At 64.0% G+C, this 461373-nt stretch carries 421 protein-coding genes, 4 tRNA genes, 1 other RNA gene, 4 pseudogenes, 1 CRISPR repeat array and 2 riboswitches (2 of these 433 only partly in view); of the genes and pseudogenes, 222 read left to right on the top strand and 208 right to left on the bottom strand.

The features are described from left to right. From pcaF to OU419_RS05935, 6 genes and pseudogenes are all read left to right on the top strand, one after another. Window positions 1–1074, top strand: partial view of a 3-oxoadipyl-CoA thiolase gene (gene pcaF / locus OU419_RS05960; RefSeq protein WP_254470915.1) — the 3' portion only. Its footprint begins 129 nt before the window's first position; 1074 of the gene's 1203 nt are visible here — the last part of the coding sequence; the start codon falls outside the window, past its left edge; it ends in the stop codon at window positions 1072–1074. A gap of 9 nt (window positions 1075–1083) precedes the next feature. Continuing rightward, entirely contained in the window at window positions 1084–1758 is a 675-nt protein-coding gene (locus tag OU419_RS05955) for a 3-oxoacid CoA-transferase subunit A (protein WP_254470916.1), read from the top strand. Next, the gene (locus OU419_RS05950) at window positions 1755–2399 is read left to right on the top strand and encodes a 3-oxoacid CoA-transferase subunit B (protein WP_254470917.1); all 645 of its coding nucleotides are present in this window, start codon (window positions 1755–1757) and stop codon (window positions 2397–2399) included. Before OU419_RS05955 ends, OU419_RS05950 begins: the two co-directional genes overlap by 4 nt. A gap of 11 nt (window positions 2400–2410) precedes the next feature. Next, entirely contained in the window at window positions 2411–3751 is a 1341-nt protein-coding gene (locus OU419_RS05945; protein ID WP_254470919.1) for an aspartate aminotransferase family protein, read from the top strand. A 1-nt stretch (window position 3752) separates the two neighbouring features. Then, window positions 3753–4004: pseudogene (locus OU419_RS05940) on the top strand (electron transfer flavoprotein subunit beta/FixA family protein); the annotation flags it as partial. Continuing rightward, a pseudogene (locus OU419_RS05935) lies at window positions 3987–4141 on the top strand (electron transfer flavoprotein subunit alpha/FixB family protein); the annotation flags it as partial. The pseudogenes OU419_RS05940 and OU419_RS05935, both read left to right, overlap by 18 nt. Window positions 4142–5065: 924 nt before the next feature. Here OU419_RS05935 and OU419_RS28980 read toward each other — a convergent pair. From OU419_RS28980 to OU419_RS05905, 7 genes and pseudogenes are all read right to left on the bottom strand, one after another. Beyond that, window positions 5066–5188: a hypothetical protein gene (locus tag OU419_RS28980; RefSeq protein WP_408004924.1), complete on the bottom strand. Its 123-nt coding sequence runs from the start codon at window positions 5186–5188 to the stop codon at window positions 5066–5068. A 25-nt stretch (window positions 5189–5213) separates the two neighbouring features. Further along, window positions 5214–5624 (bottom strand): annotated as a pseudogene (locus OU419_RS05930) (nicotinate phosphoribosyltransferase); the annotation flags it as partial. A gap of 131 nt (window positions 5625–5755) precedes the next feature. Then, window positions 5756–5986 (bottom strand): hypothetical protein, encoded by a 231-nt coding sequence (locus OU419_RS05925; RefSeq protein ID WP_254470920.1) that lies wholly within the window; start codon window positions 5984–5986, stop codon window positions 5756–5758. Next, on the bottom strand, window positions 5983–6687 hold the full coding sequence (locus tag OU419_RS05920; protein ID WP_254470921.1) for a lipopolysaccharide kinase InaA family protein: 705 nt from the start codon (window positions 6685–6687) through the stop codon (window positions 5983–5985). The genes OU419_RS05925 and OU419_RS05920 overlap by 4 nt, the downstream gene beginning before the upstream one ends. Before the next feature lie 3 nt (window positions 6688–6690). Beyond that, window positions 6691–7362 carry a class I SAM-dependent methyltransferase gene (locus OU419_RS05915; protein WP_254470923.1) on the bottom strand — a complete coding sequence of 224 codons (672 nt, stop codon included), beginning with the start codon at window positions 7360–7362 and terminating at the stop codon, window positions 6691–6693. Between the two features lie 85 nt (window positions 7363–7447). Beyond that, a complete protein-coding gene (locus OU419_RS05910; RefSeq protein ID WP_254470924.1) occupies window positions 7448–8722 on the bottom strand; it encodes a sensor histidine kinase in 1275 nt (424 codons plus the stop codon). Further along, window positions 8712–9395: a response regulator transcription factor gene (locus tag OU419_RS05905; protein ID WP_254470926.1), complete on the bottom strand. Its 684-nt coding sequence runs from the start codon at window positions 9393–9395 to the stop codon at window positions 8712–8714. Before OU419_RS05905 ends, OU419_RS05910 begins: the two co-directional genes overlap by 11 nt. A 187-nt stretch (window positions 9396–9582) precedes the next feature. Between OU419_RS05905 and OU419_RS05900 the strand changes: the two genes are divergently transcribed. Then, window positions 9583–10332, top strand: coding sequence for a phosphatase PAP2 family protein (locus tag OU419_RS05900; protein ID WP_254470927.1), 750 nt, complete (start codon window positions 9583–9585; stop codon window positions 10330–10332). Window positions 10333–10339: 7 nt separating this feature from the next. Here OU419_RS05900 and OU419_RS05895 read toward each other — a convergent pair whose 3' ends face one another. The 6 genes from OU419_RS05895 to OU419_RS05870 all read right to left on the bottom strand — a co-directional run bounded on the left by OU419_RS05895 (window position 10340) and on the right by OU419_RS05870 (window position 14765). Then, the gene (locus OU419_RS05895) at window positions 10340–10660 is read right to left on the bottom strand and encodes a DUF190 domain-containing protein (RefSeq protein ID WP_254470928.1); all 321 of its coding nucleotides are present in this window, start codon (window positions 10658–10660) and stop codon (window positions 10340–10342) included. Between the two features lie 16 nt (window positions 10661–10676). Next, window positions 10677–11060, bottom strand: coding sequence for a fluoride efflux transporter CrcB (crcB, locus tag OU419_RS05890; protein ID WP_254470930.1), 384 nt, complete (start codon window positions 11058–11060; stop codon window positions 10677–10679). Between the two features lie 65 nt (window positions 11061–11125). Next, window positions 11126–11188: riboswitch (Fluoride riboswitch) on the bottom strand. A 75-nt stretch (window positions 11189–11263) separates the two neighbouring features. Further along, entirely contained in the window at window positions 11264–12904 is a 1641-nt protein-coding gene (gene groL, locus OU419_RS05885; protein ID WP_254470932.1) for a chaperonin GroEL, read from the bottom strand. Between the two features lie 48 nt (window positions 12905–12952). Continuing rightward, entirely contained in the window at window positions 12953–13246 is a 294-nt protein-coding gene (locus tag OU419_RS05880; protein ID WP_009617968.1) for a co-chaperone GroES, read from the bottom strand. 236 nt (window positions 13247–13482) lie between these two features. Next, a complete protein-coding gene (locus OU419_RS05875; RefSeq protein WP_254470934.1) occupies window positions 13483–13950 on the bottom strand; it encodes an FxsA family protein in 468 nt (155 codons plus the stop codon). 77 nt (window positions 13951–14027) lie between these two features. Further along, on the bottom strand, window positions 14028–14765 hold the full coding sequence (locus OU419_RS05870; protein ID WP_254470936.1) for a HugZ family pyridoxamine 5'-phosphate oxidase: 738 nt from the start codon (window positions 14763–14765) through the stop codon (window positions 14028–14030). Window positions 14766–14871: 106 nt separating this feature from the next. Between OU419_RS05870 and OU419_RS05865 the strand changes: the two genes are divergently transcribed. Continuing rightward, window positions 14872–15630 carry an SDR family oxidoreductase gene (locus tag OU419_RS05865; protein ID WP_254470937.1) on the top strand — a complete coding sequence of 253 codons (759 nt, stop codon included), beginning with the start codon at window positions 14872–14874 and terminating at the stop codon, window positions 15628–15630. Between the two features lie 62 nt (window positions 15631–15692). Here OU419_RS05865 and OU419_RS05860 read toward each other — a convergent pair whose 3' ends face one another. Continuing rightward, window positions 15693–16694 carry a DUF481 domain-containing protein gene (locus OU419_RS05860; RefSeq protein WP_254470939.1) on the bottom strand — a complete coding sequence of 334 codons (1002 nt, stop codon included), beginning with the start codon at window positions 16692–16694 and terminating at the stop codon, window positions 15693–15695. A 286-nt stretch (window positions 16695–16980) separates the two neighbouring features. Between OU419_RS05860 and OU419_RS05855 the strand changes: the two genes are divergently transcribed. Together OU419_RS05855 and OU419_RS05850 are read left to right on the top strand one after the other, a co-directional pair. Further along, window positions 16981–17355, top strand: a complete 375-nt coding sequence (locus tag OU419_RS05855; RefSeq protein ID WP_254470940.1) for an MGMT family protein — start codon at window positions 16981–16983, stop codon at window positions 17353–17355. 41 nt (window positions 17356–17396) lie between these two features. After that, window positions 17397–19202, top strand: a complete 1806-nt coding sequence (locus tag OU419_RS05850; RefSeq protein ID WP_254470941.1) for an AmpG family muropeptide MFS transporter — start codon at window positions 17397–17399, stop codon at window positions 19200–19202. 55 nt (window positions 19203–19257) lie between these two features. Here the strand turns inward: OU419_RS05850 and OU419_RS05845 are convergent, their stop codons facing one another. Next, window positions 19258–20100 carry a mechanosensitive ion channel family protein gene (locus OU419_RS05845; protein WP_254470943.1) on the bottom strand — a complete coding sequence of 281 codons (843 nt, stop codon included), beginning with the start codon at window positions 20098–20100 and terminating at the stop codon, window positions 19258–19260. A 151-nt stretch (window positions 20101–20251) separates the two neighbouring features. After that, a complete protein-coding gene (locus OU419_RS05840; protein WP_254470945.1) occupies window positions 20252–20731 on the bottom strand; it encodes a YajQ family cyclic di-GMP-binding protein in 480 nt (159 codons plus the stop codon). Between the two features lie 156 nt (window positions 20732–20887). On the opposite strand from OU419_RS05840, the gene OU419_RS05835 reads away from it, so the two are divergent. Genes OU419_RS05835 through OU419_RS05820 form a run of 4 tightly spaced genes read left to right on the top strand, consistent with a single transcriptional unit; the run spans window position 20888 to window position 25491 of the window. Further along, on the top strand, window positions 20888–21853 hold the full coding sequence (locus OU419_RS05835) for a response regulator (RefSeq protein ID WP_408004923.1): 966 nt from the start codon (window positions 20888–20890) through the stop codon (window positions 21851–21853). Between the two features lie 39 nt (window positions 21854–21892). Then, window positions 21893–22804: a putative 2-dehydropantoate 2-reductase gene (locus OU419_RS05830; protein ID WP_254470947.1), complete on the top strand. Its 912-nt coding sequence runs from the start codon at window positions 21893–21895 to the stop codon at window positions 22802–22804. 59 nt (window positions 22805–22863) lie between these two features. Further along, window positions 22864–24915, top strand: a complete 2052-nt coding sequence (locus OU419_RS05825) for a sensor histidine kinase (RefSeq protein ID WP_254471394.1) — start codon at window positions 22864–22866, stop codon at window positions 24913–24915. 3 nt (window positions 24916–24918) lie between these two features. Next, entirely contained in the window at window positions 24919–25491 is a 573-nt protein-coding gene (locus OU419_RS05820; protein WP_254470949.1) for a cob(I)yrinic acid a,c-diamide adenosyltransferase, read from the top strand. Between the two features lie 109 nt (window positions 25492–25600). On the opposite strand, the gene OU419_RS05815 is transcribed toward OU419_RS05820, so the two are convergent. The 4 genes from OU419_RS05815 to secA form a co-directional block, all read right to left on the bottom strand. Beyond that, the gene (locus OU419_RS05815) at window positions 25601–26551 is read right to left on the bottom strand and encodes a Nudix family hydrolase (RefSeq protein WP_254470950.1); all 951 of its coding nucleotides are present in this window, start codon (window positions 26549–26551) and stop codon (window positions 25601–25603) included. A 254-nt stretch (window positions 26552–26805) separates the two neighbouring features. Then, window positions 26806–27435, bottom strand: coding sequence for a glutathione S-transferase family protein (locus tag OU419_RS05810; RefSeq protein ID WP_254470951.1), 630 nt, complete (start codon window positions 27433–27435; stop codon window positions 26806–26808). A gap of 148 nt (window positions 27436–27583) precedes the next feature. Next, on the bottom strand, window positions 27584–28801 hold the full coding sequence (argJ, locus tag OU419_RS05805) for a bifunctional glutamate N-acetyltransferase/amino-acid acetyltransferase ArgJ (protein ID WP_254470952.1): 1218 nt from the start codon (window positions 28799–28801) through the stop codon (window positions 27584–27586). A 92-nt stretch (window positions 28802–28893) separates the two neighbouring features. Continuing rightward, on the bottom strand, window positions 28894–31650 hold the full coding sequence (secA, locus tag OU419_RS05800; RefSeq protein WP_254470953.1) for a preprotein translocase subunit SecA: 2757 nt from the start codon (window positions 31648–31650) through the stop codon (window positions 28894–28896). Window positions 31651–31937: 287 nt separating this feature from the next. On the opposite strand from secA, the gene OU419_RS05795 reads away from it, so the two are divergent. Continuing rightward, entirely contained in the window at window positions 31938–32405 is a 468-nt protein-coding gene (locus tag OU419_RS05795) for a DUF721 domain-containing protein (protein WP_254470954.1), read from the top strand. A 55-nt stretch (window positions 32406–32460) separates the two neighbouring features. Here the strand turns inward: OU419_RS05795 and lpxC are convergent, their stop codons facing one another. From lpxC to rsmI, 18 genes are all read right to left on the bottom strand, one after another. Then, a complete protein-coding gene (lpxC, locus tag OU419_RS05790) occupies window positions 32461–33372 on the bottom strand; it encodes a UDP-3-O-acyl-N-acetylglucosamine deacetylase (RefSeq protein ID WP_254470955.1) in 912 nt (303 codons plus the stop codon). 112 nt (window positions 33373–33484) lie between these two features. Next, complete coding sequence (ftsZ, locus tag OU419_RS05785) at window positions 33485–34669, bottom strand: cell division protein FtsZ (RefSeq protein WP_254470956.1); 1185 nt, start codon at window positions 34667–34669, stop codon at window positions 33485–33487. A 53-nt stretch (window positions 34670–34722) separates the two neighbouring features. Then, window positions 34723–35970, bottom strand: coding sequence for a cell division protein FtsA (gene ftsA, locus OU419_RS05780; protein WP_254470957.1), 1248 nt, complete (start codon window positions 35968–35970; stop codon window positions 34723–34725). A 21-nt stretch (window positions 35971–35991) separates the two neighbouring features. After that, on the bottom strand, window positions 35992–36855 hold the full coding sequence (locus OU419_RS05775; protein WP_254470958.1) for a cell division protein FtsQ/DivIB: 864 nt from the start codon (window positions 36853–36855) through the stop codon (window positions 35992–35994). A 3-nt stretch (window positions 36856–36858) separates the two neighbouring features. Beyond that, window positions 36859–37806 carry a D-alanine--D-alanine ligase gene (locus OU419_RS05770; protein WP_254470959.1) on the bottom strand — a complete coding sequence of 316 codons (948 nt, stop codon included), beginning with the start codon at window positions 37804–37806 and terminating at the stop codon, window positions 36859–36861. Beyond that, window positions 37803–39260 carry a UDP-N-acetylmuramate--L-alanine ligase gene (gene murC, locus OU419_RS05765; RefSeq protein ID WP_254470960.1) on the bottom strand — a complete coding sequence of 486 codons (1458 nt, stop codon included), beginning with the start codon at window positions 39258–39260 and terminating at the stop codon, window positions 37803–37805. The genes OU419_RS05770 and murC overlap by 4 nt, the downstream gene beginning before the upstream one ends. Continuing rightward, window positions 39253–40326: an undecaprenyldiphospho-muramoylpentapeptide beta-N-acetylglucosaminyltransferase gene (gene murG, locus OU419_RS05760; protein WP_254470961.1), complete on the bottom strand. Its 1074-nt coding sequence runs from the start codon at window positions 40324–40326 to the stop codon at window positions 39253–39255. The genes murC and murG overlap by 8 nt, the downstream gene beginning before the upstream one ends. Continuing rightward, window positions 40316–41515, bottom strand: a complete 1200-nt coding sequence (gene ftsW / locus OU419_RS05755) for a putative lipid II flippase FtsW (protein WP_254470962.1) — start codon at window positions 41513–41515, stop codon at window positions 40316–40318. Before ftsW ends, murG begins: the two co-directional genes overlap by 11 nt. Then, window positions 41515–42861 (bottom strand): UDP-N-acetylmuramoyl-L-alanine--D-glutamate ligase, encoded by a 1347-nt coding sequence (murD, locus tag OU419_RS05750; protein ID WP_254470963.1) that lies wholly within the window; start codon window positions 42859–42861, stop codon window positions 41515–41517. The genes ftsW and murD overlap by 1 nt, the downstream gene beginning before the upstream one ends. Window positions 42862–42874: 13 nt before the next feature. Beyond that, window positions 42875–43957 carry a phospho-N-acetylmuramoyl-pentapeptide-transferase gene (gene mraY, locus OU419_RS05745; RefSeq protein ID WP_254470964.1) on the bottom strand — a complete coding sequence of 361 codons (1083 nt, stop codon included), beginning with the start codon at window positions 43955–43957 and terminating at the stop codon, window positions 42875–42877. Next, the gene (locus OU419_RS05740) at window positions 43958–45322 is read right to left on the bottom strand and encodes a UDP-N-acetylmuramoyl-tripeptide--D-alanyl-D-alanine ligase (RefSeq protein WP_254470965.1); all 1365 of its coding nucleotides are present in this window, start codon (window positions 45320–45322) and stop codon (window positions 43958–43960) included. Further along, window positions 45315–46778 (bottom strand): UDP-N-acetylmuramoyl-L-alanyl-D-glutamate--2,6-diaminopimelate ligase, encoded by a 1464-nt coding sequence (locus OU419_RS05735; RefSeq protein WP_254470966.1) that lies wholly within the window; start codon window positions 46776–46778, stop codon window positions 45315–45317. Before OU419_RS05735 ends, OU419_RS05740 begins: the two co-directional genes overlap by 8 nt. Next, window positions 46778–48523 (bottom strand): peptidoglycan D,D-transpeptidase FtsI family protein, encoded by a 1746-nt coding sequence (locus tag OU419_RS05730; protein WP_254470967.1) that lies wholly within the window; start codon window positions 48521–48523, stop codon window positions 46778–46780. The genes OU419_RS05735 and OU419_RS05730 overlap by 1 nt, the downstream gene beginning before the upstream one ends. Next, a complete protein-coding gene (ftsL, locus tag OU419_RS05725) occupies window positions 48520–48813 on the bottom strand; it encodes a cell division protein FtsL (RefSeq protein ID WP_254470968.1) in 294 nt (97 codons plus the stop codon). The genes OU419_RS05730 and ftsL overlap by 4 nt, the downstream gene beginning before the upstream one ends. Then, complete coding sequence (rsmH, locus tag OU419_RS05720) at window positions 48810–49751, bottom strand: 16S rRNA (cytosine(1402)-N(4))-methyltransferase RsmH (RefSeq protein WP_254470969.1); 942 nt, start codon at window positions 49749–49751, stop codon at window positions 48810–48812. Before rsmH ends, ftsL begins: the two co-directional genes overlap by 4 nt. Before the next feature lie 8 nt (window positions 49752–49759). Beyond that, window positions 49760–50215 (bottom strand): division/cell wall cluster transcriptional repressor MraZ, encoded by a 456-nt coding sequence (gene mraZ / locus OU419_RS05715; RefSeq protein WP_236174435.1) that lies wholly within the window; start codon window positions 50213–50215, stop codon window positions 49760–49762. A 318-nt stretch (window positions 50216–50533) separates the two neighbouring features. Beyond that, an RNA gene (gene rnpB, locus OU419_RS05710) (RNase P RNA component class A) lies at window positions 50534–50890 on the bottom strand. A 40-nt stretch (window positions 50891–50930) separates the two neighbouring features. Further along, window positions 50931–51779 carry a 16S rRNA (cytidine(1402)-2'-O)-methyltransferase gene (rsmI, locus tag OU419_RS05705; RefSeq protein ID WP_254470970.1) on the bottom strand — a complete coding sequence of 283 codons (849 nt, stop codon included), beginning with the start codon at window positions 51777–51779 and terminating at the stop codon, window positions 50931–50933. Window positions 51780–51905: 126 nt separating this feature from the next. Between rsmI and OU419_RS05700 the strand changes: the two genes are divergently transcribed. From OU419_RS05700 to OU419_RS05685, 4 genes are read left to right on the top strand one after another with little or no spacing between them, the layout of a single operon-like run. Beyond that, on the top strand, window positions 51906–53720 hold the full coding sequence (locus OU419_RS05700) for a penicillin-binding protein activator (RefSeq protein ID WP_254470971.1): 1815 nt from the start codon (window positions 51906–51908) through the stop codon (window positions 53718–53720). After that, window positions 53717–54094, top strand: a complete 378-nt coding sequence (locus OU419_RS05695; RefSeq protein ID WP_254470972.1) for a YraN family protein — start codon at window positions 53717–53719, stop codon at window positions 54092–54094. The genes OU419_RS05700 and OU419_RS05695 overlap by 4 nt, the downstream gene beginning before the upstream one ends. 28 nt (window positions 54095–54122) lie before the next feature. After that, window positions 54123–54716: a phosphoheptose isomerase gene (locus OU419_RS05690; RefSeq protein WP_009617899.1), complete on the top strand. Its 594-nt coding sequence runs from the start codon at window positions 54123–54125 to the stop codon at window positions 54714–54716. Next, a complete protein-coding gene (locus OU419_RS05685; RefSeq protein ID WP_254470973.1) occupies window positions 54713–55291 on the top strand; it encodes a BON domain-containing protein in 579 nt (192 codons plus the stop codon). The genes OU419_RS05690 and OU419_RS05685 overlap by 4 nt, the downstream gene beginning before the upstream one ends. Before the next feature lie 49 nt (window positions 55292–55340). Here the strand turns inward: OU419_RS05685 and OU419_RS05680 are convergent, their stop codons facing one another. The 7 genes from OU419_RS05680 to rplM form a co-directional block, all read right to left on the bottom strand. Next, the gene (locus OU419_RS05680; protein WP_254470974.1) at window positions 55341–55745 is read right to left on the bottom strand and encodes a ClpXP protease specificity-enhancing factor; all 405 of its coding nucleotides are present in this window, start codon (window positions 55743–55745) and stop codon (window positions 55341–55343) included. 11 nt (window positions 55746–55756) lie between these two features. Next, a complete protein-coding gene (locus OU419_RS05675; protein ID WP_254470975.1) occupies window positions 55757–56374 on the bottom strand; it encodes a glutathione S-transferase N-terminal domain-containing protein in 618 nt (205 codons plus the stop codon). A gap of 87 nt (window positions 56375–56461) precedes the next feature. Then, window positions 56462–57244, bottom strand: a complete 783-nt coding sequence (locus OU419_RS05670; protein WP_254470976.1) for a cytochrome c1 — start codon at window positions 57242–57244, stop codon at window positions 56462–56464. After that, on the bottom strand, window positions 57244–58455 hold the full coding sequence (locus tag OU419_RS05665) for a cytochrome b (RefSeq protein ID WP_254470977.1): 1212 nt from the start codon (window positions 58453–58455) through the stop codon (window positions 57244–57246). The genes OU419_RS05670 and OU419_RS05665 overlap by 1 nt, the downstream gene beginning before the upstream one ends. Beyond that, on the bottom strand, window positions 58455–59045 hold the full coding sequence (gene petA, locus OU419_RS05660) for a ubiquinol-cytochrome c reductase iron-sulfur subunit (protein ID WP_254470978.1): 591 nt from the start codon (window positions 59043–59045) through the stop codon (window positions 58455–58457). The genes OU419_RS05665 and petA overlap by 1 nt, the downstream gene beginning before the upstream one ends. 247 nt (window positions 59046–59292) lie before the next feature. Continuing rightward, window positions 59293–59685, bottom strand: coding sequence for a 30S ribosomal protein S9 (gene rpsI / locus OU419_RS05655; protein WP_017518120.1), 393 nt, complete (start codon window positions 59683–59685; stop codon window positions 59293–59295). Between the two features lie 14 nt (window positions 59686–59699). Beyond that, window positions 59700–60128, bottom strand: coding sequence for a 50S ribosomal protein L13 (gene rplM, locus OU419_RS05650; RefSeq protein ID WP_015475857.1), 429 nt, complete (start codon window positions 60126–60128; stop codon window positions 59700–59702). 245 nt (window positions 60129–60373) lie between these two features. Here rplM and OU419_RS05645 point away from each other — a divergent pair, with 245 nt between their 5' ends. Continuing rightward, the gene (locus tag OU419_RS05645) at window positions 60374–61411 is read left to right on the top strand and encodes an NADP(H)-dependent aldo-keto reductase (protein WP_254470979.1); all 1038 of its coding nucleotides are present in this window, start codon (window positions 60374–60376) and stop codon (window positions 61409–61411) included. 54 nt (window positions 61412–61465) lie between these two features. On the opposite strand, the gene OU419_RS05640 is transcribed toward OU419_RS05645, so the two are convergent. Beyond that, window positions 61466–62611, bottom strand: a complete 1146-nt coding sequence (locus OU419_RS05640) for an acyl-CoA dehydrogenase family protein (RefSeq protein WP_254470980.1) — start codon at window positions 62609–62611, stop codon at window positions 61466–61468. A 253-nt stretch (window positions 62612–62864) separates the two neighbouring features. Here OU419_RS05640 and OU419_RS05635 point away from each other — a divergent pair, with 253 nt between their 5' ends. Then, window positions 62865–63764 carry a GlxA family transcriptional regulator gene (locus tag OU419_RS05635; protein WP_254471395.1) on the top strand — a complete coding sequence of 300 codons (900 nt, stop codon included), beginning with the start codon at window positions 62865–62867 and terminating at the stop codon, window positions 63762–63764. 88 nt (window positions 63765–63852) lie between these two features. Further along, a complete protein-coding gene (locus OU419_RS05630; RefSeq protein WP_254470981.1) occupies window positions 63853–64818 on the top strand; it encodes a hypothetical protein in 966 nt (321 codons plus the stop codon). An 84-nt stretch (window positions 64819–64902) separates the two neighbouring features. On the opposite strand, the gene zapE is transcribed toward OU419_RS05630, so the two are convergent. The 3 genes from zapE to OU419_RS05615 form a co-directional block, all read right to left on the bottom strand. After that, window positions 64903–65997: a cell division protein ZapE gene (zapE, locus tag OU419_RS05625; RefSeq protein WP_254470982.1), complete on the bottom strand. Its 1095-nt coding sequence runs from the start codon at window positions 65995–65997 to the stop codon at window positions 64903–64905. A gap of 95 nt (window positions 65998–66092) precedes the next feature. Then, window positions 66093–67436, bottom strand: a complete 1344-nt coding sequence (locus OU419_RS05620) for a tryptophan--tRNA ligase (protein ID WP_254470983.1) — start codon at window positions 67434–67436, stop codon at window positions 66093–66095. Window positions 67437–67496: 60 nt separating this feature from the next. Beyond that, window positions 67497–68123 carry an alpha/beta hydrolase gene (locus tag OU419_RS05615; protein ID WP_254470984.1) on the bottom strand — a complete coding sequence of 209 codons (627 nt, stop codon included), beginning with the start codon at window positions 68121–68123 and terminating at the stop codon, window positions 67497–67499. A gap of 139 nt (window positions 68124–68262) precedes the next feature. Between OU419_RS05615 and OU419_RS05610 the strand changes: the two genes are divergently transcribed. Continuing rightward, complete coding sequence (locus tag OU419_RS05610) at window positions 68263–68703, top strand: YhcB family protein (protein ID WP_254470985.1); 441 nt, start codon at window positions 68263–68265, stop codon at window positions 68701–68703. 175 nt (window positions 68704–68878) lie between these two features. On the opposite strand, the gene cysN is transcribed toward OU419_RS05610, so the two are convergent. Together cysN and cysD are read right to left on the bottom strand one after the other, a co-directional pair. Then, window positions 68879–70780 (bottom strand): sulfate adenylyltransferase subunit CysN, encoded by a 1902-nt coding sequence (cysN, locus tag OU419_RS05605; protein WP_254470986.1) that lies wholly within the window; start codon window positions 70778–70780, stop codon window positions 68879–68881. Between the two features lie 12 nt (window positions 70781–70792). Continuing rightward, window positions 70793–71710 carry a sulfate adenylyltransferase subunit CysD gene (cysD, locus tag OU419_RS05600; RefSeq protein WP_254470987.1) on the bottom strand — a complete coding sequence of 306 codons (918 nt, stop codon included), beginning with the start codon at window positions 71708–71710 and terminating at the stop codon, window positions 70793–70795. A gap of 381 nt (window positions 71711–72091) precedes the next feature. Here cysD and mltB (OU419_RS05595) point away from each other — a divergent pair, with 381 nt between their 5' ends. Then, entirely contained in the window at window positions 72092–73189 is a 1098-nt protein-coding gene (gene mltB / locus OU419_RS05595) for a lytic murein transglycosylase B (protein ID WP_254470988.1), read from the top strand. A gap of 55 nt (window positions 73190–73244) precedes the next feature. Here the strand turns inward: mltB (OU419_RS05595) and OU419_RS05590 are convergent, their stop codons facing one another. Then, window positions 73245–74003: a Nif3-like dinuclear metal center hexameric protein gene (locus OU419_RS05590; protein ID WP_254470989.1), complete on the bottom strand. Its 759-nt coding sequence runs from the start codon at window positions 74001–74003 to the stop codon at window positions 73245–73247. A gap of 113 nt (window positions 74004–74116) precedes the next feature. On the opposite strand from OU419_RS05590, the gene algW reads away from it, so the two are divergent. Next, window positions 74117–75265 carry a Do family serine endopeptidase AlgW gene (gene algW, locus OU419_RS05585; RefSeq protein WP_254470990.1) on the top strand — a complete coding sequence of 383 codons (1149 nt, stop codon included), beginning with the start codon at window positions 74117–74119 and terminating at the stop codon, window positions 75263–75265. 54 nt (window positions 75266–75319) lie between these two features. Here the strand turns inward: algW and hisC are convergent, their stop codons facing one another. The 10 genes from hisC to OU419_RS05535 all read right to left on the bottom strand — a co-directional run bounded on the left by hisC (window position 75320) and on the right by OU419_RS05535 (window position 83160). Then, window positions 75320–76375: a histidinol-phosphate transaminase gene (hisC, locus tag OU419_RS05580; RefSeq protein ID WP_254470991.1), complete on the bottom strand. Its 1056-nt coding sequence runs from the start codon at window positions 76373–76375 to the stop codon at window positions 75320–75322. 3 nt (window positions 76376–76378) lie between these two features. Then, window positions 76379–77701, bottom strand: a complete 1323-nt coding sequence (gene hisD / locus OU419_RS05575; protein WP_254470992.1) for a histidinol dehydrogenase — start codon at window positions 77699–77701, stop codon at window positions 76379–76381. A 124-nt stretch (window positions 77702–77825) separates the two neighbouring features. Beyond that, window positions 77826–78461, bottom strand: coding sequence for an ATP phosphoribosyltransferase (hisG, locus tag OU419_RS05570; protein WP_254470993.1), 636 nt, complete (start codon window positions 78459–78461; stop codon window positions 77826–77828). Window positions 78462–78475: 14 nt separating this feature from the next. After that, window positions 78476–79741, bottom strand: coding sequence for a UDP-N-acetylglucosamine 1-carboxyvinyltransferase (gene murA / locus OU419_RS05565; protein WP_254470994.1), 1266 nt, complete (start codon window positions 79739–79741; stop codon window positions 78476–78478). Between the two features lie 20 nt (window positions 79742–79761). Further along, window positions 79762–80001 (bottom strand): BolA family protein, encoded by a 240-nt coding sequence (locus OU419_RS05560; protein WP_254470995.1) that lies wholly within the window; start codon window positions 79999–80001, stop codon window positions 79762–79764. Window positions 80002–80110: 109 nt separating this feature from the next. Further along, the gene (locus tag OU419_RS05555; protein ID WP_254470996.1) at window positions 80111–80419 is read right to left on the bottom strand and encodes an STAS domain-containing protein; all 309 of its coding nucleotides are present in this window, start codon (window positions 80417–80419) and stop codon (window positions 80111–80113) included. Beyond that, entirely contained in the window at window positions 80416–81069 is a 654-nt protein-coding gene (locus tag OU419_RS05550) for an MlaC/ttg2D family ABC transporter substrate-binding protein (protein ID WP_254470997.1), read from the bottom strand. The genes OU419_RS05555 and OU419_RS05550 overlap by 4 nt, the downstream gene beginning before the upstream one ends. A gap of 11 nt (window positions 81070–81080) precedes the next feature. After that, window positions 81081–81554, bottom strand: a complete 474-nt coding sequence (gene mlaD / locus OU419_RS05545) for an outer membrane lipid asymmetry maintenance protein MlaD (RefSeq protein WP_254470998.1) — start codon at window positions 81552–81554, stop codon at window positions 81081–81083. After that, window positions 81554–82351: a lipid asymmetry maintenance ABC transporter permease subunit MlaE gene (mlaE, locus tag OU419_RS05540; protein ID WP_254470999.1), complete on the bottom strand. Its 798-nt coding sequence runs from the start codon at window positions 82349–82351 to the stop codon at window positions 81554–81556. The genes mlaD and mlaE overlap by 1 nt, the downstream gene beginning before the upstream one ends. Beyond that, window positions 82351–83160 (bottom strand): ATP-binding cassette domain-containing protein, encoded by an 810-nt coding sequence (locus OU419_RS05535; protein ID WP_254471000.1) that lies wholly within the window; start codon window positions 83158–83160, stop codon window positions 82351–82353. Before OU419_RS05535 ends, mlaE begins: the two co-directional genes overlap by 1 nt. A gap of 244 nt (window positions 83161–83404) precedes the next feature. Here OU419_RS05535 and OU419_RS05530 point away from each other — a divergent pair, with 244 nt between their 5' ends. The 10 genes from OU419_RS05530 (at window position 83405) to OU419_RS05485 (ending at window position 90504) form a co-directional block, all read left to right on the top strand. Next, entirely contained in the window at window positions 83405–84379 is a 975-nt protein-coding gene (locus OU419_RS05530; RefSeq protein WP_254471001.1) for a KpsF/GutQ family sugar-phosphate isomerase, read from the top strand. After that, window positions 84380–84904, top strand: coding sequence for a KdsC family phosphatase (locus tag OU419_RS05525; RefSeq protein WP_254471002.1), 525 nt, complete (start codon window positions 84380–84382; stop codon window positions 84902–84904). A gap of 8 nt (window positions 84905–84912) precedes the next feature. Beyond that, a complete protein-coding gene (lptC, locus tag OU419_RS05520) occupies window positions 84913–85485 on the top strand; it encodes an LPS export ABC transporter periplasmic protein LptC (RefSeq protein WP_254471003.1) in 573 nt (190 codons plus the stop codon). After that, on the top strand, window positions 85472–86008 hold the full coding sequence (gene lptA, locus OU419_RS05515; protein ID WP_254471004.1) for a lipopolysaccharide transport periplasmic protein LptA: 537 nt from the start codon (window positions 85472–85474) through the stop codon (window positions 86006–86008). The genes lptC and lptA overlap by 14 nt, the downstream gene beginning before the upstream one ends. Beyond that, entirely contained in the window at window positions 86008–86733 is a 726-nt protein-coding gene (lptB, locus tag OU419_RS05510) for an LPS export ABC transporter ATP-binding protein (protein WP_254471005.1), read from the top strand. The genes lptA and lptB overlap by 1 nt, the downstream gene beginning before the upstream one ends. Before the next feature lie 238 nt (window positions 86734–86971). Next, window positions 86972–88474 carry an RNA polymerase factor sigma-54 gene (locus tag OU419_RS05505; RefSeq protein WP_254471006.1) on the top strand — a complete coding sequence of 501 codons (1503 nt, stop codon included), beginning with the start codon at window positions 86972–86974 and terminating at the stop codon, window positions 88472–88474. A gap of 78 nt (window positions 88475–88552) precedes the next feature. Beyond that, entirely contained in the window at window positions 88553–88861 is a 309-nt protein-coding gene (gene hpf / locus OU419_RS05500) for a ribosome hibernation-promoting factor, HPF/YfiA family (RefSeq protein ID WP_015475827.1), read from the top strand. A 10-nt stretch (window positions 88862–88871) separates the two neighbouring features. Further along, window positions 88872–89339, top strand: a complete 468-nt coding sequence (gene ptsN / locus OU419_RS05495; protein ID WP_254471007.1) for a PTS IIA-like nitrogen regulatory protein PtsN — start codon at window positions 88872–88874, stop codon at window positions 89337–89339. 2 nt (window positions 89340–89341) lie between these two features. Continuing rightward, entirely contained in the window at window positions 89342–90199 is an 858-nt protein-coding gene (gene rapZ, locus OU419_RS05490; RefSeq protein WP_254471008.1) for an RNase adapter RapZ, read from the top strand. A gap of 32 nt (window positions 90200–90231) precedes the next feature. Beyond that, window positions 90232–90504, top strand: coding sequence for an HPr family phosphocarrier protein (locus OU419_RS05485; protein WP_254471009.1), 273 nt, complete (start codon window positions 90232–90234; stop codon window positions 90502–90504). Window positions 90505–90562: 58 nt separating this feature from the next. Here OU419_RS05485 and pmbA read toward each other — a convergent pair whose 3' ends face one another. Beyond that, entirely contained in the window at window positions 90563–91912 is a 1350-nt protein-coding gene (pmbA, locus tag OU419_RS05480; RefSeq protein ID WP_254471010.1) for a metalloprotease PmbA, read from the bottom strand. Window positions 91913–92028: 116 nt separating this feature from the next. Here pmbA and yjgA point away from each other — a divergent pair, with 116 nt between their 5' ends. Beyond that, window positions 92029–92553: a ribosome biogenesis factor YjgA gene (yjgA, locus tag OU419_RS05475; RefSeq protein WP_302328875.1), complete on the top strand. Its 525-nt coding sequence runs from the start codon at window positions 92029–92031 to the stop codon at window positions 92551–92553. Window positions 92554–92593: 40 nt separating this feature from the next. On the opposite strand, the gene tldD is transcribed toward yjgA, so the two are convergent. From tldD to mreB, 8 genes are all read right to left on the bottom strand, one after another. Beyond that, the gene (gene tldD, locus OU419_RS05470; protein ID WP_254471012.1) at window positions 92594–94036 is read right to left on the bottom strand and encodes a metalloprotease TldD; all 1443 of its coding nucleotides are present in this window, start codon (window positions 94034–94036) and stop codon (window positions 92594–92596) included. Between the two features lie 2 nt (window positions 94037–94038). After that, the gene (locus OU419_RS05465) at window positions 94039–94887 is read right to left on the bottom strand and encodes a carbon-nitrogen hydrolase family protein (protein WP_254471013.1); all 849 of its coding nucleotides are present in this window, start codon (window positions 94885–94887) and stop codon (window positions 94039–94041) included. A 60-nt stretch (window positions 94888–94947) separates the two neighbouring features. Continuing rightward, a complete protein-coding gene (locus OU419_RS05460; RefSeq protein WP_408004948.1) occupies window positions 94948–98766 on the bottom strand; it encodes a YhdP family protein in 3819 nt (1272 codons plus the stop codon). Window positions 98767–98916: 150 nt separating this feature from the next. Next, window positions 98917–100374, bottom strand: a complete 1458-nt coding sequence (rng, locus tag OU419_RS05455; RefSeq protein ID WP_254471015.1) for a ribonuclease G — start codon at window positions 100372–100374, stop codon at window positions 98917–98919. A gap of 46 nt (window positions 100375–100420) precedes the next feature. Further along, the gene (locus OU419_RS05450) at window positions 100421–101005 is read right to left on the bottom strand and encodes a Maf family protein (protein WP_254471016.1); all 585 of its coding nucleotides are present in this window, start codon (window positions 101003–101005) and stop codon (window positions 100421–100423) included. A 67-nt stretch (window positions 101006–101072) separates the two neighbouring features. Continuing rightward, a complete protein-coding gene (mreD, locus tag OU419_RS05445; RefSeq protein ID WP_254471017.1) occupies window positions 101073–101561 on the bottom strand; it encodes a rod shape-determining protein MreD in 489 nt (162 codons plus the stop codon). Then, window positions 101561–102547 (bottom strand): rod shape-determining protein MreC, encoded by a 987-nt coding sequence (mreC, locus tag OU419_RS05440; RefSeq protein WP_254471396.1) that lies wholly within the window; start codon window positions 102545–102547, stop codon window positions 101561–101563. The genes mreD and mreC overlap by 1 nt, the downstream gene beginning before the upstream one ends. A 131-nt stretch (window positions 102548–102678) precedes the next feature. Next, window positions 102679–103716: a rod shape-determining protein MreB gene (gene mreB / locus OU419_RS05435; protein ID WP_017518164.1), complete on the bottom strand. Its 1038-nt coding sequence runs from the start codon at window positions 103714–103716 to the stop codon at window positions 102679–102681. Window positions 103717–103956: 240 nt separating this feature from the next. Between mreB and gatC the strand changes: the two genes are divergently transcribed. Genes gatC through OU419_RS05410 form a run of 5 tightly spaced genes read left to right on the top strand, consistent with a single transcriptional unit; the run spans window position 103957 to window position 108022 of the window. Further along, complete coding sequence (gatC, locus tag OU419_RS05430; protein WP_254471018.1) at window positions 103957–104244, top strand: Asp-tRNA(Asn)/Glu-tRNA(Gln) amidotransferase subunit GatC; 288 nt, start codon at window positions 103957–103959, stop codon at window positions 104242–104244. 19 nt (window positions 104245–104263) lie between these two features. Continuing rightward, window positions 104264–105718, top strand: coding sequence for an Asp-tRNA(Asn)/Glu-tRNA(Gln) amidotransferase subunit GatA (gatA, locus tag OU419_RS05425; protein WP_254471019.1), 1455 nt, complete (start codon window positions 104264–104266; stop codon window positions 105716–105718). Between the two features lie 14 nt (window positions 105719–105732). After that, the gene (gatB, locus tag OU419_RS05420) at window positions 105733–107178 is read left to right on the top strand and encodes an Asp-tRNA(Asn)/Glu-tRNA(Gln) amidotransferase subunit GatB (RefSeq protein WP_254471020.1); all 1446 of its coding nucleotides are present in this window, start codon (window positions 105733–105735) and stop codon (window positions 107176–107178) included. Between the two features lie 54 nt (window positions 107179–107232). Next, the gene (locus OU419_RS05415) at window positions 107233–107622 is read left to right on the top strand and encodes a septal ring lytic transglycosylase RlpA family protein (RefSeq protein ID WP_254471021.1); all 390 of its coding nucleotides are present in this window, start codon (window positions 107233–107235) and stop codon (window positions 107620–107622) included. A 10-nt stretch (window positions 107623–107632) separates the two neighbouring features. Further along, window positions 107633–108022, top strand: coding sequence for a carboxymuconolactone decarboxylase family protein (locus OU419_RS05410; RefSeq protein ID WP_254471022.1), 390 nt, complete (start codon window positions 107633–107635; stop codon window positions 108020–108022). Window positions 108023–108272: 250 nt separating this feature from the next. Here OU419_RS05410 and OU419_RS05405 read toward each other — a convergent pair whose 3' ends face one another. The 13 genes from OU419_RS05405 to OU419_RS05345 form a co-directional block, all read right to left on the bottom strand. Next, entirely contained in the window at window positions 108273–109088 is an 816-nt protein-coding gene (locus OU419_RS05405; protein ID WP_254471023.1) for a YfaP family protein, read from the bottom strand. Continuing rightward, window positions 109085–110728 (bottom strand): DUF2300 domain-containing protein, encoded by a 1644-nt coding sequence (locus tag OU419_RS05400; protein WP_254471024.1) that lies wholly within the window; start codon window positions 110726–110728, stop codon window positions 109085–109087. The genes OU419_RS05405 and OU419_RS05400 overlap by 4 nt, the downstream gene beginning before the upstream one ends. Next, window positions 110729–115282, bottom strand: coding sequence for an alpha-2-macroglobulin family protein (locus OU419_RS05395; RefSeq protein WP_254471025.1), 4554 nt, complete (start codon window positions 115280–115282; stop codon window positions 110729–110731). Further along, window positions 115279–115923, bottom strand: coding sequence for a DUF1175 domain-containing protein (locus tag OU419_RS05390; protein ID WP_254471397.1), 645 nt, complete (start codon window positions 115921–115923; stop codon window positions 115279–115281). The genes OU419_RS05395 and OU419_RS05390 overlap by 4 nt, the downstream gene beginning before the upstream one ends. Further along, window positions 115908–117659 (bottom strand): DUF2138 domain-containing protein, encoded by a 1752-nt coding sequence (locus OU419_RS05385; protein ID WP_254471026.1) that lies wholly within the window; start codon window positions 117657–117659, stop codon window positions 115908–115910. The genes OU419_RS05390 and OU419_RS05385 overlap by 16 nt, the downstream gene beginning before the upstream one ends. Before the next feature lie 38 nt (window positions 117660–117697). Further along, window positions 117698–118504, bottom strand: a complete 807-nt coding sequence (locus OU419_RS05380) for a YfaP family protein (protein ID WP_254471027.1) — start codon at window positions 118502–118504, stop codon at window positions 117698–117700. A 167-nt stretch (window positions 118505–118671) separates the two neighbouring features. Beyond that, the gene (locus OU419_RS05375) at window positions 118672–119613 is read right to left on the bottom strand and encodes an AEC family transporter (protein WP_254471028.1); all 942 of its coding nucleotides are present in this window, start codon (window positions 119611–119613) and stop codon (window positions 118672–118674) included. Window positions 119614–119678: 65 nt separating this feature from the next. After that, a complete protein-coding gene (locus OU419_RS05370) occupies window positions 119679–120119 on the bottom strand; it encodes a bactofilin family protein (RefSeq protein ID WP_254471029.1) in 441 nt (146 codons plus the stop codon). 20 nt (window positions 120120–120139) lie between these two features. Beyond that, window positions 120140–120508, bottom strand: coding sequence for a hypothetical protein (locus tag OU419_RS05365; RefSeq protein ID WP_254471030.1), 369 nt, complete (start codon window positions 120506–120508; stop codon window positions 120140–120142). After that, the gene (locus OU419_RS05360) at window positions 120489–121448 is read right to left on the bottom strand and encodes a M23 family metallopeptidase (protein ID WP_254471031.1); all 960 of its coding nucleotides are present in this window, start codon (window positions 121446–121448) and stop codon (window positions 120489–120491) included. The genes OU419_RS05365 and OU419_RS05360 overlap by 20 nt, the downstream gene beginning before the upstream one ends. Window positions 121449–121639: 191 nt before the next feature. Further along, the gene (locus OU419_RS05355; RefSeq protein WP_254471032.1) at window positions 121640–123373 is read right to left on the bottom strand and encodes an ABC transporter ATP-binding protein/permease; all 1734 of its coding nucleotides are present in this window, start codon (window positions 123371–123373) and stop codon (window positions 121640–121642) included. Between the two features lie 68 nt (window positions 123374–123441). Then, window positions 123442–124002, bottom strand: a complete 561-nt coding sequence (locus OU419_RS05350; protein WP_254471033.1) for a response regulator transcription factor — start codon at window positions 124000–124002, stop codon at window positions 123442–123444. A 24-nt stretch (window positions 124003–124026) separates the two neighbouring features. Beyond that, window positions 124027–125283: an ATP-binding protein gene (locus tag OU419_RS05345; protein WP_254471034.1), complete on the bottom strand. Its 1257-nt coding sequence runs from the start codon at window positions 125281–125283 to the stop codon at window positions 124027–124029. Between the two features lie 221 nt (window positions 125284–125504). On the opposite strand from OU419_RS05345, the gene OU419_RS05340 reads away from it, so the two are divergent. From OU419_RS05340 to OU419_RS05305, 8 genes are all read left to right on the top strand, one after another. Beyond that, a complete protein-coding gene (locus tag OU419_RS05340; RefSeq protein WP_254471035.1) occupies window positions 125505–126221 on the top strand; it encodes an SIMPL domain-containing protein in 717 nt (238 codons plus the stop codon). Between the two features lie 284 nt (window positions 126222–126505). After that, entirely contained in the window at window positions 126506–128110 is a 1605-nt protein-coding gene (locus tag OU419_RS05335; protein WP_254471036.1) for an ABC transporter substrate-binding protein, read from the top strand. Between the two features lie 47 nt (window positions 128111–128157). Beyond that, window positions 128158–129789 carry an ABC transporter substrate-binding protein gene (locus OU419_RS05330; RefSeq protein ID WP_254471037.1) on the top strand — a complete coding sequence of 544 codons (1632 nt, stop codon included), beginning with the start codon at window positions 128158–128160 and terminating at the stop codon, window positions 129787–129789. Window positions 129790–129883: 94 nt separating this feature from the next. Next, complete coding sequence (locus OU419_RS05325) at window positions 129884–130894, top strand: ABC transporter permease subunit (protein WP_254471038.1); 1011 nt, start codon at window positions 129884–129886, stop codon at window positions 130892–130894. Window positions 130895–131047: 153 nt separating this feature from the next. After that, the gene (locus OU419_RS05320) at window positions 131048–131959 is read left to right on the top strand and encodes an ABC transporter permease subunit (protein WP_254471039.1); all 912 of its coding nucleotides are present in this window, start codon (window positions 131048–131050) and stop codon (window positions 131957–131959) included. Window positions 131960–132032: 73 nt separating this feature from the next. After that, the gene (locus tag OU419_RS05315) at window positions 132033–133010 is read left to right on the top strand and encodes an ABC transporter ATP-binding protein (RefSeq protein WP_254471040.1); all 978 of its coding nucleotides are present in this window, start codon (window positions 132033–132035) and stop codon (window positions 133008–133010) included. Further along, complete coding sequence (locus OU419_RS05310) at window positions 133007–133978, top strand: peptide ABC transporter ATP-binding protein (RefSeq protein ID WP_254471041.1); 972 nt, start codon at window positions 133007–133009, stop codon at window positions 133976–133978. Before OU419_RS05315 ends, OU419_RS05310 begins: the two co-directional genes overlap by 4 nt. A gap of 155 nt (window positions 133979–134133) precedes the next feature. After that, window positions 134134–134769, top strand: coding sequence for a hypothetical protein (locus OU419_RS05305; protein ID WP_254471042.1), 636 nt, complete (start codon window positions 134134–134136; stop codon window positions 134767–134769). 68 nt (window positions 134770–134837) lie between these two features. On the opposite strand, the gene OU419_RS05300 is transcribed toward OU419_RS05305, so the two are convergent. Continuing rightward, on the bottom strand, window positions 134838–135464 hold the full coding sequence (locus tag OU419_RS05300; RefSeq protein WP_254471043.1) for a LysE family translocator: 627 nt from the start codon (window positions 135462–135464) through the stop codon (window positions 134838–134840). 135 nt (window positions 135465–135599) lie between these two features. On the opposite strand from OU419_RS05300, the gene OU419_RS05295 reads away from it, so the two are divergent. The 3 genes and pseudogenes from OU419_RS05295 to prfH form a co-directional block, all read left to right on the top strand. Beyond that, complete coding sequence (locus OU419_RS05295) at window positions 135600–136082, top strand: Lrp/AsnC family transcriptional regulator (RefSeq protein ID WP_254471044.1); 483 nt, start codon at window positions 135600–135602, stop codon at window positions 136080–136082. Between the two features lie 207 nt (window positions 136083–136289). Continuing rightward, window positions 136290–137423: an RNA ligase RtcB family protein gene (locus tag OU419_RS05290; RefSeq protein WP_254471045.1), complete on the top strand. Its 1134-nt coding sequence runs from the start codon at window positions 136290–136292 to the stop codon at window positions 137421–137423. After that, window positions 137423–137881 (top strand): annotated as a pseudogene (gene prfH, locus OU419_RS05285) (peptide chain release factor H); the annotation flags it as partial. The gene OU419_RS05290 and the pseudogene prfH, both read left to right, overlap by 1 nt. Window positions 137882–138036: 155 nt before the next feature. Here the strand turns inward: prfH and OU419_RS05280 are convergent. From OU419_RS05280 to OU419_RS05270, 3 genes are read right to left on the bottom strand one after another with little or no spacing between them, the layout of a single operon-like run. Then, the gene (locus tag OU419_RS05280; RefSeq protein WP_254471046.1) at window positions 138037–138954 is read right to left on the bottom strand and encodes a 5-oxoprolinase subunit C family protein; all 918 of its coding nucleotides are present in this window, start codon (window positions 138952–138954) and stop codon (window positions 138037–138039) included. Then, window positions 138951–139628: a 5-oxoprolinase subunit PxpB gene (gene pxpB / locus OU419_RS05275; protein WP_254471047.1), complete on the bottom strand. Its 678-nt coding sequence runs from the start codon at window positions 139626–139628 to the stop codon at window positions 138951–138953. Before pxpB ends, OU419_RS05280 begins: the two co-directional genes overlap by 4 nt. Continuing rightward, window positions 139625–140380 carry a 5-oxoprolinase subunit PxpA gene (locus OU419_RS05270; protein WP_254471048.1) on the bottom strand — a complete coding sequence of 252 codons (756 nt, stop codon included), beginning with the start codon at window positions 140378–140380 and terminating at the stop codon, window positions 139625–139627. Before OU419_RS05270 ends, pxpB begins: the two co-directional genes overlap by 4 nt. Before the next feature lie 130 nt (window positions 140381–140510). On the opposite strand from OU419_RS05270, the gene lpxO reads away from it, so the two are divergent. After that, a complete protein-coding gene (lpxO, locus tag OU419_RS05265) occupies window positions 140511–141410 on the top strand; it encodes a lipid A hydroxylase LpxO (RefSeq protein WP_254471399.1) in 900 nt (299 codons plus the stop codon). A 102-nt stretch (window positions 141411–141512) separates the two neighbouring features. Here lpxO and OU419_RS05260 read toward each other — a convergent pair whose 3' ends face one another. Further along, window positions 141513–144056 (bottom strand): PepSY domain-containing protein, encoded by a 2544-nt coding sequence (locus tag OU419_RS05260; RefSeq protein WP_254471400.1) that lies wholly within the window; start codon window positions 144054–144056, stop codon window positions 141513–141515. Window positions 144057–144221: 165 nt separating this feature from the next. Then, window positions 144222–146507 carry a TonB-dependent receptor gene (locus OU419_RS05255; RefSeq protein WP_254471049.1) on the bottom strand — a complete coding sequence of 762 codons (2286 nt, stop codon included), beginning with the start codon at window positions 146505–146507 and terminating at the stop codon, window positions 144222–144224. A gap of 202 nt (window positions 146508–146709) precedes the next feature. Here OU419_RS05255 and OU419_RS05250 point away from each other — a divergent pair, with 202 nt between their 5' ends. The 3 genes from OU419_RS05250 (at window position 146710) to OU419_RS05240 (ending at window position 150078) form a co-directional block, all read left to right on the top strand. Then, window positions 146710–147390 (top strand): Fe2+-dependent dioxygenase, encoded by a 681-nt coding sequence (locus OU419_RS05250; RefSeq protein ID WP_254471050.1) that lies wholly within the window; start codon window positions 146710–146712, stop codon window positions 147388–147390. Window positions 147391–147394: 4 nt separating this feature from the next. After that, window positions 147395–148171: a tetratricopeptide repeat protein gene (locus tag OU419_RS05245; protein ID WP_254471051.1), complete on the top strand. Its 777-nt coding sequence runs from the start codon at window positions 147395–147397 to the stop codon at window positions 148169–148171. A 101-nt stretch (window positions 148172–148272) separates the two neighbouring features. After that, the gene (locus OU419_RS05240; protein ID WP_254471052.1) at window positions 148273–150078 is read left to right on the top strand and encodes a phosphoethanolamine transferase CptA; all 1806 of its coding nucleotides are present in this window, start codon (window positions 148273–148275) and stop codon (window positions 150076–150078) included. 185 nt (window positions 150079–150263) lie between these two features. Here OU419_RS05240 and OU419_RS05235 read toward each other — a convergent pair whose 3' ends face one another. Next, a complete protein-coding gene (locus OU419_RS05235) occupies window positions 150264–150506 on the bottom strand; it encodes a VOC family protein (RefSeq protein ID WP_254471053.1) in 243 nt (80 codons plus the stop codon). 43 nt (window positions 150507–150549) lie between these two features. Then, a complete protein-coding gene (locus OU419_RS05230; protein WP_254471054.1) occupies window positions 150550–151713 on the bottom strand; it encodes a type III PLP-dependent enzyme in 1164 nt (387 codons plus the stop codon). A gap of 611 nt (window positions 151714–152324) precedes the next feature. Here OU419_RS05230 and OU419_RS05225 point away from each other — a divergent pair. Then, on the top strand, window positions 152325–153908 hold the full coding sequence (locus OU419_RS05225) for a peptide chain release factor 3 (RefSeq protein ID WP_254471055.1): 1584 nt from the start codon (window positions 152325–152327) through the stop codon (window positions 153906–153908). A gap of 89 nt (window positions 153909–153997) precedes the next feature. Here OU419_RS05225 and OU419_RS05220 read toward each other — a convergent pair whose 3' ends face one another. Further along, complete coding sequence (locus OU419_RS05220) at window positions 153998–155011, bottom strand: M14 family metallopeptidase (RefSeq protein WP_254471056.1); 1014 nt, start codon at window positions 155009–155011, stop codon at window positions 153998–154000. A 102-nt stretch (window positions 155012–155113) separates the two neighbouring features. Here OU419_RS05220 and OU419_RS05215 point away from each other — a divergent pair, with 102 nt between their 5' ends. Next, entirely contained in the window at window positions 155114–155737 is a 624-nt protein-coding gene (locus OU419_RS05215) for a TetR/AcrR family transcriptional regulator (protein ID WP_254471057.1), read from the top strand. A gap of 47 nt (window positions 155738–155784) precedes the next feature. Here the strand turns inward: OU419_RS05215 and OU419_RS05210 are convergent, their stop codons facing one another. The 4 genes from OU419_RS05210 to OU419_RS28875 form a co-directional block, all read right to left on the bottom strand. Next, the gene (locus OU419_RS05210; protein ID WP_254471058.1) at window positions 155785–156534 is read right to left on the bottom strand and encodes an ABC transporter permease; all 750 of its coding nucleotides are present in this window, start codon (window positions 156532–156534) and stop codon (window positions 155785–155787) included. 13 nt (window positions 156535–156547) lie between these two features. Beyond that, window positions 156548–157258 carry an ABC transporter permease gene (locus OU419_RS05205; protein ID WP_254471059.1) on the bottom strand — a complete coding sequence of 237 codons (711 nt, stop codon included), beginning with the start codon at window positions 157256–157258 and terminating at the stop codon, window positions 156548–156550. A gap of 65 nt (window positions 157259–157323) precedes the next feature. Beyond that, window positions 157324–158109, bottom strand: coding sequence for a transporter substrate-binding domain-containing protein (locus OU419_RS05200; protein WP_254471060.1), 786 nt, complete (start codon window positions 158107–158109; stop codon window positions 157324–157326). 69 nt (window positions 158110–158178) lie between these two features. After that, complete coding sequence (locus OU419_RS28875) at window positions 158179–160197, bottom strand: aminotransferase class I/II-fold pyridoxal phosphate-dependent enzyme (RefSeq protein ID WP_302328877.1); 2019 nt, start codon at window positions 160195–160197, stop codon at window positions 158179–158181. A gap of 281 nt (window positions 160198–160478) precedes the next feature. On the opposite strand from OU419_RS28875, the gene arnB reads away from it, so the two are divergent. From arnB to OU419_RS05150, 8 genes are read left to right on the top strand one after another with little or no spacing between them, the layout of a single operon-like run. Further along, entirely contained in the window at window positions 160479–161618 is a 1140-nt protein-coding gene (gene arnB, locus OU419_RS05185) for a UDP-4-amino-4-deoxy-L-arabinose aminotransferase (protein ID WP_254471061.1), read from the top strand. 7 nt (window positions 161619–161625) lie between these two features. Beyond that, window positions 161626–162633, top strand: coding sequence for an undecaprenyl-phosphate 4-deoxy-4-formamido-L-arabinose transferase (arnC, locus tag OU419_RS05180; protein ID WP_254471062.1), 1008 nt, complete (start codon window positions 161626–161628; stop codon window positions 162631–162633). Further along, window positions 162630–164648 carry a bifunctional UDP-4-amino-4-deoxy-L-arabinose formyltransferase/UDP-glucuronic acid oxidase ArnA gene (gene arnA / locus OU419_RS05175; RefSeq protein WP_254471063.1) on the top strand — a complete coding sequence of 673 codons (2019 nt, stop codon included), beginning with the start codon at window positions 162630–162632 and terminating at the stop codon, window positions 164646–164648. The genes arnC and arnA overlap by 4 nt, the downstream gene beginning before the upstream one ends. Further along, window positions 164648–165532 carry a 4-deoxy-4-formamido-L-arabinose-phosphoundecaprenol deformylase gene (arnD, locus tag OU419_RS05170; RefSeq protein WP_254471064.1) on the top strand — a complete coding sequence of 295 codons (885 nt, stop codon included), beginning with the start codon at window positions 164648–164650 and terminating at the stop codon, window positions 165530–165532. The genes arnA and arnD overlap by 1 nt, the downstream gene beginning before the upstream one ends. Further along, complete coding sequence (gene arnT, locus OU419_RS05165) at window positions 165529–167175, top strand: lipid IV(A) 4-amino-4-deoxy-L-arabinosyltransferase (protein ID WP_254471065.1); 1647 nt, start codon at window positions 165529–165531, stop codon at window positions 167173–167175. Before arnD ends, arnT begins: the two co-directional genes overlap by 4 nt. Beyond that, a complete protein-coding gene (gene arnE / locus OU419_RS05160) occupies window positions 167172–167516 on the top strand; it encodes a 4-amino-4-deoxy-L-arabinose-phosphoundecaprenol flippase subunit ArnE (RefSeq protein WP_254471066.1) in 345 nt (114 codons plus the stop codon). The genes arnT and arnE overlap by 4 nt, the downstream gene beginning before the upstream one ends. Continuing rightward, window positions 167513–167944 carry a 4-amino-4-deoxy-L-arabinose-phosphoundecaprenol flippase subunit ArnF gene (gene arnF / locus OU419_RS05155; RefSeq protein ID WP_254471067.1) on the top strand — a complete coding sequence of 144 codons (432 nt, stop codon included), beginning with the start codon at window positions 167513–167515 and terminating at the stop codon, window positions 167942–167944. The genes arnE and arnF overlap by 4 nt, the downstream gene beginning before the upstream one ends. A gap of 21 nt (window positions 167945–167965) precedes the next feature. Next, the gene (locus OU419_RS05150; protein WP_254471068.1) at window positions 167966–169354 is read left to right on the top strand and encodes a UDP-glucose dehydrogenase family protein; all 1389 of its coding nucleotides are present in this window, start codon (window positions 167966–167968) and stop codon (window positions 169352–169354) included. Window positions 169355–169542: 188 nt separating this feature from the next. Here OU419_RS05150 and OU419_RS05145 read toward each other — a convergent pair whose 3' ends face one another. The 3 genes from OU419_RS05145 to ptsP are packed head-to-tail and all read right to left on the bottom strand — an operon-like array spanning window position 169543 to window position 175139. Continuing rightward, complete coding sequence (locus OU419_RS05145) at window positions 169543–171282, bottom strand: PTS fructose-like transporter subunit IIB (RefSeq protein ID WP_254471069.1); 1740 nt, start codon at window positions 171280–171282, stop codon at window positions 169543–169545. A 36-nt stretch (window positions 171283–171318) separates the two neighbouring features. Further along, a complete protein-coding gene (pfkB, locus tag OU419_RS05140) occupies window positions 171319–172254 on the bottom strand; it encodes a 1-phosphofructokinase (RefSeq protein ID WP_254471070.1) in 936 nt (311 codons plus the stop codon). Continuing rightward, on the bottom strand, window positions 172254–175139 hold the full coding sequence (gene ptsP, locus OU419_RS05135; RefSeq protein ID WP_254471071.1) for a phosphoenolpyruvate--protein phosphotransferase: 2886 nt from the start codon (window positions 175137–175139) through the stop codon (window positions 172254–172256). Before ptsP ends, pfkB begins: the two co-directional genes overlap by 1 nt. 205 nt (window positions 175140–175344) lie before the next feature. On the opposite strand from ptsP, the gene cra reads away from it, so the two are divergent. Both cra and OU419_RS05125 read left to right on the top strand, forming a co-directional pair. Continuing rightward, entirely contained in the window at window positions 175345–176337 is a 993-nt protein-coding gene (gene cra, locus OU419_RS05130; RefSeq protein WP_254471072.1) for a catabolite repressor/activator, read from the top strand. Between the two features lie 4 nt (window positions 176338–176341). Then, entirely contained in the window at window positions 176342–177121 is a 780-nt protein-coding gene (locus OU419_RS05125; RefSeq protein WP_254471073.1) for a TatD family hydrolase, read from the top strand. Window positions 177122–177245: 124 nt separating this feature from the next. Here OU419_RS05125 and OU419_RS28975 read toward each other — a convergent pair whose 3' ends face one another. From OU419_RS28975 to OU419_RS05105, 4 genes are all read right to left on the bottom strand, one after another. Next, a complete protein-coding gene (locus tag OU419_RS28975; RefSeq protein ID WP_408004947.1) occupies window positions 177246–177950 on the bottom strand; it encodes a methyl-accepting chemotaxis protein in 705 nt (234 codons plus the stop codon). Between the two features lie 1556 nt (window positions 177951–179506). Further along, window positions 179507–180343 (bottom strand): regulatory signaling modulator protein AmpE, encoded by an 837-nt coding sequence (gene ampE, locus OU419_RS05115; protein ID WP_254471075.1) that lies wholly within the window; start codon window positions 180341–180343, stop codon window positions 179507–179509. Then, complete coding sequence (gene ampD / locus OU419_RS05110; RefSeq protein WP_254471076.1) at window positions 180340–180903, bottom strand: 1,6-anhydro-N-acetylmuramyl-L-alanine amidase AmpD; 564 nt, start codon at window positions 180901–180903, stop codon at window positions 180340–180342. The genes ampE and ampD overlap by 4 nt, the downstream gene beginning before the upstream one ends. 87 nt (window positions 180904–180990) lie before the next feature. Next, a complete protein-coding gene (locus OU419_RS05105; RefSeq protein ID WP_254471077.1) occupies window positions 180991–183270 on the bottom strand; it encodes a DUF1631 domain-containing protein in 2280 nt (759 codons plus the stop codon). Window positions 183271–183557: 287 nt separating this feature from the next. On the opposite strand from OU419_RS05105, the gene nadC reads away from it, so the two are divergent. Both nadC and galE read left to right on the top strand, forming a co-directional pair. Next, window positions 183558–184406 carry a carboxylating nicotinate-nucleotide diphosphorylase gene (nadC, locus tag OU419_RS05100; protein ID WP_254471078.1) on the top strand — a complete coding sequence of 283 codons (849 nt, stop codon included), beginning with the start codon at window positions 183558–183560 and terminating at the stop codon, window positions 184404–184406. Between the two features lie 114 nt (window positions 184407–184520). Further along, window positions 184521–185543, top strand: a complete 1023-nt coding sequence (galE, locus tag OU419_RS05095) for a UDP-glucose 4-epimerase GalE (protein ID WP_254471079.1) — start codon at window positions 184521–184523, stop codon at window positions 185541–185543. A gap of 50 nt (window positions 185544–185593) precedes the next feature. On the opposite strand, the gene OU419_RS05090 is transcribed toward galE, so the two are convergent. The 5 genes from OU419_RS05090 to OU419_RS05070 all read right to left on the bottom strand — a co-directional run bounded on the left by OU419_RS05090 (window position 185594) and on the right by OU419_RS05070 (window position 190145). Then, window positions 185594–185669, bottom strand: a tRNA-Thr gene (locus OU419_RS05090). Between the two features lie 105 nt (window positions 185670–185774). Then, complete coding sequence (locus tag OU419_RS05085) at window positions 185775–187268, bottom strand: spermine/spermidine synthase domain-containing protein (protein ID WP_254471080.1); 1494 nt, start codon at window positions 187266–187268, stop codon at window positions 185775–185777. Window positions 187269–187282: 14 nt separating this feature from the next. Continuing rightward, window positions 187283–187894 carry a fused MFS/spermidine synthase gene (locus tag OU419_RS05080; protein ID WP_254471081.1) on the bottom strand — a complete coding sequence of 204 codons (612 nt, stop codon included), beginning with the start codon at window positions 187892–187894 and terminating at the stop codon, window positions 187283–187285. After that, complete coding sequence (locus tag OU419_RS05075; protein ID WP_254471082.1) at window positions 187864–189591, bottom strand: phosphoethanolamine transferase; 1728 nt, start codon at window positions 189589–189591, stop codon at window positions 187864–187866. The genes OU419_RS05080 and OU419_RS05075 overlap by 31 nt, the downstream gene beginning before the upstream one ends. 77 nt (window positions 189592–189668) lie before the next feature. Beyond that, entirely contained in the window at window positions 189669–190145 is a 477-nt protein-coding gene (locus OU419_RS05070) for a pilin (protein WP_254471083.1), read from the bottom strand. Between the two features lie 227 nt (window positions 190146–190372). Here OU419_RS05070 and pilB point away from each other — a divergent pair, with 227 nt between their 5' ends. The 5 genes from pilB to yacG all read left to right on the top strand — a co-directional run bounded on the left by pilB (window position 190373) and on the right by yacG (window position 195051). Beyond that, on the top strand, window positions 190373–192076 hold the full coding sequence (pilB, locus tag OU419_RS05065) for a type IV-A pilus assembly ATPase PilB (RefSeq protein WP_254471084.1): 1704 nt from the start codon (window positions 190373–190375) through the stop codon (window positions 192074–192076). Between the two features lie 3 nt (window positions 192077–192079). After that, window positions 192080–193297 carry a type II secretion system F family protein gene (locus OU419_RS05060; RefSeq protein ID WP_254471085.1) on the top strand — a complete coding sequence of 406 codons (1218 nt, stop codon included), beginning with the start codon at window positions 192080–192082 and terminating at the stop codon, window positions 193295–193297. Between the two features lie 3 nt (window positions 193298–193300). Continuing rightward, entirely contained in the window at window positions 193301–194173 is an 873-nt protein-coding gene (locus OU419_RS05055; protein ID WP_254471086.1) for a prepilin peptidase, read from the top strand. Between the two features lie 66 nt (window positions 194174–194239). After that, entirely contained in the window at window positions 194240–194848 is a 609-nt protein-coding gene (gene coaE, locus OU419_RS05050) for a dephospho-CoA kinase (protein WP_254471087.1), read from the top strand. Further along, window positions 194845–195051, top strand: coding sequence for a DNA gyrase inhibitor YacG (gene yacG, locus OU419_RS05045; RefSeq protein ID WP_254471088.1), 207 nt, complete (start codon window positions 194845–194847; stop codon window positions 195049–195051). The genes coaE and yacG overlap by 4 nt, the downstream gene beginning before the upstream one ends. 40 nt (window positions 195052–195091) lie before the next feature. Here the strand turns inward: yacG and OU419_RS05040 are convergent, their stop codons facing one another. The 3 genes from OU419_RS05040 to OU419_RS05030 all read right to left on the bottom strand — a co-directional run bounded on the left by OU419_RS05040 (window position 195092) and on the right by OU419_RS05030 (window position 196567). Then, complete coding sequence (locus tag OU419_RS05040; RefSeq protein WP_254471089.1) at window positions 195092–195307, bottom strand: hypothetical protein; 216 nt, start codon at window positions 195305–195307, stop codon at window positions 195092–195094. Window positions 195308–195413: 106 nt separating this feature from the next. Next, on the bottom strand, window positions 195414–196103 hold the full coding sequence (locus OU419_RS05035; protein WP_254471090.1) for an energy-coupling factor ABC transporter permease: 690 nt from the start codon (window positions 196101–196103) through the stop codon (window positions 195414–195416). Beyond that, window positions 196100–196567: an FAD/FMN-containing dehydrogenase gene (locus tag OU419_RS05030; RefSeq protein ID WP_408004922.1), complete on the bottom strand. Its 468-nt coding sequence runs from the start codon at window positions 196565–196567 to the stop codon at window positions 196100–196102. The genes OU419_RS05035 and OU419_RS05030 overlap by 4 nt, the downstream gene beginning before the upstream one ends. Before the next feature lie 175 nt (window positions 196568–196742). Between OU419_RS05030 and OU419_RS05025 the strand changes: the two genes are divergently transcribed. From OU419_RS05025 to OU419_RS05010, 4 genes are all read left to right on the top strand, one after another. Next, window positions 196743–197372 (top strand): DUF1780 domain-containing protein, encoded by a 630-nt coding sequence (locus tag OU419_RS05025; protein ID WP_254471091.1) that lies wholly within the window; start codon window positions 196743–196745, stop codon window positions 197370–197372. Between the two features lie 83 nt (window positions 197373–197455). After that, entirely contained in the window at window positions 197456–197626 is a 171-nt protein-coding gene (locus tag OU419_RS05020; protein ID WP_254471092.1) for a DUF3094 family protein, read from the top strand. Window positions 197627–197679: 53 nt separating this feature from the next. Continuing rightward, entirely contained in the window at window positions 197680–198978 is a 1299-nt protein-coding gene (locus OU419_RS05015; RefSeq protein WP_254471093.1) for an NAD(P)/FAD-dependent oxidoreductase, read from the top strand. A 704-nt stretch (window positions 198979–199682) separates the two neighbouring features. Beyond that, window positions 199683–200153 carry a BRO-N domain-containing protein gene (locus tag OU419_RS05010; protein WP_254471094.1) on the top strand — a complete coding sequence of 157 codons (471 nt, stop codon included), beginning with the start codon at window positions 199683–199685 and terminating at the stop codon, window positions 200151–200153. A 99-nt stretch (window positions 200154–200252) separates the two neighbouring features. Here the strand turns inward: OU419_RS05010 and cyoE are convergent, their stop codons facing one another. The 8 genes from cyoE to OU419_RS04970 all read right to left on the bottom strand — a co-directional run bounded on the left by cyoE (window position 200253) and on the right by OU419_RS04970 (window position 206285). Continuing rightward, complete coding sequence (gene cyoE, locus OU419_RS05005; protein WP_254471095.1) at window positions 200253–201140, bottom strand: heme o synthase; 888 nt, start codon at window positions 201138–201140, stop codon at window positions 200253–200255. 11 nt (window positions 201141–201151) lie between these two features. Continuing rightward, the gene (cyoD, locus tag OU419_RS05000) at window positions 201152–201514 is read right to left on the bottom strand and encodes a cytochrome o ubiquinol oxidase subunit IV (protein ID WP_254471096.1); all 363 of its coding nucleotides are present in this window, start codon (window positions 201512–201514) and stop codon (window positions 201152–201154) included. Then, complete coding sequence (gene cyoC, locus OU419_RS04995; protein ID WP_015475724.1) at window positions 201514–202143, bottom strand: cytochrome o ubiquinol oxidase subunit III; 630 nt, start codon at window positions 202141–202143, stop codon at window positions 201514–201516. The genes cyoD and cyoC overlap by 1 nt, the downstream gene beginning before the upstream one ends. Window positions 202144–202146: 3 nt before the next feature. Beyond that, the gene (cyoB, locus tag OU419_RS04990; RefSeq protein WP_254471097.1) at window positions 202147–204126 is read right to left on the bottom strand and encodes a cytochrome o ubiquinol oxidase subunit I; all 1980 of its coding nucleotides are present in this window, start codon (window positions 204124–204126) and stop codon (window positions 202147–202149) included. Window positions 204127–204132: 6 nt separating this feature from the next. Further along, a complete protein-coding gene (gene cyoA, locus OU419_RS04985) occupies window positions 204133–205098 on the bottom strand; it encodes a ubiquinol oxidase subunit II (RefSeq protein ID WP_254471098.1) in 966 nt (321 codons plus the stop codon). 943 nt (window positions 205099–206041) lie between these two features. Then, a tRNA-Lys gene (locus tag OU419_RS04980) sits at window positions 206042–206117 on the bottom strand. Between the two features lie 6 nt (window positions 206118–206123). Then, a tRNA-Pro gene (locus tag OU419_RS04975) sits at window positions 206124–206200 on the bottom strand. A 9-nt stretch (window positions 206201–206209) separates the two neighbouring features. Then, a tRNA-Asn gene (locus OU419_RS04970) sits at window positions 206210–206285 on the bottom strand. Window positions 206286–206498: 213 nt separating this feature from the next. Between OU419_RS04970 and OU419_RS04965 the strand changes: the two genes are divergently transcribed. Both OU419_RS04965 and OU419_RS04960 read left to right on the top strand, forming a co-directional pair. Next, window positions 206499–208811, top strand: coding sequence for a DUF1631 domain-containing protein (locus OU419_RS04965; protein ID WP_254471099.1), 2313 nt, complete (start codon window positions 206499–206501; stop codon window positions 208809–208811). A gap of 10 nt (window positions 208812–208821) precedes the next feature. After that, window positions 208822–209175 (top strand): PilZ domain-containing protein, encoded by a 354-nt coding sequence (locus OU419_RS04960; protein ID WP_254471100.1) that lies wholly within the window; start codon window positions 208822–208824, stop codon window positions 209173–209175. 51 nt (window positions 209176–209226) lie between these two features. Here the strand turns inward: OU419_RS04960 and clpB are convergent, their stop codons facing one another. The 3 genes from clpB to rluD all read right to left on the bottom strand — a co-directional run bounded on the left by clpB (window position 209227) and on the right by rluD (window position 213704). After that, window positions 209227–211791: an ATP-dependent chaperone ClpB gene (gene clpB / locus OU419_RS04955; RefSeq protein ID WP_254471101.1), complete on the bottom strand. Its 2565-nt coding sequence runs from the start codon at window positions 211789–211791 to the stop codon at window positions 209227–209229. A 231-nt stretch (window positions 211792–212022) separates the two neighbouring features. Next, window positions 212023–212748: a peptidoglycan editing factor PgeF gene (gene pgeF, locus OU419_RS04950; RefSeq protein WP_254471102.1), complete on the bottom strand. Its 726-nt coding sequence runs from the start codon at window positions 212746–212748 to the stop codon at window positions 212023–212025. Next, entirely contained in the window at window positions 212745–213704 is a 960-nt protein-coding gene (gene rluD, locus OU419_RS04945) for a 23S rRNA pseudouridine(1911/1915/1917) synthase RluD (protein ID WP_254471103.1), read from the bottom strand. Before rluD ends, pgeF begins: the two co-directional genes overlap by 4 nt. Before the next feature lie 149 nt (window positions 213705–213853). On the opposite strand from rluD, the gene OU419_RS04940 reads away from it, so the two are divergent. From OU419_RS04940 to OU419_RS04925, 4 genes are all read left to right on the top strand, one after another. Next, window positions 213854–214879 (top strand): outer membrane protein assembly factor BamD, encoded by a 1026-nt coding sequence (locus OU419_RS04940; protein ID WP_254471104.1) that lies wholly within the window; start codon window positions 213854–213856, stop codon window positions 214877–214879. Window positions 214880–215025: 146 nt separating this feature from the next. Next, entirely contained in the window at window positions 215026–215262 is a 237-nt protein-coding gene (locus OU419_RS04935; protein ID WP_254471105.1) for a PP0621 family protein, read from the top strand. Next, entirely contained in the window at window positions 215252–216841 is a 1590-nt protein-coding gene (locus tag OU419_RS04930) for a sensor histidine kinase (protein WP_254471106.1), read from the top strand. The genes OU419_RS04935 and OU419_RS04930 overlap by 11 nt, the downstream gene beginning before the upstream one ends. A gap of 15 nt (window positions 216842–216856) precedes the next feature. Continuing rightward, window positions 216857–218194 (top strand): sigma-54-dependent transcriptional regulator, encoded by a 1338-nt coding sequence (locus OU419_RS04925; RefSeq protein ID WP_254471107.1) that lies wholly within the window; start codon window positions 216857–216859, stop codon window positions 218192–218194. A gap of 30 nt (window positions 218195–218224) precedes the next feature. Here the strand turns inward: OU419_RS04925 and thiO are convergent, their stop codons facing one another. Beyond that, entirely contained in the window at window positions 218225–219334 is a 1110-nt protein-coding gene (gene thiO, locus OU419_RS04920; RefSeq protein ID WP_254471108.1) for a glycine oxidase ThiO, read from the bottom strand. 198 nt (window positions 219335–219532) lie between these two features. Between thiO and OU419_RS04915 the strand changes: the two genes are divergently transcribed. The 8 genes from OU419_RS04915 (at window position 219533) to OU419_RS04880 (ending at window position 226884) form a co-directional block, all read left to right on the top strand. After that, window positions 219533–220045 carry a GspH/FimT family pseudopilin gene (locus tag OU419_RS04915; RefSeq protein ID WP_254471109.1) on the top strand — a complete coding sequence of 171 codons (513 nt, stop codon included), beginning with the start codon at window positions 219533–219535 and terminating at the stop codon, window positions 220043–220045. A gap of 150 nt (window positions 220046–220195) precedes the next feature. Next, the gene (locus OU419_RS04910; RefSeq protein WP_254471110.1) at window positions 220196–220678 is read left to right on the top strand and encodes a GspH/FimT family pseudopilin; all 483 of its coding nucleotides are present in this window, start codon (window positions 220196–220198) and stop codon (window positions 220676–220678) included. An 11-nt stretch (window positions 220679–220689) separates the two neighbouring features. Beyond that, window positions 220690–221259, top strand: a complete 570-nt coding sequence (gene pilV, locus OU419_RS04905; protein ID WP_254471111.1) for a type IV pilus modification protein PilV — start codon at window positions 220690–220692, stop codon at window positions 221257–221259. Window positions 221260–221268: 9 nt separating this feature from the next. Next, window positions 221269–222018, top strand: a complete 750-nt coding sequence (locus OU419_RS04900) for a PilW family protein (RefSeq protein ID WP_254471112.1) — start codon at window positions 221269–221271, stop codon at window positions 222016–222018. After that, window positions 222015–222587, top strand: coding sequence for a pilus assembly PilX family protein (locus OU419_RS04895; protein WP_254471113.1), 573 nt, complete (start codon window positions 222015–222017; stop codon window positions 222585–222587). The genes OU419_RS04900 and OU419_RS04895 overlap by 4 nt, the downstream gene beginning before the upstream one ends. A gap of 16 nt (window positions 222588–222603) precedes the next feature. Next, window positions 222604–226161 carry a pilus assembly protein gene (locus OU419_RS04890; RefSeq protein WP_254471114.1) on the top strand — a complete coding sequence of 1186 codons (3558 nt, stop codon included), beginning with the start codon at window positions 222604–222606 and terminating at the stop codon, window positions 226159–226161. Beyond that, the gene (locus OU419_RS04885) at window positions 226158–226478 is read left to right on the top strand and encodes a PilY2 family type 4a fimbrial biogenesis protein (RefSeq protein ID WP_254471115.1); all 321 of its coding nucleotides are present in this window, start codon (window positions 226158–226160) and stop codon (window positions 226476–226478) included. Before OU419_RS04890 ends, OU419_RS04885 begins: the two co-directional genes overlap by 4 nt. Then, on the top strand, window positions 226471–226884 hold the full coding sequence (locus tag OU419_RS04880; protein WP_254471116.1) for a type IV pilin protein: 414 nt from the start codon (window positions 226471–226473) through the stop codon (window positions 226882–226884). The genes OU419_RS04885 and OU419_RS04880 overlap by 8 nt, the downstream gene beginning before the upstream one ends. Window positions 226885–226932: 48 nt before the next feature. Here the strand turns inward: OU419_RS04880 and ispH are convergent, their stop codons facing one another. The 6 genes from ispH to murJ all read right to left on the bottom strand — a co-directional run bounded on the left by ispH (window position 226933) and on the right by murJ (window position 234422). After that, a complete protein-coding gene (gene ispH, locus OU419_RS04875) occupies window positions 226933–227877 on the bottom strand; it encodes a 4-hydroxy-3-methylbut-2-enyl diphosphate reductase (RefSeq protein WP_254471117.1) in 945 nt (314 codons plus the stop codon). Window positions 227878–228035: 158 nt separating this feature from the next. Continuing rightward, window positions 228036–228488: an FKBP-type peptidyl-prolyl cis-trans isomerase gene (gene fkpB / locus OU419_RS04870; protein WP_254471118.1), complete on the bottom strand. Its 453-nt coding sequence runs from the start codon at window positions 228486–228488 to the stop codon at window positions 228036–228038. Then, window positions 228481–228990, bottom strand: coding sequence for a signal peptidase II (lspA, locus tag OU419_RS04865; protein ID WP_254471119.1), 510 nt, complete (start codon window positions 228988–228990; stop codon window positions 228481–228483). The genes fkpB and lspA overlap by 8 nt, the downstream gene beginning before the upstream one ends. Next, window positions 228983–231817: an isoleucine--tRNA ligase gene (gene ileS, locus OU419_RS04860; protein WP_254471120.1), complete on the bottom strand. Its 2835-nt coding sequence runs from the start codon at window positions 231815–231817 to the stop codon at window positions 228983–228985. The genes lspA and ileS overlap by 8 nt, the downstream gene beginning before the upstream one ends. Window positions 231818–231838: 21 nt before the next feature. Beyond that, complete coding sequence (gene ribF / locus OU419_RS04855) at window positions 231839–232777, bottom strand: bifunctional riboflavin kinase/FAD synthetase (protein WP_254471121.1); 939 nt, start codon at window positions 232775–232777, stop codon at window positions 231839–231841. A 106-nt stretch (window positions 232778–232883) separates the two neighbouring features. After that, window positions 232884–234422 (bottom strand): murein biosynthesis integral membrane protein MurJ, encoded by a 1539-nt coding sequence (gene murJ / locus OU419_RS04850; protein ID WP_254471122.1) that lies wholly within the window; start codon window positions 234420–234422, stop codon window positions 232884–232886. Window positions 234423–234686: 264 nt separating this feature from the next. Here murJ and rpsT point away from each other — a divergent pair, with 264 nt between their 5' ends. Then, complete coding sequence (rpsT, locus tag OU419_RS04845; protein ID WP_009617555.1) at window positions 234687–234956, top strand: 30S ribosomal protein S20; 270 nt, start codon at window positions 234687–234689, stop codon at window positions 234954–234956. 147 nt (window positions 234957–235103) lie between these two features. Here rpsT and OU419_RS04840 read toward each other — a convergent pair whose 3' ends face one another. The 5 genes from OU419_RS04840 to rplU all read right to left on the bottom strand — a co-directional run bounded on the left by OU419_RS04840 (window position 235104) and on the right by rplU (window position 238737). After that, window positions 235104–235559: a CreA family protein gene (locus OU419_RS04840; protein WP_254471123.1), complete on the bottom strand. Its 456-nt coding sequence runs from the start codon at window positions 235557–235559 to the stop codon at window positions 235104–235106. Window positions 235560–235570: 11 nt separating this feature from the next. After that, window positions 235571–236689 (bottom strand): glutamate 5-kinase, encoded by a 1119-nt coding sequence (gene proB / locus OU419_RS04835; RefSeq protein WP_254471124.1) that lies wholly within the window; start codon window positions 236687–236689, stop codon window positions 235571–235573. 61 nt (window positions 236690–236750) lie between these two features. Continuing rightward, entirely contained in the window at window positions 236751–237971 is a 1221-nt protein-coding gene (gene cgtA / locus OU419_RS04830; RefSeq protein ID WP_254471125.1) for an Obg family GTPase CgtA, read from the bottom strand. A 156-nt stretch (window positions 237972–238127) separates the two neighbouring features. Next, the gene (gene rpmA / locus OU419_RS04825) at window positions 238128–238385 is read right to left on the bottom strand and encodes a 50S ribosomal protein L27 (protein WP_009617551.1); all 258 of its coding nucleotides are present in this window, start codon (window positions 238383–238385) and stop codon (window positions 238128–238130) included. Window positions 238386–238425: 40 nt separating this feature from the next. Further along, the gene (gene rplU, locus OU419_RS04820; protein ID WP_254471126.1) at window positions 238426–238737 is read right to left on the bottom strand and encodes a 50S ribosomal protein L21; all 312 of its coding nucleotides are present in this window, start codon (window positions 238735–238737) and stop codon (window positions 238426–238428) included. Between the two features lie 241 nt (window positions 238738–238978). Between rplU and OU419_RS04815 the strand changes: the two genes are divergently transcribed. Both OU419_RS04815 and OU419_RS04810 read left to right on the top strand, forming a co-directional pair. Next, window positions 238979–239947 carry a polyprenyl synthetase family protein gene (locus tag OU419_RS04815; protein WP_254471127.1) on the top strand — a complete coding sequence of 323 codons (969 nt, stop codon included), beginning with the start codon at window positions 238979–238981 and terminating at the stop codon, window positions 239945–239947. A gap of 172 nt (window positions 239948–240119) precedes the next feature. After that, window positions 240120–240344, top strand: coding sequence for a PA4570 family protein (locus OU419_RS04810; RefSeq protein ID WP_254471128.1), 225 nt, complete (start codon window positions 240120–240122; stop codon window positions 240342–240344). Between the two features lie 131 nt (window positions 240345–240475). Here OU419_RS04810 and OU419_RS04805 read toward each other — a convergent pair whose 3' ends face one another. The 6 genes from OU419_RS04805 to OU419_RS04780 form a co-directional block, all read right to left on the bottom strand. Next, complete coding sequence (locus OU419_RS04805) at window positions 240476–241093, bottom strand: FKBP-type peptidyl-prolyl cis-trans isomerase (RefSeq protein ID WP_254471129.1); 618 nt, start codon at window positions 241091–241093, stop codon at window positions 240476–240478. A 71-nt stretch (window positions 241094–241164) separates the two neighbouring features. Continuing rightward, window positions 241165–241461: a DUF6482 family protein gene (locus tag OU419_RS04800; protein WP_254471130.1), complete on the bottom strand. Its 297-nt coding sequence runs from the start codon at window positions 241459–241461 to the stop codon at window positions 241165–241167. Window positions 241462–241587: 126 nt separating this feature from the next. After that, on the bottom strand, window positions 241588–242082 hold the full coding sequence (locus tag OU419_RS04795; protein ID WP_254471131.1) for a TIGR00645 family protein: 495 nt from the start codon (window positions 242080–242082) through the stop codon (window positions 241588–241590). 168 nt (window positions 242083–242250) lie between these two features. After that, window positions 242251–242592 (bottom strand): PA4575 family protein, encoded by a 342-nt coding sequence (locus tag OU419_RS04790; protein WP_254471132.1) that lies wholly within the window; start codon window positions 242590–242592, stop codon window positions 242251–242253. Between the two features lie 165 nt (window positions 242593–242757). Next, window positions 242758–245235: a Lon protease family protein gene (locus OU419_RS04785; protein ID WP_254471133.1), complete on the bottom strand. Its 2478-nt coding sequence runs from the start codon at window positions 245233–245235 to the stop codon at window positions 242758–242760. Between the two features lie 95 nt (window positions 245236–245330). Further along, window positions 245331–245654 carry a TraR/DksA family transcriptional regulator gene (locus OU419_RS04780; protein ID WP_254471134.1) on the bottom strand — a complete coding sequence of 108 codons (324 nt, stop codon included), beginning with the start codon at window positions 245652–245654 and terminating at the stop codon, window positions 245331–245333. A 210-nt stretch (window positions 245655–245864) separates the two neighbouring features. Here OU419_RS04780 and OU419_RS04775 point away from each other — a divergent pair, with 210 nt between their 5' ends. After that, window positions 245865–246353, top strand: a complete 489-nt coding sequence (locus OU419_RS04775; protein ID WP_254471135.1) for a DUF3015 domain-containing protein — start codon at window positions 245865–245867, stop codon at window positions 246351–246353. Window positions 246354–246415: 62 nt separating this feature from the next. Further along, window positions 246416–248281 carry an Lnb N-terminal periplasmic domain-containing protein gene (locus tag OU419_RS04770; protein ID WP_254471136.1) on the top strand — a complete coding sequence of 622 codons (1866 nt, stop codon included), beginning with the start codon at window positions 246416–246418 and terminating at the stop codon, window positions 248279–248281. A 13-nt stretch (window positions 248282–248294) separates the two neighbouring features. Here OU419_RS04770 and rtcR read toward each other — a convergent pair whose 3' ends face one another. Further along, window positions 248295–249899 carry an RNA repair transcriptional activator RtcR gene (gene rtcR, locus OU419_RS04765; protein ID WP_254471137.1) on the bottom strand — a complete coding sequence of 535 codons (1605 nt, stop codon included), beginning with the start codon at window positions 249897–249899 and terminating at the stop codon, window positions 248295–248297. A gap of 357 nt (window positions 249900–250256) precedes the next feature. Here rtcR and OU419_RS04760 point away from each other — a divergent pair, with 357 nt between their 5' ends. From OU419_RS04760 to OU419_RS04735, 6 genes are all read left to right on the top strand, one after another. Next, window positions 250257–251471 carry an RtcB family protein gene (locus OU419_RS04760; RefSeq protein WP_254471138.1) on the top strand — a complete coding sequence of 405 codons (1215 nt, stop codon included), beginning with the start codon at window positions 250257–250259 and terminating at the stop codon, window positions 251469–251471. Between the two features lie 9 nt (window positions 251472–251480). Then, complete coding sequence (locus tag OU419_RS04755; RefSeq protein WP_254471139.1) at window positions 251481–252059, top strand: hypothetical protein; 579 nt, start codon at window positions 251481–251483, stop codon at window positions 252057–252059. Between the two features lie 71 nt (window positions 252060–252130). Beyond that, window positions 252131–253513 (top strand): HEAT repeat domain-containing protein, encoded by a 1383-nt coding sequence (locus OU419_RS04750; RefSeq protein WP_254471140.1) that lies wholly within the window; start codon window positions 252131–252133, stop codon window positions 253511–253513. A gap of 47 nt (window positions 253514–253560) precedes the next feature. Then, entirely contained in the window at window positions 253561–254586 is a 1026-nt protein-coding gene (gene rtcA / locus OU419_RS04745; protein ID WP_254471141.1) for an RNA 3'-terminal phosphate cyclase, read from the top strand. A 105-nt stretch (window positions 254587–254691) separates the two neighbouring features. Then, a complete protein-coding gene (locus OU419_RS04740) occupies window positions 254692–255051 on the top strand; it encodes a hypothetical protein (protein WP_254471142.1) in 360 nt (119 codons plus the stop codon). A 125-nt stretch (window positions 255052–255176) separates the two neighbouring features. Beyond that, entirely contained in the window at window positions 255177–256208 is a 1032-nt protein-coding gene (locus OU419_RS04735) for a cytochrome-c peroxidase (protein ID WP_254471143.1), read from the top strand. Window positions 256209–256357: 149 nt separating this feature from the next. Here OU419_RS04735 and gdhA read toward each other — a convergent pair whose 3' ends face one another. Continuing rightward, window positions 256358–257692: an NADP-specific glutamate dehydrogenase gene (gene gdhA, locus OU419_RS04730; RefSeq protein WP_254471144.1), complete on the bottom strand. Its 1335-nt coding sequence runs from the start codon at window positions 257690–257692 to the stop codon at window positions 256358–256360. A 216-nt stretch (window positions 257693–257908) separates the two neighbouring features. Between gdhA and OU419_RS04725 the strand changes: the two genes are divergently transcribed. Beyond that, on the top strand, window positions 257909–258205 hold the full coding sequence (locus tag OU419_RS04725) for a hypothetical protein (protein ID WP_254471145.1): 297 nt from the start codon (window positions 257909–257911) through the stop codon (window positions 258203–258205). A gap of 65 nt (window positions 258206–258270) precedes the next feature. Here OU419_RS04725 and ettA read toward each other — a convergent pair whose 3' ends face one another. Then, on the bottom strand, window positions 258271–259935 hold the full coding sequence (gene ettA / locus OU419_RS04720; protein ID WP_254471146.1) for an energy-dependent translational throttle protein EttA: 1665 nt from the start codon (window positions 259933–259935) through the stop codon (window positions 258271–258273). A gap of 380 nt (window positions 259936–260315) precedes the next feature. Here ettA and OU419_RS04715 point away from each other — a divergent pair, with 380 nt between their 5' ends. Both OU419_RS04715 and glyA read left to right on the top strand, forming a co-directional pair. Next, on the top strand, window positions 260316–264482 hold the full coding sequence (locus OU419_RS04715; RefSeq protein WP_254471403.1) for an EAL domain-containing protein: 4167 nt from the start codon (window positions 260316–260318) through the stop codon (window positions 264480–264482). Window positions 264483–264782: 300 nt separating this feature from the next. Beyond that, window positions 264783–266036 carry a serine hydroxymethyltransferase gene (glyA, locus tag OU419_RS04710; protein ID WP_254471147.1) on the top strand — a complete coding sequence of 418 codons (1254 nt, stop codon included), beginning with the start codon at window positions 264783–264785 and terminating at the stop codon, window positions 266034–266036. A 51-nt stretch (window positions 266037–266087) separates the two neighbouring features. Here glyA and OU419_RS04705 read toward each other — a convergent pair whose 3' ends face one another. The 3 genes from OU419_RS04705 to OU419_RS04695 form a co-directional block, all read right to left on the bottom strand. Then, a complete protein-coding gene (locus OU419_RS04705; RefSeq protein ID WP_254471148.1) occupies window positions 266088–267767 on the bottom strand; it encodes a J domain-containing protein in 1680 nt (559 codons plus the stop codon). Between the two features lie 13 nt (window positions 267768–267780). After that, a complete protein-coding gene (locus OU419_RS04700; protein WP_254471404.1) occupies window positions 267781–269484 on the bottom strand; it encodes a molecular chaperone HscC in 1704 nt (567 codons plus the stop codon). A gap of 118 nt (window positions 269485–269602) precedes the next feature. After that, entirely contained in the window at window positions 269603–270094 is a 492-nt protein-coding gene (locus tag OU419_RS04695; RefSeq protein ID WP_254471149.1) for a SecDF P1 head subdomain-containing protein, read from the bottom strand. 278 nt (window positions 270095–270372) lie between these two features. Here OU419_RS04695 and OU419_RS04690 point away from each other — a divergent pair, with 278 nt between their 5' ends. The 3 genes from OU419_RS04690 to OU419_RS04680 all read left to right on the top strand — a co-directional run bounded on the left by OU419_RS04690 (window position 270373) and on the right by OU419_RS04680 (window position 273534). Next, on the top strand, window positions 270373–271668 hold the full coding sequence (locus OU419_RS04690; RefSeq protein ID WP_017521650.1) for an NCS2 family permease: 1296 nt from the start codon (window positions 270373–270375) through the stop codon (window positions 271666–271668). A 191-nt stretch (window positions 271669–271859) separates the two neighbouring features. Continuing rightward, window positions 271860–272945, top strand: coding sequence for a tRNA (uridine(54)-C5)-methyltransferase TrmA (gene trmA / locus OU419_RS04685; protein WP_254471150.1), 1086 nt, complete (start codon window positions 271860–271862; stop codon window positions 272943–272945). Window positions 272946–273027: 82 nt separating this feature from the next. Further along, window positions 273028–273534, top strand: a complete 507-nt coding sequence (locus OU419_RS04680; protein WP_254471151.1) for a DUF4136 domain-containing protein — start codon at window positions 273028–273030, stop codon at window positions 273532–273534. A 3-nt stretch (window positions 273535–273537) separates the two neighbouring features. On the opposite strand, the gene OU419_RS04675 is transcribed toward OU419_RS04680, so the two are convergent. Further along, window positions 273538–273840, bottom strand: a complete 303-nt coding sequence (locus OU419_RS04675; RefSeq protein ID WP_254471152.1) for a DUF1883 domain-containing protein — start codon at window positions 273838–273840, stop codon at window positions 273538–273540. Window positions 273841–274164: 324 nt separating this feature from the next. Continuing rightward, window positions 274165–274629, bottom strand: coding sequence for a DUF4345 family protein (locus OU419_RS04670; RefSeq protein WP_254471153.1), 465 nt, complete (start codon window positions 274627–274629; stop codon window positions 274165–274167). Between the two features lie 199 nt (window positions 274630–274828). Between OU419_RS04670 and OU419_RS04665 the strand changes: the two genes are divergently transcribed. After that, complete coding sequence (locus OU419_RS04665) at window positions 274829–275263, top strand: DUF411 domain-containing protein (RefSeq protein WP_254471154.1); 435 nt, start codon at window positions 274829–274831, stop codon at window positions 275261–275263. Between the two features lie 146 nt (window positions 275264–275409). On the opposite strand, the gene alaC is transcribed toward OU419_RS04665, so the two are convergent. Beyond that, window positions 275410–276630: an alanine transaminase gene (alaC, locus tag OU419_RS04660; RefSeq protein WP_254471155.1), complete on the bottom strand. Its 1221-nt coding sequence runs from the start codon at window positions 276628–276630 to the stop codon at window positions 275410–275412. Between the two features lie 180 nt (window positions 276631–276810). Here alaC and OU419_RS04655 point away from each other — a divergent pair, with 180 nt between their 5' ends. From OU419_RS04655 to OU419_RS04645, 3 genes are all read left to right on the top strand, one after another. Beyond that, the gene (locus OU419_RS04655) at window positions 276811–277671 is read left to right on the top strand and encodes a PhzF family phenazine biosynthesis protein (RefSeq protein ID WP_254471156.1); all 861 of its coding nucleotides are present in this window, start codon (window positions 276811–276813) and stop codon (window positions 277669–277671) included. 67 nt (window positions 277672–277738) lie between these two features. After that, window positions 277739–278635 (top strand): KPN_02809 family neutral zinc metallopeptidase, encoded by an 897-nt coding sequence (gene ypfJ / locus OU419_RS04650; protein ID WP_254471157.1) that lies wholly within the window; start codon window positions 277739–277741, stop codon window positions 278633–278635. A gap of 166 nt (window positions 278636–278801) precedes the next feature. Beyond that, window positions 278802–278876 carry a hypothetical protein gene (locus OU419_RS04645; RefSeq protein WP_254471406.1) on the top strand — a complete coding sequence of 25 codons (75 nt, stop codon included), beginning with the start codon at window positions 278802–278804 and terminating at the stop codon, window positions 278874–278876. Window positions 278877–278879: 3 nt separating this feature from the next. On the opposite strand, the gene OU419_RS04640 is transcribed toward OU419_RS04645, so the two are convergent. Both OU419_RS04640 and OU419_RS04635 read right to left on the bottom strand, forming a co-directional pair. Next, entirely contained in the window at window positions 278880–279317 is a 438-nt protein-coding gene (locus OU419_RS04640) for a response regulator (RefSeq protein ID WP_254471158.1), read from the bottom strand. A 139-nt stretch (window positions 279318–279456) separates the two neighbouring features. Continuing rightward, a complete protein-coding gene (locus tag OU419_RS04635; RefSeq protein WP_254471407.1) occupies window positions 279457–281352 on the bottom strand; it encodes a propionyl-CoA synthetase in 1896 nt (631 codons plus the stop codon). A gap of 233 nt (window positions 281353–281585) precedes the next feature. On the opposite strand from OU419_RS04635, the gene OU419_RS04630 reads away from it, so the two are divergent. Next, entirely contained in the window at window positions 281586–282467 is an 882-nt protein-coding gene (locus OU419_RS04630; RefSeq protein WP_254471159.1) for an AraC family transcriptional regulator, read from the top strand. A gap of 104 nt (window positions 282468–282571) precedes the next feature. Further along, window positions 282572–282751, top strand: coding sequence for a hypothetical protein (locus OU419_RS04625; RefSeq protein ID WP_254471160.1), 180 nt, complete (start codon window positions 282572–282574; stop codon window positions 282749–282751). A gap of 6 nt (window positions 282752–282757) precedes the next feature. On the opposite strand, the gene OU419_RS04620 is transcribed toward OU419_RS04625, so the two are convergent. Continuing rightward, complete coding sequence (locus OU419_RS04620; protein ID WP_254471161.1) at window positions 282758–283933, bottom strand: Bcr/CflA family multidrug efflux MFS transporter; 1176 nt, start codon at window positions 283931–283933, stop codon at window positions 282758–282760. Window positions 283934–284178: 245 nt separating this feature from the next. Between OU419_RS04620 and OU419_RS04615 the strand changes: the two genes are divergently transcribed. From OU419_RS04615 to OU419_RS04605, 3 genes are read left to right on the top strand one after another with little or no spacing between them, the layout of a single operon-like run. After that, window positions 284179–285651, top strand: coding sequence for a glucosyltransferase domain-containing protein (locus OU419_RS04615; protein WP_254471162.1), 1473 nt, complete (start codon window positions 284179–284181; stop codon window positions 285649–285651). Then, complete coding sequence (locus tag OU419_RS04610) at window positions 285629–286627, top strand: glycosyltransferase family 2 protein (protein ID WP_254471163.1); 999 nt, start codon at window positions 285629–285631, stop codon at window positions 286625–286627. Before OU419_RS04615 ends, OU419_RS04610 begins: the two co-directional genes overlap by 23 nt. Before the next feature lie 7 nt (window positions 286628–286634). Continuing rightward, complete coding sequence (locus tag OU419_RS04605) at window positions 286635–287030, top strand: GtrA family protein (RefSeq protein ID WP_254471164.1); 396 nt, start codon at window positions 286635–286637, stop codon at window positions 287028–287030. Window positions 287031–287080: 50 nt separating this feature from the next. Here the strand turns inward: OU419_RS04605 and OU419_RS04600 are convergent, their stop codons facing one another. Beyond that, window positions 287081–290230, bottom strand: a complete 3150-nt coding sequence (locus tag OU419_RS04600) for an efflux RND transporter permease subunit (protein WP_326494069.1) — start codon at window positions 290228–290230, stop codon at window positions 287081–287083. 12 nt (window positions 290231–290242) lie between these two features. After that, window positions 290243–291427 carry an efflux RND transporter periplasmic adaptor subunit gene (locus OU419_RS04595; protein ID WP_254471165.1) on the bottom strand — a complete coding sequence of 395 codons (1185 nt, stop codon included), beginning with the start codon at window positions 291425–291427 and terminating at the stop codon, window positions 290243–290245. A gap of 152 nt (window positions 291428–291579) precedes the next feature. Here OU419_RS04595 and OU419_RS04590 point away from each other — a divergent pair, with 152 nt between their 5' ends. Further along, window positions 291580–292209, top strand: coding sequence for a TetR family transcriptional regulator (locus OU419_RS04590; protein ID WP_254471166.1), 630 nt, complete (start codon window positions 291580–291582; stop codon window positions 292207–292209). A 34-nt stretch (window positions 292210–292243) separates the two neighbouring features. On the opposite strand, the gene OU419_RS04585 is transcribed toward OU419_RS04590, so the two are convergent. After that, window positions 292244–292441: a heavy-metal-associated domain-containing protein gene (locus tag OU419_RS04585; protein ID WP_254471167.1), complete on the bottom strand. Its 198-nt coding sequence runs from the start codon at window positions 292439–292441 to the stop codon at window positions 292244–292246. 156 nt (window positions 292442–292597) lie between these two features. Between OU419_RS04585 and OU419_RS04580 the strand changes: the two genes are divergently transcribed. From OU419_RS04580 to cueR, 3 genes are all read left to right on the top strand, one after another. Then, window positions 292598–293047 carry a hypothetical protein gene (locus OU419_RS04580; protein WP_254471168.1) on the top strand — a complete coding sequence of 150 codons (450 nt, stop codon included), beginning with the start codon at window positions 292598–292600 and terminating at the stop codon, window positions 293045–293047. A 98-nt stretch (window positions 293048–293145) separates the two neighbouring features. Beyond that, the gene (locus OU419_RS04575) at window positions 293146–295545 is read left to right on the top strand and encodes a heavy metal translocating P-type ATPase (protein ID WP_254471169.1); all 2400 of its coding nucleotides are present in this window, start codon (window positions 293146–293148) and stop codon (window positions 295543–295545) included. Window positions 295546–295595: 50 nt separating this feature from the next. Beyond that, the gene (gene cueR, locus OU419_RS04570) at window positions 295596–295997 is read left to right on the top strand and encodes a Cu(I)-responsive transcriptional regulator (RefSeq protein WP_254471170.1); all 402 of its coding nucleotides are present in this window, start codon (window positions 295596–295598) and stop codon (window positions 295995–295997) included. Window positions 295998–296009: 12 nt separating this feature from the next. Here the strand turns inward: cueR and OU419_RS04565 are convergent, their stop codons facing one another. The 7 genes from OU419_RS04565 to OU419_RS04535 all read right to left on the bottom strand — a co-directional run bounded on the left by OU419_RS04565 (window position 296010) and on the right by OU419_RS04535 (window position 303317). Further along, window positions 296010–296693, bottom strand: coding sequence for a hypothetical protein (locus tag OU419_RS04565; protein ID WP_254471171.1), 684 nt, complete (start codon window positions 296691–296693; stop codon window positions 296010–296012). Between the two features lie 96 nt (window positions 296694–296789). Beyond that, window positions 296790–297674 (bottom strand): EamA family transporter, encoded by an 885-nt coding sequence (locus OU419_RS04560; RefSeq protein WP_254471172.1) that lies wholly within the window; start codon window positions 297672–297674, stop codon window positions 296790–296792. Window positions 297675–297932: 258 nt separating this feature from the next. After that, entirely contained in the window at window positions 297933–298046 is a 114-nt protein-coding gene (locus OU419_RS04555) for a nucleotidyltransferase family protein (protein WP_254471173.1), read from the bottom strand. Window positions 298047–298185: 139 nt separating this feature from the next. After that, window positions 298186–298746: a nucleotidyltransferase family protein gene (locus tag OU419_RS04550; protein ID WP_408004921.1), complete on the bottom strand. Its 561-nt coding sequence runs from the start codon at window positions 298744–298746 to the stop codon at window positions 298186–298188. Further along, window positions 298743–299639: a PA4780 family RIO1-like protein kinase gene (locus OU419_RS04545; RefSeq protein ID WP_254471174.1), complete on the bottom strand. Its 897-nt coding sequence runs from the start codon at window positions 299637–299639 to the stop codon at window positions 298743–298745. Before OU419_RS04545 ends, OU419_RS04550 begins: the two co-directional genes overlap by 4 nt. A gap of 73 nt (window positions 299640–299712) precedes the next feature. Next, window positions 299713–300894, bottom strand: coding sequence for a response regulator (locus OU419_RS04540; protein ID WP_254471175.1), 1182 nt, complete (start codon window positions 300892–300894; stop codon window positions 299713–299715). Between the two features lie 65 nt (window positions 300895–300959). After that, window positions 300960–303317, bottom strand: a complete 2358-nt coding sequence (locus tag OU419_RS04535) for an ATP-binding protein (protein WP_268173082.1) — start codon at window positions 303315–303317, stop codon at window positions 300960–300962. Between the two features lie 115 nt (window positions 303318–303432). On the opposite strand from OU419_RS04535, the gene ada reads away from it, so the two are divergent. Next, entirely contained in the window at window positions 303433–304521 is a 1089-nt protein-coding gene (gene ada / locus OU419_RS04530; RefSeq protein WP_254471177.1) for a bifunctional DNA-binding transcriptional regulator/O6-methylguanine-DNA methyltransferase Ada, read from the top strand. Here the strand turns inward: ada and OU419_RS04525 are convergent. Beyond that, the gene (locus OU419_RS04525; protein WP_254471178.1) at window positions 304465–305055 is read right to left on the bottom strand and encodes a DUF4234 domain-containing protein; all 591 of its coding nucleotides are present in this window, start codon (window positions 305053–305055) and stop codon (window positions 304465–304467) included. The two genes, ada and OU419_RS04525, sit on opposite strands and share 57 nt — an antisense overlap. A 315-nt stretch (window positions 305056–305370) precedes the next feature. On the opposite strand from OU419_RS04525, the gene OU419_RS04520 reads away from it, so the two are divergent. From OU419_RS04520 to OU419_RS04485, 8 genes are all read left to right on the top strand, one after another. Next, the gene (locus tag OU419_RS04520) at window positions 305371–306279 is read left to right on the top strand and encodes a glutamate/aspartate ABC transporter substrate-binding protein (RefSeq protein WP_254471179.1); all 909 of its coding nucleotides are present in this window, start codon (window positions 305371–305373) and stop codon (window positions 306277–306279) included. A 370-nt stretch (window positions 306280–306649) separates the two neighbouring features. Continuing rightward, entirely contained in the window at window positions 306650–307396 is a 747-nt protein-coding gene (locus OU419_RS04515) for an amino acid ABC transporter permease (protein WP_254471180.1), read from the top strand. Further along, window positions 307393–308061 carry an amino acid ABC transporter permease gene (locus OU419_RS04510; RefSeq protein ID WP_254471181.1) on the top strand — a complete coding sequence of 223 codons (669 nt, stop codon included), beginning with the start codon at window positions 307393–307395 and terminating at the stop codon, window positions 308059–308061. The genes OU419_RS04515 and OU419_RS04510 overlap by 4 nt, the downstream gene beginning before the upstream one ends. Further along, entirely contained in the window at window positions 308058–308792 is a 735-nt protein-coding gene (locus OU419_RS04505; protein WP_254471182.1) for an amino acid ABC transporter ATP-binding protein, read from the top strand. The genes OU419_RS04510 and OU419_RS04505 overlap by 4 nt, the downstream gene beginning before the upstream one ends. Window positions 308793–308862: 70 nt before the next feature. Next, window positions 308863–310536, top strand: coding sequence for a gamma-glutamyltransferase (gene ggt, locus OU419_RS04500; RefSeq protein WP_254471183.1), 1674 nt, complete (start codon window positions 308863–308865; stop codon window positions 310534–310536). 80 nt (window positions 310537–310616) lie between these two features. After that, entirely contained in the window at window positions 310617–312512 is a 1896-nt protein-coding gene (locus OU419_RS04495; RefSeq protein ID WP_254471411.1) for a sensor histidine kinase, read from the top strand. A 47-nt stretch (window positions 312513–312559) separates the two neighbouring features. Continuing rightward, entirely contained in the window at window positions 312560–313843 is a 1284-nt protein-coding gene (aauR, locus tag OU419_RS04490) for a two-component response regulator AauR (RefSeq protein ID WP_254471412.1), read from the top strand. Between the two features lie 215 nt (window positions 313844–314058). Next, window positions 314059–314508 carry a hypothetical protein gene (locus OU419_RS04485; protein WP_254471184.1) on the top strand — a complete coding sequence of 150 codons (450 nt, stop codon included), beginning with the start codon at window positions 314059–314061 and terminating at the stop codon, window positions 314506–314508. Between the two features lie 263 nt (window positions 314509–314771). Here the strand turns inward: OU419_RS04485 and OU419_RS04480 are convergent, their stop codons facing one another. Then, window positions 314772–315383: a class I SAM-dependent methyltransferase gene (locus OU419_RS04480; protein ID WP_254471185.1), complete on the bottom strand. Its 612-nt coding sequence runs from the start codon at window positions 315381–315383 to the stop codon at window positions 314772–314774. A gap of 229 nt (window positions 315384–315612) precedes the next feature. Here OU419_RS04480 and OU419_RS04475 point away from each other — a divergent pair, with 229 nt between their 5' ends. The 5 genes from OU419_RS04475 (at window position 315613) to prpF (ending at window position 322537) form a co-directional block, all read left to right on the top strand. Then, on the top strand, window positions 315613–316335 hold the full coding sequence (locus OU419_RS04475; protein WP_254471186.1) for a GntR family transcriptional regulator: 723 nt from the start codon (window positions 315613–315615) through the stop codon (window positions 316333–316335). After that, a complete protein-coding gene (prpB, locus tag OU419_RS04470; protein WP_254471187.1) occupies window positions 316332–317219 on the top strand; it encodes a methylisocitrate lyase in 888 nt (295 codons plus the stop codon). The genes OU419_RS04475 and prpB overlap by 4 nt, the downstream gene beginning before the upstream one ends. A 222-nt stretch (window positions 317220–317441) precedes the next feature. After that, a complete protein-coding gene (gene prpC, locus OU419_RS04465; protein ID WP_254471188.1) occupies window positions 317442–318602 on the top strand; it encodes a bifunctional 2-methylcitrate synthase/citrate synthase in 1161 nt (386 codons plus the stop codon). 2 nt (window positions 318603–318604) lie between these two features. After that, complete coding sequence (gene acnD / locus OU419_RS04460; RefSeq protein WP_254471413.1) at window positions 318605–321214, top strand: Fe/S-dependent 2-methylisocitrate dehydratase AcnD; 2610 nt, start codon at window positions 318605–318607, stop codon at window positions 321212–321214. 135 nt (window positions 321215–321349) lie between these two features. After that, window positions 321350–322537 carry a 2-methylaconitate cis-trans isomerase PrpF gene (gene prpF, locus OU419_RS04455; protein ID WP_254471189.1) on the top strand — a complete coding sequence of 396 codons (1188 nt, stop codon included), beginning with the start codon at window positions 321350–321352 and terminating at the stop codon, window positions 322535–322537. A 376-nt stretch (window positions 322538–322913) separates the two neighbouring features. Here the strand turns inward: prpF and OU419_RS04450 are convergent, their stop codons facing one another. The 3 genes from OU419_RS04450 to OU419_RS04440 form a co-directional block, all read right to left on the bottom strand. Beyond that, window positions 322914–323504, bottom strand: a complete 591-nt coding sequence (locus OU419_RS04450; RefSeq protein WP_254471190.1) for an LON peptidase substrate-binding domain-containing protein — start codon at window positions 323502–323504, stop codon at window positions 322914–322916. A gap of 73 nt (window positions 323505–323577) precedes the next feature. Next, window positions 323578–324291, bottom strand: a complete 714-nt coding sequence (locus OU419_RS04445; RefSeq protein ID WP_254471191.1) for an LrgB family protein — start codon at window positions 324289–324291, stop codon at window positions 323578–323580. Continuing rightward, entirely contained in the window at window positions 324291–324653 is a 363-nt protein-coding gene (locus tag OU419_RS04440; RefSeq protein ID WP_254471192.1) for a CidA/LrgA family protein, read from the bottom strand. Before OU419_RS04440 ends, OU419_RS04445 begins: the two co-directional genes overlap by 1 nt. Before the next feature lie 181 nt (window positions 324654–324834). On the opposite strand from OU419_RS04440, the gene OU419_RS04435 reads away from it, so the two are divergent. From OU419_RS04435 to OU419_RS04425, 3 genes are all read left to right on the top strand, one after another. Then, complete coding sequence (locus OU419_RS04435) at window positions 324835–325290, top strand: MaoC family dehydratase (RefSeq protein WP_045217066.1); 456 nt, start codon at window positions 324835–324837, stop codon at window positions 325288–325290. Window positions 325291–325393: 103 nt separating this feature from the next. Continuing rightward, the gene (locus OU419_RS04430; RefSeq protein ID WP_254471193.1) at window positions 325394–327106 is read left to right on the top strand and encodes a C13 family peptidase; all 1713 of its coding nucleotides are present in this window, start codon (window positions 325394–325396) and stop codon (window positions 327104–327106) included. A gap of 41 nt (window positions 327107–327147) precedes the next feature. After that, entirely contained in the window at window positions 327148–327789 is a 642-nt protein-coding gene (locus tag OU419_RS04425; protein ID WP_254471194.1) for an oxidoreductase, read from the top strand. Window positions 327790–327864: 75 nt separating this feature from the next. Here OU419_RS04425 and OU419_RS04420 read toward each other — a convergent pair whose 3' ends face one another. The 4 genes from OU419_RS04420 to OU419_RS04405 all read right to left on the bottom strand — a co-directional run bounded on the left by OU419_RS04420 (window position 327865) and on the right by OU419_RS04405 (window position 332255). After that, window positions 327865–328152 carry a YceK/YidQ family lipoprotein gene (locus OU419_RS04420; RefSeq protein ID WP_254471195.1) on the bottom strand — a complete coding sequence of 96 codons (288 nt, stop codon included), beginning with the start codon at window positions 328150–328152 and terminating at the stop codon, window positions 327865–327867. Beyond that, window positions 328142–328771 carry a flavin prenyltransferase UbiX gene (gene ubiX, locus OU419_RS04415; protein ID WP_254471196.1) on the bottom strand — a complete coding sequence of 210 codons (630 nt, stop codon included), beginning with the start codon at window positions 328769–328771 and terminating at the stop codon, window positions 328142–328144. The genes OU419_RS04420 and ubiX overlap by 11 nt, the downstream gene beginning before the upstream one ends. Window positions 328772–328773: 2 nt before the next feature. Then, window positions 328774–330126, bottom strand: coding sequence for a UDP-N-acetylmuramate:L-alanyl-gamma-D-glutamyl-meso-diaminopimelate ligase (mpl, locus tag OU419_RS04410; RefSeq protein WP_254471197.1), 1353 nt, complete (start codon window positions 330124–330126; stop codon window positions 328774–328776). 212 nt (window positions 330127–330338) lie between these two features. Next, the gene (locus OU419_RS04405) at window positions 330339–332255 is read right to left on the bottom strand and encodes a sigma-54-dependent Fis family transcriptional regulator (protein WP_254471198.1); all 1917 of its coding nucleotides are present in this window, start codon (window positions 332253–332255) and stop codon (window positions 330339–330341) included. A gap of 318 nt (window positions 332256–332573) precedes the next feature. Here OU419_RS04405 and exaC point away from each other — a divergent pair, with 318 nt between their 5' ends. The 7 genes from exaC (at window position 332574) to OU419_RS04370 (ending at window position 339024) form a co-directional block, all read left to right on the top strand. After that, window positions 332574–334094 carry an acetaldehyde dehydrogenase ExaC gene (exaC, locus tag OU419_RS04400; RefSeq protein WP_254471199.1) on the top strand — a complete coding sequence of 507 codons (1521 nt, stop codon included), beginning with the start codon at window positions 332574–332576 and terminating at the stop codon, window positions 334092–334094. 280 nt (window positions 334095–334374) lie between these two features. Further along, complete coding sequence (locus OU419_RS04395) at window positions 334375–334839, top strand: GNAT family N-acetyltransferase (protein ID WP_254471200.1); 465 nt, start codon at window positions 334375–334377, stop codon at window positions 334837–334839. Between the two features lie 92 nt (window positions 334840–334931). Further along, on the top strand, window positions 334932–335810 hold the full coding sequence (locus tag OU419_RS04390) for a substrate-binding periplasmic protein (RefSeq protein ID WP_254471201.1): 879 nt from the start codon (window positions 334932–334934) through the stop codon (window positions 335808–335810). A 193-nt stretch (window positions 335811–336003) separates the two neighbouring features. Continuing rightward, window positions 336004–336666: a DedA family protein gene (locus OU419_RS04385; RefSeq protein ID WP_254471202.1), complete on the top strand. Its 663-nt coding sequence runs from the start codon at window positions 336004–336006 to the stop codon at window positions 336664–336666. A gap of 7 nt (window positions 336667–336673) precedes the next feature. After that, window positions 336674–337492, top strand: coding sequence for a M90 family metallopeptidase (locus tag OU419_RS04380; RefSeq protein WP_254471203.1), 819 nt, complete (start codon window positions 336674–336676; stop codon window positions 337490–337492). A gap of 80 nt (window positions 337493–337572) precedes the next feature. Beyond that, window positions 337573–338103: an inorganic diphosphatase gene (ppa, locus tag OU419_RS04375; RefSeq protein ID WP_254471204.1), complete on the top strand. Its 531-nt coding sequence runs from the start codon at window positions 337573–337575 to the stop codon at window positions 338101–338103. A gap of 294 nt (window positions 338104–338397) precedes the next feature. Then, the gene (locus OU419_RS04370; protein ID WP_254471205.1) at window positions 338398–339024 is read left to right on the top strand and encodes an START domain-containing protein; all 627 of its coding nucleotides are present in this window, start codon (window positions 338398–338400) and stop codon (window positions 339022–339024) included. A 75-nt stretch (window positions 339025–339099) separates the two neighbouring features. Here the strand turns inward: OU419_RS04370 and OU419_RS04365 are convergent, their stop codons facing one another. The 6 genes from OU419_RS04365 to OU419_RS04340 form a co-directional block, all read right to left on the bottom strand. Beyond that, window positions 339100–340152, bottom strand: a complete 1053-nt coding sequence (locus tag OU419_RS04365) for a hypothetical protein (RefSeq protein ID WP_254471206.1) — start codon at window positions 340150–340152, stop codon at window positions 339100–339102. Window positions 340153–340212: 60 nt separating this feature from the next. Beyond that, on the bottom strand, window positions 340213–341265 hold the full coding sequence (locus OU419_RS04360; protein ID WP_254471207.1) for a hypothetical protein: 1053 nt from the start codon (window positions 341263–341265) through the stop codon (window positions 340213–340215). Beyond that, window positions 341262–345086 (bottom strand): hypothetical protein, encoded by a 3825-nt coding sequence (locus OU419_RS04355; protein ID WP_254471208.1) that lies wholly within the window; start codon window positions 345084–345086, stop codon window positions 341262–341264. Before OU419_RS04355 ends, OU419_RS04360 begins: the two co-directional genes overlap by 4 nt. Then, window positions 345083–345868 (bottom strand): DUF4123 domain-containing protein, encoded by a 786-nt coding sequence (locus OU419_RS04350; RefSeq protein ID WP_254471209.1) that lies wholly within the window; start codon window positions 345866–345868, stop codon window positions 345083–345085. Before OU419_RS04350 ends, OU419_RS04355 begins: the two co-directional genes overlap by 4 nt. A gap of 2 nt (window positions 345869–345870) precedes the next feature. Beyond that, window positions 345871–347952 (bottom strand): type VI secretion system Vgr family protein, encoded by a 2082-nt coding sequence (gene tssI, locus OU419_RS04345; RefSeq protein WP_254471210.1) that lies wholly within the window; start codon window positions 347950–347952, stop codon window positions 345871–345873. Window positions 347953–348087: 135 nt separating this feature from the next. After that, window positions 348088–348606, bottom strand: coding sequence for an Hcp family type VI secretion system effector (locus OU419_RS04340; RefSeq protein ID WP_015475543.1), 519 nt, complete (start codon window positions 348604–348606; stop codon window positions 348088–348090). Window positions 348607–348656: 50 nt separating this feature from the next. On the opposite strand from OU419_RS04340, the gene OU419_RS04335 reads away from it, so the two are divergent. The 43 genes from OU419_RS04335 to OU419_RS04125 all read left to right on the top strand — a co-directional run bounded on the left by OU419_RS04335 (window position 348657) and on the right by OU419_RS04125 (window position 395850). Then, window positions 348657–349052 (top strand): hypothetical protein, encoded by a 396-nt coding sequence (locus OU419_RS04335; protein ID WP_254471211.1) that lies wholly within the window; start codon window positions 348657–348659, stop codon window positions 349050–349052. A 223-nt stretch (window positions 349053–349275) separates the two neighbouring features. Then, window positions 349276–350832, top strand: coding sequence for a type VI secretion system protein TssA (tssA, locus tag OU419_RS04330; protein ID WP_254471212.1), 1557 nt, complete (start codon window positions 349276–349278; stop codon window positions 350830–350832). A 33-nt stretch (window positions 350833–350865) separates the two neighbouring features. Then, a complete protein-coding gene (gene tssB / locus OU419_RS04325; RefSeq protein WP_254471213.1) occupies window positions 350866–351366 on the top strand; it encodes a type VI secretion system contractile sheath small subunit in 501 nt (166 codons plus the stop codon). A gap of 27 nt (window positions 351367–351393) precedes the next feature. Next, entirely contained in the window at window positions 351394–352869 is a 1476-nt protein-coding gene (gene tssC, locus OU419_RS04320) for a type VI secretion system contractile sheath large subunit (RefSeq protein ID WP_254471214.1), read from the top strand. A gap of 14 nt (window positions 352870–352883) precedes the next feature. Further along, a complete protein-coding gene (tssE, locus tag OU419_RS04315) occupies window positions 352884–353291 on the top strand; it encodes a type VI secretion system baseplate subunit TssE (protein ID WP_254471215.1) in 408 nt (135 codons plus the stop codon). 11 nt (window positions 353292–353302) lie between these two features. Next, complete coding sequence (locus OU419_RS04310; RefSeq protein ID WP_254471216.1) at window positions 353303–353824, top strand: PAAR domain-containing protein; 522 nt, start codon at window positions 353303–353305, stop codon at window positions 353822–353824. Beyond that, window positions 353821–354717, top strand: a complete 897-nt coding sequence (locus OU419_RS04305; protein WP_254471217.1) for a glycine zipper family protein — start codon at window positions 353821–353823, stop codon at window positions 354715–354717. The genes OU419_RS04310 and OU419_RS04305 overlap by 4 nt, the downstream gene beginning before the upstream one ends. Window positions 354718–354749: 32 nt before the next feature. Beyond that, window positions 354750–355304: a hypothetical protein gene (locus tag OU419_RS04300; protein ID WP_254500504.1), complete on the top strand. Its 555-nt coding sequence runs from the start codon at window positions 354750–354752 to the stop codon at window positions 355302–355304. A gap of 26 nt (window positions 355305–355330) precedes the next feature. Next, entirely contained in the window at window positions 355331–355537 is a 207-nt protein-coding gene (locus tag OU419_RS04295; RefSeq protein ID WP_254471219.1) for a hypothetical protein, read from the top strand. Then, window positions 355534–355896 carry a hypothetical protein gene (locus OU419_RS04290; RefSeq protein ID WP_254471220.1) on the top strand — a complete coding sequence of 121 codons (363 nt, stop codon included), beginning with the start codon at window positions 355534–355536 and terminating at the stop codon, window positions 355894–355896. Before OU419_RS04295 ends, OU419_RS04290 begins: the two co-directional genes overlap by 4 nt. 36 nt (window positions 355897–355932) lie before the next feature. Then, the gene (gene tssF, locus OU419_RS04285) at window positions 355933–357720 is read left to right on the top strand and encodes a type VI secretion system baseplate subunit TssF (RefSeq protein WP_254471221.1); all 1788 of its coding nucleotides are present in this window, start codon (window positions 355933–355935) and stop codon (window positions 357718–357720) included. After that, on the top strand, window positions 357684–358691 hold the full coding sequence (tssG, locus tag OU419_RS04280; RefSeq protein WP_254471222.1) for a type VI secretion system baseplate subunit TssG: 1008 nt from the start codon (window positions 357684–357686) through the stop codon (window positions 358689–358691). Before tssF ends, tssG begins: the two co-directional genes overlap by 37 nt. Before the next feature lie 14 nt (window positions 358692–358705). Further along, window positions 358706–361291, top strand: coding sequence for a type VI secretion system ATPase TssH (gene tssH, locus OU419_RS04275; protein ID WP_254471223.1), 2586 nt, complete (start codon window positions 358706–358708; stop codon window positions 361289–361291). 10 nt (window positions 361292–361301) lie between these two features. Next, window positions 361302–362810: a sigma-54 interaction domain-containing protein gene (locus OU419_RS04270; RefSeq protein WP_254471224.1), complete on the top strand. Its 1509-nt coding sequence runs from the start codon at window positions 361302–361304 to the stop codon at window positions 362808–362810. Window positions 362811–362881: 71 nt separating this feature from the next. Then, the gene (locus OU419_RS04265; RefSeq protein ID WP_254471225.1) at window positions 362882–363022 is read left to right on the top strand and encodes a type VI secretion protein; all 141 of its coding nucleotides are present in this window, start codon (window positions 362882–362884) and stop codon (window positions 363020–363022) included. Window positions 363023–363041: 19 nt separating this feature from the next. Further along, a complete protein-coding gene (gene tagH, locus OU419_RS04260) occupies window positions 363042–364235 on the top strand; it encodes a type VI secretion system-associated FHA domain protein TagH (protein ID WP_254471226.1) in 1194 nt (397 codons plus the stop codon). After that, window positions 364232–364720, top strand: coding sequence for a type VI secretion system lipoprotein TssJ (tssJ, locus tag OU419_RS04255; protein ID WP_254471227.1), 489 nt, complete (start codon window positions 364232–364234; stop codon window positions 364718–364720). Before tagH ends, tssJ begins: the two co-directional genes overlap by 4 nt. Window positions 364721–364722: 2 nt before the next feature. Further along, window positions 364723–366054 (top strand): type VI secretion system baseplate subunit TssK, encoded by a 1332-nt coding sequence (gene tssK / locus OU419_RS04250; RefSeq protein ID WP_254471228.1) that lies wholly within the window; start codon window positions 364723–364725, stop codon window positions 366052–366054. Between the two features lie 4 nt (window positions 366055–366058). After that, a complete protein-coding gene (gene icmH / locus OU419_RS04245; RefSeq protein WP_254471229.1) occupies window positions 366059–366928 on the top strand; it encodes a type IVB secretion system protein IcmH/DotU in 870 nt (289 codons plus the stop codon). Window positions 366929–366944: 16 nt separating this feature from the next. Continuing rightward, a complete protein-coding gene (tssM, locus tag OU419_RS04240; RefSeq protein WP_254471230.1) occupies window positions 366945–370481 on the top strand; it encodes a type VI secretion system membrane subunit TssM in 3537 nt (1178 codons plus the stop codon). Continuing rightward, window positions 370481–371209 (top strand): PP2C family protein-serine/threonine phosphatase, encoded by a 729-nt coding sequence (locus OU419_RS04235; RefSeq protein ID WP_254471231.1) that lies wholly within the window; start codon window positions 370481–370483, stop codon window positions 371207–371209. Before tssM ends, OU419_RS04235 begins: the two co-directional genes overlap by 1 nt. After that, window positions 371206–372222 carry a serine/threonine-protein kinase gene (locus OU419_RS04230; RefSeq protein ID WP_254471232.1) on the top strand — a complete coding sequence of 339 codons (1017 nt, stop codon included), beginning with the start codon at window positions 371206–371208 and terminating at the stop codon, window positions 372220–372222. The genes OU419_RS04235 and OU419_RS04230 overlap by 4 nt, the downstream gene beginning before the upstream one ends. A 20-nt stretch (window positions 372223–372242) precedes the next feature. Next, window positions 372243–374282 carry a type VI secretion system Vgr family protein gene (tssI, locus tag OU419_RS04225; protein WP_254471233.1) on the top strand — a complete coding sequence of 680 codons (2040 nt, stop codon included), beginning with the start codon at window positions 372243–372245 and terminating at the stop codon, window positions 374280–374282. Between the two features lie 60 nt (window positions 374283–374342). After that, complete coding sequence (locus OU419_RS04220; protein WP_254471234.1) at window positions 374343–377054, top strand: glycoside hydrolase family 19 protein; 2712 nt, start codon at window positions 374343–374345, stop codon at window positions 377052–377054. Then, entirely contained in the window at window positions 377054–377875 is an 822-nt protein-coding gene (locus tag OU419_RS04215; RefSeq protein ID WP_254471235.1) for a hypothetical protein, read from the top strand. Before OU419_RS04220 ends, OU419_RS04215 begins: the two co-directional genes overlap by 1 nt. Before the next feature lie 1048 nt (window positions 377876–378923). Then, a complete protein-coding gene (locus OU419_RS04210) occupies window positions 378924–379586 on the top strand; it encodes a hypothetical protein (RefSeq protein ID WP_254471236.1) in 663 nt (220 codons plus the stop codon). 574 nt (window positions 379587–380160) lie between these two features. Next, window positions 380161–380535, top strand: coding sequence for a lysozyme inhibitor LprI family protein (locus OU419_RS04205; RefSeq protein ID WP_254471237.1), 375 nt, complete (start codon window positions 380161–380163; stop codon window positions 380533–380535). 177 nt (window positions 380536–380712) lie between these two features. Next, a complete protein-coding gene (locus OU419_RS04200; protein WP_254471238.1) occupies window positions 380713–380958 on the top strand; it encodes an exodeoxyribonuclease VII small subunit in 246 nt (81 codons plus the stop codon). Next, entirely contained in the window at window positions 380955–381842 is an 888-nt protein-coding gene (gene ispA, locus OU419_RS04195) for a (2E,6E)-farnesyl diphosphate synthase (protein WP_254471239.1), read from the top strand. Before OU419_RS04200 ends, ispA begins: the two co-directional genes overlap by 4 nt. Before the next feature lie 121 nt (window positions 381843–381963). After that, window positions 381964–382638: a GntR family transcriptional regulator gene (locus tag OU419_RS04190; RefSeq protein ID WP_254471240.1), complete on the top strand. Its 675-nt coding sequence runs from the start codon at window positions 381964–381966 to the stop codon at window positions 382636–382638. Window positions 382639–382762: 124 nt separating this feature from the next. Further along, window positions 382763–383707, top strand: a complete 945-nt coding sequence (locus tag OU419_RS04185; RefSeq protein WP_254471241.1) for a 4-hydroxyproline epimerase — start codon at window positions 382763–382765, stop codon at window positions 383705–383707. Continuing rightward, window positions 383704–384816: an NAD(P)/FAD-dependent oxidoreductase gene (locus tag OU419_RS04180; protein ID WP_254471242.1), complete on the top strand. Its 1113-nt coding sequence runs from the start codon at window positions 383704–383706 to the stop codon at window positions 384814–384816. The genes OU419_RS04185 and OU419_RS04180 overlap by 4 nt, the downstream gene beginning before the upstream one ends. Then, a complete protein-coding gene (locus OU419_RS04175) occupies window positions 384809–385045 on the top strand; it encodes a (2Fe-2S)-binding protein (protein WP_254471243.1) in 237 nt (78 codons plus the stop codon). Before OU419_RS04180 ends, OU419_RS04175 begins: the two co-directional genes overlap by 8 nt. Then, window positions 385042–386289, top strand: a complete 1248-nt coding sequence (locus tag OU419_RS04170; protein WP_254471244.1) for an NAD(P)/FAD-dependent oxidoreductase — start codon at window positions 385042–385044, stop codon at window positions 386287–386289. Before OU419_RS04175 ends, OU419_RS04170 begins: the two co-directional genes overlap by 4 nt. Window positions 386290–386471: 182 nt before the next feature. Then, window positions 386472–387224 carry an AraC family transcriptional regulator gene (locus OU419_RS04165; RefSeq protein ID WP_254471414.1) on the top strand — a complete coding sequence of 251 codons (753 nt, stop codon included), beginning with the start codon at window positions 386472–386474 and terminating at the stop codon, window positions 387222–387224. A gap of 236 nt (window positions 387225–387460) precedes the next feature. Beyond that, complete coding sequence (locus OU419_RS04160; protein ID WP_254471245.1) at window positions 387461–388273, top strand: ABC transporter substrate-binding protein; 813 nt, start codon at window positions 387461–387463, stop codon at window positions 388271–388273. Window positions 388274–388295: 22 nt separating this feature from the next. Further along, window positions 388296–390062 (top strand): cis-3-hydroxy-L-proline dehydratase, encoded by a 1767-nt coding sequence (lhpI, locus tag OU419_RS04155; RefSeq protein WP_254471246.1) that lies wholly within the window; start codon window positions 388296–388298, stop codon window positions 390060–390062. Continuing rightward, complete coding sequence (locus OU419_RS04150; RefSeq protein ID WP_254471247.1) at window positions 390062–390727, top strand: amino acid ABC transporter permease; 666 nt, start codon at window positions 390062–390064, stop codon at window positions 390725–390727. Before lhpI ends, OU419_RS04150 begins: the two co-directional genes overlap by 1 nt. Before the next feature lie 13 nt (window positions 390728–390740). Continuing rightward, on the top strand, window positions 390741–391391 hold the full coding sequence (locus tag OU419_RS04145) for an amino acid ABC transporter permease (protein WP_254471248.1): 651 nt from the start codon (window positions 390741–390743) through the stop codon (window positions 391389–391391). Next, window positions 391384–392106 (top strand): amino acid ABC transporter ATP-binding protein, encoded by a 723-nt coding sequence (locus OU419_RS04140; protein ID WP_254471249.1) that lies wholly within the window; start codon window positions 391384–391386, stop codon window positions 392104–392106. The genes OU419_RS04145 and OU419_RS04140 overlap by 8 nt, the downstream gene beginning before the upstream one ends. Window positions 392107–392130: 24 nt before the next feature. Further along, entirely contained in the window at window positions 392131–393162 is a 1032-nt protein-coding gene (locus OU419_RS04135; RefSeq protein WP_254471250.1) for a trans-3-hydroxy-L-proline dehydratase, read from the top strand. 121 nt (window positions 393163–393283) lie between these two features. Continuing rightward, window positions 393284–394201 carry a dihydrodipicolinate synthase family protein gene (locus OU419_RS04130; RefSeq protein ID WP_254471251.1) on the top strand — a complete coding sequence of 306 codons (918 nt, stop codon included), beginning with the start codon at window positions 393284–393286 and terminating at the stop codon, window positions 394199–394201. Window positions 394202–394272: 71 nt separating this feature from the next. Beyond that, the gene (locus tag OU419_RS04125) at window positions 394273–395850 is read left to right on the top strand and encodes an aldehyde dehydrogenase (NADP(+)) (RefSeq protein WP_254471252.1); all 1578 of its coding nucleotides are present in this window, start codon (window positions 394273–394275) and stop codon (window positions 395848–395850) included. A gap of 484 nt (window positions 395851–396334) precedes the next feature. Here OU419_RS04125 and OU419_RS04120 read toward each other — a convergent pair whose 3' ends face one another. Beyond that, a complete protein-coding gene (locus OU419_RS04120; RefSeq protein WP_254471253.1) occupies window positions 396335–397339 on the bottom strand; it encodes an Ldh family oxidoreductase in 1005 nt (334 codons plus the stop codon). A 256-nt stretch (window positions 397340–397595) separates the two neighbouring features. Here OU419_RS04120 and dxs point away from each other — a divergent pair, with 256 nt between their 5' ends. Both dxs and OU419_RS04110 read left to right on the top strand, forming a co-directional pair. Further along, window positions 397596–399503, top strand: a complete 1908-nt coding sequence (dxs, locus tag OU419_RS04115; protein ID WP_254471254.1) for a 1-deoxy-D-xylulose-5-phosphate synthase — start codon at window positions 397596–397598, stop codon at window positions 399501–399503. Between the two features lie 41 nt (window positions 399504–399544). Further along, a riboswitch (cobalamin riboswitch) is annotated at window positions 399545–399723 on the top strand. 108 nt (window positions 399724–399831) lie between these two features. Next, window positions 399832–401703, top strand: coding sequence for a TonB-dependent receptor domain-containing protein (locus OU419_RS04110; protein WP_254471255.1), 1872 nt, complete (start codon window positions 399832–399834; stop codon window positions 401701–401703). A gap of 227 nt (window positions 401704–401930) precedes the next feature. Here the strand turns inward: OU419_RS04110 and OU419_RS04105 are convergent, their stop codons facing one another. Genes OU419_RS04105 through OU419_RS04090 form a run of 4 tightly spaced genes read right to left on the bottom strand, consistent with a single transcriptional unit; the run spans window position 401931 to window position 405581 of the window. After that, window positions 401931–402530, bottom strand: coding sequence for an HAD family hydrolase (locus OU419_RS04105; protein WP_254471256.1), 600 nt, complete (start codon window positions 402528–402530; stop codon window positions 401931–401933). Then, the gene (tesB, locus tag OU419_RS04100) at window positions 402527–403396 is read right to left on the bottom strand and encodes an acyl-CoA thioesterase II (RefSeq protein ID WP_254471257.1); all 870 of its coding nucleotides are present in this window, start codon (window positions 403394–403396) and stop codon (window positions 402527–402529) included. Before tesB ends, OU419_RS04105 begins: the two co-directional genes overlap by 4 nt. Before the next feature lie 20 nt (window positions 403397–403416). After that, window positions 403417–405033, bottom strand: coding sequence for a SagB/ThcOx family dehydrogenase (locus tag OU419_RS04095; protein WP_254471258.1), 1617 nt, complete (start codon window positions 405031–405033; stop codon window positions 403417–403419). Beyond that, on the bottom strand, window positions 405030–405581 hold the full coding sequence (locus tag OU419_RS04090) for a GNAT family N-acetyltransferase (protein ID WP_254471259.1): 552 nt from the start codon (window positions 405579–405581) through the stop codon (window positions 405030–405032). The genes OU419_RS04095 and OU419_RS04090 overlap by 4 nt, the downstream gene beginning before the upstream one ends. Window positions 405582–405788: 207 nt before the next feature. Between OU419_RS04090 and OU419_RS04085 the strand changes: the two genes are divergently transcribed. Together OU419_RS04085 and OU419_RS04080 are read left to right on the top strand one after the other, a co-directional pair. Then, window positions 405789–406997, top strand: coding sequence for an MFS transporter (locus OU419_RS04085; RefSeq protein WP_254471260.1), 1209 nt, complete (start codon window positions 405789–405791; stop codon window positions 406995–406997). Window positions 406998–407086: 89 nt separating this feature from the next. Then, a complete protein-coding gene (locus tag OU419_RS04080; RefSeq protein ID WP_254471415.1) occupies window positions 407087–408010 on the top strand; it encodes a histone deacetylase family protein in 924 nt (307 codons plus the stop codon). Here OU419_RS04080 and OU419_RS04075 read toward each other — a convergent pair. Beyond that, on the bottom strand, window positions 407995–408495 hold the full coding sequence (locus OU419_RS04075) for a hypothetical protein (protein WP_254471261.1): 501 nt from the start codon (window positions 408493–408495) through the stop codon (window positions 407995–407997). The two genes, OU419_RS04080 and OU419_RS04075, sit on opposite strands and share 16 nt — an antisense overlap. 202 nt (window positions 408496–408697) lie before the next feature. On the opposite strand from OU419_RS04075, the gene OU419_RS04070 reads away from it, so the two are divergent. Together OU419_RS04070 and OU419_RS04065 are read left to right on the top strand one after the other, a co-directional pair. Then, complete coding sequence (locus tag OU419_RS04070; RefSeq protein ID WP_254471262.1) at window positions 408698–409942, top strand: TIGR03862 family flavoprotein; 1245 nt, start codon at window positions 408698–408700, stop codon at window positions 409940–409942. 59 nt (window positions 409943–410001) lie between these two features. Beyond that, window positions 410002–410607 (top strand): GNAT family N-acetyltransferase, encoded by a 606-nt coding sequence (locus tag OU419_RS04065; RefSeq protein WP_254471263.1) that lies wholly within the window; start codon window positions 410002–410004, stop codon window positions 410605–410607. 101 nt (window positions 410608–410708) lie between these two features. Here OU419_RS04065 and OU419_RS04060 read toward each other — a convergent pair whose 3' ends face one another. The 3 genes from OU419_RS04060 to OU419_RS04050 form a co-directional block, all read right to left on the bottom strand. Continuing rightward, window positions 410709–412103: a DEAD/DEAH box helicase gene (locus tag OU419_RS04060; protein ID WP_254471264.1), complete on the bottom strand. Its 1395-nt coding sequence runs from the start codon at window positions 412101–412103 to the stop codon at window positions 410709–410711. A gap of 49 nt (window positions 412104–412152) precedes the next feature. Next, entirely contained in the window at window positions 412153–412629 is a 477-nt protein-coding gene (locus OU419_RS04055; protein WP_254471265.1) for a LabA-like NYN domain-containing protein, read from the bottom strand. Between the two features lie 72 nt (window positions 412630–412701). Continuing rightward, window positions 412702–413397, bottom strand: a complete 696-nt coding sequence (locus tag OU419_RS04050; protein WP_254471266.1) for a DUF2076 domain-containing protein — start codon at window positions 413395–413397, stop codon at window positions 412702–412704. Window positions 413398–413540: 143 nt separating this feature from the next. Between OU419_RS04050 and OU419_RS04045 the strand changes: the two genes are divergently transcribed. Both OU419_RS04045 and OU419_RS04040 read left to right on the top strand, forming a co-directional pair. Next, window positions 413541–414191 carry a YciC family protein gene (locus OU419_RS04045; protein ID WP_326494076.1) on the top strand — a complete coding sequence of 217 codons (651 nt, stop codon included), beginning with the start codon at window positions 413541–413543 and terminating at the stop codon, window positions 414189–414191. A gap of 88 nt (window positions 414192–414279) precedes the next feature. Beyond that, the gene (locus OU419_RS04040; protein ID WP_254471268.1) at window positions 414280–414720 is read left to right on the top strand and encodes a VOC family protein; all 441 of its coding nucleotides are present in this window, start codon (window positions 414280–414282) and stop codon (window positions 414718–414720) included. Window positions 414721–414804: 84 nt separating this feature from the next. Here the strand turns inward: OU419_RS04040 and OU419_RS04035 are convergent, their stop codons facing one another. Next, window positions 414805–415641 (bottom strand): SDR family oxidoreductase, encoded by an 837-nt coding sequence (locus tag OU419_RS04035; RefSeq protein ID WP_254471269.1) that lies wholly within the window; start codon window positions 415639–415641, stop codon window positions 414805–414807. 374 nt (window positions 415642–416015) lie between these two features. Here OU419_RS04035 and OU419_RS04025 point away from each other — a divergent pair, with 374 nt between their 5' ends. Next, window positions 416016–417098: an endonuclease/exonuclease/phosphatase family protein gene (locus OU419_RS04025; protein WP_254471271.1), complete on the top strand. Its 1083-nt coding sequence runs from the start codon at window positions 416016–416018 to the stop codon at window positions 417096–417098. Window positions 417099–417201: 103 nt separating this feature from the next. Next, window positions 417202–417966: a substrate-binding periplasmic protein gene (locus tag OU419_RS04020; protein ID WP_254471272.1), complete on the top strand. Its 765-nt coding sequence runs from the start codon at window positions 417202–417204 to the stop codon at window positions 417964–417966. Window positions 417967–418043: 77 nt separating this feature from the next. Here the strand turns inward: OU419_RS04020 and hrpB are convergent, their stop codons facing one another. Further along, on the bottom strand, window positions 418044–420575 hold the full coding sequence (hrpB, locus tag OU419_RS04015) for an ATP-dependent helicase HrpB (protein WP_254471273.1): 2532 nt from the start codon (window positions 420573–420575) through the stop codon (window positions 418044–418046). 192 nt (window positions 420576–420767) lie between these two features. Between hrpB and OU419_RS04010 the strand changes: the two genes are divergently transcribed. The 3 genes from OU419_RS04010 to OU419_RS04000 are packed head-to-tail and all read left to right on the top strand — an operon-like array spanning window position 420768 to window position 422591. Continuing rightward, window positions 420768–421184, top strand: coding sequence for a polyribonucleotide nucleotidyltransferase (locus tag OU419_RS04010; RefSeq protein ID WP_254471274.1), 417 nt, complete (start codon window positions 420768–420770; stop codon window positions 421182–421184). A 1-nt stretch (window position 421185) separates the two neighbouring features. Beyond that, window positions 421186–421698, top strand: coding sequence for a DinB family protein (locus OU419_RS04005; protein WP_254471275.1), 513 nt, complete (start codon window positions 421186–421188; stop codon window positions 421696–421698). Then, window positions 421695–422591, top strand: a complete 897-nt coding sequence (locus OU419_RS04000) for a cation diffusion facilitator family transporter (protein ID WP_254471276.1) — start codon at window positions 421695–421697, stop codon at window positions 422589–422591. Before OU419_RS04005 ends, OU419_RS04000 begins: the two co-directional genes overlap by 4 nt. Here OU419_RS04000 and OU419_RS03995 read toward each other — a convergent pair. Beyond that, complete coding sequence (locus tag OU419_RS03995; RefSeq protein ID WP_254471277.1) at window positions 422584–423618, bottom strand: DUF6515 family protein; 1035 nt, start codon at window positions 423616–423618, stop codon at window positions 422584–422586. The two genes, OU419_RS04000 and OU419_RS03995, sit on opposite strands and share 8 nt — an antisense overlap. A gap of 439 nt (window positions 423619–424057) precedes the next feature. On the opposite strand from OU419_RS03995, the gene OU419_RS03990 reads away from it, so the two are divergent. Next, window positions 424058–424537 carry an Lrp/AsnC family transcriptional regulator gene (locus tag OU419_RS03990; protein ID WP_254471278.1) on the top strand — a complete coding sequence of 160 codons (480 nt, stop codon included), beginning with the start codon at window positions 424058–424060 and terminating at the stop codon, window positions 424535–424537. Window positions 424538–424780: 243 nt separating this feature from the next. Further along, entirely contained in the window at window positions 424781–424984 is a 204-nt protein-coding gene (locus OU419_RS03985) for a DUF2788 domain-containing protein (protein WP_254471279.1), read from the top strand. A gap of 27 nt (window positions 424985–425011) precedes the next feature. Here the strand turns inward: OU419_RS03985 and OU419_RS03980 are convergent, their stop codons facing one another. Then, window positions 425012–425578, bottom strand: a complete 567-nt coding sequence (locus tag OU419_RS03980) for a pseudouridine synthase (protein ID WP_254471416.1) — start codon at window positions 425576–425578, stop codon at window positions 425012–425014. Between the two features lie 146 nt (window positions 425579–425724). Here OU419_RS03980 and OU419_RS03975 point away from each other — a divergent pair, with 146 nt between their 5' ends. Then, window positions 425725–426771, top strand: a complete 1047-nt coding sequence (locus tag OU419_RS03975; RefSeq protein ID WP_254471280.1) for an MBL fold metallo-hydrolase — start codon at window positions 425725–425727, stop codon at window positions 426769–426771. A gap of 240 nt (window positions 426772–427011) precedes the next feature. Beyond that, a CRISPR array of direct repeats spans window positions 427012–427467; the repeat unit is 29 nt; unit sequence CGGTTCATCCCCACACCCGTGGGGAACAC. A gap of 72 nt (window positions 427468–427539) precedes the next feature. Here OU419_RS03975 and OU419_RS03970 read toward each other — a convergent pair. The 5 genes from OU419_RS03970 to OU419_RS03950 all read right to left on the bottom strand — a co-directional run bounded on the left by OU419_RS03970 (window position 427540) and on the right by OU419_RS03950 (window position 433468). Next, a complete protein-coding gene (locus OU419_RS03970) occupies window positions 427540–428103 on the bottom strand; it encodes a hypothetical protein (RefSeq protein WP_254471281.1) in 564 nt (187 codons plus the stop codon). Window positions 428104–428208: 105 nt separating this feature from the next. Further along, a complete protein-coding gene (deoC, locus tag OU419_RS03965; protein ID WP_254471282.1) occupies window positions 428209–428985 on the bottom strand; it encodes a deoxyribose-phosphate aldolase in 777 nt (258 codons plus the stop codon). 81 nt (window positions 428986–429066) lie between these two features. Further along, complete coding sequence (gene amn / locus OU419_RS03960; RefSeq protein WP_254471283.1) at window positions 429067–430542, bottom strand: AMP nucleosidase; 1476 nt, start codon at window positions 430540–430542, stop codon at window positions 429067–429069. 626 nt (window positions 430543–431168) lie between these two features. Beyond that, on the bottom strand, window positions 431169–432818 hold the full coding sequence (locus OU419_RS03955; RefSeq protein WP_254471284.1) for an acyl-CoA dehydrogenase family protein: 1650 nt from the start codon (window positions 432816–432818) through the stop codon (window positions 431169–431171). After that, on the bottom strand, window positions 432815–433468 hold the full coding sequence (locus OU419_RS03950; protein WP_254471285.1) for a TetR/AcrR family transcriptional regulator: 654 nt from the start codon (window positions 433466–433468) through the stop codon (window positions 432815–432817). The genes OU419_RS03955 and OU419_RS03950 overlap by 4 nt, the downstream gene beginning before the upstream one ends. 394 nt (window positions 433469–433862) lie before the next feature. On the opposite strand from OU419_RS03950, the gene OU419_RS03945 reads away from it, so the two are divergent. Further along, complete coding sequence (locus tag OU419_RS03945; protein WP_254471286.1) at window positions 433863–434882, top strand: branched-chain amino acid aminotransferase; 1020 nt, start codon at window positions 433863–433865, stop codon at window positions 434880–434882. A 214-nt stretch (window positions 434883–435096) separates the two neighbouring features. On the opposite strand, the gene OU419_RS03940 is transcribed toward OU419_RS03945, so the two are convergent. Beyond that, window positions 435097–437487 carry a hybrid sensor histidine kinase/response regulator gene (locus tag OU419_RS03940; protein WP_254471287.1) on the bottom strand — a complete coding sequence of 797 codons (2391 nt, stop codon included), beginning with the start codon at window positions 437485–437487 and terminating at the stop codon, window positions 435097–435099. A 199-nt stretch (window positions 437488–437686) separates the two neighbouring features. On the opposite strand from OU419_RS03940, the gene OU419_RS03935 reads away from it, so the two are divergent. From OU419_RS03935 to OU419_RS03920, 4 genes are all read left to right on the top strand, one after another. Beyond that, on the top strand, window positions 437687–438484 hold the full coding sequence (locus tag OU419_RS03935) for a hydroxymethylpyrimidine/phosphomethylpyrimidine kinase (RefSeq protein WP_254471288.1): 798 nt from the start codon (window positions 437687–437689) through the stop codon (window positions 438482–438484). 28 nt (window positions 438485–438512) lie between these two features. Continuing rightward, window positions 438513–439145 carry a thiamine phosphate synthase gene (gene thiE, locus OU419_RS03930; protein ID WP_254471289.1) on the top strand — a complete coding sequence of 211 codons (633 nt, stop codon included), beginning with the start codon at window positions 438513–438515 and terminating at the stop codon, window positions 439143–439145. 43 nt (window positions 439146–439188) lie between these two features. Then, window positions 439189–440475 (top strand): glutamate-1-semialdehyde 2,1-aminomutase, encoded by a 1287-nt coding sequence (gene hemL, locus OU419_RS03925; RefSeq protein WP_254471290.1) that lies wholly within the window; start codon window positions 439189–439191, stop codon window positions 440473–440475. A gap of 215 nt (window positions 440476–440690) precedes the next feature. Then, window positions 440691–441236, top strand: a complete 546-nt coding sequence (locus OU419_RS03920) for a tetratricopeptide repeat protein (RefSeq protein ID WP_254471291.1) — start codon at window positions 440691–440693, stop codon at window positions 441234–441236. On the opposite strand, the gene OU419_RS03915 is transcribed toward OU419_RS03920, so the two are convergent. Beyond that, complete coding sequence (locus OU419_RS03915) at window positions 441233–441646, bottom strand: hypothetical protein (RefSeq protein WP_254471292.1); 414 nt, start codon at window positions 441644–441646, stop codon at window positions 441233–441235. The two genes, OU419_RS03920 and OU419_RS03915, sit on opposite strands and share 4 nt — an antisense overlap. Window positions 441647–441722: 76 nt before the next feature. Continuing rightward, the gene (locus OU419_RS03910) at window positions 441723–442055 is read right to left on the bottom strand and encodes a DUF1820 family protein (protein ID WP_138216935.1); all 333 of its coding nucleotides are present in this window, start codon (window positions 442053–442055) and stop codon (window positions 441723–441725) included. A gap of 136 nt (window positions 442056–442191) precedes the next feature. Between OU419_RS03910 and miaB the strand changes: the two genes are divergently transcribed. The 5 genes from miaB to lnt all read left to right on the top strand — a co-directional run bounded on the left by miaB (window position 442192) and on the right by lnt (window position 447672). After that, window positions 442192–443532: a tRNA (N6-isopentenyl adenosine(37)-C2)-methylthiotransferase MiaB gene (miaB, locus tag OU419_RS03905; RefSeq protein WP_254471293.1), complete on the top strand. Its 1341-nt coding sequence runs from the start codon at window positions 442192–442194 to the stop codon at window positions 443530–443532. 92 nt (window positions 443533–443624) lie between these two features. After that, window positions 443625–444620 carry a PhoH family protein gene (locus OU419_RS03900; RefSeq protein WP_254471294.1) on the top strand — a complete coding sequence of 332 codons (996 nt, stop codon included), beginning with the start codon at window positions 443625–443627 and terminating at the stop codon, window positions 444618–444620. Beyond that, window positions 444613–445074, top strand: coding sequence for an rRNA maturation RNase YbeY (gene ybeY, locus OU419_RS03895; RefSeq protein WP_254471295.1), 462 nt, complete (start codon window positions 444613–444615; stop codon window positions 445072–445074). Before OU419_RS03900 ends, ybeY begins: the two co-directional genes overlap by 8 nt. 20 nt (window positions 445075–445094) lie before the next feature. Beyond that, window positions 445095–445934 carry an HlyC/CorC family transporter gene (locus OU419_RS03890; protein ID WP_254471296.1) on the top strand — a complete coding sequence of 280 codons (840 nt, stop codon included), beginning with the start codon at window positions 445095–445097 and terminating at the stop codon, window positions 445932–445934. A 205-nt stretch (window positions 445935–446139) separates the two neighbouring features. After that, window positions 446140–447672 (top strand): apolipoprotein N-acyltransferase, encoded by a 1533-nt coding sequence (gene lnt, locus OU419_RS03885; protein ID WP_254471297.1) that lies wholly within the window; start codon window positions 446140–446142, stop codon window positions 447670–447672. Between the two features lie 85 nt (window positions 447673–447757). On the opposite strand, the gene OU419_RS03880 is transcribed toward lnt, so the two are convergent. Both OU419_RS03880 and OU419_RS03875 read right to left on the bottom strand, forming a co-directional pair. Further along, the gene (locus tag OU419_RS03880; RefSeq protein WP_254471298.1) at window positions 447758–448519 is read right to left on the bottom strand and encodes a YdcF family protein; all 762 of its coding nucleotides are present in this window, start codon (window positions 448517–448519) and stop codon (window positions 447758–447760) included. 46 nt (window positions 448520–448565) lie between these two features. Next, on the bottom strand, window positions 448566–448997 hold the full coding sequence (locus OU419_RS03875) for a hypothetical protein (protein WP_254471299.1): 432 nt from the start codon (window positions 448995–448997) through the stop codon (window positions 448566–448568). 236 nt (window positions 448998–449233) lie between these two features. Here OU419_RS03875 and leuS point away from each other — a divergent pair, with 236 nt between their 5' ends. The 3 genes from leuS to holA all read left to right on the top strand — a co-directional run bounded on the left by leuS (window position 449234) and on the right by holA (window position 453623). Beyond that, window positions 449234–451855 (top strand): leucine--tRNA ligase, encoded by a 2622-nt coding sequence (gene leuS, locus OU419_RS03870; RefSeq protein WP_254471300.1) that lies wholly within the window; start codon window positions 449234–449236, stop codon window positions 451853–451855. Window positions 451856–451934: 79 nt separating this feature from the next. Next, window positions 451935–452549: an LPS-assembly lipoprotein LptE gene (locus tag OU419_RS03865; RefSeq protein WP_254471301.1), complete on the top strand. Its 615-nt coding sequence runs from the start codon at window positions 451935–451937 to the stop codon at window positions 452547–452549. Window positions 452550–452585: 36 nt separating this feature from the next. Continuing rightward, window positions 452586–453623, top strand: a complete 1038-nt coding sequence (holA, locus tag OU419_RS03860; protein ID WP_254471302.1) for a DNA polymerase III subunit delta — start codon at window positions 452586–452588, stop codon at window positions 453621–453623. Here the strand turns inward: holA and OU419_RS03855 are convergent, their stop codons facing one another. Continuing rightward, a complete protein-coding gene (locus OU419_RS03855; RefSeq protein ID WP_254471303.1) occupies window positions 453624–453974 on the bottom strand; it encodes a YciI family protein in 351 nt (116 codons plus the stop codon). A 165-nt stretch (window positions 453975–454139) separates the two neighbouring features. Between OU419_RS03855 and arfA the strand changes: the two genes are divergently transcribed. From arfA to OU419_RS03840, 3 genes are all read left to right on the top strand, one after another. Beyond that, a complete protein-coding gene (gene arfA / locus OU419_RS03850; protein ID WP_254471304.1) occupies window positions 454140–454292 on the top strand; it encodes an alternative ribosome rescue factor ArfA in 153 nt (50 codons plus the stop codon). 71 nt (window positions 454293–454363) lie between these two features. Beyond that, window positions 454364–454663 (top strand): hypothetical protein, encoded by a 300-nt coding sequence (locus OU419_RS03845; RefSeq protein ID WP_254471305.1) that lies wholly within the window; start codon window positions 454364–454366, stop codon window positions 454661–454663. 153 nt (window positions 454664–454816) lie between these two features. Then, window positions 454817–456082, top strand: coding sequence for a lytic murein transglycosylase (locus tag OU419_RS03840; RefSeq protein WP_254471306.1), 1266 nt, complete (start codon window positions 454817–454819; stop codon window positions 456080–456082). A gap of 52 nt (window positions 456083–456134) precedes the next feature. Here the strand turns inward: OU419_RS03840 and lipA are convergent, their stop codons facing one another. The 6 genes from lipA to mltB (OU419_RS03810) all read right to left on the bottom strand — a co-directional run. After that, window positions 456135–457127, bottom strand: coding sequence for a lipoyl synthase (gene lipA / locus OU419_RS03835; RefSeq protein WP_254471307.1), 993 nt, complete (start codon window positions 457125–457127; stop codon window positions 456135–456137). After that, window positions 457124–457789 carry a lipoyl(octanoyl) transferase LipB gene (gene lipB, locus OU419_RS03830; protein WP_254471308.1) on the bottom strand — a complete coding sequence of 222 codons (666 nt, stop codon included), beginning with the start codon at window positions 457787–457789 and terminating at the stop codon, window positions 457124–457126. The genes lipA and lipB overlap by 4 nt, the downstream gene beginning before the upstream one ends. Further along, window positions 457789–458088, bottom strand: a complete 300-nt coding sequence (locus OU419_RS03825; protein ID WP_254471309.1) for a DUF493 domain-containing protein — start codon at window positions 458086–458088, stop codon at window positions 457789–457791. The genes lipB and OU419_RS03825 overlap by 1 nt, the downstream gene beginning before the upstream one ends. A gap of 191 nt (window positions 458089–458279) precedes the next feature. Beyond that, on the bottom strand, window positions 458280–459437 hold the full coding sequence (locus OU419_RS03820) for a D-alanyl-D-alanine carboxypeptidase family protein (protein ID WP_254471310.1): 1158 nt from the start codon (window positions 459435–459437) through the stop codon (window positions 458280–458282). 94 nt (window positions 459438–459531) lie between these two features. Then, window positions 459532–460557, bottom strand: coding sequence for a septal ring lytic transglycosylase RlpA family protein (locus tag OU419_RS03815; protein ID WP_254471311.1), 1026 nt, complete (start codon window positions 460555–460557; stop codon window positions 459532–459534). Continuing rightward, window positions 460554–461373, bottom strand: partial view of a lytic murein transglycosylase B gene (gene mltB / locus OU419_RS03810; RefSeq protein ID WP_254471312.1) — the 3' portion only. It continues 203 nt past the right edge of the window; only the last 820 of its 1023 coding nucleotides appear in the window; the start codon falls outside the window, past its right edge; its stop codon occupies window positions 460554–460556. The genes OU419_RS03815 and mltB (OU419_RS03810) overlap by 4 nt, the downstream gene beginning before the upstream one ends.

The following is a 461373-nucleotide window of genomic DNA, read 5'->3' as shown; positions in this document are numbered from 1 at the left end:
GTAGAACCAGGACTGGTTGATGAGGTCGTCCTGGGGTGTGCCAACCAGGTAGGAGAGGACAGTCGAAACGTTGCACGCATGGCTGCCTTGCTTTCAGGTTTGCCCCAAAGCGTTGCGGCTGTGACGCTCAATCGTCTGTGTGGCTCAGGGATGGATGCGGTTGGCTACACCGCACGCACCTTGCACGCCGGAGAAGCAAAGATCGTTATTGCCGGCGGAGTGGAGAGCATGAGCCGCGCTCCGTTCGTAATCCCCAAAGCGGATCAGGCGTTCAGCCGTAGCATGGAGATCTATGACACCACGATCGGTTGGCGTTTCATCAATCCGGAGCTCCGGCGTCGCTTCGGTGTGGACTCGATGCCTGAAACTGCGGAGAACGTTGCCAGGCACTACAAGATTTCACGTGAAGATCAGGATGCCTTTGCTTTAGCTAGCCAAAGCAAAGCTGCAGCCGCACAGCGCGATGGGGCGTTCGACGCAGAAATTGTTCCGGTTGAAATCGCGCAGCGGCGAGGCCCGAGCATCGTCATTGATAAGGACGAACACCCTCGTGCAACGACCTTGAGTCAGCTCAGTTCTCTTCCATCGATCGTGAGTTCGGATGGCAGCATCACCGCAGGCAACGCGTCAGGTGTCAATGACGGAGCAGCCAGTTTGCTACTCGCGTCTGAGGCAGGCCTCAGTGAGTTGGGCGTATCTCCTTTTGCTCGAATCCTGGGCATGGCAACTGCAGGTGTTGAGCCATCCGTGATGGGCATCGGCCCGATTCCTGCGACTCAAAAACTCCTGAAGCAGCTTCGTCTCACGATGGATGACTTCGACCTTATTGAGCTGAATGAGGCCTTTGCGGCTCAGGCTCTTGCAGTTCTGCGAGGCCTTTCGCTTTCGGACGATGATCGCCGTGTGAATCCGAACGGAGGGGCAATTGCCCTCGGCCACCCGTTAGGGATGAGCGGGGCGCGTCTCGTTGGCTCCGCTGCACACACCTTGAAGCGTACCGGAGGTCGTCTAGCCCTCTGCACGATGTGCGTGGGAGTGGGCCAGGGCATTGCTATTGCGATCGAACGGGTGTGAGAGGACATCATGATCAATAAATTCTGCTCAAGCGTCGAAGAAGCTATCGCCCAGATCACAGATGGCTCAAGGGTCATGATTGGTGGATTTGGCCCCTCAGGCCAGCCCACTGAGCTGATTGACGCCCTGATTGCACATGGCGCCAAAGACCTCACCATCATCAACAACAATGCTGGCAATGGCGACACCGGCCTCGCTGCGCTACTCAAGATGAAGCGCGTGCGCAAAATCATCTGCTCGTTTCCGCGCCAAGCGGATTCATATGTTTTCGATGACCTTTATAGAAAAGGTGAAATCGAACTTGAGCTAGTCCCCCAAGGCAACCTGGCGGAGCGAATCAGGGCTGCTGGCGCAGGCATCGGTGCTTTTTTCTCCCCAACTGGATATGGCTCTCCATTGGCAGAGGGAGTCGAATCTCGTGAGATCGATGGCCGCAACTACTTGATCCAGTATCCCATCAAGGCGGACTACGCACTGATCCGAGCGGATCGCGCAGACCGCTGGGGAAATCTGACGTATCGAAAGGCCGCCCGGAATTTCAATCCAATCATGGCAACCGCCGCTACAACAACCATCGTTCAGGTAAGAGAGCTGGTGCAGCTTGGCGAGCTTGATCCTGAGGCAATCGTGACGCCTGGAATTTTTGTTAAGCACGTCGTGTGTACCGGGGAGGACGTCAAATGAATAAGCTCAGTCGAGACCAGATTGCGGCTCGTGTTGCAGCGGATATTCCTGAAGGGGCTTACGTCAACTTGGGAATTGGCCTCCCCACCTTGGTCGCCAACCATCTGCCGGCTGATCGTGAAGTCATTCTGCACAGCGAGAATGGAATTCTCGGTATGGGTAAGGCTCCAGCCCCTGAGGAAGTTGACGGTGACCTGATTAACGCCGGCAAGCAGCCAGTCACTTTGCTTGAGGGTGGGTCATTCTTCCACCACGCAGACTCATTCGGAATGATGAGAGGTGGGCATCTAGACGTCTGTGTACTAGGAGCATTCCAGGTATCCACCCAAGGCGACTTGGCAAATTGGCATACCGGCGCTGCGGATGCGATTCCTGCTGTCGGTGGGGCGATGGACTTAGCTCTTGGCGCAAAGAATGTGTTCGTGATGATGGAGCTCCTCACAAAATCCGGGGAGAGCAAGCTGGTGCTGCAGTGCACTTACCCTCTCACCGCGATGAAGTGCGTGTCCAGGGTGTATACGGATGTGGCTACCTTTGAGCTTTCCGATGGGATGGTGTCAGCACGCGATCTGGTAGAGGGCGTTTCCGTAAAACAACTCGAAGAGCTCGTTGGCTTTCCTATCAATCTGCTGGGTCAATGAGGCTGCACCAGATGAGCTATCCCAACAGCGACTCCGCATCCGCCAAGCTCTATCAGCGCGCGCTCAATAGCCTTCCCGGGGGGAACACCCGAACTACGGTATTCATGAAGCCCTACCCCCTCTATGCGAGCAAGGGGGAAGGGTGCCACGTGTGGGATGTCGATGGTGATATTCGCATTGATTGCGTCAACAACTTCACGTCGAACATTCATGGGTACGCCAACCCCGAGATCAACCGGGTAGTTCAGGAACAGCTTGCCAGGGGAACCGCCTTTGGCATGCCGACCGTAGCAGAGATTGAACTGGCAGAGCTCATCTGCTCGCGGGTGTGCTCAATTGAGCGCGTTAGATTCACAAACTCTGGAACCGAGGCCGTGATGATGGCAATCAAAGCCGCACGCGCCTTCACGAAGCGCCCGAAGATCGCGAAGGTCGAAGGTTCCTACCACGGTTCGTACGATTACGCTGAGGTCAGCCTGGACTCTTCTCCCGGGAACTGGGGCGAGATGACGGCCCCCACGTCAGTCCCATATGCCGAGGGAACCCCAGAGGCGGTGTTGGCGGACGTCATTACTATTCCTTTTAATGACCCAGAGCGCTCGTTGCAGATCTTGAGTCAGCATGCGTCAGAGCTCGCTGGCATCTTGGTGGATCCTCTTCCTAACCGGGCAGGCCTGATTCCTGCGAGTCAGGCGTTCATCCAGGGGCTCGCGGATTTTTGTGAGAAGAACGGAAGCCTGTTGATCTTCGATGAGGTCATCAGCTTCCGCCTCGGCTACCACGGCGCCCAGGCAATCTGGAATGTGCAGCCTCACTTGACCGCCTTGGGAAAAATTATCGGCGGCGGCTTCCCAATAGGTGCTGTAGGCGGAAAGGAAGAGGTGATGGCTGTATTTGACCCTCGATGTGGAAAGCCCGCCCTCCCCCATGGCGGGACATTCTCTGCAAACCCCATATCAATGTGTGCTGGGATCGCTGCACTCAAGCAGCTTACTCCTGCTGTGTATGAACACCTTGCGGAAATGGGAGAGGCACTCCGCCTTGCCATCAACCACGCCTTCGCAGCACGTCATTTACCGGGGCGCGCAGTTGGCATGGGGTCGCTGATCAAGGTGCATTTCAGCGAAAGCGACGTCACCGACTACCGATCTGGTTATCAATCCCCAGAAGTTGCGAGACGCCTCAGCATTTTCGTGAAGGGGTTGCTGAACCGGGGAGTGGTAGCCGCTAGCTATGGACTACTGGTTCTCTCGACTCCAATGACGTTATCTGAAATTGATTCAATTGCCTCCGCAGTTGAAAGAGCATTGGACGATGTTGTCCTGAGCCTCAATAGCCAGTCAGGAACATGACATGAAAGCACTGGTGGCAATTAAACGCGTGCTAGATCCGAACATCAAAGCGAAGGTCAATATCGATTGCAGCGGCGTCGACCTGAGCAACGTCAAAATGGCTTTGAACCCCTTCTGCGAAATCGCCGTGGAAGAAGCCGTTCGCCTAAAAGAGAAGGGCGTTGCCACTGAGATCGTTGCAGTCTCCGTTGGCCCGAGCGCTGCCCAAGAGCAACTGCGTACCGCGCTCGCTCTGGGGGCCGATCGTGCCATCCAGCACCTGGCAGGCATGACTCCAAGGTCATCGTTGCAATCAACAAGGACGAAGAGGCGCCGATTTTCCAGGTCGCCGACTACGGCCTGGTCAGCGACCTATTTGAAGCGGTTCCTGCAATCGAGGGCGCTCTCTGAGGTAAACCAGTTTACGTAAGGGGCGATCGAAATCACCTTTCGAGCCTGTCGGCGCGTCCCCCTTACGTTTTTTAATCCGAACCAAGAGGCTGAGTATGAATAAAAATAAAAAGCTATCGGCATATCTAGATCTGTTCCCCTTCCTCCGTCAATTAGTTAAACACACGCAGCCTGCGTCCATTGAAAGACTCCAAAGCGTCATCCGACGGAGCTCCGATGCCCTCGATCTGGCATTCAGTATCAGGCTTGCAGAAGCCCCCTCCATGTGGCTGCTCATTCCGTCGGACGCTGACGATGACAGAGGAGTCAAGTGTCCGTCTTCGAAGGAAGCTTCGATTGAAGATCATGAGACAACCGCCCATTTAGATATGGCGTAGCCTTCCAGTTCGCTCATTGACATCCCGGCGTACACGCCATAAACGTTCACGAGCCCCTTCGGCATGACCGACTCGCCAGTTGCCACAACAGGCAAACTTGACGCACAGACGCCAAGGCTTGGAATATCCCTACGGTTTCTGACATGACTCCTCCTGAGCTCCCTCCAGGCAGGGCGGCTATGGAGAGGGGCCAGCATAGCAGGATCAAACGGTTATAGAGGCCATGTGCCATGCGAAGGTATGAGCGCAACCTCGTTTGGACTGCCTTTTATCAGAAGATGTAAGGAGCAATCGCTCTTACAAGGATGTGAAGAGTGTTTCCCAAGGAGCTGGGGTCTTTCCAATCCGAAGGTTTCCGAGCCGCGAAATAACTCGCGGCTGAGCAGCCTCATCACAGAGGGCCTCTCGCTCTAGGAGTCCTTGGCAGCCAACAGCCGATTGAGGCCATCGCAGTCGGTCATTACCAATAAGTGGCAGCTTCAAGCGAAGTTTTAGGACTTTCCGAAAAATCACGCCTAAAAAGAATCCAAAAAAAATTCGCTTAAATTCAAATTATTTGGCTATCCATGCACATTGATTGGACTCCACAAGGGTAACTATTGGCGAAGTACAGGTCGAAATCGGCGGGGACAGCATCCATTGTGATGCAGTCCGTCAGGGCAATCCCCAACTGGCCGCGATACTCACGCCCCCAGACGATTGCGCACCTCGCTGATGGTCGCCAGCAACGGCACCTCGAAGAGGATCACATGCAGCCAGGGACCCTTCAGGCGCAGGTAGAACTCGCCATTCTCGACGCCCATCTACACGTAGCAGGGGTTGAAGCGGAACAGGCCGAGGAAGCGGATGAAATCTGGCTTGAAAAACGGGATGCGCTCCAGGAAGGCCAGTTCCTGTGGTGCGAAGGAAAGCTCGGAAAGGTACTCGATCTGCTCGCGCACCGGGTCGAGATAGGCACGCAGGTCTTCATCGTTGCGGCAGCGGAATTCCCACTCCACCTCGGAGTTGGGATAGTTATGCAGCACCGCCTGCATCATGCTCAGCTTGTAGAAATCGGTGTCCAGCAGGTTCTGTACGATCCGCCGGGAAAATACGCTGTCGCTCATGCTCGTCTCGTTGCAGGTCATCGGGGCCAGCCATCCGTGCGCCTCGGCATGCGGACATGCGCCTGCCCGCAGTCTACCCCTTCGCCCACAAAAAACCCCGCCGGAGCGGGGTTCTCGTCAGATACGCGAAGTTAGCGCGATTGCGCTACGCCGCCCTGCGACAGACCGAACATGAACAGCAGCAGGTCCTGATCTGGGCGAACGACCTGCTTTTCACGCATGTTGGGCGGGATCGGACAGATATCCAGATCCGCCCGGCTCGAAATGACCGAGGGAGAAGGCTCATGCCAGGCTGCCGCAGCCAGGGTCGCCACCCCGAGTGCACCGAGCAGAAGCAAACTTCGCGTAACTTCTAATTTCATGTCTGCAACCCTTTGATGGCGCTGCCAAACGCCGCTTGGTAACCATAGACAAAAGCCTGCCATTGCGCCTCTGTCCACGACGAGCGGCGCTTCACCTGGCGAAGGTCGTGACGCGCAGCGCGCTTGGCGCTGAAGCGGCGGCGAGCCTTCTCCATATCGATCAGAGCCACGTCGATCTTGTCGCCGTCCACCCGCACGAAGACGTGCTTGAGATACAGGCAGCCATGCTGCCAATGGCCGGCGTTCAGCTTGGCAAGAGTAGTGCCGTATTGTTGCAGAATGCGCTGATGCAACTGCTCGCCCCAACGCTCGCGGTCGCCACGGGCGTAGCAGTCTTCGAGGCTGGAATATCCGTCGAGGGATTCGGTGACCAGCAGTGCCTGCCATTCACCCTCAACCTTGCGGCAGCCGGCATAAACCAGCGTCGGCACCTTCACACCCAGAGCTTCGGCGGCCTTCAGGGCATTGCGCTCGCGAATGGCTGTGGGATAACCGAAGGGGTGCAGCAGGTCGCGGTAGATGTGTCCCATCTGCTGCTTGCGGTAGAGCAGGCGTCCGTCAGAGGTCAGGACGCGCTGCACACCGCTTTCGCCGCCGCGCCGCCGATTGGGTTCCTCTACCCATTTGCCGGGAATCTGCAACCAGCGATCGATAGCGTTTTCACCGGAAATTTGCTGCAGAGATGCCAGATCAGCGGCCATTAATTATTCCTTACGCAGAATGTAGACCCGCCACATATGAACCAGCGGGACGAAATCGATGTGATCCTGAACCTTGAAACCCGCTTGGCGGAACTCCGCCTCGATAGTCTTGGACGGAATCACGAAACGGTTCTGGTAGGCGTGCTTCTTGCGAGTTGCTTCGGCGCGCTTGCGTTTCCAGGACTTGAAGTTGCCATCCACCCACATAGACAGGATTACACTGTCGCGGGTTACGCGGTGGAACTCGCGCAGCATGGTCAGTCGATCATCCGACTCGCCGATGTGGTGCATCAGGCGCATCGAGAAGATGCTGTCGACGGCGTTATCCGGCAGATCGATGGCAAACGCCGAAGTCTGCAAAGGTCGAACGCGTTTTACAACCTCTTCCGGCTGCCCGGCGCATGCGACCGCGATCATGTCCGGAGAATTGTCCGCACCGATGATCACTCGGTTTTCCTTTTCGGCCAGCATCGGCCAGAAGCGCCCGGCACCGCACGGCAGGTCGAGCACCAGATTGGGCTGACCAGCGAGCTTCAATGCCTGGCGGGCTATCTGGACATCGCGCCAGTGGGAAAGTTTCCGCGACAACCCGGCCTGGTGCTTACGCAGATAGCGCTCGGCATGCTTGCGGTCGTACTTGTTGGAAAACTCCAGGTCGACGGATTTTTCGCTCATCGGATGCTTACCTATTATCCTATTTTCAGGTCGAACGATATGAACCAGCCTGTCACAGCCGGGTCACGCACTTGTGAAGAATTCGTCAAACCACAGCTAGGCGAACTTCGAATCGACAGCCGTGTGGTTCAACCGGATGAAGGCTGACTTCCCAGCCCTCGGAGGCACAAATTCGCTTGACCAGCGACAGCCCGAGCCCAAGCCCCTCGCCACGCGGGTTCGCGCCGCGCACGAATGGTTGGAACATTCGTTCGCGCTGCTCTTCGGGGATTCCAGCTCCGGTATCCTCGACCCAGAATCCGGTCGGGGAAAGTTGTAAGTGGATGCTGCCGCTTTCGGTGTAGTGCATGGCATTGCGCAATAAATTGCTCATTACCGAGCGCAGGAATGGCGCATTGAATTGGCCGGGAGCGATGTTCTCGCCATCGAACTCCAGCCGCAGCCCCTTCGCCTCGATCGGCTCCCGCCACTGCGTCACCAGTTCGTCGGCTATCTGCCGCAGCCCCGCCTGCGGAACGATGCCCATGTCCTTGCGCTGCGCTCGCGCCAGCAACAGGAAGGTCTGCACCAGGTCACGCATCTCTTCACAAGCGCTGGCCATCCGCGCCAGTTGATTGCGCGCCCTTGGACTCAGGCCCGGTTCTTCGGCCAGCAGCTCGCAACTGGTAGCGATGATCATCAACGGCGTACGCAGCTCGTGGCTGACGTCACTGGTAAAGAGCTTTTCCCGGGTCAGCACGTCGTGCAGACGCCCCATCGCGTAGTCGAAGGCGGCAGCCAGTTCGCCGACTTCGTCGTTGGCGTAGTCCGGCGCCATCGGCGGCGCCAGCTCCAGCAACTGGTCACGGTGGCGCACTTGCCGGGCGAGACGGGCGACCGGTTCCATGACCTTGCGCGACAGCAGCCAACCAAGCAGCCCGGCCAGCGTCAGGCTGAGCACGTAGCCGGTGACCACCGCGGCGTAGAGAATCTGCTCGCGCGCCTCGAAGTCGCTCTGGTCCTGCAGCAGCACGAAGCGCCTGCCACCCTCGTCGCGTACCAGCGCATGGAAGGACAGTTCGCCGTCGAAAACTTCGTGGAAGCCATCGTCCAGCCGGCGCAACGCCGGCGGCATGGCGTACACACCGCTACCGTCGCTGATGAAGAAGCGCATGCCGGGATCCAGCTTCGGAAGCTGCCCCGTTCCCAGATCCTCCTTGAGGATTCGATCGAGTTCGCCGCCCAGGTCGCGGGAGATCAGCCGCTCCTCGACGACATGGACCACCCCGACGATCCCCACCGAAAATAGACCGCCGACCGCGGCGGTCATGAGTACGAAGGCAAAGACAATCCGTCGGGAAATGCTCTGCTTATACTCCATGCGTGTCCTCCGCCAGGCGGTAGCCGACGCCATGCACCGTGTGCAACAGGGCCACGGGGAACGGTTTGTCGATCACCTGGCGAAGCTGGTGAACGTGACTGCGCAGGCTGTCGCTGTCAGGGCAGTCGTCGCCCCATACGGCCTCTTCGAGCACGTCGCGGCGCACCACGTGCGGGCTCTTCTGCATCAGCACCGCCAGCAGCTTCAGTCCGATGGGGTTGAGCTTGAGCGGCTTGCCGCCGCGATTAACTTCAAGCGTATCGAGGTTGTAGCTCAGGTCGCCGACCTGCAGCTCCCGGCGGCCGCCACCCTGGCTGCGCCGCAGCACGGCCTCGATGCGCGCGGCCAGCTCGGACAGCGCGAAGGGCTTGAGCAGGTAGTCGTCCGCACCGGAGCGAAAACCCTGCAGGCGGTCGTCCAACTGGTCGCGGGCCGTGAGCATGATCACCGGAGTGTCCCGTCGGGCGTCCTCGCGCAGGCGGCGGCACAAGGTAAAGCCATCCAGACCAGGCAGCATGACGTCGAGCACGATCAGGTCATAGTGCGATGTGGCCGCCAGATGCAGCCCGGAAAGCCCGTCCTGCGCGCAATCCACCGTATACCCCTTGAGTCCGAGGTAGTCGGCCATATTCGCCAGAATGTCCCGATTATCTTCAACCAACAAAATGCGCATGTGCTCTCCTCCGAAGTGCACCCTAGCCTATATCCCTTAAATGGAACTTAAGCGGCTTTGACAAAAATTTCACACTCGATTGACAGTGCAGCGACATTGGCGAAGGGAGCATGTCGGTCGCCTCGCGCTCGCGAGACTTCATCCACCGGCTGGATGCCGTGGCCCGCAGTAGCTTCCTGGAGCCGTCATGGCCGCCCCGATCACCTTGCCCCGCTCTCGCCCACTGAATTTCTGGCTGGTACTGGCGCTACCACTGGCCGCCGCCGCCGCGCTGCTGATGTTCGAGCCGGTGACCCTCGATCTAACCCTCGCCCAGTGGATGTATCGTCCTGGGGAAGGATTCATCGGCCGCCACAGCTGGTTCCTTGAAGACATCCTGCATGACCGCGCCAAGCAGTTGGTCATCCTGCTCAGCGTGAGCGCGCTGGTGGCCTGGGTGATCGGCCTGTTCTACGCGCCGCTGCGGCCGTATTGCCGAACGCTGGGCTACGTGGTCCTGTCGATGGGGATCGCGGCGAGCATCGTCACCCCGCTGAAGGCGCTCACCGCCGTGCAATGCCCGTGGGACCTGGCGCAATTCGGCGGCAAGGAAGTCTACAGCTCGCTGCTGACCCCGCGCCCGCCGACCACGCACCCTGGCCGCTGCTGGCCGGGCGGACACGCATCCTCCGGCTTCGTGCTGTTCGCGCTGTACTTCGCACTGCGCGACCGCAAGCCGCGCCTGGCACGCTATGCGTTCTGGTTCGCCTTCGGCCTGGGCAGCCTGTTCTCTATCTCGCGCATGATGCAGGGCGCCCACTTCCTGTCGCACAACATCTGGACCGCACTGTTCGACTGGATGATCTGCCTGGGCTTCTATGCGCTGTTGCTGTATCGCCCGGCACCACGAACGGCCACGGAACAATCCGCCGAGCTGGACGCGGCGCAAAGCAGCTGACAGCCGATCACTCCTCTTCGCCGAAGACGCCGAACTCGATTGGCGTCTTCACGTAGAACAGTCTGACGCCAGCCTGGCGGATCGACTCGAAAATCCGTTCTGACTCCTCGGCACTGACCGCCATCGTGACCTCCTGCGGCTGGTCGGCCAGTTCGAAGAAATGCGCGTAGTGAATACGCCCGGCCTTTCCGAAACCTTCGCTGGCGGTCATCAGGGTGGCACCGCGTACGCCTTGCCGGCGCGCTTCCTCCAGCAGCCATTGGGCCAGTGGCAGCCCGGCGTACTTGCGATCCTGCTGGGTGAAGAACTTCAACTGGAAGCCATTCATCTCTACCTCCCCGCCTCTATCTGGCCATCAGCCAATGGACCGATAACAGACCCAGCATGGTCATCAGCAGCGACCCGAGCAGGTGCGTGGCGACGGTGCCCAGAGCCCATGCCACGCGGCCCTGCTGAAGCAGCACCACCACTTCGGCGGAAAAGGTCGAGAAGGTGGTAAGGCCGCCGCAGAAGCCGGTGATGATCAGTAACCGCCATTCTGGCGCGAGGCCGGGACTGTTGGCGAAGAAAGCGATGGCCGCACCGATGATGTATCCGCCCACCAGGTTGGCGACCAGGGTGCCCGGCGGCATCGACGGCAACAGGCTATTGAGCTTGAGTCCGAGCGCCCAGCGCAGCAGCGCGCCGAGGGCGGCGCCCACGGATACGGCAAGAATGGGTTTCCACATGATCCTGTCCTGAGGGATGGGTTACTGGACAGGCTGCAGACGAGCGCCTACGCGCCTTTCCAGGTCAATGCGTAGGCATCATCAGCCACGAGGGCGGTTGAAGGAGGAATGCCATCTCCTGCCGCGAATACTGGCACAACACTCGGACATGAAAAAGCCCCGCCTAGGCGGGGCTCTTCCTTACAGCAGGGGTGCCGGGTGGCTTACATCATGCCGCCCATGCCGCCCATGCCGCCCATGTCCGGCATGGCCGGAGCGGCTTTATCGTCGATCACTTCGGCAACCATCGCCTCGGTGGTGACCATCAGGCCGCCGATGGAAGCAGCAGCTTGCAGAGCCGAACGGGTGACTTTGGCCGGATCGAGGATACCCATCTCGATCATGTCGCCGTACACGCCGGTAGCAGCGTTGTAGCCGAAGTTGCCCGAACCTTGCTTGACCTTGTCGACCACTACGCTCGGCTCGTCGCCGGAGTTGGCAACGATCTGGCGCAGCGGAGCCTCGACAGCGCGACGCAGCAGGGCGATACCGACGTTCTGGTCTTCGTTGTCGCCTTTCAGACCTTCGATAGCCTGCAGGGCGCGAACCAGGGCGACGCCGCCGCCAGGAACCACGCCCTCTTCCACAGCAGCGCGGGTAGCGTGCAGGGCGTCTTCAACGCGGGCTTTCTTCTCTTTCATCTCGACTTCGGTGGCAGCGCCAACCTTGATCACGGCAACACCGCCAGCCAGCTTGGCCAGACGCTCTTGCAGCTTCTCACGGTCGTAGTCGGAGGAAGTCTCTTCGACCTGCTTGCGGATCTGCAGGACGCGAGCTTCGATGTCGGCTTGAGCGCCAGCACCGTCGATGATGGTGGTGTTTTCCTTGCTCAGGACTACGCGCTTGGCGTTACCCAGGTGCTCCAGGGTGGCGCCTTCCAGGCTCAGACCGACTTCTTCGGAGATGACGGTACCGCCGGTCAGGATGGCGATGTCCTGCAGCATGGCCTTGCGGCGATCACCGAAGCCCGGGGCCTTGACGGCAGCGACTTTCACGATGCCGCGCATGTTGTTGACGACCAGAGTAGCCAGGGCTTCGCCTTCGACGTCTTCAGCCACGATCAGCAGCGGGCGGCCGGCCTTGGCGACAGCTTCCAGCACCGGCAGCATTTCGCGGATGTTGGAGATCTTCTTGTCGACCAGCAGCAGCAGCGGGCTGTCGAGCTCGGCGACCATGGTGTCCGGCTTGTTGATGAAGTAGGGAGACAGATAGCCACGGTCGAACTGCATGCCTTCTACGACGGACAGTTCGTTTTCCAGGCCCGAGCCTTCTTCAACGGTGATCACGCCTTCCTTGCCGACTTTTTCCATCGCTTCGGCAATGATGTTGCCGATGGACTCATCGGAGTTGGCGGAGATGGTGCCAACCTGGGCGATGGCCTTGGTGTCGGCGCACGGCTTGGCCAGGTCCTTCAGTTGGGCAACGATGGCAACGGTGGCCTTGTCGATGCCGCGCTTGAGGTCCATCGGGTTCATGCCGGCAGCGACGGCCTTCAGGCCTTCGTTGACGATGGCCTGAGCCAGGACGGTAGCGGTGGTGGTGCCGTCACCGGCAGCGTCGTTGGCCTTGGAGGCAACGTCTTTCACCAGTTGGGCGCCCATGTTCTCGAACTTGTCTTTGAGTTCGATTTCCTTGGCGACGGAAACGCCGTCCTTGGTGATGGTCGGAGCACCGAAGCTCTTGTCCAGGATGACGTTACGGCCTTTCGGGCCCAGGGTCGCTTTGACCGCGTCGGCCAGGACGTTTACGCCGACCAGCATTTTCTTGCGAGCGGAATCGCCGAACTTAACTTCTTTAGCAGCCATGTTCTGTTTCCTCTAAATCGAATTCAGTGGGTTGGATAGGACGCGGAATCAGTCTTCCAGGACGGCGAGGATCTCGGACTCGCCCATCACCAGCAGCTCTTCACCGTCGACCTTGATGGCGTTGCTGCCCGAATACGGGCCGAAGACCACCTTGTCACCCACTTTCACTGCCAGAGCGCGAACTTCTCCGTTGTCGAGCACGCGACCAGCGCCGACGGCAACCACTTCACCGCGGTTCGGCTTCTCGGCGGCGGAACCCGGCAGCACGATGCCGCCTGCGGTCTTGGTCTCTTCCTCGCTGCGACGGATAACGACGCGATCATGCAGAGGACGAAGCTTCATAGTCGTAACTCTCCCAAACAGTGATTTCCAACGACCGGATCGATGTCCGGCAGGTTTTGTTAAATCCGGCGGTGCCGGTTTGCGACCCGACGGGCGAGTCGCGAAAAGAGCAGCCTGTCTGACCGACAGGGACCTTGCGGTGACCGGTACATAAGGTCACCAGAAGGCATTTCAAGTGTGTGAAGGAAAAATATTTCACCACGAAGGGAGCAGCGGGCAGGAAAACCCGCCCGTACTCAACGCAGACGGTCCTGGTTTTCCTCGCGACGCTGGTACTCGCCTTCAATCACATTGGGACCGCCGCGATGCTGGGCAGCCGGGTCGTCGGCGAAAGCACGGCGGCGCTCGGCCTGCTCCTGCATGCGCTGGCGCACACGACCGAGCATCAGCCGGCGAGTGAAGGGAATCAGGCAGAGAATGCCGAACACATCGCTAATGAAGCCCGGCAGCATCAGCAGGCCGCCACCGAGGGCTATGACCAGTCCTTCGAGCATTTCCTGCTCGGGAAGCTCGCCGCGGTTCAGGCGCTCGCGGGCACGAAGTGCAGTGGCTACGCCCGCCACACGCAGCACCGCCGCACCGATGAAGGCGCCGGCGATGATCAGCAGAAGGGTCCACCCCACACCGATCACGCTGCCGACCTTGATCATCACGGCCAGCTCGATCAGCGGGAACAGAAGAATCAGAAACAGGGGAACTCGCATCGATGAATCCTTGGCGGGGCGTTTGCCCGGGTAGCAAGTTAGGTGGCGACGCCCCGCCGTGTTTTCAAGTCCGACAATCAAGCCTGGATGACTTCGTTACCCGGCCAGACGTCGGCACGGGCGAGCTGCACCAGAGCCTGGCGAACCGCGCCAGGATTGCCGCACGGCGCTGGAAACGGCAGCCAGTGGAGGCTCTGGCCGATGCGCAGATGGAAACCTTCAGTATCAATTCCCGCCAGCTCCACAGCCACGCCAGTCGGCAGCCCGGCCAGCTCGACATAATGCGCCACCGCATCGGCATGATCGCTGTTCATGTGCTCCACCATGCTCTTCTCCGCCTCGCCGACAAATGGGTTTGCCAGCGGCACGCTGTCGGCACCCAGCCAGTGGATGTCGCCGAAGCCGCCGATAAAGCGCCACTGCACCGGCTGCAGCACCCAGAAGTCGAAGTCGTGGACGATGTGGTAGTCCTGAGAACCGGGAAAGTATCGGTAATACCGTTCGGCAGCGCCGGCGATGGCGTCGATGTCCTCGATCTGCCGCGCCTCTGCCAGTAACGTCAGCCGCCCCGCGGCCTGGATGTCATCGGCGCCGCGCTCGCCGATCAGCAGCGAGCACTTGGGGTCTTGCAGCAGGTTGTGGGTGTGCTGGGCAATCCGGCTGATCAGGACCAGCGGCCGGCCGGCCTCGTCCAGGCAGTAGGGCACTACCGAGCCGAAGGGGAATCCCGGCCACTTCTTCGAGTGGGTCGATAGGACACCGCGGTATTCCTTGAGCAGCAATTCTCGGGCATGCTTGGCAGCTTTCACGCTCAACTTATGACTCCTCGCAAAGAATCCGTCGTAAACGGACGGGCAGGATGACTCTGTTCACAGCTGCCGGCGGGGCCTTTCACCAGAAACTGTTCGTGGGGTTGTTCCGATGCAATTGAAAGACAAGGTCATCATCATCACCGGCGGCTGCCAGGGCCTGGGCCGTGCAATGGGCGAGTACCTCGCCGGCAAGGGCGCCCGCGTCGCGCTGGTTGACCTCAACGCCGAAAAACTGGACGAAGCCGTGGCCGCCTGCAAGGCCGCCGGCGGTGACGCCCGCGCCTATCTGTGCAACGTCGCCAATGAAGAACAGGTTACCCACATGGTGGCCCAGGTCGCCAGCGACTTCGGCGCTATCAACGGCCTGGTCAACAACGCCGGCATCCTGCGCGACGGTCTGACCATCAAGGTCAAGGACGGCGAAATGAGCAAGATGAGCCTGGCCCAGTGGCAGGCTGTCATCGACGTCAACCTGACCGGCGTGTTCCTCTGCACCCGCGAAGTGGCGGCGAAGATGATCGAGCTGAAGAACGAAGGCGCGATCATCAACATTTCCTCGATTTCCCGTGCCGGCAACATGGGCCAGGCCAACTATTCCGCGGCCAAGGCCGGCGTCGCCGCCGACACCGTGGTGTGGGCGAAGGAACTGGCGCGCTACGGCATCCGCGTGGCGGGCGTGGCTCCCGGCTTCATCGAGACCGACATGGTCGCCAGCATGAAGCCCGAGGCTCTGGAGAAGATGACCGCCGGCATTCCGCTCAAGCGCCTGGGCAAGCCCCTGGAAATCGCTCACTCGGTGGCCTACATCCTGGAAAACGACTACTACACCGGTCGTGTGCTGGAGCTCGACGGCGGCCTGCGTCTGTAAGCACCGCCCCTATGAAAAGCCCCGCGATCGCGGGGCTTTTTCGTTTTCACCGGAGTGCAAAGCTACCAGCCGACACCCAGGCCGAGCGTGTAGCGACGCTCGTTGACGTCGCCATCGTGGCCACTGAGCTTGTCCCATTCCGCCTTGAGGCTCAGGGAAGCCCAGGATGTCAGCTTGTAGCGCACGCCCGCCTCGCTCTCCAGCTCGTAATCGACATTGGATTCCAGCGGCTTGCTGATCTCCCCGTTGGTGAACAGTTCGAACTGCTTGGCCAGCAGATAGCGGTTGTAGTCCCACTTCACGCTGCTGGAATAGAAGTGATCCTTCTCGTCGTCGACGAACTCGTAGTCGTTGCGGTTGACCAGCGCAGCCAGGGAGAACGCGCCGAGTTCGTTGTCCCAGAACTGATAGCCCGGGCCGGTGCCGACGGTACGTTTCTTCGCCAGGTCCTCGATCCAGTCGCGCTTGTACTGCGCCTGCCCCTGCCAGAACCAGTGCTCGTCGAGGAATCGGTCCAGGGCGTACTGCGCCGAATAGTTGTTGGTGCTGACCTGGTCGTTCTTCTTCTCGCGGTTGTACTCACCCTGCAGGTTATGCCGCCAGCGGCCATGACGCGCATTGGTCTTGAAGTCGATGTCATAGTCCTCGACATCGTTCTCGGCCTGCTTGTGATCCAGCGAGAAGTCGACGTTGCCGGTCCATACCCAATCCTCGAGGACTGGCTTGGGCGGCATCATCTGTTCGATGCTGGCCATGTCCACCGTACGCGGGGATCCGTTGACCAGCGTGACCTTGCCCTGCTCCGCCGCCTTGATGCCCTTGGAGTGCTCGCCTTTCTCTTCGTCGTACTTCACCAGCAGATTCTGGTCGGTCTCGAGGGTAGCGATCTTGTCCCACTTGAGACTGATCTCTCCGCCATAGTCGGTGCTCAGCAGCAGCCTGCCACCGTCGTACAGCTTGATGGTGCCAGTAAGGCGGTCGCCATTCTTCAACCAGACGGTATCGGCGACGGCAGACAGAGAACAACTTGCAAGGACGGTACACAGCAGGGTTCTGGACAACATGAGTCTGGTTCAACTGGCTCAGTGGGCAAAAAAGCCGGGCATTATCCAGATACCCGACACTAGAGCAACGACTGACCGGCCCATCTGCAGGGAGTTCATGTTCCCTGACAAAAGGGACGCCGCCCAACTCGCGCAATGCTCCCCCGCCGCGGCGCGGAATGGAGCCTGCGCCAGGTGTTGAACGTCGCTCCGAAACACCAGTCACAGCACTTGCTGGGTCGGGCAACGGTTTGCCCGCCTCCGACATCCCGATATGCTGCTCGGTAAGCCGAAACCGTGATTTCCCATGCCCAAGCGCAAGCCTGCTTCCCCCGCTCCCGCCGCCGACCTCGGACTGGAAAGTCTGCAGGTGCGCCGCGAAGCGATTTTCCTGGTACTCGCCCAGGTACCCGAAGGGTTCGTCGTCAGCTACGGCCAACTGGCCCGCCTGGCCGGCCTGGGCCGCGCCGCTCGCCTGGTTGGACGTATTCTCGGACAATTGCCGGAAGATACCCGCCTGCCCTGGCACCGCGTCATCGCCGCCGGCGGGCGCATCAGCCTGCCGCTGGGCAGCCCCTCCGGGAACGAGCAGCGAGCACGTTTGCGCGCAGAAGGAGTCCGGATCCATAACGATCGGGTGGACATACATCGGCACGGCTGGCCTAGCGGCGAGCAGAGCTAGTAGAGTTCGCGTAATTTTCTACCTGCTGGAACACAACCCCCATGAAAGAGCATTCCTGGCGAGAGGCATGGATTGCCTACAAGTCTCCCGCCAGCCTCGCGCTTTTGCTGCTGGGATTCGCCGCCGGCCTGCCATACATGCTGGTGCTGTCCACCCTTTCGGTGTGGCTGCGGGAAGCGGGCGTGGCACGGGAAACCATCGGTTTCGCCAGTTGGATCGGGCTCGTCTACGCCTTCAAGTGGGTCTGGTCGCCCATGCTCGACCAATGGCGCCTGCCGATCATCGGCCGGCTCGGCCGACGCCGCTCCTGGCTGGTGTTTTCCCAGGGCCTGATCGCCCTCGGGCTGCTCGGCATGGCCCTGTGCAACCCGCAGGCGCACCTGAACTGGCTGATTGCCCTGGCGATGGTCGTGGCGTTCGCCTCCGCCACCCAGGACATCGCCATCGACGCGTACCGCCTGGAAATCGCCGAGAACACCCGCCAGGCCGCCCTCGCCGCCTGCTACATGACCGGCTATCGGGTCGCCGTGCTGATGGCCACCGCCGGCGCGCTGTTCCTCGCCGAATGGGGCGGCTCATCCGCCCTGAACTACAGCCAGGCAGCCTGGGGCATGACCTACGCGGTGTGCGCCCTGCTGATCCTGCCCGGCCTGATCACCACCCTGCTGATGCGCGAACCGCCAGTGAACGTGCAGCCGCAGGCCGGCAGCTCGGCATTCGCCTTCAACCACCAGTTGCTCTCGGTGCTGCAACTGCTGGTACTGCTGATCTCCGTTCCGGCGATGCTGACCGCCCTGACCAACCAGGCCTGGCCGCGCGCCGCGCTCTACGCCATCTTCATCGGCATCTGCATGACGCCTCATGGCCGCCGACAGATCCGGCCGGTGCGCGAGTTGCTGTCGAAGGTCCGTCGCCCGCTGCTGCTCGCCGTACACGGCAAAGGGCTGCCGCAGTTCGACTTCGTCCACCAGGCTGTGTCGGTGATGGTCCTGATCATCCTGCTGGTGACCGGGACTGCGTTCTTCAACATGGTCAGCGTCGGCAAGTGGTGGCTGGCCTCGCTGTACATGCTGATCGCCCTGAGCTGCATCTCGGCGCCGGGCCGCCTGCTGATGGCGCCGGTGCTCACGCCGATCACCGAGTTCGTCCGCCGCTACCGCTGGCAGGCGCTGCTGCTGCTCGGGCTGATATCCACCTATCGGATGTCGGACACCGTGATGGGCACGATGGCCAGCGTGTTCTACATCGACATGGGCTTTTCCAAGGACACCATCGCCACCGTCAGCAAGCTGTTCGGCGTGATCATGACACTCGTCGGCGCGGCTGCCGGCGGCGTGCTCATCGCTCGCTTCAGCATCCTGCCCATCCTCTTCATCGGCGGCGCAGCGTCGGCGGCAACCAACATTCTGTTCGCCATGCTGGCGCAGATGGGCGCTATCGAAGACCCGCACCTGATCAGCCAGAATGTGTTCGCCCTGCTCAGGATTCTCGAACCGCACGTCACCATGCTGGTGCTGACCATCATGCTCGACAACTTCAGCGGCGGCCTCGCCACCTCGGCGTTCGTCGCCTATCTGTCGAGCCTGACCAACCTGAAATTCTCCGCGACCCAGTACGCGATGCTCAGCTCCACCATGCTGCTGCTGCCGCGCTTCATCGGCGGCTACTCGGGGGCGATGGTCGAAGGCATGGGCTACGAGCGGTTCTTCTTCTTCACCGCCGTTCTGGGGCTGCCGACCCTGGTGCTGATCGGCTGGCTATGGTTGCGCAACCGCGGCGACATGACCAATGGAGCGCCCCAGGAACAACCCGACGCACAGGCCCACGCCAGCGCGGAGCGTCAATGACGCCCATGAAAAAGGCCGGCGATTGCCGGCCTTTTTCATGCTGCGACAAGCGACGTCAGCCGACGTCGACCATCTCGCCCTTCACGACCTTCACCACCCGCTGCGGGAACGGAATGCCGATACCGTGCTTGCCCAGCGCATCGCGGGCCGTCTCATTGAACAGGAACATCACGTCCCAGTAGTCGGCGTTCTTCACCCAGACACGCAGCGACAGAGTGATCGCACTCTCGCCAAGGTTGCTCACCACCGCGACCGGCGCCGGATCGCGCAGTACGCGCGGGTCCTTGGCCAGTTCCAGAAGAATCCCCTGAGCGTGCTTGAGGTCAGCCTCGTAGTCGACACCGACATCGAACACCACCTTGCGCTGCGGCTCGGCGGAATAGTTGGTGATGGTGCCATTGGACAGCGCACCGTTCGGCACGATCACCCGCTTGTTGTCGCCGGTGCGCAGGACGGTATGGAAGATCAGGATGCTATCCACCGTACCCGACACACCCTGCGCCTCGATCCAGTCGCCCACCTTGAACGGACGGAACAACAGGATCAGCACGCCACCGGCGAAATTCGACAGGCTGCCCTGAAGCGCCAGACCGATCGCCAGGCCGGCGGCACCGATGGCAGCGACGAAACTGGTGGTCTGGATGCCGATCATGGAGGCCACGCTGACCATCAGCAGGATCTTCAGGATGATGTTCACCAGGCTGCCGACGAATCCACGCAGCGTACGGTCGACATGGCGACTGGCGAGCAGGCCGCCGACACGCGAGGTGAGCGTATTGATCAGCCACCAGCCAACCAGCAACGTGATCAGCGCCAGCACGATCTGACCACTGTAGGCCAGCACCACCGGCAGCCAGGATTCGGCCGACTTCACCAGTCCGTCGTAATTGATATCCATGAATACATTCCCCTTTCTGGTCTGGCCGACATTGCGCCGACCGATTTCCGACTACCGGAAACGACACCGCCACGGCCTGGGCCGTGGCGGCTCGAATCGGCACTGCATCGCTAGATGAGACGGTGCGACGCGGTTCCGGGTTCCCTGCGCGTCAGTCGCGGAAATTGTTGAACTGCAGCGGCATGCCCAGCGACTCGCCACGCAGCAGCGCGATGGCTTCCTGCAGGTCGTCACGCTTCTTGCCGGTGACACGTACCTGCTCGCCCTGGATGGCAGCCTGGACTTTCAGCTTCTTGTCCTTGATCAGGCCGACGATCTTCTTCGCCAGATCCTTGTCGATGCCCTCGCGGAAGTTCACTTCCTGCTTGACCACCTTGCCGGAGGCAAAAGAATCCTTGATTTCCATGCACTGACTGTCGATCTTGCGCTTGATCAGGCTGGCACGAAGAATGTCGAGCATCTGCTCCAGCATGAAGTCCGCTTCGGCGGTCAGGGTGACAGACTTGTCCTTGGCTTCGAAGCTGCACTTGCCCTTCAGGTCGAAACGGCGGTCCAGTTCCTTGGCAGCATTGTCCAGGGCGTTGGTCAGTTCGTGTTTGTCCAGTTCGGACACCACGTCGAACGAAGGCATGACATCTCTCCAGATGGACGGCGCGACCCGGTTCACAGACGGGGCCGCGCCTGGCTTGACGATAAAAATGCGCGGTCATTATAACTGACCGACAAGACTGCGCCCGGCCCCGTACGATCAATAGCCGGCATTTCCCACCCGTTTACGAGCCTTTAAATGCCAACCAACCATCTCAGTATCCTGGTGGTCGACGATGCCAAGTTCTCCAGTGCCATGATCGGCCGCGCGCTGAGCCAGGCTGGCTATCAGAATGTCCGCTTCGCCAGCAGCGCCAGCGAAGCGCTCCAGCAGTTGGAGAAAGAACCCGTCAGCGTCCTCCTCGCCGACTGGCTGATGCCCGAAATGGACGGCCTGGAGCTGACCGCCCGCGTGCGCCAGCTAGATGAGAGCGGCGACCACTACACCTACATCATCCTGCTCACCGGCAAGGAAGGCGACAACGCCCTGGCCGAGGCCTTCGACCGGGGTGTCGACGACTTCGTCAGCAAGTCCGCCATGAACGAACAACTGGTGCCCCGCGTGCTGGCGGCGGACCGCCTGAGCAACACCCTGCTGCGCCTGTTGATGGAAAACCGCCTGCTCACCGAAAACATAACCAGCCTGGAGGAGCGCAATCTGGTGGACAGCGCCACCGGCCTGGGCAACCAGCGCTACCTGCGGCAGAAGCTGGCCGACAGCATCCGCCAGGTGGAGTCCCGCGGGGGGGCGGTGTGCTACATGCTGATCGGTATCCCCGAGCTGGCCACGCTGGGTCGCCAGCATGGCCCATCGTTCCAGGGCGAACTGCTGCACGGAGTCGCCCGGCGCCTGCAGCAACTGGTACGTCCACTCGACGTACTGACGCGCCTGGATGACGAGCATTTCGCCCTGATCACCCTGCTCGAAGACCTCCAGGAGTGCTCCCCCAGCAGCTTCCGCCGCCTGCACGACGGCCTCAACCTCAAGGCATTCAAGACCAGCGAAGGCTTTATCACCCTCAAGGCCGGCATCAGCCTGGTAGGCATGGACGCCAAGGCGTTGCCGCTGGAGGTCGAACAACTGATGCAGCAGGCCCGCGCCCTGTTGCCCGACGCCTATGCCAGCGGACGAATCAATGCCAGCCGCCTGACCGGTCTGCGCTAGACTTCGCGGTAAGCCCTCGACGTTCGCGAAGTTCCTCCCATGATCTGGTACATCCTCGGTGCCGGCAGCCTCGGATCCCTCTGGGCCGCCCGTCTTTCCCGCGCGGGCCTGCCAGTGCGCCTTCTGCTGCGTGATCGCCAGCGCCTCAACGCCTATCGCGCGCTCGGCGGCATCACGCTGGCTGAAGATGGCCGGGAAAGCCTCTACCCGATTCCGGCGGAAACCGCCGCCCAGGGCGCCCAGATTCACCGTCTCCTGCTTGCCTGCAAGGCCTACGATGCCGAAGCGGCAGCCGCCAGTGTTGCCGCGAGACTGGCTCCTGGCGCCGAACTGATCCTGCTGCAGAACGGTCTGGGTAGCCAGCAGGCGGTGGCCGCCCATCTGCCTCGCGCGCGCTGCCTGTATGCCTCCAGCACGGAAGGTGCATTCCGCGCGGCGGACTACCGCGTGGTGTTCGCCGGGCGCGGCGAAACCTGGCTCGGTGACGAACTGGGCGGGCCGGCGCCGGGCTGGCTTGCCGAACTGCAAGGCGCCGGGATCCCCCTGCAATGGAGCGGAAACATCCTCGAACGCCTCTGGCGCAAACTGGCGCTGAACTGCGCGATAAACCCGCTGACCGTTCTCCATCAGTGCCGTAATGGCGAACTGGCCGCGCACCCCGCCGAGGTTGCCGGATTGTGCGACGAACTCGGACAACTGCTGCACGCTTCCGGATTCGATAGCGCCGCCCGGGAGCTGCAGGACGATGTCGAACGGGTCATCGCCGCCACTGCGGCGAACTATTCCTCGATGTACCAGGACGTAGCCAACGGCAGGCGCAGCGAAATCGCCTACCTGCTCGGCCACGCCTGCCGCGAAGGCGACCGCCTGCGCCTTTCCCTGCCGTTGCTGCGCGCGCTTCACGAGCGCCTGCGCGCGTATCTGCAGGCACGCGGATTGCCCGACACCTGATCGCGGGCTACCCTGCCCGCCTCCCTGTTTTTACTGCGGTCACGCCCATGCCTTCCCCCTTGAACCTGCGCAAGCGCCTGGAAGACCTGCCCGTCGGCCAGAAAATCCTCGCCGCCCTGCTGGTTCTGCTGGCTACCGTCATGCTGGTAGCCAACCTCGCGTTCATCAGCGCCGCCTACTGGATTTCCCAGGACAGCGTCGCACCGCAGGCGTTGCAGACCATCGGCAGGCTGATCGCCAACCCGGCACTCAGCGAGCCGGCACTCTCCTCGCCCACCCAGGCCCAGGTGCTGCTGCGTCAGCTCGACGACTACCAGCCGTTGCGCGCCGCTGCGCTCTATGACAGCAACGGCGAACGTATCGCCCAGACGCCGGGCGACGGTCCGGTCGCCTTGCCGGAACGATTGGACCACCTGGAGCGCTGGCGCCAGCACGAATACCGCCTCAACGCCCTGTTCGAACTCCCCCAGCCCGGCCGCAACAGTGGCTATCTGCTGCTGGTAGCCAGCAGCGAACTGCCCGGCGCGTTCTACACCGGCACGCTGACCGCGAGCCTGGTGATCCTGGCGGTCAGCGTGCTGCTCTGGTTGCTGATCGCCCAGCAGATCCGCCGCCTTATCACCCGGCCCATCCGCAGCCTGGAAGAGCTGTCACGCCAGGTCACCCGCGAAGAGAATTACGCGCTGCGCGCCGAGCGCGGTAATGCCGACGAAATCGGCCGCCTCGCCGATGCCTTCAATACCATGCTGACTCGCATCGAGGCCCGCGAGCAGCAGCTCAAGCGCGCCCGCGACGACGCCCAGGAAGCGGTGGAGCAAGCCCAATCGCTGGCTGAGGAAACTCGCCGCTCCAACCGCAAGCTGGAGTTGGAAGTCCAGGTGCGCAGCAAGATCGAGAAGAAGCTCACCGGCTTCCAGCACTACCTCAACAGCATCATCGACTCCATGCCATCGGCGCTGATCGCGGTGGACGAGCAACTCTACGTCACCCAGTGGAACCAGGAAGCCAGCCAGCTCTCCGGCACCAGCCTGGACGACGCCGTGAACCAGCCGGTGTTCCTTGCCTTCCCATCGCTCAAGCCGTTCCTGCCGCAACTCACCCGCGCCGCCGAGCAGCACAAGGTAGAGCGCGTCGAGCGCGTGACCTGGGCGCTGACCGACGCGCCACGCCACTACGCCCTGACCTTCTACCCGCTGATGGGTGGCACCGGCCGCGGTGCGGTGATCCGTATCGACGACATCACCGAGCGCCTGGGCATGGAAGAGCTGATGGTGCAGTCGGAAAAGATGCTCTCCGTGGGCGGGCTCGCCGCCGGCATGGCGCACGAGATCAACAACCCGCTGGGGGCGATCCTGCACAACGTGCAGAACATCCGCCGCCGCCTGTCACCCGACCTGCCGAAGAACCTCGAGGTCGCCGGCGAAGTCGGGGTCCGCCTGGATGACCTGAATCACTACCTGGAAGCCCGGGAGATTCCCAAGCTGATGGAGGGTATTCAGTACGCCGGCTCGCGCGCGGCGAAGATCGTCAGCCACATGCTGTCCTTCAGCCGCCGCAGCCATCGCCAGATGACCGCCTGCGAGCTGCCGGCACTGCTGGAGCAAGCCGTGGAGATCGCCGGCAACGACTTCGACCTCACTGGCGGCTTCGACTTCAAGTCACTGCAGATCGTCCATGAGTTCGACGCGCGCCTGGGGCCGGTGCCGGTGATCGCCAACGAGGTGGAGCAGGTGCTGCTCAACCTGCTGAAGAACGCCGCCCAGGCCATTCACCTGCGCGACGACGAGGAGGAAGGCGAATTCGGCCGCATCATCCTGCGTACCCGCCTGAACCCGCCGTGGGCGGAGATCCAGGTGGAAGACAACGGCTGCGGCATGCCGGAGAAGGTGCGCAAGCGCATCTTCGAACCCTTCTTCACCACCAAGGAAGTCGGCCAGGGGACCGGGCTTGGCCTGTCGGTCTCGTATTTCATCATCACCAACAACCACAAGGGCCAGATGGAGGTGCAGTCCGAACTGGGCCAGGGCACCTGCTTCACCCTGCGGCTGCCGCTGGGCGCGGAATCCTCCTCGCCGCCGCCCCAGCAGGCAGACGACGACACGGAGCACTGAGACATGGGCAACAGGTTGTCGAAGATTTACACCCGTACCGGCGACACTGGCGAAACCGGCCTGGCCGATGGCCGCCGTGTGCCCAAGCACCACCCGCGAGTCGAAGCGATGGGTGCGGTGGACGAGTTGAACAGCCATCTCGGCTTGCTGCTGGCGGGTCTGCACGAAGCGCGCAGTAGTGCGCTGGAAGAAGTGATTTGCGTGCTGGCGCCGATCCAGCATCGCCTGTTCGACCTGGGTGGCGAGCTGGCCATGCCCGAGTACCGTGCGCTGAACGATGCCGAAGTCGAGCGCCTGGAGCAGGTTATCGACCGCTGGAACGAGGAGCTCGGCCCCCTGAAGAACTTCATCCTGCCCGGCGGCTCGCGCCTTGTTGCGCTGGCGCACCTGTGCCGCGCGCAGGCCCGCAATGCGGAGCGCCGCTGCCAGCAACTCAACGCCGAGGAGCAGCTGGAAGGTGCCGGGCTACGCTACCTGAACCGCTTGTCGGACCTGCTGTTCGTGGCGGCACGCTTTATCGCGCGGCGACAGGGTGTGGAAGAGATTCTCTGGCAGGCTGCGAAAAAGCCCGCCTGATCACCGGGTCGGCATGGGACATGCCCGCGTGCACATTCTCGCGGAATCCACGCTTGCAAGATGGCGTGGAACGGAGCGATGCCCATCGCCGCCCCACGCACGAGGTTGGTCAGCCCTCTGTCTTCGGCCAGAATGCACGAATCCCGGCCACACCCTGCGCACCGACGTTTCTGGCGCGCTCGACATCCCGGGGACCAACGCCGCCGAGCAGGAATACCGGCTGGTTGAAGCGCTCGATCAACTCCGCCGCGGCGTCCCAGCCCAGAGCAGGCTCGCCGGGGTGGCTCTCGGTCGGCTGTACCGGCGACAGGGTGACGAAATCCACCCCCATGCGGGCCGCCAGCTCCAGCTCTTCGGCGTTGTGGCAGGACGCCGCCAGCAGACGCTCGCGCGGGAATGGTCGGCCATTGGGCGCGTACTTGCGCAGTTGCTCGGAGGTCAGGTGCCAGCCAGCCGCCGGGAAATCACCCAGCCACTCCAGCGGGCCTTTCAGCATCAGTTGCGCCTTGCCGGCACAGAGGCCCTGCACATCCACCGCCAGGTCACGGTACTCGGGGCTGTACATGTTCGGCGCACGTAACTGGATCAGGCGGATACCGCTGGCGACGGCGGCGCGGACGCCCTGCACCAGTTGCGGAGTCTCAAGGCCGTCCGGGGTGATCAGGTAACGGTCGGGCAGGCGCGCAGCCTGCACAATGGGCTCGTTGGCAGCCGGGAACTCATAGTCCGCCAGGTCCCGCGGCGCGACCCAGGCCAGCGGCTGCCCCTCGGCGCCATGCGGCGCGCCGGAGAACGCACAGACCTCCCAGACATCCAGCAGCACAAGCTTGTCACTGTAGTCGTGCTGGACGCGGATAAGCGGACGCGCCTTCTCGACATCGATGCCCAACTCCTCCTTCAACTCCCGCGCCAGGGCAACCTGAACCGCTTCGCCCTCTTCAACCTTGCCACCGGGAAACTCCCAGAGGCCTCCCTGGTGCTTGTCGTCCGGACGGCGGGCGATCAACACCCGGCCATCGAGCCCGCGAATCACGGCGGCGGCGACATGTACTCGTTTCACAGTGCTACTCCTCAGTCCGATTCAGGCAGGGCCCGCGCAAAGGGCCTGTTCACGATCTCGCCAGCCAGGCCAGAGCCAGGCGCAACCACCGACGAAGCGACAGCCCCAGGCTGGTCCGAAGCAAAAGCGCAGCGAATCAATTGGTTGAGGGAGCGGAATTTACAGGTAGTAAATGAGCATCCCGATACCGATTTCGACGCGCAGCAGATCGTAAACTGGTTCTGCAGGCATTCTACCGTCATTGGACTGCAGCTTCAGGCGCGTTCGACCATCGCAGCGTCCAGCCAGGGGCGGAAAGCCGGCCAGGCATAGATCGTATCGACGTAGTTCTGCGCCTCGATCGGCAAGGTCACGCAGTAGCTGCGCAGGCGCGTGGCCACAGGGGCGTAGAAGGCATCGGCAATACTGGCGTGGCCGAACAGGAATGGGCCGTCCTGGCCGAACTGCTTGCGGCATAGCGCCCAGAGTTCAACGATGCGAGCGATATCAGCCTCGACAGCTTCCGGCACCTGTGCCAGGGGTTGGTTACGCTGGAGGTCCATCGGCATGTGCGAACGCAGCGCCATGAAACCGCTGTGCATTTCAGCACAAACCGAACGGGCCAGCGCGCGAGCGGCTTCGCCGCGGGGCCAGAGATGGGCTTCGGGGAAGCGTTCGGCGAGATATTCGGCAATCGCCAGGGAGTCCCAGATCACGCCGTCCTCGCACTTGAGCGCGGGGACCTTGCCGCTGGGAGAATGTTCACGAATGCGTCGCGCGGTGTCCTGCCCACCCAGGGGAATCAGGATTTCCTCGAAATCGATGCCCGTGAGTTGCATGGCCAGCCAGCCACGCAGGGACCAGGAGGAGTAGTTCTTGCTACCGATAACCAGGGAAAACGACATAGCAGCGATGCTCTTGAGGGTCAGTCAGGAGACCTTAGAGCGCGGGTGCCATGAAAACAAATTCCCGATTTTCATCCTTCGATGAAAATCGGGAATCCGAGTGAAGCAAGGTGCCGACACGGGTCGGCCCCAGGAGCTTGGCGAGCGATCAGGTACGGTATTCCGCGTTGATCTTCACGTACTCGTGGGACAGGTCCGTGGTCCAGATGGTCTCGCTGCAGGTGCCGCGGCCAAGATCGATACGAATGGTGATCTCTTCCTGGGCCATTACCTTAGCGCCCTGGTCCTCGGTGTAGCTGGCCGCGCGGCCGCCACGGCTGGCGATGCAGACGTCGTCCAGGTACACGTCGATCAGGCTGACATCCAGATCCGGCACGCCGGCACGGCCGACGGCGGCGAGGATACGGCCCCAGTTGGGGTCGGAGGCGAACAGCGCGGTCTTGATCAACGGCGAGTGGGACACGGCATAGCCGACATCCAGGCACTCCTGGTGAGTGGCGCCGCCGTTCACCTGTACGGTGACGAACTTGGTAGCGCCTTCGCCGTCACGAACGATGGCCTGCGCCAGCTCCATCGAGACTTCAAGCACGGCCTGCTTCAGTGCGGCAAACAGCGCACCGCTGGCAGCGGTGATTTCCGGCAGCGCGGCCTGGCCGGTGGCGACCAGCATGCAGCAGTCGTTGGTGGAGGTGTCGCCATCGATAGTGATGCGATTGAAGGACTTGTTCGCCGCGTCGCGCAGCAGGTCCTGCAGTACAGCCTGGGCGACCTTCGCGTCGGTAGCGATGTAGCCGAGCATGGTGGCCATGTTCGGCTTGATCATGCCGGCGCCTTTGCTGATGCCGGTGACGGTCACAGTCACGCCATCGTGCTGGAACTGGCGGCTGGCCCCCTTGGGCAGTGTGTCGGTGGTCATGATGCCAGCGGCGGCATCGGCCCAGTTGTCCACGGAGAGGTTGGCCAGTGCGGCGGGCAGCGCGGCTTCGATCTTCTCTACCGGCAGCGGCTCGCCGATCACGCCGGTGGAATACGGCAGCACTGCGTTCTCCGGCACGCCGGCCAGCTCGGCCAACCTGGCACAGACACGGGTGGCGGCGGCGAGCCCCGGCTCGCCAGTGCCGGCGTTGGCGTTACCGGTGTTGGTCAGCAGATAGCGCACGGGACCGAGGAAGCGTTTGCGCGCCAGGGTCACCGGGGCGGCACAGAAGGCGTTGGTGGTAAACACCCCCGCCACGCTGGAGCCTTCGGCGCAACGCATCACCACGATGTCCTTGCGACCGGGGCGCTTGATGCCGGCGGACGCAATGCCGAGTTCGAAACCGGGAACCGGGTGCAGGGTGGACATGGGGCCGAGACCAACAGCCATGTGACGCGCTCCTATCGAATCAGTGGATCGGATGAGAAAAACGCCGCGAAAGGCAGGACCAATCGCGGCGTCGGTATCAGGGTCGGGAGAGGCTATTCCACCTGACCGTGGCAATGCTTGTACTTTTTGCCCGAACCGCAGGGGCACGGCTCGTTGCGGCCAATCTTCGGCTCGTTGCGCACCGGCTCCATCGGCACCACATTGGCGGTGCTTTCCGGCAGTTCGCCCTCATCGTCCGGGTCACTGGCGGCCTGATCCATGGACGGCGCAGCGGCATGCTGGAACTGCATGCGTTTGGCCATTTCCTCGGCCTCGCGGCGCAGGCGGGCTTCTTCTTCGGCCGGGTCCTCGCGACGAACCTGCACGAAGGACAGCACGCGGATGGTGTCGCGCTTGATGGAGTTCAACAGTTCCTGGAACAGGTTGAACGACTCGCGCTTGTACTCCTGCTTCGGGTTCTTCTGCGCGTAGCCGCGCAGATGGATGCCGTGGCGCAGGTGGTCCATCGTCGAGAGATGGTCCTTCCACAGGTCGTCCAGGACACGCAGCAGCATCTGCTTCTCGAAGGTGCGCAGCGCTTCAGCGCCAGCGAGGTCTTCCTTCTCGTTGTAGGCGGCGACCAGTTCGGTGAGGATCTTCTCGCGAAGTGTTTCTTCGTAGAGCTTGTCGTCTTCGTCCAGCCACTGTTGAATCGGCAGCTTCAGAGCGAAATCGCTGTACAGCGAGGCTTCCAGTCCGGCGATGTCCCACTGCTCGGGCAGAGACTGCGGCGGAATGTGCTCGCTGATGGTGTTGTTCAGAGTTTCCTCGCGGAACTCAACGATGGTTTCGCCAATGTTGTCCGCCGCCAGCAGGGTATTGCGCATGTGATAGATCACTTTGCGCTGCTCGTTGGCGACGTCGTCGAACTCCAGCAGTTGCTTACGAATGTCGAAGTTGCGGCCCTCGACCTTGCGCTGCGCCTTCTCGATGGCGTTGGTCACCATGCGGTGCTCAATCGCCTCGCCCGGCTGCATGCCCAGGGCTTTCATGAAGTTCTTCACCCGGTCAGAGGCGAAGATACGCATCAGGTGGTCTTCCAGCGACAGGTAGAAGCGGCTGGAGCCCGGGTCACCCTGACGCCCGGCACGGCCGCGCAACTGGTTGTCGATTCGACGGGATTCGTGACGCTCCGAAGCGATCACATGCAGGCCGCCGGCCTCGATGACCTGCTGGTGACGCTTCTGCCAGTCGGCCTTGATCTGCGCAACCTGCTCGTCAGTCGGGTTTTCCAGTGCGGCGACTTCGACTTCCCAGTTGCCACCGAGCAGGATGTCGGTACCACGACCGGCCATGTTGGTGGCGATAGTCACCGAGCCAGGACGACCGGCCTGAGCGATGATCTCGGCTTCCTTCTCGTGGTACTTGGCGTTCAGGACCTTGTGCTCGATACCTGCTTTTTCAAGCAGTTGCGAGACGTACTCGGAGGTCTCGACCGACGCGGTACCCACCAGTACCGGGCGCCCCAGGGCCTGGCACTGCTGAACGTCGGTGATGATGGCTGCGTACTTCTCATCCTGGGTCAGGTAGACCAGGTCGTTGAAGTCCTTACGGGCAACCGGACGGTGAGTCGGTATCACCACCACATCCAGGCCGTAGGTCTGGCGGAACTCGAAGGCCTCGGTGTCAGCGGTACCGGTCATGCCGGCCAGCTTGGTGTAGAGGCGGAAGTAGTTCTGGAAGGTGGTTGAGGCCAGGGTCTGGCTCTCGGCCTGGATCGGCAGGTTTTCCTTGGCTTCGATGGCCTGGTGCAGGCCCTCGGAGAGGCGGCGACCCGGCATGGTACGGCCAGTGTGCTCGTCGATCAGCAGAACCTGGTCGCCCTGCACGATGTATTCGACGTTGCGATGGAACAGCGCATGGGCACGCAGCGCAGCGTAAACGTGGGTCAGCAGGCTGAGGTTGTGAGCCGAGTAAAGGCTCTCGCCTTCGCCCAGAAGTCCGTTCTGGGTCAGCAGTTCCTCGATGAACTGGTGGCCCTGCTCGTTGAGCTCTACCTGGCGGGTTTTCTCGTCGATGCTGAAATGACCCTGCTGGGTCACCTGGCCTTCGACTTCTTCGATGTGGCGCTTCAGGCGCGGGATCAGCTTGTTGATCTTGATGTACAGCTCGGAACTGTCTTCGGCCTGGCCGGAGATGATCAGCGGAGTCCGCGCCTCGTCGATGAGGATGGAGTCCACTTCGTCGACCACGGCGAAGTTCAGCTCACGCTGAAACTTGTCTTCCAGGCTGAATGCCATGTTGTCGCGCAGATAGTCGAAGCCGAATTCGTTGTTGGTGCCGTAGGTGATATCGGAAGCGTAAGCCGCACGCTTCTCCTCCGGTGGCTGGAAGGGGCTCACGATGCCGACGGTCAGGCCGAGGAATTCGTACAGCGGGCGCATCCAGTTGGCGTCGCGGCGAGCCAGGTAATCGTTCACGGTAACGACGTGAACGCCTTTGCCAGCCAGGGCGTTCAGGTACACCGCCAGGGTACCAACGAGGGTCTTGCCCTCACCGGTACGCATCTCGGCGATCTTGCCTTCGTGCAGTGTCATGCCGCCGATCAGCTGGACATCGAAGTGACGCATGCCCATCACGCGCTTGCCAGCCTCGCGGGCCACGGCAAAGGCTTCCGGGAGAATCTGGTCGAGGGTCTCGCCCTTGGCGACTCGCGCCTTGAACTCCTCGGTCTTGGCCTTCAGTTGCTCATCGGAAAGCGCCACCATCTGGGGCTCGAGCGCATTAATGGCCTGGACCTGCTTGACCATGCGCTTTACTTCGCGCTCGTTCTTGCTTCCAAAGAGTTTTTTCAACAAAGGCGCAAACATATCGACTGGGTCATCCGAACTGGGAAATTGGAGGGCTGCCCGACTGGCTGGCCGCGGCGCGGAACGGCAACGAAGCGGGCATTCTACCCGGAAACGTGAGCGAAAAAAGTGCCCAGGTCATCCTTGGAAGCTTCGCATTCCGCGACGTTCGAGGCAATGCGTAGGAAGACAACTTTTGATCCGTTTGCCAGATATGGTGACGCAGCCGAGGAACTTCAAGGTCAGCGAAGCGCACTCGGCCCCCCCCTTCTGCTAACATCGTCATTCATTCAGACCGGGGTTTCCTCATGGCCTTCCGCCCCTTGCCCGCCCAGGCAACGACCAAACTGCTGCGCGAAGCCAAGCCCCTTCAATCGCTTTTCGTCCAGGCCCAACGCCTGGATCGCCTTCAGCAACTGCTGGAGACTCAACTGCAGCCTGCAGCCCGTCCACACTGCCATGTCGCCTCCTGGCGCGAAGGCAGCCTGCTGCTGATCGTGACCGACGGCCACTGGGCCACGCGCCTGCGCTACCAGCAGAACCGCCTGCTGCGGCAGCTCGGCGCGCTCGATGAGTTCGCGGGTCTGGCGCGCATCCTGATCAAGGTCCAGCCACGCACGCAGGTGGTCACTCCCAAGCGAACCGTCGAGCTGACGGAATCCGCAGCCGAAACACTCCACGAAGCCGCCGAAGGCATCAGTAATCCGCAGCTGAAGGCCGCTCTCGAACGTCTAGCCAGCCGCAGCCGCAAGACAAGGCCAGACGACCAGGCATAAAAAAAGGCCACCCGAAGGTGGCCTTTGAAAGTCATTACAGAAGGAGGAGGTTCCTTTATACAGCCGCAGCGGGCCGCATGTAGGAGATCGGCGCGGTCTTGGCGTCCTCGAAGGTCACCACTTCCCAAGCGTCCTTGTCTGCGATGAGGGTCCGCAGCAGACGGTTGTTCAGGGCATGACCGGACTTGTAGCCGATGAACTCGCCGATGAGGCTGTTACCCAACAGGTACAGGTCACCGATGGCGTCCAGGATCTTGTGCTTGACGAACTCGTCCTCGTAACGAAGACCATCTTCGTTGAGCACTCGATACTCGTCGACCACGATGGCATTCTCCACGCTGCCACCGAGCGCCAGGTTCTGCGAACGCAGCATCTCGATGTCGCGCATGAACCCGAAGGTACGCGCGCGGCTGACTTCCTTGACGAAGGAGGTACTGGAGAAGTCCACAACGGCCTTCTGGGTACGGCCACGGAAAACCGGGTGATCGAAATCGATTTCGAAGCTCACCTTGAAGCCATCGAAGGGAACGAAAGTGGCGCGCTTGTCGCCCTCTTCCACGGTCACTTCGCGTTTGATGCGGATGAACTTCTTGGCCGCATCCTGCTCTTGCAGGCCGGCGGACTGAATCAGGAATACGAAGGGACCTGCGCTACCGTCCATGATCGGTACTTCCGATGCAGACAGCTCGACATAGGCGTTGTCGATACCCAGGCCAGCCATGGCCGAGAGCAGATGCTCCACGGTATCCACCTTGATGTCACCCTTGATCAGGGTGGTGGACATCGTGGTTTCGCCGACATTCGAGGCACGGGCGGGAATTTCCACCACGGGATCGAGGTCGGTGCGGCAGAACACGATACCGGTGTCGACTGGAGCCGGCTTCAGGGTGAGGTAGACCTTCTCCCCCGAGTGCAGGCCGACGCCGGTCGCCCGGATGATGTTCTTAAGGGTGCGTTGTCTGATCATGGCTTTGGCCGCTTTCGCGCAAGTTGCGAACTGTTGTCAACAATGGGCGGCGATGATAGCAGAACCGCCCTTTGCTGAACACCAATCACATTGATACTCCTGATAAATCGACTCAATCAGCCTGACGACGCAGGAAGGCCGGGATATCCAGGTAGTCCAGATCATCCTGCGGGTTCAGCTTGGCCGCGGTGGCAGCGCCGCCGTGGTTCTGATTGCGCATGACGGTCGGGCGATCCAGATCACGGTAATTTACCGATTGCTGCTCGCGCTGGGCCGGTGCCTGGTTGCTGACGGTCTGGGTCTGGACGGTGTTGTCGACCACTTTCACCGGCTTTTCCAGTCGCGCGCCCAGGCCGGTGGCCACCACGGTAACGTGCAGCTCGTCGCGCATATCCGGATCGATCACGGTGCCCACTTTCACGGTGGCGTGCTCGGAGGCGAACTGCTCGATGATGTTACCCACGTCGGAGTACTCGCCCAGGGAGAGATCCGGACCGGCGGTGATGTTCACCAGGATGCCGCGGGCGCCTTGCAGGTTGACGTCTTCGAGCAGCGGGTTGCGGATAGCGGCCTCGGTGGCCTCGCGAGCACGGTTCGGGCCACTGGCGCAGCCGGTACCCATCATGGCCATGCCCATTTCGCTCATGACGGTTTTCACGTCGGCGAAGTCGACGTTGATCATGCCCGGGCGCTTGATGATGTCGGAGATACCGCGAACGGCGCCGGCCAGCACATCGTCAGCCTTGGCGAAGGCAGCCAGCAGGCTCGCGTCCTTGCCCAGGATGGTCAACAGCTTTTCGTTCGGAATGGTGATCAGCGAGTCGACGCTTTCCGCCAGCGAGCGAATGCCCTCGTCGGCAATCTGCATGCGCTTGCGGCCTTCGAATGGGAACGGACGGGTCACCACCGCAACGGTGAGGATGCCCATTTCCTTGGCGACCTCGGCGATGATCGGAGCAGCGCCGGTACCGGTGCCGCCACCCATGCCGGTGGTGATGAAGACCATGTCGGCGCCTTCCAGCACTTCGGCGATGCGCTCGCGGTCTTCCAGGGCAGCCTGACGGCCGACCTCGGGGTTGGCGCCAGCGCCCAGGCCCTTGGTCACGCCCGGACCGAGCTGCAACACGGTGCGCGCAGCGATGTTCTTCAGCGCCTGAGCATCAGTGTTGGCACAGATGAATTCCACGCCATCAACGTTGTTCTTGGCCATGTGGTTCACGGCGTTGCCACCGCCGCCACCTACGCCGATAACCTTGATGACTGCTGTTTGCGGGACGTTATCTACCAGTTCAAACATTTCCCCTCTCCTTCCTTTCTAGTTGTGTCGCCTACGTTTACCGCGGTGGTAAATCAGAAATTGCCCTGAACCCAGCGTTTGAGCCGTTCCAGTACCGGTGCCTTGGGCTCGTCGCTGCTGAAGCTGCTGCCGGACATGGAGATACCGTCAGACTGCTTCTGCAGCCCATACATGAGCAGGCCCACGCCTGTGGAGTAGATTGGATTGCGCACGACGTCGGTCAGTCCCTTGACGCTGTGCGGCACGCCCAGGCGCACCGGCATGTGAAAGATCTCTTCGGCCAGCTCGACGGCGCCTTCCATCTTGGAGGTGCCTCCGGTCAGGACGATCCCGGCCGGGATCAGATCCTCGTAGCCACTGCGACGCAGTTCGGCCTGTACCAGGGTGAAGAGCTCGTCGTAACGCGGCTCGACCACTTCGGCAAGCGCCTGGCGCGACAGTTCCCGCGGTGGCCGGTCCCCAACGCTGGGCACCTTGATGGTTTCGCCCGCACCGGCCAGTTTGGCTAAGGCGCAAGCATATCGAATCTTGATCTCTTCGGCATATTGCGTCGGGGTGCGCAGGGCCATCGCGATATCGTTAGTGACCTGATCGCCAGCGATCGGGATTACCGCCGTGTGGCGAATGGCTCCCTCGGTGAAAATGGCGATATCGGTAGTACCGCCACCGATGTCCACCAGGCAAACGCCCAGTTCCTTTTCGTCCTCGGTAAGCACCGAATAGGCCGATGCCAGTTGCTCGAGGATGATGTCATCCACTTCCAGGCCGCAACGGCGCACGCATTTCTCGATGTTCTGCGCTGCGTTCACCGCGCAGGTCACGACGTGGACCTTGGCTTCCAGGCGCACGCCGGACATACCCAGCGGCTCGCGAACGCCCTCCTGGTTGTCGATCACGTAATCCTGCGCCAGGGTGTGCAGCACACGCTGGTCCGCCGGAATCGCGACCGCCTGGGCGGCATCCAGCACGCGTTCGATGTCGGCACCGCTCACTTCGCGGTCGCGGATCGCCACGATGCCGTGGGAATTCAGGCTGCGGATATGGTTGCCTGCGATACCGACGAAGGCCGAGTGAATACGGCAGCCAGCCATCTGCTGGGCTTCATCGATGGCGCGCTGGATCGATTGCACGGTGGACTCGATGTTCACCACCACGCCCTTCTTCAGGCCGCGCGAAGGGTGCGTCCCGATACCGACGATCTCCAGCCTGCCATCAGCCGCCACCTCGCCCACCAGCGCCACCACCTTGGAGGTGCCGATGTCCAGGCCGACGACCATTTTGCCGCTCTGCACGCTTGCCATGTTTATCGAAGTCTCCTCAACTCACTGCACGGCGGTGGTCTGCGCCACCGACGTTTCCGGCACCGGATCGCGCCACGCCACGGCCAGGCCGTTGGGGTAGCGCATGTCGATGCGCGCAATTTTCGAAATCTGATCTTTCAGTGCCTTGTCGTAGATGGTCACGAGTCGGCGAATCTGTTCCACTGCATGGTCGCGGCCCAGCATGATCTCCACTCCCTGCGCAGTGCCCAGCGTCCAGGCGCCGCGCGAGCTCATGTCCAGGCTGGAGATGGTGAAGCCCAGCGGACGGAGCATCTGGCTGAGGATCTGGTACTGCTGCATGACCTGCTGCTGAGCACGCTGCGGGCCGGACAGGCGCGGCAGATGCTCATAGTTGGCCACTTCGCGCGGGGCGAATGCCTGGCCCTGGTTGTTCAACAGCGCCTCGTTCCCCCAGCGCGCGATCGGCAGTTGTTCGTCCAGGCGGATCACCACCTGATCCGGCCATACACGGCGCACCTCGGCGTGGGCGATCCACGGCATCTGCTCCAGCTCCTGGCGCATACCGGCCAGGTCGATGGTGAAGAAGCTGGCCGACACGTAGGGACTGATCCGCTGCTGCACCGCAGCCTGGCTGATGTAGCTCAGATCACCTTCCACGCTGACCTTGGCGATCGGCCGATCCGCGTAGGGCAGCACATATTGCGCGCCGTAATAGGCACCGACACCGAGCACGCCCAGCACCAACGGCCACAGCAGCACCTTGAGGAAGCCGAAACTCGGCTTCGGCACCCGGGCACTCAGCGGTTCCTTGGCCACCAGGCGGCTGGCGCCGCGCGGCACCGGCTTGCGCGCAGGTGCGCGGCCGATTCCGGGTTGCTGGTGACGAAGCGACGCGCCGTTCATCTCTTACCCCCTTGCCTCGACGCTGTCGGCGAGGATGGCCAGCACCAGTTGCTGGAAATCCAGGCCGGCCGCGCGCGCGGCCATCGGTACCAGGCTGTGGTCGGTCATGCCCGGTGCGGTATTCACTTCAAGAAGCCAGAAGCGCCCTTCGGCGTCCTGCATCACGTCTGCCCGGCACCAGCCCTGGATGCCAAGGGCGTCGCAGGCACGAGCGGTCAGGTCCTTCAGTTCCTCTTCCTTGGCGGCATCGAGGCCGCACGGAATCTGGTACTGGGTATCGCTGGCCAGATACTTGGCGTCGTAGTCATAGAAGGTGTGCGGAGTGCCCAGGCGAATGGGTGGCAGCACCTGGCCACGCAGCACGGCAATGGTGAACTCCGGCCCGCTGATCCACTGCTCGACGAGCACTTGCGAGTCGTACCGGGCGGCGCTCTCCCAGGCGGTGATCAGCTCTTCCACGCTGTTCACCTTGGCCATGCCGATGCTGGAACCTTCATGGGCGGGTTTGACGATCAGCGGGAAGCCCAGTTCCGCAGCGGCGGCACGGCAATCGGCTTCGCTGCTCAGCACGGCGTAGTTCGGCGTCGGCAGGCCGAGGCTCAGCCACACGCGTTTGGTGCGCAGCTTGTCCATTGCCAGCGCAGACGCCAGCACGCCACTTCCGGTATACGGAATCCCGGCGACTTCGAGCAGACCCTGCATGCTGCCGTCTTCACCGCCACGACCGTGGAGGATGATGAAGGCACGGTCGATCTTCTCGCGGGTCAGCCGCTCAAGCAGGTCGTCGCCCACGTCGATGCCGAACGCATCCACTCCGGCGGCCTGCAGTGCCTGCAGGACCATCGCGCCGGACTTCAGGGACACCTCACGCTCGGCGCTCTTGCCGCCGAACAGCACAGCGACGCGCCCGAAGGCACGGGGGTCGAGCTGGGATTTGAGCACGTCACTCATTGCGGCTTCCTCTCGGCGCCTGCTTCAACGACAGCACCGAACATCGGGTTCTTGATCAATTGCGGAGCCAGCCCTCCGATATCGCCGGCTCCTTGGCAGAGCAGGATGTCGCCGGGACGCAGCAGCGGCTTGAGCAGCGAGGCGAGATCGCCGCCGCGCTCCAGGTAGATCGGGTCGAGTTGGCCGCGCTGACGGATGCTGTGGCACAGATGTCGACTGTCGGCACCTGGAATCGGCTCCTCGCCGGCCGGATAGACTTCCATCAGCATCAGTACGTTGGCTTCGCCCAGCACCTGCACGAAGTCGTCGTAGAGGTCGCGGGTACGAGTGAAGCGATGAGGCTGGTAGACCATCACCAGGCGACGCTCCGGCCAGCCACCACGCACAGCCTTGATCACCGCCGCGACTTCACGCGGGTGATGGCCATAGTCGTCGACCAGCATCACGCTGCCGCCTTCGACCTGCAGTTCACCGTAGACCTGGAACCGCCGGCCAACGCCCTGGAAGCCGGACAAGCCCTGGACGATGGCCTCGTCGGAAATACCCTCGTCGGTCGCGATCACGATGGTCGCCAGCGAGTTCAGCACGTTGTGCAGACCGGGCATATTCACCGAAACATCCAGCGGCTCGCGCTCCGGACGCAGCACGGTGAAGTAGGTGCGCATGCCTTCCTGGCGGATATTGATGGCGCGAACGTCAGCGTCCTCGCTCAGGCCATAGGTAACAGTCGGGCGCGCAACCTGCGGCAGGATCTCGCGTACCACCGGGTCATCGACGCAGAGCACGGCCAGGCCGTAGAACGGCAGGTTGTGCAGGAAGTCGACGAAAGTGCGCTTGAGCTTGTTGAAGTCGCCGCCATAGGTGCTCATGTGGTCGGCGTCGATATTGGTGACGACCGACACCATCGGCTGCAGATGCAGGAAGCTGGCGTCGCTTTCATCGGCCTCGGCCACCAGATAGCGGCTGGTGCCCAGTTGTGCATTGGTACCCGCGGCGTTCAGACGACCACCGATCACGAAGGTCGGATCCAGCCCGCCGGCAGCGAACACCGAGGCGATGAGGCTGGTAGTGGTGGTTTTGCCGTGGGTACCGGCAACCGCGATGCCGTGGCGATAACGCATCAGTTCAGCGAGCATCTCGGCACGCGGCACCACCGGGATACGGCGGTCGAGCGCAGCAGCCACTTCCGGGTTCGCCTTGTTCACCGCACTGGACACCACCAGCACGTCGGCGCCGTCGGAGTTCTCCGCGCGATGGCCGATGAAGATCTCGGCACCGAATTTTTCCAGACGCTCGGTCACGGCCGATGCCTTGAGGTCGGAACCGGAGACTTCATAACCGAGGTTCAGCAACACCTCGGCGATACCGCACATACCCGCGCCCCCGATACCGACAAAGTGGATGCGGCGGATGCGGCGCATGGTCCGGGTCACACCGCTGGGTTCTTTAACCACGGGCCACCTCCAGACAGGCATCGACCACCGTGCGGGTAGCGTCGGGTTTCGCCAGGCTGCGCGCGCGCGCGGCCATGCGGGTCAGGGTTTCGGGATGCATCAATACCTCGGACAACTGCGCGGCCAGATCGGCGGCGCCGGTAGATTTCTGCGGCAGCAGGTGGGCGGCGCCCTCCCGCACCAGGAATTCGGCATTTTTGGTCTGGTGATCGTCGATCGCATGGGGCAATGGCACCAGGAAAGACGGCAGACCAGCGGCGGTCAGCTCGCTGACAGTCAGCGCGCCGGCCCGGCAGATCACTAGATCGGCCCAGGTGTAGGCGGCAGCCATGTCGCTGATGAAGGGCGCAACCTCGGCTTCGACTCCTGCCTCGCGATAACGCTCCGCGGTGACCTGATCGTGCTGACGACCGGCCTGATGGCGAATCGCCGGGCGCACCTCCGCCGGCACTTGCGCCAGGGCTTCGGGCAGCAGCTTGTTCAACGGCTCGGCGCCCAGGCTGCCGCCCAGCACCAGCAGGTTGACGCGACGGCCAGCCAGCGGCGCGCGGGCGCTCTCTTCGACGAACAGCTCGGCGCGCACCGGATTGCCGGTGGTGAGGCGCTTGGCGCTGGCATCGAAGGTATCCGGGAACGCCTCGCAGATGCGCTTGGCCAGCGGCGCCAGGCTACGGTTGGCGGTGCCGGCGACGGCGTTCTGTTCGTGGATCACCAGCGGCACGCCGGACAGTTTCGCCGCCAGGCCGCCCGGCCCGGTGACGTATCCACCCAGGCCGAGCACGCACACGGGCTTGAGCCGGCGCACCACGCCGAATGCCTGGAACAGTGACTTGAGCAGGTCGAACGGGGCGCGCAGCAGCGACTTCACGCCCTTGCCGCGCAAGCCGCTGATATTGATCAGATGCAGCGGCAGGCCCGCCTTGGGCACCAGGTCGTTCTCGATGCCGCGCGGTGTGCCGAGCCAATGCACGCTGTAACCGCGCGCCTGGAACTCGCGGGCGCAAGCCAACGCCGGGAACACATGCCCGCCGGTGCCGCCTGCCATGATCAGGACATTACCTTTCATCGGCAAAGTCCTCTTCGGTGAACTCATACTCTTCGCTACCCATTACGGTGCGGCGCTCCCACTCGATGCGCAGCAGCATGCCGAGGCACGCACAGCAGATCACCAGCGACGAACCGCCGTAACTCAGGAACGGCAGGGTCAGGCCCTTGGTCGGCAACAGACCGACGTTCACGCCCACATTGATCAGGAACTGACCGATCCAGAGGAATGCCAGGCCATAGGCCACGTAGGCGGAGAAGTACTGCTTCGCCTGCTCCGCCCAGATACCGATGTACAGGGCGCGCAGACTGACGAAGACGAACAGCCCGACGGTCGCCATCGCGCCGACGATGCCCAGCTCTTCGGCCAGCACCGCGAACACGAAGTCGGTGTGCGCTTCGGGCAGGTAGAACTGCTTCTGGATGCTGTTGCCCAGCCCCATGCCGGTCCAGCCACCACGGCCGAACGCGATCAATGCCTGGCTGAGCTGGTAGCCCGCGCCGAACTGGTCGGCCCAGGGGTCGGTGAAGTTGGTCAGACGCGCCATCCGGTACGGCTGCGTCTGGATCAGCAGAACCACGGCGCCTACGGCCAGTGCGACCATCAGCCCGAAGCGGAACAGGCCTACGCCCCCCAGGAACAGCATCGCGGCGGCGGCGCCCATCATCACCACCGTGGCGCCGAAGTCGGGCTCGCGCAGCAGCAGGCCGGCCATCGGCAGGAGCACCACGAACGGCTTGAAGAAGCCGAGCCAGCTTTCACGCACCTCTTCCTGGCGACGCACCAGGTAGCCAGCCATGAAGATCACCACGAACACCTTGGCGATCTCGGACGGCTGGATGTTGAACAGGCCGAAACCGATCCAGCGCATGGAACCGTTCACCTCGCGGCCGATGCCGGGGGTGATCACCATCACCAGCAGCACGAAGGCGACCGCCAGCAGCTTCCAACCCAGCCGTTGCCAGGTTTCCATCGGCACCATCATGGTCAGGCCGCAGGCGACGAAGCCGATGGCCAGGTAGATCAGGTGGCGGACCGAGAAGTACAGCGGGTTGCCGGACTGCGCCGCCGCAACCTCGGAAGAGGCCGAGGTGACCATCACCAGACCGAGGCCGAGCAGCGCCAAGCAACCCGCCAGCAGCGGGAAGTCCAGGTCGATGCCGTGACGGCTGATCAGCGGGGACGGGTATGGGCGCAGGAAGGAGAACATCAGGTGAGCTCCTCCACGGTCTTGGCGAAGAGGCGGCCGCGCTCCTCGTAGTTCTTGAACATATCCAGGCTCGCACAGGCCGGCGACAGCAGCACGGCATCGCCCGGCAACGCCAGTTCGGCGGCGTGCTCTACGGCCTCGGCCAGAGTGCTCACGCGCACCTTCGGCACAGCGTTGCCGATGGCGGCGCCAACCAGTTCGGCATCGCGGCCCAGCAGCACCACGGCGCGACAATGCTGCGCCACCGGGCCACGCAGATCATGGAAATCGGCGCCCTTGCCGTCTCCACCGGCGATCAGCACCAGCTTGCCGTCGATATCGGCCCCCAGCCCCTCGATGGCGGCCAGCGCAGCACCGACATTGGTAGCCTTGGAGTCGTCATAGAAGTTCACGCCGTTGCGCTCGCGCACCCACTGGCAGCGGTGCGCCAGACCGGCGAACTCACGCAGGGTGTGCAGCATCGCGTCGAACGGCAGGCCAATGGCATGGCCGAGCGCCAGCGCCGCGAGGGCATTGGACTGGTTGTGCGCGCCGCGGATTTTCAGCTCACGAGCCGGCATCAGCTTGTCGAACTGGAATGCCAGCCACTTCTCACCGTCCTCTTCGATCAGGCCGAAGCCCTTGAAGTCCGGCTTGTTGGTACCAAAAGTCCAGCATGGCACGGTATCGGCGATCAATGGACGGCTCAATGCGTCGGCACGATTCACCACGACCTGGCGCGCGCCACGGAAGATGCGATGCTTGGCCAGGTGGTAGTCGGCCATGCCGTCGTAGCGATCCATGTGGTCTTCGCTGACATTCAGGCAGGTGGCGACTTCGGCGTTCAGACGCTCACAGGTTTCCAACTGGAAGCTGGAAAGCTCGACGACGTAGAGCTCGATATCATCGGCCAGCAGATCCAGCGCCGGCGTACCCAGGTTGCCGCCCACGGCAACGCGCTTGCCGGCCGCCCTGGCCATGTCGCCCACAAGGGTGGTGACGGTGCTCTTGGCATTGGAACCGGTGATCGCCACGATCGGGGCCCTGGCGTTGCGGGCGAACAGGTCAACGTCGCCGGACAGACGCACACCACGCGAAGCAGCCTCGGCCAATGCCGGAATGCGCAGCGACAGACCGGGGCTCACGTAGAGCTCCTGAGCGCGGCAGAGGAAATCGGCATCGAGTTCGCCACAGCGCACCTCGACCTGCGGATACTGCTCGCGCAGGGTCGCCAGCTCCGGCGGATTCGCGCGCGTATCGGCAACGGCAAATGGCACGCCCTGGCGCGCCAGATGGCGGACCAGGGACATGCCGCTCTTGCCGAGACCGACAACGATGCGGAATTGGTCGGAAGCGATCAGGCTCATGCTCGATCAGTCCTCAACGCAGTTTCAACGTAGCCAGGCCGATCAGCACGAGAATTACCGTGATGATCCAGAAGCGCACGATCACGCGCGGCTCCGGCCAGCCTTTGAGTTCGAAGTGGTGGTGAATCGGCGCCATGCGGAACACACGTTTGCCAGTCAACTTGAAGGAAGCGACCTGGATCACCACCGACAGGGTTTCCATCACGAACACGCCGCCCATGATGAACAGCACGATTTCCTGGCGGACGATCACTGCGATGGTGCCCAACGCGGCGCCCAGCGCCAGCGCGCCGACGTCACCCATGAAGACCTGCGCCGGATAGGTGTTGAACCAGAGGAACCCGAGCCCCGCGCCGACGATGGCGGCGCAGAAGATGATCAGCTCACCCGCGCCCGGAACGCTCGGGATCAGCAGGTATTCGGCGAATTTGATGTTGCCCGACAGGTAGCAGAAGATCCCCAGTGCACCGCCCACCATCACGGTCGGCATGATCGCCAGGCCGTCGAGTCCGTCGGTCAGGTTCACCGCGTTGCTCGAGCCGACGATGACGAAGTAGGTCAGCACGATGAAGAAGATACCCAGCGGGATCTCGATGTTCTTGAGCAGTGGCAGGATCAGTGTGGTTTCGATCGGCGTTTCGGCGGTCATATAAAGGAAGATCGCCGCGCCCAGGCCAAACACCGACTGCCAGAAATACTTCCAGCGGCTCGGCAGCCCGCGGGAGTTCTTCTCGATCACCTTGCGGTAGTCGTCCACCCAGCCGATGGCGCCGAACAGCAGCGTCACGGCCAGCACGACCCAGACGTAGCGGTTGGACCAGTCCGCCCACAACAGGGTACTGATGGCGATGGCAGTGAGAATCAGCGCACCACCCATCGTCGGGGTGCCTTTCTTCGACAGGTGCGATTGCGGACCATCATTGCGCACGGCCTGACCGATCTGGCGGATCTGCAAGGTGCGGATCATCCACGGGCCCAGCCACAACGACAGGACGAGCGCGGTGAGCACGCTGAGGATGCCGCGCAGGGTCAGGTACTGGAAGACGCCGAAGCCCTTGTAGAACTGTTGCAGGTACTCGGCGAGCAGCAGCAGCATTTAGTGACTCTCCTCGGAGGAACCGCACAGCGCCGCGACGACTTTATCCATCGCCGCGCTGCGGGAACCCTTGATCAGAATGGTTGTTGTCGACGGTTCGGCAGCCAGGGTATGGATCAGGCTCGCTTGATCGGCAAAGTGTCGGCCCTCGGAACCAAACGCCTGCACGGCATGGCTCATCAGCGGACCCACGGCATAGAGCGAGGCGACTTTGCCCACGGCGTAAGCTCCCACTTCACGGTGGGAAGACTCAGCCCAGGCACCCAGCTCGCCCATGTCCCCGAGGACCAGGACGGTCCGGCCGGAAAAGCCGGCGAGTATATCAATCGCCGCACAGATTGAGGCCGGGTTGGCGTTGTAGCTGTCATCGATCACGCGCATGCCGTTCGTCGCGAGCTGGGCTACCGCGCGCCCCTTGACCGGCTGCAAACCCTGCAGGCCATTGACGATCCCGACCAGCGGCACGCCCAGAGCATGTGCGGCGGCGGCGGCGGCCAGCGCGTTGGCGACGTTGTGTTCACCCAGCAGGTTCAGCTGGATGCGTGCTTCCCCGGCCGGCCCCTGCAAAGTGAACCCGGGGCACCCACGTGCATCGCGCTGGACATCGGTTGCGCGGAAGTCAGCACGCGCATCGTGCAGGCCGAAGCTGGAAACACGGCGACCGGCGGCGCGGGCCTGCCAGGTGTCAAACGCAGCATCGTCGCGGTTCAGTACCGCCACGCCATCCGCCGGCAGGCCTTCGAGAATCTCGCCCTTGGCCAGGACGATCTTGTCCTGGCCGCCGAACTCACCCACATGGGCGGTTCCGGCATTGGTGATGATGGCGACCTGGGGACGGGTCAGACCGACGGTGTATGCGATTTCACCAACGCGCGACGCACCCAGCTCGATGACCGCGCTCTGGTGCTCCGGCGCCAGTTGCAGCAGGGTCAGCGGCGCGCCGAGGTCATTGTTCAGGTTGCCGCGCGTTGCCAGTACCTCACCGCGCGTGCGCAGGATACTGGCGAGCATTTCCTTCACGGTGGTCTTGCCGCTGGAGCCGGTCACGGCGGCGACGGGACCGCCGAAAGAGTCCCGGTTCAAGGCGCCAAGCTGGCCCAACGCAACACGCGTGTCCTTCACTACCAATTGCGGCAGCGGTGCGCCGACAACCTCACGCTCGACCAGCGCGGCGACAGCGCCCTTGGCGGCAACCTCGGCGAGGTAGTCGTGGCCGTCGAAACGCGGGCCGGTCAGTGCAATGAACAGTTGTCCCGGCACAATGGCGCGGCTGTCGGTACTCACGGCATCGAACGTAGCATCGGCACCAGCCACGCGACCGTCGAGCGCCGCTGCGACCTGATTGATCGACAAGGGCTTAAGCACGTTTCACCTCCCAGGCGGCCAACGCCTCGGCGGCTTGATCAAGATCGGAGAACGGATGCCGAATGCCGTCGATCTCCTGGTAATCCTCATGTCCCTTGCCAGCCAGCAGCACGACATCGTCGGCCCCCGCTGCGGCGATCAGGCGCGCGATGGCCTCGCCCCGTGCACAGATGAACTCGACGGATTCGGGCCTGGCAAAACCGGCACGGATATCGGCGATGATCGCCTCGCTCTTCTCGGAGCGAGGATTATCGTCGGTGACCAGCACACGATCCGCATGCTGCTCCGCGATCTGCGCCATGATCGGCCGCTTGCCGCGATCACGGTCGCCGCCGCAACCGAACAGGCAGAGCAGTTGGCCACGCACATGCGGACGCAGCGCCAGCAGAACCTTTTCCAGAGCATCCGGAGTGTGGGCATAGTCCACGACCACCAGCGGCTTCTCGCCGCCACCCAGGCGCTGCATGCGACCTACCGGCCCCTCCAACTGCGGCAGTACGGAAAGTACATCGCCCAGCGGATAGTCCAGCCCCAGCAGCGCACCGACCACCGCAAGCAGGTTGCTCAAATTGAAACGCCCCAGCAGCGAACTGCGCAGCAGTCCCTCCCCCTGGGGAGTTACGATCTGTGCCTCGACGCCGTCATCGCCGAACCGTGCCTCGCGGCAATAGATATAGGCCGACGGGTCTTCCAGGCTGTAGCCCATCAGACGGGACTCGTGCTTCTCGCCAGCCAACTGGCGGCCGAAGTCATCATCCAGGTTGATTACCCGGCAGCGCAGCCCGGGCCATGCGAATAACTTGGCTTTCGCGGCGCCGTAGGCCTCCATTGAGCCGTGGTAGTCCAGGTGATCGCGCGACAGATTGGTGAACACCGCCACGTCAAAACCAAGCGCGGCCACCCGTCCCTGTTCCAGGCCGTGGGAGGACACCTCCATAGCGACAGCCTTGGCACCGCCCTGCTTGAGTCGCGCCAGCGTCGCCTGAACGGCGAGCGGGTCGGGCGTAGTATGGCGGCCGCTTTCCAGCGAGCCGTAGAAGCCCGTGCCAAGGGTGCCGACGATACCGCAACGCTCGCCCAGCAGGTCCAACGCCTGAGCCACAAGCTGGCTGACGCTGGTCTTGCCATTGGTGCCAGTCACGCCGACCAGATTCAGGCCACGGCTGGGCTCGCCGTAGAAGCGGCCAGCAATCGCCGACAACTGGGCAGCCAGCCCCTTGATCGCCAGCATGGGCACATCGCTGGGCGGCAGCTCGGTCACGCCGTCGGCTTCGTATGCCACGGCGGCAGCGCCCTGGCGCAACGCATCCGCAATATGCACGCGGCCATCCTGGCGCCCACCGGGAATAGCAAGGAACAGGTCACCCGGCTTGACGGTACGGCTATCCAGGGTCAGCTCGCGGATCAGCTCGCCGCTCTCGGCCTGGGGCAGCAGTTGGTTCAGGCTCATCGGCATCAGCCACGCCCTCCTTTTGCGGGCGCAGCATCGGCGGCTTGCTGCGGAGTAGTCGGCAGATTGTCTGGCGGCACATTCATCAGGCGCAGGGTGCCGGACATCACCTTGCTGAACACCGGCGCGGACACCAGGCCACCGAAGTAACCGGCCTTGCTGGGCTCATCAATGACGACGACGATGACGTAGCGCGGGTTGCTCATCGGCCCGAAGCCAGCGAACAGGGAGCGGTAGGAGTTTTCGGCATAGCCCTTGGTGCCGGTCGCGGTCTTGCGCGCAGTACCGGACTTGCCAGCCACGTGATAGCCCGGAACCTGGGCACGGAACACGCCATTCGGCGCTTCGACCACCTGCTGCAACATGCCCTGCATGGTCTTGGCCACCGGTTCGGAGATGACCTGGGTGGAATCCGGCTGGCGATCGGCGCGAACCATCGTCAAAGGTACGGTGCGGCCATTGTTGGCCAGTGCAGCGTAGGCATGCGCCATCTGTATCGCGGTCACGGACAGGCCGTAGCCATAGGACAACGTGGCGGTTTCCGCCTTGCGCCATTCCCGGTAGTTGGGCAGGTTGCCGACGCGCTCGCCCGGGAATCCAAGACCGGTGTCCTGCCCCAGGCCGACGCGCTGCATGATGCTATAGATGGCTTCGCCGCCGATATCGAAGGCTACCTTGCTCATGCCCACGTTACTGGAGCGGATGAGGATCCCGGTGAGGTCCAGCACCGGCCCCTCGGTGCGGGAAACGTCCCGAATGGTGTAGCGGCCGATCTGCAGCGTGCCGGGATATACCTCAACCTTGTCGGTAGGCTTCCAGCGGCCGGTTTCCAGCGCCGCGCTCATGGAGAACGGTTTCATGGTCGAACCGGGCTCGAACACGTCGATCATGGCGCGGTTGCGCATCATCGCCGGCTGCAGGTTACGGCGGTTGTTCGGGTTGTAGGTCGGCTGGTTGGACATGGCCAGTACTTCGCCAGTCTTCACATCCAGAATTACCAGGCTGCCGGCCTTGGCGCCGTTCTCTACCAGCGCGTTGCGCAGCTCGCGATTGGCCAGGTACTGCAGGCGCAGATCGATGGACAGAGCAAGAGTCTTGCCGGCCTTGGCGTTGCGAGTGACCTGCACGTCGCGGATCAGATGGCCGCGGCGGTCCTTGAGCACCTGACGCTTGCCCGGCACACCCGCCAGCCAACTGTCGAAGGCCAACTCCACGCCTTCGCGGCCACGATCGTCCACGTCGGTGAAGCCCACGACCTGGGCGGCCACTTCCCCCGCAGGATAGAAGCGGCGGAACTCCTCGACCGAGTACACGCCAGGAATACGGTGCGTCTTCACCTGCGCCATCACAGCCTCGCCCTGCTCGGGAGTCAGGCCCCGGACGAGATAGATGAATTCCTTGTCGGCATTCGCTTCCAGACGCTCGGCGAGGGAGGACTGCGGCTGTCCGAGAGCATCAGCCAGGAAGCCCCATTTTTCGCGTTCGAGCACCAGTTCCTTGGGGTTGGCCCACAGCGTGGCGACCGGCGTACTCACAGCCAGCGGCTCGCCATTGCGGTCGGTTATCAGGCCACGGTGTGCAGGGATGGAAATGTGCCGCACGCTACGCGCGTCGCCCTGCCCCTTGAGGAAGTCATGGTCGATCACGTGCAGGTCGACGATCCGCCAGGCGATCGCCGCCACCATCGCCAGCAACAGAGCGATGACCAGGCGGAAACGCCAGGGATAGCGGGCGCCGGCCAGATCCCTCATGGTGCCACCATGATGATTTCGGTCGGATCGGGAACGCGCATCTTCAACTGGTCGGTCGCCAGGGCTTCGATGCGGCTATGGGCGGTCCAGGTGCTCTGCTCCAGGATCAAACGGCCATACTCGGCCTGAGCCTTGTCGCGAATGCTCAATTCAGCATACAGGGAGTTGAGCAGCTGACGATTCCAATAGGCGCTATAGGACACGGAAATTGCCGACAGCAAGACGCCGATGAACAACAGCAGCATCAGAAAGCTGCCGGTCGGCAAACGCTTGGAGTAAAGGCGGCTCACCGCAGTTTCTCCGCGATGCGCATGACCGCGCTGCGCGAGCGCGGGTTGGCCTTGAGCTCGGCCTCGGAGGCGTAGACCGGCTTGCCGATCAGCCTCAGGCGCGGTTCGAATGGCTTGACCTGGATCGGCAGGTTACGCGGCAGGTTGTCCGCCTCGCCTTTCACCTGCTTGCGCATGAACTGCTTGACGATGCGGTCTTCCAGTGAGTGGAAGCTGATCACTACCAGACGACCGCCCACGGACAGGCCATCCAGGGCGGACTCGAGCCCGCGCTCCAGATCGCCCAATTCGTTGTTGATGAAGATCCGCAGCCCCTGAAAAGCACGGGTTGCCGGATTCTTGCCCTTTTCCCAGGCCGGGTTGGCCTCGGTGATCACGGCTGCGAGATCCGCAGTCCGCTCGAAAGGCCTTTCCGCACGACGCTGGACGATGGCGCGTGCCATACGCTTGGCGAAGCGCTCCTCGCCATAATCCTTGAACACGCGGGCGATCTCGTCTTCGGCCGCGGTTGCGATCCACTGCGCCGCGCTCACGCCCTGTGCGGGATTCATGCGCATATCCAGAGGACCGTCGTTGAGGAAACTGAAGCCGCGTTCCGGGTCGTCGAGCTGCGGCGACGATACGCCAAGGTCGAGCAGGACGCCGTCCACCTTGCCTTGCAGGCCACGCGCGGCGAACTCTTCCGCCATCTCGGCGAAGGACCTTTGCACAATGACGAAGCGGCCGTCTTCGGCCGCCAGTGCTTTTCCAGTCGTAATTGCCTGGGGATCCTTGTCGAACCCGAGCAACTGACCGCCCGGGCCGAGTTTCCCAAGCAAGGCGCGACTGTGCCCTCCCCTGCCGAAGGTACCGTCCACATAGCGCCCGTCGCCGCGCGGGGCCAGTGCTTCGACTGCCTCCTCGAGAAGAACGGTGATGTGTTGGTAGGTGCTATTCACTGGCAGGCTCACAGAATAAGGTCGCGCAATTCGTCCGGCAGGCCGCCGGGTTCTTTGATGGCTGCGAGATCGGCCTCGGCAACCGCATTCCACTTGTCTTCGTCCCACAACTGGAACTTGTTCAGTTGGCCCACCAGCATCGCCTTCTTGTCCAGGCCGGCGTACTCGCGCAGGCGCGGCGGAACGAGAAAGCGCCCGGCGCTATCCAGCTCCAGGTCTACGGCATTGCCAATCAGCAAACGCTGCAGGCGCCGCGTTTCTTCACGCAGCGACGGCAGCTCACGCAATTTGGCTTCGATGATTTCCCATTCAGGGAGGGGGTATACGGTCAGGCAGGTATCGACGGCATCGATGGTGACGATGAGCTGGCCATTGCAACGCGAAACGAGCTCGTCACGATACCGACTCGGCATCGCGAGGCGCCCCTTGGCGTCAAGACTGATGGCGTTAGCTCCGCGAAACACGTCAGCGCTTCCCCTGTGGTTGGCTATCCATGCCTGTTGATCCCACTTTTACCCACTTCATACCACTTCCGCACACTATAGAAATCCGCGCTCCCCACCGTCAAGGCGAGTCGGAGGCGAAAAATCCTTACAGGACCGAGATTTAGCGTGCTTTCAGGAGACTTCGGGAGGGTTTTTGACGCATGCAGAAAGAGAAAAGCCCAGTGTTTTCAAAACACTGGGCTTTCATACTTAAAGTGATTTCTTAAGTTTTTAACTTCTTCCGATCAGCGACAAATGGTCATGTGGGAAGAAGTGGAGAAAAAGTGGAGAAAAAGTGGAGAGAGTCGATCTATAAGCCGGGTTCTGTCGAGGACAGCCATTCCTCTGGGACATTCATCACTGAATGCCTCAAGCGACCTACCCGAATCCAACGCGGGCCGCGCCAATGGATTCCTATTTGGTCTTGCTCCGAGTGGGGTTTACCTAGCCACGAACTGTTGCCAGCCGTGCGGTGCGCTCTTACCGCACCTTTTCACCCTTACCGGCGCTGTTGCGCTTAGGCGGTTATTTTCTGTGGCACTTTCCGTAGGCTCACGCCTCCCAGGCGTTACCTGGCACTCTGCCCTATGGAGCCCGGACTTTCCTCCACCCCGTGATGGAACATCACGGAACAGCGACTGTCCAATCGACTCTCAGTCAACAAGGTTAGCGGCTCAGGGCGCTCAGGACAAGCTCAAGCCTTGCCCTGGCGCTCCAGCGCGAGCTGGTAAAGCTGATTCTTGCGCGCACCAGTGATCTCCGCCGCCAGCGCTGCCGCGCGTTTGACCGGCAGCTCCGCCAACAGCAGGTCCAGCACCCGCAAGGTCTGTGCATCCACGGCCTCATCACTTTCCGGCGCGGGCTTGCCCGCCACCAACAGAACGCACTCACCACGCTGCTGGTTGCCGTCGGCAGCAACGAACTCGCGCAACTCGCCCAGTGGTAACCCCTTCAGCGTCTCGAAAGTCTTGGTCAGCTCGCGGGCCAGCACTGCGGGACGCTCTTCACCGAAGATCGCCGCCATATCCTCGATGCACTCCAGAATACGGTGCGGTGCCTCATAGAAGATCAGCGTGCGCGGCTCATCCACCAGACCCTCCAGGCGACCGCGCCGACCGGCAACCTTGGCCGGCAGGAAGCCCTCGAAGACGAAGCGATCTGAGGGAAGCCCTGCCGCCGACAGCGCGGCGATCAGCGCACAGGCGCCCGGCACCGGCACCACCGGAACGCCTGCCGCACGCGCCTGGCGCACGAGGTGATAACCAGGATCGGATATCAGCGGCGTGCCAGCGTCGGAAATCAGCGCAACATCCTCGCCGGCCTGCAGCCTGACCAGAAAGCGCCCGCCCTGCTCCCGCTCATTGTGCTCATGGCAGGGCGCCAGGGGCGTCTCGATGCCGAAATGCTGCAGCAGACGGACGGAATGCCGGGTGTCCTCCGCCGCAATGAGCGACACGTCGCGCAATACCTTGAGCGCTCGGGCGCTGATGTCGTCCAGGTTGCCAATAGGTGTGGCAACCACATACAGAGTGCCGAAGGTCACGCGGAAGAACCTCGCCGGAAATATCCAAAAAACGCATTGTATCCCGTTTCAGGATGCCGCCATCGCGTCACCCTCGCCGCTTGGGTACAATCAGCGGCTCTTTGAATGCGTCACGAGAAGCCCGATATGATCGCTCGCCTGCGTCCGCTTTCCGCCTTGATCCTGGCCGGCATGCTCGCCGCCTGTGCGTCTTCCCCGTCGTCCAACCTCGGCGAACTGCCTCGCACTCCGAGCGCCAGCATCGAGCAACTGCTCCAGCAGGCATCCACCGCCAAGCCCGAAGATGCCGCAGTGCTGCGCCTGTCGGCCGCCGACCTTGCCTACAAGCAGAAGGATTTCGGCCGCTCCACGCAGATCCTCGAACAAACCCCGATGGATAGCCTGAAACCGGCCCAGCAGGTCTTCGCCAGCACGCTGCGCGCACAACTGGAAATGGCCCGCAACAAACCCAAGGCGGCCCTAAAGGCATTCGACAACCCGAGCTTCCAGCGCCTGGGCGAAATGCCGGTAGACCTGCAGGCTCGCGCCGGCATGGTCAAAGCCCTAGCCCTTGCTGCCGACGGACAGGCCATGAGCGCCGCACGCGAACGCGTATTCATCGATCCGCTGCTGAATGCCGAGGCTGCCAGGGCCAACCATGAGGAAATCTGGAAGCTCGTTTCCAGCCTGCCGGTCGAGCAGATGCAGGCCAGCAGCAACGAAGGCGATCTGAACGGGTGGCTCGCGCTGGCGCGCATCACCAAGACCTCGTCGACCCTCAAGGAACAGCAGTCCAACATCGACACCTGGGTCAGCCAGAACCCGGATCACCCAGCAGCCAAGCAGCTCCCCAGCGCTCTCGAGAAACTGAAATCCCTGGCAGCCCAGCCGCTGAACAAAATCGCCCTTCTGCTGCCGCAACAGGGACAGCTGGCCTCGGTCGCCCGCGCCCTGCAGGACGGTTTCCTCGCCGCCCACTACCAGGCCCAGCAAAGTGGTCAGCCGCAGCCGGCCATCAGCCTCTACGACAGCAGCCAGGTGCGCTCGCTGGACGACTTCTACCGTCAGGCCCAGGCCGACGGCGTACAACTGGTCGTCGGACCACTGGAGAAAAATCTGGTCAAGCAGCTGAGCAGCCAGCAGCAATTGCCGATCACTACCCTCGCGCTCAACTACAGCGATGGGGCCCAGGAGGGCCCGGCCCAGCTGTTCCAGTTCGGTCTCTCCGCCGAGGATGAAGCCCGCGAAGTAGCAAACCGCGCCTGGAACGACGGCATGCGTCGTGCCGTGGCGCTCGTGCCGCGCGGCGAATGGGGGGATCGCGTACTCGCATCGTTCAGCCGCAACTGGCAAGCCGCCGGCGGCACCCTCATCGCAGCCGAACATGTCGATCAACCCGTCGAACTGGCCCGCCAGATCGCAGACCTTCTGCAACTGCGCCAGAGCGAAGGCCGCGCCAAGCGCCTGCAAGGTGTGCTCGACAGCAGCGTCGACACCCAACCCTCGCGTCGTCAGGACATCGACTTCATCTTCCTTGCCGCTACCCCGCAGCAGGCCCGCCAGATCAAGCCGACCCTGGCCTTCCAGTACGCTGGCGATCTGCCGGTCTACGCGACCTCCAACCTGTACACTGGCGTAAACAACCCTGCGCAGGACCAGGATCTGAACGGAATTCGCTTCTGCGAGACACCCTGGCTGCTGGAGCCGAACAATCCGCTTCGCCAACAGGTAACCGCACAATGGCCTCAAGCTTCCGGCAGCCTCGGCCGCCTCTACGCGATGGGTGCCGACGCCTACCAGTTGGCCCCCCGGCTACCTGAACTCAAGGCGGTACCGAGCATGCAGGTCGACGGCCTGACCGGCACTCTTAGCGTCAACGCAAGCCAGCGGATCGAACGCCGCCTGCCCTGGGCCGAGTTCCGTAATGGCCAGGCCCAACCTCTGGAGAACAGTGGTATTTGATCGGCAACAGCCCCACTCAAAAGGCCGGGCGCGAGGCTGAATCAGAGGCTCGCGCCCACCTCGAACGGCACGGCCTGCGCCTCCTGGCGCAGAACTGGTCCTGCCGGCGAGGCGAGCTCGATCTGGTCATGCTGGACGGCGATACAGTAGTATTCGTCGAAGTTCGCTCCCGCCGGCATGACGCATGGGGAGGAGCGCTGGAAAGCGTAGACTCGCGCAAGCGTCAGCGCCTGACCGCCTCCGCCGAACACTTCCTGCAACAGAACGCCCGCTGGAGCAGACACCCCTGCCGGTTCGATATCGTCGCCATCGACCATCGCACCCCAGGCTCCGCAGGGCAATTGAACTGGATTCCCAACGCCTTTGACACTTGATCAGACGCCCGACGAAAGGTCATCCCTGATGGACATGCAATCCCGTATCCGCCAGCTCTTCCATGCCAGCATCGAGACCAAGCAACAGGCCACCGAAGTGCTCATCCCGCATATCGAGCAGGCGAGCATGGTCATGGTCAACGCGCTGCTGAACGAGGGAAAAATTCTCTCCTGCGGCAACGGCGGCTCCGCTGGCGATGCACAGCACTTCTCCTCCGAACTGCTCAACCGTTTTGAGCGCGAACGCCCGAGCCTGCCGGCCGTCGCTCTGACCACCGACAGCTCGACCATCACCTCGATCGCCAACGACTATAGCTACAACGAAGTCTTCTCAAAGCAGATTCGCGCACTGGGCCAACCCGGCGATGTTCTGCTGGCCATTTCCACCAGCGGCAACTCCGCCAACGTCATTCAGGCGATCCAGGCCGCACATGATCGAGAAATGGTTGTCGTAGCACTGACCGGCCGCGACGGTGGTGGCATGGCTTCGCTGCTGCTGCCCGAGGACGTGGAGATCCGCGTCCCGGCCAAGGTCACCGCACGCATCCAGGAGGTCCACCTGCTGGTCATCCACTGCCTGTGCGACCTCATCGACCGCCAACTTTTCGGGAGTGAAGAATGACCCGTACCGCTCTGATCGCGGCCGCCCTGACCGTGACCATGGCTCTCGGTGGCTGCAGTAGTTTCCTGAGCGCCACCCGCGACAAACCAATCGACGACGACAAGGGTACCCGCACCATCGGCAGCAAGATCGACGACTCCCTGATCGAAACCAAGGTAGCCGTGAACGTCGCCAAGGCAGATCCGGCGCTGGATCGCGACTCGCATATCGTCGTAATCAGCTACAACGGCGTAGTGCTGCTGGCGGGCCAAACCCCGCGCGGCGACTTGAAGAACAAAGCCGAACAGGCCGCCAAGGAAGTGCAGAAGGTCAAGACTGTGCACAACGAGCTGCAGATCCTGCAGCCATCCTCCCTGGCCGCTCGCAGCAACGACACCTGGCTGACCACCAAGATCAAGAGCCAGATGATTGCCGATGCCAATGTACCCTCCACCCGGATCAAGGTCCTGACCGAGAACGGTATCGTCTACATGCTCGGCTTGGTGACCCGTCACGAAGGCGACCTGGCAACCCAGGTAGTGCAAAGCGTGGACGGTGTACAGAAGATTGTCCGCCTGTTCGAGTACATAGACTGACCGGCGAAACAGAGGCATAGAAAAGGCGACCTCCGGGTCGCCTTTTTCATTACTTCACCACCTTCAGACTGGGGCGCCCGCTTGGACGCGGCGGCTCGTCGGAAGGACCATCATCCGGCAAATCCTCGTCATCGGTCGGCACTGGCGGTTCGAGATCGAAGACCATGCCCTGCCCATTCTCCCGAGCATAGATGGCCATGACCGCCTGAGACGGAATGTAGAGCCCCTGGGCAATACCACCGAAACGCCCTTCGAAACTGACCGCCTCGTTATCCATCTGCAGGTGGCGCACCGCCGTCGGCGAGACATTGAGCACAATCTGGCCATCGCTCGCATATCCCGGAGGCACGCGGACCCCAGGGTATTCGGAGTTCACCAGGATATGCGGGGTGCAGCCGTTATCGACGATCCACTCATAGAGAGCTCGCACGAGGTAGGGACGACTGGAATTCATCATCAGGCTCCTTAGCGCATATCACGTTCGATAGAGGACAGACTGGCCTGGAAAGTTTCCCGTGCAAACTGGCGTTCCATATAGTCCAACAGCGGCTTGGCCTGACGCGGCAGCTCGATACCCAGCAAGGGCAGCCGCCAGAGAATAGGCAACAGGCAGCAGTCCACCAAGCTCAATTCTTCACTGAGGAAGAAAGGCTTGTCGGCAAACAATGGCGAAACCCCTGTCAGGCTCTCACGCAATTCCTTTCTCGCCAAGGCTCGATCAGCATCCTTTTGGCGCTTGTCGAGAATGCGATCAACCAGCGCACACCAGTCGCGCTGGATGCGATGAATCAAAAGCCGACTATTGGCGCGCGCCACCGGATAGACCGGTAGCAACGGTGGGTGCGGGTAGCGTTCGTCCAGATATTCCATGACCACCGTGGACTCATAGAGCGCAAGGTCACGATCTACCAGAGTCGGCAAGCTGCCATAGGGGTTCACTTCGGCGAGCTTGGCGGGAATATTTCCGCTCTGCACTTCAATGATGTCGGCAACGACGCTCTTCTCGGCCAGCACCAGGCGCACGCGGTGGCTGTAATGATCAGAAGGGTCGGAGAAGCAGGTGAGCTTATTGATTGCGGCCATGCCGCTTGCCTCCTCGCAGGTTCACTTGTGGGAGGTAGAAAGACGCGCGCGCCCCGTAGGGCGCGCGCTTCACACAACTGGCAGTGCTTAGTGCACGTCCTTCCAGTATTCGCGCTTGAGCAGATAAGCGAACACGAAGAAGAAGACCAGGAACAGCAGGACGTAGGTACCGATGCGGTGGGATTCCAGCTTGTTCGGATCAGCCGAGTAAGCCAGGAAGGTCACCAGGTTCTTCACCTTTTCGTCGAACTGCGCTTCATTCAACTGACCGGACTTTGGAACGACGGTCAGTTGATCGCAGGCCTCGTGAGTCAGCGGAGTGCCGGTAAGAGGATCGTACTGCTTCTTGCCATTCTCGACGATCTGAACCTGCTTGCAGCCAACGACCTGGCGGCCCTGAAGGCTGGCCAGCACGTTCGGCATGCCGACGTTCGGGAAGACCGTATTGTTCACACCCCACGGACGCTTGGGATCTTCGTAGAACGAGCGCAGGTAGGTGTACAGCCAGTCAGTACCGCGCACACGAGCTACCAGAGTCAGGTCAGGCGGCGCAGCGCCGAACCAAACCTTGGCATCCGCCGGCTTCATGCCGATATCCATGTGGTCACCGATCTTGGCGCCAGTGAACACCAAGTGGCTCATCATGAGATCTTCCGGGATACCCAGATCACGCCCCACACGCTCATAGCGCTGGAACTTGGCGCTATGGCAGCCCATGCAGTAGTTGGCGAAGGTACGCGCACCATCCTGCATGGCCGCCTTGTCGGTCAGGTCGATATCGACATGATCCAGCGCCGGACCAGCTTCAGTGGCGGCGAATCCCAATACCGGCAGAAAAGCCAGAATCAATGCTGCGAATTGCTTTTTCATCAGCCAGTCACCCTTTCCGGAACCGGTTTGGTTTTCTCCATCCGGGTATAGAACGGCATCAGGATGAAGAAGGCGAAATACAGAATGGTGCACAGGCGCGACAACGTGGTGCCCAGCGGCGACGGAGCTTGGGAGCCGAAGTAGCCGAGAACCACGAAGGACACTGCGAAGATCACCAGCCAGATCTTGCTCAGCCAGCCCTTGTAGCGGATCGAGCGAACCGGACTACGGTCCAGCCACGGCAGCACGAACAGCACAGCGATGGAGGCACCCATTGCGACCACACCCATCAGCTTGTCCGGAACGGCGCGCAGGATGGCGTAGAACGGGGTGAAGTACCAAACCGGAGCAATGTGCGGCGGAGTCTTGAACTGGTTCGCCATCTCGAAGTTGGGCTTCTCGAGGAAGAAACCACCCATTTCCGGGAAGAAGAAGATCACGGTGCAGAATACGAACAGGAAGACCACGACACCGACGATATCCTTGACGGTGTAGTAAGGATGGAACGGGATGCCGTCCAGCGGAACGCCGTTCTCGTCTTTCTTCTTCTTGATATCTACGCCATCCGGGTTATTCGAACCGACTTCGTGCAGCGCCAGGATGTGCAGCACTACCAGGCCAAGCAGAACAATCGGCAGAGCGATCACGTGCAGAGCGAAGAAGCGGTTCAGGGTGATACCGGAGATCAGGAAGTCACCACGGATCCACTGAGCAAGGTCCTCACCCACGACCGGGATGGCCCCGAACAGCGAGATGATCACCTGGGCACCCCAGTAGGACATCTGCCCCCACGGCAGCAGATAACCCATGAAGGCCTCAGCCATCAGAGCGAGGTAGATCAGCATGCCGAAGATCCACACCAGTTCACGCGGCTTCTGGTACGAACCGTACAGAAGACCACGGAACATATGCAGATAGACCACCACAAAGAACGCCGACGCACCGGTGGAGTGCATGTAACGGATGATCCATCCGTAATCGACATCCCGCATGATGTACTCGACGGATGCGAACGCCTCCTCAGCCGACGGAGTGAAGCTCATGGTCAGCCAGATACCGGTAAGGATCTGGTTGACCAGGACCAACAGTGCCAGCGAACCGAAGAAGTACCAGAAGTTGAAGTTCTTCGGAGCGTAGTACTTGCTCAGATGGTCTTCCCACATCTTGGTCGCGGGGAAGCGGGCATCGACCCATGCCATGAACTTGTTCATCAGGCCTTCTCCTGGTCCACACCGATGGTCAACTCATCACCATCGAGCGTATAAGGCGGAATCGGCAGGTTCAGCGGAGCAGGTTGCCCCTTGTAAACGCGGCCGGCGAGGTCGTAGTGAGAGCCGTGGCAGGGGCAGAAGTAGCCACCCTTCCAGTCCGGACCGAGATCCGCGGGGGCGACTTCGGGGCGGAAGGTCGGCGAGCAACCCAGGTGGGTGCAGATACCAACGATCACTGCCAGCTCCGGCTTGATCGAGCGCAACTGAGGATCGACGTACGTCGGCTGCTCCGATGCCTTCGACTCAGGGTCAGCCAGTTGGCCGTTGAGGGTCGGCAGGGCGTCCAACATCTCCTTGGTGCGATGCACCAGGAACACCGGCTTGCCGCGCCACTCAGCAACGATCTGCTGACCCGGCTCGATCTTCCCTACGTTGACCTTCACCGGCGCGCCAGCAGCCTTCGCCTTGGCACTGGGGAACCATGACCCCACGAACGGGACCGCAGCTCCGACCGCTCCCGCCGCGCCAACCACCGAGGTGGCCGCGACAAGGAAGCGACGCCGGCCTGCATTCACGCCGTCATTACTCATTCAGTCGTCTCCCATCAGCTTCAAGCCTGTTCAGTTCAGGCTTTTAAGTAAAAATTCGAGCCGCGCAAAAAATTCGCCAAATGGTAAAGAAAAGCCCTTGTGCTGACAAGGTAATAGCCTGACACGAAGTTAGCGAAACCCTTGCAGGGCGTGGCCTACGCGGATGCGACACCTTGCCGCACGAACAAACTACCGGCAAAAAAAAACGCCCAGTCCAAAGGACCGGGCGCTTTTCCGAAGCGTCGTATTAACGCTTGGAGTACTGCGGACGCTTACGCGCCTTACGCAGACCGACTTTCTTACGTTCAACTTCGCGAGCGTCGCGAGTGACGTAGCCAGCCTTGCGCAGCGGGCTGCGCAGGGTCTCGTCGTATTCGATCAGAGCGCGGGTAATACCGTGACGGATCGCACCAGCCTGACCGCTTACACCACCGCCAACGACGGTAACGTAGATATCGAACTTCTCGGTGTTCTCGGTCAGCTCGAGCGGCTGACGAACGACCATGCGAGCGGTCTCACGACCGAAGAATTGCTCGATGCTGCGGTTGTTGATGGAGATCTTGCCAGTACCCGGACGCAGGAAGACGCGAGCGGTAGCGGTCTTACGACGGCCAGTGCCGTAATTTTGAGTCGCCGACATGATGAGCTATCCCGTTAAATCTTCAGTTCTTGAGGCTGCTGAGCGGTATGCGGGTGATTGGCACCCTTGTACACTTTCAGCTTGCGGTACATGTCGCGGCCCAGCGGATTCTTCGGCAGCATGCCTTTTACGGCAGTCTCGATGACACGCTCAGGGGCCTTGGCGATCAGCTTCTCGAAGTTGATCGACTTGATACCGCCCGGGAAGCCCGAGTGATGGTAGTACATCTTGTCGGTAGCTTTGGCGCCAGTGACACGAACCTGCTCAGCGTTGATGACGACGATGTAGTCGCCAGTGTCAACGTGCGGGGTGTATTCCGGCTTGTGCTTGCCGCGCAGGCGGGTAGCAATCTCGGTAGCCAGACGACCCAGGGTCAGGCCAGCAGCGTCGACGACGAACCAGTCGCGCTTAACAGTTTCTGGTTTCGCGGTATAAGTTTTCATTCGTTATAGCCTCAGGGGCCGCCTGAAAATAAGACGGCGAATCTTACTGGACAGTGGTTGCCTTGACAAGTCAAGGACAGCCGAAGACAGACACGAATTGGGGCTCGGGTCGGTGTGCGTCCGTAACGACTAGATGTATCGATCGGCAGGCTTGGCATCCCCCACCGATGAAAGGCTGCGGAATTATGCAGATTCCGGCAGAATTTTCAACCGTATGACGCACTTGTTTTCATGAGGAGACCCGCATGCAGTACCGCCCGCTCGGCCGCACCGAATTGAAAGTCAGCGCCCTCTGCCTGGGAACCATGACCTGGGGCGAGCAGAATACCCAGAGCGAAGCTTTCGCCCAGATCGAACGAGCCAAGGCCGCTGGCCTGAATTTCATCGATACCGCCGAGATGTACCCGGTGCCGCCGCGTGCGGAAACCTACACCCGTACCGAGCAGATCATCGGCAACTGGTTCGCCCAGCGCGGCGATCGTGCTGAGTGGGTGCTCGCCAGCAAGATCGCCGGCCCCGGTAACTCCATCAGCCACATTCGTGACGGCCAGCCCAGGCTGGACCGCAAGAACATCGTCGCGGCCCTGGACGCCAGCCTGGAGCGCCTGCAGACCGACTGGATCGACCTGTACCAACTCCACTGGCCAGAGCGCAGCACCAACTTCTTCGGCCAACTCGGCTACCAGCACAAGGAAGAATCGTTCACTCCGCTTGAAGATACGCTGGAAGCCCTCGACGAGCAGGTCCGCGCCGGGAAGATTCGTCACATCGGCCTTTCCAATGAAACCCCCTGGGGAACCATGCGCTTCCTGCAGATCGCAAAGGAGCGTGGCTGGCCGCGTGCGGTGTCGATCCAAAACCCTTACAACCTCCTCAACCGCAGCTTCGAGGTAGGTCTTGCGGAAATCACCATTCGCGAGCAGATTGGCCTGCTGGCGTATTCGCCGATGGCCTTCGGCATGCTCTCGGGCAAGTACTTCGGCGGCGCACGCCCAGCCAACGCGCGGATCAGCCTGTTCAGCCGCTTCACCCGCTACACCAACCCTCAGAGCGAGCGCGCCTGCGACCGTTACGTGACCCTGGCCCGCGAGCACGGCCTGGACCCAGCGCAGATGGCCCTAGCCTTCGTCACCAGCCGCCCGTTCGTGACCAGCAACATCATTGGCGCCACCAGCCTCGAACAGTTGGAAGCCAACCTCGCGAGCGTTGAGCTGGACCTCTCGGACGAAGTGCTGGCCAGTATCGAGGCGATCCACAAGGATCAACCCAACCCGGCGCCCTGACCCTCGGCGCAACGAAAAAGCCCGGCCAATGCCGGGCTTTTTCATCCATGCGAGTTACAACGAGCGGGCGATGATTTCCTTCATGATCTCGTTGGTACCGGCATAAATGCGCTGCACTCGCGCGTCAGCCCAGGCACGTGCCACCGGGTACTCCCACATGTAGCCGTAGCCGCCATGCAGTTGCACGCACTCGTCGAGCACCTTGCACTGCAGGTCGGTGGTCCAGTACTTGGCCATCGCCGCGGTGGGCACGTCGAGCTTGCCCTCCAGATGCTGCTCCAGGCAGCGATCGACGAAGACCCGGCCAACCTGGATTTCAGTCGCCATTTCCGCCAGTTTGAAGCGAGTGTTCTGGAAATCCGCCACGGACTTGCCAAACGCCTTGCGCTCACGGGTGTACTCCAGCGTCCACTTCAGGGCCGCCTCGGCGGATGCCAGCGCACCCAGCGCCACGGTGAGACGCTCCTGGGGCAGTTCCTGCATCAGGTAGATGAAGCCCTGTCCTTCCTTGCCCAGCAGGTTTTCCTTGGGGATACGCACGTCCTGGAAGAACAGCTCGGATGTGTCCTGAGCCTTCATACCGACCTTTTCCAGGCGCTTGCCTTTACTGAAGCCCGGCGTACCGGCTTCGACCAGGAACAGACTGGTGCCCTTGGCGCCGGCCTTCGGGTCGGTCTTGGCCACCACTACGACCAGGTCGGCCAGCCAGCCGTTGGTGATGAAGGTCTTCGAACCGTTGATCACATACTCGTCACCGTCCAGCACAGCGGTGGTCTTCACGCCCTGTAGATCGGAGCCGGCGCCCGGCTCGGTCATCGCGATGGCCGAAACCATTTCACCGGAAATCAGTTTCGGCAGGTAATGTTGCTTCTGCGCCTCACTGCCGTAATGAAGGATGTATGGCGCAACGATGTCCGAATGCAGCGAGAAGCCGATGCCAGTCAAGCCCAGACGACCGATTTCCTCGATCACCACCGCACTGTAGAGGAAATCCGCCGCCATGCCGCCGTAGGTTTCGGGCAAGTGCGAGCAGAGCATTCCCGCCTCGCCCGCCTTGTTCCACAGCTTGCGGTCGATATGGCCGTCCTTTTCCCACTGAGCATGGAATGGCACCGCCTCCTGTTCGAGGAACTTGCGGACGCTGTCACGGAACAACTCGTGGTCGGAGCTGAACAGGGTTCTTGGAATCATGAGCTGCACCTGCGGATCGGATTGTTGGTTTTATTGGAACGCCGACTGTAGGCCACACCGCCCAGCCCCGCACTAGACACTTTCGCCAAAAAATAAGACGATCCAGCCGCATCATGACCGCTTTAGCGTCATGCATAGACATCCATAAGAAGTACAAGAATCGATGCCCATCCCAGCCTCCAACGTGCTGCGCCGTGTCAGCATTCTCGCCACCCACGGTGTCTTCGGCTCCACGCTCATGCAGGCCAAGGACTTCTTCCACATGGCCAGCCTGCGGCATGGCCGTCAGCAGGGCCGCGGCCTGCAACCCAGCTTCGAGACCCGCATCATCAGCCCCGATGGCAAGCCGGTGCTCAGTTTCAGCGGCGACAGCCTGCCAGTACAAGGGTGCCTGGACGAGCCGGAACTGATAATCCTTCCGGCCTTCTGGGGCGATTTCGACGAGCTTCTGAGCCACTACCCGGAGGTTTTGCCCTGGCTGCGGGAGCGCCATGCTGCCGGCAGCGTACTCTGCGGGGAAGTATCCGGCGTATTCTGGCTGGCGGAGGCCGGCCTTCTCGATGGCAAGGAGGCGACGACCTACTGGCGCTTCTTCCGAGAGTTTGCCGAGCGCTACCCGCGCGTGCTGCTCAACCAGGAAAAACACATCGCCGACGCCGACAACATTTATACCGCCGGTGGCCTCACCTCGGCCTGCGATCTCTACATCTACCTCATCGAGCGTTTCTGCGGCGCAGCGGTGGCCCAGGGCGTCGCCCGCGACATCCTCTACGAAGTCCAGCGCAGCTACGTGCCCGGCCGCCTGGGCTTCGGTGGCCAGAAGCTGCATCACGATCCGGCGATCCTGCAGATCCAGCACTGGCTCGAAGAGCACTTCTCCGACAAATTCCGTTTCGAAGACGTGGCCCGCGAACACGGCATGAGCATCCGCAACTTCATGCGGCGCTTCCAGACCGCCACCGGCGACAAGCCCCTTCACTACCTGCAGCGCCTGCGTATCGAAACCGCCCGCAACATGCTGTCCACCACCCGCAAGAGCATCAAGACCATCAGCTACGAAGTCGGCTACGACGATGCCAGTTTCTTCGCCCGCCTGTTCCGCCAGCACACCGGGCTGTCGCCGAATCACTACCGACGCCAGTACGAACAGAAGGAAGGCTGAAACACGCCATTCCTAGGATGGGTTCTCGTACCCGGACCGGGCCCTATGATCGACGGCCCCAACAACAAGAACCTCTCGGGATATCGCCATGCGCCGCTTTCTGCTTGCCCTGCTGGCCGTCCTCAGCGTGAACGCTGTGGCGGACGATAACTGGAAACCCTTCCCCTACGACCAGAGCGCGTTCGACTACAGCGGCGACAAGCTTCGCCAGGCCTGGCCCAGACTTACCCGCGGCTTCGGCGCGAACTACCCGTTCCCGGATGCGGATTGGGTTGTGACGATGGCAACGAAACATCCACAAGCCCTGGAAAAGACCGTCGCCGCCGGCACCGGCTTCACCGGCAAGCCGGAAGAGGCACAGCTCTATGCCGAAAGGCTGCAGGACGTATGGCGCAAAGTGTTCCGCGGCGACTTCGCCCAGGCAAAGAAGGAAGGCCTTGCGCTTGGCGCCGGCGGCCAGGTTCCGGCGATGTTCGCCCAGGTGCTCTACGCACTGTTCCTGGCACCGACTCAGGATGAGAAACAACGCCTGCTGGAGGAAGTGATCAGCTACACCGACCAGGCTGGCCCACTGCTCAACGCCGACCCCATCGCCCAGTTCGGACGCGCCTACGCCAAGGCACGCCTGGCTGAGGACCTGCCAGTACCGGTGGTGCTCAAGCGCGGTTACACAGGAGACATCCCCAAGGAGCTGGACGCGCTATTGGCCAACCAACCCAATCAACCATTCGCCCTGGCGCTATACGGCGGCTACGAGGCCGGCGTGATCCGCAAGGTCGGAAAGCTGGTGGGCAAAATGACCTACGGCGTCAGCGCGGACAAGATGGAGCAGTACTTCGCCCGCTCCTTCCGCGCCAGTGATGACCTGCCCATCGGCCACTACGAATATGCCAATGCACTGGGCTATGTGTACGGCGAGGACGAAGAACAGAAGGCCCTCGAACAATTGAAGAAGGCAGTGGCGATCAAACCGATCAACGCGATGGAATCGCTGGAAGTGGCCCATGCCCAGCAATTGCTGAAAAAGGCCGAGCAAGAGATGGCTCAGCGCTGATAGCCCTCTCCCGCGCTCATCACAGGACACTGAAATGAAAAAGGCTGCCCTCGGGCAGCCTTTTTCGTTCGCCGTACCGCCCCGTCATGGGCGGTGCGGGCGGCTCAGATATTCGTGAGACTGCATCTCGAGCAGACGGCTCAGGGTGCGCTGGAATTCGAACTCGAGACGACCGCCGGCATACAGATCCTTCAGTTCCACTTCGGCGGACAGAATCAGCTTGACGTTACGGTCGTAGAACTCATCCACCAGGTTGATGAAGCGGCGGGCCATATCGTCCTTGCTCACATTCATCTGCTCGACGTTGGAGATCAGGATCGCGTGGAAGATCTTCGCCAGTTCGATGTAATCGTTCTGGCTGCGCGGGCCGTCGCACAGCTCACGGAATTCGAACCAGGCCACGTCGTCACAGGTAATGCGCGCGCGAATCTCGCGGTTCTCGATCATCAGCGCATCGTCGCGGGTTGCCGCGGCGCAATCCGGGGTCAACGCCTTGAAGTCACGCATCATGGCCTGCTCAGCCTGCTCAGAGAGCGGCCAATGGTACAACTCGGCCTGCTCCAGGGCACGCAGACGGTAATCCACACCGCTATCGACGTTGACCACCTCGGTGTACTGCTTGACCAGCGCGATAGCCGGCAGGAAGCGGGCGCGCTGCAGGCCATCCTTGTACAGGCCGTCGGGCACGATATTGGAAGTCGCCACCAGGCTCACGCCGTTCTTGAACAGTTCTTCCAGCAGGGTCGCGAGGATCATCGCGTCGGTGATATCGGAGACGAAGAACTCGTCGAAGCAGATCACCCGGGCTTCGTCGGCGAATCGCTTGCCGATGATGGTCAGCGGATTCTTCTCGCCCTTGAGGGTTTTCATTTCTTCGTGCACACGCTTCATGAAGCGGTGGAAGTGCGTACGCATCTTCTGCTTGAACGGCAGCGCTTCGAAGAAGGTGTCCACCAGGTAGGTCTTGCCACGACCGACACCACCCCAGAAATACAGACCCTTGACAGGCTCCTGGGACTTCCGGCCCAACAGTTTGCCGAACAGGCCGGACTTGCCTTTTTCGGCGGCGACAAGGTCATCGTAGAGGCGTTGCAGATGCTTCACGGCATTGGCTTGTGCAGCATCGTGGAAGAAATCGGGGCGTTTCAGGTCTTCCTGGTAGCGCTGAAGGGGCGTCATGATCGGTAGCAAGGCAACGAAAACGGGGGCGAACACTTTAGCGGCGCCCCCGTTGCTTGGCAATTGGCCGGTAGTCGGACCGGCCTGCCGCAGCCTCACTCCCGGGGAATGAGGGCCTCGCGCAGACGCTGCATGGCCGCGTCGCGCTCCGCGTCGGTAGAGAACTCAGGGCTATAGGCCACAGCCTCGCCATCCAACTGCACACTGAAGGTATTCAGCTCTGCGCGCAGGAACAGTTCCTCGGATTGCAGACGCTTACTGACGTGCCCCGCCGCCTTGCCGTCCGCGAAGGCGACGGACAGTAGCAACTGCTCGCCAGCGGCGTCCAGCAGACGGAAACGGAAGCTGCCATCAGCTTCACGGAAGCTGACGAAGCGCGCACTCTTGGCCGCCTTCTTCTTGCCTTCGGTGGCAACCTGCACCTGCTCGCGGAACGACCGCAGGCCAACGGCCTCGCGCAGCTCGCCGAGGAACGGAGTTGCGATGCGACGGGCCTTGGCGGCGCCAGCCAGGAGGATGTCTTCCAGGTCTGCCGGGCGAGTGATCAGCGCGTGGTAACGCTCACGAGCTTCTCCCAGCTCGCGGTCGAGCAGTTCGAAGAGACGCTGCTTGGCTTCGCCCCAGGCCAGGCCGCCGATCAGCTCGGCGCGGAATGCAGCCTGCTGCTCGGCCGTGGCAAATGCCTGGTACAAAGTGAAAAGGTGCGAGTTGTCCGGATCCTTCGGCTCGCCCGGCGCACGGGAGTCAGTCACGATACGCGCCACGGCGTCCTTGAGCTGCTTGGCGGTGCCGAACAGAGGAATGGTGTTGTCGTAGCTTTTGGACATCTTGCGACCATCCAGGCCCGGCAAGGTTGCCACGTCCTCTTCGATCACCACTTCCGGCAGGGTGAACAGCTCCTTGCCGTTGCCGAAGAGATGGTTGAAACGCTGGCCGATGTCGCGGGCCATCTCGACGTGCTGGATCTGGTCGCGGCCGACCGGAACCTTGTGCGCGTTGAACATCAGGATGTCCGCCGCCATCAGCACCGGATAACTGTACAGCCCCATCGTGACACCGGCATCCGGGTCTTCGCCAGCCTCGACGTTCTTGTCCACCGACGCCTTGTAGGCGTGGGCACGGTTCAGAAGCCCCTTGGCAGTGACGCAGGTGAGCAGCCAGGTCAGTTCGGGAATCTCGGGAATATCGGACTGGCGATAGAAGGTCGCCTTTTCAGCATCCAGGCCGCAGGCCAGCCAGGTTGCGGCGATCTCTAGGCGCGAACGCTGGATGCGCGCCGGATCATCGCACTTGATCAGTGCATGGTAATCGGCCAGGAAATAGAAGGAATCCGCCTGCGGATCGCGGCTGGCGACAATGGCCGGGCGAATAGCGCCGGCGTAGTTGCCCAGGTGCGGAGTACCGGTGGTGGTGATGCCGGTCAGGATACGGGTCGTCATGGGAATCCAGGAATCAACACAAATGAAATGGCGGGCCGGATGTTAACGCGGCGCGCCAACCTAGGCGAGCCGGGCCTGAATCAGGTCCTTGAGCTCGATCAGCTTGCCGTGGAAGAAATGGCTGCACTCGGGAACACGAATCAGCTCGTGGGGCTTGCTCAGCTCGGCGCTCCACGCATAAACGCGCTCAGGCGTTACGACTTCGTCGGCTTCCGGCTGGATCACCGTCAGCGGGCAACGCTCGGGCAGGTCGACATCGAAACGCTCCACAGGCGGCGCCAGCATGAACAGTTGCGCCAGTACTGCGCCCTGCGCCTCCAACCGCCCAGCGGCGTTGCCCGCCACGCAGGAGCCGAAGGAGAAGCCCATCAGCGTCAGCGGCAGTGCCGGATGCCGCTCCGCCATCCAATGCGCGGCGGCCAGCGCATCGTCGATCTCGCCGCGGCCCTCGGCATAACTGCCGGCGCTCTGGCCCACACCACGAAAGTTGAAACGCAGAGTGGCGTATCCTGCATCGCGTGCGGCACGCTGCAGGGTGGCGACCACCTTGTTCTGCATGGTGCCGGCGAACAGCGGATGCGGATGGCAGATCAGTGCGACGCCCTTGGCGCCTGGCGTATCGAGGTACAGGGCTTCCAACTGGCCGTCGGGGCCATCGAGGAACAGGGGAATTTCGCGGGCGGTCAAACAGCAACTCCGTGACCCCGTGGCGGGTCGTCTCGTCTAGCACAATACCTGCGCCGGCGGCGAAGCGTTCGCCACGGTATACAAGCACAGGTGCAAGCCGCTAACGTAAAGCAAAGCCGTCTATAGAGGAAGGATTCGCGTGGAACAGTCCCTCACCACCTGGTTGCTGCCGGTAATCGCCCTGATCGTCGGGGTTGGCATTGGTTTCCTGGTCGCCCGCCTGCTGCCCAACGCCGCGCCGAACAAGCTGCAGCGTCAAGTGGACGACATGCAGGATCGTTTCGATAGCTACCAGCGCGAAGTGGTGACCCACTTCAACACCTCCGCCAGCCTGATGAAAAAGCTCACCCAGAGCTACCAGGACGTTCAGGATCATCTGTCCGAAGGTGCCGAACGCCTGGCCCTGGACGAGCAGACCAAGCAGCGCCTGCTGGCCGCCCTGCACGCCGATGAATATCCGGAGCGCCGCGAGCGCCTGACGCCGCCAGCCAGCAACGAGGCCCCGAAGGACTACGCACCCAAGTCTGCCGAGGGCCCTGGCACCCTGGACGAGACGTACGGATTGAAAGGCAAGTACTGAATCGGAAAGCCCCGCCTCGGCGGGGCTTTTTCATGTGCGGGAAGGGACACCGCCATGAGCCCCCGCGTGCGAACGCACGCCCGAGTACTCCGCGGCTAACCAAACCAGCTCACCACCGCGAAACGCGAAAGAAAAGCCCCGCGCTGCGGGGCTTCTTCAGTTCATAGCATCGCGATCAGATCGCGCCACGCTGGCGAAGCAGATCGAGAACAGCCTTTACGCCGTCTTCCACCGACTGGGTCTGGGTATCGATCACCAGGTCGGCATCCAGCGGCACGTCGAACGGGAAGGATTCGCCCGGGATGTTGTCCTGGCCGGCAGCATACAGGCCCTGCGGGTCGCGCTCGCGGCAGACCTGCGGGGAAGCCTGGACGTAGACGGTCATCAGACGCTCTGCACCGATGATCGACTTCGCCTGCTCGCGACCTTCGGCGCTGGGCGCAACGAAGGCGCACAGGCTAATCAGGCCAGCTTCGTTGAACTGCTTGGCAACGTGGGCGGTGCGCAGCCAGTTTTCAGTGCGGCCGGCACGATCCTGCGGCAGCCCCTTGTTCAGGTCGTGGCGCAGGTTCTGGCCGTCCAGCACGTAGACAGCACGGCCCATGTCGAACAGCTTGCGCTCGACAGCGTACGCCAACGTGCTCTTGCCCGCTCCGGAGAGGCCGCTGAACAGCACGGTGGCAGGCTGCTGGCCGAAGCGCGCTGCGCGCTCCTCGCGAGCAACGTGCGCATTGGCGCCGTGGTGCGAGGAAGTACCCTGCCCGGCCTGCGGCACGGCGATGATCATGCCGGCACCGACGGTGCCGTTGGTCAGGCGGTCGATGACGATGAAGGCGCCGGTGGTGCGATTCTGGTCATAACCATCCAGCGCGATAGGCGCATCCAGGCTGACCTTCACACGGGCAATCTCGTTGAGCTTGAGTTCGCTGGCGGCGGTTTCTTCGAGCGTATTCACGTCCACCTTGTGAGTGATGCTCGGAATCGAGCCCGGCACATAGCTGGTGGCGCGCTTGATGTCGTACTTCTTGCCCGGCAGCATCGGCTCTTCGGCCATCCACACCAGCATGGCGTCGAAGCCGTCGGTCACCTGCGGGCGATTGTCGGCATGCACCAGCATGTCGCCGCGGGAAACGTCGATTTCGTCTTCCAGGGTCAGAGTAATGGCCTGGCCAGGGCCAGCCTGCTCCAGCTCACCCTCGAAAGTGACGATGGACTTCACCTTGCTGCCCTTGCCCGACGGCAGCGCGACGACATCGTCGCCCTTGCGCACGATGCCGCTGGCCAGAGTACCAGCGAAACCGCGGAAGTTCAGGTTGGGACGGTTGACGTACTGCACCGGGAAGCGCATGTCGTCGAGGTTGCGGTCACCGGAAATCTCGACCGACTCGAGAATTTCCATCAGCGACTGGCCGGTGTACCACGGCGAGCGCTCGGACTTGTTGACCACGTTGTCGCCCTTGAGCGCCGACATCGGCACGAAATGCAGCGAGCTGGTCTTGAGATTGATTTTCTCGGCGAAGGCCAGGTAGTCGGCCTTGATCTGCTCGAAGACACCCTCGTCGAAGTTCTTGAGGTCCATCTTGTTGATGGCCACGACGATGTGCTTGATGCCCAGCAGCGAGGCGATGAAACTGTGCCGGCGAGTCTGGGTCTGCACACCGTAGCGGGCATCGATCAGGATGATGGCCAGGTCGCAGGTGGAAGCGCCGGTAGCCATGTTACGGGTGTACTGCTCATGGCCGGGGGTGTCGGCGATGATGAACTTGCGCTTGGCGGTGCTGAAGTAGCGGTACGCCACATCGATTGTGATGCCCTGCTCGCGCTCGGCCTGCAGGCCGTCTACCAGCAGCGCCAGGTCGACGTCGTCGCCGGTGGTGCCGACTTTCTTCGAGTCACGGGTGATGGCCTCGAGGTGGTCCTCGTAGATCATCTTGGAGTCGTGCAGCAGGCGCCCGATCAGGGTGCTCTTGCCGTCGTCGACGTTGCCACAGGTGAGGAAACGCAGGAGTTCCTTGCGCTCGTGCTGGGCCAGGTAAGCGAGGATGTCCTCGCTGATCAGATCGGATTGATGCGACATGGTGCGAGAACCTTAGAAGTAGCCCTGACGTTTCTTTTCTTCCATCGAACCGGCCTGGTCATGGTCGATGACCCGGCCCTGGCGCTCGGAAGTGCGCGTCAGCAGCATTTCCTGGATGATTTCCGGCAGCGAAGTAGCGGTGGATTCCACCGCGCCGGTGAGCGGGTAGCAGCCCAGGGTGCGGAAGCGCACCATCTTCTTCTGGATGCTGGCCTTCTGCTCGGGCGTGAGGTGCTCGAGGATGCGCTCGTCGTCGATCATGATCAGCGCGCCGTTCATCTCGATGACCTCGCGCTCTGCGGCGAAGTACAACGGGACGATCGGGATCTGCTCCAGGTAGATGTATTGCCAGATGTCCAGCTCGGTCCAGTTGGACAGCGGGAAGACGCGGATCGACTCGCCCTTCTTCACCTTGCCGTTGTAGACGTTCCACAGCTCCGGGCGCTGGTTCTTAGGGTCCCAGCGGTGCTTGCTGTCGCGGAAGGAGTATACGCGTTCCTTGGCGCGGGACTTCTCCTCGTCGCGGCGGGCGCCACCGAAGGCGGCATCGAAGCCGTACTTGTCGAGGGCCTGCTTGAGGCCCTCGGTCTTCATGATGTCGGTATGCTTGGCGCTGCCGTGGGTGAACGGGTTGATATCCTGCGCCACGCCATCGGGGTTGATGTGGGTGATCAGGTCCAGGCCCATGTCGGCGACCATCTTGTCGCGGAAGCGGTACATCTCCTGGAACTTCCAGCGAGTATCGACGTGCATGACCGGGAACGGCAGCTTGCCGGGGAAGAACGCCTTGCGCGCCAGGTGCAGCATCACGGCGCTGTCCTTGCCGATCGAGTACAGCATCACCGGGTTATCGAACTCGGCGGCGACCTCACGGATGATGTGGATGCTTTCCGCTTCCAGCTGTTTCAGATGCGTCAGTTTGTCGACCATGGCTACTCACGGAATTGCTTATGGACGGCCTTCGGGCCGTAGACGAGGGCGCACTCTAACACAGCGCAAGACTCTAACCGGCCCGCCTTTTATACCGAAAAAATATACTCATATAGCCGTCCGCATTCACGGCTGCAGACGGCGTGATTACTGGTATTACCGCCTTTTTTGCACAGCACTCGGGCGCCATTCCGGAAACCGGCTTTCGACCCTCGAGGTTCCTTGCCAACTCTCCTCCGGCGGGCTCCATCGGCACCACCGCCGGCCATCTGAAAACCAGCCCAGGGCGCGTCCTGCAACAGACCGCAACGCACCGCCCGCTTGCCTGGGATACGCTCTGCGCTAGCATAGCCAGCACTTTCCTGCCCCAGAAGATTTCCCATGCGCCGCATCGCTCTCGCTCTGCCAATACTCGTCCTCATCTCGGCGTGCAGCAGCAAACCCACTCCCGCGCCCAAGCCTGCCGCCAAGCCGCAGCCGCCGACGCTCATCACTCCCAGCGCACACCCGGCCTTCGGCTCGGTGCAACCGATCACGCCGCTGCGTGGCGACTTCGCCGGCAATATCGAGGCGCAGCGATTCATCGACCGGATGGTTGCCCAGCACAACTTCAACCGGCAGGACCTGCAGGACCTGTTCTCCCAGACCCGTGAGCTGGACTGGGTAATTCGCCTGATGGACCGCCAGGCCCCGACCTACACGCCACCCTCCGGCCCCAACGGTGCCTGGCTGCGTTACCGGAAGAAGTTCATCACCCCGGACAACGTGCAGAACGGCGTGCTGTTCTGGAACCAGTACGAAGCCGACCTGCAACGCGCCTACCGGACCTACGGCGTACCGCCGGAAATCATCGTCGGCATCATTGGCGTGGAAACCCGATGGGGGCGAGTGATGGGCAAGACGCGGATCATCGACGCACTGGCCACGCTGTCATTCTCCTACCCGCGCCGCGCAGAGTTCTTCAGCGGCGAACTGGAGCAGTTCCTCCTGCAGGCACGCAAGGAGGGCGATGATCCGCTGGCGCTGCGCGGCTCATACGCCGGCGCTATGGGCTACGGGCAATTCATGCCGTCATCCTTCACCCAATACGCAGTGGACTTCGATGGCGACGGCCACATCGATCTGTGGAACCCTCGCGATGCAATCGGCAGTGTCGCCAACTACTTCAAGCAGCACGGCTGGATCACCAGCGACCTGGTTGCCATACCCGCGACCGGCCAGGCGCCATCACTGGAGGACGGCTTCAAGACCATGTACCCGGTCAATACCCTCTCCGCCGCCGGTCTGCGCCCCCAGGGCTCGCTCAACGGGCACCAGCAGGCGAGCCTGCTGCGCCTGGACATGGGGCGCAACTACCAGTACTGGTACGGCTTGCCGAACTTCTACGTAATCACCCGCTACAACCACAGCACACACTACGCGATGGCCGTTTGGGAACTGGGCAAGGCGGTTGACCGCCAACGCCACGGTTACCGCTGAGACAATGCCAAAGGGCCGGCTCGATGAGACGGCCTTTCTCGTTGGATGAGCCTCGTCAGGCTGGGTTCGGGCAATCGATGAACAAGTGCTCGATAGCGAAGCGCCTGGCCAGATAGTCACCCAGCGCCTGTACCCCGTAGCGTTCGGTAGCGTGATGGCCGGCGGCGATGAATGTGATGCCATTCTCCCGCGCGCTATGCACTGTCTGCTCGGAAACTTCGCCGGTCAGATAGGCATCCACTCCGGCGTCAATCGCCTGGTCGATGTAGCCCTGCGCACCGCCGGTGCACCAGGCGATGCGCCTGACAGGCTGCTCCCCTTCGACCAGCAGCGGCTCGCGTCCCAGCGAGTCGCGGACGTGGCGAGCCAGATCGCTCGGCAACATGGGCTCGGACAACGAGCCCAGCAGCACGATGGAGCGCGGGTTGCCCGGCTCCAGCGGCCCCTCCACCTCAAAACCAAGCTGGCGGGCCAACTGGATGTTGTTGCCCACTTCAGGATGCAGATCCAGCGGAAGGTGATAGGCCAGCAGGCTGATGTCATTGTTCAGCAGCGTCTTCAGACGGCGTTGCTTCATGCCGACCACGCAGGGATTCTCACCCTTCCAGAAATAGCCGTGGTGGACCAGCACCACATCGGCATCGGCTTCAACCGCCGCATCGAGCAGTGCCTGGCTTGCAGTGACGCCGCTGACGATACGGCGCACCTGCGGCCGTCCCTCGACTTGCAGGCCGTTGGGGCAGTAATCCTGGATCTTTGCAGCGTCCAGATAACGATCCGCTTCCTCGACCAGAGTACACAGTGCGATAGCCATCGAAATTCCTCCAACATCGGCGGCGGGCGTCTATTTTCTTAGCCCGCCGCCCGTATAATGGCCGCCACCCTATCGGCCATCTCCCGGCCAAGCAACCCCAAGGATTTTCTTCGATGCTGAAGGCCCTGCGTTTCCTCGGCTGGCCCGTGCTGGTTGGCGTCCTGCTGGCGCTTCTGATCATCCAGCACAACCCTCAGTGGGTCGGTCTTCCGCAACAGGAAGTGCACCTGCAGCAAGCCCCGCTTCTCAGCCGCATCCAGCAAGGCCCCGTCAGCTACGCCGATGCCGTGACCCGCGCCGCGCCGGCCGTAGCCAACCTGTACACCACCAAGATGGTCAGCAAGCCGAGCAACTCGATGCTCGACGACCCGCTGTTCCGCCGCTTCTTCGGCGATAACCTGCCGCAGCAGAAACGCATGGAGTCCAGCCTGGGCTCGGCGGTGATCATGAGCCCCGAAGGCTACCTGCTGACCAACAACCACGTGACCGCCGGCGCCGACCAGATCATCGTAGCCCTGCGCGACGGCCGCGAGACTATCGCCCGCCTGGTGGGCAGCGATCCCGAGACCGACCTTGCGGTCCTCAAGATCGACCTCAAGGACCTGCCTTCGATCCTGCTCGGCCGCTCCGACGGCATACGCACCGGCGACGTCTGTCTGGCCATCGGTAACCCCTTTGGCGTCGGCCAGACCGTCACGATGGGCATCATCAGCGCCACTGGGCGCAACCAGCTCGGCCTGAACACCTACGAAGACTTCATCCAGACAGACGCAGCGATCAACCCCGGCAACTCCGGCGGTGCACTGGTGGATGCCAACGGCAACCTGATCGGTATCAACACAGCAATCTTCTCCAAGTCCGGTGGCTCTCAGGGCATCGGCTTCGCCATTCCGACCAAGCTCGCCCTGGAAGTCATGCAGTCGATCATCGAGCACGGCCAGGTGATTCGCGGCTGGCTGGGCGTGGAAGTGCAGCCGCTGACTCCGGAACTGGCGGAATCCTTCGACCTCACGGACAAGGCAGGTATCGTCGTCGCCGGCGTCTACCGCGATGGCCCGGCTGCCCGGGCGGGCCTGCTGCCGGGCGACATCATCCTGAACATCGACGGAGAGGCCGCCAGCGATGGTCGCCGCTCGATGAACCAGGTGGCACGCACCAAGCCTGGCGAGAGGATCACCATCGAGGTACTGCGCAACGGCAAGCCAGTGACGCTCAACGCCGAAGTGGGCCTGCGCCCGCCACCAGTGCCCAGCGGTGGCTGAAGCCAGCACGAAAAACGGCGCCCTCGGGCGCCGTTTTCCTTTACCGCAGCCGCCTTACAGCTTCAGGCGCAGGGCGTCCAGCAGAGCCTGATTCTGCTCGTCGGTGCCGATGCTGATGCGCAGGAACTGGTTGATCCGCGCCTGCTTGAAGTGGCGCACGATCACGCCCTCCTCGCGCAGAGCGGCAGCCAGTTCGGCACCGTCACGCTGCGGGTGACGGGCAAAGATGAAATTGGCCGCAGAGGGCAGCACGTCGAAGCCCAGGGTCCTGAGCTCGGCAACCAGCTTCTCGCGACTGTGGATAACCGCGTTGCAGGTCTGCTCGAAGTAAGCCTGATCCTCGAAGGATGCTACGGCTCCGGCCAATGCAAGACGGTCCAGCGGGTAGGAGTTGAAGCTGTTCTTCACTCGCTCCAGCGCTTCGATCAGGTCCTCGTGGCCGACCGCGAAGCCGACCCGCAGGCCCGCCAGCGAGCGCGACTTGGACAAGGTCTGCGCCACCAGCAGGTTCGGATAGCGGTTCACCAGCGAAATCGCGGATTCACCACCGAAATCGACATACGCCTCGTCCACCAGCACCACGCTGTCCGGGCTGGCTTGCAACATCCGCTCGACGGCTTCCAGCGGCAGCAGGCAGCCGGTGGGAGCGTTGGGGTTGGGGAAGATAATGCCGCCGTTGGTGCGCGCGTAGTCCTCAATACGGATCTGGAACTGCCCATCCAGCGGCACGGCCTCGAAATCGATGCCATAGAGGCCACAATAGACCGGGTAGAAGCTATAGCTGATATCCGGGAACAACAGTGGCTTGCCGTGCTGGAACAACGCGTGGAAGGCGTGGGCCAGGACCTCATCCGAACCATTACCGACGAACACCTGGGAAGCCTTGACGCCGTGATACCCGGCGATGGCCTGCTTCAGGCGGTCGGCATTGGGGTCCGGGTACAGCCGCAGCGTGTCATTCAGCTCGGCCTGAATGGCAGCGATCACTTTCGGCGACGGGCCATAGGGGTTCTCGTTGGTGTTCAGCTTCACCAGCTTGGCAAGCTTCGGCTGCTCACCCGGGACGTAAGGCACCAGCTCCTTGACGAAGGGACTCCAGAATTTGCTCATATCTTATTCACTCTTCCCATCGAGAATACGGAATTCGGCGCTGCGCGCGTGTGCGGTCAGGGACTCGCCACGGGCCAGGATGGACGCGGTCTTGCCAAGTTCCGACGCCCCCGGCGCAGAGCAGAAAATGATCGAGGAGCGCTTCTGGAAATCGTACACACCCAGCGGCGAGGAGAAGCGCGCGGTGCCGGAGGTCGGCAGCACGTGGTTCGGGCCGGCGCAATAGTCGCCCAGAGCCTCGGCGGTGTAGCGGCCCATGAAGATGGCGCCAGCGTGGCGGATCTTCGGCAGCCAGCTTTCCGGGTCGGCGACCGATAGCTCCAGGTGCTCCGGCGCAATACGGTTGGCGACCTGGCAGGCCTGTTCCTGATCGGCGACCAGAATCAGCGCGCCACGGTTGCTCAGGGAGGTGCGGATGATCTCCGCGCGCTCCATTGTCGGCAGCAGTTTCTCGATGCTGGCCGCGACCTTGTCGAGAAACTCGGCGTCCGGGCTGACCAGAATCGACTGGGCGTCCTCGTCATGTTCGGCCTGGGAGAACAGGTCCATCGCGATCCAGTCCGGATCGGTGCCACCGTCGCAGACCACGAGGATCTCCGAGGGCCCGGCGATCATGTCGATACCCACCTGACCGAACACGTGGCGCTTGGCGGTGGCGACATAGATGTTGCCCGGACCGACGATCTTGTCCACCTGCGGCACGCTCTCGGTGCCATAGGCCAGCGCGGCCACGGCTTGCGCACCGCCGATGGTGAAGACACGGTCGACGCCGGCGATACAGGCGGCGGCCAGGACGATTTCATTGATCTCGCCGCGCGGGGTCGGCACCACCATAACCACTTCGGCGACACCGGCGACCTTGGCCGGAATGGCGTTCATCAGAACGGAAGACGGGTAGGACGCCTTGCCCCCCGGAACATACAGGCCAGCACGATCCAGCGGGGTGACCTGCTGGCCGAGCACGGTGCCATCGGCTTCGGTGTAGCGCCAGGAGTCCTGTTTCTGCTTCTCGTGGTAGCTGCGCACGCGCTCGGCGGCGGTTTCCAGAGCCTTGCGCTGGGCCGGGGTGATGCGGGTCAGGGCCAGTTCCAGGCGCTCGCGCGGCAGGATCAGGTCGGCCATCGCCTGAGCGTCGACACCGTCGAAACGCTGGGTGAACTCCACCACGGCGGCATCACCACGGCTGCGCACATCAGCGATGATGTCCAGCACGCGCTGGTTCACCGCGTCGTCGGATACGCTTTCCCAGGAGAGCAGATGGTCCAGATGACGCGCGAAGTCCGGATCGGCGGCGTTGAGTCGACGGATAACGAAGGGTGCGGTCATAGCTGGCCTCTTTAATTGGCGTGATCTCGGGCGCCGCAAGACTATCAAGCCTATCGTGCGGGCACCCGAGAAAATTTGGCTATGACACGGATAGGCGGGCGCGGCGGGAAGGCCGCGCTAGGAATTACGCCCGGTGTCGAGACTCCACCGCTTCGCGCAGGGTGTCGATCAGGGCCTGGATGCGAGCGTGCTGCATCTTCATCGAAGCCTTGTTCACCACCAGGCGCGAGCTGATGTGCGCGATCAGTTCCTGCGGCTCCAGGCCGTTCGCGCGCAGGGTGTTGCCGGTGTCGACCACGTCGATGATCTTGTCGGCGAGGCCGACCAGCGGAGCGAGCTCCATCGAGCCATACAGCTTGATCACATCCACCTGACGACCCTGTTCGGCATAGTAGCGCTTGGCGACGTTGACGAACTTGGTGGCCACGCGCAGGCGTCCCTTGGGCTCCGACGCACCGACCGCGCCAGCGGTCATCAGCTTGCAGTTGGCGATTTTCAGGTCCAGCGGCTCGTAGAGCCCCTGGCCACCGTACTCCATGAGTACGTCCTTGCCTGCCACGCCGAGGTCGGCAGCACCGTGCTCGACATAGGTGGGCACGTCCGTGGCGCGCACGATCAACAGGCGCACGTCATCGAGGGTGGTGGGAATGATCAGCTTACGGCTCTTGTCCGGATTCTCGGTCGGCACGATGCCTGCCGCTGCGAGCAGCGGCAGGGTGTCGTCGAGGATACGGCCCTTGGACAGGGCGATGGTCAGCATGGTCTGGTTCAGCCCTAGCCCGGTACGCGGCGGATCTTCGCGCCGAGGAGTTGCAGTTTCTCTTCGATGCACTCATAGCCACGGTCGATGTGGTAGATGCGGTCGATCAGGGTATCGCCCTCAGCCACCAGGCCGGCAATGACCAGGCTGGCGGAGGCACGCAGGTCGGTCGCCATGACCGGAGCGCCCTTGAGCTGCGGAACGCCGGTAACGATGGCGGTGTTGCCCTCGACCAGAATCTGCGCCCCCATGCGGTTCATCTCGTAGACGTGCATGAAGCGGTTCTCGAACACGGTCTCGATGACCGCGCCGGTACCTTCGGCCACGGCGTTCAAGGAGATGAACTGGGCCTGCATGTCGGTCGGGAAGGCCGGGTACGGCGCGGTACGGATATTCACCGCCTTCGGCCGATTGCCCTTCATGTCCAGCTCGATCCAGTTGCTGCCGGTGCCGATGTGGGCACCCGCCTCTTCCAGCTTGAGCAGAACGGCTTCAAGGATGGTCGGATCGGTGTCCTTGAGCTTGACGCGGCCACCGGTAGCAGCGGCGGCAACCAGGTAGGTGCCGGTCTCGATGCGGTCGGGCATGACGCTGTACTTGGCACCGCCCAGACGCTTGACGCCATCGATGATGATGGTGTCGGTACCGGCGCCCTGGATTTGCGCGCCCATCGCGATAAGACAGTTGGCCAGGTCGACCACTTCCGGCTCGCGAGCGGCGTTTTCCAGAACGGAACGACCATTGGCCAGCGCTGCGGCCATCATGATGTTCTCGGTACCGGTCACGCTGACGGTATCGAAGAAGAAGTGCGCGCCGCGCAGTCCGCCAGCCGGAGCCTTGGCCTTGATGTAGCCGCCTTCCACGGTGATTTCCGCCCCCATAGCCTCCAGGCCACGGATGTGCAGGTCGACCGGACGCGAACCGATGGCACAACCGCCTGGCAGCGCGACTTCGGCTTCACCGAAGCGGGCGACCATCGGGCCGAGCACCAGGATCGACGCACGCATGGTCTTCACCAGTTCGTAGGGCGCAACCAAGGTCTTGATGGTGCTGGCATCGACCTCGACGTTGAGCTTTTCGTCGATGATCGGCTGCACGCCCATGCGACCGAACAGCTCGATCATGGTGGTGATGTCGTGCAGGTGCGGCAGGTTACACACAGTGACAGGCGTGTCTGCCAGCAGAGTGGCGGCGAGGATCGGCAGCGCGGAGTTCTTGGCGCCGGAGATGCGGATTTCGCCGTCGAGACGAGTACCGCCAGTGATGATCAGTTTATCCATTGCGATGATTCCCCGTGGGCTCAGGAACGCTCGGCCCAGGCGGCGCGGCTGAAGAATTTCATGGTGACGGCATGGATGGCGCCGGAGGCGATCCACTCGTTCAGGTGGGCATAGATCTGCTGCTGACGCTTTACCGGGCTAAGACCGGCCAGTTCGTCATTGATCAGGTTCAACTGGAAGTTGCAGCCTTCACCTTCCACTTCAACCTGTGTACCTGGCAGTTTCGATTCCAGGAAGTTTTTGACTTCTACGGCCTGCATGCTCAACCTCGTTCGGCGCCCTACGCGCGCGGGTCGGCAATGATACAAAAAAGCCCCCCGCCTGCGAACCCCGGAGGGAAAGTCGCGGACGGAGGGCTTCCTGCGTGTTTCACTGCTGCAACGGCAGGATGTCCAGCAGGCCGCCTACCTTGGCGATTTCCTGCATCTCCTTCGGCATGCCGGAAATGACCAGACTCTTGCCCGCCTTGCGTGCATCACGGGTGAACGACAGCAGCAGCGACAATCCGACGCTGCTGGAGTGTTCGACCGCCGAGCAGTCCAGGCGCAGTGCGCCAGCCTTGCTCGCGGCGATCAGCAGCCCGCCCTGCTCGCGCAGGGCCGGACCAGTGCTGTAGTCCAGCACGCCGGCCAGCGACAGCTCGCCGTCGGCGCGCTCCGTGACGCTGCCCTGACTCATTGCTGGCCACCCTCCGGCTTCTGCCCCTTGGCAGCATCCTGGGCATTGGCGACGACCTGCCCCCAACCGGCGATGGTCTTTTCCAGGTCGTTGCGGTTCTTCTGCATCGCGTCCGCGAACTGGTCGCGGAACAGCTTGCCGATGTTGATGCCGTTGATGATCACGTTACGCAGGCGCCAGTTGCCGCCCTGATTGACCATTGTGTACTGCACAGGATAGACGGCGCCGTTGGAGCCCACGACTTCCATGTTGACCGAGGCACGCTCGGGATCCTGCTTGCCGGTGCTCGGCAGTACACGGATGGTCTGGTTGTCATACTCGAGCAGGGCGTTGCCGTAGAACTGGAACAGACTGCTCTTGAAGGTCTCCTCGAAGCGCTTGACCTGCTCCGGGCTAGCCTGGCGGGAATACTTGACGGTCATTACGCCCCTGGCGATGCCCTCGGAGTCCACAACCGGGCCGAGGATGCGGTTCAGGGTGTCGTAGAACGCCTGGGGATTGCTCTTGTAGGAAGCCTTGTTGGATTGCAGGTCGCTCAACAGACTGTCGACGGTCTGCTGTACAACCTGCTGGGCACTCTGCTCCGCCTGAGCGAACAGCGGCAGTACGGCAAGCACTACCAGAAGGCCACGACGCAAGGTTTTCAACATGGAATGAGTCCTCATTTTTTCGAGTCGTCTTTATTGACCGAGTTCAGCAGGAACTTGCCGATCAGGTCTTCGAGCACCAGGGCAGACTGAGTGTCCTTGATGGTATCGCCATCCTTGAGCAGTTCCTCGTCGCCACCAACGCTGATACCGATGTACTTCTCGCCCAGCAGGCCGGCGGTGAGGATCGATGCGGTGGAGTCGTCAGGCAGATTCTGGACCTTGCTGTTGATCTCCATCGTCACGCGGCCGCGGTAAGTATCGTGATCCAGGTCGATCGCGGTGACCTTGCCGATGGTGACACCAGCCATCGTCACCTTGCCACGGACGGTCACACCGGCAATGTTGTCGAAGTAGGCGTATAGCTTGTAAGTATCGCCTGTGTTGCCGATGGTCAGCCCGCTGACCCGCAGGGCCAGCAGCAGCAGGGCCAGCAGACCGGCCAGAATGAACAGGCCTACACCAATTTCCAGGGTGCGGGTTTGCATCAGAAGTCTCCAAACATCAAAGCGGTCAGGATGAAGTCCAACCCCAGCACAGCCAGGGAGGCATAGACTACGGTGCGCGTCGTTGCGCGACTGATACCTTCCGAGGTGGGCTCGCAGTCATAGCCCTGGAAGACGGCGATCCATGTCACCACGAAGGCGAACACCACGCTCTTGATCACGCCGTTGAGCACGTCCTTGGTGAACTGCACGCTGTTCTGCATGTTCGACCAGTATGAGCCGTCATAGACGCCCAGCCAGTCCACCGCAACCAGAGCGCCGCCCCAGATGCCCACGACACTAAAGATAGCGGCCAGCAGCGGCATGGAAATGAAACCTGCCCACAGACGCGGCGCAATGATGTACTTGAGCGGGTCGACGCCGATCATTTCCAGGCTCGACAGTTGTTCGGTGGACTTCATGTTGCCGATCTCGGCGGTCAGCGCGGAACCTGCACGTCCTGCGAACAACAGACCGGTCACCACCGGCCCCAGTTCACGCAGCAGCGTCAGCGCCACCATCTGGCCGACGGCCTGCTCGGAACCATAGCTCGCCAGGATGTTGTAGCCCTGCAGCGCCAGCACCATGCCGATGAACAGCCCGGAAACCACGATGATTGCCAGGGACAGCACACCTACGGAGTACAACTGCTTGATCAGCAACTGGAAAGCGCCGCTGTGCACGCCGCGTCCGAAGATCGCATGCACCAGGAACAGGGTGGAACGGCCGAGCGCCTCGAGAACATCGAGGCCCGCGCGCCCGAGCAGACGGACTCGCTCGAGCGGTGAAGTCTTGCGCATCAGCGTTCTCCCAGCAGATCGACGCGATAATCGCGGGCAGGATAATGGAACGGCACCGGGCCATCGGGGATGCCTTTCATGAACTGGCGCACCCGCGGATCGTCGAGCTGCTGCAGGTCCGCCGGAGTGCCGTGACCCAGCACACGACCATCGCCGACGATATAGATGTAGTCGGCGATGCTCGCGGTTTCCGCCAGGTCGTGCGACACCACGATACTGGTGATGCCCAGGGCATCGTTGAGCAGGCGGATCAGGCGCACCAGAACGCCCATCGCAATGGGGTCCTGCCCCACGAAGGGCTCGTCGTACATGAGGATCTGCGGGTCCAGCGCAATCGCACGCGCCAGTGCCACACGACGCTTCATGCCGCCGGAAAGTTCGTCCGGCATCAGGTCCACAGCCCCGCGCAGTCCAACGGCCTGCAACTTCATCAGGACGATGTCGCGAATCATCTCGTCCGGCAACTGCGTATGCACCCGCAGCGGGAAGGCAACGTTCTCGTAGACATCGAGGTCGGTGAACAGCGCGCCACTCTGGAACAGCACGCCGAACTGCTTGCGCATGTCGAACAGGTCGCCACGGCTGAGGGTGGGGAGATTCTGCCCGTTGACCCACACTTCGCCCTTGGCCGGGCGCAACTGGGCGGCGATCAGCCGCAGCAGGGTTGTCTTGCCGCACCCTGACGGCCCCATGATCCCGGTGACCTTGCCACGCGGAATGCGGATGTCCACGTTATTGAATATCGCACGCTGCCCGCGCTTGAAGGTCAGGCCCTTCAGCTCGACGGCGTATTGGTCGTTCGTGCTCATAGAACTCCTTGCATCACGGCGCTGTCCCTGTATGCCTGCCACCCCACGGCAAAAGTGTGACACGGCGCGACAGTCCGAACGGCCGCGAACTATAGCACTCCGGCAAGCGGCGCCCCAAGGGTCGGGGCACGCTTCGTTAAGGCAATGTTCAGCAAAATACGATCACATTGAGAATGTGTGTGATGAGCCTTTGGCGCTTTCCCGTTATAATCTCGCCCTTCATTTCGCCCCACGCCTTTCGAACATGAGCCAGAATCACGATTTCATCCACTCGGCGCAACGCACAATTCGTCTTGAGCGCGACGCCGTGGACTCACTGCTGGCGCGCATCGGCGCGAATTTCACCCACGCCTGCGAACTGCTGCTGGCCTGCAAGGGCCGCGTGGTCGTGGTCGGCATGGGCAAGTCCGGCCATGTCGGCAACAAGATAGCCGCCACCCTCGCCAGCACGGGCACGCCGTCGTTCTTCGTGCATCCCGCCGAGGCGAGTCACGGCGACATGGGCATGATCACCCGCGATGACGTAGTAATCGCCCTATCCAACTCCGGCTCGACCGCCGAAATCGTCACACTGCTGCCGCTGATCAAACGCCTGGGCATCACCCTTATCAGCATGACCGGCAACCCGGAATCGCCGCTGGCCAAAGCTGCGGTCGTCAACCTGGACGCCAGCGTCGAGCAGGAAGCCTGCCCGCTGAACCTCGCCCCCACATCCTCCACAACGGTTTCGCTGGTGCTCGGCGATGCGCTGGCAATCGCCCTGCTGGAAGCCCGCGGCTTCACCGCCGAGGATTTCGCCTTCTCGCACCCGGGCGGCGCTCTTGGCCGCCGGCTGCTGCTCAAGGTCGAGAATGTCATGCACGTCGGCGAAGAACTGCCACAGGTTCTGCTGGGCACCTCGCTCAGCGGCGCGCTGCTGGAAATGACCCGCAAGGGCCTGGGCATGACCATCGTGCTCGACGACAAGGGTAAACTGGCCGGCATCTTCACCGACGGCGACCTGCGCCGCACCCTGGACAAGGGTCTGGATGTCCGCCAGGTGAATATCGAGCAGGTCATGACCGTGCACGGAAAGACTGCACGTCCGGACATGCTGGCTGCCGAAGCCCTGAAGATCATGGATGACCACAAGATCAGCGTTCTCGTCGTGGTCGACGAGCAAGACAATCCGGTAGGTGTCCTGCATATCCACGATCTGACCCGCGCGGGAGTGATCTGAATGAGCGCCGACCTGCTGCAGCGCGCCAAGGCCGTCCGCCTGGCGGTGTTCGACGTCGATGGTGTTCTTACCGACGGCAAGCTCTACTTCCTGCCCGATGGCAGTGAATTCAAGACTTTCAATACCTTGGACGGCCACGGCATCAAGATGCTGATCGCCTCCGGCGTACGTACCGCGATCATCACCGGACGCAAGAGCCCAGTGGTCGAACTGCGGGCGCAGAACCTGGGAATCCATCACCTGTACCAGGGCCGCGAAGACAAGCTGGTCGCCCTCGACCATCTGCTGGCCGAACTCGGTCTAGGCTATGAAGAGGTCGCCTACCTGGGCGATGATCTGCCCGACCTGCCGGCGATTCGCCGCGCCGGGCTGGGCATGGCGGTGGCCAGCGCCGACCCGTTCGTCCGCCAGCACGCCGACGGCGTTACCCAGGCGCGCGGTGGCGAAGGTGCCGCACGTGAGTTCTGCGAGCTGATCCTGCGCGCCCAGGGCAATCTCGAAGCCGCGCAAAGCGCGTACCTCTAGAGCCGAACATGCCCAAGACACTCCGCCAGAAACTGCTGCTCGTCCTGATAGCCATCCTGCTGATCGCGCTTGGCTATTACTGGAACGTCCGCCTGGACTTCAACGAGCGCCAGATCAAGTCGCAGACCAGCGACGCAATCGATTTCTATGCGGTGAACGCGCACAGCGTTCAATACCGCGCCGACGGCAGTCTCGCCTACGAGATGACCGCGGAGAAGCTGGAACACCTGAAAGCAACCGATGTGACGATGGTGACCACCCCCGACCTGTTCTTCTATCGCGAACAGGAAGCGGAGCCGTGGCACGTACAGAGCGTCCGCGCCGAAGTAGGCCCAGAAGGCAAGCAGGTCGAATTGATCGACGACGTGCGAGTGGCCCGCACCGACGCGCAGAACCGCACGCTGCTGCTCAACACTACCCGCATGACGGTGTTCCCGGACAAGGACTATGCGCAGACTGACCAGCCGGTGAAAATCACCGAACCCAACGGTGTGACCACGGCGAATGGAATGAAAGCGTATCTGAAAGACAGCCGGATGATCCTGCTGTCCAACGTAAGAGGTCAGCATGAGGCTCGTTAACACCCTTCCCCTTCTCCTCAGCCTCGCCGCCGCCATCGGCAGTCCGGCCACCTGGGCACTGCCCACCGACCGCGAACAACCCATTCGCGTTCAGGCCGACAGCGCCGAGCTGGACGACAAGCAAGGTGTCGCCGTCTACCGCGGCGATGTGGTGGTGACCCAGGGCAGCATGAAGCTGACCGGCAATACCGTCACGCTCAAACAGAACAAGAATGGCGATATCGAGGTCGTCACCTCGGTGGGCAAACCCGCCTATTTCGAGCAGAAGCCCGCGCCGGAGAAAGAAATCACCAAGGCCTACGGCCTGACGATCCAGTACTTCGTCACCCAGAACCGCGTCGTGCTGATCGACCAGGCGAAGGTGATTCAGGAAGGCAATACCTTCGAAGGCGAGAAGATCGTCTATGACACCCAGCGCCAGATCGTCAACGCAGGCCGTGCCACGGGCACCCAGGTGACCACGCCGCGCCCGCGCATCGACATGGTCATCCAGCCCAAGAAAAAGCAGGATCAAGCGCAGTAATGGCCACGCTAACCGCCCAGCACCTCGCCAAGAGCTACAAGAGCCGGCAAGTCGTCCGCGATGTCAGCATGAGCATCGAAAGCGGACAGATCGTCGGCCTGCTCGGCCCCAACGGAGCGGGCAAGACCACCTGCTTCTACATGATCGTCGGCCTGGTCCGCGCCGACCAGGGCATAGTCCGCATCGACGACCAGGACGTCACCCACCTGCCCATGCACGGACGCGCGCGCGCCGGCATCGGCTACCTGCCCCAGGAAGCCTCGATCTTCCGCAAGCTGTCGGTGGCCGACAACATCAGCGCCATCCTCGAAACCCGCAGCGACCTCGATCGCGCCGGTCGCCAGGAAGCACTGGAAAGCCTGCTCGAGGAGTTCCACATCCACCACATCCGCGACAACCTCGGCATGAGCCTGTCCGGTGGCGAACGCCGTCGAGTGGAAATCGCCCGAGCCCTGGCCAGCTCGCCGAAGTTCATCCTGCTGGACGAACCCTTCGCTGGTGTCGACCCGATTTCCGTGGGCGATATCAAGCAGATCATCCATCACCTCAAGGCCAAGGGTATCGGTGTGCTGATCACCGACCACAACGTCCGTGAGACCCTGGACATCTGCGAAACGGCATACATCGTCAACGACGGTCAACTGATCGCCGAAGGCAGCGCCGAGAGCATCCTCGCCAACGACCTGGTGAAGGAAGTGTACCTGGGGCACGAGTTCCGCCTTTGACCCCAAGGCCGTCGCCAGGCGGCGTTCCCCGCTTTTCACACGACCCGGGACCTCACCCGGTGTCGCGCTTCGTGCCGCGCCCGGCCAGGCGGAATGCGGGGTTGTAACGAAAGGTCGACAGCCCCTAGGCAAAGCGCCCAAACTCAGGCATATAATTTGCTTCCTCGCGGCACCCCGGTGTCCGTAGTCGTGGATATGGCGCGCTTCGCGCCAGCGAACAAGGTGCCTAGTTCCAGCCATGAAACCATCGCTCGTCCTCAAGATGGGCCAGCAGCTGACGATGACTCCGCAGCTGCAACAGGCCATCCGACTGCTCCAGCTCTCGACACTGGACCTCCAACAGGAAATCCAGGAAGCCCTGGAGTCCAACCCGATGCTGGAGCGCCAGGAAGAAGGCGACGACTACGACAACAGTGATCCCCTGGCCGACGGTGACGACAGCCCCCCTTCCAGCGCCAGCGGCAATTCTCAGGACAGCTACCAGGAAAGCACCGCCCCCAACGCCGACAGCCTCGACGAGGACCAGTGGGCCGAACGCATTCCCAACGAACTGCCTGTCGACACTGCCTGGGAAGACATATATCAGACCAGTGCCAGCAGCCTGCCCAGCAACGATGATGACGAGTGGGATTTCACCTCCCGCACCTCCGCCGGCGAAAGCCTGCAAAGCCATCTGCTCTGGCAACTGAACCTGGCTCCGATGTCCGACACCGATCGCCTGATCGCCCTGAGCATCATCGACGGCATCAACGACGACGGCTATCTCGAAGAATCCCTCGACGACATCATCTCCTCCCTCGACCCGGAACTGGGCGTGGAGATGGACGAAGTGGAAGTCGTCCTGCGCCGCGTGCAGCAACTCGAACCCGCCGGCGTCGGCGCTCGCAACCTGCGCGAATGCCTGCTTCTGCAGCTTCGCCAGATGCCGGCCAATACCTACCTGCTGGCCGAAGCGCTGAAACTGGTCTCCGACCACCTCGACCTGCTGGGCAGCCGCGACTACAGCCAACTGATGCGCCGTATGAAGCTCAAGGAAGATGAGCTGCGCGAAACCATCGAACTGATCCAGTCGCTGCACCCGCGCCCCGGCTCGCAGATCGAGTCCGGCGAAGCCGAATACGTGGTGCCCGACGTCATCGTTCGCAAGCATAACGAACGCTGGCTGGTGGAACTGAACCAGGAAGCGGTGCCGCGCCTGCGGGTCAACTCGCAGTACGCCGGCCTGGTGCGCCGCGCCGACTCCAGCGCGGACAACACCTTCATGCGCAACCAGTTGCAGGAAGCGCGCTGGTTCATCAAGAGCCTGCAGAGCCGCAACGAAACGCTGATGAAGGTGGCAACTCAAATCGTCGAGCATCAGCGTGGCTTCCTCGAGTACGGAGAAGAGGCCATGAAGCCGCTGGTCCTGCACGATATCGCCGAAGCCGTGGGCATGCACGAGTCGACCATCTCGCGCGTCACTACGCAGAAATTCATGCACACGCCGCGTGGCATCTTCGAGCTGAAGTACTTCTTCTCCAGCCACGTCAGCACCTCCGAAGGTGGCGAGTGCTCCTCCACCGCGATCCGCGCGATCATCAAGAAACTGGTCGCGGCTGAAAGTCCGAAAAAGCCATTGAGTGACAGCAAGATCGCTGGTTTACTGGAGGCACAGGGCATTCAAGTGGCACGTCGCACCGTCGCCAAGTACCGGGAGTCCTTAGGGATTGCTCCCTCCAGCGAACGCAAGCGACTGGTATGACGTTGACCCACGCCAAGGTGTTCCGGCGGCAGGCCCCATAACCTGCCACTTACACACGGGCAATAAGGAGAAAGCGGTATGCAAGTCAACATCAGTGGACATCAACTGGATGTGACCGACGCCCTGCGCGACTACGTCGTCGAAAAACTCGGCAGACTGGAGCGCCACTTCGACAAGATAACCAATGTTCAGGTCATCATGGAGGTCGAGAAACTGAAGCAGAAAATCGAAGCCACCCTCCACATCGCCGGCGGCGAAGTGGTGGCCTGTGCTGAACATGAAGACATGTACGCGGCCATCGACCTGCTCACCGACAAGCTCGACCGCCAACTGATCAAGCACAAGGAAAAATACCTCGAGCGCCAACAGGGTGTTGGTGTTCGTTAACCCTCTCCCTATGATTCGACTCGAGCAAATCCTGACCCCCGGCCGTTCCCTGGTGAACGTGCCGGGCGGCAGCAAGAAACGCGTACTCGAACAAATCGCCAACCTGGTGGCTCGCGAGCTGCCAGGTTTCGATGCGCAAGACATCTTCGAAAACCTGGTGGCTCGGGAGCGCCTGGGCTCCACCGGTTTCGGCAATGGCATTGCCATTCCCCATTGCCGCCTCCCTGGCTGCCAATCGCCCATCAGTGCCATTCTCCACCTGGATTCCCCGGTCGACTTCGACGCTCTCGACGGCGCCCCGGTAGACCTGGTGTTCGTCCTGCTGGTACCTGAAGCCGCCACCGAGGAGCATCTGGAGCTGCTTCGGCAGATCGCCTCCATGCTCGACCGTTCCGACGTCCGTGACCGTCTGCGCCACGCCGCCAACGGCGAGGAACTGTACCGGATCGTCGTGGACTTCCAGAACAACGGGCACTGATCATGCGCCTGATCATCGTCAGTGGAAGATCCGGCTCGGGCAAGAGCACCGCGCTCAATGTGCTCGAAGACAGCGGCTTCTACTGCATCGATAACCTGCCGGCCAGCCTGCTTCCAGACCTGGCGCAACGTGCGCTGCTCCATACGGAACTGCTGCAGCCGCAGGTCGCCGTTTCCATCGATGCACGCAACCTGCCCAGCCAGCTGCAACGCTTCCCAGAGCTGCTGCAGGAAGCCCGCGACAAGCATATCCAGTGTGACGTTCTGTACCTCGATGCGGACGATGAAACCCTGCTCAAGCGTTTCTCAGAGACGCGCCGTCGCCACCCACTGACCACCGACACGCGCTCGCTGGCCGAGGCCATCGCCGACGAGAGCAACCTCCTGGCGCCAATCGCTGACCTCGCCGATCTCAAGCTCAACACTACGCACCTGAACCTCTATCAGTTGCGCGACGTGCTCAAGCTGCGCCTGCTGAACAAGCCCGAGCTGGGTACCGCATTCCTGGTCGAATCCTTCGGATTCAAGCGTGGCATGCCTGTGGATGCCGACCTGGTGTTCGATGTGCGCTGCCTGCCCAACCCCTACTGGAAGCCCGAACTGCGCGAGCACACGGGGCTCGACTCCGACGTGCAGGAGTACCTGGCCGCGCAGGCCGACGTCGAGGAGATGTACCAGGATATCCTCGGCTACCTGAACAAATGGTTGCCGCGCTTCGCCGCGAGCAACCGGGCCTACGTCACCATCGCCATCGGCTGTACCGGCGGCCAGCACCGCTCGACCTACCTGGCCGAGCGAATCGGCAAGGCCCTCAAGGAAACCCTCACCAACGTGCAGATTCGCCACCGCGACCTGAGCTAGTAGCAACACACAACAAAGGACAGCCCCTCGCGATGCCCGCCCTCGAAATCACCATCATCAACAAGCTTGGTCTGCACGCCCGTGCGGCAGCCAAATTCGTCGGCGTGGCGGGACGTTATCCCTGCCAGATTCGCGTTGGGCGCAATCCGGAAAGCACCGTCGACGGCAAGAGCATCATGGCAGTGATGATGCTCGCCGCCGGCAAGGGCACGAACCTGCACCTCGCGGCGGAGGGTGAGCAGGAGAACGAGGCGCTGGACGCGCTGGCCGAGTTGATCAACAACTACTTCGACGAAGGCGAATGATCAATACAACTTCCATGAAAAAGCCCGCCATCCGGCGGGCTTTTTCATGCTTGCGAAATCAGTTTCCGGCGACAGTCATGCGCTCCACCAGTACCGAACCGGTATGCAGATTGCCCCGGAACTCCACATCGTTGCCGATGGCCACGATGTTGCGGAACAGATCGCGCAGGTTCGCCGCAATGGTGACCTCCTGTACCGGGAACTGAATCTCACCGTTTTCCACCCAGTAACCACCAGCACCGCGGGAATAGTCGCCGGTCACGAGATTCACGCCTTGCCCCATCAACTCGGTGACCAGCAGCCCGCGCCCCATGCGACGCAGCAAGGCAGCCTGGTCTTCGTCACCGTGACTGACGAACAGGTTGTGCACGCCGCCGGCGTTCGCCGTGCTGGGCATGCCCAGCTTGCGGCCAGAGTATGTGCCCAGCACGTACGAGACCAGGTCACCCCCTTCCACGAACGGCTTCGCATAGGTAGCCAGGCCGTCGTTGTCGAACGAGGCGCTGCCCAGTGCACCCGCCAGCAGCGGACGCTCATCAAGAGTCAGCCACTCAGGGAACAGACGCTGGCCCAGCGTACCTTCGAGGAACGATGACTTGCGGTACAGGCTGCCGCCGGAAATCGCCGAAAGGAAGTGGCCGAACAACCCGACCGCCACCTCTGGCGCGAACAGCACCGGAACCTCGGCAGTATCTACCGGACGGGCGCCCAGGCGGCTGGCTGCTCGTTCCGCAGCACGCCGTCCAATCGACTCAGGACTGGCCAGCAGGTCGCCCCGACGGTTGACGTCATACCAGTAGTCGCGCTGCATCTGCCCCTGGCCTTCCGCGATCATCACGCAACTCAGGCTGTGGCGGGTGCTGGCGTAGCCGCCAACGAAACCGTGGCTGTTACCGTAGACGCGGCAACCCTGGTGGGTGTTCACCGTCGTCCCATCGGCTTTGGTCACCCGCGCGTCCGCGGCGAAAGCTGCCGCCTCGCAAGCCAGGGCTCGCTCGACTGCCTGCTCCGGCGTGATCGGCCAGGCGTGGTAGAGATCCAGGTCAGGCAGGTCGCGCGCCATCAGCGCAGGGTCGGCAAGCCCCGCGCAATCATCTTCAGAGGCGTGCTTGGCAATGGCCAACGCTGCCGCCACGGTTTCACGAACGGCATCGATGCCGGTAGCCGACGTGCTCGCCGAACCCTTGCGCTTACCGACATACAGCGTGATGCCGAAGCCCTGGTCGCGGTTGAACTCGACGGTTTCCACCTCACCCTGGCGCACTGACGTGGACAATCCCTGCTCCACCGAGACCGCCACCTCACAGGCGCTGGCGCCCTGACGCGAAGCCTCGGCAATGATCCGCTCGACCTGCTCGCGCAGCTCAGGCAGGACATCCGGGCCTACTGCCGGGTTGTGTTCGCTCATTACGTGCCTCTCCTGTTCATATGCTGGCCGCCCTCTCGGACGCTGGCGACCTGCGCGGGCCGGACAAGCGGCCCTCGACTCGTTATCATGGCGGCGTTATCAACGAGACCCCCGCCATGGCTGAAATTCATGATGACGACTCGTTCTTCGGCGAGAAGAGCAAGTCGCAAGTCAAACGCGAGCTGCACGCCCTGCAGGACCTCGGCGAGCGCCTGACGACGCTCAAGCCCGAGCTGCTGGACCGCATGCCGCTCACCGACCCGCTACGCCGCGCGCTGGCCGAAGCGCCCAAGCACAAGGCCAATGCCGCGCGCAAACGGCACATCCAGTACATCGGCAAGCTGATGCGCGACCAGGAGGTCGACGCCATCCTCGCCCTGCTGGAGCAACTGGACAGCTCCACCCGCCAGTACAACGAACGCTTCCACGCCCTTGAGCGCTGGCGCGACCGCCTCATCGACGGCGGCGACGATGCCCTGGCCGCGTTCTTCGGCGAATACCCGGACAGCGACCGGCAGCATCTGCTGCAACTGATCCGCCATGCTCAGCACGAGGCCGCTCACAACAAACCTCCAGCTGCAGCACGGAAAATCTTCAAATACATCCGCGAGCTGGACGAGCTCAAACGCGGCCTGCGCTGAGCGGCCGCGCCTTTCCCATCCAGCATTACCCGCAACAACCTCAGGCGCCCGTGCCGCCGACGGTGATCGCGTCGATCTTCAGGGTCGGCTGGCCGACACCGACCGGCACGGACTGGCCGTCCTTGCCGCACGTGCCGACACCGCTGTCCAGCGCCAGGTCGTTACCGACCATCGACACCCGGCTCATCACTTCCGGGCCGTTGCCGATCAGGGTCGCGCCCTTCACTGGACGAGTGATCTTGCCGTTCTCGATCAGATAGGCTTCGCTGGTGGCGAAAACGAACTTGCCACTGGTGATGTCCACCTGGCCGCCGCCGAGGTTGGCGCAGTAGATTCCACGCTCGACGCTGGCGATGATTTCTTCAGGATCGCTCTGCCCGGCCAACATGTAGGTGTTGGTCATACGCGGCATCGGCAGATGCGCATAGGACTCGCGACGCCCATTGCCGGTGCGCGCCACGCCCATCAGGCGGGCGTTCAGCTTGTCCTGCATGTAACCCTTGAGCACACCATTCTCGATCAGCACGTTGTAGTTGGTCGGCGTGCCCTCGTCGTCCACCGACAGCGACCCACGACGCCCCGGCAGAGTGCCATCGTCGACGATGGTGCAGAGGCTGGAAGCAACTTTCTCCCCCATGCGGCCGCTGTAGTTCGAGCTGCCCTTGCGATTGAAGTCGCCTTCCAGACCGTGCCCCACGGCCTCGTGCAGCAGCACACCGGACCAGCCGGCCCCCATCACCACCGGCAGGCTGCCGGCCGGGGCGGGGACCGCTTCCAGGTTCACCAGCGCCTGGCGCAGCGCTTCGCGGGCGTAGCTCATGGCACGGTCTTCCTGCAGGAAGTAGCGATAGTCCGTGCGACCGCCACCGCCGTGGCCGCCGCGCTCGCGGCGACCGTTCTGCTCGACGATGACACTGACGTTGAAGCGCACCAGCGGGCGGATGTCCGCTGCGAGCGAGCCATCCGCCGCTGCAATCAGCACCTGGTCCCAGACACCGGCAAGGCTAACGGTGACCTGCTGGATGCGCGGGTCGAGGGCACGCGTGGCGGCATCGATCTTCTGTAGCAGCTCCACCTTCTCGGCTCGGCTCATGACATCCAGCGGGTTCTCACCGGCATAGAGTCGCTGCGGCACCACCGCGTTGAACGCCTGCACGCGGCCATTCTGGCCGGCGCGGGAAATCGAGCGCGCGGCGCGGGCAGCCTGGATCAGCGCGTCATGGGTGATCGCGTTGCTATAGGCAAAGCCGGTCTTCTCACCGGATTGCGCACGCACGCCAACCCCCTGGTCCATATGAAAGCTGCCTTCCTTGACGATACCGTCCTCCAGCATCCAGGACTCGGAGACCTGGCTCTGGAAGTACAGGTCGGCGGCATCGATGCCCGGGCCGCTGAGCTCATGCAGCACCGGCGACAACTGGTCGATATCCAGGCCGCCGGGGGCCAGCAGGTGCTGGCTGACGGATGACAACAGTTCGCTCATATCTACTCCGTACGCGCCGGTCGCGGTTCGACCGGCGGGAAAAATCGTCTGTGCCGGGCAATCGGCATACGCTGCCGGACCGCCGCCTGCTCGTCGCCGTCACGCTCGGCCAGCAGAACGGCCTCACCCTTGGCCTGTTCGGCCAGGATACGCCCCCAGGGATCGATGATCGCCGATTGCCCCCAGGTCTCCCGACCGCGTGGATGACTGCCACCCTGACCTGCCGCCAGGAGATAGCACTGGGTTTCTATGGCACGGGCGCGAATCAGCACTTCCCAGTGCGCCGCGCCAGTCACCGCGGTAAAGGCCGAAGGGGCGCTGATCAGTTCGGCACCGGCTTCACGCAGTGCCGTATAGAGTTCGGGAAAGCGCAGGTCGTAGCAGACAGTCAGCCCCAGGCGCCCTACCGGCGTATCAGCCACCACCACCCGCTGGCCGAAGGCGTAATCGTCGGACTCACGGTAACGGCCACGAGCGTCAGCGACATCCACATCGAACAGGTGCAGCTTGTCATAACGGGCGGCTATCTCACCCTGATCGTCGATCAGCAGCGAACAGGCGTTGGCCTTGGCCTCCGGCAGACCGGCAGGCGGCAGCGGCAGAGTTCCACCGACTATCCACAACCTGAGGTCACGGGCGGTGCTTTTCAACCAGGGCAGGATCGGCCCCACGCCTTGCGCCTCGGCGCGGCCAAGGTCGGCAAGATCGCGGCGGCCCATCGCAGCGAAGTTTTCCGGCAGCACGGCCAACTGCGCGCCGTCACGGGCCGCTTGTTCGAGCAGGCGACGGGCGGCTGCGAGATTGGCCAGGACATCGTCCTGGCTGACCATCTGGATAACTGCGATAGACATGACTAAGGCCGGCTCCGGCTGGGTGCAAAGGTCATGCTAACCGATGCTCGCAGACTCTGCTCAATGGGGTTTTTCGAAGGGTTTCTCGAAGCTGATGGCCGGACTCTGCCAAGGCCCCTTCACGCTGTACTGCACGCTCGCGAAACGCGCCACCTTGTCGCCCAGCAGCTTGTCCACCACGAACAGAGCACCGCCCACCGCCGGCGCTCCGACGATCAGCGCCGCAAGCGGCAGATTGTTGGTGACCGGTAACGTGACCAGCAGCTTCGCATCGATCTGGTCATGGGCCATGTCGAGCTTGCCGTTGAGTTCGAGATTGCTCGACGGTCCATCCAGGCGTATTGGTTCGCGGGTGAAGTAGACGCCATCGGTAGCGGTCAGCACGCCCTTCACTCTGTCGTAACTGAGCCCCTTGCCCAGCAGGTCGGAAAAATCCAGGCGCAGCCGGCGGTTGATGGCGTTGAAGTTGAGCAGGCCGAAAACCCTGAGCGCATTGGCGCCGCCTTCGACTTCGACGAACTGTCCCTTGCGCAGGTTCGCGTCTATCGTGCCGCCAAACCGCCGCAGGTTCAGCGCCGCCGGCGACCCCGGCCAGTTGCCGTTGATATCGACGCGGAAGCGCTCGCTGGTAACGCTGGGAGCGAAATCCCAGGCGGTCAGCACGTCGGCCAGGTTCTTGCCTTCCAGGCGTCCGTCGAAGCTGCTGCGCGAGGAGCCGGCCAGGCCATCCCAGCGCAGAGTGCCCTTGACCGCAAGCCCACGCAGATCCAGCTCCACATCGTTGAAGCTGGTGCCGGTCGGCGTCGGCCGGACATTGAAGCTCCAGGCCCCCACCGGCTTGCCACCCTTGAGCACCTGACGAATCGACACATCCATCGCCGGCAGGGAGCGCGGGTCGATGTTGGCCATCGGATCGGGTGCATCGCCCGCCTCCGGCGCATCGATGGCTTCCCCCTTCGGCAGATCGATCCGGTCGAGCTGGATCTGGATCGGCCTGGCCTTGCCGTCAGGAACGGTGACCTTGCCTGAAGCCAGGGAGCTAACCAGCCCCAACTGCCAACTGCTATCGACCCGGGTGAGATCGACGCTGAGATTCTCCAGGCTCTGGCCGAAGCCCTTGAAGCGGCCGATCTGCAGATCGGCGCCACGCAGCAGCCCTGCGGCGCCTTCGACGCCGGCGTTGGCATACTTCTTCATTACGGCCTGCCAGGCGTCGGCGTCCACTTCATCAATGCGCCCCCGCACTTGCACGCCATTCCAGCTCGGCAGCACCGCCGGATCGCCACCCAGGCGCAACACGCCACGCCCGGTGAGCGGCTTGTCGGCAGGCGCGGCATAGGCCAGGCTCGCGCGATCGCCATAGGTCGCCCAGTAGCGGCGCTCGGTGCCATCGAGCGTCATGCGCCACTCCGCGGTGCGTGTCTCGGCGGCGGTCTTGCCGAACGGTGCCGGTAAGTCGATGGTTACGCCCTGAAGGTTGGAAGCGACCTGCAACTGGCTGTCCTTGCCGTCCAGCAGCAGGTTCAACTGGAACGGGATGCGACCATCCACCGGCAATTGCTTCTGGACCTTGCCCCAGTCCAACAGCGTTTTCATCGGCATCTGCCCGCCAACCAGCACGCGAGTGCGCGGATTGCCGTTACGCCCTTCAGCGCGAATGCTGCCGGTGACGCGGGTCCCCAGTGCCAGGGCCGAAACGCTCTGCGCACTCAGCCCACTGTCGGTGTCGTAGCGGAACTTGCCCTTGAGCTGCTCCAGGTTGAGCTCGGGGCTGGCGATCTTCAGACGCGCCGACTCTGTGGCGAAGTCGACGATCACCCGCGCCTGGCGGGCCTGGTCCTTGGCCAGCGGAATATCCAGTTTGAGATGTCCCTCCAGGTCACCCTCGCCCTGCCATCCCACGAAGGTATGTTGGGCTCCGATGGGGGACTCCTGGAGAATCTTCAGGCCGTCGCCAAGGCTGCTGTCGATGTCGCCGTCCACATGCAGGTGGGATACCTCGCCGCTCGGCACGTGGGGAATTTCCACCGAAACATCGCGCACCTGGCTCTTCAGAATCTGCCCGGAACTGGCATTGATGCTGACGCCACTGTCCTCGACCCGAACCTCGCCTTCGGCCTTGCTCAGTCCCGGCCAGCCCGGCTGGTAGTCAAGCACCCCGTCGTGCACCTTGAAGTACAGGCTCATGGCGTGTGCCTCGGGCGCGGAGCCCTTCTGCAACGAACCCTGCCAGAGGAAATAGCCCTGCTCGATACGCCCGCTCTTGATCGAGCCCTTGAGCCAGGCTGCGAGGTCCTTGCTCATCTGCGGAATGACGGTCGGCAGGTACTTGCCGGTGAAGCGCGCGTCACCGTTGCTCATGCCGACGCGCAGGTCCATGTAGTCCTCCTTCGCCGGATCGCGCATCAGACGGATCAACATATCGCCGGCGATGGAGCCCTCCTCGCCCTCGACCTTCATCAGGTGGCTGCCAAGCGTGAACGCCTCGTCGTTGAGCTGGAAGAACATCCGCGCATGGGCGGTACGGTAGCGCCAGGGCTCGGGAAACAGGGTCGCCAGGTGGAGCATGAAGTCCTTGGCGGACGCATCGAGCTGACCGCCGCCGAGGTTACCGGTGAACGTACCGTCGACGTTTTCTACCGCCGGCACGTCGTGGAAGGCGGCGACGCCGACCTTCTCCAGATTGGTGGCATAGGCGACACGCCCGGCGCCTTCGCGCTGCGGCCAGTAATCGAAATTCACGTTGTGCAGCACACCGTGCGGCTTAAGCCCCCGCAGCCAGGTGGAGGCGGCATCCGGCAGTGGTGCCAGGGAGGTGATCAGCGGCCCCAGCGGGGCCAGATCGAGGCGGTCGGCCTGCAGCCGCCAGTGATCTTCGTCCTTCATGCGACGCGAAAGGGACAGCTCTACCTCGCCCCAGCGCGTGTCTCCCAGGTTCGCCGCCAGGTCGGCGATGCGCAGATCGAAATCGTCACCGTTGCGCTTGTAGAAGAGGCTTACGCCCAGGTCGCTCAGGCTTACCGGCGGCTGGTCGCCCAGCGCCGCATCGATCGCGGGTGCGTTGAGGCGAGCCACCGCCGCGTCCGGGACTCCTTTGTCGAGGGTGATCCAGAACTCACCGCCGGCCTTGGCCTGGGAAAGCTTCCAGGCGCCAGTCAGGCGCGGGGGCAACCACTTCGACCAGTCCGTCTGCGGCAGGCTGAGGTAGGCCTGGGCCGAGCTTTGCCGCCAGTCGTCACGGTTCACACTGGTTTCCAGGCGCGCCGCGACCGGCTCGCCGCCCGGCAGGTTGAGGCGCGCCTCCAGGCGTTGACGGCTGCCACTGTGCAGGGTCATGCCCACATAGTTCAATGAGAGAGCCTGAGCACCGAACGGCAGGACGCTCAACTGGCTGTCCATCAGCGACAAACGACGCGGCGTCAGCAGCAGATCGATCAACTTGCGCGGATCGGTATCGCCCCCCGGGGCGGGCAGGCCGTCGGCTTGCCATTGGCCGTGCTCGTCCTCACGCAGTGTCAGGTGCAGCCCTTCCAACTCCAGACTGTCGATCCGAGGCTGGCGGGCCATCAGACTGCCGAGAATGTCCGGAGTCAGGCGCACTCGCTCCAGACGCAGCGCATCATTGCCATCGCCGAGCTGGATATCGCGCACCACGATGATTGGGCTGAAATCCTGCCAGTGGCCTTCCAGAGCGCCGATGGTCACCGGCAGGCCAAGCTGCGTACTGGCCTGCTGTGCCAGGTCATCGCGGTACTCGGCCACCAGCGGCACCAATTGCCGGCCGAGGCTGACGTAGAGCGCAAGCAGCACCAGCCCCAGAGCCAGCAGCGCCAGGACGACGCGCAACGACGCAGCGATCAGGCGCCCCATATCAGTCAGGAGACCAGGAAAGTAGGCATGTGGTCATCGAACTGGCTCCCTGGGCATGCAATGGCGAAGTGCGTCTGACAGTGTGCGTCCTCGAAAGCTCCGCAACCGCCTGTATCTCTGCGGTAATCGGCACGGAGCACATACAGTGGTACCTGCGTCTCACAGCAGGACAACGTCGTACTGCTCCTGGGAGTACATGGCCTCGACCTGGAACTTGATAGTCCGGCCGATGAACATTTCAAGGTCGGCGACGTTACCCGACTCCTCGTCGAGCAGGCGGTCGACCACTCTCTGGTTGGCCAGCACCAGATAGGAATCGGCCTGGTAGGCCCGCGCCTCTCTGAGGATCTCGCGGAATATCTCGTAGCAGATGGTTTCCGGGGTCTTCAGCATGCCGCGCCCCTGGCAGCTCGGGCAGGGCTCGCAGAGCACCTGCACCAGGCTTTCGCGGGTGCGTTTGCGGGTCATCTGCACGAGCCCCAACTCGGTGATACCGATGATATTGGTCTTCGCGTGATCGCGTTCGAGCTGCTTTTCCAGAGTCCGCAGGACCTGGCGACGATGCTCTTCATCTTCCATGTCGATGAAGTCGATGATGATGATCCCGCCCAGATTGCGCAGGCGCAGTTGCCGGGCGATGGCGGTGGCGGCTTCGAGGTTGGTCTTGAAGATGGTTTCCTCGAGGTTGCGATGGCCGACGAACGCCCCGGTATTGACGTCGATGGTAGTCATCGCCTCGGTCGGGTCGATGATCAGGTAACCGCCAGACTTGAGCAGGACCTTGCGCTCCAGCGCCTTCTGCACCTCGTCTTCGACGCCATAGAGATCGAAGATCGGCCGCTCGCCGGGATAGTGCTCCAGGCGATCGGCGATTTCCGGCATCAGTTCTTCGACGAACTGCGTGATTTTCTGGAAGTTCTCCCGCGAATCGACGCGGATCTTCTCGATTCGCGGATTGACCAGGTCACGCAGGGTGCGCAACGCCAGCGACAGATCCTCGTAGATCAGCGTTGGCGCGCCGACGGTCTGGATCTGCGCGGCGATCTGATCCCACAGGCGGCGCAGGTAGCGGATGTCGGCAAGAATCTCGTCCTCGCCGGCGCCTTCGGCGGCGGTCCGCAAGATGAAACCGCCCTGCTCGACGATGCCTTCGGTCTTCACGCAGTTGGCCACGACCTGCTTGAGACGCTCGCGCTCGACTTCGTCCTCGATCTTCAGGGAAATCCCGACATGGCTGGTGCGCGGCATGTACACCAGATAACGCGACGGGATCGACAGATGGGTCGTCAGGCGCGCGCCCTTGGTGCCGATCGGGTCCTTGGTGACTTGCACCACCAGGCTCTGCCCCTCGTGCACCAACGCGCTGATGCTCTCCACGGCGCTGCCTTCGCGGGTGGAAATCTCGGCGGCATGGATGAATGCCGCGCGCTCCAGGCCGATATCGACGAATGCCGCCTGCATGCCCGGCAGCACGCGCACGACCTTACCCTTGTAGATATTGCCGACGATCCCGCGGCGCAGCGTGCGCTCGACGTGGACCTCCTGCAGGACGCCGTTCTCCACCACCGCCACGCGCGATTCCATCGGCGTGATATTGATCAGGATCTCTTCGCTCATGCGCCCTTCCTTATCGCGCCCGGAGTTATGCAGCGCTACTTCGTGATCAAGACTGCCAGCACGGGATGGAGAAGTCAGCCAGCAGTGCCGCGGTTTCGCAAAGAGGCAAGCCGACCACCGCGCTATAGCTGCCCTCTACGCGGCTGACGAATACGGCAGCAAGACCCTGGATAGCATAGCCACCGGCTTTGTCATGCGGCTCGCCAGTCTCCCAATAGCGCTCGGCCTCTTCCATCGAAACCGTGCGGAACGTCACCCGGCTGCTGACGACACGCGCCTCGCAATGGTCCCGATTGGCCACCGCCACGGCGGTGAGGACCTCGTGCTCGCGGCCGGACAACGCCTGCAGCATCGCCAACGCTTCGGCCCGGTCGGCAGGCTTGCCGAGGATGCGCCCGTCGAGCACCACGGCGGTATCGGCGCCCAGCACGCAGACATCCGCGCGCTGCGCCAGGAAATGCAGGCCGGCAAGAGCCTTGCCCCGGGCCAGGCGCTCGACGTAGGCGACGGCTGACTCACCGGCCAGCGGTGTCTCGTCAATGGAAGCGGGAACGATGTGGAACGGCAGTCCAATCTGAGTCAACAGCTCGCGCCGACGCGGTGAGCTGGAAGCGAGGTACAACTGGGACATCAAAGACTCCCGACGCAGGGCCGGCACAATATGCACAGGCCCCGACGAAACGCCCCGGAGCGGGGCCTCAGTTGATGTTCAGGCGCAGACGCAGGGCCCGGAGCAGCGTGTAGACCCAAGGCCAGAGCAAGGCACTGACCAACGCCGGCAGCAGGAACACCAGGGTTGGCGGGCGATTGCCGGTCAACGCGCTGAGCCATAGCTGGACCAGTTGCGCGAGACCGAACACCACCAGCAACACCAGGCATTGCTGCCAGATAGGGAACATCCGCAGTCGCTGGTGCAGAGACAGCACCAGGAAAATGATCAGGCTGAGAATCAGGGCGTTCTGTCCCAGCAACGTGCCATACAGCACATCCTCGGCCAGACCGAATACCCAGGCGGAGAGCATCCCCACCTTGTGCGGCAGATAGAGCACCCAGTAGGTCAGGAACATCGCCAGCCACAGCGGGCGGCCGATTTCCATGAAACTGGGCATTGGCGCTACTGACAGCAGTAACCCCAGGAGCAGGCTGAGCCAGATCGCCCAGCCGTTTCGCGAGCCTTGTGCGACCATCAGTGGCGAGTCCTTGCATCAGGGTGCGCAGCAGGCGCGGGCGTGACGGGAGCAGCCGGGGCCGCGCCATTGCCGGCGGGTGTCTGGGCTGGCGGCGAGACCGCAGTTGCGCCTGGCGCAGCGGGCGCCTGGGCGGGAGCGGTTGCCTCGGCGGCCTTGCGGTCGGCTTCAACCTGCGCCTCGGCGGCGTCAGTGGCACGTTGCTCCGGAGTACGGCTATCGGTGAATACCAGCAGCACGTAGCGGCTGCGGTTCATCTTCGCGGTGGGCACCGCACGAATGGTAGCGAAGGGCCCACCTGTGTCATGCAGCACTTCCTTGACGGTAGCTACCGGGTAGCCCGCCGGGAAGCGCTGGCCAAGGCCGGAGCTCACCAGCAGATCGCCTTCCTTTATGTCGGCGGTATCGGCAACGTAGCGCAGTTCCAGGCGCTCCGGGTTGCCGGTGCCCACAGCGATGGCACGCAGGCCGTTGCGATTCACCTGCACGGGAATGCTGTGGGTAGTATCGGTCAGCAGCAGCACGCGGGCGGTGTACGGCATCACTTCGACCACCTGCCCCATAAGGCCGCTGGCGTCGAGCACAGGCTGCCCCTGGAATACGCCGTCCTTCTCGCCCTTGTCGATCAGGATGCGCTGGGTGAAGGGGTTCGGATCGACGCCGATCAGCTCGCCCACCAGCACCTTGTCGTCGACCAGGGCGGAGGAGTTGAGCAACTCGCGCAAGCGCACGTTCTGTTCGGTGAGGGTTGCCAACTTCTGCAGTCGGCGCTGCATCAGCAGTTGCTCGGCCTTCAGGCGCTCGTTCTCGGCCAGCAGCTCGCTGCGACTGGTGAACTGGTCGCGCACGCCTTCCCAGGCGCGAACCGGAAAATCGGCGATACCATAGAAAGGGCTCAGCACGAGGCCCATCTGGCTGCGTACCGGTTTCAGATAATCGAAGCGGGCATCGACCACCATCAAGGCGACCGACAGGACGGCGAGCACCAACAGGCGCGCGCCCAGCGAGGGCCCTTTGGAGAATATCGGTTTGATGACCGGCTCCTAGCTGTGCAAAGTCGGTTGAAGTTTCACCAGCATGGGCGAAACGTCAACCGACCTCTACAGGGCTCACCACCTCATTCGGTGGAAAGCAGGTCCATCGAATGACGGTCCATCATTTCCAGCGCCTTGCCGCCGCCACGAGCCACGCAGGTCAGCGGGTCTTCGGCGACGATCACCGGCAGGCCGGTTTCCTGGGCCAGCAGCTTATCCAGGTCACGCAGCAGCGCGCCGCCACCGGTCAGCACCAGGCCGCGCTCGGCGATATCCGAAGCCAGCTCAGGCGGGGACTGCTCCAGGGCGCTCTTGACCGCCTGGACGATGGTGGCCAGGGACTCCTGCAGCGCTTCGAGCACTTCGTTGGAGTTGAGGGTGAAGCTGCGCGGTACGCCTTCGGCCAGGTTGCGGCCGCGGACGTCGACTTCGCGGACCTCGCCACCCGGGAAGGCGGTGCCGATTTCCTGCTTGATGCGCTCGGCGGTGGATTCGCCGATCAGGCTGCCGTAGTTGCGGCGCACGTAGGTAACGATGGCTTCGTCGAAGCGGTCGCCGCCAACGCGGACGGACTCGGCATAGACCACGCCGTTGAGGGAGATCAGAGCGATCTCGGTGGTGCCGCCGCCGATATCGACGACCATCGAACCACGCGCCTCTTCCACCGGCAGGCCGGCGCCGATGGCGGCCGCCATCGGCTCTTCGATCAGATAGACCTCACGGGCGCCGGCGCCCAGGGCCGATTCACGGATCGCACGGCGCTCCACCTGGGTGGATTTGCACGGCACGCAGATCAGCACGCGCGGGCTGGGCTGCAGGAAGCTGTTCTCGTGAACCTTGTTGATGAAGTACTGCAGCATCTTTTCACAGACGCTGAAGTCGGCGATGACGCCGTCCTTCATCGGACGAATGGCGGCAATGTTGCCCGGGGTACGGCCCAGCATGCGCTTGGCTTCGGTGCCAACGGCGACCACGCTCTTCTGGCTGCCGTGGCTACGGATCGCGACCACGGACGGCTCGTTCAGGACGATACCGCGCTCGCGCACATAAATAAGGGTATTGGCAGTGCCCAGGTCGATCGACAGATCACTGGAAAACATGCCACGCAGTTTTTTGAACATTGGAAAGAAACCCATAGGTGGCGCGTGGGTGAAAAATGCGCGGGTAAAAAAGTGCGGCAAACTCTAACAATGACGGGGATTTTGGGCAAGGCGGCAATTTATGCTAGATTCCTGGCTTTTCCGGGCCCGCAAGGCCCGTCCCAGCGGCCTTTGACCGTCTGCCGCGGGTTCCGTTCCCCGCCCCAAAATTCCGTCCGGCCAGGTCCAGTTCGAGCCTGGCCGCTCTAGCTGGAGACTCCGATGGCGCTTGAACGCTCCGACGTGGAGAAGATCGCCCACCTCGCCCGCCTGGGCCTGGAGGAAGCTGACATTCCGCGCACCACCGATACCCTCAACAATATTCTCGGCCTGATCGACGCCATGCAGGCGGTCGACACCGACGGCATCGCGCCGCTGGCGCACCCGTTGGAAGCCACCCAGCGCCTGCGCGCCGACGAGGTCACCGAGGAAAACCACCGCGATGCCTACCAGGCCATCGCCCCAGCCGTGGAAGACGGGCTCTATCTCGTCCCGAAAGTCATCGAGTAAGCGCTAAGGACACGGACATATGCTGCATCAATTGACCCTCGCCGAAGTCGCCCGCGGACTCGCCGACAAGCAATTCTCCGCCCAGGAACTGGCCACTGCCCTGCTCGCGCGCATCCAGCAGCTCGACCCGCAGTTGAACAGTTTCATCAGCGTCACCGAAGAAGCGGCCCTGAACCAGGCTAAGGCTGCCGACGAACGGCGCGCCAAAGGTGAAGATGGCGCCCTGCTCGGCGCACCGATCGCCCACAAGGACCTGTTCTGCACCCAGGGCGTACGCACCAGCTGCGGCTCGAAGATTCTCGACACCTTCGTCTCGCCCTACGACGCCACCGTCGTCGAGCGCCTGACCAACGCCGGCGCCGTGAGCCTGGGCAAGCTGAACATGGACGAGTTCGCGATGGGCTCCTCCAACGAATCCAGCCACTACGGCGCGGTAAAGAACCCCTGGGACACCACCCGCGTACCGGGCGGCTCCTCCGGCGGCTCCGCCGCGGCCGTGGCCGCGCGCCTGATTCCTGCCGCCACCGGCACCGACACCGGCGGCTCGATCCGCCAGCCGGCGGCGCTGACCAACCTCACCGGCATCAAGCCGACCTACGGCCGCGTGTCGCGCTGGGGCATGATCGCCTACGCCTCCAGCCTCGATCAGGGCGGTCCGCTGGCCCGCACCGCCGAGGACTGCGCACTGATGCTCGGCGTCATGGCCGGATTCGACACGAAGGACTCCACCAGCGTCGACCAGCCGGTGGATGACTACCTCGCCGCTCTCGCCAAGCCGCTGGCCGGGCTGCGTATCGGCCTGCCGAAGGAGTACTTCGGCGCGGGTCTGGACAGTCGTATCGCCGACGCGGTGATGAAGGTGGTCGAGCAGCTCAAGCAACTGGGGGCGGTGGTCAAGGAAATCTCCCTGCCGAACATGCAGCATGCGATTCCGGCCTACTACGTGATCGCGCCCGCGGAAGCCAGTTCCAACCTGTCGCGTTTCGACGGCGTGCGCTACGGCTACCGCTGCGAAAACCCGAAGGACCTGCAGGACCTCTACAAGCGCTCCCGCGCCGAAGGCTTCGGTGCCGAAGTGAAGCGCCGCATCATGGTCGGCACTTACGCACTTTCCGCCGGCTACTACGACGCCTATTACCTGAAGGCCCAGAAGATTCGCCGCCTGATCAAGAACGACTTCGTCAATGCCTTTGCCGATGTCGACGTGATCCTCGGCCCGACCACGCCGAACCCGGCCTGGAAACTGGGTGAGAAGAACAACGATCCGGTCGCACAGTATCTGGAAGACATCTACACCATCACCGCCAACCTCGCCGGCATCCCTGGCCTGTCCATGCCTGCCGGCTTCGTCGACGGCCTGCCGGTGGGTGTCCAACTGCTCGCGCCGTACTTCCAGGAAGGCCGCCTGCTCAATGTCGCGCACCAGTACCAACTGGTTACCGACTGGCACAAACAGGCACCGGCTGGATTCTGAGGAAGGATTACGACATGCAATGGGAAACCGTGATCGGGCTGGAAATTCACGCACAGCTCTCCACCCAATCGAAGATCTTCTCCGGTAGCGCCACCACCTTCGGCGCCGAACCGAACACCCAGGCCAGCCTGATCGACCTGGCCATGCCCGGCACCCTGCCAGTGCTGAACCAGGAGGCCGTGCGCATGGCCTGCCAGTTCGGCCTGGCGATCAACGCCGAAATCGCCGAGCGCAACGTCTTCGCCCGGAAGAATTACTTCTACCCGGACCTGCCCAAGGGCTACCAGACCAGCCAGATGGACCACCCCATCGTTGGCAAGGGTCACCTGGACATCACCCTGGAAGACGGCACCGTCAAGCGCGTCGGCATCACCCGCGCGCACCTTGAAGAAGACGCCGGCAAGAGCCTGCACGAAGACTTCCACGGCATGAGCGGCATCGACCTGAACCGCGCCGGCACTCCGCTGCTGGAGATCGTCTCCGAGCCGGACATCCGCAGTGCCAAGGAGGCCGTCGCCTATGTGAAGGCCATTCACGCCCTGGTCCGCTACCTCGGCATCTGTGACGGCAACATGGCCGAAGGCTCGCTGCGCTGTGACTGCAACGTATCGGTGCGGCCCAAGGGCCAGGCCGAGTTCGGCACCCGCGCCGAGATCAAGAACGTGAACTCCTTCCGCTTCATCGAGAAGGCGATCAACCACGAAGTGCAACGCCAGATCGATCTGATCGAGGACGGCGGCAAGGTCGTGCAGGAAACCCGCCTGTACGATCCGAACAAGGACGAGACGCGCTCCATGCGCAGCAAGGAAGAAGCCAACGACTACCGTTACTTCCCCTGCCCGGACCTTCTGCCGGTAGTGATCGAGCGCAGCTTCCTCGATGACCTGCGAGCCAGCCTGCCGGAACTGCCGGACCAGAAGCGCGAGCGTTTCGAGAGCCAGTACGGCCTGTCCGCCTATGACGCCAGCGTGCTGTCCGCCAGCCGCGAAATGGCCGACTACTTCGAGCAGGTACAAGGCATCTGCGGCGACGCCAAGCTGGCCGCCAACTGGGTGATGGGCGAGCTGTCCAGCCTGCTCAACAAGGACGGCCTGGAGATCGAGCAATCGCCGGTTTCCGCCGAACACCTGGGCGGCATGATCCTGCGCATCAAGGACAACACCATCTCCGGCAAGATCGCCAAGATGGTCTTCGAAGCAATGGCCGCCGGCGAAGGATCGGCTGACCAGATCATCGAAGCCAAGGGCCTGAAGCAGGTCACCGATACCGGTGCCATCGACAAGATGCTGGACGAAGTGCTGGCAGCCAACGCCGAGCAGGTCGAACAGTACCGCGCCAGCGACGAAGCCAAACGCGGCAAGATGTTCGGCTTCTTCGTCGGGCAGGCGATGAAAGCATCGAAGGGCAAGGCCAACCCGGGCCAAGTGAACGAACTGCTGAAGAAAAAGCTCGAAGGTTGAGCCCACACTTCAATGACGCCGGGCTTGCCCGGCGTTTCTTCGTCCGGAGGTTCGATGCTGCGCCTGCGCCCCTTCGCCCTCGTTGGCTGCCTGGCCCTGCTGGCCGGCTGTAGCACCACGTCGTACGACAGCGATTCGGAAGTCTCGGGCCGCGGTTACCGTGCCGAAGGCACCGCGTCCTATTACGGCAGGGCGCACCACGGCAAGAGGACCGCCAGCGGCGAGCGCTTCGACCAGAATGCCCTGACCGCTGCGCATCGCACCCTCGCCTTCGGCACACGGGTGAAGGTGACCAACCTCGACAACGGCCGTAGCGTCGTGGTGCGCATCAACGATCGCGGACCATTCGGCCGCGGCAGGATCATCGACGTATCCAAGGCCGCTGCCGAACAACTCAACATGCTGCGCTCCGGCACCGCCCGCGTGCGCCTGGAAGGACTCTGAAGGAATCATCATGAGCAACGACAACCGCAAGGCTGGCGAACAGGTCCGCCGTGAAGTAATGGGCGACGCCTTCGTCGACCGGGCCCTGGGCAACGCTACCGACTTCACCCAGCCGCTGCAGGACTTCGTCAACGAGCACGCCTGGGGTGGCGTATGGACCCGCGAAGGCCTGCCGCGCAAGACCCGCAGCCTGATCACCCTCGCCGCACTGACCGCCCTGAAGTGCCCGCAGGAGCTGAAAGGCCACGTGCGCGGCGCACTGAACAATGGCTGCACAGTGGAAGAGATTCGCGAAGCGTTGCTGCATTGCGCGGTCTACGCGGGCGTCCCGGCGGCCATCGACGCGTTCCGCGCGGCGCAGGAAGTGATCGATGCCTGGCAGGCGGATCAGAAGGCCTGATCAGTACGTTGCACGAGAGCGCCAGGGCCGCTCATCGTGGGCATGGCCCGCGTCTATAGGCCCGATCCGGCGCGGCTTTTACAGGAGCGGAGGTTGTCCGCTCCTAAGCGCCCGCCTAACCCTCTCCCGCTAGCGGAAGAGGGGACCGTTCCGAGCGGGGAGCATACGGACGGTTCCCTCTCGCGGAGGGAGATCGCAAACACGCCCCCCGATAGAAGACAGTTGCTCCTACGAGAGCCTCTCTCGGACCTTACGGATAACTGAACCGCTTCACCAGCGTCAGCTCCCCCGGCTGACGCATCGGGATCAGGAAGGACTCCTGCTTCTCGTTCACCGTCCCCTCCTCCGTCACTATGGTCACCTGCGCCGTGGTCAGCGGCTTGGCCGCATTCACGTCGCCGGAGCTGTCATCCTGGCTCCAACCGCCGCCGTAGTAGTTCACATAGACCAGATACTGCCCCTTGAGCGGAGTCGGGCTGGCGATGATTTCCGGGCCATAGCCGGTAGTCACGTCGACATCCTGCGCCGCCCCGTTGGGCAGCGAGCGGTTGCCATACCAAACATGCCCGCCATCCGGCGTCACCAGGTGCAGGTCAAGGTCGGTGTTGTCCGAATCCCACGACAGCAGCACCCGCAACTTGGCCGGAACCTCCCCGCCACCGCCGCCGTGATAGAACTGCACGCGCTTGCGCTGCTGGCCATCCGGGGTAATGACCTCGACGCTGTTGGAGCCAGCCGGAAAGGCGAACGGACGGTCGAACCTGCCATCGCCATCGACCTTCATCGGCATGGCCACGCCATTCACCACCAGCCGGGCAGGTTCCTTGCCGTCTTTGGGCAAGCCACGGATCTCGCCACGGATGCGCGCCGCCTCGGACTGGTCCTGGCGTACGTTCACGGAGGACGCCGGATAGTTCACCGTCTGCCGGAAGTCAGCCTTGTCACCATCTCCGGCTCGCCAACCGCCCAGCGGCGCGTCGATATGGACTGGGGATTCGGCAGCCTGAGCCCCCAGCGGAATCAGGCTGGCGAACAGGGACAGGCGAAGGGCACGGGCGAGTTTCATGGCGATAATTCCAGTATCAGGCGACGGGCCAGGCTTTCCACATAGCCCTCGTCTTGTCCATTGGGGTGCGCCTGGAAGGCCAGGTGCAGGTATTCGTGGGTCAGGTCGAGCCGATCCTGCAACGAGTACAGGCCACGCACGTAGATGCGTTGGCGCTCGCGATCGACATAGGGCCGGCCGGAACCCAGCCGGCAGACCGCGAAGGAGCGCAACTCCTCGTAGCCAGGCTCACCGTCCAGCCTTGAGCGCCAGACGCTGCGCTGCTTCTGCAACCAGCGCTCGGCGTCCGGCAATGGCTGGCAGGCGGCGATGGGATTGCTCCAGCGGCTGAGGCTGGTGCGTGGAAAGGCGCGAGCGAGGATCGCGTCGTAGCGCAGCCCCTGGGCAGCCTGCGCCTGGGCATCGCGCCAGGACAACCGCGACGGCCCAGCTTCGTCGCTATGGTAGGTCACCGTACCGCCGGCCAGTACCAGATCGGCGGTCCAGGCTGCGATGCCGCGCGCGCCTTCGCTGGCCGGCCGCGGCGCCACGCGCTGGCGCTGGCTGCTGTCGTCGATGCTCAGGCAATCGCCATGCGGCGCGCCGTTCTGCAACAGATAGGTGCGGATGGTCACAGCCAACGCCTTGGCTGCCTCAGGTGGCGTAGCGGAAGCCTCGCGATCCAGTACCCGCGCCACGTACTCTTCACGGGACAAACGCGCGGTCAGGCGCGGGCCCTGGGCATTACGTTCGAGAAACAGGTCACCGCTGCTGTTAACGTCGAGCCGGACGCCATTGGTGAACAGCACATTCTGCCGCCCGCGTAGAACGCCGGCAGCAGCGGGTCGACCGTGCACGTCGTAAACCTCCTGCAGCGGATAGCGACTGAACAGACTGACCGCCACGCAGCGCCCCGGATCACTCGGCCACGGGGCCGGCAAGGCCGCGCCGATGGCCGCGCCGTAACGTGCCAGGACGGTCTTGCTGGTCCCAGGCCCTCCCAGCCACAACGGCGTGCCGTCCACCAGCCAGCCGGCGAAACCGCCTTCGCGCTTCCCTCCTTCGTCCCAGCTCCAGGTCTTCACCCGCAAGCGGCCGCCCAGCGCGGCGGGCGCGCGGCCGGCATCGGCGGCAAGGCTGACATCCAGCAGTACCTTGCGTGCCTGCTCCTGGGCCGGCAGGCGCTGCAATTGATCGAGCAATTCGGCAACCGGCACGTCGGTCTGTGGCGCCAACCGGTCCAGATGCGCGACCCAGGCCGGAGCCTGGCGCGCTTGCCAGTACTGCCGCCAGACATCGCCATCGATACCCAGGCGACCCGGCTGGAAATACAGGCCGCAGGACTTCACCAGCGCGGCATCGCGCTCGATGCTCTGTCCCGTATCGCAGCAATAGACCTCTTCCTTGTCATCGCCTCGACAGCGATAGGCCGGCTCCTGCTGCCCGGTATCGCTCAACCAGGCATACACGAACAGCTTCCAGAGACTGCCCAGCGGCGCCCGTAGATCGGCGGGCAAGGGCTGGCGGCCCATTACCTGCTGTGTGCCGATACGCAGCAGCTCATCACCCTGCGCGGTGCGCCAGGCCAACTGCGCCGGCTCCTGCGCCGCAAGGGCGCAGAACGGAAGCAGTGCAATCAGCCAGGCCAGGCGCGCGCGCATTCACTGGACCTTGATCTTCGCCAGCGCCGGCTGCTGCTCCAGCGCCTGTTCCTGCGGCGCATAGAGACGCTGATAGCGAGCCGGTGGCAGCACGAAGTTGCCCTTCTGCGAGAAGCGCACCAGATGACGCAGGCGCAGTTCGCCGCCCAGGGTATCCACCGGCACGCCGTAGTACAGGTCGCCCGGCTCGTTGCGTGCGCGTTCCAGGCTGGTCGCCTCCACACCGCCCAGGCCGCTGATCTGCAGGCCCCAGGTGGTGCGCTCGACGTCCGCGCCAGGCGGTAGCGGCACTTCCAGCATGCCATAGCGCAAGGCCTGGGCCTGTTCGGTGCTCAGGGTCACTTCGTCCAGGTACAGCTCGTCACTGGATAACGGCTTGTCACCCAGCTCCTCGGCGTTGAAGGCGAAGGCATCCTCGCCCGGCACCAGGCGCAGCAGGCGACGCTTGATGGCCACCGGAAGCTGGCTGGTTGGCGCTTCGGCACTGCGGAAAGTGATCGAAGCGTTGAGCGGGCGCGACGGTGCGGCGGAGAGGTCCAGCTGCGCCGGCACTGCCTTGCCCTGCCATTGCCAGAAGGCATCGCCTGTCGTGCTGTGTTTTTCCTTCCAGTCCGCCACCGGCTTGGGCAGCTCGGCGGCCGGAGCTTCGGCCACGGCGCGCTGCATCCAGGTCAGCGCCAGGGCGCGTTCGATGGTGGACTGCTGCGGTGCGAGACTCAGCAGCAGTACGCGGGCGCGGTTGGCGTCCACGGTGCCGCTGTAGAGCTGCACCGCGCGTGCGAAGGGCTGGTCGCTGGTATTCAGCTTCAGGCGCGCGGCATCCAGTTGCTTGGCGAAGTCTTGCGGCAGCGCGACCTTGTTCTGCTCGGCGAGGCTGGCCGTCAGCACACGGGCGACCGCCAGGCCCAGCTCGGAATCCGGACTACCCATGACCAGGCTGTCGTCGCTGTCGAAGTCGTTCACCGACTTCGCCGCCTCGCCGTTGCCAGCATTCTGCAGGTCGGTGAGCAGGCCGCTGACCAGGGTCTGTACCGGCAACTTCATGTCGCGGGCGAAGGCCAGGATCAGCGCGCGCTGCAGCAGCGGCGTGGCGCTGGCGCGTGCGGAATACAGTTCCAGCACACGCTGCCAGTGCTCCGGCGGCAGCTGGATTTCCAGCGCGCGGCTGGCGTACCAGTCGGCGTAGTAGGCGTAGGCGGTGAGGAAGGCGTCGTTGTCTTCGCCGCCCCACCAGGTGAAGTAGGCATCCGGGCCGGCCATCTGCACCAGGCGCAGGCGGCTGGTCTGCATGATCAGGCGCAGGCGGTCACGCACCCGCGGCTCGCCGCTGGCCAGCATCGGATAGGCGATGCTCAGCGGCAGCAACTGGCTGGCGGTCTGCTCGACGCCGCCCCAGGGGTAATTCAGCAGCGAGTCGAGATTGCCGCGCAGCAGCGCCTGGGCACTGTCGTCCAGGCGCAAGCGCACGTCTCGCGCATCCGCCGGCAGTTGCAGCGGCGTGTTCTGCCCGTTGACCTGCAGCGGCCTGGCTTGCAGCACCTGCCAACCGTCGGCCACGAGGCTGACGTGGACGCCGAGGCTGTCACGCACCTTGCCCTCCTGGCGCAGCTCGACACTCCAATCGCCATCGTTCAGCGGTTGTTGCGGCAGCGCGATGTAGTTGACGCCGCGCTTGAGTTCCAGCGCCTGGGTCTTTTCCACGCCGTTGGCGCGAACCTGCAGTTCGGCCTTGGTGTCCTGCTCGCCCTGGTTGAAGACGAACAGGCCGAGGTCCGGCTGATCGCCGCTGCGGAAGCGCTTCGGACCGCTCCACTTCAGGTACAGCGGCTTTTCCGAGCGGATGAACTGTTTCTTCTGGCCGACCTGGCCTTCGTCATCCATCGCTCGGGCGGTAATGCGCCAGCGGGTCAGGGAGTCAGGCATGCGGAAGGTGAAGCTGGCCTTGCCGTTGGCGTCGGTGAGCAGTTCCGGCTCCCAGGCGGCGGTATCGACTTCCTCGCGACGCGGTCGTTCCAGGACTTTCACGCCGCGCTCGCTGCGGTTGGCGCGGCCTGGTGCGCTGGGCGTGCCGGGCAGTGCGACGTCGTAGCTGATGAACGACAGGCTGGCGCTGGTACGCACGTTATTGCGGCGCGGGTGATAGAAGAACTGGTCGATGCCCGGAGCGATCTCCGGCTGCAGCGCGTAGATCATCTCGTCCACCACACTCACCGTCAGGCGGCTGGACACCGGCTTGCCGGCATAGGTGGTATCGAGGTTCACGGTGACCGTTTCGCCCGGCTCGTAGCGCTCCTTGTCGGTGCTTACGGCAATCTCCACCTGCGGCACGGCGACCTTGATCCCGGCGTTCTGGAAGCTGTAGTCGCCGCTGCGGGTGTAGAGCACTGAGAAGGTCAGGTTCGGCGAGAACTCGGCCTTCACCGGAATGCGGGCGCGGTATTGCGTGGGGTTGAGCTTCTCCAGCTTCAGCCAGTCGCCGCCCTTGGACAGCAACGCGGTAGCCTCGACCTTGTCGCGCTCCAGCGAAAGCAGCGCATCGTCCACCGGCTCGGGGAAGGTGATCAGTGCCAGGGCTTCCTCGCCGGCCTTGTACTCGGGCTTGTCGAGGACGATCTCCACGGTGCCAGGCACCGCTTTCACACCGTCGCCGCTCACCGAATGACCGGTGCCGCCCAGCAGTTGGCCGGCCTTGTCGCGCAGCTCGACGCTGTAGGTACCGGGTTTATCGAAGGCGATGGCGAACTTGCCGTCGGCCACCGCGCCGCTGCCGCTGCTGCGGTCTTCCAGGCGCAACCAGCGGTAGGTGGTCGGTTCGATCTGGCTCGCCTGCTCGGCGGCGTAGCTGAACTCCACCTTGTCGCCCGCGGCGCTGAAGCGTTGCGGAGCGCTTACGCGATAACGCGCGGCGCCACGCTCGATGAGGATTTCCTTGCTGGTCTTGACCCGGTATGCGGCACCATCGCTGGCGAACACCGTAAGCATGTAGCGGCTCGGCTTCTCAGCCGCTGGCAGGTCAAGCACGGCGCGACCCTGGGCGTCGGTGGTCAGCTGGGTGCTCGACAGTTCCACCGGGAACTGGCCGAGGTACTGCAACTCGTTGTCCACCATCGACAGTTGCTGGGCACGCAGGCTCAGCTCCAGCCGTGCGTTGGCCACCGGCTTGCCGTCCGGATAGAGGAGGATCAGGTTGCCCTTCACCGGCTCGCCGGTCTTGAAGTCCGGCTTGGCCAGGTCGAGGGAAATCTCGAAGTGCGGCTTGATGTACTCGGCAACGCGGAAGGCACTGCTGTAGGTCTGGTCGCGGTAGTCGAAGCGCAGTTCGTAACCGCCGGCGACGGCATTGGGTGGCAACTGGAAGCGGCCCTGAGTGCCGCTTCTGGCGTCGAACTTGAGGTCCAGCGTCTGCAGCGTAGTGCCGGCGGCGTCGATCACCGACAGGCGCAGCGGCGCGCTCTGCGGTGATTGCGACTCGCGGGCGTTCTTGAACTCGCGGCCAACGATCTTCAGCGACACCCAGTCGCCCGGGCGGTACAGCGGGCGGTCGGTGAAGGCGTAGAGCTTGGTGTCGTAGATTTCGCTGTCGTAGTAGAAGTTCTCGGAGACGAAGACACCGCCCTCCTCGTCCTCGCCGATCACGAAGGAACGCTCGGGGCTGACGTGTTGCAGGCGCAGCAGGCCGTCGGCGTCGCTGCTGCCGCTGCTCATCACGCCAAGCCCGTCGGTCCACAGCACCTTGGCGCCACCTACCGGCGTACCTTCGTGCTTACGCGCGGTCCAGACCAGCAGCTCGTTACCGGCGATCTTGCTCACCGCGACGCTGTTGGAGACGAACACCACGGTGGTGGCGCGGTACTTGCCGACCAGCGCTTCCACCAGGTACAGGCCCGGCTTGAGCTTGCCCAGCGGGATGTAGACGTTGCCCGGCGCGACGTTGATGAACTCGCTGGAGGAACCGGCGAGGCTGACTTCCTTCGGCGGCTGGATGGGCTTGGCGTCCCACAGCGGGTAGCGGAACTGGCTGACCATCGGCAGGCCGGGAATCGGCGCGTACTGTGGCTGCGCGTCGTAGGGCGTGGGCGCGGCGATGGCGTTGCCCATCTTCAGCTCGGGCACCACTTCGGTGACCTGCTGGCGCGACTCATAGGAGAAGGTCCGCTGCATCACCCGACGCGACTTGCGGTACCAGTTGTCCCACAGGTACGCGAGGGTGTTGGACAGGCCCTCCCCCTTGAACTGTCCCTCGGAAAGCACGCGGTGCAGGTTCTTCTGGCGCTTGAGGAAGTCCAGCGGCTTGTCGATGCGATAGACACGGATATCCGCGCCGCCGTAAGGCTCCATGCTGTAGCGGCGGTAATCCCGGCCCGGCGCTTCGAGACGTACCTTGGCTTCTTCGTCGGAGGCGAAGCTGCTGTCGGCCAGCAGAAAGAACGACTCGCCGGCCATCGGTGTGTAGTTGCTCGCCGGAACCTCGTCATCCGCCTGCACAAGTGCCGGCGCGACGGCAAACAGGCCAGCGCAGGCGAGAGCGGCGGCGATGCCGCGCAGCGCGTTCATCGAGTCAGGAAGGACAAGCGATAGACGCCGATAAAGTTGGGGTTGGATTCGTCGGGTATCCATCGGGTGTCCTTCCATGTCATGAGTTGTTGCAGGCTGACCGAACGCATGCCGTTGTCGGTCGCCGTACGAGTGCCGGTGTGGTAGGCGATGTCGCGGCCCATCCAGATCATCAGATGCTGGTCATCGCCCTGGTCGAAGAAGATCAGATCGCCCGGGCGCGCCTGGTTGAGGTCGCGGCCGACGAACTGGCTGTTGTACTGGATCAACTTGATCGCATTGACGTAGGGGCCGGTCTTGCCGCCCCCCTGCTGCCAGGTCTGTGCCAGGCGGCGCTGCTCGTCGCTGAGATCGAGCTCCGGTGGCAGGTAGCGGTTGGACATGCCATTGGCGCGCAGCCACTTGGCGTCATGCACTTTCAGCGCCTCGTTGGCGGCAAAGCGCACCAGGCCCGCGCAGTCCTGCTGGTACCAGCGCGGGTTCGGCCCGCGGCGCAACTGCTCCTCGGCGATGCGCACGAACCATGCACGGAACACCTGGGTCTGCTGCGAGTCCAGCGCGGGCTCGGCAGCCTGCAGCAAGGTGGCTGTCAGCAGGCCGGCGAGCAGGGTCAGAGGCTTTCGGATCACAGCGCCTTCCATTCCAACGGCAGCCACCGCCACTCACCGCTGGGCTCGCTGCCGGCTGGCAAGGTCAGGGCAAAGGAACCATTCGCCGCGAGGGTCTTCAGACGTGGCAGGAGCAGCGTATCGGCAGCATTGCGAAACACCGGCTCGATGTCCTGAGGCAGGCTGTCGAGGGTCTCGCGCTGGAGCAGATCGGAAAGGGTCTTGGGCGCGATGTAGGCCGGTACCAGCGCATCCTTGGGCAGCACATCGGACAACGGCGGGAAACGCTTGGCCAGGGTATTGCGCGCCTTCTCCAGCAGCTTGTCGTCGATGGAGAACAGCAGGGTGTTGCCGTCGCGCAGCAGGCTCACGCGGAAGAAGCCATTGCCGCTCACCTGATCGGGGTTCTCCGCCTCGCTCGCCGGATACTGGCCGAAGCGCGAGCTGACCTGGCGCTGCCACAGGCGGCCATCGCCCTCGGGACGGCTCTCCACCGGGAATGCACCTGCCTCCACCTGGGCCTCGTACGCACCGATCATGCTGCCGAACAGCTTGCCCAGTTCCTCGTCCAGCTCCGGGCTGGCCGGCGCATCGAGCTTCACCGCCAGCAGCGGCGAATGCAGGCGCGAGTCCGGGTACCAGCACAGGCCAGCAGCGCCGGAAAGATGCTCGGAGAATGCGGCGGCCATCTTCTGCTCGGCGCCCAGGCGTACCAGCATATTGTCATAGAGGCCGGGAGTGACCGGCAGCGCCACGCAGGCGCTGGCGCCCATCGGCATGGTCTGCCAGATCGGCGTGAAGTCCAGCTCTGGCTGGCGCGCGACCTCGTTGAGCGCCAGGAAGCTGTGCCAGCCGTCCTTGCCCTGTTCGAAGCGCACGCCGGCAAAGGTCGGGATGAAACGCTGGTAGCCCATAGCCAGGACGCTCGCGCCCAGGGTAATGCGCTGCTTGAGCTCACCGCGCGGCGCCAGGGCAAAGTCCTTGGCGAACAACTGTTCCCCATCCAGCAGGATACCCAGGTCCTTGGCGACAGCCGCATCGGGCTCGCCCAGGCTATCGGAACTTGCTGCGGCGAAGAGCATCTTCGGGTTCGACAGCACCAGCATCTGGTCGCCACGGGAAATGAACAGCAGCGTCTTCTCAGCACCATAGCGCAGGCTGTAGACCGGCGTTGCGCCACCCTTGGCCTGAATCTCGGCGACCTTCTTCAACTGGCTGTCGTCGGCGGCGACCTTGGCCAGCGGCTCCAGCACCTTGGCCAGGCCACCGCGGCGCAGCACCACCATGAAGTCACGCAGGCGACCGTCCGCACCGCGCCACAGCGCAACCTGTGCCGGCTGGTCGAGCAACTCTTCGATCACACTGTCCTTCAGGCTCAGGTCATGTTCGTAGACGATGCGCCGCAGCGTGCCGGCCAGCCCCAGACGATCTGCGTTGTTCTCGTAGTAGAAGACGAAGTCCTCGGTCAGCACGTCGCGCAGCAGCGGCACCTCCAGCACCGCCTTGGGCAACTGGCTGAGCGAGGCGCTCTCGATCAGGGCGTCGGGGCGTTTCAGGTCGCGCGACGCTTCCGGGCTCTCCGGTGCTTCCAGGGTGCCGACCGGCGCCGAGTGGAAGGCCGGAATCAGCCCGAATGCCAGGGCGAGGCCGCCGGCTACCAGCGCGGCGGCGACCACGCCAATGGCGATCAGCGGACCACGGCGCGGAGCCTGCCCGGCGGGCGGCGTGGGGGTGCTGTCTTGGCTGCTGGAGGGAGTGTTGTCGCTCATGGATCGCTTGTCCCGTGTCATCCCTGCGAGGGGCGAATTCAGTAGTTGAAGGTCTTCACCAGCACCAGATCACCGATGGTGCGCATCGGCACCACGAAAGTCTCGCGCTTCTCGTTGACGGTATTTTCGTTGAACACCAGGTTGATCTCGGCGGTGATCACATCCTGCTGGTTGCTGCCGTTCTGGAAGTTGTAACCCTGACTGTTCAGGTTGCCCCAGTAATTGACATAGACCAGATAAGTGCCATGCAGAGGCGCCGCCACGGTGAACATTTCCGGTCCCGGACCATCTACGCCGTCCGGGTCCAGGCCGCCACCGCCAGGCAAGCGCGGGTTGGCCCAGAAGGCGTGCTGGCCGTCGGGGGTGACGATGTGCAGGTCGAGCTCCGCCTTGGGGTCATTCCACCCCAGCGCCAGGCGGATACGCGGCGGCACGCGGCTGTTGTTGGCTTCATAGAACTGGATGCGCTTGAGCGACTTGCCCTCGGCGCTGGCCACCTCGACGCTGTTACTGCCGGCGCCGAAGTTGTAGGGACGGACGAAGCGGCCTTCGGCGTCGGTGTAGAGCGGTAGCGGGTTGCCGTTGACCACCAGGCGCTGGGCGCGGTCGACGCCGGCCACTTCGCGCAGGTGTCCTTCGATCAGGCTGCGGCCACGAACGCCGCCCCGGTCGATTGGCGGGGTGGGGTAGGCCACGCGGGGGGCATTCTGGTCATCGGTCAGGCCGGAGTAGCGCCAGCCGGCGCTCGGGCTGCTCATCCCGGCGCCCGGCTCCGCGGCAACCAGCGTCGCCAGCAACAAGGCCGGGAGGCAGGAAATGGCGCGAAGAATCCGGCGTGGGTGCATGAACAGTCCTTGGTCGTGCAGGCGGGTGCCAAATGTAACTGGTCTTGTACAGCGACGATATGAACTTCGCGACGTCTTGGAACGTAAAGGCGCCTTTCAGAAATATCTTACAAGTCAGTACATTTTTTTCGCACTTCAACGATCAGCAAATTCGAAGCGTCGAATCATCACATCCAGCCGCCCCACTGCAGCAGGAAGATGCCGATGTTGGTGGTCACCGCCGCCGCCAGCGTGGTGATCACGATGATCGAAGCGGCCAGTTCATGGTTGCCGCTGGCCGCGCGGGCCATCACGAAGCTGGCAGCCGCGGTGGGGCTGGCAAAGTAAAGGAAGAGCACGCCCAGTTCCGCCCCGCGAAAGCCATAGGACCAGGCACCGAAGGTGCACAGCAGCGGCAACCAGACCATCTTCATCAGGCTCGCGCTCAGGGCGACGCCGCCGCTTTCCCGCAGCGAGGCCAGAGAAAGAGTGCCACCGATGCAGATCAGTGCCAGCGGCAAGGTCATCTGGGCGAAATAGTCCGCCGACGTCAGAGCCCAGCCCGGCAAAGCAATCTGCAGCCAGGAGAACGGCAGTGCCGCCAGCACGCTGAGGATCAGCGGATTCTTCAGAACACTCTTGAAGATGCTCAAGGGGTCGGACTTCATGCTCGGGCTGTAGATCGCCAGCACCACAGACGAGAGCGTGTTGTAGCAGAGGATCACCAGGGCGGCGAGGACCGAGCCCAACGCCAGGCCGTGATCGCCGTATAGGCTGGTGGCCAGCGCCAGGCCGATGATGCCGTTGTTGCCGCGAAACGCGCCCTGGGTGTAGACGCCCCGGTCAGCGCGAGGTACCCGCCAGATCGACCAGCCCCAGGCCAGCAGGAAGCCCACCAGCGTCGCCAGGCAGAAATACAGCAGCACCGCCGGGCGCGCGGCGCTATGCAGATCGGAATGGTAAATGCCGAGGAACAGCATCGCCGGCATGGTGGCGTTGAACACCAGGGCGGAGGCCGTCTGGATGAACGGCGGGTCGATCCAGCCCACACGCCGCAGCAGTACGCCGAGGAACAGCATGGCGAAGACCGGCGCGGTGATTCCGAGAGTCTGGAGCAGGAGCGCAAGCATGAGACAGCATCTGGACGGCGGAGTGCGCGATCATAACAAGGCGCGCGCCGTCCGCGCTGTGGGAATCAGACCTCGGAAACCTCGGCGGTTGCCCGCGATGGAGCCGGGAGCTCCAGTGGCTTGCTGTCTTCCGTGTCGTTCAGGCAAGTGAGCTTTCCATCCACCGTGGCGCCATTCTCCATGCTCAGTTGGCGATAGCGGATATTGCCAACGATGCGGGCATTGGAATGCAGTTCCAGCAGGTGCTCGACGTAAAGGTCGCCGATGATGGTTCCGTCGATCAGCGCGTCATAGCTGCTGACGTTACCCTCGATGCGCCCTTCCGCACTCAGCGCCAGCAGGCTCGCTGCACCGGGCTTGTGGCTGACGTTGCCCTTCACCGTACCAAGGACCTTCAGGCCGTCCTGGAACTGCAGGTCCCCCACCAGCGATACGTTGCCCGACAGCAGGCTGGAGAACTTGTCCACCGACACCTGCGGCCCTTTCTTCTTGCTGTTGCTGAACATGCGCGTCCTCCTTCGACGGCTCACTTCCCGGATTTCTGCTGGCGAAAGAACGCCAGCTCGGTTTTCAGTTTCTTGATCTCGGCGGACATCACATCGATCCGCCGCATGAGCTGCTCGCTGTTCGCCCGATCCGCCTCGCCTTTCAGGCGCTTCTCCTCCAGGGCAGTCCCGAGCTTCTCGGTCAGTTCGGCATTGGACGCCTCCAGCACAGCGATTCGCGCGCGCATCTGCCCCTCATCCTGGGCGCGCAGCAGATAGGCGCCTGCCAGCAAGGCGATCACTGCCAGCGCCGCCCAGCCCAGCCGCGCGTAGCCGCGTGGCACGTGGGGGCGATGTTCGGCGCGCAGCAGGTGGCGGGTGGAGGGTTTCCTAGTCCGAGGCCAGGCCATCGCTGTCTATCTCCATACCGCCCAGGGAAAGGAAGTTCTGCGGATCGACGAAATCACCGCGGAACAGCACTTCGAAGTGCAGGTGTGGCCCGGTGGAGCGGCCAGTGGAGCCTACCTTGGCGATTTCCTGTCCTGGCAGCACCAGATCCCCCGCCTTCACCAGCAGGCGCGAAGCGTGGGCATAGCGCGTGACCAGGCCATTGCCGTGATCGATCTCGACGCGATTGCCATAGGATGGATGTCGTCCGGATACGATGACACGGCCGCCAGCGGCAGCATGGATCGGGCTGCCGACCGGGGCGGAGAAGTCCTGCCCGGAATGGAAGGCCAGACGGCGATTGAACGGGTCGACACGGTTGCCGAATGGCGAGCCGAGGCGTGCCTGCTCCAGCGGGCGGCGCGCGGGAATGGCCATGAAGTCGGCGTTACGGCGGGCGACCTGGTCCATCAGGTGATCAAAGACCTGGCGCAGGCACTTCGCCGAGCGCTCGCTTTGCAACAGGTCCGACGGTGACGCCGGCTCGGTTCCGGCACAGCGGCGCGGCGGCAGCAGGATGCCACCCTCGCCGTCGGCGGGAGCCGCGCTGCCCTGAGGCGCGAGGGCGGGATCGAGCTTCGACAGCTTGCGGGCGATTTCCTCGTGGCTGTCGACAGCCTTGAGCAGATAGGCGGCGTCTTTCTCCAGCACTTGCAGGCGGCCGGAAAGTTGGCCGAGGCGCTCTGCAGTGAAGCGCTCCCCAGACTCGTCATGGGCGGTCTCGGCTTCTGCCGGCGCGGGTGGCGCATCGGATTGCAGACGGCCGACCCATACTCCGCCGGCGAACGCCGCCACGGCCAGCACAAGCGCTACGCAGGCGCCGCCAACCAGCAGCCGCCGCGGGTCAACCAGCCGCAGCTCGGAGCGAGTCAGTGTCTGCCGTGAAGGGGAAAGGGACTTCATTGGGATACCCGTCTTGTCTCTCCAACCCGGCCAGATTTCGACCGGGCTGCACAGGGTACCGGTAATTCTCTGCTGCGCAGCACTTAAACACTAGAAAATGTAAAAAAATAAGAAGAATTCATTCTGCATGAGATGACTTTCAGACGTTTCTCACCAACCAGCTCACATTCTGACAGTGAATCAAACTGCCATCAGGCCGGCAGAACCGCTTCGGTTTCCCTTAGCCGCCGCTCCTCCAGGCGCAGTTGCCTCGGATGGAAACGCTTGAGGCTCGCACGGTGGCCAATACTCACCAGGGTGACGCCCGGCAGTTGCTCCAGCAGTACCTGATACAGCGCTGCCTCGTCGGCTTCGTCGAGGGCAGAGGTGGCTTCGTCGAGGAACAGCCAGCTCGGGGCGTAGAGCAGCGCGCGGGCGACGGCCAGGCGCTGCTGCTCGCCGGGGGAAAGCACGCGCTGCCAGTGATCAGCGTCGTCCAGGCGTGGAATCAGCGTCTCCAGCCGGCACAGGCGCAGGACTTCTGCCAGATGCTCGGCGCTGTACTGCCCGGCTTGCTCCGGGTAGCTCAGCGCCTGGGCCAGGGTGCCAATGGGGAGGTAAGGCTTCTGCGGCACGAACAGGCACCGCGCATCGGGCATCTGCACCACGCCACTGCCGAAGCGCCACAGGCCGCTCATCGCCCTCAGCAGGGTGCTCTTGCCTCCGCCGGAGGGGCCGCCGATCAGCAGGTGCTCGCCAGTCTTCACCGTCAGGCTGCTGGGCTCCAGCAACTCGCGGCCATCGCTGAGGCAAAGGCTGAGATGCTGAAGTTGCAGGTCGCCGCCGGTCTTGCGCACATCGATATTGGCGGACTCATGTGTGGTCTCGGCCATCGCCGAGCGGAAGCTCAGCAGACGATCGCAGGTGGCGCGCCAGTTGGCGAGGCTGGCGTAGGCATCGATGAACCAGCTCAGGCCGTCCTGCACGTTGCCGAAGGCGGAGTTGATCTGCATGAGCTCGCCAAGCTGGATCTGCCCGGAGAAGTAGCGCGGGGCAGCGACAATGAAGGGGAAGACAGTGGCGACCTGGGCATAGCCGGAACTGAAGAACGTCAGCCGCTTCTGCACCTTCATCAGTTCCCAGAAGTTGCCCCATACGTTGCGGAAGCGGGTCATCAGCCGCTCGTTCTCGTTGGCCTCGCCGTTATAGAGGGCAATGCTTTCGGCATTCTCGCGCACCCGCACGAGGCCGAAACGCAGGTCCGCCTCGTAACGCTGCTGGCGATTGTTCAACCCGATCAGACGGCGGGCGATCAGGTGCGTGAGCCAACTTCCGACCGCCGCATACAGCAGCGCAGCCCAGAACATGTAGCCCGCAATGGTGATGCCGAACAGTTCGATGCTGCCGGAAACGCCCCAGAGAATCACCGAGAAGGACACCAGGCTGACCAGGTTGCGGATCAGCCCCAGGCCGAGGGTGAGGGTGGTATCGGTAAAGCTGTTGAGGTCTTCGGAAAGGCGCTGGTCGGGGTTGTCGGTGTGCCCGCGCTGCTCCAGGCGGTAGTAGTTCTTGTCGCCCAGCCAGGCGGCGAAATGCCGCTCCGTCAGCCAGCGGCGCCAGCGGATGGTGAGCATCTGGGTTAGGTACAGGCGGTAGACGGCGGTCAGGATGAACACTGCCGCGATGCCGCAAAACATGAGCATCAGGTGGATGAAGCTCTTCAGGTCCTTGTTCTGCAGCGCGTTGTAGAAGTCGCGATACCAACTGTTCAGCCAGACATTCAGCCCGACGCCCACCAGCGATAGAACGATCACCACGATCAACAGCAGCCAGGCCATACCCTTTTCTTCGCTACGCCAGTAGGGCGTGGTGAGTTGCCAGACCCGTTTGAAGAAATGGCTGCGAACGGCATCGTTCGCAGCGCGGTATTCGGCGCTGTCGGTCATCGGGGGTCGCTCGCAAGGCTGGAAATAAAAAGGAGCGCTCAGTTGGCGCTCCTCGTATTATCGATTGCTTAACGCCTCACAGGGCGTTTCTGCAGCTTACGCTGCAAGGTTCGCCGGTGCATCCCCAGGGCGCGAGCGGTGGCGGAAATGTTGCCATCGTGCTCGGCGAGCACACGCTGGATATGCTCCCACTGCAGTCGGTCCACCGACATCGGGTTTTCCGGCACCAGCGATTCGAGGTCGGCATGCTGGGACAGCAGCGCAGTCAGCACGTCATCGGCGTCAGCCGGTTTGCACAGGTAGTTGGTGGCACCGCGTTTGATGGCCTCCACCGCGGTAGCGATGCTCGAATAACCGGTGAGAATCACCACGCGCATTTCGGCATCGAGCTCCAGCAGCTTGGGCAGCAGCACCAGGCCGGAGTCGCCATCCATCTTCAGGTCCAGCACCGCGTAGTCGGGCAGGTCTTCCTTGGCCATGGCCAGGCCTTCCTCGGCGGAGCCGGCAATCGACACCCGTAGCCCGCGGCGAGTCATGGCGCGGGCCATCACGCGGGTAAAGGTGGCGTCGTCGTCCACCAGTAGCAGGTGGGGCTGCTCTTCGCCTTCGAACAGGTTCTCTTCGCTCATGGGACTTCCTCGCGGACGCGGCCCTCAGGCCACGCCATAGCTTCTTGGCAGACGCAACTCTGTCAGAGTGCCGCCATCTTCATGGTTGTACAACTTCACCGTACCACCAGCGCGCGTCACACTGGCCTGACTAAGGAACAGGCCAAGACCGAAGCCCTTGCCCTTGGTGGTGAAGAAAGGCTTGCCGAGTTGTTCGGCAATGGCCAGCGGAACGCCCGGGCCACGGTCGCGGATGCTCAGGCAGATTTCTCCGGCATCCCAGTCCAGGCGAATATCCAGGTCATCCGGACAGGCATCGGTGGCGTTGTTCAGCAGGTTGAGCAACGCCTGGCTCAGGTCAGTGGGCGGAATCATCCGTGGCGCCTTGCCCTTGCCCAGAGTCTGGTAGCGATAGCTTGCCTCCGGGCGCATCAGGTGCCAACGCCGCAGAACGGACTCGACCCACTCGTTGGCGCCCTGCTCTACCACCGCCTGGCGGCGGTCGGCCTCGGCGGCGCGTACCAGATGCTGCAGGGTGTCCTTGCAGAGCTTCACCTGCTCCTGCAGCAGCGCCAGGTCCTCCTGCAGCATCGGCTGGTCGGCGTTGGTCTGGCGCAGCTCCTTGAGCAGCACACTCATGGTCGCCAGCGGAGTGCCGAGCTCATGGGCAGCGCCCGCGGCCTGGGTGGCCACGGCGAGAAGCTGCTGGTCGCGCATACCCTCCTCGCGGCGCTGGGCCTGCATCTGCTCCTGGCGGCGCAGGGCCTCGGACATGCGGGCAACGAAGAAGGTAATCAGCGCCGCCGCCAGGGCGAAGCTCAGCCACATGCCATAGATCAACAGGTTGTCACGCTGGCCAGCAGCCATTTCAAGGGGATGGAACCACACCAGCAGTACCGTGTAGCTGGCCAGCGCAAGGCCGGCGAGAGCGATGGTGTACAGCCACGGCAGGGTTGCCGCGGCAATGGTGAGCGGCACCAGGTAATAGGAAACGAAGGGATTGCTGGAGCCGCCGGAGAAATACAGCAGCACGCTGTGGATGACCAGGTCGCACGCCAGTTGGACGGCGTACTCCAACTCGGTCACCGGCCACGGGCCACGCAGGCGCAGGGCAGTGCCCAGGCAAAGCACCAGGGAAACCCCGAGGGTTACGCCGAGCGCCAGCCAGGGCAACTGGATGAGCTGGGCCTTGTAGGCGAGCCCGACCGAACCGGCCTGGGCGGCAAGCACGAGAATACGGATGAGCGTCAGATGCAGGAGGTTCTGACGACTGGCGGAAAGCTGGAAAACCGGTGTGCGCATGGTGAATTCCGGAATTTGCGCGAGTATAGCCAAGAGCCCCCTCCAACTTATGCGGCATAGCGCCACAGCATACTCCAGCGCGGCTCTCGGCGGTCGGAAACAATTGGTGACATCCGCCGTTAACCCGACCAGGAACAAATCCCCGTCCAAGAGTCTGACAGTCCTGGTCAGGGTATCGACTACCCTGTGGCCGGGACATTTTCTGGAGCAAGGAGTCATCCATGTCTGTACTGAAGAAACCCTTCACCGCCATCGCCGCCGCCATCGCCCTGTGTGCCACCAGCCTGGGTGCGCTGGCTGACGAACCTCGCTACAACCAGGTTTCTCTGCGCGCCGAGGTCAGCCAGGAAGTCGCCCACGATCTGATGCACGTAACGCTCTACAGCGAAGGCCAGGCCAGCGACCCGGCCAGGCTGGCCGCCGACACCACCAAGGCACTGAATGCCGCCGTGGAGCAGGCGCGCAAGGTCAAGGGGGTAACCGTCAGTCTGGGCAGCCGCAACAGCTACCCGGTGTACGACGACAAGGGCCAGAAGATCACCGCCTGGCGCGAACGAGCGGAAGTTCGCCTGGAAAGCGCCGACTTCGCCGCGCTTTCGCAGCTCACCGCCGACCTGCTGGGACAACTGAAGATGGGCAACATGAACTTCAGCATCGCCGACGCCACCCGCGCCAGGAACGAGGACGCGCTGATGAAGGGCGCAGTGGACGCCTTCAAAGCCCGCGCCCAGGTTCTCACCGATGCGCTGGGCGGCAAGGGCTACAAGCTGGTCAGCCTGAACCTGAACACCTCCGGCGCTCCCCAGCCGATGCCGGTGATGCGCATGGCGGCGATGAAAGCCGACGGCTATGCCGGCGCGCCGGCCCAGGAAATCGAAGCCGGCACCAGCCAGGTAGTAGTCAGCGCCGACGGCACGATCGAAGTACAGATGCCCTGAGCGACTGTTACCGCGGCGTCACACGGGTGGCGTCGCGGCTCGCCTCGAAACGCCCACAGCCTCCACCACGCACCATCCTCGCGCGGCGCTACCGGGAACCGGGGCGCCTGTGCCTGACCGCACGGTTCCCATTGTCGAAATTGCGACATTAGTTTGCGAAGTCGTTACAACTTCTACACTCATCCCCGTCAGTCGCTTGCACCCGGCATGTGCCATGCATAGTTTCACGCAACGCAGCTCACAAGGCTGTTCCTCGATGACAACCAGAATAACCAGAGGTCCGTATGCGTAAGAACGCCGTCATCCGCTCCATGATTGCCGCTGGGCTGATCGCCAGCGCACCGCTTTTCGCCCACGCAGCCAACAACCTTGTGTACTGCTCCGAGGGCAGCCCGGCGGGCTTCGATCCCGGCCAGTACACTACCGGCACCGACTTCGATGCGTCGGCGGAAACGGTTTTCAACCGGTTGACCCAGTTCGAACGTGGCGGTACCCAGGTCATCCCTGGCCTTGCGGAAAAGTGGGATGTGTCCGATGACGGCAAGACCTACACCTTCCACCTGCGCTCCGGCGTGAAGTTCCACACCACCGACTACTTCAAGCCGACCCGCGAATTCAACGCCGACGACGTGCTGTTCACCTTCAACCGCATGCTCGACAAGAACCATCCGTTCCGCAAGGCGTACCAGACCGAGTTCCCCTACTTCACCGACATGGGCATGGACGCGAACATCGCCAAGGTGGAGAAGGTCGACGACCACACCGTCAAGTTCACCCTCAACGAGGTCGACGCCGCGTTCATCCAGAACCTGGCCATGAGCTTCGCCTCGATCCAGTCCGCCGAGTACGCCGACCAGTTGCTCAAGCAGGGCAAGGCTGCCGACATCAACCAGAAGCCGATCGGTACCGGGCCGTTCGTCTTCAGTCGCTACCAGAAGGACGCGATGATCCGCTTCAAGGCCAACAAGGACTACTGGAACAAGGGCGAGGTAAAGATCGACAACCTGATCTTCGCCATCAACACCGATGCCTCGGTGCGCATGCAGAAGCTCAAGGCCAACGAGTGCCAGATCACCCTCTTCCCGCGCCCCGCCGACCTGGAGGCGCTGAAAAAGGACCCGAACCTGAACATGCCGTCGCAGCCGGGCTTCAACCTCGGGTACATCGCCTACAACGTCCAGCACAAGCCGTTCGACAAGCTCGAAGTCCGCCAGGCTCTGGACATGGCGGTGAACAAGAAGGCAATCATCGATGCCGTCTACCAGGGCGCCGGCCAGCTCGCCGTGAACGGCATGCCGCCGACCCAGTGGTCCTACGACGACACCATCAAGGATCCGGCCTTCGATCCTGAAAAGGCCAAGGAACTGCTGAAGAAGGCCGGCGTGCCCGAAGGCACCGAGATCACCCTGTGGGCCATGCCGGTACAGCGTCCGTACAACCCCAACGCCAAGCTGATGGCCGAGATGCTCCAGGCCGACTGGGCCAAGATCGGCATCAAGGCCAAGATCGTCACCTACGAGTGGGGCGAATACATCAAGCGCGGCAAGAACGGCGAGCACGACGCCATGCTGATCGGCTGGAGCGGTGACAACGGCGACCCCGACAACTGGCTGGGCACCCTCTACGGCTGCGATGCGGTGGACGGTAACAACTACTCCAAGTGGTGCGACAAGTCCTATGACAAGCTGATCAAGGACGCCAAGCGCACCCCGGACCAGGCCAAGCGCACCGAGCTGTACAAGCAGGCCCAGCACATCCTCAAGGAGCAGGTGCCGATCACCCCGATCGCCCACTCCACCGTGTACCAGCCGATGCGCAAGACCGTGCAGGACTTCAAGATCAGTCCGTTCGCGCTGAACTCCTTCTACGGCGTCAGCATCGGTCAGTAAGTCCACGGGCCGCCGGACGACCGGCGGCCCCGCCACGACAACCGCACATGTCCATCCCACTCCGCAAACTGCTTTCCGGCTTCGCGCTGGCGAGCCTGCTCGGCTGCGCGCAGGCTTTCGCCCAGTCCCTGGTGGTCTGCACCGAGGCCAGCCCGGAAGGTTTCGACATCACCCAGTACACCGCGGCCACCACTGCCGACGCATCGGCCGAAACGGTCTTCGAGCGCCTGGTGCAGTTCGCCCCCGGCAGCACCCGTGTCGTGCCCGCGCTGGCGGAGCGCTGGGAAATCAGCAACGACGGGCTGCAATACACCTTCACCCTGCGCCAGGGCGTGAAGTTCCACAGCACCGACTACTTCACGCCGACCCGCGACTTCAATGCCGACGACGTGCTTTGGAGCTTCCGGCGCCAGCTCGACCCACAGCACCCCTGGCACAAGCTCGCCCCGCGCGGCTTCCCCTACGCCGAGGCGATGGGTCTGCCCGGCCTGATAAGCGCAGTGGACAAGCTCGACGAGCACCGCGTGCGCTTCACTCTGAGCCATCCCGAGTCACCCTTCCTCGCCGACCTGGCGATGGGCTTCGCCTCCATCTTCTCCGCCGAGTACGGCGACCTGCTGCTCGCCGCCGACAAGGCCGAGCAGTTGAACAACCTGCCGATCGGCACCGGCCCCTTCGTCTTCCAACGCTACCAGAAGGACGCCCAGGTGCGTTTCAACGCCAACCCCGACTACTGGGGTGGCAAGCCGAAGATCGAGCACCTGCTGCTGGCGATCACCCCGGACCCGAACGTACGCATCCAGAGGGTAAAGGCCGGCGACTGCCAGATCGCGGTCTACCCCAAGCCCACCGACGTTCCCGCGCTGCGCCAGGACCCGGCACTCAAGGTCGATGAGCTGGACTCGCTGCTGGTCGCCTACGTCGGCATCAATACCCGGCACAAACCGCTGGACGATGTGCGAGTGCGCCAGGCGATCAACCTGGCTTTCGACCGGGAGGCATACCTGCGCGCGCAGTTCGGCGAAGGCGCCGCCTCCCCGGCTGTCGCCCCCTACCCGCCCACGCTGTGGGGTTCCGACCCGCAGCTCAAGGGCTGGCCGTATGACCCGGCGCGAGCCCGGCAACTGCTCGACGAAGCCGGCATCAAGCCGGGCCTGAAGCTGTCGATCTGGACCCGCCCGGGCGGCGGCCCCACCAATCCGAACCCCGGCATCGGCGCGCAGATGCTGCAGGATGATCTCGGAAAGATCGGTATCCACGCCGACATCCGCGTCTACGAATGGGGTGAGCTGATCAAACGTGCCAAGCAGGGCGAACACGACCTGATATTCATGGGCTGGGCAGGCGACAATGGCGACCCGGACAACTTCCTTACGCCGAACCTGTCCTGCGCCGCGGCGAAAAGCGGCGAGAACCAGGCAGGCTGGTGCAATCAACAGTTCGACGAGCTGCTGCGCCAGGCCCGCGCCAGTTCCGACCAGGACACCCGCGCCGGCCTGTACCGCCAGGCCCTGGCGATCTACCAGCGCGAAGCACCGTGGATCGCCCTGGCCTACCCGAAACAGTTCGCCGTACTGCGTCCCGGCGTAGAAGGCTTCGTACTCAGCCCGCTAGGCTCCAACAACTTTTCCCGAGTGGAACTGCAACCCGCGACGGCGAAACCTGCTTCCGGGCAATAACGACAGGGATCAGGCCCCACAAGGGCCGATGTCGACAAGAACAGGGCGCCCATGACGCGTCCTACCGTGAAAATAGATGTGGAGACCCCCCACAATGCTGTCCTTCATTGCCCGACGATTCGGGCTGCTGATACCGACCTTCTTCGGCGTCACGCTCCTTACTTTCGCGCTGATCCGACTGATCCCCGGCGACCCGGTGGAAGTGATGATGGGCGAACGTCGCGTCGACCCGCAGATGCACGCCGAGGCCATGCACCGGCTGGGTCTCGACAAGCCGCTCTACCAGCAATACCTCGACTACATCGGCAACCTCGCCAGGGGCGACCTGGGCGAGTCGCTGACCACTCGCGACAGCGTCTGGCACGAGTTCCTCACCCTGTTCCCGGCGACCCTGGAACTGTCCCTCGCGGCGATGCTCTTCGCCGGCACCCTGGGCCTGCTCGCCGGGGTGATCGCGGCGCTCAAGCGAGGCTCGCTGTTCGACCACGGGGTGATGACGATCTCCCTCGCCGGCTACTCGATGCCGATATTCTGGTGGGGCCTGATCCTCATCATGCTGTTCTCCGTCAGCCTGGGCTGGACGCCAGTATCCGGGCGTCTGGACCTGCTCTATGACATCGAGCCGAAGACCGGCTTCATGCTCATCGACACGCTGCTGTCCGATGAGCAGGGCGCGTTCGTGGACGCCATGCGCCACCTGATCCTGCCGGCAATCGTGCTGGGCACCATCCCGCTGGCTGTGATCGCCCGCATGACCCGCTCGGCGATGCTCGAAGTACTGCGCGAAGATTACGTGCGTACCGCTCGCGCCAAGGGTCTTTCGCCGGCCCGCGTGGTGTTCGTCCACGCCCTGCGCAACGCCATGATCCCGGTACTCACCGTGTTCGGCCTGCAGGTCGGCACGCTGCTCGCCGGCGCAGTACTGACCGAGACCATCTTCTCCTGGCCCGGCATCGGCAAATGGCTGATCGACGCCATCGGCCGCCGCGACTACCCCGTGGTACAGAACGGCATCCTGCTGGTCGCGACCCTGGTGATCCTGGTCAACTTCATCGTGGACATCCTCTACGGCCTGGCGAACCCACGCATCCGCCACCAACGCTGAGGAACCGCCCATGTCCTTCTACGTGTCGGCGATACAGCGTCGGACTCCACCGATAAAGGCCCGTTTGCCCGATGCAAACCGCGCCTACCCGGCGAACGCCTTCTCGTCTTGCGCAAGCGTGCAAGGCCATGAGCAGCTTCTATGGAGCTTGCAATGAAAACAGATTCCCTCACTCCAGCCAGCGACCCGAGCCTGGTCTATCCATCCCCTCTGACAGAATTCTGGCAAGCCTTCGCGCGCAACAAGGGCGCGGTCGGCGGCCTGCTGTTCATGCTGGTCGTCGTATTCTGCGCACTGTTCGCGCCGTGGGTCGCACCCCATGACCCCAGCGCGCAATTCCGCGACTTCCTGCTCACTCCGCCGGCCTGGCTGGAAGGCGGGCAGATGCGATTCCTGCTGGGCACCGACGAACTGGGGCGCGACATGCTCTCACGCCTGATGCACGGCGCCCGGTTGTCGCTGAAGATCGGCCTGGCATCGGTGGTGATCTCGATGATTCCCGGCATCGTCCTCGGCCTGCTCGCCGGCTTCTCGCCCAACCGCCTAGGCCCGGTGATCATGCGCCTGATGGACATCATGCTGGCCCTGCCCTCGCTGCTGCTGGCCGTAGCCATTGTCGCCATCCTCGGCCCGGGCCTGATCAACACCGTGATCGCCATCGCCATCGTCTCGCTGCCGGCCTACGTGCGCCTGACCCGCGCCGCGGTCATGGGCGAGTTGAACCGCGACTACGTCACCGCCTCGCGCCTGGCCGGCGCCGGCACCCTGCGCCTGATGTTCGTCACCGTACTGCCCAACTGCATGGCACCGCTGATCGTGCAGGCCACCCTGAGCTTCTCCTCGGCCATCCTCGACGCCGCCGCCCTGGGCTTCCTCGGCCTAGGCGTACAACCGCCGACGCCTGAGTGGGGCACCATGCTCGCCTCCGCGCGCGACTACATCGAGCGCGCCTGGTGGGTCGTCAGCCTTCCCGGCCTGACCATCCTGCTCAGCGTGCTTGCGATCAACCTGATGGGCGACGGCCTGCGCGATGCGCTGGATCCGAAGCTGAAGAACGCGGCATGAGGAGGCTACCGATGCGAACCGACAAAGCCCTCCCCAGGCGCGGCCCGACCAGAACCACCCAGGAGACAGCCGTATGAGCCTCCTCGACATCCGCAATCTCTCGGTCCGCTTCGGCGACCGCAACGCCGTGCCCGTGGTGGATGGCCTCGACCTCTCGGTGGACAAGGGCGAAGTCCTTGCCATCGTCGGCGAATCCGGCTCCGGCAAATCCGTAACCATGATGGCGCTGATGGGGTTGATCGACGCCCCCGGCATCATCACCGCCGACACCATGCGCTTCGATGGTGTCGACATGCTGCGCCTGAAGGGCCGCGAGCGGCGGCGCATCGTCGGCAAGGACATCTCGATGGTCTTCCAGGACCCGATGACCGCGCTCAACCCCAGCTACACCGTGGGCTACCAGATCGAGGAAGTGCTCAAGCTGCACCTCGGCCTGCGCGGCAAAGCCGCCCGCCAGCGCGCCCTGGAACTGCTCGAACGAGTCGAAATCCCCGGCGCCGCCCAGCGCCTGGACGCCTACCCGCACCAGCTCTCCGGCGGTATGAGCCAGCGCGTCGCCATCGCAATGGCAATCGCCGGCGAGCCCAAGCTGCTGATAGCCGACGAGCCGACCACCGCGCTCGACGTGACCATCCAGGCACAGATCATGGAGCTGCTGCTGGACCTGCAACGTGACCAGGGCATGGCGCTGATCCTCATCACCCACGACCTCGCCGTGGTCGCCGAGACCGCCCAGCGCGTCTGCGTGATGTACGCGGGGCAGGCGGTGGAGATCGGCCAGATCCCGGCGCTGTTCGACACACCGACCCACCCCTATACCGAAGCGCTGCTCAAGGCGATTCCCGAGCACAGCGCCGGCGCCGAGCGCCTGGCCACCCTGCCCGGCATCGTCCCCGGCAAGTACGACCGACCGCAAGGCTGCCTGCTGTCGCCGCGCTGTCCATACGTGCAGGACAACTGCCGCACCACTCGCCCGGCGCTCGAAGCGCACGCGCGTGGCGCCGTGCGTTGCTTCTACCCACTGAATACCGACGCCGAGGTGGCCCGATGAGTGCCGTACTGACCGCCCGCGACCTGACCCGCCACTATGAAATCTCCCAGGGCCTGTTCAAGCCCCACGCCCTGGTCCGCGCGCTCAACGGCGTGTCCTTCGAACTGCAGGCCGGCAAGACCCTCGCCGTGGTCGGCGAATCCGGCTGCGGCAAATCCACCCTGGCGCGCGCCCTCACCCTGATCGAAGAGCCGACCTCCGGCTCGTTGCAGATCGCCGGACAGGAGGTGAATGGCGCCACTCACGAGCAGCGCAAGCAACTGCGCCGCGATGTGCAGATGGTCTTCCAGAACCCCTATGCCTCGCTCAACCCGCGGCAGAAAATCGGCGACCAGCTCGCCGAACCGCTGGTGATCAACACCGGCCTGTCGCGCACCGAACGCCGCGAACGAGTGCAGGCGATGATGAAGCAGGTCGGCCTGCGCCCCGAGCATTACCAGCGTTACCCGCACATGTTCTCCGGCGGGCAGCGCCAGCGCATCGCCCTGGCCCGCGCCATGATGCTGCGGCCCAGGGTGCTGGTGGCGGACGAACCGACCTCGGCGCTGGACGTGTCGATCCAGGCTCAGGTGCTCAACCTGTTCATGGACCTGCAACAGGAGTTCGGCACCGCCTACGTGTTCATCTCCCACAACCTGGCCGTGGTGCGCCACGTGGCCGACGACGTGCTGGTGATGTACCTCGGCCGCCCGGTGGAAATGGGCCCGGCGCACAAGCTCTACGGGCGCCCGCTGCACCCCTATACCCAGGCCCTGCTCTCGGCGACCCCGGCCATCCACCCCGATCCGGACAAACCCAAGATCAAGATCCAGGGCGAACTCCCCAACCCGCTCAACCCGCCCAGCGGCTGTGCCTTCCACAAACGCTGCCCCTACGCCACCGAGCGCTGCAAGGTCGAGGTGCCGGAACTGCGCCTGCTGGATGAGCGCCAGGTGGCCTGCCACCATGCGGAGCAGTTTCTGAACTGAACGCGCGTGAGCCGGTCCTAGGCCGGCTCACCCGTTTAACAGAGACACTTCGCACTCGTTTTAGGACCAGTCCTACCGATCTGGTTCCGATGTCTCGCTAGGGTGGCGCCTCGCCACTGCTTTGCCGTGGCTCATCAATCAGGGCCAGGTCATCCATGCTGCTGTTCTACCTCCTGCTCATCCTCATCACTGCCGTCATCGCCAACGTCCAGCTCCATAAATGGAAACGCCAGCGGCGGCTGGACCTTCGCGCGGCGGCAGCCACGAAGAAGAAGCCGGCACCGAGGAAGCGCGCCCGCGAGGAGATCGATCTCGACCAGATCGATTGGGACGGCCTGGACCAGGACGACCTGGACCTCACCCCGCCAGCAACGCCCGAGCCCGCCCCTGCGAAGGATCCGGTCACGCGTCCGGCAGCCGGGCCGGTGAACGTCCCCGCGGACGAATTCTCCGCGCTGGAACGCGCGCTGCCGCAAGGGCAACTCACTGCGGCACAGCGCGACGAGGCCATGAAGCAACTGCTCAAGGCCAACCTGCATATTCCCGTTCCGGAGCCCGGCGAAAGGCACGTGGTACTGGACATGGACGGCGGCAGCTACGTGCCGGTCGCGACCCATCCGGCGGCGGCCGGCATTGCGCTGGGCTATCTCGCCGAGGGGATGAAATCGTGCAGGGGCGAGCAGTTGCTGCGCGAACTGCGAGGCGGCGATGTGGGTGTACTGGTGGTCGCCCGCAACCCGCAGAAGCCCGCGGTGGCGCGGCTGTGGAAGATCCAGCCGGAGGACCTCTGAAACGAGGAAGCTTTTCCGCTGCCGAAAACCACGCCAACGCAAGATGGACGCAGCCGAGCCGTACGCGCCTACAAATCCCGCACCAGCGCCAGACGCACACCGAAGCCCAGCAAAATTCCGCCAAACCCCCATTGCTGCAGGCGCTGCATCAGCCGATGCCGCGCGAGCCAGCGGCCCATGCGCTCGCCGCTGATGGCGTAGAACGCATCGAAGCCCAGCCCCACCACGACCAGCACGCCGCCCAGCAGCGCAAACTGCAGCATCAACGGACCATTCTGCGGCTGGATGAACTGCGGCAGCAGCACCGAACAGAACAGCAGTGCCTTGGGATTGAGCAGATTGGTCAACAACCCGCGCCGGAAGGCACGCCATCCGGCGCCAGCAATCGCAGGCGCGGAGGTAGCGGCGGCCGGCGGCTCGAGCGGCGCACGCAGCAGTCTGAGGCCGATCCAAGCAAGGTAGAGGCCGCCGACGACACGCACCGCATCGAAGGTCCAGGGCGCCGTGCGGAACAGCAGCGCCAGGCCCGTCGCTGCCAACGCCACGTGGCAAGCCCGTGCCAGGGCCAGCCCCAGGGCGGTCGACAACGCGGCGCGCACGCCTTCGCGGGCACCGGTGTGCAACAGGAGGATCATGTCCGGGCCAGGCAGCAGGTAGACCATCGCCAGAGCCAGCAGAAAGACGCCGATATCCATGAAAGTAGCTCCGCACGAGTGATTGCGGATAAGGATTCTATGCCCGAAGGCCGAGGCAGGTGCTTGCGAATTCGACCATCATCGGCCAGCTTACTGGCATCTTCTGCCAATAAAACCGAAAGAAACGGTCCATTTATGCCAAGCCCGAAACTCGACGCCTACGATCACCGCATCCTCGCCGCCCTGCAACGCGACGGACGCCTGACCAACGTGCAACTCGCCGAGGAGATCGGCCTCTCGCCCTCCCCCTGCCTGCGCCGGGTACGCCTGCTGGAAGAGGCCGGGATGATCCGTGGCTACCACGCCGAACTGGGCCGAGACGAAGTCGGCCTGGGCCTGACGGTGTTCGTCGGCGTGAAGGTCGAGCGCCATAGCGACACCAGCGCCAGCGCCTTTCGCCAGGCGGTGATCGACCTGCCGGAAGTCATCTCGGTGCACCTGGTCAGCGGCGAATCGGACTTCCTTCTGCAGGTCGTCCTACCCGACCTGCGCGCCTATGAGCAGTTCCTCACCGGCACATTACTCAAGCTGCCGGGGGTGAGCGACATCCGCAGCAACTTCGCGATCCAGACGGTAAAGGAGTCGGCGCCACTACCGCTGCGACACCTGCCGAAATGACGAAGATTGCGTGCGGCAAACTGCGCGCCTATCATTCGCGGCCTTCCATCAACCGACTGCAAAGGAGAGACATCATGCAAACACTGATTACCCTTTGCAGGTCGCGCCTGGTCTGATCGCCTCCGCCGTCCCTCGGCGGCTTCGCATTGCCCGGCTCCGGCCTGCCCCCATCCTCTTTTTTCGTTTCATTCCTAATGGGATTGGACAATGGGCAATTGCATCCAAAATCTGTCCGACGGCATCACCCTGATCGCCGCGGACGACACCTGGATCGAAGGTAAAGCGATCCAGCAACTCGAAACCACCGCTCGCCTGCCGGGCATGCAGCGGGTCGCCGGCATGCCGGACCTGCACCCCGGTCGCGGCTATCCGATCGGTGCGACGTTCTTCTCCACTGGCCGCCTGTATCCGGCGCTGGTGGGCAACGACATCGGCTGCGGCATGGCGCTGTGGCGCACCGACCTGGCCACCGCCAAGCTGAACCTGGACAAGCTGGAAAAGCGCCTCGGCAACCTCGACGGTCCGCTGAACGAAGACTGGAGCGAGCGTATCGCCAGCTTCGATCTCCCACCCTGCGGCCACGAGCGTTCGTTGGGAACCATCGGCGGCGGCAACCACTTCGCTGAACTGCAGCAACTCGATCAGTCGTACGACGACGCCGTAGCGGCCCTGGGCCTCGACCGGCGCCATCTGCTCCTGCTGGTGCATAGCGGCTCGCGCGGCCTGGGCGAAACCATCCTGCGCGAGCAGGTGGACCGCTTCAGCCACCAGGGCCTGGCCGAAGGCAGCGACGACTGCGCGCACTATCTGGCTCGCCATGACGGCGCACTGCGGTTCGCCGAGGCCAACCGTGAGCTGATCGCCCTGCGCATGCTCGACCGCCTGCGGGCCGACGGCGCCCAGGTGCTGGACGTGAACCACAACCTGGTCAGCCCAGCGCAGGTCGACGGGGTCGACGGCTGGTTGCACCGCAAGGGCGCGACACCGGCGGATCGCGGGGTGATGGTGATCCCCGGCTCGCGCGGCGACTACAGCTACCTGGTGGAGCCGGTCGCCGACCCGCGCAGCCTCTTCTCCCTCGCCCACGGCGCGGGACGCAAGTGGATGCGCAGCGAGTGCAAGGAGCGTCTCTCGGCGCGCTACCGCGTCGAGCAGCTATCACGCACCGCGCTGGGCAGCCGGGTGATCTGCGGTGATCGCGGGTTGATCTACGAGGAGGCGCCGGAAGCCTACAAGGCCATCGACTCGGTAGTCGGCGCACTGCGTGAAGCGGGGCTGCTGCGAGTGCTGGCACGGCTCAAACCGGTCCTGACCTACAAGACCCGTGGGGAGTGCTGCTGATGATCCTGCTGCAACTTTCCGCGGCCCAGGGGCCGGACGAATGTGCGCTGGCCGTGGCCAAGGCTCTGCAGCGCCTGCTGCGCGAGGCCGAAGCCACGGGTGTCGAGGTTCGTCTGCTTGAACAGGGCGCCGGACCGCGCCGGGGCACCCTGCTCTCGGTGCTGCTGGCGCTGGAGGGCGAGTCCGCGGCGACGCTGGCCGAGAGCTGGAGCGGCACCCTGCAATGGGTCTGCGCCAGCCCTTACCGGCCCAACCACGGACGCAAGAACTGGTACTTCGGCGGCGCACTGTTCAGTGCGCCCCCGGCCAGCCTGGAGAGCGAAGTGCGCTTCGAAACCCTGCGCTCCTCCGGCCCCGGAGGCCAGCACGTCAACACCACCGACTCGGCGGTGCGCGCCACCCATATCGCCAGCGGCCTGAGCGTGAAGATACAGAGCGAGCGCAGCCAGCACGCCAACAAGCGCCTGGCGCTGCTGCTGATCGCCCGCAAACTGGCCGAGCGCGCGGAACAGGCCAGCAGCGACTGCGTGCCGAGCGCAGGCTGGTGCACCACCGACTGGAGCGCGGCAATCCCCGCCGGGTGTTTCACGGCGAACGCTTCGAAGGCTGAGAGTCAGCCCTCGAAGAATCGCAGGAACGCGCGCAGGTCCGCCTGCGCCTGTTCCACACTCGCCTCGCGCAAGCGCACTTCACTGTGCGCAGGGCATTGCGCCAGCCGGCCAAGGTCGAGCGGGTGCAGCACGCCGAACACCGGGTAGCCGCCCATCGTCTGGCGATCGGCAAGTAGAATTATCGGCTGGCCATCCGGCGGAATCTGGATCGCTCCATCCACCACACCCAGCGACCACTGCCGGCGCGGCGCCACCAGCGCCTCGCCACGTAGGCGCACACCCATGCGGTCGGACTGCGGGCTGATCTGCCAGGTCTGGGCGAAGAACGCCTGCCGCTGCTGATCGGTGAATCCATCCGGTCCCGGCAGCACCCGCAGCGTCGGGGTTTCACGATATTCCGGCCGATACGGCCAGGGCACGCTGGCGCCTCGCGCGAACCGCTCGCCATCGACAGCACAGTCCAGCACGTCACCCGCTGCAAGCGGCCGCCCATCTCCCGCCAGACCACCGATCCCTTCCCGCGCCTGGGTCGCAACGCTGCCCAGCACAGGGGCCGAGCGGAAACCTTGCGCCACCGCGAGATAAGCGCGCTGGCCGGCACGGGCAAAGCCCAGGCGCAGGCGCTGGCCGGCCCGCACGCGAAAGCGCGACCAGGCCAGCAACGGCTCGCCATCGAGAACCGCCGGCAGCTCGGCACCGGTCAGCGCCAACCAGGTATCCTGTTGCACCTCCAGCTCCAGGCCGCCCAGCGCGACTTCCAGCAACGCAGCGTCCGCGGCATTGCCCAGCAGGCGATTGGCCCAGGCCGCCGCGTGCCTGTCCACAGGCCCGCCGGGCGAGACACCCAGCCGCTGCCAGCCTTGCCGCCCGCCATCCTGCAACAGGCACAGCGGACCACAGGCGATGACTTTCAGACTCATGTTCCACCACCGGCGGCGCGATAGGCCACTTCGTCGACGGGAACGAAGCGCACGCGATCCCCCACTGCCAGCGGGCAGGGCGGCTCACGGCGCGGATCGAACAGCCGCTGCGCCGTGCGCCCCAGCAAGTGCCAGCCGCCCGGCGATGCCTGCGGATAGATAGCCGTCTGCCGCTCTGCGATGGCCAGGCTGCCGGCGGGTACCAAGGTGCGCGGAGTGGAGCGGCGCGGCAGGGTGAGGCGTTCGTCCAGCTCGCCGAGGTAGGCGAACCCCGGGGCAAAACCAATGGCGCCAACCCGGTAGTCGCGGCCAGCATGCAGGTCGATTACCTGGGTGGGCGTGAGTCCGCACTGACGCGCGACCTCCGCGAGGTCTTCTCCGGCGTACCACACGGCGATTTCATGCACGCGCCCCGATGCTTCGGCGACGGCAACGCCCGGCCAGTCGGCCAGCAGCGCCTGAACCCGCGTGCGCAGCAGCGCCAGATCGATGCGTCGCACATCGTAGTGCAGCACCAGCGTCGTCCAGCCGGGCACGCAGTCGGTCAGCAACGCGCCCAGCTCGCAGCGTGCTCGCTCGGCGAGCTGGGCGATGCGTAACGGCAAGGTATCGTCCGGGGACTCGGCCAGGGTGATCAGCAGCGCCTGGGCGCCGAAGGCTTCGAGGCGGATCATGCCTGGTCCAGCAAACCACGCAGGCGCCGCAGCACCGCCAGGGATTCGGGGTTGTCGCCATGCACACAGAGGCTGTCGGCGCGCAGGCGCAGCGGGTTGCCATCGATATCGGCAAAAGCCTCGCCACGGGCGATGGCCAGGGCCTGGTCGAGGATGCGCTGCGGCTCCTGGTGCACGGCATTGGGCAGGCGACGCGGGGCGAGTTGGCCGTCGGGCAGATAGGCGCGGTCGGCGAAGGCTTCGAATATCAGCGGCACGTCGGCGGCATCGGCCAGTTGCAGTTCGCGGCCATTGTCAGCCAGCGCCAGGACCATCAGCGGCAGTCCCTTGCGATAGGCGGCGCAGGCCTCAAGGACCGCCGAGAGCAGCGCATCGTCACGCACCAGGTCGTTATACAGAGCGCCATGCGGCTTGACGTAGTCCACGCGGGTCCCGGCCGCACGGCAGAAGGCGTCCAGCGCGCCAACCTGATAGAGCACCAGCGCCTGCACCTCTTCCGGGGAGCAGTTCATGTGACGGCGACCGAAGCCGGCGAGGTCCGGGTAGGCTGGGTGCGCGCCGATGCTGACACCCTGCTCCACCGCCAGGCGCACCGTTCGCTGCATGGTCAGCGGGTCGCCGGCGTGGTAGCCGCAGGCAAGATTGGCCTGGTCGATCAGCGGCATGGCGTGGACGTCGTCACCCATGCGCCAGGCGCCGAAGCTTTCGCCCATGTCGCAGTTGAGCAGGAGTCGCATCGTGCGCTCGGTCATCGGTCTCGCCATCCTTCTAAATTTCCTACAGGGTAAAGCAGACTCTGGCCTTTGGCCTTCGGAGAATACTCAGTCACGCCGGGGAGGAGTACCATTTGCAGTCTCTACTCGTGGATACCTCCCCCGAATGATCAAAGCCGCCATATTGGCCGCCTTCGGCCTGAGCATCGTTTATGTCCACCTGCGTGGACGGGTGCGCCACAAGTTCACGCGCCAGTTGTCTGACCACTCCAGCTTCCTGGCGCCAATCAACTGCATCATGTACCTGTTCTCCAAGGTACCGAGCCGCCCGTACCTGGCGACCGAACAGTTTCCGGAAATGCGCCTGCTCACCGAGAATTGGGAAGCCATCCGCAGCGAAGCGCTGCATCTGCGCGACGCCGGCAGCATCAAGCGCTCCGACCAGCTCAACGACGTGGGTTTCAACTCGTTCTTCAAGAGCGGCTGGAAACGCTTCTACCTGAAGTGGTACGACGACAGCCATCCGTCCGCCGATGCACTCTGCCCGAAAACCACCGAACTGCTGCGGCAGATTCCGTCGGTCAAGGCGGCGATGTTCGCCGAGCTGCCGCCGGGCTCGCGGCTGGTTCGCCACCGCGACCCGTACGCCGGCTCGCTGCGCTACCACCTGGGCCTGATGACGCCGAACGACCCGGCCTGCTTCATCGAGGTCGACGGCGAGCGCTACCACTGGCGCGATGGCGAAGCCGTGGTGTTCGACGAGACCTACATCCACTACGCCGAAAACACTACCGACCATGACCGGGTGATTCTGTTCTGCGACATCGAGCGGCCACTCAAGTACCGCTGGGCGACCGCCTTCAATCGCTGGTTCAGCCGCAACGTGATGGCCGCCGCCGCATCGCCCAACGATGCCGGCGACAAGACCGGCGGGATCAACCGCGCCTTCGCTTCGCTGTACAAGATCCGCTTGCAGGGCAAGGCACTGAAGAAGCGCAACCGCAAGCTGTACTACCTGCAGAAGTGGGGGTTCTTCGCAGCGGTGCTGGCTGTTTTTCTTTGGATATGAGTTTCTGCATCTGAACCCGCTTCCCGACATCAAAAAAGGCCCCCGCAATCGCGGGGGCCTTTTTGTTTGAGTGGCGGTCAATGCCGGGTGGCAGGCGCCGCCTCAGTACACGTCGCGACGGTAGCGCCCGCTCTCCAGCAGCGCTTCGACCTCGGCATCGCCGAGCAACTCGCGCAGGGTGCGGTCGACGCCCTCCGCCATGCCCTGCAGGCTGCCGCAGACGTGGATCACCGCACCGTCCTCCAGCCACTGCGCCAACACCTCGCCGCTGGCGCGCAGGCGGTCCTGCACGTAGACCTTCTCGGCCTGGTCGCGGGAGAAGGCCACGTCCAGGCGCTGCAATTCGCCACGTGCCAGTGCGCCTTCCAGTTCCTCGCGGCAGTAGAAGTCGTGGGCGATGTTGCGCTCGCCGAACAACAGCCAGTTGCGGCGGCGGCCCTCGGCAATGCTGGCGCGCAGCAGGCTGCGCAAGCCTGCCAGGCCAGTACCGTTGCCAATCAGGATCAGCGGGCGGTCGTCCGCGCTGAGGTGGAAGCTGCGGTTGCGGCGCAAACGCAGCAACAGGCTGCCGCCGTCGGGCAGGTATTCAGTCAGCCAGCCGGAGCAGATACCCAGCGAGCCGTCGGCATGCTGCTCCTGACGCACGATCAGCTCCAGTGCGCCATCGCTGCGTAGCGAGGCGATGGAGTACTGGCGCACCGAGAGCTTGATGAGCGCGTCGTACACCGCCTGCGCGTGCTGGCCGACCAGGTGTTCGAGGTTGCCGGGCAGCAGGCAGCCGGCCAGGGCGATCCGCAGTGGCGTGGCGATGCCGTCGGCCTGCACGCTGGCGTCGCCATCCAGGCCGAGACGATCGAGCCACGCTTCGACCAGGAATTCGGGCTGTCGCGGGGCGATTTCCACCAGGTCGCCGGCGCTCCAGTCGATCTGCGAATCGCTCGGTGCGGCCAGGCGCAGCAACCAGGTGGACTCGCCCTGGCTGCCGGGATTGAGGTGCTCGCGGCCGACCAGGCTCCAGACCTCGAAGGCCGGCGCGCTGAAGGCCGCCTGCGGAGCACTGCCTGAAAGCCGGGCCAGTTGCTGCTGCCAGTCGTGCAGTGCGGCGGCATCGCCATTGTCGACATCGATCCCCTCGAACAGCGGGCGCGCGCCCTGCCCTTGCAGCCAGCCTTGCAGGCGCCGGGCAAAACCGCAGAACTGCTCGTACTGGCGATCACCGAGCGCCAGCACGGCAAAGCGCAGGTCGTGCAGACCGAGAGCTTGCCCCAGCACCTGGCGCTCGAAGCCGCGGGCGCTATCCGGCGCTTCGCCATCGCCGAAGGTGCTGACCACGAACAGCGCATTGCGGGTCTGCTGCAGTTGCGCTCGGTCGAGTTTCGCCAGGGGCTCGACGCGCACCGGCAAACCGGCGGCCTGCAGTTGGCCGGCGCTCTGCCAGGCCAGCCGTTCGGCGAACCCGCTCTGGCTGGCGTAGCCAACGAGCCAGGCATCGGCACCACCTGTATTGCGCAGGTCGCCGCGGGCCACGACCGCTGCGCGCTTCTTGCGCCGGCGGTCGAGATAGAGCAGCCAGCCGGTGACGAAGAACAGGGGCATCGACAGGCTCGCCAGCATCATCAGGATGCGCCCGGTGAGGCCAAAGTAGCTGCCCACGTGCAGCGCATACACGCTGGTCAACAGTTGCTTGCCGAAGCTGCTGTCGTTGTAGCGCTTGTCGCCCAGCAGCTCGCCGCTGACCGGGTCGATGGTCATCTCGTTGAAGGCGCGGTCGTGGGCGGCGTCATCGAGAAGATAGAAGACGGTCGCCGGCTGGCCCTTCACTGGCGGCATGCGCAGGTTGTAGGCGGTCATCGAGGCGCCGCCGGTCTGCTGGATCGTGGCCCAGACAGCATCCGCATCGAGCACCGGCGGCGGGCCTTCCGGCGCCGGGCCGCGCTTGCCGCCGCCGCGCAGCCCCTTGTGCTGGCCGGCGGGGGTATCGTCGAGCAGTTTGAAGAGGCCGCCGCGATACCAGTCGTAGGACCAGTAGAGGCCGGTCAGCGCGGCCAGCAGGTAGAACGCCAGGCACCAGGTGCCGGCCACGGCGTGGAGGTCCCAGTTGAAGGCGCGGCCCTTCTTGCGCCAGTCGAAGGCCAGCCATGCGCGCCAGTTCAGCGCCTTGCGCGGCCAGCGCAGGTACAGGCCGGAAAGGCACAGGTAGAGCAGGATCAGCGTGCAGGCGGCAGTCACCTGCTTGCCCGCTTCGCCAGCGGCAAGGAAGCGGTGCAACTGCATGATGAAGTTGAAAAGGCCCTCGCCCCTGGGCGCCGGCAGGAGTTGAGCGGTGTACGGGTCGACGTAGCGGGCCTCGCCACGGCGCTGCCCCGGCTTGGGCGTGTAGAAGATGCGCCCGGCCTCGTCACCGTCGACCTTCACCCAGACGAAGGCGACTTTCTTGCCCGGCTCGGCGCCTTCCACCCGGCGAATCAGTTCGCCCATCGGCAATGTGCCCCCGGCGCGCTTTTCCACGGTGAGGCTGGCGGGGTTCGCGGCACGCAGGATTTCATCCTGGAACGACAGCATCGCCCCGGTCAGCCCCATCAGCGCGAGCACCAGGCCAGCGCTGATTCCGAACACCCAATGCAACTGGAACCAGACTTTCTTCAACACCGTGGCCTCACGTCATACCGCACTTTGCGCAGGGCAGAATTTTATTGAGAACGGCTCGCAAATGCAGCCGATTTTTACAACCTTTACCCAGTCCTTACACTGGACAAACAAAAACCCCGGCCGAGGAGCGTCGGCCGGGGTGGTTCGCCCAGGGGGCGGACCTTAGAAGTGGAAGTTGGTGCTCAGCAGAACGGTGCGGCCGGCGGCCTGCGACGCGTAGTGCGAGGCGTAGGCCTTGTCGAAGTACTTCTTGTCGAAGACGTTCTGCACGTTCAGCTGGAAGTCGACGTTCTTGCTCAGCTTGTAGCTGGCCATCGCGTCGTAGCGCCAGTAGTCCGGGACGTACATGGTGTTGGCCACGTCGCCGTACACCTTGTCGACATAGAAGGTGCCGCCGCCGATGGTGGCGTTGGGCAGGATGTCGTAGGTGGTCCACAGACTGAAGCTGTTTTCCGGAGTGTTGGGCATCTTGTTGCCGTCGTTGGACACGGCGGTGGCGTTCACCGTGCCGTTACGACCGGCCTTGCCAGCCTTGACCAGTTCGCTGTCGAGGTAGCTGTAGCCGGCGAAGACCTTCCATTTGTCGGTCAGCTTGCCGCTGGCGGAGAGCTCCACGCCGTCTACGCGGGACTGGCCGGCGTTATCATAGGTCTGGTTGGCCACCAGCACGCGGGCGTTGTCCTTGTCGGTACGGAAGATCGCCGCGGTCAGCTCCAGGCGCTCGTCGAAGAAGTTCCACTTGGTACCGATTTCGTAGTTGGTGGTTTCTTCGGGCTCCAGGTTGTTCTTCACCGCGAAGGTGTCGACCGAGTTGGAGGTGTCGCCGTTGTCGAGCATGGCGCCCGGCGGGGTCGCCGAGGTGGCATAGGATGCGTAGATGCTGCCGTTGGGCGCCGGCTTGTAGACCACGCCGGCCTGCCAGTTCCAGAAATTCGAACTGTCTTCGAACTTGGTGCCCTTGGCGTGATCCTTGGCGGTGGTTTCGAAGCTGTCGAAACGCGCGCCGACGTTGATCTGCCATTGTTCGTTCAGGTCGATGGTGTCGAAGCCGTAGATCGCCTTGGTGGTGGCGACGGTGTTCAGCGGCGTGTAGTTGCGGCTGATGCTGCCATTCCACGGATCGTGCGGGTTCGGGTTTTCCAGGCTGGTGCAGTTGTAGCCGCTAGGCGCGCCAACGATCGCCGGGCGGCACTTGTTGCTGTTAAGCCCGGTGTTGGTGTTGACCGTGTAGGAGTCGCGCTTGCTGTCTTCGCGGGTGAACTCCAGGCCGGTGGTGAAGCTGTTCTTGAAGCCGGCGACGTAGAACTCGCCGAACAGGTCGGTCTGGTTGGTCGCGGTGGTGGTGGTGCTGATGCGGTTGTTGTTGCGCCGCCAGACCGTACCGTTGTTGATGTTGCCCTGGCTGTCGTCCGGCTGGGTCCAGATATAGTCCTGGTGAGCGGTGCCGTAGCGCGTGGTGTTGCGCAGGCTCAGGGCATCGTTGAAATCGTGCTCGACGGTGATGGTGCTGGTGTCGATGCGGCTCTTCTGGAAGTCGCGGTCTTCCAGGCCGTAATAGTTGTCGCGATCGACATGCACCGGCTTGTCCGGGTTGTGCTTGCTGCGATCGGCGCTCTTGGCGTAGGGAATGCCCGAGTCCGGGGTATCGTCGCTTTCCAGATGGTAGTGGCTGACGGTGAGACGGGTCGGACCGTTGAGGCCGAAGGTCAGCGACGGCGCAATACCCCAGCGGCTGGCGTCCACCGCCTGGCGGCCGGCGACGTTCTGGTCGTGGGTCATCAGGTTCAGGCGGAAGGCGGCGTTGCCGTCGAGGAATTCCTGGTTGGTGTCGATGGTGTAGCGGCGGGTCTGGTCAGAGCCATAGGTGAAGCTGCCATCGGTGAAGTTGCCGGCCTTGGCCTGCTTGCTGATCAGGTTCAGGCTGCCACCGGCCGAGCCACGGCCGCCAAACGCCGAGTTCGGCCCCTTGCTGACTTCGATCTGTTCGAGGTTGAACACCTCGCGGGACTGCGCGCCGGTGTCGCGCACGCCATCCACGTAAGTGTCGCTCTGCGCGTCGAAGCCACGGATGAAGGGACGGTCGCCGGTCGGGTTACCACCCTCGCCTGCGCCGAAGGTAATGCCCGGGACGGTACGCAGGGCGTCCTGCAGGGTCAGCGCGCCGGTGTCCTTGATCACCTGCTGCGGCACGACGGTCACCGAGCGCGGGGTATCCAGCAGCGGCGCGGTGTACTTCTTCGACGCGGACTTCTCGACATTGTAGGTAGTCGGATCCTGCTGCTGAGCGCCAACGACAGTGTCGGCATCCAGGGACAGCACGTCCTGGCTCGGTTTCCCCTCCGCGGCATGCACCAGGTGACTGCCGGACATGGCGGTGATCGCTACACCGACGGCGGATACCAGCAGACGCGGCTTGGTGCCGGCGAGATCGGACGATTGGCGCGACATTGCAAATCCCTCCCCAGGGGGTCATGAAGGCCGCGCAATTTATTGCAATTAAGAATTTGTATCAATTACCAGATATTCTCATACGCACATGATTTACAAGATTTACACTTTACCCATGCGAAACGCAGGGTCATGACAGTTGTAGCCAGCTGTTGCAAATCATTATCATTGGCAAACTTTCAGGCATCGATGGAACCGCACCATGCTGCTGCATATTCCCGGCATTTTCTCCCGTGACGAGGTCGCACGTATTCGGGGGGCCCTGGAACAGGCCGAGTGGGCTGACGGCAAGAGCACCGCCGGCTACCAGTCGGCCCGCGCCAAACACAATCTGCAGTTGCCCCAGGACCACCCGCTGGCCAGGGAAATCGGCGAAGCCATGCTGCAGCGCCTGTGGAGCAACCCGCTGTTCCAGTCCGCCGCCCTTCCGCACAAGGTCTTCCCGCCGCTGTTCAACTGCTACACCGGTGGCGGCTCGTTCGACTTCCACATCGACAACGCCGTGCGCGATATCGCTGGCGGCCGCGAGCGGGTGCGCACCGATGTGTCGTCGACGCTGTTCTTCAGCGATCCTGATGACTACGACGGCGGCGAACTGGTGATCCAGGACACCTATGGCACCCAGCAGGTCAAGCTGCCGGCCGGCGACCTAGTGCTCTACCCCGCCACCAGCCTGCACAAGGTCAATCCTGTGACCCGCGGCGCACGCATCGCCTCGTTCTTCTGGACCCAGAGCCTGGTGCGCGAGGACAGCCAGCGTGCCCTGCTGTTCCAGATGGACCAGTCGATCCAGGCGCTGACCCGCGATGTGCCAGACCACCCGGCGCTGATCGAGCTGACCGGCACCTATCACAACCTGCTGCGCCGCTGGGTGGACGTCTGAGCCGATGAGTTTCGTCCTGCGCCGCGATGAGGAAGTCAGCCTCAACGACTTGAACGATCCCCGCCAGGCTGCCCGGCTGATCCTCTGCGCGGCACGCGACGGCGAGCTGGAAGCCCAGGCTCTGCTCGGGCAGATACTTCTAGACGGCCACGGCATCGAGCGGGACCCGGCGCTGGCGCTGACCTGGTTCGGCATCGCCGCCCAGCGCGGCCACGCGATGGCGCGCAACATGCTCGGTCGCTGCCTGGAGCACGGCTGGGGTTGCACCGCCGATCCTGCCGCGGCCGCTGGCCACTACGCTCTGGCAGCCGAAGCCGACCTGGATTGGGCGATGTACAACCTGGCCAACCTGCTGGCCACCGGACGCGGCGTGGCACGCGACGAAGCCCATGCTCTGGCGCTGTACCGCCGCGCCGCTGATCTGGGGCATGCCAAGTCGATGAATCTGGTCGGCCGCTTCCACGAGGAAGGACTGGTGGTACCACGCGATGTCGAGGCCGCGTACCGCTGGTACGAACGCTCCGCCGAAGCCGGAGACTTCCGCGGCCAGTTCAGCCTCGCCACGATGCTGGCCGAGCGCGGCGACCTCGGCGGCGCCCTGTCCTGGCTGCAACGCGCACTGGAGGGCGGCAACCTGAACTTCCTTCGGGTCGCCCGGGAACAACTGGCCAACTCCCCGCTGGCGGCATTGCGCCAATTGGCAACGGCATACTGCCAACGCGCCGCCGAACTTGGCGACGCTTCCGACCGCAGCCGCCTGGAAGCCGCTCGCACAGCATAATTCTGTTTCAATTTGACATAATTTTCACGTCACCACGGGTAGCCTCGCCGCCTTTCCGCGGCTGCTGACTGCAGCCGTTTGTCCGACTCGACGAGGCGTATGTGTCTACCACTACTTCCCCTTCCGTCCGCAAAGGCGTCGACTGGGCCGGCCTGGGCTGGCTGTTCCTGTTCTTCTGGTACTTTTCCGGTGTCACCCAACTGCTGATCCTGCTCAGCGGCACCACCGGGTTCGCCGGTTTCCGCGATGCCTTCTTCCTCAGTTCACTCTGGCTTGCTCCGGTGCTGCTGCTGCCGCGCTGGACCCGTGGCATCTCCGCCGTCATCGGCCTGGTGCTGTGGGGCGCCTCGCTGGTCGGACTGAGCTACTTCGGCATCTATCACCAGGAGTTCTCGCAGAGCGTCATCTTCGTCATGTTCGAGTCGAACACGGCGGAAGCCGGCGAGTACTTCAGTCAGTACTTCAGTCTCTGGCTGTGCCTTGCACTGCTGGTCTACACCGTGGTCGCCGTGCTGCTGTGGCGCCGTGTGCGTCCGGTCAGCCTGCCGCAGTACTCCCGCGTCCCGGTGGCGGTGCTGCTGGTGGCGATGAACCTGCTCTATCCCTTCTACAAGCAGATGGTGACCCAGGGGCGCAGCTTCGACGAAGCCCTGGAGAAGGTGCAGCAGCGCATGGAGCCTGCGGTGCCGTGGCAGTTGGTGGTCGGCTATCGCCAGTACCGCCAGCAACTGGACAACATGCAGAAACTGCTGGAACAGAACGCCTCCCTGCCGCCGCTGCAGCACCTGCGGGACAGCACCGGCGACGCGCCGCGCACCCTGGTGCTGGTACTGGGCGAGTCCACTACCCGCGAGCACATGCACCTTTACGGCTACCCGCGCGAGACCACGCCGAACCTCGACGCCCTCGCGGCCGACGGCAAGAACCTCACGGTGTTCAGCAATGTGGTCGCGCCGCGTCCGTACACCATCGAGGTAATGCAGCAGATCCTCACTTTCGGTGACGAGCAGAACCCCAACAAGTTCCTCACCGATCCGTCGTTGATCAACCTGATGAAACAGGCCGGCTACAAGACGTTCTGGATCACCAACCAGCAGACGATGACCAAGCGCAACACGATGCTCACCACCTTCTCGCAGCAGACGGACGAGCAGGCCTACCTGAACAACCAGCGCAACCAGAACGCCAGCCAGTACGACGGCGTAGTGCTGGCCCCGTTCGAGAAGGCGCTAAAGGATCCGGCGCCGAAGAAGTTCATCGTCGTCCACCTGCTGGGGACGCACATGGACTATCGCTACCGCTACCCGGAAGAGTACGCCTACTTCAAGGACCGCCAGGGCGCTCCGGCGGCGCTGTCCGACGACCAGGTGGAAACCTACAACTTCTATGACAACGCCGTCCGCTACAACGACTTCGTCATCTCCAGCCTGATCAAGCGTTACTCGGCAGCCGACCCGAACGGGTTCCTGCTGTACCTCTCCGACCACGGCGAAGATGTCTACAGCTCGGGTAACCACGACCGCCTGGGCCGCAACGAGAACGCCCCGACCCGGCCGATGTACACCATCCCGTTCATGATCTGGACCTCGCCGAGCTGGCAGGCCGAGCACCCGCGCAACCTGCAGGTCGCGGCCAGCCGTCCGTATAGCAGCTCGCACCTGATCCACACCATCTCGGACCTCGCCGGCCTGAGCTACGACCGCTTCGAGCCGGCCAAGAGCCTGGTGAACGACCAGTTCGCCGTGGTCCCGCGCTGGATCGGCGACCCGTACAAGAAGGATGGCCTGCACGACTTCGACAAGCTGCCGCTGGACAAATCGGCGCCGCAGCAGGAGATCGTCAAGGGAAGCCGGGCGCCGACCACCGCGCAGATACCGGAGAAGGTCAGGCCGCCCCACGAAGGCTGATCCACTCTGTTTGACGAAACGCCCCGCTCTGCGGGGCGTTTTCATTTGGCACGACCTATTCGCGCTCACTCGGGCAGAACCAGCTCCCCGGCGGGGGTGAACGAGACGAACGGATTGAAGGCGCACTCCCAGAGATGCCCGTCCGGGTCGGCAACATATCCCGAGCAACCATTCCAGGACACATGCTACGGAGCCTTGGTGGCGCGGCTACCGGCAGCCACGGCCAGCGCCTGACGCCCGTAGAGCGCCAGTACCAGGTGGCGCCCCTGCGGGAAGACGATGTTTTCGTTGCTGCTGGAAGACAGGTTGCAGTCCGGCCGCTGGTAGTACTGCCGTGATCGGATATACCCAGCGTGATGATGGAAATTCCGGCTGTCGGCAAGCTCGATACTCCGCAGGACGAGCTTCCAGCCTAGCAGTTCGCACAAATGAAAAAGCCCCGCGGTGCGGGGCTTTTCAGTGCAGCGAGTGTTACAGGTAGAACGCTTTCAGCGGCGGGAAGCCGTTGAATTCCACCGCGCTGTAGCTGGTGGTGTACGCACCGGTGGACAGCCAGTACAGGCGATCGCCAGCGGCCAGGTTCAGCGGCAGGCCGTACTTGTAGTGTTCGTACATGATGTCGGCGCTGTCGCAGGTCGGGCCGGCGATCACCACTTCTTCCAGCTCGCCCTGCTTCTCCACGTGGATCGGGAACTTGATGGACTCGTCCATGGTTTCGATCAGGCCGGAGAACTTGCCCACGTCGGTGAACACCCAGCGCTCCACGGCGGTACGCGACTTGCGCGCCACCAACACCACTTCGCTGACCAGGATACCGGCGTTGGCGATCAGCGAACGGCCCGGCTCCAGGATGATTTCCGGCAGCTCGTCGCCGAAGTCTTCCTTGAGGAAGCGAATGATTTCCTCCGCGTAGGTTTCCAGGCTGTTGGTCTTGGCGATGTAGTTGGCCGGGAAGCCGCCGCCCATGTTGATCATCTGAAGCGTAATGCCGTCTTCTTCCTTCAGGCGCTCGAAGATGACCTTCACCTTGGCGATGGCCGCATCCCACACGCCGATGTCGCGCTGCTGCGAGCCGACGTGGAAGGACACGCCGTACGGTACCAGGCCCAGGTCGCGGGCAAGCACCAGCAGGTCCATGGCCATGTCGGTCTGGCAGCCGAACTTGCGCGACAGCGGCCAGTCGGCGGAGGTGGAGCCTTCGGTGAGGATGCGCACGTAGACCTTCGACCCCGGTGCGGCCTTGGCGATATTGCGCAGGTCAGCCTCGGAATCGGTGGCGAACAGACGCACGCCCTTCTCATAGAAGTAACGGATGTCGCGGGCTTTCTTGATGGTGTTGCCGTAGCTGATCTTCTCCGGCCCCACGCCGGTCTTCATCACCTTGTCCAGCTCATAGATGGAGGCGATGTCGAAGTTCGAGCCCTTGTCGCGCAACAGCTCGGTGATCTCGGTGGCGGGGTTGGCCTTCACCGCGTAGTAGATCTTGGCGAAGGGGAAGCAGTCGGTCAGTTGGTCGTATGCGTTGGCGATGGTCTGCTTGTCGATGACGACGAAGGGGGTTTCCTGCTTGTCGGCGAACGCCTTCATGCGCTGGAAGGTTTCGGGGGCGAAGTAATCCTCGACCTTGATGGACATGGTTGGGACTCCAAATGGCAAAACACGTAATTGAAAAGAGGGACGGCTCTTGTCTTTCGAGCCATGAACGCCTGATCAGTTTCCCCACTTTGGTTCGCCTACTTCCCAAGGCATGTCGCCGAGCATTACCGGTTCCGACTTCTCCAGGGCTCCCTGCCCCTGCCGGGGCGGCGGAGTCGCCAGGTCGGCAACCTCTCGTCGTCAGTACTTGAGCCGGATGGATCGTTTCCAGCATGAGCGTTCGGGCGCGAACTTTAGGACCAGAGGCACCACAGATCAATCAAAAATTGCCGCTTTTTCATAACCCTTTGTCGCGACCCGGCGTTTCGTTTCGAATCCTTAACAAAACGTCATGAAATGCTGCACAGACGCGGGTTTCAGCCGAATGACAAGAGGTGTCGGCCGACCTTTTCTACCCGAATGAGGAGCCCATTGCCGGACTCACCGTCGCGCCCCTGGGAAACCGTCTGGGAGCGAGTTCAGCGAAGCCACCTGGCCGCGGAACAACCACCGGGTGCCCGGTGGCGCTGATTGGCCGGTCATTTCCCGTTATAATCCCGCGCTTTTGGGCCGATCCGGGCCCATCATCGATTCCAGCCAGGCACGCATCCATGACCATCCAGGCCGCCGAAGTCGCCAAACGCCGCACGTTCGCGATCATTTCCCACCCCGACGCCGGTAAGACCACCATTACCGAGAAGCTCCTGCTGATGGGCAAGGCGATCGCCGTCGCCGGTACCGTGAAGTCGCGTAAATCCGACCGTCACGCCACCTCCGACTGGATGGAGATGGAGAAACAGCGCGGCATTTCCATCACCACCTCGGTGATGCAGTTCCCCTACCGCGAGCACATGATCAACCTGCTCGACACTCCCGGCCACGAAGACTTCTCCGAAGACACCTACCGCACCCTGACCGCGGTGGACTCGGCACTGATGGTCCTCGATGGCGGCAAGGGCGTAGAGCCACGCACCATCGCCCTGATGGAAGTCTGCCGGCTGCGCGACACGCCCATCGTCAGCTTCATCAACAAACTCGACCGCGACATCCGCGACCCCATCGAGCTGCTCGACGAAATCGAAGCGGTCCTGAAGATCAAGGCCGCGCCCATCACCTGGCCGATCGGCTGCTACAAGGACTTCAAGGGCGTGTACCACCTCGCCCAGGACAAGATCATCGTCTACGTGCCCGGCCACGGCCACGAGCGCATCGAGACGAAGATTATCGACAAGCTCGACTCCGACGAAGCCCGTGCGCACCTGGGCGACCTCTACGACAGCTTCCTCGACGAACTGGAACTGGTGCAGGGCGCCTGCCATGAGTTCGACAAGGACGCCTTCCTCAAGGGCGAAATGACCCCGGTGTTCTTCGGCACCGCGCTGGGCAACTTCGGCGTAGACCAGGTACTCGACTGCATCGTCGACTGGGCGCCGCAACCGCTGGAGCGTGGAGCCCACGAGCGCACCGTGGCGCCGACCGAGGAAAAGTTCTCCGGCTTCGTGTTCAAGATCCAGGCGAACATGGACCCGAAACACCGCGACCGCATTGCCTTCATGCGCATCTGTTCGGGCAAGTACGAGAAGGGCATGAAGATGCGCCACGTGCGCCTGGGCAAGGACGTGAAGATCGCCGACGCGCTGACCTTTTTCTCCAGCGAGCGTGAGCAACTGGAAGAGGCTTATGCCGGCGACATCATCGGCCTGCACAACCACGGCACCATACAGATCGGCGACACCTTCACCGAAGGCGAGGCGCTGGGCTTCACCGGCATCCCCCACTTCGCCCCGGAACTGTTCCGCCGCGTGCGCCTGAAGGACCCGCTCAAGTCCAAGCAGCTGCGCCAGGGCCTGCAGGAGCTGGCCGAGGAAGGCGCGACGCAGGTGTTCTTCCCCGAGCGCAACAACGACATCATCCTTGGCGCCGTCGGCGTGCTGCAGTTCGACGTCGTCGCCAGCCGCCTGAAAGAGGAATACAAGGTCGAGTGCGCCTACGAGCAGATCAACGTCTGGTCCGCGCGCTGGATCGAGTGCAAGGACGAGAAGAAGCTCAAGGAGTTCAAGGACAAGGCCTTCGAGAACCTGTCCGTGGACGGCGGCGGCCACCTCACCTACCTGGCGCCGACCCGCGTGAACCTGAGCCTGATGGAAGAGCGCTGGCCGGACATCACCTTCCGCGCCACCCGCGAACACCACTGAGTTCCTGCCATCGAAAACGCCCGCCTCGCGCGGGCGTTTTCATTCGTGCCAGCCGCGATTGCAGGCCATGCCACGCGAGACGCGCCCCGTCACGGATCGAGCGCCCCCGCACTCCAGGTGCTCGATGGCACGCTGCCGGTCAGCTTGGCGGCAATCGCTCCCCGCGGAATCAGCCGGTCGCGGTATCGCGTGGCGAACATGCCGGCCTGCGGGGCGCGCAGGACATGCTCGCTGGCTGCGTCGCCGGGCCGCGCAATGATGCGGCCGATGCGCTCGCCCGCCCCGATCCAGTCGCCCAGCTCGCGCTCGAACACCAGCACGCCGGCGACAGGGGCGAACACCGTTTCCATGAAGCCGATGGGCGTGGCGATACCCTTCCACTCCGGTAGCGGCTGCGCATCGCTCACCACACCGCGGGCGCCGAGGAAGCGGTAGATGCCATCGGCGTCCTGCCGCGCCAGCGCATCGCTGACATCGCCCTGGCCGCGCAGCTCGACGGTGGCCACCAGGCGCCCGGCAAAGTCCTGCTCGGCGAGCCAGGGTGCAATCACCACTTCCTCGAAGGCACCGTCGCTGTCCCCATCCCAGATGATCGCCAGTTCGGCGCGCAGTGCCGCGGCCAGGTCCTGGCCCGCCGGCCAGAAGCACTCATGCAGGTAGACGTATTGCACTGCCTCGTCGTCGGTATGCAGATCGAGCACGATGTCCGCCGGCGCCGCCAGTTCGGCGAGGCGCTTCTGCCAGAGCGAGAGGTTGTCCAGCGTACCGCCGGCAGCCGCCGAGGCCGGGAAGCCACGGTTGAAGTTGCGCGAAGTCGCGTCGTGGTGGCGGCCGAGAATGCGCCCCTGGCGAAACTGCCCGATGCCGATCGGATTGGCTTGCGGAACCAGCGTCACGCTGCCGTGCAGCACACCGCGTTCGGCGGCGTCGCGCAGACGCGCAAGCAGCTCGTGGAGCACCAGCATCCCGGCGATCTCATCGGCGTGCACGCCGGCCTGCAGATGCACTTTCGGCCCCGGCCTGCCAGCATCGATACGCCAGGCGCGCACCCGCAGTTCGGCTCCCGAGTCTCCCGGCACACTGAAAGAAACATCCTCGATCATCCAGCCTCCCCTCTCTCCGAATCGCCAATGGAAATCTTCCTTCGCGGCTCCTAGTATCGGAGCCACCGAACCCGCAAATCTCCCCGCAGAAGGACGCCGCCCGTGGATAGCCCTCGCCAGAAAGCCCAGCGCGCCACCTCGGGGGAGCGCCGCAACCATCTGGTGCGCGCCTGCCTCAAGTGCCTGGTCAGCGAAGGCCACGCGGGCATCTCGGTGCGCCGCATCGCCAGGGAAGCCGGTGTCGCCGTCGGGCTGGTGAACCACCACTTCGGCAGCATCGACGCACTCGTCGCCCAGGCCTACGAGACCCTCGCCAGCGAAGTCACCCAGGCGCTCTACCAACAGGTCGATGCCGTCGGCGACGACCCCGCCGCGCGCATGGAAGCCTTCCTCACCGGCTCCTTCTCGCCCCAGGTTCTGGACCCCGACCTGCTCAGCCCCTGGGTAGTATTCTGGAGCCTGATCCGCCACTCGCCGCCAGTGAACGAAGCACACGAGCGCGGCTACCACAGTTACCTCGCCATCCTCGAAAAACTCATCGGCGACCTCGCCCACGCCGAAGGCTTCGCCGTGGCGCGCCCGCGCCTGGCCGCCATCGGGCTCTCCGCCATGCTCGACGGCCTCTGGCTGGAGTGGTGCCTGAACCCTGCCACCTTCAGCGCCGAGGACGGCCTGGAACTCAGCCGCCGCTGGGTGGAGGGATTGCGTCGCGGCGCCTACGCCTGACGATCTGCAGCGCACCGGCTGAGTGTCGTTGGGCGAATCATGGATTATCAGACCGCCGTTCTTGCTCGACGCTTGCCCAGCCAGGAACGCTGCGCCGGCTTCTGCGCCTCGCGGCGAACCGGCGTGGTGCGCTCCAGTACGGCGAACAGCGCCTCGATGATGAATGTCAGGCAGATGTAGATCGCGGCCACCAGCAGCAGCGGCTCGTATATCTGGAAGGTCTGCGCGCGCACCACGTTGGCCGCGCCGAGCAGGTCGACCACGGCGATGGTGGAAGCCAGCGCGGTGGACTTGAGCAGCATCACGCTCTCCCCCGCCAGGGTCGGCAGCAGCAGGCGGATAGCCCGTGGCAGCCAGACGCGGTAGAGCACCAGCCGGTGGTTCATGCCGAATGCCGAGGCCGCTTCCAGTTCACCCCGGGGCACGGCTTTCAAGCCGCCGCGCACCACCTCGCCAACGTAGGCGCCGACCGACAGGATCAGGGCAATGACGATGTACCAGAAGCCATCGCGCAGATAGGGCCAGAGGAAGCTGCCGCGGATCAGCGGGAACTGCGCGAACAGGCTGCCCAGCCCGTAGTAGAAGATGTAGATCTGCACCAGCAGCGGCGTGCCGCGAATCACGCTGGTGTACGCCAGCGCCAGGCGCGAGACGAGGAAATTGCGCGACATCCGCGCCAGCGCCACGCCCAGCGCCAGCACGAAGCCCAACGAGGCGGAAATCAGCAGGAGCACCAGGGTGGTACCCAGACCTTTCAAGAGCAGGGCACCGTAGACCAATAGCCAGTGTTCGTTCATCGCCGCGCCTCGTTCAGACCGCCGGAATCCAGCGGCGGAAACGCCGCTCCAGGTAGCCCGCGAACAGATTGGAAAGCACGGTGAGCACGTAGTACAGCGCCGCCGCGGTGAGGTAGAAGGTCAGGTAGTGCCGAGTCGACCCGGCGGCCTGCTTGGCGGTGTAGAGCAACTCGTTGGTGCCCACCACGCTGATCAGCGCGCTGTCCTTGATCAGGTTGACCCACAAGTTGGCCATACCCGCCAGTGCGTTGGGCGCCATCATCGGCAGAGTCACCCGGCGGAACAGACCCAAGCCGTGCATGCCATAGGCGCGCGCCGCCTCGATCTGCCCATAGGGAATCGACTGGATCGCACCACGGAATATCTCCGACGCATAAGCCCCCTGCACCAGGCCGAGCACGACGACGGCCACCGCCATGCCGTTGAGCTTCACCTCGCCGTAACCAAGCCAGGCGAAAAACTGGTTGAGCCCCATCGAACCGACGTAGAACAGCAGCAGGATCAGCAGCAGCTCAGGCACCGCGCGGCACAGCGTGGTATAGCCGCGCGCCAGCATCGCCAGCGGCCAGGGCCCGCCGATCTTCGCGCTGGCCGCGGCGAGCCCGATCGACAAGCCGACCAGGAAGGCGCCGACGGAAATCTGCAGGGTGACCAGCAGCCCCTTGAGTAGCGCCGGGCCCCAGCCGGTGGCACCGAAGCCGATCAGGTCGAAGATGCTTTGCATGGCATTCTCCACGACGAAGTCTCACCCGCGCGCCACGATGACTGGCGCGCAGGCGATCAACGGAGTCACTGCTTAGGCGCGACGCTCATGCCGAAGTACTTGTCCGACAGCGCTTTGTAATCGTCGCTGGCGAGCAGTTTGCCGATGGCGTCGTCGAGCCGCGCCTTGAGAGCGGCGTCGTCCTTGCGCAGGCCGGCGCCGACGCCGCGGCCGAACACCGGGTCGTACTTCACCTCGCCCTTGTTGACGATGCCAGCGGCCTGGGCATCCGGCGACTTGACGAAGGACGCTACCGCAATGCCGTCGGCCATCATCAGGTCGATACGTCCCGCCACCAGGTCGGCGTTCACCGAGTCCTGGGTGTCGTAGTAGCGCACATCGGCGATCTTCTCGTAGTACTTCTTCAGGTAGTTGGAGCTGACGGTGGATATCTGCACGCCAATGGTCTTGCCCTTCAGACCCTCGGGGCTGATCTGCACATCCACCGCCTGCGGCGCGGCGACCGCCACCGGAGTGTCGTAGTACGGACGGCTGAAGGCGATCTGCTTCTCGCGCTCGTCGGTGATGGACATGGAGTTGAAGATCACGTCGATCTTCTTCGCCAGCAGCGCCGGGATGATGCCGTCCCAGGCCACCTCATCGATCTCGCACTGCGCCTGCATCTGCGCGCAGACCTTGTGAATCAGGTCCGGCTCGAAGCCGGTCCAACTACCATCGGGCTGTTTCTGCGAGAACGGCGGATAGGGTTCGGCGGCCAGGGCGAAGCGAATCGTCTCGGCGTGGGCGCTCGTCGCGCCGGCCACCAGCATCGCCGCACCCACCATCCAGTTGCACAGACCTTTCTTGTTCATCGTGATCCCCTGCCTTGTTTTCGATTGTTATGGGTCACGCTCATCGATGCGCCGACAGCGCGGCATCGCTCAGCGATTCTGGTGCGCGTTGACGAACTGCCGGCAGCGCTCGCTGCGCGGCCGCGAGAAGACCTCCTCAGGCGTGCCCTCCTCTTCGATCAGCCCCTTGTGGAGGAACGCCACGTGGCTCGATACATCCCGGGCGAAGGCCATTTCGTGAGTGACCAGGATCATCGTCCGCCCCTCATCCGCCAGCGAGCGGATCACCCGCAGCACCTCTCCCACCAGCTCCGGGTCGAGCGCGGAGGTCGGCTCGTCGAACAGCATCACCTTCGGCCGCACCGCCAGGGCACGGGCGATGGCGACGCGCTGCTGCTGCCCACCGGAAAGAAAGGCCGGATACTCGTGGCGCTTCTCCGCCAGACCGACGCGTTCGAGCAGCGCCTCGGCGCGCTCGCGGGCCTCGGGCTTGCTCTCGTGCAGAACGAAGGTCGGCGCCTCGATCAGGTTCTCCAGCACCGTGCGATGCGGCCACAGATTGAAGCTCTGGAAAACCATGCCCAGTTGCGAACGGATGCGGGTGAGCTGCTTCTGGTCGGCCACCATCGGCTCGCCGTGGCGATTGCGCGCAAGGCCGATGGTCTCGCCGCTGACGGTGACCGTGCCCTGGTTGGGAATCTCCAGCATGTTGATGCAGCGCAACAGCGTGCTCTTGCCCGACCCGCTGGCGCCGATCAGCGAGATCACCTCGCCCTCGCGAGCCGACAGCGACACGCCCTTGAGCACCTCGAAGTCGCCGAAACGCTTGTGGATATCGCGGACCTCGATCACCGGCCTGCTCGCGGCCTGCGGCTCTCGCGGGAGCGGATCCGCTGCGCGACCGGCATCGGCGCGCGGCGCATCGCGGCCGGCAGCCGCAGGAAGTGACTCGACGAAGCGGATCATCCGCGCGCAAGCCTCCGCCATGCTCTCGTCGCTCAGGCCGAACGACAGCCGCACGAAGCCTTCCGCCTGCGGACCGAAGGCCGCCGCGTCCAGTACCGAAACGCCGGTGGCGCGGAACAGTTGCCAGGCGAAGTCCAGCGAGCTCAGGCCGGTGTCGCGCACATCCACCATGACGAACATGCCGGCCTCGGGGCAAAGCACTTTCACCCGGGGGCAATCGCTCAACGCAGCGACCACCAGGTCGCGGCGCCGGCGATACACCGCGCGCATCGCCGACACCACCTCGTCGTGACGCTCGACGGCAACCCGCGCCGCCTCCTGAACGAAGCCCGGCAGGCCGTAGAACATGTTCAGCGCGAGGTTTTCCAGGTGTCTCACCAGCGTCGGGTTGGCGACGATCCAGCCGGCGCGCCAGCCGGTCATCGCATGGGACTTCGACAGGCTGCCGATACTCAGGGTGCGCTCGGCCATCCCCGGCAGCGCGGCGAATCCCTGGTGCTTGCGCTCGAACGTCAGCCCCTCGTACACCTCATCGACCACCACCCACAGGTCATGGGCACTCGCCAGTTCGGCGATGGCCGACAGCTCCGCGCGATCAAGCACGACACCCGTTGGGTTGTTCGGATTGGCGAAGAAGATCGCCCTGGTGCGAGCAGTGATGGCGGCCGCCAGGTCGGCGGCAGCGGGACGAAAGCCGTTGGCGGGCCGGGTCGGCACCGGCACCAGCGTCGCGCCGGTGGCTTTCAGCGTGGCCTCGTAGGTCACGTAGACCGGATCGAAGACGATCACTTCGTCGCCCGGCTCCAGCAGGCACATCGCGGCGGCGAACAGGCCGTTCTGCGCGCCGGCGACGACGATGACGTTCTCCGCCGCCACCGCCTGCCCGCATCGGCGCTGGTGCAGCGCCGCAATCGCCTGGCGCAGCTCCGGCTTGCCGGCTACGTCGCTGTAGTGAGTGTCGCCGGCACGCAGCGAGGCAACGGCGGCATCGGTGATGAAATCCGGTGTGGCGAAGTCGGGATCGCCTACGCTGAGAATGATGACGTCCTGGCCAGCGCGCTGGGCGGCGATGGCAGCGTAGTGAATGTCCCAGGCAGCAATGCCGGGTCCGACCATCCTGTCCACAAGCGACGAGTAGCGCATGCAAGGCCTCATCCGAATGACGGAAACCCGACGAATGGCAGTGATTCTCAGCGTCGGATAGTGGGGCCACCATAGCCAAGGATGAACGAGTGTTCAACAGCGTTTTCCGACATTGGGCATGTCGTTTTCAGAATGTTCTACACCCTGCTGCAGATCAGGGCATTGACAGTTTCGAGGCGAGTGGAGAGGGCGAACGACAGTTCCACGACACCCACTTAACGGGTTCTTAACGATTGGGCACTTAGATTTCCAATACTTGTTGAGAGAGCTACTGGCCAAACATGGACTCGAACTTCCTCCCCTTCTCCCGCCCAAGCATCGGCGAGGAGGAAATCCAGGCGGTCAATCAGGTGCTGCGGTCGGGCTGGATCACCACCGGGCCGAAAAACCAGGCGCTGGAGCAACGTTTCGCCGAATCCATCGGCTGCCGCCATGCCATCGCGGTCGCCTCGGCCACTGGCGGCATGCACCTGGCGCTGCTGGCCCTGGGCATCGGCCCGGGCGACGAAGTCATCACCCCGTCGCAAACCTGGGTGTCCACCGCCAACATGATCTGCCTGCTGGGCGCGACACCGGTGTTCGTGGATGTAGACCGCGACACCCTGATGACCGACGCGGCGCGCATCGAGGCGGCGATCACCCCGCGCACCCGCGCCATCATTCCCGTGCACTATGCCGGCGCCGCCGCCGACATGGACCCGATCAACGCCCTCGTCCAGCGCCACGGCATCGTGGTGATCGAGGATGCCGCCCATGCCGCCGGCACCCGCTACCGGGGGCGCCCGGTGGGCAGCCAGGGCACCGCGATCTTCTCCTTCCACGCGATCAAGAACATGACCTGCGCCGAAGGCGGCATGTTCGTCACCGACAACGATGCCCTGGCCGACCGCGTGCGCATGCTGAAATTCCACGGTCTGGGCGTGGACGCCTACGACCGCCTGACCCACGGCCGCAAGCCGCAGGCCCAGGTGATCGAACCCGGCTTCAAGTACAACCTCACCGACATCAACGCCGCCATCGCGCTGGTCCAGCTCGAACGCCTGGAGGCGATCAACGCCCGCCGCGCCGAGCTGGCAGCGGCCTACCACGAGCGCCTGTCCGGCCTGCCGGTGGAGCCCCTGGCGCTGCCGGACTACCCGCAGCACCACGCCTGGCACCTGTTCATCCTGCGTATCGACGCCGAGCGCTGCGGCATCGACCGCGATGGCTTCATGCAGGCACTACAGCAACGCGGCATCGGCACCGGCATCCACTTCATCGGCAGCCACCTGCACAGCTACTACCGCCAGCGCTTCCCCGACGTCAGCCTGCCCGAGACCGAATGGAACTCGGCGCGCCTGTGCTCCATCCCCCTGTTCCCTGACATGACCACCGGCGATCTCGACCGCGTGGTGGATGCCATCGAAACCATCACCCGGTGACGCCATCGTGAAACCCTATCCGATCAACCGCGTGTCCATCGTCATTCCGGTCTACAACGAAGAGGAAAGCCTGCCCGAGCTGCTGCGCCGCACCACCACTGCCTGCGACTCGCTGGGCCGCGACTACGAGATCATCCTGATCGACGACGGCAGCCGCGACCGCTCCGCCGACCTGCTTCTGGAGGCCGCCGAGGCCCCTGGCAGTCGCGTCGTGGCCGTGATCCTCAACCGTAACTACGGCCAGCATGCGGCAATCATGGCCGGCTTCGAGGAATGCCGTGGCGACCTGATCATCACCCTCGACGCCGACCTGCAGAACCCGCCGGAAGAAATCCCGCGCCTGGTCGAACAGGCCGCGCTGGGCTACGACGTGGTAGGCAGCGTGCGCCAGAAGCGCCAGGACTCGGCACTGCGCCGCTGGCCGTCGAAACTGATCAACCTTGCCGTACAGCGCTCCACCGGCGTCGCCATGAGCGACTACGGCTGCATGTTGCGCGCCTATCGCGCCAGCATCGTCAAGGCGATGCTGGCCTGCCGCGAGCGCAGCACCTTCATCCCGATCCTGGCCAACAGCTTCGCCCGCCACACCACCGAAATCCTGGTCGGCCACGCCGAACGCGAACATGGCGAGTCGAAGTACGACTTCATGCGCCTGATCAACCTGATGTTCGACCTCGTCACCTGCATGACCACCACGCCGCTGCGCCTGCTCTCGCTGGTGGGGGGCGCGATGGCGGTGGCCGGTTTCTGCTTCGCCCTGCTGCTGCTCACCCTGCGCCTGATGTTCGGCGCCGCCTGGGCTGGCCACGGCGTGTTCGTCCTGTTCGCCGTGCTGTTCACCTTCACCGGCGTGCAACTGGTCGGCATGGGCCTGCTCGGCGAGTACCTGGGCCGCATGTACAACGACGTGCGCGCGCGCCCCCGCTTCTTCATCGAGCGCATCGTGCGTACCCGCAGCGCTCTGGAAAACCGTCCCGCAGTTTCCCCTGCCCCTCTCGAGTCCATCCAGCCATGACCCAGCAGACCATCGTTTTCGCCTACCACGATATCGGCTGCGCCGGCATCGAGGCGCTCATCGAAGCCGGCTACCGGATCGACGCCGTGTTCACCCACGCCGACGATCCCAAGGAAAACCGTTTCTACGGCTCGGTGGCGCAACTCTGCGCGCGCCACGGCATCGCCGTGCACGCCCCGGAGGACGTCAACCATCCGCTGTGGGTGGCGCGTATCCGCGAAATGCAGCCGCAATTCATCTTCTCGTTCTACTACCGCAACCTGCTCAGCGAAGAACTGCTGGCCTGCGCCTCCAGCGGCGCCTACAACCTGCATGGCTCGCTGCTGCCGCGCTACCGTGGCCGCGCACCGGCCAACTGGGTGCTGGTCAACGGCGAAACCGAGACCGGCGTCACCCTGCACCGCATGGTCAAGCGCGCCGATGCCGGCGCCATCGCCGCCCAGCAGCGCGTGGCAATCGCCCCGGACGACACCGCCCTGATCCTCCACGGCAAGCTGCGCCAGGCGGCCCGCGAACTACTGGCCGACGCACTGCCGAAACTGGCCCGCGGCGAACTGCAGGAAGTGGCCCAGGACGAGTCCCGCGCCAGCTACTTCGGCCGCCGCACTCCCGCCGACGGCCTCATCGACTGGCAGCGCCCGGCGCGTGAACTGCACAACCTGGTGCGCGCAGTCACCCAGCCCTATCCCGGAGCCTTCGCCCCGGTCGGCGAGCGCAAGCTGATCGTCTGGAGCTCCCGCGTGGTGGCCGGCAACGGCGGCCGCGAGCCTGGCTCGGTACTGGCCATCGATCCGCTGCGCATCGCCTGCGGTGAAGACTCCCTGGAAATCCTCTCCGGCCAGCAGGGCGATGCCGGCCTGTTCCTCGCAGGCAGCCAACTGGCCCGCGAAATGGGCCTGGTGGAAGGCTCGCGCCTGCACGGCGCGCCGCGCAAGGCCAAGCGCAAGACCCGCGTGCTGATTCTCGGTGTCAACGGTTTCATCGGCAATCACCTGTCCGAGCGTCTGCTGCGCGATGGCAACTACGAGGTGTACGGCCTGGACATCGGCTCCGACGCCATCGAGCGCCTGAAGAGCAACCCGGACTTCCACTTCGTCGAAGGCGACATCAGCATTCACACCGAGTGGATCGAGTACCACATCAAGAAGTGCGACGTGGTGCTGCCGCTGGTGGCCATCGCCACTCCGATCGAATACACCCGCAACCCGCTGCGTGTATTCGAACTGGACTTCGAGGAAAACCTCAAGCTCGTACGCTACTGCGTGAAATACAACAAGCGCGTGATCTTCCCGTCCACCTCCGAAGTGTACGGCATGTGCGCCGATGCGAACTTCGACGAGGACCGCTCCAACCTCGTGGTCGGCCCCATCAACAAGCAGCGCTGGATCTACTCGGTCTCCAAGCAACTGCTCGACCGGGTGATCTGGGCGTACGGCCAGAAGGGCCTGCGCTTCACCCTGTTCCGTCCGTTCAACTGGATGGGTCCGCGCCTGGACCGCCTCGACTCCGCACGCATCGGCAGCTCACGCGCGATCACCCAACTGATCCTGCACCTGGTGGAGGGCACGCCGATCCGCCTGGTGGATGGCGGGGCGCAGAAACGCTGCTTCACCGACGTCGACGACGGCATCGAGGCACTGGCGCGCATCATCGACAACGACGGCGAACGCTGCGACGGGCAGATCATCAACATCGGCAACCCGGACAACGAAGCAAGCATCCGCCAGCTCGGCGAAGAGCTGCTGCGCCAGTTCGAGGCGCATCCGCTGCGCAACAACTTCCCGCCCTTCGCCGGCTTCCGCGAGGTGGAAAGCCGCAGCTTCTACGGCGACGGCTACCAGGACGTCTCGCACCGCAAGCCAAGCATCGAAAACGCCCGCCGCCTGCTGGACTGGCAGCCGAGCGTGGAGCTGTCCGAAACCATCGGCAAGACACTGGACTTCTTCCTGCGCGAAGCGCTCGCCGAACGCTCCGGTGGCGTACCTCATGCCCTGCCGCTGAAAAGCATCGCGTGATGCAGGCAGGACTTCGCATCGATGTGGATACCTACCGCGGCACCCGTGACGGGGTGCCGCGTCTACTGGACATCCTCGACGAAGCCGGCATCAAGGCAACCTTCTTCTTCAGCGTCGGCCCGGACAACATGGGCCGCCACCTGTGGCGCCTGATACGGCCGCAGTTCCTGTGGAAGATGCTGCGCTCCAACGCCGCCGGGCTGTATGGCTGGGACATCCTGCTGGCCGGTACCGCCTGGCCGGGCCGCCCCATCGGCCGTGACCTGGGCCACCTCATGCGGCGCGCCTGGTTCGCCGGCCACGAGATCGGCCTGCACGCTTGGGACCACCACGGCTGGCAGGCCAACGCCGGACGCTGGCCATCGCGCCAGTTGGTGGAGCAGATCCGCCTTGGCGTCGATACTCTGAGCGATATCCTCGGGCAGCCGGTGGAATGCTCCGCCGCCGCCGGCTGGCGCGCTGACGAGCAGGTGATCGAAGCCAAGGAAAGCTTCGGCTTCCGCTACAACAGCGACTGTCGCGGAAACTCGCTGTTCCGCCCGGTGCTGGCCGACGGTCGCCTCGGCACACCGCAGATTCCGGTGGATATGCCAACCTTCGACGAAGTGGTGGGCCCGCAGTTGCAGGCAGCCGACTTCAATGACTTCATCCTCAGCCGCTTCCGCGAAGGAGCGCTGAACGTCTATACCGCCCACGCCGAAGTGGAAGGGATTCTCATGGCCAACGATTTCCGCCAGTTGCTCGAACGCGCCCGCCAGCGCGATATACGTTTCCATACCCTCGGGGAACTGCTGCCCTCCGACCCCGCGTCGCTTCCCGCCGCGCACCTGGTGCGTGGTCAACTGGCCGGCCGCGACGGCTGGCTGGGGGTGCAACGGGCATGAAGCGTCTTGCCTATCCGACGCTGCTTGCCGCGTTCATCCTCTGCATCCTGTTACCGCTGTGTTTCCACGGTCTGTGGATCCCCGACGAAACCCGCAATGCGCAAATCACCCAGGGCATGCTGCAGAGCGGCGACTGGGTATCGCCGCATCTGCTGGGGCTGCGCTACTTCGAGAAACCCATCGCCGGCTACTGGATGATCGCCGCGAGCCAGGCGCTGTTCGGCGAAAACCTGTTCGGCGTACGCTTCGCTTCGGCGCTGGTAACGGCACTGAGCACCCTGCTGGTGCTGCTGGTCGCCCGCCGGATGTGGAGCGACCCGCGCCGTACCTGGGCCGCCGCGCTGCTCTACGGCAGCTTCGCGCTGATCGCCGGGCAGGCCGGCTACAGCAACCTCGATCCGCAGTTCACCCTCTGGGTGAACCTCAGCCTTGTGTCCGTCTGGTTCGCTTTCGACGCAGCAACGACGCGCGGCCGCCTGTCAGCCTGGGCGCTGCTCGGCGTCGCCTGCGGCATGGGATTCATGACCAAGGGGTTCCTGGCCCTCCTGCTGCCGGTGATTGTCTCCCTGCCCTACGCCATCCTGCACGGCCGCCTGCGCCAGCTACTGGCCTATGGCCCGCTCGCGGTGCTGGTCGCAGCCCTGGTCAGCCTGCCGTGGGCACTGATGATCCACGCCCGCGAGCCGGACTTCTGGAACTTCTTCTTCTGGCATGAGCACATCCGCCGCTTCGCTGGCGACGACGCACAGCACGGTCGGCCCTTCTGGTTCTTCGTGCCGCTGCTGTTCGCCACCGCGATGCCCTGGGCGGTGCTCATAATCCCGGCGCTGCGGCGCGGCTTCACCGGCCTGCGCGACCCCCGGCTGGGCTTCCTGGTGCTCTGGTTCGCCATGCCGTTCCTCTTCTTCAGCCTGGCCAAGGGCAAGCTGCCGACGTACATCATGCCGTGCTTCGCTCCGCTCGCCCTGCTGATGGCGGACAGCCTGGCCGACGCGCTGCAACACGGACGCCAGCGCATGCTGCGGCTGAGCGGCGCTCTCAACCTGGCGGTCGGCGTAGTCGCGCTGATCGCCCTTGTCGTCCTGCAACTGCGCCATCCGCTGTACAAGGGCGAAACTCCCAGCGTGCTGCTGGTGGGGCTGGCCTGCATCGTCTGGCTGGTCTGCGGGGCCCTGCAACTGCTGCGCCCGACGCAACTGTGGGCCGCTCCGGCCTTCGCCCTGTGGATACTGGTGGCACTGGTGCCCACCGCCTTGCCCAAGCGCCTGGTCAACAGCAAGATGCCCGACCAGTTCGTCCTCGAACATCTGGACGAACTGCGCAACGCCAACAGCCTGCTGAGCAACGACCTGGGTGCGGCCACCGCACTGGCGTGGCGCACTGGTCGCGCCGACGTCACTCTGCTCAACACCGTCGGTGAACTGAAGTACGGCATCGGCTACCCGGAAGGTGCCGGACGCAGCCTGACGCTCAAGGAAGTCGACGGCTGGATCGCCAGGGCGCGCAGCGAAGGCAGCATCGGCGTGCTGCTGCGGGTCAACAGCGCGAGCGACGAACAGGACCTGGCGAGAATGCCCAGGGACGCCATCAGCTACCGGCAGAATCACCTGGTGGTCCTGCTGATTCCGAAGGCCACGCAGTGATCGCCGCGCTGCTGGCCAGCGTCTGCCTGCTGACCTGTCTGGGGCAGATCTCGCAGAAGCTCGCCGTGGAAAGCTGGCGCGGACGCCAACTCAGCCTGCCCGCCAAACTTTTCTCGCCGTGGCTGGTGCTGGCCATCGCCTGCCTGGGCGGCAGCCTGCTGCTCTGGCTGGTGCTGCTGCAACACCTGGACGTGGGCGTGGCCTATCCGATGCTCAGCCTGAACTTCGTACTGGTGACCCTTGCCGCCGGTGTGCTGTTCCACGAGCGCATCGATCTGCGCCACTGGTGCGGCGTTGCGCTGATCGTCGCTGGCGTCGCCCTGCTGGGGCTACAGTCATGAACACCACACGCGGTGTCGTGCTGGCGCTGGGCAGTGTGCTGCTGGTCAGCAGCGCACAACTGGGCATGCGCTGGAGCATGACGCGCCTGCCCGCCCCGCTGCAGTGGCTCGGCTCTCTGCCGAACCTCGACATCGCCGCGCTGCTGGTACTTGGCGGCGCGGTGCTGGGCTATGCCCTGTCGATGCTCTGCTGGCTGGTCGCACTCAACCACCTGCCACTGAGCCGTGCCTATTCGCTGCTCAGCCTGAGCTATGCCCTGGTCTACCTCGGAGCCGCCTGGCTACCGGGCCTGGGCGAACCGCTGAACCTGTCGCGCACACTGGGCGTCGGCCTGGTGATCGCCGGCGTCATGCTCATCAACACGCCCCGCGCCGCACGCCCCGCCACCGATCACGCAACACCCCCGGCGCCCACCGAGCGCCCCTGATACATCACCGGAAAACACAGCATGAAAATCAGCGTATTCGGAATCGGCTACGTCGGCCTCGTCCAGGCCGCAGTCATGGCCGAGGTCGGCCACGACGTCGTCTGCATGGATATCGACGAAGCCAAGATCGCCAAGCTCCAGCGCGGCCAGATCAGCATCTACGAACCCGGCCTCGCGGAGCTGGTGAAGGAAAACCTGGAAGCCGGCCGCCTGCACTTCACCAGCGACCCAGCGGTCGCCGCCGCCCACGGGCTGGTGCAGTTCATCGCCGTCGGCACGCCGCCCAGCGCAGATGGCTCGGCCGACCTGAGCGCGGTCTTCGCCGTGGCCGAGAGCATTGCCCACCATCGCCACCAGCCGGTGATCATCGTCGAGAAATCCACCGTTCCGGTGGGCACCGGCGACCGTATCAAGGCACACCTGCAACAGGTGCTCGGCGGTCTCGGCCGCACGCTGGAATTCGATATCGTCTCCAACCCCGAATTCCTCAAGGAAGGCTCGGCGCTGGCCGACTGCCGCAAGCCCGACCGTATCGTCGTTGGCTGCGAGCGTCCGGAAGTACTGGACACCATGCGCGAGATCTACGCGCCGTTCAACCGCAACCACGACCGCATCATCAGCATGAATCTGCGCAGCGCCGAACTGACCAAATACGCGGCCAACTGCATGCTGGCGACCAAGATCAGCTTCATCAACCAGATCGCCGAACTGGCCGAGCACATGGGCGCCGACATCGAGGCCGTGCGCCAGGGCATGGGCGCCGACCCGCGCATCGGCTACCACTTCATCTACCCCGGCTGCGGCTACGGCGGCTCCTGCTTCCCCAAGGATGTGCAGGCGCTGATCCAGAGCGCCAGCGAGGTGGACTGCTCGAACGACCTGCTGCGCGCCGTGGAGGCAGTGAATGCGCGGCAGAAGAACAAGCTGTTCCAGCGCATCCACCGTTACTTCGACGGCCAGTTGGCGGGGCGCACCTTCGCGCTCTGGGGACTGTCGTTCAAGCCCAACACCGACGACATGCGCGACGCTCCCAGCCGTACGCTGATGGAGGCGCTCTGGGCAGCCGGCGCGCAAGTGCGCGCCTTCGACCCGGAGGCCATGCCGGAGGCCCAGCGCCTGTACGGCCACGATGAGCGACTGGCCCTGATGGGGACACCGGAGGCCACCCTGGGCGGCGCCGACGCTCTGGTGATCTGCACCGAATGGCAACAGTTCAAGGCACCGGACTTCGAACTCCTGGCAAGCCGCCTGAAAGCACCGGTGATCTTCGACGGCCGCAACCTCTTCGACCCCGAACGCATGGCTCGCCACGGTTTCGAGTACTTCCCGATGGGACGTGGCGACTCGCACCGCCTACCCGTGCCGGCCGCCGAAACGGCGCGGGAGCCGCACAGGCAACGCAACGCCTGACCCGGCGCCTCGTACCCTCGCCCCCTTGCACGCGCGGGGCGGCTTGGAGCGCCGCGAGCGGCACACAACCCTGTTGATGGGTATCGCTGCGCTCCCCCATCCTGCGGCTATGGCTCGCTTCGACTCCGGCAGGGGCGCTTTCGCGGGAGCGGCGATACCCATCGAGCGGCCTGCGAACCTGCGGGTTCTCACGCCTTGCCCGGCGCCTGCTCGCCCAACACCATCATCGGTGCAGCCTCCGATCGTCTGAGCAGCGCGTACAGCACGCCGGTCACCACGCTGCCACCGGCAATCGCCAGGAGGTAGAGCAATGCGTGATTCATCGCGTTGGGGATCAGCAGCACGAACAACCCGCCGTGAGGCGCAAGCAGCTTGCAGCCGAACAGCATCGACAGCGCACCGGTCAACGCGCCACCGACAATGCTCGCCGGGATCACCCGCAGCGGATCCTTGGCGGCGAACGGGATCGCGCCCTCGGAAATGAAACACAGCCCGAGCACCAGGGCAGCCTTGCCGGCCTCGCGCTCGCTCTGGGCGAACTTGCGTCGGGCCAGCAGCGTGGCGATGCCCATGCCGATCGGCGGGACCATGCCGCCGGCCATCACCGCCGCCATCGGCGCGGAGCTCTGCGACGCGAGCAGGCCGACCGAGAAGGCGTACGCCGCCTTGTTGATCGGTCCGCCCAGGTCAACGCACATCATCCCGCCCAGCAGCAACCCGAGCAGGATGGCATTGGTGGTGCCCATGCCCGCGAGGAAGTCGGTCAGCGAGTGCATCATCGCCGCCACTGGCGAGCCCACCACGTAGACCATCACCAGGCCGGTGAACAGGCTGGCCAGGAGCGGGATGATCAGGATCGGCTTGAGCGCCGACACGCTGTCGGGCAGCGGAACCCATTGCGCGATGGCCCGCGCGCAATAGCCGGCCAGCAGGCCGGCGACGATGCCGCCGAGGAAGCCCGCGCCCAGCGTGCTCGCCAGCAACCCGCCGATCATGCCCGGCGCCAGTCCCGGGCGATCGGCGATGGACCAGGCGATGTAGCCGGCGAGCATCGGCACCATCAGCATGAATGCGGTATCGCCAATCGATTTGAGCTCCGCGGCGAAACTGCCCGGCGGAGGATTCAGCCCGAAGACAAACGACAAGGCGATCAGCAGGCCACCGGCGACCACCATCGGCAACATGAACGACACACCGGTCAGCAGGTGCTTGTAGACCCCGTGCGCTTCGTTGCCTGCCCTGGCGGGGCTGTTCGTAGCGCCGGCTTCCTCGCGTCCTTCGGCCAACGCGCGCCGCAAGGTTTCCTGCGGTTGCTTCAGTGCAACGCCGGTGCCGCAGCGGAAGATGCGCTTGCCGGCGAAACGTTCGGGGTTCACCTCGATGTCCGCCGCCAGCAGCACCACGTCGGCTGCCGCGATATCCTGTGCCGAAAGCGAATTGCGCGCGCCGACCGAACCCTGGGTTTCCACCTTGAAGTCGTAGCCCAGTTGCTGCGCCGCCTGCTGCAACGCCTCGGCGGCCATGAAGGTGTGCGCCACCCCGGTGGGGCAGGCGGTCACCGCCACCAGCCGTGCCGGCTGCCCCTCGGCCAGGGGCGGTGTCGACTGTTCGTCACCGCGCCATAGGGTGGCCTCCTGGGCGGCGCGCTGGAGGAACGCCGACGGATCGGCCAGTGCCTCTGACGGGCGCGCCTGCAACAGGCGCTTGCCGACGAAGCGTGAGAGATCCAGCGGTTGCGCACTTACCACCAGTACCCAGTCGGCCGCCGCGACCTGACCGTCGGCGAGGCACCGCTCCGGATGCTGCGGATCGCGCTGCTCGACGCAAACCGACCAGCCCAGGCGCTCGGCGGCGGCGCGCAAAAGGCGCGCGCTGAGCACACTGGTGATCTGGCCGTTGGGGCAGGCCGTGATAAGGGCAAGGTTCATCGTCATAGCCTCTTGTCGTTCTGGATGCGGCGCGGGTCAGGCCAGGGCCCGGACCTGCACGCCGTCTTCGATGCGGCTCAGGCGCTGCGCATCGCCTATGCCGAAGTCGAACTGGGTAACCGCCAGCGCCGCCACTGCCGTGGCGTGCCGCAACACGCGCTCGGCGGGCCAGCCGCAGAGCAGGCCGTGCAGCATGCCGGCGAGCAGCGAATCGCCCGCGCCCACGGTGCTGGCCACATCCACTGCCGGCGGCAGCGCCTGCCAGGTGCCTTGCGGGCCGAACCAACGCACGCCATCGGCGCCCTGGGACAGCACTACCTGCTCGATTCCCCGCGCACGCAGCGACTCGACCTGCGCGGCCGTTTCGGCGTCGCTGCCGGCCAGTTGCCCACAGGCCTCACCCAGCTCCTGGTCATTGGGCTTGATCAGCCACGGGCCTGCCTCGATGCCGGCGCGCAATGCCGCGCCGCTGCAATCGAAGGCGACCTTCAGACCACGGCTCTTCAAGCGCTGCAGCAACTCGCACAGCCACTGCGGCTCGATACCGCGCGGCAGGCTGCCGGCCACCACCGCGACCTCGAAATCGGCGCTGATCAGGTCGAGACGGTCCAGCAGCGCATCCTGCTGCGCCCCGCTCACCAGCGGGCCGGGGCCGTTGATATCGGTGATGCGTCCCGTGACTTCGGCCAGCTTGATGTTGCTGCGCGTCTCGCCCGGCACGCGGACGAACGCATCGACGAAGCCGCGCCGGCGGAACAGTGCGTCGAATGGCGGAGCGTTATCCGCACCTAGGAATCCGGTGACGGTCAGGTGGTGGCCCAGGTCGGCAAGGACCTGGGCGACATTCAGCCCCTTGCCCGCTGCCTGCACCAGCACCGATTCGCTGCGGTTCACTTCACCGACGTCCAGGTGCGGCAGGCGCACGGTCAGGTCCAGCGCCGGGTTGAGCGTCACCGTGAGAATCCGGGCCATCAGTTCACCTCCGGCAGCGCGCGGGCGACGCTCTCGCGCACCTCGCTCGCGGAGCCCAGGGCCAGTGCGGCGCTGGCCAGTTCACGGGCGAGCGGCAGGTCTATCTCGCGGACCCGCGCCTTGACCAGCGGGATGCTGCGCGCCGATACGCTCAACTCGTCCACTCCCAGCCCGACCAGCAGCGGCACGGCCTGGGCATCCGCCGCCAGCTCGCCACAGACGCCCACCCACTTACCATTGGCGTGGGCGGCGCGGACGGTCATGTCGATCAGTTGCAGCACCGCCGGATGCAGGCCATCGGCCTGGGCCGACAGCGTCGGGTGACCGCGATCGATGGCCAGCGCGTACTGCGTCAGGTCGTTGGTGCCGATGCTGAAGAAATCCACCTCGCGCGCCAGCACCGGCGCGAGCAAAGCCGCCGACGGTACTTCGACCATGATGCCGAGCTGCACCTCGTGCGCTCCGCCCAGCTCGGCACAGAGCTCCAGGGTCAGGTCGCGGGCCTGCCGCCACTCATCCACCTGCCCGACCATCGGGAACATGATGCGCAGCGGCCGGCCGGCGGCGGCCACCAGCAGCGCGCGCAATTGTGTGCGCAGGATCTGCGGACGCTGCAGGGTCAGGCGGATGCCGCGCACGCCGAGGAACGGGTTCTCCTCCTCCGGAACCGGCCAATAGGGCAGCGGCTTGTCGCCGCCCACATCGAGGGTGCGCACCACCAGCGGGCGCCCGCCAAGGGCATCGATCACGCTGCGGTACTCACTTTCCTGGGTCGCCTGGTCCGGCGCCTGCGGGTTGTCCATGAACACGAATTCGGTGCGCAGCAGGCCAACGCCTTCCGCCCCCAGTTCCAGCGCGGCCGACGTGCCGGCGGTATCGCCGAGGTTGGCGCAGACTTCCACCGCGTGGCCATCACGGGTCAGCGCTGCCTCATGGCGCCGCGCCTCGGCCTGTTCGGCACGGCGACGGCGTCGGGCGCGCTGGCGTTCGGCTTCGGCCAATGACTCGGCGCTGGGCGCAATCATCAATTCGCCGCGGTCGCCATCGAGCAGCAGGATGGTGTCCGGCGCCAGCGCCAGTACCGCCTCGCCGGCTCCCACCAGGGCGGGAATGCCCAAGGCGCGGGCGATGATCGCGCTGTGCGAGGTCGCACCGCCACGCGCGGTGAGAATGCCCGCCACGCGCTCGCGGTCGAGGCGCGCCACATCGGACGGGCCGACTTCGTCCATCACCAGGATGTAGGGCCGCTCGGGGACTACCGCGCCCAGATCGCCGCACAGGTAGGCCAACACCCGCCGGCCGATATCCCGCAGGTCCGCCGCGCGCTCGGCCAGCAGGGCGTCGCGCAATGCTTCCTGCTGGCTGGCGGCACGCTCGATCACCTGGCTCCAGGCCGCCTCGGCGCTGGCGCCCTCAATCAGGAGCGCCTGCACTTCGTCGGCCAGTTCCGGGTCTTCCAGCAGCGCCTGGTGCGTGACGAAGATGTCGCGGATCGCCGTAACCCGGGTGCGCTCCACCAGCACATCGATCTCGGCGGAAATCGCCTGCCGAGCGTCGTCCAGGCGCTGGCTCTCCACTTCGGGCGACTCGCCGCGCTCGGCGAACTCGAAGCGCCGCACCACTTGCAGATAAGCTGGCCCGCTGGCAATGCCGGGCGAAGCTGCCACAGCCTGCAGCCGGCTGCCGGCTTCGGGCGCACGGGGTGCCGCCGGCTCGCCCTGCTCCGCCTCAGCGGCAATCGGCTCGGGGTGTTCCGGCAGCGGCTCGACTGCCTCGCCCAGACCGTCTTCCACCGCCCGGCGAACGGCGGCCAGTGCGTCCTCGGCAATTTCCGGCTCGGCGAAGAACTCCAGTACCTGCCCGCGCCGCGCACCGAGGCTGAGCAGCTTGCTCAGGCTGCGGATGGAGACTGGCGCGCCGCCCTCGTCGGCGATACGCACGCGTATCTCGCCGCTGAAGTCCCGCGCCAGCAGCATCAGCACCTGCGCGGGGCGCGCATGCAGTCCGTGGGGGTTGGCCAGCGGCACGCGCAGGCTCGGCCAATCCACCGGCAACTCGCCGCCCAGCGCCTCCAGCACGCTGCGGCAGGAGGTGGCGCGCACCAGTTCGGCGGCGCGGCCATCCACCAGCAGATCGCCCAGGCGCGCGAGCATCGCATCATGTGCGTCCCCCTGCCTGGCCAGGCAGAACAGGCCGCGCACAGGCTGGCCGGCGTGGCTCAGCTCGCGCTGCGGCGTTACGAAGGCGAGCCCCGGGCGCACGACGCATTCGTCGCTGTGCAGCCACCACAGGCCCTCGCCCAGGGGCAACGCCTCGCCGTCGTGCAGGGCGGCGGCGAAACCGGGCACCACGCAGCCGGCCTTCTTCAGGCGCCGGGCCGCGAGCAGGGTGAGTTCGTCGAAGTCTTCGGCGGCCACGTCCAGGCCGACCAGTTGCGCATCCAGCAGCAGCGCCTGTGGCGCGCCACCGAGAAGGCGCAGCACGGCATCGGGGCTGTCGGCCCGGCGCAGCGCATCAGCCATGTCGCCATCGCCCAGGGCACGGGTCAGCAGTTGCAGCAGGCGCAGGTGTTCGTCGGATTTCGCGGCGATGGCGATGGCCAGGTACACCACCTGACCGTCCCCCCAGGCCACGCCCTCGGGGAAGTGCATCAGGCGCACGCCGGTGTGCCGCACCAGATGGCGCGTGTCCGGGGTGCCGTGGGGAATCGCGATGCCCTGGCCCAGGTAGGTGGAGCCTTGTGCCTCACGGGCCTGCAAGCCGGCGAGATAACCGGCGGCGACCAGGCCGTCGCCTTCAAGGACCGCGCCGAGCATGGCCAGGGCAGCCTGCTTGTCGGCGGCGCGCTGGCCCATGTGGACCAACTGCGCGTTCAATTCGAGCATCGCGTTCTCCTCGTCGGCGTTATTGCGTGCCGGCGGTTGGGGCGGTTTTCCGCTTGTACGGTGATCAGCTTAGAAGTAACCGGCGTGAGAGCGGCGGCCAGGCAGTGCGCCACGCCCGATGCTGAATCGTTTCACCTTTTGAGACTGGCACGTTACTCGATAATGCGTGATCCTTGAAGCCCCCAATTGTCGGTAGCCCATTGCGTTGAAACTCAGTGATATCGCCCGCCTGGCCGGTGTTTCGGTCACCACCGCCAGCTATGTGATCAACGGCAAGGCCGTGCAGCGACGCATCAGCGCCGCCACGGTGGAGCGCGTGCGCGCGGTGATCGAAGAGCACGGCTACCAACCGGACCAGCAGGCCGCCAGCCTGCGCCGTGGCCAGACCCGCACGCTCGGCTTCATCCTGCCGGACCTTGAGAACCCCAGCTACGCCAAGCTCGCCAAGCTGCTCGAACAGGGTGCCCGCGCGCGCGGCTACCAGTTGCTGATCGCCTGCTCGGACGACGAGCCGGACACCGAGCGCCAGGTGCTCAACCTGTTCCGCGCCCGGCGCTGCGACGCGCTGATCGTCGCCAGTTGCCTGCCCAGCGGCGACGACAGCCACGCCCGCCTGCAGGCCGACGGCGTACCAGTGGTCGCGGTGGACCGTCAGCTCGACCCACAACGCTTCTGCTCGGTGGTCAGCGACGACCGCGATGCCAGCCAGCGCCTCACTGCCAGCCTGCTGAAGCCGGCGCCGCGCAGCATCGCCCTGCTCGGCGCGAGGCCCGAGCTGATCATCAGCCAGGAACGTGCCGCCGGCTTCCGCAGTGCGCTGCGCGACTTCCAGGGCCAGGTTCTGGTGGAGCACGGCGAAACCTTCAGCCGCAACTGCGGCCGAAGGCTGATGGAGGATCTGCTGGTGAGCCAGGGCAGCCTGCCCGACGCTCTGATCACTACGTCCTATGTACTGCTCGAAGGTGTCTTCGACGTGCTCCAGGCGCTACCCGACGGCTGGCCGGAGAACCTGCGCCTGGCAACCTTCGGCGATACCCAACTGCTGGACTTCGTGCCGCTGAAGGTCAACGCGATTTCCCAGCAGCATGCGCTGATCGCCGAGCGCGCCCTGGACCTCGCGCTGGATGCCATCGAGCACAACACCTATACGCCAGGCGTCCACCCCATTGCGCGCAACCTCAAGCTGCGCACGGAGTGACCCCATGCAACTGATCGACACCCACAACCATCTCGACTGCCCGGACTTCGCCGGGGATCGTCAGGCGGTGTTGCGGCGCAGCCGTGAGCGCGGGGTGATTCGTCAGGTGCTGCTCGGAGTCTTCCGTGAGAACTGGGAGGATGTCTGGGCGCTGGCTGAGCGGGAGCCGGACCTCTACGCCGCCCTGGGCCTGCATCCGATCTACCTGGCACGCCATCGCCCAGAGCACCTGGCAGCGCTGCGCGAGTGGCTGGAGCGCCTGGCCGGCCAGCACAAGCTCTGCGCGGTGGGCGAGATCGGCCTGGACTATTACCTGGAAGACCTCGACCGCGATGGCCAGCAGGCGGTCTTCGAAGACCAGTTGCGCGCCGCCATCGACTTCGAACTGCCGGTACTGCTGCACGTGCGCCGTTCCCACGCGGCGGTGATCGCCACGCTCAAGCGCTACAGGCCTGCCCGCCAGGGCATCGTCCACGCCTTCGCCGGCAGCCGCGAGGAAGCCCGCGAGTACCTCAAGCTGGGCTTCCGCCTGGGCCTGGGGGGCGCACCGACCTGGCCACAGGCCAATCGCCTGCGCAAGGTGGTGCCGGAGATTCCGCTGGAGTCGATCGTGCTGGAAACCGATGCACCGGACATGGCGCCGGCGATGTATCCCGGCATGCGCAACAGCCCGGAGCACCTGCCGGACATCTGCGTGGCGCTGGCCGAGCTGAAGGGCATCGCGCCGGAGGAACTGGCCAGTGCCAGTACACGCAATGCGATGGAGCTGTTCGGCTGGACGTGAAGCGGCGGCCCGAGCCGATCGGCTTCGCCTCCGTGGCGCCGTTGTGAATTCACCGACAAGCCGGTGCCCGTGAGATGGGGTGCATCCTTGCGACCCACGGGCACCGGCCTGCTGGCGAAACCCTCTAGACCCGGAACGCCCCGATCAGGCGCTTGAGCTCGACGACCTGCCCGGCGAGCTCGCGGCTGGCACGCTCGGTGGCGCTCGCGCCCTCGGCCGTGCGTTCGCCAGCCTGGTTGATTTCGACGATGTTCTGGTCGATATCGTGGGCAACCGCTGTCTGCTGCTCGGCGGCGGCGGCGATCTGCTGGTTCTGGTCGACGATGGCGCCAACCGCCTGGAGGATGTTCTCCAGCGCCTGCTGTACCCGCGCCGACTGGCTGACGGTGCCGTCAGCGGTCTGGTGGCTGCTGCCCATCGCCTTCACCGCCGCGCCCACGCCGTTCTGCAGGCGGGCAATCATCTGCTCGATTTCCTCGGTGGACTGCTGGGTGCGCTTGGCCAGGGTCCGCACTTCATCGGCCACCACGGCGAAGCCACGGCCCTGCTCGCCCGCCCGCGCCGCCTCGATGGCAGCGTTGAGCGCCAGCAGGTTGGTCTGCTCGGCGATGCCCTTGATCACGTCCAGCACGCGGCTGATCGAAGCGCTATCGGCCGCCAGTTGATTGATCACCTCCACCGACTCGTCGATCTCGCCGGCCAGACGCTGGATACTGCCTACCTGCGACTCCACCAGGGCACGGCCGCTGGCGGTTTCCTGGTTGACGTTCTGCGCGCTGCCCACCGCCACGGCGGCGCTGCGCGCGACCTCCTGCGCGGTTGCGGCCATCTGGTTCATCGCAGTGGCGACCTGCTCGATCTGGTTGCGCTGGCCGGCCACCGCCTGGTTGCTCTCGGCGGAAACCGACTCGACACGTACGGTCTGCCGCTCCACCTCGGTGACGGTGCGGCCGACCTGCTCGATCAGGTCGTGGATCTTCGCCACGGTCTGGTTGAAGGCCTCGCCCAGATCGCCCAGCTCGTCCCGGCTCTGGGCACGGAAGCTGACTGTCATATCGCCAGCGGCGACGCGCTCCATCATCCGCCCGAGATTCTTGAGGGTAGTGCGGGTAGACACGTAGAAGCCGCCGTAGAGGTAGACGATGGCGAGGAATACCACCAGCAAGGCGGCCACCAGCAGCACCATCTGCCGCTGCTTGCTCGCCAGGCGCTCCTGCAGGGCGCCGTCGACGAACGACAGCACCCGGTCGTCGAGGCGGTAGGTCTTGTCCATCGCCTTGCTGACCTGCTCGTAGAAATCGGACCACGGCATGTCGAGGGTGTCGGCCATTACCACCTTGTCTTCGAACAGCTTGCCCAGGCTCTTGAGCGTTTCGCGGCTGGCCTCGGCATCGGCCGCCAGGGCTGCCTGCGCGGCGGCGCTGCCACCCAGGGCGTCCTGCAGCTTCAGGCTGTACTCGGCGTGAAGTTTCTCCAGCTCCTGCAGCAGGTCGTCGAATCTTGCGCTGGAAGAGGAATTGAGGAAGCCCTGGCCAAGCGCGCTGGCACCGATGGTACGGCCCTGGCTGAGGGTCTCGGTGACGTGTGGGGTGGTCGAGGTGATCAGTTCGGCCAGTTGGCGAACGTCACGAGCGTCGTCCTGGCTCAGGCCGCCCTGAGATACCAGCAGCTTGTTGAAGACCTGAATCCCGCTGAGCAGACGCCCGGCCATCGCCGCCTTGCTCTGCAGCGAGCCTTCGGTCTCGACGGCTCTCAGGCCGCTGAGTAGTTCGTCGCGCTTGGCGTTGAATTCGGCGATCTGCTCGGCGTCCTGGGTGACCGGCTGCAACGCGCCGATCTGTCCCTGAAGGTCCTTGTGCAACTGACCGATGCGTGAGTCCAGGCCTCCGCCCTTGTTGGACTGGCCCAGTACGCCGTTGATCTGCAACAGATCGTTGTAGGCTTCGAGCTGCCGGCGAATCTGCTGGCCGCTGCCGATCAACTGCAGGCTCTGCAGCTCGGCGCGGGTGCTGACGAACTGGCGATAGGAGTCACGCACCAGATAGAAATTGGTGATCAGCATCGGCAGGAAAAACAGCACGCTGATCAGGCTGAACTTCATACCGAAGCTCAGGCGGTTCATCAGCGCGATGGCCGGATAGAGCACAGTCCTCACAAAGACGTCTCCTGTTCCCGTTATTGTTATGTCGCTTGTCGGGGATGGCTGGCGGAACCCTGGACTGGTTCGCACCGCACGCGCGCCCACCGTGGCGGCCTGTGATGGGTGTCACAGGCAGGAACGGCTCGCACAGGCTTCTGTGTACCTGATATCGGCGGGGAGTTCTGTAACTTAAGGTTAAAATGCCATCACCGGACCAGCGGCTGCTGGCCGGTGTGGCGCCGCACTTAGAGCAGCAGCGTGCGGACAGCGAAGGCGGCGTACCAGAGCACCGCCGAGCGCACCAGCAGTTGCCACAGCGCATCGAGGCTGGCGACTCCCTTGGGCCCCAGGCCGCCTTCATTGAAGTCTTCGGCAACGTAGCCGGCCCGCGCCAGCAGACGCGCGGCGGGAACGTCCCAGGCCAGCAGGTCGTGCAGCAATGTGCGGCTGACAGCCACGAAATTGCCCACCAGGGCGAAACTCAATACCAGCGCCCGCGCAGGCAGCCAGTCGAAGGCGTGACGCAGTTGCTGCGCGCGCTCGCGCAGCACGGGCTGCCTGGCCTGCTCCGCCGCGATGGCGAGCAGACGGTAGGCCAGCGCTGCCACCGGGCCGAGCAGCGCGTACCAGAAGATCACTGCGAAGAATGCCTGGTAGGCCTGCCAAACGAGGGTGCCCTGGACCTGGGCCAGCAGTTCGTCGTCGCTGTCGGCCTGCACGCCCAGGTCACGTGCGGCGACGTGATAGGCGCCCTGGGCGTCTTCCCGCCGCCAGGCGTCGCGGAACGGCCCGATGGCGTGCAGCACGTCGCCGCGCCCGAGGCTCCAGACAACCACCAGCAGGTGTACGGGAAGCGCCAGCAGCCCATAGGCGACGGGCTCCAGGATCGTCAGCAGCAGTGCCAGCAACAGCAGTGGCGGCAGCACTGCCACCAACAGGCCAAGCCACGGCCGCGCCACCAGCGCCGGCACACCGCCCACCGTGTCCAGCCAGCCGAGCCAGAGACCGTCGCGCTGCAGGCGCGCGCGCCAGGAGGAAAACTTCTCGACCAGCAGTACCAGCAACAGCACCAGGAAACTCATATCGACTCCTCAGCTCCGATGGCTGTGAAATAGCGCGTCCAGTCGAACGCCTCGCCAGGATCGGTCTTGCGTTCGGGCGCGATATCGCAGTGCCCCTGGATGCGCGCCGGGGTGATCGCGGGGTAACACGTCATCAATTGCCGGGTCAGGCGTGCCAGCACCTCGTACTGGCGATCGCTGTAGGGATCGCAGTCGGTGCCCTCCAGTTCGATGCCGATGGAAAAGTCGTTGCAATTCTCCCGGCCGTCGAAGCGCGATACACCGGCGTGCCAGGCGCGGTCGTTGCAGGAAACGAACTGGAACAGCGAGCCATCGCGCTCGATCAGGAAGTGCGCCGATACCGTCATGGCGGCGATGCTTTCGAAATAGGGATGCTCGCAGGCGTCGAGGCAATTCCGGAAGAACGCCTGAACCTTGCGGGTGCCGAACTGGCCGGGCGGCAGGCTGATGTTGTGAATCACCAGCAACGACACCACTTCGCCCTCCGGGCGGGCGTTGAAGTTCGGCGAGGGACAGTGCTGGGCGTCATCGCACCAGCCGGTACGGGGATCGAGCTGCATGGAGGCTCCTTTACAGAACCCCACTCTAAAGCAGCCGTCCGGGGAATTGAACTCGCACAGCCGCCGCGCCGGTGAGGCGCGGCACGATCACGCGTTCTTCAGGCGGCGCAGGTTGCCGATCACCGACTCCAGCGCGCGGTCGAACAGCAGGGCATCGTCGAGCAGGCGCACAGCGTTGCGGCGGAACTCCAGGGCCAGGCCCATGCGGGTCTTTTCCAGCACCTTCATGCCGGTGCGGTTGACGAAGATATAGCGGCCGCTCGGGCGGATCACCGCGGCCAGCTTGCAACGCAGCTTGTGCTCTTCGTCTTCCTGGATTTCCACCCAGCTACCGACTCGCAGGTCGTCGACCTTGCGCAGCGACTCGTCATCATCGGCGAACACTTCTTCCGGCTCGGCCACCCGCGCTTCGCCGGGAGCGGCGAGGACGATCTCCTCGACCACCGCCATCATGGCGGCTTGTGGCGCGACGGCAACCGGGGCATCCGGCGACTCGTCGAGCAGCGGCAGGTCATCCGCCTCGTCGGCCGGCACTTCCTCGGCCTGCTTGTAGCGCTGGAATGCCTGCACATGCAGCCCTTCCAGGCGACTGAAGAACTCACCCGTGGAGAACGGATCGAGAGCCGCGGCGGCCAGGCCCTCACGCAGGGACTTGAGCAGTTGCGGCACCATTTCCAGCAGGCGCAGACGGGAATCCGGATCTTCGTGGGGCTCCACGCTCCAGATCAGGTCGTCCATCGTGGCCAGCGCCGCGTCCCATTCGCTGGAGGTGGTGCCGTGCTTGAGGCAGGTCAGCAGCAGCACCTTGCTCCAGGCTTCCTGCAGCAGGCGCACTACCACTTCCGGCAGCGTGCGGCCCAGCAGACGATCGTTGAGCACGCGCTCGACGTCCTGGCGGGCCAGCTCGGCGCGGGCGCGGCCTTCCTCGGCATCGCGGGTGCGCTGTTCGAGAAGGTCGCTGCGACGGCGCTCATCGCCGGTGAAGGCGATGAAATCGTCGAGAAGTTCGGAGAAGATCGCAGGATCGTCGACGAAATCATTCAGCAGGCGCATTACCACCTGCTCGATCTTCTGATATAGGGTGTCGCGCTGAACGTCGGTCTGCTCGCCCCAGCCGAGCGCCGCCGAAGCGATCTCGTTGAGCAGGCGACGGGCCGGGTGGCTGCCACGGCTGAAGAAGGTCTTGTCCAGCACCGCAACCTTGAGCATAGGGATCTGCATGCGGCCAATCAGCGCTTTCAGAGAGTCCGGCAGGGTGCGGTCATCGAGAATGAATTCGAACAGCATGGAAACGAGGTTGATGACGTCCTCGTCCACCTGGCCCACTACGCGGGAGCGGCCACTCTTGTTGCTGACGCGGGTAAGCAGATGATCGAGGTGCTGACGCACATCGATCTCGTCGATGCTCTGCGCCGGCAGGTGCGACTGCAGGTGCGAGAGCAGGCGCATCAGGTCATTGCTGGTGATCGGGACCGCATCGGCAGGCACCGCGCGGCTCGGTGCGATGGCGCTGCCACGCACCTGGGAGAGCAGGTCGCGCAGAGCTGCGAAAGCGGCCTGGGCGTCGCTATCCACGTGCTGCGTGGCCGAGCCCTGTTCCACCGCTTCGGCGGAAGATGCGGCGGCGCCAGCCTGGGCAGGCGCGGTGCGCTGCGGCGGACGACGCAATGGCACGGACTTGAGCTCTGGCAGTACGCCCAGGGAAACCAGGGTCTGGTTGGCCTCAGCGTAGAGGTGCTCGGCATCGGCCAGCACATACTTCTCGAACAGTTTGAGGATGATCAGCTTGACCTTGATCTCCACACCCAGTCCGCGGCACGCCTCGAGGAACGCCTCGCACAGCATGCGCGGCCCCAGCGGGTTGCTTTTGTCCTCTACCTTCTTGCTGACCAGCGTGTTGAAGCGCGTAGTGAGATGCGCCAGGGCCACGCCGTCGCGGCTCATCACCTTGGCGACCATTGCGTCCAGCGCTACGGCCTCTTCCAGCTCGTCGTTCTGAACCAGGGTGAGGTTGTCGTAGGAAACGCTGTCCAACGAGGGAGCTTTGCCGATCTCGTACTGGTTGAGGTTGGCGAACTGCTCGAAAACTTTTTGCAGGAAGCCACGCTCGATACTCTTGCGCTTGAGGCGCAGGTCGCGCATGGCTTCGAAATAGGAACTCTGTTCGGCGTTGTTGGAGGCACGGTCGGCCATCTCGAACAGGGTATCGTCGGCATTGTCGAACAACGCCTGCATCGCATGACGCAACTGCACGGCGACCTTGTCGCGCACGCTGACCAGCGCCGCAGGCAGACGCCCGGCGAACGAATTCGGCGACTGTTCGGGAGCCGACTTGTTCAGCGGCACTACATTCGCGTCGTTCTGCATCGCAAGTCTCCTGCCGTCAGGCCCTGGCCGGGCTTGCTGGCGGCACCAGCAGTCATCGTGGCGTCATCCGTAACGTCAAATTTGTGGCGTCAAAAAGCGGAAATTTTCAACGTCATTATAGGGAAGCTTCTTACACAACCAAGAGGCATTTCTCGCATTCTTGAAGAATTTCACATCTAACCACATGCCGTCTGTCCGACAGACGCCCGTTGCGGGCAAAAACATCGGTCGATACCCGCAAGCCCCCGCCGTCCGTATAATCCCGGCACTGCGAACAGGAGCCAGCCATGCCGAACCTCACCCTCGCCGAGCTTTCCGGGGAAATTCAGGCCAACGTCCGCGCCGCATTGGCCGAAGACGTCGGCAGCGGCGACATCACTGCCCAACTGATCCCCGCCGAGCGCGACGCCTCCGCACGCATCATCACTCGCGAGAACGCCACCATCGCCGGCAGCGCCTGGGTCGATGAGGTGTTCCGCCAGGTCGACCCGCGTGTGCGAGTAACGTGGCAGGTAAAGGATGGCGACCGGGTCGAGGCCGACCAGACCCTGTTCACCCTCGAAGGCCCGGCCCGCGCATTGCTCACCGGCGAACGCAGCGCGCTCAATTTCCTGCAACTGCTCTCCGGCACTGCGACCCGCGCCCGTCATTACGCCGACCTCGTGGGCGGCACCGGCGTGAAGCTGCTCGACACCCGCAAGACGCTGCCCGGCCTGCGCCTGGCGCAGAAGTACGCGATCACCTGCGGCGGCTGCCATAACCACCGTATCGGCTTGTACGACGCCTTCTTGATCAAGGAAAACCACATCGCCGCCTGTGGCGGTATTGCCGAGGCCATCGCCGCCGCCCATCGCATCGCACCGGGCAAGCCGGTGGAGGTCGAAGTGGAAGACCTCGCCGAACTGCGCCAGGCCCTGGAGGCACGCGCAGACATCATCATGCTCGACGAACTGAGCCTCGACGATATGCGCACCGCTGTCGCCCTGACGGCTGGCCGCGCCAAGCTGGAAGCCTCCGGCGGCATCACCGAGACGACCCTGCGGACCATCGCCGAGACTGGCGTGGACTACATCTCCATTGGCACCCTGACCAAGGACGTCAAGGCACTCGACCTGTCGATGCGACTGGCCCTGTAAGCACCGCTCGCAGATTTGCCAAATCAATCACGCCGCGCCGCATAGGGCCGAACAACGCGCCTCTGAGAGAATTCGGAGGCTGCCGAATCGGCCCTGGAGAAATAGCGGCAAATCATGACGAGCAAGATTCTTTTGACCGGTGGCTGCGGCTACATCGGCTCCCACATCTGCATGGAGCTGGTCGAGCAGGGGTTCACGCCGATCGCGCTCGACAACCTGTGCAACAGCACCCCTACCCCGCTCCAGCGCATCGAGCGGCTCACCGGCAAGCGGATCCCTTTCGTCAAAGGCGATGTACGCGACGAAGCCACGCTGGAGCGACTCTTCGACGAACATCGAATCGAAGCGGTCATCCACCTCGCCGGCCTGAAGTCCGTCGCCGAGTCGGTCGCCTACCCCATCAGCTACTACCAGAACAACTTCACCGGCACCCTTCCCCTGTGCGAGGTGATGCAGCGCCACGGAGTGAAGCGGCTGATCTACAGCTCTTCGGCTACCGTCTACGGCCTGGCAGCCGAAAGCCCGATCCACGAGAGCGCCCCGACCGCCCCTGCCAGCCCCTATGGACGTTCGAAGCTGATGGCGGAGCTCGCGCTGAAGGATATCGCCCACGCCGACCCACAGTGGAAGATCGCCATACTGCGCTATTTCAACCCGGTAGGCGCCCACGCCAGCGGCGAGATTGGCGAGCACCCCAATGGTACGCCCAACAACCTGATGCCCTATGTATCCCAGGTCGCCACCGGCAAGCAGCCTTACATCCGCGTGTTCGGCAGCGACTACCCCACTCCGGACGGCACAGGCGTGCGCGACTATCTGCATGTCTGCGATCTGGCCAGCGCCCATCTCTGCGCACTGCGTTGGCTGGACAGAGCAGATGGAGCCCGAGTTTTCAACCTGGGGACCGGGCGCGGCTATAGCGTCCTGGAAATCATCCGTGCCTATGAAAGAGCCTGCGGCCGCGAACTGCCGCTGCAGTTCCTCGAACGCCGCCCCGGCGACGTGGCGAGCTACCACGCCGCTCCGGACCTTGCGATTCGCGAACTCCGCTGGAGCGCCATCCGCGGCATCGACGACATGTGCCGCGACGCCTGGAACTGGCAGCACCACAACCCCAACGGCTACGCGGAAAACTGACTCGCGGAAAACAAGAAGCCCCGCTCGAAAGCGGGGCTTCTTGTTGAAGATGGTGCCGGTAAGAGGAATCGAACCCCCGACCTTCTCATTACGAATGAGCTGCTCTACCGACTGAGCTACACCGGCTGAGATTGCAGGGCCGCCACGATCGATACCGCCAGCCCGTAACGCTGTGAAGCGCCGCGTAAACTATCAAAACCACTATAGGAACTCAACCGAGCCGGGACCAGGCTAGAACCCCATCCCATATTTGTATTCGGTGATCATGTTGTCGTCGGTGATGATCTCCAGCGGCCGGCCAGTCTTGGCCGCCACCTGATCCACCGTTTCGAATTGCTGAGCCCTCATCGCCGCCAGTGCCTGCCTGTCGCGCTCACGGCTGAAGTCCAGCAGCGGACGACCCTCCAGGCTCAGTTGCGCCAGCCTCTGCCGCTGCACATCGGCGCCCGGCTCACGGAAGTCAAAGTCGGCACAGTAGATAAAGTTCATCCAGCGGTAAGCGTGCGGGAAGACATTGGCCGCAGTTTCCAGCACATCGGGAGAACGCGTGGAGTTGAAGGCCAGGATCGCCTGGGGCGTCATGTGCCCCTTGAGCTCCTGCAAGAAGTTCCGGGACAGCAGGTTCGTGCTGTTCGCGCGCCAGTGGAAGGATGTGTTCATCACCACCAGGTCGTAACGAGCCCCTGGGTTCCGCTTGAGCCAGCGACGCCCATCGTCGATGTGGATGGATACGCGCTTGTCGTCGAGCAGCGGGCTGACGCTCGGGTAGCGCTTGATCAGCTCCAGGTAGCCCGGGTTGATTTCGACCACATCGATGCGCTCGACACCAGGAATGGCGGAGACCACTCGCGTCCATGCCCCGGTGCTCAGCCCCAGGACCAGGATGTTCTTCGGCGCCTGGGTCAGCGAGGTCAGCAGATAGGCGCGGTCAATCCGGTTACTGTTCACCAGCAGGTCTACGTTGGTGCGGCCGTCGTATACATTGCCGCCGAAAACAGCGTCGCCCTCGGCTGCGGACTCACCTTCCGTCGTATGAATGATCCCCTGCCGGTTTTCCACCACATAGTGAACCTTCAGGGCATCCCCCTCCCCGGCCATAACTCTGACCAGATGGCTGGACTTGTGATCGACCAGGAACGATGCGACGACCGCCAACCCTGCCAACGGATAGAAGACATACGCCGCCCGCAGACGCGCAACCAGCAATGCCCCGACAGCGACACAGAACAGGCCGATCACGGTGAAGCCGGCCTGCAGGGAAATGAAATCGAGCAGGAAGAAGCCGAACACGATCGGCCCCAGGGTCGAGCCGATGATGTTGAAAAAGTAGACGCGCGACAGCGAGCGACCGAGCTTGCCCCCGGCATCGCTCGACCCCAGGTGGTGCGCGATCGGGAAGGCCACTGCCTTCAGCGCCGCGGAACTCAGAATCAGCACGACCTTCGCGAGGAATGCGAAGGGGCCGGCGATGCTCGCGGCGATCAGCCACGGCGTGGCGATGTCGATCGCACCGGCCAGCAACAGAGCCACGCCCGCCGCGCCAAGCGCGCGCTCATGCCCCGTACAGAAGCGCTTGCCCAGCACGGCACCCAGCGCCACGCCGGCCAGGAACACCACAAGAACGAACGCAAATGCCTGCGGAACCCCAAAGTGGGCGAAACCGATCAGGCGGACCCACAGAATCTCGACACTCAGGCTCATGAAGCCTGCCGCGAACGCCAGCATCCATGCAGTCGCTTTCACTTGTCACTCCTAAGGAACACCATCGACACGATCGCCACCGCGAAGTTGACCGCACCAGCCAGCAGGATCACCTGGCTGAGTGTCAGATAGTTCAGCAGCACAAAACCGCACAGCACAGCCCCCAGCGCAGCGCCGAAAGTATTGGCGGAATACATCTGCCCGGTAGCCTCGCCAACATTGCCCCACAGCTTGGCAACATGGCGCACCAGGATCGGCAGCGTGCCGCCCATGAGCGTCGCGGGGATCAGCACCAGCAGGAAGTTGACCGTGGCGATCACCCCCAGCCCCTGCACAGCGAAAAGATCGCCGGCACCGTGCATCAACGCCGAGCTCAGCAGACCGTAGCCACCGATACCCAGCTCGCACAGGGCGAACAGCAGAAGGGCCTTGCGCGGAAACCTGTCGGCCAACACACCACCCGCCAGCGCGCCAGTGCCCAGCCCCAGCATGAAGGCCGACACGACGATGGTGACGGACTGGATATCGGCGCCAAAGACCGCGAACAGGATGCGCTGCCAGGCCACCTGGTAAATCAGTGCCGAAAGACCGGATAACAGAAACAGCAGACTCAGGAAATCTACCGGGGCCTTGGCTTTAACGTCCGACATGCACCGTCCTCGATTGAATCGTCAAAATCGACCCCCGCCTGGGTAGGCCGTGGGTAAGCGCGCCATTGGGAATTGAACAGGCTTTTGCTGGAATCGAAATCCGGAATCCGGATACCGGCCAGGTCCAGCATTGAATAGAAGACATTGTAAGTAGCCAGCGGAGCATCCCGACGTGAACGGGCGGCATTCAGGAAATCGGGAAATGCTTCCTTGTACTTCGGCGACGCCCACCAGATCGATGCGGTTCTGAAGTCGAAGACCGTGTTGTAGCCGTGGCCATTCTCGGAACAGTCCCCGTCGTACAACACTTCACCGTGGTCCGCGATGTACAGCAGGCTCGCCATCAGATCGGCCTGCTGCAACTGCTTGATCGCGCCGGCCAGAACATGGTCGGTATAGAGCACCGAGTTGTCGTAGGCGTTATTCATGACCAACTTGTCCTTGCGGCTGAAGTTGACCGCAATTCCACTCCCCATCGCGGGAGTGAATCGCTCGAACTCGCGCGGGTAGCGATCGGCATAGTTGAAATGCCCGCCCAGCGTATGCAGCACGATCAACTGCTTGGGCTCGTTCCTGGCCAGCACATCCGACATGGCGGACAGCAATACGCCATCGTGCAACCCCGATGCCTTGTAGTCGGCCGGATTGAGGAAGCGCACGACATCCGCCTCATGGGCGTGCAGCGCGATGGAACTGTCATGCTCGCCCAGCGGGCTCTGGGTGGACAGCCAGTAGGTGCGGAACCCCGCTTCGCGGAAAGCGGTAATGAGGGACTTTTCCGGGAAGAAGAAGCGCCCATCACCAGCGGGCTTGCGCGTCAGGATCGCGGGCACGGACATCGAAGTCCAGGCCCAGGGGGTCGTCATGTTGCGGAAACTGACTACATCGGGCTCGCCGCGCAACTCGGGATTGGTTGGTCGGGAGTAGCCATTCAGCTCCCAGCGATCGGGGCGGCCGGTCTCGCCGATCACCAGCACATAGACCTCTCGCGCCTGGCGAGATGGCTGTTGTGCGGCGCCGAAATGGAAGGAGGCCAGCTTGGCTTCCAGGTCACGCATGATCTGGCGTTCGGCAAAGAACTTGCGCAGCCTCAGCGGCACGCCAATCGGGTAGGAGTCCTGGAATACTTCTGCGGCGGGGGAACTGCGCCGTTCGAGAAACGTATCCCCGCTCCCCATGACATTGGCTCGGGCAATATCGAACTGGCCGTACCAGGCCTCCGCTCCGCCTACCATGACGAACGCAGAAGCCCCTCCCACCAATATCAGCGCACGGATACGCAGCGGGAAGCAAAGCTTGCTGAGATAAAGCCGGCGGATGACGAGGATCGACGCAGCCATGCTTACGCAGAGCCCGAGCAGCACGGACAACAGCTTGCCCGAAAGGAAATTGGCCACCTCGGAGTAAGAGGTCTCGGCAAGAATCGCCGCCACATGCTGGGTGCTCGGGCGTCCGTACGCGCCGATGTACAGCGACTCCAGTGGCGACAGGATGAGGAATGGCAGCAATACGCAGGCAGCCACCCAGAAGCGAGGGACCAGCGCCAGCAGGAAGAAGACTATAAGGATCGCCGGGAGCAGACCGGCTTGTCCTGCCTCAACCCAGCCTGCCCGGTACCACCAGACCAGGTTTGGGAGGATTACCAGCAACACCAGTAGCGCAACAGCAGCGAGATCAATTCGCTTGGCAACCATCATCGTACCGCAGCAATTTCAATGGGGCCGGACAAACAAAAAGGCCGACGAATCGGCCTTTTTGTCCATATCCCGAGTTATCAGGACGAAGCAGAGCAACCGCTCGGACGCAGATTGGCCGGAGCAGTGGTGGTGCAGACCCAAGTTCCAGTCTGACGGTTACGAGTCCAGGTAACGTTCGTGCCGGTGAGGACCGGGGAAGCATTGCCGCCGAAATTTGCAACGATAGTAGCGTCAGCAGCAGCAGTACCAACGGTCACGAACGGAACGCCAGTACCGGCGGCCAGTTGCGCGTTGACCTGCGACGCACCGGTAATCAGGTTGGAACCGGTGGCAGTAGGATCACACTCGCCAGAGCCAGTACCAACGGTGGTCTTGGACTCCAGGGTGCAGGTTTCAACAGCAGTTTTCAGGGAGCCAGCTTCAGAAACCACACGGGCAACCTGGGAACGGGCAACGTAGTTCTGGTATTGCGGGATAGCGATGGCGGCCAGAATACCGATGATCGCAACCACGATCATCAGTTCGATAAGAGTAAAGCCTTTTTGAGCTTTCATATTTCTCTCCAGGTTTATAGAAAAGGTCTTAGGACCTGAAGAGTAGGAAAGCATCATCCATGCCAATCTTCTTACGCTCGATTCTGCGGGCTTTACGGAAACTTCCCACAAGATAAAGATGAAAATTCCGCAGGAAGTGACACTTTTGGGCAGCGCTCCGGTGCTGATTTGGCTCCTACGGCCAACTAGGATATAAGGCACAGAATTACTTTCCTGGCTTATCTCCGATGAACGATCAAGTCGTCCTGTCCGGCCTTGCCCGCCAGTTGGTGCAATCGCAACTGCTCGATGAAAAGAGTGCGCAACAGGCCCAATTGCAGGCCCAACGCAACAAGCTGTCGCTGGTGACCTACCTGGTCCAGAACAAACTGGTGAAGAGCCGGCCGCTGACAGAGCTTGCAGCCGAACAGTTCGGCGTTGCCTTCTGCGACCTGAGCAGTCTGGACCGGGAAAGCATCCCCAAGGAGCTGGTCAGCGAAAAGCTGATTCGCCAGCACCGGGTCCTGCCGCTGTGGCGCCGGGGCAACAAGTTGTTCGTCGGCCTGTCCGACCCGACCAACCACCAGGCCATCACCGACGTTCAGTTCAGTACGGGGCTGACCACCGAAGCGATCCTGGTCGAAGATGACAAGCTCGGCGATGCCATCGAGAAGGTCTTTGAAAGTGCTTCGGGCGGACTCGACGATCTAGGCGACGTCGATCTGGACGGCCTGGACATCGAAAGCGGCGACGCCGAGCCCAAGGAGGATGTCGGCGGCGATAGCGCCGATGACGCTCCGGTGGTGCGCTTCGTCAACAAGATGCTGCTCGATGCAATCAAGGGCGGCTCTTCCGACCTCCACTTCGAACCCTACGAGAAGATCTACCGTGTGCGCTTCCGTACCGACGGCATGCTGCACGAGGTCGCCAAGCCGCCGATCCAGTTGGCCAGCCGAATCTCCGCGCGCCTGAAGGTCATGGCGGGCCTCGACATCTCCGAGCGCCGCAAGCCCCAGGATGGCCGGATCAAGATGCGCGTCTCGAAGAGCAAATCCATCGACTTCCGCGTCAATACCATGCCCACGTTGTGGGGCGAGAAGATCGTGATGCGGATCCTCGACTCCTCCAGCGCACAAATGGGGATCGATGCGCTGGGTTATGAAGAGAGCCAGAAGCAGCTCTACCTCGAAGCGCTGAAACAGCCGCAAGGCATGATCCTGGTGACCGGCCCGACCGGTTCGGGCAAGACCGTTTCGCTCTACACAGGCATCAACATCCTCAACACCCCCGACATCAACATTTCCACTGCCGAAGACCCCGTCGAGATCAACCTCGAGGGCATCAACCAGGTGAACGTCAATCCGCGTCAGGGCATGGACTTCTCCCAGGCGCTGCGTGCGTTCCTGCGCCAGGACCCGGACGTCATCATGGTCGGTGAGATCCGTGACCTGGAGACCGCCGAAATCGCGATCAAAGCAGCGCAGACAGGGCACATGGTGATGTCCACGCTGCACACCAACAGCGCCGCGGAAACGCTCACGCGCCTGCTGAACATGGGTGTCGCCGCGTTCAACCTGGCCACTTCGGTCAACCTCATCATCGCCCAGCGTCTGGCACGCAAACTCTGCCCGCACTGCAAGAAAGAACACGACGTGCCACGGGAAACATTACTGCATGAAGGTTTCCCGGAAAGCGCTATCGGCACATTCAAGCTTTATGCGCCGGTTGGATGTGAAAACTGCAAGGGCGGCTATAAAGGTCGAGTGGGTATTTATGAAGTGGTTAAAAACACTCCCCCACTGCAGCGAATTATCATGGAAGAAGGCAACTCCATTCAGATCGCGGAACAAGCCCGCAAAGAAGGCTTCAATGATCTGCGCACTTCGGGCCTGATGAAAGCCATGCAAGGCATTACCAGCCTCGAAGAAGTCAACCGCGTGACCAAGGATTAATCCATGGCGGAAAAAGCATTAAAAACGAGTGTTTTCCTGTGGGAAGGCACCGATAGAAAGGGCGGGAAGATCAAAGGGGAGCTTTCCGGCACCAACCAGATGCTGGTCAAGGCCCAGCTTCGCAAGCAGGGCATCAATCCGACCAAGGTACGCAAGAAGGGGGTGTCCCTCTTCAGCGCGGGCAAGAAGATCAAGCCGATGGACATCGCCCTGTTCACCCGGCAGATGTCCACTATGATGGCCTCCGGCGTACCGTTGCTGCAGTCGTTCGACATCATTGGCGAGGGCTTCGACAACCCGAACATGCGCAAGCTGGTCGAAGAGGTCAAGAACGAGGTAGCCGCCGGTAACAGTCTGGCGAACTCGCTGCGCAAGAAGCCCCAGTATTTCGACGACCTGTATTGCAACCTGGTGGACGCGGGCGAACAGTCCGGTGCACTGGAAACGCTGCTCGACCGGGTAGCGACCTACAAGGAAAAGACCGAGTCGCTGAAGGCGAAGATCAAGAAGGCGATGACCTACCCCATTGCGGTGATCATCGTCGCCGTGATCGTTTCGGCCATCCTGCTGATCAAAGTGGTTCCCCAGTTCCAGTCGGTATTCTCCAACTTCGGCGCCGAACTTCCCGCCTTCACCATGATGGTCATTCACCTCTCCGAGGCATTGCAGGAGTGGTGGTACATCGTGCTGATCGGCCTTGTGGCGTTCGTCTTTGGATTCAAGGAATTTCACAAGCGCTCCGAGAAGTTCCGCGACGCAGTCGACCGCTCGATCCTGAAGCTGCCCATCGTCGGCCAGATTCTCTACAAGTCCGCCATCGCTCGTTATGCGCGCACGCTTTCCACGACGTTCGCCGCCGGCGTACCACTGGTGGAAGCACTGGATTCCGTGGCCGGCGCCACTGGCAACGTGGTCTTCCGCAATGCCGTCCAGCGTATCAAGCAGGACGTTTCCTCCGGTACACAACTGAACTTCTCCATGCGCACCACTGGCGTCTTCCCGAGCATGGCCATTCAGATGGCGGCTATCGGTGAAGAGTCCGGCTCGCTGGACTCGATGCTGGGCAAGGTAGCCAGCTACTACGAAGAAGAAGTCGATAACGCCGTGGATAACCTGACCACCCTGATGGAGCCCATGATCATGGCCATCCTCGGTGTGCTGGTCGGCGGCCTGATCATCGCCATGTACCTGCCGATCTTCCAACTGGGCAACGTCGTATAAACCATGCCGGTAACAGAGTTCCTGGCCAGCACCCCGCTGGCCTTTGTTTTATGCGCCGCCCTCCTCGGTCTGCTGGTGGGCAGTTTCCTCAACGTGGTCATCCATCGCCTGCCGCAGATGCTGAAGCTGGAGTGGCAACAACAGGCCCGTGAAGCGCTGGACCTGCCTGAACCTGGACCTCGCACCACTTACAACCTGGTCCTGCCGCACTCCCAGTGCCCGCATTGCGGACACCAGATTCGCGCCTGGGAAAACATTCCGGTTCTCAGCTATCTGGCATTACGCGGCAAGTGCTCATCCTGCAAGGCACCGATCAGCAAGCGTTACCCACTGATCGAAGTTGCCTGCGCCCTGCTGTCCGGCTTCATCGCCTGGCATTACGGTTTCGGTTGGCAGGCCGGCGCGATGCTGCTGCTCGGCTGGGGGCTGCTGGCGATGAGCATGATCGATGTCGATCACCAATTGCTGCCCGATGTGCTGGTGCTGCCGCTGCTATGGGTCGGGCTGATCGCCAACCATTTCGGCCTGTTCACCAGCCTAGGCGATGCCCTGTGGGGCGCAGTGATCGGCTACATGAGCCTGTGGTCGGTGTACTGGCTGTTCAAGCTGGTCACCGGTAAGGAAGGCATGGGCTACGGCGACTTCAAGTTGCTGGCCATGATCGGCGCCTGGGGCGGCTGGCAAGTACTGCCGCTGACCATCCTGCTGTCGTCGCTGGTGGGTGCGGTGCTGGGGGTGATCACCCTGCGACTGCGCAACGCGGAAACCAGTACGCCGATCCCCTTTGGCCCCTATCTGGCCATCGCCGGCTGGATTGCGCTGCTCTGGGGTGATCAAATAACCGCGACCTATCTGCAGTTCGCCGGTTTCCACTAGCCTTCTCCTGCGTCGAATCCCCTCGGCGCGTATTGACGGCCGCTGGAGTCGGCAAGAAGGAGAGCGATGAAACCCTGGATCCTGGGCCTCACCGGCGGCATCGGTAGCGGCAAGAGCGCCGCCGCCGAACACTTTTCCACGCTGGGTATCCACATGGTGGATGCCGACCACGCCGCACGTTGGGTGGTCGAACCCGGCCGCCCGGCCCTCGCGAAGATCGTGGATCGCTTCGGCGAAGGCGTGCTGCTGCCAGACGGCCAACTCAACCGTGGGGCACTGCGCGAGCGCATTTTCCAGTCCGAAGATGAGCGGCGCTGGCTCGAACGGCTGTTGCACCCGCTGATCGGCGAGGAGATCGTCGCCAACCTCGCCCGGGCGGAATCGCCCTACGCCATTCTGGTGTCGCCGCTACTGGTGGAGTCCGGGCAGCATCGGCTGACCCAGCGCGTCCTGGTGGTGGATACCCCGGAGCACCTGCAACTGGAACGCACCATGCGCCGGGATTCGGTGTCCGAAGGACAGGTCCGCGCGATTCTCAAGGCACAGGCCGCTCGCGAAGACCGAATCAAGCACGCGCATGACGTGCTGCTCAACGATGGCGACCTCGAACACCTGCACCAGCAGGTCGAGCGTCTGCATCAGTTCTATCTAGGCCTGCGTGGAGGACAACCATGAGCCAACCCCTGACTGTGGAGTGCCCCACCTGCGGCGCGCCCGTGGAGTGGAGCGCGAAGAGCGAGTTCCGTCCCTTCTGCTCGCACCGTTGCAAGCTTATCGACCTTGGCGCCTGGGCCGCAGAAGAACACGCCATTCCAGGCGACAGCCTCGAGGACGAGCTGTTCTCCGGCGACCTCGACAACCCGCCTCGCGGACACTGAGCCCGCACACCAAAAGGCCCGCAGATGCGGGCCTTTTCATTCAGGGGCGCATGAAGGCGTAGTCGCGATCCTCGTCAAGATTGTCGGCGAGGAAGTGCAGCTCATGGCCCAGGTCCTCCTGCGTGCGCACCTGGGCATTGGCCCGCACCACCGCGCTGAGCAGCGCGCGCACCGTCAGTTGCGGGTCCTGGCCCGCCGCCTCGGCCTCGACCAGCAACTCCTGCAGGCGCTCTTCGGCCCAGCTGTGAATGCTCATCGACGATCTCCTTGGAAATGGGGGGCCAGCTTCACCGATCGGAGCGACAGGCCGAACTGACCTGGATCAAACGCGAAATACGATGAGCGCCCTCAATGCCCGCGCATCACCGCGACTCATCGTCATCCTTCCACGGCGCCTGGAGATAGCGGGTGCGATTGAACGTTTCCAGCCAGTCGGGATAGAAGACCACCAGCCCGGTGACGATGGTCCCATTGATGAACGCCTCTGGAAACATGATCAGCCACAGGTAGCCAATGAAGTCCTCGATCCAGGGCGGCATAGGGAACAGGCCATCCATCCATAGCAATCCCAGCCCCAGCAACAGGCTGCACAGCGCAGCCAACGCCGCCGGAAAGAACCCCGAGCAGAAGATATAGACGAACAGGTTTCGCGGCTGTCGACGCTCGACGAACATTGCCGCCACTTCCGTGATGAGTACCGGAATCAACACCAGCAGCACACCGTTGATCCCTAGCGCCGCCCAATCCTGCCGGCCGATGGCGCACAAACCGATCTGCGCCACCACCCCCACCAGGATCGCCAGCGGCCAGTCCAGCAACAATGTTACGGCCGTCATGCCAATGAAGTGGAAGGACACCCCCGAGGCGAAATCCCGACGCACGAGCCACAGCAGGAACAACGCCAGCATGGTGCCGAATACCAGATGCTGCCGACGGAAATCGCTGATCAGCTCCAGCCAGGGCGCACGCCAGGCAGCCAATGCCACCAGCGGCAGATAGATCGCCCAGCCGAGCTCCAGAGTCTCTGCGGAAAGCAGTTGCGCGGTGATCACTGCGCGTCTCGCTCCAGCGCCTGACGCAAAGCGTCGGCGGAGTCGAAGCGGCGGGTGGCGACCACCTTGCCCTGCTCCAGTTGCAGCCAGGTCACGGCGGCGGCCTGGGCATCGAAACGATTGGCCACCCGCGCCTCACGGTCGAGCAGCACGCGATAGCTGTAGTCGCGCATGGCCGGCACCGCGAACATCGACGAGATGGCGCCCGGCATCCGGCTGATGTCCGCCACGAACACGGCGTGCCGTGCCTCCAGGTACCCAGCGGGGCGGCCATCCAGCGCGGCCTTGACCAGTTTCGAGCCAGCCATGTCGCGAGCGATCAGCATCACCCGCAGGTCGGCATCCGCGGTATAGGGCTTGTCGAACTGATCCAGCAGAGTCCAGCCAGTCGCGGGCCCGGCCTCCTGCGCCAGTGCGCCCACGCTCAGCACCAGAAACAGCAGACCGCTCAGCAATCGTTTCACGCTCAACCTCCGACGGAATGAAACAGAAGACCTTCACGCAACAACACGACCGGGAACGATCACCGCTGGCGATATCCCGGTTTCGTGGCACGCGACAGTCTACACCGGGCATCCATCCCGTCACCGCCTGACGATTCGGCAGCCGCTACCGGGGCGCAGCAACTATGCTGAAGGCATGAACGAATCAGACTATCTGCGCCTGCTGACACGCCAGGCGGAACAAGCCAACGACTTCCTCTCCAACGCCCGCAAGTGGGAACGGGAGTGCTGGGCGTGCCGGCGCCTGTTGCAGGCGCTGAAGGTTCCGTATCGGCAGGAGGACTTCATCGCGCCGAGGCAGCAGCCGCCGGACGTACTGTTTCGCGAGGCCAGCTTCGAGGTGTTCTTCGTCCTCGACCAGGGCCGCCGACTCAACGAGGAGTGGAAGGATGAACTGCTGCGCCGACGCACGGCCCAGAGCATCAACCAGTTGATCCGCCGCGAGCAGCGCCCACGCCGCATCCCCTGTGCAGAGCTGCAGGCGCGTCTTGCGCCGACGCTGCGGAAGAAGGCACACAACTACAGCGAGCGCGGCATCGACCCGCGCGAACTGGACCTGCTCGCCTTCGTCAGCCTCAAGCGCGAAACGCCGGACTTCAATACCCCCTTTCCGCCGCCAACGGAGTTCCTGCGCCAGGGTTGGCGCTCGCTCTCGGTGGTGGGCCCGACCTACGCCCGAGTCCTGTTCGCCCATAGCGACGCCCCCGACTTCCTGCGTGGCAATCTTGGCCGCACCGTGCTGCTCGACATGGGGGTCGGACTATGACGCAACGGTCATTCGTGCCGCTGCGCATTGAGAGGGTAACCAAGCCCGACTAGAATGCTCGGCATTACAAACGGAGGCCGCCCATGCCCAGTCGCCTGAGCCCCGAAGACCAGCAGAAAGTCGAGCAATACCTCAGCTCCCCGATCCATCAGGTCGAACGCAAGCCGTTCAAGCCCTGGCTGATGATGGGGGGATTGCTATTGGTGGTAGTTGCCCTGGGCTTGCTGAGCCGCCTCCTGGCCTACCTTGCGTGAGCGCCGTGCCGCCACGGGCCGATACAGGATTCCTTAAGCTATGAGAATGCAACATGTCCCATCGTATCGTGATCGTCGGCGGCGGCGCCGGCGGGCTGGAGCTCGCGACCCGTCTCGGCCGCACCCTGGGTAAAAAGGGCAAGGCGCGCATTACGCTCGTTGACGCCAACCTCACCCACATCTGGAAACCCCTGCTGCACGAAGTCGCCGCCGGCTCGCTCAATTCCTCGGAAGATGAGCTGAACTACGTCGCCCAGGCGAAATGGAACCACTTCGAGTTCCAGCTCGGTCGCCTCGACGGCCTCGACCGCGCCAACCGCCGCATCCAGCTGGCCGCCACGCTCGACGAACAGGGCGAGGAACTGGTGCCGGCGCGCAGCCTGGACTACGACACACTGGTCCTGGCCATCGGCAGCACCACCAATGACTTCGGCACCGTGGGCGCCGCGGACCACTGCATCTTCCTCGATACCCGCGAACAGGCCGAGCGCTTCCACAAGCTGCTGCTGACCCACTACCTGCGCGCCCACGCCGGGCAGGACAAGGACGACCAGATCAGCGTCGCCATCGTCGGCGCCGGCGCCACCGGGGTCGAGCTGTCCGCCGAGCTGCACCATGCAGCGCAAGAGCTGTCGGCCTACGGCCTTACCGGTATCCAGCCGCAGAACATGCGCATCACCCTGATCGAGGCCGGCCCGCGCGTGCTGCCGGCGCTGCCCGAGCGCATCAGCCGCCCGGTGCACCAGACGCTGGAAAAACTCGGCGTGCGTGTACTCACCGGCGCGGCCGTCAAGGAAGTCACCGCGGACGGCCTGCGCACCGCAACCGGCGAAGTGATCCCGGCAAGCCTGAAGGTCTGGGCCGCCGGCATCCGCGCACCGAGCCTGTTGAAGGAAATCGACGGGCTGGAAAGCAACCGCATCAACCAGCTCGTGGTGCGCCCGACGCTGCAGACGACCCGCGACGACGACATCTTCGCCTTTGGTGACTGCGCCGCCTGCCCGCTCGGCGATGGCAGCGAGCGCACCGTTCCGCCACGCGCCCAGGCCGCACACCAGCAGGCATCGCTGCTGGCCAGGTCGCTTGCCGCGCGCCTGGATGGCAAGCCACTGCCGGAGTATCACTACACCGACTACGGTTCGCTGATCTCGCTGTCGCGTTTCAGCGCCGTAGGCAACCTGATGGGCAATCTGATGGGCAGCGTGAAGCTGGAAGGCTGGTTGGCGCGGATGTTCTATGTGTCGCTGTACCGCATGCACCAGGTGGCGCTGTACGGGCCGTTCCGCACCGCGCTGCTGATGATCGCGGACCGCATCGGGCGCAGTACCGAGCCACGCTTGAAGCTGCATTGAGGAGTCGGCGAATAACTGCTTCGCAGTTATTCGCCCTACGCCAGGCTCACCCCCAACGTAGGGCGAATAACGCGCAGCGTTATCCGCCGTTCAGATTAGCCCGCCATACCAACGCCCTACCTTCGCTGCCGGTGGGCGCTTCGGCGGATAACTGCTTCGCAGTTATTCGCCCTACGCCAGGCTCACCCCCCAACGTAGGGCGAATAACGCGCAGCGTTATCCGCCGTTCAGATTAGCCCGCCACACCAACGCCCTACCTTCGCTGCCGATGGACGCATCGGCGGATAACTGCTTCGCAGTTATTCGCCCTACGTCAGGCTCACCCCCAACGTAGGGCGAATAACGCGCAGCGTTATCCGCCGCCCAGGTTGACCCGTCCACATCAACGCCCTACCCTCGCAACTGGCGCCTAAGAAACGCCTTAACCAAAGCGGTCCACCGCACCCGAAAGCATTTGCGGCTTTTTTGCGTTCGCGGCCCTGTCACGCCCGCAAGAAAGATCACTCGCGCTGTCGGGAGTGGGCTAATACAAGACCCGCAAGGGGAATACGTCCGGCCCGTCTTTGGTGGGTTTCTTAGCTCCCGACTCCAACTAAGCCCTAAGAAGCGACCAAAGGTAATAAACATGTCTATCGACCAAGACCTTGATCCCGAAGGCACTTCGCTGCACCCGCCCTCTTCCCCCTCCTGCGCGGAGGTGCGTCATGCCTGAAGAGTTCCTTATCCCCACCGAATTCATCCGCCACAAACGCCTGCTGCGCGCCGTGCTGCTAGAGGACCAATGCTGGTTCTGCGCCCACGACCTGGGCCGGCTGATCGGCTCGCCCTACCTGGCCGAGCGCATCGAACGCAACCTGGACGACGACCAGTTCCGCTGCGCCTGGGTGCGCGATGGTTGCGGCGATTACGTCGATGAGCTGCTCATCAGTGAGTCGGCGGTTTACGCGGCGCTGATTCACTACTTCCACCCGGAAAATCGCAGCATCCGGCAATGGTTGACGCTACATGTGATCCCGACGTTGCGCGATCAGCACCGCAGCGGCCTTGGCGAGCCGCGCCGGGAAATGCTGCGGGCGGCGACGCAGACGTTGTCGGTGTTGAAATGGCAGGGCGTGACCTGGGTGCCTTACCAGCATTGGCCCGAGCTGACTGCCGGGCCGCTAGGCACGACGTAGGATGGCGTGGAGCGCAGCGATACCCATCGCTCCCGACGCGCCAGACCCGCACAAAAAAGCCGCCCCGAGGGGCGGCTTTTTCGTTGCAGCCGAGCAGCCTTACAGCGCCGCCAGCATCGACTGGGCCGGGATGGCCTGGAAGTCGATGGACATCATCAGGCTCAGCACGCTGATCGCGATGATGGAGAAGGCGAACAACTGGCGGGCCCAGCGGCGGTCGTCTTCAGCACTGAAGCCTTTCACCGCGATGAACAGCCACCAGGCGCTGACCGCCAGCGCCACCACCAGGTAACCGTAGCCGGCAAAGCCGGTCACTGTCAGCAGCAGCGTCGCCAGGCCGAAGGCCACGACGTAGTAGAGGATCTGCTTCTTGGTCGCTTCGATGCCCCGCTCCACCGGCAGCACGGGAATCCCGGCGGCGCGGTAGTCGTTGAGGCGGAAGATCGCGATGGCGTAGCTGTGCGGCATCTGCCAGAGGCAGAAGATCAGCAGCAGCACCGCCGCGCCCATGTCGAAGTGACCGCTGGCGGCGCAGTAGCCCACCACTGGCGGCATGGCTCCGGAGAGACTGCCGATCAGCGTGCCGTAGACCGAACTGCGCTTGAGCCAGAGGCTGTAGAGCACGACGTAGACAAAGAAGCCGAAGGCGGCGAGCAGAGTCGCCTGCACGTTGGTCTTCCACGCCAGCAGGCCGAAGCCTGCCACGCCGAGAACCACGCCGTGGGCCAGCGCGGCCTTCAGCGAGATCTGCCCGGTCACGGTGACACGGCTGCGGGTTCGCTCCATGAAGCGATCGATGTCGCGGTCGATGCAGTTGTTGAATACACAACCACTGGCAACGACCAGGGACAGGCCGATCACGGTGGCTAGCAGCAGCATCGGGTCAACGCTGCCGCGAGCGGCGAGGAAGTATCCCCCCGCCACCGCGATCAGGTTGCCGAAGATGATGCCCGGCTTGGCCACCAGGAGATAACGCTTGAGTTTCACGGCATCGGCCCTCAGGGCATCGGCATCATCAGGGCGTCGGCGGTGAAGATGATCCACAGCGACAGACCGACCACCAGCAGGATGATGATGGCGGTGAAGATGAACGCCATCACGTTCCAGCGACCTTCCGAGGAGAAGTTCATGTGCAGGAAGCAGATCAGGTGCACGACGACCTGAACCAGGCCAAGAATCACCATGGTCAGCAGGGTGGCGTGACGCGAGAAGCCACCGTCGATGACCATGTAGAACGGGATCGCGGTCAGGATCACCGAGAGCACGAAGCCGATGGCATACGAGCCCAGACTGCCGTGACCGGCGCCGTGGTTGTCGTGGCCGGCGCCGTGGGAGCCGTGATGATGTGCAGCAGCGGTCATTACAGAGCCCCCATCAGGTAGACGACGGTGAATACGCAGATCCAGACGATGTCCAGGAAGTGCCAGAACAGGCTCAGGCACATCATGCGGGTGTTGTTCTGCGCGGTCAGGCCACGGGTGCCGATCTGCGCCATAAGTACCAGCATCCACAGCAGGCCGGCACTCACGTGCAGGCCGTGCATGCCGACCAGGGTGAAGAAGGACGACAGGAAGGCGCTGCGGCTCGGGCCGAAGCCTTCGACGATCAGGTGATGGAACTCGTTGAGCTCCATGCCGATGAACGCGGCGCCGCACAGGAAGGTCACGCCCAGCCAGGCGATGGCCTTGCCCTTTGCGCCCTTGTGCGCGGCCAGCATGGCCAGGCCGTAGGTGCAGGAGGAGATCAGCAGGATCGCGGTTTCGACGGCCACGTAGGGCAGCTCGAAGATGTCCTTGCCGCTCGGGCCGCCGGCCGTGTGGTTGACCAGCACGGCGTAGGTGGCGAAGACGCTGGCGAACAGGATGCAGTCGGTCATCAGGTACAGCCAGAAGCCGAAGACCGTCATGCCGCCGCTGTCATGGGCGTGGTCATGGTCGTGCGCCGCTTCGTGCGTATCGACCAGGTGTTGATTCAGTACTGCCGTAGACATGGCTTATACCTGCGCAGTGGCGAGTTTCTGGAAGTTGGCGTTTTCGATGCGCTCGATTTCATCCGGCTGGACGTAGTAGTCCAGGTCGGTGACGTAGCTGCGCACGATGACCGAGGCGATCATGCCGACGAAGCCGACCCCCACCAGCCACCAGATGTGCCAGATGGCGGCGAAGCCGAAGATGAAGGCGAACAGCGCGATGGAGAAGCCAGCGGCGGTGTTCTTCGGCATATGGATCGGTGCATAGGCCGGCAGCTTGCGGTACGCGGTACCGGTCTGCTTCATGTCGTGGAACGCATCGATGTCGTTGACGTGCGGCAGCTCGGCGAAGTTGTAGTACGGCGGCGGCGAAGAAGTGGACCACTCAAGGGTACGACCGCCCCACGGATCGCCGGTCACATCGGCCAGTTGCTTGCGGTTCTTGATCGAGACGAACAGTTGGATCAGTTGGCAGGCGATGCCCAGGAAGATCAGCACGGCACCGAAGAAGGCCACCACCAGGTACGGCTTCCACATTGGGTTGTCGTAGTGGTTCAGGCGACGGGTCATGCCCATGAAGCCGAGGATGTACAGCGGCATGAAGGCCATGTAGAAGCCGACCAGCCAGCACCAGAAGGAACGCTTGCCCCACTTCTCGTCCAGGGTGAAGCCGAAGGCTTTCGGGAACCAGAAGACGAAGCCGGCCAGGTAGCCGAACACCGCACCACCGATGATGGTGTTATGGAAGTGGGCGATCAGGAACAGGCTGTTGTGCAGCAGGTAATCAGCGCCCGGGATGGCCAGCAGAACGCCGGTCATGCCACCGATGGTGAAGGTGACGATGAAGCCCAGGGTCCACAGGATCGGCGTGGTGAAGCGCAGGCGGCCACGGTAGATGGTGAACAGCCAGTTGAACAGCTTCACGCCGGTCGGGATGGAAATCAGCATGGTCGCAACGCCGAAGAAGCCGTTGACGTCTCCGCCCGAACCCATCGTGAAGAAGTGGTGCAGCCAAACGGTGAAGCCGAGGAAGGTAATCGCGGCGCTCGCCCACACCATCGAGGTGTAGCCGAACATACGCTTGCCGGCGAAGGTGGCGGTGACTTCGGAGAAGATACCGAACGCCGGCAGGATCAGGATGTACACCTCAGGATGGCCCCAGGCCCAGAAGAGGTTGATGTACATCATGGCGTTGCCGCCCAGCTCGTTAGTGAAGAAGTGCATGTCGAAGTAGCGGTCCAGCGACAGCAGGCCCAGCGCTGCGGTCAGGATCGGGAACGACGCAACGATCAGGATGTTGGCGAAGGTGCAGGTCCAGGTGAAGATCGGCATCTGCATCAGCTTCATGCCGGGGGTACGCATCTTGAACACGGTTACCAGGAAGTTGATACCCGTGAGCAAGGTACCCATCCCCGATATCTGTAGCGCCCAGATGTAGTAGTCCACCCCCACGCCGGGGCTGTAGGCCAGCTCGGACAGCGGCGGATAGGCGACCCAGCCGGTACGGGCGAATTCGCCCAGGCCCAGCGAGACGTTCACCAGCATTGCGCTGACGACCAGCAGCCAGAAGCTCAGCGAGTTCAGGAAGGGGAACGCCACGTCGCGCGCGCCGATCTGCAGCGGCACGGCCAGGTTCATCAGGCCGGTCATGAAGGGCATGGCCATGAAGATGATCATGATCACGCCGTGAGCGGTGAATATCTGGTCGTAGTGTTCCGGCGGCAGGTAGCCGTGGTTGGCGCCTTCAGCCAGCGCGAGCTGGCCGCGCATCATGATGGCGTCGGCGAAGCCGCGCAGAAGCATGATCAGGGCGACGATGATGTACATCACGCCGATCTTCTTGTGGTCGATGGAAGTCAGCCATTCGGTCCACAGATAGGTCCACTTGCGGTAATAGGTGATCGCGCCAACCACGCCGAGGCCCAGCAGGGCGACGACGGCCAGCGTGATGACGATGATCGGCTCGTGGTACGGCACGGCCGACAGTGTCAGTTTCCCGAACATCTGTGGTTACTCCTGGCTCGGATTCATTTGCATGCCCTGCATGCCTTGCATGTCGTGCATGTCGTGGCCCGCCATCGCGGCCTCTTCATGCCCGCCCTCGGCGTGCTCGGCCTTGGCCATCGCGTGGCCCGCGTGCTCCCACTTGGTGAGAACATGCGAGAACAGCTCGGGGCTGACGGTCGAGAAGTAGGTTGCCGGGACGTTTTCGGTCGGCTTCACCAGCTCGGGGTACTGATCCAGATTCAGGGTCTGCGGCGAGGCCTTGACCTTCGCGACCCAATCCTGGAAGCCCTGCTCGGAAGTGGAGATAGCCTTGAACTTCATGCCCGAGAAGCCGCCGCCGCTGTAGTTCGCGGAGATGCCGTCGAAGACGCCTTCTTCGTTGGCGATCAGGTGCAGCTTGGTCAGCATCCCGGCCATCGAGTAGATCTGGCTGCCCAGTTGCGGGATGAAGAAGGAGTTCATCACCGAATCCGAGGTGATCTGGAAGTTCACCGGGGTGTCTTTCGGGAAGGCGATTTCGTTGACGGTGGCGATGCCCTGTTCCGGATAGATGAACAGCCACTTCCAATCCAGCGAGATAGCCTGGATGGTCACCGGCTTGACCTCGGAGTCCAGCGGACGATACGGGTCGAGCTTGTGGGTGCTTTCCCAGGTGATCCAGCCGAGCACGGCGATGATCAGGCAGGGAACCAGCCACACCACCAGCTCGATCCTGGTCGAGTGAGACCAGTCGGGCATGTAGGTAGCCTTGGTGTTCGACGCCCGGTATTTCCAGGCAAAACCAAGAGTCATGAGAATGACCGGCACCACCACGATCAGCATCAGCAGGGTTGCCGTGATGATCAGGGACTTCTCGTCGGCGCCGACCTGCCCCTTCGGGTCGAACAACGCCATATTGCAACCACCGAGCATCAGCATCGGCAGCCACGCAAGTCTCTTCAAAATTCCTGTGTACTGCTCTTTTTTCATCTTGCGGCCTTAGTGGATGAAAATCGCTTCACCGCCCATGAGCCTTCGCCACGCATCGCTCGACGACTCGCTACCCGCGACTGTTCCAGGTCGCCTGCCAGGGCTGTCATGGATTCACGAATGCGGTCGCAGGAATTCCAGGCAAAGGGAGACCGCCCGGTCTTCGCGATGCGAAACCGATTTCGTCAGCTGATTCGTTCCGTGTTATTCAGCGTGTGGTGTCTGGACTGGCGGCTCAATGGAGCGCGCGCGTCGCACACCGGATGCACGAGGGGATTGCCCGCCTCGTCGTATGACAGGAGCCCACCGATGGCAGTCCCCTGTTGTTATGCCGCTGCACCGAAGGGTGAACACTGGCAATGATCTGCATCAGTGCGACTCAGCGATTTTGGGGTAAGAAATGGGCGGCAGATATTACAAAGCATTTCAGAAATGCCTGACAAGGCCCTGCCGTTTCATTTTTAACAAGATATTTTCTCGATGCAGGAAACAGTCGCCGCGCAAAGCGCTCAAAAAACGACCAATTCCCCTATTTCACACAAGGACTTGCGGGAGCGCATCGGCTCGCCTCTCGCCTATCGCAGAACTGTGTCAAATGCGTGAACGGCGCGGGTTTCGGAGTGGGATCAGAGGGCGGGCGAGAAGACGTTTCATAGCAGGCAATTAGCCTGCCATGACGCCGATCAAGAGCTGCTCAAAAACGCTCGAAAGCACCCTGCGCAACCTGCGACAGATCGACGCATCTTGGCTTTTGCAAGAAACGATATGGTTCAAATTGTGACGAACGTGCCTGCTCGGCCAAGGCCGCAGGGCACGAAAAAGAACGGGAAGGATGGGAGAAAAAGCCCCGGAACCCAGGAGATCCCAGCAAGCAGGAAAAGAAAAAGCCCGCCACCTCAACGAGGCCAGCGGGCTTTTTCTTAGCTCCCGAAGGAGCCGAATATGGTGGGTCGTGTAGGATTCGAACCTACGACCAATTGGTTAAAAGCCAACTGCTCTACCGACTGAGCTAACGACCCAGATTTTGGTCGGGGTAGAGAGATTCGAACTCCCGACATCCTGCTCCCAAAGCAGGCGCGCTACCGGACTGCGCTATACCCCGCTTGGAAGTTGGCTCCGCGACCTGGACTCGAACCAGGGACCCAATGATTAACAGTCATTTGCTCTACCGACTGAGCTATCGCGGAACGACGAGCCTTCCAATCTCCTCTACAAGTTCCAGCGTTGCTGGTTTCCCGTATCAGAGGCGCGCCATTTTACGGATACGGATTCACCTGTCAACCCTCTGATCCAAAAAGTTTTTCTCTGCTTTGCAGAGGAAGTGTCCGATTGCTATATGTGCTTAAAAAACACGAGTGATCTCCGCGGGTGTAACGGAGTGATCACGGACAGGATCGCCCATGAGCACCAAGGACACGCCCCCCTCCTCCCCGATCGCCAGCCGCATGATCCAGCCGCGTTTTGGCGAGCTGGTACAGACATGCCGCCAACTGGCGATGAACCACTTGGCCGAATTGCTCGGCAACGTCTTTTCCCAGGTGGACGACACACTCTTCGAGTGCGCCGAGAAAGCCGAGAACAACCAGGTGCAGGCGCTGTTCTTCGACGCCATGCGGGAGGTTCGCCGCGAGCGCCCCACGCTCGAGCGCACCTATCATCAGCGCATCGCCCAGGGCCTGAGCGATTTCCTCGAAGGCAAGTTGCCAACCGGCGAGCCCTTCGACGAGATGGACGTGGATCAGCTCACGCTGATCGGCAATGACGAATATGAAGAGACGCTGCTGATCACCAATATGGTGAATCAGGTGAAAGCGCATTGCGCCCAGCCACTGTTCGCCCTGGACCAGCGCCTGGCACTGCTCAACAACGGCAGCAAGATCGGCGAGGACCGCAACCCCTTCGGCCCGCAGGCCATCGCCCAGGCCTATCGCGAAACGCTGGCGCAAAGCGCCTTTGCGTTGCGCATCAAGACCATCCTTTATGTACTGTTCGATCAGCACGTCATGCAGCACCTGGCGCCGCTCTATGAACAGCTCAACCAGCGCCTGGCTGACGCCGGCATCCTGCCAAATCTGAAGTTTCGCCCGCAGCAGAGCCCCAGCCGGCCGGCTCCGCCAGCGGCGGCACGGCAGACGGCTCCCGAGGCGCCTGCCGCCGTCGCACCGGAGTCACCTTCGCCCGCAGCACCGCCAAAGAGCGCCAGCGAGCTGCCGGACATGCCACCCGCTGACCGTAACGCGCTGTTCGGCGGGCTGGCGGTGCTGCTGGCCGAGCATCGGCGACGTGGCGACAAGGCAACGCTGTTCGGCAACAGCCACAGCATCGTCAGCTTCGGGCCGCCCGCCGCGACCGCCACCACCACCTACAGCGCCAATGAACTGCTCGAAGCGCTCAACCGTCTGCAGCGCGAATCGGCTCGGGAACTTGCCCAACGCCTGCGCCAACCGCAGCCGGTCGAAGCATTGAAGGCCGATCTGCAGCGCCAACTGGAAGCGGGCAGCGCACAACCCGGCAACACCCGGCTGACCGACCAGGAAGCCGACGTTATCGACCTGGTGGGCATGGTCTTCGACTTCATCCTTGACGACGACAACCTGCCGGATAGCTGCAAGACCACCCTTTCCCACCTGCACACGCCCTATCTGAAGGTCGCGCTGCAGGACAAACAACTCTTCACACAGCACCACCATCCGGCACGCAAGCTGCTCAATGCGATGGCCCAGGCGGGCGTGCTTTATGGCGGCGAAGGAGAGGAACGCAGCCTACTCGCGAAGATGCACTGGGTCGTCGAACGCGTGATCCAGGACTTCGTCGGCGACCTCGGCCTGTTCGATGCGCTGCTTGGTGAATTCAACGAATATGTCGCCAACCTGCGACAGAAGGTCGAACTGCGCGAGCGTCGGGCGATGGAGGCTGCTCGTGGCCGCGACCGCCTGCTGGCCGCCCGCGAGCACGCCCTGGAAGCCATCGCCAAGGTGACCAGGGACCGCGACCTGCCGCAACTGGTGCGCAACTTCCTGGAACTGAGCTGGTGTGATGCACTGACGTTCATCGCGCTGCGCAACGGCGAACACAGCGACGAATGGAAGCGCGCCTGCGAGGTTGGCGAACGACTGGCGTGGAGCGTTACCCCGCTCGACGCCGCTGGGCGCGAGCACTTACAGGCGCTGCGCCTCGGCCTGCTGGACGAACTGCGCAAAGGCCTGGAAGTGCTCGGCGGTTATCACGAGGACGGTATTCGCCGCCTGTTGCAGGACCTGGTCGCCTGTCAGCATGCGATCCAGGCCAAGCAGCCACAGGTCGCGGCCCAGCTCAAGCAGGAGCTGCCGGAAAGCCCGCTGGGCGCCATGCTGGGCGCCGAGGGCCACACGCTCGACCGCACCGCTGGCAACGCCCTGTCCGAGCGTGCACGCAGCCTGGTCAAGGAGCTGGGACAAGTGGAGTTCGGCACCTGGTTCGAGTTCCACGATGCCACACCGCCGCGCCGGCTCAAGCTGTCGTGGTTCAGCCCGACTACTCGAAACTACATGTTCGTCGACCACACTGGGCAACGGGTGGCCGTCAAACCGATAGTGCAGTTGGCTAGGGAAATGGAGACCGGCAAGGTTCGTCTGGTTCCCACGGAACACGCCGCCCCGCTGATGGATCGCGCACTGAATGCGATCTACCGGGTCCTGCAACGCTTTACCGGGCGCAGCCCGGCACAGAATTGAGGAGCAGTCGATGAGTGAACGTCGCCAGCACAGCCGGCATCAGACCGGGCTGACCGTGGAAGTCTTCGACCGCCACACCGGGCGCAGCCTGGGCCGCCTCGCGGACCTCTCCAGCGAGGGCTTCATGCTCTGCGGCGTGGATGTCCCCGCCGTCGATTCAGTGTGGGACTGCCAACTGGTACCCCTGCCACCGCTCGACGAAGTCGGCGAAATCCACCTGGGTGCGGACTGCCTGTGGAGCCGCGGCGGTACCGACGGCCAACTGGGCTGGGCGGGCTTCCACATCATTGACCTGGCGGAAGACCAGGCCCAGGCGCTGGAGCAGTTGCTCGGCTACCTTGAAGAGTCCCGCGCCGGGCACTGAGCCGGACATGAAAAAGCCCCGCGTTGCGGGGCTTTTTCATGTCGCTTGGAGTCAGGAGAAGACAATCTCGTCGTTTTCCACCTTGGCATGAATCTTCGCGCCAGGCAGGAACTTGCCGGCAAGAATCAACTGCGCCAGCGGGTTCTCGATCCAGCGCTGGATCGCACGCTTGAGCGGCCGCGCACCATACACCGGGTCGAAACCGACGGCGATCAGCTTGTCCATCGCCTCGTCGCTCAGCTCCAGAGTCAGCTCGCGCTCCGCCAGACGCTTGCGCAGGCGGCCCATCTGGATCTGCGCGATGCCGGCGATCTGCTCGCGAGCCAGCGGCTCGAACACCACGACTTCGTCGATCCGGTTGATGAACTCCGGACGGAAGTGCGCGTTCACGGCGTCCATCACCGCTGCGCGCTGCGCCTCACGATCGCCGACCAGCTCCTGAATCTGCGTCGAGCCGAGGTTGGAGGTCATCACGATCACCGTGTTGCGGAAGTCCACGGTACGGCCGTGGCTGTCGGTCAGACGGCCATCTTCCAGCACCTGCAGCAGCACGTTGAAGACATCCGGGTGTGCCTTCTCCACCTCATCCATCAGTACGACGGAATACGGCTTGCGACGCACTGCCTCGGTCAGATAGCCGCCCTCTTCATAGCCTACATAGCCCGGAGGAGCGCCAATCAGGCGGGCGACGGAGTGCTTCTCCATGAACTCCGACATGTCGATACGCACCAGCGCTTCCTCGGTGTCGAAGAGGAACTCGGCCAGCGCCTTGCACAGCTCGGTCTTGCCCACCCCGGTCGGGCCGAGGAAGAGGAAGGAGCCGCTCGGACGATTCGGGTCAGCAAGCCCCGCACGGGAACGACGCACCGCGTTGGCCACGGCCACTACCGCCTCATTCTGGCCGATGACGCGTTTATGCAGCTCGTCTTCCATACGCAACAGCTTTTCGCGCTCGCCTTCGAGCATCTTGGATACCGGAATGCCGGTCCACTTGGACACGACCTCGGCGATCTCCTCGTCCGTCACCTTGTTGCGCAGCAACTGGTTCTCGGTCTTGCCATGCTGGTCGACCATCTGCAGGCTGCGCTCCAGGTCCGGAATGGTCTGGTACTGGATGCGCGCCATCGTTTCCAGGTCGCCCTTGCGTCGGGCTGCTTCCATTTCCTGCTTGGCCTGCTCGATCTTCTGCTGGATCTGCGCGGAACCCTGAACCTCGGCCTTTTCCGACTTCCAGATTTCCTCAAGATCGGCGTATTCGCGTTCGAGCTTGTCGATATCCTCTTCCAGCTTGGCGAGACGCTTCTTGGTGGCCTCGTCGTCTTCTTTCTTCAGCGCCTCGCGCTCGATCTTCAACTGGATCAGGCGGCGATCCAGGCGGTCCAGCTCTTCCGGCTTGGAGTCGATTTCCATGCGGATGCGGCTGGCCGCTTCGTCGATCAGGTCGATGGCCTTGTCCGGCAACTGACGATCGGTGATGTAGCGGTGGCTGAGCTTGGCCGCGGCGATGATCGCACCGTCGGTGATAGTCACGCCGTGGTGAACCTCGTAGCGCTCTTTCAGGCCACGCAGAATGGCGATGGTATCCTCCTCGCTCGGCTCGTCCACCAGCACCTTCTGGAAGCGGCGCTCAAGCGCAGCGTCCTTCTCGATGTACTGGCGATACTCGTCCAGCGTGGTGGCGCCTACGCAGTGCAACTCGCCACGGGCCAGGGCCGGCTTGAGCATGTTGCCGGCGTCCATCGCCCCTTCGGCCTTGCCCGCGCCGACCATTGTGTGCAGCTCGTCGATGAACAGGATGACCCGGCCTTCCTGCTTGGACAGTTCGTTCAGAACCGCCTTCAGACGCTCTTCGAACTCTCCGCGGAACTTGGCGCCGGCGATCAGTGCGCCCATGTCCAGCGCCAGCAGGCGCTTGTCCTTCAGGCCATCGGGTACTTCACCGTTGACGATGCGCTGGGCCAGCCCTTCGACGATGGCGGTCTTGCCCACGCCAGGTTCGCCGATCAGTACCGGGTTGTTCTTGGTCCGGCGCTGCAGAACCTGGATGGTCCGGCGGATTTCATCGTCACGGCCGATCACCGGGTCGAGCTTGCCGTCTTCGGCGCGCTTGGTCATGTCGACGGTGTACTTGTCCAGAGCCTGGCGGGATTCCTCGGCATTAGGATCGTTCACCGCCTCGCCGCCCCGCAGGTTGGCCACTGCGTTCTCCAGAGCCTTCTTGGAAACTCCCTGGCTACCCAGGAGCTTGCCGAGCCTGGTGCTATCGTCCATCGCGGCCAGCAGCACCAGCTCACTGGAAATGAACTGGTCGCCCTTCTGCTGGGCCAGGCGGTCGGCCTGGTTGAGCAGGCGCGCCAGATCCTGCGACAGGTTCACATCGCCAGTGGGGTTCTGGATCTTCGGCAGCGTATCCAGTTCTTTGTTGAGCGCGCTACGCAGCGCCGGAATGTCGAAGCCGACCTGCATCAGCAGAGGCTTGATGGAACCGCCCTGCTGCTCCAGCAGGGCGGAAATCAGGTGCACCGGCTCGATGGCCGGGTGGTCATGTCCAACGGCCAGGGATTGGGCGTCGGAGAGGGCAAGTTGCAGCTTGCTGGTCAAACGGTCGATTCGCATGAGGGTCGTCCTTCCTTCTGATAGCGGGCCGGAGCGATGAGTACTCCTGGTCACGACTAACCCGCCGGGATGCCAGATAGATAAGGCCAATTTTGGTCGGTTCAAGCCATTTGGCCATGACACCGATCAGTTCGTGCCGTTACGGTCAGCCCGAAATCCACGCGCGAGCCATTCTCATGGCTGCCACTGGCCGGGCGCGGAGGGACCTGCGAAGGAGGTTAGCGAGAAAATTCAGATCAGCCAGACGAGACTGGCCAGGCGGCCGGTGCGCGGGCTGCGGCGGTAGGAATAAAAGCGCTCGCTATCGGTGACGGTGCACAGGCCGCCGCCATAGACCGCATCCACGCCCTTGGCGGCCAGACGGATACGGGCCAGCCGGTAGATGTCGGCCATGAAACGACCCGGCCGCTGGCTCGCAACGAAAGCGTCGGCAGCCTGCGGGTGCTGGGCGACGAACGCCTCGCGCACTTCCGGACCGACTTCGAATGCCTGTGGGCCGATGGCAGGGCCCAGCCAGACCAGCAGCTCGCCCGGATCGACATCCAGGGCCTCGACGGTTGCCTCCAGCACGCCATCGGCAAGCCCGCGCCAGCCGGCATGGGCAGCGGCGACCCGGGTGCCGGCGCGGTCGCAGAACAGTACAGGCAGGCAGTCAGCGGTCATTACAGTACAGGCGACGCCCGGCGTGGAGCTCCAACTGGCGTCAGCCTCGACGACCCGAGACGGATCGGCCCGGGCCACCTCGACACCATGCACCTGGTTCAGCCAGGCCGGCCGGCATGCCAGCCCGGCGGTCAGGCGACGACGGTTCTCCGCCACTGCGGCTGGGTCATCCCCAACGTGATCGCCCAGATTGAAGTTGTCGAACGGTTCTGCGCTGACACCCCCCGCACGCGTGGTTACGCAGGCCCTGACATTCTCGGGAGCCGGCCAATCGGGCGTCAGCCAGGGGGTCATACGAAGGACTCGCTGTCCTGTCGCAACAGGCTCAGCAGCCAGGTGAAATCATCCGGCAACGGCGACTCCCACTTCATCCGCACGCCGGTGGCCGGGTGGTCCAGCTCCAGGAAGCGCGCATGCAGGGCCTGACGCGGAAAGTCGCGCAGGGATTCGATCAGTGTCGGGCTCGCCCCCGGCGGAATACGGAAGCGTCCGCCGTAGGTGGGGTCGCCTACCAGCGGATGACCAATATGCGTCATGTGGACACGGATCTGGTGGGTCCGGCCGGTTTCCAGCTTCACGCGGGTATGAGTGTGGGCGCGGAAGCGCTCCAGCACACGGTAGTGACTGACGGCGACCTTGCCCGCGTCGACCACCGCCATCTTCTGCCGCTGCACGCCGTGGCGGCCAATTGGCGCATCGACGGTACCGCCGGAGACGATCACGCCGATGACAATCGCTTCATATATACGGCTGACCGTGCGCGCCTGGAGCTGCGCAACCAGGTTGGTGTGCGCCTCCAGGGTCTTGGCTACCACCATCAGGCCGGTGGTGTCCTTGTCCAGACGATGGACGATGCCCGCACGCGGGACATTGGCCAGGTGCGGCACATGGTGCAGCAGCGCGTTGAGCATCGTGCCATCCTGGTGGCCAGCGGCCGGATGCACCACCAGGCCGGACGGCTTATCGATGATCAGGATGTGGTCGTCTTCGTAGATGATGTCCAGCTCGATGTCCTGAGCCTTCCACTCCCCCTGGGCCTCCAGTTCGACTTCCAGCTCAAGGCGCGAGCCGGCATGAACGATGTCGCGGGGACGCAGCACGGATCCGTCGACCTTGAGGCGACCGTCCTTGATCCAGTTGGCGAGGCGCGAACGGGAGTGATCGGAGAAGAGCTGGGCGGCGACCTGGTCGAGACGCTGACCACCGAGGTCGAACGGCACTTCTGCCGCGAGTTGAATGATATCGGACATGGCGGGGCACGAAGGGCGCGCGGCCTTTTGGTTCGGCTACGCGCTGTGGTTAAATACGGGGCCTTTGTCCCAGGGGTATCCCTCTGGGGCGCCAATCATAACAGACGGTTGCGGCCGCGACAGCCGACCGTCCAGGGACGCAAGCCGCCATGCAAGTGAAACACCTGCTGCTGATCGCCACCCTCGCCTTCGTCACCGCCTGCTCATCCAAGGGCGACAAGGTGGATGAGAACCTGAGCGAAAGCCAGCTGTACCAGCAGGCACAGGACGATCTGACCAACAAGAGCTACACCAACGCCGTGGCCAAGCTGAAGGCGCTGGAGTCCCGTTATCCGTTCGGTCGCTATGCTGAGCAGGCGCAGCTCGAACTGATCTACGCCAACTACAAGAACATGGAGCCCGAGGCCGCGCGTTCCGCCGCCGAGCGCTTCATCCGCCTGCACCCGCAGCACCCCAACGTCGACTACGCCTACTACCTCAAAGGCCTGGCCTCCTTCGACCAGGACCGGGGCCTGCTGGCGCGTTTCCTGCCGCTGGACATGACCAAGCGTGACCCGGGTGCCGCCCGCGACTCCTTCAACGAGTTCGCGCAACTGGTCAGCCGCTTCCCGAACAGCCGCTACGCCCCCGACGCCAAGGCGCGCATGATCTACCTGCGCAACCTGCTGGCTGCCTACGAAGTGCACGTTGGCCATTACTACCTCAAGCGCCAGGCCTATGTCGCAGCCGCCAACCGTGGCCGCTACGTGGTCGAGAACTTCCAGGAGACCCCTGCGGTCGGCGACGGCCTGGCAATCATGGTCGAGGCCTACCGCCGCCTGGGCCTGAACGACCTGGCCGATACCAGCCTGGAAACCCTGAAGCTCAACTACCCGGACAACGCGAGCCTGAAGGACGGTGAGTTCGTGCCGCGCGAAAGCGAGGCAGACAACCGCTCTTGGCTGGCCAAGGCCACCCTGGGCCTGATCGAGACCAGCGACGCTCCGCCGCATATGGAAACCCAGGCGAGCAAGGACGTCATCCGGCAGTACGAAGACGCCGAGCAACAGATTCCGGCAGAGCTCAAGCCTGAGAACCAGAGCGACGTGCAGGAAGAAGAACACGAGGCCGAGGGCAACAGCGGCAGCAGCAACCGTTCCTGGTTCAGCTACATGACCTTCGGCATCTTCGACTGATCACCCGACTCGGTGGCAAAGGGAGGCTTCGGCCTCCCTTTTTCGTTGTCGATAGTCCCCAGGGCAGCGCAACTCGCGGATAAGCTCACTGTCCGCAAGCGTATGCCTTGGATAAACTGCTGCCTTCTACGAGACAAGGGAATCCCATGAGCCGTCTGCTGTTCTGGATCGCATTGTTCGTCCTGGCCTGGTGGTTATGGCGCAGGGCCACCCGCCCCTCCCGCCCCACCCCGCAAGAGCCCCGCGAGGAAGAGACCGTGCCGATGGTGCGCTGCGCCCAGTGCGGCGTGCACGTCCCGCGCAGCAACGCTCTGCAGGACGAACAGAACTGGTACTGCAGCCGCGCCCATCTCGAGCAGGACCGCACAGACCGTGGGCGCTGACGGCATCTCGCTGACAGGGCAGGGGCTACGCGTTCTCCGCCTGTACCATCTGTATCGCCTGACCATCGGCCTGGTGCTGGTACTGCTGATTTCCAGCAACCTCGACGACCACGTCCTGAATCTTTCCCACCCCGACCTGTTCCACGTCGGCTGCTGGGCCTACCTGGTGATCAACATCCTGATCGCCGTACTGATGCCCGCTCCTCGGCAATTGATGCCGCTATTCGTCCTGGCGGCCCTCGACATCATCATGCTCAGCGGGCTGTTCTATGCCGCCGGAGGCATCCCCAGCGGTATCGGCAACCTGATGGTGATCGCGGTCGCCATCGCCAACATTCTCTTGCGCGGGCGAATCGGATTGCTGATCGCCGCGCTCGCCGCAATCGGTCTGATCTACCTGACTTTCTATATCAGCCTGAGCCAGGCCACCGCCCTGAACCACTACGTACAGGCCGGCGGGCTGGGTGCCCTGTGCTTCGCCTCGGCCCTGCTGATCCAGGCCCTGGCGCGCCGCCAGCAGGTCATCGAGAACCTCGCGGAGCAACGCGCCAATACCGTGGCCAACCTCGAAGAACTCAATGCCCTGATCCTCCAGCGCATGCGCACCGGCATCCTGGTGCTGGATGACCAGCAGCGCGTGCTGCTGGCCAACCAGAGCGCCACAACCCTGCTTGGCAGCGGAGAACTCACCGGCCGGCCACTGGTGGAACACAACCCGACACTCCTCACCAGCCTGCAGCAGTGGCAGCAGAACCCCGCCCTGCGACCGCCGAGCCTGCAACCGAACGACACCGGGCCGAGCGTCCAGCCCAGCTTCATCCCGCTGCGCCGCGGCCATGAGCAGCACATACTGATGTTCCTCGAAGACATCTCGCAGATCGCCCAGCAGGCGCAGCAGCTCAAGCTCGCGGCCCTCGGCCGACTGACCGCCGGCATCGCCCACGAAATCCGCAACCCGCTGGGTGCCATCAGCCACGCGGCACAACTGTTACTGGAGTCCGAGAGCCTCGATGCGCCGGATCGCCGCCTCACGCAGATCATCCAGGACCAGTCGCGACGGATGAACCTGGTTATCGAGAACGTCCTGCAATTGTCGCGCCGCCGCCAGTCTGAGCCTCAGTTGCTCGACCTGAAGTACTGGCTGCACCGTTTCAGCGGCGAACTGCGCCAGGGCATGCGCGAAGGCCAGCAGATCCATGTGGAAACCGGTTCAGGTACCGTGCAGACACGCATGGACCCTCACCAATTGACACAGGTGCTGACCAACCTGGTTCAGAATGGGTTACGGTACAGCGCCAAGAAGAATGGCGTCGGTCAGGTCTGGCTGCGGCTGTTCCGCGATAGCGAGACCGATCTGCCTGTCCTGGAAGTGCTGGATGACGGCCCAGGCATCGCGGCGGAACAGCGGGGGAAGCTGTTCGAGCCGTTCTTCACCACAGAAAGCAAGGGCACGGGCCTGGGGCTGTATATCTCCCGGGAGCTGTGTGAAAGCAACCAGGCGCGCCTGGACTACAAAACGCGTGACGAGGGCGGCAGTTGCTTCCGCATCACCTTCGCCCATCCACGCAAACAAAGCTAAGAACACGCGAAGAGCATGAGTCGTCAAAAAGCCCTTATCGTCGATGACGAACCCGATATCCGCGAGCTGCTGGAGATCACCCTCGGCCGCATGAAGCTGGATACCCGCAGCGCCCGCAACGTCAAGGAAGCACGCGAATTCCTGGCCCGCGAGCCGTTCGACTTCTGCCTCACCGACATGCGCCTGCCCGACGGCACCGGCCTCGACCTGGTGCAATACATCCAGCAGCGCCACCCACAGACGCCAGTGGCGATGATCACCGCGTTCGGCAGCCTGGACACCGCCGTACAGGCACTCAAGGCCGGCGCCTTCGACTTCCTTACCAAACCGGTCGACCTCGGCCGCCTGCGCGAGCTGGTCGGCACCGCGCTGCGCCTGCGCTTCCCGGACGCCGAGGAAGCACCAGTGGACAACCGCCTGCTCGGCGACTCCCCGCCCATGCGCCTGATGCGCAACCAGATCGCCAAGCTGGCACGCAGCCAGGCGCCGGTGTACATCAGCGGCGAATCCGGCAGCGGCAAGGAGCTGGTGGCGCGCCTGATCCACGAACAGGGCCCACGCGCAGACTTGGCCTTCGTTCCCGTCAACTGCGGGGCAATTCCGTCGGAGCTGATGGAAAGCGAGTTCTTCGGCCACAAGAAGGGCAGCTTCACTGGCGCCGTCGAAGACAAGCAGGGCCTGTTCCAGGCGGCCAATGGCGGCACGCTGTTCCTCGACGAAGTCGCCGACCTCCCGCTTCCCATGCAGGTCAAGCTGCTGCGGGCGATCCAGGAAAAGGCCGTCCGCGCTGTTGGCGGCCAGCAGGAAGCCTCGGTGGACGTGCGCATTCTCTGCGCCACCCACAAGGACCTCGCGGCGGAAGTCGCCGCTGGCCGCTTCCGCCAGGACCTGTACTACCGGCTGAACGTCATCGAGCTGCGTGTGCCGCCGCTGCGCGAGCGCCGCGAAGACATTCCGCTGCTCACAGAGCGCGTGCTCAAGCGACTGGCCAGCGACGCCGGCCTGCCCGCCGCGACCGTCGCTCCCGAGGCCCTGGAGAAGCTCAAGAACTACCGCTTCCCCGGCAATGTGCGCGAGCTGGAGAACATGCTCGAGCGCGCCTACACGCTGTGCGAGAACGACCTGATCCAGCCGCACGACCTGCGCCTGGCCGAGGCCACCGGCGGCGACGCGGGCAGCTCGACCAGCCTGTCGCAGATCGACAATCTGGAAGACTATCTGGAAGACATCGAGCGCAAACTGATCATGCAGGCCCTTGAGGAAACCCGCTGGAACCGCACGGCGGCCGCACAGCGCCTGGGTCTGACCTTCCGCTCGATGCGCTACCGGCTGAAGAAGCTGGGCATCGATTGATGCCCGGTCTCCCGCGCAGGAAGTCCTTCCTCAACTCAGTGGCGTAGCCACCAGCCGCCCTTCGGGCGCATAGGGGCGCGGATCGATGATCGTTTTCCCGCCCTGCATCAGGTCGGCAAGCAATTGGCAGGAAGCCGGCGCCAGCACCAACCCATTGCGATAGTGCCCGGTGTTCAGCCACAGCCCACGGAACCCCGGAACTTCACCGATGAAGGGAATGCCCTCTGGAGACCCCGGGCGCAGGCCCGCCCAGTGCTGGACCGGCTCCAGTCCGGCCAGCTCCGGGATCAGCTCTTGCGCCGATGCGCGCAGGCTTGCCAGCGCCTCAGAGGATGGCGTCTTGTCGAAACCAGTGTGCTCCAGCGTACTGCCGACCAGGATGTGCCCATCGCGGCGCGGAATCGCGTACCGGCCCTTGGCCAGCACCATGCTGGGAAGAAAATCGGCAGCGCAACGGTAGAGGATCATCTGCCCCTTTACCGGCGCCACGGGCAACTCCAGGCCAAGCGATGCCAGCAGTTCGCCGCTCCATGCCCCAGCAGCCAGCACGACCCGTCCGGCACGGAACTCGCCGGCACCGGTGCGCACGCCAGCGACGCGCTCGCCCTCGCTCAAGAACGACTGCACCTGCACCTGCTCGCAGACCTGCACATTGGGCAGACGCACCAGCGCCTCGCGCAGGGACTTGGCGAGGCGCGGGTTGCGCACATTCGCCACGCCGGGCATATACACCGCGCGCTGGAAGCTACGCCCCAGCACTGGCACCGCGTCGTATAGCGCGTCGATGTCGACCGCCTGCAGCGGCCGCTGGTTGGCCGCAGCCCAGGCCAGAGCCCGCTCCTGGTCGTCAAGGTCCAGCCAGTACAGACCGGTGACATGCACTTCGGGATCCAGTCCGGTATCCGCCAGAAGGCGCTCACCGAGGCTGGGATAGAAATCCTGCGACCAGTGCGCCAGGTTGGCGACGGCATCGCTGTAGCGCCACGGATAGAGTGGCGAGACGATACCTCCGCCCGCCCAGGAAGCTTCGCGCCCGGTCTCGCCGCGCTCCAGCAGCACCACTTCGGCACTCGCCTGCCCCAGAGTCCAGGCCGTCAGCAGACCTACGACCCCGCCACCCACCACTATCACGTCCGGCATACAACGCCCCGTATCACTTGAGAAATTCGAAGGGAAAACGCCAATCGCGCACTATACCGGCCAACGGAGTAGCAGGGGTGACGGGCGACAACGACTCGAGGCAGAGAATTTACCTACAACCACATCAGTATCGGCTGCCAGCGGGCGCCCGCCGGATATCGATACTCCCAGGTACGAACAACGAACCAGGGAGAGGTCATGTTCAAGTCCAACGGTTTCAGCCTTTTCGAACTCCTCGTCACCATCGCTATCCTTGCCATCGCCCTCGCATTCGCGATGCCCGGCTTCAACCACCTGATTGAAGAACAACGCCTGCGCAACGCGACCAGGGAACTGCGCAACGCACTGGATCAAACCCGCGAAACGGCTGTGCTCAAAGGTCAGTCGATCAGCATCGTCACGCACGCTGGCGATTGGGCGCAGGGCTGGGATCTGTTCATCGACAGTAACCACAACGGCATCCGTGAATCGCCCGAGCGGCTGCTTTCGACCCACGAAGCGCTAGCGCACATTCGTATCCTGCCCGATGCAACCTCACGCAACTTCGTCCTCTATACGCCCCGCGGCCAGAGTATTCAGGCGAGCGGGGCCTTCCATTCCGGCCATTTCGTGCTGTGCACGAGCGGTAACCTGGCAGCGCGCATCGTGATCAACAGGGCCGGGCGGATTCGTCAGGAGTCCAGCGCAGACTCATCGCTCTGCCTACGCTGACCCCTTTCACACTCTCATAGCGACCCGTTTCACAGATACCCCGGTCACATGACCGGACATCGCACTATCGGGAACGGTCATCCGTACAAAAAGGACTTTTCTGACAAGAGAAGGCAGCATTACCGCTATCTAAAAAGCGAGGAATGCGCCATGTCGCGCCCCAAAGGATCAGCGGGGTTTACGTTGATCGAGTTGATGGTGACCATCCTGCTGCTCGTCATTCTGGCCGGCTTCGCAGTCCCCAACTTCACGTCACTGATCCGCAGCAACCGCGTCCAGAGCGTCGCGGACGAGTTCTACAGCCTGTTGCAGTACGCCCGCACCGAGGCAGTGACGCGCGGACAGCAAGTCACGCTCACTGCCTCTTCCGCGACCACCTGGCAGGGTGCGCTGACTGTCTCTACGGCGGCAACAACCCTGCGCCGGCAGGGGACCGAAGGTTTCGGCCAGTCGAACATCTCGATCACTTCCGGCGCTGCGACTCTCGCGTTCAGGCCCAATGGCTCGTCGACCACCGCCGCGCTCGCCTGCTTCGCCGTCTGCCCGACGGATACCGCCACGCCGTCCTGCCGGATCGTCCAGGTCCAGACCAGCGGGCGCGTCCTGCCTCCAGCCACGGGAGTTTGCCCATGAGGATGATGAGCATGAAGCGAGTGGCCGGGTTCAGCCTCATCGAGGTGCTGGTGAGCCTGCTGCTTATCTGCGTCGGCGTACTGGGCATGGTCGCCATGCAGAGCCGCAACATCCAGTTCACCCAGAGCTCCAGCCAGCGCAACACGGCCGCGATGCTGGCAGGTGACCTGATCGAAGCGATTCGCAGCAACCGCGACGCGGTACTCGCCCCCGACGGCACGGTCGCCACGGCCTCCAACTACTTCAAGGCCGCCAACGCTGTCTTCCCGACCACTGCGGTTGCAGCCTGCCGCACCTCGTCCGGCTGCTCCAGTGCGGACATGGCAACCGATCAACTGGTCCTCTGGTCGCGCCAGGTGCAGAACGCCTTGCCCACCGACGCGGCGCTGCTGCAATCGTCCTATGTGATATGCGTCGACAGCACGCCCGCCACGGATGCCTGCGACAACACCGGCTCGACGATCAAGATCCAGATCGCCTGGTACAGCCAGGAAAACGTGGCATGTACGGCCGCCAACCAGCCCTGCGGCGTAGACGCGGCCAACCGCCGCGAGTTCTACCGCATCAGCTTCCAGCCTTGAGGAGTCGCCATGCAAAGACTTGAACAGCGACGCCAGCAGGCCGGTATCTCGTTGATCGAGCTGATGATCGCGCTGCTGATCAGCAGCTTCCTGATCCTCGGCGTGACCACCATGTTCATCAACAACAAGCAGGCCTATACCTACCAGCAGAACCAGGCCGGCAACCAGGAGAACGGTCGCTTCGCCCTGCTGATGCTGAATCAGGAACTGGCCAAGGCCGGATACCGCGCCCTTGCCCAGGACGACTTCCAGATCGCCTTCCCCGCATCGTCGGCGGCAGGCGGCTGCCCGGCGTTCGCCGCCGGCCAGCTTGTACAACGCAGCACCAGCGGCAACGGTGTCTGCTATCGCTACCAGCGCTACTCCACCAACACCCGCGACTGCCTCGGCAACGCGGTGGCCGCCAACGCGGTCGTGACCACCCGCCTGGAATACGACGCTGCCAGCGGCACGCTGCAGTGCACCGCCCAGGGTGTTACCGGGCAACTGGTGACCGGGCTCGCCGGCCTGCAATTCCAGTACGGCGTGGACATGAGCTCCACCCGTCGCGCGCAGAGCTACGTAGCGGCCCCAGACGCCGGCGCCAGCATCGTCGCCGTGCGTTATTCCCTGCTGTTCGCCGGCACCACCAACAACATCGCGGTCGGCCAGAACAACTACTTCTTCCCGCTCTCCAACACCACCGCCACCACGCCGACCGACTCCAGGATCTATCGCTCCATAGCGGGCACAACCACGCTGCGGAATATTTCCCAATGAACAAGTCATTCGCTGCAAGGCAGCAGGGCGCCACGCTTCTGGTCTGCATGGTCATGCTGCTGATCGTGACACTGCTGACCATTGCCAACGTTCGCGAGGTCACGCTCGAAGAGCGCATCACCTCCAACATGCGCGATCGCCAGGGGGCGCTCAACGGCGCCGAGTCCGCCCTGCGCGAAGGCGAGGCGCGACTGGCCGCCAACTTCGGCGTTCCCACGACCGCAGCGGCATGCGGTGCCCCGGCACTCTGTGTACTCGCAACGCCGTTCGCCTCGGATGCCGCGCTCAACCCGACTGCCTGGTCGTGGTGGACGACCGTCGGCAACGCCCTGAACTACACCGGGCCGCAGGGGAACTCGAACCAGAGCATGCTCACCAGCACCCCGCGCTGGAACACCGCCTTCATCGGCTTCGACCCTGCCAACTCGCGCGGGATGGTGGAAGTCACCGATCCGGATCTGCGCAGCAAGGGCGTGGGCCCTTATTACTACCAGGTCAACGCCGCCTCGCAAGGCACCAGCGACCGCGTGATGGTCACGCTGCAAAGCGTCGCCGTGCAGCGCTACTGACTCCGGGAGAACTCAAATGAAAAAGTACGGAAACTGGAGCTCCTCCATTCCTGGAGCACTCGTGACACTGGCGATGCTGACCGCCGCGCAATCGGCCAGCGCGGTGAACATCAGCAACCAGCCGCTGTTCCTGACCGAGGGCGTGTCGCCCAACGTCCTGGTGACCCTCGATGACTCGGGCAGTATGGCGTTCGCCTATACGCCGGACGGCATCAGCGCGCAGGCCGTGACCAGCGGCACCCGAAATGGCTCTGCGCTGCGTTTCTTCTCTGCGACCTTCAACCCGATGTACTACAACCCGGCGGTCACCTACACGTTGCCAAAGAAGGTGACGTACAACTCGACGACCGGCCAACTGACCATCACCGACTACAGCACCAGCTATACCAACGCGTACTACAACGGGTACAAGACCGGCGACGGCAGCATGAACCTCGCGCAGAACTATCGCCCGACCTACCAGTACTCCTCGGGAAACACCAGCCAGACGGTCGCCAACCATCCCAATTCGCCCTATAACACCGGGCGCGCGGCGTACTACGCGCTCTACGACACGACGCTGTCCACCTGCGGCACCAAGAGCATCGACAACGACGGGTGCTACAAGCTCGTCAACGTCAGCACCGCAGAACAACAGAACTTCGCCAACTGGTACTCGTTCTACCGCACCCGCTTCCTGGCCACCGCATCCGCCGCGAACCTTGCGTTCTACAGTCTGCCGGAGAACCTGCGGGTCACCTGGCAGATGCTCAACACCTGCAAGAACATCGGCAATACCAGCGGCTCCTGCCAGGGTGAGTCCGGCACCACCTACGACAACACCCTGAACGACTTCAGCGGCCGCAGCCGGGCAACCTTCTTCGCCTGGCTGGCGGACACTCCCACCAGCGGCGGCACCCCGCTGCGCTCGGCGTTGGACCGTGCCGGCAAGTACATCGCCAACAAGGACCTCGGCGCCAAAGGCGCCTACGCGCAGTTCCCCGGGACCGACCTCGGCACCGAGTACACCTGCCGCCCCAGCTATCACCTGCTGATGACCGACGGCCTGTGGAACAACGACACTTTCAGCGTCGGCAACCTCGACAACAACTCGACCAGCCTGCCCGACGGCAAGACATACACCCCGACCGCGCCGTTCAAGGACGACTCGTCGAGCACCCTGGCGGACCTGGCGTTCAAGTACTGGGCGACCGACGCGCGGAGTGACCTGGCGAACAACATCAAGGCCTACATGCCGTACCAGGGATCCAATGCCTACTGGGACCCTAAGAACGACCCGGCAACCTGGCAACACCTGGTCAACTTCACCCTGGGCCTGGGCCTGACCCGGCAAATAGTCGATCCCGCCTGGGGCGGCGATACCTATTCCGGGGACTATCCGAAGCTGGCCAGCGGCAACAAGGCCTGGCCATACATCGACCAGAGCGCGAGCAACAACGAGCCCTACCACGTCTACGACCTGTGGCACGCCGCGATCAACTCTCGCGGCGAGTTCTTCAGCGTCGACTCACCCAACGAGATCGTCGAGGCCTTCCAGTCGATCCTGAGCCGAATCTCCGACCGCAACACCTCGGCCTCGGCAGTATCGCTGGAATCGGCAGTCACCACCGCCGGCAACGAAGCCTACTACGCCCGCTTCTCCAGCACCGACTGGAGCGGCGAGCTGATTCGCTATGACCTGGACAACAACGGCAACGCGACCCTGCGCTGGAATGCCCGGGACCTCCTGCAGGCACGCAACCTGTCGGCTTCGCCGCGCACGATCAAGGTCAACAACGGCAGCGGCTCACTGGTGGATTTCCAGCTCTCGAACCTCTCCGCCGCCAACCAGACAGCGCTGAACAAGAACATCAAGGGCACCACCGACAACCTCGGCAGTGCGCGGGTGGCGTACCTGCGCGGCGCTTCCGACAGCCAGTTCCGCACCCGCAACTACCTGCTCGGCGACATCATCTACTCCAGCCCAGCAGTCGTCGGCGCGCCCGACCGCCTGCCGTCGCTGATGGATCAGGCGCAATTCGGCCTGCCGACCGGCAACTCGTCCAGCGCGGCGCCCGCCGGCCAATCCTATGCCGCTTTCAAGACGGCCCAGGCCAACCGCGCAAAACGCATCTATGTCGGCGCCAACGACGGCATGCTGCATGCCTTCGACGACAACGGCCAGGAAGTCTTCGCCTACATCCCAACGGCAGTGATCGCCAACCTGAACAAACTGACCGACAAGAGCTACAGCGGCACCGCACACCAGTTCTACGTGGACGGCACCCCGGTGGTCGGCGACGTGTTCTTCAACAACGCCTGGCACACCATCCTGGTAGGTACCCTGCGCGCAGGCGGCCGCAGCCTGTTCGCCCTGGACATTACCGACCCGGCGAACATCCAGTTGCTCTGGGAGTACAGCTCCACCAACGACGTCGACCTGGGCTACAGCTTCGGCCGCCCGATCATCACTCGCCTGCACAACGGCCAGTGGGGCGTGATCATGAGCAACGGCTACGCCAGCACCGGTGGCAACGCCGGCGTCGGCCGCGCCGCACTGTTCCTGTTCAACGCACAGACCGGCGCCGTCATCAAGAAGATGACCGTCGGCACCAACGTGACCACCGACAATGGCCTGTCCTCCCCGCGCGCGGTGGACATCAACGGCGACCTGATCACTGACTACGTCTATGCCGGCGACCTGCGTGGCAACATGTGGCGGTTCGACCTGATCGACACCAGTATCACCGCCGACGCCACCACGATCGTGTCGCCCAATTCGTTCCGTGTCGCTTTCGGCGGGTCGCCGCTGTTCACCGCGAACAATGGTTCGCCGCAGCCGATCACCACGGCGCCGACGCTGGTTCGCCACCCGACCGGCACTGGCTACATCGTGTCCTTCGGCACCGGCAAGTACATCGAGGACAGCGACGCAGCCGCCAACACCAGCCAGGCCATGTCCATGTACGGTATCTGGGACCTGCAGACCAGCGGCGGCGCCGCGGGCAGCACGCCGAACATCAGCCGCAGCGATCTCGTCGCCCAGACTTTCAACACGACGGTCAACAACGCATCGTTCACCGATACCAACTCCTCGGGCGGCACCACCACCACGACCAAGGATATTCGCCAGGTCAGCCAGAACGCCGTCCAGTGGTATGTGAACGGCAACCCTGCCGAGGGGGTCAGCAAGTACGGCTGGTACCTGGACCTGACCAACGGCAACACGCGCCAGGGTGAAATGGTCGTGACCGATCCGACCAGCCGCGCCAGCGTGCTGCTCGCCACCACCATCGTGCCCAGCAACGACCCCTGCCAGGCAGGCATCGACCGCTGGTTCCTGGCACTGGACGCGTACACTGGGGGCGCCACCAAGTTCGACGTGCTCGACCTCAGTGGCAACAACTACGTAACTGCCAACGACCGCTACAACAGCGGCGTGGTATCGGGTGTCCGCATTCCGGGCTTCGGCTCTCCGGCGGTGATCGGCAACGATGCCTACTTCAACACCGAAACAGGCATCACCCGTATCCGTCTGGACTACGGACAACAGGCCAAGGGGCGGCAGAACTGGCGCCGGGTAGGTGAAGAATGAGCAGAATCACAATGACATTCGCCCTGGCGGCGCTGCTTGGCAGCGTCACCCAGGGGGCGATGGCGGAAACCATCGAGAACAACGGCCCCGTCACGATGATCGATCTGAAGGAGTCGCGTATCCGCGTGAACGACACGGACTACGTGCTTCCGAACCGGGTGCAGGTCAATTCGATGCCGGCGATCTACCAGCTCCGGGAAGGCTCCGTCATCAGCTTCCTGGCGGAATCCGGGGCGCCACCCACCATCACCAGCATCGGCATGCTCCAGCAACCACCGATTCAGAAACAGACCAGGTCGACGAACGCCCATGAATAAAAGCAAAGGTTTCACACTCGTCGAGATGATGATCGTCGTACTGATCCTCGGCATTCTCGCGGCCATCAGCTACCCGAGCTACCAGAGCTACGTCATGCGCTCCAACCGATCCGAAGCCATGACAATGCTCAACGAAGCCGCCGCTCGCCAGGAACGCTTCTTCTCGCAGAACAACCAGTACGCCACCACCGCGGCACAACTGGGCCTGACGACCAGCAACTCGCCGAACAACCTGTACCAGTTGGTCATCAATCGCCCGACCACCAGCCAGTACACGCTGACGGCCCAACCGATCGGCATCCAGGCCCGGGATACCCAGTGCGGCAGCCTGACTCTGGACCAGGCCGGCACGCGGGGCGCCGCCGGCGGCACGGTGGCGGCGACCGTCATGAACTGCTGGAAGTAAACGAAAAAGCCCGATCGACTGATCGGGCTTTTCATTTTCAGGCTCGGCTCACAGCGCCTTCACTCGCAGCTCCTTGGGCATCGAGAAGGTGATGTTCTCCTCCCGCCCATCCAGCTCAAGTTCCGGCTCCGCCCCCCAGTCACGCAGCTGCTGGATCACACCGCGCACCAGCACTTCCGGCGCAGAGGCGCCCGCGGTGATGCCCACTCGCTGCACGCCATCGAACCACTCCTTCTTCAGGTCTTCGGCACCATCGATCAGGTAGCCGGGAGTCCCCATGCGCTCGGCCAGCTCGCGCAAGCGGTTGGAGTTGGAGCTGTTCGGGCTGCCGACTACCAGCACCAGGTCGCACTGGTCGGCGAGCTCCTTCACCGCGTCCTGGCGGTTCTGCGTTGCGTAGCAGATGTCGTTCTTGCGCGGCCCCTGGATCTCGGGGAACTTGGCGCGCAGAGCATCGATCACCTTGGAGGTGTCGTCCATCGACAGGGTAGTCTGGGTGACGAAGTGCAGCTCAGCAGGGTTGCGCACCACCAGCGCCGCCACATCATCCTCGTCCTCGACCAGATAGATGTCGCCACCGTTGGAGGCGTCGTACTGGCCCATCGTGCCTTCCACTTCAGGATGGCCTTCATGGCCGATCAGGATACATTCGTGGCCGTCGCGACTATAACGCACGACTTCCATGTGCACCTTGGTCACCAGCGGGCAGGTCGCATCGAAGACCTTCAGCCCACGATTCTCCGCTTCCTTGCGCACGGCCTGGGACACGCCGTGGGCGCTGAAGATGACGATGGTGTCATCCGGCACCTGGTCGAGCTCCTCGACGAAGACGGCGCCACGATTGCGGAGGTTCTCCACGACGAACTTGTTGTGCACCACCTCATGGCGTACGTAGATCGGCGGGCCAAAGACATCGAGGGCGCGATTGACGATCTCGATAGCCCGGTCGACACCGGCGCAGAAGCCGCGGGGGTTGGCGAGTTTGATTTGCATGGTGGCCTCGGATGGACGTGGGCGTCCCGGAAGCTTGATCGGGAGTACTGGCTGCGCGAGCCAAAGCCAGGCCAGCCCATGCGCAAAGACCCGGGAAATGCGGAGTTTGCCCCAACTTCCCGAGTCCTTCGAACGAGGTATGGCCGACGCGCAGCCGGTCAGGCTGATTGTACGTCGATGATATCGACTTCAAAGGCCAGGGTTTTGCCGGCCAGCGGATGATTGAAATCGATGGTGACGTGCTGGTCGTCAAATTCCTTGACCACGCCGGGCAGCTCGGTCTTGGCGGCATCGTTGAAGATCACCAACAATCCTTCGGCCAGCTCCATGTCCTGGAACTGGTCGCGCAGCATCACCTGCACGTTGGCCGGGTTCGGCTGGCCGAAGCCATTCTCCGGCTCGATGGTCAGGGTGCGTTTGTCACCGGCCTTGAGACCGAACAGTGCCTGCTCGAAGCCCGGCAGCAGGTTGCCGTCACCGACCTTGAAGGTGGCGGGCTGCTTGTCGAAGGTACTGTCGACGACGTTGCCGTCCTCCAGCTTGAGAGCGAAATGCAGGGTGACCTGGCTGTCCGCACCAATGCGCTGAATGTTTTCAGAAGACTCAGCCATGAGCGGTCTCTCCGGATTTCTTCGATTTGAACATGTCCAGCGCCAACATGACGGCGCCAACGGTAATGGCGCTGTCGGCCAGGTTGAACGCCGGGAAATACCAACTGTTCTGCCAGTGCACCAGAATGAAGTCGACTACGTGGCCTAGCACCATGCGGTCATAGAGATTACCCAGCGCACCGCCGAGCACCAGCGCAAGCGCGATGGCCAGCCAGGTCTCGCCACGCTTGAGGCGCTTGAGCCAGACCACCAGCACCACGCTGACCACGATGGCGATCAGGGCGAACAGCCAGCGCTGCCAGCCCGAGCTGTCGGCGAGGAAGCTGAACGCTGCGCCGGTGTTGTACGCCAGGGTCCAGCTGAACAGATCGGGAATCACCACGATCTGCTGGTACATGGTCAGCTCAGCCTGGAAGAACGCCTTGCTGACCTGATCCAGCACTAACACCAGCACAGTGATCCACAACCAGGGCAGACGACCGAAACGATCGGCGTTAGGCATAGTGACGAACCTCACCGGCGCCATCGATGTTCTCGACGCAGCGTGCGCACAGCTCCGGGTGCGCGGGACTGCTGCCGACATCGACGCGGAAGTGCCAGCAGCGGCCGCACTTCGCGTGGGAAGACTTCACCACTTTCAGCTTCAGGCCCGGCAGTTCGCTCTCGACCGCATCAGCCGGCGCATCAGCCAGCGGCGCGACGGTGGCGGCGGAGGTGATCAATACGAAGCGCAGCTCATTGCCCAGCTTCTCCAGGCGCTTGGCCAGGGAATCTTCGGCGTAGAGGGTGATCTCGGCCTGCAGGTTGCCGCCGATGGTCTTGGCGCTGCGCTGGTTTTCCAGCTCCTTGTTCACCGCAGCCTTGGCAGCCATGACTTCATCCCAGTAGGCACGGTCCAGCTCGGCATCGGCCGGCAGTTCGGACAGGCCTTCGTACCAGGTGGTCAGCATCACCGACTCGGCGCGCTCGCCCGGCAGGAAGCTCCAGATTTCCTCGGCGGTGAACGCCAGGATCGGCGCGATCCAGCGCACCAGCGCTTCAGCGATATGGAACAGCGCGGTCTGGCAGGAACGGCGGGCGACGCTATTCTCCGGGGTGGTGTACTGGCGGTCCTTGATGATGTCCAGGTAGAAGCCACCCAGCTCTTGCACACAGAAATTGTGCACCTTGGAGTAGACGTTCCAGAAGCGGTAGTCGCGGTAGGCTTCTTCCAGTTCGCGCTGCAGCAGCAGGGCGCGGTCGATGGCCCAGCGGTCCAGCGCCAGAAGTTGGTCGTTGGGCAGCAGGTCCTTGGCCGGGTCGAAACCGGACAGGTTGGAGAGCAGGAAGCGCGCGGTGTTGCGGATGCGGCGATAGGCATCGGCGCTGCGCTGGAGGATGGTCTGGGAAACCGCCATCTCGCCCGAGTAGTCGGTGGCAGAAACCCACAGACGCAGGATGTCGGCACCCAGACTGTCGGTGACCTGCTGCGGAGCGATCACATTGCCCAGCGACTTGGACATCTTGCGACCGCTCTCGTCCACGGTGAAGCCGTGGGTAAGCAGTTGGCGATACGGCGCGTGGCCGTCGATCGCGCAGCCGGTCAGCAGCGAGGAATGGAACCAGCCACGGTGCTGGTCGGAACCTTCCAGGTAGAGGTCGGCGGCCGGACCGCTGGCATGGCCCAGCTCGGCATGGGAGCCGCGCAGCACATGCCAATGGGTAGTGCCGGAGTCGAACCAGACGTCAAGGGTGTCGTTGATCTTGTCGTAATGCGCCGCCTCATCACCCAGCAGTTCGGCGGCATCGAGCTTGAACCAGCCCTCGATACCCTCTTTCTCGACGCGCTGGGCAACGGCCTCCATCAGCTCGACGGTACGCGGATGCAGCTCGCCGGTAGCCTTGTGCAGGAAGAACGGGATCGGTACGCCCCAGTTGCGCTGACGCGAGATGCACCAGTCCGGGCGACCGGCGATCATGCCGTGCAGGCGCGCCTGGCCCCAGGAGGGCACGAACTCGGTTTCGGTGATGGCTTGCAGAGCACGCTCACGCAGGGTGGCGCCGGCCTGCGGCTGCTTGTCCATGCCGACGAACCACTGCGCCGTGGCGCGGTAGATCAGAGGGGTCTTGTGGCGCCAGCAGTGCATGTAGCTGTGGCTGATGCTGGTGTGCTTGAGCAGCGCGCCGACTTCATCGAGCTTGGCGACGATATTCGGGTTGGCTTTCCAGATGAACTGGCCGCCAAAGAACGGCAGGTCCTGAACGTAAACACCGTTGCTCTGCACCGGGCTCAGGATGTCGTCGTTGACCATGCCGTACTGCTTGCAGGTACGGAAGTCGTCCTCGCCGTAGGCCGGGGCGGAGTGAACCACGCCGGTGCCGGCGCCCAGCTCGACGTACTCGGCCAGGTAGACCGGCGAGAAGCGCTCGTAGAACGGGTGGCGGAAGCGGATCAGGTCCAGCGACTCGCCCTGGGCGGTAGCGATGACCTTGCCTTCCAGACCGTAGCGAGCAAGGCTCGACTCGACCAGCTCTTCAGCCAGCACCAGCAGGCGCTCGCCGGTATCGACCAGCGCATAGGTGAATTCGGGGTGGACGTTCAACGCCTGGTTGGCCGGAATGGTCCAGGGGGTGGTGGTCCAGATGACGATGGCGGCGGGCTTGGGCAGGCTGCCCAGGCCGAAGGCGGCGGCCAGTTTTTCCGCATCCTCCACCGGGAAGGCGACGTCGATGGCGTCGGACTTCTTGTCGGCGTACTCGACCTCTGCCTCAGCCAGGGCCGAACCGCAGTCGAAGCACCAGTTCACCGGCTTGAGCCCCTTGAACACGAAGCCCTGCTTGACCATCTCGGCCAGGGCACGGATCTCTCCGGCCTCGTTGGCGAAGTTCATGGTCTTGTAGGGATTGTCCCAGTCGCCCAGCACACCCAGGCGGATGAAGTCTGCCTTCTGCCCTTCGATCTGCTCGGCGGCGTATTCACGGCACAACTCGCGGGTCTTGTCCGCCGACAGGTTCTTGCCGTGGGTGGTCTCGACCTTATGCTCGATCGGCAGGCCGTGGCAGTCCCAGCCCGGCACATAGGGGGCATCGTAGCCAGCCAGGGTCTTGGAGCGGACGATGATGTCCTTGAGGATCTTGTTGACCGCATGACCGATATGGATGCTGCCGTTGGCGTAAGGCGGGCCATCGTGCAGGACGAATTTCGGGCGACCTTCGCCAATCTTCCGCAGCTTCTGGTACAGGCCAATATCGTTCCAGAACTTCAGGGTCTGCGGCTCGCGCTGCGGCAGGCCGGCTTTCATCGGGAAGTCGGTTTCGGGAAGGTTCAGAGTGGCTTTGTAATCGGTCATCTCAGGGCCTGTTCAGGATCTTCAATCAAGCGGTTGGCCCAGCCAGTAGGCCCGGGCGGCGGCGATGTCGGCGAGGATGGCCGCCTTGAGTGCCTCAAGCGAGGCGAATCGCTGCTCATCACGCAGCTTCTGGTGGAAAGTGATATCCAGGTGCTGGCCGTACAGATCGCCAGCGAAGTCCAGCAGATGCACTTCCAGATGGGGCCGGCCGTCGCCGTTCACAGAAGGCCGGGTGCCTATGTTGGCAACCCCGTTACAGCGCTGGCCAGCCACCATCGTGCTGACCAGATAAACACCATTGAGCGGCGCCTTGCGGCGCTTGAGCTGAATGTTCGCAGTAGGCGAACCCAGCGTGCGCCCCAGCTTCTGCCCGTGCAGCACACGGCCGCTCAGGCGATAAGGACGCCCCAGAAGGCGCTCCGCCATGTGCAGATCGCCATCGGCGAGATCCTTGCGAATGCGCGAGCTGCTGACGCGCATGCCATCGACCTCCACGGTGGTCGCGGCTTCGACGGTGAAGCCCTGCTCCGTACTGGTCTTGACCAGGAAGGCGAAATCGCCGGAACGATCACAACCGAAGCGGAAGTCGTCTCCGACCTCCAGATGACGAACCCGCAACCCTTCCACCAGCACCTGGCGGACGAACTCGGCGGCCGATAGCTCGCGCAGTCGGCGGTTGAAGGTCAGGCAGAGGACGAAGTCGACGCCCTGCGCACGCAGCAATTCCAGCTTCTCGCGCAGGCGGGTCAGACGAACCGGAGCGGCATCGGGCGCAAAATACTCGCGCGGCTGCGGCTCGAAGATCACCACGCAACTGGGCACGCGCAGCTCCAGCGAACGCTCGCGCAGACGCCCCAGGATAGCCTGGTGGCCAAGATGGACGCCGTCGAAGTTACCGATGGTGGCGACACAGCCCCCGGACAGGGGCCGCAGGTTGTGAAGGCCTCGAAGCAGCTGCATAGCGCGCGTATTGCTCAGAAAGTGGTCGATTATACCTGCACCCGCTGCCGTGCGACAGGCAAAATGCCGTCGCCGAAAACGGATGCAATGCTTTGCCCCGTGCGGATTACAGTACCGCGCGGCGAGAGAAGTCCCGCAAGCGGAAACCCAGGATCGCCAGCATACCGAAATAGGCGACCACACCGGCCACCACCAGCGCCCCCAGGCGCACCAGACGAATCGGCATACCGCCCTGATCCCAGGCCGGCATGACGCACATCATGCCGATCAACACGGCGCACATCACCAGTACAGACACCACCAACTTGGCGATGAACTTGCCCCAGCCGGGCTGCGGGGCGAACAACTGGTGCTTGCGCAGTTGCCAGTACAGCAGGCCGGCGTTCAGGCATGCCGCCAGACTGATGGCCAGCGCCAGCCCGGCGTGCTTGAGCGGGCCAATGAAGACCAGGTTCATCAACTGCGTGGAAACCAGGGTGAACAGTGCGATCTTCACTGGCGTCTTAATGTTCTGCCGCGCGTAGAAGCCCGGCGCGAGAACCTTCACCAGGATGATGCCAAGCAGGCCGACCGCATAGGCGATCAGCGCATGCTGGGTCATCAGCGCATCGTGGGCGCTGAACCTGCCGTACTGGAACAACGCAACAGTCAGCGGCTCGGCGATCACCGCCAGGGCCAGGGAGCACGGCAGCACCAGCAGGAAACACAGGCGCAGCCCCCAATCCATCAGGCGCGAGTATTCGTGGCGATCATCGCTGGCGTAAGTCTTGGCCAGCGAGGGCAGCAGGATGGTCCCCAATGCCACGCCCAGCACGCCGGAGGGCAACTCCATCAGGCGATCCGCGTAGTACATCCAGGACACCGAGCCCGCCACCAGGAAGGACGCGAAGATGGTGTTGATGATCAGAGAAATCTGGCTGACCGATACGCCCAGGATCGCAGGCCCCATCTGTTTCATCACGCGCCAGACGCCGGAATCGCGCAGGTTGATGCGCGGCAGCACGAGCATGCCGATCTTCTTCAGGTGCGGCAGTTGATAGAGCAGTTGGGCCAGGCCACCGACCAGTACCGCCCAGCCCAACGCCATGATCGGCGGGTCGAAGTACGGCGTCAGGAACAGCGAAAACAGGATCATGCTGACATTCAGCAGTGTCGGCACGAAGGCCGGCACCGAGAAACGGTTCCAGGTATTGAGAATCGCCCCCGCCAGCGAGGCCAGCGAGATCAGCAGGATATAAGGAAAGGTCACCCGCAGCAGGGAACTGGTGAGCTCGAATTTCTCCGGCGAATCGACGAAGCCGGGGGCCGTCACCCAGATCACCCAGGGCGCCGCAAGAATACCCAGCGCGGTGACCAGCGCGAGGATCAGCGTCAACAGGCCGGACACGTAGGCGATGAAGGTACGGGTCGCCTCCTCGCCCTGCTGGGTCTTGTACTCCGCCAGGATCGGCACGAACGCCTGGGAGAAGGCCCCCTCGGCGAAGATACGACGCAGCAGGTTAGGCAGCTTGAAGGCGACGAAGAAGGCGTCGGTGGCCATGCCGGCGCCAAACATACGGGCGACTATGGTGTCGCGTACGAAGCCGAGCACCCGCGAGATCATGGTCATCGAGCTGACTGCGGCCAGCGACTTGAGTAGGTTCATAGCGTCCGGAGCCGGGAGCACGTAGAATGGCCGCCCCGTTACACGGGCGCGGCAAGGGCAGCGGAACCAGCGTCCGTCCACCATGCGAAGCGCAGCAGTTTAGGGCCGCCCGACGAATAAATCACCCCGTCGGCCAGTTGGTATGCAGCATTCCCACCGCTCGTCGGAGGCTGCCCATACCCTTGACAAGCATCTGATGCAACGGCATTATTCGCGGCCTTAATTTATTCGCAACATCCCAAGTTTTTTTCGAGGAGCTCGACGGTGGCCAACACACCTTCCGCCAAAAAACGCGCCAAACAGGCTGAGAAGCGTCGCAGCCACAACGCCAGCCTGCGTTCCATGGTTCGTACCTACATCAAGAACGTAGTCAAAGCAGTCGACGCCAAGGACCTGCCGAAGGCCCAGGCCGCTCTGGTTGCCGCCGTTCCGGTCATCGACCGTATGGCCGACAAAGGCATCATCCACAAGAACAAGGCCGCTCGCCACAAGAGCCGCCTGAACGCCCACGTGAAGGCCCTGGCCACCGCGTAAGCGTTCCGTTCTTGAAAAACCGGCCCCAGGGCCGGTTTTTTATTGCCTGCAATTTACCCTTCGAATGAGTTATCCACAGACTCATCTTCTCTGCCGGTGAAAAACCTGCAGGCAAAAAGAAAGGGCGGTCACCCGCCCTTCTCCTTTCTACTTTTCAGGCCACGGCATGATCGGAATCGCCGTCACGGCATTCTGCGGACTACCCTCGATCACCCGATCGCTATAAACGAGGTAAACCAGCGCATTGCGCTTCTTGTCGAAGAAACGCACCACCTGCATGGTTTTGAACACCAGCGAAGTACGCTGCTGGAACACCACTTCGCCATCCTTCAACTCACCCGCGAAACGGATGGGCCCGACCTGACGACAGGAGATCGACGCCTCGGCGCGATCCTCCGCCAAGCCCAGACCACCTTTCACACCGCCGGTCTTGGCGCGGGACAGGTAGCAACTGACGCCTGCCACCTTCGGATCATCGAAGGCCTCGACGACGATCTTGTCGTTCGGCCCGACCCACTTGAACACGGTGGACACCTCGCCGATCACATCGGCCCGGGCCAGCGCCGGCAGCAGCATCAACGCCGCCATCCATCCCTTGCGCATGAACACTCTCCTCAGACGAGCACCAGGTTGTCGCGGTGCACTAGCTCCGGACCATCGACATAGCCCAGCAGGCCTTCGATGGCATCGGTCGGCTGACCAATGATCTTCTGCGCTTCCAGAGCACTGTAATTGGCCAAGCCGCGGGCGATTTCACGACCCTGCTGATCCACGCACACCACCATTTCGCCGCGACGGAAGCTGCCCTGCACGGCCTTCACGCCGACCGGCAGCAGACTCTTGTGATCCTGGGCAACCGCCTTCACCGCACCATCGTCCAGCACCAGGGTGCCACGCATCTGCAGATGCCCCGCCAGCCATTGCTTGCGGGCCGCCTTGCGGCTCTGCTCAGGGGTCAGCAACGTGCCGAGGCGCTCACCGGCGCGCAGGCGATCCAGCACACGCTCGATACGCCCACCGACAATCACCGTGTGCGCGCCGGAACGAGCAGCCAGGCGCGCCGCACGCAGCTTGGTCTGCATGCCGCCACGCCCCAACGCACCACCGGTGCCGCCAGCGACAGCATCCAGGGCTGGATCGTCGGCCCGAGCCTCGAAGATGAGCTCAGCATCGGGGTTGTGACGCGGGTCGGCATCGAACATGCCATCGCGGTCAGTGAGAATGACCAACAGATCAGCCTCGACCAGATTAGCCACCAGCGCCGCCAGGGTGTCGTTGTCACCGAAGCGGATCTCATCGGTGACAACAGTGTCGTTCTCATTGATCACCGGGATCACGCCGAGGTCGACCAGAGTGCGGAGCGTGTTGCGGCCATTGAGGTAGCGCTTGCGGTCGGACAGGTCGTCATGAGTCAGCAGCACCTGCGCGGTCTGCAAGCCGTGCACGCCGAAGCTGGATTCCCAGGCTTGCACCAGCCCCATCTGCCCCACCGCGGCAGCCGCTTGCAGCTCGTGCATGTCGCTAGGTCGGGACACCCACCCCAGGCGACTCATGCCCGCCGCAACAGCGCCCGAGGACACCAGAACCAGCTCGACGCCCGCGCAATGCAGCGCGACCATCTGCTCGACCCAAACCGCCATGGCGTCGCGATCCAGACCGCGACCATCGGCGGTCAACAACGCACTGCCAATCTTGACTACCCAGCGCTTGGCGCCAGTGACCTTCTCACGCATACCCTCAACCTTAGAAGTCAGGCTTCACACGTTTCATCCGGACCGACGGGCGCCGCTCCGATCAAGGTACGTAGAAGATTTCCGGCCCATCGCCGTCGTCTTCGTCATCCTCGAAATCATCGTCATCCACATCATCAGCATTCTTCAGGCCGGCGCGACGCAGGGCACGAGCATCGTCCAGCGCCTGCAGACGGGCGCGGGCCTCATCTTCGATGCGCTGATCCAGGGCCGCCAGGGCTTCGCCATAGGCCGGATCTTCTTCGATGCGCAGGGTGCGCTCGTCGAGGTATTTCATGATGTCCTGGCTCAGGGCCTCGGTGCCCTCGCGCTCCAGGGCAGAAATCACGTAGACCGGACCTTCCCAACCCAGGCGATCCACCACTTCTTGCTTGCGGCGCTCCTGCTCCTCGGGCTCGAGGATCTGGTCCATCTTGTTCAGCACCAGCCAGCGATCGCGCTCGGTCAGCGCCGGGCTGAATTTCTCCAGCTCGTGGACAATGGTTTCCGCGGCATCGGCCGGGTCACTCTCATCCAGCGGAGCCATGTCGACGATGTGCAGCAGCAGACGAGTACGCGCCAAGTGCTTGAGGAAGCGAATCCCCAGACCGGCGCCTTCGGCAGCCCCCTCGATCAGACCAGGAATGTCGGCGACCACGAAGCTCTTGAAGCGACCGACACTGACCACGCCCAAGTTCGGCACCAGAGTGGTGAAGGGATAGTCGGCGACCTTCGGCTTGGCGGCGGAAACTGCGCGAATGAAGGTGCTCTTGCCGGCATTCGGCAGCCCCAGCAGGCCGACATCAGCCAGAACCTTCAGCTCCAGCTTGAGGTCACGCGCCTCACCCGGCTTGCCCGGAGTGGTCTGGCGCGGAGCACGATTGGTACTGGACTTGAATCGGGTGTTACCCAGACCATGCCAGCCGCCCTGAGCGACCATCAGGCGCTGACCGGCAACGGTCAGGTCGCCGATGATTTCCTGGGTATTGGCATCGATCACAGTGGTGCCCACCGGCACAGGCAGGACGAGATCATCCCCCTTGGCACCGGTACAGTCCTTGCTGCCGCCATTTTCACCGCGCTGGGCGTCGAAGCGGCGGGTGTAGCGGTAGTCCACCAGAGTATTCAGGTTCTCGTCGGCCTCGAGGAACACCGAACCGCCGTCGCCACCGTCACCGCCGTTGGGACCGCCTTTCTCGATGAACTTCTCGCGGCGGAAGCTCATGAGGCCGTTGCCGCCGTCACCGGCTTTCACGTGGATGGATACTTCGTCGACGAATTTCATGAAGAACGCCTCCCGCCGGACCGGCGGGTTGAAAATAAGAAAAGGAGCATAGGATACAGCCAACGCCACGCCAACGCGCGCGCCAACACCTAGCCAGGAAACGCCAGAAACAAAAAAGCCCCGTCGCGAGACAGGGCTTTTTCAGTGAAATCTCGCTTAGGCAGCGACGACGCTTACATAGCGACGGCCAAAGGCGCCTTTCACTTCGAACTTGATCACGCCGTCGATTTTCGCGAACAGGGTGTGATCCTTGCCCATGCCAACGCCGTAGCCAGCGTGGAACTGGGTGCCGCGCTGACGCACGATGATGTTGCCTGCTTTTACAGCCTGGCTACCGAACAGCTTCACGCCAAGGCGTTTACTTTCGGAATCGCGGCCGTTGCGGGTACTACCGCCAGCTTTTTTGTGTGCCATGAGTCAATTCTCCTAAACAGGAAACAGGCCTAAAAGGAAATCAGGCCTGGATGCCGGTGATTTTGATTTCAGTGAACCACTGGCGGTGGCCCTGACGCTTCATGTGGTGCTTACGACGGCGGAACTTGATGATGCGCACTTTGTCGTGACGGCCGTGGGAAACCACTTCCGCGGTGACCTTGGCACCATCAACCACCGGCAGGCCGATCTTGACGTCGTCGCCATTGGCAACCAGCAGAACGCGGTCGAGGCTGATAGCTTCGCCGGTTGCTACGTCGAGCTTCTCGACCTTGAGGAATTCGCCTTCGGTGACTTTGTATTGCTTGCCACCGGTAACAATAACTGCGTACATCTGGATATCTCCGTTAGACCTGCTCACCCGACGCTTTATAGGAAGAGGAATCGGTCGGCATGGCTGCACGGGGCCGGAAAAGACGCCCATGCAATTGCGTAAGGCAGGGTATGCCAGGGAAGTTCGGGGCCGCGATTGTACGCAAACCCACCCCCCGGATCAAGCCTCCCGGGGCCTTGCCTTGACAGCCCTACCCCCGGCACCTAGCATGCCGCGCAATCTACGAGGAGCGCTGTCTTTAATGCAACCCCAGGCTTTCTATCGCGTGGTGGCGGACGACTTCACCGCCGTCGACGGCATCATCCGTCGCCAACTCACTTCCCGCGTTCCCCTGGTGGAAAAGATCGGCGACTACATCATCTCCGCCGGCGGCAAACGCCTGCGCCCTCTGCTGGTGCTGCTTTCGGGCAAGGCGCTGGGCTATTCGGGCGACGACCTGAAGCTGCTCGCAGCCACCATCGAGTTCCTGCATACCTCCACCCTGCTGCACGACGACGTGGTCGATGCCTCCGGCCTGCGCCGAGGTCGTGCCACCGCAAATGCGCAGTGGGGCAACGCGCCTAGCGTGCTGGTGGGCGACTTCCTTTATGCCCGCTCCTTCGAAATGATGGTGGAACTCGGCTCCATGCCGGTCATGCGCATCATATCCCAAGCCACCCGCGTGATCGCCGAAGGCGAAGTGCTGCAGCTTTCCAAGATTCGCGACGCCAGCACCACCGAAGAAACCTACATGGAAGTCATCCGCGGCAAGACCGCGATGCTCTTTGAGGCATCCACCCATAGCGCCGCCGCGCTGGCCAACGCCCAACCGGAGCAGGCCGAGGCGCTGCGTCTGTTCGGCGATGCCCTGGGCATTGCATTCCAGTTGGTCGATGACCTGCTCGACTACCGCGGCGACGCCACGACCCTGGGCAAGAACGTCGGTGACGACCTCGCCGAAGGCAAGCCTACCCTGCCGCTGATCGTCACCATGCGCGACGGCACCCCGGAGCAGGCCGCGCTGGTGCGCAAAGCCATCCAACAAGGCGGCAGCCAGGATCTGGAGGGAATCCGCGCAGCCGTCGAAGCCGCCGGCGCACTGGAGTACACCGCCAGGCTGGCGCGCGATTACGCCGCCCGCGCCGTGGAGCACCTCAAGGTTCTGCCGGACAGCGAACATCGCTCCGCGCTTATCGAACTGGCCGAATTTTCCGTCGCACGCACGCACTGACCCGGCCTCGACAGAAAAGCCCGCCCCGGTTCACCGCGGCGGGTTTTTTCATGCTCGTTCCGTTGACTCCGGACAACAGTTCGTCGGCTATGCAAGAAATTTTTCGATGAGGACTTGCTATCAAGACAATAAGAATTATTCTCATCAAAGGATTTGCACGGAGGAACTCGCCATGACCTACATGATCGATGCCTGGCTGGATCGCCCGCACCCTTACCTGCGCATCCTGCATCGGGATACCGGGGAAGTCTGCGCGGTACTTGAAGAAGATGCACTGGACGAGCTGCGCGAACAGGGCGGGCTGGAACTATCGGAGCTCTCCACCAGCGAGCCGGTGATACTGAAGGAACTGGTGCGCAATCTGTTCCTGTTCTGCTACGCCAGGGCGCTACGCTGAGGCCACTGGGCGGTGCCGGACGCGCCGCCGGTGCTCCGCTGCCCGGGAGGCGGATGCACAAAAGGGGCGCCGGAGCACCCCTTCTCCTGCGGAGCAGCCAGGGACGGCGCTCCGCAGCGAGTCTTCGGATATCAGAGGATGTCCAGCAGCTCGACATCGAAGACCAGCACGCTGTGCGGCGGAATACTGCCGACAGCCTGGCCACCGTAGGCCAGTTCACTTGGCACATGCAGGCGCCACTTGCTACCCGCGTTCATCAGTTGCAGTGCCTCGACCCAGCCGGCGATCACTCCACCCACCGGAAACTCGGCCGGCTGGCCACGCTCATAGGAGCTATCGAAGACAGTGCCGTTGACCAGGGTGCCGTGGTAGTGGGTGCGAACAGTGTCTTCGCGGGATGGCTTGGCGCCCTCGCCTGCTACCAGCACTTCGTACTGCAGGCCCGACGGCAATACGGTCACGCCTTCGCGCTTGGCGTTTTCCACCAGATACTCGCGACCAACGGCGGCGGCGGCTTCGGCTTTAGCCTGGGCTTCGGCCTGCATGCGCTCGCGGATGACCTGGAAGCTGGCAGACAGGGCCTCGCCCGGCACGCGGCTGTCAGCGCCGGCGTAGGCGTCGGACAGACCGGCCAGGATTGCATCGAGAGTCATGCCCGGAACCGGGTTCTCGCGCAACTGGTCGCCGAGCTGACGGCCGATGCCGTAGCTGACGCGGGCTTCGTCGGTGGAAAGATTGAGTTCGCTCATGGCGGCGCTCCGCTGGGGGTCGAAAAAAGGGCGGCCAGCCTAGCACAGAAGCTCCGTCATCCCCACCGACGCTAGTGCAGCGGGATCGGCACTCCATCGCCAATGTCGCGCTCATCCTGCATTCCGACCATCTCGTCATGCACCACCGCATGCACGAGATGGAACGGCACGGCAGGCAGCGCATGCAGCAGTTCGCGCGCATGTGCCACGGAGCGCACGCTCAGCACATGTCCCAGCACGTCCTGCACCGGGTAGTAGCGGTTTCCCATCCGCGCCTCCAACACATAGATATCGCCTTCCATCGATACCAGATTGATCTCGTCGATATCTCCGGCGAGGGAACGGTTGGTCAGTTCCTGCAGGTTCATGGGGCACCTCCGACGCGCACGGCCATGCGAGAAGTCTTGTACACCCCGCGGACACCGCAAGCCGGAAACGCAGCCGCCCGTCCGTTTTGCAACGGCCGGGCGGCAAGAGAAACGCCTGTGCGGGGCTCAATGGTCGTGGCGGGTAGCCTTGTCCAGATAGCCCATCGCGAACGCGGAGAGGACAAAGGTGAGGTGGATGATCACGTACCACATCAACTTGTTGTCATCGACATTCTTGGCGTCCATGAAGATACGCAGAAGATGGATCGAGGAGATCGCCACGATGGAGGCGGCCACCTTGTTTTTCAGCGAACTGGCGTCCATCTTGCCGAGCCAACTGAGCTTTTCCTTGCTTTCGTCGATGTCCAACTGGGACACGAAATTCTCGTAACCGGAGAACATCACCATCACCAACAATCCACCGACCAGCGCCATGTCGATCAACGACAGGAGCACAAGGATCAGCTCCGCCTCGGCAATCGAGAAGATGCTTGGCAGAATGTGAAAGATTTCCTGGAAGAACTTGATGGTCAGGGCCAGCAGGGCCAGCGACAGGCCGATATAGATCGGCGCCAGCAGCCAGCGGGCGGCATACAGGGAGTTTTCGACGAAACGTTCCATGGCACTCGCGGGGGGATTGGTCGGGAGGGCGGCAGTATAGCCGAACGAAATTGCCGAGTTATCCCGGATTTCTGTGGATAAATATGTGGGCTACCACGGGATCAAGCGGACATAGCCAAGCGCCACAGGGCTTCCCGCGGGATGCTCAGCACTTGCCCAGATTCCGCGTCAGGATTCGGGACGGAACTGGCAATCACCGATATGACGGTTGCGTTCGCCGTTCAGGCGACGCAATTCGGCTTGCAGGTGCAATTGCCAGATCGGCGGATCGGACGCCTCGACGTAGCCCTGCTGGGCCAGACAATCACAGATCGCATCGAGCACGCCCTCAGCGACAAAAGGCCCGAAGAACGGGCCTTGCGCCTTGATGGCGGTGGGCTGCGCGCCGGCCATGCCGGCTGCGCACAACAACGTCCAGAGTCCATTCTCTCCGGCCAGCGGCCTGATCGCGCATTCGATTCGCGTGGTCAGCCCCAGACAGGGGCGGATAAGGCAGAGGTTACGCGGCATGGCGGCACCCTCGCGGTGGTCCTGAGTTCGAGACTACACCCAGGTTCCGACACGCGAAAGCGCCGTTTTATCCACGCAGGCTGTGGAAAAACATGTGGACTGCGCGTGGGAAGGAGCCCCAGAGCGCCGCCCCACGCGGCGCGGCGAGGAGTGATCAGGATCCGCTCAGTCGGCATCCTTCTTCTTGCGCGCCCGCTCCTTCTCCGTGGCGGCCTTCTCTAGCTTGGCCTTGACGACGGCATCCTTGACCGGCTTTTCCTTCTCGTCCTCGTCCATACCCAACTCGGATATCTCCTTCAGGCGCTCGACCACGCGGGCATTGACGCTGCCTTTCGGGAAGTTGCCCTTGGCATCCGGCGCCCCGGCCGGCTCACCGACCAGCAGCCCCAGGGCCTCGTCGACATGGCGAACCGCGTACACATGGAACTGCCCATTGCGCACAGCCTGCAGCACGCGCTCGTCGAGCATCAGCGTGGCAACGTTGGCGCGCGGGATGATCACACCCTGCTCACCGGTCAGGCCGCGCGCTTCGCACAGGCGGAAGAAGCCTTCGATCTTCTCGTTGACACCACCGACCGCCTGCACCTCGCCGAACTGGTTAATCGAGCCGGTAATCGCAAAGCACTGCCGCAGCGGCGTGCGGGACAGCGCAGAGATCAGCGTGCACACCTCGCCCAGCGAGGCACTGTCGCCGTCCACGTAACCGTAGGACTGCTCCAGCGCGATGCTGGCGGAGATTTCCAGCGGGAACTCCTGCGCATAGCGGCTGCCGAGGTAGCCGGTCAGGATCATCACACCCTTGGAGTGGATCGACTGGCCGAGGCTCACCTCGCGCTCGATATCGACGATGCCGCTGCCACCCGGATAGACCGTGGCCGAGATTCGCGCCGGCACGCCAAACGCCGAGTCCCCAACCTCCAGCACCGTAAGGCCGTTGCACTTGCCCACGGCGGCGCCTTCGGTATCGATCAGGATGATACCGGCGAGCATGTCGTCGAGAATGCGACCGGACACCCGCCCGGTGCGAGTCTCCTTGGCCTTCAGCGCGCGCTCGATGTGTCCGAGGTCGGTTACCGCCTCGTTGGCCAGTTGGCGGATGAAGTCCGCCTCGCTGACCAGTTGGAACAGATCGCTGATGCGCGCAGACAGGCGCCCCTGGTGCTCGGCCAGGCGCGCGCTGTAGGTCGCGAGACGTGCCACGGCGGCGCTGGTCAGCGGCGCCAGCCCTTCTTCGGATGTGCGCGTTTTCAGCAACTGGGCGAACTGCTCCAGGCTGTCCTCGCCCAGCGGAATGTCTTCGTCGAAGTCCACCAGGACACGGAACATCTCCTGGAAGTCCGGGTCAAGGTCCTGCAGCGTGTAATAGATCTGCCGCGAACCGATGATGACCACCTTGATATTCAGCGGGATCACCTGCGGCGTCAGGCTCATGGCGGCGAGGCGGCCCAGTTCGGCCAGCGGCGATTCCATCTTCAACTGGCGCGAGTGCAGCGCGCGCTTGAGAGCGTCCCAGACGAACGGCTCGCTGAGCAGCTTCTCCGCCTCAAGCACCAGGAAGCCACCGTTGGCCCGATGCAGGGCGCCCGGACGCAACTGGCGGTAGCTGGTGTACAGCGCGCCCTGATCGGAAGCGTACTCGATGCGGCCGAAGAGGTTGTCATAGGTCGGATGCGACTCGAAGATCACCGGCGCGCCGCTGGTGGCGTGGTGGCCGATCACCTGGTTGGGTGCGTACTGCTCCTGCAACCCCTGTTTGCGCTGTGGATCGGTGCGATCCGAGTCCACCAACTGGTCAACCACGGTTTTCAGCAGGTTCAACTGCATCGCCTGCAAATAGGCGCTGACACCGGAGTTGTTGTTGTACTTCTCCACCAGCGGCGCCAGCAGCGGCTGCAACGCCAGGGTGATGGTCTCTTCGTTGAGCTGGCGCAACTGATTACTGGACTCGCGCTTCCACTGGGGCAGGCTTGCCAGCTCCTCGTTGAGCTGCTCTTCCAGCTCGGCGATATCGGCGTGGAAGCGCTCGCGTTCGGTTTCAGGCAGTTGGGCGAACTCCGCCTCGTCCAGCGCCTTGCCGTCCTTCATCGGCGTAAAGGCAATGTTCGAACTGTCGCGGTACAGCGCCACTTCCTTCTCCAGCGCCAGCCGCTCGACGGTATCCAGGGCCTTGTCGTAGCGCTGGTTGAAGGCGCGATCGATGGCGCTCTTCTTCTGCTGGTAGGCGGGGTTCTCGAAGACCGACGGGAAGGTGGAAAGCAAGTTCTCGATCAGATGATCGAGATCCGTGCCGAAATCCGCCGCGCTGCCCGGCGGCAACTCGATGGCGCGGGGCTCGCGGGACTCATCGAAGTTATTGACGTAGACCCAGTCCGCCGGAGTGGGCAGGCGCTTGCCTTCTGCCTTCAGGTAGCGCTGCACGAACGAGAAGCGGCCAGTGCCCGATTCGCCCATGACGAACACGTTGTAGCCCGGACGCGGCATCGCCACGCCGAACTGCAGCGCTTCCACGGCGCGCTCCTGGCCGAGCACGCCAAGGAACGGTTCCAGTTCGTCAGTGGTGGAGAAGGGAAACTGTTCGGGGGAGAAGGGGCGGGTCAGTTCATCGGGTGCGAGGCGCAGGCCTGCAGCAACGGAATCGGGCATCGGAAGTCCTTGCTTCGGGCGGCGCGAGGCCGCGGAGAGTTGTCCGCATTCTCGCGCTGCCCGCGCGCCACTGGCAAGGCAGTATTGGTGACAGTTCAGCCCACCTCGCCGGCGCAGCGGAGGCAGTTTTCGGCCGCAGGCAGCGCATGCAGCCGGCGCTCCTCGATCGGCTCGCCGCAACGGGCGCACAGGCCGTAGCTGCCGTCGGCCAGGCGCAGCCGGGCCAACCCGACAAGACGCATGCCCGCTTCCGCTTCGGCCAGCAGGGCGCGCAGCACATCGTCGTTCTGTCGCTGCTGGGCCTGTTCGGCAAAATCCGGAGAATGGCTGCGGCCGAGATCCCGACGAATCGCCTCGGCACGCTTGGAATACTCCGCCGCCAGTTGGTCCAGGGCCGGACGGGGATCGAATTCGGTCATGACAACCTCCTCGCAAAGGGAACTGAATCAAGTGTGGCCGGTTCCAAAGCAACCGCCGCTGATACCGATCAATAACCTGCCGGCGGCCTCGACCCGCCGCACAGAGCGGCACGACTTGCCTTGACACCCACGAGTCATTCCTAAAAGCTGCAAGCGGCGCTGTTTGCTGTCAGCCAACTCCGACTTGTACTTAAGAAAGAGAGAGAAAAAATGAAAAGGATTCTGCTCGGTACCCTCCTCGCCACCGCTTCCCTCAGCGCAATGGCCGACGCTCCCGGTAGCGATGGCTGCGGTTGGGGCAACATGCTCTTCAAGGGCCAGCGTGGCACCGCCACCCACGTTCTCGCCGCCACCACCAACGGCACCAGCGGCAACAACACCTTCGGCATGACCACCGGCACCAATGGCTGCCACACCAACGGCGCCCTGACCTACGGCGGCAAGCCGATGATCGTGCTGAGCAGCATGATGGACGAACTGTCCGAAGACATGGCCAAAGGCAACGGCGAAGCACTGACCACCTACGCCGTAGTCCTGGGTGTGGCGCCGCAGGACCGCGCCCACTTCGCAGAAGTCGCCCACCAGCACTTCGCGCAGATCTTCACCAAGTCCAACGTCACCGCCGAGGACGTCTATGCCAATACCCAGGCTGTCCTGAAGCAGGATGCCACCCTGGCCAAGTACGCCGAACAGGCCTGACGGCCGCACGGGAGCCCGCCACCCCGGCGGGCTCACCCCTCCCCATCCAATAAGCCTTCTTCATGCTCAAACGCCTGTTGCCCTGGATGGCGCTGTGCGCCTGCTCTCCTCTGCTCGCTGCGGCCAATATCCCCCATGAACGTCTGCAGGCACTGGCCGACGAACCTTACTGGCTCGCCCTGGGCCACTACGAACACGCCAGACTGGGCGGATGGCGCAGCTTCGTGGACGATCCGAAGTTCTTCCTCGCCGCCGACGGCGCCGAGCATCCCGCCGCCGAACTGGCCGCGACCCTGAAGGCGCTCTACGCGCCAGCGGAACTCGGCGACAGGCACGCCCAGTGCGTCTACCCGGCGCGCACCCGCTGGCTCCGCCGGCAACTGCAGCTCGACGACCTGCCACAGGTGGCATGCCAGGAGTACCGGACGTGGTACGAAGACATCAACCCGCACAGCGCGGTACTGGTGTTCCCGGCAGCATACCTGAACAGCCCGTCCTCAATGTTCGGCCACACCCTGCTGCGTATCGACCAGGCCGATGTCGACTCCGACAACACTGCCCTGCTGAGCTACGCCCTGAACTTCGGCGCGTACATCGAAGGCATGGACAACAGCATCCTCTACGCCTGGAAGGGCCTGATGGGCGGCTACCCCGGCCTGTTCGCCCTGGTGCCGTACCGCGAGAAGCTGTCCGAGTACAGCCGCCTTGAAAACCGCGACCTATGGGAATACCGGCTCAATCTCACCCCGGAAGAAACCGGGCGCATGGTGGAGCACGTCTGGGAACTGAAGCAGGTTCGCTTCAAGTACTACTTCTTCGACGAGAACTGCTCGTTCCGTCTGCTGGAGTTGCTGGAAATCGCCCGGCCCGGCACCGAACTCACCGATCACTTCCCGCTCACCGCCATTCCCACCGACACGGTGCGCGCAGTGAAGAACGCCGGGATGATCGACCGTATCGACTACCGCCCGTCCCGCGAGCGCGAACTGCTCGCCCGCGGCACGCCGCTGAGCCACGAGGAAAAGCATCTGGCCCGCAGCCTGGCGGATGACGACAGCCTGCTCGACAGCCCCGAATTCAAGGCGCTGCCCGCCGAACGCCAGGCACTGGTGCAAGACACCGCCTTCCGCCTGGTGCGCTACCGCGCCACCGGCCAGGACCGCGACACTGCCGTCGCCTCGCGCAGCTACAACCTGCTGCGTGCGATCAACCGTAATCCGCCGCCGGCGCTCGACGTAGAGCGCCCCGGCCAACCCGAGGACGGCCACGAATCGCGCACCTGGCAGATCGGCGCCGGCAGCCGCGACGGCGAGGCGTTCGCCCAGTATGGCCTGCGCATGGCCTACCACGACCTCAACGACAACCAGTATGGCTTCCCCCTCGGCGCGCAGATCGAAATCGGCCAGATGAAGCTGCGGCAATACGAGGGAAACCGCTGGCAATTGCAACAGTTCGACCTCGTCACCATCCGCTCGATGACACCACGCAACGAGTTGCTGCAACCCTTGTCGTGGCAGGTTTCCGGCGGCTGGGAGCGCGTACCCGGCAAGAACAGTGACGATGATCACGACACCCTGGTCGGTCATCTCAACGGCGGCGCAGGGGGTAGCTGGAAGCTCACCGACGAGTTGCAGGCCTACGCCCTGGGTACCGCGCGAATCGAGAACAACCAGGACTTCGCCGCCACCATCGCCCCGGCGATGGGCTTCGATACCGGCCTGCTGTGGAGCAACCCGCTGGGCAACCTGAGTCTCGAAGGCAAGGGCGACTACTTCCACAATGGCGAGGTACGCCGCACCCTGAGCTTCGGCCAACAGGTGGAACTGAGCCGCAACCTCGGCCTGCGCCTTTCGGCCCAGCGCGAGTTCAGCCACGAAGCCAGCCCGCGCAACGAAGTGATGCTGGAGCTGCGCTGGTACCACTACTGAGGCGCGCCGCGCCTCAACTCTTCAGCGCCGCCCAGTCCAGCCCGAAGCGCGCCAGGTACTTGCGCAAACGGTCGGCATCGTTGGGGTTCTGCTTCTCCTGGCGTGACGCCGCAAACAACTGGCGTCCGGCGTCGGACAGGCTGCGCGCCTGCCGGCAAATGGAGATCACCGCCTCCAGTTGCAGACGATCGAACAGGTCCAGCGCCTCGGCGCCCTCGCCCAGCAGGCGCTCCACTTCGCCTTCTGGCTGCGCCGCGCCCCAGGAGCGACGCAGCCGGCCGATCTCCTCCTCCACCAGCGCCTCGTCGATACGCCCGCTGTCGGCCAGGGTCGCCATGCGCGTGATGGACGCCGACAGCTCGCGGAAATTGCCATTCCACAGCGCCTGCGCCGAATTGGCGAAATCCAGGTAGCGCGTCCGCGCCTCCCGGTTGAAGCGTACCAGACGCCCCTGTTCGCGGGCGTGGCGCTCCAGTTCGAAGTCGATGTTCGGCTCGATGTCCTCGCGGCGCCCAGCCAGCCCCGGCAGGTCGAAAGTCCAGAGATTGATGCGGGCGAAAAGGTCCTCGCGGAACAGTCCGTCGACGACCCGTTCGCGCAGATCGCGGTGAGTACCGGCGATCAGTTGGAAATCGCTGCCCACCTCACGGTCCGAACCCAGCGGAAAGAAGCGCTTTTCCTCGATAGCCTTCAGCAGCATGGCCTGCTCGTCCAGGCCCAGTTCACCAATCTCGTCGAGGAACAGCATGCCGCCATCCGCCGCACGCAACAGCCCCTCGCGAGCACTCTGCGCACCGGTGAAGGCACCCTTGATATGACCGAACAATGCTGACATCGCGCCGTCGCCACGCAGGGTCGCGCAGTTCACCTCGACGAAACGTCCCTGGAACTGGTGCCGTGCCCGCTTGAGTTCATACACGCGACGGGCGAGGAACGACTTGCCCGCGCCGGTCGGGCCGATCAGCAGCATCGGCGCACGGGAGCGTCCAGCGACTCGTTCGATCTGCTCGATGGAGCGGTTGAAATCGGCATTGCGCGTGGCGATGCCGGACTTGAGGAAAGCCAGGCTTTCCTCCTGCTCACGCCGGAAGCGCGTGGCGATGCGGTCGTAGCGCGACAGATCGAGATCGATCAGCGTCACCGTTCCTTCCGGCTGCCGCGCCTCGTCCTTGCGCCGCGACGGCGAGGTCTGCACCAGCCTTGCCGGCAGGTAGCGCGCTTCGGTCAGGAGGAACCAGCAGATCTGCGCAACGTGGGTCCCGGTGGTGATGTGTACCAGGTAATCCTCGTGCTCGGTATCGAAGGCATATCCGCCGACAAAATCGTGCAGCGTGCCGTAGACCTCCTCGAAATCCCACGGATTGCGCAGCGACATGGGCTGCAGCCGAACCTCGGTCTCAGGAGAAACGTGCCGCACATCGGCGGCAATACGCTCGGCCAGGCTGACATCCCGCGCATCCAGGCCGTGGATCAGCTCCAGGCGATCGATCAGCAGGTCCTGCTGCTGGCACAGCCCAACCGTGGGCCGCCATTTCTGCCAGCGCGACGCGCCCTTGCCGACGCGATCCAGCGTAGAGCCGAGAAACCCGATAGCGACAGTCTTGCGTCCTGCTGGCATGAAGTCACCCTCTATCCATTTAGATAAAATCTTATCCATTAATATCTATAAATGGACAGGAAAAGTCCTCCTGGAAATTCGAATACTTTGCCTGAATATAAATTTAATCTTTAAAAATCAAATATTTAATAAAAAGTAAGGTTACCGGAATCAAAACTGGCACGTCGCCTGCTCTATCTCCAGGAATTCTTGGCATTGCGGTGGCGAATACCGGTGGAACTACAGATCGGCAAAGTTGCGGGTTCAACTCCCGCCGGCTCTCTGGGGCCGTAGCTCAAAGGAATGGAGCGCGCCGCCTGTTTCACCACGACTCGTCGCCACGCAGGGCCAGCGACACAGGAAAAAAGAGAGATGAACATGAAAACCTTCCAACTGCTGGAAGTCGCCAACGGCAAACCCATCAAGCTTTGGACCCAGGGCGTACCAGTTGAAGAGGACGCCAAGCAGCAACTGATGAACACCGCGAAGATGCCCTTCATCTACAAGCACCTGGCCGTAATGCCGGACGTGCACCTGGGCAAGGGCTCGACCATCGGCAGCGTGATTCCCACCAGGGGGGCCATCATCCCGGCCGCCGTGGGCGTGGATATCGGCTGCGGGATGATCGCCGCGCGCACCTCGCTGGTGGCCTCGGACTTGCCCGACAACCTCCACGGCCTGCGCACCGCCATCGAAAAGGCCGTGCCTCACGGCAAGACCTTCGGCCGCCGCGACCAGGGCGCCTGGGAAGACGTGCCCGAGCACGCCGACGACGCGTGGCGGGCATTGGCCGGCCGCTTCAAGGTGATTACCGACAAGCACCCGAAACTGGAGAAGACCAACAACCGCAAGCACCTGGGAACTCTAGGCACCGGCAACCACTTCATCGAAGTCTGCCTCGACGAAGCCAACCGCGTCTGGTTCATGCTGCACAGCGGATCGCGCGGTGTGGGTAACGCCATCGGCAACCTGTTCATCGAACTGGCCCAGGCCGATATGCGCCAGCACATCGCCAACCTTCCGGACCGCGACCTGGCCTACTTCGAAGAGGGCAGCCAGCACTTCGACGACTACGTGGAAGCCGTGGGCTGGGCCCAGGACTTCGCCCGGCAGAACCGCGAACTGATGATGCGTGCGGTGATCGCCGCCGCACGGCAAGTCATCCGCAAGCCGTTCGAGGCAAGCCTGGAAGCGGTGAACTGTCACCACAACTACGTGCAGAAGGAACGCCACTTCGGTGAAGAGGTACTAGTGACCCGCAAGGGTGCGGTGTCCGCGCAGAAGGGCCAGCTCGGCATCATTCCGGGATCGATGGGAGCCAAGAGCTTCATCGTCCGCGGCCTGGGAAACGAAGAAGCGTTCTGCTCGTGCAGCCACGGCGCCGGCCGGACGATGAGCCGTACCAAGGCGAAGAAGCTGTTCAGCGTCGAGGACCAGGTGCGCGCCACCGCCCACGTCGAATGCCGCAAGGACAAGGACGTGATCGACGAGATTCCGATGGCCTACAAGAACATCGATGCCGTGATGGATGCCCAGCGCGAGCTGGTTGAAGTACTGCATACCCTGCGCCAGGTGGTATGCGTGAAAGGATGAGGTAAGGACATGCTGCAACCCTTGGAAAACCAGCGCATGCAGGAGCTGCGCAGCCGCCTGGAACAGGAACGCTGTGTCTTCGACTTCCGCGTGCTGACACTCGACCCGACCGCCACGCCCGGCGAAGCAGAACATCGCCTGGCGTTGCAGATGCTGTTCGAATCCATCCAGGAACGTGCGCGCAAGTGGCAGGCGGACGTCATCGCCCGCTACCCGCAATACGCCACCCATAAATGGGCGGACCTGACACCCGACCTGGCCCGGGCCCGCCCGCAGGCACTCGATATCGAGGCGGTGCGCGAGCTGGGCCGCGACGACGGCCCGCTGTGCCGCGCCTTCCGCAACCCGCCCTACGGCACCCAGCTGCAGATCGCGGATTTCCGCGAATGGGTGCAGGCGCTGCGGCTGTATCCGGACGAAGGCCTGCAGGTGCTCGACTGGGTCGGCAATGGCGGTGTCGAACCGCATCGCAGCAACTGGAGCTGCTATTTCGACGACGGCAAGGAATGGTGGGGTATCTGGTGCCTCACCCTGTACAACCCGCGACGACGAACATTGTCCGCGCTGGCCGCCAGCGCGACGGACTGACAACAGACGTCGCCAAGAACAAAGGACTGTGGATGCGCGCCCGCCCATTGAGCGCGCACAGAGAGGGAGATATGAAACAACTCAAACACTGGCTGGAGCGCAGGCGCTCGCCAGACAACCCCACGGACGAGACGACGCAAGCCCTGCGCAACTGGCTGGGCCAGCAGCGCTCCTGCTATGGCGTCAACGAAGCACTGAGCGTGCTGGCGAACGCCACCCCTGAAACGGACTGGCCGGGCTGGAGCCGCAGCTACAACGGATATGTCCGTGAACTGGCCGTGCGCATGCTGGCCCGTCGGCGGTCCGCGGAGGCGCTCGGCATACTGCTCACCCGCGCCAACGACTGGGTGCCGGGCATACGCGAACAGGCTCTGCAAGGCATCGAAGGCTACCTGGCCGATGAGCAGGTTTCGCTGGTCCTGCAGAACTTGCCGCAGTTACTCGCGCTGAGCCGTCAGCAACGTGGCGATCATCGCTTCCTGCTGCAAAAAGTGCAGTCATTGCTGGCCAAACCGGAGCATGCCGCGGAGGTCAAGGCAGCCTGGTTCGGCTTGCGCGGCCAGGCCTCGCACCTGCTTTTCAGCGTACTGGCGGAGGGCGATGGCTCCGCAGCGCTGCTGGAGCAGGCGCTGCGCCATCCCGACCCGGTGGTGCGCACACTGGCAGTGGATGCTGCCCGAAAGCAGCCGCTCGCGCCCCGGCAGGCGCTGCTGCACACGGCCATGACCAATGCTTCGACGACCGTGCGCGGCAAGGCGCTCAGGCTCCTCATGAAAGAACCGATGCCGCCTCTCGAGGCACTTGAATGCGGGCTGCTGGATAGTTCGGCGAGCGTGCGCTCAATCGCGCTCTGGCATGCGCTACGCGAAGGAGTCGAACCGGCACAGGTGCTGCTGCAAAGCACATCCGGGACAATGCCGACGACCACCTCCCGATGGCTGGGAGTGCTGGGCCTGAGTGCAGCCCTTGGCAAGCCGGTGCCGACGGCCTGGCTCGAAGTCGCATTGCGTTCGGCCAACACGCGGACCCGACTGGCGGCCATCGCCCAGTTGGAGGGCGGAGCGCTACCGGCCTTCATCGAACAGTTGGAGCACGCCTCGCCCAAGGTATTCCGCGGCGCCCTCGAACGGCTGCGCAAACTCTCCTGGCAGAGCCTACAGGGGCCGATCGGCCATTACCTGGATCAACACTGGCGGGAGCTGGATGAGACTCGCCGCGAAGCGATCTTCGACCTACTGGCGTATTGGCAACGCCTCGCCTACCTGCTACGGCAGATCGACGACGCACCCGACTCGACCTACTGGATGAAAGCACTGCGCTCATGGAGCTATCAGCGCTACGCAGGCCAGGACCCACTGACACCGCGTGACGAGCGGCAAGCGCTGGCAGAACGAATCCGCCAACTGGTCGCGACCGGTCAACTGCCCAAAGGTAGCCTGACCTGCATTGATTGAACTCGCCGCCTCGGGCCGGCTGAGCGAGCACACAAGGACTACACAAGATGAACAAGCACCTGATCGAACTCGACGGCGCCGACGGCGGCGGGCAGATACTGCGCAGCGCACTGAGCCTATCGATGATCACCGGCAAGCCGCTGCGCATCGTCAACATCCGAGGCCGCCGTTCGCGGCCGGGGCTGTTGCGCCAGCATCTGACCGCCGTGCGGGCGGCGGCGGAAATCTGTGGCGCGGCGGTCGAAGGTATGGAGCTTGGATCGCGCAGCCTGGCCTTCGACCCCGGCGCCATTCGCGGCGGCGACTACCGCTTTGCCATCGGCAGCGCGGGTAGCGCCGTACTGGTAATGCAGACACTGCTGCCAGCACTGCTGTTCGCCGACGGGCCGAGCAGCCTGGCGATCAGCGGCGGCACCCACAATCCGCTGGCACCGCCGGCAGAATTCATCGAGCGCAGTTGGCTGCCGCTATTGCGGCGCATGGGCGGGAAGGTGGATTTCGAGGTGTTGCGCCACGGTTTCATGCCGGCTGGCGGCGGTGAGCTGCTGGTGCGACTGGAGCCCGGTGCGTTGCTGCCGCTGCATCTGCCGGATGCCGGTACAGAACGTTCACGCTCGGCTCGTGCGTTGCTGGCCGCCATTCCCGGTCACGTAGCGGACCGCGAGCTGGAGCGGGTTGGACGGCACACCGGCTGGCATGCCGCCTCCAGACAGGTCGTGCGCCTGCCGGAAGACCAGGGGCCGGGCAACGCCCTGCTGCTGGAAATCGAATGCGAGCGGCTGACCGCCGTATTCTGCGCCTTCGGACAGTCCGGGGTGAGCGCCGAGCGAGTCGCCGGCCAGGCGTTGCGCCATGCCGAAAACTGGCGCGGGAGCGGCACCAGCGTCGAGGAACATCTCGCAGACCAACTGTTGCTGCCCATGTCCCTCGCCGGCGGCGGAAGCTTCAGCACGCCGCTGCTGAGCGATCACCTGCTGAGCAATCGCGCAGTCATCGAGGCCTTCCTGCCGGTACGCATCGATTGCCAGAAGCGCTCCGAGGGTGGGCAACACATCACAATCACAGCGGCTTGACGCTTTCCTCACACCGAGACGGATAGATTGCCGCCACGTCACCGCCCGGTGGCGTGGTTCAATCATCCGGCGCGTGTGCCCGCCCTTCGGCACACGGGAGTCCTCATGGCGCCTCGCGCCATCTGCATACTGATTCTGTTCGCGGCGCTGGCCGGCTGCGAAACCACCCACCAGACACTTATCGCCCAAGGCTATCCGCCCGCTTACGCCGACGGCTTCGACGACGGCTGTGGCAGTGGCCGGCAGGCCGCCGGCGCCATCACCGGGGAGTTTCGCAAGAACGTGTCGCGCTATCTGGACGACCGCCAATACACCCTCGGCTGGGACGACGGGTTCCAGCAATGCCAGACCCAGTACGTCAGCCGGGAACGCCAACGCTACGACGAGCAGCGCAACAGCGACCGTGACCGCGACTGGGAACAACAGAAGGACCGAGCGCTCAGTCGCGCCCTTCGCGGCGACTGAAGCTGCGGCAAAGGCCCGCACCAGACACGTCCCGCATACTTGACCCCAATCAAGCCAGCCCTTCGCTAGCTGGCCTCTCCTTGAACTCAGAGAAGAAGACCAACAGCCTGAGAAAGGAGAACACCATGCAGCCCATGAAACTGGCCCTGGGCAGTCTGATGCTGGCAGTCAGCACCGCCGCCGCCAATGCTCACGCCGACGCGTTGCGCGACCAGGCCAACAGCATCTTCAAACCTATTCCGGAACAAGCCAGCGAGACGCTCGACGCCAAGCAGGTGGAATTGGGTCGGCAGCTGTTCTTCGAACCACGCCTGTCCTCCAGCCATGTGATCAGTTGCAATACCTGCCACAACATCGGTACCGGCGGTGCCGACAACGTCCCCGCCTCCAGCGGCCACGCGTGGCAGAAAGGTGCGCGCAACTCGCCTACGGTGTTCAACGCGGTATTCAACGTCGCACAGTTCTGGGATGGCCGCGCCAAGGACCTGGCGGAACAGGCCAAGGGGCCGGTGCAGAACCCTGTTGAAATGCACAACACGCCGAAGAACGTCGAGGCCACGCTCGCCAGCATGCCCGAGTACGTAACCGCCTTCGAGCAAGCCTTCCCTGCCGACAAGAAGCCGGTCAGCTTCGACAATATGGCGCGCGCTCTGCAGGCGTTCGAATCGACCCTGATCACCCCCGACTCGCGCTTCGACCTGTACCTGAAAGGTGACGACAAGGCACTCGACGCCAAGGAGAAGAAGGGCCTGCAAACCTTCATGAGCGCCGGCTGCATCAGTTGCCACAACGGCGTGAACCTCGGCGGCCAGGCGTATTTCCCATTCGGCCTGGTGAAGAAGCCCGACGGCAAGATCCTCCCCACCGGCGACAAGGGCCGCTTCGAGGTGACCAAGACGCAGAACGACGAATACGTGTTCCGTGCAGCTCCGCTGCGCAACATTGCGCTGACCGCTCCGTACTTCCACAGCGGACAGGTATGGGACCTGGAGGAAGCGGTGACGATCATGGGTTCCGCGCAGCTTGGCAAGCAGCTCAACACCGAAGAAGTCGGCGATATCGTCGCCTTCCTCAAGACCGTCACCGGCAAGCAGCCCAAGGTGGAGTACCCATTGCTGCCACCGAGCACGGCGACCACGCCACGGCCGATGGAATGAGGCACGCCCGAGGCGCGCGCAGCACAGGACTTTGCCTGCGATAACGGTGCCGGACCAACAGCCGGCCCGCTGACTGGCCTCGGCACGGCGCGCATTGAGCAGAAAGAAAAACGGGCCCACCGGGCCCGTTTTTCATGCGGCAGGCGAGGTCAGACCACGCCCTGAGCCAGCATCGCGTCGGCGACTTTGACGAAGCCGGCAATGTTGGCGCCCTTCACATAGTTGATCCGGCCATTCTCCTCGCCGTAGGCGACGCAGGCATGGTGGATGTTCTGCATGATGCCGTGCAGGCGCTGGTCCACTTCACCGGCGGTCCACAGCAGGCGCATGGCGTTCTGACTCATTTCCAGACCGCTGGTGGCGACGCCACCGGCATTGGAAGCCTTGCCCGGAGCATAGAGGATGCCGGCGTCGAGGAAGATATCCACAGCCTCAAGGGTCGACGGCATGTTCGCGCCTTCAGCCACGCACACACAGCCGTTGGCCAGGAGCGTGCGGGCGTCGTTGGCGTCCAGCTCGTTCTGGGTGGCGCAGGGCAGCGCGATGTCACAGGCGAGCGCCCAGGGACGCTGGCCTGCGAGGAAGCGCAGGCCGGGGCCGGCGATCTCGCTGAGACGGCCGCGGCGGACGTTCTTCAGCTCCATCACCTCTTCCCACTGCTCCAGGGTCAGGCCGCCCTCGGCGAACAGCGTACCCTCGGAATCCGACAGCGAGATGACCTTGCCACCGAGTTCCATGACCTTCTGCGCCGCATACTGAGCCACGTTGCCGGAACCGGAGATGGCCACGCGCTGGCCGTCGAAGCCGCTTTCGCGGGCCTTGAGCATCTCCTGGGCGAAGTACACGCAGCCATAGCCGGTGGCCTCCGGGCGGATCAGGCTGCCGCCGTAGGACATGCCCTTGCCGGTCAGCACCGAGGTGAACTCGTTGGACAGGCGCTTGTACTGGCCGAACAGGTAGCCGATCTCCCGGGCGCCCACGCCGATGTCACCGGCCGGAACGTCGATATCCGCACCGACATGGCGGTACAGCTCACTCATGAACGACTGGCAGAAACGCATGACCTCCGCGTCGCTCTTGCCCTTGGGATCGAAGTCCGAACCACCCTTGCCACCGCCCATCGGCAGCGAGGTCAGGGAGTTCTTGAAAACCTGTTCGAAGGCCAGGAACTTGAGCACGCCCAGGTTCACCGACGGATGGAAGCGCAGGCCGCCCTTGTACGGGCCGATGGCGCTGCTCATCTGTACGCGGAAGCCGCGGTTGACTCGCACCCGCCCGGCATCGTCAACCCACGGCACGCGGAACAGGATCGCGCGTTCAGGCTCGACGATGCGCTCGACGATACCCGCCTGCAGGTATTGAGGGTTGGCTTCGAGGAAGGGCCAGAGGGAACGCAGCACCTCTTCCACCGCCTGGTGGAACTCGGGCTGGTCGGGATCGCGCCGCTTGAGGCGCTCAAGGAATGAGTCAACGGATTGCATCATGTCTACACCGGTACTTTTCTGGTTATGTAATGCTTTTTGCCGGCAGACTCTAACAATCCGCGCCGCACTCAGATAGTGCAGCGTGACGCTTTTATGAATCTTTATGGTGCAAATATATAAAGTTCACCATTGCCGCCCGGGCAGAAAACCAGATTTTTGTATACAAAATCAATACCTGATCGCACCCACTCCATTCGTCATTCCAGGATGATCCCGATGCGCCTTCGCACCGCCATACTCCTCGCCGCCCTTTCCTGCGGCGTCACCCTGCCCACTCAGGCAGCCATGAAACTCGGTAACTTCACCGATTCCGGCGCGCTGCTGGTGGCAGATACATTCGACAGCGAAGTTATCCACAAATCGAGGTTCAGCAGCGACGACCTGCAGCGCATGACGCAACAACTGGAGCAGCAGCAACGAACGCTGCAGGAGCAGGCGCGACAAATCGACTCACTCAAGCGCCAGTTGGAAGATCAGAGCCGCGCCCTGGACGATCTCAAGCGCAGTCGCTGAGCAGGCACGAGCGGACCAAGAAACGAAAACGGGGCCCGAAGGCCCCGTTTTCAAGCAGAAGCGGCTTACGCCAGCTTCTTGTAGCGCACGCGGTGTGGCTGCGAGGCAGCATCGCCCAGTCGCTTCTTGCGGTCTGCTTCGAACTCGGTGTAGTTACCTTCGAAGAAGGTCACCTTACCATCGTCCTCGTAGGAGAGGATGTGGGTGGCGATGCGGTCCAGGAACCAGCGATCGTGGGAAATCACGATGGCGGCACCCGGGAAGTCCAGCAGCGCTTCTTCCAGCGCACGCAGGGTTTCCACATCGAGGTCGTTGGACGGTTCGTCGAGCAGCAGCACGTTGCCGCCCTGCTTCAGGGTAAGGGCCAGGTGCAGGCGGCCACGTTCACCACCGGACAGATCCTTGACGAACTTCTGCTGATCGCCGCCCTTGAAGTTGAAGCGACCGACATAGCTGCGCGACGGAACTTCGTAGTTGCCGATCTTGATCTGCTCGAAGCCGTCGGAAACCTGCTCCCAGACGGTCTTGGAGCCATCCAGGCTGTCGCGGCTCTGGTCGACGCTGGCGATCTGCACGGTTTCACCGATCTCGATGGTTCCCGAGTCCGGTTGTTCCTTGCCGGTCAGCATGCGGAACAGGGTGGATTTACCTGCGCCGTTGCCGCCGATCACGCCGACGATGGCGCCTTTGGGAATGCTCAGCGACAGGTTGTCGATCAGCACGCGATCGCCGTAGCCCTTGCTGACGTTGTGCAGCTCGATGACCTTGTCGCCCAGGCGCGGACCGGCCGGGATGTAGATCTCGTTGGTCTCGCTGCGCTTCTGGAATTCCTGCGACTGCAGTTCCTCGAAGCGCTGCAGACGAGCCTTGGACTTGGCCTGGCGGCCCTTGGCGCCCTGGCGAACCCACTCCAGCTCGGCCTTCATGGCCTTGGCGTGGGAGGCTTCCTGCTTGGCTTCCTGGGCGAGGCGGTTGGCCTTGGATTCCAGCCAGCCGGAGTAGTTGCCTTCGAACGGGATGCCGTGGCCACGGTCCAGTTCGAGGATCCAGCCGGCGACGTTGTCGAGGAAGTAGCGGTCGTGGGTGATCGCTACCACTGTGCCCGGGAAGTCGTGGAGGAAGTGCTCCAGCCAGGCGACGGAGTCGGCGTCCAGGTGGTTGGTCGGTTCGTCCAGCAGCAGCATGTCCGGGGCGGACAGCAGCAGGCGGCACAGTGCGACGCGGCGCTTCTCACCACCGGAGAGGTGCTCGATCCTGGCGTCCCACGGCGGCAGGCGCAGGGCGTCGGCGGCGACTTCCAGCTGGCGCTCCAGGTTGTGTCCGTCGGACGCCTGGAGGATGGCCTCGAGCTTGGCCTGCTCGGCGGCCAGGGCATCGAAATCGGCGTCCGGTTCGGCGTAGGCGGCGTAGACCTCGTCCAGGCGAGCCTGGGCGGCCTTGATCTGGCCGACCGCCTCTTCGACGATCTCGCGCACGGTGGCTTGCGGATCGAGTTTCGGCTCCTGCGGCAGATAGCCGACATTGATGCCCGGCATCGGGCGGGCTTCGCCTTCGATCTCGGTGTCGACGCCGGCCATGATGCGCAGCAGGGTGGATTTACCCGCGCCGTTCAGGCCCAGCACGCCGATCTTGGCGCCCGGGAAAAACGACAGGGAGATGTCCTTGAGGATTTCACGCTTGGGCGGCACTACCTTGCCGACCCGATGCATGGTGTAGACGTATTGAGCCATGGATACCTGACTTCTGGGATGAAAAGTGATCGGGATGGCCACAACTGACTGTGGCAGTGCCGGCGCTGCTGGCCGGGTTGGCGGGCTGCCCCCGCCACCGGGCGCGAATGACCTTTTCGGGGCCTTCGCGCGGATACTGGCGCGGTCGTTTCACCCGCGCGCGTGCGGCAAAACTACCGGAATGCCCCCGGAAGGGCAAACAACGCTCGTCGGGCGTACTGGCACATCGCCGCACTTCCGGGCATCCTAACGGCGCCGAATCCAGCCGTATCGCCCCAGGTAACAGGTCTTTGTCTACAACTCCCCGCCCTTCTCCGGACTCCCTGGCCAGGCCTGGCCGCGTGGCGACCCGGACCGCCCTGTTGCTGCTGGTCCTGCTGATGCTCGGCCTGCTGTTCTGGCAACTGAATCAGGAGTTCCGCAACCAGGAACGCTTCGAGCGCGAGCGGGTCATGCTGCACAGCGAGCAACTGGCCCAGCGCATGTCGCTGACCCTGCAGCTCAAGGCTCTGGCGGCCCAGGCGCTGATCCAGCAGCGCGACGACCGCGGCGAGGCCGAGGGCCAGGCGGCGCTGCTCACCGGCCTGCGCCGTATCTATCCGGCATTCCATAGCCTGCTCAGCCTGAGCGAGAGCGGTTTGCCGCTGCGGGATTCGGCCATCGGATTCAAGGACGCGGCATTCATCGCCACCCTGCGCCAGCGCGCCGGGCACCAGGACTATCACTACGCCTTCAGCGAAGAGAACGGCGGCGTTTTCTACGTCTGGCTGCGCGGCACCGGACCAGGCAAGGGCGACAGCGTGATTCGCCTCGACGAGAAGATTGCCCGCCAGGGCTGGGTCGCACAGATCCGCCCGAACGCGCCGCAATGGATTCTCGAAGACCGGCAGCGGCAGAAGGTCCTTGGCCGCTCCAGCGGTTCCCGCCCAGGCCCGCTCACCGCCGCCTCCCCGCTGGAGCAGGCGCAAAGCCTGGAGGGCCTGCCGATCCAGAATACCGACTGGCAATTGCGTCCACTGTTCGATGCCAAGCACGTACGCGCCACTCTGCTTCCGCGTCTGGGCGGCGAACTGGCGCTGCTCTTGCTGCTCGCCGGAGTGACTGGCGGTGCCCTGCTGCGCCTGCAGCGTGAACAACAGAACCTGCGCGCGCTGACCGCCGACTCCCAGCAACGCCTGCGCCAGGCCGCCCAGGCCCTGAGCGCCATCGATGAGCGAGTGCTGGTAACCCGCGCCGACGGCCGGCTCGCCTACCTCAACCCGCAGGCGGAGCAGTTGTTCGGCATCGACGCGGACAAAGCCTCCGAACACCACCTGCTGGAATTGCTGCCGGGCCTGGGCGCGCTGCTCAACGGCGACAGCACGCTATCCGAAAGCGGCAGTACCGAGCTGGTACGGGTCAACCAGACGGGGCAAGCCCGCTTGTTCGCCGTCAGCCGCCACTCGCTGGACGACAACCCAATCGCCCCGGACCTTCCGTGGGTGCTGCGAGGCAACCTGCCGCAGGGCGGCCAAGTCTGGGTGCTGCGCGACGTCACCGAAGAGCAGCAGGCGCTGCATATCCTCGAAGAAACCCGGCGGCGCTATCAGGACATCTTCGACGGCGTTGGCGTCGCCCTCTGCGTGCTCGACCTCGCGGGGCTCCGGCAGAGCCTGGTCGACCTCAACCTGCGTCGGCAGAACGACCTGAAATCGTGGATCGCCTCGCACCCCGAACACTTGCCGACTCTGCTGCGCCAGGTGCGCATCACCGAGATCAACAACGTCGCCAAGCGCCTGATGGGCGTCAGCACCACCGAACAGGCCTGGCAGGTGCTCATCGGCAGCGCCGGCATGCGCTCCGACGGCGTGCGCAGCAAAGTGCTCGACGCCGTGCTAGCCGGCCACGGCATGGTCGAACTGGAAGCCTGCATCCGTACCCGCCAGGGCGAGCAGCGCCACTTGTGGCTGCAACTGCGCGTGCCGGAGATGATTCAAGATTTCCACGCAGTCACCCTGAGCCTCTCCGACATCACCTCGCGCAAGCAGGTCGAACTGTCGCTGATCGAGCGCGAGAAGTTCTGGTCCGATGCAGTGCGCGCCGTACCCGACACTCTTTATATCCATGACATCGCCGCGCGGCGGGTGATCTTCAGCAACCACAACCTCGGCTATCAGCTCGGCTATGACAGCGACGAACTGCGTGCGATGGGCGAGCGCTTCTGGGAAAAGGTGCTGCACCCCGACGACGCCGAATACTACTGGCGCATCCGCAACCTGCAGCAGGTAGTGGGCGACGGTCTGCTGCTGGACAGCCAGTTGCGTTGGCGCCACCGCGACGGTAGCTGGCACTGGTTCGACATCCGCGAGCAGGCGCTGACTCGCGACGCCGCCGGGCGCGTGGCACGGTTGATCGGCGTGGCCAAGGACATCACCGACACCGTCGAGGCACACAACTCGCTACGCGAGAGTGGCCGGCGCTACCGGATGCTCGCCGAGAGCATCAGCGACGTGATCCTCTCCACCGACGCCCAGGTCAAGCCTGACTATGTCAGCCCGTCGATCCAGCAGGTCTTCGGCTATAGCGCCGAATGGGTGCTGCAGAACGGGTTCCAGCAGGTCGCCGCCAACCCGGCTCAACTGGAACGCCTGAATGCGCTGCTGGAGCGGGTGCACGACGCGATCGGCGAACCCAAGCGGCTCGCCGAGCTACGCGCGAACACCGCGCCGCAACTGTTCGCCCTCGACTGCATCCATGCAGACGGCCACAAGATTCCAGTGGAGCTGCGCATCGCCCTGATGTGGGACGACCACGGGCGCTTCGAGGGGCTGCTCGGTGTCGCCCGCGACATCAGCCAGCAACGCCGCGCCGAGCGCGAGATGCGCATGGCCGCGACGGTATTCGAGCACTCCACGGCGGCGATCATGGTCACCGACCCGGCCGGCTACATCGTACAGATCAACGATTCCTTCACCCGCCTCACCGGCTACACGGCCAACGAGGTGTTGGACCAGTTGCCGCGCCTGCTGACCGCCGACCGCCAGGAGGCCAACCAGCTCAAGCATGTGCTGGACAGCCTGCGCAAGAGCGGCAGCTGGGAAGGAGAGATACTGCAGAAGCGCAAGAGCGGCGAGCTGTACCCATCGTGGGTCGGCATTACCGCGGTACACGACGAGGAAGGCGACCTGGTCAGCTTCGTCTGCTTCTTCAGCGACATCAGCGAACGCAAGGCCAGCGAGCGGCGCATCCATCGCCTGGCCTACTACGATGCACTGACCCACCTGCCCAACCGCACGCTGTTCCAGGACCGCCTGCACACCGCGCTGCTGCAGGCCGAACGGCATCAGCAGTGGGTGGTGCTGATGTTCCTCGACCTCGACCGCTTCAAGCCCATCAACGACTCGCTGGGCCACGCCGCCGGCGACCGCATGCTCAAGGAAGTCGCCGAGCGCCTGAGCCATTGCGTCAGCGACGACGATACCGTGGCGCGCATGGGCGGCGACGAATTCACCCTGCTGCTGCCTGGCCAGCGCGATCGTGAGAAGGCACTGAACCAGGCGATCCAGGTCGCCGAGCAGATTCTCGCCAGCCTGGCGCGCCCGTTCACTCTGGAAGGCCGCGAGTTCTTCGTCACCGCCAGCATCGGGGTGGCCCTCTCGCCGCAGGACGGCGCCGAGCTCAGCCAACTGATGAAGAACGCTGACACGGCGATGTATCACGCCAAGGAAATGGGCAAGAACAACTTCCAGTTCTACCAGGCCGAGATGAACGCCCGCGCACTGGAACGCCTGGAACTGGAAAGCGACCTGCGCCGCGCCATCGAGCAGCAGGAATTCGTCCTGCACTATCAGCCGCAGTTCACCGGCGACGGCCGCCGCCTGACCGGCGCCGAGGCACTGTTACGCTGGCAGCACCCCCGTCGCGGTCTGATTCCGCCCGCCGAGTTCATCCCGGTGCTGGAGGAACTGGGCCTGGTGGCCCAGGTCGGCGACTGGCTGCTGGAGCAGGCTTGCCTGCAACTCAAGACCTGGCACCGCGACAAAGTGCGGGTGCCGAAGATTTCCGTGAACCTGTCGGCCCGGCAGTTCGCCGACGGCCAGTTGGGCGAGCGCATTGCCGGCATTCTCAAGGACACCGGCATTCCACCGGCGTGCCTGGAACTGGAACTGACCGAAAGCATCCTGATGAGCGACGTTTCCCAGGCGATGCAGATACTTTCCGGGCTGAAACGCCTGGGCCTGGCCATCGCGGTGGACGACTTCGGCACCGGCTACTCGTCGCTCAACTACCTCAAGCAGTTCCCCATCGACGTGCTGAAGATCGACCGCAGCTTCGTCGACGGCCTGCCCCACGGCGAACAGGACGCGCAGATCGCCCGTGCCATCATCGCGATGGCCCACAGCCTGAACCTGATGGTGATCGCCGAGGGCGTGGAGAGCCAGGCGCAGCTGGACTTCCTGCGCGAACACGGCTGCGACGAGGTGCAGGGGTTCCTGTTCGGCCGCCCGGTGCCCGCCGAACAGTTCGCCGCGCTGTTCGCCAGCAACGCGATATTCCTGCTGGGCTGATCGCGCAAAGGCACGGAAACAATCTGACCGGCGACCTTTTTGCGGGATGGAGCGCTGCAATGCCCATACTGTCGCAATGCCGAGTCGATGGGTATCGCTTCGCTCCACGCCATCCTACGTCCAGCTCCTCCTGCACCTTCGGCAAGCGGCTCATCACGCCGCTTCGACCACTCGCCCTTCGCGCGATCCTGGCCTTGAACCCCGCTTGTCAGTCACATGACCGCCTTTCATGTGCCAGCACCGGCGCCTTGGGTTAGAATGCGCGCCTTTCCCCAGCACCCGATCCTTAAGAGGACCGCCATGTTCAGCCGTGATTTGACCCTCGCCCGCTACGATGCCGAACTCTTCGCCGCGATGGAGCAGGAAGCCCAGCGCCAGGAAGAGCACATCGAGCTCATCGCCTCCGAGAACTACACCAGCCCGGCGGTGATGGAAGCCCAGGGTTCGGTGCTGACCAACAAGTACGCCGAAGGCTATCCGGGCAAGCGCTACTACGGCGGTTGCGAATACGTCGACGTCGTCGAGCAACTGGCCATCGACCGCGCCAAGCAACTGTTCGGCGCCGACTACGCCAACGTCCAGCCGCACGCCGGTTCCCAGGCCAACGCCGCCGTCTACCTGGCCCTGCTGTCGGCCGGCGACACCATCCTCGGCATGAGCCTGGCCCACGGTGGCCACCTGACCCACGGCGCCAGCGTTTCCTCCTCCGGCAAGCTGTACAACGCCGTGCAGTACGGCATCACCGATGCCGGTCTGATCGACTACGACGAAGTCGAGCGCCTGGCCGTCGAGCACAAGCCGAAGATGATCGTCGCCGGCTTCTCCGCCTACTCCCAGGTCCTGGATTTCGCCCGCTTCCGCGCCATCGCCGACAAGATAGGTGCCTACCTGTTCGTCGATATGGCCCACGTTGCCGGCCTGGTTGCCGCTGGCGTCTACCCGAACCCGGTTCCGTTCGCAGACGTGGTCACCACCACCACCCACAAGACCCTGCGCGGCCCGCGCGGCGGCCTGATCCTCGCTCGCAAGAACGAAGAGATCGAGAAGAAGCTGAACTCCGCGGTCTTCCCGGGCGCCCAGGGCGGCCCGCTGGAGCACGTCATCGCCGCCAAGGCCGTGTGCTTCAAGGAAGCCCTGCAGCCTGAGTTCAAGGCCTATCAGCAGCAGGTCCTGAAGAACGCCCAGACGATGGCCAGCGTGTTCATCGAGCGCGGCTTCGACGTGGTTTCCGGCGGCACCCAGAACCACCTGTTCCTGCTGTCGCTGATCAAGCAGGACATCACCGGTAAGGATGCCGACGCCGCTCTGGGTCGTGCCTTCATCACCGTGAACAAGAACAGCGTACCGAACGACCCGCGTTCGCCGTTCGTCACCTCCGGCCTGCGCATCGGCACCCCCGCCGTGACCACCCGCGGCTTCAAGGAAGCCGAGTGCCGCGAACTGGCCGGCTGGATCTGCGACATCCTGACCAACATGGGCGACGAGTCCGTGGTGGACAGCGTGCGCGAGAAGGTCAAGGCCATCTGCGCCAAGTTCCCGGTATACGGCGCCTAAGCCGAATCCGCGGACCGCAATACGAAAAAGCCCGGCAGATGCCGGGCTTTTTCATTGGCTCAGCGCGCAGGCAAGTTCGCGACTGTGCTCCGGCGCCAGGCAATGTTGCTTCTCTTGGCGTCCGACAGGGTTCTGCTTGTCTATCAATTGCTGTTGCCGATGCACATAGATGCCTATAACGCCCAGAAGAATCGCCACGCTCGCCACCGCCAACAGCACGCGCGAGTGCCGACGCACTGGATCAAGGATCAATTCAGCACCGCGCGCCAGTAACTGCGTGCGCAGTGCCAGATGAATCAGCAGCAATAGAGCACTCGCCAGCACAAGGCTTGCCAGCCAGAACCCAGCTCCCTGCAGATCGCAAGCGTGAGCAATCAGCAGGCCGCCGCCAATGGCCGGCACACCATGTCGTAGCGGCCGGATTCCTGCACCGTATTGGTGCCAGCCCGGCGGCAAGTACCCACTCAACCGGTAATCCAGCTTTTTCAGGTCATGGCGCAGCGTGAGGTCATACAGCACCAGCAGCTTGTCGAGCCCCACGGCAAGGATCGTAGAGATCAGCGGTATGCCAACCAGCAATGCAGGATCGAATTTTCGCGGCTCCAGGCTGTAGACGAGGCCGTACATTAAGATGAAGCCAATCCACAGCAACTTCACTCGCGTCAGGATCGGCCCGCTTCGCGCCAGGTCGCGCCAGAACGTCTCGTCCAGTGGCGCCCCCGGAAGGCGGGGCAGTAACTGCGGATAGCGATGGACCAGGCTCGCGGCAACATCCCTGCTGCTCTCCTGTTCCTCCTTGGCAAAATCTCGGCTGAAACGACGCCTCTGGAAACGATCCCACGGCGCCAGCACCAAACGCGCCGCACGGCATTCGGGCGTCAGCTCCCAGCACTGCGCATCGGCGGAAATCCTCGAATAGAAGCGCTCCGCATCCCAGCGCTCGAGCAGCGCCCGCCACTGATGTTCGGGACAGCTTGCCTCCCGGGAGCCCTCGCGCCAGCCGAACACCTCGGCGATCGCATCAAGCGTTGCGCAGGACCAATAAGGCATCTCCAGCAGCATCGATACCACGGAGCCTTCCAGTAAGGCGCGACCGTCATAGCTCTGCAGCCAGGGCTGGTTGAGCAGCGACTTCAAGCCGTCGACCAACTCCAACGGCTCGCTGCGATTGTGCAGCGCTCGCATCTGGAGCAGATAGCTTTGCAGGATCTGCTCGTATAAAGGAAGCAGCTCCGCAGCTTTCAGACTTCGAGTCTCGCGTACCTCCAGCCAGCCGTATTCGGCGCAGGCGGCATCGCGCAGGATGGACTCCCATTCCTCCTTCAGGCACAGGCGCAGCACACCACGCTCAAACTCCACTGCCACTCCAGCCGCTTCAGCCTGCAAGCGACGTTCAGTGAGCAGCGAGGGGCGCAGTTCCGTGAGCAGCTCGGCCAGCTGACGAGGGCGATGATCGATCGCAGCCACCGGCACGGCAGATTCCGTCAGCGGCTGCACAGCCTGCGCTACATCGGCGGTTTCGGCAGCAGCAACCAGCGCCTCGACCGCTTCCCCTTCCGCGTCTGTCCGCCATTGCGCCAGGCGCAGCGCCTGTTCATAGGCTTCACGCAGCGCCTGGAAGGCGACCGGGTCTTCATCGGGACGAGTGGTCTTCAGCAGGCGGGCATAGTGGCGCTTGATCGTGCGTTCATCCGCCCCGGCATCGAGACCGAGAATCTCCCAGCAGTTCATGGGGTCCTTCCTTTTATTGCCAGGGCGAGCCTTCCAGCTCGTCGAGTCGCTGTGCGATCTCCACCCGCATCTGCTCGATGCGTTGCAGATCCTGGGTCGCGAGCACTTGCTGGAAACTGCCAGCCATATTGCCGAGCATTTCCCGCAGCTCGCCCAGATGCTCCTGGTAGAGCCGCTCCAGGCGCGCCAGCAGCGTTGTATTGGCCATCTGCTCGCGCGGATGGACCTTCAGCTCCGCCAGTTCCGCCAGCCGCCGGCGCACTTCCTCCGGCGCCAGCACACCAGGGTTCTTCTCGATCACCAGATGGTGCAGCTCGCCGGTTGCCGGGACCTTTACCTCGGCCTCGAGGATGCCGTTGTTGTCGTAGGTGAAGCGCACATCCAGCTCCACCTCGCCCGCTGGCCGGGGCGGCACGGGAATGCTGAGCTCGCCCAGGGCAATGTTGTCCTTCACCAGGCGGCTTTCGCCCTGGAACACCTTGAGCAGCACATGGGTCTGGTTGTCGTGCAGCGTCTGGATGGTCTTCACCCGGCTGATCGGCACCACACAATTGCGCTCTATGATCGGCAGGTAATGACCGCCTTCGTACACCCGGCCGAATTGTTCGGTGGTCTCGATGCCCAGGGTATAGGGGCAGACATCGGTGAGCACCACCTCTTCCAGCGCCTCAGCACGCTGCTTGAGCGCCGCCTGCACGGCGGCACCCAGGGCCACCACTTCGTCGGGGTTGATGTGCATGGAGGGAAAACGTCCGAACAGCACGGCGGCCAGCTTGCGGACCAGGGGCATCCGCGTGGTGCCGCCAACCAACAGTATCTCGTCGAGATCGGCCACACGAATGCGTGCATCGCGCAGGGCTCGCTCGATGGGGACGCGCAGCCGCTCAAGCAAGGGGGTAGCGACTCTCTGCAGCTCATCCTGGCTGATCGTCAGCTCCCACTGCCGCCCCGCATGGCTGAAGCTGAAGCTGGTAGCGGCTTCCTGGCCGAGCGCCTGGCGCACGCGCTCAGCCTCCCGGCGCAGGCGATTGCGCAGGCCGGGCGAGTCGAAGTCGGGAGTGGCCTTCTCCTGTCGCAGGCTGGAAATGAAGTGCTGCACCAGCGCGGCATCGAAGTCCTCGCCGCCAAGGAAGTTGTCGCCGGCACTGGCACGAACCTCCATCACGCCTTCGAAGAGCTCAAGGATCGAGACGTCGAAGGTGCCGCCGCCCAGGTCAAAGACGAGGAAGGAGGTTTCCCGGTCCTTCTGATGGACCCCATAGGCCAAGGCAGCGGCTGTCGGCTCGTTGACCAGCTTCTCGACCTTAAGCCCGGCCAGCTCACCGGCGATACGTGTGGCCTTGCGCTGGGCATCGCTGAAGTAGGCCGGCACGCTGATCACCGCTTCCGTCACGGGCTCACCGAACGCTCGCTCGACATCGTCCTTGAGACTGCGCAGCACCAGCGCGGAGAGTTCCTCGGGGCGGAACTTGCGAGTGCCGAGGCTGATCTCGCGGGCGCTGCCCATGTGACGCTTGAACAGCGCTGCAGTCAGTTGCGGGTGCGTCTGCAGGCGCTCCCGAGCGGCCTGCCCGACCAGAACCCGACCTTGCTCGTCCAGGCTCACCACGCTGGGGGTAATTACGTCGCCCAGGGCGTTGGGCACCAACTGCGGCGCAGCATTGCGCCAAACCGCGACGAGGCTGTTGGTCGTACCGAGGTCGATGCCGACTATCACGCTGGCGCTCTCCTTGCTGGGCATGGCGAACCCTGTCGCCTCGCTGCCCGAACCATCGGAATGTAACGCCGCTATTACAGCGATTCGCCCCTGGCGGGTAAAGCCCAACGAGTTCGCATCAAGGCTGCCCGCCAGACTTCTGCTCCGGTTGCACCGGTTTGTTGCGCAGTGCATTGAGCTGGCGCACCAGCGTTTCGGCTTCCTGACGGCTGGCGAACCCCGTCAGCAGTACACGCCCGTCGTCCACCGGGCGGTCTACCTTCGGCATCAGTTTCAGTTGCCCATCGATCACCACAGCCAGGGCCTTGCCCTGTTCCGCTCGGGTCAGGCGTGCCAGGCGCTGGCTGGCATCGGGGCTGAACTGCACCTGCACGGCCGGCTCGCCGCCAGCGACGCTGGCCAACTCGGCCCGCTGTACGTCGCGCTGGGTCAGTTCCGGGCGAGTCGCCACCAGCACCGCCTGGCCCTGCGGATCGGCCAGCGTGCGGGTACTGGCCGACGGGCGTTCGGCCAGGGCGTGGACATCGAAGCTGTGCTGCGGCGGCGCGACCGGGCCGCCAGCGCAGGCGCTCAACAGAGCGGCAAGAAGCAGGGGTATCGAAGGTTTCATCGGTGTGGACAAGGTTTCGGCCGCCACGGCCGTGGGTAGATGCAGGGTTGGACAGCATAAATGCAGGAAGGATTGCATCCATTGATCTGCACTTGGCGTCTACGCTTCCTACGGACGGTTGCTGTCCGTCTGGTCAGAAATACTCCGACTCCGGGCAAGCTGGTATCATGCGCGCCTTTTTGCCGGCCACAAGAAAAGTGCACGCTCCAAGTGGGCATGTGCTTTGCTTTTCCCGGCCAGAACGATAACGGCGCATCACGCGTCACGGGGAGCCAAACATGCTGGAAAAGCTGTTCCAACTCAAGGCGCACAATACCAATGTGCGCACCGAGATCCTGGCGGGTATCACCACCTTCCTGACCATGGCGTACATCCTGTTCGTCAACCCGAGCATCCTCGGCGAGACCGGCATGGATAAAGGCGCGATCTTCGTCGCCACCTGCCTGGCTGCCGCCATCGGATCGGCTGTCATGGGCCTGATCGCCAACTACCCGATTGCCCTGGCTCCCGGCATGGGCCTGAACGCCTTCTTCACCTACACCGTAGTCCTGCACATGGGACACACCTGGCAGGTGGCCCTCGGCGCGGTATTCCTCTCCGCGTGCATGTTCTTCATCATTTCGATCTTCCGCATCCGCGAGTGGATCATCAACAGCATCCCCCTGGCCCTGCGCTCGGCGATCGCCGCCGGTATTGGCCTGTTCCTGGCGCTGATCGCACTGAAGGAGTCGGGTATCGTCGTCGCCAACCAGGCAACCCTGGTCGGCATGGGCGACCTGGCCAAGCCCGCGCCTCTGCTGGCGATTCTCGGCTTCATCCTGATCGTCGCCCTGGAAGCCCGGCGCGTGACCGGCGCGGTGATGATCGGCATCCTGGTGGTGACCTTCATTTCCATCGCCATCGGCGTCTCCCAATTCGGTGGCGTGGTGTCGATGCCGCCGTCCCTGGCGCCGACCTTCCTGCAGTTGGATATCAAGGGCGCGCTGGATATCGGCCTGTTCAGCGTGATCTTCGCCTTCCTCTTCGTCGACCTGTTCGACAACTCCGGCACCCTCATCGGCGTGGCCAAGCGCGCCGGCCTGATGGGCAAGGACGGGCACATGCCGAAGATGGGCCGTGCCCTGATCGCCGACAGCTCCGCCGCCATGGTCGGCTCGCTGCTGGGCACCTCCACCACCACCAGCTACATCGAGTCGGCGGCGGGCGTTTCCGCCGGCGGTCGTACCGGTCTGACCGCCATCGTGGTCGCCGTGCTGTTCCTGCTGGCGCTGTTCTTCGCCCCGCTGGCGGGCAACGTGCCGGCTTTCGCCACCGCGCCCGCGCTGTTCTTCGTCGCCGTGCTGATGGCCTCGGGCCTGGCCGAGATCGACTGGGACGATCTGACCGTCGCCGCCCCGGTGGTGGTAACCGCCCTGGCCATGCCGCTGACCTTCTCCATCGCCAACGGCATCGCCTTCGGCTTCATCACCTGGACCGCCTGCAAGCTGTTGTCCGGCCGCTTCCGCGAACTGAACCCGGCGCTGGTCATCCTGTCGATCCTCTTCGTGATCAAGCTGGGCTGGTTCAACGCTTGAGTTAAGGGGGCTGCTGCGCGTCGGCCATACTGCGTTGCCAGGTCAATCCGGAATGCTCATTTACAGTCGTAAACTCCGCTTCCGAATCGACCTGGCGCCTTGTCTGACCTAGCTCGCACGCCCCGATGGTTTCGACTTGTCCTTAGATGAAAAGCGGTCCGGCAAGTCCGGATCCTTTGAAGAGTTTTCCCATGAGCAGTCCGCGTTTCGATCCCTCCCAATACGACAGCCAACTGGCCGACAAGGCCGCGCGCCTGCGCGAGCTGCTGGCGCCCTTCGCCGCGCCTGAGCCGGAGGTGTTCGACTCGCCGCGCGAGCACTACCGCCTGCGCGCCGAGTTCCGCCTGTGGCGGGAAGGCGACGCGCGTCATTACGCAATGTTCGAGCAGGGCGACAAGCACACCCCGATCCTGATCGAAGACTTCCCCATCGCCAGCCGGCGCATCAACGAGCTGATGCCGCGCCTGAAGGCCGCCTGGGCGGAGCCGACGCTGGGGCACAAGCTGTTCCAGGTGGAATTCCTCACCACCCTGGCGGGCGACGCGCTGATCACCCTCTGCTACCACCGCCCGGTTGACGCTGCCTGGCAGGCTGCCGCCGAGAAGCTGGCTGGCGAACTGAGCGTGAGCATCGTCGGCCGCTCCCGCGGCAAGCGCCTGGTGGTTGGTCGCGACTATGTGAACGAGGAACTGACCATCGCCGGCCGCACCTTCCGCTACCGCCAGCCGGAGGGCGCCTTCACCCAGCCCAACGGCGAGGTCTGCCAGAAGATGCTCAACTGGGCTTACGAAGCCTTGGGCCAGCGCGACGACGACCTGCTGGAGCTGTACTGCGGCAACGGCAACTTCACCCTGCCGCTGGCCACCCGCGTGCGCAAGGTACTGGCCACCGAGATCAGCAAGACCTCGGTGAACGCCGCCCTGGCGAACCTCGCCGACAACGCCGTGGACAACGTCACCCTGGTGCGTCTCTCCGCCGAGGAGCTGACCCAGGCGCTCAACGAAGTGCGCCCGTTCCGCCGCCTGGCCGATGTCGACCTGAAGTCCTACGCGTTCGGCAGCGTGTTCGTCGACCCGCCGCGCGCCGGCATGGACCCGGACACCTGCGAACTGACCCGGCGCTTCGACAACATCCTGTACATCTCCTGCAACCCGGAGACCCTGGCGCAGAACATCGCCCAACTACACGACACCCACCAGGTCAGTCGCTGCGCACTGTTCGACCAGTTCCCCTACACGCACCACATGGAAGCCGGCGTGCTGCTGACCCGCCGCTGAATGCGCCACGCCCAACCGAGAGTTGGGCGGCAGGCGCCGCGCAAAGGGCTAGTCTGGTGGGACAATGACAAGAGTACCGTCCATGTCCCGCCTGACCTCACCTCTGTTTCTATCCGCGCTGTTTCTCCTGCTGGCCGGTTGCGCCAGCGATCCCGACAATATCAGCGTCTCGCCGAACGCCGACGGCCACCAGAGCACCTTCTTTATCCAGGCCGTGCGCGCGCTGGGGCACCGCGAAGACCTCGAAGGCCGCTTCGACCTGGCCGTACGCCGGGCGCTGGAGGCCAAGGGCTATCGTTTTCAGGATCGTTCAGGGGAGTTGCGGGTGATCTACGCAGTCGGCCTGGATACCCAGACCAGCGTGATCCAGCGGCCGGTTTCCACCGAGGCAGGTGTGGTCACCCAGACGCAGATCGCAGACTCCGAGCAGGCCCGGGTAGCCCTTAGGATCATCGACGAAGCGTCGGGCGAAGTGCTTTTCCAGGCCTTGGTAGCGCGTCATTTGCACGACCCGTCACTGAACCAGCAAGCTTTCGACGAGGGCATCGCCCGACTGCTCAAGGACTTTCCACCCCGCGCGGGGCGCTGAGGGTCAACTGTAGTTGGACGGCGACTTGCGGACGAACTTGATGCTGTACTTGAAGTCCGCCTTGCGCGTGACGCTGATGGCGCGGCGGGTAACGGTATCGATGGTGACGTTCCAGTAGCCGGTGCTGGGCACCTTGATCTTCGCCGGGAAGCGGTCGAACGCGCCGCCGTGGTAGGAGTGCCGGCCGCCGTTCTTGAAGCTGCGGAAGTTGGCGTCGGTCATCAGGCGGATATTGCAGGTCATGGAGCATTCGATGACCACCAGATCGCCTTCGTTCAGGTGTTCACGTTGATGTACGAACTTCATCTTCAGCTCCGCGCCGGTTTTTCCGCAAAATCAATACGATAGCACGTCGCGCCGGGTACTTCGGCATTGCCGGCGTCCAAAGTGCCCCGCTTGTCAGAAGAGACAGCGCCGCTTGCAGGCGATCACCGCGCACCAGCCCCGCCGGCAAGGACGGCGACGCAGAAAGGCGCGCTGAACCATGCGCCTGCCGCATGGCCATCTCCGCTGGATACGGACAAGACGTACTCGGGCCATCCCGCATTTCACGCCCAGCCGGGATACTTTAAAAAACAGTGAATTGGCATCACGGCTTCAACAGAGGCCGAACCAACTCAGGACGCGCACTCATAGGCCTTCGAAATCCGCGCGTTGCTGTTCCGGCTCATCCACCACCCGCTGCGCTGCCGCCAGCGAGCGTACCCGTGACTGCCGCTCCAGCCAGTAGAGAGCGAAGATCGCCAGCGCGGAAATCACGCCTCGGTAGATCACTCCGGCGAGTTGGGCATCCACGTCCATGCCGCCTTCGGTCCAGGCGATCAGCAGGCGCGACAGGGTCAGCGTCAACTGCACCAGAATTACCAGAATCAGCGCCGGACGCACCAGCAGCCGACGGCGCAGGGCGAATACGAGGAACAGCGCAAGAGCGAACTGGTGTCCGCCGTAGAACACCCGGGCATCGCTCACCGAGGACGGCTCCATCAGCAACATGCCGCTGAGGTTGGCCATTTCGTAGGGACGAATCCAGTAGAGCAGCCCCAGACCACCCCAGACCAGCGCCTGAACCAGCAGGACGAGACGGGCGAATAGCATCCGATTTCTCCTTGGCAGCAGCCATTGCCGAGCGTCCACCGCTGCGACCCAGTGCCGCGGACGCACCACCGATCAGCTAGAGACTCCGGCTGGCGCGGCAAGTTCGCTGGCGTCGTCATATATGGAAACAGGTCGCCGATGGGGAGGCCGCAGCAACCGGGAGTATCCTGCGTTTCGTCTGGATTCCGAGGTTTCCCCAATGCGTACCCTGCTTCTGCTCACCGCCCTCGTCGCCGGCGCCGCCCAGGCCGCCGAGCCGCTGACCATCGACGTGCACCGCGACGCCAATTGCAGTTGCTGCAAGGACTGGATCAAGCATCTGGAAAATAACGGCTTCGCCGTCAACGACCATGTCGAAGCCGACATGAGCGCGGTGAAGACCCGTCTGGGCGTGCCCTACAGCATGGGTTCGTGCCATACCGGAGTGATCGATGGCAAGTTCGTCGAGGGCCACGTACCGGCCGCCGACGTGCTCAAGCTACGCGAACGCGCGGACCTTGCAGGCGCCGCGGTGCCAGGCATGCCGGTCGGTTCGCCGGGCATGGAGATGGGCGACCGCCACGACGCCTACCAGGTAGTAGGTCTGACCAAGACCGGCAAGCGCGAAGTGCTGGCGGACTATCCGGCCCACTGAGACGTTCCTCGCCCCGGCGTTCCCGGGTTGGCGATGCGGTGCTCTCCAGGTTCCCGCGGCCAGCCCTGCGGAGCGCCGGGAACGAGGGGCTCCACATACGAAAAAGGGGCGACCGGCAGGCCGCCCCTTTTCATTCGTCGCCCGGACTATTCGGCCGGCTTGGCCGGCAGCAGCCCGTCGGCGCGGAACATCGCCTTGATACCACGCACCGCCTGGCGCAGGCGGTCGCGGTTCTCGATCAGGGCGAAGCGCACATGGTCGTCGCCGTAGTCGCCGAAGCCGATGCCCGGCGATACCGAAACCTTGGCGTCCTGCAGCAGCTTCTTGGCGAACTCCAGCGATCCCAGGTGCGCGTAAGGCTCGGGAATCTTCGCCCAGATGTACATGGACGCCTTCGGGTTCTCCACCATCCAGCCGGCCTCGTGCAGCCCCTTCACCAGCACGTCGCGGCGCTTCTGGTACTGCTCGGCGATATCCCGAACGCACTGCTGGTCGCCTTCCAGCGCGGCAATGGCAGCCACTTGCAGCGGGGTGAAGGTGCCGTAGTCGTGGTAGCTCTTGATCCGCGCCAGAGCCGAGACCAGCTCCGGGTTACCGACCATGAAGCCGATGCGCCAGCCGGCCATGTTGTAGCTCTTGGACAGGGTGAAGAACTCCACCGCGATGTCCTTGGCGCCGGGCACCTGCATGATCGACGGCGCCTTCCAGCCATCGAAGGTGATGTCGGCGTAGGCCAGGTCATGCACTACCAGCACGTCGTAGCGCTTGGCCAGGTCGACCACGCGCTCGAAGAAGTCCAGTTCCACGCACTGCGCGGTCGGGTTGGAGGGGAAGCCGAGAATCATCATCTTCGGCTTGGGAATGGATTCGCGGATCGCCCGCTCCAGCTCGTTGAAGAAGTCGATCCCCGGAACCAGCGGGACCGAGCGCACCTGGGCGCCGGCGATCACTGCACCGTAGATGTGGATCGGATAGCTGGGGTTGGGCACGAGGATGGTATCGCCGTGGTCCAGGGTCGCCAGCATCAGGTGGGCCAGGCCTTCCTTGGAGCCGATGGTGACGATGGCCTCGGTTTCCGGATCGATCTCAACGTCGTAGCGGTCGCGGTACCAGTGCGAGATGGCGCGGCGTAGGCGCGGAATGCCACGGGAGGTGGAGTAGCCGTGGGTGTCCTCGCGCTGGGCGACCTGGCAGAGCTTCTCGACGATGTGTGGCGGCGTTGGCCCGTCCGGGTTTCCCATCGACAGGTCGATGATGTCCTCGCCACGACGGCGGGCGGCCATCTTCAATTCGGCGGTGATGTTGAAAACGTAGGGGGGCAGGCGATCGATGCGCGCAAAGCGACGAGCTGAACGGGGTTCAGTCATGGTTTCCTCTGAGTAACGTAGGCGCCCGGAACCGTCCGAGCGACGCCGGCCACTGCGGTGGCCTGGAAAGCACGGCACCCGCTCGGGGCCACGCTTTCTTGTCGGCGAACATATAGCTCGCTAGGCTGGCTGTCGAGTTTTTCTTATTGAAGCCGCTCAAGCGCGGCTCCCTGGAGTCCCATGTCCCTTCTTCAGTACTGGCAGCTCGACGTCTTCGCCGAACAGCCACTGACCGGCAACGGCCTGGCGGTGTTTCCCGATGCGCGCGGTCTCTCGGCGCAGTCCCAGCAAGCGCTGACCCAGGAACTGCGGCAGTTCGAATCGATCTTCCTGTTCCCGTCGGCGTCGCTGGACACCTATGCCGCGCGAATCTTCACCGTGGATGAGGAACTACCCTTCGCCGGCCACCCGGTGCTGGGCGCCGCCGCGCTGCTGCATCATCTGCATCAGCGCGGCGAAGAAGAGCGTTGGACCCTGCAACTGCCGGCCAAGGACGTACGCGTTGCGACGCGCCGCCGTGGTGCCGGCTTCCACGCCGAAATGAACCAGGGCAATGCCGATTTCGGCGCGGTGCTCGACGAGGAGGCGCGCCGCTGGTTCGCCGATGCGTTCTCGCTGGTGCCGGGCGACCTCGCCGACTACCCCGCAGCCGTGGTCAGCACCGGCTTGCCCTACCTGCTGCTACCGGTACGCGGCGAAGCCCTCGCCCGCGTGCGCCAGCGCACCGACCTGAGCTCCGAACTGGCAAAACTCAACGCCGCCTTCGTCTTCGTGCTGGATGTGGATAACCGCGAGGGCCGCACCTGGGACGGCGCCGGCGTGATCGAGGATGTCGCCACTGGCAGTGCGGCCGGCCCGGTCGCCGCCTATCTGGTGGAGTTGGGCAAGGCCCGTCGTGGCGAGCTGTTCCATCTTTCCCAGGGCCGCTTCGCCGGCCGCCCAAGCCGTCTCGATGTGCAGGTCGGGCAGGACGGCGAGGTCCGCGTCGGCGGTGACGTACAGTTGCTCGCCCGCGCCGAACTGCTGCACCGCCTGGCCTGACGACCGGGCTGGCGACGAAGGCCGCTGGCAGCAACACTGAACCAACCCGTTCGAAGGAGGGGCCGCCATGCTCTGGCGCAAGGGACGACGCAGCGACAACGTAGTGGATGCCCGCGATGAAACCGGCGGCGGAATGGGCGGTGGCGGCCTGCGTATCGGCGGCCGCGGACTGGGCCTGGGTGGAGTGGCCATAGTCGTAGTGGTGGGGCTGCTGATGGGCCAGGATCCGATGACCATCCTCGGCTCGCTGCTCGGCCAGATGGATGTCTCCCAACAGGCACCCAGCCGCCCGGTACAGGGCAAGCCCGCCAGCGGCAACGACCCGCAGGTGGAATTCGTCCGCTCGATCCTCGGCGACACCGAAGACACCTGGGGCGAAATCTTTGCCCGCAGCAACGCCCGGTACGAGCAGCCCAAGCTCATCCTGTTCAACGGTGGAGTGAACTCGGCCTGCGGCTTCGCCTCATCGGCGGTCGGCCCCTTCTATTGCCCGGGCGACCACCGCGTCTACCTCGACCTTGGCTTCTTCCGCGAGATGGAGCAGAAGTTCTCCGCCGCCGGCGACTTCGCCCAGGCCTACGTGATCGCCCACGAAGTCGGCCACCACGTACAGAACCTGCTGGGCATCTCCGCCAAGATCCAGGCCGCCCGCCAGCGCGGAGCGCGCATGGAAGGAGCCAATGGCCTGTCGGTACGCCAGGAACTGCAGGCCGACTGCTTCGCCGGCGTCTGGGCCAATCACGCGCAGCAACGCCTGAACTGGCTGGAACCAGGCGACGTGGAGGAGGCGCTGAATGCCGCCAACGCAATCGGCGACGACCACCTGCAACGCCAGGCACGCGGCACCGTGATGCCCGACTCCTTCACCCACGGCTCGTCGGCGCAGCGCGTACGCTGGTTCAAGATCGGCTTCGAAAGCGGCTCGCCGGGCAAGTGCGATACCTTCAAGGCACAGGCGCTCTGAAGTAGCCGTGAGTGACCTGGCGCAGCCCATCCTGCCAACGCCTCGGGTATAGAGAACGCGGCACACCACTTCCGGAGCGCCTGTCGTCATCTCGCGGAGCGCCAATGGCCCAGCCCGATCCCCGGTCTTCCTCGGCCCGCAGACACCGTGGGGCTGGCTCGGCCTGGTGCCCCTGGTCACCGGATCGCTTGGCGCCTGCCCGGTCTACCGGCTGCTCGGCCGCGGGAGTTGTAGCCGATAGTACCTAGCCGAGGTTGCGCCGCAGAGCGCCGAGCAGGTAGTCCGGATCCACCGGCTTGAGCATGAAATCCAGCACGTTCAGGCGCATCGCCTCGATCACGTCACGGGTGTCGGCCTGCCCCGAGAGGACGATGATAGGCAGGAAGGTGCCAATGTCATTGAGTTCGCGGATCAGCTCCAGGCCGGAGCCTTCACCCTCCATGCGCAGGTCGGTGATCAGCAGGTCGATGTCCGACTCGTCCCGGTGGATGCGGCGCAGCGCCTCGGCGGCGCTGCCGGCGGTCAGGCACCGGATGCCGGCGCCTTCGATCAACTCGCACATTTCCGCCAGCACGTCGCGGTCATCGTCTACCAGCAGCACTACCGGCCTGCGTGCCGGTGGCGCAGTGATCTCCCGCAGCGCCTGCAACTCCTCCTCATCGAGGATGACCTGGTTGACCATGAGCGCGATACCACTGGTAGGGGCCGATGGCCCCAGTATAGAAGCAGTTTGCCAGCTCCCCAGGCAATCGACCTGATGGACAAAAAAAGGACCGCGCGAGGCGGTCCTGGAAAGACGCCGGCATTGCCGGCGCGTGGGATCAGCTTGCCTTGGCCAGTCCGGCCGCACCCAGGCGGCCGGCGATCTCGCCGAGGATGGCCGGGTCGTCGATGGTCGACGGAGGTGCGTACTCCTCACCATCGGCGATCTTGCGCAGCACCGCGCGCAGAATCTTGCCGGAGCGAGTCTTGGGCAGGCGCTTGACCATCACCGCACGCTGGAAGCAGGCCAGCGCACCGATACGCTCGCGCACCAGCGCCACCAGTTCGCGCTGGAGTTCGTCCTCACCGATGCGCGCATCGTCCTTGAGTACCACCAGCCCCAACGGCACGTGCCCCTTGAGACTGTCCTGCACGGCGATCACCGCGCATTCGGCCACCGCATCGTGCAGTGCCAGCAACTCCTCCATCTCGCCAGTGGATAGCCGATGGCCGGAGACGTTGATCACGTCGTCGGTACGACCCATGATGTAGACGAATCCCTCTTCATCGACATAGCCGCCATCGCCGGTGTGGTAATACCCGGGGAATGTCTTCAGGTACGCCTGCAGATAGCGCGGGTGATCGTTCCACAGAGTCTGCGCGCAGCCGGGCGGCAACGGCAGGGCGATGACGATGGAGCCCTGCTCGTTCGGCGCCAGTACACGGCCTTCATCATCCACCACCTGCACGTGGTAACCCGGCACTGCCCGGTTGGTGGAACCCGCACGCAGGTCATGGCCGCCGAGGCCGGTGCAGGGCGCGGTCACCGGCCAGCCGGTCTCGGTCTGCCACCAGTGGTCGTGCACCGGCTTGCCGGTAAGTTCCTCCAGCCAGTGCTGGGTACTGCTGTCGAGCTTCTCGCCCGCCAGGAACAGGTGCCGCAGCGAGCTCAGATCGTGGCGCTTGAGCAACTCGCCGTGGGGGTCCTCCTTGCGGATGGCGCGGATCGCGGTGGGGGCGCAGAACAGGCTGTTGACCTTGTGCTCCTCGATCACCCGCCAGTAGCTTCCGGCATCCGGCGTGCGCACCGGTTTGCCCTCGTAGAACACCGTGGTGCAACCGTTCATCAACGGGCCATAGACGATCAGCGAGTGGCCAACCACCCAGCCGACGTCCGAAACGCCCCACCAGACATCCCCAGGCTGCAGGCCGAAGATGGTCGGCAGCGCGTAATGCAGCGCCACCGCATGGCCACCATTGTCGCGCACGATGCCCTTGGGCTTACCGGTCGTGCCGGAGGTGTACATGATGTACAGCGGGTCGCCGCTGGCCAGCTCCACCGGTTCGACCGCCTGTGCATGCGCCAGTGCCTCGCGCCAGTCCACGTCGCGGCCAGCGTGCAATTCGGCCATTGCCTGCGGGCGCTGCAGCACCATCACGTGCGCCGGCTGGTGCAGCGCCAGCTCCAACGCCTTGTCCACCAGCGGCTTGTATTCGATGACCCGATCGAACTCCAGCCCGCAGGACGCGGTGAGTACCAGCCTGGGCTTGGCATCGTCGATGCGCAGCGCCAACTCGTAGGGCGCGAAGCCGCCGAACACCACCGAGTGCACCGCGCCGATCCGCGCGCAGGCCAGCATCGCCATCGCCGCCTGCGGCACCATCGGCATGTAGATGATCACTCCGTCCCCCTTCCCTACGCCCAGCGCGCGCAGGGCTCCGGCCAGGCGCGCCACCTCGTCGCGCAGCTCCAGATAGGTGAAGCGCTGCTGGGTGTTGGTGACGGGAGAGTCATAGATCAGAGCGGTCTGTTCGCCGCGGCCCAGCTCGATCTGGCGATCGAGGGCGAGATAGCTGGAGTTCAGCCGGCCATCGGCGAACCAGCGGTGACTGCCATCGGGCAGGCACTGCAGGATGTCCTGCGGGGCGCGGTACCAGGCCACTCGACCGGCCTGTTCGGCCCAGAACGAAGACGGATCTGCGATGGCGCGGTCGTAGCACTGCCGGTAATTCATCATCTGAGCCTCTTATTTGTTGTTATCGAGGTCGAACAACGAGTATGGCCGGGCTTTGCTACCCGACCATCAACCTTTGGTCGTACAGTGGCCGGATATAGGCAGCAGCCGGCTTTTATTGCGCAGGCAACGGCAGAACACCCCACGCAAGGCAAAGCTATCACCGGCACACAGCACTAGAGATCGACTAAATTGTGGTCTTGCTGGATTAAATTGCTGAGCGAGCTACCCGTATGTCGAGAACCTCGGACTGGCCTCTCCCGCCCGACAGCCTGCGCCTGGCGCTGCCGCCGGCACTGCTGCAGAAGCTCGCCGGCCACCCGCTGAGCCGCGACCTCTACCCCAGCTCACTGGGCCATTACCGGCGCGCCCACGGCCACCAGATGAGCCGCGAACAGCACGACGACCACCTGCTGATCTACTGCAGCGAAGGCCAGGGCCGCCTGCGCACCGGCGACAACGAACAGGCGGTTGGCTGCGGCGACCTGATCTGGCTGCCTCCAGGGCAACCCCACGCCTACCAGGCCGACGCGACCAGCCCCTGGAGCATCTCCTGGGTCCACCTGCGCGGCGATAGCGCCAACTGGCTGCGCAGCGCCGCAGGCTACAGCGACGGCGCGGTCCGCCATTGGGGGCTGCAACACGCGCTGGTCGGCGGTTTCGCTCAACTGCTGGAAGCCCGCCACAGCGGCTATCGCTTCCAACCCTTCCTTCTCGCCGCCAGCCGGCTGCGCGCCCTGCTCTGCCAGTTGCCGTTGCTGAGCCCGGTACGTGACGCCGGCATGGATCTCGACGGCCTGCACGCCTACATGCGCGACAACCTGCATCAGCGCCTGGAACTAGCCCAGTTGGCGGCCTTCTGCAACCTGTCCAAGTTCCACTTCGTCAACCGCTACCGGGCCCAGACCGGGCGCACGCCGGTCCAGCACTTCCTGCATCTGAAGATCGAATACGCCTGCCAACTGCTCGACAGCAGCGGCTGCGGCATCGCCCAGGTCAGCCAGGCAGTGGGATATGACGACAGCTATTACTTTTCAAGACTTTTCAGCAAGGTCATGGGGCTTTCCCCCAGCGCCTATCGGAAACGCCTGAGCCAGGGCCGCGGCGGCGCCTGACAAGGTTGCGGGCCGATTGTCGGCGACCCTGGGTCGCATCCTTGGAGATCCGACGGCGGGTCTACACTGAAATTCCTTCAAACGACCGTTCAGGGTGCCCAGTCATGAACATCCTCGTTCGCCCGTCCAGCGCCAACAAGAACCAGCCGTGGGAAGTCTGCCTGGACAAGCAGTCCGTCAGGTTCCGCAGCGAGCTGGAAGCCCGCAGCTTCGTCGCCACTCTGGAAGCGCGCCTGAATGCTCCGCACAGGCTGCCGGAGCTGAAACAGCGCGCTGCCGGCTGAGGTCGATCAGGCCGAGCGCCCGGTGATCTGACCGCTCGCCCACCCCAGCAGCGCGGCCACCAGGCCACACACGGTGATCACCACCGCCATCGGCAGGGCGGTGCCGTCGTGAAGCGCACCGACCAATGCCGACGCCGCAGCCGCAACGCTGAACTGCAGACTGCCCATCAGCGCCGACGCGCTTCCGGCATGCCGCCCCTGGCTCGCCATCGCGCAGGCCGACGCATTGGGCAACAGGAAGCCCAGGCAGGCGATACAGCCGAACAGCGGGACCAGTAGCGGCCACAGCTCCGCCGGCCTGGCCAGGGTGATGGCCAGCAGCAGCGCACCACAGGCGAAATACACCCATACCGCCCGACGCAGCCAGAACCCCGGCCCGCGATAGCGCAGCAAGCGCGCATTCACCTGCGCCATGAGGATGAAACCGGCCGCGTTGCTGCCGAAGATCCAGCCATAGTGCTCGGGCGGCACGCCATACAATTCGATGAAAACGAACGGCGACCCGGCGATGTAAGAGAACATCCCGGCGATAGCCACGCCGCCGGTCAGCGCATAGGTGAGGAACGAACGGTCGGCGAACAGCGCCAGATACTGCCGCCCCGCCCCGCGCAACGGCGGCCGCGGCCCGCTCGGAATCGTCTCCGGCAACCACAGCGCAATCGCCAGGCCCGCCAGCGCGCTGAACACCGTCAGGCAGTAGAAGATCGAGCGCCAGCCGGACAGGCTCAGCAGCATTCCCCCCGCCAACGGCGCAAGGATCGGCGCCAGCCCCATCACCAGCATCAATTGCGAGAACGCCTTGGCGGCGGAAATCGGGTCGCACAGGTCGCGCACCACCGCGCGGGAAATCACCATCCCCGCGCAACCGCCCAGCGCCTGGACGAACCGTGCGCCGATCAGCCATTCCAGGCTCGGCGCAAACGCACAGGCCACCGAGGCCAGCGTGAAGATACTTACCCCAAGCAACAACGGCAGGCGCCGGCCAAAACGATCAGCCAGCGGCCCGTATAGCAGTTGCCCGATGGCCAGCCCCGCAAAATAGGCGGACAGACTGAGCTGTACATGCTCGACATCGGTACCGAAAGCCTGCGCCAGCATCGGGAAACTGGGCAGATAGAAATCGATGGCCATAGGCCCGAAGGCGCTCAACGCGCCGAGGATCAGCAGGATGCGGAAGTTCATGGGGTCCCTAGTCGACTCATGTGGGACGAGAGGGGCTGACCTTAAACAACGCCAGATGCATCTGTAGCGGAAGCCGCCCCGAGTTCCACCGAAGCCCGCGAGAATACCACCGCCCACTGCACTGGTAACTCGAACAACCGGGATAAAGCATCCCCACCCGAGAAATAGCGCCATTCGATGCGGAAATTTCCCAATCGCCAACCAGCGAAGATTGTCGCTTCGTCCAGATCGAGCGCAATTCAGAGATGTACGCCACGCCCACCAACCAGCCCACCTCCGACGAACTCACTCGCCGTGTTTTCGCCTGCACCCTGCTTGCAACGCTGGCCAGCAAGGGATTCGCACTGTTTCCCGCACTCACGCCCGATGACTACCTGCTCACCTACGATGAAGCCGGTGAGGCGATGTACCTGAGCCAGGGGCGCTATACCGAGGCCCTGTTACAGCGCTTGACCCACCTGATGGGACTCCACTGGAGCGATATCTACTTTCCGAACACCGCCCTCCTGCTGCTCGCATACGCGATTCTGGCAAGCCTCGCGGCCATCTCGCTGTGCCCCAACCCACGCTCGCCGGCGATACCATGCCTGGGTGGCGCACTCATTGCCTGCCACCCGTTCTTCGCCGCACTACTGGCATTTCGCGAGGCTGCGCTGAATACGCTTTGCTGCGTGCTCCTCCTCATCGGCTTTCTCGGCGGATGGTTACGGCTGCTGGAGGACCAGCGGCAATGGCGGACACACCTGCTGTCGGCACTAGCACTGATCGGCGCACTGGGCTGTTACCAACCGGCGATCAGTATTGCGCTGTGCATTACCCTGCCAATTCTCGTCCAGCGTGCCTTCATCGAAACGAATCGGCCGCTACAAGAGATCCTGCGCCGCTGGCCGCTTGTTCTGCCGTTGCTGTTCGCCCTGCTCGGATATGCCCTGCTCAATGCGGTGCTGGTGCCTGCTGGAAGTGACGCCGGAGATCCCAGGGCACAGATCATGCCGTGGAGCGGATTGTTCACGCGTACGGAGCAGGGGTTCGCTCTGCTGCGAAAGCTGCTGTTCGACGGGACTGCCATAGAATCAGGACTACTGGTCAAGGCGCAGAGTGCGCTGCTGGTCATCGGGGGGCTTTGCGTCGGTCGCCGACGCCCTGTATTCGCCCTGACGTTGCTGGCCGTATATCTGCTGCTGCAATTGCTATCGATCCTTCCCCTCGCACTAACCAAAGTGTGGTGGCCCGTATTGCGTGCCGCTAGCGCTGCCGGATTCGCCGTAGGCCTGCTCGCGATGCTGACGCTCCTGAATTGTGGTCGCGCCATGCGGCCGTTGATGGTCGGATGGCTGTTCGTCTGCTGGGGGCTCGCGCAGCACAGCGCGATACTGCTTGGCGATCAATGGCGTCTGAATCGCTGGGACTTCGGCCAGGCACTTCTCATCACCCAGGCGATACACGAACAGTTCCCCAGTATCGCCACTCCCCGAGTCAGCCTTGTCGCAGAAGGATGGCGCTACCCAGCAACGCTGACCTCAAACATGCCCGACCACGGTACTTCAGCGTTCACCGTTCCTTGGGCGATCCAAGGCCTGCTGCGCGAAGCAAGCGGTCAGGACATGCCGTTCGTCTATCCGAGCGAAGCAGATGTGGCGCGCTGCGCCCACTCGCCCCATTGGCCAGCGCCTGGCTCATTGAGCCGTGAGGACGATGTCATCCATGTCTGCCTCTAGGACCTGCACCCCACTCATCTCGTTAGTCGTACCTTGCTACAACGAGAGTGCGATGGTCGGCCTGTTCCACGAAGAAGTGTCACGCCAATTGCGGTCGTTGCAGGGGGTTGGCTACGAGCTCGTGTTCGTCAACGATGGAAGCCGAGATAGAACACTCGACCACCTGCGCGAGCTTGCAGAACGGGACCCTCACGTCATCGTGATCGACCTTGCCCGAAACTTCGGCAAGGAGGCAGCCTTGACGGCTGGGCTCTTCGAAGCCGTCGGCGACGTCGTTGTGCCGATGGATGCCGACCTGCAAGACCCGCCAGAACTACTGGTGGAGTTTCTCGCCCATTGGCGCAACGGCTACGACGTCGTTCTCGCTCGGCGAGTCGATCGCAGTGCGGACGGTCTACTCAAGCGCTCCACTGCGCATTGGTTCTACAGGCTGCACAGCCGCATTTCCGACGTCGCCTTGCCCGAGAATGTAGGAGATTTTCGCCTGATGGATCGGAAGGTGGTGGATGCCCTGAAAGCACTGCCCGAACGCCATCGCTTCATGAAAGGGCTGTTCGCCTGGGTTGGGCACCGCACGACCGTCATCGACTATGTCCGCAGCCCAAGAGCAGCCGGCACTACCAAGTTCTCCGGCTGGAAGCTCTGGAATCTTGCCCTGGAAGGCATCACCAGCTTCAGCACCCTGCCACTACGAGTCTGGACGTATCTCGGAGCCCTGATCGCCTCGGTATCAATACTGTATGCAGGCTTCATCGTCATTCGGACCCTGCTTTTTGGAGCAGACGTTCCGGGCTACGCCTCACTGCTGACCTCAATCCTGCTGCTCTCCGGCATTCAACTGATCGGCATCGGCGTGGTCGGCGAATATGTAGGGCGCATCTACACGGAGTCGAAGCAACGTCCGCTCTACCTCATCCAGGCTCGTTACGGCAGAGGTCCATCTTCTGCGCTGCCTCAGACTCAGGACGAGGTCTGAAAAAGCGATGCAGCTGAAGAGGCTGGCGCTGTTCGCCTTGGGCGGTACGCTGGGCTTCATGGTGGATGCCACGGTACTGCAACTGCTGATCTCGCAGGGGCTGAGCGTCTACGCAAGCCGCGCCGTGTCATTTTTCTGCGCGGTCTGGGTGACCTGGCGATTCAACCGTCGCCGCACTTTCGGAAAGCGCTCCCATCACGACGGGCAGTTGCGGGAAGGTCTCCGCTATCTGGCTGCTGTCAGCCTGGGCGGCACGGTCAACTGTCTGGGCTACGCGCTGGCGCTGCACTATTGGAGCCTGGCCCGTGAATGGCCTGTCGGAGCAGTGGCTCTGGGGTGTTTGCTGGGAATGCTCGTCAACTACGGGATGTCTGCACGCTGGGTATTCCGCCCTCCAGCGTGAAACGGAGACCGGGCATCCTGGCACTGGCAGGACACCCGGCCACCATTACGTCACGCCTCGTGCACCTTGCCGTCGTCCGGCTTGGCTTTCTTGCGATTGCCGAGCTTGTCTGCGGCCGATTCAACCAGCATGTAGAACATCGGGATAAGGAAGGTCGCCAGCAGGGTCGCGGCGAGCATCCCGCCGATCACGCCGGTACCGATCGAGTGACGGCTCGCGGAGCCGGCGCCGGTGCTGATCGCCAGCGGTACGCAACCGAGGATGAAGGCCAGCGAGGTCATGACGATCGGGCGGAAACGCAGCTTGGCCGCCTCCAGCGCCGCCTGCACCGGGCCCATGCCCTGTTCCTCACGGCATAGCACGGCGAACTCGATGATCAGGATGGCGTTCTTCGCCGCCAGGCCGATCAGCGTCACCAGGCCCACCTGGAAGTACACGTCGTTGTCCAGGCCGCGCAGCCAGATCGCCAGGATCGCCCCGAATACCGCGAAGGGTACCGCGGTGACCACCGCCAGCGGCAGTGTCCAGCGTTCGTACTGGGCCGCCAGGATCAGGAATACCAGGACCAGGCCGAAAATGAACGCGGTACTACCCGAACCCTGGGTGGCGAGCTCCTGGTAGGCCGAGCCGATCCAGGCCAGCGAGTAGTCCTCGCCCAGCACCTGGTCGGCCACTTCCTGCATCGCCGCCAATGCCTGGCCGGAGCTGTAGCCCGGCGCCGGACCGCCAAGCAGCTTGGCCGCCGGGAACACGTTGAAGCGCGCGTAGGAGTCCGGCCCGAGGGTGCGTCTCACGGAAACCAGGGTCGACAGCGGGACCAGGTCGCCGGTGGAAGCACGGACGAATACCTGGCTCAGGTCCTCCGGTTTGCGGCGGAACTCGGGCTCCGACTCCAGGGAGACCTGCCAGGTACGGCCATACAGGGTGAAGTCGTTGACGTAGTAGCTGCCGAAGGTGGACTGCATCGCAGTGAACACGTCATTGATCGCTACGCCCAGCGAACGCGCCTTGGTGCGGTCCAGGTCGATGTAGTACTGCGGCACGTTGGCGTTGAAGGTGGTGTTCAACCCAGCCAGCTCGGGGCGCTTGGAGGCGGCAGCGAGGAATTTCGTCACCACGCCCTCCAGTTGCTCGGAGGTGCCACCGCTGCGGTCCTGGATGTATGCCTCGAAGCCGCCGGTGGTACTCATGCCGGTGATCGGCGGCGGGTTGAAGGACATCACCACGCCGTCCTCCTGCGCCGCGCCCATCTTCATGAATTCATGGGTGAGGTTGCGCGCATCCAGCTCCGGCGTGTTCCGCTCCTTCCAGTCCTTCAGGGTGACGAAGGACACGCCGGCGTTGCTGCGGGTACCGAAGGTGAGGATGTCGAAGCCGGCGAAGGTCACCACATCCGCGACCGCCGGATGCTTCATCAGCTCCTGGGTCACGTCGCCGGTGAGCTTCTCGGTACGGCTGAGCGACGCCGCCGGCGGCAGGAAGTAGGCGTTGAGCACGTAGCCCTGGTCTTCGTCGGGCACCAGCGAGCCAGGCACCCGGCCGAACAGGATGACCAGCAGGCCGATCATGCCGCCGAACAGCACCAGGCCCAGGACCGCGCGTTTGAGGAAGAACTGCACGCCCGCGCCATAGCCGTTGGTGATGCGCTCGAAGGTGCGGTTGAACCAGCGGAACGGCGCCGCTGGTTCCTTGTGCTCGGGCTTGAGGATCAGGGCGCAGAGCGCCGGCGAGAGTGTCAGGGCGACGATGCCGGAGATCACTACCGACACCGCGATGGTGATCGCGAACTGCTGGTACATCTGGCCGGCCAGGCCGCCGAGGAAGCCGACCGGAATGAATACCGCGCAGAGTACGAGCACGATGGCGATGATCGGCCCGGTCACTTCTTCCATCGCCTTGATCGCAGCTTCCTTCGGGCTGAGCTTCTCGGTGCGCATCACCCGCTCGACGTTCTCCAGCACCACGATGGCGTCGTCCACCACGATGCCGATCGCCAGCACCATGCCGAACAGCGACAGGAGGTTGATGGAGAACCCCAGCAGGTACATGCCGGCAAAGGTACCGACCAGCGATACCGGGATAGCCAGCACCGGGATCAGCGTGGCGCGGATGTTCTGCAGGAAGACGAAGACCACCACCATCACCAGGATCAGCGCCTCGATGAAGGTGTGGACCACCTCCTCGATGGAGACCTTCACGAAGGTGGTGGTGTCGTAGGGAATCTTGTAGGTGATGCCCTGCGGGAAGCGCTTGGCCAGCGCCGCCATGTGGTCACGCACGGCCTGGGCGGTGTCCAGGGCGTTGGCACCGGGCTGCAGGTAGATACCGAACGCCGCGTTCTGCTGGCCGTTCAGGGAGGTCACCAGGGAGTAGTCCTGCGCCCCCAGCTCGACCCGCGCCACGTCCTTGAGCAGCAGGCTGGCGCCGGTCGAGTCGCTGCGCAGGATGACGTTCTCGAACTCCTTGGGATCGGTGAAGCGCCCCTGGGCCGTGGCCATGTAGGTGAAGTCCTGCGGCTCATTCATCGGCTGCTGGCCGAAACTGCCGGCGGCGAACTGGGAGTTCTGCTCGCGGATCGCACTGACCACGTCGGACGGCGTCAGGTTGTACTGCGCCAGCTTGTCCGGGCGCAGCCAGATGCGCATGGAGTAATCCTTGGAACCGAACTGGCTGACGTCGCCGACGCCGGGGATCCGCTTCAGGTCGTCGATCACGTTGATCAACGCATAGTTGCTGATGAAGATCGGATCGCGGGAGTTGTCCGGCGAGAACAGGGTCACCACCTGCAGGATGTCGGCGGATTTCTTCTCCACCTGCACCCCTTGCCGGCGCACCTCTTCGGGCAACTTGGCGAGGGCCGCCTGCACCTTGTTGTTGACGTCGATGGTGGCCTGGTCCGGGTCCGTGCCTACCTCGAAGTACACGGTCAGGCTCATGGCGCCACTGCTGTCGGAGTTCGACAACTGGTAGATCATGCCCTCGACGCCGTTGATTTCCTGCTCCAGCGGCGCGGCCACGGTTTCGGCGATGACCTGCGAGCTGGCCCCCGGATAGGAAGCCGTCACCGAGACCTCCGGCGGCACGATCTCCGGGTACTGGGCGACAGGCAACGCACGCATGGCCACCAGGCCGGCGAGCAGGATCACGATGGAAATCACCATCGCGAACACTGGACGTTCGATGAAGAAGCGCGAAATCACGATAGGCGCTCCTTACGACTGGGTCTGGTCGGGTTTGGCCGCAGGCTCCTGCGCGCCGCCTTCCACGACCCGCACCGGCTGATCGGGACGCACCTTGATGACACCGTCGACGATCACCCGGTCGCCATCGTCCACGCCGGCCTCGATGATCCATCGGCCGTCGACCGTTTGCCCGGTGGTGACCTGGCGAACGCGGGCGAAACCGTCCTTGTCCACCACGTAAACGAAGGTGCCGCGCGGGCCCTGGGCCAGCGCACGCTCGGGCACGGTAACCGAATCCTTGCGGGTGATGCCCTTGATCAGGATGCGCACGAACTGGCCGGGGATCAGCAGGTTCTGCGGGTTGGGCACCACCGCACGGGCATTCACCGTACCGGTGCCGGTGTTGACGAAGCTGTCAGTGAAGTCGACCACACCGTCGATGGGGTACTTGGAGCCGTCGCCGAAGCGCAGCTCGGCGCTGAGCTTGCCATCCTTGGGCAGCACCAGCTTCCCACTCTTGACGCCATCGTTGAGGCTGGCGGCGGCGGTGTCCGGGTAGGCGAAGTTGACGTAGACCGGATCGAGCTGGGTGAGCTTGGTCAGCAGGCTGGAATTCGGATCGTTGGCGGCCACCAGGCTGCCCTCGGAACGGGTTTCCTTGCTCGCCATGCCGGAGATCGGCGCGGTCACCGTGGTGTAGTTGAGGTCGATCTGCTTGGCCTGTACGTTCGCCTTGGCCGCCTCGACATCCGCCTTGGCCTGTTCGAAGTCGGAAATGTAGCGATCCAGCTCGCTTTCGCTGGCGAAACCCTTCTTCTGCAGTTCGCGGATACGCTTGAGGTCGCGCTCGGTCTGTCGATAGCGCGCCTGCGTCTGCGCCAGCGAGCCCTTGGCCTGCCCCAACGCGGCCTCGTAGGGGCGCGGATCGATGCGGAACAGCACCTGGCCTTCCTTAACCGGACGGCCTTCCTCATAGGTGCGGCGCTGCAGGATGCCACTGACCTGCGCGCGAACCTCCACCTCGCGGTAGCCGGCGGTCCGCGCCGAGTACTCGAAGGTCAGCGGGACGGGAGAGCTGTGGGCGACCTCGACCGTCACCGGCGGCGCGGGAGGCGCAGCGGCAGCGGGCTTGTCCTCAGCCTGTAACGCAGCGGCAAATAGAGCCGGCAAGCCAACAACGGCAAGCACAACGGGCAAGCGACGGACGAACAGCATGTAACCTCTCCATGGAATGACTGACAGCGGGACGTAGGAATATTCACTGAGTGACAGTTACCTGCGCCAGTGTCTGTAAAGCACTGTTCGCGCACCAAAATCAGTAAACTGCCAATTGATTAGTGATCCTAGCCTGTATACCAGCAAGCGCCATGAGAAGAACTAAAGAAGATTCGGAAAAGACGCGACAGACGATACTCGACTCGGCCGAGCAGCTCTTTTTTGCCAAGGGCGTCTCCAATACGAGCCTCGAAGAAATCGCCAGAAGCGCCGGTGTGACACGCGGCGCGGTGTACTGGCACTTCCAGAACAAAGCCCATCTGTTCAACGACCTGCTCAACCAGGTGCGCCTGCCGCCGGAACAGTTGGCGCAGCGGTTATCCGGCTGCGATGACCACGACCCGATCCAGTCGCTGTTCGAGCTGAGCGTCGAAGTCATCGAGAGCCTGGCGCGCGATCCGCAACGCCGGCGCATCCTCACGATCCTGCTGCAGCGCTGCGAATTCACCGACGAACTACGTGACGCCGAGGAGCGCCACAATCACTTCGTCCGCCAGTTCATCGAGCTGTGCGAGCGCCTGTTCGCCCGAGAGAACTGCCGCAACCGACTGGTGCCTGGCGTCACGCCACGGATCGCCTCGCGCGCGGTGCATGCGATGCTCGTCGGCCTGCTCAGTGACTGGCTGCGCGATCCGGAACTGTTCGATGCGGAGCGGGACACACGCGTACTGTTCGATGCGCAGTTCCGTGGCCTGGTGCGCGACTGGCGCACGCCGGCATGACGAGGCCGGCATGATGCCGGCCCGGGGGGAGAGCTCAGGCGACCTGGGCTTCGTAGCCTTCCTCGCGGATAGCCGCGAGAATCGCCGCATCGTCGAGACGGCTGGCTACCCGTACTTCACCCTGGCCAAGATCGACCTGCACCTCGGCAGCGGCGTCCAGTGCCTGAACCGCCTGGGTAACGGCTCGTACGCAGTGGCCGCAAGTCATGCCCTGAACCTTGAAGGCTTGCATGGGGAATCTCCTGTCGTTTGATTGATCGTTGGGCAGAGTTTCGACCTTCCCCTAATGGCAAGGTCAACCCCTCGCCCGTGATTTCTCAACCCATGCTTGTTCCAGATCATCCTGTAAGCCAAGCTGCGGACATGATTCCGTAAAGGAGAACGCACCGTGCGTCGTTCCCTCGTTCTGGCTCCCGCCCTGTTGCTCGCCGCCCTCGCCCTGGCCGACGGCATGCCCGACGAACCAGCCCAGCCACCCCAGCCATCGCCGCCGCCCACCTCGCCCGGCTCCTGGCCAATGCCCGACGCCCAGCCCGTAACCTACGCGGTGCTCGTCGTCAGCCGCGAGCGACTGGATACCGGTACCGCCTGCGACATTGATGTCTATGTGCAGGACCAGAAGGTTTCCCGCCTGCAGCCCGAAGGCGAAATCGCCCTGAACCTTCCGCCAGGGGAAACCTCGCTGCGCCTGCAGACCGCAAACTCCGGCCTCTGCCGCGGCGGAATGGAACCACTGCGCGGGCAGTCGGTGATGCTGCACGCCGGTGAAGTGCGCAAATTCCGCATCGCCAACAGCGAGAGCGGCCTCTACCTGATGCCTGTGCCCGGGGGGAGCTGACACAGGTTTTCCTGGCTGCGGCAAGGAACCGAACAAAAGCTATTGACCTTGCCACAGTGTCAAGGTTGATCCTGTTCGGGAACATCAGGGAGAACCCCATGAACACTGCAACCCTCATCGAACTCGATCTCCCGGTTTCCGGGATGACCTGCGCCAGTTGCGCCGGCCGTGTCGAGCGCGCGCTGCGCGCGGTGCCTGGCGTACAGGACGCAAGCGTCAACCTCGCCAGCGAACAGGCGCGTGTCCAGCTCAGCGCTTCCAGCGGCGATACCCTGCCCGCCCTGGTGGCCGCGGTGGAGCATGCAGGCTACGAAGTACCCGCGCACAGCCTGGAGCTGTCCATCGAGGGCATGACCTGCGCCAGTTGCGTCGGCCGTGTAGAACGGGCCCTGCGCAAGGTGCCTGGCGTGAGCGACGTGAGCGTCAACCTTGCCAGCGAACGCGCCCACCTCGACCTGCTCGGCGCGGTGGATACCGCCGCACTGATCGCCGCTGTCGAAAAGGCTGGCTACACCGCCCGCCCGATCGAACCCGACCAGCCCGTGGCAGACCGCCAGGCGGCGCGTCTTGCCCGTGAACGCTGGTGGCTGGCCGCTTCCATCGTGCTTTCGCTGCCGCTGGTTCTGCCGATGGTCGGCGACTGGTTCGGCATGCACTGGATGCTGCCGGCCTGGGTGCAGTTCCTGCTCGCCACGCCTGTGCAATTCCTTATCGGTGCGCGCTTCTACATCTCCGCCTGGAGAGCCGTGCGTGCCCGCAGCGGCAACATGGATCTGCTGGTGGCACTGGGCACCAGCGCCGGCTACGGCCTGAGCCTGTACCTGTGGTACGACGCAGCGCCAGGGCAGATGCCGCACCTGTACTTCGAAGCCAGCGCCGTGGTGATCACCCTGATCCTCCTCGGCAAATACCTGGAAAGCCGCGCCAAGCGCCAGACCGCCGCGGCCATCCGGGCACTGGAAGCCCTGCGTCCGGAACGCGCCACCCGTGTGCGTGACGGCATTGAGGAAGACGTCGCCATCGCCGAACTGCGCCTGGGCGACGAAGTGCTGGTACGTCCCGGCGAACGTTTCCCGGTGGACGGTGAAGTCATCGACGGCCAGAGCCATGCCGACGAAGCGCTCATCACCGGCGAGAGCCTGCCGGTCGCCAAGGGTATCGGGGATGCGGTGACCGGCGGCGCCATCAACGGCGAAGGCGTGCTCCGCGTGAAGACCACCGCGCTGGGCGGCGAAACCGTGCTGGCACGAATCATCCGCCTGGTGGAGGACGCACAGGCTGCCAAGGCACCGATCCAGAAGCTGGTGGACAAAGTCAGCAACGTGTTCGTCCCGATCGTCATCGTCATCGCGCTGGCCACCCTGGTCGGCTGGCTGATCACCGGCGCGGGCTGGGAGCACGCGCTGATCAATGCCGTGGCGGTACTGGTGATCGCCTGCCCGTGCGCCCTCGGCCTGGCAACTCCGACCGCGATCATGGCCGGCACCGGCGTAGCGGCCAAGCACGGCATCCTGATCAAGGACGCCGAAGCGCTGGAAGTCGCCCATGCGGTAAGCGCCGTGGCGTTCGACAAGACTGGCACGCTCACCTCGGGCCAGCCGAGCATCACCAACCTCGCCGCCAACGACGAGAACCAGGCACTGGCCCTGGCTGGCGCACTGCAGCGCGGTAGCGAACACCCGCTGGCCAAGGCCGTGCTCGATACCTGCACCGAACGCGGTCTGGCCCCGGTCGCCGCGCAGGACACCCAGGCGCTGACCGGGCGTGGCATCCAGGGTCGCGTGGATGGCCGCCTGCTGGCGCTGGGCAACCGTCGCCTGCTGGACGAACTGCAACTGCAGCCCGGCGACATGGCCGAATCCGCCCGTGCCTGGGAAGACGAAGGACGTACCCTGTCCTGGCTGATCGAGCGTGAGCCGCAGGCCCGCGTGATAGCACTGTTCGCCTTTGGCGACAGCCTCAAGGAGGGTGCAAGAACCGCCATCGACACCCTGCGTGAGCACAGCATCACCAGCCACCTGATCACTGGCGACAACCGTGGCAGCGCCAAGGTGGTCGCCAAGGCGCTGGGACTGGACGATGTCCACGCCGAAGTGCTTCCCGGCGACAAGGCCGACGTAGTCGTCGCCCTGCGCAAGCAAGGCAAGGTGGTCGCAATGGTCGGTGACGGCATCAACGACGCCCCTGCGTTGGCCGCGGCCGACGTCGGCATCGCGATGGGCGGTGGCACCGACGTGGCCATGCACGCAGCCGGCATCACCCTGATGCGCGGCGACCCGCGCCTGGTACCGGCGGCACTGGACATCTCGCGGCGTACCTACGCGAAGATCCGCCAGAACTTGTTCTGGGCGTTCATCTACAACCTGGTGGGCATCCCGCTGGCCGCCTTCGGCCTGCTCAATCCGATGGTCGCCGGCGCGGCAATGGCCGCCTCCAGTGTCAGCGTGGTGAGCAACGCGCTGCTGCTCAAGCGCTGGAAACCCAGGGACCAACAGTGAAATCGGCGCCCCCGCCCAGGCGGGGGCTTCCAAATGAAGAGGAGTCCGCCATGAACATCGGCGAAGCGGCGAAGAAAAGTGGCCTGACCGCGAAGATGATCCGCTACTACGAATCCATCGGCCTGCTCGCCCCCGCCGGGCGCAGCGCCAGCGGCTACCGCCACTACACGGACCAAGACCTGCACACCCTGGCCTTCATCCGCCGCTCGCGGGACTTCGGTTTCTCGCTGGAAGAAGTCGGCCAACTGCTGGAGCTCTGGCAGGATCGCCAGCGCGCCAGCGCCGACGTGAAATCCCTGGCCTCCCGTCATATCGACGAGCTGAACCGCAAGATTTCCGAGCTCACCAGCCTGCGCAACACCCTGCAGGAGCTGAGCGACCACTGCCAGGGCGATCACCGGCCGGACTGCCCGATTCTCAAGGACCTGGAGTCGGGGAACTGCTGCAAGTAAGTGACCGCAAACTTACTTCAAGCGACCTTCAAGCGCTGTCACTGCCTGATCTGCATGCTCGCAACCTCGATCCCTTGCATTTCGCAGGTAGACCAGTTTTCTGTCCTGCGAAGCGCGATCGACCTCTTTCGTACGCAGTGCAAGATCGTAGTAAGCCTCAACTTCGAGCTCTTTCTGCGTCAGCTCGGGAAGAGGAAATGCAGCATGCGGGTTACTCCCACAAAGGCGATAACCAGGAAACTGTATCGGATAATACCCGGCATCACGCGATGCCTGCTCTAGCGCTTGAACCAGCCCATCTTGGATATCCAGTTGCGCCATCTGCTCCTGACAGATAGCGGGACCGACCAGCACCGCCGGCAGAAAGTGCTGCGCCGCGCTGCGTATCATTTGATCGCAAACCTCTTCCCGCTCAGCCAAGTTGTCCGCTATGGGAATTCTTAGTGTCAGCGCCAATAGATACTGACCCGCAGCATTTCCTGCAGCAGCGGAGCGCCGCAAGGCAGGCAATGCTTCTCGTGCGAAGGTCACATAATTGACAAACTGAGCCTGCACAGCAGGATCAGTCCCTCCATTTGCAATCAGGAGGTCGTAGTCCTTGATCGAGCTCTGTGACATAGCCAGAAGCTCACGCGCCTGTTTAAGGTCACTGTCTCCAGGCGCAGATTGCGCCGCCAATGGAAGCAGCGCGGTCAAACAAGCCACTGATACGAAAGCTGATCGCATCTACAGATATCCCTTCCAGAATTTGGAACAGGAGTCTCCACTGCTCGATCAGTTGCAGCAATCCAATCAGTTGCCTATTGCTGCACGTCGACGCCACAACGAGCCTGGCAACACATTTACAGCCAGACCACCAAACACCAGCCCGCACGCCACCCAGTCCTGGGCGGTCAGCGCTTCGCCAAGGAACAGCCAACCCGACAGCAGGCCGGACACCGGCACCGCCAGCGCGAAGGGCGTCACCTGGCTGGCCGGATAGCGGCGCAGCAGGAAGCTCCACAGGCCGAAGCCGACGGTGGTGGCAAGGAAAGCGATATAGAGCAGCGCGCCCGCCCCGCCCCAGTTGATGTTCAGCACGGCATGCCCGATGGTCTCGGGGCCTTCGAAGAACCACGACAGCACCAGTAGCGGCAACGGCGGGATCAGGCTGACCCAACTGATCAGGCGCAGCATGTCGCTGGCACCGGAGCGCTTGGTGGCGATGTTGGAGAACGCCCAGGCCAGCGCCGCGGCGATCACCAGCAGGAACGCCAGCAGGCTGTCGCCCAGCGGCCGCTCCAGGCCGATCAGCAGCAGGCCGCCAGCAGCCAGCGCCAGACCCGCCAGGGCACGCGGCGTCGGACGCTCGCCGAGGAAGGCGGCGGCGATCAATACGGTGAAGAACACCTGGCTCTGTAGCACCAGCGAAGACAGCCCGGCCGGCATGCCCAGGTGCATGCCGACGAACAGCAGGCCGAACTTCACCACGCCCAGCAATACGCCGATCTGCACGATGCGCCAGAACGGCGCGGGCAACGGGCCACGCAGGAAAATCAGCGGCAGCGCCGCGAGGGCGAAGCGCAGGGCGCAAAACAGAAGCGGCGGAAAGTCGTGCAGGCCGACCTTGATCACGACGAAGTTGACGCCCCAGATCAGAGTGACCAGCAGGGCAAGGAGAACATGGCGCAGCGGCATGGCGGATGGCTCGGAGTGGGATGAAGCAACGCTAACAGCCCGCGCCTGAAATGTATGGATACAGTTGCGGCCTTACAGTTGCCCCGCAAAATCGGGAAGAAGCCTTGGGCAGCCCGCACCCAGGTCGCGGGAGAAGCGGTTTGCAGGATGGGTGGAAGCGATACCCATCCTAGGGCCGCTGGATTGATGGATCCGCCGAGTTGATGGGTATCGCTACGCTCCACCCATCCTACGACGAGCAGGACGGCGGGATTGCGGCTAGAGCGACTCCACGCGCAGCTTCGGCCAGCGAGCCGGCCAGTTCTTCGCGGCGAGGCGCTCGTGGTAGAGGTGCGGCTTGGCACGGAAGCGTTCGGTGGGCCGAACACGCATCCCAAACAGGTCGTCGGTCCCCTGCGGCGCCAGTTTGTAGGATGGGTGGAGCGCAGCGATACCCATGCTGGGGCCGCTGGATTGATGGGTATCGCTACGCTCCACCCATCCTCCGACGAGCAGGGCGCCGGGAGTGCGGCTAAAGCGGCTCCATGCGCAGCTTCGGCCAGCGTGCCGGCCAGTTCTTCGCGGCGAGGCGCTCACGGTAGAGGTGCGGCTTGGCGCGGAAGCGTTCGGTGGGCCGAACACGCAGCGCCAGCAGGTCGTCGATCCCCAGCGGCGCCAGCAATTCCAGCCGTTCGCCACACAACCGTAGCGCCACTGCGGTACAGGTTTCCGGCCAGTGACGCATCGCATCGCCGCAGTCCGAATAGGCCGAGTCGCCATTGCGCAGGTGCATGCGCGCCTGGTTGCGCACGGACCACGGCGCGCCGGGGCAGGCCTTCCGCAGATGTCGTTCCCACGCCTCATCGGTCTCGGCGGCAAGATCATCAGCGACGAAGTACAGGACGTCCACATCCGCCAGCGGCGTAGCCTCGGCATAGCCGTGCAGCGCATCCCACACGGTGTTGCGCACGAAGCCGGCGCCGATCCAGGCGCCTTCCGGGCCGTGATCGCGCACGCCGCGCAGCCAGCACATGCGTTCAGGCTGCGCGGCGATCAGGGCAAGGATGTCCGCCTCGCCGCGCAGTGTGCTCAAGCCTGTTCCCACGGTGGGGGTGGCGGTTCGTCCCGGTTTGAGGGGCCATCCTGGGCAGCGCGTCCGGCCTCGCGGCGCTCCTGTTCGCGCAGGGCATCGGCGATCTCGCGCAACACGGCGTCGACATCCGCTTCATCCTCGGGATCGTCGAAATGCCCGGTGAGCGGCGTGTCGGGCTGCAGTTTGCCGTCCTCGTAGAGCGCCCACATTTCCTTGGCGTAGCGGGTATACCGGAGCTCCGGCGCAAAGCGGCCGAAATAGGCGGCCATGTTGCCCACGTCGCGTTCGAGCATGCGGAAGGCGTGGTTGTTGCCGGCGGCATCCACCGCCTGGGGCAGGTCGATGATCACCGGGCCGTTGGCATCGACCAGCACGTTGAACTCGGACAGGTCGCCGTGCACCAGGCCCGCGCAGAGCATCATGACGATCTGGCGGATCACGAAGGCGTGATACTCCCGCGCCAGTTCCGGCTCCATCACCACGTCGTTCAGGCGCGGCGCGGCATCGCCATCCTCGTCGGCGATCATTTCCATCAGCAGCACGCCGTCGAGGAAATCATAAGGCTTGGGCACGCGCACGCCCGCACTGGCCAGGCGGAACAGCGCGGCCACTTCGGCGTTCTGCCAGGCTTCTTCCTGCTCCTTGCGGCCATACTTCGAACCCTTGGCCATCGCCCGCGCCTGGCGGCTGTTGCGCACCTTGCGCCCTTCCTGGTACTCGGCGGCCTGGCGGAAGCTGCGCTTGTTCGCTTCCTTGTAGACCTTGGCGCAACGCAGCTCGTCGCCGCAGCGCACCACATAGACGGAGGCTTCCTTGCCGCTCATCAGCGGTCGCACGACTTCGTCGACCAGCCCGTCTTCGATCAGCGGTTCAATGCGTTTCGGGGTCTTCATCAAATTTCCTGGCTTACCTCTGTCCGGCGCTGTCGCACCTTATACGGCAATACCCCGGAGCCGCCCAGCGCGATCATGGCTCCGGAGGTGTCAATTCGATGCTCTCGGTAACTGCGTCCTCCAGCCGCTGCAATTCTGCGCCAAGCGCCTCGTCGCTGTCGGCATAGCGCAGGGCTATGCTGGCGAAGCCTTCCGCCGCCTCGCAGAAGGCTTCCACCAGGCGCGGATCGAACTGGCTGCCACCGCCCGCGCGGATCCGCCCCGCCGCGTCTTCGGGCGACAACGGTGTGTGGTAGGCGTGCCGGCTGGTGAGCTCGTCGTAGCAGTCGATCAGCGTCAGCATCCGCGCCGCCAGCGGAATCCGCTCGCCGGAAAGGCCCTCGGGGTAGCCGCCGCCGTCCCAGCGTTCATGGTGGCTGTAGGCGATCTCCTTGGCATAGCGCAGGAAATCCGCCGGATAGCCGAGCTTGCGCTCCGCCGCCGCCAGCGCGTCGCGGCCCACCGTGGTATGGCTCTGCATGATCAGCCGGTCGGCCTCTTCCAGTTGCCCGGGGCTGTGCAGGATGCGGTCGGGCACCGCGACCTTGCCGATATCGTGCAGTTGCGCCGAGCGCGCCAGCAGCTCGATGTTCTCCACCGACAGCTCGGCGGCAAACTCGTCCCGCAGCGCCAGCGTGCTGCCGAGCAGACGCATGTAGTGTTCGATCCGCGCAAGATGATGGCTGTGGGGGTTGTCTCGCAGGTCGCAGAGCGTCGCCATAGCCTCCAGGGTGGCATCCTGGATCGCCTGCAGCTCGCGGGCGCGGCGGCGCACTTCCAGTTCCAGGTACTCGCTCTTGTCGCGCAGGAAATCGGCATTGGCCTTGAGGTTCAGGTGCGCGCGGATGCGCGCCAGGGTTACCGGCGGGCTGATCGGTTTGGTGATGTAGTCCACCGCGCCCAGATCCAGGCCCTTCTGCTCATCGGCGCCATTGACCATGCCGGTGAGGAAGATGACCGGGATGTCGCGGGTGTGCGGGTCGGCCTTGAGCTGTCGGCAGACTTCGTAGCCGTCCATCTCCGGCATCATGATGTCGAGCAGCACCAGGTCCGGTCGCGGGTCGCCCTGCACCAGGCGCAGCGCCTTGACGCCGCTGGATGCGACGCGAACCTGATAGCGGTCCATCAGCAGTTCGCTCATCAGCATCAGGTTGTCCGGCTGGTCATCCACCACCAGGATCAGCTCCTGTTCCGGCCGGTCCAGCATGCTATCCATTGCATTCCCCTCATCGATCAGACTGCCACACGGCACCGGATCGGACCTTGCGGTCGCGCCGGCGTTCAGATCCTGATGTCGCGCTCCCTCGCAAGATTCACCAGGCTTTCCAGGGCATGCTCGAACTCGAAGCGGCGCACGTTGTTCGAGATGCCCTCGTACCCCTCATTGAAGACGCTGCGCAGCAGGCTTGCACGCTCGCCCAACAGCCGCCCGGCACGCGGGTCGTCGGCGGCCAGTAACTGCGCCAGACGGCGGCAGACGCGCTCGACCTCCGCCACGTCGGCGCCGCTTTCCACGGCTCCCGGCGCTGCGACCGGCGGTGCCGGCAGCGCGGCGGGTACCGTCGACACGTGGCTGATGCTTTCCAGGCTCAGCCCCTGGGCATCGTCCACCCGCCCCATCGGCAGGCGGCACCAGAACAGGCTGCCCTGCCCCTCCACACTTTCCACGCCAACGCTGCCCCCCATCGCCTCGGCCAGCCGCTTGCAGATCGCCAGCCCAAGGCCCGAACCGCCGTAGCGCCGGGTGATCGAGCTGTCGGCCTGGCGGAACGACTCGAACAGGCGATCCTGCTGCGCCGGGTCGATACCGATCCCGGTATCGCGCAGGCCGAAGTACAGCAGCAGGCTGTCTTCGTCCTCCTGCTCCAGCTCGACAATCAACACCACCTCCCCGCGTTCGGTGAACTTCAGTGCGTTGTTGGCGTAGTTCATCAGGATCTGCCGCAGGCGTAGCGAGTCGCCCACCACCTGGGCCGGTACCCGTGGGTCGATCTCGCAGCGCACCGCCAGCCCTTTGCTGGCCGCGCGGATGCTGAGCAGGTCGAACAGCTCGCCGAGCTGGCGTTCGAGGTCGAAGGCGATACGCTCGAACTCCAGCTTGCCCGCCTCGACCCGCGACAGGTCGAGGATGTCGCTGATCAGCTCCAGCAGGTACTGCCCCGAGCCCTGAATCTTGCCCAGGTAATCCAGTTGCTGCTGGTCCAGGGTGGTCTCCTGCAACAGGTGCGCGAGGCCGATGATGATGTTCAGCGGCGTACGGATCTCATGGCTCATGTTGGCCAGGAAGTCGCTCTTGAGCTGCGCGGCCTCCTCGGCGAGATCGCGGGCCTGGGCCAGCGCCACCTCGGTGGACTTGCGGGCGGTGACGTCGCGGCTCACCCCAACCAGCCCCAGCAGCCGGCCGCGGTCGTCATGGAAGGCACTGCGCAAGGTGTCGAACAGCACCCGCCGGCCATCCGGGTAGACCACCCAACCCTCGCTGCCGTAGGGGTCGCTGCCGGTCAGCGCCTGGTGATCGCGTTCCTGCCGGCCAGCCCCGGCGGCGCGGCTGAACAACTGGCGGTCGTTGCGTCCGATGATCTGCTCCGGCCGCCGCCCCAGGCAATCGGCGAATGCCTGGTTGACGCCCAGGTAGCGGCCCTGGGTGTCCTTGAACCAGATCGGGTCGGGAATTGCGTTGATCAGCGCCAGCAGCGTGCTGCGCTGCCGACGCTCCTCGGCTTCGGCGCGGGCGCGTTCGGCCACCTGGATCGACAGGCGCCGGTTCCACACCAGCACGAAGGTCAGCAGCGCCAGCACGCCGACCACCCAGGGCCAGGCGATGCGCAACAGGTTCATCCAGTCGAACATATCCAGCGACGGCAGCCAGCGCGCCTGGATTTCCTCCTGCTCGCTGCGCGCGATGTTGCCCAGCGCGCGATCGATCAGCGGCACCAGCGGCGCCAGCTCCTTGCGCACCGCGAAACGTACCTGGCTGTTACCCAGGCCGCTGTCGCCGCGTACTTCCAGGTTGCTCAGGCTCAAGCGTTCGATCAGGTAGCTGGAAGTGATCAGGTTGCCCACATAGGCATCGGCCTTGCCGGTGGAAACCGCCTTCAGCGCACCGGCCGAGTCGTCGCTGAGCACGAAGGCGACACCCGGCACGGCCTTGCTCAGCAGCTCCTGCACGGCATAGCCCTGCTCCACTGCCACGCGCCGCCCGGAGAGGTCGTCGAGCACACGGATGGTACTGTCGCGCCGGGCGAAGATCAGGCTGCTGGTCAGCAGATACGGCTGGCTGAAACTGAGGTAGCGCTGGCGCTCCTCGGTCATCGCCATCGACGGCAGCAGGTCCACCTCGCCGGCCTGCACGGCGGCCTGTACCTCGTCCCAGGTATTGAACAGCACCGGGCGGACCTTCATGTCGAGCCGGGTGGAGATCAATTGCAGGTAGTCGGCACTGATGCCGTGGAACTGGTCGAACTCGTCGATCACCTCGAAGGGTGGCCAGCCGGCGCGAAAAAGCCCTACGCGGATCGGCTCGTGGGCACGTACGAACGCTCGCTCCTGCTCGGTCAGCGCAAGGCTAGCCGCATGCAGTGGCGCACACAGCACGACGAGCAGCAGGCAGCAGAAGCGAAATCGGGGCAAGGCAAGCACTCTCGAAACGGACTCCGGCAAGCGTAGCCCGCAGTTTGAAAACGCGATGCGGATTGCCGGCCCGAGCTGCCGGGCCGACAATTTCCCCCAACGTAGCATTCCCTGGAGGCTCGCCATGATGAGCATCGAACTGAACCCCGAGCGCTGCTGGCAGGCCATCTGCGAGCGCGATCCGCGTTTCGAGGGCCGTTTCGTCTTCAGTGTGCGCTCCACTGGCGTCTATTGCCGTCCCAACTGCCCGGCGCGCCGGCCGTCGCGAAGCAACGTCGCCTTCCACATCGACCCGGCCGCCGCCGAGGCCGCCGGTTTCCGCCCTTGCAAGCGCTGCGCGCCCAATGGGCCGAGCCCGCGCGAACAGATGGACGCGCTGGTGGCAGCCGCCTGCGAAATCCTCGACCGGGCGGAGAAACCGCCAACCCTGGACGAGCTGGCCAGCCGCATCGGCCTGTCCGCCTCGCACCTGGCCCGCGCCTTCAAGGCCCGTACCGGCCTCACTCCGCGCGCCTGGGCCGAGTCACGCCGCGAGCAGCGCCTGGCCGCCGCCCTGCCGCAATCACGCTCGGTACTGGATGCCGCGCTGGAGGCTGGCTACTCCGGCACCCGCGCGCTGTACGAGAACGCTGCGCCACTGACACCCGCGCAACGCCGGCAAAAGGGCGCAGGCGAACGCCTGCGCTACGCGATCGCGCCGTGCCCGCTGGGACAGATGCTGCTCGCGGCGACCGACAAGGGTATCTGCGCCCTGCTCTTCGCGGACGATGCCGACGAGCTGGAGCGGCAACTGGGCGAACGTTTCGCCGCCGCCGAGCGGGTGCGCGACGATGACGGGCTGGGTGACTGGCTGCGGCAGGTGCTGGCTCAACTGGACGAACCGGAACAGGCCGCCCACCTGCCGCTGGACCTGCACGGCAGCGCCTTCCAGCTTCGCGTCTGGCGCGCGCTCACGCGCATTCCCAGTGGCGAAACACGGCGCTACGGCGAGCTGGCCGAGCAACTGGGCAGCCACCCGCGGGCTATCGCCCGTGCCTGCGCGAGCAACTCGGTCGGCCTGCTGGTGCCCTGCCACCGGGTGGTCGGCGGCGCAGGCGAAGGTGGCTATCGCTGGGGGCTGCCGCGCAAGCGGGAACTGTTGCGCCGCGAAAGCGCCTCAGGCAACGCCCGCGAACTCCCCGGCAATGCCGATCAGGATCAGGCACCAGAGTAGGCCGCCGGCGATCAGGAACGGCACGTTGTAGCGGGTCATCTTCGCGTTGCTCTCACCCAGCGGATCGCCGGCGGCCTCGTTGGCGCGGCGCTGGATGTTCGCCAGCGGAATCAGCGGCGCGAGCCCCAGCAGAAGCAGCGGCAGGCTGTACTGGCTCAACACCGGGATGTGGCTGGAGAACCGGTCGAGGACATTCGAGGCGATCAGCAACACCACCGCCCAGGTGGCATCCTCGCCACCGCTCCAGGCACGGCGCGACGTCTCCGACAATGCCGCGCGCACGCGCCGGGCCAGGGAGTGGATGAAGAAGATGAAGAAGATGCTGCGCATCGCCGGGTAGATCTTTTCCTGCATCTGCGGCTGCTGGATCGACCAGTGCCTGTACATCCAGTAGAGGTTGTACAGGCCGAGGGTCAGCACGTAGAGCACCGCCATCTTGCCCAGCGAGGTGACGAAGAACGAGCGCGCCCGCGTCGCCTCGCTGCTCTCGACCAACGAAGCCTCCGGGGCGCGGTAGGGGTTGTCCATCTCCATGACACATCGTTCCTTTGCAGTCAGGCGCGCATTGTCGGCGATTGACGAGCTCTGGCCAATACGACCGACGGCATTCCCCACGCGAATTCGTTCGGATTTCCGAACAAAAATATGCCGACTGTCCGGCCAGCCGAACGAGAGGCCACGCCGAGATCGCCAAAAGATCAATTAAAAGCCTTTAAATTCAACAGGTTGCGATCAACTCGAGAAGTTGGCACAGAGCCTGCTCCTGCCTACCTCGAACATGCGACGGCCTGAGTGAGACACGCCGCTCGCAGGACTGAATAACAAACACAACCAGTCGAGGTAGATTCCATGCGTTTCGCACCCCGTGCGCTGGGCGCCGCCATTGTCGCAGCGCTGCTCGCCACTCCCGTCGTCGCCGAAGAACTGACCGGAACCCTGAAGAAGATCAAGGAATCCGGCACTATCACCCTCGGCCACCGTGACGCCTCCATTCCCTTCTCCTACCTCGCCACCGACCCGCGCCAGCCGGTGGGCTACTCCCACGACCTGCAACTGAAGGTCGTCGAAGCCCTGAAGAAAGAGCTGAACCTGCCCGACCTCAAGGTGCGCTACAACCTGGTCACCTCGCAGACCCGCATCCCGCTGGTACAGAACGGCACAGTGGACATCGAGTGCGGCTCCACCACCAACAACCTGGAGCGCCAGAAGCAGGTCGACTTCTCCGTCGGCATTTTCGAAGTCGGCACCCGCCTGCTGACCAAGACCAGCTCGGGCATCAACGACTTCCCGGACCTCAAGGGCAAGAACGTGGTGACCACCGCCGGCACCACTTCCGAGCGCCTGCTCAAGTCGATGAACGCCGAGCAGAAAATGGGCATGAACATCATCTCGGCCAAGGACCACGGCGAGTCCTTCCTGATGCTCGAATCCGGCCGCGCGGTGGCGTTCATGATGGACGACGCGCTGCTCTACGGCGAAATGGCCAAGGCCAAGAAGCCGGACGACTGGCACGTGGTCGGCAAGCCGCAGTCCTACGAGATCTACGCCTGCATGGTGCGCAAGGGCGATGCGCCGTTCAAGAAGGCGGTCGACAAGGCCATCTCCGACACCTTCGCCTCGGGTGAGATCAACAAGATCTACGACCAGTGGTTCATGCAGCCGATTCCGCCGAAGAACCTGAACCTCAACTTCCCGATGAGTGATGAGCTCAAGAAGCTGATCGCCAATCCGACCGACAAGTCTGCCGAGCAGATGTAGGAGCCGGTTCAGTATCTCGCGAGCTAGAGCAGAACCATGCGCAACGATCAACGGGAGCACCGGCCTTCAGGCTGGCCCGAAGCGGGCGCAGCGAGTCAGTGGGTGAGGGAGCTGAGGTGACAGCGCAGCATCCCGGACCTGCCTTCAACGCAGTTCTGCCGATGCGCAGCAGATCCTGACCTGGTTCCGCAGGTCGCGCGCGCTCCGCCCACAAGGCGGCAACGCGCTGGGGATCGGGAGCGCCAGCCAGGCGCTCCCGGCCCACGACTCCTTCTGAAGAGCCCGGAGCATCCGCTATCCGCGGGTGGCGGGCGGTCTTGCGCCCGCTTCCGGCTCCGTACCGTGCACTGCAATCGAGGGGAAACCCGACATGAACTACAACTGGGACTGGGGCGTCTTCCTCAAGTCCACCGGCATCGGCGACGAGCGCTACCTGGACTGGTACATCACCGGCCTGGGCTGGACCATCGCGGTCTCGCTCACTGCATGGCTCATCGCCCTGGCGCTCGGCTCGCTGCTGGGTGTGATGCGTACCCTACCCAACCGCTGGCTGTCGGGGATCGCCACCGCCTACGTGGAAATCTTCCGTAACGTGCCGCTGCTGGTGCAGTTGTTCATCTGGTACTTCCTGGTGCCGGACTATCTGCCGCAGCCGATCCAGGACTGGTTCAAGCTGAGCCTGGCACCGGAAACCTCGGCTTTCATCAGCGTCGTCGTGTGCCTGGGGCTGTTCACCGCGGCACGCGTCTGCGAACAGGTGCGCACCGGCATCCAGGCGCTGCCCAAGGGCCAGCTCGCCGCCGCCAGCGCGATGGGCTTCCGTCTTCCGGCGATCTATCGCCACGTGCTGCTGCCGCAAGCCTTCCGCATCATCATTCCGCCGCTCACCTCCGAGTTCCTCAACGTCTTCAAGAACTCCTCGGTTGCATCGCTGATCGGCCTCATGGAACTGCTGGCGCAGACCAAGCAGACCGCCGAGTTCAGCGCCAACCTGTTCGAGGCCTTCACCCTGGCCACGCTGATCTACTTCACCTTGAACATGAGCCTGATGCTGACCATGCGCATGATCGAGAAGAAGGTCGCGGTACCGGGCCTGATTTCCGTGGGAGGCAAATGATGGACTTCAGCCAGATCGTCCCGGCCCTGCCGGGCCTGTGGGAAGGCATGGTCACTACCCTGCAGCTGATGGTGCTGGGCGTAGTCGGCGGCGTGGTGCTGGGCACCGTGCTGGCGCTGATGCGCCTGTCGCACAACAAGCTGCTGTCGAACATCGCCGGCCTTTACGTCAACTACTTCCGCTCGATCCCGCTGCTGCTGGTGATCACCTGGTTCTACTTCGCGGTGCCGTTCATCCTGCGCTGGATCACCGGCGAGGACACCCCCGTGGGGGCGTTCACCTCGTGCCTGGTGGCATTCATGATGTTCGAGGCGGCTTACTTCTGCGAGATCGTCCGCGCCGGCATCCAGGCCATCCCCAAGGGCCAGATGGGCGCCGCCTACGCCCTGGGCATGACCTACCGCCAGTGCATGCGCCTGATCATCCTGCCCCAGGCGTTCCGCAAGATGACCCCACTGCTGCTGCAGCAGAGCATCATCCTGTTCCAGGACACCTCGCTGGTGTACTCCGTCGGCCTGATGGACTTCCTCAATGCCGCCCGCTCCCGTGGCGACATCATCGGCCAGCCCCATGAGTTCCTGATCTTCGCCGGTCTCGTCTACTTCGTCATCAGCTTCACCGCCTCGTTCGCGGTCAAGCGCCTGCAGAAAAGGTTAGCCCTATGATCTCCATCGATAACGTCAGCAAGTGGTATGGCGATTTCCAGGTCCTCACCGACTGCTCCACCCAGGTCGCCAAGGGCGAGGTCGTGGTGGTCTGCGGACCGTCCGGCTCGGGCAAGTCGACCCTGATCAAGTGCGTCAACGCGCTGGAGCCTTTCCAGAAGGGCGACATCACCGTCGATGGCACCTCCATCGCCAACCCGAAGACCGACCTGCCGAAGCTGCGCTCGCGTGTCGGCATGGTGTTCCAGCACTTCGAGCTGTTCCCGCACCTGACCATCACCGAGAACCTCACCATCGCCCAGCGCAAGGTGCTGGGGCGGAGCAAGGAAGAGGCGATGGACAAGGGCATGAAGCTGCTCGACCGCGTTGGCCTGAAGGCCCATGCGCACAAGCATCCCGGTCAGCTTTCCGGCGGCCAGCAGCAGCGCGTGGCGATCGCCCGCGCACTGGCGATGGACCCGATCGTGATGCTGTTCGACGAACCCACCTCGGCGCTCGACCCGGAGATGGTCAACGAGGTGCTCGACGTGATGGTCCAGCTCGCCCACGAAGGCATGACCATGATGTGCGTGACCCACGAGATGGGCTTCGCGCGCAAGGTCGCCGACCGGGTGATCTTCATGGACCGCGGGCAGATCGTCGAAGACTGCGCCAAGGAAGAGTTCTTCGGCGACCTGCAGGGCCGCGCCGAACGGACCCAGCAGTTCCTCGCCAAGATCCTGCCGCACTGATCCCCCGAACGCCCCGTCCAGCCGGGGCGTTCGACCTCACCGCAAACACAAGAACAACTAAGGAAGTTCCATGCGCGTGCTCCACTTCAGCAAACTGCCTCTTGGCGTCGCGATCATCGCCGCCAGCTCCTCGGTCTTCGCCGCCACCCTGGACGGTGGCGCGGTCGCAGCGCCTGACCAGTACGGCGCCAAGGTCGCCGCCGACATCCTCAGGAAGGGCGGCAACGCGGTCGACGCAGCAGTCGCCACCGCCTTCACCCTTGCCGTCACCTACCCCGAGGCCGGCAACATCGGCGGCGGCGGTTTCATGACTCTGTACGTCGACGGCAAACCGTACTTCCTCGACTACCGCGAGATCGCGCCGAAGGCCGCAACCAAGACCATGTACCTCGACGACAAGGGCGAGGTGATCGAGAACCTCAGCCTGGTAGGCGCCAAGGCTGCCGGCGTACCGGGTACCGTGATGGGCCTGTGGGAAGCCCACAAGCGCTTCGGCAAGCTGCAATGGAGCGAGCTGCTGACCCCGGCCATCGGCTACGCGCAGAGCGGTTTCAAGGTCGCCGACCAGCAATACCAGTATCGCCAGGACGCCATCGCGCTGTTCAACGGCAAGACCAACTTCGGCGACTACTTCGGCACCATGAAGCCGGGCGAGACCTTCAGGCAGCCGGAGCTTGCCAAGACCCTGGAGCGCATCGCCGACAAGGGCCCGGACGACTTCTACAAGGGCGAGACCGCCAGGCTGCTGGTCGCCCAGATGAAAAAGGACGGCGGCCTGATCACCGCGCAGGATCTCAGCGAATACACCACCAAGTGGCGTGAGCCGATGCGCGTCGACTGGCAGGGCAACACCCTCTACACCGCGCCGCTGCCCAGCTCCGGCGGTATCGCCCTGGCCCAGTTGCTGGGCATCAAGGAACAGCGCGCCGCCGACTTCAAGGGCGTGGAACTGAACTCCGCCAAGTACATCCACCTGCTCTCGGAAATCGAGAAGCGCGTGTTCGCCGACCGCGCCGACTACCTGGGCGACCCGGACTTCTCCAAAGTGCCGGTCGCCCAGTTGACCGACCCCGCGTACATCGCCAAGCGCGCCGCCGAGGTCAACCCCAACGCCATCTCGCCAACCGAGAAGGTCCGTCCGGGCCTGGAGCCGCACCAGACCACGCACTTCTCCATCGTCGACAAGGACGGCAACGCCGTCAGCAACACCTATACCCTCAACTGGGACTTCGGCAGCGGCGTGGTGGTCAAGGGTGCCGGCTTCCTGCTCAACGACGAGATGGACGACTTCAGTTCCAAGCCCGGCGTGGCCAACGCCTTCGGCGTGGTCGGCAGCGACGCCAACGCCATCGAGCCGGGCAAGCGCATGCTCTCCTCCATGAGCCCGAGCATCGTCACCCGCGACGGCAAGGTCAGCCTGGTGCTGGGCACACCCGGCGGCTCGCGCATCTTCACCTCGATCTTCCAGGTCCTGAACAACGTCTACGACTTCCACCTGCCCCTGGAGAAGGCCGTGGCAGCGCAGCGTGTGCACCATCAGTTGCTGCCCAAGGACACCATCTACTACGACGCCTACGCACCGCTCACCGGCAAGGTCGCCGACGAGCTCAAGCGCATGGGTTACACCCTGGAAGACCAGGGCTGGAACATGGGTGACATCCAGGCCATCCGTGTGAACGGCAAGGCCCTGGAAACCGCCTCCGATCCGCGTGGCCGCGGCGTCGGAATGGTGGTTGCCCAGTAACCCGCGCGAGACGCACCGTGTGGTACCCGAGCCAGTCCATCGCCGCCCCCCGGCGTCGGGCTGGCTCGGTCCCGGCGACTGTGCTGCAATGCGCGTCCAGCCCATTGCCATCATCGCTGACCGTGAAGCCACGCCTGCTGCGCAACCTCCTGTTGCCTATCCTGCTGCTCCTGCTCACCCTGGGCTTCGGCTACGGTGGCTATCTCATCAGCGAAGGCGCCGGCACCCGCGCCCTGATCGAGACCGGCGAACGCCAGTTGGAGCTGCACGCCCGCGGCGTGGAAAGCGAGATCAGCCGCTACACCTACCTGCCCAGCCTGCTGGAGCTGGAAAGCAGCGTCACGCGTCTGCTGCTCGACTCGACACCCGCACACCGCGAGCGGGTCAACCAGTACCTCGAAGGACTCAACCGCCGCGCCGGCAGCCGCGCGGTATACCTGCTGGATACCTCTGGCCGGGTGCTGGCCACCAGCAACTGGCAGGACCCGGACAGCTACCTGGGCGAGGACCTGTCGTTCCGCGCCTACTTCCAGGACGCCGTGCAGGGCCGCCCCGGCCGTTTCTACGGCATCGGCAGCACCACCGGCGAGCCCGGCTACTACCTGGCCCACGGGCTAGTGCACGGCGGGCGGATCGTCGGCGTCGCGGTGGTCAAGGTGAAGATGGAAGCCCTTGAGGAACGCTGGGAAAAGGCGCGCCTGCAAGCCTTCGTCAGCGATGAGAACGGCATCATCATCCTCTCCAGCGATCCCACCCTGCGGCTGAAGGCGGTGCGCCCGCTCAGCGACCAGGACAAGGAACGCCTCGCCCGCAGCCTGCAGTACTACTGGTGGGCGCTCAACGAATGGCAGCCACTGTCGCGCCAGCGCCTGGCCGACGGCGTGGAAGCGATCAGCTTCCCGCCGCAGTCCCCCGAAGGCGACGGCCACCGGCCCGTCAGCTACCTGATGCAGAGCCGCCAACTGAACGACACCCCGTGGAACTTCACCCTGCTCACACCCGTGCAGGACCTGCGCCGCGAAGCCATGATCCACGGCATGCTCGCCGCCCTGGGCTTCGCCGTTCTGGCCTTCCTGCTGATCGCCTGGAACGAGCGGCGCAAGGTGATCGCCACCCGCCTCGCCGCCCGCGAAGCGCTGGAACAGGCCAACAATGCGCTGGAGCGCCGTATCGCCGAGCGCACCAGCGACCTGCGCGCCAGCAACCAGCACCTGCGCGAACAGATCCGCGAGCGCCGCCAGGCCGAAGACACGCTGCGCAAGGCCCAGGACCGCCTCGTGCAGGCCGGCAAGCTGGCGGTGATCGGACAGATGTCCACCAGCATCGCCCACGAACTCAACCAGCCGCTGGCCGCGCTGCGCACGCTCTCCGGCAACACCGTGCGCTTCCTCGCCCGCGGCAGGCTGGACGTTGCCAGCAGCAACCTCGAAGCCATCAACGACATGGTCGACCGCATGGGCCGCATCACCGCCAGCCTGCGCGCCTTCGCCCGCCGCGCCGACGACCACGGCCAGGCTCGCCTGGGGCAAGCCGTGGACGCCGCGCTGATGGTCCTGCAGGTACGCCTCAAGCAGGTGCCGGTAAACCTGCACCGCGACTACCCCGACGCCCGCCTGGCCATCGACCAGACCCGCCTGGAGCAGATCCTGGTCAACCTCATAGCCAACGCCCTGGACGCCATGAGCAGCCAGGAAGATCGCCAGCTCTGGCTGGAAGGCCGCACCGAAGGCACCGACCGCTACCGCCTGGTAGTACGCGACAACGGCCCCGGCATCCCGCCCGACACCCGCCGGCACCTGTTCGAACCCTTCTTCACCACCAAGCCCGGCGAACTCGGCCTGGGCCTGGGCCTGACCCTCTCGGCCAGCCTCGCCACCGCCGCCGGCGGCAACCTGAGCGTGGCCTACCCGGAAGCCGGCGGCACCGCCTTCGAGCTGTACCTCCCGCTGCTGCCGGACATGGAGCCCCCCGCATGAGCGAAGAATCCCTGCGCGTCCTGATCGTCGAGGACGACCCCCACGTACTGCTCGGCTGCCAGCAGGCACTCTCCCTGGAAGACATAGAAAGCGACGGCGTCGGCAGCGCCGAGGAAGCGCTGAAGAAAGTCGGCGCGGACTTCCCCGGCATCGTCGTCAGCGACATCCGCATGCCCGGCATGGATGGCCTGCAACTGCTGGAGCGGCTCAAGGCGCTCGATCCGAGCCTGCCGGTGGTGCTGATCACCGGTCACGGCGACATTGCCATGGCCGTGAAGGCCATGCGCGACGGCGCCTACGACTTCATGGAAAAACCCTTCTCCCCCGAGAAGCTTGTGGACACCGCGCGCCGCGCCCTTGCCCAGCGCGCGCTGACTCGCGAAGTCAGCCAGTTGCGCCGCCAACTCGCCGGCCGCCAGGCTCTGGAAGGCCGCCTGATCGGTCGTTCGCCGGCCATGCAGGCACTGCGCGAGTTGATCGCCAACGTCGCCGACACCTCCGCCAACGTGCTCATCGAAGGCGAGACCGGCACCGGCAAGGAACTGGTCGCGCGCTGCCTGCACGACTACAGCCGGCGCCAGGCCAAACCCTTCGTCGCGCTCAACTGCGGCGGCCTGCCGGAAAGCCTGATCGACAGCGAGATATTCGGCCACGAAGCCCACGCCTTCACTGGCGCCGGCAAGCGCCGCATCGGCAAGATCGAGCACGCCGACGGCGGCAGCCTGTTCCTCGACGAAATCGAGAGCATGCCGCTGAACCTGCAGATCAAGCTGCTGCGCGTGCTGCAGGAGCAGCAACTGGAGCGCCTGGGTTCCAACGAACTGATCCGCGTGGACTGCAGGGTGATAGCCGCGACCAAATCCGACCTTGCCGCAATGGGCCGGGAAGGCAGCTTTCGCAGCGACCTTTACTACCGCCTCAACGTCGTCACCCTGAACCTGCCACCGCTGCGCGAGCGCCGCGAAGACATCCTGATGCTCTTCGAACACTTCCTGCAACAATCCTCACTACGCTTCGACCGCCCGGCGCCGACCATCGACAACGCCACCGCGGCGACCCTGATGGCCCACGACTGGCCAGGCAACGTGCGCGAACTGCGCAACGTCGCCGAACGCTTCGCCCTCGGCCTGCCGGTGCTGGCCGGCGGCAACCTCGGCCCGGATGCCGGCGAGCCGCGCTTCGCCGAAGCGGTGGAAGCCTTCGAGAAGAGCCTGCTGGTCACCGCCCTGGAACGCCACGCCGGCAACCTGAGCCAGGCGGCGCATGCGCTGGGAATGGCCAAGACAACGCTGTTCGACAAGGTGAAGAAGTACGGGCTGAAGGGCGAGTGACCGGCAGAACCCCAGGACGGGTGATGCCTCCGTTGTGTTGCGTAGCCGCGCCGACGGTTCTCGTGGCAGGCGTCGCCCCGTACATCCGAGCCGTCGCGGGAACGGACGCGGCCCGCTCCGGCAAGAGCATCCCGCGACTACAGCGCCCATTGATCTGACGCCAGCGGCCCCCGACACTATCACCCTTTCCACCGGCCGCACGAGCGGGAGCCATCATGTCCACCCAAGCCGAAACCCTCTGGAACCAGCTCTGCGCCGACGCAGGCGTCGACCCTCAGCAACGCCTGGCCTCGCGCCGCGCCATCCTCGCGGACGAGCAGGCGCTGGACGCCACCGTCTACCGCCCGGACGACAACGACCCGGACGCCGAGGAACTGGACATGGGCGACGCCAAGGTTCTCTTCCTCGGTCCCTTCGAAGCCCCCCAGGAGTGGGACGCAGCCGAGCGCGAAGACTTCTTCGACGACGCTGACCCGGCGCTGTTCTTCAGCGCGCGCATCGAGGCCGAAGGCGAACCCGGCACTCCCGGCTTCTTCGTTCCGGAAGTGGGCGACTACCTGGCAGTGATGGATGGCGGCAAGATCCAGATGTACTTCCTGCATGACTGGCGCGAAGACGAATCCGGCTGCACCTGCGTGCTGATCCGCGACGACATCCAGCTCTGATCCGCCGCGCCCGGCTCCATCCTGCGAAAGCGCCGATGCAGCGCTTGAGCGGGATAGCCGGGGCGCTCGGCCAGTTCCGCTACGCCGCGCAAGCAGCTCGGCGCCAGGAGCACGCCACACACCGCAGTCGCCGCACACGCCGGCGACGCTGCGCGAGGCGGGCTGCCCCGCCGCCCTCTCAGTGCCTTGTATGGTGCTGGCCCAAGCCACGCCTGCGGGCGGGAGCGCATCGCCCGGGCACCTGAACCGGAAGGAAGCCGGGGTCAGTCCGCCGTGCCACGGTACACGTAGGTCATCGGACGCGGGCCCGGCAGGTAGTCGTGGACCAGCTCGCGAATCGCGAAACCGCCGGACTCGATCAGTGCCGGCATGTCGCGGTCCAGGTGGCAGCCGCCGGCCAGCGGCCTCCAGAGGGGCGTCAGCCGATGCTGCCAGGCGCGCACACCGGCATCCGGCGCCAGCCCGTGCTCGCAGAAGAGGAATTCGCCGCCGGGCTTGAGCACCCGACGCATTTCCTTCAGCGCCGCCACGGCGTCGGGAATACTGCACAAGGTGAAGGTGCAGACGATGCTGTCGAAGCTGGCCGCATCGGCGCGGATCTCGCCCAGCTCCAGCGCCACCATCTCCACCGGGACACCGATACGCGCGACGCGTTCGCGCGCCAGGCCCTGCATCTGCGCAGCCGGGTCGACGCCGACGATTGTCGACACTTTCTGCGGATCATAGAACGACAGGTTCAGCCCGGTGCCCATGCCGATCTCCAGCACCCGCCCGCGCGCGCGCGGCACCAGCAACGAGCGCTGCTTCATCACATCGCCCATGCCGCACGCGAAGTCGATCAGGCGCGGCAGCAGGTAGCGGTCGTAGATTCCCATGACAGAACTCCCGTTCTTTTTCCGCCGATGCTAGCGGGGTTGCGCCTCGCCGGGATACCCGCGGACGAAGGGATATACGCCAATTCCACGGGCTTGCCTGCCGCACCGCCCGATAGAGGTATAAGCAGGGGCCCGCATTATACGATTGTCGACAATTCACGTTTTCTTCATTGACCAACCCCATCCGGGAGGGTAGCTTTCGCCACACATCAACAAGATTGTCGACACCATGAGCGATAGCCTGATTCTGACGAGCCCTGTAGAGGACGATAGCGAGACGCTCTCGGAACACGTGTTCCGCAAGATCCAGTCCGCCATCGTCAAGGGCGAGATCGCCCCCGGCAGCAAGATTTCCGAGCCGGAGCTGGCGCGCACCTACGGCATCAGCCGCGGTCCGCTGCGCGAGGCGATCCACCGCCTGGAAGGACAGAAGCTGCTGGTGCGCGTGCCGCATGTCGGCGCCCGGGTGGTCTCGCTGAGCCACGAAGAGCTGCTGGAACTCTACGAAATCCGCGAGTCCCTCGAAGGCATGGCCTGCCGCCTGGCCGCCGAGCGCATGAGCCAGGCCGAGATCGACGAGTTGCGCCGGGTGCTCGACACCCACGAGCGCGACGAGGCGTTCCAGGCCGGGCGCGGCTACTACCAGCAGGAAGGCGACTACGACTTCCACTACCGCATCATCCAGGGCAGCGGCAACCGCACCCTTACCCGCATGCTCTGCGGCGAGCTGTACCAACTGGTACGCATGTATCGGCTGCAGTTCTCGGCCACGCCCAACCGGCCGCACCAGGCCTTCGCCGAGCACCACCGTATTCTCGATGCCATCGCCGACCGTGACGGCGAACTGGCCGAGCTCCTGATGCGCCGTCACATCGGTGCATCGAAACGCAACATCGAGCGTCACTACCTGGACGCCCAAGCCAAGACAGCCAAAGAACGAGGTGAGCAATGAGCAACAAGACCGCCGGCCAACGTTTCCGTGACGCCCTTGCCGAAGAAAAGCCGCTGCAGGTGATCGGCGCGATCAACGCCAACCACGCCCTGCTCGCCAAGCGCGCCGGCTTCAAGGCCATCTACCTGTCCGGCGGCGGCGTGGCGGCTGGCTCCCTGGGCCTGCCGGACCTGGGCATCAACACCCTGGACGACGTGCTCACCGACGTGCGCCGCATCACCGACGTCTGCGACCTGCCGCTGCTGGTGGATATCGACACCGGCTTCGGCCCCAGCGCGTTCAACATCGAGCGCACCGTGAAGAACCTGATCAAGGCCGGTGCCGCCGCCGCCCACATCGAAGACCAGGTCGGCGCCAAGCGTTGCGGCCACCGTCCGGGCAAGGAAATCGTCTCCACCGAAGAAATGGCCGACCGCGTGAAGGCCGCTGCCGACGCCAAGACCGACCCGAACTTCTTCCTGATCGCCCGCACCGACGCCATCCAGGCCGAAGGCGTGGACGCCGCCATCGAGCGCTGCCAGCGCTACATCGAGGCCGGCGCCGATGCGATCTTCGCCGAAGCCGCCTACGACCTGCCGACCTACAAACGCTTCGTCGACGCGCTGAACGTGCCGATCCTGGCCAACATTACCGAGTTCGGCGCCACCCCACTGTTCACCCGCGACGAGCTGGCCTCGGTCGGCGTGGCGATCCAGCTCTACCCGCTGTCGGCCTTCCGCGCCGCCAACAAGGCCGCCGAAGCCGTGTACACCGCGATCCGCCAGGACGGCCACCAGCAGAACGTGATCGAACTGATGCAGACCCGCGCGGAGCTGTACGACCGTATCGGCTACCACGCCTTCGAGCAGAAGCTCGACGCACTGTTCGCCGCTGGCAAGAAGTGAGCGCGCGAGCCTGAACCTTATGCAGGGTGCATGACGCCCCAGGCGTTATCCACCATTGGCGGTGACGGCGGATAACGCTTCGCGTTATTCGCCCTACGCCAGACTTGATACACCGTAGGGCGCATAACGCCACAGGCGTTATCCGCCGACCAGATTCGAACCGAGATCCCGGCCACGCCGGGGGACAAGAACAAGCAACCGGATTTGATGAGGAGACACGCGATGAGCGCTACCGCAGAAACCACCACCGGCTTCAAGCCGAAGAAGTCCGTGGCCCTGAGTGGCACCGCCGCCGGCAACACCGCGCTGTGCACCGTCGGCCGCACCGGCAACGACCTGCACTACCGTGGCTATGACGTCCTGGATTTCGCCAACCGCTGCGAATTCGAGGAAATCGCCCACCTGCTGGTCCACGGCAAGCTGCCCAACGTCGCCGAACTGGCCGGCTACAAGGCCAAGCTGAAAGCCTTGCGCGGCCTGCCGGCCGGCGTCAAGGCCGCCCTGGAAACCCTGCCGCCGTCGGCCCACCCGATGGACGTGATGCGCACTGCCGTGTCCGTGCTCGGCTGCCTGTCGCCGGAGAAAGACGACCACAACCATCCGGGCGCCCGGGACATCGCCGACAAGCTGATGGCGTCGCTCGGCTCCGCGCTGCTGTACTGGTACCACTTCAGCCACAACGGCAAGCGCATCGACGTGGAAACCGACGATGACTCCATCGGCGGCCACTTCCTGCACCTGCTGCACGGCGAGAAGCCCCGCGAATCCTGGGTGCGCGCCATGCACACCTCGCTGAACCTGTACGCCGAGCACGAGTTCAACGCTTCCACCTTCACCTCCCGGGTGATCGCCGGCACCGGTTCGGACATGTACTCCTGCATCGCTGGCGCCATCGGCGCGCTGCGCGGCCCGAAACATGGCGGCGCCAACGAAGTGGCCTTCGAGATCCAGAAGCGCTACGACAACCCGGACGAGGCGGAAGCCGACATCCGCGCCCGCGTCGAGCGCAAGGAAGTGGTGATCGGCTTCGGCCACCCGGTCTATACCGTGTCCGACCCGCGCAACAAGGTGATCAAGGAAGTCGCGCACCAGCTCTCGGCCGAGCAGTCCAACACCAAGATGTATGACATCGCCGAGCGCCTGGAAAGCGTGATGTGGGAAATCAAGAAGATGTTCCCCAACCTCGATTGGTTCAGCGCCGTGAGCTACCACATGATGGGCGTACCCACCGCCATGTTCACCCCGCTGTTCGTGATCGCCCGCACCGCCGGCTGGTCCGCCCACGTCATCGAGCAGCGCATCGACGGCAAGATCATCCGCCCGAGCGCCAACTACACGGGCCCCGAAGACCTGAAGTTCGTGCCGCTCAAGGATCGCAAATGACCATGAACACTCAATTCCGCAAACGCCTGCCCGGCACCGCGCTGGACTACTTCGACGCCCGCGAGGCAGTCGAGGCGATCCAGGCCGGCACCTGGGACAAACTTCCCTACACCTCCCGCGTACTGGCCGAGCAACTGGTGCGCCGTTGCGACCCGGAAAGCCTGACGGCTTCGCTGGAGCAACTGGTCTACCGCAAGCGCGACCTGGACTTCCCCTGGTACCCGGCGCGTGTGGTCTGTCACGACATCCTCGGCCAGACCGCGCTGGTCGATCTGGCCGGCCTGCGCGACGCCATCGCCGAGCAGGGCGGTGATCCGTCCAAGGTCAACCCGGTGGTGCCTACCCAACTGATCGTCGACCACTCGCTGGCCGTTGAAGCCCCCGGCTTCGACCCGGACGCGTTCGAGAAGAACCGCGCCATCGAGGACCGCCGCAACGAGGACCGCTTCCACTTCATCGAGTGGACCAAGACTGCGTTCAAGAACGTCGACGTGATCCCGGCCGGCAACGGCATCATGCACCAGATCAACCTGGAGAAAATGAGCCCGGTAATCCAGGCGCGCGGCGGCGTGGCCTTCCCCGATACCTGCGTCGGCACCGACTCGCATACTCCGCACGTGGACGCCCTGGGCGTGATCGCCATCGGCGTTGGCGGCCTCGAAGCCGAGACAGTGATGCTGGGCCATCCGTCGATGATGCGCCTGCCCGACATCGTCGGCGTCAAGCTCACCGGCAAGCGCAAGCCGGGCATCACCGCCACCGACATCGTCCTGGCGATCACCGAGTTCCTGCGCAAGGAGCGCGTGGTCGGCGCCTATGTCGAGTTCTTCGGCGAGGGCGCGGACAGCCTGTCCATCGGCGACCGTGCGACCATCTCCAACATGTGCCCGGAATACGGCGCCACCGCCTCGATGTTCTACATCGACGACCAGACCATCGACTACCTCAAGCTCACCGGCCGCGAGCCCGAGCAGGTGGCGCTGGTGGAGAACTACGCCAAGACCCTCGGCCTCTGGAGCACCGCCCTGGAAACCGCCGAGTACGAGCGCGTACTGGAGTTCGACCTGGGCACCGTCGTACGCAACATGGCCGGCCCGTCCAACCCGCACCGCCGCCTGCCGACCTCGGCACTGACCGAGCGCGGCATCGCCGACGAAGCCAAGCTGCAGGCTGGCAAGAACGAAGAAGCACAGGGCCTGATGCCCGATGGCGCGGTGATCATCGCCGCCATCACCAGCTGCACCAACACGTCCAACCCGCGCAACGTGGTCGCCGCCGGCCTGGTGGCGAAGAAGGCCAACGCGCTGGGCCTGGTACGCAAGCCGTGGGTGAAGACCTCCTTCGCACCGGGCTCGAAGGTCGCCAGGCTGTACCTGGAAGAAGCCGGCCTGCTGCCGGAGCTGGAGAAGCTCGGCTTCGGCATCGTCGCCTACGCCTGCACCACCTGCAACGGCATGTCCGGCGCGCTGGACCCGGCAATCCAGAAAGAGATCATCGACCGCGACCTGTACTCCACCGCCGTGCTCTCGGGCAACCGCAACTTCGACGGCCGCATCCACCCCTATGCCAAGCAGGCTTTCCTCGCATCGCCGCCGCTGGTGGTTGCCTACGCCATCGCCGGTACCGTGCGCTTCGACATCGAGCAGGACCCGCTGGGCACCGACCGGAACGGCAACCCCGTCACCCTGAAGGACCTCTGGCCGTCCGACGAAGAGATCGACGCCATCGTCGCCTCCAGCGTCAAGCCCGAGCAGTTCAAGCAGGTCTACATTCCGATGTTCGACCTGGGCAGCGTGCAGGAAGCGGAGAGCCCGCTGTACGACTGGCGCCCGATGTCCACCTACATCCGCCGCCCGCCGTACTGGGAAGGCGCGCTCGCGGGCGAACGCACGCTCAAGGGCATGCGTCCGCTGGCGATCCTGCCGGACAACATCACCACCGATCACCTTTCGCCATCCAACGCCATCCTGGCCAGCTCCGCGGCTGGCGAGTACCTGGCGAAAATGGGCCTGCCGGAGGAGGACTTCAACTCCTACGCGACCCACCGTGGCGACCACCTCACCGCCCAGCGCGCTACCTTCGCCAACCCGCAACTGGTCAACGAAATGGCCGTGGTGGACGGTGAAGTGAAGAAAGGCTCGCTGGCTCGCGTTGAACCGGAAGGCAAGGTGATGCGCATGTGGGAAGCCATCGAAACCTACATGAACCGCAAGCAGAACCTGATCATCGTCGCTGGCGCCGACTACGGCCAGGGGTCGTCCCGCGACTGGGCGGCCAAGGGTGTACGCCTGGCCGGCGTCGAAGTGATCGTGGCCGAAGGTTTCGAGCGCATCCACCGTACCAACCTGGTCGGCATGGGCGTACTGCCGGTGGAGTTCAAGCCGGGCACCACCCGTCTGACCCTCGGCCTGGACGGCACCGAGACCTACGACATCAAGGGCGACATTTCGCCGCGTTGCGACCTGACGCTGGTGGTCCACCGCCGCAATGGCGAAGTGGTGGAGGTACCCGTGACCTGCCGCCTCGACACTGCTGCCGATGTCAGCGTGTACAAGGCCGGCGGCGTGCTGCAGCGCTTTGCCAAGGACTTCCTCGAGTCGTCCGTGGCGTGATGTAAAGACTCCGGCCCGCTTCATGGCGGGCCGGAACATACTCCGAGGGAGCGGGCCTTGCCTGCGATCGATTTCCATAAGGGGATGGTCGCGGGTATCGCCCTCTCCTGCACCGATCTGCCAGGACCATATCCCATGTCCCACGTACCCCAAGTGAAGATCCCCGCCACCTACATCCGCGGCGGCACCAGCAAGGGCGTGTTCTTCCGCCTGCAGGACCTGCCCGAGCGCTGCCAGGTGCCCGGCGAAGCGCGCGACAGGCTGTTCATGCGCGTGATCGGCAGTCCCGACCCCTACGGCGCGCACATCGACGGCATGGGCGGCGCGACCTCCAGCACCAGCAAGTGCGTGATCCTGTCGAAAAGCACCCAGCCGGGCCACGACGTCGACTACCTTTACGGGCAGATCTCCATCGACAAGGCCTTCGTCGACTGGAGCGGCAACTGCGGCAACCTCTCCACCGCCGCCGGCTCCTTCGCCCTGCATGCCGGGCTGGTCGATCCATCGCGCATCCCGGACAACGGCACCTGCGTGGTGCGCATCTGGCAAGCCAACATCCAGAAAACCATCATCGCCCACGTGCCGGTCACCAATGGCCAGGTGCAGGAAACCGGCGACTTCGAGCTGGACGGTGTGACCTTCCCCGCTGCCGAGATCGTGCTGGAGTTCCTCGACCCGTCCGACGATGGCGAGGATGGCGGCGCCATGTTCCCCACCGGCAACCTGGTGGATGATCTGGACGTTCCCGGTGTCGGTACCTTCAAGGCGACCATGATCAGCGCGGGGATCCCCACGGTGTTCGTCAACGCCGAAGACATCGGCTACACCGGCACCGAGCTGCGCGAAGCCATCAATGGCGACCCGGAGCAACTGGCTCGCTTCGAGAAGATCCGCATCGCCGGCGCCCTGCGCATGGGGCTGATCAAGACCCCGGAAGAAGCGGCGACCCGCCAGCACACACCGAAGATCGCCTTCGTCGCGCCGCCGAAAAACTACCGCACCTCCAGCGGCAAGGAAGTGCAGGCCGGCGATATCGACCTGGTAGTCCGCGCACTGTCGATGGGCAAGCTGCACCACGCCATGATGGGCACCGCCGCCGTAGCCATCGGCACCGCCGCCGCCATCCCCGGAACACTGGTGAACCTCGCCGCCGGCGGTGGCGAGCGCAGCGCCGTGCGCTTCGGGCACCCATCGGGCACGCTGCGCGTTGGCGCCGAGGCGAAGCAGGTGAACGGTGAGTGGACCGTGACCAAGGCCATCATGAGCCGCAGCTCGCGCATTCTCATGGAAGGCTGGGTACGGGTGCCGGGCGACTCGTTCTGATCGCTGGTTTTCCCCGTGAAAGCACAAGGCCCGCCGATGCGGGCCTTGTCGTTTCGGCTCTCGTGGGGGGCGGCGTGGAGCGGCCCGGGAGCCTGTTGATGGGTATCGCTGCGCTCCACCCATCCTACGGCTGGCTTCAATTGCGGGAGGGGATGCTCGGCCAATCGCCGACAAGGCCCGCTCCTACCGGGTAATACCGGCGCAAGCCCGATCCGTAGAAGCAACCGTCCAGGTAGGTTTGTAGGATGGCGTGGAGCGGAGCGATACCCATCGAGATTCGCGCGACCCTGTTGATGGGTATCGCTGCGCTCCACCCATCCTACGGCTGGCTTCAATTGCGGGAGGGGATGCTCGACGCATCGGGGGCACCAATGCCTCAGGCGATGAAATCGCCCTGCAATTGCTCCAGCAACACCTGAATGCGCGCCAGGCGCACGGTCGGGTCGTCCATCTCCAGCAACACCTGCTTCTGATCCCGCTCGAACGGCAGCAGGTAGGCGAGCTGACAGGCCAGTTCCTGCTGGCCGTTGACCTCCCCGCCCATCTCCAGCGCGGAGACCATCGGGTGCATGGACAGTGCCTCCAGCAACGCGGCAAGATCGTCGTGCTCTTTGGTCAGCGGTTGGTCGGGCTGCTCATCCAGCCACTCCACCTCGGCCACGGTCAGTTGGTCCGGCTGCACATTGGCAGACACGACGCGAAAGCGCCGGCCACCCTCGACGCGAATTCCCAGCAAACCATTGGGCCGTTGCTGCCAGTCGCGGATACGTGCTTCGCAGCCAACCAGGCTGTAGCGCTCCGGCGCGTCGCCGACCTCCTCGCCCTCGACGATGCCCACAACGCCGAACCCGCAGTTCTGCTTCATGCAGCGGCCGATCATGTCCAGGTAGCGCGCCTCGAATATCTGCAGATCGAGGCGGCAACCGGGAAACAGCACGGTGTTGAGGGGAAACAGCGGGAAACTCATGGACACTCCCTTTGATGATCAGAGCCCGCTGACGATCTGGCGGGCAAGCCGCAGCAGATCGTCAGCAGGCCCCTCAGGCGATAAGCGCTACAGCCAACGGTAGCAGCACTGCCGTGGCCACGCCCATCAGGCTCATGGCCAGCGCAGCGAAGGCGCCGCACTCCTCGCCTTCCTGCAATGCACGAGAGGTGCCCACCGCATGGGCAGTCATGCCCAGCGCCATCCCCTGCGCAGCCGGGTGATGGACACCGACGCGGCGCAGCAGCTCCGGACCGAGGATGGCGCCGAGCACGCCGGTAATCAGCACGAACACCGCCGCCAGCGCCGCCACGCCGCCAATCTGGCTGGCCACCAGCATGGCGATCGGCGATGTCACCGACTTGGGCGCCAGGCTCATGAGCATCTCGTGATCGACGCCGAACAGCCAGCCCAGGCCGATGCCCAGCCCGGTGGCGAACAGGCCGGCCACCAGCAAGGTGATCAGTGTCGGCCAGAACAACTGGCGAATGCGCCTGAGATTGAGGAACAGCGGCACCGCCAGCGCCACGGTGGCCGGGCCGAGCAGGATGGTCAGCACCTTCGCGCTGGCGCTGTATTCGGCATAGTCGATGCCGCAGGCGAGCAGCACCCCAATGACGATCAGCATCGACACCAGCACCGGCTGCAGAAATACCCAGCGCGTGCGTTCGTATGCGGCCAGCGCCAACTGGTAGGCGCCTAAGGTGACGCCGACGCAGAACAGCGGATGGTGGATGACCGAAGACACCGCGCCTTGCCAGTCGAACATCACGCCTCCTCCTTGTGCTTGCGCTGGCGGTCGATGAGCTTCTGCATCAGCCAGCCGGCGAAGACGAAGGACACCAGCAGCGACAGCGCCAGGGCGCCGACGATGGCCCAGAAATCGGCTGCGATCTGCTTCGCATAGACCATCACCCCGACCGCCGCCGGCACCAGCAGCAACGGCAGGTAACGCAGCAGCGAACTGGCGGCCTCGTTTACCGGCGCGCTCACCTCGCCGTTCCACACCAGGAACGCGAAGAGCAGCACCAGCCCAATGATGGGGCCGGGAATCATGTGCAGGATGAGAGCATTCAGACCCGTGCCGAGCAATTGGAACAGCACCAGCCAGGTCAGGCCGCGTAACAGCATGGGAACATCTCCAGCGCAAGGAGACACCATTATGCCCAGCCGGGCACTGCTATGGCACGGCATTCGCCCAAAGCATGAAACGCCGGGGTGGCTTGACCACACCCTGCCCGCATGCTGATCTACAGGCGGCTCCTAGCCCCGCAGGCCGCATTAGAAGAACAACGTATTCCCCGGAGGAAACATGGCATTCGTACCTGTAAGCGCACTGAAGGACTACATCGGCAAGGACCTGGGCCATTCGCAGTGGATCACCGTCGATCAACAGCGCATCAACCAGTTCGCCGAGTGCACCGAGGACCACCAGTTCATCCACGTCGACCCGGAGAAGGCGAAGAAGACCCCCTTCGGCGGCACCATCGCCCACGGCTTCCTGTCGCTGTCGCTGATCCCCAAGCTCTGCGAAGGCCTGCTGGTGCTTCCGGAAAATCCCAAGATGGTCGTCAACTACGGCCTGGACAGCGTGCGCTTCATCCAACCGGTGCCGGTCGACTCACGCGTGCGCCTGCAGGTGACCATCACCGACATCACCGAGAAGAACCCAGGCCAGTGGCTGATCAAGGCGCGCTGCACCCTGGAGATCGAGGGCCTGCCCAAGCCGGCCTACATCGCCGAGTCTCTGAGCCTGTGCTTCGTCTGAAGACTCGTCATCAGCGTGCAACGCACGCTTGAGAAAAAAGCCCGCGTACGCGGGCTTTTTTGCGTCACACTCATGCGCGCCCACCAAGCCACTCGAGAACCCAATGCTGCGCAACTGCCTGCCCCTCGGCCTCGTCCTGCTCCTTGCCGCCTGCGGTAATGGCGAACCGCTGACCCCGCCCGACGGCCGCCTGCCCGACGGCGCCCGCTACCGCGGCACACTGGTCGACGGCCAATTGCAGGGCAAGGGACGACTCGACTACCCCAACGGCGCCTGGTACGAAGGCGGCTTCGACAAGGGCCTGCAGAGCGGCCACGGCGAGTGGCACGGCGGCGACGGCAGCATCTACGTCGGCGAGTTCCGCGAAGGCCTGTTCGATGGTCGTGGACGCCTGCAGTTCGCCGACGGCAGCGTCTACGACGGCCAGTTCAAGCGCGGCGAATTCGACGGCGAGGGCCGTCTGAGCCAGGGCGGAACCACCTACAGCGGAGGCTTCCGCAATGGCTTGTTCAACGGCCTGGGCAGCCTCGAACAGCCTGACGGAACCCGCCACCAGGGCTTCTTCGCCAAGGGCCAGGCCAACGGCGAAGGCGCCCGCCAGGACAGCCTCGGCAACCAGTACAGCGGGCAGTTCAGGAACGGCGTGCTCGAAGGCAAGGGCACCTTCCGCGACGACGCCGGCGACCACTACGCCGGCGAGTTCCGCAACGACCAGTTCGACGGTTCGGGGCGTTTCCAGAACGCCAGCGGCGACGTGTGGCTCGGCCGTTTCAGGGAGGGCTCGCTGGATGGTCCGGGGGAGTTCATCGGCAGCGATGGCAGCCGCTACAAAGGCGAATTCCGCCGCTGGCGATTCCACGGCAAGGGCACGCTCACCCAGGCCGACGGCCAGGTCTACAATGGCGGCTTCGCCCACGGCCAATACTCGGGCGAAGGTACTCTCACCCGCAGTGATGGCAGCGTACTGCGCGGCAACTGGAACGCCGGCCAACGGCTGCGCGACGAAAACGGCAAGCTGCTGCCCAGCTCGCTGGAAGTCGGCCTGCTGGAACAGGGCGCATTGCTCGACAAGGCGCTGGACGCCATCCCGCAATCGACGCCCGCCATCGAACTCTATGGCCTGAGCGTAGGCGGCGATGGCAAGCAGAGCGTATTCCTGCGCGAAGCCGACTATGTCGCCAGGCTGCTCGGCGAACGCTTCGGCAGCCGCGGCGTGGTGACCCTGGTGAACCATCGCGACCACCTCGCCGACCGGCCGATGGCAACTCGCGAAAGCCTCGCCCGCACCCTGCGCACGCTAGCCGAGCGCAGCGGCCCGGAAGACCTCATCTTCATCTACCTGACCAGCCACGGCTCCCATGATCACCAACTGGTGCTGGACGTGCCGGGCCTCAAGCTCAATGACCTGCCGGCCAGCGAACTGGCCACCCTGCTCGCACCGCTGAAAGACCGCCACAAGATCCTGGTGATCTCGGCCTGCTACAGCGGCGGCTTCATCCCTCCGCTCAAGGATGACAAGACCCTGATCATGACCGCCGCACGCAGCGACCGGGTATCCTTCGGTTGCTCCGAGGAAGCCGACTTCACCTACTTCGGCGATGCGCTGTTCGCCAAGGCGTTCCAGCAGACCGATGACCTCAAGGAGGCCTTCGCGCAGGCCACCGCCACCGTCGCCCGGCGCGAGAAAGAGGAAGAGTTCGAAGCATCCGAGCCACAACTCTGGGCGCCGGCGGAGGTCCTAAGCCGCTGGCAGGCCCTGCGTGCGCAGCAGGCGCATGTCTCGACGAAAAATGCCGCCATGCAGGCAAAACAATAGGCCGGCAACTAAGCTTGTCCGTGTGTCAGGGAGAAACACAGATGTACTCAACACCGACGAACATTCTGCTTGCGGGCGCTACCGGTCTGACCGGCGAGCACCTGCTGGACCGCATGCTCAACGAACCCACGGTCAAACGCGTGGTAGCACCGGCTCGCCGCGCGCTGGCCGAACACCCACGCCTGGAAAACCCGATCGGCCCGCTGGCCGAACTCATCCCGGCACTGACCCGGCCGATCGATACCGTGTTCTGCTGCCTGGGCACCACCATCAAGGAGGCAGGCTCCGAAGAAGCCTTCCGCAACGTCGACTTCGACCTGCCGGTGGCTCTTGGCAAGCGCGCCCTGGAGCTCGGCGCACGGCACTACCTGGTAGTCAGCGCGCTGGGCGCCGATAGCAAGTCGTCGATCTTCTACAGCCGGATCAAGGGTGAACTCGAAGACGCCCTGCGCCAGCAAGGCTGGCCACAACTGACCATCGCCCGTCCTTCGCTGCTGCTCGGCCAGCGCGAAGAAGTGCGTCTGGCCGAGCTGCTCGCCGCCCCCTTCGCCCGCATCCTGCCGGGCAAGCTGCATGGCATCGAAGCCTGCGCCCTGGCCCGCGCCCTCTGGCGCCTGGCGCTGGAAACCGGCAAGGGCACGCGGATCGTCGAGTCGGACGAGTTGCGCAAGCTGGGCAAGTAATCCCGCCGGATCCCACTCGACTGCTCTTGCAGGATGCCCCCTGAGCGATCTTCGGGCTGTTCAGCAAAAGGGGGGTCAATTCCCGCCGCGCACCTGCAACCCGACACCCAGCTCCGCCGCGACGGAGAACGGCAGCAGCAGGGTGTCCAGCAGCGCGCTACCAGGCAGGTCCAGGCCCGGGTAGGCTGGCGCCTCAGTACCGAAGCGGTCCATCGGGCAGCAGCCGCCATGCAGCGAATACCAGTCCAGCCGGGTGCCGGCGTAGATCAGGGGCGCATCGGGCTTGGCTGCGTTGAGAGTCTTCACGGTGGCGCAACCGCCCAGTTGCAGCAGCAACAGGGCGACGAAAAGCTTATTCGTCACTGACAAGATGGTGTTCGCCCCAGCGCGGCAGCATGTCCTGGGGAATGCCCAGTTGATTGAGGATACGCGCGACGACGAAGTCGATCAGGTCGTCCACCGTCTGCGGCTGATGATAGAAACCCGGAGCAGCCGGCAGGATCACCGCGCCCATATTGGACAGCTTGAGCATGTTCTCCAGATGGATGCTGGAGAACGGCGTCTCACGCGGCACCAGGATCAACTGGCGGCGCTCCTTCAGGGCCACGTCGGCGGCGCGCTCGATCAGGTTGTTGCAGGCACCGGTGGCAATGGCGGACAGGGTACCGGTGGAACAGGGCACCACCACCATCGCGCTGGGCGCGCCGGAGCCGGAAGCCACGGGGGCCATCCAGTCTTCCTTGCCGTACACGCGAATCTGCCCAGGCGCGGCCCCGGTGTACTCGCTGAGGAACGCCTGAATCGCCTGCGGCTTGCCCGGCAGGGTCACGTCGGTCTCGGTGGCCACCACCAGTTGCGCGGCCTTGGAGATCAGGAAGTGCACTTCGCGGTCCTCCTGCACCAGGCAGTCGAGCAGGCGCAGGCCATACTGCGCGCCGGAAGCGCCGGTCATGGCCAGGGTGATGCGTTCGGCTCCAGCCATGCTCAGCCCTCCAGCGCCTTGGCGAGCTTGCCGTGCAGGCCGCCGAAACCGCCGTTGCTCATGATCACTACCTGGGTGCCCGGCGTGGCGATCGCCTTCACGCCCTCGATGATGGCATCCAGCGAATCGCAGACCTGCGTGGGCACGGTGGAGCTGGCCACGGTGGCGGCCAGGTCCCAGCCCAGGTTCGGCGGCGCGTACCAGAACACGTTGTCGGCCTGCACCACGGACTCCGGCAGGCCGTCGCGGTGGGCGCCGAGTTTCATGGAGTTGGAGCGTGGTTCGACCACGGCGATCATCGGCGCATCGCCCACGCGCTTGCGCAGGCCGTCCAGCGTGGTGGCGATGGCGGTCGGGTGATGGGCGAAATCGTCGTAGATGGTCACGCCGTTGACCTCGGCGACCTTCTCCATGCGCCGCTTGACGCTCTTGAAGGCCGACAGCGCGGCGCAACCCAGCTCCGGCACCACACCGACATGCCGGGCCGCCGCGAGGCAGGCCAGGGCGTTGGCGACGTTGTGCTGGCCGGTCAGCTCCCAGTCCACGGTGCCCTGCGGCTTGCCGTCGAACAGCACCTCGAAGCGCGAGCCATCCTCACTGAGCAGGCGCGCCTGCCACTGGCCGCCTTCGCCGGTGGTCTGTACCGGGGTCCAGCAGCCCATCCCGATCACGCGCTTGAGCGCGGTTTCGGAGGTGGGATGAATGATCAGGCCCTCGCCGGGAATGGTACGCACCAGATGGTGGAACTGGCGCTCGATGGCGGCGAGATCGGGAAAGATATCCGCGTGGTCGAATTCCAGATTATTCAGGATCGCCGTGCGCGGGTGGTAGTGGACGAACTTGGAGCGCTTGTCGAAGAAGGCGCTGTCGTACTCGTCGGCCTCGACCACGAAGAACGGGGTGCCGCCCAGGCGCGCGGAAACGCCGAAGTTCTGCGGCACGCCGCCGATCAGGAAGCCCGGGCTCATACCGGCATGCTCCAGCACCCAGGCCAGCATGCTGCTGGTGGTGGTCTTGCCGTGGGTGCCGGCGGCGGCCAGGACCCAGCGGCCTTGCAGCACATGGTCGGCCAGCCATTGCGGGCCGGACACGTAGGGCAGCCCCTTGTTCAGCACATGCTCCACCGCCGGATTGCCGCGCGACAGGGCGTTGCCGACGACCACGAGGTCCGGCGCGGGGTCGAGGTGCGCCGGATCGTAACCCTGCATCAGTTCGATGCCCTGGGCTTCGAGCTGGGTACTCATGGGCGGGTAGACGTTGGCATCGGAGCCGGTCACGCGGTGGCCGAGCTCCTTGGCCAGGACGGCCAGCGACCCCATGAAGGTGCCGCAGATGCCGAGGATGTGGATGTGCATGCAGACTCCTGCAATCAAGCCGTTCAAGGCGCTTCGAATGGGCGGCAGAGTAGCACAGCGCACCCTCGCGCGGCCCGCTGCCGGGGCATCAGACGACGAGGTGAAAGGGCGGTTCCCGGTGGCCCGAGAATGTTGTCACGGATGCGAACCCGCAGCGATACCCATGCCGATCCTACCCGGCATCGATGGGTATCGCTGCGCTCCACGCCATCCTAGGAAAGGCTCTTCCTGCTCAGGCCGTGGCGGTTGAGCTTGCGGTAGAGGGTATTGCGGCTGATACCCAGTTGCTGCGCGGTGCGGCTGATGTGCCAGCGCTGCGCTTCGAGCACTTCCAGCAGCGCATTGCGCTCGGCCACGCCGAGGGTGTCACCGCCCTCCTCGGCCATGACGGCGGGGGTCGCAGCGGGAGCCAGCGCACGGCGCAGGTCCGGCGGCAGATCGGCCATCTGGATACGCCCGCCCTCGCACAGCGCGCAGAGCGTCCGCAGCACGTTGCGCAACTGGCGCACGTTGCCCGGCCAGGAGTAGTCCAGCAGATGCCGACGCACATCCTCGTCCAGGCGCACGAGGCGGCCCTTGCTTTCGTCGGCGAGCAGATGGTCGAGCAGCGCGCCACGGTCCTCGCGCTCGCGCAGCGGCGGCAACGCGACCACCAGGCCGTTGAGGCGGTAGTACAGGTCCTCGCGGAATTGCCCGGCGGCGACCAGCGCTTCCAGGTCACGGTGGCTGGCGCTGATCAGGCGGATATCCACCTCCTGCGGCTCGCCGCCGATGGGCACTACCTGGCGCTCTTCCAGCACGCGCAGCAGACGCGTCTGCAACGCCAGCGGCATATCGCCGATCTCGTCGAGGAACAGCGTGCCGCCGTCGGCCTGTTGCAGCTTGCCGCGCATGCCTTCCTTGCGCGCACCAGTGAAACTGCCGCCGCGATAGCCGAACAGTTCGCTCTCGATCAGGCTCTCGGGGATCGCCGCGCAGTTCAGCGCGACGAACGCCTTGCCAGCGCGCTCACCGCCCTGGTGCACGGCACGGGCGAAGGCCTCCTTGCCGGTGCCAGTTTCGCCCTGAAGCAGCAGCGGCACGTCGTGGGCGTAGACCTTCAGGGCACGTCGGAAGTCATGGGCCAGGCGCTGGTCGGCGATGCACAGCCCGGCGGCCAGCGGCGCTCGCGGCAACACCGGCGCGGCCGCCACCGGGCGCTCACCGCGCAGCAGGGCATACAGAACGCGCCCGGAATGCGTGCGCAGCGGCCAACCGGCATTGGGACGCGGATCGGCTCGGCCGAGCAGGTCGTCCAGATGACAGTCGAAGAACTGCTCCAGCGAACGGCCGACGAGGCTCTCGCGATGGCTGCCAAGCAGGTTGATGGCGCTCTGGTTGGCCGCCAGGATGCGGCCGCTCCCGTCGAAGGCGAGCATGCCTTCGCTGAACAGGCCGAGGCCGTCCGGTTGCAGGTGGAACCGCAGCAGCCACTGATCTTCGAAATGACGCAGGAAATAGCAGCCCTCGATGGTCTTGGCCGAAAGGTTCACCAGCGCCATCGTGTGGAACTGGCTTTGCCGCGAAACCTCGCGGCGTGCGGAGGAAACGTCGAGCACCGCGAGCAGTTCGCCCTGCGGGTCGAACACCGGGCTGGCCGAGCAGGTCAGGCCGGTATGGCGGCTGCGGAAGTGTTCGTCCTGGTGGATGGTCAGTGCCTGGCGCTCGACCAGGCAGGTGCCGATGCCGTTGGTGCCTTCGTGCGCCTCGCTCCAGTCCGCGCCGAGCCACAGCCCGGCCTGCTCGAAGGTGCGCCGTTCGGCGTCTTCGCTGACGCAGTTGAGGATGATCCCGCGCGAGTCGGTGAGCAGCACCGCATGGCCGGCGCCGGAAAGCTGCTGGTGCAGGCTGTTCATCTCGCCGCTGGCGATCTCCAGCACCTGCCGCAGGTGCTCGCGGCGCTCCAGCATGCAGGCATGCTCCAGGACCGTCGGCGCGCGGTTCTGCGCGGGATCGAGATGGTACTGCTCCAGGCAACGCAGCCAGGAGCGGGCAATCGAAGGATCGGCACCCGGCGCTCCGGCGCGAACCCTGCCCTCGGCCACGGTCATGACCTGGCGGGCGTGGCGGCTCATATCGTTGGCACGCATTCTTGTTGTTCTCCGCAGAGGGGACGGGAGGCAGTCCCGAACGTCCGCCACGGTCATGGATCGGCGGCGAACTTCCACAGCATCCCCCACGCCCCCAGGCATTGCAACGCCTGTCCGACCGTCAGGTCACGACTGTCACGGATACGGGACAAAGTGTCACCGGGTACTGTCCCGCAGGCGCTACAGCGCGCCTTGCGGACAAACCGGCCAGCGCCCCCGGAGCCTTGCCCGGCGGGACTTGCGCTGGCATGGCCCGGCCCTTGCTCTACGCTTGATCAACGTCCTCCCCAACAAGCACAAGACCCAGGAGATTCGACCATGCGTTACGCCCATCCCGGTACCGAAGGCGCCATCGTTTCCTTCAAGGCGCGCTACGGCAACTACATCGGCGGCGAGTTCGTCCCGCCAGTGAAGGGTCAGTACTTCACCAATACCTCGCCGGTGAACGGCCAGGCGATCGCAGAATTCCCCCGATCTGACGCCTCGGACATCGACAAGGCGCTGGACGCCGCCCACGCCGCAGCCGATGCCTGGGGCCGTACCTCGGTGCAGGACCGCTCGCTGATCCTGCTCAAGATCGCCGACCGAATCGAGCAGAACCTGGAGTTGCTGGCCGTCACCGAAACCTGGGACAACGGCAAGCCGATCCGCGAAACCCTCAATGCCGACATCCCGCTGGCTGCCGATCACTTCCGCTATTTCGCCGGCTGCATCCGCGCCCAGGAAGGCTCCGCCGCCGAAATCAACGACAGCACCGTGGCCTATCACATCCACGAGCCGCTGGGCGTGGTCGGGCAGATCATCCCGTGGAACTTCCCGTTGCTGATGGCTGCATGGAAACTCGCCCCGGCCCTCGCCGCCGGCAACTGTGTCGTGCTCAAGCCGGCCGAGCAGACGCCGCTGGGCATCTGCGTGCTGATGGAGCTGATCGGCGACCTGCTGCCCAAGGGCGTGCTCAACGTCGTCCAGGGCTTCGGCCGCGAAGCCGGCGAGGCTCTGGCCACCAGCAAGCGCATCGCCAAGATCGCCTTCACCGGCTCCACCCCGGTGGGCTCGCACATTCTGAAATGCGCCGCCGAGAACATCATTCCGTCCACCGTGGAACTGGGCGGCAAGAGCCCGAACATCTACTTCGAAGACATCATGCAGGCCGAGGAAACCTTCATCGAGAAGGCCGCCGAGGGCCTGGTGCTGGCGTTCTTCAACCAGGGCGAAGTGTGCACTTGCCCATCCCGCGCGCTGGTGCAGGAGTCCATCTACCCGCAGTTCATGGATGTGGTGATGAAGAAGGTGAAGGCGATCAAGCGCGGCGACCCGCTGGACACCGACACGATGGTCGGCGCGCAGGCGTCGCAGCAGCAGTACGAGAAGATCCTCTCCTACCTCGACATCGCCCAGCAGGAAGGCGCGCAGGTGCTGGTGGGCGGCGCGGTGGAGAAGCTCGAAGGCAACCTCTCCAGCGGCTATTACATCCAGCCGACCCTGCTCAAGGGCAGCAACAGGATGCGCGTGTTCCAGGAGGAGATCTTCGGCCCGGTGGTGGGCGTCACCACCTTCAAGGATGAGGCCGAGGCGCTGGCGATCGCCAACGACACCGAGTACGGCCTGGGCGCCGGCGTATGGACCCGCGACATCAACCGCGCCTACCGCATGGGCCGTGGCATCAAGGCCGGCCGCGTGTGGACCAACTGCTACCACCTGTACCCGGCGCACGCCGCGTTCGGCGGTTACAAGAAATCCGGCGTGGGCCGCGAGACCCACAAGATGATGCTCGACCACTACCAGCAGACCAAGAACCTGCTGGTGAGCTACGACATCAACCCGCTGGGCTTCTTCTGACCGCCCGCCCGGCCCGCCGGGCGGCTTCAACGTTCACTACTTTGCGCGGCCCACGGGCCGCGCTTTTTTGTCTGCGAAACGGTTTGGATGGCTATCTTTCGCAGGAGCAACCCACCCAGTCAGATCGGCAGGCTGGGTGGAGCGAAGCGATACCAGATCAAACGCTCGCTTGGATTGCGCTTTCCACAATTTCTGGTGCAGCATCGGACGAGATGGCTATCCGCTGGCATAGCCCCTGCATTGCCATACCAGCCCATTCACATCACGCCGAGGCCCGCCCATGCGCATCGTGCAAGCCACGCTCGACCACCTCGATCTGCTAGCCCCGCTGTTCGTCAAATACCGCGAGTTCTACGGCATGCTGCCCTACCCCGAGTCGTCGCGGAAATTCCTCGAGAAGCGCCTGCGCCGCAAGGAATCGGTGATCTACCTGGCCCTGCCGGACGACGATGACGGCAAGCTGCTGGGCTTCTGCCAGCTCTACCCCAGCTTCTCCTCGCTGTCGCTCAAGCGCGTGTGGATCCTCAACGACATCTACGTCGCCGAGGAGGCTCGCCGCCAACTGGTCGCCGACCACCTGCTGCAAACAGCCCGGCAGATGGCCCGCGAGACCCAGGCAGTGCGCATGCGCGTCTCCACCAGCGTCAACAACGAAGTGGCGCAGAAGGTCTACGAGTCCATCGGCTTCCGCGAAGACAGCGAGTTCAAGAACTACATCCTGCCGATCAGCGACGACCTCGTCTGAGGCTATCAGCGGCCCGCTGGTCTCGGCGGGCCAGACGCACTAGAGTGATGGCCGGCCATCGCATCGCCGTCTTCGCCGGCCGAGGGTTCCCCATGCGTCGTCCCCTGATCGTCAGCCTCCTCCTCACGCTCGCCTGTTCCGCCGTCCAGGCCCAGACCCTGCGTATCGCCACGCTGGACTGGGCCCCCTACGTCGGTCCAGACCTTCCCGGCCACGGCCTTGCCAGCCGCATTCTCGACGAAGCCCTGGCGCTCAACGGCGACAAGGCCGAACTGGTCTTCCTGCCCTGGCAACGAGCGCTCAACGAGACCCGCGAAGGGCGCTTCGATGCGCTGATGCCAGCCTACCTCTCGGCTGACCGCAGCGCGGACTTCTATACTTCCATGCCGCTGCTGGATTCCCAACTGGGCTTCTTCCGTCGCCGCGACCATGCGCTGCCGATAGAACCGAGCAACCTCGAAAGCCTGCGCCCCTATCGCATCGGCGTCGTGCGCGGCTACGTCAACCAGACTGCCTTCGACCAGGCCGACTACCTCACCAAGGACGTGGTCAGCAGCGACTGGCAGAACCTGGAAAAGCTTCTGCGCGGACGCATCGACCTGGCGGTGGCCGACCGCTATACCGGCTATCAGTTGCTCGCCCAGAATGCGCCGGCGCTGCGCGACCAAGTGGTCTTCGTGGAACCGCCGCTCGACATCAAGCCACTGTACGTCCTGGTACCCAGGAGGCGCGCCGAGGGCGAGGCCCTGGCCGCCAGCCTCGACCGAAGCCTGCGCACCCTGCGCCGTAGCGGGCGCCTGCAACAACTGATCGCCGAAGCGCACCTGGAGACGGCCATGCGCTCGCGGGAAGTAGCTACCCACCCGGTAGCAGAACAGTCACCGTCCTCGGAGCAGAAATCCGATGAGCGTCTGCAGCCGGGCGGCATCACCGCCAGCCCCCTGCTGAGCTGGCAGGCCAGCCTGCTCTGACGCCCCGGCGGCTGCGCCTTGCGCATTTGTCACAGCGAATTTCAGCGCTCCTCCCAACCGAATTTTCACCTTCGACCTGTAATATCCTGCTGGCCGATGTTCGTCGCAGGACGCGACGATGCGCGCCCCGATGGCGCATCCGCCCCTATAATGCGCACCCCGGCCGTTCCCTCGTTGTCAAAACAGGCTCTCCATGGATTTCAACCCGATCGACCTCGTTCTGCACCTCGACACCTACTTGTCCCTGCTGGTGACCAACTACGGTGTATGGATCTACGCCATCCTGTTCCTGGTGATCTTCTGCGAAACCGGCCTCGTGGTGACGCCCTTCCTGCCCGGCGACTCACTGCTGTTCATCGCCGGCGCCATCTGCGCCACTGGCGGCATGGACCCTTGGCTGCTCGGCAGCCTCCTGCTGGTTGCGGCCATCACCGGCGACAGCACCAACTACGTGATCGGCCGGACCCTGGGCAAACGCCTGTTCAGCAACCCGAACTCCAAGATCTTCCGCCGCGACTACCTCGACCAGACCCACGCGTTCTATGAGCGTCACGGCGGCAAGACCGTGACCCTGGCGCGCTTCCTGCCCATCGTGCGCACCTTCGCGCCCTTCGTCGCCGGCATGGCCTACATGCCCTACCTGCGCTTCCTGTTCTTCAGCGTGGCCGGCAGCGTGGCCTGGGTCGGCGGCCTGGTCACCCTCGGCTATTTCTTCGGCAACGTCCCCTTCATCAAGCAGAACCTTTCGCTGATGATCATCGGCATCATCGCCTTCTCGCTGCTGCCCATGATCATCGGTTTCATCCGCCACAAGATGCGTCCGGCCGCCCCCAAGGCGCCGACCTCGGAGCATTGACCTGGCGATGTGGTCGTTCAGAGCCTGGCGGCGCCGGCGCTTCCTGGCCCGCCATCCGCTCGACCCGAAGCTCTGGGAGCGGGTACGCCAGCACCTGGCGATCCTCGATGGACTGAGCGACGACGAATTGCGTCTGCTCGGCGAGCGCGCGCGGCTGTTCCTGCGCGACAAGCATCTCTCCGCGCTGCCAGGAGTCGAGCTGGACGACTTCCGCCGCCTGCTCCTCGCCACCCAGGCAGAGCTGCTCCTGCTGCATCTGCCCGACCTCAACTGGTACCAGGGTTTCCATGAGCTGGTGCTCTACCCGGACGACTTCGTCAGCCCGCAGAAACACCGCGACCCCGCAGGGGTCATCCATGAATTCGACGACGAGCGCGCCGGGGAAACCTCGCTGCAAGGCCCGGTGATCCTCGCCTGGCCGGGCGTGGAAAACGGCGGCGGCTGGGACGCCTACAACCTAGTCATCCACGAGCTGGCGCACAAGCTGGACATGCTCAACGGCGACGCCAACGGCCTGCCGCCGCTGCACCGCGATATGCGCGTCAGCGACTGGGCCGCCGCCATGCAGTCGGCCTACGACCAGATGAACCGCCAGCTCGACCGCAACCCGCAGGCGCATACCGTCATCGACCCATACGCAGCCGAAAACCCCGCGGAGTTCTTCGCCGTCACCAGCGAATACTTCTTCACCGCGCCCGACCTGCTCCACACGACCTATCCAAAGGTCTATGAGCAGCTCGCACTGTTCTACCGGCAAGATCCGCTCTCGCGCCTGCACAAGCTCCAGCGCGAGCATCCCGAATATCAGGAAACTCAGGCGCACTAGCGGATGTCTGTGGCTTGGCCACGGCAATCTGCCTATAATCCGCCGCACTTTTTCGGCCCGACCAATACCTGGAGTCGTCCATGAGCTACAGCAGCATCCCGGCTGGCAAAGACCTGCCGAACGACATTTACGTCGCCATCGAGATCCCGGCCAACCACGCGCCGATCAAGTACGAAATCGACAAGGACACCGACTGCCTGTTCGTTGACCGTTTCATGGCCACCCCGATGTTCTACCCGGCCAACTACGGCTTCATCCCGAACACCCTGGCCGACGACGGTGACCCCCTGGACGTACTGGTCGTGACCCCCTACCCGGTCGCTCCGGGTTCCGTGATCCGCGCCCGTCCGGTTGGCGTGCTGAACATGAGCGACGAAGCCGGCGGCGACGCCAAACTGATCGCCGTGCCGCACGACAAGCTGACCGTTCTGTACAAGGACGTGAAGGAATACACCGACCTGCCGGCCCTGCTGCTGGAGCAGATCAAGCACTTCTTCGAGAACTACAAGGATCTCGAGAAGGGCAAGTGGGTGAAGGTCGAGGGCTGGGGCAACGCCGCACAAGCTCACGACTACATCACCAAGGCCGTCGCCGCCTTCCAGGCCAAGTGATGGCTGCGGGGTAGCCCGCCGCGAAAAGCCCCGTCTAGACGGGGCTTTTTTATGACCGGTAATAGGTTTTTCGTCGCAACTTTGCTACGATCAGCTCCCCGCACGCAGAGCCCTGCGCTGCCACAGAATCAAGGCGGTCTGCTTTACCAGAAGTAAGGTTGGACCACCCCCTGAAAGCCGGCCACAAGCCGGCTTTTTTAATGCCTGCGAAACGCCGCTACCGCTCGCCGGCCACTGCGCAACCGTCGAGCAAAGCGCATAAGATCGGGCTACTACCTCATTCCGGCACCTGCCATGAAGCCCGCTCCGTTCCTGCTCTCCCTGCTACTGTCGATCCCCACCGGCGCCCTCGCCCAGAGCGAGGAATGGCAACTGGCGAAGGAAGAGGATGGTGTGCGCGTCTACCTCAGCCACGTGCCCGGCTCGCGCTACAAGAGTTTTCGTGGCGTCACCCTGGTGAAAGCCGATGTCAGCACCCTGGGCCACCTGCAGGAGAACCTGCGTGTGTCCTGCGCCTGGCTCTACGCCTGTGCACAGATGCGCCTGCTCAAGTACACCGACGAAGCGATTTGGGTCTACCTCGACACCAAACTGCCCTGGCCCGCAGCGCCACGCGACCTGGTGCTGCAAGTGAGCACCGAAGAAACCCCTGACGGCGGCATGATCCGCCGTCTGCAAGCCGCGCCCGACTACATCCCGCCAGTGGAAGGCCGCATCCGCGTCCCGATGCTCTCCGGCACCTGGCAGCTGGTGCCCAAGGGCCCGAAGCTCACCGAGGTCATCTACCAGATGCGTGCGGACCCCGGCGGCAGCGTACCGTCGTGGCTGGCGAACCAGTTCGTGGTGGACGCACCGCTGGTAACGCTGCGGACATTGAGGGTCGTCGCGGAACACCAGGAAATCCAGGCGCCTGGCTACTGAGCCGCAAACCCGCCACCTGCACCATCTCCCGGGTTTTAGCGGAACCGGCTAAAGAGCTGGGGGGCACAGCCCGCCTCAATCCGAATACTCGACATGGCCCGTCATCACACTGGGTCTACTGAAGGTGTCGATGGAGTCTATTTTCGCCGCCATTTCCCGGCACTTCGCCTTGAACGCTTCATCATCCATATCGATCCAGTAACGCGGATTGCGACCAGTCTTGCGGTCATGTTCGGCGGTCACCGGGTCCTGGGCGCGGTATTCCTCCAGTGCCGGCGTATCGGGCAAAGGGCGGCTGGTATCCATGTAGTTCTGAAGCAGATCCCACAACGCCAGCACCTCGTTGTGAGGCTGATCCGCACTGAGCAGGGCTCCGACCTTGATACGAATATCGCGGTAACGGTGCATCAGGTAGAGCACATTGAGGGGGGCGCCCTGACGATCAGGGCTGGTGTGGATATAGGCGTCGAACTCGTAGAAAGGGGCGCTGACTTCGCCAATTACGCCTGTTTTCTTGAACTTCTTGTAGTCATAGAGGGTGGCAAGGCCAGTACGTCGGCTCAACTTCCATAGCGGCCCGTGAGAAGGCTTGAACCAAAATTTTGGAAAGTAGCTAGAAACAAAATGCCCAGCCATCCACATTAAAGCCGGAGGAAGAATCAATATTAAAAACATATCAAAATACGACAACAAAAGTTCAAACCACCCTCCCCCCTTGTGGGCCAGATCAAATAAATACCCACTTAAAACAAGAAAAATACCTAAAAAAAACCAAACCTTTCCAACAGGGCCAATCAAAAGCCAGAACTGCGACTTAAACGAAAGCATCGCCATCGTAAGACTTTCATGGTCGTATCGTTGATGCAGGTCTATACCATCGAAAGGAGTCGGCTTATAAGTGCCATTGGCAATCTGCTCGGCCTTTTCCTTTGCCCTCTGCTCATGCCTGCGCATTGCTTCGGGCGTCAGGAACTCAAGCAGACTTGCAGGTATGACATCTTGCGTGCTTCCCCACGGCAGTCGGGTGCAGGAGAACTTCTGGTACAGACTCCGAGCCTGGGACGCAGGTTGGTCGGGAATTCGGTCCGGGCGATAGCTGGTGGGCAAGTAGTAGTCTTGGCTTGTCATCCGTTGGTTGCCTTTTGATTGCCTCGTCCGCCCGGAAACACGACCACAGAGCGCCGCCCGCTAACCCGCGAAATCGACATGCTGGGCAATCAGGTTCGGGCGTGAAAACGTATCGATAGCATCGATCTTCGCCGCCATTTCCCGGCACTTCGCCTTGAACGCTTCATCATCCATATCGACCCAGTAACGCGGATTGCGACCAGTCTTGCGGTCATGTTCGGCAGTCACCGGGTCCTGGGCGCGGTATTCCTCCAGTGCCGGCGTATCGGGCAAGGGGCGGCTGGTATCCATGTAGTTCTGAAGCAGATCCCACAACGCCAGCACCTCGTTGGGAGGCTGGTCCGCACTGAGCAGGGCTCCAACCTTGATTCGTATATCGCGGTAACGGTGCATCAGGTAGAGCACATTGAGGGGGGCGCCCTGACGATCAGGGCTGGTGTGGATATAGGCGTCGAACTCGTAGAAAGGTGCGCTGACTTCGCCAATTACACCTGTCTTCTTGAACTCCTTGTAGTCATAGAGGGTGGCAAGGCCAGTACGTCGGCTCAACTTCCATAGCGGCCCGCGAGAAGGCTTGAACCAAAATTTTGGAAAGTAGCTAGTAACGAAATACCCAGCCATCCACATTAAAGCCGGCAGCACAATCGCCACCAGAATCATATCTCTAAATGCCCACAGAGTATCAAACCAACCTGAACCCGTTCTGAAAACTCTTAAAAGATAGACACACGGAACAATAAATAAATCGACAAAAAAAACAACCTTTCCAAAAAAGCCAATTAGAAGCCAGAACTGGGACTTAAACGAAAGCATCGCCATCGTAAGACTTTCATGGTCGTATCGTTGATGCAGGTCTATACCATCGAAAGGAGTCGGCTTATAAGTTCCATTGGCAATCTGCTCGGCTTTCTCCTTTGCCCTCTGCTCATGCCCGCGCATTGCTTCGGGCGTCAGGAACTCAAGCAGACTTGCAGGTATGACATCTTGCGTGCTTCCCCACGGCAGGCGGGTGCAGGAGAACTTCTGGTACAGACTCCGAGCCTGGGACGCAGGTTGGTCGGGAATTCGGTCCGGGCGATAGCTGGTGGGCGAGTAGTAGTCTTGGCTTGTCATCCGTTGGTTGCCTTATTGGTTTCCTCATCCGCCCAGAAGGGGCGCCCTGTGCTGCCAAAGTCGGCCTTGGCGTACTCCGGCCCGTAGACCACAGCCGCCTTGATGCCAGGAGTCGGGAATATACGGGTTTGACCACTGCCTTGTAGGACGAACTGCGCACGAACAGCCCAGCGCTGGCTCAGAAACTGGCTGGGCTTGGCCAAAGGTTGCACCACATTGGCCGCGGGCGTCTGGAAGTACAGCTCCAGGGCATTGGGGAAAAGCCGCTGCGCCACGGGTAGCTGGGGGGCAGCCGTGGTTGCCGGCAGTGGCTGGGTGAAGGCCGGCTCCCCTTTGACATTGACCGTGTGCAGGGGGCGCAGCCTGCACTCCGCACGAATGGCGACACTGCCCAGATTCGCCAGCAGGCCGGGCAGCGCACTCTCCAGGCGAATTATCGTGTTGGCCTGGCGCACGCTGAAAGGCGTCTGCTCGTTGATGTCCAGTTTGGCGGTGGGCTCGAAGAGCGGATTCGGCTGGATAGCGATGCGAATATCGGCGAGTACACCCACCAGTCGATAGAAGGCTTCGTCCGGCCTGCGCAGATGAGCAGTTTTCTCGCCGCCCCCTTCGCCGAACGGGCCATTGCTCAGCCAGTCCTGCAATGGCGTGGATGACAGCATATAGACCAGGCCAGCCCCTATGCCGACAAGAAGCAGCCCCAGCCAGCCTGCCGGGGTCAGCCCCATGAAAGTTGCGCTGCCCGCCAGCCACCCGCCCGCCGTTCCGATCAATGCCCCGCTTGCGATCAGCAGATAGCCATACATGGCTTGATCGTTCCATTGCCAGGCATACCAGGCGTCATAGAGACTGACGCCGCAGAATACTAGCCCCGCGAATGACTGCAGAACCAAGCGCGCAGTTGCTTGCTGGATAATCGAAACACCAAGCTTGCCCATTGTCTTAACGATGACTGTGGGTATCCGGAACGTAGCCTTGCGGGCCATCGCTAATACAGACTGATTACCGACCAGCTTGACTGTCAGAGCCTCTAGCGCGATCAACAAGTCCAATACCGCACTTACTCCCCCCCAGTCAGTACGAGTCGACCCCTTCTCAAGATCATTCTGATACTGATTGTTAATCTCCGCCCTCACGTTCCACAATTCGAGCATCAGCACCGCGACTGGGAACGGTGTCGAGTTGAGTATGCGGAACGCCCGCGCACTCTTCTGCCCCTGCAAAACGCCTACCGCTTCGGTCAACGCGGCGCCACGCATTCGTGCTTCCTCGGTTGCAACTTCCGCGGCGGCATCAGCGGCCAGTGCTGCTGTGAGACGCTTGTTCATCTCGCCCACCAGGCGCGCTGTCGACTTGTCGCGCGGGATGGCTATGACCCAGTGCTCGCTCCTCTCGACCCCTGTTCCCGTGACGCGCTTTCGGTCCGTACTGCCCAGTAAGTTGCCCTTGGGATCGAGAAACTCACCGTAGTAACGGGTAGCCATCTGGGTGCGGGTCGGCAGGTCCTCCATGCCGAATAAGTAGTGTGTGCTGCTGTTGAACTGGTTGCGGCGCACGAAGATGGAATAGCCGAACGTCTCCGGCATCATGCTGCGCAACTGCTGGAGCCCCCGCCCATGCAGGTCGACTGTGATCGGGCGCCCCTGCTGGCCCAGCCGCTGTTTCGTCTGGGCCAGGCGGTCGCTGGCGCGCTGGGCACTCTGTTGAGCGGCTCCGGACGCGGCACTGGCCTGGCTCTCACGCTGCCTCGCGCCGTTCACGGCATCCTGGGCGACCTCTACGGCGCCTTGCAGGGTGTCGAAGACACCCATCAGTGCACCGTTGATGTTCTTGCCGCTGAGAGTCAGGAAGCTGTCTAGGCTGGCCCCGGCAGTCAGGGCGCCAAGCATTGCTTCGTCGATGGTGACCATCTGCGCAGCCGCCGGAACCTCGGTGTTTTCCAGCTTGGCCAACTCATCGCCACGGAACTGCCCGGTTCCGGGGTTGGGTGTGCCCGGTTTCGCCTCGTATATCTTGCAGACCAGTGCCTCACTGGCTTCGGGCCAGAGCATTCGATGAAGGGCAGACTGGGTGTCCTGCTGGAGTTTGGCCAGGAACTTCTGCCCTTCGCTGACTGCCGGGCATATCGGGCTTCCTCCACCCGTCGCATCGTGCAGGTCTCCGGTCGGTGCGAGGGGATCGATCTGCGAGGGGTTGAGCGCCAGGCAGGCCAGTGTGCGAACGGTGGCATGCAGGGCACCCAGGTACTGGAAGCCGTCGAGGCTCAGATGATCAGCTAGCGTCGCAACACTTCGCGCCTGCTCCAGCGACTCGCGCAACAAGCCCTGCGCAGACATCACGCCCTGCCATGCCTCCATGCGTTCGAGCACTGCGGTATTGCGATTGATGTCGCAAAGGCCCTGCCGGCTGATTCTGCTGATTTCCTTGTGCAGTGGATTGCTCTTGCCCTGAATGGTGCGGGCGATGACCAACTGCTGGATGAGCAACGCGCTTCCGTGATTGGGTTGCAGAGCGGCGTGCCGGGCACAGAGCTTAAGCAGATGACGATGGTTATCGATGCGGCTTTCGAGATGGCGCATGCGATACCGTGCATCGTCGAGAAGCACCCCGCAAAGCTGGCGCGGCCTTACCGATGCGAGTACGTCAGCCGAGGCTGGCTGCGCCTGCCAGACGTTTTCCTCCGCCGTCGGCTCTCCGCCGGTTGGAGAAGCGGGCGGCTTCTGGCTACGCGCAAGGGCATCCGCGACAGCCCCCAATTCCAGCAGCAGGGTCGAGCCCGACTTTTCCCCCAGCATGCCCTGGTTGAGGAAGGCCATCGCCCGGCGGTACTCCTGATCCGGGAACTGCCCGCTCAGGTCACAAACGTAGCGGCCGGGATGTTCCAACAGGTACTCGAACACCTGCGCCCGCGCCCGTTGCGGTGCAACCAGCGCCAGAGGGAATGCCCGGCCATCGAGATTGAGCCGTGCGACCTGGGCGGGGCCGCTGTTGGATACGGCAACAATGTCGCGGGCGTCGTACTGCGAGAAGCGTTCGAGCATTGCGGCGCCATTCGGCTTGCCGTGATAGACGTCCCTGAAGCTGCGCGCACCTACCTGGAGCCCGAAGGCCTGACAGCGCCGGGCCAGCTCGCCGGGATTGCGCTCCAGGAAGTTCAACCGCGCGGCGCCAAGCTGGACCTCCGAATAGCAGAGCAACAGGTCATGGACGTTCTGGTTGTTCCATCTGGCCGGCAGCCAGATTTCCTCCAGCCCCTGTCCCGTGGCCTGCCGCACCTCGGCCTTGATTCCCTGGGCCGTCCGGTAACGTGCCACGTCGATGTCATGGAACAAGGTCTTGCTGCTGTCGGTGCGGATTTCCAGCTCGCGCCACAGCCTGTTTCGATAGAAGGCGTACAGGTAACCCGGACGGCAGAGCACCGGAGTACCGAGGTCATAGGGGCTCCTGGCACCTCTCAGGGCGGTGAACGGCAATACAGGGACGATCTGGTTCCATTGTGTATCCGCCTGCCGGGGCGTTACCCGCAGGTCATCGCACAGGGGAACGCGGATAGGGCCGCCGGTTTGCGCAGCGATCTCCAGCCATAGGTGTCGCTTGGGCTGACCGCTCCAGTCCCACAGGTGCAATACGCTGCTGCAGAGTTCATCCGCGATGACTTCCTGCTTGCCCTGCTTGGTAAGCCACTCCTGTTGCTCGCGGTCCTTGTCGTCGTAGATCACCAGCTTCTGGCCGGCGGGGTGGTCCTTTCCCACCACCTGAACGATGAGTTTCCCGGCTTCGCACGCCGGGCGCCCGCCCAGCTTGCCCACAGAACTGCTCATGCTTGCTCATCCTTGTTCATGCAGCCTCGCTGCAGGCTTTCTTCCAGGTAGGCCAGGCGCTGGTCCGCAGACTCCCCCGGAAGGTTCGCGGGTACCCTCTGACCGCGGAATGCTTCTCGCAGTTCGAGGTAGCGCAGCAGTTGCTCGCTGTCGTCAAAACCACTGGACGCACCATCACAGAAGTACTGCCAGGCTTCGCCGAAAGGCATCCTGGAAGACCCCGGCCATTGGTAAACGAAGTGCTCCTGCTGCTGACGCAATAGCACGGCCTCCTGCCCCTCATCGAGGCACATTGGGCTGCGTTCAGCGGGTGGAAGCCAGTGCTCGGCGAGGGGATTTTCCAAGCTTTTCCAAGTCTCGATGCTCTCGGCTTTCTCGCGCCAGGTACCGCCATGCCAACTGATCTTGTGTATCGGCCCGAACCAGCGCAGCCGCTGTTTGGACTCTGCCGGAAAGAAGTAGCTCGCGGTGCGCGGGCTCCAGTAGCGCAGAACCCCTTTTCGCTGGCCACCGTCGAAACGTACCAGGAGGATGCCGCGCAGGTGATCAAGAAGAACGCGCTCGTCGGCCACGCTCTGAATCAATAACCCAGGCCAACATTCGGGCGCATTCTGAATAGCACTCAGCAAGGGTTGGCCGGCTGCAACCAGAACCGGGCTCTGGTCTGCATAGAGCGCGAGCTCGGTCTGCTGGAAAAGCATGCGCGGGACTGCCTCACCCCCAGTCGCGCCGAGCCGATGGAACAGATCATGGGAATGATCCAGCAGAACGAAAGTCATCATGTTCAGCGCTCCGCCATCATGGCCTTGCGGCACGGGCAGTCACTGAGAGGACACTGCAGCGGAGTACCGCCCTTGGGCTTCTGGCACAGCTCGACAATCGGCACTTCAGACTTGAGGCGGTGTTGCAGGACGGGATTGGGTACGCCTTCATCGGCGGCCTGCAATGGCCCGGGCAACAATGGCGCTGCAGGTGTGCCTACACCGGGGCTACCTCCGCTGTTGATCTTCACCGTCGCCCCGCTGAGGGTCACTCCCCCGCCGTCCAGTTTGACGAAACTGCCACCGGCCTTGAGGGTCAGCTCGCTACCGGCCTCCATCACGACCTTCACGCCGCCGGACAGGTGAATTTCCTGACCGGCCTCGACGAACTGACCAGTGCCGATCTTCACATGCTGGTTGTTGGCGACGGTCAGGTGATCGTCCGCGCGTAGTTCGGTCTTGCGGTCGGCGTGAGTGGTGTGGTGCTCTTCAGCCTTGAATTCGCTATAGGCGTTGGCTTCGACCGTGTCGTGGCGTTCATGGCCGATACGGATGCGCTGGTCGTTCTCGACGTTCTCATCCCAGTCGCGCTGGGCATGGATGAATATCTGTTCCTGGCCCTTGCGGTCCTCGATACGCAGCTCGTTGTAACCGCCGCCACCGGGATAGCTATTGCTCTTGAATACGCTGCGGGTCTTGTTCCCAGGCAGCGCATAGGGCACCACGTTCTCGGCGTGATAGAGACAGCCGCTGACCAGAGGCTGGTCAGGGTCGCCCTCGAGAAAATCCACCAGCACTTCCATCCCGACACGCGGAATGGATATGGCGCCGAACCGATTTCCAGCCCAGCCGGAAGCAACCCGTAACCAGCAACTGGTCTTGTCATCGGCCTTGCCTTCACGGTCCCAGAAAAACTGGACCTTCACCCGCCCGTACCTGTCGCAGTGGATTTCCTCGCCGGCAGGGCCGGTGACCACTGCGCTCTGGCTGCCGAGAATCCGTGATTTCGGATGCCGCAGCGCTGGGCGGTGCAGGGTGCTCCACGGCGTCGCACTGAAGCTGTTGCGATAGCCCTGGTGGAATTCACCCTTGCCATCGTGGGTATCGCTGGTAATGGACTCCTCCAGAACCTGGGGCTGCTTGCCCTCGTGCACTATCTCGGTGAGCAGCCACAGATCGTTCCACTCGCTGCGCGGATGCCGGGTCAAGGATAGGAAATGGCCGCAGCGCAAGGCGGGCTCGTCGCTGCGACCTTCGGCAACCTGATAGTCGCTGCGGTGGCGCTCCAGCGCTCGCTGCGAAAGCAGCTTGCCGCGCTCGCGGTCAGTGTACCGGCCTGGATAGTCGTAATCCTCAAGGTTCGGCTGGAAGCCGCTGTTGGCGGCGCTATCGAGGCTGACCCTCGGCTTCTCGAAATCGTAGTCACGCCGGCTGACACGGCTGGTGCGCGTTTCCAGACGCTGGCCGAAGCGCTTCACCACCGGCACATCGGCCACCATTCCGGAATCCTGCTGGTATGCCGTTGGTGCCAGCTTCGGGAAGGCGGTCTGGTCATCGCCGAAAACGAGGGTGTGTCCGTCGCTGCTGTGCTGGAAGTGATAGTGAATACCCTCTTCCTCACACAGACGCTGAACGAAGTGCAGATCGGACTCGTCGTACTGGGTGCAATACTCGCGCTGGGGATAGACCGCAGGGCCGAGCTGGAAGCGGTAGGCATCGGCCAGGATCCCGTGCTCCTCAAGCACCTTGGCGATGATCTGCGGCACGGTCAGATGTTGGAAGATTCGCTGGTTGTGCCGATGCGCGAGGTAGGAAAGACGCGGCCGCAGGCTGACTCGATAGCGCGTCAGGCGCTTGCCGGAATCGCCCTGGGCAACCCAGTAGATCTGCCCGTGTATTCCCGCCCCCGTCTGCCCGATAGCCAGGTAGGCAGGCTGGTGAAGGACACGCTCCAGATCCAGGGATGAATGTTCGCTGACCAGTTCCAGATCGAAATGAAAGGGCTGGTCGAGCGCCTCGCGCCCGTGGAACCCAAGCACCTGAAAATCGCTGCTGATACCGTCAAGGTGCAAGCTGAATTGGATCTGGTTGGCCGGGGCGAACATCCGTTGTCCTCTGTTCGGGTAGCCGATTCGCAGTTCCTGACGCCCTGGTCGGTCCATGCAGGAGTTCGAATCAGCAAAAACAGACATCGGCCAGGAAGCGCCTGGCCGATGTGCTTGGCGACGATCGATGCCGGATCAGGCAGAGATCGGGGTACGCCAGTCGTCGGAGCCGGAAGTGCCGGAGACTTCATGAGTCCAGACGATCTTGCGGTAGGTGAAGTAGACGTCTTCCAGGTGAGTGAAGTGCGCCATGTTCGGGTCCTGGCAGTTCGGCATGCGCGACTGGACGTCGACGATCACCGCATCTTCCAGTTCGATGGTGAAGTAATGCTCCTGGGTGCCGGTAGAGGAAGTGCGGTACCACTCCAGGCGACATTTGTTCAGACGCTCACCGGAGGTCAGCGCGTTGAAGATCAGCGGCGAGGATTTGTCGAACACCTTGGTGATCATCAGCGGCTTGTGTACGCGCTGGCCGGTCGGCTGACCGGACTGCGGATCACGCGGAATGATTACCTGGTGGTTGAAAGCCTGGACCAGAACCTGATCCTCATGGCCTTCCTGGAAGATGTTGCCGACCGAGTCCTCGGTGAAAGTGCCAGCAGTGATCAGACCTTGCTTGGTGCCTTCGAGGGACAGGTATGCGGGTGTTGGCATGAAAGCTCTCCTTGCCGTGATGAAGTGAATGGCCCCGGCCAGATGTCGCCGTGGGTGAGACACCTCAAACAAGTTGTATGCCAGAAACTATGAAAGTTCCGAAACACGGGCGCTCCAGACGATTAAAAACAAATATTCAGCCTCGGAAAACTGAAACCACTGTAAATCCCAGCAACAACTTGCCAATAACTGCGCAACTTTTTGCCAGCCCCACAGAGGACCGCCAATCCGCTAGCAGCAGCGTATCAAAATCCAATTTTCCACATGGCAAAAAGTTGCACAGCACCACACAAGGAAAACTCGATCAAGATGAACAGAACCAAGAAATCCGCCTTATAGAAAATGGTACCGACACAATTATTTCTGGAACGATAGTTCGAGAAATACATCACAACAAATCCACAGAAAAAGCCAAAACAGCCGTTTTAGAGCCATCCGAAAAATAGCTGCATTTTGCCGAAAGGCTCACACTCAACTTGAGAAACAAGCCTGGACCACAAGCTGAATAGCAAATTTCCTACACGCCCCTCTATGCAAAAAATTGCACTATGCGCGCCGTTCCATTCATTTATCTCGAATTCGGAAAACTTCATTTCGAGTTAATTTTCTGCATAGAAAACCAGACTCTTCTTATATCCAATCCCCGCCGCATCAGGGATGATCGCAGGAATGAACAACTCCAGAAAGCTTGCATCGCATTATCTCGATCTGGCCTGCCAGCCCATCTCCACGGGTAATTACGCAGGCGAGGATGTACGCTATTCTTCCGAATACGAAAGTCTCGAAGAGGAACTGGGCAAGGCGTCGTCCCTGCACGGCAATGGCCTGGTCGACTGGCAGAAGATTCTGGAGCTCGGCGAAGAAATTCTGCGCACCCAGTCCAAGGACCTCCGTGTAGCGGCCTGGTTGGCCTGGGCGCTACAGCAGCGGGAGTCGTTCGCCGGTCTGCAGGCAGGGCTGGCGATGATGCTGCAGCTCTGCGAACACCACTGGGATGACCTGCATCCCCGCAAGGACCGCACCCGGGCCGCCGCCGTCGGCTGGCTGGTACCCAGGCTGGAGCCGCTGTTCACCGAGAGCCTGGCAATCAAGGACCAATTGACGCTGTTCCGCCAGTTGGCGGAAACCCTGCGCAGTCTCGATGAGCGCCTGAACGCATGCCTTGGCAGCGATGCGCCGCTGCTGCTGCCGATGTGCCGGCGCCTCGACGAGATGATTCAGCGCGCCGCCCAGGACCAGCCCAAGCCGGGCTCGGTCAGCGCCGTGGTGGCATCGGTCAGGCAGGCAGCGACCAACCTGATCAATCCGGCCGCCATCATCGAGAACGAGAAGGACGCCCACAAGGCACTCCGTGCCCAACAGGACGGCGCCCGCCCCCTTTGTGCCTGGTGGCTGCGCCAGAAGGCCACCGACCAGCGCGCCCTGCGCCTGAACCGTACGCTGCTCTGGCTCCCCATCGACACACTCCCCGACCGCAACTCCGAACAGATCACCAGCCTGCGCAACCTGCCCGCCGACAAACTCAGCAACTATCGGGAGCGCTTCGAAAACGGCCAGTATGCAGACCTGCTGGTCGACCTGGAGGCCAGCCTGGCCCGCGCACCGTTCTGGTTCGACGGCCAGCGCCTGGCCTGGGAATGCCTGCAGGCCCTGGATGCCGAGCAGGCCATGCGCGAGGTGGAAATCCAGTTTGCGCTGTTCCTGCAACGGCTTCCCGGCGTGGTCGACCTGCGCTTCTTTGACGGCGCACCATTCGCCGAGCCCGCCACCCGCGGCTGGATCAGCAGCCACGTACTGCCACACATACAAGCCCAGGCCAGCGTGCGCGAGGCGCCGCCCAGCACCGAAGCGTCCATCTGGGAGCAGACGCTGCAGGAAGCTGCGCCGATCCTGCGCAAGGAGGGCCTGAAGAGCGCCGTGCAACTGCTCAAGCAGGGACTGCAAAGCGCCCAGGGCGGACGCCAGCGGTTCTTCTGGCAACTGAGCATGGCCCGTCTTTGCCTGCAGGCGAAGAAGTACGAACTGGCCAGGACCCAACTGGAATCTCTCGACCAGGAACTGCAGGCATCGTCCCTGCACCTCTGGGAACCGGATCTCGCCTTGCAGGTACTGCACCTGCTGCACACCTGCTGCGAGCTGCTGCCGCAGAACCACAGCGTGCGCGAGCGCAAGGATGAGGTCTATCGCAGGCTGTGCCACCTCGATCTCGAAGTGGTGCTCGATTAGGCCTTCGGGCCGTAAATGCAAAGGAGAAATGCCATGGCCAAAGAAGGCTCGGTAGCCCCCAAGGAACGCATCAACATCACCTTCAAACCCGCGACCGGCAATGCCCAGGAAGAGATCGAACTGCCCCTGAAGCTACTGGTTCTGGGTGACTTCACCCAACGCGCCGACGGCCGCAAGGTCGAAGACCGCAAACCGATCGGAATCGACAAGAACAACTTCGACGAAGTGCTGGCCAAACAGGAGCTGGGCCTGACCCTCAACGTACCGAACCGTCTTCAGGAGGAAGCCATCGACGAGGATCTGGCCGTTTCCCTGAAGGTCAACTCGATGAAGGACTTCAATCCGGCGAGCCTGGTCGAGCAGGTGCCGGAGCTGAAGAAGCTGATGGAGCTGCGTGATGCCCTGGTCGCCCTCAAAGGCCCGCTGGGCAACGCACCGGCCTTCCGCAAGGCCATCGAAAGCGTGCTCGCCGACGACGAATCGCGTGACCGCGTACTGGGTGAGCTGGGCCTCGCGGCCAAGCAGGACGCCTGAGCCAGGAACTGAGAAGGAAGCCAACACATGAGCACGAGTGCAGTACAGGAAAACACCGGGGCTGGCGTCGAGTTCGGCATTCTCGACCGCATCATCGCCGAGACCAGCCTGACCCCCGACGACGAGGCCTACAGCATCGCCAAGCGTGGAGTTTCCGCCTTCATCGAGGAACTGTTGAAGCCGCAGAACCAGGGTGAACAGGTAAAGAAGGCCCTGGTCGACCGCATGATCGCCGAGATCGATGCCAAGCTCAGCCGCCAGATGGACGAAATCCTCCACCACGCGGAGTTCCAGGCGCTGGAATCGTCCTGGCGCGGCCTGAAGCTGCTGATCGACCGCACCAACTTCCGCGAGAACATCAAGGTCGAGATCCTCAACGTCTCCAAGCAGGACCTGCTGGACGATTTCGAGGACTCTCCGGAAGTGGTCCAGTCCGGCCTCTACAAGCACATCTACACAGCGGAATACGGCCAGTTCGGCGGCCAGCCGGTAGGCGCCATCGTCGCCAACTACTACTTCTCGCCGAGCGCGCCTGACGTGAAGACCATGCAGTACGTCGCCAGCGTATCGAGCATGTCCCACGCGCCATTCATCTCCGCCGCCGGCCCGAAATTCTTTGGCCTGGAAAGCTTCACCGGCCTGCCGGACCTCAAGGACCTGAGGGACCACTTCGAAGGTCCACAGTTCGCCAAGTGGCAGAGCTTCCGCGAGCAGGAAGATTCCCGCTATGTCGGCCTGACCGTGCCGCGCTTCCTGCTGCGCAACCCGTACGACCCGGAAGACAACCCGGTGAAAACCTTCGTCTACAAGGAGAACGTCGCCAACGACCACGAACACTACCTGTGGGGCAACACCGCGTTCACCTTCGCCAGCAAGCTCACCGACTCCTTCGCCAAGTTCCGCTGGTGCCCGAACATCATCGGCCCGCAGAGCGGCGGCGCGGTGGAAGACCTGCCGCTGCACCACTTCGAGAGCATGGGCGAGATCGAGACCAAGATCCCGACCGAGGTACTGGTTTCCGATCGCCGCGAATACGAGCTGGCCGAGGAAGGCTTCATCTCCCTGACCATGCGCAAGGGTAGCGACAACGCTGCGTTCTTCTCCGCCAATTCGGTGCAGAAGCCCAAGTTCTTCGGCATCAGCGAAGAAGGTAAGACCGCAGAGCTGAACTACAAGCTCGGCACCCAACTGCCCTACCTGTTCATCGTCAACCGCCTGGCCCACTACCTGAAGGTCCTCCAGCGCGAGCAGATCGGCGCGTGGAAAGAACGTACCGACCTCGAACTGGAACTCAACAAGTGGATCCGCCAGTACGTGGCCGACCAGGAGAACCCCAGCGCCGAAGTCCGCAGCCGCCGTCCGCTGCGCGCCGCACAGGTGCTGGTCAGCGACGTCGAGGGCGAACCGGGCTGGTACCGCGTCAGCCTGAGCGTGCGCCCGCACTTCAAGTACATGGGTGCGGACTTCACGCTGTCGCTGGTCGGCAAGCTCGACAAGGAATGAGCAGGAGCTGAGTGATGAAAGGATACGGCAGTCTGTTCGAGCGCCTGGGCGGTGAAGCCGCCGAGCGTTCCGGCTGGAGCCCGGAGGTGGCCGCCATGGCCTCGGTGGCTGCCCATCTGGCCAAGATGCTCAGCACCCGTGCGGGCAGCGTGCAGACGCTGCCCGACTACGGGCTGCCCGACCTCAACGACATGCGCCTCAGCCTGCACGACTCGTTGAATCAGGCGCGCAAGGCCATCGAGCGCTTCATCGAAGCGTACGAACCACGGCTGTCCGGCGTACGCGTCATTTCCATGCCCCGCGACCACGACCCGCTGAAACTCGCCTTCGCCATCGAAGGCCTGCTGGAGGTCGAAGGCCTCCGCCGCCAGGTCAGCTTCTCCGCGAGCCTGGATGGCAGCGGACAGGTCAAGGTCCAGTAAGGAGAAACACTATGTCCGGAAAACCCGCCGCCCGCGTCAGCGATCCAACCGCCTGCCCATTGCCGGGCCACGGCACCAACCCGATCGCTGCCGGTTCGCCCGATGTGCTGCTCGACGGCCTGCCCGCCACGCGCCAGGGCGACCCGTCTGCCTGTGGTGGCGCCATGGCGAGCAATGTGATTCCCACCGTGCTGATCAACGGCATGCCAGCGGCCACGGTCGGGACCGTAGGTAGCCATGGGAATGTGGTGGTGAGCGGGTCGGGGACGGTGTTGATTGGAACGGCACATTCGCCGGCGCCTTTTCTGCCTCCACTGCCGATCCCTGGCGGATTCGATGAACAGTTCAGGATCATGGATGCAGAAGGGCGCCCACTGGCCAATGTACCGTTCCATATCCTTGAGCCATCGGGAAAGACCCATCAAGGGTTCTCCGACGCCGAGGGCAGAACACCGCGCATCTTCACTCACCGTGAAGAGCCACTGGAAATCACCACAGGCGTTGCGGCACTCGAGAAGTGGGGTAGTGCATGAGCGAGTTCCAGTGCAGAGCACCGACCAACCAGTCGCCCAACTCGGTAAGCAATGTGCCCGGCTATTTGATGCCTGCGCGCGCTTTCTTTTTCGTCGTGGTTGAGGAGGTTGGCAAAGACGGATTCCTGGTCAGGAAAATCTATGCCTCGAACAAGAGCCCTTACTTGCGGGACATGAACCTGTCTCCTCTCCAGCAGCTCTCGGAGCTCAATCCGGAGCGCTATGGAATGCTGCCGAAAGACCCTGTCGCACCGTACTCGGTAGCCGAGCATGTCATGGGGGGCGGCAAGAATATCTCGCCGTACATTTCCACCAGTTCGATATTTCCAGAGGGCTCCCCCCGGTTCGACGGCCGAAGCATATTCATCGACATCAGCAAGGCACGGCAAGCAGGCCTGAGACTGATCTCGACCCAGGAAATTCTTGTCGAACTGGAGCAGTACAAAACGACGAACCCGCACCTCGCCAAACGAGTTGACAAGATCGCAAGTTATGTTCGCGACATTGACAAAGAAGTACTGGTTCAGGGGAAGAAGGTTCCCGCCAGTGCCATCTTCAACAAGGACAGTCTCAAGTTCACCCAATCGGTAGCCAGGACTGCACGCGTGGTCCAGGTAGTCGGCATCGTTTTTACCGCTTACGACATAACCCAGGCCTCCCGAGAGTCGGTGCGGTTAGGCAACGCAAAACCAATCACCGCCGAGTTGGTACGCCAGGCCGGTGGTTGGGGGGCGGCCTGGGCCGGATTAAAGATGGGTGGCGCCGTGGGCGCTGCCGTAGGAATCGAAACCGGCCCTGGTGCCGTATTGACCGGGCTCGTCGGAGGGATTGTCTTCGGCGCAGCGGGATACTTTGGTGCCGACTGGGTCGCCGACCACATCTATGAAAACTAACGCCACGGCCGAGCGGTGAAATAGAGATGCCCTTGTTTCGATTTCTCCTAGACAAACTCCACCTCAAAAGGGAAAGCCCGAAGTTCCCTGAATGCCCTGACAACCCGATCATCGTTAACGGGAGCGAGTCCTTCCTGAGCTATCCCGCCAAAACGTATCTGGGGGCGCAAGGCGCGAACGCATACTACATGATTGCGGTGCTTAGGAACGCAGAGCTACCGAAGCTGAAAGCCCTGGTTCAGTCGCGCTTTCACTCTCAGGAGCCGGTCAACGACTCCATAGTTCAGAGCGAACTCCAAGAGGCGCTGGCGATGTCCTATCGCGAAGAATTCGGTGGAGTGCTTGTCGAGCTGACGACCAACTCCGTTCCGCTGCTGCAATCCATCGACAAGCTGTTCGATAGTCCACCTGCACCCTGGCTGGCTTTTCCACACCTGGAGCCCATCGAAGTCATTCTGCCCAAACAAGGCAGTCTCGAATATTGGTGGGACCACATCTGGCATCCGTACTGGTCAAGCCTGTCTCCGAATGAAAAGGAGCAATACCGCCAGAGCGCGCCTACGGCATGGCGGGAGGTTCTGTTGTGAACTTTGTTCACGAGGCCCGCTGTCGCATGGGCAACGGTGCGTCCTGCGAGGCGCTTTGGGCGAAGGAAAACCACCGCCCGGTTGCACGTGAACTGACCACGATGGGCAAGGATTACCCCCAGACCTACAAAGTGAACAATGCCATCTTCGCCCCCACCGGCAATGCTCGTCTGACCGGCCCCGTCGATGCGGCATCGGTCAGCCTCTATGGGATATGGAAACAGAAGAAATGAAGCGTTCCACCTTGCTCTTCATCGCCCTTGGCTGCCACCTGCTGGTCAACGATCTTGGCCTGTTTCTCTACAAGCAACTGCGGGGTGCCACCGACTCCCGTGGATACGCTCCCGGAGCCATCACTCGCCCTGCTCTCCTGCCCATCGTGGTCGCCAACCTGTGCATGGCATTCGCTTCCCGGCGGGCTTTGAAAATCGGCGTTGCCGCGCTGGCGTGTGGCTCGCTGGCCTGGTTGCTGCTGCCGTATCACCCATTGCGCGCCGCGTTCTATTGCGGGGTGCTCCTGGCACTGAGCCTGGGCGCGATGATGACGGCGACCTGGCTCGGCCGATGGCAGGACCGCCGTCGTACCGCCTGACAGAACCACGCAAGCCCTAGCGTCAAGGATCGCCCCATGTCATTCAACCACTACTACCAGAGCGAACTCACCGCCCTGCGCCAACTGGGACGCCGCTTCTCCGAGCGCAGCCCGGCGCTGGCGCCGTTCCTCGCCCAGCCTGGGCGCGATCCGGATGTCGAGCGCCTGCTAGAAGGCTTCGCGTTCCTCACCGGGCGCCTGCGGCAGAAGCTCGACGACGAGCTACCGGAGCTGACCCATTCGCTGATGCACCTGCTGTGGCCCAATTACATGCGCCCGTTGCCGGCCTTCAGCATCCTGCAATTCGACCCGTTGCCCAACTCCGGTCCGGCACTGCTGGTGCCACGCGATACGCCGGTGGAGAGTAAACCGATCGATGACGTGCGCTGCAGCTTCCGCACCTGCTTTCCCACCGAAGTGCTGCCGCTGCAGACCTCCGGGCTGAACTACTCGGTCAAGGGCGAAGGTGCACTTCTCAGCCTGCGCCTGAAGATGAGCTGCACCGGTCATCTGGGTGAACTGAACCTGCAACGCCTGCGCCTACATCTGGCGGGCGAACGCTACATCAGCCAGATGCTCTACCTTGGGCTGCTGAACAACCTCGACAGCATCGAACTGGTACCCCTCGACGACCGCCAGCAACCGCTGAACGGTGCCGACGGACGACCGCTGAGCATCCGCTTGCCGGGCGAACGCCTGCAGCCGGTGGGCTTTGCCGAAGACCAAGCACTGATCCCCTACCCGCTCAATACCTTCCGCGGCTATCGGCTCCTCCAGGAGTACTTCGCCTTCCAGGACAAGTTCATGTTCGTCGACCTGCACGGCCTGGACCGCCTGAACGAGCTCACCGAAGAACAGCTGCAGCAGACGTGCGGCCTGGAGCTCCGCTTCGATATTCACCGCAGCGGCATCCAGCGGCTGCGCCCGACGCTGGACAACCTCAAGCTGCACTGCACGCCGATCGCCAACCTGTTCAGCCATGACGCACTGCCGATCCGCCTCGACGGCAAGCAGGACGAATATCTGCTGCTGCCCGCCGAGTACGACGTCCAGCATTGCGGCGTGTTCTCCGTCGAAAACGTCACCGGCTGGAGCCCCGGCGGCCTCGGGCACCAGGATTACGTGCTGTTCGAATCGTTCGAGCACGACGCCAGCTTCGACGTCCCCGGTGCGCGCCCGCACTACAGCGTGCGCCAGCGCAGCTCGCTGCTGCACGAAGGGCTCGACACCTACCTGAGCTTCGGCACCCGCGATCACGAGTCGCACGAAACGCTGTCCATCGAGCTGATCTGTACCAACCAGAACCTGCCGCGCCGCCTGAAGCTCGGTGACATCTGCCTGCCCAGCGAGCAGACGCCGGAGTCGCTGCGCTTCCGCAACATCACGCCGGTCACGCCCAGCTACGCGCCACCACTCAACCGCGACTTCCTCTGGAAGCTGATCAGCAACATGTCGCTGAACTACCTGTCGCTGGCCAACGTCGAGGCGCTCAAGGTGATTCTGGAAACCTATGACCTGCCGCGCTACTACGACCAGCACGCAGAGAAAGTGAGCCAGCGCCTGCTCGGCGGCTTGAAGTCGATCAGCCACCAGCACGTCGACCGCCTGCATCGCGGCCTGCCGGTACGCGGCCTGCGCACCGAACTGACCATCGACCCCGAAGGCTACATCTGCGAAGGCGACCTGTTCGTCTTCGCCTCGGTCCTCAACGAATTCTTCGCGCTCTACGCCAGCCTCAACTCGTACCACGAGCTGAGAGTCAAAAGCACACAGGGAGAGGTGTACCAATGGACGCCGCGCATGGGACAGCAACCCCTGCTCTGAGCCGGCTCAGCCGGGACATCCGCGAGTACTCGCTGTTCCAGGCAGTGCAACTGATCATCGAGCGCCTGCGCGATGCCGATGAGTTGCCGGACGACGAGTCGCTCTATGATCGCCTCGAATTCCAGGCCAATCCGAGCCTCGGCTTTCCCGGCAGTGACATCCAGAGCGTGCAGTTCTTCGAGGAGAACGGCACCCTGCGCGCACGCCTGAGCATCAATCTGATTGGCCTGTTCGGCTCCGGTTCGCCGCTGCCGGCCTTTTACGGAGAGCAGGCCCTGGGAGACAGCGAGGAAGGCAATCCCACGCGGGAATTCCTCGATCTGTTCCACCATCGCCTGCAGCGGCTGCTCCTGCCGATCTGGCAGAAGTACCGCTACCACGCGCGCTTCAAGAGCGGCGCCATCGATGCCTTCTCCCATCGGTTGTTCGCCCTCGTCGGACTGGGCAGTGCCGAGCTGCGCCAGTCCGGGGAGCTGAACTGGAAGCGCCTGCTCCCCTACCTGGGCCTGCTCAGCCTTCGCGCTCACTCGGCGGCGCTTATCGAGGCGGTGCTGCGCTACTACTTCAAGCACGCCGACCTGTTCATTGAACAGTGCATCGAACGCCAGGTGGAGGTTCTCCAGGAACAGCGCAACCGCCTTGGTCTCGCCAACAGCCGCCTGGGTGAAGACCTGGTGCTGGGCGAGCAGGTGCGCGACCGCAGCGGCAAGTTCCGCGTGCATATCCGCGAACTGAACTGGGAGCGCTTCCACGAATTCCTGCCAATCGGCAATGGCTACCAGCCGCTCTGCGCCCTCGTCCGCTTCACCCTTCGCGATCCCCTGGACTACGACCTGCGCCTGGAGCTGCGCCAGGACGCCATCCGCGACCTGCGCATCGGCGCCGAGAACCCATGCCGGCTGGGCTGGACCAGTTGGCTTGGACGAGAGCGCGCCGACGGCATCGTCACGCTCGGCAGCCGCATTCATTAAGGAACGATGAGCTCATGATCAACCTCGACCTGCAACAACTCGTCCAGGCGCTGGACGCCGAAACCCGCCGCGACCTCGAAGGCGCCGCTGAACGCTGCGTTGCGCGTTCCGGCAGCAAGATTCTGGTGGAAGACCTGCTGCTGGCCCTGCTCGAACGCCCCTTGGGCCTTCTGCAACGCGCCCTGCAGGATGCAGGCGTGGATGCCGGCGAACTCGCCGCCGCCCTGCAACCGCGCGCCGAAAACAGCGCTTCGCGCAATCCGGTGTTCGCCGCCGAACTCATGCAGTGGCTGCAGGACGCCCTGCTGGTCGCCAACCTCGAACTGCGCCAGAACCAGATCGACCAGGCCGCGCTGATTCTTGCCCTGCTACGCAATCCGCTTCGCTACGCAGGCAGCCACTACCAGCCACTGCTGGCGCACCTGAACGCCGATCGTCTGCGCGACTTCGCCCTTGCCCAGCAGCCGGAGCAAGGCACCAGGGGACCCGCAGCGAACAAGGGTGAGTCGATGCTGGAGCGCTTTACCCACAACCTTACCCGCCAGGCACGCGAGGGCAAGCTCGACCCAGTGCTGTGCCGCGACAGCTCGATCCGCCAGATGATCGATATCCTCGCGCGGCGCAGGAAGAACAACCCGATCGTGGTTGGCGAAGCCGGCGTGGGCAAGACGGCCGTGGTCGAGGGACTTGCCGCGCGCATCGCTGCCGGTGAAGTACCGCAGGCGCTGCTGGGCATCGAGCTGCTGTCGCTGGACATGGGGCTGCTACAGGCCGGCGCCAGCGTAAAGGGTGAGTTCGAACGACGCCTCAAAGGCGTGATCGACGAAGTGAAAGCGTCTGCCAAGCCGATCATCCTGTTCATCGACGAAGCCCACACCCTGATCGGCGCGGGTGGCCAGGCCGGCGGCTCGGATGCGGCCAACCTGCTCAAGCCGGCACTGGCTCGCGGCGAACTGCGCACCATCGCCGCCACCACCTGGACCGAATACAAAAAATACTTCGAGAAAGACCCGGCGCTTGCCCGGCGCTTCCAGCCAGTGCAACTGCACGAACCCACAGTGCCAGAGGCGGTCACCATCCTGCGTGGCCTCGCGCGTGTCTACGAAGGTAGCCACGGTATCTATCTGCGCGATGATGCGGTCGTCGCCGCCGCTGAACTCTCGGCCCGCTACCTAGCTGGCCGGCAGCTTCCCGACAAGGCCGTCGATGTACTCGACACCGCCTGCGCCCGAGTGCGCATCAGCCTCGCCGCCGCCCCGGAAAGCCTGGAAAGACTGCGCGGCGAGCTGGCCGAAGGCGAACGCCAGCGCCAGGCCCTGCGCCGCGACCGCGAGGCGGGGCTGGCCATCGATGAAGATGCTCTCACTACCCTGGAGGCGCGACTCGAAGAAGCAGCCGCACAGCAGGCGGAGCTCGAACAACACTGGCAACGCCAGCGGGGTCTCGCCAGCGAGTTGCTGGAATTGCGCCAGCGACTGGCCGCCGCGCGTATCGAAGACGAGCGGCAGGAAGATGCCTTGGCGCTGGAGGAGCGGCTGCATGCCGTACACGCCGAGCTGCGCGAGGCGCAGGAGCTTGAAAGGCTGGTCAGCTTCGAAGTGTGCCCACGCCTGGTTGCCGAAGTGATCAGCCACTGGACCGGCGTTCCGCTGTCGCAACTGGCCCGCGAACACAACACCAAGGTCGCCAGCTTCGCCGCCGACCTGCGCGTGCGAGTGCTCGGCCAGGAACAGGCGGTCCAGGCGCTGGACCGCGCCATGCGCGCCACTGCAGCCGGTCTGAACAAGCCGGATGCACCGGTGGGGGTGTTCCTGCTGGTCGGGCCCAGCGGCGTCGGCAAGACCGAGACGGCGCTGGCCCTGGCCGACCTGTTGTACGGCGGCGAGCGCTTCCTCACCACCATCAACATGTCCGAGTTCCAGGAAAAGCACACCGTCTCGCGCCTGATCGGCGCACCGCCCGGCTACGTCGGCTACGGCGAAGGCGGCATGCTGACCGAAGCCGTACGCCAGAAGCCATATTCGGTGGTGCTGCTGGACGAAGTCGAGAAAGCCGACCCCGACGTCCTCAACCTCTTCTACCAGATCTTCGACAAGGGCATCGCCAACGATGGCGAAGGCCGCGAAATCGACTTTCGCAACACGCTGATCCTGATGACCTCGAACCTGGCCAGCGAGCGCATCTCCGCTCTTTGCGAAGAGGGCCGGCGGCCCAGCGTGCAGGACCTGGAAGCAGCCATCCGCCCGGCTCTGAGCCGCCATTTCAAACCGGCGCTGCTGGCGCGCATGCGCGTGGTGCCCTACTACCCGATAGGCGGTGATGTACTCCACGAACTGATCCGCCTAAAGCTGGCGCGCCTGGGCGACCGCCTGCAGCGCCGTCAACTGGGCTTTAGCCATTGCGACGCTCTGGTAGACCATCTGGCCGAACGTTGCACCCAGAGCGAAAGCGGCGCACGTCTGATCGACCAACTGATGGACGCTCACCTGCTGCCGCAGATCGCAGATCGCCTGCTGCAGGCGATGGCCGCTGGAGAAAGCCTGCGCCACGTGCACGCCACCCTGGATGGCGACGCCAGCCCAACCTGCGAATTCGCCTGAGGTGGCCGACATGTTCATGCGTGTCCCCCAGCCACTGCACTATGCGGAGGCGCTGCTCGAACACTACACCGATCTGGCACGCGCCGCCGACGGCGGCGCACTGCTCGGCGGCTTCGTCCAGGCAGCCGCGCGACTGGCCGACTGTGAGCTGGCCCAGCTCTATCTGCTCGATGCGGGGCACACCAGCCTCGGCCTGAGCGCGGAATGCCTGGAAAGCCTGTTGCAGCCACGCGAAGCGGAAACGCTACCCGCCGACTACAAGGACGAGCAACTGCTGCAATACAGCCTCTGCCAGAATCGCGTGCTCAGCCTGAGCGAGCTGAACGGCAGCCTGCACGACACCAGCTTCCTGCCGGCCAGCCACCGACCCTGGCGCGCACTGCTGTGCCTGCCGCTGCTCGACCAGCGCCAGGCAGTGCAAGGTCTGCTGCTCTGCGCCAGTCATGCGCCCAGGGAACTGATCGGCTTCGCCAAATCCCTCGGCCTGCTTGGCACCTTCGTGCACGCACAGCTGCAATTGCTGCAACGGCTGCGCCGCCCGCAGCAGCACAGCGCTCCCGCACCGGTGACACCATGCGCCAGCGGCTACGGCATGATCGGCGAGAGCCCCGCCATGCGCCGCACCTACCAGTTGATCGGCAAGGTACTGCACAGCCCGTACACCGTGCTGGTCACCGGCGAAACCGGAACCGGCAAGGAGCTGGTCGCCCGCGCCATCCATGACAGCGGGCCGCGCCGCGGCGCACGCTTCGTGGTGCAGAACTGTTCCGCGCTGCCCGAGCATCTGTTGGAGAGCGAACTGTTCGGCTACCGCAAGGGTGCCTTCACCGGCGCCGACCGGGACCGCCAAGGACTGTTCGATGCTGCCGACGGCGGCACGCTGTTTCTCGACGAGATCGGCGACATGCCGCTATCGCTGCAGGCCAAGCTGCTGCGCGTCCTGCAGGAAGGCGAGGTGCGCCCACTGGGCAGCAACGACACCCACCGCATCGACGTACGCATCGTCACCGCTACCCACCGCGACCTCCAGGCGATGGTGAGCGCCGGCGAGTTCCGCGAAGACCTCTACTACCGGCTGGCGCAGTTCCCCATCGAGCTGCCACCGCTACGCCAGCGCGGCGAAGACATCCTCGAACTGGCCCGGCACTTCGCCGACAAGGCCTGCGCCTTCCTCCAGCGCGATCCCTGCAACTGGTCCGTCGCCGCGCTGGACCGCCTCGCCGGCTACGCCTTCCCCGGCAATGTTCGCGAGCTCAAGGGCATGGTAGAGCGCGCCGTGCTGCTCTGCGAAACCAGCGAACTGCTGCCGTCGCACTTCAACCTGCGCGAATTGCCGGCCAGCACCGAAGCCACCTCCAACCTGCGCGAACGACTGGAACAGGTGGAGCGCGCGCTTCTGCTCGACTGCCTGCGCAGGAACGGCGGCAACCGCACTCTCGCCGCGCGCGAGCTGGGCCTGCCACGACGCACCCTGCTGTACCGCATGGAACGGCTCAACATCCACGCCAGCGAGCTATGAGGTCACACCACCATGAGCCATCCGCAAACACCTGTCTTCCCTTGGTCCAACCCCACACCGGAGGTCGTCTGATGTCCCCTCTCGCCCGACGCTCAGCCCTGCTCGCCCTCGCCGCCCTGCTCGCGCTGGGTGGGTGCAGCGGCAACTACAAATTCAACGACAAGGAATACCGCCCGCTGGGCGAGCCGCAGACGGTCAATCGCGGCAACTGAGGCCAAGGAGCACACGACCATGGAACTGGTATTCGAAATGGTGAACGTTCCGCAAATCACGCGCGAGCTGCTCACCAGCAAAACCTTCAAGGAGACTGGCGGCATCATCGGCCGGGGCGAGGACTGTGATTGGGTGATCCCCGACAGCCGCCGCCACCTGTCCGGCCATCACGCGCAGATCAGCTATCGCGACGGCGCGTTCTTCCTCACCGACACCAGCAGCAACGGCGTCCGCCTCAAGGACAGCGGCGCCCGCCTTCGCCGCGATGAGCCGCAGCGTATCGAGCATGGAGCGGTGTACTGCCTGGGCGAGTTCGAGATCCGCGCCCGCCTGGTGCAGGACCCGGCACGATTCGACGACGAGATTGGCCGTCCGCGCGCCGCCGGCAGCATCATTCCCGATGACGCCTTCCTCGACCTCGACCCGCTCGTCGCCATCGACCAGCAGGAGCGCATCTACGCCGAGAGCGACGACTTCAGCATGCTCGGCAAGACCCAGGCGAGCACCAGCCTACAGGCTGACTACGCCCCCATCGACATGGAAAGCCTGCCGCTGCCGCAGTTGGTACCGGCACCGCCTGCTCCCCAGCCCGCCCCGGAGCATGCCGTGGAGCGTCAGACCGAAGGCTTCTGGCAACGCTACGGCGCGGAGCTGGGAGTCGACCTCGACACTCTCGACCACGACGTTCGCGAGGCGCTCGCCCTGCAGGCCGCCCGTCTGCTGCGCCAGTGCGTCGCCGGCCTGCAGCAGAGCCTGCGTACCCGCACCGAGCTGAAGAACGAGCTGCGTCTGGCACTCACCACCGCCCAGGGCCCCAGCGCCAATCCGCTCAAGCAGAGCACCGACAGCCGCGAAGCACTCGCGACTCTGTTGCGCGGCAAGCAAGGCCAGCCGTCGGCCGAGCTAGCCGTCGCACGTGCCTTCCGCGACCTCCAGGCACACCAGGTCGCCCTGCTCAGTGCAAGCCGCGCGGCAGTACGCAGCACGCTCGAACACTTCGCACCGGAACAACTATCCCTGCGCTTCGAACGCGACGGCCAGGTATCCCGCCTTTCCGGCGCCAGCGGCCGCTGGCGTGCCTACGGGCGCTACCACCAGTCCCTGCGTCAGGACGAAGAATGGAGCGAGCGCCTGCTCGCCCGCGATTTCGCCCAGGCCTACGAGGAACAGGTCCGGCTGATCGGCACCCTCAACAGCGATACCCAAGGATGACCCGCATGTCCCCAGTCAAATCCATTGCCCTGCTGGCGCTGGTCCTGCTGACCAGCGCCTGCTCGGCGTTGTCGCCCTACTCGAAGATGACGAAGCTCGACCTGACCCTCACGGCCAGCGACCAGCTCAACCCGGACCTCGACGGGCGCCCCTCCCCCATCGTCGTACGCCTGATGGAACTGAAGAACCCGGTGGCCTTCGAGAACGCGGATTTCTTCAGCCTCTACGAGCGCGCCAAGGATTCGCTGTCCCCCGACCTGGTGGTCAGCGAGGAGCTGGAGCTACGCCCCGGCGAAACCCGCGAACTGAAGCTCAGCGTCAAAGAAGGCAGCCGCTACGTCGGTGTGCTCGCCGCCTATCGCGACCTGCCGGAAACCCGTTGGCGCTATGTCGTCGCGCTGACGCCGGTGAAGCTCACCCGAGCCGAGCTGCGCCTGGAGCAGAACGGCATCCAGCAAGCCGAAACCGCGAAGAAGGATGACTGAACATGGCCGCGCATAAAGTCATCTGGCGCGAAGGCATGCTCCTGCGCCCGCAACACTTCCAGCAAAGCGACCGCTACCACGACCATCAGCTCAAGACCCGCACCCGCCTTCTGGGCCGCTACAACTGGGGCTTCTTCGGCCTGGAAATCGACACGCAGTTCCTCGCTACCGGCAAGCTGGTGATCAGCCACGCATCCGGCGTCCTCCCCGACGGCTCGCTGTTCGACCTCGGCAGCCGAGACGAGCCACTGGCCCTGGACATACCGCCGAACACCAGCAGCACCCCGGTGTACCTTGCACTGCCGCTGGTCACCGGCAACCACATCGAGGCACGCCGCCCGGAACAGCTCGACGTCCTGGCGCGCTACACCACCAAGGAACAGGAGGTCGCCGACTGCAACGCCGGCGACAGCTCCAGCAGCCAGGTCACCTGCGGCCACGCCGATTTCCGCCTGCTGCTCGGCGAGCAGCGCAACGACCAGGCGTATGTGCGACTGAAGCTCTGCGATGTGCTCGATACCTCGCCCGACGGCCGGATCACCCTCGACCCGGACTTCATCCCCAGCCATCTGCACTTCCACGAAAGCGCCTATCTGCTGTCGTGCCTGAAGGAAGTCATCAGCATGCTCGGGCATCGTGGCGACACCCTGGCCGATCGCATTCGCTCCACCGGCAAGGTGGGCGGCGCGGAGGTCGGCGACTTCATGATGCTGCAGTTGATCAACCGCACCGAACTGGTACTGCGCCACTGCCTCGATCTGGAGCAGGTCCATCCGGAAGAGGTATACCGCACGCTGCTGGCCATGCTTGGCGACCTGGCGACCTTCTCCAGCGACAGCAAGCGCCCGCGCCTGGACGGCCGCTACCAGCACAGCGACCAGGGCGCCAGCTTCCGCAAGCTGATGGAAGCAATTCGCCAGGTGCTGTCGATGGTGCTCGAACAGCACGCCATCGAACTGGTCCTGCAACAACGCCAGTACGGCATCCTGGTTTCGCCGCTGCACGACCACAAGTTGCTCACCAGCGCCTCTTTCGTGCTCGCCGCCAGCGCGCAGTGCGAGGCCGAGGAACTGCGTCAGCGATTGCCGGCGCACCTCAAGGCCGGCCCGGTGGAGCGCATCCGCCAACTGGTCAACCTGCACCTGCCAGGGATCCGCATCAAACCGCTGCCCGTGGCGCCAAGACAGATCCCGTTCCACGCCAACAAGACCTATTTCATCCTCGAACTCAGCCAGGAAGAACAGACGCAGCTGGAACGCTCCGGCGGCTTCGCCTTCCACGTATCCGGCGAATTCGCCGGACTCGAACTGAAGTTCTGGGCCATCAGGAACTGAGCGCATGATCAAGGAAATGGATTACCGCCAGGATGACAAGACCGTCCTGCTCGACCACGAAGGCGACAGCAACTCGCGTAGCCCTCTCACCGACTTCGCCGAGCCGCCACGCTTCGAACAGCTCCAGGAACGCATGATCTACGCCGCCCGCCTGCGCCCGGAGGAAAGCTTCAACATCAGCCTCAACCCGCTGGTGGCCGCCGCCGCCGAACTGCTCTCGGAGGTGGTACGGCTCAAGCACTCGTCCAAAGTCGAGGAGTTGCAGCCACTGAACCGCCGCCTCGCCACAGGCATCAAGCAGTTCGAGCTGCGTGCACTCCAGGAAGGCGGGGAAAGCAGCCAGGTGATGGCGGCCCGCTACGTGCTCTGTACGGTCCTCGACGAAGCGGTGGTCTCCACCTCATGGGGCAAGGAAAGCGAGTGGTCGCAGATGAGCCTGTTGAGCAATTTCCACAACGAGACCTTCGGCGGCGAGAAGTTCTTCCAGTTGCTCGAGCGCCTGTCGAGCAACCCGGTGAAGCACCTGCCCATGCTGGAGCTGATGTACCTGTGTCTGGCGCTGGGATTCGAGGGCAAGTACCAGGTGAAGCAGCGCGGAATGCTTGAACTCGAAGCCATCCGCGACAGCCTCTACCGGCAGATTCGCCAACTGCGCGGTGACGTGCCCCGCGAACTGTCGCCGCATTGGGAAGGCCTGCGCGACAAGCGCCGCAGCCTGGTGCGAATAGTGCCGTGGTGGATGGTGGCGCTGTTCACCGTGGTCTGCCTGGGGGTGATGTATTCGGGCTTCGCCTGGGTGCTCGGCGAACAGCGCGACAACGTGCTGCAACCCTATCAGCAACTCGACCCGGCAGCGGTCGAATCCAAGTCGTAACACAGGGACTGGTGTGATGAAGAACTTCCTCAAGAAGCTGGGCGTCATCCTGCGCCGAACCTGGGTCTGGAGCCTCCTGCTAGTGCTGGTCCTGGCATTGCTGGTGTGGTTCGCCGGCCCGCTGCTGGCAGTCGCCGAGCACAAGTTCTGGGCGAGTACCAGCTCTCGTCTGCTGACTATCGCGGCACTGTTCCTCTGCTGGGGCCTGTTCATGGTCTTCGTCAGTTGGAACGCACTCCGCAACCGAGAAAAGGAAAAGTCCACCGACGATGGCCGGGAGCGCCTGCGCCGTCAGGAACAGATCAGCGAAGAGCAACAGGAACTGCGTGTGCGCTTCAAGGACGCCATGCACACGCTGAAAACCTCCAGTCTCTACCGTGGACGCAGCGAACGCTGGCGCAACGACCTGCCGTGGTACCTGCTGATAGGCCCGCAGGGCAGCGGCAAGACCAGCCTGCTGGACTTCTCCGGGCTGGACTTCCCGATCAACAAGATCGAGCGCCAGCTCACCCGCGACACCAGCGGCACCCGCCACTGCGACTGGTACTTCGCCGAGCACGGCGTCCTGATCGACACCGCTGGCCGCTATCTCACCCAAACCGACGGCGAAGTCGACACCAGCGCCTGGAATACCCTGCTCGGCCTGTTGCGCAAGCGCCGCCGCACTCGGCCGCTGAACGGCGTGCTGGTCAACCTGCCGGTGGAGCTGCTGCAGGGCGGCAGCGAGCAGGAGCTGACTGAACTGGCCCGCCAGACCCGCAGCCGCCTGCAGGACATCCATCAGCGCCTGCACGTCGACGCGCCGGTGTACCTGGTACTGAGCAAAGCCGACCAGATCCTCGGCTTCGACGAATTCTTCGACCAACTGTCGCGGGAGGAAAGCGACCAGGTCCTCGGCGTCAGCTTCCGCAAGGAACAGAACGGCACCGACATCGGCGTCCTGCGCCAGGAATTCGAAGAGCTGCTGCGGCGCCTGAACAGCCAGGTGATCCTGCGCATGCACCAGGAGCGCGACACCCAGCGCCGTGGCCGCATCCTCGACTTCCCACACCAGCTCGCGCAGATCGGCGATCGCCTGAACCTGTTCGTCGACGCCGCCTTCACCGGCAACCGCTACCAGCGCGCCAGCCAGTTGCGTGGCTTCTACCTGAGCAGCGCTCCGTACCTGGTCCAACAGGTGGACGAAGACACCGCCGGCATCTGCGCAAACCTGGGCATGGCCAACGTCAAGCTGCCCACCTTGCGTCACGGTCGCTCGCGCTTCATCCACCACCTGTTCTCCCGGGTGATCTTCCCCGAGGCGAACCTCGCCGGGCTGGACAAGCGCGAAACCCGCCGCATCCACTGGGGCCAGCGGGCGGTCTACGCCGGAGCCCTGGCATTCCTCGGCATCTTCGGCCTGCTCTGGGCCAGCGGCTTCTCCGCCAACCATGCACGCCTGGAGCAGGTGCGCGACCTGAGTCAGCAACTGCAACGCCAGCACACCGCGCTGACGCCCCAGGACGACGCCCGAACCGCGCTCAAGTCTCTGGACACCAGTTACGCGGCCAGCCAGGTCTTCCCGCCCAAGGGCGACGTCTCGCTGCATGAGCGCGGCGGCCTGTACCAGGGCGACGACAGTACGCCGGTCCTTCAGGCGGCCTACCAGCGCGAGCTGGAAAGCCAGTTGCTGCCCCGCGTAGCGCTCACACTGGAAGGACAGATCCGCGCCAACCTGAATGACCGCGAACGCCTGCTTGGCAGCCTGCGCGCCTACCTGATGCTCAACCTTCCCGAGCGCCGTGATGCCGACTTCCTGAAGGACTGGATGGGCGCCGACTGGTCGCTGCGCTACAGCGGCGAAGCCGTCGTACAGAACGGACTGGGCACGCACTTCGCGCGTCTGCTGGAGCAACCCTTCGTCTACCCGCTGAACGAGCCACTGGTCGCCCAGGCGCGCCAGGTCCTGCGCAGCGAGTCCCTGGCCAGCGTGGTCTACCGCGTACTGCGCGAACAGGCCCGCAGCCTGCCGGAGTATCGCCTGGGCCAGCACCTCGGCCCGCAGGGCGCACTGTTCTCAGGCACCGACTACGTGATCCCCGGCTTCTACACCCAGCGTGGCTACCAGCAGTACTTCGTCGCCCAGGGCGCACCGATGGTGCGCGACATCCTGCGCGACAACTGGGTGCTCGGCGAAGGCAGCAGTCTCAGCGGACAAGACCTCAGCCGCCTGATGGTCGAGTTGCAGCAACTGTACTTCCGCGACTACGCCAACTTCTGGAGCGAAGCGATCAACCGCGTGCAACTTCAGCCGGTAACCGAAGCTGACAAGGGCGCCGAAGAAGTGGCCGGCCTCACCGCCGCCAACTCACCGCTGCTGCAACTGCTGGTCGAGATCCGCGACAACACGCGCATCCCGGGCCTTGCCGAAAGCACCGAGGCCGCAGGCGACGTGGCCAACGCCGCGGCCGAAGCCGGCGGCAAGGTGGGCAAGGTCGGCAAACTCGCAGCCGCCGCTGCCGGACAGGCGCAGGACGCCCTGGCCAAAAGCCTGCCGGACACCGCCCGGCAAGCCATGCAGCGCCGCTTCGAACCGCTGCATCGCCTGCTCGACGACAATGGCGGCCCGACGGCCGACCTCACCTCGCTGATGCAGGCGCTCAACGACCTGCAACTGCAACTGGCCGGTCTCGCCCGCGCCAGCCAGCCAGAGCAGATGGCCTTCGAGATGGCCCGTGGCCGGATGAGCGGCCAGACCGATGCGCTGGCCAACCTGCGCAACGCCGCCGCACGCCTGCCGCAACCGATCAACGGCTGGTTCAACCTGCTGGCCGAAGACAGTTGGACGCTGGTGCTGGGCGACGCCTACCGCTACCTCAACCAGCGCTATCAGGCCGAGCTATACAGCTTCTACTTCAAGGCCATCAACAAGCGCTATCCGTTCAACCAGCAAAGCAGCAGCGATGTCGCCATCGCCGACTTCCGGGAATTCTTCAAGGCCCAGGGCGTCGCCGACCGCTTCTTCGAAACCTACCTGCACCCCTTCGTCAGCGGCGATCCGGGCAACTACAAGCTGCGCAGCGTCGACGGCCACACCCTGCCCATGTCGCGCGCCTTCCTCGAACAGATGGGGTACGCCCAGGCGATCCGCCGCAGCTTCTTCGCGGAAAACCCGGCCGAGCCACAGGTGCAGTTCAAACTGGAGCCCTACTCGATCGACTCCAGCCTCAGCCGGGCCGACTTCCGCTTCGGCGACCAGCAACTGGAGTACCGCCACGGCCCCATCGTGCCGGTCGCCTTCAAGTGGCCCAGCGACGCCAACGACGGACGCACCAGCCTGGTACTCGAAGAACTCGGCGGCCGCCGGGTGAGCCTGGAGAAGAACACCGGCCCGTGGTCACTCTTCCGCCTGTTCGACCAGATGCAGAGCGAGTACCTGCGCGGCCGCGACGTGCTGATGCTGAAGGCCGATCTCGGCGGCCTGCGCGCCAATTACCTGGTGCTTGCACAGCGTTCGCCGAACCCATTCGACCTCGGCAACCTGCGCAACTTCCGCCTGCCGGTGGCGCTCTGATGCAGGTCGCAACACGCTGGCGCAGTGCCGCACGCACGGACCCGGGCAAGGTCCGTGCGCGCAACGAGGATGCCTTCCTAGACATCCCAGAGCACGGGCTATGGGTCGTAGCCGACGGCATGGGCGGCCACCTGCGCGGCGACCGTGCCAGCCGTCTGATCGTCGAAAGCCTCGCCGAGTTGCCGATGGAAGGCGGTTACGAACTGCGTGTCCGCCAGTTGCGCCAGTGCCTGCACTGGCTCAACCGCCGGCTGGGCCAGGAGCTGACCGTCCCCCATGACCGCCCCCCACAGATCATGGGCAGCACCGTCGCCGCCCTGCTGCTGGAAGGCGATCGCGCGGCATGCGTCTGGGCCGGCGACAGCCGCTGCTACCTTTGGCGCGGCAGCCGCCTCTATCAGCTCACCCGCGACCACTCCCTGCAACAGCAACTCATCGACGAGCAGGGCGTCAGCCCGGACGAGGCACGCAAGCACCCATCGGCGCACGCCCTCACCCGCGCCGTCGGCGCCAGCGACGAACTGGCGCTGGAAGTCCTCGAGCTCAAGGTTCATCCCGGCGACGTCTTCCTGCTGTGCAGCGATGGTCTCTACCAGGCCATCACACAGGAAGCGCTGGGACTCTCCATGAGTCTCGCCTCGCCCCGCGCGGCCCTGGAGCGTCTGTTCGACCACGCCCTGCAAGGCCCCGCCCGCGACAACCTGACCGCCGTGGTGATCCGCCAATGACCAGCCAGAACCAGCCCCTGGCCTCCACCGCGCTGGAAGGCGTCGCCGAGGCTGGCAACCTCACCTACTTTGCCTTCCTCGAACAACCTCAGGAGCCACCGCAGCCGACCGCCGCCGAAACCGAGCCACTACCGCCCCTGCCCGACGTTCTCGGCGGGCGCTACCGGCTCGAACGGATGATCGGCGTCGGCGGCATGGGCGCCGTCTACCGCGCCCGCGACCTGCTGCGCGAACAGTTCGGCGATCCCGATCCCCACGTAGCGGTGAAACTGCTCAACGACGAATTCGCCGAACACTGCGACGCCAGCGCGTTGCTCTACAGCGAGTTCGCCCTCACCACGCGACTGCGCCATCCGCACATCGTGCGCCTGCACAGCTTCGAAATGGACATCGCCTGCCGCCGCGCCTTCATCACCCTGGAACTGATGCGCGGCCTGACGCTCGACCAGTTGCTCTGCGAACGCCCGCAAGGCCTGCCGTGGAACGAGTGCCGTGACATCGCGCTCGCCCTGCTCGACGCCCTGGCCTATTCGCACCAGCGCGGCGTGCTCCACGGCGACCTCAAGCCCAGCAACGTGATGCTCGCCGACGATGGCCCGCGACTGTTCGACTACGGCCTCGGACAGGCCCAGGAAGGCTTGCTGGAAGGGCTGCCGCGTCTCTCCCGCGAGCGTTTCAGCGCGTGGACTCCGCGCTATGCCGCGCTGGAGTTGCTCGATGGCGCCCCGCTGTCGCCGGCCAGCGACCTGTTCGCCGTGGCCTGCGTGCTGCATGAACTGGCCAGCGGCCATCACCCCTATCGCCGGCTCAACGCACGGCAGGCCAAAGCCATGCAACTGGAAGCGCAGCTCAAGGCACCAGACCAACTGCCGGCGCCAACCTGGCAAGCACTGCGTACCGCATTGGCGCTGGAAGAAAGTAGGCGCCACATAACCGCCGCCGAACTGCGCAAAGCATTTCTCGCGCAACCAGCCAGACGTTTCAGCCACTGGTTCCAGCGGCGCAAAGGATGACTCGGACAGGGAGCACCAGCATGTTCAACCCGGCCAACCAGACTCACTTCAGCCTCAGCATCGACGGCATCGAGCACGACCTGCAAGTCCTCGAATTCCACGGTAGCGAGGGCATCAGCCAACCCTACCGGTTCGACGTCGAACTGGTCAGCGAACGTCCGGACCTGCCGCTCGCCGAGTTGCTGAACAAGCGGGCATTCCTCGCCCTCTCTCCCGGCGGCGCCGGCATCCACGGGCAGATCCACCGCATCGCCCAGGGCGACGCCGGAAAACGCCTGTGCCGCTACCGGGTAACCCTGGTGCCGCAACTCGCCTACCTTGCACACCGCATCAACCAGCGCATCTTCCAGCACCTGACGGTCCCGCAGATCATCGCAGCGGTACTCGAAGAGCACGGCATCCTGGCTGACGCCTACCGGTTCAGCCTCGGCCCGACCGTCTACCCCAAGCGCGACTACTGCACCCAGTACGACGAGTCCGACCTGCACTTCATCCAGCGCCTGTGCGAGGAAGAGGGAATTCACTACCACTTCCAGCACAGCGGCGAGGGACACATCCTCGTGTTCGGCGACGACCAGACCGCCTTCCCGCGCCTCGGCCAGCCCACGCCCTACATCCCCGATACCGGCATGGTCGCCGACCTGCCGGTGATCAAGCGCTTCAACCTCGGCGTGGAAGCCCGCACCAGCCGCGTCACCCGCCGCGACTACGACTTCGAGAAACCCCACGTACTGATGGAGGCTGCGCACAAGCCATCGGCGAAAGGCGAGCCTGACCTGGAAGACTACGACTACCCCGGCCGCTTCACCGACCGCGAGCGCGGCAAGCACCTCAGCCAGCGCGCCCTCGAACGCCATCGCGCCGATCATCGCCAGGCCCGTGGCGAAGGCGATCAGCCAAAGCTGGTCAGCGGCCACTTCCTCGAACTCTCCGAGCACCCGCGCGGCGAATGGAACGACCTCTGGCTACTTACCGAAATCCACCATGAAGGCAAGCAGCCGCAAGTGCTGGAAGAGTCCGCCACCAGCGACACCACCGAGCACAAGGACGACTTCCACCAGGGGTATCGCAACCGCTTCGTGGCCACTCCGTGGGATGTTCCGTTCCGGCCACCACTCGTCCATCCCAAGCCCAAGGTGCTCGGCAACCAGAGCGCCGTGGTCACCGGCCCGGCCGGCGAGGAGATTCACTGCGACAAGTATGGCCGGGTGAAGGTGCAATTCTTCTGGGACCGAGAGGGTCAGGCAGACGACAAGACCAGTTGCTGGTTGCGGGTCGCTTCCGGCTGGGCTGGCAACCTCTACGGCGGCATCGCCATTCCCCGCGTGGGCATGGAAGTGCTGGTCACCTTCCTTGAAGGCGACCCCGACCAGCCACTGATATCCGGGTGCCTCTACCACGCAGAGAACCAGGTGCCCTACCCGCTGCCAGCCAACAAGACCCGCAGCGTGTTCAAGACCAACAGCTACCCCGGCGGCGGTGGCTACAACGAACTGCGCATCGAAGACCGCAAGGGCCAGGAGCAGATATTCCTCCACGCCCAGCGCGACTGGGACGAGAACATCGAACATGACCAGCGCATCCGCATCGGCCATGAGCGCCACGATACCGTCGAGGCCAACACCTACAGCGAATTCAGGGCCGAGGAACACCGCATCACCCACGCCGACCGCAAGACCGAACTGCGCGCCGACGACCACCTGACCATCGCCAACAACCAGCACGTGAAGCTCGGCACTGGCCAGTTCATCGACGCCGGCCAGGAAATCCATCTCAAGGCCGGGCAGAAGCTGGTCGTCGAAGCCGGCATGGAAATCACCCTCAAGGCCGCTGGCAGCTTCATCAAGCTCGACCCGAGCGGCGTCACCCTCGTCGGTCCGATGGTCAAGATCAACGCCGGCGGCTCGCCCGGCAACGGCTCAGGCATCGGCATCAAGGCACCGCTGCAACCCAACGCGGCGGATGCGGACAAGGCAGGGAAAGAGATGGAAGAGGCACTGATCAATGTGCCGCTGGACCTAACCAGTCCCAGGCGCCGGATAGTCAATTTCTCCTTCTGAACGCAAAGCAAGGCTGGCCCCACCTCACCGGCACAATGGAACTGATTACGGAACATCAAGATGGAAAAGCAGAAGAAAGTCGAACGCTGGTCCTACCCCTTCAAGGCCAAAGGCGAAGGCGGCGCCGCCAGCACCGAAATCATCGATCCACAGGTCTACTACGACGCCCTGGCGACCGCCGAAAGCGGCTACTACCCGGTCTCCAGCAACGGCCTCTGGCATGGCGGCGTGCACTTCGACCAGAACACCGCCGGGATGCTCGACCAGTCCTCCGTGCGTTGCATCGCCGATGGCGTGGTGGTCGCCTACCGCATCGACGAGAGCTACAAGAAGCTGACCTACACCGGCAGCGGCACGCCCAAGGAAGTCATCTACTCGACAGGCTTCGTGCTGGTGAAGCACCGCCTGGAACTACCCCCTGCGCCTGCCGCCGCTCCGCCCGCCGGTGGAACTCCCGCACCGGCAACGCCGCCAGCTCCGGAGCCCGACCTGACGTTCTACAGCCTGTACATGCATCTCAAGGACTGGGAGAGCTACAAGCAGGAGGGGGCGCCGACGCCACCGGCGTTTCTTTGTCCCACCCAGTACGCAGTCAGCGCAGAACACGCCACCAATGACTTCGCGGGCCTTTACGTTCGGGGCGGCGCGCCAGGCACTCCGGCACATGCGAACAAGGTCTCGATCATTCCCAAAGGCTGCAAGGTGCAGGTTGGCGCCGCATCGCCCATTAACGCTAACTGGCGGAAACTCGTCAGCATTCTGGAAGGACAGCCCTTTCCGGCGTTGGCCGCGGAAATCGAGCATTGGGTCTTCACCGGCGAAATGACTCCCACCGAGAGCGACGACGTATTCCTGATTGGACAGAAAGCCAACGACGTCCAGGCGTCGTTGTTACCAGGCAAGGGGCTCACGGTACGCAAGGAAGCCAAGCACAACTCGGCGGCAATGGCAGTGCTACCTGTTGGTACTGAACTTCAACTGGAAGACGGAACCGGTATATACCGCAAGATCAAATCGATCACGGCCTCCAGTCTGAGCGCGCCGGTGAGCCCTGAATGTGCCGCCAATATCCAGGGTTTCGTTCACTTCGATTCACTGAAAGCCGTACCGCTGCCGCCAACACTCAATACAGTACATGTGCTGCCGGAGCCGGCGCCCATTACCGCTGGCGCCCTGATCGGCCACCTGGGCAAGTACCAGGCGGCATCGCAAGGCCAGGCCCACGATCTGCTGCACCTCGAAGTCTTCACCTGCGACGACATCGAAGCCTTCATCACCAAGAGCCGCGCCCGCGCCGAACAGCTCAAGCCCGAGCAGAAGACACTGCTGAAGATTCCGTCCGAGACCAAGGTCATCGACAAGCCAGGCGCCAGCAAGGACAACCCGCCGCAACCTTCCGACCCCGGCAACCCCACCGCGTACGACATGATCTTCCCGCTGGCGGTGCTCAACGCCCTCCCGGCTGACCGCAAGATCACCCTGTCCACCACGGCAGGCGGCACCACCACCACACAACAGTGGTGGAAGCTGGACAACCTGCCCGGCAAGGACGGCAACCCACTCAGCGGCTGGGTGAAGGAAGACGAGATCATCACACCGCGCCTGCATCCCTGGAGCTGGGAGGGCTTCGACTTCATCAAGGAAACCAGCACCCTGAGCGACCAGTACGTATGCAAGCTCAGAGCGGACGGTGTTCTGGATGACGGCGAGAAGACCAACTACAAGGCACAGGTCAACGAAAACGAAAGTTTCATAGGCGGACCAATTCAAAAGCGGCTTTTCGAGATCATTGATATCAAGGAAAAGGATGGGAGGCTAACTCCTGAGGAAATCCGCGATGCTCTATCAAAGCCTTGGCACGCCCAATCCATCAGCAGATTGATCGCCCAGTATGAAAGTGAGTGGTACGCTGACGAAGGATTGAGTAAGTGGGAAGCACTTAATTTCTATATGGCAGATGAAGGCGAAAATGATTGGGTGAAAGAGAAAAAAAGAATAAATTCCCTACTATGGTGGAGAAATTTCAGTGACGACAAAAAGAGTCAAGAATCGGCTGACGCGTGGCATTTTCAGCCGATAGCACTAACAAGCAGCTTTTCACGCCCACAGAAACAAATAATCACAGTAGAATTAATTGAAAAAGTATTCAGCAAGACTGGGGACTGGTTTACAGGGAGAGGAGGAAGCAACTCTTTTATGCAAGAGTTCCCTACCAACTATCCTGACATATATAAATATGACAAAGAAGAGTTCGTTGCAATTTTAAACTCCTGCTTAGAAAAGTACCAAATCAACACCCCATATTATCAGGCTCACTTTTTGTCGCAGTGCTTTCATGAGTCAGCTCGATTTGAAACAACTCTCGAATTTGGCTCCGGTGCGAACTATAACCCTGGAGTACATCCTAGCGCCGTAGCAAATGAAAACACCGAAATAGGCGACGGCCCAAAGTATCGAGGAAGAGGCTTGATACAGTTGACCTGGAAGAAGAATTACAGAAAATACTCTGAATACAGAGGAATTAATTTCGTATCCCACCCAGAATTGGTCGCCACCGACATGCACAACGCTATCGATGCGTCCTGTTGGTTCTGGCGAAATGCCGGCGCATTTTATCAAAAGTACGATTGCAAAGGCGATATAAATATATTAATAGACAACGAGAAGGACAATGTCGAGCTGATAACAAAAGCAGTAAACGGCGGATCAAACGGTTTAAGCGAAAGAGCAGAATTCTTCCATAAAATCAAAACAGAGTGGGAACTCAACTGATGAAACGAAAATTAGCATATATTGCATTAGCAATTTCAGCTCTGGCATATCTTCCTCTAGCAAACTCATCGGAGGACAAACTGGCATTCTCTCAGAGAAGCGGCACTCCTATATTAGAAATATGCAACACCCAAGCGTGCCAACCTATAACGCTACCAGAGCAATTTAAATCCGACATAAAAAATGGCTATGTAAATATCACCACCAGCAACATAGACAATGAAACCAAAATCGTGGCCGCCACGGCATCCACAGAGGGATCGCCGAACATATGCTCAAAGCTCTACCGAACCGACAAACTCAACTCAACCTTAATAGCACTAACGCCGAAAAATGAAGTGTGCAACTATTCAATAAAGAACAAAAAAATAATAAGCAAATATAAAGATGCAGCGATCTGGACCGAGGAAATATACCGCATAAAAGCCAATAAATTAATCTTGGAAATAAGGGACAAATGCGCTGATTGCGACCAGGTTTTCCGAACAAAATTCGAAAACTCATCCACAACAAAATCCCTGGTAACACCCAGTCAAGACTACGAATTAAGGAAACAAATAATATCCACAATAAAAGCAACAAAAGCACCGCTTTACGCGGAGCCCAACGAGCAAAAAAAAACCAAGATGTACCTTATAAAAGACGATCAAGTTGAGCTTATTGACTACACAGACACAGACACAGACACAGACACAGACACAGACACAGACACAGACACAGACACAGACACAGACACAGAAGAATGCTGGTACTTAATAAAGTATAAATCCCCCAAAAGAAATATAGAAAAATGGCTAAAATGCTCTGATCTTGATCTTTGAAATAAAATCAGACAGATCTATTTTTTAGATCTTCCCAAAAGAACAGCAGTAGCGCTAAAGATAAAGCCTCTATAGCGTCCAGAGTCAATCGTCGTGATCAATGATCACTGCGAATCGAAAAGCCGACATCTGACAAGCATGGGATGACCACTTCCAGAACATCTAGCAAGAAAAGAATAATGAATTCTAAAAGAATCCTCGCAATCGAAATAATCTCTTTAGGCTCAAACAATTCACTCGCGGAAGGTCCTTACGTCGACTTTAGCGACACCATGTATGTGAAAGGAGAAGCCATATATATAAGCTGCACCCTTTACCCTCCCATACCGAAGACCGCATCGATTTATGCCAAAGGGAACACATCGCCAAACTCCGGATACATTCAGTACCGATACGGGACCCCAGGGAAAAATGTGGAGCCAAAGTCCCCAAAAAAAGAAACAACACCAAATGGGAAATTTAAATTATACAAATCAAACGACTCCAACGGTATAAATCGCGCACTGAGACTCACCAACGGACCTTATACATATTCATTCGAGAAAACAGGGCTTTCAAGCCACCACCAAACAGTTAGGAACAACGGAAAATAAATATTCAATGGAACCTGCGAAGACCCCGGAAAAATATACGTCACCGATGAAGCCTATATCGGAATACAATCTGTAAAACTCAAGGACAGTGAGATTTCAAATCTCTAACAAATGATGTCCTCAGACAAATCGAGCGCCCCGTGTCACCAGGAAGAAACATAAAGGGCATCGAGAAAAATTTTGAATATTTCGACCTATGGTCCGATCTATCGCTTTAAGATGGAATTAAGCAAGAGACATAGCCATGCGCAGCTATTTCAAACGGCAAGACTGCCCGCCGAACGCTCCGCATACGGGAGAGTGAAATAAATATTATGCCTAGAGAAAAAAATCACTTAGAGAAAATTTATTATTACCTTTATAAAAAATATCACCAACCACTCGGACAAGAAAAAATAGAGCGCACTTCAGCACACTTCCTGACCATGAGGAGTTTCACATTAGCGAAAATCCTCATGACTCTGACAGTTACCAGTGCCGAAGCTGCGACAGGATGCCCGAGCATCCAAGGCCTAACTGTCCACAGCGGGATAACTGTAGATGACTCAACCATCTGTATCTTAGGAAACGAAAAAAAAGCGGAACTGATCATTACAAACTCGTCGTCCGGCCTCGTTATCCAAAATGAAAAACTAATCGAGGCATCGGACATAAGCGAAGGAGTAATTTATCTAGAGAAAAATGAAAACTTGGCGAACCTGTATTTTGAATATCCTAGCAGTGCATTCCTAATCACTATTAACGCAAACACTGGAAAACTGGAGTCATCCAGTTACTCAATAAGAACAGAAGAAGTAGGCATCGATTCAGCAGGGTTGCCGCTTACATTAATCACAAAGCAACAGATCATTAGATCATCCAGCATTTCACAGGTCACAAAAAAGTCCCTATTTGGCCAAAACAAATTGGAAATCGCATCCAGAGCAAAATTAAACATCACCTCGCCAAAGGCATATCTCTGGAGCAATCCAAACGATTCATCTCCTACCAAACTCTATCTAGTGCGGGGAGACAAGATAGAGGCAAGTCAATATAAAGATGGAAAACTAAAAATCATTTACACCACAAAATCAGGAAAGCGGATTGAAAAGTGGATCGAAATATCATCAGCCCTCTAAAAGCATCATGGCATCCCATCTCAGATATGCAAAAGGGAACACAATTGAATCGCTTGTCTTTCCCATTTTTAACAAATAATCCAGTAAAAAACTACCATTTTTTCTGCAGAAATTTCACAACCGGTTACCACTAAAAAAACCTCCAACAATTAGCATATTTAACACTCACAATAAAGATAGTGACACTAACAGCACTTGTATCCACCCCCACTAATATTTTCCAGTTATATGACTGCGGTAGAGACTTCCAACCCTGTTTGGCAGGCCGGGGGGCGGATCGGTCTCGGGAAAAACACTTCAATACACCCAAATGCGGGATAGTCCCTGTATAGAACTGAGTATCCTGCAGTCCAGCAGCGCGACCGTCTCAGAGCCCACTAGAAAGCTCTGCGAGCTAGACGGCAAGAGCTTCAATGACGGATTCTCTGAATTTACGCTACTTACCGCAGAGTTCCGAAGCGCACGGCTTTTCCTGACTTTCAAAGTCATCCCTTTAAATTTAGTTCCAACTTTAGAAGTCGAGTGCATAACTGGAGTCTCAAGCCAAGGCATAACAGCCCCGGAATGCCAAGAAGTGGCAAAAATTCCGGATTCCTGTCTACGGGTGATAAATAGTCTCCAATTATCCGAGTGCTTCAGGGCGCGTAAAGACGATGCCGATAGCCGCCTCAACCAGACCTATCAGGCCCTGCTTCAGCGAATAGGAAATGCTTACCGATCCAGTCCCGAGAAGAAAGACTTATTGAAAAGCCAGTTAAAGAACGCGCAGCGTCAATGGATTTATCTGCGGGATGCGGATTGCGAGCTGATGGCTTTTGAGGCCGAACCAGGCAGTCAGGCCCATGAGGGAAACGTGAATCAATGCGTCACCGCGGCTACGCAGTTCCGTTCCCGGCAATTGCGCGAAATGTCCTCTCAGCTGACGCCACAAGAAATGATCGAGCAATGACCATTGCTCGATTCTGCCTGGCAACAGAGGTGACGTGGCTGCGTATCCGTCATCTCGCGAGCTGGGGGACTAAAGCTCGAATACTCAACACAGCCCGAGCCGGCACCCGCATTTGCCCACAACCCCCGTCTCTGCTAGTGTCCCGAGGTTTCCGAATACCCCCGCCGAGATGTCCGCATGGCCCGCAAGAAAGCTTCCCTCGACTTCGAACAGTCCCTCACTGAGCTGCAAACGCTAGTGGAGCGCCTGGAGAGCGGCGAACTGTCGCTGGAGGATTCGCTGGGGGCCTTCGAGCAGGGCATCCGCCTGACCCGCGACTGCCAAGCCGCGCTGACCCAGGCGGAGCAGAAGGTGCAGATCCTGCTGGAACGCGACGGTGAGCTGAGCGAAGCGCCCTTCGATCCGGAAGGCGAAGACGCATGATTGCCGAGTACCAGGCGCGCTGCCAGGCGCGTGTCGATGCTGCGCTGGAAAAACTCTTCGTCGCCCCTCGTGAAGAACTCACCCGCATCTACGCCGCCATGCGCTACAGCGTGGTCAACGGCGGCAAGCGCGTGCGGCCGCTGCTGGCCTATGCGGCCTGCGAAGCCCTGGGTGGCGAGGCGGAACGTGCCGATGGTGCGGCCTGCGCGGTCGAGCTGATCCATGCCTACTCGCTGGTCCACGACGATCTGCCGGCGATGGACGACGACGACCTGCGCCGCGGCCAGCCGACCACTCATATCGCCTACGACGAAGCCTGCGCGATTCTCGCCGGTGATGGCCTGCAGGCGCTGGCCTTTGAGGTGATCGGTAACGCCGGGCTGAATCCGCAGGATGCCCAGACCCGTCTCGACATGCTGATGATCCTGGCGCGCGCGGCCGGTTCCGCGGGAATGGTCGGCGGCCAGGCGATCGATCTGGAATCGGTCGGCCGCAAGATCGACCAGGCTGCTCTGGAAACCATGCACCGACACAAGACCGGCGCGCTGATCGAGGCTGCCGTGCAACTCGGCGCCCTGGCCAGCGGGCGTGCCGATGCCGCGTCGCTGGATGCGCTACGCCGCTACGCCGAGGCCGTCGGCCTGGCGTTCCAGGTGCAGGACGACATTCTCGACGTGGAAAGCGACACCACGACTCTCGGCAAGACCCAGGGCAAGGACCAGGCCCACGACAAGCCGACCTACCCCGCCCTGCTCGGCCTCGACGCCGCCAAGACCTACGCGCTGACACTGCGCGACCAGGCGCTGGCTGCGCTGGAAGGTTTTGGCGACTCCGCCGAGCCGCTGCGTGCGCTGGCCCGCTACATCGTCGAACGCCGTAGCTGACCTCCCCTCGGGCACGCGCCTTGCGTGCCATTTGCCATGAGACGCCGATCACCGGGGCTTCCCAGCGCCTACGCCGTTTCGTATACCATATCCGACACCAACTCTCTGACCGGACTGCATCGTGCCGCTACGCAACGCACCCAACCTGGGTATCGTTCCCTCCGCATCGGAGACCATCGCCAAGCATCTGCGCGAAGCGATCATTTCCGGCCAGTTGGCGGAAAACGAGCCGATCCGCCAGGACGATATCGCCCAGGTATTCAACGTCAGCAAAATCCCGGTGCGTGAGGCACTCAAGCGCCTGGAAGCGGAAGGCCTGGTGGAGTTCCAGCGCAACAAGGGCGCGCTGGTGACGAAGATTTCAGAGCCGGAACTGGCGCAGATGTTCGAAGTGCGGGTGATTCTCGAAGCCCAGGCAATCCGTCTCGCGGTGCCGAACATGACGGCGGAAACCTTCGAGCGCGCCGAACGCATCTGTGCCGAATTCATCGGTGAGGATGATGTCGGCCGCTGGGCCGAGTTGAACTGGCAGTTGCACGCATGCCTCTACGAGCCGGCGCAGCGGCCGTATCTGATCGGCCTGATCCGCTCGATCCACGACAAGCTCGAACGCTACCTGCGTATGCAGATGAGCCTCTCCGCCGGCAAGGACCGCGCGGATCACGAGCACCACGACATCCTCGAAGCCTGCCGCGCCGGCGACGGCGAGCTGGCCGCGCGCCTGCTCGAGGAGCACATCAACGGCGTCTGCCGGACCCTCTACGAACACCTGCCGAATCGTCCTTCGCCGAGCTGAGAGGCCACGCGCACGCATGGCACCTGTGCCGATTTCATCATCGGCGCAGGGGAAATTCCTCAAGCGTCCGCCCTCTCCTTGACGCCACCCTAGGGTCAACAACAAGACCACCCGAGGGGGCAGCATGAAACGCATCCAGGTTCTCGATACCCATACCGGCGGCGAACCCACACGCCTGGTGCTCGACGGCTTTCCTGAACTGGGTGGCGGCAGCATGGCCGAGCGTCGCCAGCGGCTCGCCGAACGGCACGATGAATGGCGCGCCGCTGCGGTGCTGGAGCCACGCGGCAGCGACGTGCTGGTCGGCGCGCTGCTCTGCGAGCCGGTCGATCCCGGCGCCTGTGCCGGGGTGATCTTCTTCAACAACACCGGCTACCTCGGCATGTGCGGCCACGGCACCATTGGCCTGATAGTCTCGCTGGCGCACCTGGGGCGCATCGGCCCCGGCGTGCACAAGATCGAAACGCCGGTGGGCACGGTCGAAGCCACGCTGCACGATGACCGCTCGGTGAGCGTGCGCAACGTTCCCGCCTACCGCTATCGCAAGCAAGTTCCACTGGACGTGCCCGGCCACGGGCGGGTGCACGGCGACATCGCCTGGGGCGGCAACTGGTTCTTCCTGATTTCAGATCACGGCCTGCGTGTGGCCGGCGACAACCTCGATGCGCTGACCGCCTATACCGTCGCCGTGCAGAAGGCGCTGGAAGACCAGGGCATCCGTGGCGAGGATGGCGGGCTGATCGACCATATCGAACTCTTCGCCGACGATCCCGACGCCGACAGCCGCAACTACGTGCTCTGCCCAGGAAAAGCCTACGACCGCTCGCCCTGCGGCACCGGCACCAGCGCCAAGCTGGCGTGCCTGGCGGCCGACGGCAAGCTGCAGGCGGGCATGCCCTGGCACCAGGCCAGCGTGATCGGCAGCCAGTTCGAGGGGCGCTTCGAATGGGCCGGCGATCCGGCCGAGGGACGCATCATCCCGACCATTCGTGGCCGCGCCCACGTCAGCGCCGAGGCGACGCTGCTGCTGGAAGAGGACGATCCCTTCGCCTGGGGCATCCGCCCGTGAGCGATGCCGACATCATCGTCATCGGCGCTGGCATCGTCGGTGCCGCCTGTGCCCATGCCCTCGCTGGCCGCGGCTTCGACGTGCTGGTAGTGGATGCGCGCCTGCCCGGCGCCACGGCGGTGGGCATGGGGCACCTGTTGGTACTCGACGATAACGCCGCCGAACTCGCCCTGAGCGACTATTCGCTGCAACGCTGGCGTGAGTGGGGCAACGACATGCCGGCCGGATGCGCCTACCGCAATAACGGCACGCTCTGGCTGGCGGCCAATGAGGCCGAACTGGCCGTGGCCGAGCGCAAGTGCGAGGTATTGCGCCAGCACGGAGTGGCGGCGCGCATGCTGAGCGCCGCGCAACTGCACGAGGCTGAACCGGAACTGCGCGCCGACCTCCACGGTGCGCTGGCAATCGATGGCGACGGCATTCTCTACGCACCGCGCGCCGCCGCCTGGCTGCTGGAGTCGGCACGGCTGCCGATTCGCCAGCGGCAGGCGAAGGTCGTGGAACTCGACGAGCGCCGCGTGCGCCTGGACAACGGCCAGCGGTTGACGGCGCAGGCGGTGGTGCTGGCCAACGGCATCCAGGCCAGCGAGCTGTGTCCGGAACTGCCCATCGAACCGAAGAAGGGCCACCTGCTGATCACCGACCGTTACCCCGGCAAGGTCAGCCACACACTGGTGGAGCTGGGCTACGTGACCAGCGCGCACAACGCCAGCGGCCCGTCCGTGGCGTGCAACATTCAGCCGCGCCCGACCGGCCAATTGTTCATCGGCGCATCGCGGCAGTTCGGCAACACCGACCCACAGGTGGAAGGCTGGATGCTGGCGAAGATGCTGCGCCGAGCCGTGGACTACATGCCCGGCCTGGCCGGCCTCAACGTCATTCGCAGTTGGACCGGCTTCCGCGCCGCCAGCCCCGACGGCCTGCCGCTGGTAGGCGAGCATCCGCAGCGACCCGGCCTGTGGCTGGCGGTCGGCCACGAGGGTCTGGGCGTGACCACCGCGCCGGGTACTGCCGATCTGCTTGCCGCGCAACTGTGTGACGAGTCGCTGCCGCTGGCCGCCGAACCCTATTCCCCGCACCGTTTCCTCGGAGTCGCCGCCCATGCCTGATCTGTTCCTCGACGGCCGCCCGCTGCGGGTCGCCACCGGCACCACGGTAGCGGCTGCGCTCGCCCTGGGCGGCGACGGCACCACGCGCACCTCGGTCAGCGGCCAGCGCCGCGCTCCATTGTGCGGCATGGGTGTCTGCCAGGAGTGCCGGGTGAGCATCGACGGCCAGCGCCGCCTGGCCTGCCAGACACTCTGCCGCGACGGCATGCAGGTGGAGACCCGCCCATGAGCATGAGTGCCGATATCGTCATCGTCGGCGCCGGTCCGGCGGGCTTATCTGCCGCCCTCGCCGCCGCCCCCAGCGGCGCCAGCATCGTCATTCTCGACGATAACCCGCTGCCCGGCGGGCAGATCTGGCGCGACGGCCCCAATGCCCATTTGCCGCGCGCCGCCACGGAACTGCGCGAGCGCTTCGCCGCCTGCGCCAATATCCGCATTCACAGCGGCACCCGCGTGGTGGCACTGGCTGGCGAACGCGGCCTGCTGCTGGAAGATGCCGAGCAAGGCTGGCGGCTCGACTATCAGAAACTGGTGCTCTGCACTGGCGCTCGCGAGCTGCTGTTGCCATTCCCTGGCTGGACTCTACCCGGCGTGACCGGTGCCGGTGGTTTGCAGGCACTGATCAAAGGCGGCATGCCGGTAGACGGTCAGCGCGCGGTGATCGCCGGCAGCGGCCCGTTGCTGCTGGCCAGCGCCGCCACCGCCCGCGCCAACGGTGCACGCATCCTGCGCATCGCCGAGCAGGCGTCCTGGCTCGCATTGGCAGGGTTCGCCATGAAGCTGCCGCGCTGGCCGAACAAGCTGGCACAGTCCTTCGGCCTGTACGATCCGGGCTACCGCGCCGGCAGCCATGTGGTCGCCGCGCTGGGCAGCGAGCACCTTGAAGGCGTGCGTCTGAACCAGGGCGGCAAGCTGGTGGAGATCGAGTGCGACCGGCTGGCCTGCGGTTTCGGCCTGGTCCCCAATATCCAGCTCGGCCAGGCGCTGGGATGCGCGGTGGACGACGATGCGATCCGTGTCGATGCCTGGCAGGCGAGCAGCCGTACCGATATCTACGCGGCGGGCGAATGCACTGGCTTCGGCGGCTCCGAGCTGGCACTGGTGGAAGGCCGGATCGCCGGTCACGCGGCGGTGGGCGACCACCACCACGCACGTGAACTCTGGCCGCAACGCAAACGTTGGCAGGGCTTCGCCGGCGCGCTCGCGCGCAATTTCGCCCTCGACCCGCGACTCAATCACCTGGCGCAGCCGGACACCCTGGTCTGCCGCTGCGAAGACGTGCCCTACTCGGCACTCGCCGACAAGCCGGACTGGACCGCCGCCAAGCTCGCCAGCCGCTGCGGCATGGGTGCCTGCCAGGGGCGAGTGTGCGGCGCGGCGGCACGGCAACTGTTCGGCTGGCAGGCGCCCGCACCGCGCCCGCCGTTCAGCCCGGCGCGAGTGGAAACCCTCCTGCAACTCGCCGAAGACTGATCCCCACGCGCGCCCGGTGGTTGCGCGTGGCTTCCCCCCGACCTTTGCGTCCCGTATCTTCAGGGTCTGTCCAGGAGCTTGCCAGCGACGCCCGAAGATCAGGCACATATGCGCCTGCGGCCCACGCGCAGCGACTCGTAGACAGGTTCTCAGCCGTGTTCCGACAACAGACCCGCCTCCCGATGCACGACCTGATTCCCCAGGGCGCCCGCGACCTGGACAGCCTGCTGAACACCCTCGCGCAGATCGCCCCGCTGCTCGATGCCATGCCCGGCGTGGTGTTTTTCATCAAGGACACCGACGCGCGCTACGTGCTGGTCAACCAGACCCTTGCCCGGCGCTGCGGCGTGAAGGATGCCAACGAGTTGCTCGGACGTACCGCCGAGGACGTTTTCCCGTCGCGCTTCGGCCCGATCTACACCGAGCAGGACCGCCGCGTGCTGGAGAGCGGTGGCCAGCTCAGCGACCAGCTTGAGCTGCACCTGTACCCCGGCCGTCAGCCCGGCTGGTGCCTGACGCACAAGCTGGCACTGCACAATGACGAAGGCCGGGTGATCGGCATGGCCGGCATTTCCAGCGATTTGCAGGCGGCGCAGTCCACGCACCCGGCATACCAGCGCCTGGCAGCGGTGGACGCCTATATCCGCGAGCACTACGACAAGCCGATCAATCTCGGCGAGCTGACCGAACTGGCCGGCCTCTCCGTTGCCCAGTTGGAGCGCCACTGCAAGCGCATCTTCCAACTGACACCACGCCAGATGATCCACAAGGCGCGCCTCGGCGCCGCCACCCGCCTGCTCGGGGAAGACCTGCCAATCACCGAGATCGCCCTGCGCTGCGGCTATACCGACCACAGCGCCTTCAGCCGCCAGTTCCGCGCACTTACCGGCTTGTCGCCAACGCAGTACCGCGAGTCCCGCATCGCCACCCGCTGATACGGAGCGCCCCCATCCGGGGCAGCGGAACACATCCGTGCTTCATTTGGTAACAGCCGCGGCGCCACGCTCCAACCCACCTCCACCTGCATTGCCAGCGTTCCCCCTCAACTGCGCGGCCTGCGACCGTCCGGTCATCCACAAGCCGTTTATGGCATACGCCTTGCTCTAGAAAATATCGTATACGAAATCCCTAATACAAAATCACTGCACAACACAGACTCAGAGAGGCCCCCATGAAATTCAATCGAATCGCCGTCGCCCTCACCGCTGTTGCCAGTACCTTCCTCGTTACCCAGGCCCAGGCCGACAAACTCGACGACATCATCGAATCCGGGAAACTGCGCTGCGCGGTGACCCTGGACTTCCCGCCGATGGGCTCGCGCGATGCACAGAACAACCCGGTCGGCTTCGATGTCGACTATTGCAACGACCTGGCGAAAGTCCTCGGCGTTACCGCCGAAGTGATCGAGACGCCTTTCCCCGACCGAATTCCCGCGCTGGTCTCCGGTCGCGCCGATGTCATCGTCGCCTCGACTTCCGACACCCTCGAACGCGCCAAGACCGTGGGCATGACCGTGCCGTACTTCGCCTTCCAGATGGTGGTGCTGACCCGCGACGATACCGGCATCAACAGCTACGACGACATCAAGGGCCGCCCGGTGGGCAACACCAGCGGCACTTACGAGGCCATCGCCCTCGAAAAGGATGTGAAGAAGTGGGGCAACGGCAGCTTCCGCGCCTACCAGACCCAGAACGACACCATCCTCGCCGTCGCCCAGGGCCACATCGACGCGACAGTGGTCACCAATACCGTCGCAGCCTCCACCCTCAAGTCCGGCAAGTACAAGGGCCTGAAGGTGGCGGGTAACGCACCCTACGTCATCGACTACGTGTCGCTGGCCGCCCAGCGCAGCGAGTACGGCCTGATCAACTACCTCAACCTGTTCGTCAACCAGCAGGTGCGCACCGGCCGTTACGCCGAGCTGTACGAGAAGTGGGTCGGCGGCACCCCGGTCGACCTCACCGTTCCCCACGTGTACTACTGACGGCGGGCCTACGATGTCTTCGATGCACGCATCAGACGTTATGGACGCGGGCCACACTGGCCGCGTCCTGATGGGCGGCAGTGCCGAAGGGCCGCTGTTGTACGCCGGAACCGGGCTGAGTTTCTGGGGTGGCGTCGATCCTTTCAGCGGCGAGGTGATCGACCGCCACCATCCGCTGAGCGGCAGCCTGCTGCCTGGCCGGGTGCTGGCGATCCCCAGCGGGCGCGGCTCCTGCACCGGCAGCAGCGTGATGCTGGAAATGCTGCTCAATAGCCACGCGCCAGCGGCTTTGCTGCTGGCTGAGCCGGATGAAATCCTCACCCTCGGCGTGCTGGTGGCGCAGGTGCTGTTCGGCCAGGCGATCCCGGTGCTGTGCCTGGGTCGCGAGGGTTTCGAGCAACTGGCGGAGGGCGGCTGGGCGCGTATCGAAGACGGCGTGGTACGGCTTTATTCCCAACGCCCCGCCGATGGCTGGCGGGGCACGATGGCCAGCGATGCCGGCGCGCTGCCCGAAGGGCTGGCGCTGGACGCCGACGACCGCGCGCTGCTCGACGGCCGGCACGGCAAGGCAGCCCAGGCCGCCATGCAGATACTCCTGCGCATGGCAGACTTGCAGGGCGCCCGCGAGTTGCTGGACGTCACCCAGGCGCACATCGACGGCTGCATCTACACCGGCCCGGCGAGTCTGCGCTTCGCCCGCCAACTGGTGGACTGGGGCGCCCGAGTACGGGTACCGACGACACTCAACTCGATCTCGGTGGACCACCGCCGCTGGCGCGAACTGGGGGTCGACAAGAACTTCGGCGAACCCGCCAGTGCGCTGGGCGACGCCTACATGGCGATGGGCGCGCAACTCAGCTACACCTGCGCGCCATACCTGCTGGAAAGCGCGCCGAGCCTGGGCGAGCAGGTGGTGTGGGCCGAGTCCAACGCCGTGGTGTACGCCAACAGCGTGCTCGGTGCGCGCACCCTGAAGTACCCCGACTACCTCGACATCTGCATCGCCCTCACCGGCCGCGCGCCGAATGTCGGCAGCCACCGCGACGAAGGCCGCCTGGCCACGCTGCGGGTGGATGTGGAGTTGCCGGCGCGGCATGACGAATCGCTCTACCCATTGCTCGGCTACCACATCGGTTCGCTATGCGGCAGCCGCATTCCGGTGGTCGTCGGCCTGCAGGCGCTGGCACCGGACAGCGACGCACTGAAAGCCTTCGGCGCGGCCTTCGCCACCACCTCGGCGGCGCCGATGTTCCATATCGCCGGGGTAACGCCGGAAGCGCCGGACGCTGCCACCGCCCTCGGCGGCCAGGCGCCGCGCCAGCACTTGCGCATCACACCGGCGGACCTGATTTCCACCTGGCACGAACTGGATCGCGCGGAGGAGGCGCAAGTGCAACTGGTGTCCCTGGGCAACCCGCATTTCTCCGCCAGTGAATGCGCGACGCTCGTGGCCTTGCTGACCGGGCGCAGCAAGCATCCCGATGTGGCGCTGGTCATCACCCTCGGCCGTGCAGTGCAGGAACAGGCGCGCGCGGCGGGCCACGTACAGGCGCTGCAGGACTTCGGCGCCCTGCTGGTCAATGACACCTGCTGGTGCATGCTCGGCGAACCGATCATCCCGCCGCATTGCACCACACTGATCACCAACTCGGCCAAGTACGCTCACTACGGTCCCGGCCTGGCAGGCCGCCAGGTGCACTTCGGCAGCCTCGCCGCATGCGTCGAGGCTGCCTGCAGCGGGCGTGGCGATGGCGGGGTTCCGGCCTGGCTGAGCGAGGGGGTGCGCTGATGTTCAACTACAGCTTCCACTGGCGCACTGCCTTCAAGGCGCTGCCGGACATGCTCGCCGGCGCCTGGGTGACCCTGGAAACCGCAGCGCTGTCGATGATCCTCGGAGTGCTTATCGCCCTGGCGCTCACCGTCATGCGGCAGATGAAGAACCCTCTTCTGCGCGGCTTCGCCAGCACCTGGGTATCCATCGCGCGCAACACACCGTCGCTGTTCCAGATCTACATCCTGTATTTCGGCCTGGGCTCCTTCGGCCTGCACGTCAGCTCCTGGGTTGCGCTGCTGGCGGGGATCACCTTCAACAACGCCGGCTACCTGGCGGAGAACTTCCGCGGCGGTCTGAAAGCCGTGCCGGACACCCAGATGCGCGCCGCGCGCTCGCTGGGCATGAGCGCCTTCCAGGCGTACCGGATGATCATCATTCCGCAACTGCTGCGGATCGTCTTCTACCCGCTCACCAACCAGATGGTCTGGGCAGTGCTGATGACCTCGCTGGGGGTGGTCGTGGGGCTGAACAACGACCTCACCGGCGTGACCCAGGATTACAACGTGCGCACCTTCCGCACCTTCGAGTACTTCGCCCTGGCTGCGGTGCTCTATTACCTGATCGCCAAGGTCATCGTGGCGGCCGCCCGCCTGCTGGGCTGGCGTCTGTTCCGCTACTGAAGGAGAGGCGCACATGTTCGAAACGAGCTTCACCATCAACGACCTGATGTTCCTGCTGCAGGGCGCCTGGGTCACCGTCAAGCTGACCGTCGCCGCGATGCTCATCGGCACCCTCGCCGGCGTGCTGCTGGGCTGGCTGCGCGCCACCCTGCCGCGCACCACGCTTCCGCTGGGCTGGTTCCTGGACATCTTCCGCAGCGTGCCGCTGCTGATCCAGTTCGTCCTGTTCAACTCGCTCAAGAGCATCGTCGGCCTGAACTGGAGCGCCTTCTCCGTCGGCTGCCTGGTACTGGGCATCTATGCGGCGGCGTTCTGCACCGAAATCATCCGCAGCGGCATCCTCGCCGTGCAGCCCAGCCTGCGCCGCGCCAGCCGCTCGCTGGGCCTCTCGTACTGGCAGGACCTGCGTTACATCGTCCTGCCGCTGGCCGCCCGCGTGGCCTTCCCCGGCTGGCTGAACCTGGTGCTGGGGGTGATGAAGGACACCGCGCTGGTGATGTGGATCGGCATTGTCGAGCTGCTGCGGGCATCGCAAACGATCGTCACGCGCATTCAGGAGCCCCTGCTGGTGCTGTGCATCGCCGGGGTCATCTATTACCTCATGAGCTGGGTGGTGGCGCGCCTCGGCACCCGACTGGAAAGAAGGTGGCAGGAAAATGATTGAAATCGACAACGTGCACAAATCCTACGGCGACCTGGAAGTGGTCAAAGGCGTAAGCCTGACCGTGAACAAGGGCGAAGTGGTGTCGATCATCGGCGGCTCTGGCTCGGGCAAATCCACCCTGCTGATGTGCATCAACGGCCTGGAACCGATCCAGAAGGGCAGCATCCGCGTCGACGGCACCGAGGTGCACGCCAGGACCACCGACCTGAACAGGTTGCGGCAGAAGATCGGCATCGTCTTCCAGCAGTGGAACGCCTTCCCGCACCTCACCGTGCTGGAGAACGTGATGCTCGCCCCGCGCAAGGTGCTCGGCCAGAGCAAGGAGGAAGCCGAGGCGATGGCGGTGAAGCAGCTCAAGCACGTAGGCCTGGGTGACAAGCTCAAGGTCTTCCCCAACAAGCTCTCCGGCGGCCAGCAGCAGCGCATGGCGATCGCCCGCGCACTGGCCATGTCGCCGCACTACATGCTGTTCGACGAAGCCACCTCGGCCCTCGACCCGCAACTGGTCGGCGAGGTGCTCGATACCATGCGCCTGCTCGCCGAAGAGGGCATGACGATGGTACTGGTCACCCACGAAATCCGCTTCGCCCGCGATGTGTCCGACCGCGTGGCGTTCTTCCGCGACGGTCTGGTCCACGAGATCGGCGCGCCGGAACAGGTGATCGGCAATCCGCAGCGGCCGGAAACGGCCGACTTCTTGAGATCGGTGCTGTAACGGCGCCCGCAAAGGGAGACAGACATGCGTTCGAGCAAGATCATCCATGTGGTCAGTTGCCACGCAGAGGGCGAGGTCGGCGACGTCATCGTCGGCGGCGTCGCCCCGCCGCCGGGCGACACGGTGTGGGCACAATCGCGCTGGATCGCCAGCGACAACACGCTGCGCAACTTCGTCCTCAACGAACCGCGCGGCGGCGTTTTCCGCCACGTGAACCTGCTGGTGCCGGCGAAGGATCCGCGCGCGCAGATGGCCTGGATCATCATGGAGCCGGCCGACACCCCACCGATGTCCGGGTCCAACTCGCTGTGCGTGAGCACCGTGCTGCTCGACAGCGGCATCCTGCCGATGCAGGAACCGCAGACGCGCCTGACCCTGGAAGCCCCCGGCGGGCTGATCGAGGCGGTGGCCGACTGCAAGGACGGCAAGGTGCAGCGCGTGGAAGTACGCAACCTGCCCTCCTTCGCGGACAAACTCGACGCCTGGATCGAGGTGGACGGCATCGGCTCGCTGCAGGTCGATACCGCCTATGGCGGCGACAGCTTCGTTATCGCCGATGCCCATGCCCTGGGCTTTACCCTGCACGCCTCGGAGGCCGCCGAGCTGGTCGCCACCGGACTGAAAATCACCCAGGCCGCCAACCAGCAACTGGGCTTCGTCCATCCGCAAAACCCCGACTGGGCGCACATCTCCTTCTGCCAGCTGGCCGCTCCGGTGGAGCGCCGCGATGGCGTGCTGCACGGCCGCAACGCCGTAGTGATCCGCCCCGGCAAGATCGACCGTTCGCCCTGCGGCACCGGTTGTTCGGCACGCATGGCGGTGCTGCACGCCAAGGGACAGTTGCAGGACGGCGAGCGCTTCGTCGGCCACTCGATCATCGGCTCGCAATTCCACTGCCGCATCGACGGGCTTACCGAAGTCGGCGGCAAGCCGGCCATCCACCCGCGCATCGCAGGCCGCGCATGGATCACAGGCACCCACCAGCACCTGCTCGACCCGGACGACCCTTGGCCCGAAGGCTACCGGCTCTCCGACACCTGGCCCAACGGCTACTGACAACCCAACCCCTTTTCGCCGCGTAGCGGCACCCAACGGACTCGCACGGCGGGTCGAATGACGAAATGCAGTGGAAATCTCCCAGCCATTTCGTATACGAAATACGACGATTGGAGGCAACATGAGCAAGAAGGTCAATTGGAGTGGCGTATTCCCCGCGGTAACCACCCAGTTCAACGCCGATTACTCGGTCAACCTGGAAGCCACCCACAAGGTGATCTCCAACCTGGTGCGCGACGGCGTGTCCGGGCTGGTGGTGTGCGGCAGCGTGGGCGAGAACACCTCACTCTCCATCGAGGAAAAGATGGCCGTCACCGAAGTCGCCAAGGACGCCTCCGGCGGCCGCGTGCCGGTGATCTGTGGCATCGCCGAATTCACCAGCCACGGCGCCTCGCAAGTGGCCAAGGCAGTGCAGAAGGTCGGCGTCGACGGCATCATGGTGATGCCCGCGCTGGTCTACTCCTCCAAACCCCACGAAACCGCGGCGCATTTCCGCAGCGTGGCCACCAGCACCGACCTGCCGGTGATGGTCTACAACAACCCGCCGATCTACAAGAACGACGTCACCCCGGACATCCTCATCTCCCTGGCCGACTGCGAGAATATCGTCTGCTTCAAGGACAGCTCCGGCGACACCCGCCGCTTCATCGATGTGCGCAATGAAGTGGGCGACCGCTTCATCCTCTTCGCCGGCCTCGACGACGTGGTCCTGGAGAGCATCGCGGTGGGCGCCGAGGGCTGGATCTCAGGGATGTCCAACGTCTTCCCGCAGGAAGGCGAAACCATCTTCCGCCTGTGCAAGGCCGGACGCTTCGAAGAGGCCATGCCGATCTACGAATGGCTGATGCCGATCCTCCACCTCGACGCCCGCCCGGACCTGGTGCAGTGCATCAAGCTGTGCGAAGAGATCGCCGGCCGCGGCACCGCCCTCACCCGCCCGCCGCGCCTGGCGCTGCAAGGTGCGGACCGCGAGCACGTGGAGAAAATCATGGCCAAGGCGCTGGCCAGCCGGCCAAAACTGCCGGACGTGGGGTTGTAATCGCTGCGCCGTCCCCTCTCCAGCAGGAGAGGGGACCGTCAACGCCAACGCACCGACCAGGACGCCCCAGCATGACCGCCCAGAACTTCATCGCCGGCCGCCGCAGCGGCGTCGGCACTATCCGCCTGCAGAGCCTCGACGCCAGCACCGGCGAAGCCCTGCCCCGGGAATTTCTCCAGGCAACGGCGGAGGAAATCGACGCCGCCGCCAGCGCCGCCGAAGCCGCATTCCCAACCTACAGCACGCTGGCGCCGGAGCGCCGCGCACAATTCCTCGACGCCATCGCCAGCGAACTGGACGCTCTCGGCGATGACTTCATCGCCACCGTCTGCTGCGAAACCGCCCTGCCCGCCGCGCGCATCCAGGGCGAACGCAGCCGCACCAGCAACCAGATGCGCCTGTTCGCCAAGGTACTGCGCCGTGGCGACTTCCTCGGCGCGCGCATCGACCGCGCACTGCCCGAGCGTCAGCCGCTGCCGCGCCCGGACCTGCGCCAGTACCGCGCCGGCATCGGCCCGGTGGCGGTATTCGGCGCCAGCAACTTCCCGCTGGCATTCTCCACCGCCGGTGGCGACACCGCCGCCGCGCTGGCCGCCGGCTGCCCGGTCGTGGTGAAAGCCCACAGCGGCCACATGGCCACCGCCGAACAGGTCGCCGAAGCCATCGTCCGTGCAGCCGAAACCACCGGCATGCCGGCTGGCGTGTTCAACATGATCTACGGTGCCGGCGTCGGCGAAGCACTGGTGAAGCATCCGGCGATCCAGGCGGTCGGCTTCACCGGCTCGCTCAAGGGCGGTCGCGCACTGTGCGACCTGGCCGCCGCGCGCGCCCGACCGATCCCGGTGTTCGCCGAGATGAGCAGCATCAATCCCGTGCTGGTGCTGCCCGCCGCCCTGCACGCGCGCGGCGAGAAGATCGCCGGTGAGCTGGCCGATTCGGTGGTGCTCGGCTGCGGCCAGTTCTGCACCAATCCCGGCCTGGTGATCGGCATCGCCTCGCCGGACTTCAGCCTGTTCGTCGCCAACCTGATCGCCGAGATCGGCCAGCGCCCGGCGCAGACCATGCTCAACGCCGGTACGCTGAAGAGTTACCAGAACGGCCTCGCCCGCCTGCGCGCCCACACCGGCGTGCGGCACCTCGCGGGCCTGGCACAGGAAGGCCGCCAGGCACGCCCGCAACTGTTCCAGGCCGACGCCAGCCTGTTGCTGGAAGGCGACGAACTGCTGCAGGAAGAAGTCTTCGGGCCGGCCACCATCGTGGTCGAAGTAGCCGACGAAGCCGAACTGTTCAGCGCCCTGCACGGCCTGCACGGCCAGCTCACCGCCACGCTGATCGCCGAGGCCGACGACCTGTCGCGCTTCGCCGCGCTGGTACCGCTGCTGGAGCGCAAGGCCGGCCGCCTGCTGCTCAACGGCTACCCGACCGGCGTGGAAGTCTGCGACGCGATGGTTCACGGCGGCCCTTACCCGGCGACATCCGACGCACGCGGCACCTCGGTCGGCAGCCTGGCCATCGACCGTTTCCTGCGTCCGGTGTGCTACCAGAACTATCCCGACGCGCTGCTGCCCGATGCGCTCAAGGACGCCAACCCGCTGGGCATCGCGCGCCTGCTGGATGGCGAAATGACCCGCGAGCCGCTGGCGCGCTGAGCGTTCGTCGGTGAGGGAGTGAATGTCGGCCAGTCCCGCACCGACGATCAGCCCCGGCCTTGCGCCGGGGCTTTTTTATCCACGTACCCCGAGCATCCCGTACCGGAATCAACGCGAGCCGCAGCCGTAGGATGGGTGATACCCATCAACAGATTCACGCGCCGCTCGATGGGTATCGCTACGCTCCACACCATCCTACGAACGTGCCAAGGCAATGCCTCTGCGGCTCGGGGTTGCGCTCATAGAAGCAGACGTCTTCCTCGATCGGATCCACAACGAGGCAATCGCGGACAAAGTCCACCACCACGCAAACATCCCATGCCGGAATCGACACGAGCCGCAGCCGTAGGATGGGTGGAGCGCAGCAATACCCATCAGCCATGTTCGTACGCCGCTCGATGGGTATCGCTACGCTCCCCCATCCTGCGGACCTGCCAGCACAAGTTTTCTGACCGCCCCGGCAGCACGCCGACAGGGAGCACCACTATTCGAGCAGCGCGCGCAAATCGGCATACAGCGAATCGCTGATCTCCACGCCCTCGGCAAGGCTGCGGCGGCGCGCCGCAAAGCGGCGCTGCGATGGCAGGCGTGCGCCCATGCCGACGATGGACTCGAACAGTGTCTCGGCCCGCGCCAGATGCCGTGGCGCATCCGCACCGAGGAACCGTGCCGGGTCGAAGGCGATCAGCAACTCGCCGTGATAGGGCGAGGACTTCGTCCCCTCATCGAAGACGGAGGCTTCGGCGCTGGTCAGGTCACCGATCAAGGGGCCGGCGATCAGCTCGACCATGGTCGCCAGCGCCGAGCCCTTGTGCCCACCGAAGGTCAGCATGGCGCCGTCGAGCACCGCGCCCGGGTCGGTGCTCGGGTTGCCCTGGGCATCGATGCCCCAGCCCAGCGGAATTTCCTTGCCCTCGCGTTCGTGCAACTGGATCTCGCCGCGCGCCACCACCGTGGTGGCGAAATCGAAGACATACGGATCGCCCGCCCCACGCGGCCAGCCGAAGGCAATGGGGTTGGTGCCGAACAGAGGCCGGGTTCCTCCCGCCGGCGCCACATAGGCCTGGGCCGGAGTGACCGCCAGGGCGACCAGGCCGTGGGCAGTGATCCGCTCGATCTCCACCCACAACGCAGAAAAATGCACGCAGTGGTTGATCGCCAGCGCGGCAAGCCCCTGACTGCGCGCCTTCTCCACCAGCTTCGGCAGGCCGAGGTCGAAGGCGCATTGCGAAAAGCCCCCCCTGGCGTCCACCCGCACCAGTGCCGGCGCGGGTTCCGACAGCTCCGGCACGGCATCGGGCACCACCTTGCCGGCGCGCACCGTGTGAATGCAGCCAAGCAATCGCCATACGCCGTGAGAAGTACACCCGTCGCGCTCGCCGGCCAGCACGGTGTCGGTCACCGCCTGTACGTGCGGCTCGCTGAAACCGTTGTGGCGCAGGATCGCCACCGACAATTCACGCAGTTCGTCCAGGGACAATCGAGTCACGCAATCCTCCTCAATCCATACCAATCGTTTCCACGCGCTGCGGCAATCCGCCGCCCATCGGGCAACGTATCTACAGTGGCCGCTGAGGCCCCGTACCGCTTGCGTGCAATCGGCAGTACCGACGACGATTTCGGCACAGCCGGGCAGCAGGCTTCCGACCATCCGGTCAGCCCAAGGATTGGCCCTGCGTTGCTTGGGCCAATCCGGCGCTTCGGGTAAACTGCCGCATCTTTGCCTTCCAATAACGATCAGCCTGATGCCCACGACGTTCCACGAGATTCCCCGCGAGCGCCCTGCCACGCCCCTGCTCGACCGCGCCAGCACGCCGGTCGAACTGCGCCGGCTGGGCGAAGCGGAGCTGCTGACCCTCGCTGACGAGCTGCGCCAGTACCTGCTCTATAGTGTTGGCCAGACCGGCGGTCACTTCGGCGCAGGGCTGGGAGTGGTCGAGCTGACCATTGCCCTGCACTACGTCTTCGATACGCCAGACGACCGCCTGGTATGGGACGTCGGCCACCAGGCCTATCCGCACAAGATCCTTACCGGGCGCCGCGAACGCATGGGCAGCCTGCGCCAGAAGGACGGCCTGGCCGCCTTCCCGCGCCGCTCGGAAAGCGAGTACGACACCTTCGGCGTCGGCCACTCCAGCACCTCCATCAGCGCCGCCCTGGGCATGGCCATCGCGGCCCGCATGCAGGGCTCCAGCCGCAAGTCGGTAGCGGTGATCGGCGATGGCGCGCTGACCGCCGGCATGGCCTTCGAGGCGCTCAACCACGCGTCGGAAGTCAAGGCCGACATGCTGGTGGTGCTCAACGACAACGACATGTCGATCTCGAACAACGTCGGCGGCCTGTCCAACTACCTGGCCAAGATTCTCTCCAGCCGCACTTACAGCAGCATGCGCGAAGGCAGCAAGAAGGTGCTCTCGCGCCTGCCCGGCGCCTGGGAAATCGCCCGCCGTACCGAAGAATACGCCAAGGGCATGCTGGTCCCCGGCACACTGTTCGAGGAACTGGGCTGGAACTACATCGGCCCGATCGATGGCCATGACCTGCCGACCCTGATCGCCACCCTGCGCAACATGCGCGACCTCAAGGGCCCGCAGTTCCTGCACGTGGTGACCAAGAAGGGCAAGGGCTTCGCCCCGGCGGAGATCGACCCGATCGGCTACCACGCCATCACCAAGCTGGAGCCCGAGGGCGCAGCCAACGCCGCGCCGAAAAAAGCCGGCGGACCGAAGTACTCCAGCGTGTTCGGCCAGTGGCTGTGCGACATGGCCGCGCAAGACCCGCGTCTGGTCGGCATCACGCCGGCAATGAAGGAAGGCTCCGACCTGGTGGCCTTCGCCGACAGGTTCCCGGAGCGTTACTTCGATGTTGCCATCGCCGAGCAGCATGCCGTGACTCTCGCGGCCGGCATGGCCTGCGACGGCGCCAAGCCGGTGGTGGCGATCTACTCCACCTTCCTGCAACGCGGCTACGACCAACTGATCCACGACGTCGCGGTGCAGAACCTCGACGTGCTGTTCGCCATCGACCGCGCCGGTCTCGTCGGCGAAGACGGCCCGACCCATGCCGGCAGCTTCGACCTCTCCTACCTGCGCTGCATCCCCGGCATGCTGGTGATGACGCCCAGCGACGAGAACGAACTGCGCAAGCTGCTCACCACCGGCCATCACTTCGAAGGCCCGGCGGCGGTGCGCTACCCGCGCGGCACCGGCCCCAACGCAGCCATCGAGCAGGAGTTGCAGCCGGTGGAAATCGGCAAGGGCGTGGTGCGCCGCGAAGGCAAGGCCGGCAAGGTCGCCTTCCTGGTATTCGGCGTGCAGTTGTCCGAGGCGCTTAAAGTGGCCGAGCAGTTCGATGCCACGGTCGCCGACATGCGCTTCGTCAAACCGCTGGATGAAGAACTGGTGCGCCAGCTCGCCGCCAGCCACGAACTGCTGGTAACCATCGAAGAGAACTCGGTGATGGGTGGAGCTGGCGCTGCCGTCAGCGAATTCCTCGCCCGCGAGAACATCCAGCGGCCGATCCTGCACCTGGGCCTGCCGGACTACTACGTCGAGCATGCCAAACCGGCGCAGATGCTCGCCGAGTGCGGGCTGGATGCCGCCGGTATCGAAGCTTCCGTACGCGCACGACTGGAAGCGCTGGGCAACCGCTGACACCGATCGGCGCATCCCTCCTCCGGAGTATTGCCAGCGACGGGCGCACCGACTAAGGTGCGCCCGTTTTCGTTCGAGGTAACGGGAAGCAGGTGAAAGACCTGCGCTGCCCCCGCAACGGTAACCGACCGCAGGCCCAGGGCCTGCCGCACTGCGTACCGCCACTGTGCATTGCATGGGAAGGCCGCAGTCGTGGGTGTCGGCAGCCCGGAGACCGCCCTCGACACGCCCCGACAGGTGTTGCGGAGGGCCGCACCGTCAAGCGCGGCCGGTCCGCCCTTGCCCACGCCCTCCTCGAAAGTCATCCAACCGCTTTTGAGGACGCTCGATGAAATTCACCCGACTCGCGCTGGCCGCCAGCCTGCTCCCCGGCATGGCCGCCGCCGATGCCACAGCACTATCCGACGACATCTACGCCTTGCCGGCGCTGGTGATCACCTCCGGCCGCCAGGCCCAGCCGCGCTTCCAGGCTACCTCGGCCAACAGCGTGTTCACCCACAAGGACATCGAACGCCTGCAGGTACGCAGCGTGCCCGAGCTGCTCGCCCGCGTGCCCGGCGTGCAGATGGGCAGCTCCGGCGGGGTGATCTCCTACTCCGTGCGCGGCACCAGCACCGCCCAGACCCTGGTGCTGGTGGATGGCCAGCGCGTGGCCTCGGCCAGCACCGGCATCGCGCGCCTGGACTACCTGAACATCGACAACGTCGAGCGTGTGGAAGTGACGCGCGGCCCGCGCTCCTCGCTGTACGGCGCCGACGCCATCGGCGGGGTGATCCAGATCTTCACCCGCCGCGGCAAGGCAGGCCTGCACCCGGAAGTCCGCCTGGCAGCCGGCAGCCACCATACCTTCGAGCGCAGCCTGGCGCTGGCGGGCGGTGACGAGCGCACCACCTTCAACCTCGGCGGCAGCCTCGACGAAAGCGCTGGCTGGGACCGCACCAGCGACAACGTCGGGGCCGACAGCGACCACGACGCCCAGCGCAACAAGGCCGTGCACCTGAACCTCGACCACCACTTCAGCGACGACTGGAAGGCCGGGCTCAACCTCAACGACCAGCGCGGCAAGAAGGAATACGACGACGCCTATAACTTCGAACCGGGCTCGCCCCGCGACGAATTCCGCGTCAGCAGCTACAGCGCCTACCTCGACGGTCAGCTCACCGATATCTGGAACAGCCGCCTGGAACTGGGCCGCAGCTTCGACCGCAACAAGGCGCTGGGCGCCGCCGACAGCTGGAACAACGGCACGCTGGAAACCACCCGCCACTCCGCCGGCTGGCTCAACCGGCTGCAACTGGACGCAGCCAACCAGCTCGCCCTGGGCGCCGACTGGTACGAGGACCGCGTCGAGGGCACGACCGTCTTCGCCGAAGATCAGCGCGAGAACCACGCCTTCTTCGCCCAGCACAGTTTCAAGGGCGAGGACTTCGCCACCGAGCTTGGCCTGCGCCACGACGACAACCAGATCTACGGCAGCCAGAACAGTTGGAACGCCGCCTTCACCCTGCCGGTGGGCGACAGCCAGAGCTGGATTGCCAGCTATGGCGAAGGCTTCCGCGCGCCGACCTTCAGCGACCTCTACTACCCCGGCGCCGGCAACCCCGACCTGAAGGCGGAGACCTCGAAGACCTACGAGCTGCAATGGCGCGGCGATTTTTCCGGCACCCACCTCGAAGCCTCGCTGTACCGCACCGAAGTCGACGACATGATCACCTGGGACAACGACACCCAGCAGACCGAGAACATCGCCAAGGCGCGCATCGACGGCTTCGAAGCGAACATCGCCCGCCAGGTGCTGGGCTGGCACGCCAACCTCGGCCTGAGCCTGATCGACCCACGCGACCGCGACAGCGGCCACACCCTGCCCTACCGCGCACGCCGCACCCTGAGCCTGGATCTCGACCGGCAATTCGGCCCATTCGGCGTCGGCGGCTCCTGGCGCGCAGTCAGCCAACGCTACGACGATGCGAAGAACACCCGGCAACTCTCCGGCTACGGCGTACTCGACCTGCGCACCAGTTGGCAGAGCACCCCGGAACTTCGCTGGGACCTGAAGCTGGATAACGCGCTGGACCGCGACTACACCCTGGGCGACTACATGCGCCCGACCAGCCCGATGGACTTCACCGGCGAAGCCCGCCCCTACCGCGAGGCCGGTCGAACCGCGCTGCTGGCGGTAACCTGGACGCCAGAGCTGTAACGCAAGCGACACGCCACGGGAGAGAAGAACATCGAGCGCATCGGTCGCGCGCCCCGGAGGACTCTGCTCCTGCGGGGGCGACACCCGCTCAAGCCAGATTCACACCTTGGCAGGTCGTAGGATGGCGTGGAGCACAGCGATACCCATCGAGCAGCCTGTGACCCCATTGATGGGTAGCGCTGCGCGCCGCCCATCCTGCGGCGCGCCAACTCGATAGCTGTTGCAGCCTAGACCAGAACGCCCGCCATCCGTCCCAGCTCCGCGCAATCGCGCGCGTGCCAGTCGGTCAGTTCGGGCCAGGGGTTTTCCGGCAGGTTGACCAGCGCGCTGTGCACTCCGGCGGCTCGGGCGCATTCGAGGTCGAAGTGGTAGTCGCCGACCATCAGCATGCGTTCAGGCGCGACGCCCCAGCGTGCTGCGAGGCGCAACAACCCGTCGGGGCTGGGCTTGGGGTCGGCTTCGCCGCGTCCGAGGATGTCTTCGGTGTGGAAGCAATCGGCAACACCGATCGCCGCCAGGGTGACCAGCGCCAATTCATGGGCGTTGCGGGTGAGTATGCCCAGGCGATACCCCGCATCGTGCAGCGCACGGATCAGCGCCACCGCGCCGGGCGCCGCCGTGGAGGCCACCGCCAGCTCGCGCTCGTGCTCCAGCAGCCAGGCATGCTTGGCCGCCGACTCGGCCTCAGGCAGCGCGGCCAGATGCCTGAGAATGTCGTCCTCCTGGGGGATGCCCAGCGCCCGCTTGATTGCCGGGAAGTCATGCACCGCCAGGGTCAGGGTGCCGTCCATGTCGAACACCCAGTGGCGGATCTCGGCAAGCGTCACGCCCAGTCCTCGCGCTTGCGGATCAGCCCTTCCTGGGTCGCCGAGGCAACCAGTTGGCCATCGCGGTTGAAGATGCTGCCGCGCACGAAGCCGCGACCGTTGCCGGCCCACGGGCTGTCGATGGCGTAGAGCAGCCACTCGTCCGCGCGCAGGTCGCGGTGGAACCACACGGAATGATCGATGGTGGCGACCTGCATGTCCTTCTGCCACACCGAACGCCCGTGAGGCAGCAGCGAGGTGGTGAGGAAGCCGAAATCGGAGGCATAGGCCAGCAGGTATTTGTGCAGTGCCGGGACGTCCGGCAGCTTGCCGTCGGCGCGCAGCCAGAGGTACTTGATCGGCTCGCCGACTTCGGGGTCGTACGGGTCGTTCTCGGTGACCGGGCGAATCTCGATGGGCTTGGGATACAGCAGCTTGTCGCGGATGCGTTCGGGGAACTGCGCGGCGCTGCGCTGCTTGAGCTCCTGGTCGGTGGGCAGGTTTTCCGGGCCGACCACCTCGGGCATCGGAATCTGGTGCTGGAAGCCTTCCTCGTCGTACTGGAACGAGGTGCTCAGGGCGAAGATCGGCTGGCCCTTCTGGATCGCGGTGACACGGCGGGTGCTGAAAGTGCCGCCGTCGCGCACGCGATCGACCTGGTAGACGACGGGCTTGCTGGCATCGCCCGGACGCAGGAAGTAGCCGTGCATCGAGTGTACGTGGCGTGCCGGGTCCACCGTCTGGCTGGCTGCCGAAAGCGCTTGCCCGAGTACCTGCCCGCCATAGAGCTGGCGGAACCCGAGGTCCTGGCTCATGCCGCGAAACAGGTTCTCCTCGATGGGTTCCAGGCTCAACAGAGCCACCAGGTTGTCCAGAATCTGGGTCATGCGCTTTCCTCGAAGAAACTCTACTGCTCGAATGGGGGGCGACGCGGCGCCGGGTAGGCGGGGAGGCTGCTCAGGCGAGTGTCCCATACCGCGCGGCCAATGGTGAAATGATAGAGGCTGACCGGGCGGTCCGAACCATCGCCGAGCAATTGCTCTACCGCCGGGTCGAAATAGCAGCCGATGCCAGTGCCGGAAAGCCCCGCCGCCTCAGCCTCCAGGTAGAGCAACTGGCCGATTTGCCCGCACTCCCAGTACAGCCGCGGATAGGTCCAGGCGCCCTCTGCCAGCGCGGCGTCGAGATCGGCCAGCATGGCAAAGGCGACGCAGCCGTCGCTGGCGATGTCCTGCCCGCAAGACAGGAAGGCCGACAGCCCGCGGGCATCTCCCTCCAGCAGGCGATACAACGGCAGACCCGACGCAGCGACCGCCTGCCACTGAAAGTCCTCGCGCAGGCCACCCGCCTCACGACCGCTGCGGCCCAGCCAATAGAGCCCCGGTGCCAGTCCCTGGACACGGTGAACGAACAGCAGCAGATCGACCCGCGCAGGCTCACCGCTACAGGCGAAAGGAACCGGCGAACGCTCCGGCAGCAGGCGGCGCAACCAGGCATACAGCAACTCGGCCAGGATCCCGCTGCGTCCATCCATCGACTGCGCGCTGCGGCGGCGATGCAGGATCGGACGCAGCGGCAGGCCAGGGTTTTCGAGCTCGCACGAGCGCTCCACGGCCTGCCCGGCAGCCCAGCCGGCAGCGGGCAGCGCCGGAGCCCGGCAGATCGCCCGAACCCGCTCCAGCTCCGGCCAGTGACGATACTCGCGCGACAGCCGGTTGGGCGCGCCGCTCAACGGCAGTTCGGCGAGGCCGTCGAGCAGCGCGCTGGGCAAGGGAAACTCGGCGGCCTGTGCCGGACCGATCCACAGCAAGGCATCCACGCACTCCTGCTCGCAGAACCCTTCGCGATCGAGACCGAACACTGCATCCAGCCGTGCCTCGGCGACACCGCGCAACAGACGCACGTCCCAGCCCTGGATCGCGGCAGCGATGCTCAGGCAAGCCAGCGCGTGGCCCAGGTCATGATTGCAGTAGCGATAGGCGCGCTCGCCGTACTTCCAGGCTTCGCGCCAGGGAATGCTGGCCAGCGCGAGCAGGCAGCCGTCGGCAGGCAGGGCTGCGTCGAACTGCTCCGCCAACTCTGCCGGCAGCTCGGCGCGTATCTCCAGAACATGCTCATCAGCGCTGTAGTGCGCCAGCAGCGCAGCGTTATCCACAGTCCCGGAGGGCAGCAGCAGATAGGCCTCGGTCGGGTGCAGATTGCCGCTCGACGGATTCACCCGCAGCGCCCAGCGATTGCCCTGGGACTCCTTCCAGGCCGACAGCGCCAGGCTGTCGTAGAGCAGTTGCGAAACGCTGGCCAGGCCTATCGGCGCGGCACTGCCGAGCGGGCCGGAGAAGACGTCGTCGTAGCCGGGCGACTCCTCCTGCGGCCGATGCAGCAGTTCGATGCAGCGCGCGCCGGCATAACGGCGAAAGGGCGCCGGCTGGGTCGCCCAGTCGAGCCGGCCCGGCCCCGGAGCGAAGCGCTCGGGAAGATGCCGGCTGAGCTCATGGTAGGCGCGTACGCCGTCCACCGGGTTCATGCCCAGTCTTCCCGGCGCAGTCGATAGAGCACATGGGGCCGCAGCGCGTGGCCTTCCGGCAGGTTCGGATGCTCGAAGTCCCCGTGAACATCCCGACGCATCCCCAACCGCTGCATCAAGCCCTGGGACGGCAGGTTGGCCGGCACGGTGAACGCCAGGACCTCGTCCAGCGCCAGCGTCTCGAAGGCGAACCCCAGCGCCGCGCGCGCCGCCTCCAGCGCATAGCCCTGCCGCCAGTAGGCGGCGTGCAGACGCCAGCCGATTTCAACAGCCGGGGTGAACGAGGCCTCGAAAGGGATCCATTGCAGGCCGAGCACGCCGATGAAGGCACCGTCCTCCCGGCGTTCGATCACCCATTGGCCGAAGCCGTAGGTGTCGACGTGCACGAGGATACGGCCGGCCAGCAGGTCGCTTTCCTCCCGGCTCATGCAGCCAGGGAAGTGGCGCATCACCTCGGGATCGGCGTTCATCGCGGCGAAGGCCGGCAGGTCATCGGCACGCCAGGGGCGCAGGAGCAGGCGTTCGGTGGTCAGGCAGGGAAAAGTCATCGGCGCGCCGTCGCAGTTCGTCGGAGGGAACCATGATACCCGTTGCCCGATCCGGCCGTTGCAGCCTGTCCGGGCGCGCAATCGTTTCAGCACAGCACGCTCCGCTTCTGGTATTTTTGTCGCACCTTCGCTGTCGGTCACTGCCTTGACCGTGCTCCAGCAGACAGCCGCGCCGCACGGCGCACCTCAAAAGACCAAGGAAAACCAATGACGACCTCCACCACCGGACCGCAACGCGGTGCGGCCCTGGTGCTTTTCGCGCTTGCCGTCGGCGGCTTCGCCATCGGCACCACCGAATTCGCCACCATGAGCCTGCTGCCCTACTTCGCCCCGGCGCTGGGCATCGACGCCCCGACCGCCGGCCACGTGATCAGCGCCTACGCCCTGGGCGTGGTGGTCGGCGCACCGCTGCTGGCAACCCTCGGCGCACGCCTGCCGCGCCGCACCCTGCTGATACTGCTGATGGGCCTATTCGCCATCGGCAACGGCCTCAGCGCACTGGCGCCGACCTATCACTGGATGCTGCTGTTCCGCTTCATCAGCGGCCTGCCCCACGGCGCCTACTTCGGCATCGCCGCGCTGGTCGCCGCCTCGGTAGTACCGCCGCATCGGCGTACGGTGGCGGTCGGACGGATGTTCCTCGGCCTCACGGTCGCCACCATCATCGGCGTGCCGCTGGCCAACTGGCTGAGCCAGGCGGTGGGCTGGCGCTGGAGCTTCGCTCTGGTTGCCGCCCTCGGCGTCGCCACCATGTTCTGCGTGCGCCTGTTCGCGCCCTGCTCGCCAGCCGAGCCGGGCTCCAGCCCGTTGCGCGAACTGGGCGCCTTGAAGCGCGGTCAGGTCTGGCTGACGCTGGGCATCGGCGCCATCGGCTTCGGCGGTCTGTTCGCGGTCTACACCTACCTGGCCGACATCCTCGGCGCGGTCACACAGGTTTCGCCAGGCATCGTGCCGCTGGTCATGGCGGTGTTCGGTATCGGCATGACCCTGGGCAACCTGTTCATCCCGGTGCTCGCCGACCGCGCCGTGATGCCCACGGCGGGCGGCCTGCTGGTGTGGAGCGCGGTGGTGCTGGCGATTTTCCCGTTCACCGCCGGAAATATCTGGAGCATCTCGATCTGCGTGTTCTTCGTCGGCTTCGGCGGCGCCCTGGGCACCGTATTGCAGACCCGACTGATGGATGTCGCCGAGGACGCCCAGGGCCTGGCCGCGGCGCTGAACCACTCGGCGTTCAACTTCGCCAACGCGCTCGGCCCGTACCTTGGCGGCCTCGCCCTGGCAGCCGGCTACGGCTGGACTTCACCGGGCTGGGTCGGCAGCCTGCTGGCCATCGGCGGCTTCGTGCTGTGGTCGGTCGCGGTAGCCACCAGCCGACGCGGCGAGCGCCGCAATGCGGCGATCTCCAGCGAGAGCTGAATACAAAAAGGGCCGGCGCAATGCCGGCCCTTTCGTCCACGCCCATCGTCGACGTACCCTGTGGCCCATCTCCTCGCCACACCGACGCCATGCCGCTGCCCCTGGTCTACCACGACGACTACAGCCCGCCGTTCCCGGACAATCATCGCTTCCCGATGGAGAAGTTCCGCCTGCTGCGCGACCATCTGGTGGACAGCGGATTGACGAGCGATGCCGACCTGCTGCGCCCGGAACTCTGCCCTGTGGATATCCTCGCCCTGGCCCACGACCGGGGTTACATCGAGCGTTATTGCGACGGCGATATGAGCCGCGAAGAACTGCGGCGCCTCGGCCTGCCCTGGAGCGAAGCCCTTGCGCGGCGCACGGTGCGTGCCGTGGGTGGTTCACTGCTGAGCGCCGAGCTCGCCCTGCGGCACGGCCTGGCCTGCCACCTGGCCGGCGGTACGCACCATGCGCACCATGATCACGCCTCGGGCTTCTGCATCTTCAACGACCTGGCGGTCATCAGCCTCTATCTGCTGGAAAGCGGCATGGCCCAGCGGGTGCTGATCTTCGACTGCGACGTGCACCAGGGAGACGGTACCGCGCGCATCCTGGAGAACGTGCCGGATGCGATCACAGTGTCGCTGCACTGCGAGAAGAACTTCCCGGCGCGCAAGGCCCACAGCGACTGGGACATTCCCCTGCCGCTGCACCTGGGCGATGCCGAGTATCTGAAGGTGGTCGAGGAAGCGCTGGACTACCTGCTGCCGCTGTACCAGCCGGACATCGTGCTCTACGACGCCGGCGTCGATGTGCACAAGGACGATGCCCTGGGCTATCTGCAGCTCACCGATGCGGGACTGGCCGCGCGGGATGAACACGTCATCCGCCGCTGCCTGCGTGCTGGCATCCCGGTGGTGGGCGTCATCGGTGGCGGCTACGACAAGGACCGCCACGCCCTCGCGCGGCGCCACGGAATCCTGCACTACAGCGCCGCGAAGGTCGCGCGCGAATTTCAGTTGGACCGATAGCGCGAGTTGTTCATGCACATCCGCAGCGGCAGGCGCTGCGCTTCCCAGCGCGCCAGTTCCTTTTCCGAATAGCCCAGCAGCGCAGCGGCCCGTTTGCGGGAGTCCTGCTCGTAGTGCCGCTGGCAATAGCGCATGACCTGCTCAGGAACCTGGCACTTGAGCAACTCGGTGGCGTGCAGCTCTCCCGGCCCGCCGCGCCAGATATTCACGTAGCGCCCCCAGGCCGTGTAGATGTAGAGGTTGTGCAGGGCGATGCGCAAGGACAACTGTTCCAGCTTGTTCTGCTCGAACCTCAGCCGCGAGCGCCGGAGATTCTTCTCCAGGCGAACCAGCATGTGCGCCACCGCCTCGTTCAGGAGTGCGCGAATGTTGTCGCTGGGGATACTGCGTATAACGATGTCCAGCCCGCTCACGCGTACACGGGTATCGCTACCCTCGACACGCAACAGGGCTTCATGGGAGCGGAGGTAATCACGAACTTTCATCAGCGTTCCGGCCTGAAAAACCAAGTCCGGAAATGCTGATGGATAGGCATTTTCACCAATATCAGAAAGTACCTATTCAGCTGTACGAATCCACCCGATCTCCCTGATGGCGCGCCGATAGCCGGTGGAAAATTCCCTCGCCGGCAAACTCGGGCGCTGCGCTAGAATTACGCCCCCATTTTCTTTCCCCAGACCGACCGATATGCCCGACGCCGCTCCGCTCGCTTCCCGTTCCGCCGCCATCATCGGTGGCGGCCCCGCCGGCCTGATGGCGGCGGAGGTGCTGGCCGCCGCTGGCGTCCGGGTCGAGGTGTTCGACGCCATGCCCTCGGTTGGCCGCAAGTTCCTGCTGGCCGGCGTCGGCGGCATGAACATCACTCACTCGGAAGAACGCGAGCCCTTCCTGTCGCGCTACGGCGAGCGCGCCGGCACCCTGGAGCCGCTGATCGACGCCTTCGACAGCCGGGCCCTGCGAAGCTGGATTCACGGCCTGGGCATCGACACCTTCGTCGGCACCTCCGGCCGCGTGTTTCCCACTGACATGAAGGCCGCCCCGCTATTGCGCGCCTGGCTCAAGCGCCTGCGCGACACCGGCGTGGTCCTGCATACCCGGCACCGCTGGCGTGGCTGGGATGCCGACGGCGCAGTACTGGTCGATGGCCCCGAAGGGCAGCGGCGGGTAAACGCCGACGTGCTGGTACTCGCGCTCGGCGGCGGCAGTTGGCAGCGCCTGGGCTCAGACGGCGCATGGGTGCCGCTGCTGCAGCAACGCGGCGTCGACATCGCGCCGTTGCAGCCCGCCAACTGCGGCTTCGAGGTGGAGGGCTGGAGCGATTTCTTCCGCGACAAGTTCGCCGGCTCGCCGGTCAAGCCAGTCGCCATCTCGCTGGACGACAAGGCGCCGCGCCAGGGCGAGTTCGTGGTGACCGCCGGGGGAATCGAGGGCAGCCTGATCTACGCGCTGTCCGCGGCACTCCGCGAGCGCATCAATGCCAGCGGCAGCGCCACGCTGTACCTGGACCTGCTGCCCGGCCGCAGCCCGGAACAGGTGGCCAAGGCCATCGCCCAGCCACGCGGCTCGAAGTCCGTGGCCAACCATCTGCGTGGCCGGCTCGGACTGGACGGTGTGCGCGCCGGGCTGTTGCGCGAGCTGTCCAATGCCGAGGACTACGCCGATCCGGCACGCCTGGCCGCGACAATCAAGGCGCTGCCGTTGCGTGTCGTGCGTCCGCGCCCACTGGATGAAGCCATCAGCAGCGCCGGCGGCGTGCGCTTCGAAGCACTGGACGAACACCTGATGCTGAACGCCGTGCCCGGCGTGTTCTGCGCCGGCGAAATGCTCGACTGGGAAGCGCCAACCGGCGGCTACCTGCTCACCGCCTGCTTCGCCTGTGGGCGCGCGGCTGGCCTTGGGGCGCTGCGCTGGCTGCAAGGCGCGCGAGATTGAGCGCTGCCAAAATGGCACCATAGTGCTAGATTTCAGACTCCCACCCAGGAGTCATCTGCATGCCACTGACCTTCCGCCCCGCCCGCCCCGCCGATGTCGACGCCGCCGTGCCGCTGATCTACAGCTCCGGCCCCGAGGCATTCGACTATGCCTTCGCCCGCCCCGGCCGCAACAACGCCCAGGACTTCCTGCGCTACGCCTTCGCACAGGGCAGCGGTCAGTTCGGCTGGCGCCAGCACTGGGTCGGTGAGCTGGACGGCCGCGTGGTCGCGGCTGGCACGGTGTTCGGCGGCGAGCAGAACCTGGGCTACCTGCTCGCGGCCAGCCGGCAGATCCTCGGCTTCTTCGGCGCCGGCTCGCTACCGGTCATCCGGCGCGGCCTGCAACTGGAGCGCATCATCTGCCCTCCACCACGCCGCACGCTGTACCTCGCGCACCTGGGTGTCACGCCGGAACTGCGCGGCGAAGGGCTGGGCAGCCAGTTGATCGATCACCTGCTGCAACGCGGCCGGCGCGCCGGGGTATCGATGGCGGCGCTGGATGTCTCGGCGGCCAATCCGAAGGCCCAGGCACTCTATGAACGTCTCGGCTTTCGCGTGCAGATCGAGCGGCCTTCTCATCTGCCCAGCGTGGCCGATCATCGCTACATGCAGCGCCCGCTGTGAGTTCGATCCGGGCTTTGCCGCCGCATCGCCGGGCACCTGGACTCGCCCGGCAGCCTTAAATGGCGCCGCCTGCGTCGATGGCGGCCCGCCCGGGGCCGCGTTCAGGCCCTCGGCTTCTTCCTGCCAGCCGGCTTGCCAGCGCCCGGCCTGCCGCCCGCGGGCTTTCCGCCTGCTGGTTTGCCACCGCCCAGGCCGAATCCGGGTGCCTTGCGCACCGCCTTCACCTGCGGCTTGTCGTCCAGCAGCGAGCCCAGGTGCACCTTGCCCGGCTTGCCGTCGGGAACCTTGGGCTGCTTGGGCTTCTTGGGCTTCTTGGGCTTCTTCAGCACCTGGCCGCCCGGCGCAGTGGTCGGTACGCGGTGCTCGGCCTCGAAGCCATCTTCCTCGTGGCGCTTCAGGGTCTGGCCGATCAGTGTCTCGATGGCTGCCAGTTGCTGAACCTCGTCCGCGCAGACCAGCGAAATAGCCTGCCCGCTCGCGCCGGCACGGCCAGTACGACCGATGCGGTGCACATAGTCCTCGGGGACGATGGGCAGGTCGAAGTTGACCACCAGTGGCATCTCCTGGATGTCCAGGCCGCGCGCCGCCACGTCGGTGGCGACCAGGAAATCCACCTCGCCGGCCTTGAACCGCGCCAAGGCACGCAAGCGGGCCGGCTGCGGCTTGTCGCCGTGGATCGAGTCGGCGGCGATGCCTTCGGCCTGCAACAGGCCCACCAGTTCATCGACACCCTTGCGGGTCTTGGCGAACACCAGTGCCTGGCGCCAGCCCTGTTCGCGCAGCAGGTGCAGGAACAGTTCGGCCTTGCGCTTCTTGTCCACGGTGACCAGGTGCTGCTTCACCGTTCTGGCGGCGGTGTTGCGCGGCGCCACGTCGATGGCTGCCGGATCACGCAGGAGATTGCGCGCCATCTGGCGGATCGCATCGGAGAATGTCGCGGAGAACAGCAGGGTCTGCCGGCGCTTGGGCAGCGCGGCAAACACCTCGTCCAGCTCGCGGGCGAACCCCAGGTCGAGCATGCGGTCGGCTTCGTCCAGTACCAGCACCTGCAACTGGGCGAATTTCAGGGCGTTCTGCCGGTACAGGTCGAGCAGCCGGCCTGGCGTCGCGACCAGCACGTCGACGCCCTTGCGCAGCTTCATCATCTGCGGGTTGATGCTCACCCCGCCGTAAGCCACGGCGGTGCGCAACGGCAGGTGCTGGCCGTACGCGCGGAAACTTTCATGCACCTGCTCGGCCAGCTCGCGGGTCGGTACCAGCACCAGCGCGCGGATCGAGTTGCTCGCCACCTGCGGGCCTTCCTGCAGCAGCGTCTGTAGCAGCGGCAGGGCGAAGCCAGCGGTCTTGCCGGTTCCGGTCTGCGCAGCGGCGAGCAGGTCGCGGCCTTTGAGCACCGCGGGAATGGCCTGGGCCTGGACCGGCGTTGGCGTGCGATAGCCAAGGCCGTCGAGGGCACGCAGCAGAGGTTCGATCAGGCCGAGGGAGGCGAAGGTCATGGAGCGCTCGCAATAGAGTTCGGAATGGGCGGCATTGTAGCCGCTGGGATCAGTGGCGCAGCAGCAGCGAGCCTTCGATGGGGACATAGCGGCTGGCGGCGCGGATCAGCGCCTGGGCGGTGAGGCCCGGCACCCCGTAGGCGGCAGCCTCGGTGCCGCCGGCACGTACACGTTCGAGCAGCAGGTCGAAGTCGCCATCGCCGGAAAGCAGGACGATCTCATCCACCTTGGGCGCGGCGTCGAGGATGTCGATGGTGATGCCGACGTCCCAGTCGCCCTTGGCCGAGCCATCGCTGCGCTGGATATAGGGTTTGAGCTTCACGGTGAAGCCGAGGTTGCGCAGGATCTGCTGGAACTGCTGCTGCTTCGCGTCACCACGGTCGATGGCGTAGGCGTATGCCTGGACGATGCTGCCCTGGCCGCTGAGCGCAGCCCACAGCGCGGCGTAGTTGAAGTGACAGCCATAGGCCTGACGCACGGTGTAGTAGAGGTTCTGCACGTCGGCGAACAGGGCGATGGTCTTCAACGGTGGCTCCGGGGCGGTATCGGCGGGGGCGCATTATCGACAGTGCGCCCGCCCCCCGCCAGTGCTACCGGATCAACTGAACATGTCGCCGTCGTCGAAGAACCCGGGGTCGTCATTGAAGCCGCCATCGTCGTAGCCGGTATCGGTAAAGCCGTTGTCGGCGTAGCGGTCGCCGCCCTGCAGCGAATCGTCGAAATTCGACGGTTCCTGTTGCAACGGTTCCTGGATCACCTCGACGATTTCCTGCGGCTGGCTGTGGTGGAACATGCTGGTCAGCAGGTCCGCCACCATCACGCCACCGGCGACACCAGCGGCGGTCTGCAGCGCACCGCGCATGAAGCCGCCGCCCTGCGGGGCAGCCTGGGCCGGTTGGGCTGGACGGAAATCATTGGGGTTGCTCGCATAGCCGCCACTGCCGCCGGGCTGGGAGAAGCGCGTCTGGCCCCAGCCATCGGGGCGCTGCTGCGGCTGGGCGGCGCGCGGCTCGTCACGCTGGCCGCCGCCGAACAGGCCAGCGAGGAAACCGCCGCTGCTGGGCCGCGGCTCCTGGGCTTGCGCCTCCAGTTCCTTGAGGCGCTGGTCCAGGCGCTTGATCGCCGCCTCCTGGATCAACAGCGCCTGGGCCATGTAGTACGGCGCGGCGGGCTGCCGGACCAGATGCCTGTTGATCTGCGCCTCGGCCTGCGCGTCGCGCTGCGCCGTCTGCTGCTCGGCATCGCGCAGGCGGCTGAACAGACCATCGATCAGGGATTGCTCTTCGGAATTCATGACAGGCCTCGAGTGAGCGTGGTGTTCGACGAAAGATTGGATCGGGCCGGTGAAAAACAAGTTCCGGCAGTTGAAATGTCCTACCTTCAACTGAAGGTTTGCTTAAGTTAGAGTCGAGGGCCTTCGATCCTTCTCCCATGCCGATGAATCCCATCTCGATCCTGCGCGACACCTGGTTCTTCTTTTCCCGACACATCGGCACCCTGCTGCCGTTGTGCCTGCCGTGGATCGTCGTGGAAACGCTGGTCCAGCGGCAGATCGACGTCGCGGCCGGGTCGCAGAACTTCGCGCCCTGGGGCATGGCTGCCGGCCTGGTGTTCTATCCGCTGTACACCGCCAGCCTGATCCTCTTCCTCATCGACCGGGGCGAAGGCCGCGAGCGTGGCGTGCGCGAACTGTGGAACGCAGCGCTGCGGCTGTGGCCGGCGTTCGCACTGCTGTCGGCGCTGAGTTCCCTGTTGATCCTGGTCGGCCTGTCGCTGATGGTGCTGCCGGGCCTCTTCATCATGATCAAGATGGCCTTTTCCGAGTTTCTCCTGGTGCAGCGCGGGCACACACCGATCGACGCCATGCGGGAAAGCTACCGCCTGACCACCGGGCACTTCTTCCTGCTGTTGACCACTGCGCTGGCGATCCTCGCGCCGGTATGGCTGGTCGAGGGCTGGATCAGCCAGACCGCCGAGGACTCGCCCGCGCTGGGCGTGGTCCTGCATTCGGCCAGCGGGTTCTTCCAGTTGATGCTGACGGTGGCGGCCTACCGCATCTTCATCCTCGCCCCGGAGCCCGAAGCCTGAGGCACCGCAGCACGCCGCAACACTTTCGCCGGCGCGGCATACACCTGTCTTCTACGCTGGAGTCTTCTGCCTTGCACCGGAGACTCCCGTGAGCGACCAACCAAGCTATCCGCCCAGCTGCATCTCGCACATTTCCATCGGCACCAATGACTTCGCTCGCGCCAAGGCGTTCTACGACGCGGTGCTGCCCACCCTTGGCTGCACGCAGATCATGGAGCACCCCGGCGCGGTGGCCTATGGCCGCGAGTTTCCCGAGTTCTGGCTGCAGACTCCCATCGACGGCCGCCCCGCCAGCGTCGGCAACGGCACCCATTTCGGCTTCATTGCCAACACCCGCGAAGCGGTGGACGCCTTCTACCAGGCAGCCATCGCCGCCGGTGCCACCGACGATGGTGCGCCAGGCCCTCGCCCGCTGTATGGCGACCCGTACTATGGCTGCTTCGTCCGCGACCTGGACGGGCACAAGATCGAGGCATCGTTCTGGGACATGGAGCTGGCAGGCCACGCCCACGATTCACACTCGCACTGACGCAGCGCAGGCGCACAGGGGAAGCGTACGACGCCCATCCTGCAGATGGCTTCGACCTCGCTTCCCTGCGCGCCCCGCGAAGAGCTAGTGGCCCGGCTTGAGCCCCGACATCTTAGGCACCAGCAGCTTCTCGAACAGCCGCGGAAAGAACCGGGCGAGAATGCGCGCCTGCCAGTTGACGTTGGACAGTACCAGCAGCCGCCGCCGGCGGGCCGCGCCCTGGTAGATCGCTTCCGCCACATCGCGCGGCGACGCGACCTCCGCACCCAGCACCAGCGCCGGCTGGCGGATCACCGAGCCATCGCCGACCAGCGCGTTCTTGCGCAGGTCGGTGGCAGTGAAACCGGGGCAGGCCAGCATCACCGCCACGCCACTGCCGTCGATCTCCATGCGCAGCGTGTCGAACAAGCCATGCAGTGCATGTTTGCTGGCGTTGTAGGCGCTGCGGTAGAGCAACGGCGCGAAGCCGGTCAGTGAGCTGAGGACGACGATCTGCCCCCGCCGCGCCAGCAGGCTGGGCAACACCGCCTGCGTGCAGTGCAGCGCGCCGTAGAAGTTCACCGCCATGACTCGCTGGAACACCGCAAGGTCAGTATCGGCGAACAGGCTGCGATGGGTGATGCCGGCGTTGTTCACCAGCACATCGATACCGCCGAAGCGCTCGACCGCCAGGTTCACGCTGCGGCGTACCGCCTCTGCATCGGTGATGTCGCAGCGCAGGCCGAGCGCCTCGACGTTGAGGTGCCCATGCAGATGCTGAACCAGGCTGTCCAGCGCCGACTGATCGAGATCGAGGATCACCAGATGCGCGCCGGCCTGGGCAAAGCGCAGAACGAGCGCCCGGCCGATGCCCGAGCAACCGCCGGTGATCAGTACGACCTTGTGTCGATAGACCTGATGGGCGAACAGTTTGCGAGGCATGCCGGTCTCCTACAGGGATTCGTGGGTACCGTCGCAGCAGGGCGGCGTGTGGATCCGCTTGCAGCCACAGAAGTACAGCGGCTCATCGCGCTCAGCGTGAAACCTGAACGGCACGAGGCCCGCACCCTTGTGCGAACCGCCGCAGAAAGGCTGACTGGTACTGCATCCACAAGGGCACCAGAGGTAATCTTCGCCGGGGCGTACCGCTACCGGGCAGGGTCCGCGCCGGTCGATCAGCGCTGCGCTCATGGGACGAACCTCCCGGCGCGGGCGCGCCACAAGGTTGCAGGATGCTTCGCGAGGGAAACGCACAGGTGAAAAGCGCGGTCACAGACACTATCCTCTCGCCAGACCAAGGATAGCCCCAGAACTCCATGAACCTGTCCCAGCCGCGACGCATTCTGTTCATCCTGCTCATCGTCCTGCTCCTCGCTGCCACCGCGGCGGCCTGGCTGCTGGCCTGGCACCCCGCCGGACGCGAAGCCGTCGCCGCGCAGTGCCGCGCGCCGGCAGCGCTGCTGCAGCCGGGGCAGGCGCTGAAGGTGATGACCTGGAACGTCCAGTACCTGGCGGGCAAGCGCTACATCTTCTGGGACGACCTGCCCGATACCACTGGCCCGGACGACAAGCCCAGCGCCGAAGACCTCGCCTACACCCTCGACGAAGTGGTGCGGGTGATCCGTGATGAAACGCCGGACATCGTCCTGCTGCAGGAAGTCGACGACGGCGCCGCGGCAACCGGCGAGCAGGACCAGCAGGCACTGATCGGCGCACGCCTTGCCGACCTCTATCCCTGCTCCACCGCCGCCTTCGACTGGAAGGCTCGCTTCGACCCCAATCCCCACGTGTTCGGCAGCGCCGGGCGCAAGCTGGTGACCTTCAGCCGCTTCCAGATCACCTCGGGCGAGCGCCTCGCCCTGCCGCAGCGCGCGTCGATCCCGCTGCTGCGCCTGTTCGCCCCGCAGCCGGCGCTCCTGCAGAGCGAGCTGCCGATTCGTGGCGGCGGCAAGCTCACCGTGATCAACACCCGCCTGGAGCGCCCCAACGGCGATGACACGCCGCAACGCCAGGTGGACGCCCTGGAGCTGCACCTGAGCAGCCTGCAACGCGCCGGCCAGCCCTGGCTGCTTGGCGGCGACCTCGGCCTGCTGCCGCTGGGCCAGTATCCCTACCTGCCGGAAGTGCTGCGCGCGCCGTACCGCGCCAACAGCGAGCTTAACCTGCTGGCGGCACGCTTCCCGATGATCCCGGCGGTGCAGGAGTCCAGCGGCGCCGAGCAGGAGAACTGGTACACCCACTTTCCCAACGACCCCCGCGTGCACAAGCCCGACCGCACCCTCGACTACCTGATCTACAGCCCGCGCCTGAGCCGTATCGAAGCCGGCGTACGGAGCAACGACACCCTGCGCATCTCCAATCACCTGCCGCTCACCGGGCGCTTCCTGCTGCCGCATTGAGCAATGCCGCACGCGGGCGCCGGGCGAGGCTGGACAAGCACACGGAGCTCGCCGCATGCTCCGCCCGCCGCGTAAAAAAACGACAACACTCCCGCAGGTCTCCATGCCCTTTCGCCGTATCGCCTGGCTGATCGCCGCACTGTTCTGCCTACACGCCAGCGCCAGTGGCAAGCCCACCCTGGCCGACCGCCTGCCAAGGCCGCTCCCGGCCCTGAGCGTCGGCTACTACGAATTCCCGCCGTACACCTACACCGCCCCCGACGGCACCACGCGCGGCAGCGGCGCCGAAATAGTCCGGCGCATCCTGCTCAAGGCCGGCTATCGAGCGGAGTTCCGCTCGCTGCCCAGCGCGCGGCTGTACCTCGGCCTGCAGGATGGCAGCGTGCAACTCTGGGCCGGCGCGCCGGGCAAGGCTGAACTGGCGGACAGCACACTGGAATGCGAGCGCGTGCTCGGCCATGTCGACCTCAACCTCTATCGCCTGCCATCGCACCCCTCCCCGCCACTGCCCCAGGGACTGGCCGGCAAACGGGTGATCCTGATCAGCGGCTACAGCTACTGGAAACCCATCACCGACCTGCTGGAGGACCCGCAACTGAAGCTGGAACAGCACCGCACCAGCACCCACGTGGCGGCGTTGCAGATGCTCGAACGCGGGCGAGGCGACTACCTGATCGACTACCAGACACCGGTGGAGCAGGCGCGCCGCGAATTGCAGATGGCGCCGTTGGCCTTCGACCGGTTGTACAGCGTGCCGACCAAGCTGATCGTTTCCCGCCGCGCCCCGGATGCCGAAGCGCTGCGCGCGCAGCTCGACCACGCCTACGATGAGTTGAAGGCGGCGGGCTACGAAATGGAATTGCCGTAGCACCGGCCGGAGCCGGCACAAATCGAAGCCCGGCACAGGATGGCGTTTGCCCCCTGCGCACAGGCACTCGCTGGCGGTCAGCCCTTGCGCGGCTTCGCCCGCGCCGTCGGCTCGGCGATCAGCGGATCGTCTGGCCAGTAGTGCTTGGGGTAGCGCCCCTTGAGATCCTTCTTCACCTCGGCGTAGGTGCTGCGCCAGAAGTTGGCCAGGTCCTGGGTCACCTGCACCGGGCGCTGCGCTGGCGACAGCAGATGCAGCTTCACCGCGACCCTGCCACCGGCGACGCGCGGCGTGTCGGCGAGGCCGAACAGCTCCTGCAGGCGAACGGCAAGCACCGGCGGAAACTCGGTGTAGTCCAGGCGGATGTTCGAGCCGGATGGCACCTGCAAGCTACGCGGCGCCAGCTCGTCCAGCCGCTGCGGCAACGGCCACGGCAGCACGGCATGAAGCATGCCGGCCAGCTCCAGATTGGCGAAATGCGCCAGCCGCGAGACCTTGCCAAGGTACGGCAGCAGCCAGTCTTCCAGCGAAGCCAGCAGCGCCGCGTCGCTGACGTCCGGCCATTCGCTTTCGCCCTTGCTCTGCAGATCGAGCCGTCGCAGCAAGGCGACCCGAGCCTGCCACTGGCGCAACTCCGGCGTCCACGGCAGCAGCTCCAGGCCCTTGCGCCGCACCAGCCCAAGCAGCGCGCGGCTACGGGCATCGGCATCGAGGTTGGGCAGCGCTTCGCTGGACAGCACCAGCTCACCGACCTTGCGCTGGCGCTCGGCACGCAGCACGCCCTCGCGCTCGTCCCAGTCCAGCTCGTCATGCACGCTGACCTGCTCGGCGAGAATGGAGTCGAACAGCACCGGCTCCAGCGCCGCCGCGAGATAGATGCGCTCCTCGCGCTGGCCCTGGCGGCTGCCAAGGTCGGCGATCACCAGCCAGGGCTCCTTCATCAGCGCGTCCGGCTCGCCGAACAGCGCGGCGCGGCCATTGGCCAGACGGTACTCACCACCACCGGCACGGCGCTGGCGGGCGATGCGGTCCGGGTAGGCGAACGCCAGCAGGCCACCGAGCCAGCGCGGATGATCGGGGTCGGCGACCGGTTCGCGAGCTGGGCCGCGCAGGTAGCCCTTGAACTGCCGCGACAACTGCCGCACGCGCTGTACCGAGCCACGGCTGGCGCGCCCGCCGCCTTGCTCGCCAGCCAGCAGGGCGAGGCGGTGGTGCAGGTCGGCATCGTTGCCGCGCAGGATGTCGCGCTCGCCGAGCAACGCGGCAAGATCGCAGGCCAACTGGCCCAGCCCCAGCGCATGGCCACGCAGCAGCAGATGGGCGATACGCGGATGCGCCGGCAACTCCGCCATCGCCTGGCCGTGGGCCGTCAGGTTGCCGCCGCCGGCACGGGATGCCAGCGCGCCGAGGCGCTCCAGCAGGTCCTGGGCCTGGGCGTAGGCTGCGGCCGGCGGCAGGTCGAGCCAGGCCAGCTCCTGCGGGGCTACGCCCCAGCGCGCCAGTTGCAGGGCCAGCCCGGCAAGATCGGCCTGGAGAATTTCCGCCGTGCCGTAGGCGGGCAATTGATCGTGTTGCGCCTCGGACCACAGCCGGTAGCACGCGCCCGGCTCCAGACGCCCCGCGCGGCCGGCACGCTGGGTGGCGGATGCGCGGGAGATGCGCTGGGTGTCCAGGCGCGTCATGCCGCTGCCCGGGTCGAAGCGCGGCACCCGCGCGAGGCCAGCGTCCACCACCACGCGCACGCCGTCGATGGTCAGGCTGGTCTCGGCGATGTTGGTCGCCAGCACCACCTTGCGCTTGCCCGCCGGCGCCGGCTCGATGGCGGCGCGCTGGGCGTCGAGATCGAGTTCGCCATGCAGCGGGCAGACGAGGATGTCAGGGCGGCCGGCGAGCGCATCGCCCAGTTGCTCGGCCACCCGGCGAATCTCCGCCTGGCCGGGCAGAAACACCAGCAGGCTGCCGCTCTCGTCGGCCAGCGCCTGCAGCACCGTCTGCACCACGCGTGGCTCGATGAACTCGCCGGCCTGCCAAGGCCGGCCCCAGCGGATGTCCACCGGGAACATGCGGCCCTCGCTGCGCACCACGGGCGCGTCGCCCAGCAGCGCGGACAGGCGCTCGCCTTCCAGCGTGGCGGACATCACCAGCACCTTCAGCGGCGGTTCGTCCCGCAGCAGCGCGCGGCCGTTCAAGGTCAGCGCCAGGGCCAGGTCGGCGTCCAGGCTGCGCTCGTGGAATTCGTCGAAGATCACCAGGCCAACGCCTTCCAGCGCCGGGTCATCCTGCAGGCGGCGGGCAAGGATGCCCTCGGTGACCACCTCGATGCGGGTCTTCGGGCCAATCCTGCTGTCCAGGCGGATGCGATAGCCCACCGTTTCGCCAACCTTCTCGCCCAACTCGGCGGCCAGCCTTTCGGCGGCGGCACGGGCGGCCAGGCGGCGCGGCTCCAGCATCAGGATCGACTGCCCGGCCAGCCACGGCTCGCCCAGCAGCGCCAGCGGCACGCGGGTGGTCTTGCCCGCGCCGGGCGGCGCCTCCAGCACGGCCTCGTGGCGGCCGGCCAGCGCCTGGCGCAGCTCGGGGAGGACGCTGTCGATGGGAAGGGCGTTCATGCCGGCTCCTGAGATTCAAGCTTCATATGGCGGTAACCCGGCGGACGCGGGGGGCGGCGATTATAACGGGCGAACCGCAAGTGCTACTCAGTAGTCATAGAAGCAACGAGCGCGCTGCATGGTGCGAATCTGCCAGCAGCACTCGCCGGCTCGTTGATATAGTTACTCGCATCATCCTCCCGGAGGTTTTCCATGCGTCTCGCCACTCGTGTGTCCTGCGCGGTTCTGTGCGCCACCCTGTTCAGCCAACTGACGGCCTGCGGCACCCTGTTCTATCCGGATCGCCGCGGCCAGATCGACGGCCGCATCGACCCGGCCATCGTCGCCTTCGACGCCATCGGTCTGTTGTTCTACATCATCCCGGGGCTGATCGCCTTCGGCGTAGACTTCGCCACCGGCGCGATCTACCTGCCCGATGCGAAGTATTCGGTCGCCCCGGAAAAGCTCAAGGACGCGGTGAGTGAAGACGGCACCGTCGATAAGGCTAAACTCAAGGCGATCCTCGAGCGTGAAACCGGCCGCAGCCTGCCGCTGGACGATCCGCGTCTTATCCAGCGCAGCGGCAGCCTCCAACAACTCGCCAGCCTGGGCCTGCGCCCGGAGGCCTGATATGCACGGCGCTCTCGCTTCACACCTTCAACAACTCCTGGCGTACCACCAGTGGGCCTACGAACGCATCCTGGAGGCCCTGGCTCCCCTGGATGAAGAGGCCTACCGGGCGCCGCGCGGGCTGTTCTTCGGCAGCCTGCACGGCACCCTCAACCACCTGGCGGTGGTCGATCGCATCTGGCTCGCCCGTGTGCAGCGCGAGCCCTGGCAGTTCGAACGCCTCGACGCCGAGGCCGCCCCGGATCGCGCCGGGCTCGAGGCATTCATCAATGAAGGCGCCGATGCCTGGCGCCTGTGGTTGAGCAAGCAGACCGACGCCACCCTCGGCGTGCAACTGGACTACCGCAACATGGCCGGCCAGGAACATCGCCAGAGCCTGGCCAACATCGTCCAGCACCTGGTCAACCACGGCACTCACCACCGCGGCCAGATGAGCGCGGCGCTCACCGCCCTCGGCCAGAAGGCACCGCTGCTCGACTACATCTATTTCCTGCCCGACCGCATGGACACATGATCACCCACGCCAGCCACTCCCAATTGCTGCGACTGGCGACCTTCGCGTCGCTCGGCGTAGCCCTCACCCTGATCGTGACCAAGGCCATCGCCTGGTGGATGAGCGGTTCGGTCAGCCTGCTGGCTGGCCTCACCGATTCCCTGATGGATGGCGCCGCCTCGTTCCTCAACCTGCTGGCGGTGCACTACGCCATCCGCCCAGCGGACGACGATCACCGCTACGGCCACGGCAAGGCGGAGTCGCTGTCGGGGCTGGCCCAGGCGCTGTTCATCGCGGTGAGCGCGGTACTGGTCGGTGCCCAGGCGGTGGATCGCCTGCAGCATCCGACGCCCGTGGAAGCCGCCGGCCTGGGCATCGCGGTCATGCTGCTGTCCCTGGTGCTGACCTGCGCGCTGCTGATGGTGCAGGCCTATGTGGTGAAGATCACCGGCTCCACCGCCGTGCGCGCCGACTCGCTGCACTATCGCTCGGACCTGCTGCTCAACAGCAGCATCCTGGTGGCGCTGGTGCTGGCGCAATTCGGCTGGCAGCAGATGGATGCCATCTTCGGCCTCGGGATCGCTCTCTATATTCTCTGGAGCGCCTTCCAGATCGCCCGCGAGTCGATTGCCGTGCTGATGGACGAAGAGCTGCCGCCCGACGTCAGCACCCGCATGCTCGAACTGGTGCGCAGCGTACCCGGCGTACTCGGTGTCCACGACTTGCGCACGCGGATTTCCGGAACCCACTGGTTCGTCCAGTTGCACCTTGAGCTGCCCGGCGAACTGCCGCTGTCGAAGGCCCATCAGCTCTGCGACGAAGCGGTGCTGGCGATTCACCGGGAATTCCCGCGGGCCGATGTGCTGGTGCACGCCGACCCGCAGGAAGTAGTGGGCAAAGAGACCATCAGTTGATGCTGTAGCCGCGCCCGCTCAGGCACGCCCCCAGGGCGCGGCGATAGTTGTCGGCGACATCGGCCGGCGGCGCGTAGCTCACCGAGGCCGGATCGAAACCGCTCTGCTCTGCCGCCCAGCGATGGCACTCGTACCTGTCGCGGCTCTGCTGGTCCGGCCCCTGGCCGTAGATCGGATAGGCGACCACGTCATAGCCCGCCTGCGCCATCGCCGGCTGCGCGACTGGCGGTGCCACCACTTCATAGTCCTGCGAGCCGGCCTGCCACAGGTAATAGGTGCCGGCCACCAGGAAGTAGCCGACACTGCCGATCCACACCTGCTCGGCATAGGACGGGAGGTAGCGCACCCGAACGCCGTAGGGCGGCGCCACCACCACGTAGCGCGAGCCGTAGGGGCGATACCAGTAGCCATCGTTGAAGAAGTAGTCCGCCCCCCGGTATGGCACGCGATAGTGCCCCGGCGGCACCGTGTTCACGACATATCCCGGCCGCCAGTAGGACGGATGCGGCCCCCAGTTGCCGTGATTGGCCGGCGGACGCCCCTGCCAGCCACCGGGCGGTGGTCGCTGGATTTCGTGGGAGCCAAACTTGCCGTGATCGTCACGATCGGCCGGCGGGCGATTCTGTCCCTGGCCGCCGTTATTGCCCTGCCACTGGTTCCCCGAACCACCTCCCGGCGGGCGGCCTTGCCATTGCCCGCCGTTGTTGCCCGGCGAGCCGCCGTGCCACTGGCCATCGTTGCCACCTGGCGGACGGCCCTGCCATTGTCCGCCATTGTTGCCTGGGGGACGGCCCTGCCAGCCACCGCCGCCGTGCACATCCTGAGAGCCGAACTTGCCGCCGCCGGAGTCGCCGCCGTGGCCACCCGGCCGGCCCTGACCGCCCTGCCCCTGATGCTGGCTCTGCCCTCCTTGGCTCGGCCCGCCCTGAATATCCGCACCGCCAAAGCTGGCGGCAACGGCCGCCTGCCCGGAGATTGCCAGCGAGAGCAGCGCGCTCCCGGCGAGCCGCCAGATGCCCGACTTCATGGATTCCTCACTTCGGCCAAGGCCGAATACAGTGATGCGATATTGCCATAGACCACGGCGCAGCCCCCGTATTGCAAGGCGCTGAGTAAAGACAGGGTAAAGATGGGGGAGAAATTGCGGGCAAGAAAAAAGGGAGGCTCGTCAGCCTCCCTTCGGGAATCTCGTCCTGCTCGTCGCTGTTGGCGCCGGCTCACCTCGCTCCGCCTTCTGGGCAGTGCGTAGCCCGGGGGCCGGCACGATCCGGTGGGATCGGCGGGCCGCGAAGCGCCTGATTGGGCGGATCGCTGGGGACGTAGTGTCCGGGCCGTGAATCTGGGAGAAATAGTACGGCGACAAGGGAGGGAAATGATTGCTAAGATTGCTCACGCAGGCACCACCTGAGCAACAAATCTCTACAAATTACGCAAAAAGCGCAATTCAATAGAAAACAGAGGCTTTCATGGACAAGCTGGACCGCTACGACCTGCGCATTCTTGCCGAACTGCAACGCGACGCGCGCATCTCCAATCAGGAGCTGGCCGAACGCATCGGCCTGTCGCCCTCACCCTGCTCGCGGCGGGTGAAGCAGTTGGAAGACGACGGCTACATCGTCCGTCAGGTCGCGCTGCTCGACAGCAAGAAACTTGGCCTGAGCCTCACCGCCTTCGTCCTGATCGGCATGGACCGCCACACCCCGGAACGCTTCGAGCACTTCCAGCAGGTGATCGGCAAGTGCCCGGAAGTCCTTGAGTGCAGCCTGGTAACCGGTATGGACGCGGATTACCAGCTCAAGGTGATGGTGCCGGACATGGAGCATTACCAGCACTTCCTGCTGGGCACCCTGACCCGTATCGAAGGGGTCACCAGCGTGCGCTCCAGCTTCGTGCTGCGCAACGTCATGGCCAGTACCGAGCTGCCGCTGGACCACCTGCGAGTCTGATCCAGCCTGCGACATAACGGCGCACTCCAGGCGTTCCGACCGCATGTCCGGCCCCGAAAATCTCCTACCGGAAGCCACGTAGCGCGATCTTCCCCGGCAAGCCGCCCTGTTACGGCAATAACTGATCAATTAATGAACACATCTGATCAACAAACATCCAGATGCGTATAATGCGCGCCTTCTCTACCACCACCGTCAGTCCCGGCGCCCCACGGGCACTTTCCGCACCGGGCAGGAGCAGCAATGAACGAGAGTTTCGAAGACTGGATGATGTATGGGCTGGTCACCGCCCTGATCCTGTTCATGGCCTTCATCGTCTGGGACCTCGCCAAGAAGTCCAAGGCGGGCCGCATGGGCACGATGGTGCTGTTCTTCGCACTGGGCCTTGGTGTACTCGGCTTCCTGATCAAGTCCTTCGTCGTCGCAGGGCTGGAAGGCGGCTTCTGACGCCTTCGCCTGCGAGCGCCCCGAATCTCAGAGTTCGGGGCTGACTTCCCGCCACTCCCCCGGCAGCAGGCCATCCAGGCCCCACGGCCCGATCCGCACGCGCACCAGGCGCAGGGTTGGCAGGCCGACGGCTGCCGTCATTCGCCTCACCTGGCGATTGCGCCCTTCGCGGATCACCAGCTCCAGCCAGGCCGTAGGCACCGACTTGCGGAAACGCACTGGCGGATTGCGTTCCCACAATTGCGGCTCGTCCAGCAAGCGCGCCTCGGCCGGCAGCGTCGTGCCATCGTTGAGCTGCACGCCTTTGCGCAGCCGATCGAGCTGTTCCTCGTTCGGCTCGCCCTCCACCTGAACCCAATAGGTCTTCGGCAGTTTGTGCCGCGGGTCGGCGATGCGCGCCTGCAGGCGGCCATCGTTGGTCAGCAGCAGCAGGCCCTCGCTATCGCGATCCAGCCGACCGGCCGGGTACACGCCGGGAACATCGACGAAATCCTTGAGCGTCGTGCGGCCCTCGCTGTCATTGAATTGGGTCAGCACGTCGAACGGTTTGTTCAGCAGGATCAGCTTGGGTTGCGCGGGTGGCGCCTTCGCCACGCGACGTGGCGAGGGCCGAGTGGCAGGACGGCGGGAAGCGGGACGAGGCGGACGGGACATGGCGAAACGACTGGTAACCGAGGATAGGGGTGTGGCGAATGCCGGCATGCTAGGTTGTGCCAAGTCCCCACCGCAAGAGCACTTCCATGAGCCGCCCCTCCTGGCTGATCACCCTGCTCAACCTCAGTGGCCGTCTCGGTGCCCGCCACCGCGGCCCGCAGACCGCACACTTCGATGGCCAGCGTTTCCACAATCTCGACCGCCGACCGCACCACGGCCTGCGCGCCTTCCTCAAATGGCAGCGCGAACGAGGCCGTCAGCCGGCCTGGCAGCCCCAGCCTGGCCGCGAAGCCCGACCGGAAACGCCAGCGCGCGTCTCGGGCGACGAATTGCGCGTCACCTATATCAACCACGCCACCCTGCTGATCCAGCACCGTGGGCTGAACATCCTCACCGACCCGCTGTGGTGTCAGCGCACCAGCCCGTTCAGCTTCGTCGGCCCCAAGCGCATTCACCCGCCGGGGCTGGCCCTGGACGAACTGCCGCCGATCAACCTGATCCTGGTCAGCCATAACCACTACGACCACCTGGATATCGGTAGCCTGAACGCGCTGGCGCGACGCTTCCCGTCCGCCAAGGTCGTGACCGGTCTGGGCAACGGCGAGCTGATCCGCGCCTGCGGTTTCGCCGACATCGTGGAAATCGACTGGTGGCAGAGCCTGCCGCTGCACGAAGGCATGCTGCTGACCGGCGTACCGGCGCAACACTGGTCGGCACGCTCGCGCAGCGATACCAATCGCACGCTGTGGCTGGGTTTCGTGCTGGAATCACCGGACGGCCCGGTGCTGTTTCCCGGCGATACCGGCCTGGGCCCGGAATTCGCGCTGATACGCCAGCGCTTCGGCCCGATGCGTTTCGCCGCCCTGCCCATCGGCGCCTACGAACCGCGCTGGTTCATGCGCCACCACCACATGAACCCCGACGACGCTGTGCAGGCCCACCAACAGCTCGACTCGCACTGCAGCATGGCGATCCACTTCGGCACCTTCCGCCTCAGCGACGAGGGCCAGTTCACCCCACTCGCCGACCTCGCTGCCGCCTTGCAGCAGCACGGCGTGGCAGCGGAACGCTTCCGCGCGCCGAAGCCGGGAGAACAATGGCTCGTACCGAAACTGCCGGGAGTGGCGCCGTAGCAATGCCGAGGTGGAAAACAGGACGCGGTTCTCCACCGCTGCGGCGGGATACCTGATTCATCCCCGCCAGGGCGGGGAACCCGGGGGTTGGCTGCGCAGTTTCGCCCCCTGGTCCGGGGTCATCCCCACGTTTGTGGGGAACACAACGTCCACCACCTGCCGAGCCGTCACCACGATGGCTCCCCCCCCCCACACCCGTGGGGAACACTCTCCGGTTGCGCCTCGATGAAGCGCTGGAACTGGTTCATCCCCACACCCGTGGGGAACACCTGCTGGGCGCTCCACGCGCCTCCACGCGAACCGGTTCATCCCCACACCCGTGGGGAACACCAGAAGAGTCTGGCCATGCTGTTCAGGTCGAGCGGTTCATCCCCACACCCGTGGGGAACACGGCCAACTGACGGTCGGCGCTGCTACCTGTCGCGGTTCATCCCCACACCCGTGGGGAACACCTGACGGCACGCGGAACACGGTCGTCGTTCGCCGGTTCATCCCCACACCCGTGGGGAACACGAAGCGCTTCGAATCCTCCTCCACCCCTAACCCGGTTCATCCCCACACCCGTGGGGAACACCCGGGGTTGGCGTCAATCATCTGCTCCACCACCGGTTCATCCCCACACCCGTGGGGAACACATGTCGGCAACGGTCGGTTCACGCATGCGCAGCGGTTCATCCCCACACCCGTGGGGAACACACTTCCAGTAACCTATTGATCCTCCGCCTCTTTTTCAAGCCTTCGGTTTCCACCGGAAAACGGCGTGAATTTCTAGTTCTCCCGGACCCGCCTGCTGCAGCAACCACGGTAGCGCTTGCCGCTGTTGCAGGGGCACGGTTTGTCGCCACGGCCACCCAGCTCCAGCCAGCTTTCCAGGCGCAGGCACATGCTCTGGCGGACTTCGCGGCGCTCGTCGTCGAGTTGGTGGCGGGCCAGTTCGCGGCGGAGCCAGAGGTAGTCTTCCAGCAGCTCATCGCGCTCCAGGGCGTGGAAGTGTTCCGGCAGCGGCACGCCTTCGTAGCGGCGCTTCGGATCGGGCAGGAAGGCGATGGCCGTGGCACCCGGCAACACGTTCCACAGTCGTCCCCGGGCATCGCGCCAGCAGGCGCTGAAGTGCGCACGCAGCGCCAGCCCCGGCCATTCTTCGAGACACCAGCCATCGACGCGCTCGCCGCCCAGGCCATCCACCGCCCGGCCCACCGAATACCAGGGCTCACCGGCCAGGCCATCGGGAAGCGGCAGCGGCGCGGCGACTTCCGGCGTGCCGTTGTCCACCAGGCGGCGGGCAAAGCGGCGCAGCGGGTTGGTCAGGTGCGTGGGGACACGAAAGGACATGGGATCACCAGCAGAAAGGGGTCGGCGAAAGTCCGACCGGAGAAGCGCCCCTTAGGCGCGAGGCGAGCATTCTAGGCCCGCCCCACGCAGCGTCAACGCGTGGGTTCAATAGTCCCGTGTGGAGACCGGGCGGGCTTCGCCGCCCAGCTCGCGCAGCAGGTCGTCGAGTAACGCGGAGGCGCCGAAACGCAGGTGCTCCGGCGTAATCCAGGCGGCACCGAAGCGTTCCTCGACCAGCGCCCGGTAGCGCTGCGCGTCGGCCAGGGTACGCAGCCCGCCGGAAACTTTCAGTCCCACCTTGCTCCCCGCCTCCCCGATGCACTCCAGCATCACCTGCACCGCCTCGGGCGTGGCATTGACCGACGCCTTGCCGGTGCTGGTCTTGAGGAAATCGGCGCCACCGGCGATGGCATCGCGGCATGCCCTGCGGATCAGTTCGGGGTCAGCCAGTTCGCCGGTTTCGAGGATCACCTTCAGCCGGTGGTACGGCCCGCACAGCGTCTTGCAGGCGCGGATCAACTCCACCGCGCCGGGCTCGCCGCCGGCCTTGAGCTTGCGCCAGGGGTAGACCAGGTCGATCTCGTCGGCGCCTTCGGCGAGCGTCTTGCGCACCTCTTCCACCACATCGGCCAGCGGAGCATCGCCAGTGGGGAAGTTGCACACGCTGGCCACCTTGACCGAACGCCCACCCAGGGTGTTGAGGGTGCGCCGGGCAACGTGCGCCAGCTTCGGCCAGACACACACTGCCGCGACTTCACCGTAAGGCGTCAGCGCGCGGCGGCAGAGATCGACGGTGCTCTGCAGGTTGTCCGCCTCGTTCAGTGAGGTCAGGTCGAGCAAGGCGAGCACACGGCCCGCCGGGGTCTTGCGAGGATCGATCATCGGCAACGCTCTCCATCGGCTCTCATCATGCGGCCAGGGCGACACCATCGCCCCGGCAGGCGGCCCGCGCCATGCCACAGATCAGCGGAACGGCGGCTCGTCGAAGCTGCGCAACTTGCGCGAATGCAGCGAGTTGAGCTGAGTGCGCAGCAGGTCGACGGCGGCGATGCCGATCGACAGGTGCTGGCTCACTGCCCGCTGATAGAACGCCGTGGCCGCACCGGGCAACTTGATCTCGCTGTGCAGCGGCTTGTCGGATACGCACAGCAGCGTGCCGTAGGGCACCCGCAAGCGATAACCCTGGGCGGCAATGGTGCCGCTTTCCATGTCCACCGCGATGGCCCGCGCCAGGTTGATCAGCGGACGCTCCTGGGCCCAGTGCAGCTCCCAGTTGCGGTCGTCGTAGGTCAGCACGGTGCCGGTGCGCAGGCGGCGCTTGAGCTGCTCGCCGCGCTCGCCGGTGACCAGCGCCGCGGCTTCCTGCAATGCCACCTGTACTTCGGCCAGCGCCGGAATCGGGATGTGCGGCGGCAGCACGCGGTCGAGAATACCGTCGCGGCGCATGTAGGCGTGGGCCAGCACGTAGTCGCCGATGGTCTGCGACTGACGCAGGCCGCCGCAGTGGCCGACCATCAGCCAGCAGTGCGGTCGCAGCACGGCCAGGTGGTCGGTGATGTTCTTCGCGTTGGACGGGCCGACGCCGATGTTCACCAGCGTCACGCCGTCGCCATCCTCGGCGATCAGGTGGTAGGCCGGCATCTGGAAGCGGTGCCATTCGACGCTGGCGACGATGGAGTTGGCCTCGCCTTCGTCGATGCCGCGCTCGATCACCACGTTGCCCGGCAGGACCATGCGCACGAAGCGCGGGTCGTCGCGCAGGCGTTCGAGGCCCAGATGGATGAACTGGTCGACGTAGCGGTGGTAGTTGGTCAGCAGGATCCACGGCTGCACGTGGCGCCAGTCGCTGCCGGTGTAGTGCACCAGGCGGCGCAGGGAAAAGTCGGTACGCGCCGCGTCGAACAGCGCCAGCGGCATCGGGTCGGCGCCTTCCCATTCGTAAAGGCCGTCGGCGATGCCATCGGAGGTGGCCGACAGGTCGGTGCTGGGGAATACCCGCGCCAGCTCGGCGGCAGTCACGCCCGAGCCGCCCAGCTCATCGCCGCCTTCCACTACATAGGGATAAGGGATGTTCTGCTCGCTGACACCGACTTCCACCCGCACGGTGAAATCGTCCATCAGCGGGCGCAGTTGTTCGAGCAGATATTTGCGGAAGGCCTTGGGGTGGGTGATGGTCACCGCGTAGGTGCCAGGCACCTGGACCTTGGCGTAGGCGCGCGTGGTGGACGGCACCTCGCCCTGGCACAGGTAGGTCACCCGCAGCAGCGGATAGCGGAACTGGGCGCGCTGCTCGGCATCGGGAACGATGCGCTCCTTCAGATAGCGCCTGAGCGCCTGGCTCAGGGCGCCGGTGGCGCGCTCATGCAGCGCGGCCAGTCGATCGACGGCCTCTTCGGCGGTCTCGGCGACGTAGAACTCGTCGCCAGTCTCGAGAGTCATGGTGGGCATCCTGTCTGAACGATCAGCTCCATCTTGCCTGCATCCGTCAAAGAAAGGGATGACAGATTCCACGCCGGCTGGACGAGCGGAAGGGCTGGGAAACCTTATGACAGATTCCACCGTTGCAAGTGCGGATAGCGGCGCGTTTGCCCGGAGGCGCGGGCCGTCTGGTTGATCCCCGCTCGGGCGGGGAACACAGGTACGGCGTGAGGACGATCATCGTCATGATCGGTTCATCCCCGCTCACGCGGGGAACACGCAAGCCAAGCCCCCGTTGCGGCCTGCAAATCCGGCTCATCCCCGCTCACGCGGGGAACACGAAGTAAACCATCAGAACCCGCGATGGAAGTGCGGTTCATCCTCGCTCACGCGGGGAACACAACGGCAGATGGGGTGATTTTTATGCGGGAGCCGGTTCATCCCCGCTCACGTGGGGAACACAGGATTGCATGGCTGATTCGTTTATTCGTGAGCGGTTCATCCCCGCTCACGCGGGGAACACACATTCCGCGCCGTGACGGGCGTCGACCGCAACGGTTCATCCCAGCTCACGCGGGGAACACACTTCCAGCAACCTATTGATCTATAACCTATTTTTCAAGCCGAAAATTTCTACCGATTTTTCCTCATGCCAGATGCGGCGTGGAGCGAGCTACCAGTGCGGCCGCTTCCACCCCGCGTGGCAGGGTACCGTAGACGCGGCCGCCGTCGACCAGGCGGCTGGCGATGAAGGCGTCGGAAACCACCGAGTTTCCGGCTTCCAGCAGGAGCTTGGCCTGCAGGGCGACGGCGACGTTTTCGGTGAGCTGGCGGGCGCGGTACTGGATGTCCTGGGTGTCGGCGAAGGATGCCTTGAGGTTGCCGATGAACGAAGCCAGCCGCGCGTCGCCGTGGCCGTCGCCCAGTTCGGCGAACAGCGCATCGAGCACACCCGGCTCCTTGGACAGTGCGCGCAATACGTCCAGGCACTGCACGTTGCCGGAGCCTTCCCAGGTGGAGTTGACCGGCGCCTCGCGGTATAGCCGCGGGAGGATGGTGTCCTCGACGTAGCCGGCGCCGCCCAGGCATTCGGCGGCTTCGTTGATCATCGCGGGGGCGCGCTTGCAGATCCAGTACTTGCCCACGGCAGTGACCAGGCGGGCGAACTTGTCTTCCTGCTCGTCGTGCTGGCGGTCCAGTGCTCGGCCCATGCGCATGGTCAGGGCCAGCGCGGATTCGCTTTCCAGCGCAAGGTCGGCCAGTACGTTCTGCATCAGCGGCTGCTCGGCCAGCACGCGGCCGCCGACCTGGCGGTAGGCGCAGTGGTGCGCGGCCTGGGTCAGCGCCTGGCGCATCAGGGAACTGGAGCCGATCATGCAGTCGAAGCGGGTCAGCGCCACCATTTCGATGATGGTGGGCACGCCTCGGCCTTCTTCGCCGACCATCCAGGCCAGCGCGCCGCGATATTCGACTTCGCTGGAGGCGTTGGACCAGTTGCCGAGCTTGTTCTTCAGGCGCTGGACATAGAACTCGTTGCGGCTGCCGTCCGGACGGTGGCGCGGCAGCAGGAAGCAGGTCAGGCCCTTGTCGGTGTAGGCCAGGGTGAGGAAGGCGTCGCACATGGGCGCCGAGCAGAACCACTTGTGGCCGACCAGTTCATACGCCTGGCCCGGGCCGGGAATGCCTGCCGGGTAGGCGCGGGTGGTGTTGGCGCGCACGTCGGTACCACCCTGTTTCTCGGTCATGGCCATGCCGATGGTGACGCCGGCCTTCTGCTCCATCGGCAGGTTGCGCGGGTCGTACTGGGTGGAGAGTATTTTCGGCAGCCACTTCTCGGCGACATCCGGCTGCAGGCGCAGCGCGGGAACGCTGGCGAAGGTCATGGTCAGCGGGCAGCCGGTGCCGGCCTCGGCCTGGCTGTGCAGGTAGCTCAACCCCGCGCGGGCGACCTGGGCGCCCGCGCGGGGATCGGTCCAGGGCATCGACGGGATGCCGGCTTCAATGGAGGCACGCATCAGTTCGTGATACGCCGGATGGAATTCCACCAGGTCGATGCGATGGCCGTAGCGGTCGTGAGACTTGAATACCGGTTTGTTCTCGTTGGCCAGGAAGCCGGCCGCCATCAGCGGGCCACCGGCCAGGGCGCCATAGGCATCGAGCTTCTGCTCGGCCCAGCCGCCTTCGTAGCGGCGCACCCATTCCTGCAACGGCAGATCGATTCGGTAGAGGTTGGCGCCATCCAGCGGCGGCACCTGGTTGGTCACTTCGTGGGTTTCGGCGTACTGGTGCAGGCTCATGGCTGATCCTCCGGGACAGGCAGTGGCGCACCGACGGCGCGCAGGCAGAAGTGGACGAGAGCATCGCTGACATCTTCCAGCGAAGGGTTGGACAGGCCGGCATCGCGGCCAGCGCGCGCCGGCGGTGAAAGCGGCCCGACGAGGGCTTCGGCGATCGCGCCCACCAGGCAGGCGGCGATCAGGTGCACGGGCTGGGAGGGGAACTCGCCGTGGGCGATGCCCTGCTCCAGCAACTGCACGAACAGCGCGGCATAGGCCTCACGGTAGACCAGGCGCTGCTCGTCGACTTCCGGGTCGACCGGCTCGGCGATCAGCGCGAAGGCCAGTTGCCGGCTGTCCCAGGCGCGGGCGGCGAACTGGCGCAGGCCATCGCTCAGCCGCGCAGTGGCGCTGGCTGGCGTGGCCAGCACCTCCGCCAGGGCATCGACTTCGCGCTGGCTGGCGCGGGAAAAGACTTCGGCGGCCAGTTCGCCCTTGCCGCGGAAATGCCGGTACAGGCTGCCGGTGGCGATACCGGCATCGTCGGCCAGGGTCTGCATGGTCAGCGCCGCGAAGCCGGCGTCCGCCACGCGGCCCAGTGCGAGCTTGAGGATGCGCTCGCGCAGCTCTCCGTCCTTCTGCACACGCGCTTCGGTTTGGCGGTAGACCATAGTATGAATCCGGATTCACCCTCTCCAAGCAGTGAATCATGCTTCATTGCTTGACCAAAGAGGCATAAGCGCCAGCGGCACGGGGTATTCGGACAGGCGAGCGGGCATGCTGGAAGACCACACGCGCCAATGTCGCCCGGTTCTGTATACGACTGATGGCACGGATATTCACCGGCGAGTGCCGACAGCCGCGAATATCGCCGGTATCATGGCAAGTCTTGGTGGAGCCCTGGTGGCGACCATCGGGTGGAGAACGCCGTTCCCGCCGCGCAGCCGAATCCTGGTCGATTCCGGCCGAGCCCGCCGCCAGGTTCCGCAAATCATCTGCCAGAATGCTCGCCTGCCGCGCCAGGCATGCGACACGCCGCAGGTAATCCCGTTGAATGAGGCGATCATGGAACAAAAAGACATCGATTGGGGCGCGCTCGGATTCGATTACATCAAGACCGACTTCCGCTACATCTCCCATTGGCGCGATGGTCTGTGGGACGACGGCAAGCTGACCGAAGACAACGTCCTGCACATCAGCGAAGGCTCCTCGGCCCTGCACTACGGCCAGCAGTGCTTCGAAGGCCTGAAGGCCTATCGCTGCAAGGACGGCTCGATCAATCTGTTCCGCCCGGACCAGAACGCCGCGCGCATGGCGCGCAGTTGTGCTCGCGTGCTGATGCCGCAGGTGTCCGAAGAGCAGTTCATCGATGCCTGCAAACAGGTCGTGCGCGCCAACGAGCGCTTCATTCCGCCGTATGGTTCCGGCGGCGCCCTGTACCTGCGCCCGTTCGTGATCGGCGTTGGCGACAATATCGGTGTGCGTCCGGCCCCGGAATTCATCTTCTCGGTGTTCTGCATCCCGGTCGGCGCCTACTTCAAGGGCGGCATGAAGCCCCACGACTTCGTGATTTCCACCTACGACCGCGCCGCCCCCAACGGCACCGGCGCCGCCAAGGTCGGTGGCAACTATGCCGCCAGCCTGATGCCGGGCGCCCAGGCCAAGAAAGACGGTTTCGCCGATTGCATCTACCTCGACCCGGCCACCCACAGCCGCATCGAGGAAGTGGGTTCGGCCAACTTCTTCGCCATCACCCATGACAACGAGTTCGTCACTCCGCGCTCCAGCTCGGTGCTGCCGGGCATCACCCGCCTGTCGCTGATGCAACTGGCGGCTGACCGCCTGGGCCTGAAGGTGATCGAAGGCGATGTGGAGATCGATAACCTGGCGCGCTTCAAGGAAGCTGGCGCATGCGGTACTGCCGCTGTGATCACGCCGATCGGCGGCATCCAGTACAAGGGCAACCTGCACGTGTTCTTCAGCCGCGAAGACGTCGGCCCGGTGACCCGCCGCCTCTATGAGGAGCTGACCGGCATCCAGAAGGGTGACGTGGAAGGCCCGGAAGGCTGGATCGTCAAGGTCTGAAACTGACCGCCCCGGCAAGAACGAACGCCGCGATGCCATCAGGCACCGCGGCGTTTTTCGTTGCGCCGGGACAAACGAGGCGGAACTGTACTTGGCAGGCCGGCGAATTGCGGCACCCATCGAATGTCACGATGGATAGATGGCTATCGGTTCGCTCTCCTCGATTGCGCCATGTGCTTTCGCAAGACCGGGAAAGAGTGCGGAGAGCCCCGCCCTAGGAGCGGCTGGACAGCCCCGGCTGGCATAGCAGCCAATCGTGCAGCAGGGTTTGCAGCGCCTCGAACTTCACCGGTTTGGCCAGGTAGTCGCTCATGCCTGCTGCAAGGCAGCGCTCACGGTCGCCACTGTGGCTGTGGGCGGTGATCGCCAGTACCGGCAGGTCGTCACAGCGTGGCAGGGTGCGGATCGCCCGGCAGGTAGCGAAGCCGTCCATGATCGGCATCTGGCAATCGAGCAGTACCGCGTCGACAGGCTCGCGGCGCAGCAGCTCGATGGCTTCGGCACCATTGTCGGCGGTGCGCACACGGTAACCGAGCTTGAGCAGCATGCCGCGAATCACCAACTGGTTGATGGCGTTGTCCTCCACCACCAGCACGGTGCACTGCTCCGGGCCCCGCAGCGCCTGACCGCCCGCGCGGCGCGGCGGCGGCGCGATGCTCTGCACCGGCTGGCCGACCTGCAGGGTCAGGCTGAAGTTGCTGCCCTGCCCCGGCATCGAGTCGTGGGTCAGTTCGCCGCCCAGCAGGCTGACCAGTTTGCGGCAAAGGGCAAGGCCGATGCCGAGGCCGCCGTACTCGCGGGTAAGCGAGCCGTCCAACTGGTAGAAACGCTGGTAGAGCGCGCCGTCCGGCGGCGTGGCGAAGCCGATGCCGCTATCCCTAACCTCCAGGCGCAGCAGCAGCCCCTCGGGGTTGGCGACGCCGCCCACGCGCAGGCTGACACCGCCCTGGTGGGTGAATTTGATCGCGTTGTCCAGCAGGTACCCCAGGGCTTGCGCCAGCTTGCCGGCATCACCCTCGAGTGTATCGGGCAGGCTCTCGTCCAGTTGCAGGTCGAAACGCAGGCCGCGCTCCTCGGCACGCGGCGCGTACTGGGCGCGCAGCCCGTCGCACAGCCCGCGCAGACTGAACGGTTCGCGGCGAGGGTAGAGCTTGCCGGCTTGCAGTTCGATCAACGCGAGGATGTCGTTGACCATGCGCATCATGTCGCGCGCAGAGCCAGTGGCGGTCTTGTGATACTGCGCCAGCTCGATGTCCATCGGCACCGTCTGCATCAGTTCCAGCGAGCCGATCACGCCGCTCATCGGGGTACGCAGTTCGTGGGTGACGGTGGCGAGGAATTCGTCTTTCAGGCGGTTGCTGCTGGCCAGTTCCAGGTTCAGTTGTTCCAGCTTGCGGCTGGTTTCCTGCAGGATGCGCGTGCGCTCTTCCTTCATGGCGTTGATGCGGTCGGCCAGCGCCAGCGACAGCAATCCCACTTCCAGCGCCGAGCCGATCTGGCTGGCGTACATGGTGAGGAAAACGTTGGGCAGCAGGCCCAGCACCATCAGGGTGTTGACGATGCCGCCGAGCAGGAAGGCGCTCCAGGCGAAGATGAAGTAGCGCGCCACGCGCATGCCGCGCAGCCAGGCGAGGACGCCGGCGGTGAAGATCACCACGGTGAAGGCGAGCGCGAGGTAGGTGGCCAGACGCAGGGCGATGGCATAGCTGACGGTCAGCGCCAGGGTCATCACCAGCGCACCGACGCCCATCAGCACCAGCAGCAGGCGGTCGATCCACAGGCTGTGCTCGCGGGTGTGCAGGAAGCTGCGGGCGAACTGGCAGCCGAACAGGCCGGCGGAACCGATCAGGAACGGCGTGGCGGCGTTCGCCCACCAGGGGCTGTTGGGCCAGAAGTACTCGATGCCGGCCCCGTTGACCGATATCTGATAGAGGCCGAACGAGGCGATGTAGAGGATGTAATAGAGGTAGCTGGTATCGCGGACGCTGAGGAAGATGAACAGGTTGTAGATCAGCATCACCAGCAGCACGCCGTAGATGATGCCCAGCACATAGATGCGGCCCGGCTGCTCCTCGAGGTAGGCCTTGGGCGACCAGAGGGTCAGCGGCGCCTGGATCGAACCCTGGCTTTCCAGGCGCAGATAGACGCGCAGCGGCTTGCCCGGCTCCAGCTTGAGGTCGAAAAGGTAGTTGTTCTGGCGAATCGGCCGGCTGGCGAACGGCAGCGTATCGCCAGTGCGCTGGGCCAGGCGGTAGCCGCCCTTGCCGTCGGGCAGGTAGAGGTCGAGCTTGTCCAGCGGCGGGTAGGCCAGTTCCAGCAGCCAGTTGGCGGGATCGCTGGACGCCTGGGGGCTGTAGTCGAGGTCGAGGCGCAGCCAGAACACCGAGCGCGAATAGCCCGCATTCAAAACGTCGTGTTCATGTCGGCGAAAGCTGGCGGCCAGCGCGGGCGAGACGATCTCCGAGATATCGGCACTGCCCCGGACATCTTCGAAGACATCCATTGCCCGTCCCAGCGGCAGTTGCCCGACGTGCTCGTCGAAGCTGATGGCGCTCGCCACTGGCGAGAGAATGAAAAGAATCAGAAAGACCAGCCAGTGCCGCATGGTGCCCCGCAGTACCTCCTGGCGGCGGCGCCGGGGAGCCCCATCTCCCGTTCTGGCGTGCCCCGGAGGCGTCGTGTTGGAATCGGCGAACTCTAGCACAGGCCTTGCGGCGCGTGGCATCGGACCCTTCGGATAAGGTTTGACCGGGCAGTCCGCTCGATCGGGCCACGGCCGCGGTTTAGTGATAAGCTCCCGCGCCATGAAAACACCTGCCTCCCGTCCCGTAGTGCTCTGCCTGTCCGGCCACGATCCCAGTGGCGGTGCCGGCCTGCAGGCCGATATCGAAGCCCTGATCGCCCAAGGCTGCCACGCCGCGCCGACCGTCACCGCGCTGACCGTTCAGGATACCGTCAACGTTTCCGACTTCCGCGTGCTCGATCGCGAGTGGGTGCTGGCACAGGCCAACGCCGTGATCGCCGACCTGCCGGTAGCCGCGGTCAAGCTGGGCATGCTCGGCTCGGTGCAGATGGTCGACACCGTGGTCGAGATCATGCAGTCCCTGCCAGGTGTTCCGCTGGTCTGCGACCCGGTGCTGCGTGCCGGCGGCGGCGGTTCGCTGGGCAAGGACGACGTCGGCTATGCCATGCGCGAGCGGCTGCTGCCGATTGCCGCGGTAGCCACGCCGAACCTGCCCGAAGCGCGCATCCTCGCCGAACTGCCCGAAGGCAGCGCCGACGAATGCGCGGAAAAGCTGCTGCCTTATATCCAGGCTCTGCTGATCACCGGCGGCCACGGCGACGAATCCGAAGTACACAATCGTCTGTATACCCGCGACGGCCAGCGCCACACGTTTACCTGCCAGCGCCTGCCGGGCAGCTACCACGGCTCGGGCTGCACACTGGCGAGCACCCTCGCCGGCCGCCTGGCCCTCGGCGAGGAACTGGTAAGCGCCGTGCGCAGCGCCCTCGACTACACCTGGCGCACCCTGCGCGACGCGGAAGCTCCCGGCCACGGCCAGTACGTTCCGCGACGCCTGCCGCTGGATTTCTGCTCCTGAACCAACCGCTTCAGAAACCGAGGTTGTGATGAAACTGCGCGGACTCTACGCCATCACCGACAGCCAACTGCTCGACGGCGGCCGCCTGCTGCCCTACGTCGAAGCCGCCCTGAAAGGCGGTGCACGCCTGCTGCAGTATCGAGACAAGTCCACCGACGCCTCGCGCCGCCTGCGCGAAGCCGAGGCACTGCGGGAACTGTGCGAGCGCTTCGGCGCCACGCTGCTCATCAACGACGACGCCGAACTGGCCGCGCGCCTGGGCGTCGGCGTACACCTCGGGCAGACTGACGGCTCGCTGGCGGCCGCCCGCGCCCTGCTCGGCCGCCAGGCGGTGGTCGGCGGCACCTGTCACGCCAGCCTGGAGCTGGCCCAACAGGCCGTCGCCGAGGGCGCCAGCTACGTCGCTTTCGGCCGCTTCTTCAATTCCCAGACCAAACCCGGCGCGCCATCCGCCAGCGTCGAACTGCTGGAGCAGGCGCGCGAGCGCTTCCCGCAGGTTCCGCGCGTCGCCATTGGCGGCGTCACCCTCGACAACGCGCCCGAGCTGATCGCTCGCGGCGCCGACCTGATCGCCGTGATCCACGCCTTGTTCGCCGCCGATACGCCGGCACAGGTCGAGCAGCGTGCCCGCGCCTTCAGCCAACTCTTCGAAACCCGCTGAGCGCGCCCGCGCGCCCGGCACCCGACAGCTTCGCGAGGTACACATGTCCCGTTCCGAAACGCTTTTCGCCAATGCCCAGAAACACATCCCCGGTGGCGTGAACTCGCCGGTGCGCGCGTTCAAGAGCGTCGGCGGCACCCCGCTGTTCTTCAAGCACGCGGAAGGCGCCTACGTCGTGGACGAGGATGACAAGCGCTATGTCGACTACGTCGGCTCCTGGGGCCCGATGATCCTCGGCCACAGCCACCCGGACGTGCTCGACGCCGTTCGCAAACAGCTCGACCACGGCCTGTCCTACGGCGCTCCGACCGCTCTGGAAGTGGAAATGGCCGACCTGGTCTGCTCCCTGGTGCCGTCGATGGACATGGTGCGCATGGTCAGCTCCGGCACCGAAGCCACCATGAGCGCCATCCGCCTGGCCCGTGGCTACACCGGCCGCGACAGCATCATCAAGTTCGAAGGCTGCTACCACGGCCACTCCGACAGCCTGCTGGTGAAGGCCGGCTCCGGCGCCCTGACCTTCGGCGTACCGAACTCCCCGGGCGTGCCGGCGGCCTTCGCCAAGCACACCCTGACCCTGCCGTTCAACGACATCGCCGCCGTCGAGAAGACCCTCTCCGAAGTCGGCAAGGAAGTGGCGTGCATCATCGTCGAACCGGTCGCCGGCAACATGAACTGCGTTCCGCCCGCACCGGGCTTCCTCGAAGGCCTGCGCCGCCTGTGCGACCAGCACGGCGTCGTGCTGATCTTCGATGAGGTGATGACCGGCTTCCGCGTCGCCCTGGGCGGCGCCCAGGCCCATTACGGCATCACCCCGGACCTGTCGACCTTCGGCAAGATCATCGGCGGCGGCATGCCGGTGGGCGCCTTCGGCGGCAAGCGCGAAATCATGGAGCAGATTTCCCCGCTCGGCCCCGTCTACCAGGCAGGCACCCTGTCGGGCAACCCGCTGGCGATGGCCGCCGGACTGACCACCCTGCGCCTGATCAGCCGTCCCGGCTTCCACGACGAGCTGACCACCTACACCAGCCGCATGCTGCAGGGTCTGCAAGAGCGCGCTGACGCCGCCGGCGTGCCCTTCGTGACCACCCAGGCGGGCGCCGCCATGTTCGGCCTGTACTTCACCGGGGCCGACGATATCGTCACCTTCGAAGACGTAATGGGCAGCGATGTGGAACGCTTCAAGCGCTTCTTCCACCTGATGCTGGACGGCGGTGTATACCTGGCGCCAAGCGCGTTCGAGGCCGGCTTCACCTCCATCGCCCACGGCGAAACCGAGCTGAAGCTGACCCTCGATGCCGCCGAGCGCGCTTTCGCCGCTCTCAAGTAAGCCCCCGCGAAGGCGCCCGGTCGGGCGCCTTCCGCCCAGCCTTGCCTTTATTCCCCCGTTACACTCGCCCCCTCCGCAGCCGTCATTTCCAGCTAAAAAACAGAAAAGAAGGTAAAGACTTTGTAAGGAGGCGTCGGCTTATTTCATAATGTGAAAGCCGGCGCATTTCGCTGGCCGGGTTTTACCCGCCCCGATTCTGGAGGCCGTTTCTCCCCATGTACCGCTCCGGTCGTAATTTGCTGCTCGGCTGCCTGTTGCTCACCTTTCCCCTGTTGACTCAGGCAGGTGGCAATTCGCTGCTGATTCCGGCGACCGGGCGCTGCACGCTCAATACCGTTCCGGAACAGCTGCAACAGGCCCTGGCCAGTTGCCAGCAGGCCGCCAACGGCGGTGACGCGGAAGCACAGTACGAACTGGGCGACTTCTTCTACACCGGCGAGCGCGCCCCGCGCGACTTCCAGGCCGCACTGCACTGGTTCGAGAAAGCCTCGCTGCAAGGCCACGCCAACGCGCAACTGCGTCTGGGCACCATGTTCTTCCGTGGCGAAGGCGTGAAGGCCAACAACGTGCAGGCGTACATCGTATTGAAGATGGCGGCGGTCAATGGCGCCGAAGATGCGATGGACAGCGCCGACCTGGTCGCCGAGCAGATGAACAAGGACGAGCTGGATATCGCCACCAAGGTGCTCGGCCAGATCTTCCGCAACTACCTGATCGAACTGCAGACCGCCGGCAACACGCCGTTCTCGCCGCTGCCCTAGGCGGCTGACCGCTCCTCGTAGCGGCGCCAGGCACTGTCGAAGAAGTACAGCGCCCCTACCGCGCAGAGCAGTCCCAACGGGAATGCCAGGTAGTTGTCACGCCTGCGGCGCTCGGCGATATCCTCGAACGAACGCACGCTGACATTCGGCGCGACCAGCTTCCACACCGCGACGCCGCCGCGTTCCGACGGCTGAGCGAAGTACACCGTGATCGGAGCGGCGGACTGCAAGTGCGAGAGCACGCGTGGAAACTCGCCCCAACTGGCGGCATAGACAAAGCGCGGATCATGGCCGTTCAGACGGAACGAGAGCCCGCCCTTCGAAGTCTCGAGCCAGGTGACGCGCCCTGTCGCCGATTGCAGCGACGCGGGATCGGGAATGCCGCGCTGCGGGGAATTGCCGAAGATCAACCAGCAACTCGCCGTCAGCAACGCAACCGCCAGTGCGGCTGGTCGCAGCCACGCACTCGCAAGGCGCAGCGACAGGTCAGTTGTCCTTGCCTGGCATCGGCATGGGGAACGGCATCACATTGCCGCTGGGCTTGGCTTCACTGATCTTGGCCGTGCCCAGGCGCTCGACTTCATCAATGCGAATGATCGAGTGCAGCGGCACGAAGCTGCGGATAACGCCGTCGAACTGCGCCTTGAGCTTTTCCTCGCTGGGGTCGACCACTACCTGGGTGCGCTCGCCGAAGACGAACTCCTCGATTTCCAGGAAGCCCCACAGATCGCTCTGGTAGATCTGCTTGGCGTACATCTCGTACACCTGGCCCTGATTGAGGAAGACCACCTTGTAGATCGGGTTCTCGCGCTTGCTCATGAACGAAGGATGACAGCTTTGCAAAAAGGGCACGCAGCATAGCACAGGCGGCCGTGGTTAACTCGCAGCCGCTGGCAGATGCGTGCTTCGAAGCATATAATGCGCGGTCATTTTTTAACCAACCCACAAATACCCGATGGCCAAGAAGCTTTTCATCCAGACCCACGGCTGCCAGATGAACGAGTACGACAGTTCGCGCATGGCTGATCTGCTGGGTGAACATCAGGCCCTGGAAATCACTGAGAAGCCTGAAGAAGCCGACGTGATCCTGCTAAATACCTGCTCGATTCGCGAAAAAGCCCAGGAGAAAGTCTTCTCCGAGCTGGGCGCCTGGCGCGCGCTCAAGCAGCAGAATCCGAACCTGGTGATAGGCGTCGGCGGCTGCGTGGCCAGCCAGGAAGGCGCGGCGATCCGCGAGCGAGCGCCCTACGTCGATGTGGTGTTCGGGCCGCAAACCCTGCATCGCCTGCCGGAAATGATCGACGCCGCCCGCACCACCCGCAAGCCGCAGGTGGACGTATCGTTCCCGGAAATCGAGAAGTTCGACCGCCTGCCCGAGCCACAGGTGAATGGCCCGACCGCCTTCGTCTCGGTGATGGAAGGCTGCAGCAAGTACTGCACCTTCTGCGTGGTTCCCTACACCCGGGGCGAGGAAGTCAGCCGACCGTTCGACGACGTACTGGCCGAGGTGATCCACCTGGCCGAGAACGGCGTCAAGGAAGTCACCCTGCTGGGCCAGAACGTCAACGGCTACCGCGGCGCAACCCACGACGGCCGCATCGCCGACTTCGCCGAGCTGATCCGCGTGGTCGCCGAGGTCGATGGCATCGAGCGCATCCGCTACACCACCTCACACCCGCTGGAATTTTCCGACGCACTGATCGCCGCGCACGCCGAAGTGCCGCAACTGGTGAAGTTCGTCCACCTGCCGGTACAAGCGGGCTCCGACCGCATTCTCGCAGCGATGAAACGCAACCACACCGCGCTGGAATTCAAGTCGCGCATCCGCAAGCTGAAGGCCGCAGTGCCGGACATCTGCATCAGTTCGGACTTCATCGTCGGCTTCCCCGGCGAGACCGACAAGGACTTCGAGCAGACCATGAAGCTGGTGGAAGATGTCGGCTTCGACTACTCCTTCACCTTCATCTACAGCTCGCGTCCGGGTACCCCGGCCGCCGACCTGGTGGACGACACCCCCGAGGAAGTGAAGAAGCAACGCCTGCTGATTCTCAACAGCCGCCTGCAACAGCAGGGTTTCGAGATCAGCCGGAGGATGGTCGGCACGGTGCAACGCATCCTCGTGACCGACTACTCCAAGCGCGACCCCGGCCAACTCCAGGGCCGCACGGAGAACAACCGCGTGGTCAATTTCCGCAGTGACAATCCGCGCCTGATCGGCCAGTTCGTCGATGTGGAAATCTACGAGGCGCTGCCCAACTCGCTGCGCGCCCATCTCGTGGATGAAACCCGCCACTGAAGCCCGCCCCGGCGCCCGAGCTTTCGCACTCGGGCTACTGGAGTTATCCTTCGGCCATTCCCTTTTAGCAACACGGCGACTTAGACAGCACCTTGAACGCCCCTCTGGATATTCACCGCTTCATCCTGGAACCCTTCGATGCTCGCAGCTTCGCCAATCTGTGCGGGCAGTTCGACGAGCATCTGCACCAGATCGAGAAACGCCTGGACATCGAGATCCGCAACCGCGGCAACCAGTTCGAACTGGTCGGTGATCCCTTGCGCACCCAGGCGGCCGAAAACCTTCTGCAGCGCCTCTACCGCGAGGCACAGAGCGGCACCGAGCTGACCCCGGACATGGTTCATCTGTTCCTGCAGGAGTCCGGCCTGGAAGACCTGGCCGCCGAGCCCGCCGCCCCGCTGGTGACGCTGAAGACCCGCAAGGCGCACATCCGCCCCCGCGGCGCCAACCAGCAGCGCTACGTGAAGTCGATCCTCGATCACGACATCAACTTCGGCATCGGCCCGGCAGGCACCGGCAAGACCTACCTGGCGGTGGCTTGCGCCGTGGATGCCCTGGAGCGCGAGCAGATCCGCCGCATCCTGCTGGTGCGCCCGGCGGTCGAGGCTGGCGAGAAGCTCGGCTTCCTGCCTGGCGACCTGTCGCAAAAGATCGACCCCTACCTGCGCCCTCTGTACGACGCGCTGTACGAGATGCTCGGTTTCGAAACCGTGGCCAAGCTGATCGAACGGCAGGTCATCGAAGTCGCGCCGCTGGCCTACATGCGCGGCCGCACACTGAACAACAGCTTCATCATCCTCGACGAAAGCCAGAACACCACCATCGAGCAGATGAAGATGTTCCTCACGCGCATCGGCTTCGGCTCCACCGCGGTGATCACTGGCGACGTAACCCAGGTCGACCTGCCGCGCGGCACCCGCTCGGGCCTCAAGCATGTGATGGAAGTGCTGCGCGACGTACCCGGCATCAGCTTCACCCATTTCAAGTCCAAGGATGTCGTACGCCACCCACTGGTGCAGCGCATCGTCGATGCCTACGAGGCCTACGAAAATCGCCTGCACGGCAACGAAGGCGGCAAGAATGCTTGAACTGGACCTGCAGCTCGCCTCCGAGGCGAGCGGCCTGCCGGGCGAAGCCGACTTCCGCCGCTGGTGCGAACTGGCCCTGCGCCAGCGCCAGAACGACTCGGAACTGACCATCCGCCTGGTCGACGAACCGGAAGGACGCGAGCTCAATCGCACCTGGCGGCACAAGGACTACGCCACCAACGTCCTGTCCTTCCCTGCCGACGTGCCCGACGAACTCCTGGACATCCCACTGCTCGGCGACCTGGTGATCTGCGCACCCGTGGTCACCCGCGAAGCCGCCGAGCAGGGCAAATCCCCCGAGGCCCACTGGGCCCATCTCGTCATCCACGGTTGCCTGCATCTGCTCGGCTACGATCACATCGAAGACGCCGAAGCCGAAGAAATGGAAAACCTGGAACGAGAGTTGCTGGCCGAACTGGGTCACCCGGACCCATACGCGGCCGATGAAGAATAAAAGCCACTGAGCAAGGAAAGATGAGCGAAGACCGATCGAGCAATGGGCACAAGTCGTGGTTGGACAAGATCACCCAGGCTTTTGCCCATGAGCCGAGAAACCGCCAGGAGCTGCTGGAGCTGCTGCGCGAAGCCCACGACAACAAGCTGCTCGACAGCGAGGCGCTGTCCATCGTCGAGGGGGCGATTCAGGTCGCCGACCTGCAAGTACGGGACATCATGGTCCCGCGTTCGCAGATGATCTCCATCAAATCGACGCAAACTCCCCGAGACTTTCTCCCCGCCATCATCGATGCCGCTCACTCGCGCTATCCGGTGATCGGAGAGAGTCTGGACGACATCATGGGCGTCCTGCTGGCCAAGGATCTGCTGCCGCTGATCCTCCACGACCAGAACCATGCCTTCAACATCAGAGACCTGCTGCGCCCGGCGACCTTCGTGCCGGAGTCCAAGCGACTGAATGTGCTGCTGCGCGAGTTCCGTGCCAATCGCAACCACATGGCCATTGTCATCGACGAATACGGCGGCGTGGCGGGCCTGGTTACCATCGAGGACGTGCTGGAGCAGATCGTCGGCGACATCGAGGACGAGCACGACGTCGAGGAAGACAGCTACATCAAGCCATTGCCCAGCGGCGACTTCATCGTCAAGGCACTGACCCCGGTGGAAGCCTTCAACGACTTCTTCGGCGCCGAATTCTCCGATGAAGAATTCGACACCATCGGCGGTGTAGTCATGAGTGCCTTCGGCCACCTGCCCAAGCGCAACGAAACCACCGAGCTGGGCGGTTTTCGCTTCCGTGTGCTCAATGCCGACAGCCGCCGCCTGCACCTCCTGCGTCTGACCCCACTGCAGGACTGATGCACCGCTCCCTGCCCTGCGCATGCGCAGGGCAGGGACCTCCCGGTCCCCGCTCGCCAGAAAGAGCTCGCACCGGGCCTGGCACCGGCTCAGTACCGCAACATTCCGCCGCAGACGACTCATGGCTTTTGGCCCGCATCCCCATAGCCTACCGTTCGTCTCTCCATTACTCTTGCGCATCGCTCAACCGGTTCAAGGATTCCCGATGCGCTGGATCACACGTCCCGGCCTGCCAGGCCATCTGCTGGCACTCGTCGCTGGCGCGCTCACCCCACTGGCCCTGGCTCCGTTCGGCTACTGGCCGCTGGCGCTGCTGTCTCTCGCCCTGTTCTATCTCGGCCTGCGCGGCACCACACCCGGCTCCGCACTGTGGCGCGGCTGGTGGTACGGCTTCGGCGCCTTCATTGCCGGCACCAGCTGGATCTACTTCAGCATCCACGATTTCGGCGGTGCCTCCGGCCCGCTGGCGGCCTTCCTGGTGATCGGCTTCAGCGCCGGCGTCGCCTTCTTCTTCGCCCTGCCCGCCTGGGTCTGGGCACACCTGTTCCGGCGCAATAACGCGCCGATCAGCGATGCACTCGCATTCGCCGCGCTATGGGTCGTGCTGGAGCTGTTCCGCAGTTGGTTCCTCACCGGCTTCCCCTGGCTCTACGCCGGCTACAGCCAACTGCACGGCCCGCTGGCCGGGCTGGCGCCGCTGGGTGGCGTATGGCTGGTCTCGTTCAGCATCGCTCTGAGCGCGGCGCTGATCATCAACTTCCCCGCCCTTACCCTGCGCCCTGCGCGGCTGATCATCGGCCTCGTGCTGCTGGCGGCGCCCTGGGCAGTCGGCATCGCCTACAAGGGGCACGCCTGGACCACCCCGGCCGGCGCACCACTGAAGGTGGCGGCGCTGCAGGGCAACATCGCCCAGGAAATGAAGTGGGATCCGAAAGCGATCACCCACCAACTGGAGCTGTACCGCGACCTGACTGCGGCGCAGAGCGATGTCGACCTCATCGTCTGGCCGGAAACCGCCGTCCCCGTCCTGAAGGATCAGGCCACCAACTACCTGGGCATGATCAACGGGGTCGCCACCGCCAGGAAGGCAGCGCTGATCACCGGTGTGCCGGTGCGCCAGAAGAGTGCCGACGGCGTGCGCTACTACAACGGCATCACCGTGGTCGGCGAAGGCAGCGGCGACTACCTGAAACAGAAGCTGGTGCCTTTTGGCGAGTACGTGCCGATGCAGGACGTACTGCGCGGCCTGATCGCCTTCTTCGACCTGCCCATGTCCGATTTTGCCCGCGGCCCGGCGGACCAGCCGCTGCTCAAAGCCAAGGGTTACGCCATAGCGCCGTACATCTGCTACGAAGTGGTTTACCCGGAATTCGCCGCCGGCCTGGCGGCACAGAGCCAACTGCTGCTTACCATCAGCAACGACGCCTGGTTCGGCACGTCCATCGGCCCCCTGCAGCATCTGCAGATGGCCCAGATGCGCGCCCTCGAAGCTGGCCGCTGGATGATCCGCGGCACCAACAACGGCGTCACCGCGCTGATCGATCCGCACGGCAACCTCGCTGTGCAGATTCCACAGTTCCAGCAAGGTGTGCTGCACGGCGAAGTGGTGCCGATGCAGGGCCTGACGCCGTATCTGAAGTGGCGCGTCTGGCCGCTGGCGACACTTGGCACAGTGTTGCTGGTCTGGGCGCTGGTACGCCGCCGGACGCATCCGGAAGAGCGCCGGCTGTTCGGCTGATTCCCACGAACAGGGCCTCGCAAGAGGCCCTGTTCATTCTCGCGCCAGTAGGACTCCCACTGGCGCAGGCTGAGGCACGAGCCGGTCAGCGGTAGAACAGCCGATATCCGACCAGCCCGATCGCTTCATTGAGCAGTTGCCCGCTCTGCCAGATCGCGCGGCTTTCCGGCAGCCAGCCGCCCATCGGCACGGCATCGTCGACACCGATGTAGCCAGACGGCGCCGGCACGACCTCCAGGCCAGCCCTCTCAAAACTCCACAGCGAACGCGGCATATGGGCCGCATTGGTGACCAGAACCACGCGGCGGATGCCGGCATCGCGCAGCATCCGGGCACTGAATTGTGCATTCTCCCACGTGGTGCGGCTACGCCCTTCTTCCCAGCGCACCGGCACGCCATAGTCGTCCAGCAGGCTCTGCGCCATGATCCGCGCTTCGGAAGGCGGCGTGCCGTAGTGCAGGCCACCGGAAGTCAGCACCGGCAGGCCGCTGGCCTTGGCCAGGCGAGCGGCGTAGCGCAGGCGCTCGCGGGCCATCAGGCCGGGCTGATCCTCGCCCCAGGCGCGGTCGCCGCGCACCCGCCCGGCACCCAGCACCACGATGGCGTCGGCGCGCTGCGCCAGAACGGACCATTGGGTCGGTTCAAGCGGAGGCTGCCGTTCCAGTTGCCGGGCAGCCCATTCGACCGTCACCGGCAGGCTCATTACCAGCAGGCCGGAAAAGCCCGCGAAGAAACACAGCACGGAAAAGCGCGGATAGCGGCGGCGCAGCAAAAAACCCAGGAGCAGCAGCAGAAGCAGCAGCCCCGGCGGCATGAAAAGCTGTTTGAGGATGAAGCGGACAGGCATCGGCGGCTCCTTGGGGAGCGCCAAAGACTAACGGATCGTGTGGGTATCAGCGCGATTTCGCGTTGCGGAACAACTGTGAACCGCAGGACGTGCAGGGCAGCACGCCCTGGCTGCGACTCCACGCAACCGGCGTACCGCACAACGCGCATTGCAGCGTCTGCGGATGCGGCACCAGGCGGGGGCGGCTGGGCGGCGTGGGATGGCGCGAGGGACGCGGGGGACGTACCGGGTTGCGCTCGAGCAACGCCAACTCCTGCGCGGCGGCATGCCAGCCGCGCAACCAGTTCACATCCTGATCGAGATAGGCCCGGATCAACTCCATCTCCGCACTGCTCAATCCGCGCAACTCCAGCTCCACGGGGCACTCGTCACGTAATCGCTCGGCGGTATCGGCTTCATCCAGAGCCAGCGCGAGTCGTTGCAACAACCGCTCATAAAGACCGGAACCCGAAGCACTTGCGCGATGCAGTTCAGCCATCAGTCACCTCAAGACAGGCGGAAACCTCCCGCCCTCAGCCAAAGCTTAGCGGGCCACCCCGTGGCACACCGAACGTGCGACAAACGGCGCGGGCTACCGGCTCGGGGAGGGGTCATGTATGCTACGAGGCTTTCTGTAGCCGCCCGGCCCGTGTCTTCTCAGGGGCCGGCGCAGCGGAGGGCGACTCGACCTCCCCGGCCACACAATTCTTTTCCCGTACAGGTTCAGATCGCGCCATGCACGAGCAATACCAGCCTCTCGAGGTCGAATCCCAGGCCCAGAACTTCTGGAACGAACACAACTCCTTCCGCGTCGACGAAGTCGCTGGCAAGGAGAAGTTCTATTGCCTGTCGATGTTCCCGTATCCGAGCGGCAAGCTACACATGGGGCACGTGCGCAACTACACCATCGGTGACGTGATCAGCCGCTACCACCGCATGCAGGGCAAGAATGTCCTGCAGCCGATGGGCTGGGACGCATTCGGCATGCCGGCGGAAAACGCCGCGATGAAGAACAACGTCGCACCGGCGGCCTGGACCTACGACAACATCGCCTACATGAAGTCCCAGCTGAACAGCCTGGGCCTGGCCATCGACTGGTCCCGCGAAGTCACCACCTGCAAGCCAGACTACTACCGCTGGGAACAATGGCTGTTCACCCGCCTGTTCGAGAAGGGCGTGATCTACCGCAAGAACGGCACCGTGAACTGGGACCCGGTCGACCAGACCGTACTGGCCAACGAGCAGGTCATCGACGGCCGTGGCTGGCGTTCGGGCGCGCTGATCGAGAAGCGCGAAATCCCGATGTACTACTTCAAGATCACAGCCTACGCCGAAGAGCTGCTGTCCAGCCTCGACGACCTGCCGGGCTGGCCCGAGCAGGTCAAGACCATGCAGCGCAACTGGATCGGCAAGTCCCGCGGCATGGAGATCGCCTTCCCCTATGACCAGGCCTCCATCGGCGAAGCCGGCCAATTGAAGGTCTTCACCACCCGTCCGGACACCCTGATGGGCGCCACCTACGTCGCCGTGGCCGCCGAGCACCCGCTGGCCACACTGGCCGCCCAGCGCGACCCGTCGCTGCAGGCGTTCATCGACGAGTGCAAGCGCGGCGGCGTGGCCGAGGCCGACATCGCCACCCAGGAGAAGAAAGGCGTTGCCACTTCCCTGTTCGTCGAACACCCGCTGACCGGCGACAAATTGCCGGTGTGGATCGCCAACTACGTCCTGATGACCTACGGCGAAGGCGCCGTGATGGCCGTTCCGGGGCACGACGAACGCGACTTCGAATTCTCCAACAAGTACGGCCTGCCGATCGTCCAGGTCATCGCCAAGGTCGAAGGTGACAACGACTTCGAGCCGGGCACCTGGAAAGAGTGGTACGGCCTGAAGGACGACAGCGTCCGCACCATCAACTCCGGCAAGTACGACAACCTCGGCTACCAGGCCGCATTCGACGCCATCGGCGCCGATCTCGCCGCCAAGGGGCTGGGCCAGCAGCGTACCCAGTTCCGCTTGCGCGACTGGGGCATCAGCCGCCAGCGCTACTGGGGCTGCCCGATCCCGATCATTCATTGCGACGCCTGTGGCGACGTACCGGTCCCGGCCGACCAGTTGCCGGTCGTGCTGCCCGAAGACGTGGTGCCGGACGGCGCCGGCTCACCGCTGGCCAAGATGCCCGAGTTCTACGAGTGCAACTGTCCGAAATGCGGCCAGCCGGCCAAGCGCGAAACCGACACGATGGACACCTTCGTCGAGTCCTCCTGGTACTTCGCCCGCTACGCCTGCCCGCAGTTCGAAGATGGCATGCTGGACAAGAAGGCCGCCAACTACTGGCTGCCGGTCGACCAGTACATCGGCGGCATCGAGCACGCCATTCTCCACCTGCTCTATGCGCGCTTCTTCCACAAGCTGATGCGCGACGAGGGACTGGTCGACTCCGACGAGCCGTTCAAGAACCTGCTGACTCAGGGCATGGTGGTCGCCGAGACCTACTACCGCACCACTGCCAACGGCGGCAAGGACTGGTTCAACCCGGCTGACGTCGAAGTCGAGCGCGATGCCAAGGCCAAGGTCATCGGCGCGCGCCTGAAGACCGACGGCCAGCCGGTAGAAATCGGTGGCACCGAGAAGATGTCCAAGTCCAAGAACAACGGTGTGGACCCGCAGGCAATGATCGATGCCTACGGCGCCGATACCTGCCGCCTGTTCATGATGTTCGCCTCGCCGCCGGACATGAGCCTGGAGTGGTCCGATTCCGGCGTCGAAGGTGCGAGCCGCTTCCTGCGCCGCGTCTGGCGCCTGGCCCAGGCCCACGTCAGCGCGGGTCCGGCCGGCGCGGTCGACAAGTCCGTTCTCGACGACGCGCAGAAGGCCATCCACCGCTCCATCCACCTGGCTATCCGCCAGGCCAGCCAGGACGTGGGCCAGCATCACAAGTTCAATACTGCCATCGCTGCCGTGATGACGCTGATGAACGTGCTGGAAAAGGCCCCGACGGCTACCGACACCGACCGCGCACTGCTGCAGGAAGGCCTGGAGACTGTCACCCTGCTGCTCGCCCCGATCACCCCGCACATCTGCCATGTGATCTGGCAGGAGCTGGGCAAGGATGGCGCAGTGATCGACGCCAACTGGCCGCAGGTCGACGAAGCAGCCCTGGTGCAGGACAGCCTGCAACTGGTAGTTCAGGTCAACGGCAAGCTGCGCGGCCACATCGAAGTGCCGGCCAGCGCCAGCCGCGAAGATGTGGAAGCCTCGGCGCGCGCCAACGAGAACGTGCTGCGCTTCACCGATGGCCTGACCATTCGCAAGGTGATCGTGGTTCCGGGCAAGCTGGTCAATATCGTGGCCAACTGAACCGACGCTGGAAATGACGCATTCGCCCGTGGCACCTTTGCCTGGGGCACCCCGGATCAACAGGAGTGAGGGAAGCTTGATGAAACGTATCCTGACCAGCCTCGCGCTGATCGGCCTGGCCACCGTGCTGACCGCCTGCGGTTTCCACCTGCGCGGCCTGGGCGATACGAACTTTGCGCTCAAGGAAGTCGACCTGACCGCGCGCAACGCATACGGCGAAACGGTCAAGGATCTGAAGCAACTGCTCGAAGGCAGCGGCGTCAAGGTCATCTCCCGCGCGCCTTACCACGTCATCCTCGCCCGCGAGGACGTGACGACCCGTACCGTCAGCTACACCAGCTCGGCACGCAGCGCGGAAAACCAGCTCACCAACACCCTGGACTACGAGATCCGCGGTGCCAACGACCTGCTGCTGCTCAACGGCCAGGTACAGGTGCGCAAGGTCTACGTGCAGGACGAGAACAACCTGATCGGCTCCGACCAGGAAGCTACGCAGATCCGCGAGGAAATGCGCCGCGACCTGGTGCAGCAGATGGCCATGCGCCTGCAGATGATCACCCCGGCCCAACTGGATGACCTGCAGCGCAAGGCGGAAGCCAAGGCCAAGGCCGAAGCGGATGCCATGAAGGCCGCGGAAGAGGCGCAAAAAGCCCAGCCGCAGCAGTCGCCGATCGAATTCCCGAAAGCCGAGTGACAGACAGGGGCCGGACACACCGGCCCCTTTTTCATCATGAAGCTGAATCCCGGACAACTCGCCAAGCACCTGCAGGGCAACCTTGCCGCAGTCTATGTCGTCAGCGGCGACGAGCCCCTGCTTTGCCAGGAAGCCTGCGACGCCATTCGCACAGCCTGCCGCGAGCGCGACTTCGGCGAGCGCCTGGTGTTCAACGCCGAAGCCAATTTCGACTGGGGCCAGCTCCTGGAAGCCGGCGCCAGCCTTTCGCTATTCGCCGAAAAGCGCCTGATCGAACTGCGCCTGCCGTCCGGCAAGCCCGGCGACAAGGGCGCCGCGATCCTCCTGGAGTACCTGCAGCGCCCGCCGGAGGACACAGTCCTGCTGGTCAGCCTGCCGAAGCTTGACGGCAGCACCCAGAAGACCAAATGGGCCAAGGCACTGATCGACGGCGACGTCGCCCAGTTCCTGCAAATCTGGCCGATCGACGTGCACCAGTTGCCGCAATGGATTCGCCAGCGACTCTCCCAGGCCGGGCTCGCTGCCAGCCAGGAAGCGGTGGACCTGATCGCCACCCGGGTGGAAGGCAACCTGCTGGCCGCCGCTCAGGAAATCGAAAAACTCAAGCTGCTGGCCGACGGCCAGCAGATCGACGCCGCCACCGTTCAGGCTGCGGTCGCCGACAGCGCACGCTTCGACGTTTTCGGCCTGATCGATGCCGCCCTCGGCGGTGAAGCAGCCCACTGCCTGCGCATGCTCGAAGGGCTGCGCGGCGAAGGGGTAGAACCGCCAGTAATTCTCTGGGCCCTGGCCCGGGAAATCCGCGTGCTGGCCAGCCTTGCCCAACAGTTCGGCCAGGGCGTGCCGCTGGAGAAAGCCTTCAGCCAGGCTCGGCCGCCAATCTGGGACAAGCGCCGCCCACTGATGACACGTGCCCTGCAGCGCCATTCCGCCAGCCGCTGGAACCAGATGCTGCAGGACGCCCAGATAATCGATGCGCAAATCAAGGGACAAGCGGCAGGCAGCCCCTGGAACGGCCTCGCCCGCCTAGCACTGCTGGTCGCCGGTCAGCGCATCAGCCTGCCGTCGGCCTGATCACTCCCACTCCCGCACCTGGCGCACCTCCACGCAGCCCAGCCGCCCCGGCGGAATTTTCGCGGCGATGCGCTGGGCTTCCTCCATATCCTTCGCCTCGATCAGGTAGAAGCCGCCAAGTTGCTCCTTGGTTTCGGCAAACGGTCCATCGGTGATCGATAGCTGCTCACCCTGCCCTCGCAGCGTCCTGCCGGTCGGCGTCGGCAACAGCGCGTTGGCCGCGATGTAATTGCCACTGCGGCGCAACTGCTCGCTGTAGGTCATGCACTCGTCGACGATACCGCGCAGTTCGGCTTCCGGCACTTGAGCCGCCTTGCGCTCATCGAAATAGATCATGCAGAGATACTTCATCGTCCTTGCCTCTCGTCGTCATGCGAACACGGCTAGGTTAGCCGCGAATGGCAAAGGCGGGCGGCAAGGATTTGTACCGTCCGTCCCGGAAGATGGACATCCGTACCAAACAGGCCGATGATGCGCGCGCCCGGTTCGCGGGCGGCAATCGACGAGGAAATCGCTATGACGAAGAAAAGCAAGCGGCCGAACAAGGCCAAATCCCTGATCGCGCAGCCACTGTTCCGCAGCCGCCAGGAACAGCCACTCAAAGGCAAAGGCAGCTACCGCCGTGAAGCCTCCCGCAACTGGGAGGCTTCTTCGCTTCTGGCGGCCTGAAATACCAGAAAAGCTGAACTACCACCGCTCTTCCGCTTTCAACCGGACAGCCACATGCCAGGAGGTCCGTCATGAAAGCCCAGCTCATTGCCGCCGCCCTCATCCTTCCGTTCAGCCTTGGCGCCCATGCGTTCTGCACCGATCAGGAAGCCGAAGCCAAGGGCAAACAAGTCGCGGCCAAGGTCAACGAAGTCACCCGCAGCGATCCGCAGCGCGCGCAGAAACTCAACGAAAAGCTCGCCGACATGAAGAAGTCCCGCTCCAGCGAGGAACGCCCGGACGATTGCGCCGCCTATGACGAGATGCTCAAGGAACTGAGCCAGAGCGCGCCGAAAGTCGACCAGGAAACCGGCGCCAAGCCGAAACCTTAGTACCGGCCTGGCTTCCGTCAGGGTTTTGAGCGCACAGGGAATTTTCCCTAGTCGCCGCCATCGAATCCATGAGCCCCCGCAGATGCCTGACGCAGACGCGTCGCAGCGGCCATGTTAAGGTGGCCGCTCGCCTGCCAGTCCCCGAGGAGAGCAATGCGCAAGCCTGTTTCACCCGTTTTCGGCCAACGCTGCCTGCTCGCTGCCGCCCTGTCGCTGGCCGCCTTCGGCCTGCTGTCCTCCTGTGCCGAGGCGCCTCCCAAGGGCTCGGCTTCCACCACCACCCAGGCGCCACCAACGCAGAGCTTCGCGCAGTGGCGCGACGGCTTCCGCGCCCAGGCCCTGGCGGCCGGTATCAGTGCGCAGACATTCGATCGCGCCTTCGACGGGATCCAGCCGGATGACGCCGTCGTCACCGCCGATCGCAGTCAGCCGGAGTTCACCAGGCCAGTCTGGCAATATCTGGATTCCGCCGTGTCGCCGGCACGGGTACGCAGCGGCCAGGCCCGGCTACAGGAGAACGCAGCGGCGCTGCAGCGCATCGACGCCACCTACGGTGTGGACCAGGAAGCCGTCGTGGCGATCTGGGGGATGGAGAGCAACTTCGGGGCGCAGATGGGCAGCAAGAACGTAATCCGCTCGCTCGCCACCCTGGCCTACGAGGGTCGGCGCCCGGATTTCGGCCGCGACCAACTGATCGCCGCCCTGCAGATCCTCCAGCATGGCGATGTCCCCGCACACTACATGATCGGCTCGTGGGCCGGCGCAATGGGCCAGACGCAGTTCATTCCCACCACCTACAACCGATACGCGGTGGACTTCGACGGCGACGGTCGCCGCGATATCTGGGGCTCATCCAGCGATGCGCTGGCCTCCACTGCCAACTATCTGCACGCCTCCGGCTGGCAGCGCGGCCTGCCCTGGGGCTTCGAGGTGCGTCTGCCGCCAGGCTTCGATTACTCGCAGGCGGAGATGAGCATCCGCAAGCCGTTGGCCGAATGGCAAAGCCTCGGCATCCAGCCGCTCTCCGGTACGCTCCCCAGCGTGGGCACCAGCATGTCGCTGTTGCTGCCGGCAGGCTATCGCGGCCCGGCGTTCCTGGTGACGGACAACTTCCACGCCATCCTCAAATACAACAACTCCAGTTCCTATGCCCTGGCCGTCGGCCTGCTCGCGGATAGCTTCAAGGGCGGTGGCCAGCTCGTTGGCCGCTGGCCAGTGGGCGACGCACCGCTCAGCCGCAGCGAGCGCATCGAGCTGCAACAGAGTCTGGCTGCCCGCGGCTTCGCGCCGGGCAGTGCGGATGGGATCATCGGTGCCAACACCCGCCAGGCAATCCGTGTGTACCAGAAGTCCATCGGACTGCCGGCGGATGGCTACCCGACAGAGGAGTTGCTCGGTCGGCTACGCAAGAATCCCTGAACGAAAAAGGCGCCCGAAGGCGCCTTTTTCATACAGCTTCAAACGGTGCGGATCAGCCGATCTTGTTACCGTGTGCCTGCTGATCGGCGTGGTACGACGAGCGCACCAGCGGACCGGAAGCGACGTTCTTGAAGCCCATTTTCGCACCTTCCTCGGCAAACCAGGCAAAGGTGTCCGGGTGCACAAAGCGCTGTACCGGCAGGTGGTTACGCGAGGGCTGCAGGTACTGGCCAAGGGTCAGCATGTCGATATCGTGCTCGCGCATGCGGTGCATGACCTCGATGACTTCCTCGTCGGTCTCGCCCAGGCCGAGCATCAGGCCGGACTTGGTCGGAACGTGCGGCACCATCTGCTTGAACTTCTGCAGCAGGTCCAGCGACCACTCGAAATCCGACCCCGGGCGCGAGGACTTGTACAGGCGCGGTACGGTTTCCAGGTTGTGATTGAACACATCCGGCGGCTCGTTGGCGGTGATTTCCAGTGCGATATCCATGCGGCCACGGTAGTCGGGAACCAGAGTTTCCAACTGGATGCCAGGGGACAGCTTGCGGATTTCGCGCAGGCAGTCGGCGAAGTGCTGAGCGCCGCCGTCGCGCAGATCGTCGCGGTCCACCGAGGTGATCACCACGTACTTCAGGCGCAGGTCGGCGATAGCGATAGCCAGGTTGGCCGGCTCATCCACATCCAGCGGCTTCGGGCGTCCGTGGCCAACGTCGCAGAACGGGCAGCGACGGGTGCAGATATCCCCCATGATCATGAAGGTGGCAGTGCCGCCGGAGAAGCATTCCCCCAGGTTCGGGCAGGACGCCTCTTCACAGACGCTGTGCAGCTTATGCTTGCGCAGCAATTGCTTGATGCGGTCGACCTCGGGCGAAACCGGAATGCGCACGCGAATCCAGTCGGGCTTCTTCGGCAGTTCGTCGGTGGGAATGATCTTCACCGGAATGCGCGCCACTTTCTCGGCGCCACGCAGTTTGACACCGACTTCCACCTTGCCCGGCTTGGCCGCTGCAGGCTGGCCGGCATTCTCCACAACAGTGCTCATCTAGGTTGGATCCCGCCCGTTAGGGTCTTCTGTTCAGCATAGCCAAGGCGCTCGACAAGTTCGCAACGCAGGCGCTCGCGCACATCGGCCAGAGTGATGGGGCCGGCCAGCTCACGCAGCTGGGTCATGGCCATGCCTGCGTAGCCGCAGGGATTGATGCGACGGAAAGGCTCCAGGTCCATGTCAACGTTCAGCGCCAGACCGTGGAAGGACCGGCCGTTACGAATACGCAGACCAAGGGATGCGATCTTCGCGCCCTCGACATAGACGCCAGGAGCATCGGGTTTGGATACGGCTTTCACACCAAAACTGTCGAGCAGGCCAATCAGGCTGTCCTCGATCCGCGTGACCAGCTCGCGCACGCCGATGCCGGAGCGGCGCACGTCCAGCATCAGGTAGGCGACCAGTTGACCGGGGCCGTGGTAGGTGACCTGGCCGCCGCGATCGACCTGCACAACCGGAATGTCGCCGGGAAGCAGCACATGCTCGGCCTTGCCAGCCTGGCCCTGGGTGAACACCCGCTCGTGTTCGAGCAGCCAGACTTCATCGGGGGTGGTGGCATCGCGCTCGGCGGTGAAACGCTGCATGGCATGCCACGTAGGCTCGTAGGGCAACAGCCCCAGCTCGCGAAAGCCCAGCGTATTCGAGCCAGGCTCCCTCATCAGAGCACCATGTGGACGCGGCCGGTGTCGCGCAGATCTTTGTGGATATTCTGCAATTGCTCGACCCCGGTGGCGGTGATCAGTACCTGGACGGACAGGAAGCGGCCGTTGCGGCTGTCACGGGTCACGAGGGTAGCGACGTCGAGGTCGGGGGCGTGACGCTGGATGACTTCGATGATCAGGTCGGCGAAGCCTTCACCGGCGTCACCGATGACCTTGATCGGATAGCGTTCGCAGGGGAACTCGATCTTCGGCGCGGGCTGGTCTGAGGTATCGATGGTATCGGTGGTGTCGGTCATGGCAATCGCGGGCGGGTGGCCCGCCTCCGCATGAGCGTCCAGGGTCGGGACGCTCCGGGTGGATCGGACGACGGCTGCCTGGCCACGAGAGAGCCGGGCAGTCGCAGGCGAGGCATTTTACCCGAGTTTGCGACTGCGCGGGCGGATCAATCCCGGTCTTGTATACAAAAGTGCAAGACCGGGATGGGCGGTCAGTTGAACAGACCGTAGAAGAACAGGCGGATACTGTCCCAGATGCGGCGGAAGAATCCACCTTCCTCGACGGCGTTCAGCGCCACCAGGTCGGAAGTGCGGACGACCTTGTCACCCAGCTTGACCTCGACCTTGCCGATGACCTGGCCCTGCTGGATCGGCGCCATCAGGTTCGGCTCGACCACCATGTTGGCCTGCAGTTGCTTGAGCTGGCCACGCGGTACGGTCATGGTCAGGTCTTCGGACAGACCTGCCTTGACTTCGTGGTCCGCCCCCTTCCAGACCATCGCCTTGGTCAGTTCGGCGCCCTTCTTGTAGAAGGTCTGCGATTCAAAGAAGCGGAAGCCGTAGGTCAGCAGCTTCTGGGTTTCGGCGGCGCGGGCCTGCTCACTATTGGTGCCGAACACCACGGCGATCATGCGCTGGCCGTCGCGCACGGCGGATGCCACCAGGCAATAGCCGGCCTCATCAGTATGACCCGTCTTCAGGCCGTCGACGGTCTTGTCGCGCCACAGCAGAAGGTTGCGGTTGGGCTGCTTGATGTTGTTCCAGAGGAACTCCTTCTGCGCGTAGATAGCGTAGTGGGTCGGCTCGCCGTAGATGATGGCGCGGGCGAGGATAGCCATGTCCTTGGCGGACGAGTAGTGGTCCGGGTTGGGCAGCCCGGTGGCGTCCATGAAGTGGGAATTGGTCATGCCCAGCTTCTGCGCGGTAGTGTTCATCATGTCGGCGAAGGCGTCTTCGCTACCGGCGATGTGCTCGGCCAGAGCGACGGAGGCATCGTTGCCGGACTGGATGATGATGCCGTGCAGCAGGTCGCTCACCGAAACCTGGGAACCGACCTTGATGAACATGCGCGAACCGCCGGTACGCCAGGCGTGCTCACTGACGGTAACCATGTCGGATTCGGCGATGCGGCCGCCTTCGATTTCCTTGGTAGCGATGTAGGCGGTCATCAGCTTGGTCAGGCTGGCGGGCGGCAGTCGCTCGTCGCCAGCGTTCTCGACCAGGATGTTGCCGCTGGCGCCGTCCATCAGGACCCAGGCTTTGGCCGCCAGTTGCGGCGCGGCGGGAACGACTTCAGCGGCCCAGCTGGCCACGGGGGCGCTGAGCAGCACGAGCAATGACAGGCGTTTGGCGAAGTTGAAGATGTTCATCCGTCTCTCTGGGGTTCACTAATGGTCAAACAATCCCTTTTGGGGAATTCATGCTGCGGCCTCTGCGTGCCGCTGCTACCGGTGCGATGGAGTCTCAGTCCAGGCGCACCAGCTTGGGTTGGCCAAGATTGGCCACGCGGATGCTGTCCTGCATCCGAGTCGCTTCATCCTGCGTTCCGATCGGTCCCAGGCGCACTCGGTACAAGGTCTGCTGGTTGACCACGACCGAGCTGATAAAGGTCTTGGCTCCCGTCAGGCCGCCGACCTTCTCCTTGAGAAGTTCCGCAGCGTCCGGGTTGGCGAAGGCACCCACCTGGAGATACAGGCCATCGGCTGGTAATGAAGCGTTTTTTTTTGAGTCGATCAGAACCGGCGCCACAGGCGCTGCGTGCTGCGCGGGTGGCGGCGTGTAGGTTTCGATGGGTTGCGACATGGCCACGGCCTGCGGTTGCGCAGCGGCCGGCTGCTGCGGAGCCATCTTCGGCTGCGCCAGCACCATCGGCATGGAGCGCCCCTGGGCAGCCCACCAGCGGTCGGGATCGATACCTTCGACCTTGACTCGCGCGGTGCCGGTTTCGGCGTAGCCGAGCTTCTTCGCGGCGGCGAAGGACAGGTCGATCACCCGGTCGGAATAGAACGGACCACGGTCGTTGACCCGCACGATCACGCTCTTGCCGTTGTCCAGGTTGGTCACCCGCACATAGCTGGGCAGCGGCAGGGTCTTGTGCGCCGCGGTCATGCCGTACAGGTCGTACTGCTCGCCGTTGGCGGTGGCCTGCCCGTGGAACTTGGTGCCGTACCAGGACGCGGTGCCGACCACGTTGTAGGTACGCGCATCGTTCATTGGGTAGTAGGTCTTGCCCAGCACGGTATAGGGGTTGTTCTTCACCGGCCCGTTATGGCGCATCGGTACTGCATCAGGAATGCGCGACACGTCCACATCCCACCACGGCGCGCCGTCGCGGTGCGGGCGGTTGTAATCCATCGGCCCGGAGATGCCACCGCTGCCAGGCGTGGACTGCGGCGCCCGGCTACTGGTGCAGCTGGCGAGGAACACGGCGGTGAGGCCGATGCAGGCGGCCGCGGACCAGAGGCCGGGACTGCTGATTCGCTTGTTCAATGGACACCTCGCGCGCGAGCGATCTCGCCGGCCAACTGATGGACCGCCATAGCGTACATGGCGCTGCGGTTGTAACGGGTGATCACATAGAAGTTCGGCAGGCCAACCCAATACTCGGTGCCCTGCTCGCCCTCCAGACGCATGGCGGTGACCATCAGGTCGTCGCGCAGCACGTCATGAGTACGCCAGCCCTGGGCGCGCAGCTGGCTGAGGTTCATCTGCGGCTCCAGCCCCTGAGTGAGCGCGTCTTCCGCCGTGGAAGTGCCCAGCTCGGCCTGAGACACCACCGGTTCGCCGGTGTGCCAGCCGTGCTGCTTGAAGTAGTTGGCGACGCTGCCGATGGCATCGGTCGGGTCGCTCCAGATATTGATATGGCCGTCGCCGTCGAAATCCACGGCATAGGCGCGGAAGCTGCTCGGCATGAACTGCGGCAGACCCATCGCACCAGCATAGGAGCCGGTGAGGCTGAGCGGATCGACCTGCTGCTCGCGGGCCAGGAGGAGGAACTGCTTGAGTTCCTTGCGGAAGAAGTCGGCACGCGGCGGGTAGTCGAAACCCAGGGTGGAGAGCGCGTCCATCACCTTGAAGTTGCCGGTATTGCGGCCGTAAACGGTTTCGACCCCAATGATCGAAACGATGTATTGCGCGGGAACGCCGTATTCCTTCTCGGCGCGGGCCAGGGCCTCGGCGTTCTGGTTCCAGAACTCGACGCCACGGCTGATGCGCGCATCGGTGACGAAGATGGGGCGGTACTCCTTCCAGGTTTTCACGCGTTCGGCGGGGCGGGAGATGGCGTCGAGGATCGACTGCTTGCGC

Source organism: Pseudomonas triclosanedens (assembly GCF_026686735.1).
In the GTDB taxonomy this organism is placed as follows: Bacteria; Pseudomonadota; Gammaproteobacteria; order Pseudomonadales; family Pseudomonadaceae; genus Pseudomonas; species Pseudomonas triclosanedens.
This window is presented reverse-complemented; position numbering and strand designations above follow the sequence as displayed.

Coding starts and splice junctions, on each gene's coding strand:
- OU419_RS05955 (WP_254470916.1), top strand. CDS start 1,084: ATGATCAATAAATTCTGCTCAAGCGTCGAAGAAGCTATCGCCCAGATC.
- OU419_RS05950 (WP_254470917.1), top strand. CDS start 1,755: ATGAATAAGCTCAGTCGAGACCAGATTGCGGCTCGTGTTGCAGCGGAT.
- OU419_RS05945 (WP_254470919.1), top strand. CDS start 2,411: ATGAGCTATCCCAACAGCGACTCCGCATCCGCCAAGCTCTATCAGCGC.
- OU419_RS05925 (WP_254470920.1), bottom strand. CDS start 5,986: ATGAAATTAGAAGTTACGCGAAGTTTGCTTCTGCTCGGTGCACTCGGG.
- OU419_RS05920 (WP_254470921.1), bottom strand. CDS start 6,687: ATGGCCGCTGATCTGGCATCTCTGCAGCAAATTTCCGGTGAAAACGCT.
- OU419_RS05915 (WP_254470923.1), bottom strand. CDS start 7,362: ATGAGCGAAAAATCCGTCGACCTGGAGTTTTCCAACAAGTACGACCGC.
- OU419_RS05910 (WP_254470924.1), bottom strand. CDS start 8,722: ATGGAGTATAAGCAGAGCATTTCCCGACGGATTGTCTTTGCCTTCGTA.
- OU419_RS05905 (WP_254470926.1), bottom strand. CDS start 9,395: ATGCGCATTTTGTTGGTTGAAGATAATCGGGACATTCTGGCGAATATG.
- OU419_RS05900 (WP_254470927.1), top strand. CDS start 9,583: ATGGCCGCCCCGATCACCTTGCCCCGCTCTCGCCCACTGAATTTCTGG.
- OU419_RS05895 (WP_254470928.1), bottom strand. CDS start 10,660: ATGAATGGCTTCCAGTTGAAGTTCTTCACCCAGCAGGATCGCAAGTAC.
- crcB (WP_254470930.1), bottom strand. CDS start 11,060: ATGTGGAAACCCATTCTTGCCGTATCCGTGGGCGCCGCCCTCGGCGCG.
- groL (WP_254470932.1), bottom strand. CDS start 12,904: ATGGCTGCTAAAGAAGTTAAGTTCGGCGATTCCGCTCGCAAGAAAATG.
- OU419_RS05880 (WP_009617968.1), bottom strand. CDS start 13,246: ATGAAGCTTCGTCCTCTGCATGATCGCGTCGTTATCCGTCGCAGCGAG.
- OU419_RS05875 (WP_254470934.1), bottom strand. CDS start 13,950: ATGCGAGTTCCCCTGTTTCTGATTCTTCTGTTCCCGCTGATCGAGCTG.
- OU419_RS05865 (WP_254470937.1), top strand. CDS start 14,872: ATGCAATTGAAAGACAAGGTCATCATCATCACCGGCGGCTGCCAGGGC.
- OU419_RS05860 (WP_254470939.1), bottom strand. CDS start 16,694: ATGTTGTCCAGAACCCTGCTGTGTACCGTCCTTGCAAGTTGTTCTCTG.
- OU419_RS05855 (WP_254470940.1), top strand. CDS start 16,981: ATGCCCAAGCGCAAGCCTGCTTCCCCCGCTCCCGCCGCCGACCTCGGA.
- OU419_RS05850 (WP_254470941.1), top strand. CDS start 17,397: ATGAAAGAGCATTCCTGGCGAGAGGCATGGATTGCCTACAAGTCTCCC.
- OU419_RS05845 (WP_254470943.1), bottom strand. CDS start 20,100: ATGGATATCAATTACGACGGACTGGTGAAGTCGGCCGAATCCTGGCTG.
- OU419_RS05840 (WP_254470945.1), bottom strand. CDS start 20,731: ATGCCTTCGTTCGACGTGGTGTCCGAACTGGACAAACACGAACTGACC.
- OU419_RS05835 (WP_408004923.1), top strand. CDS start 20,888: ATGCCAACCAACCATCTCAGTATCCTGGTGGTCGACGATGCCAAGTTC.
- OU419_RS05830 (WP_254470947.1), top strand. CDS start 21,893: ATGATCTGGTACATCCTCGGTGCCGGCAGCCTCGGATCCCTCTGGGCC.
- OU419_RS05820 (WP_254470949.1), top strand. CDS start 24,919: ATGGGCAACAGGTTGTCGAAGATTTACACCCGTACCGGCGACACTGGC.
- OU419_RS05810 (WP_254470951.1), bottom strand. CDS start 27,435: ATGTCGTTTTCCCTGGTTATCGGTAGCAAGAACTACTCCTCCTGGTCC.
- argJ (WP_254470952.1), bottom strand. CDS start 28,801: ATGGCTGTTGGTCTCGGCCCCATGTCCACCCTGCACCCGGTTCCCGGT.
- secA (WP_254470953.1), bottom strand. CDS start 31,650: ATGTTTGCGCCTTTGTTGAAAAAACTCTTTGGAAGCAAGAACGAGCGC.
- OU419_RS05795 (WP_254470954.1), top strand. CDS start 31,938: ATGGCCTTCCGCCCCTTGCCCGCCCAGGCAACGACCAAACTGCTGCGC.
- lpxC (WP_254470955.1), bottom strand. CDS start 33,372: ATGATCAGACAACGCACCCTTAAGAACATCATCCGGGCGACCGGCGTC.
- ftsZ (WP_254470956.1), bottom strand. CDS start 34,669: ATGTTTGAACTGGTAGATAACGTCCCGCAAACAGCAGTCATCAAGGTT.
- ftsA (WP_254470957.1), bottom strand. CDS start 35,970: ATGGCAAGCGTGCAGAGCGGCAAAATGGTCGTCGGCCTGGACATCGGC.
- OU419_RS05775 (WP_254470958.1), bottom strand. CDS start 36,855: ATGAACGGCGCGTCGCTTCGTCACCAGCAACCCGGAATCGGCCGCGCA.
- OU419_RS05770 (WP_254470959.1), bottom strand. CDS start 37,806: ATGAGTGACGTGCTCAAATCCCAGCTCGACCCCCGTGCCTTCGGGCGC.
- murG (WP_254470961.1), bottom strand. CDS start 40,326: ATGAAAGGTAATGTCCTGATCATGGCAGGCGGCACCGGCGGGCATGTG.
- ftsW (WP_254470962.1), bottom strand. CDS start 41,515: ATGTTCTCCTTCCTGCGCCCATACCCGTCCCCGCTGATCAGCCGTCAC.
- murD (WP_254470963.1), bottom strand. CDS start 42,861: ATGAGCCTGATCGCTTCCGACCAATTCCGCATCGTTGTCGGTCTCGGC.
- mraY (WP_254470964.1), bottom strand. CDS start 43,957: ATGCTGCTGCTGCTCGCCGAGTACCTGCAACAGTTCTACAAGGGCTTC.
- OU419_RS05735 (WP_254470966.1), bottom strand. CDS start 46,778: ATGCCGATGAGCCTGAACCAACTGCTGCCCCAGGCCGAGAGCGGCGAG.
- OU419_RS05730 (WP_254470967.1), bottom strand. CDS start 48,523: ATGAGGGATCTGGCCGGCGCCCGCTATCCCTGGCGTTTCCGCCTGGTC.
- OU419_RS05700 (WP_254470971.1), top strand. CDS start 51,906: ATGATCGCTCGCCTGCGTCCGCTTTCCGCCTTGATCCTGGCCGGCATG.
- OU419_RS05690 (WP_009617899.1), top strand. CDS start 54,123: ATGGACATGCAATCCCGTATCCGCCAGCTCTTCCATGCCAGCATCGAG.
- OU419_RS05685 (WP_254470973.1), top strand. CDS start 54,713: ATGACCCGTACCGCTCTGATCGCGGCCGCCCTGACCGTGACCATGGCT.
- OU419_RS05680 (WP_254470974.1), bottom strand. CDS start 55,745: ATGAATTCCAGTCGTCCCTACCTCGTGCGAGCTCTCTATGAGTGGATC.
- OU419_RS05675 (WP_254470975.1), bottom strand. CDS start 56,374: ATGGCCGCAATCAATAAGCTCACCTGCTTCTCCGACCCTTCTGATCAT.
- OU419_RS05670 (WP_254470976.1), bottom strand. CDS start 57,244: ATGAAAAAGCAATTCGCAGCATTGATTCTGGCTTTTCTGCCGGTATTG.
- OU419_RS05665 (WP_254470977.1), bottom strand. CDS start 58,455: ATGAACAAGTTCATGGCATGGGTCGATGCCCGCTTCCCCGCGACCAAG.
- petA (WP_254470978.1), bottom strand. CDS start 59,045: ATGAGTAATGACGGCGTGAATGCAGGCCGGCGTCGCTTCCTTGTCGCG.
- rpsI (WP_017518120.1), bottom strand. CDS start 59,685: ATGTCGGCGACTCAAAATTACGGCACTGGCCGTCGTAAGACCGCTACC.
- rplM (WP_015475857.1), bottom strand. CDS start 60,128: ATGAAAACTTATACCGCGAAACCAGAAACTGTTAAGCGCGACTGGTTC.
- OU419_RS05645 (WP_254470979.1), top strand. CDS start 60,374: ATGCAGTACCGCCCGCTCGGCCGCACCGAATTGAAAGTCAGCGCCCTC.
- OU419_RS05635 (WP_254471395.1), top strand. CDS start 62,865: ATGGCCAGCCTGCGGCATGGCCGTCAGCAGGGCCGCGGCCTGCAACCC.
- OU419_RS05630 (WP_254470981.1), top strand. CDS start 63,853: ATGCGCCGCTTTCTGCTTGCCCTGCTGGCCGTCCTCAGCGTGAACGCT.
- zapE (WP_254470982.1), bottom strand. CDS start 65,997: ATGACGCCCCTTCAGCGCTACCAGGAAGACCTGAAACGCCCCGATTTC.
- OU419_RS05620 (WP_254470983.1), bottom strand. CDS start 67,436: ATGACGACCCGTATCCTGACCGGCATCACCACCACCGGTACTCCGCAC.
- cysN (WP_254470986.1), bottom strand. CDS start 70,780: ATGTCGCATCAATCCGATCTGATCAGCGAGGACATCCTCGCTTACCTG.
- cysD (WP_254470987.1), bottom strand. CDS start 71,710: ATGGTCGACAAACTGACGCATCTGAAACAGCTGGAAGCGGAAAGCATC.
- mltB (WP_254470988.1), top strand. CDS start 72,092: ATGCGCCGCATCGCTCTCGCTCTGCCAATACTCGTCCTCATCTCGGCG.
- OU419_RS05590 (WP_254470989.1), bottom strand. CDS start 74,003: ATGGCTATCGCACTGTGTACTCTGGTCGAGGAAGCGGATCGTTATCTG.
- algW (WP_254470990.1), top strand. CDS start 74,117: ATGCTGAAGGCCCTGCGTTTCCTCGGCTGGCCCGTGCTGGTTGGCGTC.
- hisC (WP_254470991.1), bottom strand. CDS start 76,375: ATGAGCAAATTCTGGAGTCCCTTCGTCAAGGAGCTGGTGCCTTACGTC.
- hisD (WP_254470992.1), bottom strand. CDS start 77,701: ATGACCGCACCCTTCGTTATCCGTCGACTCAACGCCGCCGATCCGGAC.
- hisG (WP_254470993.1), bottom strand. CDS start 78,461: ATGCTGACCATCGCCCTGTCCAAGGGCCGTATCCTCGACGACACCCTG.
- murA (WP_254470994.1), bottom strand. CDS start 79,741: ATGGATAAACTGATCATCACTGGCGGTACTCGTCTCGACGGCGAAATC.
- OU419_RS05560 (WP_254470995.1), bottom strand. CDS start 80,001: ATGCAGGCCGTAGAAGTCAAAAACTTCCTGGAATCGAAACTGCCAGGT.
- OU419_RS05555 (WP_254470996.1), bottom strand. CDS start 80,419: ATGAGTCAGGGCAGCGTCACGGAGCGCGCCGACGGCGAGCTGTCGCTG.
- OU419_RS05550 (WP_254470997.1), bottom strand. CDS start 81,069: ATGTTGAAAACCTTGCGTCGTGGCCTTCTGGTAGTGCTTGCCGTACTG.
- mlaD (WP_254470998.1), bottom strand. CDS start 81,554: ATGCAAACCCGCACCCTGGAAATTGGTGTAGGCCTGTTCATTCTGGCC.
- mlaE (WP_254470999.1), bottom strand. CDS start 82,351: ATGCGCAAGACTTCACCGCTCGAGCGAGTCCGTCTGCTCGGGCGCGCG.
- OU419_RS05535 (WP_254471000.1), bottom strand. CDS start 83,160: ATGAGCACGAACGACCAATACGCCGTCGAGCTGAAGGGCCTGACCTTC.
- OU419_RS05530 (WP_254471001.1), top strand. CDS start 83,405: ATGAGCCAGAATCACGATTTCATCCACTCGGCGCAACGCACAATTCGT.
- OU419_RS05525 (WP_254471002.1), top strand. CDS start 84,380: ATGAGCGCCGACCTGCTGCAGCGCGCCAAGGCCGTCCGCCTGGCGGTG.
- lptC (WP_254471003.1), top strand. CDS start 84,913: ATGCCCAAGACACTCCGCCAGAAACTGCTGCTCGTCCTGATAGCCATC.
- lptA (WP_254471004.1), top strand. CDS start 85,472: ATGAGGCTCGTTAACACCCTTCCCCTTCTCCTCAGCCTCGCCGCCGCC.
- lptB (WP_254471005.1), top strand. CDS start 86,008: ATGGCCACGCTAACCGCCCAGCACCTCGCCAAGAGCTACAAGAGCCGG.
- OU419_RS05505 (WP_254471006.1), top strand. CDS start 86,972: ATGAAACCATCGCTCGTCCTCAAGATGGGCCAGCAGCTGACGATGACT.
- hpf (WP_015475827.1), top strand. CDS start 88,553: ATGCAAGTCAACATCAGTGGACATCAACTGGATGTGACCGACGCCCTG.
- ptsN (WP_254471007.1), top strand. CDS start 88,872: ATGATTCGACTCGAGCAAATCCTGACCCCCGGCCGTTCCCTGGTGAAC.
- rapZ (WP_254471008.1), top strand. CDS start 89,342: ATGCGCCTGATCATCGTCAGTGGAAGATCCGGCTCGGGCAAGAGCACC.
- OU419_RS05485 (WP_254471009.1), top strand. CDS start 90,232: ATGCCCGCCCTCGAAATCACCATCATCAACAAGCTTGGTCTGCACGCC.
- pmbA (WP_254471010.1), bottom strand. CDS start 91,912: ATGAGCGAACACAACCCGGCAGTAGGCCCGGATGTCCTGCCTGAGCTG.
- yjgA (WP_302328875.1), top strand. CDS start 92,029: ATGGCTGAAATTCATGATGACGACTCGTTCTTCGGCGAGAAGAGCAAG.
- tldD (WP_254471012.1), bottom strand. CDS start 94,036: ATGAGCGAACTGTTGTCATCCGTCAGCCAGCACCTGCTGGCCCCCGGC.
- OU419_RS05465 (WP_254471013.1), bottom strand. CDS start 94,887: ATGTCTATCGCAGTTATCCAGATGGTCAGCCAGGACGATGTCCTGGCC.
- rng (WP_254471015.1), bottom strand. CDS start 100,374: ATGAGCGAAGAGATCCTGATCAATATCACGCCGATGGAATCGCGCGTG.
- OU419_RS05450 (WP_254471016.1), bottom strand. CDS start 101,005: ATGTCCCAGTTGTACCTCGCTTCCAGCTCACCGCGTCGGCGCGAGCTG.
- mreD (WP_254471017.1), bottom strand. CDS start 101,561: ATGGTCGCACAAGGCTCGCGAAACGGCTGGGCGATCTGGCTCAGCCTG.
- mreB (WP_017518164.1), bottom strand. CDS start 103,716: ATGTTCAAAAAACTGCGTGGCATGTTTTCCAGTGATCTGTCGATCGAC.
- gatC (WP_254471018.1), top strand. CDS start 103,957: ATGGCGCTTGAACGCTCCGACGTGGAGAAGATCGCCCACCTCGCCCGC.
- gatA (WP_254471019.1), top strand. CDS start 104,264: ATGCTGCATCAATTGACCCTCGCCGAAGTCGCCCGCGGACTCGCCGAC.
- gatB (WP_254471020.1), top strand. CDS start 105,733: ATGCAATGGGAAACCGTGATCGGGCTGGAAATTCACGCACAGCTCTCC.
- OU419_RS05415 (WP_254471021.1), top strand. CDS start 107,233: ATGCTGCGCCTGCGCCCCTTCGCCCTCGTTGGCTGCCTGGCCCTGCTG.
- OU419_RS05410 (WP_254471022.1), top strand. CDS start 107,633: ATGAGCAACGACAACCGCAAGGCTGGCGAACAGGTCCGCCGTGAAGTA.
- OU419_RS05405 (WP_254471023.1), bottom strand. CDS start 109,088: ATGAAACTCGCCCGTGCCCTTCGCCTGTCCCTGTTCGCCAGCCTGATT.
- OU419_RS05400 (WP_254471024.1), bottom strand. CDS start 110,728: ATGCGCGCGCGCCTGGCCTGGCTGATTGCACTGCTTCCGTTCTGCGCC.
- OU419_RS05395 (WP_254471025.1), bottom strand. CDS start 115,282: ATGAACGCGCTGCGCGGCATCGCCGCCGCTCTCGCCTGCGCTGGCCTG.
- OU419_RS05390 (WP_254471397.1), bottom strand. CDS start 115,923: ATGGAAGGCGCTGTGATCCGAAAGCCTCTGACCCTGCTCGCCGGCCTG.
- OU419_RS05385 (WP_254471026.1), bottom strand. CDS start 117,659: ATGAGCGACAACACTCCCTCCAGCAGCCAAGACAGCACCCCCACGCCG.
- OU419_RS05380 (WP_254471027.1), bottom strand. CDS start 118,504: ATGCACCCACGCCGGATTCTTCGCGCCATTTCCTGCCTCCCGGCCTTG.
- OU419_RS05375 (WP_254471028.1), bottom strand. CDS start 119,613: ATGCTTGCGCTCCTGCTCCAGACTCTCGGAATCACCGCGCCGGTCTTC.
- OU419_RS05370 (WP_254471029.1), bottom strand. CDS start 120,119: ATGTTCAGCAACAGCAAGAAGAAAGGGCCGCAGGTGTCGGTGGACAAG.
- OU419_RS05365 (WP_254471030.1), bottom strand. CDS start 120,508: ATGGCCTGGCCTCGGACTAGGAAACCCTCCACCCGCCACCTGCTGCGC.
- OU419_RS05360 (WP_254471031.1), bottom strand. CDS start 121,448: ATGAAGTCCCTTTCCCCTTCACGGCAGACACTGACTCGCTCCGAGCTG.
- OU419_RS05355 (WP_254471032.1), bottom strand. CDS start 123,373: ATGACCGACAGCGCCGAATACCGCGCTGCGAACGATGCCGTTCGCAGC.
- OU419_RS05350 (WP_254471033.1), bottom strand. CDS start 124,002: ATGAGCGAAGAGAACCTGTTCGAAGGCGAAGAGCAGCCCCACCTGCTA.
- OU419_RS05345 (WP_254471034.1), bottom strand. CDS start 125,283: ATGCGCACACCGGTTTTCCAGCTTTCCGCCAGTCGTCAGAACCTCCTG.
- OU419_RS05340 (WP_254471035.1), top strand. CDS start 125,505: ATGTCTGTACTGAAGAAACCCTTCACCGCCATCGCCGCCGCCATCGCC.
- OU419_RS05335 (WP_254471036.1), top strand. CDS start 126,506: ATGCGTAAGAACGCCGTCATCCGCTCCATGATTGCCGCTGGGCTGATC.
- OU419_RS05330 (WP_254471037.1), top strand. CDS start 128,158: ATGTCCATCCCACTCCGCAAACTGCTTTCCGGCTTCGCGCTGGCGAGC.
- OU419_RS05325 (WP_254471038.1), top strand. CDS start 129,884: ATGCTGTCCTTCATTGCCCGACGATTCGGGCTGCTGATACCGACCTTC.
- OU419_RS05320 (WP_254471039.1), top strand. CDS start 131,048: ATGAAAACAGATTCCCTCACTCCAGCCAGCGACCCGAGCCTGGTCTAT.
- OU419_RS05315 (WP_254471040.1), top strand. CDS start 132,033: ATGAGCCTCCTCGACATCCGCAATCTCTCGGTCCGCTTCGGCGACCGC.
- OU419_RS05310 (WP_254471041.1), top strand. CDS start 133,007: ATGAGTGCCGTACTGACCGCCCGCGACCTGACCCGCCACTATGAAATC.
- OU419_RS05305 (WP_254471042.1), top strand. CDS start 134,134: ATGCTGCTGTTCTACCTCCTGCTCATCCTCATCACTGCCGTCATCGCC.
- OU419_RS05300 (WP_254471043.1), bottom strand. CDS start 135,464: ATGGATATCGGCGTCTTTCTGCTGGCTCTGGCGATGGTCTACCTGCTG.
- OU419_RS05295 (WP_254471044.1), top strand. CDS start 135,600: ATGCCAAGCCCGAAACTCGACGCCTACGATCACCGCATCCTCGCCGCC.
- OU419_RS05290 (WP_254471045.1), top strand. CDS start 136,290: ATGGGCAATTGCATCCAAAATCTGTCCGACGGCATCACCCTGATCGCC.
- OU419_RS05280 (WP_254471046.1), bottom strand. CDS start 138,954: ATGAGTCTGAAAGTCATCGCCTGTGGTCCGCTGTGCCTGTTGCAGGAT.
- pxpB (WP_254471047.1), bottom strand. CDS start 139,628: ATGATCCGCCTCGAAGCCTTCGGCGCCCAGGCGCTGCTGATCACCCTG.
- OU419_RS05270 (WP_254471048.1), bottom strand. CDS start 140,380: ATGACCGAGCGCACGATGCGACTCCTGCTCAACTGCGACATGGGCGAA.
- OU419_RS05255 (WP_254471049.1), bottom strand. CDS start 146,507: ATGTCGCGCCAATCGTCCGATCTCGCCGGCACCAAGCCGCGTCTGCTG.
- OU419_RS05250 (WP_254471050.1), top strand. CDS start 146,710: ATGCTGCTGCATATTCCCGGCATTTTCTCCCGTGACGAGGTCGCACGT.
- OU419_RS05245 (WP_254471051.1), top strand. CDS start 147,395: ATGAGTTTCGTCCTGCGCCGCGATGAGGAAGTCAGCCTCAACGACTTG.
- OU419_RS05230 (WP_254471054.1), bottom strand. CDS start 151,713: ATGTCCATCAAGGTCGAGGATTACTTCGCCCCCGAAACCTTCCAGCGC.
- OU419_RS05225 (WP_254471055.1), top strand. CDS start 152,325: ATGACCATCCAGGCCGCCGAAGTCGCCAAACGCCGCACGTTCGCGATC.
- OU419_RS05220 (WP_254471056.1), bottom strand. CDS start 155,011: ATGATCGAGGATGTTTCTTTCAGTGTGCCGGGAGACTCGGGAGCCGAA.
- OU419_RS05210 (WP_254471058.1), bottom strand. CDS start 156,534: ATGAACGAACACTGGCTATTGGTCTACGGTGCCCTGCTCTTGAAAGGT.
- OU419_RS05205 (WP_254471059.1), bottom strand. CDS start 157,258: ATGCAAAGCATCTTCGACCTGATCGGCTTCGGTGCCACCGGCTGGGGC.
- OU419_RS05200 (WP_254471060.1), bottom strand. CDS start 158,109: ATGAACAAGAAAGGTCTGTGCAACTGGATGGTGGGTGCGGCGATGCTG.
- OU419_RS28875 (WP_302328877.1), bottom strand. CDS start 160,197: ATGCGCTACTCGTCGCTTGTGGACAGGATGGTCGGACCCGGCATTGCT.
- arnB (WP_254471061.1), top strand. CDS start 160,479: ATGGACTCGAACTTCCTCCCCTTCTCCCGCCCAAGCATCGGCGAGGAG.
- arnA (WP_254471063.1), top strand. CDS start 162,630: ATGACCCAGCAGACCATCGTTTTCGCCTACCACGATATCGGCTGCGCC.
- arnD (WP_254471064.1), top strand. CDS start 164,648: ATGCAGGCAGGACTTCGCATCGATGTGGATACCTACCGCGGCACCCGT.
- arnT (WP_254471065.1), top strand. CDS start 165,529: ATGAAGCGTCTTGCCTATCCGACGCTGCTTGCCGCGTTCATCCTCTGC.
- arnF (WP_254471067.1), top strand. CDS start 167,513: ATGAACACCACACGCGGTGTCGTGCTGGCGCTGGGCAGTGTGCTGCTG.
- OU419_RS05150 (WP_254471068.1), top strand. CDS start 167,966: ATGAAAATCAGCGTATTCGGAATCGGCTACGTCGGCCTCGTCCAGGCC.
- OU419_RS05145 (WP_254471069.1), bottom strand. CDS start 171,282: ATGAACCTTGCCCTTATCACGGCCTGCCCCAACGGCCAGATCACCAGT.
- pfkB (WP_254471070.1), bottom strand. CDS start 172,254: ATGGCCCGGATTCTCACGGTGACGCTCAACCCGGCGCTGGACCTGACC.
- ptsP (WP_254471071.1), bottom strand. CDS start 175,139: ATGCTCGAATTGAACGCGCAGTTGGTCCACATGGGCCAGCGCGCCGCC.
- OU419_RS05125 (WP_254471073.1), top strand. CDS start 176,342: ATGCAACTGATCGACACCCACAACCATCTCGACTGCCCGGACTTCGCC.
- OU419_RS28975 (WP_408004947.1), bottom strand. CDS start 177,950: ATGGCCGCAACCGCGCAGGAGGTCGCGCGCAGCGCCGCCGTGGCGGTG.
- ampE (WP_254471075.1), bottom strand. CDS start 180,343: ATGAGTTTCCTGGTGCTGTTGCTGGTACTGCTGGTCGAGAAGTTTTCC.
- ampD (WP_254471076.1), bottom strand. CDS start 180,903: ATGCAGCTCGATCCCCGTACCGGCTGGTGCGATGACGCCCAGCACTGT.
- OU419_RS05105 (WP_254471077.1), bottom strand. CDS start 183,270: ATGCAGAACGACGCGAATGTAGTGCCGCTGAACAAGTCGGCTCCCGAA.
- nadC (WP_254471078.1), top strand. CDS start 183,558: ATGCCGAACCTCACCCTCGCCGAGCTTTCCGGGGAAATTCAGGCCAAC.
- galE (WP_254471079.1), top strand. CDS start 184,521: ATGACGAGCAAGATTCTTTTGACCGGTGGCTGCGGCTACATCGGCTCC.
- OU419_RS05085 (WP_254471080.1), bottom strand. CDS start 187,268: ATGCTGGCGTTCGCGGCAGGCTTCATGAGCCTGAGTGTCGAGATTCTG.
- OU419_RS05080 (WP_254471081.1), bottom strand. CDS start 187,894: ATGTCGGACGTTAAAGCCAAGGCCCCGGTAGATTTCCTGAGTCTGCTG.
- OU419_RS05075 (WP_254471082.1), bottom strand. CDS start 189,591: ATGATGGTTGCCAAGCGAATTGATCTCGCTGCTGTTGCGCTACTGGTG.
- OU419_RS05070 (WP_254471083.1), bottom strand. CDS start 190,145: ATGAAAGCTCAAAAAGGCTTTACTCTTATCGAACTGATGATCGTGGTT.
- pilB (WP_254471084.1), top strand. CDS start 190,373: ATGAACGATCAAGTCGTCCTGTCCGGCCTTGCCCGCCAGTTGGTGCAA.
- OU419_RS05060 (WP_254471085.1), top strand. CDS start 192,080: ATGGCGGAAAAAGCATTAAAAACGAGTGTTTTCCTGTGGGAAGGCACC.
- OU419_RS05055 (WP_254471086.1), top strand. CDS start 193,301: ATGCCGGTAACAGAGTTCCTGGCCAGCACCCCGCTGGCCTTTGTTTTA.
- coaE (WP_254471087.1), top strand. CDS start 194,240: ATGAAACCCTGGATCCTGGGCCTCACCGGCGGCATCGGTAGCGGCAAG.
- yacG (WP_254471088.1), top strand. CDS start 194,845: ATGAGCCAACCCCTGACTGTGGAGTGCCCCACCTGCGGCGCGCCCGTG.
- OU419_RS05040 (WP_254471089.1), bottom strand. CDS start 195,307: ATGAGCATTCACAGCTGGGCCGAAGAGCGCCTGCAGGAGTTGCTGGTC.
- OU419_RS05025 (WP_254471091.1), top strand. CDS start 196,743: ATGAACGAATCAGACTATCTGCGCCTGCTGACACGCCAGGCGGAACAA.
- OU419_RS05020 (WP_254471092.1), top strand. CDS start 197,456: ATGCCCAGTCGCCTGAGCCCCGAAGACCAGCAGAAAGTCGAGCAATAC.
- OU419_RS05015 (WP_254471093.1), top strand. CDS start 197,680: ATGTCCCATCGTATCGTGATCGTCGGCGGCGGCGCCGGCGGGCTGGAG.
- OU419_RS05010 (WP_254471094.1), top strand. CDS start 199,683: ATGCCTGAAGAGTTCCTTATCCCCACCGAATTCATCCGCCACAAACGC.
- cyoD (WP_254471096.1), bottom strand. CDS start 201,514: ATGACCGCTGCTGCACATCATCACGGCTCCCACGGCGCCGGCCACGAC.
- cyoC (WP_015475724.1), bottom strand. CDS start 202,143: ATGTCTACGGCAGTACTGAATCAACACCTGGTCGATACGCACGAAGCG.
- cyoB (WP_254471097.1), bottom strand. CDS start 204,126: ATGTTCGGGAAACTGACACTGTCGGCCGTGCCGTACCACGAGCCGATC.
- cyoA (WP_254471098.1), bottom strand. CDS start 205,098: ATGAAAAAAGAGCAGTACACAGGAATTTTGAAGAGACTTGCGTGGCTG.
- OU419_RS04965 (WP_254471099.1), top strand. CDS start 206,499: ATGAGCACCAAGGACACGCCCCCCTCCTCCCCGATCGCCAGCCGCATG.
- OU419_RS04960 (WP_254471100.1), top strand. CDS start 208,822: ATGAGTGAACGTCGCCAGCACAGCCGGCATCAGACCGGGCTGACCGTG.
- clpB (WP_254471101.1), bottom strand. CDS start 211,791: ATGCGAATCGACCGTTTGACCAGCAAGCTGCAACTTGCCCTCTCCGAC.
- pgeF (WP_254471102.1), bottom strand. CDS start 212,748: ATGACCCCCTGGCTGACGCCCGATTGGCCGGCTCCCGAGAATGTCAGG.
- rluD (WP_254471103.1), bottom strand. CDS start 213,704: ATGTCCGATATCATTCAACTCGCGGCAGAAGTGCCGTTCGACCTCGGT.
- OU419_RS04940 (WP_254471104.1), top strand. CDS start 213,854: ATGCAAGTGAAACACCTGCTGCTGATCGCCACCCTCGCCTTCGTCACC.
- OU419_RS04935 (WP_254471105.1), top strand. CDS start 215,026: ATGAGCCGTCTGCTGTTCTGGATCGCATTGTTCGTCCTGGCCTGGTGG.
- OU419_RS04925 (WP_254471107.1), top strand. CDS start 216,857: ATGAGTCGTCAAAAAGCCCTTATCGTCGATGACGAACCCGATATCCGC.
- thiO (WP_254471108.1), bottom strand. CDS start 219,334: ATGCCGGACGTGATAGTGGTGGGTGGCGGGGTCGTAGGTCTGCTGACG.
- OU419_RS04915 (WP_254471109.1), top strand. CDS start 219,533: ATGTTCAAGTCCAACGGTTTCAGCCTTTTCGAACTCCTCGTCACCATC.
- OU419_RS04910 (WP_254471110.1), top strand. CDS start 220,196: ATGTCGCGCCCCAAAGGATCAGCGGGGTTTACGTTGATCGAGTTGATG.
- pilV (WP_254471111.1), top strand. CDS start 220,690: ATGAAGCGAGTGGCCGGGTTCAGCCTCATCGAGGTGCTGGTGAGCCTG.
- OU419_RS04900 (WP_254471112.1), top strand. CDS start 221,269: ATGCAAAGACTTGAACAGCGACGCCAGCAGGCCGGTATCTCGTTGATC.
- OU419_RS04895 (WP_254471113.1), top strand. CDS start 222,015: ATGAACAAGTCATTCGCTGCAAGGCAGCAGGGCGCCACGCTTCTGGTC.
- OU419_RS04890 (WP_254471114.1), top strand. CDS start 222,604: ATGAAAAAGTACGGAAACTGGAGCTCCTCCATTCCTGGAGCACTCGTG.
- OU419_RS04885 (WP_254471115.1), top strand. CDS start 226,158: ATGAGCAGAATCACAATGACATTCGCCCTGGCGGCGCTGCTTGGCAGC.
- OU419_RS04880 (WP_254471116.1), top strand. CDS start 226,471: ATGAATAAAAGCAAAGGTTTCACACTCGTCGAGATGATGATCGTCGTA.
- ispH (WP_254471117.1), bottom strand. CDS start 227,877: ATGCAAATCAAACTCGCCAACCCCCGCGGCTTCTGCGCCGGTGTCGAC.
- fkpB (WP_254471118.1), bottom strand. CDS start 228,488: ATGGCTGAGTCTTCTGAAAACATTCAGCGCATTGGTGCGGACAGCCAG.
- lspA (WP_254471119.1), bottom strand. CDS start 228,990: ATGCCTAACGCCGATCGTTTCGGTCGTCTGCCCTGGTTGTGGATCACT.
- ileS (WP_254471120.1), bottom strand. CDS start 231,817: ATGACCGATTACAAAGCCACTCTGAACCTTCCCGAAACCGACTTCCCG.
- ribF (WP_254471121.1), bottom strand. CDS start 232,777: ATGCAGCTGCTTCGAGGCCTTCACAACCTGCGGCCCCTGTCCGGGGGC.
- murJ (WP_254471122.1), bottom strand. CDS start 234,422: ATGAACCTACTCAAGTCGCTGGCCGCAGTCAGCTCGATGACCATGATC.
- OU419_RS04840 (WP_254471123.1), bottom strand. CDS start 235,559: ATGCGCAAGGGATGGATGGCGGCGTTGATGCTGCTGCCGGCGCTGGCC.
- proB (WP_254471124.1), bottom strand. CDS start 236,689: ATGCGTGAGAAGGTCACTGGCGCCAAGCGCTGGGTAGTCAAGATTGGC.
- cgtA (WP_254471125.1), bottom strand. CDS start 237,971: ATGAAATTCGTCGACGAAGTATCCATCCACGTGAAAGCCGGTGACGGC.
- rpmA (WP_009617551.1), bottom strand. CDS start 238,385: ATGGCACACAAAAAAGCTGGCGGTAGTACCCGCAACGGCCGCGATTCC.
- rplU (WP_254471126.1), bottom strand. CDS start 238,737: ATGTACGCAGTTATTGTTACCGGTGGCAAGCAATACAAAGTCACCGAA.
- OU419_RS04815 (WP_254471127.1), top strand. CDS start 238,979: ATGCAACCCCAGGCTTTCTATCGCGTGGTGGCGGACGACTTCACCGCC.
- OU419_RS04810 (WP_254471128.1), top strand. CDS start 240,120: ATGACCTACATGATCGATGCCTGGCTGGATCGCCCGCACCCTTACCTG.
- OU419_RS04805 (WP_254471129.1), bottom strand. CDS start 241,093: ATGAGCGAACTCAATCTTTCCACCGACGAAGCCCGCGTCAGCTACGGC.
- OU419_RS04800 (WP_254471130.1), bottom strand. CDS start 241,461: ATGAACCTGCAGGAACTGACCAACCGTTCCCTCGCCGGAGATATCGAC.
- OU419_RS04795 (WP_254471131.1), bottom strand. CDS start 242,082: ATGGAACGTTTCGTCGAAAACTCCCTGTATGCCGCCCGCTGGCTGCTG.
- OU419_RS04790 (WP_254471132.1), bottom strand. CDS start 242,592: ATGCCGCGTAACCTCTGCCTTATCCGCCCCTGTCTGGGGCTGACCACG.
- OU419_RS04785 (WP_254471133.1), bottom strand. CDS start 245,235: ATGCCCGATTCCGTTGCTGCAGGCCTGCGCCTCGCACCCGATGAACTG.
- OU419_RS04780 (WP_254471134.1), bottom strand. CDS start 245,654: ATGACCGAATTCGATCCCCGTCCGGCCCTGGACCAACTGGCGGCGGAG.
- OU419_RS04775 (WP_254471135.1), top strand. CDS start 245,865: ATGAAAAGGATTCTGCTCGGTACCCTCCTCGCCACCGCTTCCCTCAGC.
- OU419_RS04770 (WP_254471136.1), top strand. CDS start 246,416: ATGCTCAAACGCCTGTTGCCCTGGATGGCGCTGTGCGCCTGCTCTCCT.
- rtcR (WP_254471137.1), bottom strand. CDS start 249,899: ATGCCAGCAGGACGCAAGACTGTCGCTATCGGGTTTCTCGGCTCTACG.
- OU419_RS04760 (WP_254471138.1), top strand. CDS start 250,257: ATGAAAACCTTCCAACTGCTGGAAGTCGCCAACGGCAAACCCATCAAG.
- OU419_RS04755 (WP_254471139.1), top strand. CDS start 251,481: ATGCTGCAACCCTTGGAAAACCAGCGCATGCAGGAGCTGCGCAGCCGC.
- OU419_RS04750 (WP_254471140.1), top strand. CDS start 252,131: ATGAAACAACTCAAACACTGGCTGGAGCGCAGGCGCTCGCCAGACAAC.
- rtcA (WP_254471141.1), top strand. CDS start 253,561: ATGAACAAGCACCTGATCGAACTCGACGGCGCCGACGGCGGCGGGCAG.
- OU419_RS04740 (WP_254471142.1), top strand. CDS start 254,692: ATGGCGCCTCGCGCCATCTGCATACTGATTCTGTTCGCGGCGCTGGCC.
- OU419_RS04735 (WP_254471143.1), top strand. CDS start 255,177: ATGCAGCCCATGAAACTGGCCCTGGGCAGTCTGATGCTGGCAGTCAGC.
- gdhA (WP_254471144.1), bottom strand. CDS start 257,692: ATGATGCAATCCGTTGACTCATTCCTTGAGCGCCTCAAGCGGCGCGAT.
- OU419_RS04725 (WP_254471145.1), top strand. CDS start 257,909: ATGCGCCTTCGCACCGCCATACTCCTCGCCGCCCTTTCCTGCGGCGTC.
- ettA (WP_254471146.1), bottom strand. CDS start 259,935: ATGGCTCAATACGTCTACACCATGCATCGGGTCGGCAAGGTAGTGCCG.
- OU419_RS04715 (WP_254471403.1), top strand. CDS start 260,316: ATGCTCGGCCTGCTGTTCTGGCAACTGAATCAGGAGTTCCGCAACCAG.
- glyA (WP_254471147.1), top strand. CDS start 264,783: ATGTTCAGCCGTGATTTGACCCTCGCCCGCTACGATGCCGAACTCTTC.
- OU419_RS04705 (WP_254471148.1), bottom strand. CDS start 267,767: ATGAACTGCTGGGAGATTCTCGGTCTCGATGCCGGGGCGGATGAACGC.
- OU419_RS04695 (WP_254471149.1), bottom strand. CDS start 270,094: ATGAAACCTTCGATACCCCTGCTTCTTGCCGCTCTGTTGAGCGCCTGC.
- OU419_RS04690 (WP_017521650.1), top strand. CDS start 270,373: ATGCTGGAAAAGCTGTTCCAACTCAAGGCGCACAATACCAATGTGCGC.
- trmA (WP_254471150.1), top strand. CDS start 271,860: ATGAGCAGTCCGCGTTTCGATCCCTCCCAATACGACAGCCAACTGGCC.
- OU419_RS04680 (WP_254471151.1), top strand. CDS start 273,028: ATGTCCCGCCTGACCTCACCTCTGTTTCTATCCGCGCTGTTTCTCCTG.
- OU419_RS04675 (WP_254471152.1), bottom strand. CDS start 273,840: ATGAAGTTCGTACATCAACGTGAACACCTGAACGAAGGCGATCTGGTG.
- OU419_RS04670 (WP_254471153.1), bottom strand. CDS start 274,629: ATGCTATTCGCCCGTCTCGTCCTGCTGGTTCAGGCGCTGGTCTGGGGT.
- OU419_RS04665 (WP_254471154.1), top strand. CDS start 274,829: ATGCGTACCCTGCTTCTGCTCACCGCCCTCGTCGCCGGCGCCGCCCAG.
- alaC (WP_254471155.1), bottom strand. CDS start 276,630: ATGACTGAACCCCGTTCAGCTCGTCGCTTTGCGCGCATCGATCGCCTG.
- OU419_RS04655 (WP_254471156.1), top strand. CDS start 276,811: ATGTCCCTTCTTCAGTACTGGCAGCTCGACGTCTTCGCCGAACAGCCA.
- ypfJ (WP_254471157.1), top strand. CDS start 277,739: ATGCTCTGGCGCAAGGGACGACGCAGCGACAACGTAGTGGATGCCCGC.
- OU419_RS04640 (WP_254471158.1), bottom strand. CDS start 279,317: ATGGTCAACCAGGTCATCCTCGATGAGGAGGAGTTGCAGGCGCTGCGG.
- OU419_RS04635 (WP_254471407.1), bottom strand. CDS start 281,352: ATGAATTACCGGCAGTGCTACGACCGCGCCATCGCAGATCCGTCTTCG.
- OU419_RS04630 (WP_254471159.1), top strand. CDS start 281,586: ATGTCGAGAACCTCGGACTGGCCTCTCCCGCCCGACAGCCTGCGCCTG.
- OU419_RS04625 (WP_254471160.1), top strand. CDS start 282,572: ATGAACATCCTCGTTCGCCCGTCCAGCGCCAACAAGAACCAGCCGTGG.
- OU419_RS04620 (WP_254471161.1), bottom strand. CDS start 283,933: ATGAACTTCCGCATCCTGCTGATCCTCGGCGCGTTGAGCGCCTTCGGG.
- OU419_RS04615 (WP_254471162.1), top strand. CDS start 284,179: ATGTACGCCACGCCCACCAACCAGCCCACCTCCGACGAACTCACTCGC.
- OU419_RS04610 (WP_254471163.1), top strand. CDS start 285,629: ATGTCATCCATGTCTGCCTCTAGGACCTGCACCCCACTCATCTCGTTA.
- OU419_RS04605 (WP_254471164.1), top strand. CDS start 286,635: ATGCAGCTGAAGAGGCTGGCGCTGTTCGCCTTGGGCGGTACGCTGGGC.
- OU419_RS04595 (WP_254471165.1), bottom strand. CDS start 291,427: ATGCTGTTCGTCCGTCGCTTGCCCGTTGTGCTTGCCGTTGTTGGCTTG.
- OU419_RS04590 (WP_254471166.1), top strand. CDS start 291,580: ATGAGAAGAACTAAAGAAGATTCGGAAAAGACGCGACAGACGATACTC.
- OU419_RS04585 (WP_254471167.1), bottom strand. CDS start 292,441: ATGCAAGCCTTCAAGGTTCAGGGCATGACTTGCGGCCACTGCGTACGA.
- OU419_RS04575 (WP_254471169.1), top strand. CDS start 293,146: ATGAACACTGCAACCCTCATCGAACTCGATCTCCCGGTTTCCGGGATG.
- cueR (WP_254471170.1), top strand. CDS start 295,596: ATGAACATCGGCGAAGCGGCGAAGAAAAGTGGCCTGACCGCGAAGATG.
- OU419_RS04560 (WP_254471172.1), bottom strand. CDS start 297,674: ATGCCGCTGCGCCATGTTCTCCTTGCCCTGCTGGTCACTCTGATCTGG.
- OU419_RS04555 (WP_254471173.1), bottom strand. CDS start 298,046: ATGCGTGTTCGGCCCACCGAACGCTTCCGTGCCAAGCCGCACCTCTAC.
- OU419_RS04545 (WP_254471174.1), bottom strand. CDS start 299,639: ATGAAGACCCCGAAACGCATTGAACCGCTGATCGAAGACGGGCTGGTC.
- OU419_RS04540 (WP_254471175.1), bottom strand. CDS start 300,894: ATGGATAGCATGCTGGACCGGCCGGAACAGGAGCTGATCCTGGTGGTG.
- ada (WP_254471177.1), top strand. CDS start 303,433: ATGATGAGCATCGAACTGAACCCCGAGCGCTGCTGGCAGGCCATCTGC.
- OU419_RS04525 (WP_254471178.1), bottom strand. CDS start 305,055: ATGGAGATGGACAACCCCTACCGCGCCCCGGAGGCTTCGTTGGTCGAG.
- OU419_RS04520 (WP_254471179.1), top strand. CDS start 305,371: ATGCGTTTCGCACCCCGTGCGCTGGGCGCCGCCATTGTCGCAGCGCTG.
- OU419_RS04515 (WP_254471180.1), top strand. CDS start 306,650: ATGAACTACAACTGGGACTGGGGCGTCTTCCTCAAGTCCACCGGCATC.
- OU419_RS04510 (WP_254471181.1), top strand. CDS start 307,393: ATGATGGACTTCAGCCAGATCGTCCCGGCCCTGCCGGGCCTGTGGGAA.
- OU419_RS04505 (WP_254471182.1), top strand. CDS start 308,058: ATGATCTCCATCGATAACGTCAGCAAGTGGTATGGCGATTTCCAGGTC.
- ggt (WP_254471183.1), top strand. CDS start 308,863: ATGCGCGTGCTCCACTTCAGCAAACTGCCTCTTGGCGTCGCGATCATC.
- OU419_RS04485 (WP_254471184.1), top strand. CDS start 314,059: ATGTCCACCCAAGCCGAAACCCTCTGGAACCAGCTCTGCGCCGACGCA.
- OU419_RS04480 (WP_254471185.1), bottom strand. CDS start 315,383: ATGGGAATCTACGACCGCTACCTGCTGCCGCGCCTGATCGACTTCGCG.
- OU419_RS04475 (WP_254471186.1), top strand. CDS start 315,613: ATGAGCGATAGCCTGATTCTGACGAGCCCTGTAGAGGACGATAGCGAG.
- prpB (WP_254471187.1), top strand. CDS start 316,332: ATGAGCAACAAGACCGCCGGCCAACGTTTCCGTGACGCCCTTGCCGAA.
- prpC (WP_254471188.1), top strand. CDS start 317,442: ATGAGCGCTACCGCAGAAACCACCACCGGCTTCAAGCCGAAGAAGTCC.
- acnD (WP_254471413.1), top strand. CDS start 318,605: ATGAACACTCAATTCCGCAAACGCCTGCCCGGCACCGCGCTGGACTAC.
- prpF (WP_254471189.1), top strand. CDS start 321,350: ATGTCCCACGTACCCCAAGTGAAGATCCCCGCCACCTACATCCGCGGC.
- OU419_RS04450 (WP_254471190.1), bottom strand. CDS start 323,504: ATGAGTTTCCCGCTGTTTCCCCTCAACACCGTGCTGTTTCCCGGTTGC.
- OU419_RS04445 (WP_254471191.1), bottom strand. CDS start 324,291: ATGTTCGACTGGCAAGGCGCGGTGTCTTCGGTCATCCACCATCCGCTG.
- OU419_RS04440 (WP_254471192.1), bottom strand. CDS start 324,653: ATGCTGTTACGCGGCCTGACCTGGCTGGTGCTGTTCCAATTGCTCGGC.
- OU419_RS04435 (WP_045217066.1), top strand. CDS start 324,835: ATGGCATTCGTACCTGTAAGCGCACTGAAGGACTACATCGGCAAGGAC.
- OU419_RS04430 (WP_254471193.1), top strand. CDS start 325,394: ATGCTGCGCAACTGCCTGCCCCTCGGCCTCGTCCTGCTCCTTGCCGCC.
- OU419_RS04425 (WP_254471194.1), top strand. CDS start 327,148: ATGTACTCAACACCGACGAACATTCTGCTTGCGGGCGCTACCGGTCTG.
- ubiX (WP_254471196.1), bottom strand. CDS start 328,771: ATGGCTGGAGCCGAACGCATCACCCTGGCCATGACCGGCGCTTCCGGC.
- mpl (WP_254471197.1), bottom strand. CDS start 330,126: ATGCACATCCACATCCTCGGCATCTGCGGCACCTTCATGGGGTCGCTG.
- OU419_RS04405 (WP_254471198.1), bottom strand. CDS start 332,255: ATGCGTGCCAACGATATGAGCCGCCACGCCCGCCAGGTCATGACCGTG.
- exaC (WP_254471199.1), top strand. CDS start 332,574: ATGCGTTACGCCCATCCCGGTACCGAAGGCGCCATCGTTTCCTTCAAG.
- OU419_RS04395 (WP_254471200.1), top strand. CDS start 334,375: ATGCGCATCGTGCAAGCCACGCTCGACCACCTCGATCTGCTAGCCCCG.
- OU419_RS04390 (WP_254471201.1), top strand. CDS start 334,932: ATGCGTCGTCCCCTGATCGTCAGCCTCCTCCTCACGCTCGCCTGTTCC.
- OU419_RS04385 (WP_254471202.1), top strand. CDS start 336,004: ATGGATTTCAACCCGATCGACCTCGTTCTGCACCTCGACACCTACTTG.
- OU419_RS04380 (WP_254471203.1), top strand. CDS start 336,674: ATGTGGTCGTTCAGAGCCTGGCGGCGCCGGCGCTTCCTGGCCCGCCAT.
- ppa (WP_254471204.1), top strand. CDS start 337,573: ATGAGCTACAGCAGCATCCCGGCTGGCAAAGACCTGCCGAACGACATT.
- OU419_RS04370 (WP_254471205.1), top strand. CDS start 338,398: ATGAAGCCCGCTCCGTTCCTGCTCTCCCTGCTACTGTCGATCCCCACC.
- OU419_RS04365 (WP_254471206.1), bottom strand. CDS start 340,152: ATGACAAGCCAAGACTACTACTTGCCCACCAGCTATCGCCCGGACCGA.
- OU419_RS04360 (WP_254471207.1), bottom strand. CDS start 341,265: ATGACAAGCCAAGACTACTACTCGCCCACCAGCTATCGCCCGGACCGA.
- OU419_RS04355 (WP_254471208.1), bottom strand. CDS start 345,086: ATGAGCAGTTCTGTGGGCAAGCTGGGCGGGCGCCCGGCGTGCGAAGCC.
- OU419_RS04350 (WP_254471209.1), bottom strand. CDS start 345,868: ATGATGACTTTCGTTCTGCTGGATCATTCCCATGATCTGTTCCATCGG.
- tssI (WP_254471210.1), bottom strand. CDS start 347,952: ATGTTCGCCCCGGCCAACCAGATCCAATTCAGCTTGCACCTTGACGGT.
- OU419_RS04340 (WP_015475543.1), bottom strand. CDS start 348,606: ATGCCAACACCCGCATACCTGTCCCTCGAAGGCACCAAGCAAGGTCTG.
- tssA (WP_254471212.1), top strand. CDS start 349,276: ATGAACAACTCCAGAAAGCTTGCATCGCATTATCTCGATCTGGCCTGC.
- tssB (WP_254471213.1), top strand. CDS start 350,866: ATGGCCAAAGAAGGCTCGGTAGCCCCCAAGGAACGCATCAACATCACC.
- tssC (WP_254471214.1), top strand. CDS start 351,394: ATGAGCACGAGTGCAGTACAGGAAAACACCGGGGCTGGCGTCGAGTTC.
- tssE (WP_254471215.1), top strand. CDS start 352,884: ATGAAAGGATACGGCAGTCTGTTCGAGCGCCTGGGCGGTGAAGCCGCC.
- OU419_RS04310 (WP_254471216.1), top strand. CDS start 353,303: ATGTCCGGAAAACCCGCCGCCCGCGTCAGCGATCCAACCGCCTGCCCA.
- OU419_RS04305 (WP_254471217.1), top strand. CDS start 353,821: ATGAGCGAGTTCCAGTGCAGAGCACCGACCAACCAGTCGCCCAACTCG.
- OU419_RS04295 (WP_254471219.1), top strand. CDS start 355,331: ATGGGCAACGGTGCGTCCTGCGAGGCGCTTTGGGCGAAGGAAAACCAC.
- OU419_RS04290 (WP_254471220.1), top strand. CDS start 355,534: ATGAAGCGTTCCACCTTGCTCTTCATCGCCCTTGGCTGCCACCTGCTG.
- tssF (WP_254471221.1), top strand. CDS start 355,933: ATGTCATTCAACCACTACTACCAGAGCGAACTCACCGCCCTGCGCCAA.
- tssG (WP_254471222.1), top strand. CDS start 357,684: ATGGACGCCGCGCATGGGACAGCAACCCCTGCTCTGAGCCGGCTCAGC.
- tssH (WP_254471223.1), top strand. CDS start 358,706: ATGATCAACCTCGACCTGCAACAACTCGTCCAGGCGCTGGACGCCGAA.
- OU419_RS04270 (WP_254471224.1), top strand. CDS start 361,302: ATGTTCATGCGTGTCCCCCAGCCACTGCACTATGCGGAGGCGCTGCTC.
- OU419_RS04265 (WP_254471225.1), top strand. CDS start 362,882: ATGTCCCCTCTCGCCCGACGCTCAGCCCTGCTCGCCCTCGCCGCCCTG.
- tagH (WP_254471226.1), top strand. CDS start 363,042: ATGGAACTGGTATTCGAAATGGTGAACGTTCCGCAAATCACGCGCGAG.
- tssJ (WP_254471227.1), top strand. CDS start 364,232: ATGACCCGCATGTCCCCAGTCAAATCCATTGCCCTGCTGGCGCTGGTC.
- tssK (WP_254471228.1), top strand. CDS start 364,723: ATGGCCGCGCATAAAGTCATCTGGCGCGAAGGCATGCTCCTGCGCCCG.
- icmH (WP_254471229.1), top strand. CDS start 366,059: ATGATCAAGGAAATGGATTACCGCCAGGATGACAAGACCGTCCTGCTC.
- tssM (WP_254471230.1), top strand. CDS start 366,945: ATGAAGAACTTCCTCAAGAAGCTGGGCGTCATCCTGCGCCGAACCTGG.
- OU419_RS04235 (WP_254471231.1), top strand. CDS start 370,481: ATGCAGGTCGCAACACGCTGGCGCAGTGCCGCACGCACGGACCCGGGC.
- OU419_RS04230 (WP_254471232.1), top strand. CDS start 371,206: ATGACCAGCCAGAACCAGCCCCTGGCCTCCACCGCGCTGGAAGGCGTC.
- tssI (WP_254471233.1), top strand. CDS start 372,243: ATGTTCAACCCGGCCAACCAGACTCACTTCAGCCTCAGCATCGACGGC.
- OU419_RS04220 (WP_254471234.1), top strand. CDS start 374,343: ATGGAAAAGCAGAAGAAAGTCGAACGCTGGTCCTACCCCTTCAAGGCC.
- OU419_RS04215 (WP_254471235.1), top strand. CDS start 377,054: ATGAAACGAAAATTAGCATATATTGCATTAGCAATTTCAGCTCTGGCA.
- OU419_RS04210 (WP_254471236.1), top strand. CDS start 378,924: ATGACTCTGACAGTTACCAGTGCCGAAGCTGCGACAGGATGCCCGAGC.
- OU419_RS04200 (WP_254471238.1), top strand. CDS start 380,713: ATGGCCCGCAAGAAAGCTTCCCTCGACTTCGAACAGTCCCTCACTGAG.
- ispA (WP_254471239.1), top strand. CDS start 380,955: ATGATTGCCGAGTACCAGGCGCGCTGCCAGGCGCGTGTCGATGCTGCG.
- OU419_RS04185 (WP_254471241.1), top strand. CDS start 382,763: ATGAAACGCATCCAGGTTCTCGATACCCATACCGGCGGCGAACCCACA.
- OU419_RS04175 (WP_254471243.1), top strand. CDS start 384,809: ATGCCTGATCTGTTCCTCGACGGCCGCCCGCTGCGGGTCGCCACCGGC.
- OU419_RS04170 (WP_254471244.1), top strand. CDS start 385,042: ATGAGCATGAGTGCCGATATCGTCATCGTCGGCGCCGGTCCGGCGGGC.
- OU419_RS04165 (WP_254471414.1), top strand. CDS start 386,472: ATGCACGACCTGATTCCCCAGGGCGCCCGCGACCTGGACAGCCTGCTG.
- OU419_RS04160 (WP_254471245.1), top strand. CDS start 387,461: ATGAAATTCAATCGAATCGCCGTCGCCCTCACCGCTGTTGCCAGTACC.
- lhpI (WP_254471246.1), top strand. CDS start 388,296: ATGCACGCATCAGACGTTATGGACGCGGGCCACACTGGCCGCGTCCTG.
- OU419_RS04150 (WP_254471247.1), top strand. CDS start 390,062: ATGTTCAACTACAGCTTCCACTGGCGCACTGCCTTCAAGGCGCTGCCG.
- OU419_RS04145 (WP_254471248.1), top strand. CDS start 390,741: ATGTTCGAAACGAGCTTCACCATCAACGACCTGATGTTCCTGCTGCAG.
- OU419_RS04140 (WP_254471249.1), top strand. CDS start 391,384: ATGATTGAAATCGACAACGTGCACAAATCCTACGGCGACCTGGAAGTG.
- OU419_RS04135 (WP_254471250.1), top strand. CDS start 392,131: ATGCGTTCGAGCAAGATCATCCATGTGGTCAGTTGCCACGCAGAGGGC.
- OU419_RS04130 (WP_254471251.1), top strand. CDS start 393,284: ATGAGCAAGAAGGTCAATTGGAGTGGCGTATTCCCCGCGGTAACCACC.
- OU419_RS04125 (WP_254471252.1), top strand. CDS start 394,273: ATGACCGCCCAGAACTTCATCGCCGGCCGCCGCAGCGGCGTCGGCACT.
- dxs (WP_254471254.1), top strand. CDS start 397,596: ATGCCCACGACGTTCCACGAGATTCCCCGCGAGCGCCCTGCCACGCCC.
- OU419_RS04110 (WP_254471255.1), top strand. CDS start 399,832: ATGAAATTCACCCGACTCGCGCTGGCCGCCAGCCTGCTCCCCGGCATG.
- tesB (WP_254471257.1), bottom strand. CDS start 403,396: ATGACCCAGATTCTGGACAACCTGGTGGCTCTGTTGAGCCTGGAACCC.
- OU419_RS04095 (WP_254471258.1), bottom strand. CDS start 405,033: ATGAACCCGGTGGACGGCGTACGCGCCTACCATGAGCTCAGCCGGCAT.
- OU419_RS04090 (WP_254471259.1), bottom strand. CDS start 405,581: ATGACTTTTCCCTGCCTGACCACCGAACGCCTGCTCCTGCGCCCCTGG.
- OU419_RS04085 (WP_254471260.1), top strand. CDS start 405,789: ATGACGACCTCCACCACCGGACCGCAACGCGGTGCGGCCCTGGTGCTT.
- OU419_RS04080 (WP_254471415.1), top strand. CDS start 407,087: ATGCCGCTGCCCCTGGTCTACCACGACGACTACAGCCCGCCGTTCCCG.
- OU419_RS04075 (WP_254471261.1), bottom strand. CDS start 408,495: ATGAAAGTTCGTGATTACCTCCGCTCCCATGAAGCCCTGTTGCGTGTC.
- OU419_RS04070 (WP_254471262.1), top strand. CDS start 408,698: ATGCCCGACGCCGCTCCGCTCGCTTCCCGTTCCGCCGCCATCATCGGT.
- OU419_RS04065 (WP_254471263.1), top strand. CDS start 410,002: ATGCCACTGACCTTCCGCCCCGCCCGCCCCGCCGATGTCGACGCCGCC.
- OU419_RS04060 (WP_254471264.1), bottom strand. CDS start 412,103: ATGACCTTCGCCTCCCTCGGCCTGATCGAACCTCTGCTGCGTGCCCTC.
- OU419_RS04050 (WP_254471266.1), bottom strand. CDS start 413,397: ATGAATTCCGAAGAGCAATCCCTGATCGATGGTCTGTTCAGCCGCCTG.
- OU419_RS04045 (WP_326494076.1), top strand. CDS start 413,541: ATGAATCCCATCTCGATCCTGCGCGACACCTGGTTCTTCTTTTCCCGA.
- OU419_RS04035 (WP_254471269.1), bottom strand. CDS start 415,641: ATGCCTCGCAAACTGTTCGCCCATCAGGTCTATCGACACAAGGTCGTA.
- OU419_RS04025 (WP_254471271.1), top strand. CDS start 416,016: ATGAACCTGTCCCAGCCGCGACGCATTCTGTTCATCCTGCTCATCGTC.
- OU419_RS04020 (WP_254471272.1), top strand. CDS start 417,202: ATGCCCTTTCGCCGTATCGCCTGGCTGATCGCCGCACTGTTCTGCCTA.
- hrpB (WP_254471273.1), bottom strand. CDS start 420,575: ATGAACGCCCTTCCCATCGACAGCGTCCTCCCCGAGCTGCGCCAGGCG.
- OU419_RS04010 (WP_254471274.1), top strand. CDS start 420,768: ATGCGTCTCGCCACTCGTGTGTCCTGCGCGGTTCTGTGCGCCACCCTG.
- OU419_RS04005 (WP_254471275.1), top strand. CDS start 421,186: ATGCACGGCGCTCTCGCTTCACACCTTCAACAACTCCTGGCGTACCAC.
- OU419_RS04000 (WP_254471276.1), top strand. CDS start 421,695: ATGATCACCCACGCCAGCCACTCCCAATTGCTGCGACTGGCGACCTTC.
- OU419_RS03995 (WP_254471277.1), bottom strand. CDS start 423,618: ATGAAGTCGGGCATCTGGCGGCTCGCCGGGAGCGCGCTGCTCTCGCTG.
- OU419_RS03990 (WP_254471278.1), top strand. CDS start 424,058: ATGGACAAGCTGGACCGCTACGACCTGCGCATTCTTGCCGAACTGCAA.
- OU419_RS03985 (WP_254471279.1), top strand. CDS start 424,781: ATGAACGAGAGTTTCGAAGACTGGATGATGTATGGGCTGGTCACCGCC.
- OU419_RS03975 (WP_254471280.1), top strand. CDS start 425,725: ATGAGCCGCCCCTCCTGGCTGATCACCCTGCTCAACCTCAGTGGCCGT.
- OU419_RS03970 (WP_254471281.1), bottom strand. CDS start 428,103: ATGTCCTTTCGTGTCCCCACGCACCTGACCAACCCGCTGCGCCGCTTT.
- deoC (WP_254471282.1), bottom strand. CDS start 428,985: ATGATCGATCCTCGCAAGACCCCGGCGGGCCGTGTGCTCGCCTTGCTC.
- amn (WP_254471283.1), bottom strand. CDS start 430,542: ATGACTCTCGAGACTGGCGACGAGTTCTACGTCGCCGAGACCGCCGAA.
- OU419_RS03955 (WP_254471284.1), bottom strand. CDS start 432,818: ATGAGCCTGCACCAGTACGCCGAAACCCACGAAGTGACCAACCAGGTG.
- OU419_RS03950 (WP_254471285.1), bottom strand. CDS start 433,468: ATGGTCTACCGCCAAACCGAAGCGCGTGTGCAGAAGGACGGAGAGCTG.
- OU419_RS03945 (WP_254471286.1), top strand. CDS start 433,863: ATGGAACAAAAAGACATCGATTGGGGCGCGCTCGGATTCGATTACATC.
- OU419_RS03940 (WP_254471287.1), bottom strand. CDS start 437,487: ATGCGGCACTGGCTGGTCTTTCTGATTCTTTTCATTCTCTCGCCAGTG.
- OU419_RS03935 (WP_254471288.1), top strand. CDS start 437,687: ATGAAAACACCTGCCTCCCGTCCCGTAGTGCTCTGCCTGTCCGGCCAC.
- thiE (WP_254471289.1), top strand. CDS start 438,513: ATGAAACTGCGCGGACTCTACGCCATCACCGACAGCCAACTGCTCGAC.
- hemL (WP_254471290.1), top strand. CDS start 439,189: ATGTCCCGTTCCGAAACGCTTTTCGCCAATGCCCAGAAACACATCCCC.
- OU419_RS03920 (WP_254471291.1), top strand. CDS start 440,691: ATGTACCGCTCCGGTCGTAATTTGCTGCTCGGCTGCCTGTTGCTCACC.
- OU419_RS03910 (WP_138216935.1), bottom strand. CDS start 442,055: ATGAGCAAGCGCGAGAACCCGATCTACAAGGTGGTCTTCCTCAATCAG.
- miaB (WP_254471293.1), top strand. CDS start 442,192: ATGGCCAAGAAGCTTTTCATCCAGACCCACGGCTGCCAGATGAACGAG.
- ybeY (WP_254471295.1), top strand. CDS start 444,613: ATGCTTGAACTGGACCTGCAGCTCGCCTCCGAGGCGAGCGGCCTGCCG.
- OU419_RS03890 (WP_254471296.1), top strand. CDS start 445,095: ATGAGCGAAGACCGATCGAGCAATGGGCACAAGTCGTGGTTGGACAAG.
- lnt (WP_254471297.1), top strand. CDS start 446,140: ATGCGCTGGATCACACGTCCCGGCCTGCCAGGCCATCTGCTGGCACTC.
- OU419_RS03880 (WP_254471298.1), bottom strand. CDS start 448,519: ATGCCTGTCCGCTTCATCCTCAAACAGCTTTTCATGCCGCCGGGGCTG.
- OU419_RS03875 (WP_254471299.1), bottom strand. CDS start 448,997: ATGGCTGAACTGCATCGCGCAAGTGCTTCGGGTTCCGGTCTTTATGAG.
- leuS (WP_254471300.1), top strand. CDS start 449,234: ATGCACGAGCAATACCAGCCTCTCGAGGTCGAATCCCAGGCCCAGAAC.
- OU419_RS03865 (WP_254471301.1), top strand. CDS start 451,935: ATGAAACGTATCCTGACCAGCCTCGCGCTGATCGGCCTGGCCACCGTG.
- holA (WP_254471302.1), top strand. CDS start 452,586: ATGAAGCTGAATCCCGGACAACTCGCCAAGCACCTGCAGGGCAACCTT.
- OU419_RS03855 (WP_254471303.1), bottom strand. CDS start 453,974: ATGAAGTATCTCTGCATGATCTATTTCGATGAGCGCAAGGCGGCTCAA.
- arfA (WP_254471304.1), top strand. CDS start 454,140: ATGACGAAGAAAAGCAAGCGGCCGAACAAGGCCAAATCCCTGATCGCG.
- OU419_RS03845 (WP_254471305.1), top strand. CDS start 454,364: ATGAAAGCCCAGCTCATTGCCGCCGCCCTCATCCTTCCGTTCAGCCTT.
- OU419_RS03840 (WP_254471306.1), top strand. CDS start 454,817: ATGCGCAAGCCTGTTTCACCCGTTTTCGGCCAACGCTGCCTGCTCGCT.
- lipA (WP_254471307.1), bottom strand. CDS start 457,127: ATGAGCACTGTTGTGGAGAATGCCGGCCAGCCTGCAGCGGCCAAGCCG.
- lipB (WP_254471308.1), bottom strand. CDS start 457,789: ATGAGGGAGCCTGGCTCGAATACGCTGGGCTTTCGCGAGCTGGGGCTG.
- OU419_RS03825 (WP_254471309.1), bottom strand. CDS start 458,088: ATGACCGACACCACCGATACCATCGATACCTCAGACCAGCCCGCGCCG.
- OU419_RS03820 (WP_254471310.1), bottom strand. CDS start 459,437: ATGAACATCTTCAACTTCGCCAAACGCCTGTCATTGCTCGTGCTGCTC.